Below are 449812 nucleotides of genomic sequence, written 5' to 3' on the forward strand. Positions count from 1 at the left end.
GGAGCCCTGCATCCTATGGCTCGGTGCGCTGGGCGATCCGAGCTCGCGCAAGTCGGCACCGCTCAGCATGGCGATTGAACCTCTGCGGGCTATCGAGGACGACTATGCTGAGCAGCACGGCGAAACGATCCGCGCATGGCGGACGGTCGCCGAACGCGCGAAGGCAGAAAAGGGCAAGTGGCTCGCCTCGGTCAAGGAAGCGACTGAAGCAGGACGGCAGACGCCTCCCATGCCCGTGGACGCCGTTGAACCGGACGAACCGCAACGCCGCCGCACGGTCGTCGGGGATTCTACGCCGGAAGCGCTGGGCACGATCCTCTCGGGCAATCCGATGGGAACGCTGTGTTACCGGGACGAACTGGCGGGGTGGTTCGATAGCTTCGACCGCTATGCACCGGGCGGTCGGTCGCAATGGCTAGAAAGTTACGGCGGGCGCCCGTTTACTGTGGATCGCAAGGGTAGCCCCGTCCCGCTGCGTATCCCGTTTAACGGGGTGAGCCTCATTGGCTCGATCCAGCCGGAGAAGCTCGCGCCGTTCCTGTCGTCCCCCGACGATGGCCTGCTTGCTCGCATGATCTGGGCTTGGCCCGACAAGCGCCCTCAAAGGCGGCCTACCCGCCCCGCCAACCGGGCGTCGCTGGAGAACATCTATCGTCGCCTAGAGGCGCTACCGTGGGGAATGGATGCCAACGGCGGTAACGTGCCGATCACGCTCAACCTGTCGGCTGACGCGGCAGATACCTATGAAGAATGGTCCAAGGCCAACAGCAACGTCGATGAGGACACGGGCAGCCTGCTTAAGTCCTTTATCGGCAAGATGGATGGCGCAGTCCTTCGCCTCGCGCTCGTTGCTGAACTGTCTGCGTGGGCGTTTGCAGGCGGAGCCGAACCGCGCGAGGTCAGCAACGCCTCGCTGTCGGCAGCGGCGCTCTGGGTAGACGACTACGCCAAGGCGATGGCCGAGCGAGTATATGGCGACGCCGCCCTGCCCGTCTCAGAACGAAATGCGGCACTGCTGGCCCGGTATATCCGCAAGAACAACCTGACCGAGATCAACAAGCGCGAACTAAAGCGCCATCCGCACAAGATGCACCTCAAGGCGCTGCGGGATGCTTCTGCGATGGATGCCGCGATCCTGCACCTCGAAGAGGCGGGCTGGCTCATATGTGACGGGGCCCGCGACGGCGACAATCCTGGCCGCCCTCGCAGCGATTACCGGGTCAATCCTGCTGTGCTGGGAGACTTGTCATGAACAACTGGCGCAAGCGTGCAGAGGACGCGCTGAGGGAAACGGGCCCTAGGGACAATAGGGACAATAGGGACGAAATGGCTGCGGCGGGAGGTTTTGTCCCTATCGTCCCTATTGTCCCGCTGGATCATATCCGCGCAATGCGGAACTGGCGGGTCGCGCTGGATGCCCTAAGCTTCCGCGCTCCGCTGCACGGCTTGGAACTGCCTCGCTGGCGGCAAGTGCTCGGGGACGCCCACTGGCTGCTCGATCACTACGCCGATAGGGCGGCGCGCGATGGCTGGACGGGCGGCGATCTGTTCGGACTGCTGCCGGAACATGACGGTTGGGGCGGGGTCGCGGACCGCCTGCGCAGTTCGCGTTCTCTAGTGATGACTGCTGACACTGCACGCTGGCGCCGGCTCATTACAGATACGCCCGATCAGTACTCGCGCGGGGAACTGCCCGGAATCAAACCGCTTTGGGAGACAAGATGATGGCCAAGAAAAAGCGGCAAGCGACAGAGCTGCGTGCACCCAATGAGGCCGAGGCGCGGGCAATCCTGGCGGCGACGGAACGGCGGGCGAAGCGTCCTGCTCGCGCCCAGCTGGACTGGGTGACGACGGAGCCCGGGGTGGTTCATGCCTTGCCCGAACACGACGACGCCCAAGGATCCGCTGTGATGGTGCAGGAGGCCTTCGGCACGCGGTCTAACGACTTCGTGTCGCAGGCGCTGCTGCACCTCGCGAACACTTCACGGGCTAGGGATGCGGGCACTAACGGGATGGCGGCTAACGCGGGTCTCGCGCTCGTTGGCGCAATCCAGCCTGAAAACGAACTGGAAGCCGCGCTGGCCGTCCAGATGGCGGCCACTTACGAGCTGTCGATGGAAATGCTGCGGCGTACACGCCACGCTGACCGTCTCGATACGGCAAAGGAATATGGCAACCTCGCCACCAAGCTCTCGCGCACGTTCACTGCCCAGATAAAGACGCTCTCGGACTGGCGGCGGGGCGGCGAGCAAGTGGTGCGTCACGTCCATGTGCAGGCGGGTGGGCAGGCCGTCGTTGCAGAGACAGTCAATGTAGGGGGTCAGAATGAAAAGCTTATCGGTCAATGCCATGCACTTGGCGCCCCGGTGTTTGGCGAAAACGCGGGGGGGGACAGAGTGCCAGGCGCCGGCGGTCCGGGGCAGGAAGCGATGCCGGATGCACGGCGGGAAGAACCCGGGGGCGCCCAAAGGTAACCGGCGCAACTGGAAGCATGGGCTCCGGTCTGCGGAACATGCCGCGTTAAAGGCGACTGTCCGGGCACTCTGCGGGTGAAGGCCTTCCGGGTCTAGGCATCGCCCCGATTCATCGATAGATCAGCTTATTTGGACCATCACTCGAAGCCATGATTTCGTGGGGAAACCATGCCAACCACAAGCCCGTGTGTAGCCGCTTTGATCGAGATAGCCGAAGAGGTCGGCAACCTTCGAAGCCTCGTGGATCAGCTTCCTCCAAGTAAGATTGGACCAGCCAGCAAGTTGCTCAACGCCTTGGATGGCCTTGTGATCGAGCTGAGTGATTACCCGCACTTTTTCCAAGGCCCGATGCCTTGGTTCAGCGAATGGTTGGATTCATCGCACGCGCGCTAAGGCAAATTGCGCTGAGCGCAGATGATATGAGATTGAAGTGCGGCGCATCTGGGCCTTCCAAACATCGACCTCGCTCATTGCGCCGGAGACACAGCCGTTCTATTTCGATCGTGATGACCCTCAGCCTGCTCAGCCACGTTCTGCTCGCCTGGGCGCTCGCAATAGCTCCTGTTGGAATGATGGCGCCTGCTAACGCCATGGGCTTGGGGCTGGGCGATGTTCCCTGCCATGACAATTCAAAGCGAGCGGCACCTGACGCGCGTTGCGTGACGGCGTGCCTGGCGACCCTTCCCACGGTATCGAATGTTCCGGCCGCAGGTGTATTGGCTGGCGTCCATTTGGCCAGGGTGCTGGCAGCGATTGAGGGATTTGACGCGGAAGTTGAGACACCCCCGCCGCGCCCGGCCGCGTCCTGAAATCTTCTCAACTCAATCAAGGATTACTGAAATGAAGAAGTATGTTCTGGCCCTAGCGATTGCGCTGGCCATTCCTTCGGTCGCGTTTGCTGCTGATGGAGACAAGAAGCCCTGTTGCTGCTGTGAGAAAAAGGACGTCGCCAAGGGCTGCTGCGACGACGCCAAACCGGCGGATCACAGCGAGCACGCCGACCATCAGATGGATATGCCAAAGCAGTAAACATGGAGGGGCGGTGCTTTAGGGCCCGCCTCTTTCCCCGCCGAATAAGCCTTCAGACTGGCAAACGATGATAGTTTTGCAGCCGCAATTAAGACGGGCAGCTTACCTATCGTCACTGCTCCGGCGTGGCGAACGACTTTTGCGTTTCGGCCGATAACCCCATTCGGGATGGGTAAGGAGCAGTTCGCGCCAGATGTTCCGCCCGCAGATCGCAAGCCCAATGAGGCCAATCAAGAGCAACGGGTAAAAAATAAATGGCGACATGCAGTCATCCTCCGGGAGTGCAGACGACTCCACGCCCCTGAACGCCTCATGCCGGGAGAAGTGCCGGTCCCTTACATAAAAAGCCCCGGCCCATTGCAGGCCGGGGCGTCTTTCAGTTCCAGAGCCGGTCTAGCTGTAGCGGCGGTTCCGACGGTACTGCTTCGGAAAGCGCAGAATCTCGGCGGACTGCGCTGACCCGGCCACCAATTCCTTGAAGGCCGCGACGCCAGCGTTATTCGCGGCAATCGCCAAGAGTATCGCTTGCTGGGGCGTCAGGGCGATCTGCACAACTTCCTTGCCGCTGGGGACAGTCACCGTGACGTAGTCTCCATCATAGTCGGCAGTCGGGCTGGCGGTGCAAAGGGCGATCATGCCACGGACTCCTTCCGCAAGCGGTCCATGTCCTCTTGCACTAGCTCCATCGGATCGCGGGGCATGTCCTCGAAGCAATCCCGTTCCTCGCGCTTGATCACTTCGATCTTGAACAGGGCTGCGGACAGGTTGGGGGCCGGGGTCAGGCAGAGCTCACAGGCAGCAAGCCAACTGTGCTTTCCGCGCGCCTGAAAGTGAAGCTGCTCTGCTTCGTGAAGTCGGTCGAAGGTTTCGCTCCATTCGGCAGCAGCGCGCGGATCACGTTCGAAGGAAGTCCCATACTTGTGTTCCAGGCTATACTTGGTCCACTCGAACTTCTCGTTCGCGTCGCCAAAGGGACCGAACGCAAGGTCAGCGCGAGTTAGTGCATCAAGCCGCAGATACTCAGCTAGGCGGTCGTCCCATTCTGCGCTGCCGGTGTTTGCCAGCGCGGGATTGCTGGCGACTAGGAATGCGATGGATGCGGGGGTAACGTGGGTCATAGTCGTAGGCCTCTCTCAGTGAGGTTATCGATCAGGGCCGGGCGGTTGTTGGTAGCTTCCGTCCGGCCTGTTGTGTAACTGGCACAACTTGCCCATCCCAGTCAATGCTTGTTGTGCAAGTAACGCCCGTTGTGCTAAACGCACTTCATGGATGCTCGAAAAGATCAGCGCATACCCGTCATGATGAGCGCCGATGAGGTTGCGCAAATTGATGGATGGCGGCGCAAGCAGGACGATTTACCGTCCCGTTCAGAAGCCATTCGACGACTCGTGCAACGCGGACTTGCTGATTAGCGTCGTCCTTACGAGCGCGTAATTGACAAGATTCCGCGGTGGGCGCAGCATTTGCTGATGGCCCCGGACCAACCCAGCGCATTCGCTAACCCGGACCTTGTTCTGGGCTTCTTGGCTGCGGTTTGCGCAACGATGGCGGGCCTGCATTGGCTTGGCGTTTCCCGCAGCATCGACCCAACAGGCAGTTCGGGTAGCCGGCCGCCATCATGGCACCTGTTGGACAGGGCAGCTCTGCTCACCGGGCTGACGCTCCTGCTCGGGTCGGCGTCCTGGTTCCTGACGTTGCTCTAGGTCATGCGCTTGGTCGTCGAAAACTCTGACGAGGATGTGGAGGCACAGTACGCCCTAGACGATTTGACGTGGAATCTGCGGGAGCTGACCGCCAACCTCCTGCGCGTCACGCGTGGGGCGGGTCGCCCTGAGGTAATTGGCCAGCAATCCGCATCGGTAGTTGATGGCTTCCAGCGATATTTTGATGCGAAGGGCCATTGGCCGGTCGGTTTCGACCTGGCTGCAGTGCTCGATCTGAATCGCACCTATTCCGAGGAACAGTTGGCCAGCCGAGGTGACCTTCAATACGCTGAGCGTGACATCGTCCGGGCCGCGTTACAAATTGCAGCGTCTGACTTGCTTGGGCAACGGACCCAAGCGACACGGGGCCACTCAGATATGGCGGAGGCAATCCGGTCGCGTGACGACGCCTTGGCAGCAATCCGGCTCAAGCCTCCGCATGCGAACTATTTGAAGGTGCGGGCGGAAATGAAAAAGCGTGCATCGGGCTTAAGGTCGAAGGGGCGCCCGCCTGAGTGGACTGACCTTGAATCGGACTGACCAACATAGGGGCACGGAGATGGTTCGACCTTGGTGGGTTTTGATGCTGATAGTGTTGTCGGCACCAGCGTTGGCGCAGCAGGTAGGCACCGATGATGCTACGTTTGATGACGGGATCATCGTCACAAGCGCGGACGTACTAACCTGCCCCTACAAGTTCGTGCAGCCAGTCACCGTTTCAGCGACGGAAGATTACGGCGGCGGCAAGGATCGTGCGAAGATATTCGCCAAGCTGCGCAATGAGGCCAAAAAGGTCGCGGCCGACGGGGTCGTGCTAGTGACTAAGGGTGGCTCTCACATGACGGCATTTGCTTGGACCCGGCGTGAATATACTGGCAGAGCGATCCGGTTTGTAGACCGGGCCTGTGCGCCGCACGGTGATTGAGCTTATGATCGGTCATTTGCCAAATGATCCAACGGGTGCAAGAATCCCCTCGGCCGTGAAGGGAGCGAGGCGGCGCTCGCGAGGGAAGGTCCGCTAACTGCGCCCTCGCCCACCAGTTGCCAGCCTTTGAGAAGGTAGCTCAGCCAAAGTGGCGAGAGCTGCTTAACGAGAAAGCTTGTCGATCGCAGCGGCGAGCGTTCGGATCGGGACGACCTGCTAACCACAGTCATGGCTATACGACCGAAGCTGCAAGCTTCTTCTTCATGAGCGCCTGCAACTGGCGACGAAGTCCCTGTCCATCCATGTGAATGTCCACGCCTTCGAAGTTTTCGGCCTTCAGGATTGCACGAATTTCGCTGAGTGACTGGCAATGGTTTCGCGCCAGTTCGAATGCTCGCTCGACGGCCCCGCGCACATTGGTCATCCCGAAACTCCTTGAGGGCTAATGTCAGTTCGCAAGGCCGTTGCCCGGGTCCTTGGGACAACCGTCATCCGTCCAGGGCAATCCCCGGCTGGCTCGGCCACGCCTGACCAGAAATTCCGCGACGGCCAAACCGCCAAGCAGAAAAAAGACGAGCGCCCCTCCGCACATGATCCAGTAATACATGATGGCTCTCTGAAGGGGCGGGAGCACATCCAAGTCTCGCAGTCGCTGGCATGCCGGGCAAAGCGAACGATGGTATCCGTCTACGCGCTTCGCGAAGAGATAGCGAATCCAGGACCCGGAAGTCGCGAAAATCTTCGGATCTCGTCCTTGCGAACGACTTCAAAAAAAAGGCAGCCCCGCCATGGTGGCGAGAGCTGCCTTGAAAGTTGAAAGCTTGTCGCATCTCTGCGGCGAGCCCTCGGGTCGCAGGGACCTGCTAGCCGAGGGCGTGTAAAAAAAATTGTACCGATTCGACAATCGAGGGCGGCATTCCGAGTATCGGAGAGACACGAGCGACGCCTCACTGGACGATGTGGGCGCCGCTCGTTGGATCTAGCCGCGGGGCGAAGCCGACTATCGTAGTTCTACGAATTGAGTTTCTGCATTCTGGTGCTAGCCTTTGGCGTGATCCGGTGTCGGGAAGCGTGCCAGATAAGGTGGCGCCGGGTCACAAGGGCAAACTTAGGTTTAGTAGTGGCTCTGCCGCCGATAGATGTCTCGGTAGTACTTTACCTTTGTGACACGTAGCCCGTTCACTCCTGAACGCTCAATCGCCATGCGCCACATCACAAACTCTTCCAGACTGAGTTTGTAGCGATCCAGGGCCTCATCGATGGTGAGTAGCCCGCCATCCACTGCTGCGACGACCTCAGCCTTCCGACGAATGGTCCACCGCGTCATGCTCGGCTCTGGCAGCGCCTCCAGCGTGAGAATTTCGCCCAAGGGGCCCAAGACGCCTGCCGGAACTATCTTCTGGTTTTCGATCATACGAGGAGCGACCCTTTCGAGGGCCGATAATGTCTTGAAAGGATGATCGAAGGGTAAATCGCACCGTAGGACCTTGGCGTAATTCTGCGCCGTTCAACTGGTCGTCAGCGAATGTGGGGGGCTGATTGCCTGGGACTTGCGGAACGAATGATCGCTTGCCGTTTTCGTGGGGCTGGGCAACCCATGAATCGGACAGGCGGGCATTGCCGCTCAGTGGGCCCGCCTGTCTCGGCTTTATGCCGGCATTGACCGGGCCACTTTCAGGACTTCGAGACTTCAAAAAAAATGCCCGGCGCATGGCCGAGCAAGTTTATGGGCGCAGCTAATCGGTTTAAGCTGCATGGGCCGGGTTAGCGGCGCTCAGAGAAAAGTCAAAATTTAGCCATTTTGAGTGCCATCAATTTGGCGCTCAATCTCGCGCACGGCGCACATGAGCGAGGACTTACAACCCTATCAGTTCCCGTGGACGGGGAACGGTTTGATCACGCCTCGGGTTGCATCTAAGCCGAGCCTACTGCCATGGCTTGCGCAAACCGGCGGGCACCTGTGACAGACGGGTGTCCGCCAATTGCTCGATGCCCGATTCCGCCTATTCGGTGCGCTTCCGAGAACGGTTGCGACGAGGACGATATTTGCGCTCGGGATGTTGGGCGATCCAGTCCGCTCGAATCTTCATTACCGTCAGCGCGAGCAGGGCGAGGAGGATCGCGAAGAGCGGGTACGCGTAGAGCGACGACATGGGAGCCTCGCAAATTCCTCCGGCCGGTAAACGCCTAATCCTGCCATTTGTTGCACAGCTCCCGCAACCCCGGCCCAACCAACTTTATTTATTGAACATTTCAAGCCTGAGTGGCCAAGATGCCTCCGGGATCTTGGGGCGAGTCGAGCGATGTCTGATTGGGCATTGATCACGGTGATATTTGGGACGTTCCTCCTGGGGGCATTCGGCTTTGCTGAGCTGCTGTGCCGCCATTCCAAAGGCCCTCGTATGCTCCCCTGGGCAGACAACGAGCCGCTGCCACCTCGAGAAATTCATGACGAGGACGTTTAGCGGGAAACCGCTGGCTAATCTCCAAACGCGGGTCCCAGACGCACGTCGCGTGATCCACACTCAGCGCACACCATTCGCGCTTGGACGCTGCCAATCTGATAATTCCAGCCTCGCTCCTGACAGCGGACAAGCAACGGCAGGGGTTCAAGGATCGTCACCCGCTTGCAGGACCGGCAATCCGCCCGGATGCGGTACTTGTGGCGGTTGTAATCGGCCAGGCTGTCGAGGCGTTTTGATCCCATCGCTCCCGCTTCCACCGCGCCACTGATTCGGTCAATTGGGTGACGGAACAAAAATTGAACACTGGCGGAATTGCTTGACTTTTTCGGCCTACTGTGCTACTATTGTAATACAGTGGGACAGGGGGTCTCGATGCGTTCGCAAGTTCAGGATTCAACCATCGTTTTCCGCGCAAGCGACATGCTTGCCGTGGCCTTGGCCGACCGTGCCCGCGCCTCGGGCGTAAGCGTCTCCGAATATCTGCGCGGCCTCGTCCGTGAACGCGTCGGGCTCAACTGATGGAAGATAAATCCATCCATGGCCTCGCTGCGCAGGGCGATGTTGAAGCCCTTAATCAGCTTGCAGCGGTTCATTACACCCGCGCCGAAAGCGGGATCGAGCCCGCCGTCATAGCATTGGCGAAGGCCTGCACATTCGCGCGCCTGGCTGCACTGCGGGGTGAGCGCGAAGAGATGATTACGTTCCTCTTCCTGCTCGAACAGCACGCCCACGCACTCCGCGATGTTGGACTGCTCACGATGGCCGATGAAGCGCAGGGCGAGGCAGTCGCGTTGGCGGAGCACATGGCCGACGACGGCGACGAAGAGCTGGGCCGAATGGTGGTGGCGGCAGCGGACATGCTGACGCCGGGAGTTTTCATGGTCGCACGCGACCTCAGGGGATTGGAGATACACTGATGGCGCTTGGCATGTTCGGCGGGATGCGACGCGGGCTCAATGAGATTGTGCCGGGCTCGGCTCCGGTCTCCGCCCAGACCCCGACCCTCACTTATGGCGACCTGCCAATGGCGATCCCAGGCCCTCTCGGTGGGATCGGCGGGGGCAACATTAACCCTGGCGACACGCAGGCGCCGCGCTTGCCCGTCTCGCGCGGAATGTTCGGACGCACCAGGCCATCCGTCCGGCCTGACGATGGATCGGAGCCTGAGTCCGTGCCTCAGCCGCAATTGCCGTCACAGCCTACCATGGGCGATGTGCAGGTCCTTCCCCGGCGCGGCATGGCCCAGCCGTTCGATTATGACGCGGCCATGGCGGCGATGATGCCCAAGCCGCACAAGAAGGACACGCTCAAGACCATTGCCTCGATCCTTGCTCCCGCGCTGATGGGCATGTCGGGCAACCAGGCTGGGGCAAATGCCTTTATCGCCAACATGGCCCAGCGCCGCGACGCCCAGCGCACACAGCGGCTCAACGCGATCAACGCAATCGCCCGCTGGCGGCACGATGACTACGCGCGCCAGCAAGGCGCAGACCTGCGTGCGGCTGCACCGTTCACGATTGGGCGGGACCGCCTGCAATACGATCCGAACAGCGGCGACGTGGCCACGCTCTACGACGGTCAAGAGCCGTTCGAGCAGTATGCGGCGGACATGGGCCTTGAGCCCGGCAGTGACGACTATTTCAACGCAGTGCAGGACTACGTGCTGCGGGCAAACGGGCCGACCGCACTGGCGCATGACCGCACGCTCGACGACTACCGTACTGGCAACCGCTTGAAGATCGAGGGCGTCCGCCAGGGCAACCGAGAAAGCCTGGAAGGCATCCGGCAAAAGAACCGCGTTACGACGCGCGGCGTACCGACCTACCGCGACGCCCACCCGCGCGCAGCGGGCAAGGCTCGCCCAACCGCCACGGGCCCGAATGGTCAGAAGATGGAATATGACGGCTCGGCCTGGGTGCCTGTCCGTTGAGCGACGTTCCCCCGCCCCCGCCCGGCTTTAGTCTGGACGGCCCGCGCAAGTTGCCGCGCGTTCGTTCGGCTATCAGCGACATTCCGCCCCCGCCTGAAGGCTTCAAGCTCGATGGCGACGCGATAGACGGTGACACGCTGTCCACAACCAATGGACCGCACCTGCGGCTTTACGGTGTAGACGCGCCGGAGACGGGACAACAGGGCTGGGACCGGCAGGGGCAGCCGGTGCCTATCGGGGCCAATGCCAAAGCCGCTGTTGACACCATGGTCGATCCGTTCGGCGCGATCGGCAACCTGCGAGGCTACAGCTACGGGCGCCTGGTCGCTCCTGTCACTCAGGGCGGGCAGGACGTGGGCCAGCGCATGGTCCGCGCTGGCAACGCGCTTGCGGAACCGTCCTACATGAAGCGCGAACCTGACCGCGCGCAAAACTACATGGAAGGCGAGCGCCTGGCCCGGGAGAACCGGCTAGGCGTGCATGGCGTCTACGCGCAGACCCCGTCAGACTTCAGGCATAATCCAGACCCTGCACCTACGCGCGAAACCGTGGCCCGGTTCTGGGACACGCCCACGCCGATGGCCGGGCTGCGACCCGAGATCGAGAAGGGCTATCAGGCGCTGCTCCACAGCGGCACGCCTGACCAAATCCTCGCCTACGCGAAGGACAACTATTTCACACTGAACCCGCGCGACGTGGCGGCGTTCGTGAAAGACCGCGACGCCCACAAGAGCGTCGATTACGCGGTGACATACAAGCACACGCCCAAGCCGCTGACCAATCAGGGCGACGGCGCGGTCGGTGCTGCCGTGCGCGGCGTCGGCGACGGCGTCCTGCCCAACCTGCTCGATGAGGCTGGCGCGGTTGTCGATACGCTGGGCGTCACGCCCGACCGCGAGAACGTCTTCAACTCGGACCGGCGCCTTGCCGATATCTGGGCGAACAACCAGCAACAGAACGAGGCGATCACCGGCTATGACGCGCTGGCGCATCCCTACGTGCGAGGCGCGGGTGAGATCGTCGGGGGTCTGGCGCTGCCAATGGGCAAGGTCGAGACGGCTGCCGACCTCGCCAGGTGGGGCGCAGGCTACGGCTTCCTCGGTGGCTTCGGCCAAGGCGACACGTTGCCCGATCGCCTGACCTCTGGCACGGTTGGACTTGGCGAAGGCGTGGCTACCACGGTGCTGGGCACCAAGGCGCTCGAATATGCCGCGCCACGCGTCTCTGGGTGGTTTCGTAAGATGCCGGGCGGTGGTGGCGCTCCTGACGGCTCTGTCGCAATCCCGAACGGCGTTCCGCGTTCACCCGACCGTATAGACGTAGGGCCAATCGATTATCGCCAGCGCCCGGAATTGCGCTCGGCAATCCAGACCTCATATCCCGGCCCGGTTGTCGGCAGGGCCCCCTCGCTCGAAGATGTGCTGCCCGAGGTTCAGTCTTGGGCAGCACGACAGGGCGAGGGGGTCATGCTCCACGGCTCGTCCAATCCCGACATCGACGCTTTCGATCCTTACGCGAAGAGCGGTTACGGCCTTTTCGGCCAAGGGACATACCTGACTGACAACCCCTCGGTCGCGGCGGGCTACAGCAGCAAAGGGCTCAAGCGGGCGGGCGATCTTTCGGGGCGGTCAATCTATGCCGTTGAGCCCAGGGTCACCAATCCTCTGGACATGGACGGGCCTGCGGACGTTGCAGCTTGGTCCAAGGTGGCGGGCGACTATGCCGACTTCACGCCCGGCATGACCAACGAGCAGGCTTATCGGGCGGTCGAAGAGGGTTTGATCAATCACGGTGATATCCCCAAGTGGGAAGGCGCCGAGATAATGTCTGACACTGTGCGCAACCTGGGTCACGACGGAATAACGCACATCGGCGGGGGTCGCTACGGCGACGGACCTTCTCACCGTGTTGTGATTGCGCTGGACCCTGAGCAGACAATCATTCGCGACCGGTTGCCGCTTGGGGAAATGCTCAAAGCGCCGATGCGGGATCGCGACTGGATCGACATTGCCAATGTTCCGCCGCCCCCTCCCGGCTTCAAGCTGGATGCGCAAGCCATGGCGGCCGAACCCGGCCCGGCTGCGACCTCTGACCTGCGTCGCCCAGATTATCTCTTCACAGACAAGCCGACCCGGATGGATGCGCCGCTCACTGAAGCGCAGGTGCGTGCGGCGAGCGAGCGGATTGAACCGCGCGACGTGCTGCCGATTGCATCGAACGAGGTTGGTTCGGTCGAGGAGGCCGCGCGGATTGATGCCGGACGCTATGAGCCTGCCAAGCCGGTCGATGAGGCAAGCACGCTGGCCCGCCGCACGGTGACTGCCGCCAATGGGCGCCCGCTGCCCAAGCGTGGCCCGCTGGACCTTGTGACCTGGCTTCGCGCGAATGGCGGGGTGAAGGATGAAGGCGGTGACCTGACCTCGATGGGGATCGGCAATGCTCCGCGTGATCTGGACTTTGCGCGGGGCGAACAGCGCTTCGGCAAGTTGATCGACAACACGCACGGCATGTCGCTCGACGATGCCGCGTTCAAGGCGTGGGAAGCCGGCTATCTGCCGCAGGGCGACCGGCCCACGATCAACCGCTTTATCGAAGCGCTGGGGGCAACCCACTCAGGGCGCGAGCGGTTCTTCCATCCTGACGATCTGCACGAGGTGGACACCTTCGACGCGACCCGCGCGGACCGCATGGCGTTGGAGGAACAGCTTGCCGACGGCCCGGTCTATAACGATCGCTCGGTGCCTGCCGATGAGTCGCAGCCGTTCCCGCCGCCACAAGCCTATGAAGACTGGCCAAGCGGCGGCCCGGACTTTGCCGGCAATATCCGCCTGGAGAAGCTGGACAGCCCGCAGGATATCAAGCGGGCGCTGACGACGGTGCAGGACCGCGTCGGGTTCGACGCTGCGACCCGTGGGCGCGTGACGCAAGCCGAGACCGAACGACTTGCCAGCGAGTTGGGCATGACGCCTGACGCGCTGCTCTCGCGCCGCAAGGGGCAGGCGCTCAACGCGGAGGAAGCACTGGCCGCACGCCAGATCCTCGCCAAGTCCGCCAATGAGCTCGTCAACATGGCCCGCAAGGTCCAGCAACTTGAAAACCCCGGCGATGATGCGATGGCAGCGTTCCGGCGCGCATGGATGCGCCATGCCGCAATCCAGGAACAGGTGGCCGGCGCGACAGCTGAGGCAGGCCGGGCGCTGCAACAGTTCCGCATGATGGCGGACAGTCGCGCCATCAACAAAGACGTGCTCTCGGCCATGGTCGATCACGGCGGCGGCGCTGAGCGGATCAAGCAGGCTGCCGAGACGTTGCTGGACGCCGTTGAAGCTGGACCCGGTGTGTTCAACACCGTCGCTGACAAGCTGGCCAAGCCGCGCTTCCGCGACAAGATCACCGAAGTCTATATCAACTCACTCCTGAGCGGGCCGCAGACGCACGTGGTCAACACGGTGTCGAACACCCTGACCGCGCTGGGCCAGATTCCAGAACATGCAGTGGCTGCCGGGTTCGGGGGCGTGCGCCGGATGGCCGGACGCGGCGAGGACGCGGTACTGGGCTCGGAGGTCGGGGCGCGAGCGTTTGGCCTACTTCAAGGAATGAAGGAAGGACTCGGACTCTTCGCGCGGTCGCTTCGCACGGGCGAGCCGGTCGATCTCGTCTCCAAGGTGGAAACGCAACAGTTCAAGGCGGTGTCAGGGATCAAGGGCGAGATCGTCCGTCTGCCGACGCGCTTCCTCATGGCCGAAGACGAGTTTTTCAAAGGCGTCGCCCGCCGGATGGAGCTCAACGGGTTGGCGGTGCGCCAAGCCCGCAAGGAAGGTCTGCGCGGGGCTGCTGCCAAGGCGCGGATCGCGGACCTGTCGGCCAACCCGCCCGACGAGATGCTGGCCAAATCGATGGACTATGCGCGCTATCTGACCTTCCAGCGCAAGCTCGGACCGGGTGCGGCCCATGTCGCGGCGATCACACAGGACTGGCCTATCCTGAAGCCGTTCCTGCCGTTCGTGCGCACGCCGACCAACCTGCTCAAGTTTGCCACGGAGCGCTCCCCCGCGGCGCCGATGCTCCGCGAATGGCGCGCGGACTTCAAGGCTGGCGGGGCTCGCCGTGACCTTGCCGTTGCGCGGATGCTGGTCGGGACCGGCGCGGGCATGGCGGTCTATCAGTATGCGCTGGCCGGCCGTATCTCAGGCTCACCGCCAACTGACCCGGCAAAGGCGAAGCTGCTCTACGCTGATGGGTGGCAGCCCTATTCGATCAAGCTGGGCGACAAGTGGTACTCGTACAAACGCCTGGACCCGTTCTCGACGACGCTGGGCGTCGCCGCCGACATGGCACTCCTGCCGCAGGGGATGAGCGAACACCAGTTGAACGAAGGTGCGCCGCTGCTGGTCGCCTCGATCATGGGCAACCTCGCCAGCAAGACATGGCTCTCGGGCCTGTCCGATATCATCGAGGCTCTGGACGATCCGGAGCGCAACGCTGACAAGCTCATTCAACGTTTGGCCGGTGCCGTGGTTGTGCCGTCTGCGGTGGCGCAGATGGCCCGCACGGTCGATCCGGTGGCTCGCGAGACTGATGGCGTAGGCGAGTATATCCAGAGCCGGGTCCCGGGCGTTTCGGACAACCTCTTGCCGCGTCGCGACGTATGGGGGCAGCCCATCACCAATGAAGGCGGCGTCGGCCCCGACATGCTGTCGCCCATCTGGCAGTCCACTCAGAAGAGCGACCCGGTCAACCGGGCATTGCTCGACGCGGGTGTTTCGGTGGGTCTGCCACAGCGCAAGATTGGGGACCGCCAGCTCACGCCCCAGGAATATGACAGCTACCAAGCCAAGGCTGGGGCAATCGCCTACCCTCGCCTCCGCAGCCTCGTGGGCTCGAAGGCATGGTCCGCAATGGACGATGAAACGCGCCAGGACAGCGTCGGGGACGTGATGAAGGGGGCTCGCAAGGCTGCACGCACTAGCCTGTTTGGAAGCGCCAAGGCTCCTGCAAGCACGGCGTCAAAGGCTGTGCCGCCACCTCCGGGCTTCAGCGTCGATGGCGCATCGGGCGGACTCAATCTCTACCGCGATCTGCAAAGCGCGATCCCGGGCGTTCGCTTTACCAGTGGCTTTCGCACGCCCGCCTATCAGGCGGACATGAAGCGGCGCGGCTATCATCCAGCCGACAACAGCGGGCATCTGGACGGTTCGAGCTTCGACATGCTGCCGCCGCCCGGCAAGTCGCTCGGCTGGCTTCGGGGCGCTGTGAAGCAGTTCCAGCCGGATGCGCGACTGCTGAACGAGGGCGATCATCTGCACGCTACGTTCCCCGGCTACTATGGTGCACCGGCCATCGGTGGAGCTAAGGCTGCGGGTCTCCGCAATCCGCTGGCGGGGATGCCGCCACCTCCTCCGGGGTTTAAGATCGATGGCCGCTGATCGAGCTATTGTCCCTATCGTCCCTATTGTCCCTGCGAACGACCGAGACGCGCTGAGCATTGCCGACAGGGTTTGGCTGGGTCTGCCGCTGTCCGATGAGGATCAGCGCGCCATTGATGACGCGGCGGGGATTGATGCCGATTGGGATGAGGATGGAGCGCCCTTCAAGGGCGGTTTTGTCGCTTTAGACCGGGAGCAATGGGATCAAAGGGTATAACTGCGGCAATCGGTCTGATGGCGGTTCGCGCTTTTGGTCTAACCAAAGATCGGAACGAAACCCAATTCAGGTGATTGTTGAATCGTTCACGAAAAGCGCATATAGACTGCGAAGCAACGAGCCGGACAGTAATTAGCTTCCGCACGTTATGAGCCCCGCACCGCTGCCACGGTCGGGGCTCCATTCGTTTGGGGTCCAGCCTGCCAGCCGGACCCCGCCCGTCGTTCACTTTGAACGCGCCAGCTCCAGAACCTTCAGAACCAGAGTGGCAAATGCAATCATGAGCATGAGAATGCCAATGACTGCAGTAAGCAACGAACCTTCGATAATTAGACTCACCGCCTTTCTGCGCGGATGATTTGACCGCAAGGGTCTCCGGGCAAGCGGAATATGACAGGTAACGTGGGGCGCTGCCACCCCACCATCCCCCCACTATAGGCCCGCTTGCGTACAAAATGCCGGGTCGTGCACGCGCGCCGCATGCGCAAGCTCACCAATCGCTCGAGGCGCTTTGCGATCTGGCCGTATGTCGGTCGCTCTATGGGGTCGGTCAAAGCGATCAAATTGAGCACGCGCGCACTAGTAAATCGCTCGACCACAGCATCCCGGCAGCGAAAGCGACCGGCGGAAACCATCTCTCCGCCGAACGTTCTCAACTTGAAGGAGATAGAGAATGTCCGATGACACCAACAACGTAGGCGCACAGGATCGCAGCCGAATCGCGGGCCACCAGGAACACGAAGTTCGCTACTTTGCGGACAAGCACGGGATCACAGTCGAGCAGGCTCAGCAGTTGATCGCCCAGCACGGCAACAACCGGGGGGCATTGGACAACGCCGCTCGACGGATGAAGGGCTAGCCTCATGCCCACTTCGGAAAAGCCGGCGATTGAACGGATCGCGCGAGTGCTCGCCGGCCAGCGCCTTAGCGCAAATGCCGGCGGCGAGGACCCATCAGCTGCTCATGCAGTCGATATGCAGTGGCAAGATTACCGCGACGACGCAGTGGCAGTGCTAAAAACCCTTCGAGAGCCCGACGGCTCCATGGCGGCAGCGGGCGATGTTGCGGTTTGGTCTCGGATGATCGATGCGGCAATTGGCGGGCAAAGGTAACAGCCACAGAAAGCGTTGGGGCCCGCAAAAGGCAACCCATCTCGGAGGATCAGAAGCAGCGCCGCGCTTACCTGGTGCTTACCAGTTGCCTCAAGGCACTATCTATGGAGGGCGTTCGACCTCCGATAAAATCATATAAAATCAATATGGTGAGCCCTGCTGGGTTCGAACCAGCGACCTACTGATTAAAAGTCAGTTGCTCTACCGACTGAGCTAAGGGCCCTACCAAGCCGGTGCCCTAGGGCCGAGGCCGGGGCCGGGTCAAGCGCGAGGCGAGATGGGTCATGCTCAGGCCGGTGTGCGGATCGCGCCAGCGCGGGGCGATCGTGGCGGCGGGCGCGAGGACGAACTCGCGTTTGCGGAACTCGGGATGCGGGATCACCAGGTCGCTCGCGCCCCAGGAGCCGCCGCTCCACGCAACGATATCGCAGTCCAGCGAACGTTCGCTCCATGGCCGGCCCCGGCGGAGCCGGCCGAAATCGTCCTCGATCCGGTTTAGTACGCGCAGCAGCGCCGGGGGATCGAGCGCGGTTTCGATCTCTGCCACCGCGTTGGCGTAGCGCCGCCGCGAAGGGCCGAGCGGAGCGCTTGCGATGACCGGAGAAAGCGCGAGGACGTCCAGACCGGCATCGGCCATGGCGACCGCCGCCGCGCGCAGGACGCGGGGCGGAGCCCCGAAGCGGTTGACGCGCCTGTTCGACCCGAGCGCAACCAGGTAGCGCCAGGCCAAGCGCCTAGATGTCCTCGACCAGCCGGCCGTAAAGCTGCGGGCGGCGATCACGAAAAAAGCCCATGCCGGCCCGGTGGCGAGTTGCAGCGGCAAGATCGAGCGTGGCGACCAGCGCCCCGCTCTCTTCGCTGCCGAAATCCGCCGCAAAATCGCCCCACTGATCGGCGATGAAGCTGTGGCCATAGAACCGCTGGCCATGCTCGGTCCCGATGCGGTTCGCCGCGATCACCGGCATGCAATTCGATGCAGCATGGCCCAGCATGGCCCGGCGCCAGATCCGGCTCGTGTCGAAATCCGGATCGTAGGGCTCCGAACCGATTGCGGTGGGATAGAAGAGCAACTCGGCGCCCATGAGCGCCATCGCCCGCGCGCATTCGGGAAACCACTGGTCCCAGCAGATGCCGACGCCGATCCGCGTGCCCACCACGTCCCACACCTTGAAGCCGGTGTTGCCCGGGCGGAAATAGTACTTCTCCTCGTATCCGGGTCCGTCCGGGATATGCGATTTGCGATACGTGCCGAGCACGTCTCCGCCGGCGTCGATCATCGCCAGCGTGTTGTAGTAATGCTGGCCGTCGCGCTCGAAGAAGCTGGTCGGTATCGCGACGTTGAGCGCCTTTGCCAGCCGACGCATTTCGCGCACCGAGTCGCTCTGGTCGAGCGGGCGGGAAAGCGCGAACAACGCTTCGTCCTCGACCGCGCAGAAGTAGGGGCCGGCGAACAGTTCGGGCGGAAGGACGATCCGGGCACCACGGGCGGCCGCATCCTCGACCAGCGCGGCAACGGCGGCGATGTTCTCGCCCTCGTCGGCGGAATTGAGCTCGAGCTGGAGCGCGGCAACGGTGAGCAGGGTCATGGTTCACGCGGATATTTAAGCGAGGGCGGGAAGTCCACCGATTGCGAGAGCCTGGCGGACAGCGCTGCTTGCAAATGACACGGTGACACTTGCCCCCGCAGTTCCCATATTGCTGCCGACAATCAATCCGGCAGCAGGCGAAGGGCAATCATGGAAACGGCAATTGTGGCAGGCGGATGCTTCTGGTGCACCGAGGCGGTGTTCCGCGACGTCGTGGGCGTGAGCGAAGTCGAGAGCGGCTACATCGGCGGCAATGTGGAAAGTCCGACCTACAAGCAGGTCTGCAGCGGCAACACGGGACACGCCGAGGCGATCCGCATTACCTACGATCCGGCGCAGCTCACCTATGGCGACCTGCTCGACGTGTTCATGGCGACGCACGATCCGACGCAGCTCAATCGCCAGGGCAACGACATCGGGACGCAATATCGCTCGGCGATCTTCCCGCTCGACGATGTTCAGCGCGCCGAAGCCGAGGCTGCGATCGCGCGGGCCGGGGCCGACAGCGCCAAGCCCATCGTGACGACGATCGAGGAAGCGACGCACTGGTATCCGGCCGAAGACTATCACCAGGAATACTGGGAAGGCGAAGGCCAGCGGAACCCTTACTGCCTCGCCGTAATTCCGCCCAAACTCCAGAAGCTGCGCAAGAGTTTCGCCAACCGGATCAAGAACCCGGCAGCAGCCTGACCGGACGGATCAGGCCCGCCAGCGCGCGGCGAAGAATCCATCGAGCCCGCCTGCTTCGCCAAGCATGGCGGGGTCGGTGCGCAGCCATCCTTCGGGAGTTGGAACGATTCCTTCCGGCAGTTCGCCAGCCAGCGCCGGGTCGGGCGCAAGCTGCGTGAAGGCGCGCGCCCGATCCTCCCCTTCGGCCGGCTCAAGCGAGCAGACCGCGTAAACGAGCCGCCCGCCCGCCGCGAGCCACCCGGCGGCGCGGTCGAGAAGCGTGGCCTGGAGCGCGGCCAGTTCCTCGATCTGTCGGCTGCCGATACGGTGCAGCACGTCGGGATGACGGCGGCAGGTGCCGGTCGCGCTGCACGGGGCGTCGATCAGGATCGCATCGAACCTATCGTCGGGCGCCCATTCGAGAGCGTCGGCAATGACGACCTGCGCGGAAAGGTTGGAGCGCGACAGGTTGTCTCGCAGCCGCTCGGCGCGGCGCGACGACTTGTCCAGCGCAGTCACCTGCCAGCCCGCAGCGGCAAGTTGCATGGTCTTGCCCCCCGGCGCGGCGCACAGGTCTAGCGCGCGGCGACCTTCGCCGGGCCCCAGCAGGCGCGCGGGCAAGCTGGCGGCCAGGTCCTGGACCCACCATTCGCCCCGCTCGAAGCCAGCCATTTTTTGAACGGAGCCGCTGCGCGCGATGCGCACATGGCCGGCCATCAGCGATCGGCCGCCCAGCGCCTCGGCCCACCTTTCGGTCTGCGACGGATCACGCAAGGTAATGTCGAGCGGCGGCGGGTCGGCCAGCATGGCCGCGATGGCGGGCACCCTGCGCGGCCACGCCGCTTCCCATCGCGCCGCGACCGCGGGGGGAAGGGTCGGCGCCGCGGGGAGCGCCGCTTCGCGCTTGAGCGACGTGGAAAAAACGCCGTGCGCCAGACGACGCGGGCCACCCGTCAGCAGCGCAAGGCCAGTCGCGAGAACCGCGTGTGGCGGTGTGCCCAGCCTAAGCGCCTGCGCCAGCATCATCCGCAGCACGGTACGAACCTTGGCGTCGTCGGGGAGTGCCTGCGCGGTGGCCGAATCGATCAGCGCATCAAGATCGGCCAACCAGCGCAGAACTTCGCCGGTTATGGCCAGCGCCAGCGCGCGATCCTCGCCGCTTCCGGCATTGCGCAGGACGTTGGGGGCTGCCTGGTCGACCGGCTCGCCCCGGCGCAGGACGGCATCGAGCAGGCGCAGCGCCGCCTGGCGCGCGGCGAGACCGGAGGGATCGGGTGAACGCGACATCGTGAGCGCCTATCGGCGGCGGCGCGAGACAAAGCAATTGCGCGTGTCGCCGCTGCGGACCATCGTGGCGGTCATGACCGAACCTACGCCCCGGGCGACGAAGCGCCCCGCCACGATCAAAAAGCCTGCGCACTGGACCAACGATCCCGCGCCCCAGCCACGCGATCCCGTACGGGGGAAGGATCCCGACGGGCTCGATCCGACGCGCTTCGGCGACTGGGAACGCAACGGGATCGCGGTCGACTTCTAAACGCAGACAGACGGTCTATGCCTGGTCGATGATCCCGGTCGACGGGTGATGCCGGTCGAGATGCTTGCGCACTATCGCAAGGTTCTTGCTGTTCGATCGAAAGAAGAAATCGAAGGCATCGCCGACAAAGGGAATCGCGCCGATCGCGGTGTCGAAGCCCACGTTCCCGGCCATTCGCCAGAGCTGCCATTTCGGCATTCCAAGGTTTCTCGCTTCCCACACGATCCACGCGCCCATCGCCGCGGTGACGAGATCGCCCGCCACCGGGATCAGGCCGGCAATCGCGTCCAGGCCCACGGCGCGGTTCGTGCCGGGAATGGTGAAGGCGCGCTCGAGCAATTGCTCCATCGCCTCGATCCGGCGGCGCACCGCTGCAGGGTCGCGGCCGACGAGGCCCTGGGCCGCGGCAAAGTCGAAAGTCATCCGTTCGGGCCGGACGCGCTCGGAAGGTCCGCGAGCATCGGTGGAGACAGAGGAATCGTTCGCCGGCATCGTGCAAGCCCATCAATCGGCCGCGCGGAACTGGCGGCAATCGTTATCTGGGCGCGAGGGCGAGCGGCAACAAGGGGTGCCAGCCCCAAAGGTCGGGCGAGAAGCCGGTGATGTCTCCTCGCACCAGCGACCAACGCAGCGGGCGAGCGAAGGGGATGAACCCGTTGACCGCGGTAATTTCGGCCTCTGCCTCGGCGAGCAGGGCGGCGCGGCCCTTCTTGTCGGCAGTGGCGCGCGCCTCGGCCACACGGGCATCGCCTTCGGGACTGCATACGGCGCGGGGCGCGGCGCAGCTCAATTGGTTGAGGAACCACGTCGCTCGGCCGTACCGCGCCGTCGCATCGAGCAGTCGCAGGTCGGCAGGCGCATCCTCGCCTACCTTGCGTACCGACAGGCCAATAGCGCTCAGGTCTGCGCGCAGCCGGTCGAAGATGATCGCGCCGCCTGGACTGTCTGGCAGCGCGATCCGCAGCGGCGCGAGCGCATGGCCGCCGCGCGTCCACTGCGACACGCGCTGGGCGGCGATGCGTTGGCGGGAAGGAACGTCCAGTCCCGTCCACCGCTCGCCGATCGTGCCGAGATCGTCCTCGACATCGCTCGACACGATACGGGTGGTGGGAACCCAGCCGGCGATGTTGAACGGATCGAGCAATGCCGCGCGGTCAATCGCCATCGCGATCGCCTCGCGGTTCGCCGGCTCGGCGAAAAACCCGTCGTCGTGCACGAAGAGCAGGCCGAACAGGCCGATGACCGGATCGAGCCGGATCGTCCCCCGCGAAAGTCCGGCGGTCTTGACCAGCGGAAGCGTGTCGGCGCGACCGCCGAGAACCACATCAACCGTGCCGTCATCGAAGGCGGCCACGGCGCGGGCCGCCGGTTCGGCCCTGAGCTGCAACGTGCGAACCCGCTGCTTCCAGTCTTCCTCTGCCTGCATCCCGCGCTTTTCGGGCGCGATGGGAACGAGCTGCACGACACTGCCCTTGCGCTCCAGCGCCATGGGCCCGGCACCCTTGTCCTTGTAGGGCAGCCCAAGCTCCGGCTGGGCAAGCAGGTCGAGCAAGTCGGGGACGGGGCTGGTGAGGCGGATTTCCACGACTCGTCCCGCCATCGCGCGGATTTCGTCGATCTGGTTGAGGTCGAGCGCGAGCGGCGTGCCGCGCAGCGCCCGCAGCGCTCGGCGCAGCGCGGTCGCTGCCGCCTCGCCGGTGATCGGGCTGCCATCGGGCCAATCGCCATTGCGCAGCCGGAAGATGTAGCTTTGCCCGTCGTCGGTGACGATCCAGCGGTCGGCCAGCGCCGGGACGACGCGTCCCTCTTCGTCAAAGCCGACGAGACCCTCGGTCGTCGCGGACCGCAACAGTGCGGCCGAAGGGTTGAGCCGCGGACCCCGCAGGTCAGAAAGCGCATCGCTCGCACCGATCGTCGCGATCCGCACCAGGCTCTCGTCGCGCTTGCTGCACCCGGTCGCTACCGCCACGGCGAAGCCAAGCGCGAGAAGCGGGACGAGGCGGTTGGATGATCGCATCGGTGCCGCTGTAGCAGCACTGGCGGGCAGGGTCAGCGCGGCAGGTCGCCCGGCGACAGAAAAATCCTGCTGAGGAAGAAGCCGCGCGTCAGAGCTTGCGCAAGGGTGCCCGCCGCATCGACTGAGCGGCCCTGACCAGCGTGGGCGATTCGATGCCGACGACGGGAGCCCGCGCCAACTTCGGGTCGATATCCTCGTTGAAGGCGATCCCGCACCGGTTGCCGTGGACCCAGGCTATCTCCCCCTGAACCCAGCCGATGTTGCGCAAGTTCAGTTCGACGAGTGTGCCGCGCACCGGGTTTTCGGCGCCTTCAGCCATCATGCCGCCGGCGGAAAGGTTGCGCACCTTGACCCGCTCGGTCGCGACCGATCCCGAAGATCGCAAATCGGCCATGAGGAACAGGCTGTCCCGACTGATCAGGCGATGATCGATTTCCGCCATTCCATCTTCTTCCAGCGCGCGTGACCCGAGGAAGCGCAATGCCCTTCCTGCTCCGGTGGAGGAATAAACGAAGGCGGCAAATAATTGTTTAACGCACCGGACAGGATAAATCCGGGCTGGCGCGCTCGCCTAGTTGTCGCGCGAGATCTTTTCGCGGCGCTCGTGCGCTTCCTGCGCCTCGACCGTCATCGTCGCGATGGGACGGGCGATGAGCCGGCCAAGCCCGATGGGCTCGCCGCTGACTTCGCAGAAACCGTACTCGCCCTCGTCGATCCGGCGCAGCGCCGCGTCGATCTTGGCGATCAGCTTGCGCTGACGGTCCCGGGTGCGAAGTTCGATCCCCCAATCGGTCTCGCTTGACGCGCGGTCGTTGAGGTCGGCTTCCCGGATCGGACCGTCCTGAAGGGACTGCAGCGTTCCGGCAGATGCCGAAAGGATCGATTTCTTCCATTCGAGGAGAAGACGCCGAAAATATTCGAGCTGCGCCTCGCCCATGTAGGGTTCGTCGTCGGCCGGGACATCCTCGGCAAGCGCGCGCTTCGCCTTTGCAAGTACGTCAATCTCGTCAGCCAGAACCACGGCCATACGGCACTCCACCCAGGTTCAGTCCCCGCGCTCGATCCCGCAAGCGCCTGTCCCGCCCCGATATAACGAGGCGTTCTGGCGGGCCTATAGAGTCCGGCCGAGTCGCGCACAAGCGCATTCGAGACCGCCGATAAGGGCGAAAGGATTAAGGCCAGCCGAACGTCGAGAAAGTGGTGCCGGAACCCGCCCGAAGTGTCGCCATACGGCAACATCTCCGCTGTAGTTCGTCGTTTCATGAAGGCGATCGCAGGCAACTGGAGGGCAGGACGCAGCGGCGTTAACCTTTTGTTGACCCTGATTCGTGAGATTGTCGCAACGGGCAGGCCTCTTGCCGGCCCGCGGGGGATTGGGGCAATGGAACAGGACTTCATCAAAGTCGTCGGCCGGGGGGCTCGTGCCGCTGACGAAAGCAACAGCTCATCCGCAGCCGACATGCTTGTCGCAACGTGCCTGGCGGCAGCCGCGCAGGGTGACGTGACCGCATATTACGACCTTGGCGTCGCTTACTCGACCGGCAGTCACGGGGTGTCCTGCGACCTCATCGAAGCGCACAAGTGGTTCAACCTCGCCGCAGTCAGCGGACACGAGGAAAGCCAGCTCTGCCGCGCCGACATCTCGGAAGAAATGACCGCCCGCGAGATCGCCGAGGCCCAGCGCCGGGCGCGCGAGTGGCTCAACAACGGGGCGCCGCGCCGCGCCGCCTGATCAGCTTGGCGCCGGACCCTTGCGGAACGGCGCCCGCTCGGTGAGGTAGAGTTGATCCGAGGCGACACCGGCGCGTTCGCGCTCGAGAAAGTCGCCGACAGCACGGCGAAAGCCAGCGTCGGCTATCCAGTGCGCCGACCATGTCTGTACCGGTTCATAGCCCCGCGCCAGCTTGTGCTGGCCCTGGGCGCCGGCCTCGACCCGGTCCAGCCCGCGAGCGATCGCCGCGTCGATCGCCTGATAATAGCACAGCTCGAAATGCAGGTAGGGCTTGTCCACCGTGCAGCCCCAGTAGCGGCCGTAAAGCGCATCGCCGCCGATGAAGTTCAAGGCGCCCGCGATCGGCGCTCCCCCGGAAAACGCAAGGACCAGCAGGACCTGATCGCCCATCCGCTCGCCGATCAGGTCGAATGCGGAGCGGGTCAGGTAGGGCCGCCCCCATTTGCGCGAACCGGTGTCCTGGTAGAATTCCCAGAACGCGTCCCAATGCTCTGGGCGTATCTCCGCGCCCGAGAACCCGCGAATCTCGACGCCTTCCTGCGCCGCTGCGCGTTCCTTGCGGATCGCCTTGCGCTTGCGCGATGAAAGCGCACCGAGAAAATCGTCGAAGCTGGCATAACCGCGGTTGCACCAATGGAACTGGATGTCGCTGCGGATCAGCCATCCGGCATCCTCGAACAACGGCAATTGTTCTGGCTCAATGAATGTCGCGTGGGCCGAGGACAGGCCGTTCATCGCGCAAAGCTGTTCGGCAGCGCGCAGCAACGGACCAGCCAGAAGCGGATCGCGCGTCAGCGCGCGCGGTCCGGTTGCGGGGGTGAAGGGCGCGGCGATCTGCAGTTTGGGATAATAGTCGCCGCCTGCGCGCTGCCAGGCATCGGCCCAGCTATGGTCGAAGACGTATTCGCCCTGGCTGTGCGACTTGAGATAGGCGGGCAGCGCCGCCGCCAGCGATCCGTCTGCGGCTTCGATCACGATCGGCGCCGGGGTCCACCCGCTGCGCCCGCCGACACTGCCCGAATCCTCGAGCAGCGAGAGGAACGCGTGGCTGACGAACGGATTCGTGCCGTCGGTGAGTGCATCCCACTCGGCGGCGGAAAACTGTCCGACGCTGCCGCCAATCCGTGCAGTGATCGTCGTCTCGCTCACCTTATACCCGCCCCTTCCGCAATCGGAGCGTCGGCGTGGAGCGCCGCGCGCGCCGCCAGTTCCGGGCTGCGAACGGTCCAGGTGAGCAGCGGCAGGCCCCGCTTGCGCTGCGCGGCGGCGAACCGGCTCGGCAGGTCGCGCACATCATAAGCCAGGAAATCGGGCCGCGCCGCCCAGAGCGAAAGCTGACGCCGCAGGCGGCCCGCCCGGCCCCGGTGACCTTCCTCAGTAACGACCAGCCCGCGAACGATGTGCGCGTTGTGTCGGGCGAACCAGGCGCAGACGCGCGGATCGAAGCTCATCACCGCCACCGGGCCGCGATACCCTTCGAGTGCGCTGCGAACAGCGAGGCAAAGCGGGGCGAACCGCACGTCGCGGCGCGACTTTATCTCGATCAGCAGGGGAACGCGTCCGCCGACCAAGTCTAGCAGCTGTGGCAGGGTGAAGATCGTGTCCGCGCTTTTGCCCAGGCGGAGCGAACCAAGCTCTTCGGCACTCTTTTCGACCACCGGTCCGGTCGCGGCGGTCAGGCGTTCGAGGGTCCAGTCATGAAACACCATCGCCTGCCCGTCGGCGCTGCGCTGGACGTCGCATTCGATCCCTAACCCGCGGGCAATTGCGTCGGCGAAGGCGGTGGGGCTGTTCTCTATCGGCCCTTCGCCGCCCACGCCGTGGAGGCCGCGATGCGCGAATGTCGCCGAGCGCAGCCAGCCCACGCGTTCCGGCGAAGGCGCCGGCGCCCGCCAGCGATCAAGCGGGCCGAACGGCGACAATCGCATCGACCTCGACCGCCGCGCCCAGCGGCAGAACGGGAACGCCGACCGCGCTGCGGGCATGGCGACCGGCCTCGCCAAACAGGGCGACCATCAGCTCCGAGGCGCCGTTGGCAACCTTGGGCTGGTCGGTGAAATCGGCTGTCGAACTGATGAAGGCGCCCAGCTTCACGATCCGCTCCACGCGGTCGAGCGAGCCGCCCAGCGCGGCCTTGACCTGCGCCACCAGCATCAGCGCGCAGGCCCGTGCCGCATCCGCACCCTTTTCGAGGGTAACGTCCTCGCCCAGCCGACCCCGCACCAGCTTGCCGTCGATGAACGGTAGTTGCCCCGAGATGTGCAGAAGCCCGCCGGCCTCGACCGCCGGAACATAGGCCGCCACCGGCGCGGCGGGTTCTGGCAGGGTCAGGCCGAGCTCGGCCAGCTTCGCGGTAACGGTATCGGTCAAGCGGCGTCTCCCCGGACGGTTGCTTTGGTTTCCAGACGCTCCAGCAGCCACGGCAGCGCGCGGTCCCAGTCATCGATCCTGGCGTGGGCATGGCCCGCTTCGTGCGCACAGGCGATGTGCGGGGCGAGCAGCGGCTCGCCGCAAAGGTGAAGCCGCGTCACGTGAGGCGCGGTGTCCTTCACCGAACCGTGGTGCTGCGGCAGGTCGTCAATGAACAGCGCTGCGGATGGATTGTATTCGTCGAGAATGGCCTGCAGCGCCGGCCCCTTCGGACCCTGGTTGGTGAACACGCGCGCTTCGATCCCCGCGGCGCGAAGCTGCTGGGTGCGGCTTTCCTGGCGGTGATCGTTGAGGTTCGTCAGCACCACCACGTCGGCATGGCGGCGCAGCTCGGCCACCGCCTGCACTGCGCCGGCAATCGGATCCTGGCGATGCATCTCGGTGTCGAAGAAGGCGTTGAGAAGCTTCCAGATCTGCGCCGGTTCGACCAGCGTTCCGCCTTCGCGATAACGCAGGGCATTGCTGAAGTCGGCGCCTTCCATCGAAAAGTCGATGCCGTGCGCCTCGCCCAGCCAATCGCGAAACGGGGCGACCATGTGCAGCAGCACTTCGTCGCAATCGGTGATGACCAGCGGGCGGCTCATGCGGGAATACTCTCTCGGGCTTGGGCGAAAGCCTGGGGCGGAACGTCGAGTTCCTCGGCTGCCGCGACGAGGTCGGCCTCGTTGCCCAGCAGGAAGTCGAGCACCGCAGCGTGCGTGGGCGCCTCCATCAGCGATCCGCGCAGCTCGTCCGGGGTCAGCCCGGTCAGCGCGAGAAGCCGATCGGCGCGGCGTTCATCGGCCAGCACCCAGCCGAGCGCGAAAAGCGCCAGCGCCTGGGGATCCGGCCGGAGGGCGGGATTGCGAACGATTGTCAGGGCCCTTCCAACTGCATAGAGCGTCGCTGCGGCCGTCCGGCGCGCGCTAGGCGAGGCGGCAAGCCAAGTGGCAAAAAGAATACTGGTTGTCGAGGACAACGACCTCAACCGAAAATTGTTCTGCGACCTCCTGCGCAGCCAGGGCTTCGCAGTCGAACCCGTGGCCGACGGCAATGAAGCGATCGAGCGGACGCGCGGTTTCGTGCCCAATCTGGTGATCATGGACATCCAGCTCAACAACATATCGGGGCTCGACCTGATCGAGACAATGAAAGCCGACCGCGAATTGCGCCTTATCCCGGTGCTGGCGGTTACCGCCTATGCCGGCAAGGGCGACGAGGAGCGGATCAAGGAAGCCGGCGCCGAAGGCTACCTCGCCAAGCCGGTTTCGATCGGCCCGTTCCTGGCGGCGGTGAACCGCCTGATCTGATCGTGCCTTCCGGCCGGATCAGCCGAACTGCCTGACATGCTCGATCACGAAAGTGATCAGCGTCAGGCACAGGCCCACCACGAAGATCCGGTAGGCCATGCCGAGGTACTTGTACTTCTTGCGCTGGAGCACCTGCCCGTTCTGGTAGATGTCGCGCAGGATCGTGCGGAAAACCGTCTCGTCGGCGTGAAGTTCGTCGAGCACGCTGTCGATCCACCGGTCCTCGGGTATCGAGGTGAAAAAGCCGAAGAACAGCTTGTTGGGCGGGCCGTCGCCCTTCTTGCTGCCGCCGATCGAAGGCAGGACCGCGAACACCGCGCACAGCGCCGAAAGGAACGCGAACAGCGCGAGGACCGACAGCGACCACGGAACCGAACCATTCTTTGCCTGGCCCACGGCGATCGTGAACACGACGAACGTCGCCCCCATCAGGATCGACGCCTTCTGGTCCGCCATCTGGCTGAAGGCCAAGGTCACCTGCTGGAGCGTGCGGACGAGATGGATCGCGTGGTTGGAGTATCCCGTCGGCGAAAGCATGGAAGGCGTGGCGACGGGCGGAGAAACCGATTGCGCGGGCGGCGCCGAGGGCACGGCGCCTGCCGACACGGCCGGTTCATGCGGAACCTCGGTCGAACCTTCATCCATTACGCGCACCCCCCGCGCCATTGATCGCGCAAGCGAGATGACACGATTGCGTCACCCTTGACAATGGGGCGCGCAAGCCGCTTTTCCGCCGTAATCGTCTGGCACTCGCCGGGCCTCGCGATGGCCGTCCCGGTCATCACCCTTCCCGGCGCGACCTGGCCGGCACTGGAGCACCGAAACGATGGATCGCGCCGCGACCGCTGAAAAGATCGCCGAACTGATCGAACCCTTCAACAAGAAGGGGCTGGCCCTGGATGACTCCACGACCTTTGCCGGCGACCTCGAGTGGGACAGCCTTACCGTGATGGACTTCGTTGCCGCCATCGAGGACGAGTTCGATATCATCATCACCATGAACCAGCAGGCGGAGATCGAGACTTACGGTCAGCTCATCGATGCGGTGACCAAGCTCCAGTCCTGATCCCGCCACCCCGCGCCCCGGCGCCCGTGTTGGAAAGTAACGCATGACCGAAGGCATCGACGAAGCCGACCGCCCCGTGGCCCTTGCCGGCGGCTCACCCGACCTGTTCTCGAAGTTCGATCCGCTGATCGAGCAACGCCGCGCGCTTCTGGCGCACGGCCAGGAAGACCCGTTCAGCCTCGTGATGGAGCGCGTCCTCAGCCCGACCCAGGCGGTGTGCAACGGGCGCGAGACCATTCTGCTCGGCACCTACAACTACATGGGCATGACCTTCGACCCGGACGTGATCGCCGCGGGCAAGCAGGCGCTCGAGGACTTCGGCAGCGGCACCACCGGCAGCCGCGTCCTCAACGGCACCTACCAGGGGCACCGCGAGTGCGAGGAAGCGCTCAAGGAATTCTACGCGATGGACCACGCGATGGTCTTTTCGACCGGTTACCAGGCAAACCTCGGCATCATCAGCACGATCGCCGGCAAGGGCGACTACATCGTGCTCGACATCGACAGCCACGCCAGCATCTGGGACGGGTGCAAGCTGGGCGATGCCGAGGTCGTGCCGTTCCGCCACAACGACATCGATGCGATGGAAAAGCGCCTCAAGCGCATCCCCGAAGGCGCGGGCAAGCTCGTCATCCTCGAAGGCGTCTATTCGATGCTGGGCGATATCGCCCCGCTCAAGGACATGATCCGCGTCGCCAAGGAAAACGGCGCGATGGTCCTGGTGGACGAAGCGCATTCGATGGGCTTCATCGGGCCCAACGGGCGCGGGGTGGCGGAGGACCAGGGCTGCCTCGATGATGTAGATTTCGTGATCGGAACCTTTTCGAAGAGCGTCGGCACGGTGGGTGGTTTCTGTGTCTCGAACCATCCCAAGTTCGAGATCATGCGCCTCGTCTGCCGGCCTTACGTGTTCACCGCCTCGCTTCCCCCCAGCGTGGTGGCGACCGCTGCCACCTCGATCCGCAAGCTGATGCACGGCGGCAACAAGCGCGCCCACTTGTGGGAGAACAGCCGCAAGCTTCACGCCGGCCTGAAATCGCGCGGCTTCTCATTGGGAACCGACGAGCCGCAATCGGCGATCATCGCGGTGATCATGCCCGACCTCGAACGCGGCGCGGCGATGTGGGAGGCGCTGCTAAAGGAAGGGCTCTACGTGAACCTTGCCCGCCCACCGGCGACGCCCGCCAACATGACCCTGCTGCGCTGTTCGCTTTGCGCCGAACACACCGCCGATCAGGTCGAGACGATCCTTGGCATGTTCGAGCGCGCGGGCAAGGCTGTCGGGATCATTTGAGCGCTAACGCCGCCCGCGCGGCGCGCTGTGGCTGACCGCCGGGGCCGTCGGCGTCGAGCGCGACGATCGCGGAACCGTCGGCGACGAAGCTGATGCGCTGGGTCGGCGTGTTTTCAGGTACGAACGTATCGGGCCCGATGGCCACCAGTCGGGTCGGCGGATTGTCGCCGCGCCGCGTGGTGAGGTTTCCGGCGGCATCGCGGGCGATCGTCCGCTCGCCATAACGTCCCTCATAATCCGCGAGTTGGCGTCCGCTGTCGATCGGCGCAGCCAGCGCGCGGTAATAGGCCAGGATCCGCTCAGCAGCAGGGCGCTCGCTCGCTGGTGCCGCCGCGACGATCGCCGCCATCGCCTCGGAACGCGCGCGGATCAGCGCCTGATCGGCGGGGACCGCGATCTTCGGCGCGACCCCCACCGCCTCCCAGTCTCGCCCGGTCAGGGCGTGGACGGCGCGGCCGACCGAGATCGACATCACGTGGCCGCCGGGGAGCGGAAGGATCGTGTTGCGAAAGCCCCCGCCGCCGGTGTTTTCGCCGACCAGCGTGCCGAAGCCGAACGCGGATACGTGGCTGGCGAATTCTTCTGCCGCGGAGAACGTGCGCTTGGAGGTCAGAACATAGACGGGCTTGCCCGCGAGCGAGAATGGCGGAGCGTGGGTAGCGGTCGCCTGGCCGGCGTCTGAGCGCATCTCGAAGCGCATCAGCTTGGTCGCCGGCGGCAGGAAATAGCTCGCCATCGCGGCCACCGCATCGGGCGAGCCGCCCCCGTTGGCGCGCAGGTCGATGATCACCGCATCACCCCCGCGCAGGAAGGCCATCGCGTTGGCGATTGCCTCGGTGGCGGCCGGTGCGCCCCACTCGAAGCCGCGGTAGTCGAGATAGCGGATGTTGCCGGGCAGGACCTCGAGCTTGGCGACGCCTCCGTTGTCGCGCGTAATCTGGCGGATGAATTCGGGCGGAAGTTCGCCGTCCTCGTCGTCGGAAAGAGGACGGCCGGCAAGCGCGGCGGCCATTTCCGGCGCATAGGTCATGCTGAGGTGCGCGTCCTTCGTCACGGTGCGCATCACGTCGTTCACCTTGTTGGCGAGCGCTTCGCCCTGGAGGCTGTCGAAGGCATGGGCCGCACCAGCAGCGGCGAGCGCGGCATCGAGCTTTGTCGCGGTCTCCGGCAACACATAGCGGGCGAGCACTTCCTTGCGCGCGGCGGCCACGACGACCTCGGCCGGCACGGCGGTGGCGGCGCTCGCTGCGGGTGCCTTCGGCGCGGCGGACGCCGGCATGGCGGCGGAAAACATCATGGCGGCAAGGGGCAGCAGGAAGGGGGTGCGCATCGGCGGTCCTCGACGTTGAAACTGACCGCATTTATAGTTTGGCCAGCTTGCCAGTTGCGGGCAAACATCGCCCCGTTAATGCCTGCCAGCGGCGTCCACGACAGGAAACCTGCCAAATAATGCGCGACTGGGACCGCTATGATCGCGACCTCCTATCGCTGCTTCAGGAGGACGCCCTGCGCACTGCAGAAGACCTGGCGCGCGATGTCGCGCTGTCGCCTTCGGCGATCGCGCGGCGGATGCGGCGGATGCGCGAGGATGGGACCATTCTGGGCGACCGGGCGGTTGTCACCGAAAGGATCGGCCCGTTCCTTTCAGCCATGGTCGACGTCCAGCTCGATCGCCATGCCCTTGCCGAGGTCGAGGCCCTGCTGCGCAGACTGGAGGCCCGCCCGCAGGTCCAGGCCCTGATGGAGGTGGCGGGCCCCTTCGACCTGGTAATGGTCGTTGCAGTCGCCGACATGGACGCGTTCAACGCCTTTGCCGACGAGGCGCTGGCAAGCGACCCCGCGGTGCGCCGCTACGAGACCCGGTTCATCAAGAAGCGACGCAAGTACACCTCGGCGTGGCCGATTGCCCGCGATTGATGCACGGCAGGCAGCCGCAGGTCGGGCAGCCGCAGCTCAGGCAGCCGTCGTTCGGGCAGGCGCCGAGATTGCGTGATCGCACTTGGCATCGGTGCTGCTCGACCCGCCGCTGAGCATCGCCGCGGCGACGAAGCCGCCGACCACGATCACCACGACCCCGATCGTCACAAGGCCAAGGTACTTGTCGATGAACACCTTGATCGGCGCGCCGAAGACCCGGAACAGGATGCCCACGATCAGGAAGCTGATCGCACGGCTGACGATGCTTGCGCCGATGAAGGTCAGCAGCGGCATCGAGATAAACCCGGCGGTGATGGTCAGCAGCTTGAACGGTATCGGAGTCGCACCCTTCACCATGATGATCTCGGCGCCGTACTCGCGCAGGTAGCAGGCGGCGCGGGGGAAGCTGTCGTGCATCCCCAAGGCGTCGATCAGCGACTGGCCGACGGTATCGAAAAGAAGGTGGCCGATTGCGTAGCCGAGCAGCCCGCCCAGCACCGATGCGACAGTGGCGACGAGCGCGTAGCGCACCGCGCGGCGCGGCTCCGCCAGGCACATCAGGCCCAGCAGGGGGTGTGGGGGAATCGGAAAGAAGCTTGCTTCGACAAACGCGAACAGCGCCAGCCAGCCTTCGGCATGGGGGTGCGCGGCCTTCGCCAGGGTCCAGTCATAGAGGCGGCGGAGCATCGGTTGCCCTTGCAGGTAGCGGGATGGGAAGGAAGGTGGCGGGACCATTAGGGGGGCGAGCGATAAAACGCCAGCATGAGTCAGGAACCTATACGGTTCTTTTGTCTTGACATCGTAACGCTATCTGGTTAGAGAAACGGAACATCGCGATCTTACGATTCGCTCCGCGGCTTACCGCCCCCTTCGTCACATGAACGGATCCCATGACTGCCAAGCGCAAGGCCGGCACCGCTGTGCGTGTCCGGGCCAGACTTCCGCTCGCCCGCAGGTTCACCCTGTTCTTGGACGAGCTGGCCGCGACTTCGAACATCGCCGCCTCGTGCCGCAAGGCCGACCTCCAGACCTCCCAGGTCTATGAGCGACGGCGCAAGGATGCCGAGTTCTTCCGCCGCTGGCAGGTCGCGCTGTGCGAAGGTTACGACCTGCTGGAAATGTCGCTCCTCTATCGCCTGCGGATGGGCGAGGTGAAGCCGGCGGGGAGCGCTAAGCGCGGGGTCCGCTCGTTCGACAACGCCACCAGCTTTCGCCTGCTCGCCGCGCATCGCGAGAGCGCGGCGCGCGAGCGCGCGATCCGCGACAACGAGGATACCGAGGCGGTGCTCGCCTCGATCGACGCCACGCTCGATGCCATGCGCCTGCGCGCCCAGGAGGTCGAGGACGTGTCGGCCAGCGTCTCGCAGTTCGCCGAACGCCAGGGCGCAACGCTTGCGGGATCTGATGACGCTGGCGAATAAGCGGCTGAACTGGCTGCTCTCGCTCCCACCCGAGGCGTGCCAGCGGACGCTGCGCCGCCTGACAGAGCGCCAGCGCCGCGAGCTTTCTCACCACTGGCGGCTGTGGGCGCGCGAGGCCCAGCTATCGCCAAAGGGAGACTGGCGCGTGTGGCTGATCATGGCCGGGCGCGGCTTCGGCAAGACCCGCGCGGGCGCCGAATGGGTCCGCGAGATCGCCTCGCGCGATGCCGAGGCGAGGATCGCCCTCGTCGCCTCGACCCTGGCCGAGGGGCGCAGCGTGATGGTCGAAGGGGAAAGCGGCCTGCTTGCGATCAGCCCTCCCGGCCGACGGCCGCGTTACGAGCCTTCGCTGCGCCGCCTGACCTGGCCCAACGGGGCCCAGGCGACGCTCTACTCCGCGGCCGAGCCCGAAAGCCTGCGCGGTCCCCAGCATAGCCATGCTCGCAGGACAGTCCCAGCGGGAATTCTTCGTCAACGAGGCCATGGTCCGGACCGATGCCCTGTTGCACTGCGCGATCGAAGGTGCGGCACAAACGCCACCATCGGCTCCGTCGCCGGGGCAATCGTGGCGCGTGCTGGGCGGTGGACAGGCCGAATTTACCGGGCACGACGACACGATTGCGCTTTGGACCGAGGGCGGCTGGCGCTTCATCGAGCCGCGTCCGGGAACGCGGGCCTTCAACCGCTCAAGCGGTGCCTTCGAACTTTTCGATGGTTCGTGGGTAATCCCCACAAGTCCCGTCGCGCCCCAGGGCGGAGCGACGATCGACGCCGAGGCGCGATCCATGCTGGTTAACCTGCTTGAAACGCTTGCAGCTGCAGGAGTCTTTGCGACGAACTGATGGGAACAATTCACGCCATCGAGCATTTGCCGGGAACATGAGGGTTTTCCCAAGTCTGAGCATTAAGATCGCGCCGATCCGGCGCGACATTTATGCAACAGTCGGGGAGTTTTGCCCGCTTGCGCCACTTTGACTAAGAAGATAGACCAACCGCCACTAAGTGGCATTAGATCGCAAAAAGGGGAAACAATAATGCGTAAATTAGTCATAGGCATGGCCTTGGCTTCTACGGCCTTGGCATCGCCCGCGTTCGCGCGTGACGATTCCTGGTACGTTGAAGTGGACGGCGGCGTGATGCTGCTTGAGGATATCGATTACGACATCGGAACGGTCAACAATGCCGTGACGCTCGATTCCGACTACGGCTACGACTTCGGTGGCATCGTCGGTTACGACTTCGGTGGTTTCCGCATGGAAGCCGAGGCCAGCTATCGCCAGGCCAATCAGGACTCGCTGAGCTCGTCGGTCACGATCCCCGCGGTTGGCACCACCGTGGCGACCAGCGCCCTTCCCGGCACGTACAATTACGTCGGCGGCAAGGTCAACGCGCTGAGCTTCATGGTCAACGGCCTGCTCGACTTCGGCGCTGACGACGGCCTGCAGGGCTTTGTCGGCGGCGGCGTCGGTGTCGCTCGTGTCGATTCCGACATCTCGATCCGCAATGGCGGCCCCGGCTTCATCAACGATTCCGACACCGGTTTCGCTTGGCAGGCCCTGGCTGGCGTCCGCGCTCCCCTGACGGACCACTGGGACGTCGGCGTGAAGTATCGCTTCTTCAACGCTCCGAACGTCAAGGTCCTCGACACTGCCGGCCGCAGCGCCGACAGCCGCTTCCGTTCGCACAGCCTGATGGGCACTTTCGCCTACAACTTCGGTGGCGCCGAACCCATGCCGGAGCCGGTGGTTGCACCGCCGCCCCCGCCGCCGCCGCCGCCGCCGCCGCCGCCGGTCGTTCAGGCCGTCTGCAACAAGGGCCCGTACATCGTGTTCTTCGACTGGGATAAGTCGGACATCACGCCGGAAGCCGCCACCATCCTCGACAACGCCGTCTCTGCCTATGGCAGCTGCCAGAGCGTTCCGATCATGCTGGCCGGTCACACCGACCGTTCGGGTTCGGTCCAGTACAACATCGGCCTGGCCGAGCGTCGCAACGCCTCGGTGCGTTCGTACCTCACCTCGCATGGCATTGCCGACGGTGCGATCACCGCGCAGGCATTCGGCGAAAGCCAGCCGCGCGTCCCGACTGCCGACGGTGTCCGCGAACTGCAGAACCGCCGCGTCGAGATCACTTACGGTCCGGGCTCGGGCATGTAAGCTCTCGACTTCGGTCGAAAGAACGAGGGGCCGGAGAAATCCGGCCCCTTTTTCTATGCGCGCTTCCTGCGGTCGGACGAACTGATTGGGAGGTGCTCCCGACGCTTCGCAGCCAGGCATACTTCGCCGGCTGGTCTTGCAGCGACCTCGTGGTAGCTGGTGTGGTCTCCCCACCGAGACTGAACCTGATTGCCCAGCGGCGCTCTTTCGAGCTTCCGCCCCGGCAGCGCTCTAGGTGTCGTCGATCAACCCCGGCTCGCCTCGCGGCGGCTGAGATTGCGGTAGGCGATGATCAGTGCCACCAAGGACACTGGCGCTACCACCATGATCGCCAACAGGCCTGCTCCCAGGTCACCGAGATGGGTCGACATCTTGCCGGCCGAGTAGGGACCCAACGCGAGCCCGATCATCGTGGCCCCGAGCAGGAACGCAGCCGTCGCCGTCCCGCGGACTTCCGGCTTCACGATGTTGACGATGGTGCCGGACGATCCGCCCAGCGCCGCGCTCGCCAGCGCCTGGGTCGGGAAGACGAGCAGATAGAACACGGTCAGCGAACTGGTCGTATAGCTGAGATAATAGGGGACCAGCGAAGTTATCAGGCCGCCGATGATTACCAGGATCCGACGCGCATCCTGTCCCGGTCCTGCTAGCCTGTCGGCCAGGGCGCCCCCGCCGATGACACCCGCCGCACCGCCCACCGCGGCCGCGCCGCCGACCACGAACCCAACCTGCGTTGGGTCGGCGCCAAAGTGCTGGATGATGTACAGCGGCGCGAACGCGGCGTTGGCATAGGCGAGGAAGGCGATGAGACCATACCCGATCGTGACGCCGAGGAACGCCGGCGACTTCCAGATTTCCGCGAAAGAGCCCAGGTCACGCGCGCGCAGCGCCGCAGCCCACGAGAAGACCGCATAAGTGCCGACACCCAAAGCGATCCACTGGTTGGGATCGCCGACCAGCACGATCAGCGTGAAGGCGATAGCCGCGATGATCGCTGCACCTGCGAGGTTCGCGAACAGTGCTGGCATACCGCGCCGCGCTGCGCCGACGAGGGTAAAAGGAGGGACGATGTCGCCCAGATCCTGGAACAACGGACCCCAGGGCATCGGCGTGTTCACATCCGGTTTGATCGCGTCGGACTTTGACTCGAAGCGCCCGCGCAGCGGCTCGCGCAGGGTCGAAACCCATGCCGCAAGGAGCAGGCCGGGTATGCCGACCGCGAGGAATGCCACCTGCCATCCAACGAGGCCGAACGGAGCTCTGCCGGCGGCATAGGCTGCGTTCCAGCGCCCTGAGATTGCGCTGCCAATAAACAGTGAGAGGCCGCCACCAAGGTAGAGGCCGGACGAATAGATCGCGAGTGCGGTCGCCCGGCGGCGCGGCGGAAAGTAGTCGCTGATCAGCGAGTAGGCGCAAGGTCCCGCGGTGGCTTCGCCCACCCCGACCCCGACACGTGCCGCGGCAAGCTGGCCGAAATTGCGGGAGAGGCCCGACAGCGCGGTCATGCCCGACCACAAGACAAGACCCGAGGCGAGGAGCTTCACCCGAACCCAGCGGTCAGCGAGCTTGCCCAGAGGGATGCCGAAAAGGGCATAGAAGACACCAAAGGCCGTGCCGTAGAGAAATCCGAAATCGCTGTCGTCGATCCCCAGATCCTTCTTGAGGTCCGGGGCCAGGATGGTGAGGACTTGCCGATCGACGAAGTTGAGGATGTAGACCAGAACCAGCAGCGAGAGGACATACCAGGCATAAGGTTCGATACGCTGGTCAGTGCGATCGCCGGTTGGCTGTTCCAAGTTCATCTCTCCCACGCCCGTTCACCGGGCTGCATAGTCGACCCCATCGGGAAGGCCGGCCTTTTCAAATCCTTCGCGGCGTAGCCGGCAACTGTCGCACACGCCACAGGCCTTGCCGCCTGGCTGTGGATCGTAGCACGACCAGCTCAGCCCGGGATGGAGACCGAGGCGCGCAGCCTCCTGCGCTATCCTGGCCTTGCCCATGTGCTGCAATGGCGCATGAATGGTGAATGACCGGCCTTGCGCACCGGCCTTGGTCGCGAGCGTCGCGAGCCCGGCGAAGGCGGCGATGAACTCGGGTCGGCAATCGGGATAGCCTGAATAGTCCAGCGCATTGACCCCGATGAAGATGTCGCGCGCGCCAAGCGCCTCGGCCCACGCGAGGGTGAGCGACAGGAACACGAGGTTGCGCGCCGGGACATAGGTGACCGGAATGTCGGTTCCCACGCCATCCTTCGGTACGGCGATGTCGGCGGTCAGGGCTGAGCCACCGAACTGCCGCAGATCGAGCGGCAGGACGACGTGCCGCGCGGCGCCAAGGTGAGCGGCTATCGTGCGCGCCGAACTGATTTCTATGGCGTGACGCTGGTTATAGTCGATCGTCAGGGCGTTGAGGCGAAAGCCTTGCTCGAGCGCTAGGCCTGCCGTGACCATAGAGTCGAGCCCACCCGAAAGAAGCACGACAGCATCTTTCGCGGCCGTCACTGAAGCATCGTCGGCAAGGGCTGAGGCGACCATGACAAGGGGCTAGACGGCGCCGACGGCGCGCGCAACGCCGTGGCTTGCGCCGAGCGTCGATTTCCCCCGGCGAATGCAGCGTCCTAGTCTTCCTCGATGGCGAAGACGCGCGAGCAGAAAGCGCAGTCGACGGCGATCCGTCCGTCATCGCCGCGCATCTCGGCGCGATCCTCGGGCGGGAAGCGGCCGATGACCTCGCGAAAGTGGGCGATCGTGCAGCGGCAGCCGCGCATCAGCGGCATCCCGGGCTCGACACGAACTTCGGGCTCCTCATGGAACAGCCGCCAGACAATCGATTCAAGGCCCAGTTCCGGATCGACCAGCTCGTTGTGGCGCAGCGAACCGGCCAACACGGCGACATGCTCCCATTCCGGATGATCGAGCCGGACGTGCAACCGTTCGCGGCCCTCCTCGCCTTCAGCCAGATGCTGGACGAGAAGGCCGCCTGCCACGCATCCGTCGGGCCCGGAACGGATCGCCACGCGAATAAGTGTCGGCACCTGCTCGGATTGCTGGAAATAGTTCTGGCAGGCATCTGCCAGCGAGTCCCCTTCGAGCGGAACGATGCCCTGGTATCGCTGCCCGGTCGCGGCAAGGTCGAAGGTAATGGCGAGATAGCCCTTGCCGAACAGCGCGAAGAGCGACGGATTGGCTCCAAGCGAGGCCAGCATCTCGGCGTTGTGGCGAACATAGCCGCGCAGCTCTCCGCCCCGATAATCGCAGACCAGGAGCTCGACTATTCCCCCTTCGGTCTGGGCCTGCATGGTCAGCTGGGCGGGCGCCGCATCATCGTCGCCGTCCTTGAGCAACGTCCCGATCAAGGCCGTGACCGCCAGCGCCTCGGCAAGCAAATGCTTGATCGGTGGTGGATAGGAATGGGCAGCGAGGATCTCGTCAAGCACGGGACCAAGCCGAACCACTCGCCCGCGCGCATTGCGCGCGGGGAGGGTGAAGTGAAGCGGACGGTCGAAGCCCGTCTCCACTCCCGGCGGATTGGACCCTTCGTCGCTCACAACTGGCCAAACGCCCAGCGCAGCACGGACTTCTGGGCGTGGATGCGGTTTTCGGCCTCATCGAACACCAGCGACCGGGACCCGTCGATCACTCCGGAGGTGACTTCCTCACCGCGATGCGCGGGCAGGCAGTGCAGGAAGATCGCATCGGCATGTGCGGACGCCATCAGCGCTTCATCGACCTGATATGGTGCCATGGCGGCGAGCCGGGCTTCCGCGCCGCTTTGCCCCATGGAAACCCACGTGTCGGTCACGACCACCTGCGCACCCGAAACCGCTTCGCGCGGATCCCGGCACACTGTGACAGTCGCCCCGGCGGCTTGAGCCCGCGCAATGAACGCAGGGTCCGCATCGTATCCCTCGGGTACGCCAAGCCGCACGCCAAACTTCATGAGGCCGGCCGCCTCGATGAACGAGTTGGCGACGTTGTTGCCATCGCCCAGCCATGCCACCTGAAGGCCCGGCAAGGCGATGCCGCGCTCGACGATGGTGAGCAGATCCGCGACGATCTGGCAGGGATGCGAAAGGTCGGTAAGCCCATTGATTACCGGAACGGTGGCGCAATCGGCCAGTTCCTCGGCCTTGGCGTGATCGTCTGTCCGGATCATGATCGCGTCGACCATCCGGCTAAGCACTCGGGCCGTGTCGGCGATCGTTTCACCGCGCCCAAGCTGGGTGCTGCCGCTGTCGAGGATCAGCGCGCTTCCGCCGAGTTGGCGCATGCCGATGTCGAACGACACGCGCGTGCGGGTCGAGCTCTTCTCGAAGATCATCGCGAGGACGCGTCCCGCCAGGGGCGCGTCAGCATCGGCCTGACCGCGCGGCCGTTCCTTGCGTGCGGCCTTGCGGTCCGTCGCATCGTTCAGAATGGCCGCGATTGCGTCGCCGCCTGCATCGGAGAGGTTCAGGAAGCGCCGGATCATGGCGCGACGTAGCTTGCGGCAGCGGCCGAAAGCTTGTCCATGAATTCTTCGATGTGGCTGTCGTCGATAACCAGGGGCGGAATGATCCGCACCGTGTTGTCGCCCGCGGCGACCGTCAGCAACCCGTGATTGTCGCGCATGTGTGCAACGAAGGGGCGGCTTTCCGAGCGCATCTTCAGTCCGATCATCAGACCACGCCCGCGCACAAGTTCGAACAGCTCGGGATAGTTGCCGATGAACTGCTCCAGCCGCGCACGGATCCGTTCGCCCTTGGCGCGAACCTCGGCAAGAAAGCTCTCGTCGGCAACGACATCGAGGACGGCTTCGCCCGCCGCCATTGCCAGTGGATTTCCCCCATAAGTGCTGCCGTGAGAGCCTATCCCCATCCCGCGCGCCGCCTTTTCGGTTGCGAGACAGGCACCCATCGGAAAGCCGCCGCCGATGCCCTTGGCCGTGGCCATGATATCTGGTGTCACGCCGTACTGTTCATAGGCATAGAGCGTACCGGCACGCGCGACACCGCACTGGACCTCGTCGAAGATCAGCATCAGGTCGTGCTCGTCGGCCAAATCGCGCAGGCCCTTGATGAAAGCATCAGAGCCGACGCGGATGCCGCCCTCGCCCTGGATCGGCTCGACCATGAAGCCCGCGGTGTTGGGGCCGATAGCGCTCTTCGCTGCCTCAAGATCGTCGAACTCGACGTACTTAAAGCCCTGCAGCAGCGGCAGGAAGCCGTGATGCATCTTCTCCTGGTTCGACGCGCTGATCGTCGCCATCGTGCGGCCGTGGAATGCGTTTTTGAAGGTGATCAGCTCGTACTTCTGCTCGTTCCCGGCGTGACTGTGATAGGCGCGCGCGGTCTTGATCGCACACTCGACCGCTTCCGCACCGGAATTGGTGAAGAACACGGTGTCCGCAAAAGTCAGGTCGACGAGACGCTTCGCCAGTCTTTCGCCCTGAGGACTGCCGTAGAGGTTCGAAACGTGCATCAGCGTCGCGGCCTGGCGTTGGATGGCGCCGATCAGCCCCTCGTGCGAATGCCCCAGCAGGTTGACTGCGATCCCGCTGGCAAAGTCCAGGAACCGGCGCCCGTCTTCCGATATCAAGTGGCAATGTTCGCCGCGTACCGGGCGTACATCGCACCGGGGATAGACAGGCATGAGCGGAGTGATCGACATCGGTTGGACTCCTGTGTTCGCCGGGCTTTTCGCGCCCGCGATCGATACGGGATAAGACACAAACGACAAATGGCGGCCCCCTCCAGGGGACCGCCATTTGCGCGTATTTATTCACTGGCAGCGCCCCGGTCAAATCCGGGACGGTTGCGGCAGCGATCAGTCCTGACGCGGCACCAGGTTGACCGCCGAGTACTTGCCTCGTCGATCCACCTCAAGGTCGAACTCGACCTTGTCGCCTTCGTTGAGCTCGCGCATCCCGCTCCGCTCGACGGCGCTGATGTGCACAAAGGCATCCGCCTCGCCATCATCGCGCGTGATGAAGCCGAAGCCCTTCATCGCATTGAAGAACTTGACCGTTCCGGTTGCCTTTTCGCCGGTAAGTTGACGCTGCGGCTTTTCAGCAGCGCGCGCTTCTACCGGGATGACATCGCCGACGACCTGCAGGTCGGCCGCGGACACCTTGCCCCCGCGATCGACCAGGTTGAATTCGAGCTCTTGGTTTTCAGCCAGGCCTTCGAGCCCCGCACGCTCGACAGCGCTGATGTGGACGAACACGTCCTCACCGCCATCGTCACGCTGGATGAAGCCGAAGCCCTTTTGCGAATTGAAGAACTTTACCTTGCCGCGGCCCGTGCCGACGACTTGGGCAGGCATGCCGCCGCCGCGCGGAGCACCGCCACCGGCACCGCCGCCGAATCGGCCGCCACCGCCGCCGCCGCCATAACCGCCGCCGCCGCCGCCGCCGCGATCGCCGTAGCCACCACCGCGATCACCGCCGAACCCGCCACGATCCTGGCCGCCGAAACCTCCGCCGCCGCCGTAAGGATCAAAGGAATCCTCGCCGAAACCGTCACGCTTGTCGCGACCCCGGCCGCGCCGCCCTCTATCGAAACTCATTCCCCAGATATACCTTCGCTTCGCCCTGATCCATGATCGGCCCGGCGGGTCTGGACGAACGACCCGCCGCGCGACAAAGCAAACCGAAGCCTTCAAAAACGGCTGGCCCTCTCCTTCGCGGGCCGGTTTATAGCGATGATTCTCGTCGAGAGCGAACGGATTCCTGCGGGAGCCCATGGCGGCTGCGGGCGAGTGTGACATTTGTGCAAATTGCGCATTACGCGGGGGGCTCTTGGCATCCCGTCGAGGACATGCGTAAAAGCCGCATGGACATCCTTGCCCTGCTCACCGATCCCGCCACTTGGGCGGCACTTCTCACCCTGATCGTTCTCGAGGTCGTGCTTGGCATCGACAACCTCGTCTTCATCGCGATCCTGTCGAATAAGCTGCCTCCCGAGCAGCAGCAGAAGGCCCGGCGGATCGGCCTGATACTTGCGCTCGTGATGCGCGTGGGGCTTCTGCTACTCATCGGGTGGCTGGTCACCTTGCAGGCCACAATCATCGACCTCGGCATTCAGGGCGCGCCGGGTCCGCATGGCGAGCAAACCTTCGAGACGGCGTTCAGCGGGCGTGACCTGATCCTCCTGGCCGGCGGCCTGTTTCTGTTGTGGAAGGCGACGAAAGAGATCCACCACAACCTCGATCCCGAAAAGGAAAGCGGCGAGCTTCTCGATCACGACAAGGGCTCGGTCACCATCGGCTTCGCATCCGCGATCGCGCAGATCATCGCGCTCGACATCGTCTTCTCGATCGATTCAATTCTCACGGCAGTCGGCATGACCGACGAAATCCCGATCATGGTCGCAGCCGTCATCATTACGGTAGGCCTCATGCTCATCGCCGCCGAGCCGCTGGCAAAATTCATCGAGCATAACCCGACGCTGGTCATGCTTGCGCTGGCTTTCCTCGTGATGATCGGCCTTGTGCTGATTGCCGACGGGTTTGGCTTCCATGTGCCCAAAGGCTATATTTACGCTGCGATGGCATTTTCCGCCTTCGTCGAGACGCTCAATATCCTTGGCCGCAATCGCCGCGCGCGGAAGCGCGCGCTCACAGAGGGCTGAACCCATGTTCCGCCGTATCGACGACAAGGTTTTCGCCAGTCCGCAAATCGCGATCGAGGACATTGCCGAGGCAAGGAGGCTCGGCGTCGGGATGGTGATCAACAACCGTCCCGAAGGCGAATCCGACGACCAGGTTCCCGGTTCCGAGATCGAGGCTGCCGCCCGCGCCGCGGGAATGGACTACGTTGCGATCCCCGTAACTCACTCCGGGTTCTCGCAGACCCAGCTTGACGCAATGCGCGCCGCACTCGACCGCGCCGGCGATGCGCCGGTCCTCGCATATTGCCGTTCGGGTACCCGCTCGACCCTGCTCTGGGCGCTGGCCGAGGCCAAGGCGGGGCGCAATCCGGCGGTGATTTCGGCGGCGGCTGCCCAAGCGGGCTACGATGTCTCGCCGATCCGAGCGCTGCTGGAATCACTGTCCGCGGGAGCGGCGTGAACTGGCTTGTGCTGGGCGGCTCGCTTGTCGCCGTTCTCGCGACTGCCGGTCTGGTAGCCTGGCTTGGCCTGGGCCGCGGCGCAGTGATCGCCGAAGAACAAGCGGCCCGCCTCGCCGAGCAACTTTTGCATGATTTCACTTCGCGCGATGTCTTCGTCGACCGCCAAGGCCGCTCCGCGCTGGTGCGCGGTGACGACGGCAGCTTTGCCCTTCTGCGCATTCAGGGAGCGCATCCGGTCGCTCGCCGCCTCAATTCCCCGATAGCGATGCAGAAGACACCCGAAGGCGTCGTAGTCTCGACCGGTGAGCGGCGCTTCGGCAAAACACTCATTGCCAATGACGAGTTGCTTGCCCTGTTGTAAGTTGCTTACGCCATTGTAAGTAACGCCGATGGCCGACCCGCATCTTCCCGATCCCGTCCAGCTCGCGGTGCCCGCGTTCGTGGCGCTCATGGTGATCGAGATTATCGCCTACCGTATGCGCATGCGGCGCGGGACGCTGGCCGGAACCGCGGGATATGAGCCGCGCGACACACTCACCTCGCTGCTGTTGGGCCTTGGCAGCACGATCGCCGGCGCGCTGTTCGGCGGGGTAGTGATCGCAGTCTTTGTCGCGGTGTACCGCTATCGCCTGTTCGACTTTGGCTATGTGTGGTGGGCTTGGCCCGCGGCCTTCGTTCTCGATGACCTTGCCTATTACTGGTATCACCGGTTCGGCCACCGTATCCGCTGGTTCTGGGCCGCGCACGTCATCCACCACACCAGCCAGCACTACAACCTGTCGACCGCGCTGCGGCAGACATGGACCGGCTTTTTCACGTTCGGGTTACTCTTTCGCCTGCCGCTGGTGGTGATCGGCTTTCCGCCGCCGCTGATACTCGTCGTGGGCGGGATCAATCTGATCTACCAGTTCTGGATCCATACCGAGCTCATCCGGAGGATGCCCGGGTGGTTCGAGGCCGTGATGAACACGCCCTCGCACCACCGCGTCCACCACGCGATCAATCCCCGCTACCTCGATGCCAACTATGCCGGCGTCTTCATCGTGTGGGACAAGCTGTTCGGCACCTTCGTGCCCGAGGAGGAGCGCGCAGGCGAGCCGATACGCTATGGCGTGGTCAAGCAGCTCGGAAGCTTCAACGTTCTGTGGGCAGCATTCCACGAATGGATCGCCATGGCGGTCGACGTCTGGCGCGCCCCGTGGGGTAGCAAACTGGGCTACATGATCCGCGAACCAGGTTGGAGCCACGACGGCAGCCGGGACAATTCGGAGCGGATTCGTGAAAAATGGGCCGCCCGCCGCGCGGCAACGGAGGGAGCCGCAATTGCGCAAGTTTGACGTTGTAGTGATAGGGGGGGGCAGCGCGGGATGCGCAGCGGTGGCCGATCTTTGTGCCGACCCGGACATTTCCGTATGCCTCGTCGAGGCCGGCGGACGTAACGACGATATCTTCGTGCGCACGCCGGGCCTGCTCGCGGCAATGCCCAAGCGCAGCAACTGGGCTTACGATACCGAGCCGATGGAGGGTCTGGGCGGACGAGTCGGCTACCAGCCGCGCGGCCGAGGCCTCGGCGGCTCGAGCGCCATCAACGGCATGGTCTACATCCGTGGCAATCCGTGGGACTACGACAACTGGAAGCAGCTCGGCTGCACCGGCTGGGGATGGGACGACGTACTGCCCGTGTTCCGCCGGCAGGAGGACAATGCCCGGGGCGCGGACGAGATGCACGGCGCCGGCGGCCCGCTTCACGTTTCAGATCAGCGATCGCCGAGCCATGTGGGTGAAGCATTCGTCGAGGCTGCCTGCCGCCTCCAGCTTCCGCGCAACGACGATTTCAATGGCCATCGCCAGGAAGGTTTCGGTCTCTACCAGGTGACCCAACACAATGGTGAGCGCTGGTCGGCCGCCAGGGCTTTCGTCGACCCGTTGAAGGGGCGGGCCAACCTCCACGTCGAAACCGGCGCGCTGGTAGAGCGGATCGTGATCGAAAATGGTCGGGCGACCGGCGTCGTAATCCGCAAGGGTGACCGGACCGAGACGATCGGCGCGAACGGTGCGGTCGTCCTTTCCGCCGGCGCGTTCGGCAGTCCTCAAATCCTGATGCTGTCGGGCATAGGTCCCGGCGGTCACCTGGCCGAACACGGCATCGATGTCGTGCGCGATAGCCCGGCGGTGGGGCAGGACCTCCAGGATCACTGCGACTATCTCGTCGGGTACGACCTCGACGATCCAAGCCTTTTCGGGGGAAGCGCCGCCGGACTGTTGCGGCTGGCACGCTCTTTCGTCGAGCATCGGTTGAAGCGTACCGGGATGCTGACAACCAACTTTGCCGAGAGCGGCGGGTTCGTCACCCTGCGTACCGACGCGCCGGCTCCCGATGTGCAGTATCATTTCATTCGCGCGATCATCCAGAACCACGGACGCGACCGGCTGAAGGAACACGGCTTTTCCCTTCATGCCTGCGTCCTGCGGCCGGAAAGCCGCGGCTGGGTTCGCTTGAAGAGCGCGGACCCGGCGGCGGCTCCCGCGATCAATCCGAACTTCCTGTCCGACGAGCGTGATCTGTCACTTCTTCGCGATGCCGCGAAGCTTATGTACCGGATCGCTGAAACCCCGCCGCTCAGTACGCTGGGGGCGCGGGACCGCAATCCCGTCGACTATCACGACAACGACGCGCTGGACGCCCGCATCCGGGCAGTTTCCGACACGATCTACCACCCGGCCGGAACCTGCCGGATGGGGCCTGCGTCCGATGACGTGGTCGACCCGCAGCTTCGCCTGCGCGGCGTCACTGGCCTTTATGTCGCGGACGCTAGCATCATGCCGCGATTGGTCAGCGGCAACACCAACGCGCCGTCGATCATGATCGGCGCACGCTGCGCGTCGTTCGTCCGCGCCGACCTGCGCTAACCTGCTTCTCACGAAAAAATGGGCCGAAGCTCGAAGCTCCGACCCAAGTCTGTTCGCAGGAGGAACATCGGATGGCGGGTCCGGGAAACCTTGGGAGAGGATGCCTCCCGGTCCCGCCAAACTGGTTGATCAGTAATTGTAGGCCCGCTCGCCATGCTCGGCGAGGTCGAGGCCCTCGCGCTCGGCTTCCTCGCTGGGACGAAGACCGAAGAGCTTGTCGACGATGAAGAATAGGATGGCCGAACCAACTCCCGACCACACGAGGGTCAGCAGGACCGCCTTGATCTGGGTGATGACCTGGCCCGCCATGTCGTACGTGCCGGGGACCGCCGGGAAGACCGTGTAGTCGAACCAGCCCTGGCCGCCGAGCGCCGGGTCGGCGACAATGCCGGTGGCGATCGCACCGACGATGCCGCCTACGCAGTGCACCCCGAAGACGTCGAGCGTATCGTCGTACTTCAGCGCGTTCTTCACCTTAGACACGAACAGGTAGCAGATCGGCGAGACGAGCAGCCCGAGCACGATCGAGGTCATCGGTGCGGCGAAGCCCGAGGCAGGAGTGATCGCCACGAGGCCCGCGACGGCGCCGGTTGCCCCGCCGAGGAGCGAAGGACGCCCGTGATGCAGCTGCTCCACGATGGCCCAGCTCACGGCCGCAGCGGCGGTGGCGACGAAGGTGTTGATAAAGGCGACGGCAGTAACCCCGTTCGCTTCAAGGTTGGACCCGGCGTTGAAGCCGAACCAGCCCACCCACAGCAGCGATGCGCCGATCATGGTCATGGTCAGCGAGTGCGGCGGAGTTGCTTCCTTTCCGAAGCCGACGCGCTTGCCGATCATGAGGCACCCGACAAGGCCCGCGATACCGGCGTTGATATGGACCACGGTGCCGCCCGCAAAGTCGAGCGCGCCCATCCGGAAAAGGAAGCCGGCGTCCGTGGGGTTGTCCGACAGGAAGTCGGGTCCGGCCCAGTACCAGACCATGTGCGCGATCGGAAAGTAGACCAGCGTCAGCCAGAGTACGACGAACACCATGAGCGGAGTGAACTTCACCCGCTCGGCAAAGGCTCCGACGATCAGCGCCGGCGTGATGCAGGCGAAGGTCATCTGGAACACAATGTAGGCGTATTCCGGAATGTACACGTTGTTGCTGAATGTTGCGGCGTAAGTCGAAGCCGAAACGCCCATCAGGAACGCCTTGCCGAAACCGCCGACGAATGGCGTCGAACCGCCGGTAAAAGCCATCGAGTAGCCCCAGCAAACCCAGACCAGCGACGCGATCGAAACGATCATGAACACCTGCATGAGAACGCTAAGCATGTTCTTGGTGCGCACGAGGCCGCCGTAAAACAGGGCCAGCGCCGGAACGCTCATCATCAGCACAAGCGCCGAGGAGATCAGCATCCAGCTCGTGTCGCCCTTGTTGACCATCGCGGCCATGGCTTCGACCGCGGGGGCCTTCACCAGCGTGGTAGTAGCAGCGGCGGCGGCCTCGGTCGCGGCCGGGCTGGGAACGGGAGCCGGTACGGCAGCGGCGACCGCAGCGGTCGTATCCTGGGCCCAGGCGGCGGCAGAGACAAACAGTCCCGTGCCCAGCGCGCCCGCGCCGGCAATCATTTTGCGGATCATGGTGTTGTCCCCCATGGATGGACTGTTGTTTGCATCGGCCCGGCTCACAGCGCGGTATCTCCGGTTTCACCGGTGCGGATGCGCGTGGCTGAGGCGAGGTCGAGGACGAAGATCTTGCCGTCGCCTATGGCTTCAGTGCTGGCGACCTGCTGGATCGTCTCGACGATCTGCGGAGCCAGGGCATCGGCTGCCGCGATCTCGATCTTCACCTTGGGCAGCATGTTCGTTGAGTATTCGGCGCCGCGGTAAATCTCGGTCTGGCCCTTTTGCCTCCCGAAACCCTTGACCTCGGACACCGTCATGCCGGCAACGCCCAGTTCGCTGAGCGCTTCGCGCACCTCGTCGAGTTTGAACGGCTTGATGATGGCGATGATGAATTTCATGCACGCCCCCTTACGCTGATCACCGGACCCGTTTCCGGCTTCGCATATGCAGCAAGGACCGTGCCAAACGCTCAGACGCTGAATTATGGAGTGTTTTTAAGCGCGTGGAAATTCGCACTCCAAAACTTCCAGCGCCCGCACGTTGTGCAATGCAGCAGGATTGCCTGTTTTTTAGGCAGCCTTGGCGTTGAGCTGGAGCGTTGCCCAGACCGGGAGATGGTCCGAACCCAGTGCTGCCAAGGGACTGTGGTGGACCCCGGCGCGCTCGATTTCCCATTCGCGGGAAACGACGATGCGGTCGAGTTGGGCGACGGGACGTCTTGCTGGGAAGCTGCGTCCCGCAGTGATCATTCGCCAGCCCGCGCCGAACTCGCGGAGCGCCGCGCCATTCTGCGACCAGTCGTTGAGATCGCCCATCAGGACCGCCGGACAATCCCCCTCGCAGTCGGCGAGGTGGCTGAGGACGCTGCGGACCTGTTGCCGCCGACGCAGCCCGGAAATATCGAGGTGCATCCCCACGACGCGCAGTGGTTTGCCGCCGACGAGAAGGTCGGCCCGTACCGCGCCTCGCGGCTCGAGCGTGGGGAGATGGACAATTCCAGCGCTGGCGACCTCGATCTCGCGGCGAACGAGCAGGCCGTTGCCGTGCCAGCCGAGCGAATTGGGCCGCTGGGCCAGATCGACGATTTGCCACGGCGTGTGATCGTCGATCGCCTGACGGGGAAGGACGCTCGTTCGCTCGCCGAACCGGCGGTCGCATTCCTGCAGGGCAATGACATCGGCGTCGATCTCCCGAAGGATCGCAAGAATGCGCTCGGGATCACGCCGCCGATCGAGGCCGACGCCCTTGTGGATGTTGTAACTGGCAACCTTGATCCGCACGAAAGCCCTGAACGCTCAACCGGCCCGCTCGGGACCAGCGATATATCGATCCGTCGGGCGGGTCGGCAGACCGTCGATGCTGGTGGTGCGGCCCTTGAACTTCTCTTCCCACGCGGTCGAGTCGGATTGCGCGTGATACTTGACCAGCGTCTGCCGCTCCTTGTCGAGGTGCATCACCGGAACGCCCCAGCCGCAGCTCGTCTGCACGCTCTCAACGATGACATCGAAAATCTGTCGCGTGCCGGGCATCAAGGTGAAGTGGGAGGCAAGCTCGTCCCAATCCGTGTCTGCCGGTAGCACGGGCCGGCCATGACCGTATATCCGCAGGATGAGCGCGGGCTGGGCGAAATTGCACATCATGATGGTGATGCGCCCATCGGCGGCGAGATGGGCGTGAGTCTCGTTGCCCGATCCCCCAAGATCGAGCCACGCGACCCGCGACGGCGACAGGACCCGAAACGTATCATACCCCTTGGGGCTGAGATTTATCCGCCCCTCGCCCGCGGCTGTCGCAACGAAGAACACGCATTGCCGCCCGATCATCGCGACGTGGTCGTCTGTCAGCGTGTCGGTGAAGTCGGCCATCAGAGAAACTCTTTGAGCGTCGCGATGAAGCGGTCGAACTGGTCGTGGTGCAGCCAATGCCCAGCGTTCTCGAACTCTATCACCTCGGCCGTGCGGAAGTGCTTTATCCTCCCGTCCTTGGCGGGATTGGAAGCCCAGCTGTTCGCGCCATAGAGGAGAAGAGTCGGGCAGGTGATCGCGTTCCACATTTCCTCGACGTTGCGCTGGGGCAGGTCGTTCGGCGGCCAGACATTGAGGTGTGGATCGAACTTCCAGGTGAAGGTTCCGTCCTCGTTGCGGTTGATGCCGTGGATTGTCAGGTGGCGGGCCTGCTCGTCCGTTAGGTAAGTGTTCTCGGCCTTCATCCGGGCCAGGGCTTCCTCGATCGTAGGATAGCGGCGCGGCAGCCGCGCGGCGGCGGCGCGCTTGTCGTCGAACCACTTGCGAACACGGTCGGTGTAGGGAACCGCTTCCTGCTCGGCCTGGACCTGCGGCGAAGGCCCCAAGCCTTCGATCGCCACCAGCTTGCGGACCTTGTCGGGATAGACCCCGGCATAGCGGGTGCAGACATTCCCGCCCATCGAATGGGCAACGATCGTGACCGGCGCCAAGTCGAGCTGATGGATCAGTTGGGCGACGTCATAGACCATGTCCATCGCCTGGTAATTGCCGTCCGAGGTCCAGTCGCTATCGCCGTGTCCGCGATGATCGAGCGCGATCACGTGCCAGTCGTCGCGCAATTCCTGCGCCGCCCAGTCCCAGCTACGGCAGTGGTCGCGGCCCCCGTGCACCATCAGGAGCGGCGGCTTGTGGGCATTGCCCCAATCGACATAATGCAGGCGAAGCCGCTGAGAGATGAAGCGCTGCGAAGTCGGTCCGGTGATCATCGCCTGTCCATATCCGCATCGTCCCTCTGCGCAACCCCGCCCGCGGGCGCTGCTAGCGTTCCTTGACCGCGCCGAATGCCAGCTCGGGATGACGTTCCTGCTGATAGCTGACGTCCCAGGCCGAACGCGCGAGGAACACCGGATCGCCGTCGCGGTCTCGCGCCAAGTTCGTCTTGTTGAAATCCGCAAAGGTCTTGAGCGCGTCCGGCGCTCCCTTCAGCCACCGCGCGGTGTCGAACGGCGCTGGCTCGAGCACAGCCTCGACCTTGTATTCCGCCTCGAGCCGGGAGACGAGAACTTCGAGCTGAAGCTGGCCGACTACGCCGACGATCCATTGCGCGCCGATCTCGGGATAGAAAACCTGGATCACACCCTCTTCCGACAGGTCGTCCAGCGCCTTGCGAAGCTGCTTCGTCTTGGTCGGGTCCTTGAGCTGGACCCGGCGCAGGATTTCCGGCGCGAAGTTGGGAAGACCGGTGAAACGCACCTCGTTGCGTTCCGAAAGTGTGTCGCCGACACGCAATGTCCCGTGGTTGGGGATCCCGATAATGTCGCCTGCCTGCGCAGTGTCAGCGATCTCGCGGTCCTGCGCGAAGAACAGGATCGGCGAATGCACCGCGATCGGCTTACCAAGGCCGGACGGCGTAAGCTTCATCCCGCGTTTGAAGGTGCCCGACACCATCCGCATGAATGCGATCCGGTCGCGGTGCTGGGGATCCATGTTGGCCTGGACCTTAAACACAAAGCCGGTAACCTCGTCGCGCTCCGGGGCAATTTCGCCCGCCTCTGAAGGCTGCGGGCGCGGCGGAGGCGCGTACTTCGCGATCGCGTCGATCAGTTCGGCCACGCCAAAATTCTTGAGCGCCGAGCCGAAGTACACCGGCGTCAGGTCGCCGTGGCGATAGGCCTCGATGTCGAAAGCGGGGTAGCCGACTGACGCCAGTTCGACTTCCTCGGCCACTTCCACCGGCAGCTCCGGGTCGATATCGATCTTCCCGAGAAATTCGCGACTGTCGCCTTCGGGGCGGCTCACGTGGCCGGTCGCAAGATCGAGTATGCCCTGGAACTGACCGCCCATTCCCACCGGCCAGCTCATCGGCGACACGTCGAGCGCAAGCGCATCGGCGACTTCGTCGAGCAGCGAAAAGCATTCGCGACCTTCGCGGTCGACCTTGTTGATGAAGGTGATGATCGGCACCGAGCGCATGCGGCACACTTCGAACAGCTTGCGGGTTTGCGGCTCGATGCCCTTCGCGGCATCGATCACCATGACCGCCGAATCGACCGCGGTGAGGGTGCGATAGGTGTCCTCGGAGAAGTCCTCGTGTCCCGGGGTGTCGAGCAGGTTGAAGGTGATCCCCCCACGCTCGAAGGTCATGACCGAGCTGGTGACCGAGATCCCGCGCTGCTGTTCGATCTTCATCCAGTCCGACCGCGCGCGCCGCGCCTGGCCCCGCGCCTTGACCTCGCCCGCGAGATGAATTGCCCCGCCCTGGAGCAGGAGTTTCTCGGTAAGCGTGGTCTTGCCAGCGTCGGGGTGAGAAATGATCGCGAAAGTGCGGCGGTTGGAAAGCTGGGACATGTCGCGCCCGCGCTTAGCCGCGCAGCGACCTCGCGTCGACCCTAGCCTGTCGCGTTTCCATCGCGGCTGCGGAGGCCGTGGCGAATAAGCTCGTTGGCGACCCGCGCCACATCGGCCAATGAACGGTTCGGGCTCATCACGCCGTAACGCAGGCCCAGGAACACGTTCATCCCCATGATCGCCCACCCGTGCACCTCGTCGACGGACGCCGATATCTCGCCTTTGGCCGCCGCCTTGCGCATCCGTTCGACGATGCGCAGCGCCGTGGTCTCGTAATGGAGATGCCACGCGTCGGGTGCGACGAATTCGGCTTCGTCTATGATCCGGTAGATTTCCTTGTGCTCGCGCGCGAACTCGAGAAACGCCTGCAGGCCTGCCTGCTCGGCATCCATCGCATTTGTCTTGGTCGACAGGACGGGAGCGACGTGGTCGCGCACCCTCCCCGACATGTCGAGGACAAGCGCCCGGAACAGCGCATCCTTCGATTCGAAGTAGGTGTAGAAGGAACCCAGCGCCACGCCCGCGCGGGCGGTGATGCTGACGATGGAGCTTTCGTGAAAACCGCGCTCGCCAAATTCGGCGGCGGCGGCATCGAGCAGGGCGCGCTGCGTGCGCCTGCCCCGCTCGGTGCGCGGTTCCTTGAATTCGACCGGAGACTGCTGCGCCACGCGCTCACCCAAGTCTGCCGCGACCGATAAGGGAACTGTGGCAGATTTATCGCGCCGCGCCAATCACGAGTCCCTTCCCGAAAATCCAAGTTGAAACATGGTTCAACTTTCAGCATAGCGCTCGCAACGCCGTTGGCAATCGCCAAAGCAGGTTATGCAGGGAGAGACACACCGATGAACTTCACAACCATGACGCGCGCCATTCTCCTGGCCGGTTCGGCCGGAAGCGCCTTGGCCTTTGCCCCCGTCGCCCATGCGCAGGACGCCACCGCGGCCAGCAGCAGCGTTGCCGCCACTGCCGACGAAGGCAACGAGAACGCCATCGTCGTCACCGCTCGCCGCCGCGAGGAAACCCTGCTCGACGTGCCTATCGCGATCACCGCCTATTCGGGCCAGGCCCTTGAGCAGGCGGGCACGCTGGATATCACGTCGATTGGCGACACCACGCCGAACGTGACGCTCGAGCCCTCGCGCGCCACCAACTCCACCCTGACCGCGTTCATCCGCGGCGTCGGCCAGCAGGACCCGGTCTCGGGCTTCGAGCAGGGCGTGGGCCTCTATCTCGACGACGTGTACCTCAACCGCCCGCAGGCGGCCGTACTCGATGTCTACGACGTTGAGCGGATCGAGGTTCTGCGCGGGCCCCAGGGCACGCTCTATGGCCGCAACACCATCGGCGGCGCGATCAAGTACGTGACCAAGCGGCTGGACGACAAGGCCTCGCTCTCTGCCCGCGCGACCTATGGCAGCTACAACCAGCTCGATGGCGTGCTGACGGCGAGCACACCCGTGGACAAGGATGGCGTACTTCGCATCGGCGGTTCGGTCGCGCGCCTGACGCGTGACGGCTTTGGCAAGAACCTCACCACGGGCAAGGACAACTACGACAAGAACATCTTTGCCGCCCGTCTTTCGGGCGAGATCCACGGCAACGGGATCTTCGTGCGGCTTTCAGGCGATTATACCAAGGACAAGAGCAACGCGCGCGGCGGCCATCGCCTGATCCCGGCGCAGCTTTCGGGGACCCCGGTCCTCAAGAACGTTTTCAACACGCAGGGTGGGCTGGACGATCCCAAGCAGGAGGTCGAGGCATACGGCGGCTCCCTGTTCATGGAAGCCAACCCCAACGATGTGCTGACCTTCCGCTCGATCACCGCTTATCGCAAGGACGACAGCGCCTCGCCGATCGACTTCGACGCCCTGCCCACGGTCGATGTCGACGTTCCCGGCTTCTACAAGAACAAGCAGTTCAGCCAGGAACTGCAGATGCTGATCGACACCGGGGGCTTCCACGGCCTGATTGGAGGCTACTACCTGGATGCGACCGCACTGACCCAGTTCGACGTGCGCCTGTTTACGACTTTCGCCGGGCTCGCCGCCTTTACCGATGCCGACGTGAAGACCAACACCCTCGCCGCATTCGGAGACTTCACCTACGATTTCAGCGATCAGTTCAGTGTTTCGGTCGGCGGCCGCTATACCTGGGACGAGCGTGGCGCGACCATCCTTCGCCAGAACTATCTGGGTGGCGGATCTCCGGTTTTCGGCGGCGCAGGCGTGCCGTTCGGCACCCCCAGCACCAATTTCCGGGGCAAGAACGTCTTCACCAAGTTCACGCCGCGCGCTTCGGTCAGCTTCAAGCCGACGCCGGACCACAACATCTACGCAAGCTTCTCGCAGGGCTTCAAGGGCGGCGGGTTCGACCCACGCGGCGTGGGCGTGAATGCCCCCGACACTAATGGCGACGGCGTGCGCAGCGATGCCGAGATCGCAGCCTTCCTCAGCTTCGCGCCCGAGAAGGTGAACAGCTACGAGATCGGCTACAAGGGGTCGTTGCTGGATCGCCGTCTCAATGTCGCTCTCGCGGCATTCCGGGCCGACTACACCGACGTCCAGATCCCGGGTTCGGTCGCCTGTACCGTCAGCGGCCTGCCCAGCTTCTGCGGCGTGGTCTCGAACGCGGGCAAGGCCCGCATCCAGGGCTTCGAGGCCGAGGCCAGCGCCAAGCTGGCACGGGACTTTGCGGCAGCCGGCGACGCTCTGACCCTTTCGGGTTCGCTGGGTTACATTGACGCCAAGTATCTCAAGTACATCTCGAACATCGCCAACAAGCCCACCGATGTGGCCGCCTACCGTCACGTGCAGAACACCCCGAAGTGGACGGCAAGCGGCACGCTCGCCTACACGACGCCGGTTGGTGAAGGCTCGATCGATGCCTCGACGACGCTGTCGTACCGCAGCAAGACCTACCAGATGGAGATCGCCAACCCCTATCTCGACCAGAAGGGCTACAGCCTGCTCGACGCGAACCTGGTCTACCACGCCGCGAATGACCGCTGGTCGATCGGCGTCCACGGCAAGAACCTCCTCGACAAGCACTACAAGACGTCGGGCTATCCCTTCATGGCCGCCGATCCGCTGACCGGTACGCTGCTGCGCAATCCCAACGGGACGCTGATCCCGGCGCTCGGCAAGGAAGGCACGCTCACCGCGTTCTACGGCAACCCGCGCCAGGTCTTCGTCACCGCGACGCTGAAATACTGACGCCTGATTGCAACGATCAACGACGCGGCGGGCCGGGAGAAATCCCGGCCCGCTTCGTTTCAAACCGCCCAATTTCTTTCAGACTGGTCGTATTGCGATGTCGAGGCGGAAGGATCGTTCAGCGCCCGGCGAGAGTAGCACGATCCCAGGCTTGGCGGATATGTCGCCGGCAAAACCGACAGGGTCCGCGATCCCCTGCCACGGTTCGATACACAGATAAGCTGCGCCCGGCTTCTGCCAGATGCCCAGCGTGGGCATGTCGGGAAAGGCAAATTCCACTGCCCCGCCCCCTGGCGCGCCAAAGCGCACGGCGCGGCTGTTAAGCCGATCCCAGATCAACGCGTCAGCTTCGAACAGCGGGGCTTCGGGAAAGAGCGTATCGCCCTCGACGGGTGAATATTCGCCTTCGGGAAGCAGCAGGCCGGAAGCCGGGTCCAACCGGCTTATAGGATGGGGTTCGGGGCGTTCGAAAGTGACCCTGTGCGCATCCTTGGCGGCGCCTCCGGGCAGGGGCCAGGCGAAGGCGGGATGAAAGCCGAAACTGAACGGCAGTGCTACCGAACCGGGATTGGCGACCGTCGCCGTCACGGTCAGCACCATTCCCGCAAGCGCATAGTCGACGTCGAGTACAAACGCGAAGGGATAGACCTCGCGTATCCGGGCATCGTCCGCCAGGCGAAAGGTCGCGCGTCCCGGTTCGGCCCGCACGACCTCGAACGTACTGGTCCGGGCAAAACCGTGCTTCGGCATCGCGTAGCGTTCGCCTCCGGTCCGATAAACGCCGCCATTGAGTGCTCCGACGATGGGAAACAGCAAGGGCGCGTGGCCGGTCCAGTATGCGGGATCGGCGTCGGTCATCCACTCATCGCCGCGCTGGTCACGCAGCGACCACAACTCGGCACCGATCGGATTGAGCTGGGCGGTGAGCCCGTCAGATCGGATCGTGACGAAATCGGTCATTGCTCGCCCACCGCGCTCGCGAGCAGCCGGCTGGCGCGCCAGTCAGGCTCGCGGAAGGCGCGCCGTTGCCAATCGGGCAGAAGCCTGTCGATCACGAGGAAGAGAGCGAGACCCTCGTCCTGGCTCCACTGGTCTCCCGCACGCCGCACGCCCGCCAAGGCCCGCGATGTCGCAATCGACCCACCGCGGGGCGAAACGTACCAGGCATAGGCAAGCCACTGGCCGAGGCCCTCCATCGTCAGGAAGACATCGTCCAGATCGCCGAGATATGCGCGACGGCCAATGAACCAGCGCGCACGGCGCTCGCGCATCATCCGCAGCGCTTCGCCCGCGAGGCGCCGTGCCTGCCTGGGATCTCGGGCGGCGGCAGCGGCGAACAGACGGTCCCGCTCGATCGCATATGCCGCCGCATACGCGGGATCCTTGCCGAATGTCTGCTGGACGATATCGTCGTTGAGATCGGCGCCGAGGTCGTTCGCACGTGCGATCGGATCGAGCGCCATAGTCGCCAGCGCGCTCTGCCGGGTGTGCGACATTTCGTGAAGCAGAACCCCGTCCATCAGGCGCTCGAGCCCCAGCGTGCTGGTCACCCCTGCCGCGCGCCAGACCGACGGCAGGCTCATCGCGAAATAGGGCGGATCGGCGGGCGATGCGAATGAGATAGGACCCATCGCGACCTGCCTGCCGTCCGGCATCGGCACCGTCGCGCCGTGTTCGACCGAGACTGCGCTGGAGATATCTCCGCGAGGCAACTTGTAGGCGCAACGCGAATCCACGGCGACGACCGTGGGCATGGGTCGGGAGTCCAGTCGCAAGAGTTCCGTCTCCGCAGAGCGCCAGTTCGCCAGCGCGCCGAGAAGCCAGGCACGATCGGACGCCGCCATTTCGCAGCGTGCATTCGTCGGTGCGGCAAACCCCGAAGCCGCACCGCAGGCCAGCGCCGCCGCAGCGGCGACCGACCACAGCGGTCTAGGCACGTAGGCTTGCCCCGGCCTTAGCCGCCGCGCTCACGATCCGGTCCGCGATCGCCTTGAGGTCCGCTTCGGTATAGCTCGTTTCGCCGGGCTGGAGGATGACCTCGATCGCCAGTGACTTGAACCCGTCCGGAACGCCCGCACCCCGGAAATCGTCGAACACTCTGGCCGAGACGATATTGGCCTTTTCCGCCCCGCGCACGGTGCGCAGCAGGTCGGCAGCAGGAAGCGTCGCGGGCACCAGAAAGGCAAAGTCGCGCGCGACCGGCTGGAGCGCCGGCGGCGCATATGATGTGCGCGCAAAGCCGGCGACACCCTTGCGCGCTGGTATGGCATCCAGGAAAATCTCCGCGGCGACGACCGGGCCGGCCACATCGAAGGCGCGGAGGGTCGCCGGATGCAGCAGCCCGAACCTAGCCAGCACAGTCTTGGGGCCGAGCCGGAGCGTGGCCGACTGTCCCGGATGAAACTGCTCTCCCGCCTCGCCCGACACCTGAAGACTCTCGACCGGAGCACCGGCTTCCGCAAGAAGCGCGAGCGTTTCGGCCTTTGCGTCGAACGCGTCGAATGGCACCGCCTTTCCGCTTGCCCAACCCCTGGGATTGCGGTCGCCCGCGAGGATCAGAGCCAGCGTCTCACGCTCGGCGCTCGTGCCGTCATCCGCGACGAGATAGCGGCGGCCGATTTCGAACAGCCGCACCGAATCCATCCCCCGCGCCTGGTTGCGGCGGGTCGCGGCAAGCAGTCCCGGCAGCAGCGACGGACGCATGACCTTCAGGTCTTCGCTGAGCGGGTTGGCCAACGACCACACCCCGCCACCGAACGCCGCGGCCTCGCCTTCGGGGAGGAACGACCATGTAATCGCTTCGACCAGCCCGCGCGCCGCCGCCGCACGGCGGACCCGGCGCTCCCGCGCCTGCGCCGGGGTGGCGGTAGGCCGCGCAACCCCGGGCGCGCGCAGGAGCGCGGTCGAGGGAACGTGCTCAAGGCCATGGATGCGGACCACTTCCTCGACGATGTCCGGCGCGCCATCGATATCCCGGCGCCAGCCCGGCGCGGTGACCAGCCAGCGTTCGCCGTTTTCAGCAGCGGTCGCGACGACGGTGAAGCCGAGCGCATCCAGAATGCGCTTCTGTTCCTCGTGCGGCACATCGATCCCGCCCAATCGGCCGCACAGCGCCGGATCATAGCCGACGACATGTGAGGCCGCCGGCGGTGCTCCGGCGCGCAGAACTTCGGAAACCTCGCCTCCGCACACTTCGGTGATCAGGCGCGTGATGAGATTGATGCCCGGGTCGAGGAAATCGGGATCGACCCCTCGCTCGAACCGGCTGCGCGCGTCGGATGCCAGCGCCAGCGCCTGTCCGGTTCGGCTGATTCGCTCCGGATCGAAATAGGCTACCTCGAGAAGGACATCGGTAGTCGCGTCGGAGCAGCCCGAATGCTCGCCGCCCATGATCCCGGCGATATCGTGCACGCCGGCATCGTCGGCGATCACCGTCATCGAACTGTCGAGGACATAGGCCTTGCCGTTGAGCGCGGTCACGCCCTCGCCATCCGTGGCCCGGCGCGCGAAAACCCCACCCTTGAGCTGCGCAAGGTCATAGGCATGGCTCGGACGGCCATAGGCCAGCATCACGTAGTTGGTGATGTCGACCAGCGCGGAGATTGGGCGCTGGCCCGCGCTCTTGAGGCGCGCCTGCATCCATGCCGGCGACGGTCCGTTGCGGACATTGCGGATCACCCGCCCGAAGAAGGCGGGGCAACCTTCCGGATCGTCGGTGCGGATCTCAACCGGGCAGGGGAAACTTCCGGCAACCGGTTCCGTCTCGACCGGGCGCAATGTGCCCAAGCCCGCCGCGGCGAGATCGCGCGCGATTCCGTAAACGCCCATTGCATCCGGGCGGTTGGGCGTGACCGCCACGTCTAAGACCGGATCGTCGAGCCCCGCGAATGCGGCGAACGGCAGGCCAACGGGCGCATCCGCCGAAAGCTCGATGATGCCGTCGTGCTCGTCGCCAAGTTCGAGTTCACGAACCGAACACATCATTCCGTTCGATTCGATGCCGCGAATGGCAGCTTTCTTCAGTTCCATGCCGTTTGCCGGCACCACGGCTCCCGGACTTCCAAGAACGCCGACGAGGCCCGCCCGCGCGTTCGGAGCGCCGCAGACGACCTGCAAGGGCACGCCGTCCCCGCGATCGACGGTCAGGATCTGGAGCTTGTCGGCCTGAGGGTGGGGCGCGGCAGTGAGCACCCGCGCGACGGTGAATCCCTCCAGCCGTTCGGCTGGATTGTCGATCCCTTCGACTTCGAGTCCGATCGCATTGAGACGCGCCGCGATCGTCGCGACGTCGGCATCGGTATCGAGGTGGTCCTTCAACCAGGAAAGCGAAAACTTCATGCCCGCGCCCCCGCCGAAGCCGGCGTCCCTACTCCGCCCGACAGGGTCGGAACGTCGAACGCGGAGAAGCCGTAGTGCCGAAGCCAGCGCAGGTCGCCGTCGAAGAAGGCGCGCAAATCGTCCATCCCGTACTTGAGCATGGCGAGACGGTCGACGCCCACGCCGAAGGCAAAACCCTGCCATTCCTCGGGATCGAGCCCGCAGGCGGAAATGACGTTGCGATTGACCATTCCGGAGCCCAGCAATTCCATCCAGCCGTGGCCCGGCGCATCCCCGTCACCGCCCAGCACCCGCCGCGTGCCTTCGAGGGCGAAGCCCACGTCGACTTCGATCGATGGCTCGGTGAAGGGGAAGTAGGAGGGGCGCAGACGCAGGACGATGTCGTCCCGCTCGAAGAATGCCTTGAGGAACGTCTCGAGCGTCCACTTGAGATGACCCAGGTGAATGTCGCGGTCGATGACGAGGCCTTCGACCTGGTGGAACATCGGCGTATGCGTCGCGTCGCTGTCGGAACGGTAGACGCGCCCGGGCGCGATGATCCGCAGCGGAGCGCCCTGGCTCATCATCGTCCGCACCTGGACGGGCGAGGTATGCGTGCGCAGCAACATCCGCCGGGGGCTGCCGTCGTCGCCGGCGACGGCGAGCTGGTTGGGAAAATAGAACGTGTCGTGCATCGCGCGCGCAGGATGGCTTTCGGGCATATTGAGCGCGGTGAAGTTGTGCCAATCGTCTTCGATCTCCGGACCGGTCGCAACGGAGAACCCCAGGTCGGCAAAAATCTCAGCAAGTTCGTCCATCACCTGGCTGACAGGGTGGACCGCGCCCCGCTGCGCTTCCGGCGCCGGAAGTGAAAGGTCGATTGTCTCGCTGGCGAGCTGGGCCTCGAGCGCCGCCTGCTCCATCGCCGCCTTGCGCTCGGCCAACGCGCCGGTCACCGCCTCGCGCAAGGCATGGATGCGCGGTCCGTCGACCTGGCGCTGCTCGGCGGTCATGGCGCCTAGGGTCTTCAACAGACCCGAGATCGTTCCCTGCTTGCCAAGGAAGTGGACCCGCAGCGCTTCGAGCGCGGCAAGGTCGGGAGCGGCAGCGATGCGCGTTTGCGCTTCGGCGCCCATGAGTTCGAGATCGGCCATGAGTTCCGTCGGAAAGATTGCGTTGCGCGGTCCTTAGTCGCGCGTCAGGCGCAGCCCAAGTCCAAAACCTCGCCAAGTCATTTGGCGTAGCGGGCGATGGTCGGCAGGTCGGTAGGCTCGACCGCGCCCGCATCCGCCATCCGCTGGCGCATGATCGGCTTGAGGATCGGATGCGGCAGCGCTGCGTACTGGCGCGGCGTCAGGCCCATGAATTCGCGGAAGTCGCGTACGAACTGCGCCTGATCGTGATATTGGCTGTCCAGCGCGCCGATCCAGTTCAGCGAGGGATCGAGCATGAAGTGCGCCAGGCTGCGCAGGAAGCGCTGGCGCCGCAGCAGCAGTTTTGGCGCGAACCCGAAATAGCGCCGGCTGATCCGCTCGAGCGAATGGGCGGGTAGCCCGACCCGCGCGGTCAGGTGCCCCACGGTGGCGGTCTCGGGATCCAGCAACGCTTGGTGAATTGCCGCGATCTGCTCTTCGTGCGCAACCGAAAGGTGAACCAGCGAAAGCAGGTGGTCGTCGATCCTGCGCGCCTCGGCGGCGGCGTCTCCCTGCCCATCGAACAGGCACCCCGCCAGAGCGGCGAAATTGGCAAATGCGGGGTGCGTTGCGCCGTCGACCGTGACGTTGGCAAGGCTGTCGGCCGGCGCGAGCGCAAACTTCGACCATCCGCGCGGCTGCAGGCCCACGCCCCAAATCCGGGACTTCTCAACCCCGAAGTGAATTGCGCGGCTGGTTGGACCATTGGCCACGAAAGGCCACTTGCGCTCCAGCTGACCGGGACCCACGCTGGCCACGGGGGGCTGGCCCTCGGTAAAGCGCAGCGCCGCCCATTCCGGGTGGAGATAGTCGTCGACCAGCGTTCCCGCGGGCGTTTCGATCTCGGTCAGGTAGAAGGCGGTCAGATACGGTTGCAGCGCGGGCGAAGGCCGGAAGAATTGAACGGAGATGCTGCTGCTTGCCGTCATGAGTGCCCCGCCGCCGGAATTCTTTCGCGCTGGTGAGTGCGAGGCAAACGCCGGACGCGCGGCACCCTGCCACTTTTCGGGGATGCCCTCAACCGGCGGAGATTCCGTCCGCGCCGGTCGGCGGATGGAGCGCCTGCACCGCCGCACCGGCATCGATCGCACGCTGGCGCATGATCGCTCCCAGGATCGGATGCGGCGCTGCTGCATAACTGCGAGGGCTGGTGCCCATGAATTGATGAAAGTCGCGCACGAACTGCGCCTGATCGTGATAATGGCTGTCGATCGCCCCGATCCATTTGAGCGACGGATCGAGCATGAATTTCGCAAGGCTGCGCATGAACCGCTGTCGCCGCAGCAGAGTGTGCGGAGCGAACCCGAAAACGCGCAGGCAAAGCCGCTCCAACGACCGCTGGGTAAGCCCGGCGCGTGAAGCGAAGTCACCAACGTCGTCGGTACTCGGATCGAGCAACGCCTCGTGCGCCGCGACGATTCTCGCTTCGCCCGGCAGCGGACCTTCATCCCTTGCCAGGAAATGCTCCTCGATCCGCGAAAGCTCGGCCGCCTCATCGTCCTGACCGTCGAAGAGCGTGTCGATCAGCGGTCGAAAGTCCGCGAACGCTGGGTGCGTCCGGCCATCGACCACGCAGTCCGCCAATACGCTCGCCGGGCCCGCGGCGAAGCGCGCCCAGCCCAGGGGCAGCAGGCCGATCCCCCACATCCGGGTCGTGCCGATCGCAAAACCGAGGGAGGAACTCGTAGGTCCCGTCGCGACCACATCCAGGCCGCTCACGACTTCGCCGTCGGCCAGGCGCGCGTCGGGGCGATCACCCTTTAGTATTCGCAGGTTGGCCCATTCAGGGTGCAGATGATCGACCACCCTTCCCCCATCCGTGATCGTGATCCGGGTGTGATAGAAGGTCGTGAAATAGCGGCGCAAAGTGGGCGAAGGCTGGCAGAACCGAACCTCCACATGGCATGGAGTCCGATCGGTCATCGTCAGATCGTGATCCGCGCGATCCATGTAACGGCCCTGTTTCCGGGCGAAGAAACCGCCCGAACCCGACGTCTAGCCTGTCTTGCCGCAGGGAGCAAAGCCAGCGGATACGAAAAGGGCGCCGGAAGTTACTCCGGCGCCCCTTGCGATACGATCAGTGCGCCAATCAGGCCGGCAAGGCCTTCTTGGCCTGCGCGATCACGCTGGCGAACACGCCTTCCTCGTTCATCGCGAGGTCGGCCATGATCTTCCGGTCCAGCGTGATGCCGGCCAGCTTCGCGCCATGGATGAACTGCGAATAGCTCAGTCCCTCGGCGCGGACGGCAGCGTTGATGCGCTGGATCCAGAGCGCGCGGAACGAGCGCTTCTTAACCTTGCGGTCGCGGTAGGCATATTGCCCGGCCTTCTCGACCGCCTGGCGGGCGACGCGGATGGTGTTCTTGCGGCGGCCCCGATAGCCCTTGGCCTGATCGAGGATCCGCTTGTGCTTGGCGTGCGTGGTGACGCCGCGTTTGATACGAGCCATGTGTCAGTACTCCTCAGTTCAGCCCGTAGGGCGCCCACTTTTTGATCACCTTTGCGTCCGCATCGGAAATCACGTCGGTGCCGCGGTGCTGGCGGATGTACTTGGCGTTGTGGCTGATCAGCCGGTGGCGCTTGCCGACCGCACCGTGCTTGATCTTGCCGGTGGCGGTGAGCTTGAAGCGCTTCTTTACGCCGCTCTTCGTCTTGAGCTTGGGCATTTTCGTCTCCTCTGGTGCGACGCGTCCGATCCGCCCTGGCAGCCCTAGATAGCCAGGCGAATCTTCGAATCCGTGTCGATGAAGTGCGCGCGCCTAATCGAGCACGCGCCAAAAGGCAAGCGTGACCGACGCTTCAGCGCGCGCCGGACGGCCCCGGATCGAACGCGCTCAGCCCGTTGTCGCGAAGGAAGGCGCGAAAATCGCCGTCCGGAATGACGCGGCTGCCTGGCGGAAGGGCGCGCGCGTAGAGGTATGCATCGGCGTCAACCGTTGCCCCGTCAGGCAGCGTCACGACAACCGACCGCCGCAGATATTCGCTCGCCGCCTCGTCGGCGGGATCGAACGCCTCGTAAGCGTCCATCCGGGGAAGGTCGCTCGCATCGATCGGGCGAACGACGGGATAGTAGTAACCCGAGATCCGCCCATCGCCCGGCACGAGTGCAGGATACCAGCCGCCGCCATGCGGTATCGCGTAGAGCGTTCCGCCGGTCCGCGCCGCCTGCCCCGGCCCCAGCAACGCATGAATCGCGCGCGCCACCGGGTGCGTGGCCTCGTGGGTCAGGGTGCCGTAGAAGAAGAAGCCGCGCACTTCCGCGCTCAGTGCCCGCAGGCCAGTGCCTCGACCACATCCTCGAGCCGCGCCGGATCGCCGAGCGCCAGGACATGGCCGTCGGAGCCGGCATGAAGCGGCTCGCCGGTCCAGTCGCACATAGTGCCCCCTGCGCCTTCCACGACGGGGACGAGCGCGGCGAAGTCATGCAGCTTGAGACCGGCCTCGCAGACGACGTCGACCTGCCCCGTCGCCAGCATGGCGTAGTTGTAGCAGTCGCCGCCCATCACCATCCGCCGATGATCGGTCCGCGCGGCAAGGGCCATGAAATGCTCGCCGTCGTGGTCGTCGAAATAATGCGGTCCGGTCGTTGCCAGCGTGGCGTGCGACAGGCCGGGGCAGGCGCGGGTACGAACTTCACGGCCGTTGAGCGTGGTCGCCCTGCCCGCAGCGCCGATCCAGCGTTCCTGCATGATCGGCTGGTCGATTACGCCGAGCACCGGCCAGCCCTCGACCACCAGCGCGATGAGCGTCCCGAACAAGGGCCTCCCCGCGAGAAACCCGGCAGTCCCGTCGATCGGGTCGAGCACCCAGGTCCGTCCGCTGGACCCTTCGCGCGATCCGAATTCCTCGCCGATGATACCGTCGCGCGCGGCTTCGGCCGCGAGGATCCTGCGCATCGCTTCTTCGGCAGCCCGGTCGGCCAGCGTTACCGGCGTCGCGTCGTCCTTGCGCTCGCTTGCCAGCCCGGTGCGGAAGTGCGGCACGATCGCGGCCCGGGCGGCGTCGGCCAGCCTCAGCGCGATGGCAATATCGTCGTCGATCTTCATGGCCGCTGGCTTTGCGCACACACCTGGCGGGGTCAAGCGCGGCCCCGGCAAAGCTGGCCCTATCGCGCCCGGATTTGCACTGCTAGGGCGATGGTTCGGCTCAATGTTCCCGCGGGAACCTTGGGTTCCGACAGACAGGGCTACAGGGGCAAGCATGGAGACAGAAGCGGGCAGCGACCAGCCTTCCGTGCCTCTCATCACTCCTTCGCTCGTCTCGTTGACCGGCACCACCCGTAGCGGCGAGCCGCTCGCGCTCAACCGCGCTCCTGCACCCGACCTCGCCCCGTGGTTGGCTCGCACCTACGCGACGAAGGTGTCCGCGCCTCCTGACTACAGCGTTGATTGCAGTCTGCTTGCCGACACCTCGGTCGCTCGAGTCCTCCTGTCCGGTTCGTGGACCGCGCGGACCAAGGAGGGCGTCAAGCACTATGGGTCCCAGCCGCTGTTCTTCGGGCCGCAGTCCACCCACATGCCGGTCGAGGTTCGCGGCAGCTTCTCGACCGTCGGGATCGCGCTGCGGCCGGGAACCTGCGCCGCGCTGGGCGGCCCGGCGATGTCCGAGACACTGGACCGCATTCTGACCTTCGAGGAGATCGGCGGAGCCAGCGAGCCGATCATGGCGCTGTTCGATCCCGAAGCGGAGCCGACCGACTGGCTCCTGGCGATCGAGCAGCGCATGCGCGAGCTGGTCGACCGTACAAACGGACGCGAACCCGATCCGGTCACCGCGCTGTTCGATCAGGCCGCGTTCGACGACCCGTCGATTGCCGTGGGGGACTTCGCGCGCAAGCACGGAATCGAGGTGCGACGTCTCGAGCGGATCGTCGCCCGCGACTTCGGCATGTCGCCCAAACAGGTCCTGCGCCGCGCCCGTGCGCTCGACATGGCAGCGCAGCTGCTGGGAGTGGCCGACGACGAGGAGGCCGAAGAGATCGCGCTGCGCTATTTCGACCAGGCCCACCTGACCCGCGAATTCCTTCACTTCTTCGGAATGACCCCGGGCAAGCTCCTGCGGTCGCCGAAGCCACTCCTTCGGCTCAGCCTCGAAACGCGTCAGGCGCGCAGGCTGGAGGAACTTCAACGCCTGGGTCCGGGGCAAGCCCGCCCTTGGGAATGATCTTGCGGATTGATCCTTCAACCCCTTAAGGGCAATTCCCCTTCCCCGGGGAAAGCCCTTTCCCCGCAATGACTTTGCAGCCCAGGTGAAGCATCCGTGCCGAAGACCACGCCAGCCAAGGACCCCGGGGTCGCGCCGGTCAGTGGGGCAACGCGCGACGGCCAGCCACTTTCGCTAAGCCGCGCTCCGCCGGCGGATCTCGCGCCCTGGATCTCGCGCCTGTTCGTGACGATCGTCGACACGCCCGCCGATCACATCATCGATTGCGGCATCCTCAACGACACAGCCTTCGTGCGGTTTCTGGTGAGGGGAGACTGGGCTACGCGGACCGCGGACGGCGATCTTCGCTTCGGCCGCGCAGCCTTGTTCTTCGGCCCCCAGTCGCGCCGCCTTCCAGTGACCGTCAGGGGACCCTTCGCGATGGCCGGCTTTGGCCTTCGTCCAGGCACCTGCCACGCGCTGGGAGGTCCACGGGTGCCCGACTGGCTCGACCGGCTTGCGCCGCTCGATTCGATGGGACCGGGGGGAGCGGCCCTTGCCGGGGCGATCGATCCCGATGGTTCACCCGAAGACTGGCTGACGGCGATGGAGACCGCGCTGCGCAAGATCGTTGCGGCGAGCGGCGGGGCGCTGCCGGATCCAGTCTCGGCCCGGTTCGACCGCGCCGCCTTCGCCGATCCCGGAATAGCGGTGGGCGAGTTCGCACGGGCCGAGGGAATCGATCCCGGGCGTGTTGGAAGGATCGTCCGCCGCGATTTCGGTCTGCCGCCCAAGCAGGTGCTGATGCGCGCCCGCGCGCTCGACATGGCGAGTCACCTGCGCGGAGTCGCCGACAACGCCGAGGCGGAGGAACTGGCGCTGCGCTACTACGACCAGAGCCATCTCATCCGCGAATTCGTTCATTTCCTCGGCCAGACGCCCACCCAGTTCGTGCAGGAACCGCAGCCGATCCTGACCCTTGGGTTGGAAGCGCGCCAGGCGCGGCGTCTCGAGGAATTGGGCCGGCTCGTTCCTGGAGCAGTGCGTCCGTGGGAACGCGACCTCAGTCGAACAGAGAGCTGACCGAGCTTTCGTCCGCGATGCGGCGAATGGCCTCGCCGATCAGTGGCGCGATCGACAGGATGCGGATCTTCTTCGCATCGGTGGCCGCATCGGTCGGGAGGATGGAATCAGTGATCACCAGTTCCTTAAGCGCCGAAGCCTCGACCCTTGCGACGGCACCCCCTGAAAGCACGCCGTGGCTGATATAGGCCGACACTCCCGAAGCGCCCGCGTCCATCAATGCCTGCGCGGCGTTGCAAAGGGTGCCACCGGAATCGATGATGTCGTCGATCAGGATGCACATCCGGCCCTTCACCTCGCCGATGATGTTCATCACCTCGGATTGACCTGGCCGGTCCCGGCGCTTGTCGACGATGGCGAGCGGGGCATTGTCGAGCCGCTTGGCCAGCGCGCGGGCGCGCACCACGCCGCCCACGTCTGGCGAGACGACCATGAGGTCGAGCCCGGCGTAGCGCGTGTGGATATCGGTCGCCATCACCGGCGCGCCATAGAGATTGTCGGTCGGGATATCGAAGAAGCCCTGAATCTGCCCCGCGTGAAGATCGACCGACAAGACCCGGTCGGCCCCCGCCTCCGTAATCAGGTTGGCGACCAGCTTGGCCGAGATCGGCGTGCGCGGACCGGGTTTCCGATCCTGCCGCGCATAGCCGAAGTAGGGCACCACCGCGGTGATCCGCCGGGCAGATGCGCGGCGCAGCGCATCGATGCAGATCAGCAGTTCCATCAGGTTGTCGTTGGCGGGAAAGCTCGTCGACTGAAGGACGAACACATCTTCGCCGCGTACGTTCTCGTGGATTTCGACGAAGACTTCCTCGTCGGCGAACCGGCGCACGCTCGCGTCGGTCAGCGGCAGCTCGAGATAGCCGGCGATAGCGCGAGCCAGGGGCAGGTTGCTGTTGCCGGCCATGATTTTCATGCGCTACGATTCCCTGCCCAGCCGAGGTTCTTGCCGCCCTTAACCACCGCCGCCGCGCATTGGCAACCGCCGCGCCCGCCGCAATCCCCGCTCACGCGTAGGCCATGCGCTCCAGCGCCGCATAGGCTTCCAGCGCGCCGGGATCTCCGAACGGTGCAAGCTGGGCCATGAAGACGCCCGCGACGTCCTTATGCGGATCGATCCAGTAATAGCTGTTGAAGATACCCGCCCACGAGAGGCTGCCGGGCGAGCGTCCCGCCGGTCCGGGTTCGGGATTGATGAGAAAACCCAGCCCCCACCCGCTGTGCTGGTCGGGGAAGGGGTCGAACGGCTGCGCGAGATCGGGCATGCTCGTGCCCATGGCGCCCGCGCGCAGCGATCCGATCTGGTTGCGGGTCATCTCGGCGACGGTCTCGGAACGAAGCACGCGGTTTCCAGCGAGCTCGCCGCCGCGCAGGATCATCTGCACGAACCTGCCGTAGTCCGGCGCAGTCGAGGTCAGACCGCCGCCGCCCATGTCGAATTCACCGCCACCCAGATACATCGGGTTGACCGCCAGCCCGCCCTGCGGCGTCCGGATGTGGACCCGCGCGGCATCGTCGGGCAGCGCGCTTCGGAATGCGGTGTCCTTCATCTCCAGCGGCCCGAGGACGGTTTCCGCGAGGTAATCGCCCAACCGCTGGCCGGTGACCGCTTCGATCGCCTGACCTACCCAATCGGTCGCGACGCTATATTCCCACTTCTCCCCCGGGTCGAAAAGCAGGGGCATACGAATGGAATCGAGCGAGCCGGGCGCTGGCATCGCGGTCGCCGAATAATAGCGAAGGACTTCGGGCTGGATGAAGAAGTAGCCCAGCCCGGCAGTGTGCGTCAGGAGGTGGCGCAAGGTAACCGGTCGCGCGGGCGACCGCAGCACCGGGGACTCGGAAGCATCGAACCCATCGAGCACTTGAACTTCGGCGAGTTCGGGCAACGCCTCGCCGATCGGGGCGTCCAGCGCCAGACGCCCCTGCTCGACAAGCTGCATCGCCCCGACCGAAACCACTGCCTTGGTCATCGAGGCGATCTGGAACACCGTATCCTCGTGCATCGGTCGCCCGGTAGTGGCGTCGGCCATGCCGAAGGCGCGGTGATAGGACGTGCCGTCGCTGCTCGTCAGGAGGGCTACGGCACCGGGAAGGCCGGCAGCGGCGATGCTCAGTTCGAGCGCGTGATCGTCGTACATGTCGCGCAGGCTAGCGGCGGCGCGGCTGCTGCGAAAGCGGTGATTGCGCTGGCCGGGCGTTCGCTCCTAGAGACGGGACATGTCCGATCAACTCACCATCACCCTCGCCCAGCTCAACCAGAGCGTCGGCGACCTCGGGGCCAATGCGAAGGCCATGCTGGAGACGCGTGCGAAGGCGCAAGGGTCCGACCTCGTCGTCTTTCCCGAGATGCAGCTTGTCGGCTACCCGCCCGAGGATCTTGTCCAGAAGCCCGCGCTGATCGAGCGCGCGGCCGGTGAGCTGGAGCGGCTGGCGCAGGCGACCGGCGACGGCGGCCCGGCGATGCTGGTGGGCAGCGTGTTCGTGCGCGACGGCGCCCTGCACAACGGCGTCGCCCTGTGCGACGGCGGCAAGGTGACCGCCGTTCGTTTCAAGCACGAACTGCCCAACTACGGCACGTTCGACGAAAAGCGCTATTTCCTCCCCGGCCCGCTGCCTGAACCCGTCATGTTCCGCGGGGCGATGCTGGGTCTGCCGATCTGCGAGGACATCTGGCATCCCGAGGTCTGTCGGCACCTGGCCGAAATGGGGGCCGAGATCTTCATCTCCCCCAACGGCAGCCCCTACGAGATCGACAAGGACGAACTGCGGATCGACGGTGTCGCCAAGCGACGCGCCATCGATACCGGCGTGCCGCTCATCTACGTCAACCGCGTGGGCGGGCAGGACGAGGTTGTCTTCGATGGCGCGAGCTTCGTCGTCGGCAGCGAAGGGGCGCTGTGGGCGCAGCTTCCCGACTGGGAAGAGGCAGTCGTTCCGACGCTGTGGACCCGCACCGGGAGCGGCGCCGGAACCCGTTGGCGCTGCCAGCCCGCGGAGGTCCACGAACTGGCCGCTCATCCCGAGGACATCTACTGCGCGATGACCCTGGCAGTACGGGACTACGTCAACCGCAACGGCTTTCCCGGCGTCGTTCTTGGCCTGTCCGGAGGTATCGACAGCGCGATCTGCGCGGCAATCGCGGCCGATGCTCTTGGCCCGGAACGGGTATGGTGCGTGATGCTGCCCAGCCGCTTTACCAGCCAGGCGAGCCTCGACGACGCAACCGAGTGCGCCCGAATGATCGGCTGCCGCTACGACACCATTCCTATCCAGCCCGCCGTCGCCGGGTTCGATGCGATGCTGGCCGAAAACTTCGCCGACAAGGCGGTCGACATCACCGAGGAGAACCTGCAGTCGCGCATCCGCGGGGTGACGTTGATGGCGCTGTCGAACAAGTTCGGCCCGATGCTCCTGACGACCGGCAACAAGAGCGAGATGAGCGTCGGCTACGCGACGATCTACGGTGACATGGCGGGCGGCTACAACCCGCTCAAGGATGCCTACAAGCAGACCGTGTTCGCGATTTCCCGCTGGCGCAACATGCACCGCCCCAAGATCGGCCTCGGACCGGATGGACCGGTGATGCCCGACGGCATCATCACCAAGCCGCCCAGCGCCGAGCTTCGCCCCGACCAGAAGGATTCGGATTCGCTGCCGCCCTACGAAATTCTCGACGCGATCCTCCTCGGACTGGTCGAGAACGAGAAGAGCGTCGACCAGCTATCGGGTGAAGGCTTCGATCGCGAAACGGTGAAACGGATCGAGCGCCTGCTGCACCTGGCCGAATACAAGCGCCGCCAGGCCCCTCCGGGCGTGAAGCTTGGCATGCGCAACTTCGGCCGCGACCGGCGCTATCCGATCACGCACGGTTTCAGGACCGGTTGATGCGCCTGACATCGCGGTTGAAGGCCGCGGGCTACCTGACCTCGATGGTCAGCGTGTGCCTGCTCGGGGTCGTGGCGTGGAAGAGCGCGACGAAAGATCCGGTACTCCTGGCCTGCCTCATCGGCGGGATGATCACCTCGCTGCTGGGAATGGAACTTCGCTGGCGTTCGCACCGCGTCCAGCAGAAGCGGAAGGATTCGGCGCGATGACCACGATCACCCGCTTCGCGCCCTCGCCCACCGGGGTTCTGCATGTCGGCAACATCCGCGCCGCCCTGCACAACTGGCTGCTCGCGCGCCGCGACGGCGGTCGGTTCATCCTGCGCATCGACGATACCGACAACGCCCGCAGCGAAGAGGCCTTCGTTCAGGGCATCCGCGACGACCTTGCCTGGCTCGGGATCGTTCCGGACGCAGAATATCGCCAGTCCGCGCGATTCGCGCTTTACGAAGCGGCGTTTGAGCGGCTGGCGGCACAGGGGCGGGTCTACCGCTGCTACGAGTCCGCACAGGAGCTGGACCTCAAGCGCAAGGTCCTCCTCGGCCGAGGATTGCCGCCGATCTACGACCGGGCCGCGCTTGCCCTGACCCAGAGCGACCACGATGCGCGCGCGGCGGCCGGCGAGCGGCCGCACTGGCGCTTCCTGCTGGATCGCGACGCCCCGATCGAGTGGGACGACGGAATTCGCGGTGCCCAGCATTTCGATCCGCGGCAGCTTTCCGATCCGGTCGTCCGGCGCGGCGACGGTTCGTGGCTTTACCTTCTGCCCAGCGCCATCGACGATGCGGACATGGGCATCACCGATGTGCTCCGCGGTGAGGACCACGTTTCAAATACGGCGGCGCAATTGCAGATGTTCGACGCCATCGGCGCGCAGCGTCCGCGTTTCGCGCACGAGGCGCTGCTCGTCGGAAGCGAAGGCAAGCTTTCGAAAAGGCTCGGCGCCTTGGGCGTGGCGGCGCTGCGCGAAGCGGGGATCGAGCCCGAGGCTCTCGTTGCCCTGCTCGCCCGCCTCGGTACGTCGGATCCCGTCGACCCTTCGCTTGAGGTCGAATCCCTGGCCGCAGGCTTCGACCTTAGCCATTTCGGTCGCGCGCCTGCGCGGTTCGACGAGGCGGAGCTTCATCGCATCAACGCCGCGATCGTCCATCGCCTGTCGTTCGAGCGCGTCGCGAACAAGTTGCCGGCGGGAATGACCGCGCAGGCCTGGGATGCGATCCGCGGAAACCTGGCCCACCTCGACGAGGCGGCCGAGTGGTGGGGCGTGATAACCGGACCGGTGGCTCCGCCCGCGACGGACGAGGAGACCGCCGGGTTCCTGGCTCTAGCCGCCAACACCCTCTCGGACGCCGAATGGCAAGACGATCCCTGGCACGCGCTGACCGCAAACCTGAAGAACGCGACCGGCCGCAAGGGCAAGGCGCTCTTCCTGCCGCTGCGTCAGGCGCTGACCGGTCGTGACCATGGCCCCGACATGGCTGCGCTGCTCCCGCTGATCGGCCAGACCGAAGCGGCCGCACGATTGCGCGCCGCGGCGAGAGCTTAGGCGGCAAGGCCGGCCGGAACGCTTGTTTCCTGCGCCGCTTCCAGCAAGCGCTTTTCCAGTGTTTTCAGCCGGGCCGCATTCTCGATTTTGCTGCCGAGGAGATCGGTGACGTAGAAGTTGTCGACCGCCCGCTCGCCGTAATTCGTAACGTGCGCCGAATGCACGATCAGGCGCCCTTCGAACAGCGCACGGGCAAGGCGGTTGAGCAGCGCAGGCCGGTCGCGGGCGCTGATCTCGATCACCGTGAAGCGATTCGAGGCCTTGTTGTCGAAAACGACCATCGGGTTCACGTCGAAGGCGTCGGCGCGGGCACGAGGCAGGGGGCGGGCCGCAAGCTGGGGAACGAGCTTGACCCGGTTGGCCAGCGCATCGGCGATCGCGTTCTTCAGGCGCTCGATCTGGCTGTCTTCATTGAGCGGGCGGCCCAGCGGGTCCTGGACAAGGAAGTTGTCGACCGCCAGGCCGTTTCGCGCGGTGTGGATGCGCGCGTCGATGATGTTTCCCCCAGCCAGGTGGATACCGCCGGCGATGCGATAGAACAGGCCCGGATGGTCCGCCGCGAGGACGGTCACCAGGGTCGCCCCGCGCGCCGCGTAGTATACTGCCTCGACGGTCAGCGGACGGTCGACCGCGCGGTCCATCTGGATGAGATTGAGCGCGATGATGTCCTCCGGCTCCGCCACCCAATAGGCGTCGCCCATTTGGCGCCCGACGGTGCCGACGAGATTGTCGCGCTCGGCCAGCAGCTGCCCCACCGCGCGTTTCTTGGCTGCGACACGTTCGGCGCGGCCATGGGCCTTGTGGCCCAGCCGCAGCAGTTCCTCTGCGGATGAATAAAGGTCTCCCAGGAGCTGCCGCTTCCAGCTGTTCCAGATCCCCGGCCCGACCGCCCGGATATCCACGATCGTCAGGGCCAGCAGTTGCCGCAGCCGTTCGATCGACTGCACCTCGGCTACGAAATCGGAAATGGTTTTCCAGTCGGCAAGGTCACGCTTGAAGGCGGTAGCGCTCATCAGCAAGTGCTGCCGGACCAGCCAGGCCACGAGTTCGGTTTCGACCGGGGTCAGTCCGAAACGCGGGCACAGCTTGAGCGCGACTTCGGCCCCCAGCACCGAATGGTCGCCGCGCCGTCCCTTGGCGATATCGTGGAGCAGGACCGCGACGTAAAGAACCCGGCGCGACGCTACCTTGTGGATCGCCTCGCTTGCCAGCGGATGCTCGCTTGCAAGGTCACCATTCTCGATCCGCGAGAGCAGCCCGATGGCCCGGATGGAATGCTCGTCGACGGTGTAGTGATGATACATGTCGAACTGCATCTGGGCGACCACGCGGCCGAAGTCGGGGACAAAGCGGCCGAACACCCCCGCTTCGTTCAGCCACCGCAGGGCGGTTTCAGGATTCTTGCGGCTCGAAAGAAGGTCGAGGAACATCGCGTTCGCGCGCTTGTCGCGCCGCACGGGGGTGTCGATCAGCACCGCGTCGCGCGCCGCCAGCCGCATCGCGTGCGGATGGATTTCCAGGCCTTCCTGGTTCGCGCGCAGGAACAGCTCGATCAGGCGTACCGGATCTTCGGCGAAAAACTCGTCGGTCGGGACATCGAGCTTGCCGTTGACGACGGTGAAGGCGCCGATCTTGCGCCCACGCAGGCGAAAGCCCGAGAGGAACCCGCGGTTGCGCTTGGCGAATTGCTCGTCGAGCTGCGCGAGGAACACGCCGGTCAGGCTGCCGACGCGCTTCGCGTTCAAGAAAAAGTACTGCATGAACCGCTCGACCGCGCTCTTGCCCGGCCGCTCGGAGAACTGCATCCGCGCCGCCACCTCGCGCTGGAGGTCAAAGGTCAGCCGATCCTCGGCCCGCCCCGTGATCATGTGAAGGTGGCAGCGGACGGCCCAGAAGAAGTTCTCTGCACGGTTGAACGCGCGATATTCGGCCGAGGTCAGCAGCCCGACCCGGACCAGCTCGGCAGTCGAGCGTACCTTGTAGACGTACTTGCCGATCCAGTAGAGCGTGTGCAGGTCACGCAGCCCGCCCTTGCCTTCCTTGACGTTGGGTTCGACAACGTAGCGACTGTCGCCCTGCCGCTTGTGTCGCTGGTTCCGCTCTTCGAGCTTGTCGGCGACGAACTCGCGCTCGGTCCCCGCGACGACCTCGACAAGGAACCGCCGCGCACCCTCGTCGTATAACTCGCGATCCCCCCATACATAGCGCCCTTCGAGCATCGCGGTGCGGATGGTGAGGTCGCCGCGCGCCATCCGCACCAGATCGTCGAGCGAGCGGCTGGAATGACCGACCTTCAGCCCGAGATCCCAAAGGAAATAGAGCATGGCTTCGATCACCTGCTCGCACCAGGCAGTCTGCTTCGACGGAGTCAGGAAGGCGATATCGACATCGGAATGCGGCGCCATCTCTCCGCGCCCGTAGCCGCCGACCGCCATGATCGCGAGCCGTTCGCCGGCACTTCGATTGGCGCTGGGATAGACATCGGTCACCACGTGGTCATGGATCACGCGCACGAGCTGGTCGACGAGGAACGCCTGGCCGGCGGCGCACTCGTTCCCGGCCGAAGGCTTGGCCAAAAGCCGCCGGGCAAGCTCGTCGCGCCCCGCGGCGAGCGCGCCGCGCAGCAGCTCGACCACCGCGACCCGCGCCTTGTCCCCCGATTGTGCGACTTCGCCGGCTATCGCCTCGCCAAGTACGCGGCGATCCACGATCGCCCGCTGGTTGACTAGGCGCGGGAGGCTCATGCGTGTTCCCGCTGCCATTCGGCAGTGTATTTTTCGCGCAGCGACCGCTTATCGACCTTTTCCGTTCCCAGCCGGGGCAGCGCGTCACGAACCTGCCAGAAGCGGACGGGCATCTTGAACGGCGCAATCCGGCTGGCGAGGAAGTCCCGCAATTGGTCGGGCGCGAGCGTCTCGCCATCCTTCACGAGATAGACCGCGGCCGGAACCTCGCCGTAACGGGGATCGGGCAGACCGAACACCGATGCCTCGGCCACCGCGGGGTTGGCGTAGATAGCCCCTTCCACCTCGATGCAGCTGATGTTCTCGCCGCCGCGAATAATGATGTCCTTCTTGCGATCGACGATGAACAGGTAGCCGTCCTCGTCGAGGTAGCCGAGATCTCCCGAACGAAAATATCCGTTGGCGAAGAAAGCTTCGGCCGTGGCGGCGTCGTTGTTCCAGTAACCGATGAAATTGCAGATCGAGCGGATGCAGATTTCCCCCATCGACCCTTGCGGGAGGACGTTGCCATCGTCGTCCATGATCGCAAGGTCGACGAGCGGGGGCGAGGCGCGGCCCGTGCTGGTCGGTTTGGCGAGGTAGTTTTCGTTGAAGTTGCCGCAGCCCACGCCGTTGGTTTCGGTCAGGCCGTAGCCGATGATCGGGAAACCCTGGGGCAACGCGTCGCGGATCCGCTTCACGTGCTCCACCGGACGGGGCGCCCCGCCCGCGGCAAAGGTCACACAGCTTGAAAGGTCGTATTTGTCGCGGTCGGGATGGGTTGCGATCTCGTAGCTCATCAGCGGAACGCCGACGAAGTAGGTGCACCGCTCACGCTCGATCAGGCGCATTGCCTCGACCGCGTCCCACTTGGCCATGAGCACCAGCTTGCGCCCTTGGGCGAAGCTCTGGAGAAGCAGCGGCACTTCGCCGGTGACATGGAACAGGGGCACGTTGACAAGCGCGGTCGGCTGCTCGGTCGGCAGTTCGCCACGCTCGGCCATCAGGCCCAGGATCGCGATCGACTGCGCGAGATAGTTCATCGTTGCCTGCACGACGCCGCGGTGATCCGACCAGGCGCCTTTCGACTGGCCGGTGGAGCCGGAGGTGAACAGCATCGTGGCCCGGTCGTCGCCGGTGAGGTCGGGCAGCGGCGTGTCTGCCCCGCCGCCGCGCGCAGTGAGCGTGGCTAGACCTTCGAGCGGGGGGCAGTCATGGCGGATCAGGAGGATTTCGGCACCGTGGTCCAGTCCTTCGATCCGGCGCGCGCGGCTTTCGTCGGCGATGACCAGCCGACAGGGCCCCAGGCGGATGCCTTCGACAAGCTCGCCGCCCTGCCACCAGCCGTTGAGTAGCGCGACACAGCCACCGGCCATCAGAACCGCCATGTAGGCGACCACCCAGCTCACCGAATTGCGCGCGGCGATGCCCACGAACTCGCCCTTGCGCAGGCCGTGCCCGGCCACGAGACCGCCCGCTGCGACGCGCGCAGCGGCGAATGTCTCGGCAAAGGAAAGTCGCAGATCACCGTCGACGAGGAAGGTCTTGTCGCCCTGCTCGGCGCAGAAGTGCTGGAAATAGTGGGCCAGCGACGGCGGCCCGTGAACGAGCAGCGGCATGTCGACGCCGAACCGCGGGACGGGAAAGGGCTTGGTCTCGAGCAGCCCCCCGGGGACGGCATGTGACGCGAAGGCGCGTTCGAGGTCTAGATCGAGCTGGCTGGGCATCGTTCAGTATAATCCTTCCTGCATCCCGGCCCCGCGCTCCTTTTTGAATTTGCTTGCAACTGCGGCCTTGCCTAAAGCCCGCCGCTGCGCGGAACCCGCCCTTGAGGGCGCGGGATTGATGCTTAAGGAGTTCGGCTGGTGCTGTCACTATGGACCGCGGTTGCAGCGGCAGGCGCGGTTGCCGTCGATACTCTATCAACCTCGGCCGCCTCGCCCCCCCTTCATTGGGAGAGCCTGGGCCTGACCCGAGGGATCGACCTCGGCTTCTTCATGATCCGCTGGTATTCGCTCGCTTACCTGTGCGGCATCCTCCTCGGCTACTGGCACCTGTCGCGGATGATCCGCTCGCCCGGTGCGCCGATGGCCCAGCGCCACGCTGACGACCTGTTCTTCTACGCCACGCTCGGCATCATTCTCGGCGGCCGCATCGGCTATGCGCTGTTCTACACCGGCGGCGCGACCGGTGAGCCCAGCCTGTTCACGCACTTCACCCCGGGCGAGGCGGTGAGCTGGGACCTCCTGCGACTGTGGGACGGCGGCATGAGCTTCCATGGCGGCCTGGCCGGCGTGCTCCTTGCGATTGGCTGGGTGGCCCGGCGCAACGGCCTCTCCTTCATGCGCCTGTGCGATTACATTTCGGTTTGCGTGCCCTTCGGCATGATGTTCGGCCGGCTCGCCAACTTCGTGAACGGCGAATTGTGGGGCCGGGTCGCGCAGGGCAACCTCCCCTGGGCCATGGTGTTTCCGGGCGCAGGCGACCTGCCGCGCCATCCTAGCCAGCTTTACGAAGCCGGGCTCGAAGGCCTGCTGCTGATCGTAGTGATGCTCTACCTGTTCTGGCGAACGGCGGCGCGCTGGCGGCCGGGCCTGCTCGTCGGGGTCTTCACCCTGGGCATTGCCCTGGCCCGATTCACGGTCGAATTCTTCCGCGAGCCCGACGCTCAGTTGCAGGAGTTCGCGGCGCGCACCGGGCTGTCGATGGGGCAGTGGCTGACCATTCCGCTGATGCTCGTCGGACTGTTCTTCCTCGTTCGGGCGCTGATCCGCCCGCCTCTCGACAGATCGATGGCGATCCCCGCCCCGGCCTGAATCCGCCTCGAACGCGATGCCTGCCGCCGCTCCGCCCGATTCCCTCGCCGACAAGTTCGCGCGGCTGATCGAGCGCACCGGACCAATGAGCATTGCGGCCTTCATGGCCGAGAGCAACGCCCGCTATTATTCGACCCGCGATCCGCTGGGCAGCGCAGGCGACTTCGTCACCGCGCCAGAGATCAGCCAGATGTTTGGCGAGCTGATCGGACTGTGGCTGGCCGACATGTGGATTCGTTCAGGCAGGCGCGAGCCGGTTCGCTATGTCGAGCTGGGGCCCGGCCGCGGCACCCTGGCGCGCGACGCCCTGGGTGCTGCGCGGCGTTACGGACTTGTCCCTCAGGTACACCTTGTCGAAAGCAGTCCGACGCTACGCGCGCTTCAGGCCGAGCTGCATCCCACCGCATTGTGGCATGACACGGTGGCGACGGTCCCAGACGATGGCCCGATCCTGCTCGTCGCGAACGAGTTTCTCGATGCGCTCCCGGTGCGGCAGCTTGTCCGCACCCACGTCGGTTGGCGCGAGCGGCTGATCGGGCGAGAGGACGGAGCTTTCATCTTCGTGGCGGGTTCGCAGCCCATGGATGCCGCTGTTCCGGCGGAGTTCAGCGGTGCGCCCGAAGGGACCATAATCGAGACCAGTCCTGCCTCGTCCGCGACCGTCGAAGAGGTCGCTGACCGGCTCGTTGCACAAGGCGGAGCGGCGCTGTTCATAGACTACGGTCATGCGGAGCCCCGCTTCGGCTCCACTCTCCAGGCGGTGCGCGGCCATCGCAAGCTCGATCCGTTCGCCGCGCCGGGTGAGGCCGACCTTTCGGCGCACGTCGATTTCGCGGCGCTGGCCCAAGTCGCGCAGCGCCGTGGCGCGCGCTGGCTGGGAACCGCGGAACAGGGCGATTGGCTCCGCGCCTTGGGAATAGAGACCCGTGCCGCCAACCTCGCCGCCTTCGCCCCCCAGCACGCGGTCGCAATCGCGCAGGCGCTTGAACGCCTGACCGGCGATCGGCAGATGGGCCGGCTGTTCAAGGTCATGGGATTGGGGTCGCCCGATGCCCCGGCCGCGACGGGCTTCTGAAAACGGCGTCCGGGCGGTGGCGGCGGGCGGTTGCGCCGCCGCCGTTTCACTAACCGAAAATGCTGTTGGCAAGGCGCGGGTGTGTGTCTATCAGGCCGGCCAAGCCGGGCCACGCCCGGGACCCGGGCGTTGCCTTGTGCAGCCGACCGGATGGGGCGCCGGCAGGGGATGATCGGGGCCTTCGACATAGCATGTGGACGGCCGGTCCCTCTGGGCGCCGGTCGGCAGGGTTCCGCTTCCTTTCGGGTTTCCGGGGCGGCAAGATAACAAGGGTTTCGAATGGCAGACGAGGCGAGCATCGACACTCCCCCCTCAACCGCGGTCACCATGACGGACGGCGAGGGCGTGCGGCGGCGGGACTTCATCAATATCGCGGCGGTCACTTTCGCCGGGATCGGCGGCGTGGCGGTGCTCTATCCGCTGATCAGCCAGATGGCGCCTTCGGCCGACGTGCTGGCTGAAAGCTCGACCGAGATCGACATTTCCTCGATCCAGCCCGGACAGGCGATCAAGGCCGTCTGGCGCAAGCAGCCGGTCTTCATCCGCAACCTGACCCCGGTCGAGATCGCGGAAGCGGACAAGGTGCCCGTGGACTCGCTGCGCGATCCCCAGACGCTGGGTGAGCGCACTAAGGAAGGCAAGAAGAACTGGCTCATCACGATGGGCGTGTGCACCCATCTGGGCTGCGTTCCGCTCGGCGCCGGCGAGGGTGAGACCCGGGGCGAATTCGGCGGTTATTTCTGCCCTTGCCACGGTTCGGTCTACGATACCGCGGCGCGGATCCGGAAGGGTCCCGCTCCCAAGAACCTCGAAGTGCCGGAGTATTCTTTCAACTCCGATACCGTCGTCAAGATCGGCTGAGGACACCTGAAATGAGCTTTCCCTGGGCCCAGGAATACCAGCCGAAGCAGCCGCTGATGCGCTGGCTCGACGAGAAGCTGCCGCTTCCGCGCTTCGTCTACAACGCGATCGGCGCCGGTTACCCGGTTCCCCGCAACCTGAACTACTTCTGGAATTTCGGCGTTCTGGCCGGCTTCTGCCTCGTGCTGCAGATCGTCACCGGGATCATCCTGGCGATGCACTATGCGCCGAATGCGCAGGTGGCGTTCGATTCGACCGAGCACATCATGCGCGACGTCAACTGGGGCTGGATGCTGCGCTACGCGCACGCCAACGGCGCCTCGGCGTTCTTCGTCGTCGTCTACATCCACATCTTCCGCGGCCTCTATTTCGGTAGCTACAAGGCCCCGCGCGAGATGATCTGGCTCCTCGGCGTCGTCATCTACCTGCTGATGATGGCGACCGGCTTCATGGGCTATGTACTTCCCTGGGGGCAGATGAGCTTCTGGGGCGCCAAGGTCATCACCGGCCTGTTCTCCGCCATCCCGCTGATCGGCACGCCGCTGCAGGAATGGCTGCTGGGCGGCTTCGCGCCGGACAACGCCGCGTTGAACCGCTTCTTCAGCCTGCACTTCCTGCTGCCCTTCGTGATCGCAGCGGTGGTGATCCTTCACATCTGGGCGCTGCACATCCCCGGCTCGTCGAACCCCACAGGGATCGAAGTAAAGAGCGAGAGCGATACTGTTCCGTTCCACCCGTACTACACCGCCAAGGATGGTTTCGGGCTGGGCGTGTTCCTGATCCTCTACTGCACCATGCTGTTCTTCCTGCCCAATGCGCTGGGCCACCCGGACAACTACATTCCGGCCAACCCGTTGAGCACGCCGGCGCACATCGTGCCCGAATGGTACTACTGGCCGTTCTACGCGATCCTGCGCGCCTTCACGTCGGACTTCTTCTTCATCCCGGCCAAGCTGATGGGCGTGCTGGCGATGTTCAGCGCGATCCTGCTGTTCTTCTTCCTGCCCTGGCTCGATACGTCGCCGGTGCGCTCGGGGAAGTACCGCCCGCTGTTCCGCAAGTTCTTCTGGTTCGGCCTGATCCCCGACGTGCTGATCCTGGGTTATTGCGGCGGCTCGCCCGCAGCCGAACCCTACGTGATGATCAGCCAGATCGCGGCGGCGTACTACTTCCTTCACTTCCTCGTCATCCTGCCGATCGTATCGTCGATCGAGCGGCCCGAACCGATGCCGTTCTCGATCACCGAGGCGGTGCTGGGCAAGGATGACAAGGCCGTGCTCGTCCCTGCTTCGGCCGGCGATCTGCCGCCCGCCGCAACCCCCGTTCCCGCCGCCTGAGCCGCAACAGGAAAGCCAAGAGAACCGCACATGGTCCGTCTGTTAGGAATGCTCGCCGGCCTGTTTTTCGGAGCCGCCCTGCTGTGGTCGTTCGGCAATGGCGCTTACACCGCGATCACCGAACCGACCGCGGCGACCGCCGAGGCCGAATTCCATCGCCATCCCAAGGAAGTGCGCTTCGCCAGTGACGGGCCTTTCGGCACGTTCGACAAGCAACAGCTGCAGCGTGGCTTTCAGGTCTACAAGGAAGTCTGCTCGGCCTGCCATTCGCTGCGCCTCGTCGCGTTTCGCGACCTGTCGCAGCTCGGCTACAACGAGGCTGAGGTGAAGGCGATCGCCAAGGGCTTCCAGGTCCCCGGTATCGACCCGAACACGGGCGAAGCGAACACGCGTCCGGGACTGCCGACGGACTACTTCCCCAAGCCCTTCGCCAACGACATCGCCGCCCGCGCCGCGAACAACAACGCGGTGCCGCCCGATCTTTCGCTGATGACCAAGGCACGCCACGAAGGTCCGGCCTATGTCTATTCGCTGCTGACCGGGTTCCAGAACCAGCCGGCGGCGCTTCTGCAGAAGTTCCCCGACGCCAAGACCCCGGCCGGGCTGCACTACAACCCCTATTTCGCCAACCTCAACCTCGCGATGGCGCCGCCGCTCACCGCCGAGGGCCAGGTGACCTATGGCGACGGGACGAAGTCCAGCGTGGATCAGATGGCCAAGGACGTCGCCGCGTTCCTCGTCTGGACTGCCGAGCCCAAGCTGGCCAAGCGCCACCAGACCGGGTTTCCGGTCGTGATCTTCCTCATCTTCGCGACGGTCCTGGCCTACATGGCCTACCAGAACGTGTGGCGGGGGAAGAAGGGCAACCATTGATCGCCCGCCGCTCCTGGCTCGAGACATTGGAGGGGTCGCCGGCAACGGCGGCCCCTTTCATTTGCGCTGCCGCCCCGCCAGGCTGCGCGACATGACCCCATCAGATCTGCGCGCACTGATCCGCACCGTGCCGGACTTTCCGCACCCCGGAATCCAGTTCCGCGACATCACCACCATGATCGCGCACGGCGAAGGTCTGGCCGCCTGCGTCGGACACCTTGCCCAGCGGGCCAAGGCTGCGGGGGCCGAGATGATCGCGGGCATGGAAGCGCGGGGCTTCATTTTCGGCGCCGCGGCCGCCGCGCAACTGGGGATTGGTTTTCTTCCGGTGCGCAAGCCGGGCAAGCTGCCGGTGCCGACGATCGGGATCGACTATGACCTCGAGTACGGCAGCAACCGGCTCGAGATCGATCCCGGCGCAGTCAGGCTGGGCATGCGCATCGTGATCGTCGACGACCTGATCGCGACCGGGGGAACCGCGCTTGCCGCCGCGCAACTCCTGCGCATGGCTGGCGCGGCCGTTAACGATGCGCTGTTCGTGATCGATCTTCCTGACCTGGGCGGCGCCGCGCGCCTGCGAGAGGCCGGGCTGCGCGTCGAATCGCTGGTCGAATTTCCCGGTCACTGAGCCAAGATCGCCGCGCATCTCCCCGATCGGCTCGGCGATCGCCTGTTGACGGCCTGCCCCCAGCAGTGGCATCTGCGCGCCTCGCGCCACGGTCGCATCGCGAACGCGGGTATAGCATAGTGGTAATGCACTAGCCTTCCAAGCTAGCTAGGCGGGTTCGATTCCCGCTACCCGCTCCAGCCCCTCCGGCGGCACGCAGGATGCGGCTTCCTCTCCTCCAGGGCTCGCCGGACCTTCATGGCCAATCGCTATTATCAGGGCCCGCCCAGCGACCATTTCGACGGCGTCCGCTTCTTCAATCCGGGCCATGATTCCACCGACCGGTCGCTGCGGGAGATCCTTCGCTGGAAGCTGTACAGCCGCCCAACGGCATGGCCGACTTCGGTACCGATCCGGCCCGTCCGGCCCGATGCGCGAGTGGCGGGCCTGCGCGTGACGCACGTCGGTCACGTGACTATGCTGATCCAGGTTGCCGGGCTCAGTATCCTTACCGATCCGGTATGGTCCGAACGGGCCAGTCCCCTGACCTTCGCCGGACCCAAGCGAGTTACCGCGCCCGCCATCGCGCTTGCCGACCTTCCCAGGATCGACGTCGTTCTCCTCAGCCATAGCCACTACGATCATCTCGATATCGCTACGCTGCGGGAACTGCACCGCCGCGACGCGCCGTTGATGGCGATGCCGCTCGGCAACGACGCTATCGTGCGGGCCACAATCCCCGAGGCGCGCATCGCGATCGGTGACTGGTGGGATCGCCTCGACCTTCCCGCCGGCTGCGCGACGACCATAACCCCGGCGTACCACTGGTCGAACCGGTCATTAAGCGACGTGCGCATGGCGCTATGGTCGGGCCACTATCTCCAAACCCCGCATGGCAGCGTGTGGTTTGCAGGCGACACCGGCTATGGCGACGGCGCGATCTTCCGTGACCTTCGCGCGCGACTGGGCCCGCCCGACCTCGCGCTCCTGCCGATCGGATCGTACGAGCCGCGCTGGTTCATGGCCGCCCAGCACGTCAATCCGGCAGAGGCGGTGCAAATCATGGAGGACACCGGCGCAAACCGCGCGCTGGGCATCCATTGGGGCACTTTCCAGCTCACCGACGAGGGATACGAAGACCCAGCGCTCGCGCTCGACCATGCGCTGAAGGCAAAGGGGATCGAGGCGTCTCGCTTTACCGCCGCCCGTCCCGGCGACGTTTTCGAACTCGCCTGAGAACTGGGCCGCCCCACCTCAGACCGCCATGTTGTCGATGAGCCGGGTGGACCCGATACGCGCGGCGACAAGGAGGCGCGCGGCGCCTGCGCCCAGTTCAGTCAGCGGCTGGAGGGAGTCCGCATCGCGCACCTCGGCATAGTCGACAGACGAAAAGCCCCCGGCAACGAGCGTGCTGACAAGATCGGTCAGCGCCGCAGACACTGGCGTGCCCCTGCCCATCGTGGAGATCGCCTCTTTCATCGCCCTTGGCAGCGCTGCAGCCTGTTCGCGCTCGGTAGGAGAAAGGTATGCGTTGCGCGAGCTCATCGCCAGCCCATCGGCTTCGCGCACGGTAGGGAGGCCGAGGATGTCGCCCACCGCCGGACGCGACAGATCGAGGTCGCGCGCCATGCGGCGGATCACGGCAAGCTGTTGCCAGTCCTTTTCGCCGAAGAGGGCAACATCGGGCAGCACCTGGTTGAACAGCTTGCAGACCACGGTCGCCACGCCATCGAAGTGGCCGGGCCGGGCAGCGCCGCAAAGGCCCTCGCTGACGCCGGTCACCGAGATGTTCGTGGCGTAGCCTTCAGGATACATTTCCGCCGGCAAGGGCGCCCAGAGCAGGTCCACGCCCTCTGCCTCCAGTAATGCCTGGTCCGCGGCAAGCTGGCGCGGATAGGCGTCGAGATCCTCGTTCGCCCCGAACTGGCGCGGGTTGACGAAGATCGAGACGGCAACGTGCTGAGCATGGCGGCGCGCCTCGCGCACCAGCGCCATGTGTCCTTGGTGAAGCGCGCCCATCGTCGGCACCAGCGCAAGCTTTCCACCGCCCAGCGCAGCCCGCGCCTTGCGCAATTCGTCGAGCCGATTGATGGTTTGCACGCGCGCTTCCTTTTGCCCTAGACGCCGTCCCGTAACCGCCACGCCCGCCTGCTGCAACGAGAGGCCATCCTTGCCGAAGCTTCCGCACATCATCGTCCTCGCCAACGAGAAGGGTGGCACCGGCAAGTCGACCACGGCGGTTCATGTCGCCGTGGCGCTGGCCTATCAGGGCGCAAACGTGGCGGCGATCGACCTCGATTCCCGCCAGCGCACCACGCATCGCTATTTCGAGAACCGTGCCGAGACCGAGCGCCGCCGCGGCATCACCCTGCCCGGCGCCACGTGCGAAGTCTTCCGCGGCGAGAGCCTGGAAGAGCTCGACACAATGGCGGCCGCGCTGGGAGAGGGCAGGGACTTCCTGGTGTTCGACACCCCCGGGCGCGACGATCCCTTCGCCCGCCACGTGGCCACCGGGGCCGACACGCTGGTTACCCCCCTGAACGACAGCTTCGTGGACTTCGACCTCATCGGACAGGTCGATGCCGAGACCTTCAAGGTGCGCAAGCTGTCATTCTATGCGGAGCTGATCTGGGAGGCTCGCAAGAAGCGCGCGATGGCGACGATCCGCGACCAGCGCCGCGAGATGGATTGGGTGGTGGTGCGCAATCGCACCCAGCACGTCGAGGCGCGCAACATGAAGCGGCTCGATAACGCGCTCGGCGAACTGTCCAAGCGCGTGGGCTTTCGCATCGCCCAGGGCCTCAGCGAGAGGGTCATCTACCGCGAGTTGTTCCCGTCGGGACTGACCTTGCTCGACAAGGGCCAGTTGGGCGAGCTGGGCACCAGCCACCTCGTTGCGCGGCAGGAACTTCGCACGCTGATCTCAAACCTCAAGCTGCCGATGCCCGGACACGGCGCGGGCGAGGACGCCGCCCCGATCGCTCTGGCCGCCTCGGCATGAAGTTCCTCTGGCTCCTCGTCCTGGCGAGCATTGCCTGCAAGGTAATCGCAAAGCGGTGGCCTTGGGAACTGCTTGGCGGGCAGCCGCGTTCGGATGCGGTGGAGCGAGCTGCAACGCTTCTCGGCGTGCGCAGCGATGCCACGCGGGAGGATATCATGGAAGCGCATCGCCGCCTGGTTTCCCGCGTTCATCCCGACCGGGGTGGAAGCGACAGCCAGGTTCACGAGGCCAATGCCGCGCGCGACCTCCTCTTGGGTGCGGCGCAGCTCGGCCAGAACCGCTGATTCGGCTCGATCAGGGATCACCATCCCGTCGAGACGCCCGTCAATCCCAGGATTCCCTACGAACATGACGCACCAGTTTCATCCCACCACTCTCCGCGAATACGACATCCGGGGGATCATCGGCGAAACGCTCGGCCCCGACGATGCCCGTGCGATCGGCCGGGGGTTCGGCACGAAGATCGTGGAAGCCGGCCGATCGACCGTGGCGGTGGGTTATGACGGGCGCATCAGTTCGCCGATCCTCGAGCATGCGCTGGTCGAAGGACTGAACTCCAGCGGCGTCGACGCGATCCGCATCGGAATGGGGCCGACGCCGATGCTCTACTATGCCGAAGCCTCAATTCCAGAGGCAGATGGCGGCATTCAGATAACCGGCAGCCACAATCCCGCCAATTATAATGGCTTCAAGATGGTATTTCAGGGCCGGCCGTTTTTCGGGAAGGACATCCTCGAACTCGGCCGGATGGCAGCCGCCGGGGAATGGGCTTCCGGCAACGGGACCTCCACCAGCCGCGAGATCCTGGGCGAGTACATCGAACGGCTGATTGAAGGGCTCGCCGGGATCAGCAACGATGAGCTGTCCCGACTTCGGATCGGTTGGGACGCGGGCAATGGCGCCGCGGGCCCTGCGCTCGAGGCGCTGACCGCTCGGCTCCCTGGCGAGCACTTCCTTCTGTTTACCGAAGTCGACGGAAATTTTCCCAACCATCATCCCGATCCTACCGAGGAGAAGAATCTGGAGGACTTGCGCAGCCTCGTCGCTGCCAAGAACCTCGATTTCGGAGTGGCATTCGACGGCGATGGCGACCGCATCGGCGCGATCGACGGCCAAGGGAGGATCATCTGGGGCGACCAGCTTTTGATGATCTACGCCGAGGACCTCCTGCGCATGGTGCCAGGCTCGACGATTATTGCCGACGTAAAGGCGTCGAAGGCACTGTTCGACCGCGTGGCCGAACTCGGCGGGAAGCCGCTGATGTGGAACACCGGCCACAGCCTGATTAAGTCCAAAATGAAGGAAACTGGCGCCCCGCTGGCCGGGGAAATGAGCGGCCACGTGTTCTTCGCGCACGACTACTACGGTTACGACGATGCGCTCTATGCTGCGATTCGGCTGATCGCCGCCTCATCGCGGCTCGGCAAGTCGGTGACCCAACTGCGCGGGGAAATGCCCGCGATGGTCAACACACCCGAGCTTCGCTTTCAGGTGGACGAGAGCCGCAAGTTCGCGGTGATCGACGAGGTCAAGGCGCGGCTCAAGGCAGCGGGCGCCGATGTCGACGAGACCGACGGCGCGCGGGTGACCACCGCCGATGGATGGTGGCTCCTGCGTGCTTCGAACACCCAGGACGTGCTTGTGGCTCGGGCCGAGGCTGCCGACCAAAAGGGCCTCGACCGCCTGATGTCCCAGATCGACGATCAGCTTGCTGCATCAGGCCTGGAACGCGGACCGCAGGCAGGCCACTGATCGGCGGACGAGGCGGGATTCGCGCAGTCCTCGCCTTGACTTAGCCTTGGCGGTTTGCTGGCTTCCCTCTCGCGGTCGCACGCGAAAGGGATGGCATTGATGGGATCGCTGGCGGCAATCGTGTTCCAGCGGTTCGAATCGGGCGCGGAAGAGCGCCGCTACAGCCGCGAACTGCGCACCCGCCAGGCGAAGTTCACCCGCGCCCTGATGATCCTCGGGCCGTCGATGCTCGCCCTTTATACAGTGCTGAACCCGGTTTTCCTAAGCTGGGAGAGCGCAACGGGCATGCTGATAGCCAGCGCCGTGATGCTGCCGATGATGGCGTTCTATTTCTGGTATGTCGGCCGTCCAGGCTTTGCCGCGAACCGGTGGTTCGATCTGGCCTTCTTCCTCGCCATCGAGCCGCCGATGTTCTTCTTCATCCGCTCATTGTGGGAGAGCGGCATCAGCGGCTGGCCGTTCTACGCTATCCTTTGCTACAATCAGCAATTGCTGCTGTCGTACGCGTGCCTCGCCTTCGCGGCATCGGTACGCCAGTTCGCGATCTTTGCCGCGATCTCAGTCGCCTACCTCGTCGCGACCCTCGCCATCCTCGGCTATCCGACCAATGTCGCGGTCTATACGGCGACCTTCTATGCCCCGTTCGCGATACTGCTCGTCTACATAAACTGGGCGATCGACGACAAGGCGCGCCTGCTGTTCGACGCGGGCGTCAAGCTTGATGCGGAAAAGCGTAAGTCCGACGCCCTGCTCTACAACGTGCTGCCCCAGTCGATTGCCACCCGATTGCAATCGGGCGAGGCGATCGCCGACGCATTCGACGAGGTGACGATCGTCTTCGTCGACGTGGTGGGCTTCACCACACTGTCGCAGTCCCTGCCTGCTGCGCGGATCGTGGAACTGCTGAACTCCTTCTTCGGCCTCGCCGACCGAAGCTGCGACCTGTTCGGACTGGAGAAGGTCAAGACGATTGGCGACGCGTATATGGCCGTGGCGGGGGCGATCGTCCCGGTCCCGCACGCAGCCAAGTCGACCATCGGCTTCGGCCGCCACCTGATCGAGGGCGTCCGCGAGATGGCACGGGGCAGCGGGGTGGATTTCGCGGTGCGCGTGGGGATCAATTCTGGACCGGTCATCGGCGGCGTGATCAGCAGCAAGCGGATGAGCTACGATTATTGGGGCGATGCTATCAATGTTGCCGCCCGCATCGAAGGCGTGGCACCGGTCAACGGAATCACGGTCTCGCAATCGACGCGCGATCTTCTCGCCGATTCCTACGCCTTTTCTCCTCCGCGGCTCGTGGCCCTGAAGGGGATCGGCGAAGTGCCTGTCTACGACCTGAGGATGGACCGGCTCGATTGATCCATGGCTACTTGGCCTCGCGCCCTAGGAGCTTGCGCCAGCCCTGGCGCGCGGCGAGACCGAGCGAGCCGTAGGCCGCGATCTCCCGGAACGTTCCTGGCGCAAGGCCGCTCCGCTCGGCGAGTGTGACCCGCACCGCGAGGCGCGGTTCGCCCGAATGGTTGGGGTAGGCGCCGTGAAGCTGATCGGCATCGAAGAAGACGATCTCGCCCGGCTTCATCGCCACATCGTAGGCCGGGGCGGACGTCGGCGCGATTTCGACATGCGACGGGCGGGCGAGGGCGACGACGGTCTTGTCGCTCTCGCCGGTCGTGCTCGCCATGCGCAGGCAACCGTTTCCGCCGTTGGTCGGGCCAAGCGCGATCCACAAGGTGAAGGCGCTCGCGACCGGAGCCGAACCGCCATTTCCGTCGCCTTCGCGACGATAGCGCGTTGCCGGCGCCCCCGACAGCTTGATTTCCGGATAAGCGGCGAGGATCACGGGATCGGTCAGGCGTTGGGCGATCAGCGCACGGGCGTCGGGCGTGTCGAGCAGTTCGCGCAAGAGCTGTCCCGCGCCCCTGCTCTCAATGAAGAAGTCCTTCAGCAGCAGTTCCGGTTGGTCCCCCGCAAGCCGGGTCGTGGTGCCGATCGCGGCAACGACCCGCGCTTCGAGTTCGGCTCGCAGATTCTCGGATATCGGCTGGTTGAGCACACGCCACATCGCCCCCACTTAACCCTAGCCATGCCCGCCGCTCAACCCTTTCCGCCGTCGCGCGGGCGAATCCCGCTTCGCGCCCGGGGATCGGGCCGCCGCGCCGTGCGTTGCCGGGGGTGAGCAGCGAAGCATCCCTTGTCCCGCCGGAGATCGCCCACTGGTTCGAAGGGCGCGGCTGGCGTTTGCGTCGCCACCAGACCGACATGCTCGCTGCCGCGCGCGCGGGCGATCACGCATTCCTCGTCGCGGATACGGGCGCGGGCAAGACGCTGGCCGGGTTCTTGCCGACGCTGGCCGACTTTACTCCGTCGCATCTCGCCGGATCCGCCGCAGCGGAGGGTCTGCACACTCTCTACGTGTCTCCGCTGAAAGCGCTGGCGCATGACGTGCAGCGCAATCTCATGACGCCGATCGAGGATATGGGCCTGCCGATACGGGTCGAGACGCGCAGCGGCGACACCCCTTCGGATCGAAAGTTGCGCCAGCGCAGCAAGCCGCCACACATCCTCCTGACCACGCCGGAATCGCTCTCCTTGCTGCTCAGTTATCCGGAGAGCGCGGAAATATTCGCCGGGCTCAAGCGGATCGTCATCGACGAGATTCATGCCTTCGCCACTGGCAAGCGCGGCGACCTGTTGGCACTCTCGCTGTCGCGCCTTCAGGCCCTCGCCCCCGGCATGCGGCGCTGCGCCCTATCCGCCACCGTCGCTGATCCCGAGGCGTTTCGCGAATGGCTCGCTCCCTGGGGGGAGATCGACCGGGTGCGGCTGGTCGAAGGCGAGCCGGGTGCCGATCCGGAAGTGTCGATCCTGCTGCCCCAGGACGCCCGGGTGCCCTGGGGCGGACATGCCGCAGCGTGGGCTGTTCCGCAGCTTTACGAGGCGATCCGCGCCAACCGGACCACCCTGATCTTCACCAACACCCGCTTTCTCGCCGAATACATCTTCCAGCTCCTGTGGGACGTGAATGACGATACCTTGCCGATCGGCATCCACCACGGATCGCTTTCGAAGGAAGCCCGGCGCAAGGTCGAGGCGGCTATGGCGCGGGGGGAGCTGCGTGCGCTCGTCGCCACCGCCAGCCTCGATCTCGGTGTCGACTGGGGGGACATCGACCTTGTCGTGCAGATGGGGGCACCGAAGGGCTCCTCGCGCCTGCTGCAACGGATCGGCCGCGCCAACCATCGGCTCGACCAGGCCAGCCGCGCGCTGCTCGTCCCCGGCAACCGGTTTGAGTATCTCGAGGCCCAGGCCGCAGTCGACGCGGTCCACGAAGGCCAGCGCGACGGCGAGGACTTTCGCCCGGGGGGTCTCGATGTCCTTGCCCAGCACGTCATGGCGCGGGCCTGCGTCGGCCCGTTCGACGAGGCCGAATTGCTGGCCGAGGTGCGTTCCTCGCTCAGTTATGCCTGGGTGGACGACGCGGCATGGAACCGGGTGCTCTCCTTCGTCGCCACTGGAGGCTACGCGCTGCGCGCCTACGACCGGTTCAAGCGCATAGTCCGCGCACCCGACGGGACCTGGCGGCTGACCCATCCCGAACATGCCGCGCGCCACCGGCTGAATGCCGGGATCATTCTCGACGCTGAGATGATCGAGATCCGCTTTCGCAACGGACGCTCGCTAGGGCGGGTCGAGGAGCAGTTTGCAGCATCGCTGCGCAACGGCGACACCTTTCGGTTCGCCGGGATGGACCTCGAAGTCGAAGCGATGCGCGACATGGACCTGATTGTGCGCGCGGCGCGCAGCGCGGCGACGATCCCCAGCTACATGGGTGCGCGCATGCCGCTGACCACTCATCTGGCCGAACGGGTGCGCGAAATGCTCGTCGACCGGCCGGGCTGGTCGCGCTTTCCCGACGACGTTCGCGAATGGCTCGAAGTGCAGGACTGGCGGTCGCAGATGCCCGGCCCCGCACAGCTCCTCGTCGAGAGCTTCCCTCACGGCGGCCGCGAATACACGGTGCTCTATCCATTCGAAGGCTGGAACGCCCACCAGTCGCTGGGGATGCTGCTCACCGCGCGGATGGAGGCGCAGGGTCTTCGCCCGCTCGGCTTCGTCGCCAACGACTATTCGCTCGCGCTCTACGGGCTCGTCCCGGTCGACGACCCGGGCGCGCTGCTGTCGCCCGATATCCTGACACACGAGTTCGTGGAGTGGGTGCAGGATTCTCACCTCCTGCGCCGCGCTTTCCGCGAAGTGGCTGTGATCGGCGGGCTGGTGGAGCGTCACCATCCCGGCAAGCGCAAGTCGGGCAAGCAGGTCACCTTCTCGACCGACCTGATTTACGACGTGCTGCGCAAGTACGAGCCCGACCATGTCCTGATCCAGGCGGCATGGGCCGATGCGCGGGAGCGGATGACCGACGTGGGGCGCGTCGGCGACCTGCTGGACCGCGCCGCAGGGCAACTCGTGCATGTCCGGCTTGACCGCGTCAGCCCACTTGCGGTGCCCGTTATGGTCATGATCGGCCGCGAGACGCTTCCCGCAGGAGCCGCCGACGACGAGCTTCTTCTGGAGGCGGAGTCACTAGCGGAAGCTGCCATGGACCCATCGAAGGGCTAGGGGCCGCTGTGCGGCCCATTTGCGGACATGAGAAAGGGGGCGGATCGCTCCGCCCCCTCGAAAGTCTTCCGCAGCCGTCGTCAGGCGACAGCTAACATGATTGCTTACTCGCCGGCCTTCTGGAAGGTCGCGAACTGTTCATTGCCGACGAAGCCGAACTTCGACACGCCCGATGCCGTGATGATCTTCAGCAACCGGTTGGCGATTTCGTAGCTGGCGTATTCCTCGGGCTGGAACTGCAGCTCGGGCTCCGGGTTCAGCGCCTTCGTCGCGTCGAGGAGAGAAACCAGCTGGCCTTCGGTGGTCGGCGTGCCGTTCCACAGAATCTGGCCGCCCATCGTCAGGACCAGCTTGTTCTTCACCGGATCGACCTGCTGATCCGCCGTCGGAGGCGAGGCCTGCGGCAGATCGATGTTGATGGCGTGGGTCGCCACCGGAATGGTGATGATGAACATGATGAGGAGAACGAGCATGACGTCGATCAACGGCGTCGTGTTCATTTCCATCATCGGCGAGCCATCGTCCTTGCCGCCGCTCATTGCCATCGGAAAATACTCCTGTTCGTCTGCTGCGGGGGCCGCATCGAAGGCCCACCGATTATTTCGCGGTGGCGCTTAGCCGTTGGGATCGACCGGGTTGGCGATGAAGCCGACCCGCGGATAGCCCGACACCTGGACGTTGTAGATTGCGCCCGCGATGCACTTCCACGGAACGTTGACGTCGCCGCGAATGTGAACTTCGGGGATCTTGTCCGGATCGATATTCGTCGCACCGCCCTCGCGCTTCACGATAGCGTCGAGCCGTTCGAACGCCTGCTTCTGCAGCTCGGCGGAATCGACCGGAGAGGTGTTGTTGAAATAGATCCGGCACTGGCCCGAGCGCGAGGATCCTTCATAGCCCGCATCACCAGGGCTGCGGCCCGCATCGTCGGTCGAGACGACGGCGAGCAGGAGGTTCTCGACCTTGTCCTTGGATTCCTCCGAGGCCAGGATCGGCACCTTGAGCTTCTCGATCGTCTGGATCGCCACCGGCACCGCGATAAGAAAGATGATGAGCAGAACCAGCATCACGTCGACCAGCGGCGTGGTGTTGATGTCCGACATCGGTCGTTCTTCGCCGCCGGCAGGGCCTACCGAAACTGCCATTGCTTACATCCTATCTTCTAGACCCGGCCCGGGAGGCGGCGGCGCCGCCGCGCGCATCCCGAAGCCCATGTCACCGTTACCCGGCGACCGCATGCTTGAAACCCGCTTCCGTGGCGGCAGGCTGGCCAAGCGCCGACCTGCCGCAAACCGGAAACGTGCTTAGTTCTTCATGCCCGACGGCGGCACCTGGGTGCTCATCGGGGTAGTGCCGGCGGGGGTGGTTCCAGCCGGGGTCGTGGCACGGCCCTGAGCAGTCGCCGCGGCCTTGCCGGCGGGACCGGCGAGCGCGGGACGAACGGCTCCCTTCGAGTTGATGTTCGCGAGAACATCGGTCGAGAAGCTGTTCAGGTGCTCGGCGATGCGCTTGTTGCGCGCCTGCAGCCAGTTGTAGGCAAGCACCGCGGGAACCGCGACGAGCAGACCGAGCGCGGTCATGATCAGCGCTTCACCGACCGGACCCGCGACCTTGTCGATCGAGGCCGAACCGGCGATGCCGATATTGATCAGCGCGCGATAAATGCCGACCACGGTACCGAACAGGCCGATGAACGGCGCGGTCGCACCCACGGTCGCCAGGAACGGCAGGCCGCCCGCGAGCTTCGCGTTGATCGAGGCTTCCGAACGGGCGAGCGAGCCGTGCAGCCAGTCGTGCGCTTCGAGGCTGTCGGTCATCTTGCCGTATTGGTCCTCGGCCGACAGGCCGTCGTCGACGAGCTGGCGGTAGGCGCTGTTCTTCTCGAGCTTGTTCGCACCATCGCGAAGGTTGTTCGAACGCCAGAAGTTGGCACGAACGTCACGCGACTGACGCATGATCTTCTGCTGTTCGAAGAACTTGGTGAACAGGATGTAGAACGAGCCGAACGACATGATCCCGAGGATCACGACGGTCGCGATGGCGATGAAGCCACCCTGCTTGAGCGCCTCGGCGAAGCCGAACTTGTTCTGCGGGACGTTCGTCGCCGCCGCGGCAAGAGTGTAAATGAGCATGCGGGTCTTCCTCTCAAACAATCAGGAAATGTGGTGTGAAAACTATGCGGCAGACCGCGACCCGGGAATGGGCGACATCCTGTCGGCCAGTCCCGGGACGCGCGGTCATTTGGGGATGACCCAGCGAACCGCGTTGGAGTAGCTGCCGGAGGTCGGCCTGCCTTCGCCGTCGGTCGCCGGATTGAACCGGGCGCGACGGGTAACGTTCGAGCAGGCGGCCTGGTCGAGGTCAGGGCTGCCGCTCGATCCCGTGACCTCGCAGTTGGTCACGCGGCCATCCGGTCCCACCGTCACGCGGAAACGTGTGGTGCCTTCACGCTCTTCACGAAGCGCGCGAGCCGGATAATCGTCCGTCGTGGCCCAGCTTCCCGGGTTGCCCTTCGGCGATGCACCCTTGGGCGTAAAGCGAGGTGGCGGGGGCGCTGCCGGCGGCGGGGGCGGGGGTGCCGCGACGACCGTCGGCGGCAGAACCACCTTGGGAGGTTCCACAACCGTCTGCACCTGCGGCGCAGGGCGCGTGAAGCTGATCGGCGGCGGAGGCGCGACGATCGGCGGCGGGGGAATCTTCTGGTCCGGCGGCGGCGGCGGAGGAGGCGGCGGTGGCGGCGGCTCCTCGATGTTCACCGCGCTGACGGTTTCCTTGATCTTTTTAACAGCCTCGAAGGCAAGACCCGTCACCAGCGCATAACCGACGATCACATGGAGAATCGCAACGATGATCAGCGCGGTTATGCGGTTCCCGCTCATCTGTTGGTCAGCGTATGCCATCCAGGTCCTTCTCTCTATCCACGCGCACGGGAGCACCCGAGCGCAAATTCGACGGCAATGGACCCGCAGGTCGCATGGCCAGCCGGCTACCCATCACTTGTTTCCACCCTGCCGGATACCCGGAGCAGCCGACGCAGCCCTGGCCCGACGGCGGCAGAAATCAGGCGTTTGCTCTTGTTAAGCCCGATTTGCGGGAGCTTTAACGCCGATGCCAATGCCGCGCAAATGCTTTATCCGTTAACTTCCGATTCACGCTCACGCCCGTGAAAGAGACCGTGTACCTAGCCCCGCAATGACCGGCGGGGCGGTTTGTTCCAAAGCGAGCAGACCGCGTTGCCGGTTGCGCCAAGTCAAGCCCACAGGACGTGCCCGGATGTCTCGGAAGACCATGCGAATTTTGACCGCCATCGCAGGATTTGCGGCGGTCATCCCCCAATTCTCGCACGCACAGCAAAGTGCCGCACCGATGGCCACAGCCAGTGGATTCAGCGGCAATCTGACCTACGCCGACATCGCCGATCTTTCCGCGGGAACGCCCCTCGTCGCCAAAGTTCAAGTGCGCAAGGTCGCGCGCCTCAAGCCCGCCCAGGCGCCTGGCCTGCGTGCCGGAATGGCCCGCGTCTACATCGAGGGCCGCACCTCGGCGCTCCTCATTGGCGAGGGACTGGGCGAATCGATTCGCTTCCTCGCCGATGTGCCGCTGACACCCAAGGGCGACCTGCCCAAGCTCAGGAAGGCCGAGACGATTGTCTTTGCACGTGCGGTCCCGGAGCGGCCCGGCGAGATTCAGCTGGTCGCCCCCGACGGCATGATAGCCTGGAGCCAGCCCGTCGAGGACCGGGTGCGCGGGATCCTGCGCGAGCTCGTTGCACCCGGCGCCGCGCCCGCGATCATCGGCGTGCGCGAGGCGGCGCATGTCCGGGGCAATCTCGTCGGCGAAGGGGAAACGCAGATCTTCCTCGCGACGCCCAGCGGTCAACCCGTCTCGATCTCGGTTCTTCGGCGTCCAGAGGCGCCGCCGACTTGGGGCGTATCGCTGGGCGAGATCGTAGACCAGGCCGCCGTTCCGCCTACGCGCGACACGCTTACGTGGTACCGGCTCGCGTGCTTCCTGCCGAACGGCGTCACCCCCTCCACCGTCCTGCCCGGCGATGACATCGACCGGCGGCGGGCGGCCGAGGACTATCGCTACGTTCGCGGAGAGCTTGGCGCCTGCCCCCGCAACCGGCCGGAAGCCTATCGCCGCTAGCAGGGCTGGAAGCCAGTCTATCTGGCCAAGCCGGGGCTTCCTTCCTAAAGCGCCGGCGCTGGACCAGCAGTCGGCCGCGCAGCGCGGTCGGCGAGGGAGAGGGCACGAAAGATGGCGCAACCGTTGCGGATCGCACTGGCCGGGATCGGCACCGTGGGCGCGGGCGTCATCCGCCTGCTCGAGGCAAACGGCGACCTTATCGCGCGGCGCGCCGGCCGCCGGATCGAGGTCGCCGCAGTTTCCGCACGCGACCGCTCCAAGGACCGCGGCATCGCGATGGACCGCTACGCCTGGGAAGACGACATGGGCGCCTTCGCCACGCGCGAGGGGATCGACGTGGTGGTCGAGCTGGTCGGCGGGGCCGACGGGCCTGCCCTGACCCTTGCTCGCAATGCCATCGCCCATGGCAAATCGCTGGTGACCGCCAACAAGGCGATGATCGCGCATCACGGACTCGCTCTTGCCGAAGCAGCGGAGGCCAACCGCGTCGCGCTGAAGTTCGAGGCGGCAGTCGCGGGCGGCATCCCGGTGATCAAGGGACTGCGCGAAGGTGCCGCCGCCAACGCGATCGAGCGGGTCTACGGCATCCTAAACGGCACCTGCAATTACATCCTCTCGACGATGGAGGACACTGGCCGCGACTTTGCCGAAGTGCTCGCCGAGGCGCAGGCCAAGGGTTTCGCCGAAGCAGACCCATCGTTCGACATCGACGGGATCGACGCGGCCCACAAGCTCGCGATCCTTGCCAGCATCGCGTTCGGCACCCGGATCGATTTCGCCCCCGTCGCGGCCACCGGCATCCGGCGGATCATCGCCGCCGACATCGCCCAGGCCGATGCGCTGGGCTATTATATCCGCCTGCTCGGCATCGCCGAGGTGACACGCGACGATAACGGGGCACATTGCCTGTTCCAGCGCGTGCACCCTTATCTCGTTCCGCGGGACCACCCGCTGGCCCATGTCGACGGGGCGACCAACGCGGTTGTGGCCGAGGGCAACTTCTCGGGCCGCCTGCTGTTCCAGGGCGCCGGCGCGGGCGACGGGCCGACCGCGAGCGCCGTGGTCGCCGACCTTATCGACATCGCCCGCCACACCGGCGACGGCAACGAGATAGGCGCGCCGTTCTCGATCCCCGTGGCCGAGCTCGAGAACATGCGTCCCGCTTCGGCGGAGCGGCGGGTCGGCAAGGCCTATATCCGCATGATCGTGGCCGATCGGCCGGGCGTCCTTGCCGAAATCGCCGCCGCGATGCGCGACGGCGGCGTGTCGATCGAAAGCCTGATCCAGAAAGCCAGCGCGCCTTCCCCCGCGGACGGGGACGAGACCGTCCTTGTGGCGCTGGTCACGCACGAGGGCCCGGAAGGCAACGTCAACGCCGCGCTGCGCCTGCTCGAAGGATCGCCGAGCCTGATCGAGCCGCCGCTGGTGATGCACATCCTCGGCGATTGATCCGGCCCGCTCAGGGCGTCGCTATCTCTCCCGCGGCAATCCTGGCCGCGTCCGAGCCTGCAGGTGCCTGCGGCAGCGAGGCAATATCGAAGTAGTAGATCGGCCGGGGCGGACACGGAGGGATGAAGCATCCCTTGAACGTGACCGTCGGCCCGAAACCCGCGAACGGGGTCAGCCCGAACAGGTCGGGCGCCCGGGGCGTGGAGTCGTGGATCCGCGCCTCGAGCTCCTTCTGGTAGAGCGGCAACCGGTCGCGGTTGCGGTCGGGCGCGGCGCAGACGACTATCTGGTCGGCGGAGCGGTGCGAGAACAGGCAGCGCGGATCGCGCAGGTCGGTGCGGGCGCGCGCCTGATCGAGGACCTGCTGGATCTGGCGGTCGGCCTCGGATTCGGCGTTCTGCGCGAAAGCGGCGGCAGGCAGGACGACAAGACCGATCGCCGCAGCGAGCGCGGCGAGCACCCGCGGCAATCGCTCACCGTTCAGACTGCTCGCCCTTCGCGATGCGTTCGGCGTCGGAGCCGGCGGGAGCAGGCGGCAGGGTGGCGACATCGACGATATAGACCTTGTCCTCGGGGCACGGGGGAATGAGGCAGAACCCGGCGACGGTGGGCTTGCCCTTGATGATGCCGTTGCCCGAAACGTCGGGCGCGCGCAGCCGGTCGTCGGCCGGCTTGGCGAGATCGCGCAGGGGCAGGCGGTTCGCCTCGGGATCGTTGCGCGCGCAGACCACGATGTCGGGCCCGGTCGAATAACCCGGCGCGCCGCGAAACAGGCAGCGCGGGTCGCGAAGGTCGACCTTGCGCTTCTGCGCGGTGATCAGCGTCTGGACCTTGCGATCGGCCTCTGATTCGGCGTTCTGCGCCAGCGCCGCCGGGGCTGAGACGAACGCACTCAGGGGAACGCTGAGGGCTACCGCGAAGGCCAATCTCGACAACTCAACCTCCGCGCGCCGCGCCTTCGATTGCAGGGAATTGCCCCGTTCGGGCAACGCCTTCGCGTTATCCTGCAATTTCCGCGCTGTCAGGTGTTTCCCCCGCCCGGGGAAATGCTCTAGGGCGGCCCCCTGATCCTGTCCCTTGGCGATGAATTGGAAGTGAATGTGAGCGCAACCGATACCCAGGAAAAGCCCGCGGCGACCGCGACTGCCAATGCCGCGCCGAGCGCCGTGCTCGACCGCGTGCTGGTGCTCGAAATGGTCCGGGTTACCGAGGCGGCGGCGATCGCGGCTTCCAAGCTGATCGGCCGTGGCGACGAAAAGGCGGCCGACGCCGCCGCGGTCGAAGCGATGCGCGCCGCGCTCAACGAACTGGCGATGGACGGCACCGTCGTCATCGGCGAGGGTGAGCGCGACGAGGCCCCGATGCTGTTCATCGGCGAAAAGGTCGGCAGCGCACAGGGCACCGGACCGCGCATCGACATCGCGCTCGACCCGCTCGAAGGCACTACCATCACCGCCAAGGCCGGGCCCAACGCACTCGCCGTCCTCGCCATTGCCGAGGAGGGCTGCCTGCTCAACGCGCCTGACGTGTACATGGACAAGCTGGCGGTCGGTCCCGGCTATCCGGCCGGCGTGATCGACCTCGACAAGTCGGTTGAGGAAAACGTCGCCGCGGTCGCCGCGGCCAAGGGCGTCGCGCCCGACGGGATCATCGTCTGCGTGCTCGATCGTCCGCGTCACGCCGACCTCATCGCGCGCCTGCGCGCGATCGGCTGCGGCATCCAGCTCATCCCCGATGGCGACGTCGCGGGGGTCATCGCCACGACCGACGAGGACACCGGGATCGACCTCTACATGGGTTCGGGCGGCGCCCCCGAAGGCGTGCTCGCCGCCGCCGCGCTGCGCTGCGTGGGAGGCCAGTTCAAGGGCCGCCTGCTGTTCCGCAACGAGGACGAGAAGGGCCGGGCGTGCAAGTGGGGCATCACCGACCTGAACAAGCAGTACGACTTGTCCGAGCTTGCGCGCGGCGACTGCATCTTCGCCGCCACCGGCGTAACCGACGGTTCGCTGCTGGCGGGGGTGAAGCGGCTTCGTTCGGGCACGATGACGACCGAAAGCGTCGTGATGCGCGCCTCGTCGGGCACGGTACGCTGGGTCAAGTGCGAGCACGGCCGAGCGCGCTGATCCACCTGCCAGGGTGACACAAGTTACACCAGGTGACACCTCTGTCATCCGGCAGCAGCCGCACGCATCCGCCGTTTCGGGCACCGACTCGGCAATTCTCACGCGACGGCGAAAAAGAAATGTCGTTGCGCGCGGCTGTTCGGATCGAACCGGATCTCGCCGTGGGATGGTGCTGCGCGACGACATGAGCCGGATCGAGCAGGCGAGGTCCTACATTTCAAGGCCGGGCCGCGCCGTCATGCGCAAATCATCACCACATCATCAGCAATCCATCACGGTTCGGGTGTAGCGGCGACCGGTCGAAAAGCGGGACTCTTGGGGCATCAACCAAGGGGAACCTGCAATGACCAGAATTGTCGCAACGACCAGACTTGCCGTCGTGTCGCTTGCCGCGCTGGCCGGGGCCATCGCGTCCGCGCCCGCCGCTGCCCAGACGATCGACATCACCGGCACGCGCGCGAACGTCAATCCGCTCAACCCGCCCGGGACCGGGCGCTGCTCCCCGCCCTATTTCAACACGGTCGACATCGCGCCTGACAAGCTTTCGTCCACCGGCACGTCGAACCTTGGCACCTTCACCTCGACCCAGAGCCACTGCATCGTGGCCGCACCGCCCACCGACATCGTCGACGGGATCGTTACCTACACCTTCCGCGCCGGCGACAGCATCAGCGGGACGTACACCGGACGGGTCGATGCGACCGCGACGCCGGGCTCCTTCGCCGCGAGCGAGAACCTGGTGATCACGGGCGGCACCGGCCGCTTCGTCGGCGCGACGGGCACCATCGCCGAATTGGGTTCGCTGTCCTTCGCCAGCGGGCTTGCGACATTCAGCGGGACCATCAACGGCCAGCTCACGGCACTTGCCACGACGACCAGCGGCGACTTCGCCACCGCGTTCGGCGCGCCGAGCGCCGCGCTGGGTGACTACGCCTCGGCCTACGGCGCCTTCGCCATCGCCAACGGCGCGCGAACCACCGCACTGGGTTCGTTCGCCGAGGCGACGGCGGCGGGCGCCACCGCGGTTGGCGACCAGACCGTCGCCAGCGGCCTTTCCGCAACCGCGCTGGGCCAACTTGCTGCGGCTACAGCTCCGGCCGCCTCGGCGCTCGGCCACAACAGCGTCGCTTCCGCCATTGGATCGACCGCCGTGGGCGTCCGCGCCAACGCCACCGCGCTCGGCGCGACGAGCGTGGGGCGGCTATCCGCCGCCAGCGGCGCCAACGCCACCGCGCTGGGCGCCAGCGCCAGTGCCACGTTCGCCGGATCGACCGCCATCGGCACCGGAGCGGCAACGACCGCCGCCAACCAGGTCGCCCTGGGCGGGTCCGGAAGCTCTGTCCGCATCGGCGACATCTCTGCCAGTAGCGCGGCGCAGACGGGCGCGTTGGGGGTGGCGACCGTTGATGCCGCAGGCACGCTGGGACGCAACACCACGTTGCTGAGCGACGTGGCGGCGCTGCAGTCCGCGTCGGGCAACCAGCTTGCGCGGATCGATGCGCTATTCGAGCTGCGCGATCGCGATCGGCGTGACTTCAAGCAAGGCATCGCCGCGGCGACGGCCATGGGCCAGGCGTCGTTCCCGTCCGCCCCGGGCAGGACCTCCTACGTCCTCAACGGCGCGACCTTCCGCGGCGAAACCGCGGTGGGCGGCTCGATCATGCATCGCTTCGATGGCGACACCCCGTTCGCGCTCGGCCTCGGGTTCAGCGTCGCGGGGCACAGGAACAACGCCTTCAGGGCCGGCGTCGCCGGCGAATTTTGAGGATGGGTTCTGGCCGATCGCGGGTTTTGCGGACCGCGACCGGTCAGGACTTGGGAAGGGAGCCGCTCCGACGAAAGTCGGGGCTGCTCCCCGACCGCCGCCAGTAGTCTTCAACGCCGCTCGCCCGAAGGAGCGCGGCATAGCGCGGATCGGAGCCAAGGGCACGAAGCTGCGGCGACCAGAGGACCACCGTGTTGCGGTTGTCGAGCGGACCCGGCGCGGGATGATTGCGACCGGCGAAGCGCCCGCCGAGCAGGTAGGCCCCGAGCGCGACAAAGACATCGTCAGTGGCGCCGAGCGAGGCAAGCAGCGGCACGAAGCGCGGCGCCGATGCGATGTCTTCGCCCAGCGCCGCCCGCATGTGTTCGGCAGCCTTAGCCTTGCCGACCGCGTCGTCGGCCGCCAGCGCATCGGCCATCGCCGCGTAGGTAGCGGGCACGGTGGGAGGAAAATCCTCGGGCAGGGCACGCGGATCGCGGGCGAAGGCGGCGGCCTCGACGAACCGCTCCCCGGCGATCAGCACTCCGAACCGGGCGATCCACAGCACCGGGTGCGCGCGCCAGCGGCGAAACGCCACTTCGAGAGCGGCGTCGGCTTCCTGGTCGCGCCCGGCATAGAGCAGCGTGCGGGCGAGAAAGGCGTGCGATACGGGCAGGAACGGGTCGATCGTGTTGACCCGCTTGCGGTACGCTAGGCCTTCTTCGATCCGGCCTACATCCTCGAGCAGCATGGCAAGCTGGGCGTTGACGTACCAGTAGTCGGGATAGCGCCGGGCAATGCCGCGCAGATCGCCTTCGGCCTCCATCCAGCGGCGATAGAACGGACGGATCGAGACGAGCGCCATCCGGGCGTCGACCTGGTCGGGGTCGAGCGCCAGTGCGCGCCTTGCGGCGGAGCGCAGGAGCCGGGGATAGCCCCGCTTCTCCTCGTTGGTATAGCCGTCCAGACCGTGGCGGTAACCGATCGCGAGGGCGCCCCACGCGTCGGCAAAGTCGGGGTCGATCTCGACCGCCTGCTGATAGAACCGCATCGCCTGCGCGGTGCCGCCCGCCTGCGCGGCTTTCTGCAGCGCCATCCCCCGGTTGTAGAGGTCGAGCGCGGCGGGGGCTGGAACGTGGCGCGGCCCGCCCGGCCATGCGGCATAGGCGATTACCCCTGCCGCGCCCGCGGCCAGCGCGCCGCCGAGCGCCCACCGCCGCGACATTCCGGCGGGCGCCGGGGATGGGTCGGCAGCAGGGAGAGTTGCGTTCTCGATAACCTCGCCCGGGGCCGCCGGCGGATCGGCGACGATGCGGAAGCCGACCTTCGTGATCGTCTCGAGCCGGACGCTGTCGCCGCCGAGGCGCTGGAAGACGTTGCGCAGGCGCGAGATGACCCGGTTGATCGCGTTGTCGCCGACGATCTGGCCGTCCCAGCACAGTCCGATCAGCTCGTCGCGCGACAGCACCGCGCCATTGGCGGATGCCAGCGCCACGAGGACGCGCATTACCCGGGGCTCGAGCGCCTCGGTGCCGGCAGGAGATGACACGGTCAGCGTCGGCGGATCGACGCGGATGCGCCCGAGGGCCAAGGCGGGCGCCTTGCTCAGGCTTTGCGCGGCTGCTCGCGGCGAGTTCCACGGGCGGACATCCATGCCCGTTAGCCTACGCCTTTCGCCGGGGGCGCGTCGAGTGAGCAAACCGCGCACGAAAAAGCCCCGCCGGATCGCTCCGGCGGGGCCATTTTCGTCGGCAGAAAGCGCGGCTTATTCGGCCTCGCCCTCGTTGCCCGCCTGGAGCAGGTAGTCGCCCGCGTCGGCGTCGGTGCCGTGGGTCTCGCCCTCGACCGCCGCCAGCGGATCGTCACCGATCGCGGCTTCAGGACCCTGCGCCAGTTCGGCGGCATGTTCCTCGGCCGCGCTTTCGGGCGCGATCAGCGACGCGGCCGGATCGGTCGCCGGCACCATCGCAGCCTGGAGCTTGCGATACTGCGCGCGCAGCGCGGCGTCGCGGCTGTTGGCCGCAATCCGCAGACGGTTCATGCCGGCGCCCGTGCCCGCCGGGATGAGCCGGCCGACGATCACGTTCTCCTTGAGCCCGATCAGGCTGTCGCGCTTGCCCTCGACGGCCGCCTGGGTGAGCACCCGGGTGGTCTCCTGGAACGACGCGGCCGAGATGAACGAACGGGTCTGGAGCGAGGCCTTGGTGATGCCCAGGAGCACCGGCTTGCCCACGGCAGGCCGCTGCTTCTTTTCCAGCTTGGCGTTGTACTCGTTCATTTCCTCGTAATCAAGCTGTTCGCCCGGCAGCAGCGTGGTGTCGCCGCCGTCGGTGATCTCGACCTTCTGGAGCATCTGGCGAACGATCACCTCGATGTGCTTGTCGTTGATCTTCACGCCCTGGAGCCGGTAGACTTCCTGGATCTCGGCCACGAGGTACTCGGCCAGCGCCTCGACCCCCATGACTTCGAGGATGTCGTGCGGATCGGGGGAGCCCGAGATCAGGTTGTCGCCCTTCTTGACGTAGTCGCCTTCCTGAACGTCGATCACGCGGCTCTTGGGGATCAGGTACTCGACCGGTTCGCCCTCTTCCGGAACGATCGCGATCTTGCGCTTGGCCTTGTAGTCGCGGACGAACTCGATCCGGCCGGCGATCTTGGCGATGATCGAGTTGTCCTTCGGCTTGCGCGCCTCGAACAGCTCGGCCACCCGCGGCAGACCGCCGGTGATGTCGCGCGTCTTGGCGGCTTCGCGGCTGGCGCGGGCAAGGATGTCGCCCGCGGCGACGTCCTGGCCGTCCTCGACCGAAAGCGTGGTGCCCGGCGGCAGCATGTACCGCGCGGCTTCGCCGCTCTGGTCGTCGAGCAGGGTCAGGCGGGGACGAAGGTCGTCCTTCTTGACCCGGCCGGTCGACCGGTTCTCGGTCACGACGCGCTGGGCGATGCCGGTCGCCTCGTCGACCTGTTCGGTCAGCGTGCGCCCGTCGATCAGGTCCTGGTAGCGGACCTTGCCCGGCTTGTCGGTGATCACCGGCGTGGTGAACGGATCCCATTCCGCCAGGCGTTCGCCCTGCGAGACCTTGTCGCCGTTCTGGTGCAGCAGCACGGTACCGTAAGGCACGCGGTGCATCGCGCGCTCGCGGCCCTCGGCATCGATCACCGCGATCTCGCCGTTGCGGGCGAGGCTGAGGCGGCGACCGCGCTTGTCGACAATCGTCGGGATGTCCCGATACTCGATCGTGCCGTCGGAGATCGATTCAAGGTGGCTCTGCTCGTTGACCTGCGCCGCGCCGCCGATGTGGAAGGTCCGCATCGTCAGCTGCGTGCCCGGCTCGCCGATCGACTGGGCGGCGATCACACCGACCGCCTCGCCGATGTTGACCGGGGTGCCGCGGGCGAGGTCACGACCGTAGCACTTGCCGCACACGCCCATCTTGGCTTCGCAGATGAGCGGCGAGCGGATGCGCGCGCCGAGGATCCCCGCCGCCTCGATCGCCGCAACCGCGGCTTCGTCGAGCAGGGTGCCGCTGGCGACGAGGACTTCGCCCGACTTGGTGTCGACCATGTCCTCGGCCAGGGTCCGGCCCAGGATGCGTTCGGCCAGCGACGCGATGACCGAGCCGCCCTGGATGATCGCGCGCATTTCGAGCGCGCGTTCGGTCCCGCAATCTTCCTCGACGATGACGCAGTCCTGCGACACGTCGACGAGACGGCGGGTGAGGTAGCCCGAGTTGGCGGTCTTCAGCGCGGTATCCGCGAGGCCCTTGCGGGCGCCGTGGGTCGAGTTGAAGTATTCAAGGACGGTCAGGCCTTCCTTGAAGTTCGAGATGATCGGGGTCTCGATGATCTCACCCGAAGGCTTGGCCATCAGGCCGCGCATGCCGGCGAGCTGCTTCATCTGCGTCGGCGAACCGCGCGCGCCCGAATGGCTCATCATGTAGATCGAGTTGACCGGCTTCTGGCGCCCGTTCTCGTCCTTGGGGCTGGCCTTGATCTCGTCCATCATGGCGTTCGCCACCTGGTCGCCGCAACGGCTCCACGCGTCGATCACCTTGTTGTACTTTTCCTGCTGGGTAATCAGGCCGTCCTGGTACTGCTGCTCGTAGTCGGCAACCAGCGCCTTGGTCTGCTCGACCAGCTCGTCCTTGCTGTCGGGGATGATCATGTCATCCTTGCCGAAGCTGATCCCCGCCTTGAACGCGTTGCGGAAGCCCAGCGCCATGATGGCGTCGGCGAACAGCACCGTGTCCTTCTGGCCGGTGTGGCGATAGACCTGGTCGATGACGTCGCCGATTTCCTTCTTGGTGAGAAGGCGGTTGACCACGTCGAACGGCACGGTGTGGCTCTTGGGCAGGCATTCGCCGATGAGCATCCGGCCCGGGGTCGTCTCGAACCGCTTCTGGTAGGTCTTGCCCGCCTCGTCGGTCTGCGGAACGCGCGCGGTGATCTTCGAGTGGAGCGTGACCGCACCCACTTCGAGCGCCTGGTGAACTTCGGCCATGTCGGACAGGAGCATGCCCTCGCCCGGCTCGCCTTCGCGGTCCATCGAGAGATAGTACAGGCCCAGGACCATGTCCTGCGACGGCACGATGATCGGCTTGCCGTTGGCGGGCGAGAGGATGTTGTTGGTCGACATCATCAGCACGCGCGCTTCGAGCTGGGCCTCGAGGCTCAGCGGGACGTGCACGGCCATCTGGTCGCCGTCGAAGTCGGCGTTGAAGGCCGAGCAGACCAGCGGGTGAAGCTGGATTGCCTTGCCCTCGATCAGCACGGGCTCGAACGCCTGGATGCCCAGGCGGTGAAGCGTCGGCGCGCGGTTCAGGAGGACCGGGTGCTCGCGGATGACTTCATCCAGGATGTCCCAGACTTCCTTGCGCTCCTTCTCGACCCACTTCTTGGCCTGCTTGAGCGTCATCGACAGGCCCTTGGCGTCGAGCCGGGCGTAGATGAACGGCTTGAACAGCTCGAGCGCCATCTTCTTGGGCAGGCCGCACTGGTGCAGCTTGAGCTCCGGCCCGGTCACGATGACCGAACGGCCCGAATAGTCGACGCGCTTGCCGAGCAGGTTCTGGCGGAAGCGGCCCTGCTTGCCCTTGAGCATGTCGGACAGCGACTTGAGCGGACGCTTGTTGGCGCCGGTTATGACCCGGCCGCGGCGGCCGTTGTCGAACAGCGCGTCGACGGCTTCCTGCAGCATGCGCTTTTCGTTGCGGACGATGATGTCCGGGGCGCGCAGCTCGATCAGCCGCTTCAGGCGGTTGTTGCGGTTGATGACCCGGCGATAGAGGTCGTTGAGGTCCGACGTCGCGAAGCGGCCGCCGTCGAGCGGCACCAGCGGGCGCAGTTCGGGCGGGATGACCGGCACGACCTCGAGGATCATCCACTCGGGACGGTTGCCCGAATCGATGAAGCTTTCGACGACCTTGAGGCGCTTGATGATCTTCTTGGGCTTCAGCTCCGACTTGGTCGTCGCCAGCTCCTCCATCAGGTCCTTGCGTTCCTGTTCGAGGTCGAGGTCCATCAGCATGTGGCGCACGGCCTCGGCGCCGATCCCGGCGCTGAACGCGTCCTCGCCGTATTCGTCCTGCGCGTCGAGGAGCTCGTCCTCGGTCAGCAGCTGGTAGCGCTCGAGCGGGGTGATGCCCGGCTCGGTGACGATGTAGCTTTCGAAGTACAGCACGCGCTCGAGCTGCTTGAGCTGCATGTCGAGCAGCAGGCCGATGCGCGACGGCAGCGACTTCAGGAACCAGATGTGCGCGACCGGCGCGGCCAGTTCGATATGGCCCATGCGCTCGCGGCGGACCTTGGTGACAGTCACTTCGACGCCGCACTTCTCGCAGACGACGCCCTTGTACTTCATCCGCTTGTACTTGCCGCACAGGCACTCGTAGTCCTTCACCGGACCGAAGATGCGCGCGCAGAACAGGCCGTCACGCTCGGGCTTAAACGTGCGGTAGTTGATGGTCTCCGGCTTCTTGATCTCGCCGAAGGACCAACTGCGGATGCGCTCGGGGCTCGCCAGGCCGATCTGGATCTGGTCGAAGGTCTCGGGCTTGGCCACCGGGTTGGTGAATTTGGTCAGGTCGTTCATCTTTGGGTTCCTCTTGTCCCCGGCTTCACGGGGTCAAAGCTGGAAAAAATCATTCAGCAGGCGGGGCGACGGGGCGGCGGTGAGCCGCCCCGCTTCCCATCATTCGGCGGCGCGGGACAGGGCGATCGCCTCGTCGTCCGCGTCGTCGTGGTCGATCACCGAGTTCAGCTCGACGTTGAGGCCGAGGCTGCGCATTTCCTTGACGAGCACGTTGAAGCTCTCGGGAATGCCGGCCTCGAAGGTGTCGTCGCCCTTGACGATCGCCTCGTAGACCTTGGTCCGGCCGACGACGTCGTCCGACTTGACCGTGAGCATTTCCTGCAAGGTGTACGCCGCGCCGTAGGCCTGGAGCGCCCAGACCTCCATTTCGCCGAAGCGCTGGCCGCCGAACTGGGCCTTGCCGCCCAGCGGCTGCTGGGTGACGAGGCTGTACGGCCCGATCGAACGCGCGTGGATCTTGTCGTCCACGAGGTGGTGCAGCTTGAGCATGTAGATGTAGCCCACCGTCACCTTGCGGTCGAACTTGTCGCCCGTGCGCCCGTCGAACAGGTCGACCTGGCCCGAGGTGTCGAGCCCGGCCAGCTCGAGCATCGCCGAGACGTCGGCCTCGCGCGCGCCGTCGAACACCGGGGTGCCCATCGGGACGCCGCCCTTGAGGTTCTCGGCCAGCTCGACGATCTCTGCGGTCGAACGCGCCTCGATCTCGTCGTGGTAGTTGGGGCCGTAGATCGTCTTCAGCCGCTCCACCACCGCGGACGGCGGGGCCGCCGTCACCGGATCGGGATTGGCGTGGCGCCAGTCCTCGAGCGCCGAGGTGATCTGCTGGCCCAGTCCGCGCGCGGCCCAGCCGAGGTGGGTTTCGAAGATCTGCCCGACGTTCATGCGCGAAGGCACGCCCAGCGGATTGAGCACGATGTCCACCGGCGTCCCGTCGGCGAGGAACGGCATGTCCTCGGCCGGCAGGATGCGGCTGATGACGCCCTTGTTGCCGTGACGGCCGGCCATCTTGTCGCCCGGCTGCAGCTTGCGCTTCACCGCGACGAAGACCTTGACCATCTTGAGCACGCCGGGAGCCAGTTCGTCGCCGCGCTCAAGCTTCTCGCGGCGATCCTCGAACTTCTCGTTGATGCCCTTGACCGCCTCGTCGTACTGCGCGCGGACGGCTTCGAGCTGCGCCTGGCGCGCATCGTCGGCCACCGCGAACTTCCACCATTCGTGCTTCTCGACTTCGCCGAGCATGGCCTCGTCGATCGTCGCGCCCTTCTTGACGCCCTTGGGACCGGCGGCGACGACATGGCCGTCGAGCATCTCGCGCAGGCGGTTGTAGGTCGCGCGGTTGAGAATGCCGCGCTCGTCCTCACGGTCCTTGGCGAGGCGTTCGATTTCCTCGTTCTGGATCGCGCGGGTACGGTCGTCGATCTCGATGCCGTGGCGGTTGAAGACGCGAACCTCGACGATCGTGCCCGAGACGCCCGGCGGCAGCTTGAGCGAAGTGTCGCGAACGTCGCTGGCCTTTTCACCGAAGATCGCGCGCAGGAGCTTCTCCTCCGGCGTCATCGGGCTTTCGCCCTTCGGCGTGATCTTGCCGACCAGGATGTCGCCCGGGTGCACTTCGGCGCCGATGTAGACGATGCCCGCCTCGTCGAGGTTGCGCAGGGCTTCCTCGCCGACGTTGGGAATGTCGCGGGTGATGTCCTCGGGCCCGAGCTTGGTGTCGCGGGCCATGACCTCGAATTCCTCGATGTGGATCGAGGTGAACACGTCGTCCTTGACGATACGCTCGGAGATCAGGATCGAGTCCTCGTAGTTGTAGCCGTTCCACGGCATGAACGCGACGAGGCTGTTGCGGCCCAGCGCCAGCTCGCCGAGATCGGTCGAGGGACCGTCGGCCAGGATCGTGCCGGCCTCGACCACTTCACCCACCTTCACCAGCGGGCGCTGGTTGATGCAGGTGTTCTGGTTCGAGCGCTGGAACTTCTGCAGCGTGTAGATATCGACGCCCGACTTGCCGGGCTCGATGTCGCCGCTGGCGCGGATCACGATCCGCGCGGCGTCGACCTGGTCGACCACGCCCGCGCGCAGCGCCGAGATGGCCGCGCCGCTGTCACGCGCCACGGTCTCTTCCATGCCGGTGCCGACGAACGGTGCCTCGGCCTTGACCAGCGGCACCGCCTGGCGCTGCATGTTCGAGCCCATCAGCGCGCGGTTGGCGTCGTCGTTTTCCAGGAACGGGATCAGCGACGCGGCGACCGAGACGAGCTGCTTGGGCGAAACGTCCATCAGCGTGACCGTGTCGCGCGGAGCCATCACGAACTCGCCGCTTTCGCGGGCCGAGACCAGTTCCTCGGCGTAGCGTCCATCGGGGCCGATTTCAGCCGAAGCCTGGGCCACGGTGTGCTTCTGCTCTTCCATCGCCGAAAGATAGACGACGTCCGAGGTGATCTTGCCGTCGATGACCTTGCGGTACGGGGTCTCGATGAAGCCGTACTTGTTCACCCGGCTGAAGCTGGCGAGCGAGTTGATCAGGCCGATGTTCGGGCCTTCCGGCGTCTCGATCGGGCAGATCCGGCCATAGTGGGTCGGGTGGACGTCGCGGACTTCGAAGCCGGCGCGCTCACGCGTCAGACCGCCCGGCCCGAGCGCCGAGACACGGCGCTTGTGCGTGACTTCCGACAGTGGGTTGGTCTGGTCCATGAACTGCGACAGCTGCGAAGAACCGAAGAACTCGCGCACCGCGGCCACGGCGGGCTTCGCGTTGATGAGGTCGTTCGGCATCACGGTCGACACGTCGACCGAGCTCATCCGCTCCTTCACCGCGCGCTCCATGCGCAGCAGGCCGACGCGGTACTGGTTCTCGAGCAGTTCGCCCACCGAGCGGACGCGGCGGTTGCCGAGGTTGTCGATGTCGTCGACTTCGCCCTTGCCGTCCTTGAGGTTTACCAACTCCTTGACCACGGCGAGGATGTCCTCGGTGCGCAGCGTCGTGATTGTGTCCTCGGCGTCGAGACCGAGGCGCATGTTCAGCTTCACACGGCCCACGGCCGACAGGTCGTAGCGGTCGGGATCGAAGAACAGGCCCTCGAACAGCGCTTCGGCGGTCTCACGCGTCGGCGGCTCGCCCGGACGCATGACGCGGTAGATGTCGCTCAGCGCCTGGTCGCGGTCCTCGGCCTTGTCGGCCTGCATGGTGTTGCGGATCCACGGACCGGTGTTGTTGTCGATGTCGAGCAGCTCGAGCCGGTCGATCCCGGCGGCGTCCAGCTTCTCGAGGTTCTCGGGCGAGACTTCCTCGCCCGCCTCGATGTAGATCGCGCCGGTCTTTTCGTTGATCACGTCGCGCGCCGAATAGCGGGCGAAGATTTCCTCGGTCGGGATGAGGAGCTCCTTGAGCCCGTCCTTCTCGGCCTTGTTCGCGGCGCGCGGGCTGATCTTGGTGCCCGCGGGGAAGATCACCTCGCCCGAATTGGCATCGACGATGTCGAACGTCGGCTTCTGCCCGCGCCACTGCTCGGTCAGGAAGGGCACGCGCCAGCCGCCCTGGCCGTCGGCGCCGGGAACGCGCAGCCAGGTGGCCCGCTCGTAGAAGTGGTCGAGGATCTCTTCCTGGCCGAGGCCCAGGGCATAAAGCAGCGCGGTGACCGGCAGCTTGCGCTTGCGGTCGATGCGCACGTTCACGATGTCCTTGGCGTCGAACTCGAAGTCGAGCCACGAGCCGCGGTACGGGATCACCCGCGCGGCGAACAGGTACTTGCCCGACGAGTGGGTCTTGCCGCGGTCATGGTCGAACAGGACGCCCGGCGAACGGTGCATCTGCGAAACGATCACGCGCTCGGTGCCGTTGATGATGAAGGTGCCGTTCTCCGTCATCAGGGGCATATCACCCATGTAGACGTCCTGCTCCTTGATATCGACGAGGCTCTTGGTCTCGGTGTCGTGGTCCACCTCGAACGTCGCGAGGGTCAGGGTGACCTTCATCGGCGCGGCATAGGTGATCCCGCGCTGGCGGCACTCGGTGGTGTCGAACTTCGGCGGCTCGAGGACGTAACCGTCGTCCTTCTTGATATCGAGGCTGGCGGTGCCCGCGAAATCCTGGATCGGGAAGACCGAGCGCAGGGTCTTTTCAAGGCCCGAGATGTAGCCGGTCTTGGGGTCCGAGCGCAGGAACTGCTCGTAGCTCTCGCGCTGGACCTCGATCAGGTTGGGCATCGCTACGACTTCGTGGATGTCGCCGAAGATCTTGCGGATGCGCTTCTTCGCGGACGCGCGGGGAGCCGCGGCCGGAACCTGAGCCTTGGTTGCCATGAAAAGCCTGCCTTTTGTCTATCGTCGGCCGGCGGACCCGCAGCAGCGGGTGGCGCCGGAAGGAAAAATGCCGCGCAGCGGATGCGGCATCATGCAAAAAACGCGTCGCCGCGGCGCACGGTCTCCTTGGGGAAACCGCGGCTCGCTGCCGATCGCGTCGCATGAAAGGCCCGGATCGCTTCCTTCCCGGGCGGCTCCCTGCGCATGGAATCGCCTTGCTCGAAGCGTCGAGCGAGGGTGCCATATAGGACTCGGGCCCCCGCGAGTCAAACGGGCGCGAGGGAAATCGGCGGCTCGGAACCGCTGTGGCGGAGCGGAGCCGGCATGCCGTACATCGAGAAAGAGGCATACTATCGTAGATCGATCAGCGCATTATCGATTTTCGATATTATCGATTGACGATAAGGAGAATCGGTATTATTGAATATCGATATTGACCATATCGGAGAACGACAATGACCCAGACCACCGCCCGCCCAGCCGCCGCCCTGATGGCGCTCTTCCTCGCCTGCGCCCTGTGGCTCCCCACGCTGAGCGTGCCGCCCGCCAACGCGACCACGGTCGCCGTCGCTCAGCTCGCCTGAAGCCGCGACCAGACAGGAGAACACCGATGGCCACCTTCCGACAGGACCCGCTGCTCGCCATAGCGCGCATCGTCCTGACCTTCCTCCTCGGCCTTGCCGTATTCGTCGGCGCGGCCATGGTCCTCGCCGCGCCGGTCATGCTGATCTTCCGCGACAAGGTGTTCGCCGAACTGGCCGCGCAGCACATGACCGTCCCTCATGGCGCGTTCGTCGCCGCGGTGGTTGCCATCCTGCTGATGATTGCGGCCATGGCCGCGATGGCCTTCCTGTGGGTGCGCCACCTGCGCCGCATCGTCGATACGGTGGGCCAGGGCGATCCCTTCACCCCGCTCAACGCCGTGCGCCTTCGTGCGATGGCCTGGCTGACGATCGGGATCGAGGCGATCAGCGTCCCGATCGGCGCGCTGGTGCTGTGGATCGGCACGGTGACCGAGGGCAACGACGTCGACTTCGGCCTGTCCTTCGGCGGGGTGCTGCTGGCGCTCGTCCTGTTCATCCTCGCCCGCGTCTTCCGCAAGGGGGCCGAGATGCGCGCCGAACTGGAGGGGACCGTCTGATGCCCATCACCGTCACCCTCGATGACATGCTCCACGCCCGGCGCATGACCCTGACCGACCTGGCCGACGCGGTCGGCATCACCCTGGCCAACCTTTCGATCCTGAAGACCGGCAAGGCCAAGGCGATCCGCTTCTCCACGCTGGAGGCGATCTGCCGGGTGCTCGAATGCCAGCCCGGCGACCTGCTCGCCTTTTCCGCGGAAGGCGGCGAGCAGGACGCCTGATCGTCCGGGCCTGACCGAACCTTCGATCCATCCCGCGCGCGAGGGCCTCCGGGCTCTCGCGCGTTGACTTTGCCGCCCTCTTGCTTCAAAGGCCCGCCCGACCGCGCAGGTTCGCCCGCCGGTCTTCCGTCCGAGACAGTCGGTGAGGGCTTCCCTCTTAATTTCCGGCCTAGACGGGGAAACGAGATTTCGGCCCGGCCCGCTTCATGGCGTGCCCGGCTCCGGCGTTGCCCGTGCTGCGCCCCTCCTTCCCCATCACTGGACTCGCCCGTTCGGCCCGCCTGGGTCCGTGCGGACAACGCAGCCCGGCCCGGCGCGCATGCGTCAGGCCATTCGTGAAGGAGTACGCATGGATCGTTCGCAGAAAGCCGAATCGGTCGCAGCCCTCAACGCGACCTTCAACGAGGTGGGCGTGGTGGTCGTCACCCGCAACCTCGGCATGAGCGTGGCCCAGTCCACCGCTCTTCGCACGAAGATGCGCGATGCGGGAGCGTCGTTCAAGGTTTCCAAGAACAGTCTGGCCAAGCTGGCGATCGCCAATACCGACTACGAAGGTATCGGCGATATGCTTACCGGCCCGGTGGCGCTCGCGTCGTCGGTCGATCCGGTGGCTGCCGCCAAGGTCGCCATCGATTTCGCCAAGACCAACGACAAGCTCGAGATCGTTGGCGGATCGATGGGTGCGCAGGTTCTGAACGCCGACGGGATCAAGGCTCTCGCCTCGATGCCTTCGCTCGATCAGTTGCGCGCGACCATTGTTGGCCTCGTCCAGGCCCCGGCGACGAAGATCGCCCAGCTCACCACCGCTCCGGCGGCGAAGCTGGCGCGCGTTTTCGGCGCTTACGCCAAGACGCAGGAAGCCGCCTGAGACTTGCCCAAAACCGTTTCCCCGTTCGCGGGGCCATCAGATCAAAAGGAATAGACCATGGCCGATATCGCCAATCTCGTTGAAGAACTCTCGAAGCTGACCGTTCTCGAAGCCGCCGACCTCGCCAAGGCGCTGGAAGAAGCTTGGGGCGTTTCCGCCGCTGCCGCGGTTGCCGTGGCCGCCCCCGCCGGTGGTGGTGAAGCCGCTGCCGCGGTCGAGGAAAAGACCGAATTCGACGTCATCCTGACCGGCGACGGCGGGAAGAAGATCCAGGTCATCAAGGAAGTGCGCGCGATCACGCAGCTCGGCCTGACCGAAGCCAAGACCCTGGTCGAGAGCGCCCCGAAGGCGATCAAGGAAGGCGTCAACAAGGCCGAAGCCGAAGAGATCAAGAAGAAGATCGAAGAAGCCGGCGGCACCGTCGAGATCAAGTGAGGCAAGCGCGGGCGCGCGGCCTCGGCCGTGCGCCCCGCACCTTGCGTCACCCCGGACCCGGTCCGGGATCGACGTCAAAAGTTTTGCGGGTGTCTTGAAGCGCTCGTGATCGTCAGGGGCGGGGTCGGGAAACCGGCACCGCCCCTTTCGCATGTGGCAAGCGCGTCAAAGCTGCAGGTTCAGCCGCGCGCCCCACATGTCGATGCCGGGGTTCTGGTGCCAGTTGAACAGCCGGGCATGACTGATGTGGACCCAGCTCGCCTCGATCCCCACCCTCGGCGAAAGCTGGGTGCCCACGGCGATGCCGGGTTCGAACAAGACGCGGCTGCCCAGCTCGGTGTGCTGGCCGTCCGCCGTCACCCGGTTGGAAGGCCCGTCCTGCACCACGAAGCCCAGTTCGGGGCGGGCATATACCGGGCCACTGCCCAGCTTCCAGCTCAGCCCCGCGCCGGCGAAGCTGGTGTCGCCCTGCGTGTTGACCGATGCGATCACATAGGGCGCGGGCGAGCCGATGAAATGCAGCGCCTCCGCCTTGTCGAAGCGGTAGCCCAGCTCGACATCCGCCCCGTGCTCGCCTGTCTTGAGGGTGAATGGGGTATCGACTCCATGGATATAGACCCCGGTGAAGGCTTCCTTTGCCAGAGCCGGCGATGCCGTGCCGGTCAGCGCGATGCCGAGCGCGGCGGCGGCCAAGAGCTTATTCATCAACGGGAATCCTCGTCCGGTGGTTATCGAGCGCGCGGGCATGGCTGTGGCATGCTTGCCGCAAGCTTAAGCGAAAGCGCCGGCGCAGGGGTATAACCGCTTTTCGGCGCGGCGCCCCGCGCCTATCCGGGCCGGCTTTATGTCGCACGCACCTGCCTTTCCCGCGCCGCCCCACGGCGCCACCGAGCGCGCTATGGTGCGCGGCGAACTGCGCGCGATGATCGCGCTGGCGGCGCCGCTGGCGGGCGCCAACCTCATCCAGATGGCGGTCTATGCGGTCGACGTGATCTTCGTCGCCCGGCTCGGGCCCGAAGCACTGTCCGCCTCGTCGCTCAGCGTCTCGCTGTTCGGCCTCCTGATGTGGTCCATGACCGGGCTTGTCGGTGGTGCGGCGCCGCTCATCGCTGCCGAACTCGGCGCGCGGCGCCATGCCGTGCGCGAGGTGCGCCGGACGATCCGCATGGCGCTGTGGCTGGCGGTCATCGCCGGCCTGCTGGTGATGGCCATCTGCGCGAAGGGCGAGGCGCTGATGCTGTGGACCGGCCAGCAGCCCGCCGTCGCGGCCCGCGCGGGCCCGTTCCTCCTCATCCTCTCGCTGGCGACGATCCCCAACCTGATTTCGGCGATCCTGCGCAACTACGTCTCGGCGCTGGGCCGGGCGGGGATCGCCACGGCGATCACCGCGCTGGCGCTCGTCGTCAACACGCTGGGCAACTATGCCTTCGTCTTCGGCCACCTCGGCGCGCCCGCCTGGGGTCTCGAAGGTTCGGCGGTGTCGAGCGTGCTGACCAGTCTGGCCATGCTCGCGGCGTACCTCTGGGTCATCCGCAGCGACCGCCGCTTTCGCCGCTACCGCCTGTTCGGGCGCTGGTGGCGGACCGACTGGCCGCGCTTTGCCGACATGCTGCGGATCGGCCTGCCGATCGCGGCGACGATCCTGGCCGAGGCCGGGCTGTTCTCGGGCGCGGCGTTCCTGATGGGGCGGCTGGGCGAGGCCGAGCTGGCGGGCCATACCGTGGCGCTGCAGTTCGCCGCGCTGGCATTCCAGGTGCCGTTCGGGATCGGCCAGGCCGCGACGATCCGCGTCGGCCTTGCCTATGGCGCGCGCGACATCGCGGCGATCGGCCGCGCCGGCAACGTCGCGATAGCGCTGGGCATCGGCTTCATGGCGCTGACCGCGCTCATCATCTGGGCGTTTCCGCGCACGATCATGCACCTCTATGTCGATCCCGATGCGCCGGCCAACGCGGCGATGGTCGGCTTCGCGGTCCAGTTCCTGGTCGTGGCCGCCGCGTTCCAGCTCTTCGACGGGGCCCAGGCGGTGGCGGGCGGCAGCCTGCGCGGCCTGCAGGACACGCGCATTCCGATGGCCATCGCGATCTTCGGCTACTGGGTGCCGGGCATCGGCACCGCCGTCTATCTCGGCTTCTTCACCCCGCTGCGCGGCTTCGGCATCTGGCTGGGCCTGGCCGTGGGCCTCGTCGTGGTGGCCTGCCTGCTGCTGTGGCGCTGGCGCAACCGGGCGCGGCTGGGGCTGCTGCCCGCCTGACGAATCTTCGCCGGCGATGCTTGACGGCGCCCTGGCACGTGACCATATGCGCGGCGCTGGCACTCTCGACCCGAGAGTGCCAAGGCATCATTTCGTCATGGATAAGGGAGAACCCCATGAATTTCCGTCCGCTGCACGACCGCGTGCTCGTGCGCCGCATCGAAGCCGAAGAAAAGACCGCCGGCGGGATCATCATTCCCGACAGCGCCAAGGAAAAGCCGAGCGAGGGCGAAGTCGTCTCGGTCGGTTCGGGCGCCCGCGCCGAGAACGGCACGATCACCCCCTGCGACGTCAAGGCCGGCGACCGCGTCCTGTTCGGCAAGTGGTCGGGCACCGAGGTCAAGGTCGACGGTGAAGACCTTCTGATCATGAAGGAAAGCGACATCCTCGGCGTTCTCGCCTGATCGCATCCCAACCCTAGCCGGCTTTCCGCGCGAGCGGGTGTGCCGGCATCAAGGCCCCCGCGCTGGCGGGGGTGCTCCAGACAAGGAAAAAGACAATGGCAGCCAAGGACGTACGTTTTTCGCGCGACGCGCGCGAACGCATCCTCAAGGGCGTGGACATCCTCGCCGACGCGGTGAAGGTCACGCTCGGCCCCAAGGGCCGCAACGTCGTGATCGACAAGAGCTTCGGCGCCCCGCGCATCACCAAGGACGGCGTCACCGTCGCCAAGGAAATCGAGCTCAAGGACAAGTTCGAGAACATGGGCGCGCAGATGCTGCGCGAAGTGGCCTCGAAGACCAACGACCTCGCCGGTGACGGCACCACCACCGCGACCGTGCTGGCCCAAGCCATCGTGCGCGAAGGCATGACCTCGGTCGCCGCCGGCATGAACCCGATGGATCTGAAGCGCGGCATCGATCTTGCCGTGACCAAGGTGGTCGACGACCTCAAGGGCCGTTCGAAGCCGGTTTCGGGTTCGCAGGAAATCGCCCAGGTCGGCATCATCTCGGCCAACGGCGACCGTGAAGTCGGCGAGAAGATCGCCGAGGCGATGGACAAGGTCGGCAAGGAAGGCGTGATCACCGTCGAGGAAGCCAAGGGCCTCGAGTTCGAGCTGGACGTCGTCGAAGGCATGCAGTTCGACCGCGGCTACCTGTCGCCGTACTTCATCACCAACCCCGACAAGATGACCGTCGAGCTCGACAACCCCTACATCCTCATCTTCGAGAAGAAGCTGTCGAACCTGCAGGCGATGCTCCCGATCCTGGAAGCCGTCGTCCAGACCGGTCGCCCGCTCCTGATCATCGCCGAGGACATCGAGGGCGAGGCCCTGGCCACGCTGGTGGTCAACAAGCTGCGCGGCGGCCTGAAGGTCGCGGCGGTCAAGGCTCCCGGCTTCGGCGATCGCCGCAAGGCGATGCTGGGCGACATCGCGACCCTGACCCAGGGCGAGATGATCAGCGAGGACCTCGGCATCAAGCTCGAGAACGTCACCGTCGCGATGCTCGGCCAGGCCAAGCGCGTGTCGATCGACAAGGACAACACCACGATCGTCGATGGCGCCGGCAATGCCGACGACATCAAGGCCCGGGTCGAGCAGATCCGCGCCCAGATCGAGACCACCACCAGCGACTATGACAAGGAGAAGCTCCAGGAGCGTCTTGCCAAGCTCGCCGGCGGCGTCGCGGTGATCAAGGTCGGCGGTTCGTCCGAGGTCGAGGTCAAGGAGCGCAAGGATCGCGTCGACGACGCGCTGCACGCCACCCGCGCCGCGGTCGAGGAAGGCATCGTCCCCGGCGGCGGTACCGCTCTCCTCTATGCGACCAAGGCGCTCGAGGGCATGAAGGGCGCGAACGACGACCAGACCCGCGGCATCGACATCGTGCGCAAGGCGATCCAGGCGCCGCTGCGCCAGATCGCCGAGAACGCCGGTCATGACGGTGCGGTCGTCTCGGGCAACCTGCTGCGCGAGAACGACGAGCTGCGTGGCTTCAACGCCGCGACCGACACGTACGAGAACCTGACCGCGGCCGGCGTCATCGACCCGACCAAGGTCGTTCGCACCGCGCTGCAGGATGCAGCCTCGGTCGCCGGCCTGCTGATCACGACCGAAGCCGCAATCAGCGAAAAGCCCGACGACAAGCCAGCCATGGGCGGCATGCCCGGCGGCGGCATGGGCGGCATGGGCGGCATGGACTTCTAAGTCCGCGTCCAGCCTTTGCAAAGAAATCGGGCCGGGGGAGCGATCCTCCGGCCCTTTTTCACGCGTTACGCGCCAGGCGACCACCACCGGCGCTTGCGCGGCACGCGGACACGATTGCCCAAATTGCATTTGCAGCGCGCCGCAACGGGCGTAGAGGCCCGCGGCCCGGCATCCGCCGGCATGGGGTGCGTGTCATGCAGCCAGCCGCTTCCGCCTCGTCGGAGTCCGACGAAGCATCTACCCTGCCCGCGACGGGCTACTCTTCCAAAAAACTGCTTCCGCTCACCATCGGCGCGATCGGCGTCGTGTTCGGCGATATCGGCACGAGCCCGCTCTACGCTTTCCGCGAAGCGCTGAACCAGGCGGCGTCCGACGGCCTGGTGGTCGAGGAGATCATCGGGGTGATGAGCCTGATGCTGTGGGCGCTGATCCTGATCGTCACGGTCAAGTACGTGCTGCTGCTGATGCGCGCCGACAACGACGGCGAAGGCGGGGTGCTGGCGCTGCTCGCGCTGGCGCGGCGCGGCGTGCGCAGCCGTGGCGGGTTGGTCCTGGCGCTGGGCGCGACCGGCGCGGCGCTGTTCTATGGCGACGCCGCGATCACGCCGGCGCTGTCGGTGATGTCCGCGGTCGAGGGACTGAAGTCGCTGCCCGGCATGTCCGAGGCCATCCCCCAGCAGCGCGTGATCGAGATCACGCTGGTCATCCTGCTGGCGCTGTTCGCGCTCCAGTCGCGCGGGACCGAACTGGTCTCGAAACTGTTCGGCCCGGTCTGCATCGCGTGGTTTCTTGCCATCGCCGCGCTCGGCCTGCTCCACATCGCCGATGCGCCGGGCATCCTCGCCGCGTTCCTGCCGTGGCATGCGGTCTGGTTCGTCGGCGAGCATGGCATCCTTGGCCTGTTCGTGCTGGGCGCGGTGTTCCTGACCGTGACCGGGGCCGAGGCGCTGACCGCCGACATGGGCCATTTCGGCAAGGCGCCGATCCGGCTCGGCTGGCTGGTGCTCGTGTTCCCGGCGCTGGCGCTCAACTACCTGGGCCAGGGCGCGTTCGCGATGAAGGTGCTGGCCGAGGCGAACGACCTCGGCAAACCGTTCGCGAACCTCGACTGGTTCTTCCTGATGATCCCGGCGGGCCTGCGCCTGCCGATGGTCCTGCTCGCCTGCGCTGCCACGATCATCGCCAGCCAGGCGGTGATCACCGGCGCGTTCTCGCTCAGCCAGCAGGCGATCCAGCTCGGCCTGCTGCCGCGCCTGCAGATCAAGCAGACTTCCGCCGGACACGCCGGGCAGATCTATATCCCGGCGATCAACTGGATGGTGCTTGCAGGCGTCATCGCGCTCGTCCTGGGCTTTCGCACCTCGTCGGCAATGGCGGCCGCCTATGGCATCGCGGTGACCGGCACGATGGTCATCACCTGCGCGCTCGCGTTCGTCGTCATCCGCCGCAACTGGGGCTGGAGCCTGCCCGCCGCCGCCGCGATCATCGCACCCTTTCTGGCGCTCGACCTGCTGTTCTTCGGCGCCAACATCCTGCGCGTGGTCGAAGGCGGCTGGGTCCCGTTGACGATCGCGGCCGCGCTGCTCGTCATCATCCGCACCTGGGTGCGCGGACGCGGATTCGTGGCCGAGCTCGAGAACGACGGCGCGGTGCCGCTCGCCGAGATGGCCGCCGCGCTGGCCCGGCGCCCGCCGACGCGGATCGCGGGCACCGCGGTGTTTCTGACCGCGCGCAGCGAGCTGACCCCGCACGCGCTGCTCCACAACCTCAAGCACAACCGCGTGCTCCACGCGCACAACTACGTCACCACGGTGCGCACGCTGTCGGTCCCCCACGTCGCGCCCGACGATCGCCTCAAGGTGACGCCGATCGACGACAACTTCGCCCAGGTCGAGCTGCGCTATGGCTTCATGGAATCGCCCGACGTGCGCGAGGACCTGATTCGCGGCGGAGGCGCGATTGCCGACGCCGACAGGGCCAGTTTCTTCATCGGCCGCAACAATTATGCGGCGTCGAGCGATGTCGGGATGCCGGTCTGGCAGGACATCCTGTTCATCGCGCTTCACCGCAACGCCGCGGATCCAACCGATTATTTCAACATCCCGTCGAACCGGGTGATCGAACTGGGCGCGCAGTACGCGATCTGACCGGGCGCAATGCCGCTCGACCGCGACGAACCGGCGATTTATCACGGTGCAAGGACCGGACCCCCAAGAGGGCTGGACCGTTGGTGTGCAATCCCCACAAGCAAAAGGAGAGCCGCTTGCAACTTCCCCACAAGGCCCACGTCGCGATCGTCGACGGAGAACGGTTCGTGCTTATGCGCAACACCGGGACCGCGCTGGAACCCGTTCTGTCGGCGCAGGACACGCCCGAGATCGAACTTACCAACTACAGCGCCGGGGTGCAGCACCAGGACGGCCGCGGCCAGCAGGCGGGCAAGCAGAACCTCGACGAATTCGCGCATGCCGCGGGCGTGGCCGAATGGCTCAACAAGGCGGTGCTGGGCAAAAAGATCAGCGACCTGTTCGTCGTCGCCGATCCGACCACGCTGGGCGAGATGCGGCGCCACTACCACAAGCAGCTCGAAGGCAAGCTGGTGGGCGAACTCGCCAAGACCCTGACCGGCGAGCCGGCCGAACGCATCGCCGCGGCGATTTCCGCCGCCTGACCGGATGCGGACGGGGCGCGCGATCCGATCGCGCGCCCCTCTGCAGGTTCACGCGAACATCGCCTTGCGCGGGCCGAGATAGCCGAACAGGTACGCGGCGACCTTGCGCATCTGGATTTCCTCCGCACCCTCGGTGATCCGATAACGGCGGTGGTGGCGATAGATGTGCTCGAACGGCTTGTGCCGCGAATAGCCCATCCCGCCGTGGACCTGCATCGCCCGGTCCGCCGCCTGGCAGACCAGCCGGTTGGCCCAGTAGTTGCACATCGAGATCTTGTCGGACAGCTCGTGCTCGATGGCCTTGTGCTCCATCCGGTCCATTTCCCAGGCGGTCTTGTAGATCAGCAGGCGCAGCATCATGCATTGCGTGGCCAGCTCGACCAGCGGGAACTGGATCGCCTGGTTGCGCGCCAGCTCTTCGCCGAAGGGTTTGCGCTCGCGCGCGTACTTGACGCTTTCCTCGACGCAGTAGCTGGCCGCGCCGAGCGACGAGGCGGCCTGGCGGATGCGGTTCTGGTGGACGAAGCTCTGCGCCAGGCTCAGCCCGCGGCCTTCCTCGCCCAGGATCGCGCTGTCGGGCACCCACACGTTCTTGAGGAAGAACCGGGCGTGGTCGGTGGGCATGTTGAAGGTCCACAGGTACTCGTCGATCTCCAGCCCCGGAGAGGGGTTGGGGACGAGGAAGCAGGTGATCCCCCGGGCATCGCCCGCCTCGCCGCCGGTCCGCGCGAAAGTCGCGACGTGGCTGGCGACGTGCATGCCGGTGATCCACATCTTCGACCCGTCGATCCGCCAGCCGTCGACGCCGTCGCGCGTCTCGCGCACTGCCCGCGTCTCCATGTGGGTGGCGTCCGATCCGTGGTCGGGCTCGGTCAGGCCGAAGGCGACGCGGCGCCGGCCCTCGAATCCGCCGAGAATGAACTCGTCCTTCTGTTCCTGGGTGCCGAACGTGTCGAACATCGCCACGAAGGGGAAGTTGCCGACGATCGAATGCTCGTTCTGCAGGTCGTTGTGCAGGCCCAGCCCGCGCGCGGCGAAGCGGTCGCGGATCACCGCCATCCACAGGTTCGAGCCGTCCTTGCCGCCGTACTTCTTGGGCGCGGAAAAGCGCCAGTGGCCGGCGGCGTCGGCCTTGCGGGTCGCGCTGCGCAGGAGCTGCTCCCATTCGTGGCGGGGCAGGCCCTGGTCCTCGTAATTGGTCCGCGCCCATTCGCGGCGATGGTCGAAGAACCGCTCGTTGTCGTCGGCTGCCTGAAGCGGCGCAATTTCCGCCTCGATGAACGCCTCAAGCTCGGCGTAGTAGGCTTCCAGGTCGGCAGGCAGGTCGAAATCCATCGGGCAGTCCTCTTTCTTGCGTGCCCGTCGTTGCGGGCGTGATTTCAGCGGGGGCCTTCCCACTTGGCGCGCGCAGGCGCAAGCGCGGCGTACTTGGGAACGTCGGCGGCCAGCTTGTCGAGCGCGCCGCGGCGCAGGCGCGCCAGCAGGCCCGGCGTGGCGAGCGATTGACGTCCGGCGAGGATGTCCGTGGCCAGCGGGCGATCCTCCGGGCACGGCCGCGTCGCCAGTTCGCGCACGACGATGCCCAGCGCGTTGCGCGCGACCGCAAGGTCGAACCGGTCGCGCCCCGAAAAGCGCTCCTTTACCGAACCCAGCCATTCCGAGACGGCGGTCAGAACTTCGGCCGCATCGGGCTCGCCATGCGGCGGCGGGGCGGGCGCCGGGGGCGGTGGCAGGGGCGCGTCGCGCTCCGCCTGCGGGGCGTCCTCCTCGAGGAGGACCAGCAGGTCCAATTCCTGCTCCGAGGTGCGTCGGGCGACGACGACGCGTTCGAGCGAACGGTCGGCGTGGCTGCGCCACAGTCCGCCCATCCCCAGGCACCCTAGCGCCCACCACACGGTCCGGTAGATCAGCCAGAAGCGGAAGCGCGCGGGATCGACCGGCGCGCCTCCCGCCGCTTCGTAGGCCGCGAACAGCTCTTCGAGCGTGCCCAGGCCGAAGCCCGGCTTGTCGAGCTGGCCGAAGCGCCAGACGGTAAGGCACCCGAACGCCAGGTCCTCGTGGAAATCGCCGAGATGCGCGACCTCCCAGTCGAGCACGCCGGTCAGCCGGCCATGCTCCGCCATCACGTTGCCGATGCGCAGATCGCCGTGGACGAGCCGCGGCGCGATCGGCGGCGGCAGGTTGGCGCGCAGCCAGGCGAGGCCCAGCGCAATGATCGGACGATCGCCGCCAAAGCTCTCGAACTGGGCGGCGAGGCCTTCGACCCCACCGGCAGCGTCGAGCGCGGGAATCGCGCCTGCCGCCCGCGGCTCGACGCGATGGACTGCGGCAAGGCTTGCGGCAATATCGGCCAGCATAGCCGAACCGCCTTCGCCCAGCACGACCTTGGGATCGGCAGTGCCCGCGATCCGGCGCATGATGAAGCCGCTGCCCAGCCCGTCGCCCGGTTCCAGCTCGGCCACGACCTCGGGCGCGACGACCCCGGCGGCGCGCGCGGCGCGGATGACCGCGGCCTCGGCGGCATGGCTCATCGGGCGGCCCGCCATCATCTCGGCAGACGGCGCGCGGCGCAGGACGAATTCCTCTTCGCCGCAGGAAAAGGCCCAGCTTTCCATGTTCGCGCCGCCCGAAAGGCGGGCCAATCCGGCTATCGCGCCGGGGCTTCCGGCCCTGCGCATGACCGTGGCAAGGCCGGCTTCAATTGTCTCGACGGGGGTCACCATTCACCCCCCGTTATCCATTTCTGACGCATTATCCAGCCCAGCGGTTGCGAAGTGACGATGAGCGGAGGAACGTCACGCTTGCAACCGCTCCGTCAATTTAGTCTATTCAACAGCGGGTTGGGTCGCGCAATGGGGATGGGACTGTTACAATGGTCGTGAAGAAGTTCGGGCTGGCGGCAGCCGCGCTGGCGATGTTCGCCGCTCCGTTGCCGACGATTTCGGCGTCGGCGCGCGACGATGGCATCGGCCTTGCCTCACTCAACGCCACGCAGGACGCCGCGCTTCTCCGCCAGCTCAGCGCGATCGTTTCGGAAATGCCTTCGGCCCGCGTCGGCATCACCGCCATCGACATGGACAGCGGCCGCCAGGTCTCGATCAACGGCGACCAGCCGTTCCCGATGGCCAGCACGGTCAAGATCGCGGTAGCCGCCACTTTCCTCGACATGGTCGACCAGGGCACGCGCCGGCTCGACCAGTCGTTTCCGCTGATGATCCGCGTCGCCGGCGATACGGCCGACGGCCGCGCCGCGGTGCGCCCGGGCATGTCGCTTACCGCGCAGAGCCTGATCGAGCTCAGCATCACCAAGAGCGACAACCAGGCGACCGACGCGCTCATCGCCGCGGTCGGCGGAACCCGTGCGGTCACCGCCTGGCTTCAGAAGAATTCGCTGTCCGGCCTGCGGATCGACCGCGACATCGCCACCCTGGTGCGCGACGATTCGGCGAAGAACGATCCCCTGCGGATGGTCGACCGCCGCGACACCAGCACGCCGCAGGCGATGGTTCACGTTCTCACCGCGCTCTATCGCGGCGATGTCCTCAGCGCGCAGAGCCGCGCGGTGCTGCTTGGCGCGATGAGCCGCTGCCAGACCGGGCGCAACCGGCTGAAGGCACTGCTCCCGCAAGACACCCTGGTCGCGCACAAGACCGGAACGCTGTGGGGCCAGACGAGCGATGTCGGCTTCATCCGCCTGCCCGACGGACGCAACATGGCCATCGCCGTGTATGTGGCCGGGCAGCAGAGCCACACCGCCCACGCCGGGACGATCGCCGCTGTCGCGCGCACTGTCTACGACAACTTCACCCCGACGCTGGCCAGCGCTGCCGCCGCCGACCGGAGCCTGGCGGCCCGCTGACCCCACGCCTTAGACGGGCAGCAAAAAGGGCGCGGTCTCGATGGAGACCGCGCCCTTTCCGTTTGGTCTGACGACCAGCCTTGCGGCTGGATCAGTCGGCCTTCGCCTTGGCGGGCGTTTCGCCCTGGGCAGCGGCTTCGGTGTTCGCGGCGGCGTCGCCGGTCGCGTCAGCGGCCTTGCCAGCGGCATCGGCGGTTTCGTCGGCAGCCTTCTGGGCGGCGTTCGCGGTGGCGTCAGCAGCGTTCTCGGCGGCATTGGCGGTCGCTTCGGCGGCGGTGTCGACGTTGGCGGCAGCGTCGGCAGCAGCCGAATCAGCAGTCGTCTCGGCGGCGTCCTGGGTCTTCTGCGAGCAACCGGTCAGGGCAAAGGCGCCGGCAACAGCGGCGACGAGGATCATCTTGCGCATTCTTCGTTTCCTTGGAGGAAGGAGTGGACCGCGCTGGCCGCATAAAGAGGCAAGCACAAAGTCTACCAAATCAGGAGACTTCGCGCGCCAAATAAAGCCAGTGCCGGGCCGATGCAAGCATTCGCGCAACGGACTGTCGCAAACGCGAGTGTGACGCTGGATTGTGGCAGTTCAATGACGAATGCCACATGGCGCCCGCGATCTGCGACAAACCGCAGCCGAGCGCGCATTTTACGTCCCCGCAAATCGGTCGCTGACGCTGCGCCCCTGCGCTGCTAGGCACGGGCGATGGAATCCCGCCAGCACCTCTATCTCGTCGATGGCTCGGCCTACATCTTCCGGGCCTATCACCGCCTTCCCCCGCTCACCAACCCGCGCGGCGTGCCGGTGGGAGCGGTCTATGGGTACACCACGATGCTGTGGCGGCTGGCCGAGGACCTGCACAAGGCCGACGGACCGACGCATCTTGCGGTGATCCTCGACAAGGGATCGACCAGCTTCCGCAACGCGCTTTACGACCAGTACAAGGCGAACCGCCCGCCCCCGCCCGAGGACCTGGTTCCCCAGTTCCCGCTGATCCGCGACGCCACCCGTGCGTTCAGCCTGCCGTGCATCGAGGAGGACGACCTCGAGGCCGACGACATCATCGCCAGCTACGCCCGCGCCGCGACGCTGAAGGGCTGGGACGTGACCATCGTCAGTTCGGACAAGGACCTGATGCAGCTCGTCGGCAAGTGCGCCCAGGGCGGCGGCTGCATCGACATGCTCGACACGATGAAGAACCAGCGCATCGACATTCCCGAGGTGATCGAGAAGTTCGGCGTTCCGCCGGAGAAGGTCGGTGACGTGCTGGCGCTGATGGGCGACGCGGTCGACAACGTGCCCGGCATCCGCGGCATCGGCCCCAAGACCGCGACCAAGCTCATCCAGGAATACGGCGACCTCGAAAGCGCGCTTGCCGCCGCGCCGACGATGAAGAAATCCAAGATGGCCGAAAGCCTGGTCGAGCAGGCCGAGATGGCCCGGCTCAGCCGCGTCCTTGTCCAGCTCAAGGAAGACTGCGAGCTGCCGATCCCGCTCGAGGATTTCGCGCTTACCGCGGTGCCGCCCGAACCGCTCGCCGCGTTCCTGACCGAACATGGCTTCACCAGCCTGCTCAAGCGGCTGGGCGCGGGCAGCGGCAGCCCGACTTACGCCACCCAGCTCGATCCGCCCAAGCCGACCCAGGCCGGCGCGCCCGCGCAGGCCGACGGCAACCGCCAGCCCTTGCCCGAGATGCCCGCGGTCGATCTCGAAGCCTACGAATGCGTGCAGAGCGAGGAACGCCTCGCCGCCTGGGTGGCGCGCGCGTTCGCCGCGCGGCTCGTGGCGATCGACACCGAGACGAGCGCGCTCGACGCGATGCGCGCCGAACTGGTCGGGGTCAGCCTCGCGCTCGGCCCCAACGACGCGTGCTACATCCCGCTCGGCCACGGCAGCGGCGACATGTTCGGCGAGAAGCCGGCGCAGGTCGACCGCACCGTTGCCCTGACCCTGCTCAAGCCGCTGCTCGAAAGCGACGCGGTGCTGAAGGTCGGGCAGAACATCAAGTACGACATCAACATCCTGGCCCGCGCCGGCGCCGCCGTCGGCGGGATCGCGGTCGCGCCGATCGACGACACGATGATCATGAGCTTCGACCTCGATGCCGGGCGCAGCGAGGACGGGATCGGCGGCGGCCACGGGATGGACGAACTGGCCACCCGCCACCTCGGCCACACGACGATGACCTACAAGGACATCTGCGGCGCGGGGAAGAAGGCGATCCCGTTCAGCGAAGTGCCGCTCGACCGCGCCACCCGCTATGCCGCCGAGGATGCCGACGTGACCTGGCAGCTCCACCGCCTGCTCCGCCCCCGGCTTGCCGAGGAAGGCGGAACCCGAGTCTACGAAACGGTCGACCGCCCGCTGATCCCCGTCGTCGCGGCGATGGAGCGCCACGGGATCAAGGTCGACCGCGAGGGCCTGTCGCGGCTGTCGGGCGAATTCGCGGAAGCTATCGCCGCGCTGGAACAGACCATCTTCGCCATGGCCGGCCAGCCCTTCACCATCGGCAGCCCGAAGCAATTGGGCGACATCCTGTTCGACAAGCTGGGCTACAAGGGCGGCCGCAAGGGCAAAAGCGGGCAATATTCAACCGACCAGGCAATCCTCGAAGGCCTTGCCGCGCAAGGCGCCGAGATGCCGACCAAGGTGCTCGAGTGGCGCCAGTTGTCGAAGCTGCGCTCGACCTACACCGAGGCGTTGCAGGCGGCGATCAATCCGGCCACGCAGCGCGTCCACACCTGCTACAGCCTCGTCGGCGCGCAGACCGGGCGCCTTTCGTCGACCGACCCCAACCTGCAGAACATCCCGATCCGCACCGAGATCGGGCGCCAGATCCGCGAGGCGTTCGTCGCCGAGCCGGGCAACGTCCTGCTCGCCGCCGACTACAGCCAGATCGAGCTGCGCCTGGCCGCGCACATGGCCGACGTGCCCGCGCTCAAGGAAGCCTTCGCTGCCGGCGAGGACATCCACGCGCGCACCGCGATGGAGATGTTCGGAACGGTCGACCGCGACACGCGCGGGCGGGCGAAGACGATCAACTTCGCGATCCTCTATGGCATCAGCCGGTGGGGCCTGGGCGGGCGACTGGGGGTGACCTCTGACGAGGCGCAGGCGATGATCGACCGCTATTTCGAGCGCTTTCCCGGCATCCAGCGCTACATCGTGCACACGCTCGAGAAAGTGCGCGAGTGCGGCTATTCCGAGACGCTGTTCGGCCGCAAGACCTGGTTCCCGCGGATCAACTCGCGCAACCCCAACGAGCGCGCGGGGTCGGAACGCGCCGCGATCAACGCCCCGATCCAGGGCACCAGCGCCGACATCATCAAGCGGGCGATGGTGCGGATGATGCCCGCGCTCGAAGCCGCGGGCCTCGGCCACGTGCGGATGCTGCTCCAGGTCCACGACGAACTGGTGTTCGAGCTGCCCGAAGCCGACGTCGCCGCGGCCAGCCCGGTGATCGAGCAGGTCATGGCCGGCGCCGCCGCGCCTGCGGTCAGCCTCGACGTGCCGCTGGGGATCGAGATCGGCAGCGGATCAAGCTGGGGCGCGGCGCACTAGGGCATCGCGGGCGATATAGACCACCCCCACGCATGCCAGCAGCACGATCCCGATCAGGCTGTTGGCGGGGTCCTGCCACACCATCGCGGCGATGATCGCGATGTTGCACAAGGCGCCGACCAGCGCGGGCAGCGGAAACAGCGGCATCCGGAAGGGACGCGGCAGGTCGGGTTCGATCCGGCGCAGGCGCATGGCGGCAAGGTCGATCGCCAGCAGGATAAGCGAACCCGGGACCGCGGCGATGGTAACCAGCGTTTCGTAGGTGCCGCTGGCCGCGAACAGCATCGCGAACCCGATCGTCGTGACCATCGCGAGCCGGGGGGTGCCGCCCGGCGCCACCTGCGACAGGAACGCGGGCAGCGCGCCGTCGCGCGAGACGGCAAAGGCGACGCGGGTGAACTGCATGCACATCAGGTTCGCGATCGCGCCGACCGAGATCACCGCGATGATCGTGATGACCAGCCCGCTGGACCCGCCCAGGGTGCGCTGGAGCGCGTCGGCCGCGGGCAGCTTGGACGAAGCAAGCTGCGCTGGGGTCATCACGTGAAGCAAGGCCGCGTTCACCGCGAGATAGAGCAGGGTGACAAGCCCGATCCCCATGAACGTCGCGCGCGCGACGTTGCGTTCGGGCTCGTGCATCTCCTCGGAGAAATAGCAGGATGCATTCCACCCGGCATAAGTCGTCAGGGTCAGGCGCAGGGCGATCACCACTCCCGCCAGGGTCACTGCCGGCGACGGTCCGGGCGATGGATCGGCAGGCGCGCCGGGGGCCAGCGCCAGGGCCGCGACGAGGCCGAGCATCATCAGCGCCTTGAGCGCGGTCGCGGTGGTTTGGCTGGCTCCGCAAACCCGCGTGCCGTGCCAGTGCAGCGCGCCGATGGACGCGAGCAGAAGAACCGAGATAAGGCCCACCGGCGCGCGCTCCGCCAGCCCGAGTTCGTGGACATATTCGCCGAAGACGACCGCGATGAACCCGATGCTGACCACCCCCTGCAACCAGTCGGTCCAGCCGATCATTGTCCCCGCTAGCGGGCCGAAGGCGCGGCGCGCCAGGGCATAGGGGCCCCCTGCGCGCGGGTGCGACGCTGCAAGCTCTGCGGTAGAGAACGCGTCGAGTGCGCTGAGCAGCCCGCCGACCAGCCAGACGGCCATGATCGCCAGCGGCGCCCCGACAGCCCCCGCGACGATCCCGGGCGAACGCATGATGCCCTGCCCGACCATGCCGCCGATCACGACCGCCAGCCCGAAGGCGATGCCGAGCACGCGGACAAGCTGCTGTTCGATGTGAATGACGGTATCGCCGGCGTGTGCTGTCAACAGCCCAACTCCCCCCGCGACCTGCCGCAGTTCTAACCCGAAGCGGACGAATACCCGGCACGAATTCGTGCTCTTGCGGGAATCGGGCGTAAATTCCTGTGCGCGCCGGTGCGGGGACGCTAGAGACTGCCGCGATGATACGCGCGCAGGACAGGCAGGCACCACCTTTGCCCCGCGCGAGCTGGCGACGCGGCACCCGGTTGCCCAGCCTCCTGCTGTTCGCAGTCGTCGCGCTGGCGATGCTCGGGTCGATCTGGCTGATCTACTCCACCCTGCAGGCCGAGCGCGATGAACGCGCCCAGGTCCAGCGCACCGACAACATCATGCAGGCGCTGGGCGACCTCGGCCGGTCGGTCATCAACGCCGAGACCGGGCAGCGCGGCTACATCATCACCAACGACCGTGCCTATCTGGCGCCTTACGAGCTGGGCCGCGAGACTTATCCCGCCGCCTTGGCGCGGCTGAAGCAGCTGTTTTCCACCGGTCCGCCGAATGCCGAGCAGGACCGCCTGATGCGCGAGATCGAGCAATTGGCCGACGCGAAGTTCGCCGAGATGGCGAAGGGGGTGCAGTTCGTCGACGAGCACCGGATCATCGACGCCAACCAGCTCATCCTGACCGATCGTGGGCAGGAGCTGATGGACCGCCTGCGCAACGCGATGGTGCGGCTCGAGGCGCTGGAACGCGACACTCTGGGCTACGCCCAGGCCCGCTCGACCGCGCTGGAATTGCGGATCATGCCGCTCTTGGCCATGCTCGCGGTGATCATCTCGCTGTCGCTGGCGCTGGGCCTGCTGCAGATCTCGCGCACCGCGCGGGCCGAGGCGGCGGCGGCGCATGCCGAGGCGCTGCGCGAGGCGCGCGACCGCGCCGACCTTCTGGCCCGCGAGCTCAACCACCGGGTCAAGAACCTGTTCGCGGTCATCCTCGCCATCGTGCGGATGACCGGCAAGGGCGACCCCGCGGCGAAGGGCGTCGTCGATCGGATTTCGCAGCGGATTCACGCGCTAGTGAACGCGCACGAAGTGACCCAGGGCGCGGTCGAGAGCCCCACGGTCGACCTGCGCAACCTGATCGAGACGGCGATCGCGCCCTATCGCTCCGAAAGCGAGACGTGCGTGATCGAGGGCGAGGCGATCGCGCTGCCCTCACGCCTTGCGGTTCCCCTGGGCCTGGTGATCCACGAACTGGTGACGAACGCGGTGAAGTATGGCGCCTGGGCCGGACCCGGCGGCCAGGTGAGCGTGGCCTGGCGAACGACGCCCGACAGCGTCCACCTCACCTGGCGCGAAACGGGCCGTACCCTGGAGGCGACGGAGCGTGGGACCGGATTCGGGAGCATGCTGATCGATGGATCGGCACGCCAGATCCGCGGCTCGATCACCCGCGAATTCCACGACGAGGGGATCGAAGTAATTTTCGATTTCCCTGTCGGGGATTAGCCCGTTTCGAGCGGCTTTGCGCGCGCTGAAGGGCCGGATGCGAACCATTCGTTAACCCTGCGCGACTAGAACCACGGTCAACAAGGGTCGCGCACATTCCTGGTCCGCAGAAGGAACGCCGCCTTGTCACATGCCCTCGCCTTGCGCCGCCATTCGCGCCACGCAGTCTCGCTTGAGGGCGAATGCCGCAATCCTTCGGGTTCGGCGGCGATGGTCGAACTCACCGACATTTCGCGCGGCGGCTGCCAGATCAACCTGCGCGCCGGCAAGATCGAGGCCGACCGCGTCGTCGTCGTCCGGCCCAAGGCGCTCGAAGGGCTGACCGGGATCGTCCGCTGGATTTCGCACCAGGCGGCCGGCATCCAGTTCGCCAATCCGCTCGTGCCCGCCGTGGTCGACAACCTCACCGATGCCGGCGAGGCGCCCGCGCGCGGCGTTACCGTCGGGCCGGAAACGCGCATGGTCTTCACCGACAAATTCGGCCGGCTCCTGCCCGAACTCGATGGGCGCCGCCGGCGGCGGGGCGACTGACCGGGGGGCAGTCGCCCTGCCGCGCTATCCGTGCTTGCTGTCGCGGGTCGAACTGACCATCCCGGGCGCGATGAAGCCGATCGGGCCGACATCCATCGCCCGCTTCTTCAGCTCGCCCTTCATCTTGGCGTATTCCTCTTCCATCTCGGCGGTCACCGTGGCGCGCGAATCCTTGAGCGCTTCGACAAAGTCGGCCGCGTTCACTTCGCTGACCTGCGCCCCGGCGCGCTGGATCGCGTTGAGACCCGCCCGGCGGGTGACATCCTCGAGATCCGCGCCGGTGAAGCGGTCGGTCTGCGCCGCGATGTCATCCAAATTGACGTCGGCTGCCAGCGGCATAGCCTTGGTGTGGATCTTGAGGATCAGGAGGCGGCCTTCCTTGCTCGGCGTGCCGACATAGACCAGCTCGTCGAACCGGCCCGGCCGCAGCAGCGCGGGGTCGACCAGGTTGGGCCGGTTGGTCGCGCCGATCACGACGACCGACTGCAGCTCCTCGAGCCCGTCCATCTCGGCCAGCAGCGTGTTGACGACGCGCGCGGTCACCTGCGGCTCGTTGCCGCTGCTGCCGCGCGCCGGCACCAGGCTGTCGATCTCGTCGATGAACACCACGCACGGCGCCACTTGCCGCGCGCGGGCGAACAGGCGAGCAATCTGCTGCTCGCTCTCCCCGTACCACTTGCTCAGGAGGTCGGACGACTTGATCGCGATGAAGTTGGCCTCGGCCTCCTTCGCCACCGCCTTGGCCAGCAGGGTCTTGCCGGTTCCGGGAGGGCCATAGAGCAGGAACCCCTTGGCCGGGCGGATGCCCAGCCGGTGGAACGCCTCGGGATGCTTGAGCGGTAGCTCGACACCCTCGCGAAGCTTCTCGGTCGCCTCGTCGAGCCCGCCGATGTCTTCCCAGCCCACGGTCGGGGCCTGGACCATCACCTCGCGCATCGCGCTCGGCTGGACGCGCTTCAGCGCCTCGAGGAAATCGTCACGCTCGACCCGCAGGTTGTCGAGAACCTCGGGCGGGACGGTCTGCGCCTGGAGATCCAGCAGCGGCATGATCCGGCGGACGGCCTCGATCGCGGCCTCGCGCGTCAATGCCGCAAGGTCGGCGCCGACGAAGCCGTGGGTCGTGCGCGCCAGTTCGTCGAGCTTGACGTCGTCGGCCAGCGGCATGCCGCGCGTGTGGATGCCCAGGATCTCGCGGCGCCCGCTTTCGTCGGGAACGCCGATCACGATCTCGCGGTCGAAACGGCCGGGGCGGCGCAGCGCCTCGTCGATCGCGTCGGGGCGATTGGTCGCGGCGATCACGACAAGGTTGGACCGGGCCTGCAGCCCGTCCATCAGCGTCAGCAGCTGCGCGACGATACGTTTCTCCGCCTCGCCCTGCACCTGGCTGCGCTTGGGCGCGATCGAATCGATCTCGTCGATGAAGACGATCGCGGGCGAGTTCTTTGCCGCTTCCTCGAACACCTCGCGCAGGCGCTTTTCGCTTTCGCCATAGGCCGAGCCCATGATCTCGGGCCCGTTGATGGTGAAGAAATTCGCGTCGCTCTCGTTCGCCACGGCGCGGGCAAGCCGCGTCTTGCCGGTGCCCGGCGGGCCATGCAGCAGGACCCCCTTGGGCGGATCGACGCCCAGCCGGGTGAACAGTTCGGGGTAGCGCAGCGGCAGTTCCACCATTTCCTGAAGCTGGCGGATCGTGTCGCCCATGCCGCCCACGTCGTCGTAATTGACGTCGGCGCGGCCATCGCGCGGTTCCTCGTATTCGGCGCGCAGCTCGATCTCGGTATTCTCGTCGATGAAGACGATGCCCTTGGGCACCGTCGACACGACGGACAAGCGGATCTGGGTCAGCGCGAAGGCCGGGACGTTCAGCATCTGCCGAAGCTGCGGCGGCATGTCACCGCGATCGACCTGCTGCTGTCCGGCGGTGGCAACGAGGTCTCCGGTTACCAGCGGACGCCCGGCGAAGTTGCGCTTCAGCGCCTGGGCCGGTCCCTGCAGCCGCAGTTCGCGCTGGGCGGGGGCAAAGACCACCCGCTGCGCCGGCCGCGCTTCGGGCTTGCGCACGATAACCTGGTCGCCGGAGCCGACTTCGGCATTGGCGCGTTGCAGGCCGTCGAGGCGAATGACCTGCAAGCCCTCGTCCTCGGGGTAAGGCAGCAGGGCGCGCGCGGCGGTGACGCGCTTGCCCTCGATCTCGATCACGTCGCCTTCGGTGATGCCGAGCTGGCCCATCACCTCGCGGCTGATCCGGGCAAAGCCCTGCCCGCTTTCTTCCTGCCGGGCTCCGGCCACCTGCAACCTGATCGTGGTCTTGTCCTCGGCGATCGCCGCCGCCGGTGCATCTGCCATTGTCCGTCCCGTCGTTGTTCGCTGTGCCCTATCGACGGCGAAGCTAGGAACTGGTTCCCGCGATTGCAAACCGCCGCGCCGCCCGCCGATGCAAGCTGCCGTGGTTGCGAGACAAAAAAAGGCCCGGTCGTTGCCGACCGGGCCTTGGAAGTTTTGGGAGAGGATGCCTGAAAGGCACCCTCGTTATGGGATTCGCCCGGTTATGTTGCAAGTGCGAATTGAACAAGAGCAGTTGAAAATTACGCACTCGTAACTGAGAAAATCAGCCAGGCTTGCGGAATTTCAGCACAAATCGGTCGGTTTTCCCTCGGATCGAGGGATCGAATACGTTTGCTGCGTGGGGATCATCGCTGCGGTGCAGCACGTCGCTGGAGGCTTGGAAGACGAATCCGGCCTGTTCCATGTCGCGGCGCACAATGGCCGGATCGATGCGGTGGAACTTCTCGACCACCGCGCGGGTGTCGCCCGCGGGGCCTGCATGGTCGACGATCACCACCCGCCCGCCGGGCTTCACCGCCGCGAACCAGTTGGCCGCCACCACGCTGGGGTCCATCCATGGGTGCTGGTACTTGGCCGATTCCCAGTAGAGGTCGTGATAGACGAGGTGCGCAAAGACCCCGTCGACGCTGCCGGGCGCCAGCATCAGCCCGGTCGCCGGCGCCACGAGGGGAACCACGTTGGGAAACCTGGCGCTGAGCGCGGTCCACGCCTCGGCCTTGTACATGTTCGGCTGGGTCAGCGCATAGACGCGGCCCTTCGGCCCGACCACGCGCGAAAGCAGTTCGGAATAGTATCCGCCGCCGGCCTGGTAGTCGGCGATCACGTCGCCGGCCTTGAACCCCGCGAAGTCGAGCACCGCCGCGGGCATGCGCCCCTCGTCCATCGCCACGTTCGCCGGCAGGCGCTGCGCATCGGCCACGACTTTCGCATAGTCGGACGGCGCGGCACCGGCCGGCGCGGCCACGCCCGCCGCCATGAGCGCCAGCGCGGCAAATCCCAAAGCTTTCATAAATCGCATCCCCCTCGATTTCCCGCGCGGGACTAGGTGCCCGCCGGGATCCTGGCGCAGCCCCGCTGGACATCGCCGCCCAGCGTCCGCGTCACGCTGAGCGGATAGACGATATCCGACATCCCGTCACTGCACTGCGCGCGCGTGACCACGAGGATGAGCGCGGCGCCTTCGAGCGTGGCGGTGAACGTGCTCGCGCCGTCCCCGTCGATCCGCCGGACCGCGACGCGCTTGCCTGCCTGGTCCTCGGGCGTGCTGTAGAGAAGCGTGCCGGGGCCGACCTCGGCGCTCCAGAACGGCTCGGTGCCCAGGGCCCGGAAGCTGGCGGGAATCGCGGACTGCGTCGCTGACGGCGCGGGCGAAGGCGTTGCGGCAGTCGCTGTCGGCTGCTCGCCTGGGCTGGGGCTTGCGCTTGGTTCTGGGGTCGGCGTGGCAGTGGCCGTGGGTTCATCGACCGGCGCGACAGCGGTGCCCTTGCACCCGGGCATGGCGAGCAGCGCAGCGCCGGCGATCAGGATCCGCGATATGGTGCGCAAGCGTAAGCTCCTCGTGGCGGCATCCCCCCGCGACGAACAGGTTAGCCCCGCCCCGCTCAGTGCGCCAGCAGCAGCGGCACCTTGCTGTGCGTGAGGAAGTGCTTCGTCACCCCGCCCAGGATCATCTCGCGCAGCCGGCTGTGGCCGAAGGCGCCCATCACGATGAGGCCCGCATTGAGCCGCCGCGCGGCATTCTCCAGCGTCACCCCGATGCTTCCGGCAGGTGCGCAGTCGGCCAGTTCGGCATGAACGTCGTGCCGCGAAAGGTAGCAGAGCGCGTCGCTGGGCGGGAAAGCGTTCTCCTTTTCGGTGACGCGCACGACGTGGACCGATTCGGCGAGGCGAAGCAGCGGCAGCGCCGCGCGCATGGCATTGGCCGATTCGTGGCCGCCGTCCCAGGCGACGACCGCCGGCTGATCCAGCCGCAGCAGCGCGTGGCCGGCAGGGATCGCCAGGACCGGGCAGCGCGCGGTCACCGCCACTTCGTTGAGGCAGTAGTCGTCGAAGCTGATGACGATAAGGTCGGCCAGCCGCGCCCCGGCGACGAGGGATTCGACCGCTTCCTCGTCGCTGTGCTCGATATCGAAGGGGACGTCCTGCGAGGACAGGCGCGCCGAGATTTGCGCCGCCTTCTCCTCCGCATCCTGCCGCGCCGCTTCCAGCGCCTCGCGCATCAGCGCCGCGCCGCCAAAGGCGTCGGTGCTGACATAGCGGGTAATCGGCACGTCGACTTGCACGGTCACGTGCCCGTTCGTCGCCCGTGCGACCGTAAGCGCGGATTCGATCCGCTCGTCACGCGAGGGGCGGGGATCGGCCGGAACGAGGATCGAGCGCATGGGTGATTCTCCGTAATGATTTCACCGAGCTATGCGACCCGGCCGATTTCTTACCATGACATCGGTCAATTGGGCACGCGCGATCTTGCCTGTACCGCGCCGCCCGGTAATGCGGGTGCCGGACTTTAGCCGACTAAGGAGCGCGCATGGACGCGATTGAAGCGGTCATCTTCGATTTCGGCGGGGTCATCACGACATCGCCGTTCGAGCGCTTTGCTGCCCTCGAACGCGCACGCGGCCTGCCCGAGGGCCTGGTCCGCCAGATCAATTCGACCAATCCCGACACCAACGCCTGGGCGCAGATCGAACGCGCCGACATCGACCGCGCCGCCTTCGACGAGGCTTTCGCCGCCGAGGCCGCGGCGCTGGGGCACGAGTTGCGCGGCGCCGATGTCCTCGCCTGCCTTTCGGGCACCTTGCGCCCGGGCATGGTCGCGGCGCTCGATACCATCCGCGGGGCGGGGATGAAGCTGGGCTGCATCACGAACAACGCGCCCGCGGGACAGGGTCCCGGCATGGCCAGCGACGCTGAGGGCGCGTTGCGCCTGGCGCCGGTGTTCGACCGTTTCGACCACGTGATCGAGAGCGCCAAGGCCGGATTGCGCAAGCCCGATCCGCGCATCTACATGATGATGTGCGAGGCGCTGGAGGTGGTCCCGGCGGCCTGCGTCTACCTCGACGACCTCGGCATCAACTGCAAGCCCGCGGCCCAGCTCGGCATGGTCGCGATCAAGGTGACCGGCGAGGAACAGGCCCTGCGCGACCTGTCGCAGGCCATCGGCATCGACCTTTCAGTGACGGAAGCCACGGCATGAACAAGATCTTTCCCGACGCGGCCGCCGCGCTCGACGGCGTCCTGCGCAACGACATGCTGATCGCCGCCGGCGGCTTCGGTCTGTGCGGCATTCCCGAGCGCCTGCTCGACGCCGTGCGCGACAGCGGCGTGACCGGCCTGACTTTCGCCAGCAACAACGCGGGGATCGACGGCGAAGGCATCGGCAAGCTGCTGCGCACCCGCCAGGTGAAGAAGATGATCGCCAGCTACGTCGGCGAGAACAAGGAGTTCGAACGCCAGTACCTCGCCGGCGAGCTGGAGGTGGAATTCTGCCCGCAAGGGACGCTGGCCGAGAGGATGCGCGCGGGCGGCGCCGGCATTCCCGGCTTCTACACCCGCACCGGGGTGGGCACGCTGGTGGCCGAGGGCAAGGAAGTGAAGTCGTTCGACGGCCCCAATGGCCCTGAAGACTACATCCTCGAACGCGGGATCTTCGCCGACCTGGCGCTGGTGAAGGCGTGGAAGGCGGATGAAACGGGCAACCTCGTGTTCCGCAAGACCGCGCGCAACTTCAACCTGCCTGCCGCGACCTGCGGCAAGGTCTGCGTGGTCGAAGTGGAAGAGATCGTGCCCGTCGGCAGCCTCGATCCGGACTGCATCCATCTGCCGGGCGTGTACGTCCAGCGGATGATCGTCGGCGCGCCCTACGACAAGAAGATCGAATTCCGCACGGTGCGCCAGCGCGCCGGGACGGAGCCGGCCGCGGCGTGAACCGGGGCTGGGCGGCACCGCTCGGAGCGCTTGCGCTGACCGCGCTGCTGTCGGGCTGCATCGCGGCCGCGGCCATTCCGGTTCTGGCCGGCAGCGCCGTGGTGCGCCGGGGCATTGCGGGTCCGGTTCGCGCCGCGACCCCGCGCGAGGGGACCTCGGGCAAGGCGCAGGTCGTGCCGCTCCGCCCCTCGCCCGCAGGCGCCGCCGCCCAGGCGGAAGCGGCCGCGCGCGCCGTTGCGCTGCTCGACGGAGACGACATGAGCCCCGCCGCCCGCGTCTGGGACGGCCTCGCGGCCTATGCGCTCGCCCGCGCCGCGCCTGCGCAAGAGCCCGGCACGCGAACCTCCGCGCTGCTCGTTTCCGGGCTGGGCGCCTCGACGACGATGCGCCCCTGCGGCGAGGCCCCGGCGGCGGTGATGATCGATCTCGATCGCGGCAAGGTGCCGTTCGATCCCGCGGCGCAGACCGTGCCGGCACCCGGCCTTGCCCGAACCCTGGCCACGCTGCGCAGCGCCGGCATGGTCGTGCTGTGGATCACCGCGCTGCCGGCCGACCGGGTAAGCGACGTGGCCGATGCCCTGCGCCGTTCCGGGCTCGATGCCGAGGGCCGCGACCCGCTGTTGCTGGTGCGCAATTCGGGCGACCGCAAGCAGGCGCTGCGCGAGGCGGCGGGCCAGGATACCTGCATCGTTGCCATTGCGGGCGACGAGCGCAGCGACTTCGACGAACTGTTCGACTACCTGCGAGACCCCGACGGGGCGATCGCGCTCGATTCGCTTGTCGGCAACGGCTGGTTCCTTGAACCGCAGCCGCTCTCATCACCTTCCGAAGGAGCTTCCTGATGCCCTGGTCCCGCGACGAGATGGCGGCGCGCGCCGCGCGCGAACTGCGCGACGGCTATTACGTGAACCTTGGCATCGGCATTCCGACGCTGGTCGCCAATCACATCCCGGCCGGGGTGGAGGTCACGCTCCAGTCCGAGAACGGGATGCTCGGCATCGGTCCGTTTCCCTATGACGACGAGGTCGACCCCGATCTCATCAACGCGGGCAAGCAGACAATCAGCGAGCTCGACCGCTCTGCCTATTTCGACAGCGCGGCGAGCTTTGCAATGATCCGCGGCGGGCACATCGACCTGACCGTGCTGGGCGCGATGGAAGTGGCCGAAACCGGCGACATCGCCAACTGGATGGTTCCGGGCAAGATGATCAAGGGCATGGGCGGGGCGATGGACCTCGTGGCCGGGGTCAAGAAGATCATCGTGGTGATGGAACACGTCGCCAAGGACGGCAGCCCCAAGTTCATTCCCGCGTGCACGCTGCCGCTGACAGGGCGGAACGTGGTCGACATGATCGTCACCGACCTTGCCGTGTTCCAGCGGCCCGATCATCATACCCCGTTCGCGCTGATCGAGCTTGCGCCCGGCGTGACCGCAGCGGAAGTCGCGGAGAAGACGACGGCGCACTACACCAGGTAACGACAACGCGGGTCCAGCCGCGACGGAGACGAAGCCGATGAACAATGCCCTGTGCCGGATGACCGGCTGCGATTTTCCGCTGTTCGCGTTCAGCCACTGCCGCGACGTGGTGGTGGCGGTGAGCAAGGCCGGCGGCTTCGGCGTGCTGGGCGCGGCCCGGTTCTCGCCCGAGCAGCTTGAGCTAGAGCTGCAATGGATCGACGAGCATGTCGACGGCCGGCCCTACGGCGTCGACGTGCTGGTGCCCGAGACGGTCGATCCACGCGTGGCCGGCCTGTCGGACGGCACCTCGCGCGCGGCGCAGATTTCCGATGAGCATCGCCGCTTCGTCTCCGAACTGCTGACGAGCCACGGCGTGGCCATGGATCCCGAAGAAGCCGTTTCGACCCAGGGCAACGGGATCACGCCCGAAAACGGCGCTGCGCTGATGGAAGTCGCGTTTCGCCACCCGATCCGCCTCATCGCCAACGCGCTGGGCATCGCCCCGCCCGCGATGATCGAGCAGGGCAAGGCGCGCGGAATCCCGGTGGCCGCGCTCGTCGGCGCCAAGGAGCACGCGCTGCGCCAGGCCGCCGCCGGGGTCGACATCATCGTGGCGCAGGGCGGCGAGGCCGGGGGCCATTGCGGCGAAGTCTCGACACTGGTGCTGGTGCCCGAAGTGGTGCGCGCGCTTGCCGGCGCAGGCCACGACATTCCCGTGCTTGCCGCGGGCGGAATAATGACCGGGGGCCAGATGGCGGCGATGATGGCCACCGGCGCGCAGGGCGCATGGACCGGATCGGTCTGGCTCGCCACCGCCGAAAGCGAGACGAGCGAGGCGTTCCGCGCCGGGATGATCGCCGCCCGCTCGCGCGATACCGTCCGTTCGCGCAGCCGCACGGGCAAGCCGGCGCGGCAGCTTCGTTCCGCCTGGCACGCGGCGTGGGACGGGCAGGACAGCCCCGGCGCGCTGCCGATGCCGCTGATGGGCATGGTTTCGGAGCCTGCCTTCGCCCGGATCGAACGGTCGGTGGCGGCGGGGAACGAGGATGCGCGCGAACTGGTCAGCTACTTCGTGGGACAGGGCGTGGGCCTGGTGGAAGCGGAGCGCAGCGCGCGCGCCGTCGTGCAGGATTTCCGCGCCGAGTTCGCCGAAGCGGTGTCCGGCCTGGCGGACATGATCGGCGAGGATTGATCGTCCTCGCGAACGGGCCTACCGCGCGCCCAATCCGGTTGCGAGTGAAACCATGACGAGCACGCTTACGCCCATCGACCGCGCTGCGCTGCGCGTTGCCTACCGCCAGGACGAGGAAGCGTGCATCGTCGAGCGCCTGCGCCAGGCCGCGCCCGCGCGTGCGGCCCATCAGGCCGCCCGACCGCTCGCCGCCCGGCTGGTCGAAGGCGCGCGCGCGCACAAGGCCAGCGGGCTCGACGCGTTCCTCCAGGCCTATGGCCTCGGCACCGAGGAAGGCGTCGCGCTGATGTGCCTGGCCGAGGCGCTGCTGCGCGTGCCCGACGCGGCCACCGCCGACGCGCTGATCCACGACAAGCTCGGCGGCATCGACTGGCGCGAGCATCTGGGGGATTCGTCCTCGACCTTCGTCAACGCCGCGACGTTCTCGCTGATGCTGACCGGGCGCGTGCTGGGCCAGAAGCGCGACACCGCCGATGGATTCGCCGCCGCGCTGCGCCGCGCGGTGGGGCGGCTGGGCGAGCCGGTGATCCGCCAGGCGACACTTCAGGCGATGAAGATCCTGGGCGGCCAGTTCGTGTTCGGCCGCACCATCGACGAAGCGCTGGCGCGCGCCCGGCCCGAGCGCGAGCGGGGCCTGACCCACAGCTTCGACATGCTGGGCGAAGCCGCCATGACCTTCGCCGACGCCGAGCGTTACCGCGCCTCCTATGCCGACGCGCTCGACCATATCGCGGCGCAGGCCGGGGCCGGCGTGGTCCGTTCGCCGGGTATTTCGGTCAAGCTGTCGGCGCTCTACCCGCGCTACGATTTTCTTCACGCCGAAGCGGCGAAAGCCGCGCTGGTGCCGATGCTGAAGGAGCTGGCGCTCAAGGCCCGCGCCGCCGACATCCATTTCACGATCGACGCCGAGGAGGCCGAGCGGCTCGAACTTTCGCTCGACATCATCGAGGCGCTGGTCGCCGACGACGAGATCTTCGCCGGCAAGTGGGAGGGCTTCGGCCTCGCGTTGCAGGCCTACCAGAAGCGCGCGGTACCGCTGACCGAATGGGTCGTGGCTCTGGGGCGCCGCCACGGCCGGCGGATCATGGTCCGGCTGGTCAAGGGCGCCTACTGGGATAGCGAGATCAAGCTGAGCCAGGTAGGCGGCCACGCCGACTTCCCCGTGTTCACGCGCAAGGTCGCGACCGACGTTTCGTACCTTGCCTGCGCGGCCAAGCTGCTCGCCGCACCCGACGCGATCTATCCCGCCTTCGCCACGCACAACGCCTATACCATCGCCGCGATCAAGGCGCTGACCGGGCCCGAGACGCAATTCGAGTTCCAGCGCCTCCACGGCATGGGCGAGGACGTCTATGCCGAGCTCGCCAGGGCTGAGGAATCCGACGGCAACCGCCGCACCCCGGTGCGGATCTACGCCCCGGTCGGCGGGCACCGGGACCTGCTCGCCTATCTCGTCCGCCGCCTGCTGGAAAACGGGGCGAACTCATCGTTCGTCAACCGCATGGCCGATGCCGAGGTGCCGGTCGACGAGCTGATCGGCGACCCGGTGGCCGAGCTCGAGGGCCTATCTCCGCGCCGCAACCCCGCGATCCCGCTGCCGCGCGACATCTTCCCCGGCCGCGCCAACAGCGCCGGGGTGGATCTTGCCGATCCCGCCACCGCCGCAGCGCTGAAGGCCGACCTTGCCGCGCTTGACGGCGCGGTATGGGAAGCCGCGCCGACGGTGCCGGCGGGAGATGCCGCCCCCGCGCGCGAGATCCGCGCCCCGCACGACCGCAACCGCCTTGTCGGCATATCGCGCGATGCGACGCCCGCCGACGCCGCGCTCGCCGTGGCGCGGGCCGAAGCCGCGCAGCCGGCATGGAACGCGCTGGGCGGCCCGGCGCGCGCCGCCCTGCTCGACAAGGCGGCCGACGCGTTCGAACGCCACCAGGACGCGATCCTCTCGCTGTGCCAGCGCGAGGCGGGCAAGACGGTCATCGACGCCGTGCTAGAGCTGCGCGAGGCGGTCGACTTCCTGCGCTACTACGCGGGCGAGGCGCGGCGGCTGTTCGCCAGCGACGTCGCGCTGCCCGGCCCGACGGGCGAGAGCAACCGCCTGCGGCTGGTCGGGCGCGGAGTGTTCGCCACGATCGCACCGTGGAACTTCCCCCTCGCGATCTTCATCGGCCCTGCTGCCGCCGCGCTTGCCGCGGGCAACACCGTGGTCGCCAAGCCCGCCGAGCAGACGCCGCTGATCGGCGCGCTGGCCATCCGCCTGTGCCACGAGGCAGGCATCCCTGACGACGTGATCCAGTGCCTGCCCGGCGACGGCACGGTCGGCGCGGCGCTGACCGGACAGGCCGGGATCGCCGGGGTCGCCTTCACCGGCTCGACCCAGACAGCGCGCGCGATCAACCGCGCGCTGGCCGGGCGCGACGGCCCCATCGCGCAGCTCGTGGCCGAGACGGGCGGGCAGAACGCGATGCTGGTCGACAGCTCCGCGTTGCCCGAGCAGGTCACCCGCGACGTGCTGGCCAGCGCGTTCCAGAGCGCGGGCCAGCGCTGTTCCGCGCTGCGCGTGCTCTACCTGCAGGACGACATCGCCGACGCGATGCTCGAGATGATCCGCGGCGGGATGGAAGCGCTGGTGATCGGCGACCCCGAGGATTGGGCGACCGACGTCGGCCCGGTGATCGACGAGGAATCCCGTGCCTCGCTGGCCGGCCACGTCGACCGGATGAAACAGGCCGGGCGCCGGGTGTGGCAGCGCGAGTTGCCCCAGGCTTGCGCCAACGGCACCTTCATTCCGCCCACGATCATCGAGATCGACGCGATCGGCGATCTGGCGGCCGAGCAGTTCGGCCCGGTCCTTCACGTCGCGCGCTTTGCCGCGGACGAGCTGGACGAGGTGATCGATGCGATCAACGGCGTCGGCTATGGCCTGACGCTGGGCCTGCACAGCCGGATCGACGCGACCCGCCGGAAGGTCGAGCGGCGCTCGAAGGTCGGCAACCTCTACGTCAACCGCAACCAGATCGGCGCTGCGGTCGAAAGCCAGCCGTTCGGGGGCGAGGGGCTTTCGGGCACCGGGCCCAAGGCCGGCGGCCCGCATTACGTCGCCCGCTTTGCCACCGAGCGCGTCACCTGCATCGACACCACCGCGGCCGGCGGCAACGCCTCGCTGATGGCGGCGGGCTGAGCGTTCTCCCCCTCGCAGCGGAACCGACCGGGCGCCAAGCCATTGTGACACTTGCGTGAAAGACCTAGGTTCGACCCGCGCCGGCTGCGTGGGGCACGCGAAACCATGCGGCAGGGTCAAAAAGGCCCCGGCACCCTCGCCAGGGCTCTGAGAAAGTGTGGAAATGCTGCTGAATCGATTGTTTCGCGAACGCTTTCTGGACGTCCTTGCGTCGATCTACATCTACAACGAGCATCGCGGCTACACCTCGCTCGACCGCGTGATGGAAGCGGTTCGCGCGCGCTGCCCCGACGATCACGAGTTCATCGCCGCCATCGCCAAGCATCGCGCCGACGAGCACAAGCATTACGTCATGTTTCGCCGGTGGTTCGAGCGCCAAGGCCGCATGCCGCTCAAGGTCGACCGGACCTGCGGCCACATCGACAACTTCATCCAGGCGATCTTCGGCTGCACGATCGAGGATCTCGACACCGAGACCGTCATCACCAACGCTGAAGAGTTCGAGAAGCTGTGCCGGGTGATCATGCTGACCGAACAGCGGGGCATGACGCAGGTCGAGGTGCTGCTGAAGAACAGCCACGTCCGTTCCGACCCCATCATGACCCGGATCTTCCAGATCGTCGAAAAGGACGAGCCCGACCACTGGATGCCCTACCACGGCTGGCTGACGACCAACGGCAAGGTCACCGCGCGCTGGCGCGAGCGCTGGACTGATTACTGGATTCACAAGTCGCTGATGCTGGCCAAGCTGCCCGCGCTGTTCGTCAATGGCGGGGCCGAGCGTCTCGCGGTATGGCCCGACGAGGACGACACCGTCTACGCGCTGGCAGCCTGAGGCAAAGAACATGACGACAGGGGGCACCCCGGCGCTTGCCGGGATCAAGGTCATCGAACTCGCGCGGATCCTGGCGGGCCCGTTCGCCGGCCAGATCCTCGCCGATCTCGGCGCCGAGGTCATCAAGGTCGAAAGCCCCGCGGGCGACGATACGCGCCAGTGGGGACCGCCCTGGGTCGATCGCGCCGACGGCAACCGCGAGGCCAGCTATTACCACGCCTGCAACCGCGGCAAGCGCGGGGTGATCGCCGATTTCAACGATCCCGCCGACCTTGCCTTCGTCCGCGCGCTGATCGCCGACGCCGACGTGGTGATCGAGAATTACAAGCTTGGCACGCTGGCGCGCTTCGGGCTCGATTACGAAACGCTCAGCGCGGATAATCCCGGCCTCGTCTATTGTTCGATCACCGGCTTCGGCCAGACCGGACCCTATGCCCCGCGCCCCGGCTACGATTATGTCATCCAGGGGATGAGCGGGATGATGTCGCTGACGGGGGAACCCGATGGCGCACCGATGCGCTTCGGCCTGTCGATATCGGACATGGCCTGCGGGCTCTATTCGACCATCGCGATCCAGGCCGCGCTGCTGGCCCGCGCCAATACCGGGCGCGGCCAGCAGATCGACATGTCGCTGCTCGACTGTTCGGTCGGCCTGCTCGCCAACCAGGCGATGAGCTACTTCGTAACCGGCGAGGTTCCGCCGCGAATGGGCAATGCCCACGCCTCGGTCGTGCCCTACCAGGTCTATGCGCTGGCCGACGGCCACCTGATCGTCGCCACCGCCAACGACGGCCAGTTCCTGCGCCTCGCCCGCCTGCTCGGGCTCGATGCGCTGGCCGACGACCCGCGGCTTCAGGACAACGCCGGTCGCCTTGCCCACCGTGACGAAATGAATGCCGCACTGAGCGCCGCGATGGCGGTGCTGACCAAGGCCGAGATGCGCGAACGGTGCGAGGCCAACAACGTGCCGGTGGGGCCGATCAACCGGCTCGATGAAGTGTTCGCCGACCTGCAGGTGGTCGCGCGCGGAATGAAGGTCGAACTCAGCGACGGACTGGCTTCGGTGCGCAGCCCGATCATCTTTTCCGATGCGTCGCTGGCGCTGGGCCGCGCCTCGCCCATGCACGGCGAGCATGACGCCGAAATCCGCGGCGCGATGGGGCTGCCGGCGCGCGCCTAGTCGAACAGGCGCTCGAACCAGTTGCGCGACCGCTTGGGCGCAGCCGCGCACCGAGGGTCGGGGTCTGGCACTTGCGTAACTGTGGGCCGTTGCGGCTCCGGCTGCAGCAGGCGGGTGATGATCGCGCGCACGTCCTGCCGCCTGCCGCCGGTGGGGCGGTAGCCGGGCTTGGCGACTTCGTAGATCGTGCAACAACCGTCGCCCGACCATGCGCCGTCGAAGAACAGGTCGCGCTCGCGCTTCCGGCGCGGGACGATCGCGGCGGGGCGCGACCAGTTGAGGAAGGCTTCGCGCGCGCCGTCCCTGTCACCCGCCAGGAACAGCCTCAGCCACTCGGCCCGGCGAATCGCGCCGGTGTTGTAATGAAACGAAAGCGCTGCGCCCAGTTCGTGTTCCGCCGGATCGTGCTGGCCGAAGGCAGCGAGCACCGGCGGCAGGTACTGCGTGCGCAGCGCCCACAGGTACACCGCCAGGCAGTGTTCGAGCGGCTGGGGATTGTCGCGATAGCGCGGATGGACGCGGTGGCCCGAAGCGTCCGTGATCCCCACGCTCCAGGTCCACACGCCCGCGACGTCGCGGTAGGCCTCGGGCACGAGACCCTCATGCGCGATCAGCTCGAGCGCAATGCGCGGGGTGAGGACTTGCATCGGAGGCACCGCCTTTCGCCAAAAGCGAGGCTGATGCCCAAGTGACCCGATGTAGGAAAATGGTTTCTCGTCAGGCGACCGCGGCGCGCAGTTCCTCGACCAGGTCGGTCCGCTCCCACGGGAACAGGTCGCCTTCGGGCTTGCGCCCGAAATGGCCGTAGGCGGCGGTCTTGCCGTAGATCGGCTTGTTGAGGCCCAGCCGCTCCCGGATCGCGCGCGGGGTCAGTCCGACCAGCCGGGGCAGGACCTTTTCCAGCGTCTCGGCCTCGACCGTGCCGGTGCCGTGAAGATCGACGTAAAGCGAAAGCGGCTCGGCGACGCCGATCGCATAGGCGATCTGGATCGTGCAGCGGCGGGCGAGCCCGGCGGCGACGATGTTCTTGGCGAGGTAGCGCGTGATGTAGGCGGCCGAACGGTCGACCTTCGTCGGGTCCTTGCCGCTGAATGCGCCACCGCCGTGGGGCGACGCGCCGCCATAGGTGTCGACGATGATCTTGCGCCCGGTCAGGCCGGCGTCGCCGTCGGGGCCGCCGATCTCGAACCGCCCGGTGGGGTTGATGTGATAGACTGTCCGGTCGGTCAGCAGCGAGGCCGGCATGACCTTGGCGATCACGCCCTTCACGTAGTTGCGCAGTTCCTCGTACTTGGCCTCGTCGCCCTCGCCGCCGTGATAGAAGTATCCCGGCGCATGCTGGGTCGAAACGACGATCGCGGTCGCCTCGACCGGGATCTCGTTCTCGTAGCGCAGGGTGACCTGGCTCTTGGCGTCGGGTTCCAGGAACGGGGCGGCGCCCGACTTGCGGTCGACGGCCATCGCCTCGAGGATCTTGTGGCTGTAGTCGAGCGTGGCGGGCATCAGGTCGGGCGTCTCGTCCGAGGCGTATCCGAACATGATCCCCTGGTCGCCCGCACCTTCGTCCTTGTTGCCGGCAGCATCGACGCCCTGCGCAATGTGCGCCGACTGGCCGTGAAGGTTGTTCTCGAACCGGAAGCTTTCCCAGTGGAAGCCCGACTGCTCGTAGCCGATGCGCTTCACCGTATCGCGCACGGTCTGCTCGATCCGGTCGGTGATGCCGGGCGCCCACTGGCCGTTCTCGTAGATGCCCTTGCCGCGAATTTCACCCGCCAGCACGACCAGCTGGGTCGTGGTCAGCGTCTCGCAGGCGATCCGCGCCTCGTTGTCGATCCCGAGGAAAAGATCGACGATCGCGTCGCTGATCTGGTCGGCGACCTTGTCGGGATGGCCTTCGGAAACGCTCTCCGAGGTGAACAGGAATTCGCTGCGCATGGCGTGAACAATCCGATATAAAGAAAGCTTTATGTGTTGTGCGCGGCTCTAGCGGCGACGGCGGCGCAACGCAATGGCCGACCCGGCAAGCAATACCAGCGCCCAGCCAAGCGGAAGCATGTTGCCCAGCCGCGCGAAAGGCGTCGGCGCATGGGCCGGGGGCACGAAACCGTCGATTCTTCCCGACCGTCCCAGCGGCAGGAACTGGCGGACGATGCCGTTGGCATCGACGATGGCGCTGATCCCCGTGGTGGTCGCGCGCAGCACCGGCAGGCCTTCCTCGATCGCGCGCATCCGCGCCTGGGCGAGGTGCTGCGGCGGGCCGAAGGCGCCGAACCAGCCGTCGTTCGACGGGTTGAAGATGTAGTCGGGGCGATGCGCCCGGTCGACGACCTGGCCCGAAAAGATGATCTCGTAGCAGATCTGCACGCCGGCCTTGCCCCAGGCGCCCAGATCGATCGTCCGCGGCCCGGGCCCGGGCCAGAAATCGAGGCTGCCGGCAACAAGGCGCGACAGGCCGAGCGGTTCGAGCAGCGCGCGCATCGGGAGGTATTCACCGTAGGGAACGAGGTGCGCCTTGGCGTAGCTGCCGACGATGTCGCCGCGCGAATCGAGCGCGGTGACCGAATTGGTCGCGGCAACGACATGGCCGTTGCCCATGATGAGATCGACAGCGCCGGTCATCAGGACAGAATTCGGCCCCATCACCCGGCCAATGCGCTCACGCGCCAGGTCGGGATCGGCGGCAAAGGTCGATTCGGCATAGAAATACTGCGGGTAACCGGGGCGCAGGTAGTCGGGCACGCCCGATTCGGGCCAGAGCACCAGCCGCCGCGTTCCCGGCTTGCGCGCCAGGGTCAGCGCGGCGGTCTTGCCGAACTGGGATTCGTATTTCGTCGGGTCGGTCAGCTCTTCCTGCGGGATGTGCGGCTGGACGAGCGTGAAGGCGAGCGTGCCCTGCGACCGGTCATGCGGGACGAGCAGCGGGAGGAGCATCGCCGCCAGCGGCACCGCCAGCAGCGCGGCACGGCGGCCGGGGGCGACGCGCTGCGTCGCGCGCCACCAGCACCCGGCGAGGACGACCACCACGGCGGAGAGCGCGTAAGTCCCGAACCAGGGCGCGATCGCGGCAAGCCCCGGGCGTGTGAAACCGCCCAGCGTGACCATGCCGAGCGGGTTCCAGACATAGCCGGTGAAGACCCAGCTCCGCAGCCATTCCGCGATGGTCCACGAACCGGCAAAGGCGAAAACGAGCGGCCAGCCCGCCTCCCGCACGCTGCGGCGCGCGACATACCACGCGCCAAGGCCTGCGAGCATGGGATAGACCGCGAGGTAGAGCGCCAGCAGGAAGACCGCGATCCAGCCCAGCCAGGCGGGCATTTCCGCCTGGTAGGTAAAGGCGGTGGCGATCCAGTTGTTGCCGACGACGAAGTGGCCGACCCCGAACAACCAGCCGATCAGCGCGACGCGCCGCGCGGATGATTGCTGCGCGATCAGGTGCAGAAGGAACGCCAGCGCCGCCAGCGTGAGCGGCCAGAGCGCCAGCGGGGCAAAGCCGGTCGCCGAGATCAGCCCTGCGCCGAATGCCGCCAGGGGCGTCCACCGACCGCTCAGGGCCAGCCGCCCGGAAACGTCCGGCAGCGATCGTGGGGTGTGCACCGGTCTTTGCCGGAAGGGCTCAGCCGTTCACGGTTTCTAGCGGTTCGCCGCCGGCATCCTCGGCAGGGGGACGCGCGCGGCGGGTGCGGCGCTTGGGCGCCTCGGCGGTTGCTTCGCCAGTCGCTTCGGTCACCGCGGCATCGCGCACGAGGTCGCGGGCCTCGGTGATCGCGGGCGGCAGCAGCGAGGGATCGAGCGAGCCCGATTCGTTGTCGCGGTCGCTGCGCTCGCGGCGCGGTCCGCGTCCGCGCGGGGCGGAGCCCGCGTCGTCCTGACGGTCGTCGCCGCGGTTGCTGCGCGGGCGCAGGCCGCTGCGCATCGCCTGGTTGTCGCGCGTGAAGGGATTGGGTGCCGGGGCACGGTTGCCGCGATCCTCGCGGGGGCCTTCCTCGTCGCCTTCCACGGCGCGGGGCTGGCCCTGCTGCTGCTCGCGCGCCGGCTCGCGGCGCTGCTGCGGATCGCGGTTGTCGTCGCGGCGATAGGGCTGGTCGTACGACGGAAAGTCGCTTTCCATGCCGAATTCGTTGTCGTCGTTGTCGTTTTCGTCGTTGCCGGACTGCTCGCCCTGGCCGGCCTCGCCGCCGTCACGGCGCATGCGCTGCTCTTCCTGGCGCTGGCGGGTGTCGGCGATGACGCGGAAATAGTGATCGGCGAACTGGAGGTAGTACTCTGCCGTCACGCGATCGCCGTTGAGGTGGGCGTCCTGCGCGAGCTTCTTGTACTTTTCGAGCATCTGGGGCGCGTTGCCGCGTGCCCGGCTGTCGATCCGGTTGATCATCTCGCCGCGACCGCCGCCCTGGGGGCGGTTGTTGTTGCCGCGGCCGCGACGCCGATTGTTATTGTTGTTGTTGCGATTGTTGTTCAACGCAGCCTCATCCTCTGGCTGAGCGGAGCACCCGGCGAGAGCTGACTGCCAGCCGCGCCCCGAGCCGATCCGCGAAATCCCTCCGTCCCGCGCGCCGCAAAACCGGCTGCGCGGTTCCCTCATCTGCCGTGTGAAACGGCCTGCGCCGCCCGCCTGGTGCAAATGTTGGAGTGGGCCATCCAGACGGGAAACGTCGTCATCCGTCCGCTGGCTTGGCTGCATGACTAGTCGCTGGGAGAGGTTTTGCCAAGCGAAATCTTGAATTCGAGCGCGCGCGGACGATTGCCCAGATCGCGGTGAACGGTGGCCGAAAGCCCGCTTTCCCCGCCGATCGCCGCGACCGCTTCGGCCTGCTGCCAGCCGATCTCGACCAGCGCGACGCCGCCCGGCGCGAGCAGCGCGGGCAATTGCGGCAGCAGCCGGCGATAGGCGTCGAGCCCCGCCGGACCGGCGAACAGCGCGCCGGCCGGCTCGTGTTCGCGCACGGGCCGCTCCAGCTCCGCCTCGTCCTCGACATAGGGCGGGTTGGCGAGGACGAGGTCGAAGCGCCCGAGCCCGCTGGCCCAGCCGGGAGTGTCCCAGTCGCGGTGGAGGATCCGCGCCCGCTCGCCCACCCCGGCGCGCGCGGCGTTGGCGGCAGCGACGGGCAGTGCGCCCAGTGAACGGTCGATCCCGATGCCATGGGCGCCGGGCCACTGCGCCAGCGCCGCGATAAGCAGCGCGCCCGACCCCGTGCCGCAATCGAGCGCGCGTGCCGGGGGACGCCCGGCGAGAGCGCGGATGGCGGCATCGATCAGCGTCTCGCTATCCCCGCGCGGGATCAGCACCGAAGGGGTCACGATAAGTTCGATCCCGTAAAACTCGGCATGACCGAGAATATAGGCGATCGGTTCATGGCCGAGGCGGCGGCGTTGGAGCGGCGCAAAACCGGCCGGAACCGCTTCGTCGAGGTGCCGCAGCAGCAGTTCGCCGCGCGGAACGCCGAGCGCGGCGGCCATCAGCAGTTCGGCATCGAGCCGCGCGCTGGGGCTGACCGCGCCAAGCTGTTCCGTCGCGTCGCGCAAGGCGGCGCGAACGGTCATTCGCCCAGCGCGGCGAGGCGCTTGGCCTGGTCCTCGGCGATCAATGCGTCGATCAGTTCGCCCAGCCCGGGTCCCTCGAGAATTTCCGGCAGGCGGTGGAGGGTCAGCCCGATGCGGTGATCGGTGACCCGCCCCTGCGGGAAGTTGTAGGTGCGGATTCGTTCGGAACGGTCCCCGGACCCCACCATCGCGCGCCTCGCCTCGGCCTCGTCGCCATGGGCCTCGGCGCGCTTGAGGTCGTAGAGCCTCGTCCGCAGCACCTGCATCGCCTTGGCCCGGTTCTTGTGCTGGCTGCGCTGGTCCTGCTGGATGACGACCAGCCCGGTCGGCAGGTGAGTCAATCGGACGGCTGAATCGGTGGTGTTGACGTGCTGCCCCCCGGCACCCGAGGCACGATAGATGTCGATCTTGAGGTCCTTGTCCTCGATCTCGACGTCGACTTCCTCGGCTTCGGGCAGGACCGCCACGGTCGCGGCGGAGGTATGGATGCGCCCGCCGCTTTCGGTCACCGGCACGCGCTGGACCCGATGGACCCCGCTTTCGAACTTCAGCTTGGCGAACACGCCGCTGCCCGCGACGTTGGCGATGATTTCCTTGAAGCCCCCGATATCGCTGGCGTTGACCGAAACGACCTCGATCCGCCAGCCCTGCGCGGCGGCATAGCCCTCGTACATCCGGAACAGGTCGGCGGCGAACAGGGCGGCCTCGTCGCCCCCGGTGCCGGCCCTGATCTCGAGCATCGCGGGGCGGGCATCGGCGGTGTCGCGCGGCAGCATCGCGATCGCCAGCGACTGCTCGGCCGCAGGCAGTTCCGCCCGCAGCCGCTCGACTTCCTCGGCCGCCAGCGCGCGCATGTCGGGATCGGTGTCGTCGATTTCCTCGAGCGCGGACAGCTCGGCGCGAAGCTCGCGAACCGTCTCGGCGGCGCGGGCCACCGGCTCGAGTTCCGCGTAGTCGCGGCTGGCCGAAACGAACGCCTCGCCCTCCAGCGTGCCCGAGGCGAGGCGGGCCTCGATCTCGGCCCGGCGCGACGCGATCTGGGCCAGGCGGGCGTCGGAAACGGTCATCGGCGCAGGCTCAGGCCGCGGAAAGGCCGGCGATCACCGCCTCGATCCGGGGGGCGTCGCCATCGACGTTGCGGACGCGCGTGGTCGCACCCTCGGCACCCCAGCCGAGCGCGAGAATCGCGCGGGTATTCGATTTGACCGCCTTGTCGAACCGCTTGCGCGGCGATCCGCTGGCGATGAGATCTGCGGCGAGGCCCGCATTGCGCAATGCGGCGAGCGCGCGGTGCCCCAGCGCCAGCGCGCGCTCGTCCTCGACCACCACGGTCGCGTCGCTGCGGCCTTCGGCGACCTCGCCGACCAGCATCGCCAGCCGCTCGATCCCCGCAGCCCAGCCGACTGCCGGGGTATGCGCGCCGCCCAAGGTCTCGATCAGCCCGTCATAGCGGCCGCCGCCCAGCACGGTGCCCTGCGCGCCGAGCCGGTCGGTGACGAACTCGAACGCCGTGTGGCGATAGTAGTCGAGCCCGCGAACCAGCGAAGGCGCGCGCATCCACGCCACGCCCGCGGCATCGAGCCCGGCGGTGACCGCGCCGAAGAAATCCTGCGCCTCGCCGCTCAGGTACTCGTCGATCCCCGGCGCGTCGGCGGTGAACGGCTTGTCGCGGGGATCCTTGCTGTCGAGAATGCGCAGCGGATTGCGCTGGAGCCGGTCCTGGCTGTCCTCGGACAGCAGCGCGCGGTGGCCTTCGAAGTAATCGATCAGCGCGTTGCGCCACGCTTCGCGGCTGGAGGCATCGCCCAGCGTGTTCAGCTGCAGCGTGACCCCGTCGGCGATTCCCAGGTCGCGCAGCAGGTGGTCGGCCATCGCCAGCAACTCGACATCGGCCTGCGGCTCGGCGGCGCCGATGATCTCGGCGTCGAGCTGGTGGAACTGGCGATAGCGGCCCTTTTGAGGACGCTCGTAGCGGAACAGCGGGCCGTGGGTGGCGATTCGCAGCGGAGCGTGCTGCTGCCACCCGTCGGTGATCCAGGCGCGGGCGAGGCCGGCGGTGAATTCGGGCCGCAGGGTCAGCGATTCGCCTCCCCGGTCGTCGAACGAATACATTTCCTTGGCCACGACATCGGTCGTTTCGCCCAGCGAGCGGCTGAACACGGCGGTCTTTTCGAACACCGGCATTTCGGCGCGGCGGAAGCGGTAGAGCCGGCGGATTCGCTCGAAAGTCGCAACGACGTGCTGGAACGCCTCGGCCTCCGCGCCGAATATGTCCTGCGTCCCGCGAATGGCCTGGGGTGTTTCGAGCGTCATGGGCGCGCGCTTAGCCCGATTGGGGACGACGTGAAAGGGCGGCGGGCGTGACCGGTTGCAAGCGCAACCACTACGCGCCAAGAGACGCAGCATGAAAATCAATCCCGCGGTCGCACCGCTCGTCGCAGCCCTTCTCCTTTCCACCGCGTCTTCGGCCCTCCAGGCCCAGGCCCCAGCCAGCCGGTCCACGCCCGCCGCGCTCCCGATCGCGGAGACGATCCCGGTCGCGCAGGACGTGGCCTATCCCGGCACGATCGCCCTCGACATCGACGCGACCGACGTCGTGCGCGGGCTTTATCGCGTGACCGAAACGATCCCGGTCAAGCCCGGAACCAGCGATCTCGTCCTGCTTCTGCCCCGGTGGCTGCCCGGCAACCATTCGCCCACCGGCAACGTCGCCCAGGTCAACGACATCCGCTTTTTCGCCGGCAACAAGCCGCTTGCGTGGAAGCGCGACCCGGTTGACGTCTTTGCGTTCCACGTCGCGGTGCCCGAGGGCGTGCGCGAGGTGACCGCGCGCCTGGTCCACACCTCTCCGTTGCAGTCCAGCGAAGGCCGGATCACGATGACGCGCGAGATGCTCAACCTGCAGTGGGAGAAGATGAGCCTGTACCCGGCCGGCCACTACGTCCGCCAGATCAAGGTGAAGCCGACCGTCAAGGTGCCCGACGGCTGGACCGTGTTCAGCGCGCTCGACGGCAAGTCGGCGCGGGGCAGCACCTATAGCTGGACGACCACCGACTACGACACGCTGGTCGATTCGCCGATCTTTGCCGGCCGTTATGCCGAACGCACCGACCTCGGGCACGGGGTGTTCATGGACGCCATCGCCGACGAGCCCGGCCAGCTCGCGATCGCGCCGGCGCACATGCAGGCCTACCGCAACCTCGTCGACGAGGCGCTGGCGCTGTTCGGCGCGCGCCATTTCGATCACTACGATTTCCTCCTGGCGATGACCGAACGCATGGGCGGCATCGGCCTGGAGCATCACCGGTCGAGCGAAAACCAGCAGGAGCCCAAGTCGTGGACCGACTGGGACAAGATGGACTGGGACCACAACGTGATCCCGCACGAGTTCGTCCATTCGTGGAACGGCAAGTATCGCCGCCCCGCCGATCTGTGGACGCCCGACTACCGCACGCCGATGCAGGACAGCCTGCTGTGGGTCTATGAGGGGCAGACCCAGTTCTGGGGCTACGTCCTGGCCGCGCGCTCGGGCGTGCAGTCGAAGGACACGGTCCTGTCGATGTTCGCCAACGCCGTCGCCAACTATTCCGAAGGCCAGCCCGGCCGCGCCTGGCGGTCGGTCGCGGACACGACCAACGACCCCATCATGAACAGCCGCCGCCCGGTTCCGTACAGTTCGCTGACCCGGTCCGAGGACTATTACGTGGAAGGCGCGCTGATGTGGCTCGAGGCCGATCAGGTGATCCGCCAGGGCACGCGCGGCGCGAAGGGACTGGACGATTTCGCCCGCGCCTTCTTCGGCGTGCGCGACGGCGACTGGGGCGAGCTGACCTACGACTTCGACGAGGTGGTGCGCACGCTCAACGGGGTGTATCCCTACGACTGGGCGTCCTTCCTCAACACCCGCATCTACCAGTCGGGCCAGCCGGCCCCCGTGGCGGGGATCGAAAAGGCCGGCTACCGACTGGTCTGGAAGGACAAGCCGAACACATACGAGGAGGGGCGGATGGCGAACGGCAAGTACACCAACCTGACCTACTCGCTCGGCATGAACGTCGACGGCGAGGGCAAGGTCACGTCGGTGCGCTGGGACGGCCCTGCCTTCAACGCCGGGCTGGTCAACGGCACGCAGATCGTCGCGGTCAACGACACCGCGTTCTCCACCGACGTGATCAAGGATGCGATCACGGAGGCGCGGGACAGCCGCAAGCCGATCCGCTTCATCGTCAAGCGCGGGGTCGCGTTCCAGACCGTGTCCGTCGAATGGACCGGCGGTCTGCGCTATCCGTGGCTTGAGCCGGTGGGCAAGGGGGTCCAGCCGCTCGACCGCCTTCTCGCCCCGCGCCGCGCAAGGTGACCACGCGGCGACAGACCGCAGCCCGGCGCCGGACTCCGGCGCGGGCGAATGCAGCGGACAGGAAGGCGCCCGGCTGGGGCAACAAGATCGCCCCGCCCAAGTTTCTCCTGTTCGCCGCGGTCCTGGTCGCCGCCACCCCGCTGTTCTACCGCTGGCCCGCGCAGGGCTGGCTGGAAGCGTTCGCGCTGGCGTTCGATGCCGGCGCGCTGGTGTTCCTTGCCAGCATCTCTCCGCTGTTCCGCGATTGCGGCGCAGAGGTGATGCGCGAACATTCCGCCGCCAACGACGCCAACCGCGCGATCGTGCTGGCCTTCACAACGATCGTGACGATCGCGGTGCTCGGCGCCATATCGGGCGAGCTCAAGGGCGCGCAGTCGCACGACTGGTGGGCTGTCGCCAAGCTCATCGGCACGCTCGCGATCTCGTGGCTGTTCACCAACGTGGTGTTCACCCTGCACTATGCCCACAGCTACTATTCGCAGCTTCCCCGCAACGGCGGCGACGAGGGCGGGCTGGACTTCGGCGGAACGAACGAGCCCGACTACTGGGACTTCCTCTATTTCGCCTGCACCCTGGGGATGACCTTCCAGACCTCGGACGTCGCGATATCCACGGGTCACCTGCGGCGCGTGGTGCTGCTCCACTCGATCGCGGCGTTCGTCTTCAACATCGGGGTGATCGCATTTACCATCAACGCCCTTGGCGGGGGCAAGTAGCCCCGCTAGAGGCGCGGCCATGCGTATCGACCTGATCCCCGTGGGCGACAATCCGCCCGAAAGCCTTAACGTCGTCATCGAAGTGCCCGTTGGCGGCGAACCGGTGAAGTACGAATTCGACAAGGCCAGCGGGGCGCTGTTCGTCGATCGCATCCTGCACACGCCGATGCGCTACCCCGCCAATTACGGCTTCGTCCCGCATACCCTGTCGCCCGACGGCGATCCGCTCGACGCGCTGGTCGTATCGCGTTCGCCGTTCGTGCCGGGCTGCGTGGTCCGTGCGCGCCCGATCGGCGTGCTCAAGCTGGAAGACGAGCATGGCGGCGACGAGAAGCTGATCTGCGTCCCGGTGGACACGACCTTCCCGTACTATTCCGACATCGGCGAGCGGCAGGACCTGCCCTCGATCGTGCTTCAGCAGATCGAGCACTTCTTCAAGCACTACAAGGACCTGGAGTCCGAGAAGTGGGTGCGGATCGGCGACTGGGGCGATGCCGAGGAAGCCAAGCGAATCGTGATCGAGGCGATCGAGCGGGCCAAGGCCGCCGAGGACTGACCTTGGCCCGCCGGCGCTCAGTCGCCGGCGATCATCATCCCGTCGACCCGCAGCGTGGGAACGTCGATCCCGCGATAGATCTCGAGGTCGTTCGCCGCCGAGAGGCGGGCGAACATGTCGATCAGGTTGCCGGCGATGGTGAATTCGGCGACCGGTCCCGCCAGCTCGCCGTTCACGATGCGAAAGCCCCCGGCGCCGCGGCTGTAGTCGCCCGTCACTGGGTTCACGCCCTGCCCGATCAGCTCGGTCACATAGACCCCGTCGGCGATGTCGCTCATCAGCGCGGCGGGGGTGACGGTCCCGCCTTCCAGCGTGACGTTGCCCGCCATTACCCCCGGCGCGCCGCTGGCGCCGCGCGCGGCGTGCCCCGTCGGCTCGAGCCCAAGCTGGCGCGCCGCCGCCGAATCCATCAGCCAGCCGGTCACGCGCCCGTTCTCGACCAGCGCGCGCGGCGCGGTCGGCAGCCCTTCCCCGTCGAACGGGCGCGAACGCGGCCCGCGCAGGCGCAGCGGATCGTCGCGAATGACAAGCGCGGGATCGAACAGCTGCTCGTCCTCGCGGCCGAGCAGGAAGCTGGCGCGCCGGGCGATGGCAGAGCCGGAAATCGCGCCGAGCAGGTGGCCGATCAGGCTGCCGCCGACGCGGGGATCGAACACCACCGGGCGCTGGCCGCTGGTCATCCGCCCGGGCGCGAGCCGCTCGACCGCGCGCTTGCCGGCCAGCGCCCCGATCTCCTCGGGCGAAATGAGGTCGGCCGCATGGCGCGCGGAACGGAAGGCGTAATCGCGCTGCATCCCCGCGCCGGTCCCGGCCACGACGCTGGCGGACAGGCTGTGGCTCGTCGTCTCGTAGGCGCCGGCAAAGCCGTGGCTGGTGGCCAGCGCCACCCGCGCGCGCCCCGCACTGGCGCCGGCACCTTCGCTGTTGGTGACGCCGGGAACCGCGCGCGCCGCGGCCTCGGTCACCTCGGCGGCGGCCCTCAGGTCGGCGGGCGAAAGATCCTCGGCATCGGTCAGGTCGAGCGCGGGCGGCGCGCTTTTGAGCAGGCGTTCCTCGGGGGCGAGGCCGGCATAGCGATCCTCGGGCGCGGCCCGCGCCATGGCCACCGCGCGCTGCGCCAGTTCATCGAGCGCCTCGCTGCCGAGATCGGTCGAACCGATGCTGGCCGAGCCGCCGCCGACAAAGACCCGCAGCCCGATATGCTCGCTTTCAGAGCGTTCGACGTCCTCGAGATGCCCCAGCCGGATCGCCACGCTTTCCGACGAATCCCCGATATAGACCGCGTCCGCCGCGGCGGCCCCGGCTGCGAGGGCTCGGGCGATCAGGGTCTGGCAGCGATCCTGGGCGTCAGTGGTGTCGAGCATCGCGCGGGCGGCCTTCCGAACCCCGCGGGATGCGGGAAAGGAGGCGATCTACCCGTGCGGCGGGAGCCGGTCAAACCGGCGGGCGACCCTGGCGGACGGGTTCAGAGCGCGCCGGTGGCCATCTTGAACAGGCCGGTCAGGGCAAAGGGCAGGCCGATCGCGATCAGCCACAGGAACAGCTGGTCGCGCCGGTAAAGCGGCCGCAACTGCGGATCGGCGGCGGCTTCGTCGTCCAGCGCTTCCCAGCGCTTCTCGAACCAGCGGCAGGCGGGAATGATCGCGGCGACCAGGACGATCAGCGCCAGGTAAGGCAGCGCCGTGCCGTGCGCGCCGCCTTTGAGCGCATGCATCGTCACGAAGATCTGGAGTGCGGTGTAAACCAGCAGGGCATAGGCGACATTGTCGCTCATCGCCTTGCGCCAGTCGCGCGGACGCGCGCGATGGATGTCGTGATGCGTGTGATCGGTTGGCCAGGCTTTTGCCATGTGCCGCTCCTCTTGCCAGTCCCGGGGCAGAGTAAACGCCAACCTTTGGGCGATGGCAAGCCCGTTCACCTTCGCGAAAGGTGCGCCCTCTTCCAACCGCACGGTCATGCCATGCACAAATCCTGCCAGATGACATCGCGGGGCTTTCGCGGGCGCGCCCGCGTGCTATGGCGCGAGGGCCGCGGCGGGCACGCCGTGCGAGGAGCGAGCGAGCGACGAACCGGACCGGTATGAACCTGCAGGATTCCACCATCGACAGCGGCGTCGCCGCCGGCCAGCGGCCCAACGCCGCGCCGGCGATCCCGCAGGGCGGGCTCGAAGTCGTCTCGATCGCCAAGAGCTACGACAAGCGCTCGGTGCTGAGCGATATCTCGCTGTCGGTCGGCAAGGGCGAGGTGCTCGGCCTGCTCGGCCCCAACGGCGCGGGCAAGACCACGTGCTTCTATTCCATCATGGGGCTGGTCCGGCCCGATTCCGGCCGCATCCTGCTCGACGGCGTCGATATCACCGCGCTGCCGATGTATCGCCGGGCCATTCTCGGGCTCGGCTATCTTCCGCAGGAGACCTCGATCTTCCGCGGCATGACGGTCGAACAGAACATCTCGAGCGTGCTCGAGCTGATCGAACCCGACAAGGCGACCCGCGCTTCGGAGCTGGAGCGCCTGCTCGACGAGTTCGGCCTCACCCGCCTGCGGTCGAGCCCGGCGATGGCGCTTTCGGGCGGTGAACGGCGGCGCTGCGAAATCGCGCGCGCGCTTGCCGCCAAGCCCTCGATCATGCTGCTCGACGAACCCTTCGCGGGTATCGATCCGCTCTCGATCAGCGACATCCGCGAACTGGTGAAGGACCTTTCGGCCCGCGGGATCGGCGTGCTGATAACCGATCATAACGTGCGCGAGACGCTCGACATCGTCGATCGCGCCTGCATCATCTACGGCGGACAAGTGCTGTTCGCGGGCAGCCCCGAAGCCCTCGTCGCCGACGAGAACGTGCGCCGCCTCTACCTTGGCGAAGGGTTCACGCTGTGAGCGGACCCCCTTTTCCCGGCTAAGCCATGGCGCTGGGTCCCCGCCTTGACCTGAGGCAATCGCAGTCGCTGGTGATGACCCCGCAGCTGCAGCAGGCGATCAAGCTGCTCGCGCTGTCGAACCTCGAGATCGAAGCCTTCATCGGCGAGGCGATCGAAGCCAATCCCCTGCTCGAGGTGGGCGATCCCGCCGCCGGATCGTCGGCCGATGCGCTTGCCGATGCGCCCGACGCACCGGAAGAATTCCGCCGCACTCACCTCGAAAGCTCGCCCGTCGACCAGCTCATCGGCGAAGGCCGGGCCGACGACGACCGCCCGCTCGACATCGACCGCGCCGCGCTCGACGCGGATCGCGATACCGGCGACGGCGCCGGCGCGTGGGAACTGGGCGCAGCCGCGGCTTCCGGCGGTGCGGGCCCGGGCGGCGAGGCGCCGGAGATCGACGAGCGGGGCGCCGAAGCGGACAGCCTGGCCGAGCACCTCCACGCCCAGGTCGGCGCGCTTTCGCGCGATCCCGCCCTCCTGTTCCTGGCCCGCTGGCTGATCGACCAGCTCGACGAGGCGGGATACCTCGCCATGCCGCTACGCGAGATTGCGGGCGAACTTGGCGTGCCGCTGGCGCAAGCGGAAGAGGCGCTGGCGCTGGTGCAGAAACTCGATCCCACCGGCGTCGGCGCGCGCAGCCTGTCCGAATGCCTCGCGCTTCAGGCGATCGAGGCCGACCGCTACGATCCCTGCATGGCCCGGCTGATCGACAACCTCGACCTCGTCGCCAAGGGAGCCTTCGCCCAGCTCAAGCGGATGTGCCGGGTGGACGACGAGGATTTCGCCGAGATGCTGGTCGAGCTGCGCGGCTACGATCCCAAGCCGGGCCTGCGCTTCGGCGGTTCGGCGGCGCAGGGGGTCGTGCCCGACATCCTCATCAGGCAGGGCGCTGCCAAGCGCGGCGAGGCCGCAGGCTGGGACATCGCGCTGAACCAGGCCACTTTGCCGCGGCTGGTCGTGAACCGGAGCTATTACCTGGAACTCAAGTCCGGCTGCGACGACAAGGCCGCGCGGGCCTGGCTGGGCGAAAAGCTGACCGACGCCAACTGGCTGATCAAGGCGCTGGACCAGCGCCAGCGGACGATCCTCAAGGTCGCGGCCGAGATCGTGAAACAGCAAGACGGCTTCTTCCGCCGAGGCGTCTCCGAGCTGCGCCCGCTGACCCTGCGCACCGTCGCCGAAGCGATCGGAATGCACGAATCGACGGTCAGCCGGGTCACTTCGAACAAGTACCTTCATTGCGACCGCGGGACCTTCGAGCTGAAGTACTTCTTCACCAGCGGGGTCGCCAGTTCGGACGGCGAAGGCACCGCGTCCGCCGAGGCGGTGAAGGCTGCCATCCGGGCGCTGATCGATGCCGAGGATGCCAGCGCGGTCCTGTCCGACGATACCCTGGTCGATCTGCTGCGCGCGCGCGGCTTTGACCTCGCCCGCCGCACGGTATCGAAATACCGCGAGGCGATCGGCCTCGGCAGCTCGGTCCAGCGGCGCCGCGCCAAGGCTCTCGCGGCCGTCCGCTAGGACTGGCCGCATAACAAAAAATCCGCAGAAATCCGGGGCTTACAGGCACGACCGGAGACCGAGGGGAACGGATTCGGAAGAGTCTCGTTAAGGCTGTCGCGATGGCTACGGCCCGGGTCCGCTCTAAAAGCATTTCCGGATCACTGCTGGCCTTCTGCTTTTTGAGAAGATTCAGCGGAGAATAAAAATGAAGAATTCTGTCATCCTGCTCATCGGCGCCGCCTCTCTTTCCCTCAGCGCCTGCACTTCCATGAATCACGACGATACCCTGGCCAGCGCCGGGACCGGCGCCGCTGTCGGCGCTGCTGCCGGCGCCGGCCTGGGTGCTGTCGTCGGTGGCCTAAGCCCGATCGAGGGCGCGGTGATCGGTGCTGCCGTCGGCGGTATCGCCGGCGCCGTCTGGGCCGACCGCGACAATGACGGCCGCGCCGACGGCTACATCCGTGACGGTCAGTACTACCAGGGTCAGCCGACCTATGCCTCGGCCCCGGCTCGTTGCCCGTCGACCCTCGGAACGGCTGCCAAGGGCGCCGGCATCGGCGCAGTCGCCGGCGCCGTGGGCGGTGCCGTGATCGGCGGCCTCAATCCGTTCGAAGGCGCACTGATCGGTGCCGCCGTCGGTGGCATCGGCGGAGCGATCTGGGCCGACCACAACAACGACGGCTGTGTCGACGGCTACATGCGCGACGGCCAGTACTACGAAGGCGCGCCCGTCGTGCAGCCGGTCTCGCAGACCCCGGCCCGCACCGGCGAACGCGGCTGATCCGGCAAAGCCGGAGAATACGAACATGGTCCAAGGGAACACTGCCGGTCGCAAGGGGCGGCCGGCAGCCCTGAAAACCCTGTTCGCGATTGCGGCGGCAGGTTTCATCCTGTCGCCGCAAATCGCGCATGCCGAACTGGTGCCGCAACGGCTGTCGAACGAGCTGCGCACAAACGATCCCCGCGACGCGGAATTGCGGTCCTTCTACGCCGCGCGTGGTTTCCGCCCGCTATGGGTGGACGGTGACCGGCTCGACCCCGCCGCCGACGCCCTGCTCGAACTGGTGCAGACCGCCGACCGCGACGGGCTGAGTCGCCGGGCATTGCGCGTCGACGATCTGGCATCGCGCCTCCGCCGCGCCGAAAGCGGCGATCCCGAAAGCCTTGCCCGCGCCGAACTGGCGCTGTCGCGCACGCTCGCAACCTTGGTCCGCGGAACCCGCACCCAGCGGGTGAGCGAAATGACCTATCAGAACAGCCTGCTCGCGCCGGTCGTGCCGACCATCGGCGCCGCGCTGAGCACCGCCGCCCGGGCCCCGTCGCTGAACGACTATGTCCACGACATGGGCTGGATGCATCCACTTTACGCGCAGCTTCGCGCAAGTTTCGACCCGGCGGTGGCCGATCCCAGCGAAGCCGAGCTTATCCGCCTCAACCTCGACCGCACGCGTGCGCTGCCGGTCAATCCCGCCCCCCGCTATGTCCTGATCGACGCCGCCGGCGCGCGCCTCTTCATGTACGAGAACGGCAAGGTCGTCGATTCGATGAAGGTCGTGGTCGGCAAGGTCACCGAACAGACCCCGATGCTGGCCGGCACGATCACCAATGCCATCCTCAACCCCTACTGGAACGTGCCGCCCGACCTCATCCGGGGTCGGATCGCGGGCAACGTCCTGGCGCACGGCGTCTCCTATCTCAGGACCGGCGGTTACCAGGTGCTCGACGGGTTTACCGACGAGGCCAAGGTGGTCGATCCGACCACGATCGACTGGCATGCCGTCGCCGACGGCACCCAGGAGATCCGCGTCCGTCAGCTTCCCGGCAAGGCCAATTTCATGGGGAAGATGAAGTTCATGTTCCCCAATGCGCTGGGGATCTACCTGCACGACACGCCGGACAAGCAGCTCCTGCTCGAAAGCGCGCGCAACTTCAGCTCGGGCTGCGTCCGGCTGGAAGACGCGCCGCGGCTCGGGCGCTGGCTCTACGGCAAGCCTCTTGTCGCGAAGCCCAAGGCGGTCGAGCAGAGCATCGAACTGGAGACGCCGGTCCCGGTCTACATTACCTACCTCACCGCCGCGCCCGAGAACGGCCGGATCGTGTTCCGCGACGATGTCTATTCGCGCGACGACGCGCGGCTGGCCTCGCTCAACGATTCGGTGCGGCCGGCGCGGTGATCCGCCCGCAGCCGGCGCGTCTTTCAGCAGTGCGCGCGGTTGCGTTTGTCTGCGATTGCCATAACGTCGGCGCCAAGGACACCCGACCGGGGTCCGGGTCGGAGATCGCCTGATGAACACCCCGGCCCACATCCGCGAGGATCGCGGTTTCTTCGGACATCCCCGCGCGCTTGGCTACCTTGCCGGGACCGAGTTCTGGGAACGCTTCTCGTTCTACGGGATGCAGGCGCTGCTCATGCTGTACATGACCAAGTACCTGCTGACGCCCGAGGTATCGCCCAAGGTGCTGGGCCTCACCGCGTTCCGTTCGGCGGTCGAGGCGGTGGTCGGGCCGCTGACCGATCTTGCCTTCGCGGCGCAGACCTTCGGCCTCTATTCCGGCTTCATCTACGCGACCCCGCTGATCGGGGCGTGGCTGGGCGACCGTGTGCTGGGGCGCACGCGGACGATCACGATCGGCACCTTCCTGATGTCGGCGGGGCACCTGACGATGGCGTTCGAGCAGTCGTTCCTGATCGCGCTGCTGCTGCTGGTCCTTGGCGCGGGATGCCTGATCGGCAACCTCTCGGCCCAGGTCGGCCTGCTATACGCCCCGCAGGACACCCGCCGCACGCGCGCCTTCGGCATCTACCTCATCGCCCTCAACATCGGGGCGCTGGTCGCTCCGCTCATCGTCGGATCGCTGGGCGAGGACGTGGGCTGGCACTGGGGCTTCGGCGCCGCGGGGATCGGGATGGTCCTGGGCCTGTTCACCTACCTTGCCGGACGCCCGCACCTTCCGCCCGATCATTTCGCCGAACGCACCGCCCATGTCCCGCTCGACCGCAACGAGTGGACCGTCATCGGCGCGATTCTGGTGACCTTCCTGCCGCGCCTCCTGGGCACCGCGGCCTACCAGCAGGCCTATGGGCTGATGATGGTCTGGGCCGACAAGGCGGTGAACCGCAATATTGGCAGCTTCGAGATGCCGGTGACCTGGATCGGCACTTTCGACGGCCTCTTCACGATCCTGGGCGTATTCGTGGCCAACGCGCTGTGGCGGATGTGGGCGGCCCGCGGGCGCGAACCGAACGACCTTCTCAAGATCGCGATCGGCGAGGCGATGGCTGCGGTCGCGCTCATCTACATCGGGCTTGCCGCCACCCTGGCGCAAGTGCCGCTGCTGGCGTGGATCCTGTTCTACCTCATTCTCGGGCTCTGTTACGGCTGGCTCGACCCGCCGCAGCGCTCGATCACCACCCGCTACGCGCCCGTCCGCATGGTCGGCACGATGGTCGCGCTGCTCAGCATGGCGGGCTCGCTCGGGTACTTTCTTCTCGGCTGGCTCGGCCGTTTCTACGAGCCGCTCGGCGCGCCGCTCTACTTCATGTTGCTGGCGGCGCTGCCGGCTACGGCCTCGGCGATCCTGGCGCTGTTCAACCGGCCGCTGCTGCGCCTGCTGGGCCGCGCCGAGCGCGAACACGAAGCCGAACTGGCCGCACCTTACGAGGCCTGAGCCGCCGACACCCCCGCTAGACCGGGCGCTCGTCCATCATGTTGCGGACCATCTCCTGCAGCCGGGCATCGAACCGGGCCAGCACGGGATGATCCTCGGCGGTGTCGTAGTGGGTGATGAGTTCGCGCCCGTTCCACCAATGCAGGGCATAGGCAGGCGGGTTGGCGACGATCAGCGGGCGCAGGTCGGGAACGTCGGGATCGATCTTCCTCAGTTCCAATGCAACCTGGGGTGCGGTCGACGGGCAGGTCGCGACGGTAAGGTCGGCCCAGCGCGTCGTCACCGCGCGGTGGATGTGCCCGCACACCAGCCCGACCACGTTGGTCCGCCCCGCAAGGCAGTCCGCCAGCCGGTGCACCCACGGTTCGGTCGGGTCGGTGTTCATCCAGCCGATCCCGACCTCGATCGGCGGGTGATGCTGGACGATCAGCGTCTGCGTCTCGCCATCCTCGTCAAGCCGTTCGCACAACCACTTCGCGCGCCGCTCGCAGAACGCGCCGCCGTGCCGCCCTTCCTCCAGCGTATCGAGGACAAGGAGCCGCAGCGGGCCTGCGCGCAATTCGTACTGGCAGAAGCCGTCGGCCAGCGGCGTCTCGGGAAAGACCTCGGCGAAGTTTTCGCGCACGTCGTGGTTGCCGAGCGCGAGGCTTACCGGAAAGGGCAGCCCGTCGAACGCCTGGCGCAGGCGGGCATAGCTTTCGACATCGCCCCGGTCGACGAGATCGCCGGTGGCGAGAAGCAGGTCGGGCCGCGGATCGAGGGCGAGCAGCGCGTCGAGCGCGCGGTCAAGCCGCTGCCGGTTGAACTCGCCCGGAGAGTCGGGCTCGAACCCGAGATGGATGTCAGTGATCTGGGCGATGAGCATCGCTTGCCTACCGCAGCGATACCCTGGTCGCGCTCCTGTCAGAAACCGTGCGGGGACCATCGGCCGCCGCGCGCCGGGATGCCGGCTGTCGCGACATCCATGGTGCGCCGTCATCGGCGTGATAGTCGTGGCACATTGCGCAACCCGATTTGACCGGCTGTTGAACCGAGGCGAGGTGAGCCCCGCCTTCGCCGACGTGGCAGGTGCGGCAGCCGCCCTTCCCGTCGATCCCCGGGACCAGCAATTCGGTCGAATCGTTGCTGGTCTCGGCCTTCACGTGACAATCCGCGCACTCGAACTTGGTGTGCTTGTCGTGGGTGAACCAGCCCTTCTTGTAGTAGCGCAGGGTCTGCGCGACGTTCTTGATCGCAAAGCCGCCGGTCGAGGCCGGCCCGGCGGTCACGGTATGGCAATCGTAGCAGGCGCCGCCCTTTGAAAAGACCTGCGCGATCGCCTGGTCAGCGCGGACGGGATAGAACCGGACCGCGCGGGCATAGTCGGCGGCGGTGCCCGCCTGCGCCGCATCACCCGGGCGGCGGCGCGCCATGCCGTTGAGGTTGATCGGCCGCACCGGCGCACCCGAGCGGAAGAACGCGCGCAGGTCCGCCACGACCATCGCCGGCTCGCCGTGGCGCAGCGTGCGGAAGGTGCCGCCGATCTGGTCGAACGTCAGGCTGTGGCAGGTCTGGCAGGATTCCTCCATCACCACGGGCTTGAACCAGGTCCCGGTCGGGTCCTTCTGGTGGCAGTTCTGGCATTCGAGGCCGGACTGCCCGGGAAATTCCTGCGGGCGCCGATGAACCATCTGGGCAATGCCGTTGGTGGTCGAAAGATGCTGCGCGTGGGTGAACTTGATCCCGCTGAATTCGCGGGTGTTGGCGGTCAGCAAGGTGCGCTGGACCAGCGGCTTGGCCCCGGCCGAATCGACGATCACCGCGGGCATGAACTGCGGGTGGGCCGTGCCGAAATCGGCGGCGTCGGGAATCTTGGTATCGGGCAAGCGCGATTTCAGTCCGTCGTGGCAGTCGGTGCAGAACCGCTGCTGAGTCGGCGGCATAGCACCCGCCCCTTCGTGCTCGGTGTGACATTCGACACATCGCCCGGCGGGCTTGTTGAAGGTGGTGGCGACCGCGCGCTGGAAGCCGGCGAAGCCGCGCGGCTCGCCCCGCGCCATGGTCAACCGTTCCACCGCGGGCATCCCCGGACGATCGGCGATGTGCTGGTGCGCGTCTTCCTGGTGGCAGGTGAGGCACGCGTTGTCGCGCACCGCCACGAATTTCTCGACGTGGCAGGCCTGGCAGTCGTTCTCCAGCCCCTGGTGCGCCAGGCTGAGCTTGCCCGATTCCCACATCTTGTCGGGGTGGAAGCCGGCCGGGCGCATCTGGTTCTTGTGCAGCGCGAGCGGCTCGTAAGTCGCATAGCTGTAGATCGGCCAGGCGAGGAACGCGGCCAGCACGACCAGCGCGATGGCCCAGGCCGACATCCGCTTGCCGGGCACGAGGCCGGCAAGGGTGTAGAGCCCGCCCGTCTCGCGTTCCTTGGCCGAGTTGGCGACTGTGGACAGGCGGCGGACGGTGAATGTCGGAAAGCGCGAACGCGGGTCCTGGCTGAGGACGATGCGGTGCCCGCCGAACGCCAGTTCGGGGCCGCGGGTCACGTCGAGCTCGCTGCGCATGACCTTCTTGCCGTCAACTTCGAACGGGTGGTCGGTCAGCGATTCGACCATCAGGTGCGTTTCGTCGAGCTGGGTGACGACCGCACTCTTCAGCTCGACCGCGAGGTCGGGAAGCTGCACGCCGCAGGTCGGATCGCGCCCGATCGTCATCTCGTCGCCGTCGACCCGGCGGGCGCGGACGATCTCGTCGCCGTTGGCCTTCAGCGCGATCTGGCGAACAAGAAAGCTCATGCCGCGATCACCAGTAGAAGAACACGCTGACCACGTGCGCGGTAAGCGCGGCGATCAGGGCGAAAGTTGCGGGAACGTGGATGTAGAGCCAGGCCTGGAGCCAGCTCTTGAGCTGAAGGTGCCTGCGCAGGCGGTCGAGCATCGCTTCCTTGCGGGCGAGAAGCTGGTCCACCTTGTCGAGCGGATCGTCGGCCACGCGCGGGCGGAAGTTGCGCAGCTTGCGCAGGTCCGCGATAGCGCGGCGCGTGGCGCAGCGGGGATAACGGTTGGCGATCCGGCTCCACACGCTGCCGGCAAAGGCATCGTCGGCAAGGCTGGTGTCGACGATGTGCGCCGCTTCGGGATCGAGCGGCTGCGCCGCGTCGTGGATCTGGCGGTCGAGCTGGCGAAGCTGCTCGATCATCTGCTTTTCGGTGATCGCACCTTCGGCATCGAAGCGGTTGGCCGACAGCGCCTTGGGCAAGGTGGCGTAAACCCAGATGCCGAACATGCCCGACACGATCACCAGCATCATCAGCGACCACGCCAGGGTGTGGACGTTCCAGCCAAGCTGGAAGCCGGTGTGCAGCGTGCCGATCACGATCAGGCTCAGGCCGAGATAGACGTGGGCGCTGGTCCACGCCTTCAGGCTCCACCGCCCGGGCGTGATCGCGCGCTTGCGAACGCCGAGAAGGGTCAGCCACAAGATCAGGAGGACGCCGATCGTGCCGAGGGTGTAGCCGTACCAGCTGCCGCCGTTGTGGCGCGGCTGGATGTCGATCATGAAATAGCTGGCGAAGCAGATCACCGCGATCACGAGCGCGATCTTGAGCCAGCGGAAGTTGTGGTAGCTCAGGAAACCGTCGTGGCTGCTCACCCGCTGGCGGCGCACGCTGCGCGACCGCTTGGGATCGCGCGTCGTCGTCGAATCGTGCGTGGTCGCGGCGGTCTCGAACTCGCCCTGTCCGGGCGTGGGAGCGATCGTGGCCATCAGGCGCTTTCCTGTTCCAGCCGCGCGACGGTGAGGAATTCATCGGGCGCAACCCGGATCGCGGCCCCGGTGGGGCATGCGCGCACGCAGCTCGGCCCGCCGTCGATCCCCGCGCACATGTCGCACTTGATCGCCTTCTTGCGGTCGAGCGCTTCGTCGATCGAGGGGTCGCCGGTGTATTTGGTGTGCTTCTTCGACCACTTGTAGCTCGGCTCGCCCGGCCCCGGCCCGGCCCCGAAGAACAGCCAGCTCAACAGCGCGGGTTTCTTGGGCGGCACCTTGTCCATCCGGATCACTCCGTAGGGGCAGTTGCGCTGGCAGTTGCCGCAGCCGATGCAGGTGTCGTTGATAAAGACCTCGCCATCCGGTCCGCGGTGGATCGCGTTAGGCGGGCAATCGGCCATGCAGTGCGGATGCTCGCAGTGGCGGCAGCTTGTCGGCACGTGGAGGTTGGCGAAAGTCTTGCCCGCCTCGCGGTCGAGCCGCGAGAGGCCGTCGTGGCTGTCGGCGCAGGCCTTTTCGCAGTTGTCGCAGCCGACGCACAGCGTCTCGTCGATCAGCAGCACGTCGGTCGCCTCGCCCAGCCCCTGCGCGACGAGGAACTTGGCCTGTTCGGAATAGAGGTCGACGACGCTCGACAGGCTGTCCTTCTTGCTCTCGATCAGCGCGTTGGTCTGGCGGCGGACATCCATGTCGCGGCGCGCGCGTTCCAACAGCGCGGGCTTGGTCTCGAGCACCTTCTCGAACTTCTCGCCGTCGATCCGGATGACCTCGGACTTGATCGCCGCGCGAACCGAGGCGGTGCGCTGCCCGCCCGCGATCAGCGCCATCTCGCCGACGTAGGAGCCGGCCGGGAGGTACGACAGGAACACCGGCTTGCCGCCGACCTGCTTCTCGACGATCATCGAGCCGACGCGGATGACGAAGATTTCCTTGCCCTCGTCACCTTCCTTGATGATCGTGTCGCCCGCCTTGATCTGCATGATCTTGGCGTCGTCGACGACCTCGCGGATGTCGTCTGGGGTCAGCCCGGCGCCGAACATCTGGAGGAGCTGGCGCTCGGTCGAGATGCGTTCGATCGCCTTGCGCGCCGTGGGCACCTGGCTTTGCAGCTTGAGCGCGGCGGTGCGGCTGATCTCGACGCAGACCGAATCCTCTGCCGCCACAATCGTCGCGCCGCGCCGGCGGCCCGAGATCAGCCCCACCTCGCCGAAGATCGATCCGGCCCCGATCGGCACGACCTTGGACGAATCGTTCGGATCGATGCGGACGTGAACCAGCCCGCTGGCGATCCCGAACAGCGACGAACCCGGGTCGTTCTTCTCGAAGATGACTTCGCCCTTGCGATAGAAGCGGGCATCGGAATCGAGCATGAACTCGCGCATCTGCAGCGTGGTCATGCCTTCTAGGATCGAGATGTTGCTGCGCAGGTACTCGAGCCATTCGTCGACCGAGCGGCGCCCCGGCAGGTCGCGGAACTTGGCTTCGAGCAGCGGTTCGTCCGCCGGCTTGAGGCCGATGTTGCCGTTGATGAACTCGACCACGTCGTAGCCCTGGTTCATGCAGTGCTTGATCAGCGGATAGCCCGCGAGCGCCCCGATCACGAAGATGCCCGGCGCGCTCGATTCGAACACCGGCGACAGCGTGGGGAAGGCCAGCCGGTCCGAACTGGCGAACTCGATCCCGCATCCCTCGACGAAGGCGCGCGGCGGGGCCGACCCGATCCGGGCGATGATCCGGTCGCAGCGGATGCGTTCCTCGCCGTCGCGGGTGGTCAGCGTGATCCAGCCCGGCTCGATCGCCTTGGTCTCGGTCTCGTAGCGGATCGTGAGGCGACCGGCGGCATCGTCGTCGACCAGGGCCTTCGCGTTTGGCTCCTTGGCGGTGGCGAAGCTTTCGCGCACGTTGGTCGATTTCGGGCTGCGGTTGAGGACGGTGACGACATTGCCCTGCACCTCGTCCTCGGCCAGGCCGCGGGCATTCTCGATCCCGGCGTCGCCCGTGCCGACGACGACGATATGCTCGTCGACGACGACGTAAGGATCGTCGAGCTGGTAGGTCACGTGCGGCAGGTCCGCGCCGGGGCAGCGCATCAGGTTGGGGTTGCCCTGCGTGCCGATCGCCAGGATCACCGTTTCGGCCATCACCTTCTCGCCGTTGGTGAGGGTAAGCTCGTACGGCGGGGCGTGGCGCTGGATTTCGGTGGTGGTCGTCGTTCCGTCGCGCGCGCGGGAGACGATCTTCTGGACCGACCCCTCGATCGCCGGGCCGGTGCCGCGGATCGCCTTGACCTCGGCGTTGTACTTCACGTTGACCTTGAGCTCGGACGTGCGCGAATTCCAGCGCTCGAGAATATCCTCGCGCTTGCCCGCGTCGAATTCCTGGTCGGACCGCAGGACGAGCTGCGACGGCGTGGCCATCACGTGCTTGCCCTTCTGGTACTTGTAGATGGTGTCCGAAAGGTGGTCGGTCTTTTCGAGGAGGACGTGGTTCAGGCCAAGTTGCGCGGCATGGCTGGCGGCGCTCATCCCCGCCGGGCCAGATCCAATGATCGCCACCTTGTAGATATCGCTCACCGGCGTGCCATCCCCCTCGCACCCCGGCGACGCTTGTGCGCCCTTGCCACGATGCCCAGCCCTGGTGCGAACCCCGAGACAGGACTTTACCCATTGCGCGAATGATTTCCAGCAGCAAAATTCTCGCGCACGCCGCGCTTTGGGCCGGTGCTTGCCAGTCCGCTCCGGTTTGGCGATATCGCAAGGGAAACCAGTCCCTCACCGGCGGAGCCCGAGAATGACCGAGACAGCGACCACAACCGTCCCCTCGGCGCCCGCCGTAGCCGAGGCGGCGCCCGCCGCGCCGACGCGGGTGGGGCGCATCGCGCTGGCCGCCGCGGCGCTGATCGCAATTGCCGCTGTCGGGATCGCGGCATGGCGCGGCCAGCAGGACACCGCCGCCCCGCCCGCCGCGACCGCGCTCGAAAACGGCCAGCAGCCGTCGGTCGAAACGGTGATCGCCCGCCTCGAGGCGCGGATAAAGCAGAACCCCGACGATGCCGAAGGCTGGCGCATGCTCGGCTGGTCCTATTTCCAGACCCAGCGATTCGCCGAGGCGGCGACCGCGATGAAGCGCGCCACCGCGCTCGATCCCAGGAATCCCGAATATTTCTCGATGCTGGGCGAATCGCTGGTGATGGCGGGCAAGGACGGCGAAGGCATCCCGCCCGACGCCCGCGCCGCCTTCGCCCGCGCGCTGGCGCTCGACCCCAAGGACGCGCGCGCCCGCTATTTCCAGGCGGTCCAGATGGATCTCGACGGCAAGCACGCGGCGGCGATCGACGCCTGGTTCGCGCTGCTCGCCGACAGCCCGGCCGATGCCCCGTGGACCGAGGATGTGCGCCAGGTGATCCGCAGCGTGGGCAAGGAAAACGGGATCGAGGTCGACAAGCGCCTCGCCGCGACGTCCCCCGCGCCGCCCGCCAACGGCTTTGCCACCGAAGGCCCGGCCCGCGCGGCGGCGGGCATCCCCGGCCCGACGCGCGAGCAGATGCAGGCCGCCAGCCAGCTTCCCCAGGGTCAGCAGGATGCCATGGTCACCGGCATGGTCGATGGCCTCGAAGCCAAGCTCAAGGCCAATCCGGCCAATGCCTCGGGCTGGATCATGCTGATGCGCAGCCGCATGCAGCTCGGCCAGCCGGCCAAGGCCCAGGCCGCCTTGAACGAAGCGCTGGCCGCCTTCCGCAACGACGGCGCGACCAGCCGCCAGCTTCGCGAAGCAGCGGCGACGCTCGGCGTTCCCGCCGGCTGAGTCCCGTGAAGCGAGGGGTCGGGAATCCCTCAACAGCGCCATGCAAGGTTTTGAGTCTGCCTCGTTTACAGGAAATTAACCTTTCCTGTTCAGAAGTCCTGTGGTTAATGACGGCTCGTCGCCTTCCGGGGGAGGGAAGGGCCGATCGAAAGTGAACAGGCAAGAAGGGGCTTGCGATGCGCGTTTTGCTGATCGAGGACGAGCCGACCACGGCCAAGGCCATCGAGCTGATGCTGACGACCGAGGGGTTCAACGTCTATGGCACCGACCTGGGCGAGGAAGGCCTCGATCTGGGCAAGCTGTATGATTACGACATCATCCTGCTCGACCTGAACCTGCCCGACATGCACGGTTACGACGTGCTCAAGAAGCTGCGGGTCGCCAAGGTCCAGACACCCGTGCTGATCCTTTCGGGTATTTCCGAAATGGATTCCAAGGTCCGCAGCTTCGGCTTCGGCGCCGACGATTACGTGACCAAGCCGTTCCACCGCGAAGAACTCGTCGCCCGCATCCACGCGGTCGTCCGCCGTTCGAAGGGCCACTCGCAGTCGGTCATCCGCACCGGCAAGCTTTCGGTCAACCTCGACGCCAAGACGGTCGAAGTCGATTCGGCGCGGGTCCACCTGACCGGCAAGGAATACGCGATGCTCGAGCTGCTTTCGCTGCGCAAGGGCACCACGCTGACCAAGGAAATGTTCCTCAACCACCTTTACGGCGGGATGGACGAGCCCGAGCTCAAGATCATCGACGTGTTCATCTGCAAGCTGCGCAAGAAGCTGGCCCATGCCTGCGAGGGCGAGAACTACATCGAGACCGTGTGGGGCCGTGGCTACGTGCTGCGCGATCCCGAGGACCGCGCCGAGGCCGCCTGACCGCTGCTTTCGCGTTCGTAACGCCAATCGAATCGGCCCGCCTGGCAACAGGCGGGCTTTTTCGTTGGCATCGGGACGGGGGCGCAGGTCCGGCCGCCCATCGCCGGCGTCGCTTCTCCTGACGAACCGCGCAGGCTTCACACATTGCCCAAACTAGGCCATCCACGGGCCTTCGGGCCGCGGTGCCGAGGGGGGAATGCGTGGCGATGACCGACGACGGGCCTTTTGTCGATCTGTACGATATCCTGGCGGTCGACTGGGAGTGCGACGCCAAGACGCTCGAGATCGCGTACCGGCACCTCGCCAAGCTGTACCACCCCGACCATCCCGAAACCGCCGACGTCACCCGCTTCAACGAGGTGATCGAGGCCTATCGCACGCTCCGTAACCCCGAGCAGCGGGCCGAGTACGACCTGCTCTACATCGCCAACACCGACGGTGTGACGTTCCGGTCACCAGCGGGAGCGGACGGCCAGGTCGACGAGCAGGCGCCGCTCACCGACGCCGAGATACACGCCAAGACGCTGCGGATGCTCTACAAACGCCGGCGCGAACATGCGCTGGACCCCGGCGTCGGCCCGTTCGCCGTCCAGGAGATGCTGGGCTGCACGGACGAGCATTTCGAATTCCACGTGTGGTATCTCAAGGCCAAGGGCTGGATCGAGACGACCGAGGCGGGCACCTTGGCCATCACCATCGACGGGATCGACCACGTCATCGCCAGTTCGCAGACCGCGCGGGCGGAAAAGCTGCGGATCGCGCAATCGGAACCACAACAGCCGCTTCGACCTTGACAAAACGAACCATATAGGTTATATGCTGCCGCGCAACGGGTGCGGTGGGCGGTCAGCGCTTCGCCTCTCGTCCCCCGCGTGACGGCCGGTGCCCGCCTGGCGGCGAGCGCCGCTTTGCCGAAAAGGACATCGGGAGCGGGAGCGCACGGCGCCCGCATCGCGCAGCGGAGCCAGTCCGCAGGACGTGACGGCAAGGGAGCGAGCCCGCCCCGTCACCCCCCGATGCCGCAGGGCCGACCGGACGGTTTCGCAGCGATTCCCCGTCCGGCGTTCGCAACAATGATCGCGCAGCCACGCCCGTATGGCCCGGGCCACCATGCACCGGCCGTCGCCCGTTGCTTTTCCCGGCGTAATCCCGCGCTCGCCCGCGGGCGCGTAGCCGTGCCCGAAATCCCCGCGATCATGACCGAATACGGCTCGTTCCGGCCCGAACGGCTTTACACGACCCGCCCCGCCGCCCTAGCGGGCGCGGGATGACCGCGCACAAACCTGGCGACCCGACCACACTCAACCGCCTCTACGGCCGGTCGAAGGGCAAGACCCTGCGCGCAGGCCAGCAGGACCTGGTGGAGACGCTGCTGCCGCGCATCGCGGTGCCGGCGGAGGGACCGGTGACGTCCGCCGCGCTGTTCGGCGACGAGCGCCCGCTCCATTTCGAGATCGGCTTCGGCGGGGGCGAGCACCTGGCCGCGCGCGCCGACATGCTGCCCGACCACGGCTTCATCGGGGCCGAGCCGTTCCTGAACGGCGTCGCCCAGGCGCTGGTCCACGTCGACGGCGGACGGACGAGCGAAGGCACCCCGGCCGGCCCGCCGCTGGGCAACATCCGCCTCCATCACGGCGATGCGCTAGAGGTCCTAGCGCGCCTGCCCGACGCGTCGCTGCGCTTCGTCTACCTGCTCCATCCCGATCCCTGGCCCAAGGCCCGCCATGCCAAGCGGCGGATGATGAACGACGGCCCGGTCGACCTGATCGCCGCGAAGCTCGCCCCGGGCGGCGAATTCCGCTTCGGCACCGATCATCCGATCTACCTGCGCCATGCACTGATGGTCATGCAGCGGCATGCCGGCCAGTTCGAATGGCTGTGCCAGGGACCGCAGGATTTCCAGAACCGGCCCGGCGGCTGGCCCGAGACCCGCTACGAGGCCAAGGCCCGGCGGCTGGGCCACGAGGTGTGGTACTTCCGCTACCGGCGCCGCCCCGCGAATTGAGCGCCGGCGGGCCGGTCCGGCGCGCAAAATCCCCGCCTTGGCGCGCCGCGAGTTTTTCTTGCTCGCACGCTGCGGTTTATTGTCTATCGGAACAGTCGAGTTTTACCGGAGACAAGCCGATGGACCTGGGCAGTTTCGATCTTACCCCGATTCTGCCGTTCATCGCGGTGGGCTTTGCCGCCCAGATCGTCGACGGCGCGCTTGGCATGGCCTTCGGGGTGATTTCCAACACCCTGCTCGTGGCGGTGATGGGGGTGCCTCCCGCGCTCGCGTCGCAGCGCGTCCACATCGTCGAATGCTTCACCACCGCGACCTCGGCCATCAGCCACATGCTCCACGGCAACGTCGACCGTAAGCTGTTCCTGCGCCTGCTCGTGCCCGGCATGATCGGCGGAATCCTGGGCGCCTACGTGCTGACCTCGGTCGATGCGGGGATCGTGAAGCCGTTCGTCCTGCTCTACCTGACCGGGATCGGGCTCTACCTGTTCTGGCGCGGCCTGCTCTATCCGCCGACCCAGCGCGAGGCCAAGCACGTCGCGCCGCTCGGCCTCGTTGGCGGCTTCCTCGATGCCGCGGGTGGCGGCGGCTGGGGGCCGGTGGTCACATCGAACCTGCTGATCCAGGGGGCCGATCCGCGCCGCGTGGTGGGCACGGTCAACACCGTCGAATTCTTCCTCACCGTGACCGTGTCGCTGGCCTTCATCTACAACCTCGGCCTCGCCGACGTCGCGGGCGCGACGCTCGGCCTGCTGATTGGCGGGATCGCGGCAGCCCCCTTCGGCGCCTTCGCGGCCAAGCGGATCGCCCCCAAGCACATGCTGATCCTGGTCGGCATCGTGCTGACCGCGACGAGCGCCTACGGGGTCTATCGCGCCTGGGGATAAGGCAGCGGCGCAACGCGGGACTGGCGCGCGGCACGAAAACATGATCGAAGCGTTGGACCGGCACCTTTTGCAAGGCTTTCCAGTCCCGTGCCACCCTATCTCAACGCCATCGGTACCGCGGTCCCGGGGCACGATATTCACGCAGCATTCCAGCGCTGGGCGATGGACCAGCTGCCCGCGGCGAAAGCGCCGCTGTTCGCGCGCATGGCCGCGCGTTCGGGCATCGCGCACCGCTGGTCCGTGCTTGAGCAATCGCCCGGCGGCGGATCGCCGGTGGACCCCGGCGGGTTCTATGCCGACAGCCCCTATCCCGGCACCGGCGCGCGAATGGAGCTTTATGCCCGCGCCGCGCCCGAGCTGGCGCTTCAGGCCATCGCCGCGCTGGCCGCCCAGGCCCCGCTGGGCGAGATCAGCCATCTTGTCGTGGCCAGCTGCACCGGCTTCGTCGCCCCGGGGATAGACCAGATCGTCGCCACGCGGCTGGGGCTCGCGCCGTCGGTCGAACGGCTGCTGATCGGGTTCATGGGCTGCTATGCCGCGATCGCCGCGCTGCGCAGCGCGCGCCACATCGTCCGCTCCGATCCCGCCGCGCGGGTCCTGGTCGTGACGGTCGAGCTGTCGACGCTGCACCTGTCTCCTGCCGACGAGCTCGAACCGCTGCTGGCGATGCTCCAGTTCGGCGACGGCGCCGCCGCCGCGCTGGTCACCGGGGAGCCCGCCGGGCTCGCGATCGGCAGGCCGTTCGCGACGACCCTGCCCGATTCGGCCGATCTCATCCGCTGGGACATCACCGATCGCGGGTTTGCCATGCACCTTTCGGGTGAAGTTCCGGGCCGCATCGCCGCGGGGCTGGCCGACCCCGGCTTTGCCGCCGAAGTGACGGGAAGCCGCCCGCCCGCCGAAATCGACGCCTGGGCGGTCCACGCGGGCGGACGCTCGATCCTCGATGCCGTGGCCCGCGGCCTCCACCTCGACGAGCACGCGCTCGACGATTCGCGCGCGGTGCTGCAGGATTACGGCAACATGTCCTCGGCGACGCTCATGTTCGTGCTCGCCCGCATTCTCGCCGGCCCGCCGTTGGGCGAAGGCGTGGCGCTGGCCTTCGGTCCCGGCCTTGCGGCCGAGGGTTTCGCCTTTTCCAGCGCGCCATGACCCTCAGCGCGCGCGCCCAGGCCGACGAGCTGATGGATGCGCCGGACCTGGCGGCCGACACTTATGCCGCGGTCGTCGGCGACCTCGCCAAGGTGAATGTGGTGACGATGGCCGCCCGGCCCACGCTGGCGTTCCTGAAGCGCGCCATCGCCGGTCGCCGGCCCGCGCAAGGCGCGTGGCGCATCCTCGACGTGGGCTTCGGCGACGGCGACATGCTGCGCCGGATCGCCCGCTGGGCGCAGCGGCGCAGCGTCGCAGTGGAATTGGTCGGAATCGACCTCAACCCGCGCAGCGAACTGGCGGCGCGGGCGCATACGCCGGACGGACTGGCAATCGACTGGCGCACCGGCGACTATGCCGACCTGGCGGGCGAACCTTGGGACATCGTCATTTCCAGCCTCGTCGCGCATCACATGTCCCACGCCCAGCTCGTCGCGTTCCTGCGCTTCATGCAGGCCCATGCCCGCGCCGGCTGGCTCGTGAACGACCTCCACCGCCACCGCTTCGCCCACGCCGGGTTTCCGCTGCTGGCGCGGCTGTTCGGCTGGCACCGCATCGTCCGGCTTGATGGCACGCTTTCGATCGCGCGCAGTTATCGCCCGGGCGAATGGCCGCCGCTGCTGGCGGAGGCGGAAATCGCCGACGCCCGCGTCTATCGCGTCTTCCCGTTCCGGCTGTGCGTGGAGCGGCTGTGCCCGCTCACCCCGCACTGATCGTCGGCGGCGGGCCGGCGGGAGCCGCCGCGGCGATCACGCTCGCCCGCGCGGCCATGCCTCACCTCCTGCTCGAGCGCAGCCGCGAAACGGGCGATGCGCTGTGCGGCGGCTTCCTGAGCTGGCGGACGCTCGAGACGCTCGCCGGGCTCGGCATCGCCGCCGCCGACCTCAATCCGGTTCCCACTTTACGGACGCGGCTTTTTGCCGGGACCAGCGTTGCCGAAAGCCCGCTTCCCCGCCCGGCCTGCTCGGTTTCGCGCCATCGGCTCGACACCGTGCTTCTGGCCGCGGCGATAGGGGCAGGGGCGCGGGTGGAGCGCGGCGTCGCGGTGCGCGAGATCGGGGACAGCGTGCGCCTCGATGACGGGGCGGAGCTTGCCGCCGACACGGTGTTCCTCGCCTCGGGCAAGCATGATGTGCGCGGGGCGGCGCGACCTGCGGGCGCCCGCGGCAGCGATCCGTCGCTCGGCCTCAGGGTCCGGATCGCCGCCGCGCCCGCGCTCGCCGCGCTGGTCGGCGACGCGGTTGAACTCCACCTGTTCGAACGGGGCTATGTCGGGGTGGCGCTGCAGGAGGATGGCAGCGCGAACCTGTGCATGGCGGTCCACCGCTCGCGCCTGCAGGAGGCGGGCAGCCCCGAGGCGCTGCTCGCCCAGCTTGCCGCGGACCATCCCGCGCTGGGTGAGCGCCTGGCCTTTCGCAGCGGCAGCGAGCCGATCGATGCTGTCGCCAACGTCCCTTACGGCTGGCACGCCGCGCAGGGCGCACCGGGCCTGTTCAGGCTGGGCGACCAGGCGGGAGTAATCCCGTCGCTGGCGGGCGAAGGGATGGGCATCGCGATCGCCAGCGGTGTATCTGCCGCCGCCGCCCATGCTGCGGGCCTGGGCGGACAGGCCTGGCAGGAACGCTTTGCAAGGCGCATCGCGCGGCCGATCGGACTGGCCGACACGATCCGATCAGCCGCCGAAAACCCGCTGGGAGCGCGCGCGCTTGTCGCGACGGCCCGGGCGCTTCCCGCGTCCATGGGCTGGGCCGCCCGGATGACCCGCATCGCCGATTGAGCGCTGTCGCGCCTTAGCCGGCGACTCCCGCCGCCGCGAGGACCGCCAGCGTCAGGATGTCGGACGCGTTCGAGCTCATCGCCGCGATCTGCACGGGCTTTTCCATCCCGATCAGCATCGGCCCGATCGTGGCGTTGCCGGCCAGTTCGCGCAGCAGCTTGGCCGACAGGTTGGCCGATTGCAGCCCCGGCATGACAAGGACGTTGGCCGGAGCGGACAGGCGGCTGAACGGGTAGTTGGCCATCGTCACCGGGTTGAGCGCGGCATCGGGCGCCATTTCGCCTTCGTATTCGAACCCGGGAGGATTGGCGTCGAGAATGCCGACCGCCTCGCGGATGTTCTCGAGCCAGCGGCCCGGCGGATTGCCGAAGGTCGAATAGCTGAGGAACGCGACGCGCGGTTCGTGGCCGAGCTTGCGGGCCACTTCGGCGGTGCCGATGGCGATCTGCGCGAGTTCTTCCGAGCTCGGACGCTCGTTGATCGTCGTGTCGGCCAGGAACACCGTGTAGTTCTTGCCGATCATCAGGTGGATCCCGAACGGCAGCATTTCGGGGCGAGGATCGAGCACCTGGCGCACTTCGCGCATGGTCTGGGCAAAGGGCCGGGTGATGCCGGTGATCATCGCATCGGCCTGCCCCAGCGCGAGCAGCGCCGAGGAGAAGACGTTGCGATCCTGGTTCACCATCCGCCGGATGTCGCGCTGGAGGAAGCCTCGCCGCTGGAGCCGGTGGTAGAGATATTCGACCATCGCGGGCACGTGCTCGCTGATCGCGGAATTGTGGATTTCGAAGCTGTCCGGATCCTCGATCCCCAGTTCCTTGAGCTTGTCGCGCACCGCCTGGTCGCGCCCGACGAGGATCGGGGTGCCGTAGCCGCCTTCGCGGAACTGGATCGCGGCGCGCAGCACGACCTCGTCCTCGGCCTCGGCGAAGACCACGCGCTTGGGATTGAGCCGGGCCGCGTCATAGACCTGGGTCAGGACCGAGGTCGTCGGGTTGAGCCGCGACTTCAGGCTGTTGCGATAGATGTCGAAGTCTTCGATCGGCTTCTGCGCCACGCCCGAATCCATCGCCCCCTTGGCGACGGCGGACGAGACGACCTCCATCAGCCGCGGATCGAACGGGGCGGGGATGATGTAGTCGCGCCCGAACTGCATCGACTGGCCGCCATAGGCCGCGGCGACTTCCTCGGGCACCTGTTCGCGCGCAAGCTGGGCGATGGCGCGCGCCGCGGCGATCTTCATCTCATCGTTGATCGCGGTCGCGCGCACGTCGAGCGCGCCGCGGAAGATGAAGGGAAAGCCGAGGACGTTGTTGACCTGGTTGGGATAGTCGGACCGCCCGGTGGCGACGATGCAGTCGGGCCGCGCGGCCTTGGCCTCGGGCGGGGTGATCTCGGGGTCGGGGTTGGCCATCGCGAAGATGATCGGCTGCGGCGCCATCTTCATCACCATCTCGGGCTTGAGCGCGCCCGCCGCCGACAGGCCGAGGAAGATGTCGGCGCCGACCAGCGCTTCTTCCAGGGTGCGCGCGTCGGTATCGACGGCGTGGGCCGACTTGAACTGGTCGACGTCGGCGCGCCCGCGCCAGATCACGCCGCTTCGGTCGCACATGATGACGTTCTCGTTGCGCACGCCCATCGCCTTGATCAGCGCGGTGCAGGCGATCGCCGCCGCGCCCGCGCCGTTGACCACGACCTTCACGTCGGACAGCTGGCGCCCGGTGAGGTAGCAGGCGTTGAGCAGCCCGGCGGCGGAAATGATCGCGGTGCCGTGCTGGTCGTCGTGCATGACCGGAATCTTGAGCCGGTCCTTCAGTGCCTGCTCGATCACGAAGCACTCGGGCGCCTTGATGTCCTCGAGGTTGATGCCGCCGAAGCTCGGCTCCATCAGCGCGACCGCTTCGATGAACTTGTCGGGATCCTCGGTGTCGAGTTCGATGTCGATCGAATCGACGTCGGCGAAGCGCTTGAACAGGACCGCCTTGCCTTCCATCACCGGTTTCGATGCGAGTGCGCCGAGATTGCCCAGGCCAAGGATCGCGGTCCCGTTCGAGATCACCGCGACGAGGTTGCCCTTGGCGGTATAGTCATAGGCGGTCGCGGGATTTTCGGCGATGGCGCGCACCGGCACGGCGACGCCGGGGGAGTAGGCCAGGCTGAGATCGCGCTGCGTCGCCATCGGCTTGGAGGCGATGATCTCGATCTTCCCGGGCCGTCCGGTCGAGTGGAAGAACAGTGCCTCGCGTTCGGTGAACTTGACGTTGCTTTCATCGGACACTGGCATTCCCCTCGAACTGACGCGTGCGGTGCGTAGCGCGGTCACGCGGCGGGGGAAAGCGCTCGCGCCCCGCCTTTCGCGAATCATCCGGCCTCGGCTAACGCGGTCGGGCGATGGACGCGCCCGCCACCACCCCCATGATGACGCAGTATCTCGCGCTCAAGCGCGAGGCGGGCGAGTGCCTGCTGTTCTACCGCATGGGCGACTTCTTCGAGCTGTTCTTCGACGATGCGCGCGAGGCCGCGCGGATCCTCGACATCGCGCTGACCACGCGGGGCGAGCACGGCGGTGCGCCGATCCCGATGTGCGGCGTGCCCGTCCACGCCGCCGAGAGCTATCTCGCCCGTCTGATCCGCGCGGGCTGCCGGCTCGCCATCGCCGAGCAGGTCGAGACGCCCGAGGCAGCGAAGCGGCGCGGCGGGTCCAAGGCGCTGGTCGCGCGCGACATCGTCCGCTTCGTGACCGCCGGCACGCTGACCGAGGAAGCGCTGCTCGAGCCGCGCCGCGCCAACGTGCTGGCGGCGGTGTGCGAAGTGCGCGGCGCGATCGGCATCGCCGCATGCGACATTTCGACCGGGCGGATGGAGCTCGAGGACTGCGCGCCCGAGATGCTCGGCGCCGCGCTCGCCCGGCTCGGTCCGACCGAAGTGGTCGCGCCCGAAGGCTGGGAGCAGGCGCCCGACGACGCCATCGCGCGTCCCGCCGCCGGGTTCGCCAGCGACGCCGGTGAGGCGAAGCTCAAGGACCTGCACGGTGTGGCCACGCTCGACGGGTTCGGGCAGTTCGGCCGCGCGATGCTGGCGGCGGCGGGCGGGCTGCTGGCCTATCTCGACCATGTCGGCCGGGGCCGAATGCCGCTGCTCCTGCCGCCGGTGGCGCGGGCGCCGGCGCAGACGATGGCGATGGACGAAGCGACGCGCGCCAGCCTCGAGGTGCTGGCCGCGAGCCAGGGCGGGCGCAAGGGGAGCCTGATCGACGCGATCGACCGCTGCGTGACCGGCGCGGGCGCGCGGGCGCTGGCCGAGGACCTGTCCGCCCCGCTGACCGACCTCGCCGCGATCCAGGCCCGGCTCGCGCTCGTCTCGTGGCTGCACGACGATCCCCTGCTGCGCGGCGATCTGCGCACGGTGCTGCGCGCGCTGCCCGACATCGGCCGCGCGCTGGGCCGCGTCGTGGCCGGACGGGGCAGCCCGCGCGACCTCGGCCAGATCCGCGACGGGCTGGCCGAGGCGCGGCGGGTGCGCGATCACCTGGCGCAGCGCGAGGACCGACCCGCGCTGCTCGACGCGCTGATGCCCGCGCTGGGCGGCCACGGCGCGCTGACCGATCTCTATACCCGCGCCCTTGTCCCCTCCCCGCCGACGACGCGCGACCAGGGCGGCTATATCGCCGAAGGCTACGACGCGGCGCTCGACGCGCTGCGCCAGACCAGCGGCCACGCCCGCCGCGCGATCGCCGCGCTCGAGGCCAAGTACCGCGCCGAGACCGGGATCGCCGCGCTCAAGATCCGCCACAACGGCGTCTTGGGCTATTTCGTCGAAGTGCCGGCGCGCGCCGCCGACGCGCTGATGGCGCCCGAATCGGGCTTCACTCACCGCCAGACGATGGCCGGGGCGGTGCGGTTCAACGCGCTGGCTCTGCATGAAGAGGCGAGCCGCATCGCCGAAAGCGGCGGGCACGCGCTGGCCGCCGAGGAAGCGCATTTCGAGGAGCTCGTGGCCCACGCGGTGGCGGCGCGCGAAGCCATCGCGCTGACTGCCACCGCTCTGGCCCGGATCGACGTCGCGGCGGGACAGGCGGAACGCGCGGCGGAGGGGCGCTGGGCGCTGCCCCACGTCGTCGACGCGCCGTGCCTCGCGATCACCGGCGGCAGGCACCCGGTGGTCGAGGCGGCGCTCGCCGAAACGCGCGGGGGCGGCGCGCAGCGGTTCGTCGCCAACGACTGCACGCTTTCGCCCGAGGACCGGCTGTGGCTGATCGGCGGGCCTAACATGGGCGGCAAGTCCACCTTCCTGCGCCAGAACGCGCTGATCGTGCTCCTTGCCCAGGCGGGCGGGTTCGTACCCGCCGACAGCGCCACCGTAGGGCTGGTCGACCGCCTGTTCAGCCGCGTCGGGGCGAGCGACAACCTTGCTCGCGGGCGCTCCACCTTCATGGTCGAGATGGTCGAGACTGCCGCGATCCTCGCCCAGGCGACCGAGCGCAGCTTCGTGATCCTCGACGAGGTGGGCCGCGGCACCTCGACCTACGACGGGCTCGCGCTCGCCTGGGCGGTGGTCGAGGCGGTGCACGAGACCAACCGCTGCCGCTGCCTGTTCGCTACCCATTATCACGAGCTGACCCGGCTGGCCGAGACTTGCGACGCGCTTTCGCTCCACCACGTCCGCGCGCGCGAATGGAAAGGGGATCTCGTGCTCCTTCACGAGCTGGCCGAGGGGCCTGCCGACAAGAGCTACGGCCTGGCGGTCGCCCGGCTTGCCGGGGTGCCGCCGGCGGTGGTGAAGCGCGCGAGGGCGGTGCTCGACAAGCTGGAAAAGGGGCGCGCCGCCACCGGCGGGCTGGCCGCAGGGCTCGACGACCTGCCGCTGTTCGCCGCGGCCGCAGCGGCCGAGGAAGAACAATGCGACGAACTGCGCGAACGGCTGAAGGCGCTCGACGTCGATGCGCTGAGCCCGCGCGAGGCGCTGGACGAGCTCTACCGCCTGAAACGCGAGGCCGATCCCGGCTGACGGCGGGGGAGAACCTCTGCGCCGGGCCGGGCCCGCGATTGACACGGCGGCAGCGAAGGAAGACCATCGGGCGCGGTCGCGGAAGGGAGAGGGGACTTCCCGATGGCGACGCGTGCCACCCGCTTCGCGGCATTCCACCGCGCCGACCGCAACTTCTATCTCGGCTTCGTGATCGCCGGCTGGCTGGGGGTGCTGGGCGGTTTCGCCCCGCCGCTGGCCGGGCGCTTTGCCGGCCATGCCGACTATCCCGCTCCGCCCGTACTGCACATTCACGCGCTGGCATTCACTACGTGGATGGTGCTGCTTGCCGTCCAGGTCCTGCTGGTGCGCACGGGACGCACGGCCGTTCACCGCCGGCTCGGCATGGTGAGCGTCGGCCTCATCCCGATCATGGTCCTGTCGGGGTTCTTCTCCGAGGTCTACAGCCAGCGGTTCTACCTGATGCATCCGCCCAACAGCCAGGCGTTCTTCATCATCCCCATCTTCGATGTCCTCGCATTCGGCGCGCTGGCCGCAGCGGCCATCGCCAATCGCGGCGCCCCCGCGACACACAAGCGCCTGCTCTATCTGGCGACGGCGATGATCGTCGGCGCGGCCTGGACCCGCGTGATGGGGAGGCCGCTGGGCGCGCTGTCGGGTGACGGCTACCTCGGCATGATCGTGAACACGTTCACCTCGACCAACCTGTTCCTGCTTGCCGTCGTCGTCTTCGACGTGGTCACGCGGGGGCGGCCGCACCCGGTTCTGGTCGCGCTGGTCCCGGCGATCGTCGCCGGCGAGTTCGCGGTGTCGTGGATCTATCACGCGCCCGGCTGGCTACCCGTTGCCCACGCCATCGCCGCCAACCTTCCCGGTCCGCCCCTGACCGGATGACGGGACGGGCTGAGGCGCGCTAGAGGCTTAGGAACAGCCCCGCCAGCGCCGCGCTCATCAGGTTGGAGAGCGAGCCCGCGGCCAGCGCCTTGATCCCTAGCCGCGCGATGACCGGGCGCTGGTTGGGGGCAAGCCCGCCGGTCACCGCCATCTGGATCGCGATCGAGCTGAAGTTGGAAAAGCCGCACAGCGCGAAGGTCACGACCGCGACGGTGTGGGGCGAAAGCGCGGTCGCCTTGCCCAGATCGATGAAGCCGACGAACTCGTTCAGGACGAGCTTCGTTCCGAAGAAACCGCCGGCGCGCAGCGCCTCGGCCCAGTCGGCCGCGCCGAGCAGCCAGAACACGGGCGCGAAGATCGTGCCGAGGATCGCCTCGAACGAAATGTCGGGATAACCGAACCAGCCGCCGATCCCGCCAAGGATGCCGTTGGCCATCGCGACCAGCGCCACGAAGGCGAGCACCATCGCGCCGACCGCGACCGCCAGCTTCACGCCGGTCTGCGCGCCCTGGCTGGCAGCCATGATCAGGTTGGCGGGACGCTCCTCGTCGGGCTCGGTCGCCGGAACTTCCATGATCGTGGGGGTGATCGTGGCCGGATCGTGCGGATTGGGCAGCGGTGGCCCGCCCTCGTTCTCCTCGGCCAGGACGGCGGCTTCGGTCCCCGGCGCGGGCACGTACTTGGCCGGCGGCTCGTCGGGCATGATCATCTTGGCCATCAGCACCCCGCCCGGCGCCGACATGAACGCCGCCGCCACGAGATAGTCGATGCGGATTCCCATGCTGGCGTAGGCCGCCAGGATGGTGCCCGCGACCCCGGCCATGCCGACGGTCATCACGCAGAACAGCTGGCTGGGCGTCAGCGCGGCGAGGTAGGGGCGGATCACCAGCGGCGATTCAGACTGGCCGACGAAGATGTTCGACGCCGCGCAGAGCGATTCGACCTTGCTGATCCCGGTGATCTTTTCCAGCCCGCCGCCGATCCAGCGGATCACCAGCTGCATGATGCCGAGGTAATAGAGGATCGAGATGAGCGCGGCGAAGAAGATGATCACCGGCAACGCGGCGATGGCGAAGCTGGTGCCGCCGATCTCGGGCGCGGCAAGCGGGCCGAACAGGAACGCTACCCCCGCCTTGGCATAGCCGAGCAGCCCCTCGACGCCGTGCGCCGCGCCTTTCAGCGCGGCATTGCCCGGCGGGAAGTAGAGCACCAGCGCGGCGAAGCCGGCCTGCAGCGCGAACGCCGCGGCGACGACCCGCAGGCGGATCGCGCGCCGGTTCGACGACAGCAGGAACGCGGCCAGCAGGATGAGCGCCATCCCGAGGAGTGAATAGACAACGCGCATCGGGAAGCTCCGCACCGAGTAGTTGCGGGTGTTCCTAGTGGCGAAAGCGGCTGCGGGCAAACGCAGCGCATGGGTTTTCCCCGCGCGCACAACCCGCTATCGGGCGCCGATGCAGACCACGCCTCCCGCGCCCGAACTTCCCCGCTCGCTCTTCGCGTTCGCGCTGTTCTATGGCGGCATGGTCACGCTGGGCGGCGTGCTGGGGGCCAAGCAGGTCGCGCTGGGGCCGCTCGCGGTCGAAGCCGGGATTTTTCCGTTCCTCACCCTCGTCGGCATTTCGAGCGGCATCGCCGAGCTTCACGGCAAGGCGGTGGCCGACCGGCTGGTGCGCTACGGCTTCGCGCCGCTGGTGGCCGCAATCCTGCTTACCCTGTTCGTGCTCCAGCTTCCCACCGACGAGGGCATGTACCCGCCGGCCAAGGAAGCCTTCCCGATCATCCTCGGCCAGTCGTGGCGGATGATGTTCGCCGGGATCATCGCCTATGGCGTGTCGGTTACGCTCAACCTTTGGATCTTCGACCGGCTGCGCGCCGCGACCGGGCGCCTGTCGGGCCTGCGCGGCTTCGTCGCCGCTGCGCTCAGCCAGATCGTCGACACGCTGATCTTCATCACCGTGTCGTTCTGGGGCGTGCGCCCGATCCTCGACCTCATGCTCGGCCAGATGCTGGCCAAGGTCGTGCTTTCGGCCGTCCTGGTGCCGGTCATCATCTGGATCGTCGTCCATCTCGGCCGCCGGCTCGACAGCGCAAAGGGAGCCGCATGATGCGCGCGACCGAGAACCCCGAGATGCTCGCCAAGGCGGAAACACTCACCGAGGCGCTGCCCTATCTGCAGCGTTATGCCGGGCGCACCTTCGTGGTGAAGTACGGCGGCCACGCGATGGGCGACCCCGACCTCGCGCACGATTTCGCCCAGGACGTGGTGCTGCTGAAGGCCGTCGGGATCAATCCCGTGGTGGTCCACGGCGGCGGCCCGCAGATCGGTGCGATGCTCAAGCGCCTGGGGGTTGAATCGACCTTCGTCGACGGGCTGCGCGTCACCGACCGGGAAACCGCGCAGGTCGCCGAAATGGTCCTGTCGGGCGCGATCAACAAGGAACTGGTCGGCTGGATCGCCGGCGCGGGCGGCAAGGCGCTGGGCATCTCGGGCAAGGATGCCGGCCTCGTCACCGCACGCAAGGTCGAGCGCACGACCAAGGACCCCGACAGCAACATCGAAAGCGTGGTCGACCTGGGCTTCGTGGGCGAACCGGCGCACGTCGATACCACGATCATCGACACCGCGGTCGCCGCCGGGATGATCCCCGTCATCGCCCCCATCGGGGCGGGCGACGATGGCCATACCTACAACATCAACGCCGACACGATGGCCGGGGCGATCGCCGCGGCGCTGGGCGCGGCGCGGCTATTCCTGCTGACCGATGTCGCGGGCGTGCTGGACAAGTCGGGCGCGCTGCTGACCGATCTCAACCCCGCGGATATTGCCTCATTGCAAGCCGACGGCACGATCAGCGGCGGCATGATCCCCAAGCTGGAGACCTGCGTCGCCGCGGTCGAGGCGGGATGCGAGGCGGCGGTCGTGCTCGACGGGCGCGTGCCGCACGCGATGCTGCTCGAAATCTTCACCAGCCGCGGCGCGGGGACCCTGATCCGCGCCTGAGCGCCCGCGCCTTCAGGAACGGAAGCGCGCCCCGGGCGTCGTTCCCACCATGAAGAACCACTTCGCGGCCCTTGCCACGCTCGCCCTCGTCGCCTGCAACCAGGCGGCCCCGGTTCCGGAAGCATCTGCGACGGCCGAGCCCGGCCTGGCCACGCCGACGCCCGTCGCAGCAGGCGACACCGCGCCTTCGCCCACGCCGTCGCCTGCTGCGAGCGATGGCACGCCTGCGCCGGCCAATACCGGGACGCTCGCTTCCACGGCCGGCAAGGCGCCGCCGGAATCGCGCGATCCGCAGGTCGTGCTCGCCTGGTGGCGCAACGCACTGGAAACGCACGACTATGCCACCGCAAGGCGCGTCTGGGGCCAGAACGGCACGACAAGCGGGCAGACCCCGCAGGCGTTCGCCGCCGCATGGGACAAGTACCGCATCATCGACATCACCACGGGCAAGGGCGACCAGGAAGGCGCCGCGGGGTCGAGCTATTACGAGGTCCCGGTGACCGTCACCGGGCTGCGCCGCGACGGCAAGCCCTACAACCTGGCGGGTAAGGTCACCCTGCGCCGCGTGAACGACATCGAGGGCGCCACGCCGGAACAGCTGCGCTGGCATATCGAAAGCAGCACGCTCAAGCCCTGAGCGGAGCGCGCGAACGCCCTCGCGTTCCCGTATTATGCAGTTGATACACCGGTCGCCGCTGGGCTAACAGGCGCGGGACTTCCCGCCGCCACGAAAGGCCCGGCAACCGTGCTCGTCTATACCCTGATCGACATCCTCACCTACCTGATGAACATCATCGTCATCGTGGTGATCGTCCAGTTCGTGCTGAGCCTGCTAATCTCGTTCAACGTGGTCAACATGCACAACAACGGCGTCGCCGCGGTGTGGAAAGCGGTGAACGCCATCCTCGAGCCGCTGCTCGCCCCGATCCGCAAGATCATGCCCGACACCGGGATGATCGACCTGTCGCCGATGGTGTTGATCATCGGGCTGTCGATCGTGATCCGGCTGCTGTCGGTCATCCCGTATTACACCGGCTAGGCGAATGAGCGCCGAGATCATCGACGGCAAGGACTTCGCCGGGGGATTGCGCGCCCGCGTTGCCGAGGCTGCCGCGGAATTCGAGGGCGTGACCGGCCGCAAGGCGGGCCTCGCCGTGGTCCTCGTCGGCGACGATCCGGCCAGCCAGGTCTATGTCCGGTCCAAGGGCAAAGCCACGATCGAGGCTGGCATGGCCAGCTTCGAGCACAGGCTGCCCGCCGACACCTCGCAGGCCGACCTGATACGATTGGTCGGCGCGCTCAACACCGATCCCGCGGTCGACGGCATCCTCGTCCAGTTACCGCTGCCCGACCACCTCGACGAACATGCCGTGGTCGAGACGATCGACCCGTCCAAGGACGTCGACGGACTGACCCCGATCAGCACCGGGCGCCTTGCGCTGGGTCTGCCGGGTCTGGTGCCGTGCACCCCGCTCGGCTCGCTGATGCTCCTCAAGGACCGGCTCGGCAGCCTGTCGGGGCTGGACGCGGTGGTGATCGGGCGCTCGATCTTGGTCGGCAAGCCGATGGCCCAGCTGCTTCTGAGCGAAAGCTGCACCGTGACAATTGCGCACAGCCGCACGCGCGACCTGCCCGCCGTCGTCCGCCGGGCGGACATCGTCGTCGCGGCGGTCGGGCGGCCCGAAATGATCAAGGGCGACTGGATCAAGCGCGGCGCGACCGTGATCGACGTCGGCATCAACCGCCTTCCTCCAGAAACCGAGGGCGCAAAGGGCCGGCTGGTCGGCGACGTCGATTTCGCCTCGGCCAGCAAGGTCGCCGATGCGATCACGCCGGTTCCGGGCGGGGTCGGCCCGATGACGATCGCCTGCCTGCTGCGCAACACGATGGTCGCCGCGCAGCGCCGCGCGAACATCCATTCGAAGGATCTGTGATGCGCTTTGCCCCCTTTGCCGCCACGGCCATTGTCGCACTCGGCCTGGCGGGCTGCGCTGGCGGAGCGGGCTCCAACGGCGCGCGGCTGCGTCCCTCGGCCAATCCCAGCGCCGTGATCGCGGCCGAGCTCGCCTTTGCCCAGGCCGCGCAGGCCAAGGGCCGGTGGACCGCTTTCCGCGACACGTCGACCGACGATGCGGTGATGTTCACCCCTCAGCCGGTCAACGCTCACCAGTTCCTCAAGGGCAAGCCCGATCCCGCTCAGGCGCTGAAATGGCAGCCCTACGAAGTCTGGTCGAGCTGCGACGGCAGCCTCGCGGTCGACAAGGGCGCCTGGCAGGCAGCCGCCGGCGCCACCGGCTTCTTCACCACGATCTGGCAGCGCCAGAGGAACGGCGACTACAAGTGGGTCTATGACGGCGGCGACGCGCTGCCGGCGCCGGTTCCCACTGCCGAGATGATCGGGGCGCACGTCGCCTCGTGCGAGCATCTGGACAAGGCGACGCCGTACCCCGCGATCCTGAGCCCGGTCGGGGTGCGCTACCTCACCGGCCAGTCGGACGACCGCAGCCTGCGCTGGACCGCGCGGGTGGATGCCGCGGGCGCCCGCGTCTTCCGCGTCGAGCTGTGGAACGGAGTGTCCTACGACGAGGCCCTGCGCCAGGACATCGCCGCCCCGGCAGCGGGCTGAGCGCTTGCTCGATCTCTTTCTCTCGGCTTTCGTCACCCTGTTCGTCGTGATCGACCCGCCCGGCTGCGCCCCGATCTATGCCGGGCTGACCAAGGGCGCCACGCACGCCCAGGCCCGTTCGATGGCGATCCGCGCCTGCCTGATCGCCACCGCCATCCTCCTCGTCTTCGCGATGTTCGGTGAAAGCCTGCTGACGGGCCTGCATATCGATCTCGACAGCTTCCGCATCGCCGGCGGGATCATGCTGTTCCTGATCGCGCTCGACATGGTGTTCGAGAAACGCACCCAGCGGCGCGAGGAGCGGGCGGAGAAGATCATGGCCACGCCCGAGGTCGAGGATGTCTCGGTCTTTCCGATGGCGATGCCGATGATCGCCGGACCGGGCTCGATCGCCACGGTGATGCTGCTGATGGCGCGCAGCGACGGCCTGGAAGCCAGCCTGGTGATGCTGGCCGCGCTCGCCGCGGTGATGATCCTCACGCTCGTCGCCCTGCTCGCGGCGGGGCCGATCATGCGCCAGCTCGGCGCGCGAAGCGAAGCGGTGATCACGCGCCTGCTGGGCGTGCTGCTGGCGGCGCTGGCGGCGCAGTACGTGATCGACGGGGTGAAGGCGAGCTTCGGCTAGCTCGCGGGGACTACTGCAGCGTTACTCGGTTGTCGTCGCCGCCGTCGTGGCGGCCGAAGAACTGCATCAGCTGGATCAGGAGTTCGCACCGGGCCTCGAGCCCGTCGGCCTCGAGAAGGGCCTGCTTGGCCGCCGCGTCGAACGGCGCGATCTGGGACACGCCGTTGATCAGGGAAATGTCGTCGAGCCGGGCGACCGAATCCCAATCGACGCTGTAGCCCTGGGCATCGGCGAAGCGCCGCGCCTCGCGCTCGAACGAGGCGCGTTCGACCGCGCTCAGGGCCTCGTCGTCGTCGTCCTCGATCAGTTCGGCCTCGACCTGGCGAAACGGCGTCGTGGCGGGCAGTTCGCGGATCAGCCGGAACCGGCTGCGCCCTTCGAGGACGATGTTGAAACGCCCGTCGTCGAGCGCCTCGACCTGGTCGATGTGGCCGACGCAACCGATCGTGAACAGGGGTGCATCGTCCTGTGTCCCGCGCGGCTGGATCATCGCGATCCGCCGGTCGCGGGCCAGCGCGTCGGTCACCAGCGCGCGGTAGCGCGGCTCGAAGATATGCAGCGGAAGCTGCAGGCCGGGAAACAGCAGCGCCCCGGGCAGCGGAAAGATCGACAGCCGCGCAAGAGTGCCCGTTCCGGTCATGGCCGCGCCGCGATCATCCGAACAGGACCGTGGAAAGCTTGCGCCGGGTCGCCGCGACCCAAGGATCTTCCAGTCCGATTGCCTCGAAGATCTGGAGCAGGCGGGCGCGCGCCGCGCCGTCGTTCCAGTCGCGGTCGGCGGCGATCATGGCCAGCAGCTTGTCGGCCGCTGCATCGCGGTCCCCGCCCGCGAACAGCGCGTTGGCATAGGCAAGCTGCGCATCCATGTCGGCGGGCCGCTCGGCCGCCGCGGCGCGCAGTCCCTCGATCTCGCCGGCTGCCGGGGCATCAGCGGCAAGGGCAAGCGCCGAACGCGCCTGCGCCAGCGCAGGGTCGGCAGCCAGCTTGGGGTCGAGCGCGTCGAGCACTTCCTGCGCCTCGTCGGTGCGCCTGCCGGCGATGAGCGCACGGATAAGCCCGGCATGCGCCGCGGCGTTGTCCGGGGCGATTTCGACGATCCGGCTGAAGATGCCGGCCGCGCGCTCGCCGTCGCCGCCGATCAGCACGTCCTCGCCCATGGTGAGCAGCGGGGCGATATCCTGCGCCGCCTGATTCGCCGTGCCCGCCTGGATCGGCAGCTTGGCGAGCAACTGGTCGAGGATGTCTTTCAGCTGCGATTCGGTGCGCGCCGGGGTGAGATCGGCAACCGGCTGGCCCTGGAACAAGGCATAGACCGTGGGGATCGAGCGCACCTGAAACTGCGCCGCGATGAAGGCTTCCTCGTCGACGTTGATCTTGGCCAGCACCACGCCGCGATCGGCATATTCGGCCGAGACCTTTTCCAGCACGGGGGTCAGCGCCTTGCACGGGCCGCACCATTCCGCCCAGAAATCGAGGATCACGAGGCTGGTCATCGACGGTTCGACCACGTTCTGGCGGAAGCGGTCGACTGCTTTCTGTTCGTCTAGATTGAGGCCGAGAGTCGCCAATGTTCGGTCTTTCGTGCTGGTGCGCCGGAGAAGCTACCATGTGGGAACGGCCGGCGGTTTGCCAAGGGCTTTATGGCGCACGGATCGGCGCGGCGGACACTGCGAGACGATTGGGGGCTTGCCGACCCCCGGAAGCGATGCTAACCGCGCGCCTCTCCCCGGACCCCGGCCCCTGCGCCGCGGTCCAGAAGGACGCACGAGCGGGCGTAGCTCAGGGGTAGAGCACAACCTTGCCAAGGTTGGGGTCGAGGGTTCGAATCCCTTCGCCCGCTCCAGTGCCGTGATCTTCCGATTCCTAGCACCATGATGATGCCCCTGTTGCCAACGGGGCGGAAGGTGTTGCAACCCCGTGTTTACCCGGCGCGCGTAGCGACGACGGGTGACCGAATCCGCGACCGCATCTCCTTCCGCCGGCAGCATCCTCGGCAACCGCTTTCGCGGCCATGTCGAGCGTGACTGGACCGAGTGGCGGGAGCGCCATTTCTACCCCGATGCAGCCGCCGTTCCGCACGACGCTGAGCGGGCGTGGATCACGCGCGACAAGCGCAACTGGGCGGGGATCGGGGCGAGGCCGGCGCTGCGCCACCTCGTCGCGGCCAATGTGGACCAGCCCTTGCTCGACGAGATCGGCAACTTGCGCGACCTGGAACGGCTCGAACTGGAATGGCCGACCCTCGCCAGCGACCTCGCGCCCCTGCTGAACCTGACGAAGCTGCGCTTCCTGAGCATCGACAGCCCGCGCAAGCTGGCCGATTTCGCACCGCTTCTCGACCTTCCGGCCCTGCGCACGCTCCTGATTACCAATGCCAAGGCGATGACCGACCTCGCCTGGCTGCGCGGGGCGACCCGGCTCGAGGTGATCGGCATCGAGGGCGGCATGTTGAGCCCCTACACGATCCCCTCGCTGGACCCCTTGGCCAGCCTGCCGGGCTTGCGCGCGTTCCTAGGCGTCTCGACGAAACTGGCCGATCGCCGGCTCATGCCGCTGGCCGAATGCCCCGCGCTGGAATTCGTCCAGATCGCCTGTGTCGCTCCCCGCACCGAATTCGGGCGGCTGCACGCCGCGCGCCCCGACATCCACTGCGACTGGTTCGATCCCGACCTGCCCGACACGCTCTTTCCCCGGCGCTAGGTTATCGCTGCATCGGGATGCCGCTTTGCGTCGCCTCGTCCGCTTTGCACTTGCCGCGCGCGCCTCGCCTCGCCTAGCCCATTCCCGCAAGGGAGACGGCGATGACGGCGAGTGCGAGCGATGGCGGGGCGATGCTGAGCGGGATCAAGGTTCTCGACCTGACCAGCGTGGTCTTCGGTCCCTATTGCACCCAGATCCTCGCCGACCTCGGCGCCGAGGTCACGAAAGTCGAGCCGCCCGAGATCGGCGATGTCGCGCGCTATCTCGGCAAGCCCGCGGTCTCGGCCGGGATGAGCCCGACCTTCATGGCGCTCAACGGCGGCAAGCAATCGCGTGCGATCGACCTCAAGAGCGAGGCCGGCGCGGCGCAGATGCAGGCGCTGCTCGCCGAATGCGATGTCTTCGTTCTCAATGTGCGGGGCAAGGCGGCTGAAAGGCTCGGCCTCGATTACGAGAGCGTCCGCGCGATCAACCCGCAAGTGATCTACGTTCACTGCGTCGGCTTCGGGCAGGAGGGTCCCTATGCCGACCTCCAGGCCTACGACGACGTGATCCAGGCCGCGACCGGCGCGACGACGCTCGCCAGCAGGGTCGATGGCGACCCGCGCGCGCGCTACATCCCCTCGCTGATCGCGGACAAGGTCGCCGGGCTCCATGCGGCCTACGGCGTGCTCGCGGCGGTGATCCACAAGCTGCGCACGGGCGAGGGCCAGCGCATCGAAGTACCGATGTTCGAGGCCTTTGCACAGTTCCTGCTGGTCGAGCATCTCGGCGGACTGACATTCGACCCGCCCAACGCGCCGGTCTGCTATTTCCGCCAGATCGACCCTGATCGCCAGCCGTTCCCGACCAGCGACGGCTACATCAGCATCGTCGCATACACCGCCAGCGCCTGGCCGCGCCTGTTCGCCGCGCTCGATGCCCCCGAAGTGCTCGAGGACGAACGCTTCGCGACGTCCGAGGGGCGGATGGCGCACTTGCCCGAGCTGTACCGGACGCTCGCCACGCTGACCCCGCGCTTCACTTCCGAAGAGCTTGCCGCGCGCTGCCACGCGGCGCAGATCCCCGCGCAGCCGGCGCGCGACATCGGCGAAATCCGCGGCGATCCGCACCTTGCCGCCACCGGGTTCTTCACCCGGCGCGAGCATCCGACCGAGGGCGCCTATCTCGAAATGGCGCAGCCGGTGCGCTTTTCCGCGCGTCCCTTCGAACCGCGGCCGTTCCCGCGCAAGCTGGGCGAGGACAACCCGCCCGAGTAGCGCGGGCCGTCAGTCTTCCGTCGCGAAAGTGATCTCGGCGTTGTCGCGCAGGCGCTTGACCAGCGCTTCGCCCAGGATCGCGCCGGGGGTGGCGATGCCGCCGGGCGCGTCGCTGTCGATCAGCGCGATACCGGTTTCGGCAAGCATCCGGCTGGTCGAGCCGTAGCCCGGATCGTAGCGGCCCTTGACCCCGTAGCGCAGCGTGCGGCCATCGGGGTATTCGCCGACGAAAAGCACGTCGTAGAAGCCGTTGTCGCGCTCCTCCTTCGTCGGTCCTTCGCCGGGCAGAGGATCGTCCGGCCGCCCGATCATCGGCGTCGTGGCGACGAACTGCGCGGCCTTTTCGCCCGCTTCGCCCGGCCCGGTAAGGATCATCTCGTCGTAGACAAAGTCCTTGCCGAACGGGAAACCGAGGACGGCGTTGGTGCGGTGGACGTTCTTGGTGTTGATCGCGGCCATGATGAACGGCGCGGCCCAGCTTCCCAGCCCCTCGTCGTATTCGGGCTTGTCGCCGCGCGGCTGCGGCGGGCCCTCGAAGCCCGGGGTCAGGCCGAACGAGCTAGCCAGGATCGGGATCAGCGACGGGTCCTTCGCCGCCGCCGCCATCGTCGCCTTGAGGCTGGCGGCGGTACCGCCCGAAGCCTTGCCCTGCATCGCCCGGACCCGGCCCTTGACCCGCGGCGCGGGCGCGCCGAACCGCGCGACCGCTTCCTTCTGGAGCATCAGCACGCCAAGGTCGAAGGGGATCGAATCGAAGCCCGAGGAGAACGCGACCCGCGACCCGCTTTCGCGTGCCGCGGCATCGTGCGCGTCGATCATGGCGCGCATCCAGCCCGGCTCGCCGCACAGGTCGGCATAGTCGGTGCCCTCGTCGATGCAGGCGGCCAGCACCGGCTCGCCATAGAGCTGGTAGGGGCCGACCGTTGTCAGCACGACCCGCGTCTGCTTGGCCATTTCGCGCAGCGAGGCGGGGTCGGACGCATCGGCCACGACGAGCGGGGTATCGGCAGGAGCGCCGATCAGGTCGCGGACTTCGGCCAGCTTGGCCGCGCTGCGCCCGGCCATCGCCCAGCGCGGCCGGTCGGCGCGATCACGATAGTGCTGGTCGAGGTATTCGGCAACGAGGCGGCCGGTGTAACCGGTCGCCCCGTAGACCACGATGTCGAACGGGCGTTCGTCGCGCGGAAGGACCGTCACGGCCGCAGACGCGGATCGATCGGAGTGCCTTCGTCGCGGTCGTCCACACCGTCGCGGTCGCGGTCCACGACCGGCGCGGGGCGGACCCGCTCGACCCGGTCGTCCACGCCGTCGCGGTCGCGGTCATGGTCGACGACGGGCGCGGCCACGGGGGCGACGACAGGGGCGGCGACGGGCGTGACCGTGGTCGCTCCCTCGGCGCGGCCTTCTGCCTTGGCGGCGCGCAGTTCGGCATCGCGGGCGCGTTCCTCGGCCGCGCGGGCCTCGACGAAGCCTTCGTGCTTGGCGGCCATCGCATCGTAGCTCGAACGCATCTGGCTGTGCGCGAACAGGCAGAGGAAGCCGCCGGCGATCGCGAGGTTCTTCATCGCCATCGCCGCCTGCATCGGATCGGTGATCTGGCGGTGGAAGAACAGGATGGTGACCAGGCAGAACCCGGCGAGGAGGATCGAGAATAGCCGGGTCATGAACCCGAGCGCGATGGCAAGTCCGCCGACCAGCTCGAATATCCCGGTTGGAATGGCAAGGCCCGCGGGCAGGCCGGCGGCGACGATCATGGCGTCGGTCGCGGCCGGATCGATGAGCTTGTTCGCCCCCGACACGATGAAGATGATGGCGAGCAGTATCCGCCCGACGATTGCTGCGATGACGTTCACTGTGGCGCTCTCCCCTTGTTCGCGCCCGGTCGTGTCCGTCATCGGACCCGACCCGCGCTCGCGCTAGTCAACCATGTCATGGCGGCGATGGTTCCCGCGCCGCCGCCACAGGGTGCGCTACAATTTGGGCAGAGTCACCCCTCGCTGGCCCATGTATTTGCCCGCGCGGTCGGCATAGCTCGTCTCGCACGGCTCGTTGCCCTGCAGGAACAGGAACTGGCACGCGCCCTCGTTGGCATAGATCTTGGCCGGCAGCGGGGTGGTGTTGCTGAATTCCAGCGTCACGTGCCCTTCCCAGCCCGGCTCGAGCGGGGTGACGTTCACGATGATCCCGCAGCGCGCGTAAGTCGACTTGCCGAGGCAGATCACCAGCACGTCGCGCGGCACGCGAAAGTATTCGACCGTGCGCGCCAGCGCGAACGAGTTGGGCGGTATCACGCAGACGTCGGTCTTGCGGTCGACGAAACTGTTGGAAGCGAAGTCCTTGGGATCGACGATCGCCGAATCGACGTTGGTGAAGATCTTGAATTCGTCGGCCACGCGCGCGTCGTAGCCATAGGACGACAGGCCGTAGCTGATGCAGCCGTCGCGCCGCTGGCTCTCGACGAACGGCTCGATCATCGCCTGTTCCTGCGCGGCCCGGCGAATCCACTTGTCCGAAAGTATGCTCACGCTGCCCCCTTGCCGATCATCCCAGACTGGCCGGACCGAACGCGTGGGGCAAGAGCGCGGCGAGCGTTGTCACCATCACATGGCCCTCGCCCGCGCACAGGATCTCGGGATCGGTCCCGCCAAGCTGCGCCAGTTCGTTGAGGACCTGGCGGCAACGCCCGCACGGGGTGATCGGATCGGTTCCTGCGACCGCAGCACCGTCCGCCCCGGCCGGCCCCCCGAAAACCGCCACCGCCACCAGTCCGCCGCGCCTGCCGGCATTCAGCGCGGCGGCGATCGCGGCAGTCTCGGCGCAGAGCGACAATCCGTAGCTCGCATTCTCGACGTTCGCGCCGCTGATTACCTCGCCATCGTCGAACAGCAGCGCGGCGCCGACGTGAAAGCGCGAATAGGGCGCGTAGGCCGCGGACGAGGCCAGGCGCGCCGCGGCGACCAGATCGTCCCGCACTTCCGATGACAGCGCGGTCATGGCCGGACCGCGATCCAGCGCAGGCGGCCGTCGACCGCTGGCGAGCGCAATCGCGTGTTCGCGGTCCACATCACCCAGGGGCGCCCGGCGTATCCCGGGGCGAAGTAGTCGCCGGTAAGCCAGAGATTGCGGTCGAGCATCGGAGCCAGCCTGTAGCGCGCTTCAAAGGCGGGCGACAGCTTGAGGATCGCCGGCTTGCCGACATGGCCCTCGATCTGGTTGAGGAAGGTCGTCAGTTCGCTGACCATCGCTGCCGGCGCGGGCGGCGCCGCACATTCGGCCTCGTCCAGGTCGAGCTCCACGGCGGGCGGGAGCAAGGCCGCGTCGCGCGGTACGACGGTCACGAAATTGGCAGCCTGCTCGCCCGCTCCGCGGCAGGGATCGTAGTGATGGACCGCGCCGACCTTCAGCCCCGCGGCGCGCGCTTCGGCCAGGCCTTCGGTAAAGGCGGGATCGCGCACGTCCGCGCCCGCGCTTGCGTCGAGATAGGCGAAGTCCGCGCCGCTCGCCTTCAGCGCCACCCAGTTGACCGCGCCGTCGGCCGCGCTCGTTTCGGTGCCCTGGATGGGATAGCGGGCGCGCGAGGGCATCCATTCGCCCGCCTGCCACCACGCGGCGATTCCCCCCACGAGGGACAGCAGCAATGCCGCGCCGCCGAGCCAGCGGCGGGCTCGCCTGGGTTTTCTGCCGGCCATTTCCTTAAGCGCCCCGATTCGAATTCGTCGTCCGTCAGCCCCTGATATGCAGCACGCAGATCAGCGTGAACAGACGCCGCGCGGTAGGAAAATCGGTTTCCACTTTTCCCGCGAGACGCTCGAGCAGCATTTCGGCGGCGTCGTTGTGAATCCCCCGCCGCGCCATGTCGATCGTCTCGATCTCGGCCGCGGTGGCGCGCCGGATCGCCTGATAATAGCTGTCGCAGATCGCGAAATAGTCGCGGATCGGACGGCGAAAGCGGCCCAGCCCCAGGATGATCGTTTCCAGCGGCTCGCCTGCCTCGTCCGCTATGGCGAGGACGAGGCGGCCGTCCTCGACCGACAGGCGCAACCGATAAGGCCCTTCGTGACCCGCCTCGGCCGAACGGATCGGACGAAAGCTGTTCTCCTCGATCAGGTCGAAGATCGCGATCCGCCGCTCCTGCTCGATATCGGCGTTGCGCCAGATGATCGTCGCATCGTCGAGCGAGATGTGGGAGATGCGCGGATCGGGCATGGGGCGTGCTGTTTCGCAGACGCGCCATGACCGGGCAAGTGTTTGCGTTTTTGCACAGGGCTGTGCCCGGACCCGTCGGCCGGTGATCGTCACGACGCTTGCGCTCGGCGCGCCCGCCGCGCATCCCGCGCGACATGGCTACCGACGCGCTGACCTTTTCCGCTCCCCTTCATGCAGACGAACCTTCGGCCCGCGCGCTGCCCGCGAACGTCGAGGCCGAGGCCGCGTTCCTGGGCGCCGTCCTGATCGACAACCGGGTGATCGAGGAACTGGCGACGCGGCTGTTGCCTGTCCATTTCCTCGAGCCCGTCCACGCCCGCATCTACGAGCGCATCCTGCAACTGCTCGACCGCAAGGCCGTGGTAACCCCGGTCACGCTCAAACCCTATTTCGAGGCTGATGAGGCGTTGCGCGAACTGGGCGGGGTCACCTATCTGGCCCGCCTGACCGCCGATGGTCAGGGCCTGCTCAACCCGCGCGAGCTGGCCGAGCAAATCTACGACCTGGCCCTGCTGCGCGAGCTGATCGCGGTGGGCCGCGGGCTCGTCGCGGGCGCGATGGACACGTCCGAAAGCGTCGAACCGCTGGCCCAGATCGAGGCCGCCGAAGCCGCGCTCTACAGCGTGGCCGAAGGCGCCGCCTCGGCCAGCGAGGCGCAGAGCTTCGCGGTGTCCACCCGCACCGCGCTGGGGATGATCGAGCAGGCCCTGCTTTCGGGCGGACATGTTTCGGGCACCACCACCGGCCTCACCTCGGTCAACGAGAAGATCGGCGGGCTGCACGATTCCGACCTGCTGATTCTCGCCGGGCGCCCGGGCATGGGCAAGACCTCGCTCGCCACGAACATCGCCTTCAACGCCGCCGACCGCCTCCGCCGCGATCTTGCCGACGGCATCACGTCCAAGGATTCGGTCGGCGCCGCAGTCGCCTTCTTCAGCCTGGAAATGAGCGCGGACCAGCTTGCCACCCGCATCCTCGCCGAACAGTCGGGCATCAGTTCGGAAATGCTGCGGATGGGCAAGATCAGCCGCGACGATTTCCAGCAGCTCTCCTACGCCAGCCAGCGCCTGGCCGAGCTACCGCTTTACATCGACGATACCCCGGCGCTCTCGATCGCCGCGCTGCGCGCCCGCGCCCGCCGGCTCAAGCGGCGGTTCGACATCGGCCTGATCGTGGTCGACTACCTCCAGCTCCTCCAGGGCTCGGGCCGCGCGACGGACAACCGCGTGAACGAGATTTCCGAGATCAGCCGGGGACTCAAGACGCTGGCCAAGGAGCTCGGGGTGCCGGTGCTGGCGCTGTCGCAGCTCAGCCGCGCCGTCGAGCAGCGCGAGGACAAGCGCCCGCAGCTGTCGGACCTGCGCGAATCGGGATCGATCGAGCAGGACGCCGATATCGTCCTGTTCGTCTATCGCGAGGACTACTACGTCGCCGCCAAGGAGCCCAAGCGCCCGACCGAGACCGACGACGCCAAGACTCACGAGGTTCACGCCGCCTGGGCGGCGGAGATGGAACGGGTCTATGGCATCGCCGAACTGATCGTGGCCAAGCAGCGCCACGGCGCCACCGGCAAGGTCCGCCTGCGCTTCGAGCCCCGCATCACCCGCTTCTCGGACCTCGCTGACGATGCCCTGGCCGGGCACAGTTACGACTGATCGCTAGAGCCCCAGGTTCAGCCGGCGGCTGACCGTGTAGTCGACCACGGTGACCAGAAACCAGCTCAGGAACCAGCGCAGGCGGGTGAGCGGCGTCGCCCGCGCCTGGTGCAGCGCACGGGTGACTGGCAGCGAGGCAGGCAGGTGCTGGCCGACGAACTCGCGCATCGCGTCGGCAAGGGCCGGATCCTCGATCCGCAGCATGAGCTCGACGTTGATATAGAGGCTGCGCATGTCGAAATTGGCCGAGCCGAAATAGACCGTATCGTCGAGCACGATGAGCTTGGTGTGCAGCTTGCACGGGCTGAACTCCCAGATTTTCGCCCTGCGCTTGAGGAGCGGTCCATAGAGCAGTCGCGAGGCGCCGATTGTGGCGGCGTTGTCGGACTTGGCCGCGAGGAGCAGGCGGGTGCGGCCCTTGCGGGCAATCTTGCCGATCCGCCCAAGCAGCCGCGCGGCGGGCGAGAAATAAGCCATGACCATGTCGAGACGATGCCCGCGCCTGAGGTCTTCGCTAACCCTGCGGGCCCACGGGCTGAGGCCGCGGGTCGGCCCGCCGACGAGAAGCTGGACCGGGCCGGTGCCGGGATCCCATTCGCGCACCAGCCGGCGAATCGCCCGCCACTGTGCGTGCGGGTCCGACGTCCATTTCTCGAGCCGGTCGAACCATACGCTCAGCCGGTCGACGACCGGTCCCTCGACGATCACGGCAAGATCGTTCCAGCCATTTTGCTCGGGCGGGGCGAAGTAGTCGTCCTCGACATTGAACCCGCCGATCATCGCCCGCGCGCCGTCGGCAATGACCATCTTCTGATGGTTGCGGACGAGGTAGCGCACCGACCAGCGCGGGCTGAAGCAACAGAACGAGCAGCCTGCATCGCGCAACGGGGCAAAGATCTTCTGGTCGGTCGCGCTGCTTCCGAACCCGTCGATGATCAGCCATACCTTCACCCCGCGCTGCGCCGCGGCTACCAGCGCGTCGCGCACCGCGAGACCGGATTCGTCGGCGGCGAAGATGTAGAAGCACACCTGCAGCGTGCGGGTCGCCCCCGCGATCAGCGCGTGCAGCGCCGTCAGCCGGTCGGCGCCGCCGCCGATGACCGTCAGCTCGTGGCCCAGGGCGTTCACCGTGAAGGGCGCAGGGTCGCGATAAGGGACGAGCACGGTCATCGCGCCCTGCCTAGCGCTGCGCGCCCGCGCTTCGCAAGGGACTGAGCGCCGCTGCATCCCGCGTAAAACCTTGACTTTCGCCGCCGCCCCGCCTAGCTGGCGGACTTCCCGAATTTTCCGAACAGACTGGAGTGCCCGATGGCGCGCGTCACCGTCGAAGATTGCGTCGACAAGATCCCCAACCGCTTCAACCTGGTGCTCCTCGCCGCGCAGCGCGCGCGGGAGATTTCCAACGGCGCGGAACTGACCATCGACCGCGACCGCGACAAGAACCCCGTGGTTGCCCTGCGCGAGATCGCCGACCAGACGATCAAGCCCAAGGACCTGCACGAAAGCGTGATCGTCTCGCTCCAGCGCGTCCAGGTCGAGGACGACGACGTGGCCGACGAAATCGGTTCGCTGTCGCAATCGGCCGAAGCGCTGCGCATCACGGCCGCCGCGCCCGTGCGCAACACCTCGCTGGGCGGCGACTACGAAGGCTGATCGCCGCGTCTGAGCGCAGGCCCGACACCGTCGGGCAGCTGCCTGGCGCTTTCCCGTCATTGATCGAATAGCCCGCGATTCCCGGGTCTTCGGGTCGCGCCCCCGATCCGGGATCGAAGGCGACACGCCCCTGCTTGCCGCAGCGCCTAGCGCCCCGCTATATCCCGCTGCCGGAGGGCAGATGAACGGGATTGTCGAAGCGGTGGCCGAACTGGGGCAAGGCTCGCTCGTCGCGCGCGCGGTCGAGCCGTCGGCCGGCGAAGGTCCCGGCCATACCCACGAAACCGCATGCCTCAATTGCGGCACCGCGTTGGTCGGCAGCCATTGCCACGCCTGCGGGCAGGCCGCGCACGTTCACCGCACACTTGGCGCCTTCTTCCACGACCTGCTCCATGGCGTGCTTCATTTCGAGGGCAAGGTCTGGCACACGCTTCCGCTGCTCGCGTGGCGGCCGGGCCGGCTGACCCGGGAATATATCGACGGGCGGAGGGCCCGTTACGTTTCGCCCATCGCGCTGTTCCTGTTCGTGGTGTTCCTGACCTTCGCGCTGTTCCACGCCATCGGAGGCGAGCTGGACTTCAACAAGCCGATCATCACGCGGGAGAGCCCCGGAGTGGCCAAGGCGGCACAGGACAATGCCCGTCAGCTCGACATGCTGGCGAAGGAACGCGCCGCGGCCGAAGCGGCGGGCAGGCCGACCGTGGCCATCGACCGCAAAATCGATGGCGTGCGGAACGACCAGGCGATGATGGACACCATCGTTCGCGGCGACCTGCCGGTGGCGCAGGCAACCGGGTCGCCATCGGCTGCCCGGCTTGCCGCCACGCTTCAGTCGACTTGGGCAAAGGTCAGGGCCAATCCGGCGCTGATGGTCTACAAGCTGCAGACCAGCGCCTACAAATACAGTTGGCTGCTGATCCCGATCAGCGTGCCGTTCCTGTGGCTGCTGTTTCCGTTCAGCCGCCGCTTCAGGCTTTACGACCACACCGTGTTCGTCACCTATTCGCTCAGCTTCATGCTGATCCTGATCGCGCTGGCGAGCCTGGGCGCATACTGGAGCATCGGCGCGCTGGTGCTGCTGCCGATCCTCTACGCCCCGTTCCACATGTATCGCCAGCTGCGCGGCGCCTATTCGCTCGGCCGCGCGGGCGCGGTCTGGCGCACCGCGGCGCTGCTGATTTTTGCCGGCCTTGCCCTGACGATGTTCGCGCTTGTCCTGGTGACGCTGGCGACGAGCGGCTGAGCGACGCCGGCGATCAGGGGATAAGGACGAACGGCCCGGCCCTGCGCGCCTCGAGATCGCGATGCGCGCCCGCGGCGTCGGCCAGCGGATAGGTTCCGCCCATCTCCACCTTGAGCTCTCCGTCCGCAATCGCCGCGAATAGGGCCGCCGCGACGCTTCGCAGCTGCGCGGGGGTCGAAACGTAGGCCCACAGGAACGGGCGGGTGACCGAAGCCGATTTCGCGCCCAGCCGGGACAGTTCGAACGGCGGAACCGGTCCCGAGGCCTGGCCGTAGAGCACGATATGGCCGCGCACGCCCAGCGCGCCGAGCGAGCCTTCGAAAGTGTCCGCACCGACCGCGTCGAACACCACCTCGACCCCGCGGCCCGCGGTCAACTGGGCGACGCGAGCGGCCACGTCTTCCTCACGATAGAGCACGATCTCGTCGCAGCCCGCCGTGCGGGCGCTTTCGACCTTGGAGGATGAACCGACCGTGCCGATCACACGGCACCCGCGCGCCTTGGCCAGTTGGGTCAGCAGCCGACCCACCCCGCCCGCCGCGGCGTGGACGAGGATGGTCATGCCTGCGCTCAGGGGATGAACCGAATCGGCGAGGGCAACCGCCGTCATGCCCTTGAGAAAGGCGGCGGCGGCGGTCACGTCGTCGACCCCATCGGGCACCGGGACCGCCTGCGCCGCGGGTATGTTGCGCGCAGCGGAATAGCCGCCATACTTGTTGTCCGTATAAGCGATGCGGTCACCGATAGCGAAGTCGGTCACCCCCTCGCCCAGTTGCTCGACCACGCCCGCGCCTTCGAGCCCCGGCACTCCGGGCAGGCTCAGCGTCTGGTATGAACCCGAGCGCACATAGACGTCGTGGTAGTTCACCCCGATCGCGGTCTGGCGGATGCGCAATTCGCCCGGGCCCGGCGGTGCGAGCGCGACCGTATCCATTTGCAGGACATCGGGCCTGCCATGCGCCGCGATGACGATTGCCCGGGTGCTTTCCCCCGCCGGCGCCCCGGTCACGGTCACGCGCCCTGGGGCTGCGCGCCGGTTGTGCCCCCAAGGCGCTTGCCCGCGCGCGGAATCGACGAGCCCTGCGTCGGCACCGGACGGGTCGGCCCGCTCGGTGCGTCGGGGCGCGACACGGTCCCGCCCTCGATCAGCGCCTTGATCTCGTCTCCGGTCAGCGTCTCGTATTCGAGCAGCGCCTGGGCAAGCAGGTGAAGCTTGGCTTCCTGGGTCTTGAGGATGTCGGTCGCTCGGGCATGGGCACCGTCGACGAGGCTGCGGATTTCCTTGTCGATCAGCTTTGATGTCTCGTCCGACATCATCACCCGCTGATTGGCGCCATAGCCGAGGTAACCCTCGCCCTGCTCCTCGTACTGGAGCGGGCCGAGCGCTTCGCTCATGCCCCACTTGGTGACCATGTTGCGCGCCAGGCTGGTGGCGTATTGAATGTCCGACGACGCACCAGAGGAAACCTTGTCGTGGCCGAAGATGATCTCCTCGGCGACGCGGCCGCCCATGCTGACCGACAGGTTCGCGTGCATCTTGTCGCGGTGGTACGAGTAGCTGTCACGCTCGGGCAGGCGCATGACCATGCCCAGCGCGCGGCCGCGCGGGATGATCGTAGCCTTGTGGATCGGATCAGAAGCCGGCTCGTGGACCGAGACGATGGCATGCCCCGCCTCGTGGTAGGCGGTCATCTTCTTCTCGTCCTCGGTCATGACCATCGAGCGGCGCTCGGCGCCCATCATGACCTTGTCCTTGGCGTCCTCGAATTCCTGCATCGCGACGAGGCGCTTGTTGCGGCGCGCGGCCAGCAGCGCGGCCTCGTTGACGAGGTTTGCAAGGTCCGCGCCCGAGAAGCCGGGAGTGCCGCGCGCGATCGTGCGCGGATTGACGTCGGGCGCCAGCGGGACCTTCTTCATGTGGACGGCGAGGATCTTCTCGCGGCCCTCGATGTCGGGAATCGGCACCACGACCTGGCGGTCGAACCGGCCCGGGCGCAGCAGCGCAGGGTCGAGCACGTCCGGCCGGTTAGTCGCGGCGATGATGATGATGCCCTCGTTGGCCTCGAACCCGTCCATCTCGACGAGAAGCTGGTTGAGCGTCTGCTCGCGCTCGTCGTTCGAGTTGCCGAGGCCGTGCCCGCGATGGCGACCGACGGCGTCGATCTCGTCGATGAAGACGATGCACGGCGCGTTCTTCTTGGCCTGCTCGAACATGTCGCGCACGCGGCTGGCGCCCACGCCGACGAACATCTCGACGAAGTCGGAACCCGAGATGGTGAAGAACGGGACGCCCGCCTCGCCCGCGATGGCGCGGGCGAGCAGGGTCTTGCCGGTGCCGGGTGAGCCGACCAGCAGCGCACCCTTGGGGATCTGGCCGCCGAGCTTCGAGAAGCGGCCCGGATCGCGAAGGAATTCGACGATCTCTTCCAGTTCCTCGCGCGCCTCGTCGATACCGGCCACGTCCGAGAACGTGACCCGGCCCTGGCGCTCGGTCAGCATCTTGGCCTTCGACTTGCCGAAGCCCATCGCCCCGCCTGCCCCGCCACCCTTCTGCACCTGGCGCAAGGCGAAGAACGCGACGCCCAGGATCAGCAGGAACGGCAGCGACTGGACCAAGAGGTACAGCAGCAGGTTGGGCTCGTCCGCCGCGCGGCCGGCGTACTTCACACCGTTCTGGTCGAGTAGCCGGGGCAGTTCGGTGTCGCCCGCGATCGGCACGGTCGAGAATGTCTGGTTGTTCTTGAGCACCCCGGTGATCTTGTCCGGCGCGATCTGCACTTCGCGGACCGAGCCTTCGGCGACCTTGGTGCGGAAATCGGAATAGCGGATCGACGCGCCGCCGGCTTCGCTGCGCGGGCCGAACATCGAAACGACGACAAGCAGGGCAAGGAAAATGCCGCCCCATACCATCAGGCTCTTGATCCAGGGATTGGGGCCGTTGGGCTGGTCGTCGTTCATCGTCGCTCACTCGGAAGGGAAACTGCCGCCCAATGTAGGGTCGAAGCGGTGAATGGCAATATAACGGACCGCGGATTCACGTGCGCCGGGGCGGCGCGGCGACGAAGCGCCAGACGCCGTCGCCCGATTGGGCGCGAACCCCGGCAAGCGTGGCGATCTCTCCCCGGTCGAGCGAATCGACCAGCCGGGCGATCTCGCTGCCGCGGGGGAGACCTTCGCTGGCCATCGCCGCGATGATCCGCTCGACCACGCGCAGGCGCACCGCGCGCGGCGCCGCCGGGCTGTAGAGCGCCCCGTCGCCGTCAAGGATCACGCACTCGTCCCACTCGCGCGCGGCGGCCCAGGCGAGCGCATCCTCGGCATCGGCGAGATGCGCCGCGCTGGCCGCCAGCATCTCCGGATCGAGCCACGGCGCCGACGCAAGGGCGGCGCGCAGGGCGGGCCGGGCATAGCGCGGATCGGTGTTGGAAGGATCCTGCGCGGCCTGCAGCCCCTCGGCCGCGACGACATCCGCCAGCGCCTGCCGCCGCCAGTCCAGCAGCGGGCGCAAGAGGACGACATCGGGCGCGCCGGGAAGCTGGCTTGCCTCGCGCATGGACGCCAACCCGCGCAGGCCCGCGCCCCGCATCAACCGCATAAGCAGCGTCTCGGCCTGGTCGTCGGAGTGATGGGCGGTGACGACCGCCTTCAGGTCATGCCGGCGCGCCCAGTCGGCCAAGGCAGCGTAACGCGCCTGGCGTGCCATCGCCTGGGTGTTGCCCGCCGGAACCGTGATCGAGAGCGTTTCGTGCGCGATCCCGCGTTGGGTACAGACCTGCGCCACCTGCGCGGCTTCGGCGGCGCTTTCGGGGCGCAAGCGATGATCGACGGTCGCGACCGCGAACCGGCCCGGGATCGCGCGATGCGCAAGCAGCAGGAGAGCAAGACTGTCCGGCCCGCCCGAAACGGCAAGGCCGACGGGGCGATCAGTCGGCCACAACCCGTGGAGCCGGGCGCTGAACCGCTCCGCGGCGGCCTCTAGATCAATGTGAAGGGGGGGCTGCGCCTTATCAATTGCACTTCACCGAGCTTTTGACCGATGCATACTGCGTGGCGAGGCGGCCGGTGGCTTCCTGCGGATAGGCATCGGCGAATTCCTGCAGCGCGACGCAAGCCCGCTTGGTTTCCTTCAGCTTCGCCATCGCCACCGCGAGATAAAGCAGGCTGTCGGCGGCACGATCGCCCTTCTTGTCGGCCTGGTAGTTCTGGAGAAAGACCTGCGCCGCGGTGCCGGGCTTGCCATCGTCCAGCCATGCACGGCCGAGCAGGTTGCGGACATAGCTGATCCGCTTGTGCTGCGGATACTTGTCGGCGGTCATCTTGAGCTGCTGCTGCGCTTCGGGATAAAATTTCGCGTCCCACAGACGGTAGCCGTAGAGGTAGGCATCCTCGCCCTTGTCGGCGCTTACCGGGCGTTCGATCGCCCGCACCGCGGCAAGCCGCTCGGGCGCGGGACCCGCATCGGTCGGAGCCGGCTTTGTGCTGGTCATGGCGTTGGTGTTGGCGGAGACAGCGGTGGGTTCGGGCGCCGACACGGCAGGCGCTGGGGCCGCGTTCGCGCTTTCCAGCGCGGCGACGCGGGCCTCGAGCTTGCCAGCGCGGTTGGTGTTTTCCTCGCTCGTCGCGGTCATCCGGGCAAGTGCCGCCTCGACCGCGTCGAGCCGGGCCAGGATGTCCGTCACAGGTCCGGTCGAGGGCGGCGGCAGATCGTCGGAAGGGGCGCTGCCGGGCGTGATCTCGGGAGTGAAGTACTTGCCCGCGCCGTCGGGAAAGACCTTGTGCTGCAGCGCCTTGACCTCGGCCTCGAGCTTCTTGATCCGCAGGTCGCTGTTGTCCTGCGCCGCGGCAGGCAGAGCCGCGAAGCCCAGCACGATAGCCAGGACCAAACCGATACGTCGCAGAATCATCCCTTATTCCCCGTCATCGTTCCACCGGTGGCGCACGATCCCGCGCACGCCCCGGCTATTTTCTGCCAGCGGTTTTAACCATACCTGAAGCGCCCGTCACGCCCGCTATCCCCCGCAAGATCGCAGGAGCCCGCGTGGATTACTGCTGCGGCAGCGCCGGGTCGGCCTGCCCGGCGGGTGCCGCCGATGCCACCGGCGCAGGCGCCGCCGAGGGCGCCGTACTCGGTACCTGCTGTCCGACAGGCGCCGCGGCGGCTGGTGCCGCGCGCTGGCGCGCCGTGCCCGCCGGTGTCGTCGCGGCGCGCGCCGGTGCGGTTGTCCCCACCATCGCCGCCGGAGCCGGCGGAACCGCGGATTCGGCGGTAACCGGAGCCTCGGGAGTGGGTGCGAGATCGGGCTGCATCACTGCCGTATCGCCGCCCGCCATGGCGGGGGCCGCGCTCACCGGCGGGAGATCGACCGCCGGGGCAAGTGCGCTGCGCCAGAAGATCGCGCCCGCGATGATGAGGGCAATGACCACGAAGCCTGCCACCCATGCCATCCGCGAGGAAGGAATGCGGGCCGGATCCTCGATCTCGGAATGATGGGTCGGGCGGCTGATCGTCGGCGTATCGCGATCGATCAGTTCCTGCCGCACCTGCCCGGCGATGGCGAGCTCATCCAGGCCCACCGCGCGCGCATAAGTGCGCGCGAAGCCGACCGCGTAGATCCGCGCCGGAAGCGCGGCAAAATCGCCCGCTTCCAAGGCTTCCAGATGCCGCTCGTTGATCTTGGTCAGCGCCGACAGCGCGGCGCGATCGATGCCCGCCTGCTCCCTGGCCCGACGAAGCTTTTCCCCTGCGCTGGCAAACGATGTGTCTTCTGCCGCGATATCCAAATGCAATGCGTCCGCTTCCGCCACGCGTCGTTCCCCGCCCCCGCAGTGTTATTGACGACCCCGTGTGCCGAACACGCGGTTCGTCGCGTAAAGTCAACGGCTTTGCGCCCGTTTGTACACTGGCGGGGGTCGAACCGTTGAGACGATGCGATCAGTCGACTTCGATCCCGCGCGCGTTAGCGTAATCGAGCAGCGCGGCTCGCATGTCGGGCGGCGGGCAGGCCAGCCATTCGCGCATGACATCTCGGATTTCGCCCACGTCGATGCTGCGGATCAGGGCCTTGACCGGGCCGACCGCGGCGGGGGTGATCGACAGCCTCGACATCCCGAGACCGATCAGCGCCAGCGCCTCGAGCCGCCGTCCGCCCATCTCCCCGCAAATCGTCACGTCCACCTGGCGGCCTTCCCGGTAGGTATCGACATCGCGGATGACGCGCTTGAGGAACCGCAGGATGGCGGGGCTGAGCCAGTCGTAGCGTTCGGCCAGCTTCGGATGGGCGCGGTCCGCGGCGAACAGGAACTGGGTCAAATCGTTGGTCCCGATCGACAGGAACGAGAGCTTGGGGACCAGCTGGTCGAGCACTTCGGCCAGCGCCGGGACCTCGAGCATGGCGCCGTAGCGAATGGCCTCTGGCAGCACCTTCTTCTGACGGCGGAGGTAAGCGAGCTGGGCTTCGAAGACCTCCTTGGCGGCATCGAATTCCCAGACTTCCGAGACCATCGGAAACATCACGTTGAGCACGCGCCCCGCCGCCGCCTCGATCAGCGAGCGGGCCTGCGACTTGAGCAATCCCTCGCGCTCCAGCGCAACGCGCAACGCGCGCCAGCCCATCGCGGGGTTCTCCTCGCTCTCCCCGTCGTTGTGACGAAGGTAGGGTAGGACCTTGTCCCCGCCGATGTCGACGGTACGGAACACGACCGGCTTCGATCCGGCGGATTCCAGCACGTCGCGATAGAGCCGGGTCTGGCGTTCGCGCGCGGGAAGGGTGGCCGAAACCAGGAACTGGAACTCGGTCCGGAACAGGCCGATGCCGTCGGCGCCGGTCATCTTCAGCAGCGCCATGTCGTCGCGCAGACCCGCGTTCATCAGGAGGGTCAGGCGCTGGCCGTCGCGGCTCACCGGCTCGAGATCGCGCATCGCGGCATAAGCCGCCTGACGTTCGCGGGTCTTGGTGAAGCGCGCCTCGAACGCTTCGATCATCGCCGGGATCGGGCGCACGGTGACGTGACCCTGGTCGGCATCGAGAAGCAGCTGGTCGCCTTCGCGCACCAGGGCGCGCAGCGAACGGATGCGGCCCAGCACCGGCACGCCCATCGCCCGCGCGACGATCACCACATGGCTGGTCAGCGACCCTTCCTCGAGGATCACGCCCTTCAGCCGGCGCTTGTCGTATTCGAGCAGCTCGGCCGGCCCGAGGTTGCGGGCAATGAGGATGGTGTCGCTGCGCAGGCCCTGGCTCGCCGCGGTGCCGATCTGACCCGAAACGATGCGCAGGAGACGGTTGGCGAGGTCCTCCAGATCATGCATCCGGTCGGCAAGCAGCGGATCGTCGATCTGGCGCATGCGCATCCGGGTGCGCTGCTGGACCCGCTCGATCGCGGCCTCGGCCGTGAGCCCGGAATCGATCGCCTCGTTGATGCGCCGCGCCCAGCCTTCGTCGTAGGCGAACATGCGATAGGTCGAGAGCACCTCGTCATGCTCTCCCCCCACGCCAAATTCGGCCTGGCTCGCCATCCGGTCGATCTGCTCGCGCATCCGGTCGAAGGCGAGATAGACGCGCTGGCGCTCGGCCTCGGTATCCTCTGCCACGACGTGCTCGATCTGGATCCGCGGCTGGTGGAACACCGCCGCCCCGATGCCGAGGCCCTTCACCAGGGTCAGCCCCTGGAGAAGTTCGGGCCCGGTCAGCGCCGCGCTGGCGGCCAGCGCATCGTCCTCGTCGATCAATTCGGCGTTGGCGATGAGTTCGGACAGGACCATCGCCACCGTCTGCAGCGCCTCGATCTCGACTTCCTCGTAGCGGCGCGGATCGGCGTGCTGGACCGCCAGGACGCCCACCGCGCGCTGGCGGCGCACGATCGGCACGCCGGCGAAGCTGTGAAAGCGGTCTTCCCCCGTTTCCGGGCGATAGGCGAAGTCGGGATGGCTCGCCGCCTCGGCCAGGTTCAGCATCTCGGTGTTCTGGGCGATCGTTCCGACCAGACCCTCGCCGATGGCGAGGCGGGTGACGTGGACCGCGCTCTGGTCGAGGCCGCGGGTAGCGAACAGCTCGAGCATGCCCTCGCGCAGGAGGTAGATCGAGCACACCTCGCTATCGAGACTCTCGCCGATCACGTCGACGACACGATTGAGCTTGGCCTGCGCGTTGGCGCGCGAGGCCATGACCTCATGCAGCCGGGTCAGGATCGAACGGGCGGCGGTAGCGGCGGTCATGCCAGCGGGACTAGCGCAAGATGCGCCGCTTATCCACGGCCTTGCGCGATGGGCCGCCCGTTCGGAAATTGAGGGGCCGGAGCGGCCCCGGACATCAGTTCTGGGTCAGTTCGTCCTTGAGCCGAAGCTTGCGGCGCTTGAGGTCCTGCACGAGCGTTTCGTCGGGAAAGGGGCGGCTCATTTCGGCCTGGATTTGCCGTTCGAGCCCGGCATGTTTGGTTTGGAGGGCGCTCATGTGCGAGGATTCCATTCGTCTTTCTCCTACTGCGAAGCGGTTCTGCGACCGGATACAAGACCCCCGCGCAATCCGACTCGTCACCCGGCAAGGCGGAGCACGCGATTGTCATGCAAGCAGATTGAGCGTAGCTTGCAAGCGTTAACGGCGGTCCATTGCGCCGGGTGATTGCCATGCTGCGACCAGTCGCCACGGCCCCGCCCGCGTCGCGAAGAGGCCGCCCCGTCATGGCAGGGCAAGGCGAGGGTCTGATTTGAGCGAAGAGGAAATGCGCAAGCGACTGGAAACGCTCCGCATCGAACATCGCGACCTCGACGCTGCCATCGACGCGCTGTCCGGCGCCGGCGGTCGCGACCAGCTTCAGGTGGCCCGGCTCAAGAAGCGGAAACTGCGGCTGAAGGACCAGATGGCCCAGCTCGAAGACTATCTCATTCCCGACATCATCGCCTGAGGGCGGCGGGAACGGTCAGCGCAGAGAGGCGCCCAGCCGTTCGCGCAGGCGCTCGATCGCGTTGACCGGAACCAGCATCGCATCGCGCGCCCGCCACGCCCGTTCGAGCCGCACGATCCGGGCATAGAGCCGCTCACTCTCCGTCACCAGCCGCCCCATCGCGGGAGGAAGCGCGGCGATTTCCTCGGCAGAGCTAGCCGGCAGGTTGCCGATCAGCCGGCCGTGGCGGCGCAGCTGCATCTCGCTGATCTCGCCCTCGAAGAAGGCGCGATGATTGAGCAGCCAGGCAAGGCAATGCATCACCCGGGTCGTGGTGCGGAGTCCTTCGCACGACACTGCGACGCGCGCATCGTCGCCCAGTTCGGCCTCGAGCCCGGCGCGCCGCGTTTCGTCGAACCGGGCGCGCACCTCGTCCGCAAGGACGAGCGCGTCACAGTAGAGCGCTTCGACGATGCGCGGGTTGATGCTGGCCGGAGCTTTCATGGCAAAGGTGATTCTAGGTGCGGCAGGCGAATCCGACCACCTTCGTCAACCATTCTTGCACAAGCCATTTTGGGACTGTCCCGGGTTGGAACGGTTTTGCAGGCGACAATCTGCGAACGAGACTTGGCGGGATCAGACCTTGGCGAGCGCGTCACGCCAGCGGCCGAGACGGACGTCGCGCGTCGGCGCGTCCATCGCCGGCTCGAAGCGGTGAATCTTGCCGCGCATCGCGGCTGCGGCCTCCTCCAACGAGGCGAACCAGCCGCTGCCGAGGCCCGCGAGCATCGCGGCCCCCAGCGCAGTCGTCTCGACGAAGGCGGGCCGTTCCACCGGCAGGTCGAGAATGTCGGCAAGATCCTGCGCCATCCAGTCGTTCGCGCTCATCCCGCCGTCGATCCGCAGCATGGCCCAGGGCACGCCATCGGCGGCGAAAGCTTCCATGAGGTCGCGGGTCTGGCTGGACATTGCCTCGAGCGCGGCGCGGGCCAGATGAGCGCGGGTGGTAGAGAAACTGATCCCGGTAAGGGCTCCGCGCGCCTCGGGCCGCCAGTGAGGCGCGCCCAGCCCCGACAGCGCCGGGACCAGCACCACGCCCCCGCTGTCGGGCACCGAGGCAGCGAGGGCAGCGGTCTCGGCCGCGGTGGCGATCACGCCCAGGCTGTCGCGCAGCCATTGGATCAGGCTTCCGGCCACGAACACCGAACCTTCCAGCGCGTATGTGCGCCTTCCGTCAAGCTGGCTGAGCACGGTGCCGAGCAGGCGGTGGTGCGAGGCGGGCAGGTCGCCGCCCATGTTGGCGAGGACGAATGCGCCGGTGCCATAGGTGGCCTTGACCTGGCCGAAAGCGTTGCAGCCCTGTCCGATCGTTGCGGCCTGCTGGTCTCCGGCCAGCCCCAGGATCGGGATCGGCGCGCCGAACAGTTCGGGCAGTGTGGCGCCGAAATCGCCTGCGCAATCGACCACTTCGGGCAGTGCCCCACGTGGGACGCCGAACAGCTCGCACAGCCCCTCGTCGAACTGTGCGCCATCGAGCGCGAGCAGGCTGGTGCGGCTGGCGTTGCTGGCATCGGAAATATGCGCGCCGCCGGTCAGTCGAAAGACGAGCCACGATTCGACCGTCCCCAGCGCCAGCGTCCCCGCCTGCGCCGCAGCGGCGACCTCGCCTGAATTGTCGATCAGCCAGCACATCTTGGTGGCCGAGAAATAGGGATCGAGAAGCAGGCCGGTGCGGCGCTGGACCTCGGGCTCGTGCCCCGCGGCGCGCAATCCCTCGCAAGTGTCGGCGGTGCGACGGTCCTGCCAGACCAGCGCCCGGGCCAGTGGCTGGCCCTTCGCCCTGTCCCAGGCAACCACGGTCTCGCGCTGGTTGGTTATGCCGATCCCGGCAAAGCGATCGGCCCCGCCGCCCTGGCTCACGACTTCGCGCGCGCAGGCCAGCGCGGCCTGCCAGATTTCCTCGGGGTTGTGTTCCACCCGCCCGGGCTGCGGATAATGCTGGGTGATTTCGCGCTGAACCACCGCGCGCAACGCACCGTCGGGGGCAAAAGCCATCGCCCGGGTGGAGGTGGTGCCCGCATCGAGCACCAACATCAGGCGTTCCGCACCGTTCATCGTTCGCCGTTCCTCCCCAGGTGCCGAGCTAGCGCGGCCGGTCGAGCGCTGTCGAGAGCAATGCTCGACAGAAGTGCCGGCGATAGCCATATCGACCGGCATGGAAGCCCCGCCCGAACCCTGGCCCACCGGGATTGCCGAACGCGTCGAGCCGCTGGTGCGCCGCGTGCTCGCCCCAAATCCCTCGCCCTACACCTACACCGGGACCGAAACCTACATCGTCGGCAACGGCGCCGACGTGGCGGTGATCGATCCGGGTCCGGCGGGCACGGGTGTCGCGGGCCACGCCGATACGAATGGCGAGGGGCATGTCGCGGCGATCCTTGCTGCGGTAGGCGACGCCCGCATCGCGGCGATCGTGTGCACTCACACGCACCGGGACCACAGCCCCGCGGCGCTGCCCCTGAAGGCGGCGACCGGCGCCCCGGTGATCGGCTGCGCGCCGCTGGTTCTCGACGATGACGGCCCGCGTGCCGATGCCGCGTTCGACCCGACTTACGCGCCCGACCGGGTGCTGGCCGACGGCGAACGGATCAGCGGCGATGGGTGGACGCTGGAGGCGGTCGCGACCCCCGGGCACACCAGCAACCACCTTTGTTATGCCCTGGTTGAATCGGGCGCGCTATTCACCGGCGATCACATCATGGGCTGGTCGACCACCGTCGTATCGCCGCCCGACGGCGACATGAGCGCCTACATGGCAAGCCTGCAGAAGCTGCACGACCGCGACGACCGCGTGTTCTATCCCGCCCACGGCCCGGCGGTGGACAAGCCGCGCCAGCTGGTGCGCGGCATGCTCGGCCATCGCCGCCAGCGTGAGACGCAGATCCTGCGCCTTCTGGGCGAGCGCGCGCAGCCGATCGTGGAAATGGTGCCGCAGATGTACAAGGGCCTCGACCCGCGCCTGACCGGTGCCGCCGGCCGCTCGGTTCTCGCCCACCTCGTCGATCTGGAACGTCAGGGCCGGGTCGTCCGTTCGGGTGAGACATGGAAGATAACCGAATAACCTCGCACGACGAGCCGCCTGCCTATGCTGCGCGGACGCCGACGGTTTCGCCCACCAGCCAGATCGCCCGCGACCGATCGGTTGCCGGCGGCTCGGCGCTGCCCTGGCTCCTGTTCCTCGTCACGGTCGCCGCGCTCGCATGGTTAATGTTCAAGCCGGCAAAGCTGGGCGATCCGCTGGCGACCAGCCTGGTCGCGTTCGAGAAGCAGAACCGCCTGACGGTGTTCAGCGCGCAGTTGGTCCCGGTCGTCTCCAGCGACGACACGCGGCTGTTCGGCCTGGTCCATTCCAAGCAGGTGGCGGTGATCCCCGCGCGGGTCGATTACACGCTCGACCTGTCGGCGATGACACGCGACCGGTTGCGCTGGGACGAAGCGAGCAAGACGCTGGCGGTGCTGCTGCCCCCGCTCAAGGTCACGCGGCCCAACCTCGACGAAGCGCGTGCCCAGTACTTGCGCGAGGGTGTGTTCATCACTCGTGACGCGCAGGACAAGCTCAACCGCAATACCACCCTGCTGGCCGAACAACAGGCGACCACCCAGGCTGCCAATCCGGTGCTCATGAACCTCGCCCGCTCCGCCGCCAGGGACGCGATCCGCCAGAACCTGGCGATCCCGCTGCAGGTTGCGGGCTATGGCGACGTCAAGGTCAACGTCCGCTTCGACGGGGAACCCGCGCCGCCGCCCTGATCGCGCCCCGTTGACATTTGCTCTGCCCAGAGCATCCTCCGCGGCGGGTCGCGCTGGCAGGAGGGCCGGATGGCAACCGCATACGGACAGGCGGGCGAACGGCGCAGCGAGGAAAAGTTCTTCCTCGTCATGGCATGGCTCATGTCAGCGACGATCGTCGCGGGGTTCGCACTCAATCTCGTGCTCGGGCGGTCGACTTTCGCCGTCCCGCTGGTCTTTCACCTCCACGCGTTCGTCTTCTTCGGATGGGTCGCGCTCTATCTTGCCCAGAACACGCTGATCGCGGGTGAGGGGCTTGCCCTGCATCGCCGGCTCGGCTGGCTTGCGGTTGCATGGGTGCCGGCGATGCTGGTCCTCGGCGTGATGATGACCCTCGTCTCGCTGCGCACTCACGGCGGCCCCCCGTTCTTCGACAAGCGCGAATTCCTGGTCGGCAATCCGGTGGGACTGCTTGCCTTTGCAGCGCTGGTGGCGAGCGCGATCACGCTGCGGCGCCGCACCGCATGGCATCGTCGCCTGATGCTCTGCGGCATGGCGCTGCTGACCGCGCCGGGGTTGGGTCGGCTCCTGCCGACGCCGCTGTTCATTCCCTATGCCTGGGTGGTCGTGAACCTCGCCACGCTGGTGTTTCCCGGCTTCGCGATGATCGCCGACCGTCGCCGCCACGGCCGTGTCCACCCGGCGCTGTGGTGGGGCGTGGCGATCATCGTTGGCGCGCTCGCGGCGGGCGAGGCCATCGCCCACAGTCCGGTCGGATCGCGCCTGACGTCTTGGGTGGTCGAAGGTACTCCCGGCGCGGCGCGTCCTGTCGAAGCGCATTTCCCCTGATCGCCCAGCCTTTCGACGAACCGCCGATTCCGATGTGACCGGCGTCATTTTCCTCTTCCCGGGGCGCCGCTATTGGGCGGCCCGGACATGCCCGGAGACGTAACCGGGCACTTGGGAGGAATGACATCATGGCAACCACATTCGCATCGCTCGATCAGGGCGACCCTGCCGGGCGTGCGGCCGCCGCGGCCGAACGCCGGTTCTTCGGACGCCTCGCCCTGGGCCTGGCACTGTTCATCGTCGTGGCTTTCGCGCAGTTCGACGCCCGTTTCGTCGACGTCGCGGCGCTGCCCTGGGTGGCCCATGCCCACGCGCTTACGATGGTTGCGTGGCTTGCGCTGCTCGTCGCCCAGCCGATCCTCGCGCGCAGTGGCAACGTGGTGCTTCACCGCCGCCTCGGCTGGCTGGCTACGGGCCTGGTCGCGGCAATAGTCGTATTTGCGCTGATGGTAGTGACCACCGCGCTGCGGGCCAACGCGGTCCCACCCTTCTTCACCCCGGCCTATTTCCTGGCGCTGGTGGTGATCGAAATCGGCACGTTCGCCGCACTCGTCGCCTGGGCCGTGGTTCGCCGCGGCGACCGGGAATGGCACCGCCGGCTGATGATCGCCGCGACCTTCATCCTGCTCGAGCCCGCGCTTGGACGTGCGTTGCCGATGCCGCTGCTGGGCGATTGGGGCCAGTGGCTTTCGATGGTGATCCAGCTTGGCGCGATCGCGATCCTCGTCGGACACGACCGCCGTACGCTCGGCCGCGTGCATCCGGCGACGGTGGTTGCCGCGGGCGCGGTCGTGGCGACGCACGTCGCGGTGACGCTGGCGGCGATGGCGCCGCCGGTCATCGCGCTCGCCCGGGGGATTGCCGCCTAAGGCGACGGTCCCTATCTCGGCTGGCGAAGGCGCCCGCCGCGCCAGCCGAAGGGACCTTGAGATGAGCGCGCAGCCCCAGAACCTCAGCGGTATCGACATCCGGGGCGAGATCGATCGCCTGCGCAAGGAGCACAACGCGGTGATCCTGGCGCATTATTACCAGCGCCCCGAACTGCAGGACATCGCCGACTTCGTCGGGGATTCGCTCGAGCTCAGCCGCAAGGCGGCGGCCACCGACGCCGACGTGATCGCGTTCTGCGGGGTCAAGTTCATGGCCGACACCGCCAAGATCCTGAGCCCCGAAAAGATCGTCGTGCTGCCCGATCTCGACGCCGGTTGCAGCCTTGAGGATTCCTGCCCACCCGACAAGTTCCGGGCCTTCCGCGAGGCGCACCCCGATCACATTGCCCTGACCTACATCAACTGCTCGACCGAGGTGAAGGCGCTGTCGGACGTGATCGTGACCAGCTCCAGCGCCGAGACGATCCTTGACCAGATCCCGAGGGACCAGAAGATCATCTTCGGACCCGACCGCCACCTCGGCGGTTACCTGAACCGCAAGTTCGGGCGCGAGATGCTACTGTGGCCCGGGGTGTGCATCGTGCACGAGGCATTTTCGGAAACCGAGCTGCTCAAGCTCAAGGCGCTGCACCCCGATGCGCCCGTCGCCGCGCATCCCGAATGCCCGCCGCACATCATCGATCACGCCGATTACGTCGGATCGACCAGCGGCATCCTGCAATATGCCAAGACCACGCCCGCCGACACGCTGATCGTGGCGACCGAGCCGCACATCATCCACCAGATGGAACTGGCGGTGCCGGACAAGACCTTCATCGGTGCGCCCGGGGCCGACGGCAACTGCAACTGCAATATCTGCCCCTACATGGCGCTGAACACGATGGAGAAGCTCTACGTCGCGCTGCGCGATCTCCAGCCGCAGATCGTGATCGAGGAGGAGCTTCGCCTCGCCGCCAAGCGCAGCCTCGACCGCATGCTCGAGATGGCGAGCGGCACGGTCGGGCTGGGCGACCTGGGAACGATGCCGTTCAAGGCGGCGATCTGAGCGCTCCTATTCGATTGGCACGTCGTCGAACATCAGCGCGCGCACGTACTTGATCGGTGGCGATCCGTGGGAAAGCACCGCGTCGTTGTAGCGGCGCAGCGTGAAGTCCCGCCCCCAGCGCCGCTTCGCTTCCTCGCGCAGCGCCATGTGTTCGGCATAGCCGGTGAAATAGCTCAATAGCTGGACCGACGAGAGGCTGGCGCGGACCCACTTGCCCGCGGCCTCGCGCTCCTGCTGGAACGCGCCGTCCATCATCAGTTTCATCGCCTCCTCGCGGCTCATGCCCTCGGTCTGGATGCCGATGTCGAGCAGAGTGTTGGTGATCGAGCGCAGCCGCATCTTGAGCACGGTCAGCGCGAACAGTTTCTGCGCGCGCGTGTCGGGGGCGAGATAGCCCTCGTCCATCATCACCCCTTCGCCATAGACCGCCCAGCCCTCGACGAACGGGCCCGAGCCCAGCACCGCGCGCAGCACGGACGGATCGCGATTGGCATGGTCGAGCTGGAGATAGTGGCCCGGCATCGCCTCGTGGATCGACAGATCGTGGATCATGTAGTCGTTGTATTCGCTGAGGAACGAGGTCGCCTGCGCGTCGCTCCAGTCGTCGGGGATCGGCGACACCGCGTAGAAGTTCGATAGCTGCCGTTCGAGAGCGCCGGGAGCGTCGTCATAGGCCACCGCGTTGCCCTGCTGGTATTTGGGCATCGTGATCACCTTTACCGGGCCGTCGGGCATCCGCACGAAACCGCGTGCCTTCACGAACTCGGTGGCCTGCGCCAGCGTGGCGCGCGCCTTGTCCTCGAGGTGCGCGCGGTCGGGACGCTCGGCATAAGTAAGCGCCAGCGCTGCCTCGATCGCGGCCTGCTGCTGGGCGGCGGTCGGACTGGCTGGAAGCGCCGGCGCGCCGGGCCGCCCCGACAGGAGGTCGCGGGCCAGGGCATACATCTGGCCCCGGGCATCGGCCTTGGCCGCCAGCGCCCGCGCCTTGAGTTCGGGCCGGGTCATCGTCGACTGGAGGCCGAAACGCATCTTCTCGTTGTAGAGCGCGGGACCGAGGCGGAAGTCCCCCTTGGCCTGCGGGACTAACACGGTGTCGAGCCACCGTTGATGTTCCGCGACCGCCACCTTTAGCCCCGCCAGCGCTGCATCGAAGCGGGCCCGCTCGGCGCCCGACAGTTCGCCGGCATGGGGCAGCAGCATCTCTTCGGCGATCTGGACGATCCCCGCATTCTGCTTGGCGACAGTCGTCGCGAAGATCGGGGGCACCCGTGACGGCACGAGCTGGCGGCGGGTCTCCGCCAGGAACCCCGGCAGCGCTTCCATCCGGGCGGTGGCGCTGCGCAGGCGCTGCGGCCAGGGCGCGAAGTCGCGCGCGGCAAGGCCGTAGAGCGAACCTGCGGCAATGTCGTTGTAAAGCTGCGGGTTCCACGCCCATGCCTGCTCGCGGTCGTTCTGCCACAGGCGAAAGCGCAGGTCGTTGTCGAGCAGGGCGAAATCGACCTGGTTGTCGCGGGTCAGGCGGCTGCGATCGACTTGCGCCATCGCGGCCAGGATCGCGCGCCACTCCGCCTCGCGCGCGTCGCGCCCGGCGGCGGTCACATCGGGCAGGAGCGAATCATAGCGATGCTCGCCCAGCGTGGTCGCGTCGACCGGCTGGAAACGGGTCAGCGACGCGATGAAACGCTGTCCCAGCGCGGCGAAGGCGGCATCGGCGCTGGCGGATGGAGCGGCGGTGCCGGCAGACGGGCGCGACATCGCGGCGCAGCCCGCGAGCGATGTCGAAAGCGCCAGCGCCGAGACGGCGATCGAGAGGAATTTCATGATGTTGCGAACCCCTGTGCGTGATGGCATGCGCCAGCGCTATCAGGCGATCACGCAGCCGTCGATGGCGCTTCTGCCTCGGGCGAGGGCTCGCCCTTTCGCGCCAGGACGAGCGCGAGCGCGACGAGCGCCATGCCCGCCACATCGAACAGGCCCAGGGCCTCGCCGAACACGAACCAGCCGACCGCGACCGACACCACCGGCTGGGTCAGCAGCGCGACCCCGATGATCAGCGGGCTGAAGTGCTTGAGCGCATAGACCAGCAGCCCCTGTCCGATGACCTGGCTTCCCAGGGCGAGCGCAATCAGCGGGCCCCAGTGGTGCGGCCAGACCGGTTCGCCCCGCGCCAGCGCAAGCACCAGCAGGAACGGCGCGCCGGCGATGCTGGCCCAGGTCAGCAGGCTCCAGTTTCCCAGCCGCGCGCGGGCACCCTGGAGCAGCAGAATGTAGAACGCGTAGAAGAAGCCGGCGAGGATGCAGAACAGGTCCCCCACAAGGCTGCGCGCGTCGATCTCGAGGCTGCGGCCCATCAAGATCGCTGCGCCCGCAAGCGCTGCGACGAAAGCCGCCGTCTCGAACGGGCGGGGCATGCGCCGCAGCCTTGCGATGCCCCAGCCCATGATGATGATGCTTCCCGCGTTGCCGAACAGCGTCGCGTTGCCGAGGCGGGTGGTCTCGATCCCGACGTGCCAGCTTGCCAGGTCGGCGGCGAACAGCACGCCCGCGCCGATCACCGCTGCCATGAGATCACGCGGCAGACCCAGCAGGACCTGCCCTTCGCGCCGCGCGAGCCACAGCAGGAACGGGATCGCCAGCGCCAGGCGCCAGAATCCCGCGGCTACCGGCCCGCTGTCGGCCCAGCGCACCGACCACGGGCCCAGCGCCAGCGCGACGTTGCCCGCCAGCAAAGCCGCGATCGGCGCCCAGCCGGGGAGTACCCGGCCTAGTCCCGGGGCAACTTTTGCTGCGGTTGCGCTTGCCATTGTTTCGCCCTAGCCGCGTCTTGCGTCCAAGCGCAGCCCTTTTCGTGCGGAGATCTCGCCCCGTGACCGACCTGACCCCCATTGCCGCTACTGCCCCGCTCTTCGAACCGATCAAGCTCGGCGCGATCGAGGCCAAGAACCGCATTCTCATGGCTCCGCTCACCCGCGGCCGGTCCGACCCGGGTTCGATCCCCAACGAACTGATGACCGAGTATTATCGCCAGCGCGCCGGCGCAGGCCTCATCATCAGCGAAGCGACCGGGATCAGCGTTGAGGGCCTGGGCTGGCCCGCAGCACCGGGAATCTGGAACGCCCAGCAGACCGAAGCATGGAAGCCGGTGACCGAGGCGGTCCACGAGGCCGGCGGCAAGATCGTGCTCCAGCTTTGGCACATGGGCCGCCTGGTTCACCCCGATTTCCTCGGCGGCGAGCCGCCAGTCTCGTCGAGCGCGACCACCGGACCCGGTCCGGCCCACACGCCCAGCGGACGCAAGCCGCTGGAACAGGCCCGTCCGCTTCGGCTCGACGAGATGCCGCGCATCGTCGCCGACTATGCCCGCGCCGCCGCCAACGCCAAGGAAGCGGGCTTCGACGGCGTCCAGCTTCACGGCGCCAATGGCTACCTGATCGACCAGTTCCTGCGCAACGGCACCAACCTGCGCGACGATGACTACGGCGGCAGCCCGGCCAACCGCACTCGCCTGATGCGCGAAGTGCTGGAAGGGCTGATCGCGGTCTGGGGCGCCGACCGCGTCTCGATCCGCCTTTCGCCCAACGGCGAATCGCAAGGCGCCGACGACAGCGATCCCGCCAGCGTGTTCGGTGAAGCTGCGCGCGTGCTGGAAAACCTTGGCATCAGCTTCGTCGAGCTGCGCGAGCCGGGACCGGAAGGCACCTTCGGCAGCACTGACGTTCCGCCCCAAAGCCCGCTGATCCGCCAGCTTTACACTGGCCCGCTCGTCCTCAACAGCGACTACACCGCCGAGGACGCCGCCGCCGCGGTCGCCTCGGGGCGCTGCGACGCGGTCAGCTTCGGGCGTCCGTACATCTCGAACCCCGACTTGGAAGAACGCATCCGCGTGGGTGCGCCGTTCGCACCCAACGTGGACGTGCCGCGCTCGTGGTACCTGCCGGGTCCCGCCGGCTACGTCGACTATCCGACGCTTGCCGAAGAGCAGGCGCGGGTCGCGGCCGAATAATCCCGTCGGGCGAGGACAGGCGAAGATGGTTCCGCGCTCCTGGCTGTTCGTTCCCGGCGACAGCGAACGCAAGCTCGCCAAGGGAATCGAGACCGGGGCCGACGCCATCATCGTCGACCTCGAGGATTCGGTCGCGCTCGACGGGAAGGACGCGGCGCGCGGCCTGGCGCATGAATGGCTGGCCGCGCACCGCTCCGGCATCGCCGCCGGGCGTGCGACGGGGCGGTGGGTGCGGATCAACGCGCTCGACACCGGCCTGTGGCGCGACGACCTTGCCGCGGTGATGGGCGCGGCGCCCGATGGCATCATGATGCCCAAGGCGCTCGGCCCGATGCAGGTGCAGCAGCTTGCCGCCGAACTCTACGAACTCGAGGGACGCCACGGCATTCCCAGCGGAACCACCCGTATCCTGCCCCTCGTCAGCGAAACCGCCGGTTCCGCATTGACCATAGGCAGCTATGCCGACGCTTCGCTGCCGCGCCTCGCCGGCCTGACCTGGGGTGCGGAGGACCTGTCGGCCGCGATCGGCGCCAGCCGCAAGCACGATGCCGACGGCAACTGGACCGACACCTTCCGCCTTGTGCGTTCGATGACCCTTCTGGCCGCCCACGCGCTCGACGTGCCCGCTATCGACACGCTTCACGCCGACTTCCGCGACCAGGGCGGACTGGAACGCGTTGCGGCCGCCAGCCGCGCCGACGGATTTTCAGGGATGTTGGCAATCCACCCGGGTCAGGTTGCGGCAATCAACGCGGCCTTTGCCCCCAGCGAGGCGGAACTCGCCGATGCCCGCGCAGTCATCGCCGCGTTCGCGGCCCAACCCGGGGCGGGCGTCGTCTCGCTGAACGGGCGCATGCTCGACCAGCCGCACCTCAAGCTGGCGCGGCGGCTGCTGGGCCAACCCCAGACCCGCTGATCATTCCCCGTCGTTGGGATCGACGCCGGGGCCGCTCTTGGGAGCGGCCTTGGCCTGCGGCGCCGCGCTTGGCGCAGGCGAGGGCGTGGTCGTCGTCGACGCGTCGCCCCCGTCGGCATCTGCGGTCGGCGCGCTCTTGCCGGGCTTGCCCTTGTCCGATGCGGTCTTGTCGCCCGGGGCCGCGCCGCTGCGCGGATCGAGCGGCGCCGACGCACGCAGGCGGTCGGTCTGAAGCATCGCATCGCTGACCGAGCCCGGCAGCACTTCGCCCGTCGCGCCCTGGCTGGCATCCGATGCGGCCTTCTTGCCGCATGCGGTGAGGGCCAGCGCAAGGGCGAGGACGACGGTCGCGGCGGTCTGCGGGCGATCGGCGGAAAAGCGGCGCCGGGTCATCGCAAGGTCTCCTTGGCCGCGGTTCGATCGGCAGCGGGGGGGCATGGTCGTTCGAGCGCGGCAAAGAATTCGCCGGCCCGCGCGCGCAATGCCCGATCCCATGCCTCGGGCGCAACCGTCTTGCCCAGGCGGGCCAGGCTGGTGACGCCATATTCCTCGATGCCGCACGGCACGATTCCGGCGAAATGGGACAAGTCGGGATCGAGATTCACCGAGAACCCGTGCATCGTGACCCAGCGGCGGATGCGCACGCCGATCGCGCCGATCTTGGCCTCGCGCCCGTCGATGTCGCGGGTCCAGATGCCGATGCGGCCCTCTGCGCGCCACGATTCGACCCCGAAATCGCCCAGCGTGTCGATGACCCAGCCTTCGAGTGCGTGGACGAAGCCGCGCACGTCGCGGGCGCGGGTGCGCAGATCGAGCAGGACATATCCGATGCGCTGGCCCGGACCGTGATAGGTGTAGCGGCCGCCCCGCCCTGCCTCGACCACGTCGAACCGGGGATCCAGCAGTTCCGCGGGGTCGGCGCTGGTCCCCGCAGTATAGACCGGCGGATGTTCCAGCAGCCAGATCAGCTCGCGTGCGGTGCCTTCGGCAATCGCGGCGTTGCGCGCCGCCATCTCGTCCAGCGCGTCGCGATAAGGCACCGGCAGCGTTTCGCAGCGCCATTCGGGAGGTCCGAGGCGGTCGTGTTCAACAGGCCCGTTCATGTTGGAAGTTGCGTGACGGTAAAGTGGCGGCTTATCAAGTGCTCTCGGCGCGCCAACCGGCCCGTCAGATGACGAGGGGGATCGCCGTGGCCAGGCTCGACAGCAATGCAGCGTGGAAGGAAGCCACCGGTCTGGTCGGGCGCAGCCGCGAACTCATGTTCGCGCTGGCCGGAGTATTCTTCCTGCTTCCCAGCCTGGCGCTGGCAGTCCTTGTGGGCGAGCCCGAGCTGGCTCCAGGCGCCGACCGCGACCAGATGATGGCGGCGATGAGCGAATTCTACGGCCGGGCATGGTGGATGATGCTGATCGCGGCGGTGTTCCAGGTGGTGGGCATGCTTGCGGTGCTCACCCTGATGCGCGACCGGACGCGGCCGACCGTGGCCGACGCGATCCGGTCGGGGGCCGGCGGGCTCCTGCCCTACATGATCGCGCAATTGCTGTTCGGCACGCTGCTTGGCATCCTGGCGACCTTGCTGGTCGGTCTCGCCGCGCTCGCCTCGCCCGCGCTGGCGGTCGTCGTCATGCTGGCGGTGATCTGCTTTGCCGTTTTCGCCGCGATTCGGCTGATTCTGGTCGCACCGATCGTTGCGGTCGAAGGCGCGCGCAACCCCGTCGCTGCGATGCGCCGCTCGTGGGCGCTGACCCAGGGTAGCTTCTGGCGCATCTTCGGGTTCTTCGCCCTGGTGCTGGTACTGTTCGTGGTGATCATGTCGGTCGTCATGATCGTCGTCGGGATCATTCTGGGCCTGCTGACCTCGGGGGAGACCCAGCGAATCCTCGCCGCCGCGGTTTCGAGCGGGCTGTCGGCCGTGGCCGTCCTCTATTTCTGCGGAATGCTGGCGGCGATCCACCGCCAGCTCGCCGGGACTGAAGGACCCGCGCCGGGCGAGACTTTCGCCTAGCGCTCCGGCGTTCAGGCGTCCTTCCACCCCCAGAACAGCTGGACGGGCGGAATGTTCAAGATCTCGACCCCCCGGTCGATGCGCAGGAAATGCCGCGCCATGAAGTCGCGCGCCTTGGCACTGAACTGATAGACCAGGAACGCCCCGCCCGGGCGGATGACACGGTGCGTCGCCGCGGCGATCGCCGGGCCGACTCCGTCGGGAAGGGTGGAGAACGGCAGGCCCGACAGGACGTAGTCGGCATGATCGTGGCCATGCGCCTTGACGATGTCCTCAACGTCGGCGGCCGAGCCGAGGACCGCGGTGAACCGGCTGTCGCGGATCGTGCGGTTGAGATAGGCAATGAAATCGGGGTTCGTGTCGATCACGATCAGCGCGCCGTCACGGCGCAGGCGATCGAGCACGGGACGGCAGAAAGTGCCGACGCCCGGGCCATATTCGACGAACAGGTTGCAGTTCTCCCAGTCGACCGGGTCAAGCATCTTGTCGATGGTGAAGCTCGAAGACGGGATGATCGAACCGACCATGACCGGGTGCTTGACGAAGCCCTTGAAGAACACTCCCCAGGGTCCGAGCATCGTCTCGACGCGCCGTTTGATCCTGCTGGCCAGCGGCGCCGGCGCGACTTGCGTAGTTGTCATGAAGCTATGCGACCCTTGGTAAATTAGGGGCCGCTACCGGCACGGCAGCGGGTTTCTGGCCGCCGGGGGTGGCAAATTTACCGCCCCATTGCAAGCAATCAGGACTGGGCCTAACCGCCGGACGATGTCCCTGCTCGACGAACACGGCCCCACTTCGGTGCTCCCGCGGCTCGCAACAGCGGGGTCCGTGGCGCCTGTTCGCCTGCCGCGCGACCGGATGGTCCTGTTGTTCCTGGTCATGCTGGTGACCGCCGCCGGCAACACCGCGATGCAAAGCGTGATGCCGTCGATCGGCACGCGGCTGAAGGTGCCCGACTTCTGGATAAGCCTGGCCTACAGCTGGTCAGCGCTGTTGTGGATGGGCATGGCCCCGGTGTGGGCGCGGCGCTCGGACAAGCGCGGGCGCAAGGCCATGATGGCGATGGGCCTTATCGGCTTCATCAGCAGCTTCGCCCTGTGCGGCATGGTCCTGCTATTCGGCCTTCATGGATCGCTCGGGCTGGTGGCGACGCTCCTGCTGTTTGCGGCAGCGCGCTCGCTTTACGGGATGTTCGGATCGGCAGCGCCGCCTGCGGTGCAGGCCTATGTGGCCAGCCGCACCGGGCCTGAGGAACGCACCCAGGCACTTTCGCTGATCACCTCGAGCTTTGGCCTGGGAACGGTGCTCGGCCCTGCGCTCGCCCCGTTCCTGATCCTTCCCCACGTCGGCATCGTCAGCCCGTTCTTCTCGTTCGCGGTGTTCGCGATTCTCGTGCTCGTCGCGCTGCGCCTGCGGTTGCCCGACGACGACCCCCAGTTCGCCGGGCGGGGCCAGGTCATGACCGCCCCGTTCAGCGCGTCGTCCAGTCCGCAGCGCCGCAGCGATCCGACCGACAGCGGCAGCGACGAGATGGTGGCGGTCGATGCCTATGGCGCCGAAGCGCTGGGCGACGAGCCGGGACGACTCCACTGGAAGGACGCGCGGCTGCGTCCCTGGCTGGTCACGGGCCTGCTCGGCGGCCACGCCCAGGCGATGCTCCTCGGCATGGTCGGCTTCCTGCTGCTCGACCGGCTCGGTCTGCGCAGCAATCCCGATGCCGGGGCCGGTCCCATCGGCCTGGTCCTGATGCTCGGTGCGGTGGCGACGCTCCTCGCGCAGTGGGGCCTCATCCCGATGCTCCACCTCGGCCCGCGCGGCGCTTCGCTGTGGGGCATGGTCCTGGCGGCGATCGGCACCGCGGTCGTCGCGATCGGCTTCGATCTTCACACCATCGCGGTGGGTTTCGCGATCGCCTCGCTGGGCTTCGGGTTGTTCCGTCCGGGATTCACCGCTGGCGCCAGCCTGGCAGTGAGCAGGGCCGAACAAGGCCAGTCGGCGGGAATCGTCGCGGCGGTCAACGGCGCGGCCTACATCGTCGCGCCTGCCATCTCGGTATGGCTCTACAACAACGACGCGTGGGTCGCGTTTGCGGTGATCGAGGCGATGTGCCTGGGCGTGGTGCTGCGCGGCTGGCGCGATCGCGGGATGGGCCGGGTCGACGCCTCGGCCTAGTCGAGCAGGCGAACCAACGCGGCCAGAGCCGTCGCGCCCAGCAGCAGTCCGACCAGAATCCGCCACGCGCGGTCCGAGATGCGCCCGAAGGCGTGGCCGCCGATCGCGTTGCCGAGAATTACCGGCCCCAACAGCAGCCCTGCCAGCAGCGCATGGCGCGCGTGGGCAAGGTGCAGGAAGAGCGCCGCGACGGTGCTCGCCAGCGATGTCGCCAGGAACACGCTGAGCATCGAGGCCCGCGCCAGCGCCGCCGGGATCGGGCGGCGCACGTAATAAGGCACGACCGGAGGGCCGGGCATCCCGGCGAAACCGGTGAGCACGCCGGCGGCAAGGCCGGTCGCGCCTGTTTCGACGCGCGAGGGAACATGGTCGTGACGCATCGGCAGCAGCACGATCACGAATGCCCCGATGCCGACCGCGGCAATAACCAGCCGCGCGATCTCGGGCGGCGTTGCCTCAAGCAGGACGAGGCCGAGCGGCGTCGCCAGCATCGCCAGGAGAGCGATGGGCACGATGCTGCTGCTTTCGCCCTCGCCCCAGATCCGCCGCACCCCCACCAGCCCGATCATCAGGCCCAGCATGTTGGAGACGACCACCGCGTCGGTCGGAAGGACGACAAGCCCGAGCAGCGGCACCAGCAGGATGGCCATGCCGAACCCCGCCAGCCCGCGCACGAATGCCGCGACGAGCGCGACGGCCATCGCGAAGGCAAGGGCGGGCAGGGTCAGCCCCGCCAGCGTCACCATCGCATGCGGCTCAGCCGCGCAGGTCGGGCGGAGTCGCCTCGGCACGAAGCAGTGCGATCGCCTCGGCCAGCGGCACGACCCGCTGGTTTTGTTCGCCCAGCGTGCGGATCGCGACCGTGCCTTCGTCCGCCTCGCGCTTGCCCACCACGAGCATGTGCGGGATCTTCTGGAGCGAATGCTCGCGCACCTTGTAGTTGATCTTCTCGTTGCGGGTGTCGCTCTCGACCCGAATCCCGGCAACCTTGAGCTGCGCGACCACTTCGGCGGCATAGTCGTCGGCATCGGACACGATCGTCGCGACGACCGCCTGGACCGGCGCGAGCCAGACCGGGAGGCGTCCGGCGAAGTGTTCGATTAGGATGCCGATAAAACGCTCGAACGTGCCCAGGATCGCGCGGTGCAGCATGACCGGGCGATGCTTCTCGCCGTCCTCGCCGATATAGTGCGCATCGAGCCGCTCGGGCAGCACGCGGTCGGACTGGATCGTGCCGACCTGCCAGGTCCGCCCGATGGCGTCGGTCAGGTGGAATTCCAGCTTGGGCGCATAGAACGCGCCTTCGCCGGGCAGTTCCTCCCAGCCATATTCCTCCGTCGCGCGGCCCGAGGCGCGGACCGCGGCGCGCAGTTCCTCTTCGGCCTGATCCCACATCGCGTCACTGCCGAAGCGCTTGTCGGGGCGCAGCGCGAGCTTGATCGCGTAAGTGTCGAAACCGAGATCCTTGTAGACGCTGTCGAGCAGGTCGCAGAACGCCTTCACCTCGTCGACCAGCTGGTCCTCGCGCACGAAGATGTGCGCATCGTCCTGGGTGAACTGGCGCACGCGCATGATCCCGTGCAGCGCGCCGTGCGGCTCGTTGCGATGGCAGCAGCCGAACTCGGCCATGCGGATCGGCAGCTCGCGGTAACTGGTGATCCCCTGCTTGAAGATCAGCACGTGCGCCGGACAGTTCATCGGCTTGAGCGCCATCAGGTCGCCCTCGCCCGTCAGGACCGGTCCGTTGTCCTGGGTGCTCGGGATCTCGTCCGGGACCACGAACATGTTCTCGCGGTACTTGCCCCAGTGACCCGACTTTTCCCACTGGCGGCTGTCCATGAGCTGCGGCGTCTTGACCTCGGCATAGCCGGCAACGTCGAGCCGGCGGCGCATGTAGGCCTCGAGCTGGCGCCAGACCATGTAGCCCTTGGGATGCCAGAACACGCTGCCGTGCGCTTCGGCCTGGAGGTGGAACAGGTCCATCTCCTGGCCCAGCCTGCGGTGATCGCGTTTGGCCGCCTCTTCCAGCCGCACGAGATGCGCGTCGAGCTGCTTCTTGTTGAGCCAGCCCGTGCCGTAGATTCGGCTGAGCATCGCGTTGGCCTGGTCGCCGCGCCAATAGGCCCCCGACACGCGCGTCAGCTTGAACGCGGCGGGATCGAGCTTGCCCGTGCTGGGCAGGTGCGGGCCGCGGCACATGTCGAGCCACGCATCGGCCCCGGTGCCGGCGCGATAGACGGTCAGTTCCTCCCCCTCGGGCAGGTCGCCGGCCCATTCTGCCTTGAACGTCTCGCCCTGCGCACGCCAACGGTCGATCAGCGCGGCACGGCTCCACACTTCGCGGACCAGCGGTTCGTTGCGGGCGATGATCCGGCGCATCTCGGCCTCGATCGCGGGCAGGTCCTCGTCGGTGAACGGCCCACGCTCGGGATTGGGAGCGAAGTCATAATAGAACCCGTCGTCGGTCGAGGGGCCGAACGTGATCTGCGTTCCGGGAAAAAGGTTCTGCACCGCTTCAGCCAGAACATGCGCGAAATCGTGGCGCGCGAGTTCCAGCGCGTCCTTCTCGTCGCGCGCGGTGACGAGCGCGAGGTCCGCGTCCCGGTCGAGGGGGCGGTTCAGGTCGCGCAATTCGCCGTCGACGCGCGCGGCGAGCGCGGCCTTGGCCAGGCCCGGCCCGATCGCCGCCGCGATGTCGCCCGGGGTGGTGCCAGCCGGGACCTCGCGGTGCGAACCGTCGGGCAGGGTGATCTTCAGCAACTCGCTCATCTGCGTATCGTCTCCGCTTGGCGCGCGCTTTGGCAGAAAGCCGCGCGCGCCGGAAGGGGCGGCGTCGTGGGAAGGAGCAGTTCGGGAAACGACGCCATCCGCCCGAACCGGGGCGGCGGGCGCGCGGCGCGCCTTCAGCCGGCGCGCACCACGCTTCCGCCCCGGTTGCCCGGGGTGGTGGTGGTAGTCGTCGCCAAGGCGCGGCAGTGCGTCATCGTTCCTCTCATATAATGGGCAAAGGTTGCCAAGTCACCACTCCTGCGACTGGCCAAGGTCGCAAGGCTGTGCTTGATGCGCCGGGTGGACGAAACGGCGATCGAATGGCTCGAAGGGCCTGGCGGCCGGCGGATAGCCTTCCGCCATGCGCCGGGAGAGGGTCCGGCGCTGGTTTTCCTGCCGGGGTACATGTCCGACATGAGCGGCAGCAAGGCCGCCGCGGTGCTGGCCTGGGCAAGAAGCCGCGGGCGGGCGTGCCTGCTCCTCGACTATTCCGGCTGCGGGATCAGCGACGGCGCCTTTGCAGAAGGCACGCTATCACGCTGGCGCGACGAGGTGCTGGCCTTGATCGAGACGCGGGCAAACGGTCCGGTCGTGCTCGTCGGATCGTCGATGGGCGGCTGGCTGATGCTGCTTGTCGCGCTTGCCCGGCCCAGATCGGTCGCGTCGCTCGTCGGCATCGCCGCCGCACCCGACTTCACCGACTGGGGCCGCACGCCGGCCCAGCAGGCCCGGCTCGCCGCGGGCGAGACCGTGTTCGACCCCAATCCCTATGGTCCCGAACCCACGCCGATGCATGCCGCCTTCTGGGCGGACGGGCAGGCGCTTCGGCTGCTGGACGCCGAAATCCCGCTCGACTGCCCGGTACGGCTGATGCACGGACAGGCGGATGCGGACGTGCCCTCGGCACTGTCGCTGCGGCTCGCCGCGACCCTGCGTTCGGCGGATGTTCAGATCATACTGGTCAAGGACGGCGATCACCGCCTGTCGCGCGATCAGGATATCGCCCTGCTGCTGCGCGTGATCGAAGACCTTCCAGCTCCCCCGCAGCGCGCCGCCGCGCTGCCATGACCGACCGGAATGAAACCGACCCGATGATCGCCGCTCCCCCGCCCCTGTCGCTTCCGTTGCCCCTGTTCGCCGAGGTGTCCGTTGCCGCGGGCCCGACGATCGAAGACGACCGGCTTCAGCTCTGCCTCCAGACCGCCGCGAAGGATCCTCCCAGCGCGCTGGCGGAAGCAAATCGCTGGCTCGCCGAATCGCGCGGTGCCGGCCAGTCGAAGCCGCTTCAGTGCCTGGGCCAGGTCTATACCGTCCTGCTGCGTTGGGAGGCTGCCGAGACGGCCTTTACGCAGGCTGCGACCGTCGCCGCGCCGGGCGATCTGGCGCGCCGCGCTGCGCTTCACGGGCAGGCGGGCAACGCCGCGATTGCCGGCGGTCATGCCGACCGTGCGCTCGGCCATTTCGACATGGCCCTGGCGGTGACCGACCTCCCCCCGGCCGACCGTGGCCAGATCGAACTCGATCGCGGGCGTGCGCTGGTCGCGCTCAATCGCCTGGCCGATGCTGCTGCCAGCCTCACCGCGGCGCAGCGCGATGCGCCTGACGAGCCGCTGGTCTGGCTCCTTTCCGCAACGCTCGCCCGCCGCCAGGGCGACCTTGGATCGGCGCAACGCACGATCGAGGTCGCAGCGACGCTTGCCCCTACCGACCCCGATGTGGGTCTTGAGGCGGGCGTCATCGCCGTCCTTGGCGGGCGCGACGAGGCGGCCCGCAAGTCGTGGCAATCGGTGATCGCGACATCTCCCCAAAGCAAGGCCGCGGCCACCGCCAAGAGCTATATCGAACAGCTCGGCCCCGCGCCCGCACCCGCCAAGCCTCCCGCTCCGGCGGTTCAGCAATAAGAGTCCCGCGATGACCCGATTTTCCGTGCTCGATCTCGTTCCTGTCGTCGAGGGAGGGAGCATAGGGCAGGCCCTCAACGATGCAGCCGCGCTGGCCGTCGTCGCGGAACAGGCGGGCTACCACCGGTTCTGGGTGGCGGAACACCATGCCATGACCGGTATCGCCAGCGCCGCGACCGCAGTGACGCTCGCCCACGTCGGCCAAGGCACCAGGACCATCCGCATCGGAGCGGGCGGGATCATGCTGCCCAACCACAATCCGTTCGTGATCGCGGAACAGTTCGGCACGCTCGACGCACTTTTCCCGGGGCGGGTCGACCTTGGCCTGGGGCGCGCGCCGGGCGCGGACAGCCGGATCGCCCATGCATTGCGCAAGGACCTGATGCGTTCGGCGCAGGACTTTCCCCACGACGTGGTCGAGCTGCGCGCGCTGTTCGAGGGCGATTCGCGGCTCCCCCTCCAGGCAACGCCGGGCCAGGGGGCGGCGGTGGAGATGTGGATCCTGGGCTCCAGTCTGTTCGGCGCCCAGCTCGCGGCTGCGCTGGGCATGCCCTATGCCTTCGCCTCGCATTTCGCGCCCGATGCGCTCGACGATGCGCTGGCCATCTACCGGCGCGACTTCAAGCCATCGGCCAAGCTCGACAGGCCCTATGCGATGGCGGCGATCAACGTCTTCGCCGCCGCCACCGACGACGAAGCGAAGTTCCTGTGCTCGTCGATGGACCAGTCGTTCGTCGCCCTGCGCAGCGGCAATCCCGGGCGCCTCAAGCCACCGGTCGAAGGTTTCCGCGAGACGCTGCCGCCGCACGCGCTCTCGATGCTGGAGCACATGCGGCAGGCGAGCGCCATCGGAAGCCCCGCGACGGTGCGCGAGCGTGTCGCTGCGTTCATCGAGCGGACCGGAGCGGACGAGCTCATTTTCGCCGGCTCCACATTCGATCCGGCGGCGCGGGTGAAATCGCTCGACTTGGCGATGGAAGCCTGCGCCGGGTTGTGACGCGGGTGGTTGCAGGGGGCGGGGCAAGGGTCTAGGCTCTGTTTTAATGCTTCACGATAGCGCAATTAAATAATAGGGCGCCTGCCGCCGCCGCGGCGCCCGGGGAAGATCGCAAGTCATGGCCGACGCAAGCACCGCCACCCGCAAGACGCCGTCCGCGCGCCGCCCGAAGTCGGGGGCGGAGGGTCCTGCCAAGGCGCTGGCCGCGGCATTTTCGGCGTCCTTCCTCCCCGGCGAACATGATGCCATCGGTCCTGCGGAACTTGCGGAAATCGCCGCGTTCACGATGGGCGCCTTGAAAGCGCGCCAGCCGGGCGAGGCAGGCATCGTGATCGAGAGCATGGGCGGCACCAGCGGCAAGCGGTTCATGCGAATCGCGCTGGTCAACGACGACATGCCATTCCTGGTCGATTCGGTCGCCTCGGCGATCGCCGACCAGGGCCTTGCGGTCGACCGGCTGCTGCACCCCGTCATCACCGTCGATCGCGATGCCAAGGGACGACTCAGCGGCCTCGTCGGCGCGAAGGACGTCACCGGCGAGGCTCAATCGTCGCGCGAATCGGTGATCTATCTCGAGACCGATCGGGTCGATGCCCGCCAGCGCCGCGTCCTGGCTACCACGCTGACCACCGTGCTCGCCGATGTCCGCGCCGCGGTTTCCGACTGGCCCAAGATGCAGGCGGCGATGGGCGAGGACGCCGAGTCGCTGGCGGACAGCGAAGGCGCTGCCCTGCTGCGCTGGCTGCGCGACGGGATGCTGACCCAGCTCGGCCACCTGACCCGCCGCCGCGACGGCTCGCAATCCTGCCTTCTGGGCATCTGCCGCAAGAGCGCGCGGGCGCTGCTTGCACCTGAATCCTACGACCGGGCGTTCGAGTGGTTCGACAAGGCCCTGAAGGCGGTCAAACCGGGCGAACCGCTCGCCGCGCCGCTCATCATCAAGGCCAACCGGGTCTCCAACGTCCACCGCCGGGTGCCGCTCGACCTGTTCATCGTGCCCGTGATCGAGGACGGCAAGGTCACTGCGATCTCGGTTCACGCCGGGGTCTGGACCAGCGCCGCGCTCGCCGCCGCGCCCGATCGAATTCCCCGCCTTCGCGCGCGTCTTGCCGACCTGATGAGCAAGTTCGGATTCGATCCGTCGGGTCATGCCGGCAAGTCTCTCGTCCATGCGCTCACCGCGCTGCCACACGACCTGCTGATCGGCTTCTCGCCGCCCGACCTCGAACGGATCGCGACCGCGATGATGAGCCTGGTCGACCGGCCGCGCCCGAAGCTGGCGCTCGTCCGCGCGCCGCTGGCCCGGCACATGTTCGCGTTTGTGTGGCTGCCGCGCGATGCGATGTCGACGACGCTGCGGCTGACCGTTCAGTCGCTGCTGGAAACCGGGACCAACGCCCAGGTTCTCGACTGGAGCCTGTCGGTCGAAGGCAGCAGCCTGGCGCTGCTGCGCTTTGTCCTCGACATCCGCGGCATCGTCCAGGCCAAGGCCGAGGAGACGCTCGACCGCGAGCTTCAGAACATGGTCCGCGGCTGGGCCGGCGCCGTCGAGGCCGAACTTGCCCGCGGTGAGGATCCCGCCCGTGCCGCCGCGATCACGGCACGCCACGCTGAATCGTTTCCGCCGGCCTACCGCACCGCCTACGGCCCCGCCGAAGCCGCGCTGGATATCCGCCGGCTGCGCGCGCTGGCGATCGACCCCGGCGCTTCGCCGCACCTGCGCGATGCCCGGCTGCACCGGATGCCGGGCGACGCCGCCGATCTCCTGCGCCTGAAACTTTACCAGAGGCAGGGCTCGCTGGCCCTGTCCGACGCGGTCCCCGTGCTGGAGAACTTCGGCTTTCGCGTGCTGGAGGTCATTCCCACTCCGCTCGACGGCGGGGCGGCCGGGACCATCCACGACTTCGTGCTGGGCGCGTCGACCGATACCGATCCGGCCGCCCTGCTGGCGCGCGCACCCCAGATCGAGGCAGCCATCGCCGCGGTGCTCAACGGCGCGGCGGAAGACGATCCGTTCAACCGCCTGATCGCGGCGACAGCGCTCGACCCGCGCGCCACCGGATGGCTGCGGGCCTGGTTCCGCTATCTGCGCCAGGCCGGGATGACGTTCGGCATGCAGACCGTGGTCGATGCGCTGCGCCATGCGCCCGATGTCACGCACGGCCTCGTCGACCTGTTCCGCGCGCGGCACGACCCCGAATTCGCAGGCGACCGCGCCCAGGCCGCGAACCGCGCCGATGCCGCGATTCGCACCGGCCTTGCCGCGGTAGGAGCGATCAACGACGACCGTCTGCTGCGCCTCTACCGCAGCACGATCGACGCGATCCTGCGCACCAACGCCTTTGCTCCCGCCGCCGCGGAAGCGCTCGCGTTCAAGCTCGATTCGAGCCTGGTTCCCGGCCTGCCGCGGCCGGTGCCATGGCGTGAGGTCTTCGTTTATTCGACCCGGCTCGAGGGCATCCACCTGCGCGCCGGCCCGATCGCGCGCGGGGGCCTGCGCTGGTCCGACCGGCGCGACGACTTCCGCACCGAGATCCTCGGCCTGATGAAGGCGCAGCGGGTCAAGAATGCGGTGATCGTGCCGACCGGGGCGAAGGGCGGCTTCTATCCCAAGCAACTGCCCGATCCCGTGCGCTACCGCGAGGGCTGGCTCGCCGAAGGCAAAGCCAGCTACCAGGCGTTCATCCGCACGCTGCTGTCGATCACCGACAACATCGTGGGCGGCAAGGTGGTCCATCCCGAATCCGTCGTCGTTCACGACGGCGAGGATCCCTATTTCGTCGTGGCGGCCGACAAGGGCACGGCGACCTTTTCCGACGTTGCCAACGCCATTGCCGAAAGCCGCGACTTCTGGCTCGACGATGCCTTCGCCAGCGGCGGCAGCAACGGCTACGACCACAAGGCGATGGGCATCACCGCCCGGGGCGCGTGGCTCTCGGTCCAGCGCCACTTCCTCGAGATGGGCATCGACGTTCAGGCCGACCCGGTTCGCGTCGCGGGCTGCGGCGACATGTCGGGCGACGTCTTCGGCAACGGCATGCTTCTGTCGAAAGCCATCCGCCTCGTCGCCGCGTTCGATCACCGCCACATTTTCCTCGATCCCGACCCCGATCCTGCAAAGAGCTGGGCAGAGCGTGCGCGCCTGTTCGCGCTGCCCCGGTCGGCCTGGACCGACTACAACGCGAAGCTGATCTCGCGCGGCGGCGGGGTCTTCGCGCGGACGATGAAGGCGATCCCGCTTTCCGCCGAAGTGCGCGCGATGCTGGGCATCGAGGCCGCGACGCTCGATCCCGATGCGCTCATCAGCGCGATCCTGAAGGCAGAGATCGATCTGCTCTGGTTCGGCGGGATCGGCACCTACATCAAGGCCACGCAGGAAAGTTCGCTGCAGGTCGGGGATCCGGCCAACGACGCGCTGCGCGTGGATGCGCGCGACGTGCGGGCACGCGTGATCGGCGAAGGTGCGAACCTGGGGATCACCCAGGCCGGGCGCATCGAGTTCGCTCTCGAAGGCGCCGCCGGAGCGGGCGGCAGGATCAACACCGACTTCATCGACAATTCGGCCGGGGTCGATTGCTCAGACAACGAGGTCAACATCAAGATCGCGCTCGCCTCGGCCCGCCGCGCCGGAAGGTTGACGGAACCGGCGCGGGTGAAGCTGCTGGCGCAGATGACCGACGAGGTCGCGGCGATCGTTCTCGAGGACAACCGGCTCCAGGCGCTCGCGCTGTCGATCGCCCAGGCCGGCGGCGCGCTCGCCAGTCCTTCGCACGTCCGCCTGATCGAGCAACTCGAGGACAGCGGCGACCTCGACCGGCGAACCGAGGGGCTTCCCGACAGCGAACAGCTTGCCCGTCGCGCGGCGGAGAACCGCGGCCTGACCCGGCCCGAGCTGGCCGTGCTCCTGTCGAGCACCAAGCTCGTACTCCAGTCCGCGATCGAGAAGACCGACCTGCCCGATGATCCGGGCCTCGACGAGGAATTGCTCGCCGCCTTCCCGACGCCGATGCGGCGCCGCTTTCAGACCGACATCGTTCATCACCGTCTGCGCCGCGAGATTATTGCGACCAAGCTGGCCAATCGGATCGTCAACCGGATGGGGGTGATCCACCCGCTCGAGCTGGTCGAGGAGGAAGGCACCACCCTGGCCCATGTCGCCACCGCGTTCGTCGCGGCGGAACGGATGCTGGGCATGGCGACGATCTGGAACCTGATCGATCGCGAAGCGATGCCCGAACAGGCGCGGCTGCTGCTGTTCACCCGCGCCGCGGCGGCGCTGCGAACGCAGATGGCCGACATCATTCGCACCAGTCACGGCAAGACTCGCGTCTCGACGCTCGTCGCCGAGCTCGGTCCCGGCGTGCGCAAGCTCGAGGCGCAGACCGGCAAGCTCCTGAACACCGAGGGCCAGGCCCATTCGGCCCGCATGGTCGAGGAACTGACCGGCTCGGGCGCGCCGGCTGTGGAAGCCGCCGCGGTGGCCAAGCTGTTCGACATGGACGGCGCGATGGGCCTCGCCAACCTCGCCCGCGACCGCAAGCTCGATCCGGTCGCCGTGACCCGCGCGTTCTCGGCGCTGGGCGCGCGCCTTGGCCTCGACTGGGCGCAGATGACCGCAGCGCGGATGACCCCGTCGGACCCGTGGGAGCGCCTCCTCGTGGCGGGCCTCGCCCGTGATTTCCAGCAGATGCGCCTGGAATTCCTGCGCCGTGCCCGCGGCCCTGTCGCCGGTTTCGTCGAGCGCTGGGCCGAGGGCCAGGAAGCCCCGATCCGCCAGCTTCGCATGCTCGTGGCCCGGGCGCAGGATGCGGCTCCTGTGGCCCCCGCGATGCTGGCGCAGATCGCCAGTCAGGCGCGCAGCCTGCTCGCCCGCTAGCGCAAGCGGGGCGGAGCGCCCCCGCGCGCCGGTGGATTGACTGCGCGCCCGTTTTGGCCAATCGGCCATTGGGCGGGGCGCCGACGAACCCTGCGGGAGAGTTCGATGGACCGTGCGGATGTACTGATCGTGGGTGGCGGCCATGGCGGCGCGCAGGCGGCGCTGGCGCTGCGCCAGCACGGGTTCGCAGGATCGATCGTCCTCGTGGGCCGCGAGCCCGAACCGCCCTACGAGCGCCCCCCGCTCTCGAAGGAATACCTCGCGCGTGAAAAGGAGTTTTCGCGCCTCTACATTCGCCCCCCCCAGTTCTGGGCGGAGCGCGACGTCGAGATGCGGCTCGGCCGCGCGGTCGTCACCGTCGATCCGACCGCGCAGACCGCCAAGCTCGATGACGGCACCCAGGTTTCCTACGGCGACCTGATCTGGGCAGCCGGCGGCGATCCGCGGCGCCTTTCGTGCGAAGGCGGTTCGCTGGTCGGCGTGCACGCCGTGCGCACCCGCGCCGATGTCGACCGGCTGATGAGCGAGATCGACGGCGGTGCCAGCCGCGTGGTCGTCGTGGGCGGCGGCTACATCGGCCTCGAAGCGGCTGCGGTGCTGACCAAGCTCGGACTTCACGTCACGCTGCTCGAGGCGCTGCCGCGCGTCCTCGCCCGCGTCGCTGGGGAGGAACTGTCGCAATTCTACGAGGCCGAGCACCGCGCCCACGGGGTCGACCTGCGCACCGACGTGACGGTCGACCAGATCGAGGGCGACGGGTCGAAGGTCACCGGAGTGAGGCTTGGCGACGGCACGGTGCTGCCGGCGGACATCGTGATCGTCGGGATCGGAATAGTGCCCGCAGTCGGGCCACTGATCCTTGCCGGGGCGGTCGGGGCGAACGGGGTGGACGTGGACGAACGCTGCCGCACCTCGCTGCCTCACGTCTATGCGATCGGCGATTGCGCGGCGCATGCCAACAGCTTTGCCGACGGCGCGGTGATCCGGCTCGAATCGGTGCAGAACGCCAATGACATGGCGACCTGCGCCGCGCGCGACATCTGCGGCGATCCGCATCCTTACGCGGCGACCCCGTGGTTCTGGTCGAACCAGTACGACTTGCGGCTGCAGACGGTCGGCCTCTCGACCGGCTATGACGCGACCGTCGTACGCGGCGATCCGGCGACGCGCAGCTTCTCGGTCGTCTACTTGCGCGGCGGGCGGGTGATCGCGCTCGATTGCGTGAACATGGTCAAGGACTACGTCCAGGGCCGCAAGCTGGTGGAGGCCCGCGCCACGCCCGATCCGGCCGCGCTGGCCGACACTGCCGTCGCGCTCAAGGAACTGCTTTAAGCTCTTCGATCGCCCAGCGCGCCGCTTCCGCGACCGCCGGGTCGGGATCGCCGCACAACGCCTGCACCGGGATGCTCAGCGCCGGGTCGGAGCTGTTGCCCGCCGCGATCAGGCAGTTGCGCACGAACCGGTCGCGCCCGATCCGCTTGATCGGAGAGCCGGAGAACAGCTTTCGAAAGCCCGCATCGTCGAGTGCGAGAAGCTCCGCCAGCCGGGGTGCGGTCAATTCGGCGCGAGGCAGGAATGCCGCGTTCGCCTGCGCCGCCTGTGCGAATTTGTTCCACGGGCACACTGCCAGGCAATCGTCGCAACCGTAGATACGGTTGCCCATCGCCTGGCGAAACTCGACCGGAATGGGCCCTTTGTGCTCGATGGTGAGGTAGCTGATGCAGCGCCGCGCATCGAGCCGGTAGGGCGCGGGAAAGGCCGCGGTCGGGCAGGCATCCTGGCACCGCCGGCACGAACCGCACTGGTCGGCATGCGGCGCGTCGGGCGCGAACGGCAGGTCGCTGTAGATCGCGCCGAGGAACAGCCACGACCCGTGAGTGCGGCTGACAAGATTGGTATGCTTGCCCTGCCAGCCGATCCCCGCGGCCTCGCCCAGCGGTTTTTCCATGACCGGAGCCGTGTCGACGAACACCTTGACCTGCCGCTCGCCCAGCCCGCGGCGGGCGGCTTCGGCAATCAGCCACCGGGCAAGCGCCTTGAGCGCCTTCTTCACGATGTCGTGATAGTCGGCCCCTTGCGCATAGACCGAGATGCGTGCGCGGTCGCCGCTTTCGCCGAGCGCCAGGGGATCGGCGGCAGGGGCATAGCTCATCCCCAATGCGATGACGCTGGCAGCATCGGGCCACAGCGCCTGCGGGCCGACGCGATGCTCCTTGCGCGCGTCCATCCATTCCATCGAACCGTGATGGTCATCGCCCAGCCATTCGAGCAGGCGCCGCTCGCGCAAGGTGTCGGGCGCGGCCGAGGCGATGCCGCATGCCGCGAAGCCGAGCCGCGCCGCTTCATCGGCAAGTCCGCCGCGCAGGCCCTCGAGTGATGCCGCGTTAACCAAACTTGCTGTTGCTCCGGTTCATGCCCGCGCGCTAACTGCCGCAGGTGATGAAGCACGAGCTAGGCGAACCCGCGGCGGGCGGCAACGGGATGGCGCCGGCGCCGCGTCCGGACCTTGCGATCGAGGCGCGAGCGCTCGTGAAACGGTTCGACGGGTTCGTCGCGGTCGATGGGATCGACCTGGAGGTGCCGCGCGGCAGCATCTTCGGGATTCTCGGCCCCAATGGCGCGGGCAAGACCACCACCTTGCGGATGTTGCTGGGGATCATCGACCCCGACGAGGGACTGCGCCGCACACTGGGGCATGAGCGCCCGCACGAGATTGCGCACCGGATTGGATACCTTCCCGAAGAGCGCGGCCTCTACCCCGCGATGAAGGCGTTCGAGGCGGTCGCCTTCCTCGGCGCGTTGCGCGGCGTTCCGCTGGGCGAGGCCCGCCGCCGCGCCCGTGCCCTGCTGCAAGAGCATGGCCTTGGCTACGCCGCCGACCGCCAGATTCGCCAGCTTTCGAAAGGCATGGCGCAGACCGTCCAGCTTCTCGGCACGCTGATTCACGAACCCGAGCTCGTCGTGCTCGACGAGCCGTTTTCTGGCCTGGACGCGCTCAACCAGGGCAAGCTCGAGCGAATGATCCGCAACCTCGCCGAACGCGGGACGACGGTGATCTTCTCGACCCACGTGATCGCGCATGCCGAGCGGCTGTGCGAACGGATCGCGATCATCGCGGGCGGCAAGGTGCCCTTCGTCGGCGACGTGTCCGAGGCGCGCGACCGGCTGCCGCCGCAGGTCCGCCTCGAAACCCGCGCCAGCGATGGTCCGTGGCGCGCCGCGCTTCCCGCCGACGCCCGCCATGAAGGGTCGTTCTGGCACTTCAGCCTGGCCGAGGGCGGGCCGGAGCCCTTGCTGCGCGCGCTCATCGAAGGCGAAGCGGGCATCCTGTCGCTGTCGATCGAGCGCCCCGGCCTCCACGACGCCTTCGTCGCGATCGCCGGCGAGGCCGCCGCCAAGGCGCTCGAAGAGACGCCCGAATCGCTCGAACCCGGAAAGGACCGCTGATGAACCGCACGCTTCACGGCGCGTTCGTCGTCGCCCGCCGCGATTTCGTGGCGGTGATCTTTTCCAAGGCGTTCCTTTTCTTCCTGCTCGGTCCGCTGTTCCCGGTGATCGTCGGGGCGATGGCAGGCGGCATCGGGGCCAAGGTCGCTGAATCGATTGATCGACCGCAGCTCGGCGTGGCGATGACGGCTGCCGATACCGACGCCCTTATCCGCGCTCATCAGGCGCTGGCCGAACGCATGGCCGGCCCGGTTCCCGACCTCGTCGTGCTGAGGCGCCTCCGCGCTGGCGAAACGTTCGATCCGGTCGCCGCAATGCAGACCAAGCGCGACAGCCTGGCCGCGGTGCTTAGCGGATCGCTCGACGCGCCGCGCCTAACCGGCACGCGCGAGCGGATAGACGGCTGGCAGGGCATGGTCTCGGCGATGGCAGCCACCGCCCGCGAAGGCAGCGTGCTGACCTATCCCGATGTCGCGCTGACGCCGGTGGCGAGCAGCGCGGCCAAGGTAAAGTCGGGACGGGTAGCGACCGCGCAGGCCGGGCAGACCGTGCTGTTCCTTCTCACCATGCTGCTGGCAGGCATGGTCCTGTCCAACCTTGTCGAGGAAAAGGGCAACAAGATCATCGAGGTGCTTGCCGCCGCGATTCCGATGGACGCGCTGTTTCTGGGCAAGCTCTTCGCCATGCTCGCGGTGAGCCTCGTCGGCATCGCGGTGTGGAGTTCGGTCGGCGCGCTGATCATCGCGGCGGGCGGATCCTCGCTGCCGACGCTGCCCGTCCCCGCGGTGGGCTGGGGTCCGTTCCTCACCCTCGGCTTCCTTTACTTCGCGATGGCCTACCTTCTCCTCGGCTCGCTGTTCCTCGGCATCGGTGCGATGGCGACCACGGTGCGCGAGGTGCAGACGCTGTCGATGCCGGTTACGATGATGCAGCTTTTCGTGTTCTTCTTCGCCAGCTTTTCGATGACCCAGATGGGCAAGCCGATCGAATGGGCGGCGATCGCATTTCCGTTCAGCTCTCCTTTCGCGATGCTGGCCCGCGCCGCGCAGGACGAGGCGCTGTGGCCGCACGCGCTGGCGCTGGCGTGGCAAGCGATTTGCGTCGCCCTCATCATCCGGCTTGGCGCGCGGCTGTTCCGTCGCAGCGTGATGAAATCGGGGGCCGCGCGGGGACGAGCGGGGAAACGCGGGCTTCTGGCGCGTCTCGGGCTGCGCCGGGGCGCCTCCGCGGCAGTTTGACGGAAACGCCGGGCGGGACGCGCAAGGCCTTGTTGACTCTCGTGTAGGTTTGGCGAGATAAGTCCTGCAAAGAAACCCTTTACCTGGGTTCGAGCGGGAGAATGCAGTCATGGCAACGCAGCCGGCGGTCGATACGCCGATCACCTATCGCACCTCGCCGACCGCCAGCGAGAAGTTCGAGGAATGGCTCGCCGCCAATCCGCAGGCGATCCCCGCGAATTCCGACCCCTCGGACGTCAGCCGCTCGGAACTTTACGTAGAGGACAAGTGGCAGGCCCCGTTCGCCGAGATGCGGGAGAAAGAGCCGGTCAACAAGGTCACCGGCACCGCCTATGGCGACTACTGGAACGTGACCACGGTCAAGACCATCCAGCACGTCGAGTCGCTGCCCGAGCTCTATTCGTCCTCATGGCAATACGGCGGGATCACCATCGGCGACCCCCGTCCGCGCGAAGACAACGAGGAGGAACGCTTTCAGCTTCCGATGTTCATCGCGATGGACCGGCCCCAGCACACCGGGCAGCGCCGCACCGTCGCTCCCGCCTTCACCCCCGGCGAGATGGATCGCATGGCCGCGGAGATCCGCCAGCGCACCGGCGAGGTTCTCGACAGCCTGCCGTGGGGCGAGCAGTTCGATTGGGTCGACAAGGTCTCGATCGAGCTGACGACCGGAATGCTCGCGCTGCTGTTCGGCTTCCCCTGGGAAGACCGCCGGCTGCTGACCTACTGGTCGGACTGGGCGGGCGACGTCGAGATCGGCCTGTCGCCAGAGCTTATCGACTATCGCCACGAAATCCTGATGGAGATGGGTCACTACTTTCAGCGGCTGTGGGCCGAACGGCTCAACGGCCCGCCCTCGCCGGACCTCATCTCGATGATGATCCATTCCGAAGCCATGAACCAGATGGGCTTCCAGGAATTCGTCGGCAACCTCGTGCTGCTGATCGTGGGCGGCAACGACACCACCCGCAACACGATGTCGGGCATCGTCGAGGCGCTCGACACCTTTCCCGACCAGCGCGCGCTGTTCGAACGCGATCCTTCGGTGATCCCGAACGCGGTGCAGGAATGCATCCGCTATGTGACCCCGCTGGCGCACATGCGCCGCACCGCGACCGCGGACGCTGACCTGTTCGGCCACCAGATCAAGCAGGGCGACAAGCTGATCATGTGGTACATTTCGGCCAACCGCGACGAGACGGTGTTCGAGAAGCCCAACGAGCTGATCCTGACCCGCGAAAACGCCCGGCGTCACATGGCCTTCGGCTACGGAATCCACCGTTGCGTCGGTGCGCGGCTGGCCGAACTGCAACTGCGCATCCTGCTCGAGGAAATGCACGCCCGGCGGATGCGCGTTAAGGTCACCGGCAGGAAGCAGCGGGTACGTGCCAACTTCGTGCACGGCTTCCGCAAGCTGGAGGTCACGCTGGAGAAGTTCTGATGGCTATCGGCGCAGGCGAATCGATCGTCAGGTATCCGTTCTCGCGCCGCCGCATGCTCGGCTGGTTGGGAGCGGCGACGGCCTTGCCGCTTGCCGCCGGCTGCGGCTCGGCTCCGGCCAATGCGACGATCTACCCGGTACGCTTTACTGATGCCGAGTGGCGCAAGCGCTTGACCGCCGACCAGTACTACATCCTGCGCAAGGCCGGCACCGAACGCCCGGGTTCGTCACCGCTCAACACTGAGCATCGCAAGGGCACATTCGTCTGCGCCGCCGACGACAATCCCCTGTTTTCGAGTGCGACGAAGTTCGAGAGCGGCACCGGCTGGCCAAGTTTCTGGAAGCCGTTGCCCGGCGCGGTCGGCGTTTCGACCGATCGTCTGCTCGGCTATGCGCGGACCGAGGTTCACTGCAATCGCTGCGGCGGGCACCTGGGCCACGTGTTCGACGATGGCCCTCCTCCGACAGGCAAGCGCTATTGTATGAACGGCGACGCGATGAAGTTCCGCCCTACCGCCTGATCCCCGGTGGTTTCGCTTGCGTCAGCCGACGATGCGCCAGACCATCAGATCGCCATTGCCGAGCCTGACCCGCTCCAGCCAGGCCGGCGCGGCGCCGCCGATCAGCCGAGCCATCATCCCGTGCGGGGCGCTTCCGGCATAGAGCCGCGATTCGGCGATATCCGGACATAGCGCGATCAGCGTCAGCCCGCGGCGCGCCATGATCGCCCGCGCCTGGCGCTCGTCGCCGCGGAAGGCATCGATAACGTCGCGCATCGCCGGCGCCGCGCGGTGGTGCGCCGTCGCCAGCACGCTGTGGTGGGTTGCGTAGAGCAGGCGCGGCCCGACATCGAGCGGCGCAAGAATGCGCGTCGGCGCCAGCGTGTCGAGCGCGGCGGTGTCCATCACGCAATTCGCCACGTGCGCAGGGGGAGGGGACGATTCGCGCGCGGCCGATGCGCCCGCGGGAGAGGCCGCGGCCGCCTGGCCCGGCGTCGCCGCCATCAGGACATAGACCGGCAGGGCCGGCGCCAGGGCCAGCGCTACCCCCGCCAAGGCCAGCGCGCGTCGTCCGGGCCGGCGCATGTTGCGCGCCGATCGGATCCATTCGCGCAGCTGATAACCGATTGGCAGTGCAGCGATCACACAGGCCACACCGGCGGCCCGCGCCACGAACATCGCAACCATGGTCGCGGCGAACAGCAGGATCGCGTAGTCGAGCCACCAACGCCGCAGCCAATCGCGCGAGGCGCCGAAGCGGCCGAGCGCGATGATCAGGCCGAGCACCGGCGGAACGAGCATCTGAAGCGCTTCCGACAAGGACTGGTGCCAGACGGGCAGGCCCTCGGCCACTCCTTCGTACCAGTAGGCCCGGACCACGGGGTCGATCGCGACGAAGGCGCCGCCCATGCACTGGGGCGCGGCTTGGTGGACGATCACCAACCCGCCCGCCGCGCTAAGCGCCATGCCGGCGAGCGTGAAGGCCCTGGGATGCGGCTCCATGGCCGCGACAATCGTGACGACCACCGCGCCCCAGGCGAAAATGGCAAGGTGGACCGGCGAGATCGCATCGCAATGCTGGGAAAGGTCGCCAACTCCCCGCGTCAGCAGGAACAGCGCCGCGGATGTCAGCGCAAGCGACTGCATGGTATTCACCATCCACGCCCGGTCGGCGCGGTTGCGAAGCCATTTGAGCGCGGTGATCGCTACGAAAGCGACGGCCATCGGCAGACCTTCGATCGAGATCGCGAGCCACACCGCCAGTGCAGTGCCGATCGCGTAGCCGCCGCGCCGCGCATCACGGGCCATCAGGCCGTTGAGGGCCACAAGCATGGCGACGATCTGCCAACCATGGTGATCGATCCGCATCGGACGAAGCTGTTGGACGACGGGAACTGCCAGTGCGCAGGCGAGGCAGGCGAGACCCGCGATTTCCTCGTCGAACAGCTTCCACGCCAGCCGTCCCACGAGCAGCATCACGCAGCCCAGCGTGAGCAACGGTACGGTCACCAGCGCGGCGGTTTCGGCGAAAGACTGGCCGAAGAGCGGGGTCAGGACGACGATGATCGCCGCGATCGGAACATCGACCAGCCGCGACCAGTGCATGGCCACGCCGAGCGGTGCGAAAATGCGGTACTGGTGGACGTCGAACCAGCTCTGCCCGGCCAGCCAGTCGCGCACCTCGACGAGCCGCAGCGTATCGTCGCCGTCGGGGAAGCGGGTTTGCCAGATCGCCCCGGCGTTGGTCGCGAGAAGGACGACACACAGCACCAGCCACACCAGCACCACGCGATGCAGGATGACGGCATCGAACATCGGCCGACGGCGATCCCCGATGATCATCGGAACACGATCCGCGAGCGCAGGACCCAGGTCGCTGTGAAGCTGGCGGCCACCGCGACGATCTTGGCAGCGCGGGGGTCAAGCCCGAACCCGGTGCCGGCAGCGACGACGGCCGCGGTGACCAGCAGGCCGACAAGCGCGGAGCCGACGAACAGAAGCTTCTGCCGCCACCGCGCCAGCCCGCCCCCGGCGGTCTGCCCGGCAAAGACGAAGCGCGTGGACAGCATCCAGTGCAGGGCCAGGCCGGTCATGTATCCCGCGACAGAGGCGGCGACGGGCGTGGCGCCAAGGCTGCGATAGCCGACCATGAACACACCAAGGTCGACCGCCAAGGCGGCGCCGCTGATCATCAGGTAGCGACCCCGACGATCCCCCAGCGCAAGGTCGAACGCCCAGGCGCCAAGGCGCGTGAGCGGCGACTGCGAGAGTGCTGTTGTGGTCATGCCGCCCGGCGCGTCCCGGCGGCAGGCGCGAGCGGTTCGGGCACTGCGCGGACCGATCCGAGCGCGGCAGCCTGATCGGCACTGGGCTCGCGCCGTTCGGCGATGCGTTCCTGCGCGCCTTCGGCCCCGGCCTCGTGATACTCGGCGTCCTCGTTCACGCACCAGACGTCGTAGACCCGCGCTCCGGCAAGGATGTTCTCGACCGTGAGCATCGCGGTCATCATCGCGTGATCCTGGTTGTTGTAGCGGTGCATGCCGTTGCGCCCGACCAGGTGGAGCGTGGGATGGGCCACTTCCAGTTCGGTCCGCATCGCCGCGACGTTGGCGGCATAGTCCTCGTCATAGACGGGATAGGCCTTCTCCTGGCGCACGACCGCGCCGCCGATGACATCCTCGGGGCGGGCGAGGCGCAGGATCTCCATCTCGCGCGTGGCGAGGGCGACCAGCATCTCGTCGGACGCACTCCACAGGCCATCGCCGGCAAAGCAGAAGTACTCGAGGCCGACGCAGGCAACGCTTTCGTCCGGCACCATTTCGGGAGACCAGCTGCGGAAGTTCTGGATCCGGCCGACCTTCACCTTGCTGTCGTGGATGTAGATCCAGTTGTCCGGGAACAGGTCGTCGCTGCGGATCTTGAGCGCGACGGTCAGGAAGTCGCGGTAGCGCAGCTTACTGCCCTCGATCGTCGTGGCCGGCAGCGGATGGAGGCGCGCGGCAAGGTCCTTCATCGGCGCGGAACTGATCGCATGATCGGCCGCGATCACCACTTCGCCGCCGTCGGCGCGCGTCGCGGCAAGCCGCCAGCCGCCCTGGCCGTCGCTCGCAAGCTGGCGCAGCGCGTGACCCATCAGCACGACACCGCCGTTGGCGACGATGTAGTCGCGCGCCGCGTCCCACATCATACCCGGCCCAAGCCGGGGATAGCGGAAGGTCTCAAGCAGGGTCTTGGTCGCCATGCCGTCATTCGGGCGCTTGTTGAGGCCGAGGCTGCGCTTCAGCCCATCGGTCACCGCGCCCCACAGCGACAGGCCCTTGATCCGCTGGGCAGCCCAGTCGGCGCTCATCGTGTCGCAGGGCATGCCCCAAACCTTTTCGGTGTAGGTCTTGAAGAAGATCGAAAACAGCTTTTCGCCGAACGCGTTGACAGTCCAGTCCTCGAAACTGCGGACGTTGCGGCGCGGCAGCAGTTTCGCGCGGGCGAAGCTCACCATGCACAGCGTCGAACGCCAGATGCCTAAGTTCCACAGCGCCTCGAACGCGCGGAGCGGATAGCTGTAGAACTTGCCCTCGTAGAAGATGCGGCTCATTCGCGGGCGCTGGATGAAGTCGTCCGGCAGGATCTCGTTCCACAGGTCGACGACCGCCTGGCTCTTCGAGAAGAACCGATGGCCGCCGATATCGAACCGGTAGCCTTCATGCTCAACGGTGCGGCTGATGCCGCCGACGTAATGGGGATCCTGCTCGATGATGGTGACGCGCTTGCCCGCCTTGGTCAGCAGGTAGCCCGCGGTCAGCCCGGCGGGCCCCGCGCCGACGATTACGACGTCAGCGCGCGGCAAGTTGTCCGCAGTATCCGAATTCGGCCCCCCGTTGGCCATGCCAGCAATCCCCCACATCGATCAACGCACGCGGCGTGCTGCCCGGGAGTGAAGGAAATTGGTTATCGGGCGGTTAACGCCGCGCGCCGGCCGCGGTCCTCGCCATGTCCGCGCCTTGCCCGCGCCCGATCTGGAGCGGCGCGGTCAGCCGGGCGAGTTCGTCGAGGCGGAAGGTCTCTTCGAAGATCAGTCCGAACAGCCCGTGCCGGCGCCAGCGCACCTTGGCGTATATGACCGGCATGTTCTCGATCTCGAGCCGCACGCGTTCATCCATCGCCAGGTGCTTTTGACAGTGGACCCCCGCACCTTGCTGCGAGATGTCGCGCAGCACCACCGGATGCGGTTCGCCCGCGGACCACAGCGTGGCGGCAAGTGGACAGCAAAGGCGCACCTGGCGCTTGCGCAGTCCCGGGGGCGCCTCGCGCAGGAACCGTTCCAGGTCGACCGGATCCTCGAAGCGGAAGCCCGCGCTGTCGCCTTGCTCCCAGATCTTCTCGACCGCGTAACGCTCGCCGCTGCCCAGTTCGAGGATCACGCGCACGTCCACCGGCAGCGGATGGAAGGTCTTGACCCGCAGCCCACCTTCCGAGGCATCGCGCACGACGCACAGGAATTCCCCGCTGGAGGAAATGATCTTGGCGGTCCGGATGAGCATCGTGAGGCGCGGCGAGGCCCGCTGCTCGGGCAGCGGGGCAGTCAGATTCTCACCATCGAGCATTCGTTCGTACAAGGTCCGATCCCCAAAAATCGTTGTCGTATCATGTGCCTGAAAGTAAAATTCCGGCTTGCTGCACATAGTGACCGCTTCATTAAGGGACCTTCCCGCGGCGATTACGCACAAACACCTAGCGCGCACCCCGTGCGCGAATGACTTGGGTCGACGATGTGCGATGCGCGCGCCGCGGCGGCGTTTGGACAGGTGAAGTGACTGCAACCCATCCTGCCTTGCCCGATGACACGCCCCGCCGCCGGCTGCTGGTTTCGATCCACGATGTCGGCCCGCGCTTCGAAAGCGAGGTCGATGCCCTGGCCGCCCGGCTGGAGCCAATGCTGGGCGGGCCGCGCTTCGCGATGCTGGTCGTGCCCGATCACTGGGACGAGGCCCCGCTCGCCCGCGCTCCGCGCTTTGCCGCGCGGCTCCGGTCCTGGTCCGACGCCGGCGTGGAGATGTTCCTCCACGGCTGGCGCCACCGCGACGACAGTGCCCATACCGGAGCGTGGCAGCGCTGGCGCGCCACCCGCATGACCGCCGGCGAAGGTGAATTCCTCGGGCTCGACCGCGCAGAGGCGCGAAACCGCATGCGCGCCGGGCGGGCGGTGGTCGAAGACGCCATCGGCCGCCCCGTTGCGGGATTCATCGCGCCCGCGTGGCTCTATGGCGAAGGGGCCCACGCGGCGCTGCGTGACGAGAACTTCGCCATGGCGGAAGATCATTTGCGGGTATGGGACCCGGCGCGCGACCGCACCCTTGCGCGCGGGCCGGTCATCACCTGGGCGAGCCGCAGCGGCTCGCGCATCGCCAGTTCGCTGTTCGTCGCCGCGCTTGCCCGCCGCGCGCTTGCCCGCTCGGCCACCGTGCGCATCGCGGTTCACCCGGGCGACGTTGGGGTACCCCACATCCTTGCCAGCATCGACCGCACGGTGGGCGCGTTCGCCGCCTCGCACCGCCCGGCACGCTATGCCGAACTGGCCCCGGCGACCGCCATCTGAATGAAAGATTCGTAACCTACGCGCTGTGGCGTGGGACAATCACGCATCGGCGGCGTCTCAGCCGGAAGACACAATAACGACGGAAGAGCAGAACCCGGTGACGGTGCAGGCAAGGGCAGTCGACATTGCTGGAGACATGAGCACGCCGTTGGCGGGACCAGATCCCGCCCTGCTGGAAACCGGGGCGTCCTGGATAACGCGCCTGGCCGCGCCGATCCTGTCGCTGGCGATCCTGGCGGTCGTGGCGGCGCGGATGGCGCGGTTCGACTTTACCGGCACCTGGGCACTGCTGCCGACGTCGTTCGCCTTCTGGCTGGTCTATGCCGCGTTCTACCTGTCGCCGCCCGTCGCCGACTGGATCATCTTTCGCCGCTTGTGGAAGCTTCCCGCCGCCGGCTTCGTCGCCCTGCTGCGCAAGCTGGTCGGCAACGAGCTGCTCGTTGGCTACGCGGGCGAGCTCTACCTGTACGGCTGGGCGCGCAAGCGGATCGGAATGGTGGGCGCGCCATTCGGCACGATCAAGGACGTTGCGATCCTCTCGGCCGTGGTCGGCAACGTGGCCACGCTGCTGATGATGATCGTGGCCTGGCCAGTGCTTCGCACGCTGGCGCTCGGCCACGACGGGCCGGCTTTCGCGGTCTCGATCGGGGTCGTGCTCGCGATATCGGCGGCAGCGATGCTGTGGCGCAAGCGACTGTTCACGCTGCCCCGCCCCGACCTGGCCTTCGTCGTCGTCGTCCACGCCGCGCGGACCGTGGCGACGACCGGGCTGGCCGCGCTGATGTGGCACCTGGCGCTGCCGACCGTGCCGCTGGGGACATGGCTTCTGCTCGCGGCGCTGCGCCTCCTGATTTCCCGGCTTCCGTTCGTCGCCAACAAGGACCTGATCTTCGCCGGCCTGGCGCTGGTGGTGATGGGACAGGACCGCCCCGTCGCCCAGCTGGTAGCGCTGATCGCCGGGATCACGGTGGCCACGCATGTCGTTCTGGGCGCCTTGCTTGCCGCCGCCGAACTTGCCGGCTGGCTGCGCCGCGCGTGAACCGGCTGTCCGCCTTCATCGCCATGCTAGCCGCCGCAGTTCCTGTATCCGCGCAGGCGGCGATCCGGTCCGACCCCTCGCTGGGAATGGCGCAGGGACGTTGCCGCGCGAACGAGCCCGGGCCCGCCTTCGTCGTTTCCGCCGAAGGGCTGAAGGACCGCACCGGGCGGCTGCGGCTCGAGCTTTATCCGCCCGACGATCGGGATTTCCTGGCTGACGACAACGTCCTCGTCGCCGCGGGCAAGACCTTCCGCCGGGCCGAGGAGCCGGTGCCCCCGTCGGGGCCGGCGACGATCTGCATCCGCGCGCCCGGACCGGGCACCTACACGCTGTCGCTGCTTCACGACCGCGATTCGAACCGCAAGTTCGGGCTCTCGGTCGACGGGATCGGCTTTCCGGGCAACCCGCCGCTGCACCTGCGCAAACCTGAGGCGGCGAGTGCCCGAGCGGTCGCTGGAAACGGGATCACTCACCTCAACGTCCGGCTCAACTATCGCCGTGGCCTGCTGTCGTTCGGTCCGCTGCAAGGGATGACGCGATGAAGATCGTCGATGTTTGCGCGTTCTATGCTCCCGCGGGGGGCGGGGTTAAGACTTATATCGACCGCAAGCTGGCTTACGCCCGCAGCGCCGGTGTCGAGATGGTCGTCGTCGCGCCCGGTCCCGCAAGCGGTATCGAGCAGCGCGGCCCGGGCGCGCGGATAGCGTGGCTGCGTTCGCCGCGCTTCCCGCTCGACGGCAAGTATCACTACTTCGGCGAAGGCAAGGCGCTGCACGCGCTGCTCGATGCCGAGGCGCCCGACGTGGTCGAGGCGTCTTCGCCCTGGCGCAGCCCTTCGATGGTCGCGGACTGGAGCGGCGACGCGGTGCGCAGTCTGGTAATGCATGCCGACCCGCTCGCGGCCTATGCCTATCGCTGGTTCGAAGGCTTTGCCGAACGGCCGACGATCGATCGCGGCTTCGATCGCTACTGGCGCCACCTGCGACGCCTCGACGGCGGGTTCGACACGGTGATCAGCGCGAGCCACAGCCTTAGCCGCCGGCTCGAGGCAGGCGGGCTGCGGCGCGTCGTGACCAATCCGATGGGCATCGACGCCAACGTCTTTTCGCCCGCCTTGCGCGACGATTCGCTTCGCCGGCGCTTGCTGGCTCTTTGCGGTCTGGAGCCGGACGCCATGCTGCTGGTCGGCGTCGGCCGACACGCTCCTGAAAAGCGCTGGCCGATGGTCGTCTCGGCGGTGATGGCCGCGCAATACCGGCTGCCGGTTGCGCTGGTGCTTGTCGGCGACGGCCGCGAACGGGGACGGATCGCGCGCGAGATCGGTACCAACCCGCATATCCGCATGCTCGCGCCCATCTCCGACCGCGCCGAGATGGCGCGCACCATCGCCTCCGCCGACGCCCTGGTCCACGGCTGCGAGGCCGAGACGTTCTGCATGGTCGCGGCCGAGGCACGGGCCTGCGGCGTTCCGCTGATCGCCCCGGCAGAAGGCGGCGCGGCGGACCATGCGCGGGCGAGCGGCGGTCTAACCTTCGAGCCCGGTTCCGCGGCAAGTGCAGCCGAGGCGATCGTAATGCTGGCCGGGCAGCGGAGCCCGGCAGGGCGACCGCGCGCCGCCGTGGACCGCACCCGGACGATGGAGGATCATTTCTCCGAGCTGTTCGCACACTATGAAGCATTGCGCGACCGCAGGCGCGCCGGCGTTCCTGCTCCCGCCTTCATTCCGCAGCCCGCCGCGATTTCGATGGCCGGAGTGGCATGAACACATGGCCTGAACCTTACCGAAGCTTAACGTGACCCGGCGCGCGGCGCGTCCGACAATGCGGCGTCGTTCCGGGGTCCTCATCGCGAATCCCGCGAAACGACGCAGGAAGAGGAACCGCCCCGATGAAGATAATTACTGCTGTCCTGGCTTCGCTTTCGCTTGCGAGCGTCGCCTCCGCCCAACCCGCTCCCATGGCCTCCGACGCGTCGCTGCCGACGTGTTCCGCCACGGTAACCGACAACTGCATGCAGCGCGGTGAAGGCGCGAGTCATGCCATGATGCATCATGCGACCACGCACCACGCAAAGCATCACGCCAAGCATCGCCTGACGCACCGCAAGTCGGCCCACCGGGTGGTCCATCACAAGCGGCACAAGCGCCACCATGTCGCCGCGCATCATGTCGTGCCTGCAAAGTCTGCCCCGGCCCATCCCACCCCGATGGCACCCAAGGGCTGATCAACTGCCGCTGCCGCGCCGCTTTTCAGTTCCTTCGCGAGAAGCGCGGCAGCGGCCCTTTTGCAGCGCCTGCGAGAACGATAGGGTGGCGCTGCGGCGCAGCCGGCCCCGTCGCGCGAGGAATCGTCCGTGACCCACAGGATACTGCTGATCGAAGACGACGTGGCGACAGCGGATTACGTTGCGCGGGGCCTTGCCCAGGAAGGCTTCACTGTCGACAGGGCCGACGACGGCCGCGACGGTTTCTTTCACGCCAGCGATGGCGGCTACGATGCCGTGGTGCTCGATCGGATGCTCCCGGGAATGGACGGTATGGCAGTTCTGGGGGCGCTTCGCGGCGCCGGTGTCGATACCCCGGTGCTGATCCTTTCGGCGCTGGGCACGGCGGAGGACCGGGTAGCCGGCCTGACCGCCGGGTCCGACGATTACCTGGTCAAGCCCTTTGCCTTCGGGGAGCTGCTGGCCCGGCTGCGGGCGCTGCTGCGGCGAGGCAAGACCAGCCCGGTTACCACCCAATTGCGCTGCGGGAACCTGCAGATGGACCTGCTGTCGCGCAAGGTACGGCGCGGGTCCAAACCCGTCGACCTGCAGCCGCGCGAATTCCGCCTGCTCGAATTCCTCCTGCGCCATGCCGAGCAGGTCGTCACCCGCACGATGCTCCTCGAAGGCGTGTGGGACTATCACTTCGATCCCGGCACGAACGTCATCGACGTCCATGTCAGCCGCCTGCGCCGCAAGATCGACGATGGCGAGGAACGCCCCCTTCTCCATACCGTACGCGGTGCCGGCTATCGTCTCGGCGTGGCGGCCTGAGCCCGCTTGCCGCCGAACATGCCGAACCGCCTTCGTGCGCTCGTTCATTCGACCACTGCGCGGCTCGTTCTGCTGCTCTTCCTGTGCCAGGTCGTCGCCACCGCGGGCGCGCTGGCCTTCGTCCGTTCGGAAAGCGAGCGCGCGATCAACCGCGAGCAGCGCGCGCTGGTGGGCGAACTGCGCGACGAACTGGTCGCCGCCTATGACAGCGGGGGACGCGAGCGGCTGAGCGAGGCAATCGACGAGCGCCTCGATTTCACGTTCGGCCGTACCGCGGTCATTCTTCTGCGCGCCCCCGATGGCGCCATCCTGGCCGGCAATCTCGATGCCTGGCCCGCGAAGATCGGCAACAGCACCGCTTGGCAGGTCCTGACCGTCCGGCGCAGCGGCAGCAGCGCGGCCGAGCGGATGGGCTTCACGGCCACTGCGCTGGGCGACGGTTCGCACCTGCTCGCGGGCCACGTGATCGAAGGCAGCGTGCGGCTCAACGACATCGACCGCAATGCGATGCTGGCGGCCATGGCGCTGGCGGTTCCGCTCGCTCTGTTCCTCGCGGTGATCCTCGGGCGGATGATCGACCGGCGCATCTCGCGCATCGCGCGCACCGTCGCCGCAGTGGGCAATGGTGCGCTTTCACAGCGGGTTCCGTCCGAAGCGAGCGGCGACGCATTCGATCGCTTGGCGCAGGGCATCAATGCGATGCTCGCCCGGATCGAGGCTCTGATCGGCGAGCTGCGTACGGTCACCGACGGGCTCGCCCACGACTTGCGTTCACCCGTCACGCGGCTGACCTCAATCATCGAACGCGCCGCGCTCGAAACCAGGGATCCCACCGCGCTCGCAGCGCTGGAACATGCCGCGCGCGAGGCCGACTCGCTGCTGGGTATGCTGACGATGGCGCTACAGATCAGCCGCGCCGAGGCCGGTATCGGCCGCGAGCTGTTCGCGCCGTGCGACATATCGGCACTGCTCGGCGACGTGGTCGAGGTCTATGGCCCGCTGGCCGAGGATCGCGGGTTCGCGCTGTCGGCACGATCGACTGCCGTTGGGGACTTCCCCCTTCATCGCCCCCTAGTCAGTCAGGCGCTGGGCAACCTTGTCGACAACGCTCTGAACTATGCGACCGGGGGAACGCGAATCGTTCTTTCCGCCGAACAGCGCGCGGATGGCCTTGTCCTGATCGTCGACGACAACGGCATCGGCGTTGCGCCCGAACGACGTGCCGAAGCTCTGGCGCGCTTCGGCCGCCTCGATCCGGCGCGCCACCTGCCCGGATCCGGGCTGGGCCTTGCCCTGGTCGAAGCGGTCGCGCGACTCCACGGCGGCGAGGTCGTGCTGGGTGACAATGCGCCAGGCCTGCGCGTCACGATGCGGCTTGCCCGCGACGGCTGATCGCCGGCCGCGAACATTACGATTTTTTCAGGCGGCGGACACCTTGGGAAGAGCCGGCGGGACGTATTCCAGGCCTTGCGGACGACGTGAAGAATGCCGGCCGCATGATTGGACCCGATTGAAAGGCATTTCCACGATGAACACCCGTTCGCTCTTTGCCGGCCTGGCGACTGTCGCTCTTCTCGCCAGCCCCGCCATCGCCTCGGCCGCAACGACCGCCAAGGTCCCGGCGGCCAAGACCGCGGCCATGACCGCCAACACCCAGTGCAAGGGCCTCCACGGCAAGGCGCTGGCCGACTGCAAGGCCAAGGTGCGGGTCGCCGCCCGGACCGCGGTCAAGTCCACGGCCAAGGCCGCGCCGAAGTCACGCTGATCGACTTCCGCTGATCGATCGGCACTTCGGTGCCGGCCACGTTCTCCGGTCGTCCCTGCACGGTCACAGCGGGCACCCCTTCGTCCGTCAGGCCGCCCGGTTTGACCTCCCGCGCCGGCCGCGAGTATCGCGCCCGGACGGCCGGAGAATTATCTTCCAAGTAGCGTGAGGCACCGCCGTGTCGCTGGTGCGGACGGCGGGACTTGAACCCGCACTCTCCAGGAGAAGCGGATTTTAAGTCCGCCGCGTCTACCGATTTCGCCACGTCCGCACGGCGACAAGGCAGCCGTTCGCGGTCATGCCTAGCCGCCCGGCGGGCGGCGGGCAATCGGGGTGCGAATGGCAAGCCGCCCGGCGGCGGCGCACAGACAAGGCCTAGTCGGCGTTCAGCCGCTCGCGCATTTCCTTGCCGGGCTTGAAATAAGGCACGCGCTTCGGCGGAACTTCCACCGACGTGCCGGTGCGCGGATTGCGGCCTTGGCGAGCGTCGCGCTCACGCGTGGAGAAGGTGCCGAAGCCGCGAAGCTCAACGCGGCCGCCATCGGCCAGGCGTTGCCCGATCTCGTCGAAGAAGACGTCCACGACGCGCTCGATCTCTTCGGAGCGCAATCCCGGGCTTTCCTTGGCCAGCGCCTGGAGAAGTTCGGACCGGATCATCGTAGTTCCCCTTGCCTTTGCGGCTTTCGTCCGGATCCGATGGAGCGACCCCTGCCACGGCTAAGCGGCATCTCCCGAACGGACGGACCCTGACAGGTTCCGGCCCGATTTTCAAACTAAACATAAGTTATATGTCGGTTACGCGCTTGAAATCGCTGCTAGGCTGACTGGAGCAAGTCCGCCGGATCGATCCCCAGCCGTTCCATCCGCTGCCGGATCTCTGGCCATTCGCTGGCCATGAAGGCGGCGCGTTCGCTTTCAAGAAGCGTCTTGGCGGCGCCCGGGGCGACGTACATCCCCACTCCGCGCTGGACCTGGACCAGCCCCTCGTTCTGGAACTGCTGGTAAGCCTTGGCGACGGTAAGGGGATTAGCGCCGCGTTCGGCGGCAAACGCGCGGACCGAAGGCAGCAACTGCCCCTCGGGATAGCGCCCGTCGATGATCGCGGCCGCGATCTGGTCGCGAAGCTTGAGATAGACGGGGCGGCTGGCCGAACTCACGCAACAGTCCTTCGCGCTGGGCTTCGGTGTTGCAGTGCCATAATACACCGGATCACGCAACCCTGTGGCGCATGCGCACGAGCCACCCGCAAACTTGTCGCAATTGCAACAAACCGGCTTCACATGCGAGATTTGGCGGCTAGGTTGCCCGGCGATAATCCCGGGCAAGCCCGGGGCAAAGGGATTGCGGAAGGGCGCATCGCATGAAGAGCATGAACCTGTGGAACGAGGGCGACTGGATCGCCGCGATCGGCGCCATCGCGCTGTTTGCGGTCCTGGCGTTCGGGCTGTCGCTCAGCGGCCGCAAGTCCGAAGAAGTCGTCGGCCATCCCAAGGGTCTGTTCGTACTGTTCTACGCCGAGATGTGGGAGCGCTTCTCCTACTACGGCATGCGTGCGCTGCTGGTGCTCTACCTGACCAAGCACTGGCTCTTCGCCGACGGCAAGGCCAACCTCATTTATGGGGCGTACGGCGCGCTCGTTTATATTACCCCGGTTCTTGGCGGACTCATCGCGGATCGCTGGCTCGGCCAGCGCAAGGCGGTGATCTTCGGCGGCATCCTGCTGGCGCTCGGCCACGGGCTGATGGCGGTCGAAGGCAACGGCGGCCAGGCGGACCCCACGATCAACGTGTTCTGGATGGCGCTGGCCTTCATCATCGTCGGCTCCGGCTTCCTCAAGGCCAACATCTCGGTCATCGTCGGACAGCTCTACAAGCTGACCGACATCCGCCGCGACGCGGCCTACACGATCTTCTACATGGGCGTGAACACAGGTGCCGCACTGGGCACGATCCTCGTCGGTTACCTCGGCGAAACGATCGGCTGGGCCTACGGCTTCGGCCTCGCCGGCATCGGCATGGTCATCGGCCTCATCATCTTCATGGTCGGCCGCCCCGCGCTGAAGGGCCATGGCGAAGCGCCGGCGCCGCTCACGCGCAACCGCGAGGTCACCCTCTACGGCGTCGGCATCGCCGCGGTGGCGGTTTGCTGGGGCCTGATCCAGTTCCAGGACGTGATCCAGAACCTGCTCATCGTCGCTGGCGTCTCGATGCTCGGCTACACGCTGTTCGAAGCGTTCAAGCTGCCTAAGGAACCGCGTGAACGGATGTTCGCGATCCTGTTCCTGATCGCGCTCCAGCCGGTGTTCTGGGGATTGTTCGAGCAGGGCGGCGGCAGTCTAAACCTCTACACCGATCGCTACGTCGACCGCGCCGGCGTTCCGACCAGCCTGTTCCAGTCGATCAACCCCATCTACATCGTCCTCCTCGGACCGCTGTTCGCCTGGCTGTGGCAGACCCTGGGGCGCCGCGGTATCGAACCTTCGGCCCCGGCCAAGTTCGGCCTCGCGCTGACTCAGGTCGGACTGTCGTTCCTCGTGTTCGTGTGGGGCGCGCAAAGCGTCGGCCCGGCGATGACCCCTGTGATCTTCCTGTTCCTCATCTACCTCCTCCAGACGACCGGCGAGCTGTGCCTGTCGCCCGTCGGGCTTTCGGCGATGAACCGGCTGGCCCCGGCGCACCTCGCCAGCTTCATCATGGGCGCGTGGTTCTACATGAGCGCGGTGGGCAACTTCGTTGCCGGCAAGATCGGCGAGGCCACCGGAGGCGAAGGCGGCGAAATGTCGAAGGAAGCGACGCTGGCGATCTATTCCAAGATCGGCTGGGTCACGATCGGCATCAGCGTCGTGGTTCTCCTGCTCTCGCCCTTCGTGAAGAAGTGGATGCACCTCGACACGTTGGAAGACCGCTCATCGCCCGACGATCAGGCCGGCGTGCTTGGCGGCGGCGAGGGTGAGAACGTCGACGGGGCGCTTCCCAGCCGCAGCTGAGCGCATCCGCGGACAGCACTTTTCAAGCGAAACGATTGCATCACCGGGCAACGACCCGGAAGAATACCGACGGGGGTCCATGAAGTCTGTCTTGTCAAAGGCGCTCGTGACAGCGGCAATCGTTCTTGCCCTGGCCGGGTGCGCGACCACCGGGGCAAGCACCGGCGCAGACGCGCAATCGGCGGCTAGTTTCGACAAGAATCCCTACCCGTCGACCTATCGCCCCTACCCGTCCTCCCCGACCGCGCTCGTCGGGGCGACGGTGTTCGACGGCGCCGGGGCGCGGATCGACAACGGAGTCGTGCTGCTATCCGGCGGCAAGGTCGAGGCCGTGGGCGGACCCGACCTTGCGGTCCCGGCCGGCTATGCCCGGATCGACGCCACGGGCCGCTTCGTCACCCCCGGAATCATCGACATTCACAGCCACCTCGGCGACTATCCGAGCCCTGCGGTCGAGGCCAATTCCGACGGCAACGAGGCGACCAGCCCGACCACGCCGCAGGTCTGGGCCGAACATTCCGTCTGGCCGCAGGACCCCGGCTTTACCCGCGCGCTGGCAAACGGGGGGATCACCGCGCTGCAGATCCTTCCGGGATCGGCGAACCTGATGGGCGGCCGTTCGGTCACGCTCAAGAACGTGCCCTCGCGCACGGTGCAGGGGATGAAGTTCCCCGGCGCTCCCTATGGCATGAAGATGGCCTGCGGGGAGAACCCCAAGCGCGTCTATGGCGCCAAGGGACAGATGCCGTCGACCCGCATGGGCAACTTCGCGGTCAACCGGGCGACCTGGATCAAGGCGGTCGAATACAAGCGCAAGCGGGATGCCGGCAAGCTCGAGACCCGCGACCTTGCAATGGAAACGCTGGTCGGCGCGCTCGACGGCGAGATCCTCGTTCACAACCATTGCTACCGCGCAGACGAGATGGCGCTGGTCATCGATATGGCGAAGGAGTTCGGCTACCGGGTCGCGGCCTTCCACCACGCGGTCGAAAGCTACAAGATCGCCGACCTGCTGAAGGCCAACGGCATCTGCTCGGCCGTCTGGGCCGACTGGTGGGGCTTCAAAATGGAAAGCTACGACGGCATTCCCGAGAACGCCGCATTGCTTCAGAACGCCGGCGCCTGCGTGGTCATCCATTCTGACGACGAGAACGGCATCCAGCGGCTGAACCAGGAGGCTGCCAAGGCGCAGGGCGATGGCCGTCGCATGGGGATCGACATTCCCGATGCGCAAGTGATCCGCTGGCTCACGCTCAACCCCGCCACCGCGATGGGCATCGACAAGATGACCGGCAGCCTGGCTCCCGGCAAGATGGCCGACGTGGTGCTGTGGAATGCCAATCCGCTGTCGGTCTATGCCCGGCCCGCGATGGTGTGGATCGACGGGGCGGTCATGTTCGACGCCGCCGACCCGCGCCACCGTCCGGTCAGCGATTTCGAACTCGGCCAGCCCGGCATGGGAGACGTGAAGTGAAGCGCCTGTTCCGCCTGGCTGCCGGCGCATCTCTGGCGGCAGCGCTTGCCGCGCCAGCATCCGCGCAGGACGGCGGAGCCTCGTGGGCGATCACCAATGCGACGGTGGTCGTCGGCGATGGTGGTGAACCAATCCCCAACGGGACGGTTGTCGTCCGCGCCGGCAAGGTCGTCGCAGCGGGCTCGGGCGTGGCGGTTCCCGCCGGCATCCCGGTCATCGACGCAAAGGGCGGCTGGGTCACGCCCGGTCTTGTCGTGGCGGTCACCGACATCGGCCTGTTCGATGTCGAAGGTGTCAGCGAGAGCAACGATTCGAGCGCCAAGGGATCGCCCTTCAACGCCGCTCTCGACATCTCGCCCGCGATCAACGCCGATGCGCAGCACATTCAAGTGAGCCGCGCGGGGGGCGTGACCCGCGCCGCGGTCGCGCCGTCGGGAAGCACCAGCGTCTTTGCCGGCCAGGGTGCGATCATCGACCTCGGTGCCGATCCGCGCCCGATCGTGCGCGCGCGGGCGTTCCAGTATGTCGAACTGGGCGAGGACGGAGCCCGCCTTGCCGGCGGCAGCCGCGTCTCGGCACAGGCCCTGTTTCGCAATGCGCTGCGCGAGGCGCGCGACCTTTCGCTGCGAACCCCGCTCAGAGGCAGCAAGGCCCCTTCCGCGGTAGGACAAGGCGACGACATTCCCGCCGATCCGCGACTTGGTGAAGCGCGCGTCGCGCGTGACGAGGACGTTCTGCTCACCCGCTTCGATGCCGCCGCGCTCGGCCCGGTGGTGAACGGCACGCAGCCGCTCTACATCCATGTCGAGCGCGCCGCCGACATTCGCTCGGTGCTCGCGCTCAAGCGCGAATTTCCGCGTTTGCGGATGGTGCTCGTCGGATGCGCCGAAGGATGGCTCGCCGCCGCCGACATCTCCGCCGCCGGGGTACCGGTGATCGCCAAGCCGCTGACCGACCTTCCCGCGGCGTTCGAGCAATTAGCCTCGACCCAGTCCAACGTCGGCCGGATGGCGGCCGCGGGGGTCAAGGTGGCGCTCGGCGATTTCAACGACCAGCCGCGCTATGCGCCGCAATACGCCGGCAATCTCGTCGCGCTAACCCGGATGCCGGGTGCCAGCGGCCTCACCTGGGGCAAGGCGTTCGCGGCGATCAGTTCCGTGCCGGCCGAGATCATCGGCATGGGCGACAGGTTCGGCTCGCTGAGCCCGGGCCACGCCGGCGACGTCGTGATCTGGGACGGCGACCCGCTCGAACTGACATCGGCGCCGGTCGCGGTCTATATCGACGGGATTGCGCAGCCGCTCGACAATCATCAGACCCGGCTGCGCGAACGTTACCGCAATCCGGTCGAAGGTGCATTGCCCAAGGCCTACGACTGGTAGCCACGCCGAAGCGGGCGCAAGGAGAACGATCATGGACCCTGCCCTCGTTTCGCTGATCGCCGCCAGCCTCGCCTTCGTCGGCACGCACTTTGCGATGTCGCATCCCTTGCGCGGGCCGATGGTCCGCGCCTTGGGCGAAAAGGGGTTCGCCGGGGTCTATTCGCTCGTCAGCCTCGCCGCCTTTGCGTGGATGATCCTGGCCTTTCGCGCGATGCCGCGCCGCGGCTTGCCGCTGTGGAACGGCAGCGGAACCGCCATCTGGATCGTCGCCAGCCTCGTTTCGATCGTCGCGCTCGCGTTGTTCATCGGCTCGCTGCGCGGCAACCCGGCGCTTCCCGGCGCGGTCGTCCATCCCGAGGGCGCGCAGGCGCACGCGGGTGGGGTCTTTCGCGTAACCCGGCACCCGATGATGTGGGGTTTCGCGCTTTGGGCACTCGCCCACGTTCTCGTCGCGCCGACGGCCCGGACGCTCGTCCTCGCCGGCGCGATCGCCTTTCTCGCGCTTGTCGGCGCACATCTACAGGACGGCAAGAAAGAGGTTCTGATGGGCGAAGGCTGGCGCGATTGGGAAGCCAAGACCAGCTACTGGCCCCGTCTTGCCGCGCTGCCGGGCATTGGCCTCGGACTTTGGGCGACAACGCTAGTGCTGTGGGCGGCGATCACCTGGGCCCACATCCCGCTGGCCTATGTTCCGGCCGGCCTATGGCGCTGGTTCGGCTGAGTTTAGGCCCGGGCTTCTTCCACCCCGGCGCTGTTATGGCGTAGCGCCTTCAGCACCGTATCGACGATCTGCGGAGCGTTGAGGCCGGCCTCGTCGTATTGCTTGTCGGGCGCGTCGTGGTCCTGGAACACGTCGGGCAGCCGCATCGTACGGATCTTCAGGCCGGCGTCGGTCAATCCCTCGTCGCTCGCCATCGTCAGGACATGTGCGCCAAGCCCGCCGATGCTGCCTTCCTCGACCGTCACGATCACTTCGTGCGTGCTCATCAAGTGGCGGATCAGCGCCTCGTCCAGCGGCTTGGCAAAGCGCAGGTCGGCAACGGTCGTCGACAATCCCCGCGCCTCGAGCTGGTCGGCGGCCTTGAGCGCCTCGCCCAGGCGGGTGCCGAGCGTGAGCAGCGCGACCTTGCTGCCGTGCCGGACGATGCGCCCCTTGCCGATCTCAAGACGCTGCGGTTCGACGGGGAGCGGAACGCCGGTGCCGTTGCCGCGTGGATAGCGGAAAGCGATCGGGCCGCTGTCGTGCAACGCGGCGGTATGGGTCATGTGGACCAGTTCGGCCTCGTCCGCCGCGGCCATCACCACCAGGTTCGGCAGCGTGGCGAGGTATGTCACGTCGAACGAGCCGGCATGGGTAGCTCCGTCGGCGCCCACCAGCCCCGCGCGATCGATCGCGAAGCGAACCGGCAGGTTCTGGATGGCGACGTCATGAACCACCTGGTCGAAAGCGCGCTGGAGAAAGGTGGAATAGATCGCGCAAAACGGCCGCATCCCCTGGGCGGCGAGCCCTGCGGCGAACGTGACCGCGTGCTGTTCGGCGATACCGACATCGAAGAAGCGGTCGGGATGCGCGGCGGCGAACCGGTCGAGGCCGGTGCCCGAGGGCATCGCCGCGGTGATTGCGCAAATCGTCGAATCGCGCGCGCCCTCTGCCACGAGCTGGTCGCCGAAGACGTTCTGGTAGGCCGGTGCACCGCCCGCGCTCTTGACCTGCTCGCCGGTGATGACGTCGAACTTCTGTACCCCGTGGTACTTGTCGGCGCTGGCTTCGGCGGGGGCGTAACCCTTGCCCTTCTGGGTCACGACATGAACCAGGCACGGGCCTTCGGCGGCGTCGCGCACGTTCTCGAGCACCGGGATGAGCTGGTCGAGGTTATGCCCGTCGATCGGACCCACGTAGTAGAAGCCCAGCTCCTCGAACAAGGTGCCGCCCATCGCCATGCCGCGGGCGAACTCGTCGGTCTTCTTGGCCGCCCGGTGAAGCGGCTCGGGCAGCTTGCGCGAGAGGCGGCGGGCGAGGTCGCGGAGTTCGAGGAACGGGCGCGAGGATACCAGCCGCGCGAGATACGACGACAGCGAGCCGACCGGCGGCGCGATCGACATGTCGTTGTCGTTGAGGATGACCACAAGCCGGTTGCCCGCCTGCTTGGCGTTGTTCATCGCCTCATAGGCCATCCCCGCGCTCATCGCGCCGTCGCCGATCACGGCGATGCCCTTGCCCGGGGTGCCGGCCAGTTTGTTGGCCACCGCAAAGCCGAGCGCCGCGGAAATCGAGGTGGACGAGTGCGCCGCGCCGAACGGATCGTATTCGCTTTCGGAACGCTTGGTGAATCCCGACAGCCCGCCCCCCTGGCGCAGGGTGCGGATGCGGTCGCGCCGTCCGGTGATGATCTTGTGCGGATAGGCCTGGTGGCCGACGTCCCACACCAGCCGGTCGGCCGGCGTGTCGAAGACATAATGGACCGCGACGGTCAATTCGACCACGCCAAGACCCGAGCCGAGGTGGCCGCCGGTAGTCCCGACGGCGCTGATCATCTCCTGGCGCAGCTCGTCCGCCAGCTGTCGAAGCTGGGCGGGTTGAAGCCGGCGAAGATCGTCGGGCGTGTGGACGGTATCGAGGAGAGGCGTGGCCAGCGTGGCAGTCATCGCCAGTGCCTTACACTGCGCAGACGATAGTGTCGATTGAGACCGGTCATGCTAGGGGCGGCTCCCCTTTCCTGGAGATTGCCCCTTGTCCCTGCCTTCCGCCAAGCAACCGGTGTGCTTCGTGGCCACCGCCGACCGCAACCGTTCGCGCCCGTTCTACCAGGACGTGCTGGGCCTGCGGCTGATGGGCGAAGACGATCACGCCGCGACCTTCGACATCGGCAACCGCACGCCCCTGCGCCTGACCGACCAGCCAGGCCATGTCGCCACGGGGCAGGTCGTGCTCGGCTGGCATGTCGGCGACATCACCGCCGCGGTGCGGGCGCTGAAGGCCAAGGGGGCAAGATTCCTGACTTATCCGGGGTTCACGCACGATGCCGATACGATCTGGTCCTCGCCCGGGGGCGGGGCGCGGGTAGCGTGGTTTACCGATCCCGATGGCAACGTGCTGAGCCTGACCCAGGCGGGCTAGGCGGCATCTCCTACCGGTGGGCCCGCGGCGGCGCACGCCTGGCACTGGCCGCGCAACTCGATGACGGGGCGGATATCCGCAAATCCCGCGTCGCGGCCCGCGGCGCGGAGCGTGCCCGTCAGCCGGTCGTCGTCGATGTGCAGCGTCTTGCCGCAGGTATCGCAGATCAGGAATATGCAGTCGTGCCGGCAACCGGGGTGGCTGTTCGCGAGATAGGCGTTCGCACTCTCCACCCGCCGCGCCAGGTTGGTGCGCACGAACAGGTCGAGAATGCGGTAGACGGTATTTGCCGCGACCCGCTTGCCGCGCCGTGATCCCACGCTCTCGGCGATGTCATAGGCCGACGCGGGGCGATCCTGTGCGGCGAGCACGTCGAACACGTCGCTGCGCATTCCGGTCCATTGCTCGCCCGCCGCGGTCAACGCGGTGCGAGCGGCGTCGACCAGCCCGGCGCCCTGGTGTTCGTGGTGATGATGCCCCGTCATGCCGCCCGATATAGGCGGCCATGCGAAGCTGCGCAAATCAGCCCGGGGTGAACGCGGGTTTGTAGACCGCGGGGTACAGCCGCTTGAGCGCCGCCACCTTGGGTGCATCCCAGTGCACGATATAGGGGTAGGTCGGGTTGTTCTGCATGAAGTCCTGGTGATGCGCCTCGGCCGGATAGAACCCACGCGCCGGCTCGATCCGCGTGACGATAGGACGGTTCCACAGCTTCGCTGCCTTGAGCTGCGCGAGATAAGCAGAGGCAACGCGCGCCTGCTCGGCGTTCATCGGCATCAGCGCATTGCGATACTGGGTGCCGGTGTCCGGACCCTGACGATTGAGCTGGGTGGGATCGGTCACCACCGAGAAGAAGATGCGCAGGAGCTGGTCGTAACGGACCTGCGCCGGATCGTAGGTTACCCTGACCGCTTCCGCATGCCCGGTGTCGCCGCCGCTCACCCGATCGTACGAAGCAGTGGTCGCGTTGCCCCCGGCATAGCCCGAGACCGCACTGGTAACGCCGCGCACGTGACTGAACACGCCCTCAACGCCCCAGAAGCAACCGCCGGCGAAGATCGCGGTTCGCGGGCCCTTGCCCTCGGCGGAGACGACGCGGGCTGCAGGCGCCGCGACAACCCCTTCGGCCTGGGCCGGGCTGGTGCAGGCGGCGACCAGAACGGCCGCACCCGCCACCGCGACGCCTAGCGCCTTCACTGGTGTGCGGCGGGAATTACGTGGGAAACGATCTGGGCACGTGCCTCGCCACCGATGCTGGCTGCAAGACCTGCGGTACCGATCAGGAAACCGATCAGGAAGGAGCGGAAGAGGTCGGGTTTGAACAGGCCCATCGTCGTGTCTTTCGTTGCGTGTCGTTCGGTCTTTGTGTCTCGTCCGCAGACTAGGCGAATCGGGCTTGCCCTGCTGTGAACGCGCGCACACGGCACTGTTCAGTCGGCGAAGCGACGGGAAAGATCGACGAATGACGGATGGCAAGGGCCTCGACGCTGTGATCGTGGGCGGAGGCCATAACGGCCTCGTCTGCGCATTCTATCTCGCGCGAGCGGGGTTCCGCGTGCGGATCTGCGAGGCGCACCACACGCTGGGCGGAGCAGCGGTCACCGAGGAATTCGCGCCCGGCTTTCGCAACTCGGTGGCGAGCTACACGGTCAGCCTGCTCCAGCCCAAGGTCATCGCCGACATGGCGCTGCATCGCCGCGGTTACCGCGCGGTCGAGCGCCCGATAGCGAACTTCCTGCCGCTGTCGGTCCAGCCGGGCGATTACCTGAAACTGGGAGGCGGAATGGCCAAAAGTCAGGCGGAGGTCGCGAGGTTCTCGGCCGCCGATGCCGCCGCCCTGCCGGCCTATTACGCGGCGCTGGAACAAGTTGCCGATGTCGTGCGCGCGCTTGCCCTGCGCATCCCGCCTGACGCCGGCGGCGGCATCAAGGGCATGATCGACGCCGCGCTGCAATCGCGCGTTCTCGCACGGCTCGATCTGCCCGGCCGGCGCGAGGCTTTGGCGCTGTTCACCCGCTCGGCCCGCGAATACCTCGATGGCTGGTTCGAAAGCGCACCGCTGAAGGCCGCGCTGGGCTTCGACGCCATCGTCGGCAATCATGCCAGCCCGGATACGCCGGGCAGCGCCTATGTCCTGCTGCACCACGTGTTCGGCGAGGTGAACGGCAACAAGGGAAGCTGGGCCCATTCGATCGGCGGAATGGGCGCGATCACCCAGGCGATGGCCGAGGCGTGCCGCGAGGCTGGCGTGGAGATCGGGCTGGAACAGTCCGTCGAGCGCGTCCTGGTGGAGAGCGGCAAGGCCGTCGGCGTGCGGCTGGCGAGCGGCGAGGAAGTCCGCGCGCACCGGGTTATCGCCAACGTGGGCCCGGCGCTGCTCTATCGCCGTCTGATCGAGCGCTCGGCGCTCCCCGGCGATTTCGCGGTGGCAATGGACCGCTTCGCCACCGGCAGCGGCAGTTTCCGGATGAACCTGGCGCTGTCGGAACTGCCGCGCTTTTCTGCTCTGCCCGAGCCAGGCGAACACCATTCCGCCGGAATCGTGATCGCACCCAGCCTCGACTACATGGACCGCGCCTATGCCGATTCGCGCGCCTTCGGCTGGTCGCGCGCGCCGATTGTGGAAATGCTGATCCCGTCCACTGTGGACGACAGCCTGGCGTCGTCGGGCCAGCACGTCGCCAGCCTGTTCTGCCAACAGTTCAATCCGCGCCTGCCCGACGGAAGCGACTGGGACGCGCGAGAGGCGGAGGCGGTGGAAGCGATCCTGACCACGATCGAGCATTACGCGCCCGGTTTCCGCGAGACGATCGTCGGGCGCCAAGTGCTCAGCCCCAAGGGACTGGAACGGCGCTTCGGACTGGTCGACGGCGACATCTTCCACGGCCGGATGAGCCTCGACCAGCTATGGGCGGCGCGCCCGGTGCTTGGGGCTGGGTCCTATCGCGGACCGCTTACCGGGCTGTGGATGTGCGGCGCGGGGACCCATCCGGGAGGTGGCGTGACCGGCGCGCCCGGCCACAACTGCGCCCACGCGATCCTCAAGGCCGGACGCAAGCTCTGAGGCCCGGCGCGGCAGCCGGCATCAGTGGCGGAAGTGACGTATCCCGGTGAAGACCATCGCCAGGCCCGCGTCATCGGCGGCGGCGATAACCTCGTCGTCGCGGATCGATCCGCCGGGCTGGATCACCGCAGTCGCTCCTGCCTCGGCAGCCGCTAGCAGGCCGTCGGCAAAGGGGAAGAACGCGTCGGAGGCGACCGCGGAGCCTTTCGTGCGCGGGGTGTCCCAACCGAACTTCTCTGCTGCCTCGGCCGCCTTCATCGCCGCGATGCGCGACGAATCGCGCCGGTTCATCTGTCCCGCACCGATGCCCGCGGTTGCGCCGTCGCGGGCATAGACGATGGCGTTCGACTTGACGTGCCGAGCGACGGTCCACGCGAACATGCAGTCGTTCAGTTCCTGCGCAGTGGGCGCGCGTTTGGTCACTACCCGAAGGTCGGCTTGCGTGATCGCCCCGTTGTCGCGTCCCTGCACAAGTAACCCGCCCGTGATGGGCTTGACCGACAGGCCCGCGCGCCGCGGATCGGGCAGGTCCCCCGTCAAAAGAAGACGCAGGTTCTTCTTCTTGGCGAAAGCCGCCAGCGCCCCTTCGTCGGCATCGGGCGCGACGACGACTTCGGTGAAGATAGCGCAGATCGCCTGCGCGGTCGCCTCGTCGAGCGGACGGTTGACCGCGACGATCCCGCCGAACGCCGAAACATCGTCACAGGCCAGTGCGCTTTCCCATGCTTCGCGCAGCGTGGCTGCCTGCGCGACACCGCACGGATTGGCGTGCTTGACGATCACCACGGCGGGATCGCCGCCCCTGAACTCCGCCGCCAGTTCGAGCGCGGCGTCGGCATCGGCGTAGTTGTTGTAGCTCAGCTCCTTGCCCTGGACCTGGCGCGCCTGCGCGATGCCGCGCCCGTGCGGGCCGACCGGGGTATAGAGCGCGGCGCGCTGGTGCGGGTTTTCGCCATAGCGCAGTTCGGTCACCCGGCGGCCGTTCACGCTCAGCATCTCGGGAAACAGTTCCTGCTGGTCGGCGAAGGCAAACCACTGGCTGATCATGGCGTCATAGGCGGCGGTCGCGGAGAAGGCGCGCGAGGCCATCTTGCGGCGGAATTCGAACCCGGTCGCGCCGTCGTTTGCCGCAAGTTCCCCGATCAGCGCCGGATAATCCGCCGGATCGGTGACGATCGTAACGAAAGCGTGGTTCTTCGCAGCCGAGCGGACCATCGAAGGCCCCCCGATGTCGATGTTTTCGATCACCTCTTCGCGTCCAGCGCCCTTCGCCACTGTCGCCTCGAACGGGTAGAGATTAACCACGACGAGATCGATCGCGCCGATCCCGTGCGCTTCCATCGCATCGGCATGTTCAGGATTGTCGCGCACCGCCAGCAGGCCGCCATGGACCATCGGATGAAGTGTCTTGACCCGGCCGTCCATCATCTCGGGAAAACCGGTCAGGTCGGATACGTCGCGAACGGTCAGCCCAGCATCCCGCAAAGCTTTCGCGGTTCCGCCGGTGGAGACCAGTTCGACCCCGCATGCGGCGAGCGCCTGACCCAGTTCCGCCAACCCGGTCTTATCCGAAACCGAGAGGAGCGCACGGCGGATCGTTACAGCATTCACTTCAAACGTTTCCCATCTTCTTCAGCAGCCATGAGAAGCTGCCGCCCCCGCGCGAGACGAGGCCCTGAATCACGAGCTGGCGGGTGCCGACCGGGCGCCCCTGTCCATCGGCCCACAGGCTGTCGTCAATAGACAGCTCGCCGCCTTCCGCGCCCCCGCCCGAGCGGAACTGCCAGTGGCTGCCGTCGGGGAGCTGCAATGCCGCGCCCTGTCCGTCCTCGGACAGGAAGGGTTCCACTCCGGGGGCGAGGTGGAAGCGGATCGCGAAAGCAACCTTGCCGCGCCGTCCGCGCCGTCCCACCGGCACAAGCTGGTCCTGGCCAAGCAACTCCGTCCCGTCGTCGCGAAGCATCAGGATCCGGCGATGGGTCAGGCCATAGCGCGCGGCATAGCCATCGTGCGCGGCCTCGATCCGGGTGGCGCCGATGCTCTTCTGGCCGGGGCCGTTTTCGCCTGAGATCGCGCGACGGTCGACTTCCACCTCGGACACCCCGGCGCCGAGGCGGCCGTTGATCAGGACCGCGGTGGAATTCATGTCGTCAAGCGCAAGCGTCGAGTGCGCTGCGGTGGCGCGCAGCCCCTGGGCGAGGCGCACGGGGATCTGGCCGCCGGCAAAGGCCGCGCCGCCGCAGTTGACGATGATCCGCTGTGCGCCCGCGCTCAGCTCGAAAGCCAGGGCAGAGGCGCACCCATCGCGCGCATGGCGGGCGAGCGGCGGCGGCGCCGCGTCGACGATCAGCACCGACGCCTGGGAGCCACGGCCCGCAACCACCCGCTGGTAGCCCCATTGCCGCGCATCGCGCAGCGGACGGGTGCGGACGCCGCTCGCAGCGATCAGCGCCTCGACCCGCGCAGCCTCGACCCCGCCTGCGCCCTGCCAGCTGGACAAGCCGCCATCGCCATGAAGCACCCCCAGAAGCGGGGGAACGAGCAGGCCCAGCATCGCCTGCACCGCTTCGGGCGGATCGCGGCGCGTCGCGCGATAGCAGGCCGACAGCCGGACGAGCAGCCCGATGGCCTCCATCTGGGCCAGGGGACTACGCGACAGAACCCCGCCATCGTCGCCCACGAGTTCGCCCAGCGTGCGAACCAGGCCCGCCTCGCCATAGAGGCGGCGCGGCTTGCCCTCGGGCAGCAACAGGCCCGCCGCGACGATCGCGCACCACCCGGCAAGCTCCGCCAGGCGGTCCTCGGCCTTGCCGACATGGCGGTCGAGCCAGCGCGCGGTATCGGCAAGGGCGGTGAGCGTGCGTCCGCGCAAAACCTTGTCCCGGCCCGACAGCAGCAGGGGCGCGTGGATGAGCCAGGCCAGCAGGCGATGGCCCGCGTTGCCGACGGTCCACGCCGGTCCCCCGCGACCGAAGCTGCCGGGCCGCGGATTGGCATCGAGCCAGGCAATCAGGATACGCTCCGCCACGGGCGCCCCGGCTTCACGCGGGGCACTGGCGGAAAGATCGTCGAGCCACCGGAAACCGTGGACGTGACGTTCAAAGGGCGGCGTGAGGGTCCGTCCGGCAAAGCTGGTCTCGGCGATCGCGACCTTGCTGCCGTGAAGCAGGAAATGCCCGGCACGCAGCGCCATGCCCGCTGCACGATCCCCCCGCAGCGGGTTGGAGACCGTGGCCAGCAGGCGCAGCCGGGGCGACTTGCGCCAGGGCGATTGCAGCACCCCGCCCGGAACCCCCGCGCGGTAGGCCAGCCGCAGCAGTCGTTCGCCCGCGCTGAGCGAGGGCGGCGCGAAATCGGCCAGCGCGAGTGCGCGGCCCGGCTCGATCACTTCCGAACCATGGCCCGCCGGCGCATCGTCGGGGAGATGGATCATGTCGTCGCGCTTGCCGGCAGGCAGCGGCAAGGCAGGTGCAGAGCCGCGCGCGGCCGCGGGGCCTTCTGCCAGCAGCGCGTCGCTTTCGCCACCGCCGCCCATCGTCTCAGTGCCCGCCGCGCAGCGCGGCGATATTTTCGGCGTAGCGCTGAGGTCCGCCGCGGAAGGTCGCGGTTCCCGCGACCAGGACGTCCGCGCCTGCTTCTATCGCCTGCGTCGCCGTGCCGACGTCGATGCCGCCATCGACCTGCAGACGGATGTCCCGCCCGGTCTTGTCGATCATCTTGCGCACCGCCTCGATTTTCTTGAGCTGGCTGGCGATGAAGCTTTGCCCGCCGAAACCGGGATTGACGCTCATCACCAGCACGAGGTCGATCTCGTCGATCAGGTAGTCGAGCATCTTGGCCGGCGTGGCGGGATTGAGCGAGACGCCCGCCTGCTTGCCCAGTGCCTTGATCGCCTGGACCGTGCGGTGGGCGTGGGGTCCCGCTTCGGGATGGAATGTGATGATGTCGGCCCCGGCATCGGCGAAGGCCGTCAGGAACGGATCGACCGGCGCGATCATCAGGTGGACGTCGAGCGGCTTAGCGGTGTGAGGACGCAGCGCCTTCACGACCGCCGGCCCGATGGTGAGGTTTGGGACGAAATGACCGTCCATGACGTCGACGTGGATCCAGTCGGCGCCGGCTTCGTCGATCGCGCGCACTTCTTCGCCCAGCCGCGCAAAGTCGGCCGACAGGATCGAAGGAGAAATGAGCGGTCGGGCCATTCCCTTGCGCAGTTAGCCACCACCCCTTGTGCGGACAAGCGCGATTGTGCCGCTTTTCCACACAAGATGTCGCGTTTCGGGGCAGGACGAGGCCCTTTCGGGCGGTACTGCCGCGCGCGATTGACCTTGCTTGCGCCGCTGATAGACCGGCTTGGTCCAGCAAGCTGCTGCCCGCAAGGAACTTTCCGCCGCCCGTGTCGCCAGAACCTGCCCTTCGCGACCCGCCTGCCAGTGACCTGGCGCTCCCCGCCGCCCGGCTGATGGAGCGCGAGACGCGGCGGCGTTTCGCGCCAGTCGCGGCGGTCCTCGACGGGATCGCGGTGGAGCCGGGCCACTCCCTCCTGCGCGGCGACGCCTTCGTGCTCAATGCCGGGCGCGACATCGTGTTTCACTATCGGCGCGGCGAGGGCGTGACCGTCTCTGCTCCTCCCCAAGCCGAGGCAGGCGAAGTTGAGCTTTGGTTCAACGGCAGCGTCTATGCCGCCATCGCCTCTCTCAACGGTCTGTTGCCGTTCCACGCCTCTGCGATCGCGCACGAAGGCCGGGTCCACGCCTTTTCCGCCCCGCCCGGCGGCGGCAAGTCGACCCTGACCGCCGCGCTGGGGAGGGAAGGCTTCGCGCTGTTCTGCGACGATACCCTGATCCTCGACATCTCCGATCCCGACCGCATCATGTGCCTGCCGGGTCACAAGCGCCTGAAGCTCTGGCCCGATGCGCTCGACCTGACAGGTGCCACTGGCGAGGAGCAGGTGTCGGCCGGCTATCCCAAGGTTTTCGCCAGCCCAAGTGCCGGAGCGGTGTCGCAAGCTGCTGCTGGCCGAAATGGTCTTTCTCGAGCGGGCTGATTCATGCCGGCTCGATCCGCTTCCCCCGGCCGAGCGGATCGCCCGCTTGCAGGACGATCACTATACCGCCATGCTGTTCGAACAAGCCGGCGGCCTGTCGCGCCGCGAACGGTTCCTCCAGCTCGCGGGCGTTGCCGGGCGGATGCCGATGGCAAGTTTTTCCCGGCCGTTCGAACCCACCCGCTTCAAGGAAGGCGTCAGGTTCATCGCCGCACACATCGGGCAGCAGGACAGATCGTGACCAAGGTGCTGGCCAAGAACATCGACCGCTTCGTCGAGACCGAGATCGACGAGGAAACCGTCGTCATGGACCTTGAGAGCGGCAGCTTCTTTTCGCTGCGCGAAAGCGCCCGCGCGATCTGGTTGCTGATCGACGGAACCCGCTCGCGCGATGCCATTCTTGCCGCGCTCGCCGCCGAGTACGAAGCGCCCGAGGCCGAACTTGCCATCGACCTCGACGGCTTCATCGCGACCTTGCGCGAAGCCGGTCTGATTACCGGCGGCTGATCGCCGCGATGAACGAGGCCAAGGCCCGCGGGACCGCGCGTGACGCTTGGATCGGCCGCGCCCGCACCGCCGAGGCCGTGGCGGCACTTGCCCTGGCGAGAATTCTCGTCGCTTTCGTTCCGTTCCATGTCTGGCGTTCCCGCTATGGCAGCATTGTGCCGGTCGGGCCTTTGGTCGTGGCCTCCGCGGCGGACCCCCAACCGCAAAACCTTGCTGCGCGCAGGCTGGCGCGGGCGGTGGACCGGGCCGCGGCGCGGCTTCCTGGTGCCTCCGTGTGCCTGCCGCGGGCAATGGCCCTGCAAGCCCTGCTCATCAGCCGGCGCATCGGCACAACACTTGTGCTCGGGGTGTTGCCGGGAGCGCAGCGGGGATCGATCGACGACCTCCATGCATGGGTCGCGGCGGGCGGAGAAATCCTGATCGGCGGGGACCTTTCCGGACACGTTCCGTTGCTTGCTCTGCAACGCGAGTTCTAGGTGCACCGCAACACGTCGGGATGACGTTTGCGCCAAGAGTTTGAAATTGGCGGAAACCAAGCGACAATTCAGGCGTTTCTTCTGCAATGCAGCATTGACCGGCAGCTAAATTTCAGACACATCCCCCGAAAGCCTGATGTAAATCCGCTGAATCGCCTCGCGATCGATCCTGGAGTTTTATTATGCGCAGTGCACCGGTTAACGAGAAGTCCGCTCCCAAGACCTGGACGAAGCCGGCACTCGTGCGCGTCGGTACGATTTCTGACGTGGCGGGCGTCACGGGCGGAGCGCAGAACAAGAATCAGGCGAGCTGATCACGCCCCTTTGCTGCCCTTCATGACTGGATAGCTTTCGTTGATCGCCTGCCTTCGGCTCGGCCCTGGAGATTCCCGGCCGGCCGAACCGGTTTCGCGATCGCTTGGCCTTTTCGACGGAGCGCCAGCAGCGCTCGCCTCCGAAGGCCGGTTTCACTTCTTCACCACACCGCCGTTCGGTACCCGCAGGCCCGCGCCCGGCGCACGGCAGCGCGCCCGGCCGGACCGGTTCGTGCCTGCACGCAGCCCTGGTGGCTCGGTGGTCCTCTTTCACGGCTGGCTCGACAATCGCGCCGCGCTTGCTGACCGGTTGGGCGTGCCGCGTGATACCGCGCCTCCCGTCCTCTATGGCCTGGCAGTCGAGAAGCTGGGCGACGACGCAGACCTAGCCGCAATTGGGGACTATTGCGCGATCACCGCCGACCCGGCGACCGGCCGGACCCGGCTTTCGCGAAGCGCGTTGAACGCGCCGCCGCTGCATTATCATCACGACGGCGAGTTGCTCGTTGCCTCCTCCGTCCCCCGGGCGATCTTTGCCGCCGGCGTGCCGATGGCGATCGACGAGCAGAAGCTCGCCGACAGTCTCGTCGGCAATTTTCGCGAGGAGGAGCGGAGCTTCTATCAAGCGCTGGCGCAGGTCCCGATCGGCGCGACCGTTACCATCGGCACTGCGCCCGCAAAGGCCCGGCGCTTCTATTCGCTCGCCAATGTGCCGCCAATCGCCCCGATCAGCGACGAGGACTGCATCGCCAGAGCACGCGAACTTCTGGCCGAGGCGACCCGCTGCGCGCTCGACGGGTTTGCTAACCCGGGTATCTGTCTTTCGGGCGGTCTCGATTCGGCGCAGATAGCTGCCGAAATGCTTCGCCAGATGCCCGATGGCCAGCGGCTCCCCAGCTTCACCTTTACTCCGGATCCCGACTGGGACCGCGAGATTGGCGACGATATCATGGGGGACGAACGCCCCTTCGTCGAAGCTTTCGCGGCGCAGCACCCTTCGCTCGACCCGCATTTCTTCGACAATGCCGGGATCGGCTTCGACGAGCGCATGGACGACATGCTCCTGGCCACGGGAGTCCCCGCTTCGGGACTGCCCAACATGTACCATTATCACGCGCTGTGGCGCGCCGCGCGCGACGCAGGCTGCGACATGATGGTCGTCGCCGACTTCGGTAACCAGACCTTCAGCAACGACGCGCGCTGGGCCTATGCGGAGTTCTTCCGCCGCGGCCGGTGGATCGAGCTTTACCGTCTTCTGCGCGACAGGCCCGGAGACGGGCGCTCGGTCCTCCGCAAGTTCCTGTCGCTGTGCGTGCTCAATGCGCTGCCGATGCCGCTGCATCGCCTGGTCCGGCGGATCGTCCACGGCTCAGCCCCGACCAGCCGGCGAATGACTGCGATCAATCCGCAGTTCGCCGAACGGACTCACGCGTTCGAACGGCTCGACAGCGGTACGCATCACTGGGACCGGTATGCCCCGCGGACCCGGCGCGAGGAGATCACGCGCGAATTCTTCAACGGTAACCCCGAAAGCGAGGACGTGCGCCAAGGCTTCGAACAGCTCTATAACGTGGCGTGGCGGACCATCCCGGCGTATCGTCCGCTCGTGGAATTCTGCTGGAGTCTTCCGACCGAAAAGTTCGCCCGCGGCGGGGTAACCCGCTGGCTCGCCCGCGCCATGGCCGAAGGTGTGCTGCCCGACGAGCAGCGAAGCAATCTGCGCATGGGCCAGCACAGCGTCGACTGGCACACCCGCATCGGGCGAGACCGCCAGCGCTGGAGTGACGACCTCGCCCGCTGGGAAGAGATTCCGCAGGTTGCCGAAACGGTCGACCTTGGCCGGATGCGACGCCTCCTGAACGAGGATTGGCCCACCCGGACGAGCTGGAACCGCGACGTGTTCCTTTCGATCGCACTCGGCGTGCCGCGCGCGATCATGAACGGCCGCTTCGTGGCGATGGTCAACGGCCGCAACGATCGCTGAGCGCAAGAGGATGGCCTCGCGATCCGTCAGCCATGCGCCGCCTTACGCCGCCGGTTCGAGCCGGACCCTGGCCGGCCTCGTGCCGCGCGGCCGGCTTGTCGCCTATGCGGCGATCAGCCTCCTCGTCGCGCTCAGCGAAGGGATCGGGATCGTCCTGCTGGTGCCGTTGCTGGGCTCGCTCGGGCGGACCGGCGCGGCGCCCAGCGGTCCTCTCGCCCGCGTCCTTTCGCTGCTTCCGCCTGCTCCTGGGCTTGCCGCGATGCTGGCGCTCTTCGTTGTGCTTGTCGTGGTTCGCGCCGCGCTCCAGTTCGCACGCCTTACTGAAGGCACGCGCCTGCAGCGGATCGCGGTTCGCAGGCTGCGCCGCCGGGCGGTTGCGGCACTGATCCGCGCGGACCTGCGCCAATCGGGACAATGGCGCCAGGCCGAGGTGACCAGCCTGCTGGTCAACGAAAGCGAGCGGATCGCGCTGGGGATCGGCGATCTTGCCGGGGCCTTTGCCGCGCTTGCCACGCTGGGCATCGCCTTCGCGGCGGCGCTGCTGCTGTCGCCGCTTGTCGCGCTGACTGCGCTGGCCGGCGGAGCGGCGGTCGTCGCGGCCTACGCCTCCTCCCGCCGCCGCTCGCTGGCGCATGGCACAATGCTCACGGCGCTCAATGCCGAACTCCACCAGCAACTCGCGGACACTCTCGGCGCGCTGCGTCTGATCAAGAGCTTCGGCGCGCAAGACCGCAGCCTTGCGGCGCTCGACGCGATCGAGCGCGAGGCCGCGGATGAGCGGGTCGCCCACCAGGCGATGGTGGCGCGCGGCCAGGCGCTCCTCCTCGTCGCAGGTGCGATCCTGGCGGCGGTGCTGGTGTGGCTCGGCATTCGCCAGTGGCACACCGCGCCCATCGTCCTGCTGCCGCTCATCGCGCTGTTCGCGCGGGTACTGCCCCTGCTCGACGGGCTGCAGGCCCATTGGCAAAGCTGGCGCGCGGCACAGCCCGCGCTGGGCGCGACGCTGGCGCTGATCGGCGCGGCAGAAGACGCGGACGAGACTGCGGATGTTGCTGCCCGGATCGCACCGGCTCCCGACCGCGAGATCGCGCTCAAGGGCGTCTCCTTGCGCCATGCCGGGAGAGTGCGGCCGGCGCTCGACCGGGTGGACCTGGTCCTCCCCCTGGGCAGCGCGACCGTACTTACCGGCGCTTCCGGCGCGGGAAAGAGTTCGGTCGCCGATATCCTGGGCGGCCTGATCCAGCCGGATACGGGCGCGCTGACGCTGGACGGCCGAGTCCTCGACCCCGCCGAACGCGTAGCCTGGCGTGAGCGCGTGGCTTACGTCCAGCAGGAGCCGATCCTGTTTCACGCGACGATCCGCCAGAACCTCCTCTGGGCGGTCCCCGACGCCGACGAGACCCGAATGGTCGCGGCCCTGCGCGGCGCCGCTGCGGGCTTCGTGCTCGACCTGCCGCTAGGACTCGACACCGTGGTCGGCGAGGCCGGACGGCAACTTTCGGGGGGTGAGCGCCAGCGCATCGTGCTCGCCCGCGCGCTGCTGCGCGAGCCTGTGCTGATGATCCTCGATGAGGCGGCGAGCGCACTCGATCCGGCTAGCGAGGCGGAGATCGCGGCAGCGGTAGGCCACATGCGCGGGCGGATTACCCTGCTCATCATCGGTCACCGCGGCGCGCTGACCGCGCTGGCGGACCGGCAGGCGCACCTTGCCGAAGGCCGTATTTCCACGACTCACGCCAAGGTCGCCGCGGCATGAGCGTGCTGCCGGGTTCGCTCAAGGCAATCTTGCTCGCGATGTTGGGGGGATCGCCCCCGCCGGCGCTGAGCGAGGGGGAATGGGCGACAGTCGGCGCGATGGCGCGGCAGCATAGGCTTGAGCCGATGCTAGCGTGGCGGGACGGCCCGAACACGGGACCGCGATGGGCGGTGCCGGAAGCGGTTGCGGCGCGGTGGCGCGAGGCGCTCGACCATTCCGCACGCCAGAGCCTCGCTCAACAAGCGGCCCTGCGCCTGCTAAGTGCATCGTTAACCGCCCGCGGCATTGCCTTCGTCGTTCTCAAGGGCGCACGCCTGGCGTGGTCGGTCTATCCGGCGCCCGCGCTGCGCCCGATGCGCGACCTCGATGTCCTCGTCGCCCCACAGGACCTTCTGCCTGCCGCGCAGGCGCTGGCGCAGGCAGGGTTCAGTTCCCCTCTTGCGGAGTCGGCCCTGCTTGCGCGGGCGATGGCCGAGGACAAGCACCTGCCGCCGCTGTGGCACGAGACATTGGGGGTTGCGGTGGAGCTCCATCACCGCCTGACCGACTTGCCCGCGCGGCGGGCCTACCACGTTCCCCAGCTCGATCCAGCGGCGATGCTCGCCGGAGCCGAGGCGGTGGAGCTCGGCGGGGTGGCGATGCCCTGCCCGCGGCCAAATGATCTGCTCGCTCACCTCATGGTTCATGCACTTTATGGCCACAGGCTCGACTGCGGCCCGCTGGTGCTGGCGGACATCCATTTCCTGCTGGACCGCGAGACGATCGACTGGCGGTCGTTCTGGGAAGCGGCCCGGCAGGATCGCTGGAGCCGCGGCGCGGCGCTGTTGCTGGCCTTGGTAGAGCGTCGCTTTAGCACGCACGGCGCGGTCTTGCCGCCCGATGTCGTTCAACCGCCCATCGAGATGATCGAGGCAGCCGAAGAGGCCATGCTCCAGGACCTCGACGAGAGGGGCCACGGCGAGGCAATGGCCGACCTGTTCGCAGCGCGGTCGCCCGCGGCGCTGGGAGGGGCGATCCGGCGCCGGCTCACGCCCGATAAGCAAGTGACCGCCAGCGAGGGCGAGGGAATGCCTGCCTGGCGGTTCTGGCCGGTTTGGGCGTGGCGCAGGATTTCGCGCTTGGCCGACAGGGCTCGCGACCCGCGCGTGGCGGCCGAAGCGCGCCAGGCTGCGGCACTGCTGCGCTGGCTCCAGTCCTGAAGGTCCGCCAACGGACAATTCACAGGCGGTTCACGCCCTGAAATGCTATAGCGCCACCTCGCCGTTCGGCCGCCATTGCCGGCAGGACAGGCCGCCGCGATGGCGGACTTGGCGAAGTTTCGATGCAACAACCGGGATTTTTTCGATCATGAACAAGCCGCAACGTCTCCGCGCCGCGGCGCTCGCGCTCGTCTCCGCTGCAGCGCTTTCGGCGCCCGCGGCGCATGCCCAGTCAGGCTGCCTCGGGGTTCCCAGCGCGACTACGCTCAATGTCTCGGTCGAAGGCGTGCGCAGCAGCAGCGGACTGATGACGATCACGCTCTACGGCGACGATTCGCGCCAGTTCCTGGTCAAGAAGGGCTCGATCAAGGTCAACCGCACCCCGGCGCATGCCGGGGTTACACGCGCCTGCATCTATGTGCCCAAGCCCGGCGTCTACGCCTTGGCCGTCTACCACGATGCCGACGGCAGCCGGAAGCTGAACCGCAGTGGCCTTGGCCTTCCGACCGAAGGCTACGGCTTCTCGAACAACCCGCGCACGCTCGCCGGGCTTCCGTCGTTCAGCTCGGTGCGGCTCAATGTGCCCAAGAGCGGGCTGACCACCCACATCCAGATGAAGTATCCCTGACGCGCCCTCGCGCGTCAGCCATCAACGGAAATAGGCCGGCGCCTGCGCTTCCGCGATTGCGTGGAAGTGCGGGTCGTCGACGTCGAGCCACCACGCGCCCGCGATCTCCATGGTCGCGGCGCGACCGGCGTCGGCAAGGCGCTGCATCCCGTCCGACAGGCTTCCCGCCGCGCCGTCGGCAATCGCCGCCTCGATCGCCCGGGCCAGTTCGGGCGTCGCGAGGAAGGCGCCGCAATCGACCGCATCGTATTGCGTCAGCGACTTGCCGATCGCGCTGATCCGCCCGCCTTCGCCAAGCCGTACCCAGGTCGCGTCGTCTGGATCGACGAGCGGATTGTCCAGCCGCCGGTCGACCGCCAGCGTGACGCCACGGTCGGGCGCGCCTTCACCGCGCAGTCGCTCGAGAATCGACCGCTCGAACAGGTGGTCCGCCATCATCAGCAGATAGTCGCCGGAAATGCGCGCGGCGCCGGCGATCACCGAACGACCGTTGGGCATGCTCCAGTCGGCAAGGCGCTCGGCCACGATCTCGATGGCGATGCGCGGAGCAAGGGCGGCGAGGAAGGCTTCGAGCTCTTCGGCACGATGGCCTGTGACCACCACCACCCGGCTGATACCGGCGGCAGCGGCCTGCGCGATGCCGCGCTCGATCAGCGGCACCCCCGCGACCGGGGTGAGAGGCTTCGACGCGGAAATGCCCGCAATCCGCGTGCCGTAGCCGGCAGCGATGATCAGCGCGTCTGTCGTCATCGAAGAGCGAACGAGCCGGGATCGCGCCCGGCCCGATCGAACCTTACTCTGCGGCGATCGCGGTGTCGGCGATGAATTCGTTGACCATTTGCGCGGCCAGGTCGTCGTTGTACTGCACCGGCGGGTGTTTGCAGAAATAGGCGCTCGGACCGGCCAGCGCACCACCCTCGCCGCGGTCCAGCGCCAGCTTGCAGCACCGGATCGCGTCGATCACGACCGCCGCCGAATTGGGGCTGTCCTCAACCGACAGGCGAAGTTCCAGGTTCATCGGCACGCCGCCGAACAGCTCGCCTTCCATGCGCAGGAAGCACAGCTTGTTGTCCTTCTGCCATGGCACGTAGTCGGACGGGCCGACGTGGATGTTCTCGTCCGCGAGCCGCTGCGCCAGCATCGCCTGGACCGCTTCGGTCTTTGACGTCTTCTTGCTGCCCAGCCGCTGGCGATCGAGCATGTTCATGAAGTCGGTGTTGCCGCCGGTATTGAGCTGGTAGGTCCGGTCGACGTTGACGCCGCGCGCGCCGAACAGGCTCGACAGCACGCGGTGCACGATCGTGGCGCCAAGCTGCGCCTTCACGTCGTCGCCCACGATCGGCAGCCGCGCCTTGCGGAAGCGCGCCTCCCACTCGGGCCGGCTGGCGATGAACACGGGCATGCAGTTGACGACCGCGACGCCGGCCTCGAGCGCGCATTCCATGTAGAACTCGGTTGCTTCCTGCGACCCGACGGGGAGGAAGTTCAGCATCACCTCGGCGCCGCTCGCCTTGAGCGCGGCCACCATCGATTCCCGGGTCGCCTCGGGCTCGTCGGCCACGATGAAGCCCAGGTCGCCGTGGTCAGTCATGTGGCCGGCCACACCGTCGAGCACCTTGCCCATGATGACCTTGTTGCCGGTGGGCGGCACGTCCTTCTGGAAGACCTTGGTGCAGTTTGGCGCGGCGAAGATCGCCTCGCTGATATCCTTGCCGACCTTGCGGGCATCGACGTCGACGCCAAGGACCCAATCGACGTCACCGGCGCCGTAGCCTCCGATCACGTCATGGATCAGCCCGGCGGAGGTGTTCGATTCCCGGTAATATGCGGTTCCCTGGACCAGCGAGCTTGCGCAGTTCCCAACGCCAATGATGGCGGTCTTGATCGGCTGCATTCAATTCTATCCTTATGGCCAGCGCCCAATGAACCTTGGGGGCGACGCGAAACGTCCCATTTCGCAAAACCCGTCATAAAAGCAACTTGTTTCCCTGAACCACCCCTGCACGGTCATCCCCGCGGGCAGCAACGATCCGCCTTGCGTCGGCCAGATCCGCGGGTTTGTCCACGTCGACCGCGGCGAGTCCGTCGCGCGCGGCGACCACCGCGGCGGCGAGGCCGTGACGTCGCCCGAGCCGGGTGACGGCATCGGCCAGGCCGAGCCTGCCCAAGGCATAGCTTGCCAGCATCGCGGGGCCGAGCCGCGCGGCCAGGCGCCATGGACGCTTGCGATCGGCCTCGACCCGTTCCCACAGCGCGATGCCGCGCGCGGTCTGGGGGGTGGCGAGGTGGAACAGGTTGCAGCCCGACCAGTCGCCGTCGGCGAACCGGAGCCAGGTCCGCCGCGATCCGGGCATCGCCTCTTCAACCAGGGGGCGCTGCGCGAGAAGGACGGCGACATCGGTTCCGGCGGGAATGTCAGCGAGGAAATCGGTCACCCACCCGGCCTCGAGCAGGCCATGGTCCGCAGTCGTCACCAGAAGCGGCGCACCCAGTTCGGCAAAGGCAAGCGCCACGCTGGCGCTCGGGCCGGCCGCAGGTGGAAGGACTTCCATGCCGAGCGAGGTCCCGAGGTCGACGACCTGCGGGTCGCTTGCGGCCACGGCAATCCGCGCGATGCCGGCGTCGCGCAGGGCCGCGCCGACCCGGGCGAGCAGGGGTCGATCGCCGATCCGGGCCAGCGCCTTGTGCGAAACCCCTTCGGCCACAGCGACCGGATCGGGCCCACCGGGCCGCGATCCGGCGAGGATGAGCGCGGCAACCGGGTTCACGAACCGGCGCCCCTGGCAGCACGGCGGGCGCGCCAGACGCGCCAGAGGACACCCGGAGCGGCGAGCACGGGGTGCCGCTCGCGCCACGGCGTCAGGACGACCGGAACACCCGTGTGGCGCTCCACCTTCCAGGCAGCATAGCGCGCGGCCCCTTCGAAGGTCGTGGCCGCACGCACCAGGCGGACGAGGTTGAGGGGGCGACCCAGTCGCCGCCGCAAGGCCCAGCGGCGCAACAGTGCGGCCCGTGCGGCCGGCACCAGCGCGGGACGAAGAACCTGACCATCGCTCTCAGCCGCGATCCCTGCCGCTGCGAGCGCAACCGGCAGCAGGCCGGCGAAGTGCGCAGGGTTCGCGGCGAGGATGGAATCCTCTCGCCCCGCCTTTTCGACCCTGAATTCGGCGGCGTAGGTCGCGCGGAACAAGGCGCGCCAGAACTCCTCGGCAGATCCCTGGGTCGGACCGAGCGCAACCGCCAGCCGCGCCGCGGTGATCGCGGCCGACCCCACGGCTTCCGCAATCCGGGCGCGGGCGGCATCGTCGCGGACCCATGCCAGCGCACTCGGCTGCACGAACCGCGCCCAGATGGTGGTGTCGATCGTCTCGCCCGACGCCGCCGCGTCGAAGGTCGCAAGGGTCATCGTCGCCACCTTTGCGCGAAGCACTTGGCCGCCCGTCCCGCGTTCGTGGTAGCTCACTCGCGGCCAGATCCCGCGCTCCACCTCACCCGGCAGAAGGACGTAGAAATCCAGCACGCCGTCGAGCGCGCCAGTGCGCAGGTTCGAGCCGTAGAACAGCACGCCCAGCGCCCCCGCGGTTTCGCCCAGCTCGCGCGCGAAAGCGCGCACGGGCTCGACCACGGGGAGCGCAAGCATGGCGGCTATGCGATCGGCGAGCAGCGGGGTCACGGCTGGGTCACTGGGACCGGTTCAGGGAACCACGAAGCGCAGCGGCTGTCCCTGACGCAGGACATAGCAGCCTGCGGGAAAATACTCGCCGTCGAGAATGAAGCGATCCTCGAGCGCGAGTTCGATCTCGTCGGCATCCGCACGATGCGCGCCCATCTCTTCCAGCCAGGGCTTGTGAAACCCGGCGAGGAGCGCAGGTAGCATCGACATCAGGCGGCGCAGCGGAAAATCGATGGTCGCCAGCTTCAGGCCGGGCCGAACCGGACCGAATGGCTTGAGGCCCAGCGGAAAGCGTTCGAGCGTGGAGATGAAGGTGAGGAAGCGCCGATCGGTGCCACCGCGTCCGCTGTGCGCCAGCGGGCGGCGCTGGCGACCGAGGCGAATACTCATCCGCGTGCCTTGGCGATAGGGGTTGGCATTGCCCGCGAACATGCCCTGGAGGACGACCCAGGCACTGATGAGGCCGACTGCGAACGAATTGAACGCACCCCGGCGATGCGCCTTCTGCACGCCCTGGCTTGCGGTGGTGAACACACCGGCGCCCAGGATGAAGCCGCGCACGCGCCCGTCGCCGGCGGTGCCCGCCTGGCAGTCTTGTTGGGTCACGACCATCGGTCGACGCTCAATCGTGTGGCCGCCGGCCACCGCGTCGAGCGCTTCGCCGAGCGACCACACGTTGGGCAGGCCGAGGTCGACTGCGAGCGCGTTGGTCTTGCCCTTCGGCAACACGACCAGGGTAGGCCAGTGATCGCCGAAAACCTCTTCGCCGCAGGTGATGACGTCGCGAACGGTCCCGTCACCGCCGTCGACGACGAGGTAATCGATCCCGCGACGCGCGAATTCAATGAGGGTGTGGCACAGCGCCTCGCGGGTGCGGGGCGTTTCGACCAGAAGGTTGGGCCGGTTCGCCAGTTCCAGCTCGCGCCCCCGGTTGCGGTGGCTGCGAGGATTGCGGATGATGCCAATCAGGGGTTCGGCAAGCAGCAGCCGGGCACCCCGATCGGGCCTGATCGAACCACGACTTTCCGCGAGGCTCGAGGCCCGCGGAAGCTGATCGAATTCATGAATGAAGCCGTGCACGATGATTTCGCCTTACCCTCGCGCGACCGCCTAATCACTACAGTTTTTTTACATGTCACGCGCGCAGGAAACGCGCGCCGCGGGAATTGGCGCCCGAGATCTCGGCCCGGCGGACAAATGTTACCGCTATGTTGCAGTGCAGCAACAACTTCCGTGTCGCGCATTGCCTTGCGCGCCTTGCCCTCTTACGGCTGAACGGAACATGCACGCTCCCCTTGCTCCCGCGATCGTCGAAAGCGCCGGCGCCAATCCGGTCCGCCTGTGGGGTCTTGCACCCGAGGAACGCACGCGCCGGGTCGCAGCGGCGGCAGGCCTGGCCTTCGGAACGGCGGATGTGGCGGGCGACCATCGCATCCTCGCTAACGCCGCGTTCGCTTTTGATCCCGCCTGGCTCCGCCATGTGGCCGGGCAGCCGGGGATGGTCCTGACGGTGGGAGGCGTTCCTGCCCTGGGCCACGCGCGCGACGCCCGCGAGGCAGCGCTCCTGCGCGAGGCGATGGTGAGAGGGCAGGCCCTGGGTTCAGGCAGCGGGCTTGCCCTGACCGCGCTCGAGGACGGGCCCACGATCGAGAACAAGCAGCTGCGCAAGCGCGAGACGCCGTTCCTGCTGCCGCTCAGGGCCGACACCGTTCGCCAGGTCGAACGCGCCAGCTACTTCGGCGCGTACAAGGGCGTGACCGACCTTCTCACCAAGTATCTCTGGCCCGAATGGGCGCTGATTCTGACCCGGATCGCGGCGCGGTTCGGGATCACCCCCAACATGGTCACCGCGCTTGGCGCGGCGCTGTGCGTGGCGGCGACGTTCGCCTTTGCCGATGGCCGCTACTGGCTGGGCATGGCGCTGGGACTGGGGTTCATGGTGCTCGACACGGTGGACGGAAAGTTGGCCCGGTGCACCATCACCTCTTCGTGGTGGGGCAATATCTTCGACCACGGCCTCGACATCGTGCATCCCCCGTTCTGGTGGTGGTTCTGGGGCACCGGCCTTGCCCATTGGGGCCTGGCCTACGACGACGCCACGTTCTGGTGGGTGCAGGCCGCGATCCAGGGCGGCTACATCGTCCAGCGGTTCATCGAGGGCGCTTTCATGCGCCTGTACGGCATGCACATCCACGTATGGCGGCGGATCGACAGCCGGTTCCGGCTGATCACCGCGCGCCGCAATCCGAACATGGTCATCCTGTTCGCCTCGACTTTGCTGGCTCGCCCGGATGTCGGCCTGATCGCCGTGGCGTGGTGGACGGTGCTGAGCTGCGCGTTCCACGCGGTGCGGCTGGTGCAGGCGCTGGCCCGGTCACGACGGGGCTTGCCAATCACCTCGTGGCTGGCCGAAGGGTAGGCCCATGAACGCGACGATCGAGAAGTTCGGCTGGCCCGGGACTCTGGTGCGCGAATGGGACCACTGGGTGCTGCTTGCCCGACCCTCGCAGCCGACATTGGGAAGCGTGATCCTTGCCGCCAAGGGCGAGGCGACGGCGTTCGGCGCCCTTCCGGCAGGCGCCCATGCCGAGCTGGCGACCATCACACCAGCGCTCGAAGGCGCGCTTTCCCGGGCGGTCGATTACGGCCGTATCAATTACCTGATGCTGATGATGGTCGACCCATACGTTCACTTCCACGTGATCCCGCGATACGAGGGCACACGCGAATGGAACGGGCGCGAATTCGTCGACATCGGTTGGCCGAAGGTGCCGGACCTGGGCCACGCCATCGCGCTTGAGGGCGAGGAGCTCGCCGGACTGGTGGAGTGGCTGAAGGGCTTCTTCCCCGCCGGGTCCTAGCTCCAGCTATCGGTCAGCGCCCGCGCGATCTCGATGTCGTTGAGGAAATCGACCTCGGCCCAGCGCATTCCCTCGATCGAGACCGTCCCGACCTTACCCGAAGGCGCAAGGCTGTCGATCACCTTGAGATACCAGTGCTGGACCCCTTCGGGGGTGCGCATCGCTGCGCGAACCGCGTCGCGGAACATCGCCGCGCCTTCGCCCCGGAAGGCCAGGAAGCCGATCGATTCGGCATTGCTCTGTTCGGCAGTCAGCGTCTTGCCGATCCGTTCCAGCCGTCCACCGGCGGCGCGGGTCACCTTCATGTCGTCGCTGTCGTAGTCGGGCTTCACATCCACGGTGACCGCGATGGGCCAGTCGCCGCCCTGCTGCACCCGCGCGACGATGTCCTCGCCTACCAGGGTATCTCCATTGAGGATCAGGAAGTCGCCGGCCATCGCCTCGCGCGCGATCCAGCAGGACCCCAGGTTGTCGGCGACCTTGTAGAACGGATTGAAATGCCGTGTGATCGTCACCCGGTCGTCGCGCAGCGCGTCGAGTTCGGCATCGACGAGGTCGGTCATGAACCCGGTCACGACGTCAATCCGCCGGACCCCGCCGCGCGCCAGCATCTCGATCTGCCAGGCGAGCAGCGAGCGGCCCGAAAAGTCGATCAGGCACTTCGGACGTTCGGCGGTCAGCGGCAACATGCGGCTGCCTTGGCCGGCGCTGAGCAGGATGGCGTGTTCGATCATCGCAGCGCCTCTAGTTGGCAAACCCGCCGGCCGCAATGTCGCGGCCTTGGCGCAGCGCTTGCGCGCGGGGGCGGCCTCGTTCAAATGCAGGTGCGATGCCTGCCGGTCGCGCCCGTTCCAAGACTGCCCCCGGCCCGCACGATCCCGGTGCGCGGGCCCAGTCGCCCATTGCCCGCATGCTGGCCAACACCGCCTGGCTGCTGGGAGGCAAGGGTTTCGGCGCAATCTGCGGGATCGCCTATCTCGCGATCCTGACGCGTTCGCTGGGGCTGAAGGGCTTCGGCCACTTTTCCCTGATCTTCGGCACCTCGCAGGCGCTCGTCGCGTTGGCCGGCTTCCAGACCTGGCGCGTCGTCGTGCGCTATGGCGCGGCCCATGTCCACGCCGGCGACTGGCGCGGGTTCGGCCAGCTCGGCATGTTGTGCGGGATGATCGACGCAGCCGGCGCCGCCGTTGGCTGCGTCCTTTCGGGCGTGGTGATCTACGGTTTCGGAGACATGCTGGGGATCAACCCCGGCTATCGCGACCTCGCATTCCTGTTCAACTGCGCGATGCTATGGGCGCTGGTTTCGGCGCCTACCGGCATCGTTCGCGCGCTCGACCGGTTCGACATGGCGGTCTACGTCGAGGCGCTGGTCCCGATCGGCCGGCTCGGCGCTGCGATCGCGATCTCGCTGACCGGGCCGACCGTCGGCCGGTTCCTGTTCGCCTGGGCCGTCGTCGATCTGCTAGAGGCGGCGTGCTACTGGGCGATGGCGCGTTGGCTCTGCCCGAAGGCAGTGCGCCTGCGCCATGCGCGCAACTGGCGCCAGGCGCTACGCGACAACCCCGGGATCGAGCGGTTCTTTGCCATAACCTACGCCGGCGCGACGCTCGACGCCGCGATGCGTAGCGGGCCGCTGCTCGCGGTCGGCGGCCTCGTGGGGACGAAAGCGGCAGGCCTTTACCGCCTCTCGAACCAGGTCAGCCAGGCGATGAGCAAGCTGTCCACACTGCTGACGCGCGCCGTCTATGCCGAGGTCAATCGCGCCCGCGTTGCCGCCGAAGCCGGAGAGTTCCGCCGCCTTGCCCGCCAGACGAGCATTGTCGCGGCGGCGGCCGGCGCGGCGGTCGTCGCGCTCGCCGTGGCCATCGGCAAGCCGATCCTGATCCTGCTGGGAGGCGAGGATTTCGCCCGCGGCTACCCAATCCTCGTCCCGCTGACCGTGGCGGCGGCGTTCGACCTTGCCAGCGTCGCGTTCGAACCGGTGCTTCATTCCACCGGTCACGCTCAGTACTCGCTCGCCGCGCGGCTGATGGCGGTCGTGGTTATGGCGGCCACGCTGGTGTTGACGATCGAACCTTACGGCGCGGTCGGCGCGGCGTGGGCGGTGGCGGCCGGCGGGCTGGTCAGCTATCTTGCGATGGGCATCATGGCGCGGCGCACGCTTCACGCAGTGTCGCGCGCATCGGGCACGGACAGCCGCGGGGGAGCAGACGCAACGCTCGACGAGACGATGGGGGACCAGCCGCGTGACTGAAGCCAAAGCCGAGCTGAAGGGGGTGCGAACCGTGCCGCAGCGGCCGATCCGCCCGCGCGAGCTGGAAGATCCGCTCAACTACCATGTCTATCATCCCTTGGCCTGGCAACTGGCCCGGCTGCTGGCCCGCACCCCGCTCACGCCCAACATGGTGTCGGTGGCGGGAGGGATCACCGTGGTCATCGCCGGAATCTGCTACACCGAGCTTGCCTGGCCAGTTTCTGCCCTGCTCGGCATGGCGCTGCACATGGCGTGGCACGTGATCGACGGGGCCGACGGCGACCTTGCGCGGATGACCGGACGCACCAGCCCCCGCGGCGAGATGATCGACGGGCTATGCGACTATTCCAGCCACATCGTGCTCTACATCCTGCTTGCGATGTTTCTCGAGGGGCAGATCGGCTGGATCGCCTGGCCCATCGCGATCCTGGCGGGCGTCGCGCACGCGATCCAGTCGAACCATGTCGAGGCGCAGCGCCGGTTCTATCTCTACTGGATCTACGGCAAGCCCTGGCTCAACAACCAGCGCGGCGATACCGGCGGCCTATTCGGCTGGCTGGTAACGCAATACCTGCGCGTCGCCGCCGGAATGACGCCCCACGCGCTTCAGATCGATGCCGCAATCACCGCTGCAAAGGGCGATCCGGCGCGGCTGGAGACATTGCGGGCACCGATCCGCGCCGAAGCGGGACGGCTCCTTAAGATCGAGAAGATGCTCGGGCCCAACCAGCGCGCGATCGTCCTGGGTGCCGCGATGTTCCTCACCAACAGCCCCCTGGCATATTTCGCATTTGGCGGCTTGTGGCTGACCGCGCTGCTGGCGTTCTCGGTCGCTGCGCACAATGCCGCCGCGCGGCGGATTGCGGAGCGGGTCGCGGCGCTCGCCTAGGACGGGACTGCTTCAACCTCGTCGGCGTGAACGTCGAAGCGGACGAGTTCGGCATTGCCGAACGCTGTCGTGAGCGCGGTGTCGGCGGCATCGCGCCCGATTGCCATCAGGATGCGCCCGATGCGCGGGCGGTTGTGGCGCGCATCGAACGCGTACCATTCGCCGCCGAGATAGACCTCGAACCAGGCGGAGAAATCCATCGGCGCATCGACCGGCGGAATTCCGATGTCGCCGAGGTAGCCGGTGCAATAGCGGGCGGGGATGTTCATGCAGCGGCACAGCGCGACTGCCAGGTGGGCATAGTCGCGGCAGACGCCGACCTGTTCCTGAAAGCCGCGCCAGGCCGTGCGGCGATTGTCGGCGTGGGGATAGCCGAACTCGACGTGGCCGTGCACGAAATCGACGATCGCCTGGACCCGCGCCCAGCCCAGCGCCGTGTTGCCGAAAAGGCTCCACGCCGTGTCGAGCAGGAGGTCGGTTTCGCAATAGCGACTGGCGAGCAGGAACGGCAGGACTTCGTTGGGCAGTTCCTCGACCGGATGCTGGACGGCGTCCGGCACGACGCGGTCGGGCTGGCCGCCATCCTCGATCACGAAGTCGCACGACAGAGTGACCCCGCCCGGCGGCACGGTGAAGCGGGTGCAAACGTTGCCGAACGCATCCTCGAAATCGAACGCCGGCACATCGGGCGCTAGCGCGATGCGATGCGGAGTGCGCAGGTCAAATGCCCGCTCCGGGCGGATGCTCAACAGCGCGAGCATCGGCGTCGGCACTTCGGCGTTGAAGGAAATGTCGTAGCCGGCACGGATCAGCATGAGGGGGCTTTCTGGGAGGGCAGGGGGATCACAGGCGTAGCGCCGTTACAGAAGAGGCGTGGGAATGTTCGGCCAGACGCACGTCGACCGAGACATCCATGTCGATGAAGCTTCCTGGGGGGCCGATGTAGGTCCCCGAGATGGGAACCGCCTGGTAGATGTCGCGGGCAATGGCGACGCGGATCAGGCCGCGGTTGCCGACGATCCCGTTGGTCGGGTCGAATTCGATCCAGCCGGTGCCGGGAAGGTAGACCCGGACCCAGGCATGAGTGTTGCCCCCGCCGCGGCGCCGCTCGCCTGCGCTCGGGGAATAGAGGTAGCCCGAGCAGAACCGCGCAGCGAGGCCGAGGGCGCGCACCGCCTCGATCATCAGGGTGGCGAAATCCCGACAGGTGCCGCGCCCGCGCGCGAGCGTCTCGAGCGGTGACTGGGTGCCCTTTTCGGGCCGCCCGACGTAAGTGAACTCCTGGCGGATGGTCCGGGTCATCGCGGTCAACATGCCCAGCGTGTCGTTCCCGCCCGGCGCCTCGACGAAGCGCCGCGCCCATTCATCGACCACGCGCAACGGGTCGAGATGCTGGCGCTCGATCGAACGCAGCAGATCGGGCATCTCCTCGGATGAATATGTGAAGGGATAGGACCGGGCATATTCCTCGATCGCGATCCGGTCGGATTCGGCGGGATCGTGGTGAAGCCGGCAGTGGCTCTCGAAGCGGAGCTCCGACGCGCGCGAGCCGAAAGTTGCAACCGCGACCGAATTGCCGAAGACATCCTGCAGCCACCGCACGCTTTGCGGCTCGGGCGTGATCGAAAGGCTGGCGTCGACCAGGTGCTGGTCGTAGCTCTCGCGAGGGCGGACCATGATCCGGTGCTCGCCGAACGCTACCGGCTGGCGGTAGCGATAGGTCGTCACGTGGGAGAGTTCGAGCAGTGGCATCGTCGGTTTCGGAAGCGTTGGACCCGTTGGCGAAAGCTGCGGAGAAAGGGACGACCTGTTCCGGGAGCTGGGCGGCAAGGACATTGCGGGGAGGGCTGACATGAGCGCAGGCGTACGCCTGCTGGGCCCGGACGACCCGGCCCCCTGCATCGTCCTTAACCCAGCTGGCGCGTCATCGTTCCTGCTGGTGGCCGATCACGCCGGCTGCGCGGTGCCGTCGGGGCTGGGCGACCTGGGGCTGGAAGCGCAGGATTTTGCGCGACACATCGCCGTGGACATCGGTGTCGCGGCGTTGGGCGAGGCTCTGAGCGCACGGCTCGACGCCACGCTGCTGCGCCAGCACTATTCGCGCCTGGTCATCGACTGCAACCGCGACCCGGCACGAGCCGACGCAATTCCCCCGGTCAGCGACGGGACCCCCATCCCTGCCAACGCCTCGCTTTCCCCGGAAGGCCGGGCTGCGCGGATCGAGGAAATCCACGCGCCCTATCATGCCGCCATTGCCGCGGCGCTGGGACAGCGTGATGCGCTGGGGCGCAGGACCATCGTGGTCGCGCTTCACAGCTTTACGCCGCGGATGAACGGGTTCGACCGACCGTGGCATGCCGGCCTGCTCTATGATCGGGGCGACACGCGCTTTGCCCACGCGGTGCTGGCGCGGCTGTCGGCGGCGATCGACGCGCCGGTCGGCGACAACGAACCCTATGCGATGGACGGTATCGACTACACCGTGCCGCACCATTGCTACCCGGCAGACCGCCTCTACGCCGAGCTCGAGATCCGCCAGGACCTGCTCGGTTCGCCCGAAGGGGTTGCGCAATGGGCTGAGCGGCTGGCAGGCGTGCTCACCGCGGCAGCGGGCGATCTGGTCTAGAGCGCGCGAACCCAAATGCGGTCGTCGCCCTCGGCAACGATCCGTCCGGGCGTGCCCAACGGCTCACGCTTGCCGTCGACGAGGAAGGCAATCGTTTCGGCATCGCTGGCCGGAACTCGGGCAAGGGTGCGGCGGTCGTCGGCGGTTCGCGCGACGATCACGCCCCACTTCACACTGCCGTCGCGCGCATAAAGCACGGTATAACTCTCGATGACGGCAGCTCCTTCGTAGTCCTCGACCAGCGGCGGCACCGGTCGGCGCATCGCGTCGGCCTCGGCCTGAAAGTCGAAGTCCTGCGGCAGCGCAGTCCGGGGCAGCGGAGCGCGCGAGACGACCAGCGAGTGGTTGTGCGTGGCAAAGCCGCCATTGGCGAACAGCAGGCCCTTGGCCTCAGGCCGGTCGCGGCGCAGGGCAAGGACCATCTCGGCCACCGCATGGCTCATGTAGTTTCCGATCGGGCCGCCGCCGAACGTCAGCCCCCCGAATACCGTGGCCGGACGGTCGAGGGGCCAGTCAAGCACCCGCCGTGCCATCTTGGGGACGCAGGGAAAGCAACTGTACAGCTCGACATGATCGAGATCGGCAGCGGAAAGGCCATTGAGCTCCATCGTCCGCGAGATCGAGACCGTCATTCCGGCCGAGGCGTCGTAGCGATCGCGCGACAGGATATCGTCGGGCTCATGCGCAGCCGCGCCCATCCCGACATAGACCAGGCGCTCTTCGGGAACGCCGCGCCGGCGCGCCTCGCCAAGGCTCGTCACGAGAAACCCCGCGCCTTGGTTGACTGACGAGTTTGCGACCATGAACTTGGTATAGGGATGCGCGATGGGCCGGTTCGCAGCCGTCGGCTCGATCACCTCTTCGGCCGTCACCGGCTTGTGAATCCACGCGGCCGGAACGCGGTCGGCGACTTGCGACATCAGCGCCCAGATCGTGCCGCTTTCGGCCTGGGCCTGCTCCAGCGACTGACCCCAGGCCGCGCGGCAGCCGTTCTCGTAGAGCGGATAGACGTCGACCGGCGCCGAGAGGCCATACCTGGCGCGCCAGCCGGGGGTCTTGCGATGCGGCGCGTTGCGCACCGCGTGATCGGCCGAAACCTGAGTCCCTGCCGCCAGTGCCGCGCGCTGGGCTGCGGTCCTCAGCGCCTCGCCGCCGGTCACAGCCGCGATGGTCGATTGACCCGCGGCGATGCGGTTCGCGGCCTCGTGCAGCAGACGCACGGGGCTGTCGCCCATCGGCGCAGGAGTCTGCTCGCAGTGGCGCGGTGCGGCACCGATGGCCCAGGCCACCTTATCGGCAAGCGGGTTGGTGTCGCGGAACGCGATCTGGTCGACCACCGCCAGCGCATCGCAGTCCGCCAGCCAGCCGCCGCCCGCGTCCTCGTCCGCCGCGCGCAGCGCCGCGACCATCAGCGCCAGCGAATCGAGCCCCTGCGCAGGATCGGCCGGGCGGTCGTTGACCTGGCCGACGCCGACGATGACAGGGATGCGTTCGGGGTCGGTCATGGCATTGCTCTCCTGCTCGCGGCCCGGTCCTTTGGCACGATCCGCGCGGTCGCCCAAGTCCCCTTGCGTCAGGTTCCGCGCGGCGTGGCGAACCAGATCACGTGGCGCGGGCCCTTGCCGTTGCTGCGCGCCGCGACCGTCGCTTCTTCGACCACGAACCCTGCGTCAGCGATCCGGCGGGCAAAGACCTTGTCGGGCGCCGCCGACCAGACCGCGAGAACCCCGCCGGGACGCAGCGCGCGGCGCGCGGCGGCCAACCCCTCGCGCGAATAGAGCCGGTCGTTGGCCGCACGACACAGGCCGTCGGGCCCGTTGTCGACATCCAGCAGGATCGCGTCGAAGCCGGCGGTGGTGCGGCCGATCACCGCCGCGACATCTCGGATTTCCACGGTGACGCGCGAATCTTCGAGGCAGCCTTGCGCCACTTCAGCCATCGGTCCCCGGGCCCATTCCACGATTTCGGGAACGAGTTCGGCCACCGTCGCCCGCCCACTGGGTCCCAGCCGGGCCAGTGCGGCGCGCAAGGTGAAGCCCATGCCATAGCCGCCGATCAGGAGGTGCGGGGCAGGGCGGCCGGCCAGCCGGTCGCAGGCCATCGTCGCCAGCCGCTCTTCCGATCCGCTCATCCGCGTGCTCATCAGCTCGCTGCGGTCGAGATCGATGATGAAGTCGCGGTCGTGGCGAAACAGGCGCAGTTCACCGCCGCCGGGGACTTGCGCGGTGCCGATCAGTTCACGGGCGATCATGCGGGCTGGCCTTCAGGAGAATGCGGGCGGGAAGCCGAAGCGGCGCCTTCTAAAGCTGAAGAAGGTGCCAGGCCAGTGTCGCCAGCAACACCAGCAGGCTGCTCGTCAGCCCGATCGCCGCCCTTCGTCCCCGCGCCCGCGCGTTGGCGAGGACGATGCCGATCTTGAACGCCATGTTGACCGCGACGGTCCCGCCCAGCGCCACCGCGGCAACGTGGATGTCGATCGCCCCGGCGGGCAGGCCGGCGAACGTGACCGTGGCGGCATCGACATCGAAGCTTCCCGCGATGAACAGCGACCAGGCCGCGCCGGCCTCCCCGAAAGCGGACTGGGCCCAACGCACAAGCAGCGATGCCGCTGCGACCGCTGCCAGGAAACCCAGCGCGGGAATCAGCTCGAACGGCTTCGACCCCGAGTGGCCGTCCTTCGCCTTGCCAGTTTCCTCGCCCCGCCAGATCAGCGCGGCAGACAGCCACGCCACGACCGCCCCGGGGCTGATCACGGCTGCCAGCGGCAGTGCCAGTTCCGGCGCGAGGATCGAGGCCAGCGCAAGAACGCGCAGGTACATGACCGCGGTGGCCAGCGCGATGCCGGTTGCAAAAGGCCCGGGCTCGCCGTCGTTCAACCGGGCCGACAGCGCCGCGGTGACCGCGGTCGAGGAATAGGCGCCGCCGATGATGGCGGTGGCGATCGTCCCGCGGCTCTCGCCGAACAGGCGGTTGGCGACGTAGCCGGCGATGGAGAATCCGGTCACGAAGACCACGACGAGCCACAGGTTGAAAGGATTCCAGGCCTGGTAGGGGCCGTATTGGGAATCTGGCAGGAACGGGAGGACGGCGGCGGAGATCACCGCGAAGCGCGCGATGGCCTGGACCTCGTCCTCGTTCAGCGACTGGAGGAAGCCGTGCGCCTGGTTGCGCGTGGCCAGCACCAGCGTAGTTATCGCCGCCCCGGCCACCGCGACCGCGGGATAGCCCGCCCCCGCCACCAGGCCCAGGGCAAGGGCGATCATCGCCGACACCCCCGTGGTCGCGTCGCGCCGCGCCGGATCGGCGGGTCCGCGCAGGAACGCGGCGCCAAGAAGCACCATGATTCCCGCGAGAACCACCGCGGCGACCGCCACCCCGACCGCCTGGGCGACCACTGCGACCAGCCCGCCGAGCCCACCGAGCAAGGTGAAGGTGCGAACCCCTGCAACCCGCGCGCCATCGGGCTCGCCGCGCTGGCGCCAGCCGCGCTCGATCCCGATCAGCAGCCCGACCGCGAGCGCCGCCATCAGCGACAGCGCGAGCGACGGCTCAAGCAAGCTTCCCTGCGCCATGATCCTCCCGAAGCAACCGCTCTCGGCATAGGCCCACGATGGCCACGCGCGCAAATCGCTCCGCATCGATGCGGGCCTGGACGCGGTTGAAGGGGTGGCGCACCCGACAGGATTCGAACCTGTGACCTCTGCCTTCGGAGGGCAGCGCTCTATCCAGCTGAGCTACGGGTGCCTGGGCGAAAGCGCCTAGCAGCGGGTCCGGCTGCTTGCCAGCGGGAAAATTGCTGGCGATTTCCCTGCGCGGATTAGCATTTTGGCAAGCCTGTTGCGGCTAGCACGAGTCGATGACCGTCGCGCCCTCCTCTCCCGCTCTGGCCCACAGCGCCGCGCTGCGTGCGCCGGCCGATCCCAACCGCATCGGGCCGCTGGCCCGCAAATGGGCGGTCCTGCACCGCGCCGCGGGGATCGTGACGCTGCTCGCCGGGCTCGAGGCCGAACCGCGACATATCGAAGTCCGCCGATTTCCCGCCGCGATTCGCGATACGGGCGGTTGGCGCCGCGATCTGGCCGAACAGGGCGTGTCGGATCTGGCCGCGATCATGGAGCCAGGCCTTGCCGCGCTTCTTTCGCTCCATGCCCGCGGCGCGCCGACACAGGCACCTGCCCGCGCCCTGTGGGGCGAGTTCACCCGCGCCCGGGCCGGTCTTCTGGCGTTGCTTCCCCCTACGCAGGCCGCTTCTGCCGCCTGACACGCCGGGCGCTTGCCACCACTGCCGTCCTTGCGCAGTTCCTGATCTGTTCCTAAGACTTGGCCGATGGCCGAATCAACCGCGCTCTCCGATCCGTTCGAAGACGGATCCACTCCCGTCGCCGCCTTTGCCGTGCGCGCGGAAGAGCGCGCGGCGCTGGCGGTTGCGCGAGGGATCTGCCGCCTTTTCGCGCGCAACGACATCTGGTGCATCGCCGAAATGCCGCTGCGCTCGAATCGTCGCGCCGACCTGATGGGGATCGACGCAAAGGGTCGCCTCGTGATCGTGGAGATCAAGGTCAGCCGCGCCGACCTCATCGGCGACGCGAAGTGGCCCGACTACCTCGACCATTGCGACCGGTTCTATTGGGGTCTGCCGCCGCAGCTCGACCGCGCGTGCCTCGAAGGCGAAGGCTTCATGCCCGATCGTTGCGGAGTGATCGTGGCCGACGGCTACGACGCCGAGATCGTCCGCCCGGCCCCATCGCTCATCCTCAATGCCGCGCGCCGCAAGGCCGAGATTGAGCGGCTGGCCCGCGCCAGTTTGCGCCGCCAGCTGGTCGGCGCCGACCCGCACTGCGCGCCGTGGGGCGGCGAACGGTAACAGATCCGGATTAGGGCTTCTCTGCGGCCAGCCGGCTCATCAGCAGGGCGGCGCGCTTGGCCTGCGTAAAGATGCTTGGGATATCCACGGTTTCGCCGGGCGTATGATCGCCTTCGCTTACCGGGCCGAGCCCCGCCAGGCTGTCGACATCGGCTGCCACGAAGCTGATGTCTCCGGCGCCTCGCTTCAGCGGGTCGAGTTCGCCCATGGCGGCGAGGCCTAGCGTTGCATTCACGCCGTTGAGGCGGGCCAACAGCGCCCGGTTGCCCGCGGTGGGCGCCATCGGCGGATACTTGTCCTCGAATTCGAACACCGCCTTCGTGCCATTGAGCGAGGTTGCCGCGATCGCCTGCATCCTGGCGACGGTGGCTGCGATCTGGGTGCCGCTTAGTGCGCGCAGGTCGCCGCGTGCTATCGCCTGCGCGGGAATGATGTTGGTCTTGCCGGTCGCCTCGGCATGCGCGCCGTCGGGCGCGAGTGCGGCGGTGGCCCCGCCGGCGACCAGTCCTACGTTGTAGGTGAGGTTGGGCTGCGGCAGCTCCTGGCGATAGGCGGCGAGGATGCGGGCCAGTTCGTAGATCGCGCCGTCGCCCGCGAACTGAGAGAACACGCCGCTGCTGTGTCCGCTCCGTGCGGTGACGGTAAGCGTCCAGTTGCCGGCGGAGCGCCGCGCGACCGAACCCATGTCGCGCCCGTCCTCCCGCGCCAGTCCTTCGAAATCGAGCGCCACGTCGGCCCGCCTGCCCGCCGCGACGAGGTCGGCGCGCGAGGCCGAGATGGGAAGGCCCGCCTCTTCCTCGTCGCCCGTGAGGATGACCTCGATGTTGGCCTTCTTCAGCGTTCCTGCCGCCTGCATCGCGCGCAGCGCCGCGATCATCACGACATCGCCGCCCTTGTCGTCGCTCACGCCGGGCCCCTTCGCGTGGGTTTCGTCCACTCGCTCGAACTTCTGGAAGGGTGAATCCGGCTCGAACACCGTATCGAGGTGGCCGATCAGCAGGATCCGCTTTGCGCCCTTGCGACCGGCGTGCGTCGCGACGAGGTGACCCGCCCGGGCCACGGCGTCCTGCTGCACCCAGCGCACCTTGAAGCCCAGCGCCTCGAACTCCGGCCGGATCAGCTCGCAGGTTGCGCGCACGCCCGACAGGTTCTGGGTCCCGCTGTTCTGGTTCACCAGCCGTTCGAGCAGCGCAACGGTGCGCGGCTGCTCGGCATCGACGGTCGCTGTCATCGTGCGCTCCGCGGCAGTGGGCGGCGCGGCCGCGGCGGAAAGCGGTGCGGCGGCGAGAGCCGTCAGGAGGGCGAGCAATGGAGCGCGGATCATCTCCGTCCTATCCGCAACCCCGCCTTTTGGCACAAGCCCCAACCGCCATCGACCGCGGCCGCGCAATTTTCTTGCTTTTTGCTGCAACGCAACCTAGATGCCGCTCCAGCAATCGGCGCACGGGCCTTGTCCCGGCGCAGTCTGAGCAGCGTGAGGTCCCCGTCTCAACGGGTGAACCCGCTCCGACTTACGGTCGCCGTACCGCTGGAAGCTTCCTTCTTCACGCAGGGTCGCATCGAACGACACCTTGCCTCGTGCTGCGAGCTTAATGGGCCGCGCGCGCCGCATTCCTTGAAAGAATACTCATGTCCTATTTTTCCGACCTTGGTCTCGCCGAGCCCATTCTCCGCGCGCTCGCCACCAAGGGCTATAACGATCCCACCCCGATCCAGCGCCAGGCGATTCCCGCCCTGCTGCAGGGTCGCGATCTCTTGGGCATCGCCCAGACCGGGACCGGCAAGACCGCCGCGTTCTCGCTGCCTTCGCTCCACCGCCTCGCCGCCAATCCCCAGCCGCGCAAGAACGCCGCCTGCCGGATGCTCGTGCTTTCGCCGACGCGCGAACTGGCCGCGCAGATCGCCGACAACATGCGCGGCTATGCGAAGAACCTCGACCTTTCGGTCCAGTGCATCTTCGGCGGCGTCCCGGTGGGCAAGCAGGCCCGCGCGCTGGTAGGCGGCACCGACATTCTCGTCGCCACGCCGGGCCGTCTGCTCGACCTCATCGACCAGCGCGCGCTGACGCTGCGCCATGTCGAGATCTTCGTGCTCGACGAAGCCGACCAGATGATGGACCTCGGCTTCATCGTTCCCCTGAAGCGCGTGGCCGCGATGCTCCCCAAGGAGCGCCAGAGCCTGTTCTTCTCGGCGACGATGCCCAAGGCCATTGCCGATCTAGGCCGCCAGTTCATCAACAACCCTGTCCGCGTCGAAGTGACCCCGCAGGCGAGCACCGCCGAACGCGTTGAGCAGTTCGTCACCTTCGTGAACCAGGCCGAAAAACAGGCGCTGCTCTCGCTCAAGCTGCGCGCCGGCCTTGCCGACAACGCGATCGAGCGGGCGCTGGTGTTCACCCGGACCAAGCATGGCGCCGACCGCGTTGTCCGCCATCTGGCGGCGGCGGGGGTCAAGGCCGCCGCGATCCACGGCAACAAGAGCCAGGCCCAGCGCACCGCCGCACTTCAGGCATTCCGCCAGGGCGCGACCCCGGTGCTGGTCGCGACCGACATCGCGGCACGCGGCATCGACGTCACCGGCGTCAGCCACGTATTCAACTACGAGATGCCGAATGTGGCCGAGCAATACGTCCACCGCATCGGCCGCACTGCGCGCGCCGGGGCCGACGGCATCGCGCTGAGCTTCGTCGCGCCTGACGAGAAGCCCTACATGCGCGACATCGAGAAGCTGACCGGCGTCACGTTGATGCCGCTGCCGCTGCCCGAGGACTTCCAGAAGGAAGCGGCGAAGCTGCCCGCGGCATCGCGCCACAATCCCGGCAGCGAAAACGGCCGCCGCGAACATGCTCCGCGCGGTAACGCCTATGGCCGCCGCGAGGATACCAGCCGGGGCCGTCACGGCGCCGGCCGCAACGAGGGACACGGCGACCGGCGCAATGATGGCCGGGGCGACGGGCGCAACGAATCGCGCGGCAAGCCCCGCGAAGGCGGCGTCGATCCTCGCCAGGGCCGTCCCGAGCATCGCAACCCGCCGATCGGCACCGGCTCCAGCTATCGTCCCGACGCCCGCGCCGACCAGCGCCCCGATCGGGTCGTGCGAACCGAGGCGCGGACTGATCCGCGGCGCGAGGGCGGCAACGGCCCGCGCGCCGACAAGCAGGCCGAACGTCCTGCTGGCGGCGAACCGCGCCAGAAGCGCCGGTTCCGTCCGGGCGGCGGCGGCCAGGGCGGTGGCGGAGGCGGGCGCAATCCCGTCCGCCGCGCGAGCTGAGCAGGCCGATCAAGACAAACTTTAAACCCTGTCCTACACGACAGGGCCTTGGCATAGGGGACGGGCGATGATGCGCCCGTCCCCTTTCCTTTATCCGGTGCCGCGATGAGCGCGGCTCTGTTTCCAGCCGCCCTCGCGGCACTGGCGATGACGGCGATCGTCGCGCTGCGCTATCTTGCCGCCAGCGGAGCCTTCGCCTTCGCCACGCGCCGGGTACGTCCCGGGCTCTACAACGGCATGGCCCCCCAGATCCGGCGCGAGATCGGCTGGAGCCTCGCCTCGGCGGCGATCTATGGCATTCCGGCGGGCATTGTCGCCTGGGGTTGGCAGAACCGCGGCTGGACGCTGATCTATTCCGATCCGGCGGCGCGGCCGCTTTGGTGGATGCCGCTGTCGCTGGCCGCCTATCTCCTCGCGCACGACACCTGGTTCTACTGGACCCACCGCTGGATGCACCGGCCACGCGCCTTTCGCCTAGCCCATGCGGTGCACCACGCCAGCCGCCCGCCGACGGCGTGGGCGGCGATGAGCTTTCATCCGATCGAGGCGCTGACCGGCGCGGTAGTGATCCCGGCGCTCGTCTTCCTCATTCCGATTCACGTCGCCGTGCTCGGTCTCGTGCTGGCGATAATGACCGTGATGGGTGTGACCAATCACATGGGCTGGGAGCTTTTCCCACGCCGCCTCGTTCATTCGCGGGTCGGTGAGTGGCTGATAACGGCCAGCCATCATCAGCGGCATCACGAGCGTTATTCATGCAACTACGGCCTTTATTTCCGTCACTGGGACCGGCTCTGCGGCACCGATCGGGGGATCGGCACACTATGAGAGCCGCGCTTGCGATCTGCGCCGCGCTGTTCTGTTCGGCGGCCACCACGCCTGTCCCATCGACCGACGTCACCGTGGAAGTCACCGGCATGCGTTCGACCAAGGGCTATATCCAGGCCTGCTTGACCCCGAACCCCGCGCATTTTCCCGATTGCCGCAACGATCCCGCGGCGCGCCGGCTGACCGTTCCGGCAACGGCGGCGGAACTGCGGTTTCCAACCGTTGCCCCGGGCCGCTACGCGATCGCGCTGCTCCATGACGAGAACGGCAACGGCAAGGCCGACATGACGCTGATGATCCCACGCGAGGGTTTCGGCTTTTCGCGCAACGCCGCGGTGCGGTTCGGGCCGCCCAAGTTCGGCAGCGCCGCGTTCACCGTGCCGGGCGCAGGCGCGGCGGAGGCGATCCGCATGCGCTACCTGCTCTAGATGACGGCGAGCGCCCCGGCGGCGTCAGGTGGCGGAGGGGCGCTCGCCCCGTTCAGGTATCCGGCGTTCCGCGCGATCTGGGTCGCGATGCTGTTCTCTTCGATCGGTTCGATGATCCAGTCGGTCGGGGCGGCGTGGCTGATGACCGACCTCACCCGCAGCCACCAGCTCATCGCGCTGGTTCAGGCTTCGGCGACGATCCCGATCCTCCTCTTGGGCGTGTTCGCGGGGGCGATCGCCGACAATTACGACCGTCGCCGGGTGATGCTTCTGGCCCAGGCAGGGATGCTGGCGGCCTCGGCACTGCTTGCCCTGCTGAGTTGGCTGGGCATGATCGGGCCGCTGTCGCTTCTCGCCCTGACCCTTGCTGTCGGCCTGGGAACCGCGCTCAACGGACCGGCGTGGCAGGCCTCGGTCCGGCTTCAGGTCGGGCCGGCGGACCTGCCCCAGGCCATCGCGCTCAATTCGATATCATTCAATCTGGCGCGCAGCGTCGGCCCAGCGCTGGGTGGCCTGCTGATCTCGCTGTGGAACATCAGCCTCGCCTTCGCGCTGAACGCGGCCAGCTTCATCGGGATGATCGTGGTTCTTTTCCGCTGGCAGCCGCCCCGCGCGGAGGCGGGGGAGCGGGCGCGCGAGCCGATGCTGGCCGCCATCCGGCGCGGCATCCGCTTTTGCGCGGCATCGATCCCGATTCGCCGCGTGCTGCTGCGCGGGCTGCTGTTCGGCTTCGGCGCGGCGGGCAGCCAGGCGCTGATGCCGGTCGTCGCGCGCGACCAGCTTCACGGGACCGAAATCTCCTATGGCCTGATGCTGGGCGCATTCGGCATCGGTTCAATCGTGACCGCGCTGTGGGTCGGTAAGGCCCGCCGCCGCTGGGGCAGCGAGGCGGTCGTCTCGGTCGCCACGGTGGCATTTGCGGCGAACACGTTCCTACTGGGCAATGCGTCCACCCTTCCTGTCGCCATGGGGGCCCTGTTCCTGGGCGGCGCGGGCTGGGTCGCGGCGATGACCAGCCTCAACGTCGCGATGCAGCTGCGCTCGCCCGACGCGATCCTGGGGCGCTGCCTGTCGATCTACCAGGCGGTGACCTTCGGCGGCATGGCGGTCGGCGCCTATGCCTGGGGTGCGGTGGCCGACTGGCGCGGGTTGGGCTTTGCCTTGCACGCCACAACGGTCTGGCTGATCGCGACCCTGGCTTTGCGGATTATCGCCCCGATGCCCCGCCGTGACGAAGGCCGGGTCGACCCCGCTACCTGAGCTAACCACCGGGTTAACCACTGGGGCGCGCCGCTGGCGGCCCGGGCCGCGGCGCAAAGTCTGGCGCTACTTAACCGTTAATTTACCATGTCGCGCCAAAACGCGGGTCAGTCAGGTTTGAAGGACTTGGGGCAATGGATACTTATCGCGGCATCTACGGCGGGCGCTCGGACACCGACGACCACCAGAGCTACGATTATTCGGCGGACAGCGGCACCGACACGGCGCCCGCGGCGATCGGCCAGGACGAGCGCCGGATGCAGGTTCGTGCCTACAACCACTGGGCCGGGATGCTGGGCGATCGCACTTTCCCGGCGATCGAGGATCTCGTGCCCGCCGAACTGCCCGATTTCGGGCCCAATTCGGTCCTGCTCGACTTTACCGGCGGAATAGAGAACCCGGCGATCCAGTTCCTCGGCGAGAAGCTGGGGATCGAATGCGGCGCGCAGGGCGAGCACATTCGCAATCTCGACGATGTCCCCAGCCGCTCGCTGCTGTCGCGCATCACCGACCATTACATGCAGATCATCGCCAACCAGGCGCCGATCGGGTTCGAGGCGGAGTTCGTCAACCAGCGCGGCAAGGCCATCGCCTATCGCGGTATCCTGCTGCCCTTCTCCAGTGACAACGACACGATCGATTTCATTCTCGGCGTGATCAACTGGAAGGAACTCGCCGACCAGCAGGCCACCGACGAGCTGATGCTCGAGATCGACCAGGCGCTTGAGCCGGTCGCCGAACCGGTCGCGCAGCTCAAGATGCCGCTGACCGATTGGGCCGACGGTCCGGCTTCGCACGACGACGAGGACGGCGACGATCCGGCGATACTCGACCTCAGCCTCGATCCGCACGCGATGCTTGCCGACGAGGACGACGGCCTTGCCTGGCCCGAGCCGCGATTCGGCGCGGACAGCGCGATGCCGTTCGCCAACGGCGATCCCTTCGCCGCGGCTGCGGAGGCGCTGGAGCGCGCCGCCGCTGAGGCCCTTGAGCCGGTCGACGAAACGGAAGCGGCGGACATGGGACTTGCCGACTGGCTCGCGTCGGCACGCGAGATGGCGCAGGCGGCGCGGAGCAGCGAGGACCGCACCCGCGGCGCGCTCTACGCCGCGATCGGCCGGGCTTACGACTTCTCCATTGCGGCGACCGAGGAACCCGAGGAGTTCCGCGAACTGATCGAGGACGCCGGGCTTGCGGTGCAGGACCGTGCTCCGTTGACCCCGGTGGTCAAGCTGGTCTTCGGGGTCGATTACGACAAGACCCGCCTGACCGAATACGCCGCCGCGCTCGGCCATGCCCAGCGCATTGGCCTGCCGCGCGGCGCGCTCGCCAATTACCTGATCGAGGCGCCCGGCGGGCTCAAGGGCGTGGTCCAGGCCGAACGCCGGCTGCGCAAGGAACAGGCCGGCAAGACGGTCGATCCGGCGGATACCGCGCGCGAAAAGTTGGCCCGCAAGCTGCGTGCCCTGCCCACGCTCGACTTTGCCGATCTGCCCGCCGATGGCGCGGAATTCGCGGTGCTGATCGCGCGGCGCATGGATGACGGCAGCGTTGTCCTGGTCGGCGAAGTACCCGACGACGTCGCCCTGCTCGAACGCGCGGCGCGCCGCCTGATCGGCTGACCCGGACCCCGTCGCACTGCCGAAAGCATTGCGCGACGAGCCCGTTTTTCCCGGTTATACAGCGCCCGATGAGGCAGGCCGGGACGAAGCGCAGACGCATGGGTTGGCTTGGCTGGTCTTTCACCGCGATCCTCGGCATCGCGGCCCTGCTCGCGGTGCTGGCGGCCTGGGCGACCCGCAACGATGCGGTTGCATTGCTCGACGGGGTGGACGCCCTGTTCCCCCGCGACCGTACCGCCAGGCTCGTCGAAGCCGCGCACTATGGCCCCGATCCGGCGCAGAAGCTCGAGATGTTCGTGCCGTCCGGCGCGGCGCCCGCCGCCGGCTGGCCGCTGATCGCGTTCTACCACGGCGGCGGCTGGCATAACGGCGATCCGCACAGCTACCGCTTCATCGCGCGCACCTTCGCCGACCGTGGCTATGCCGTCGCGCTGATCGGCTACCGCCTGAACCAGGGGGGCCGTTATCCGGCCATGCTGGAGGACAGCGCGGGCGGGCTGAAGTGGGCGATGGACCATGCCGCCCGGCACCGGATAGACCCCTCTCGCACGATCGTGATGGGTCATTCCGCGGGCGCCTACAATGCGGTGATGCTGGCGCTCGATGCCCGCTGGACAAGCGCCGCCGGCCTGCCCGCTAACGCAATCAAGGGCGCGGTCGGACTTGCCGGACCCTACGATTTCTATCCGTGGACCAGCGATTCCGCTCGCGATGCCATGGGACACTGGCCCAATCCGCGCGAAACGCTGCCGATCGCCTATGCGCGCCGCGATGCGCCTCCGCTGCTGCTGGTGGCCGGCACCGCAGACACGCTCGTCCGCCCGCGCAACAGCCGCGCGCTGGCGGCGGCGATGGCGGCTCTCGGCAAGCCGGCCGAACTCGCGCTGATCGACGGGATGGGACATAACGGGCTCGTCATCACCCTGGCCCGCCCTTTCGGGGCTTTCGACCACCGCGTGCGCGATGCCTTGCTGCCGTTTCTGGCGGCCCAAACCGGGGCTGCCGGCGCCGCTGCCAAGCCTGCTTCAACACCGGCTTCAGCCGCGGTTCAGGCCCCGGCGGCATAGCCCGGGACATGCGCCGCATCTCCCGCTTCGTCGCTTCGCAGCTTGCCGTTCTGGCTGCGGTCACCATGGCCGTGACGCCCGCCGCCGCTCAGTCGGTGCTGCGCGATGCGGAAACCGAGGCGCTTCTGCACGACATGGCGACGCCGCTGGTCGCCGCGACCGGGCTGGACCCCAAGAACGTCGATGTCGTGCTGGTCAACGATCCGTCGATCAACGCCTTCGTCGTCGGCGGGCAGGCGGTCTATCTCAACAGCGGCCTGATCGGCGAGGCGGACACCGCCAACGAAGTCCAGGGCGTGATCGCGCACGAGCTTGGCCATGTCACCGGCGGCCATGCGATCGGCGACGGCGGCTCCAGGACGGCGACCGGGATCACCCTGCTCAGCCTGCTGCTTGGCGCGGCGGCGGCCGCGGTCGGGGGTGGTGCCGCGGCGATGGGCATCATTGGCGCGGGACAACAGGCCGCGCTGGGCAAGTACCTCGCGTTCAGCCGCGGACAGGAATCGTCCGCCGACGCCGCCGGCGCGAGCTTTCTTGCGAAGGCCGGCATTTCGGGGCGCGGCTCGGTCGAGTTCTTCAAGAAGCTGCAGAACCTGGAATTCCGCTATGGCTACAGCTCGCGCGATCCCGAAGCGCAGTTCTACAACACGCACCCTTCCTCGTCGGACCGCATCGCGACGCTGACCGATGTCTATGAGAAGGATCCGGCATGGAACAAGCCCAACGATCCGGCAATCGAGGCGCGGTTCCAGCGGATCAAGGCAAAGCTTTACGGCTACCTTGCCGAACCGGCCGAGACGCTTAAATCCTACCCTGAATATGTCCAGACCGTGCCCGCGCGGTATGCCCGCGCCTATGCCTATCACAAGGAAGCATACATCGACCGCGCGGTCGCCGAGGTCGATAAGCTTCTCGCCGACGCCCCCAACGATCCTTACTTTCTCGAGCTCAAGGGCCAGATGCTGCTCGAGGCGGGCAAGCCGCAGCAGGCGCTGGAGCCGCTGCGCCAAGCGACCCGGATCACCAACAACCAGCCGCTGATCGCCACGACCTTCGGACACGCCCTGATCGCGACCGAGGACAAGGCCAACTTCGCTGAGGCCGAGCGCGTGCTGAAAGCCGCAGTCAGCCGCGACCGCGAGAACCCCGATGCCTGGTACCAGCTCGGCGTGGTCTACGAGGCCAAGGGCGACCTTCCGCGCGCCAAGCTGGCAAGTGCCGAGCAGCAAGTGATGAGCCGCCAGCTTCCCGAAGCACTGCGCAGCGCCCTCGCCGCCGAGGCCGGGCTGCCAAAGGGCACGTCCGACTGGCTGCGCGCGCAGGACATCGCATTCCAGGCCCGCGCCGAGATCGAGAGCCAGGACAAGAAGAAGCGTTGAGGGGGAACGGGGCATGAGCGACGGAGAGCCGCGGACGATGCACCGCCTTGCCCCGCGGGTATGGCTGGTGGCGGCGGGTCTCGCCTGCGCCGCGGCCGGTGTGGCCGGCGGCTGGTGGTGGGCCAACCGCGCGGCAGTTTCCACCCTCAGCGCTCAGCAGCGGGTCGCGATGGAAACCGTGGTGCGCGACTACATCCTCGCCCATCCCGAAATCCTCCCCGAGGCGATCGAACGGCTGCGCAGCCGCAGCGCGTCCGAACAGGTCAACGCGCTGCGCGGACCCATCGAGAATGCCTTTCCGGGCGCGGTTCTCGGCAATCCGCAAGGCAAGGTCACGCTGGTCGAGTTCACCGATTATGCCTGCGGGTTCTGTCGCCAGAGCGTGGCCGACGTTCACGCCCTGATCGACGCGCATCCCGATCTCAAGGTGGTCGTCCGCGAGCTTCCGATCCTCAGCGAAGCGAGCGGCGTTGCCGCGCGCATGGCGCTCGCCGCCGCGCGGCAGGGCCGCTACGCCGCCTTCCACGATGCGATGTACGCGGGAGGGCGCCCCGATCCGCAGACCATCGAAAGCGCCGCGCGCAGCGCCGGGCTCGACATGGCCAAGGCCAAGGCATTCGCCCAGAGCGCCGAGGCCGAAGCCGAAGTGCGCAAGAACATGCAGCTCGCCACCCAGCTCCAGGTCCAGGGTACTCCGGCCTGGGTCATCGGAAACCAGGTCATGGTCGGCGCGGTGGGCCGCGACCAGCTCGAGCGCGCGATCAGCGAGGCGCGCAACCCGGCATGATCGCCCGGGCAATGCTGGGATTGGCGCTGATTGCCGGCGCGTTGGCCAGTCCGGTCGCTGCCGCCCCGGCCCCGCCCGCGGCAAGTGCAGCGCTGCGGCCTGCGCTCGATGCCCTGCAGGCGCTCGACACGCGGGTGCAGTCGGTCGGGTGGAAGCTGGCCGCGGGCAATGCCCGCTGGTGCGCCCGGCCAGTCCCGGCGATCGGCTTGCAATTGTTCGACGCCGCCAGCTTTGGCGATCCGGGTGCAGTCCGGGCAGCCCTGGCGCTTCCCGGCGACATAGCGGTTGAAGCGGTTGCCGACGGCTCTCCCGCGGGGAGCGCGGGCCTGTCGCCGCATCTTCCCGTCAGCGCGATCGCCGGCAAGCCGACCGAACCCGCGGGCGCACCGCCGCTACGTTCGGCCTATGCGCGCCTCGTTGCCCTGCACGATGCCATCGACGCGGCGCTTGTGGCCACCAATTCGGTCACGCTGGCCGTCGGCTCGGGCGCCGCCACGCGCACGGTGACGATTACGGGGCAGCCCGTCTGCGCCAGCCGGTTCGAGATGCTGACCGAGGACAACCACGCCGCCGCTGACGGCACGAGGGTGGTGGTGAGCCGCAAGCTGGTGGAATTCCTCCCGGCGGACGACGAACTCGCCGCGCTGCTTGCCCACGAACTGGCGCACAACATCCTTGGCCACCGCGCGCGGCTTGACGCCAGCGGCCGAAGCTGGGGCAACATCCTGGCGACCGAGCGCGAGGCCGACCGCCTGTCGGTATGGCTGTTGGCCGCCGCCGGTTATGACCCGGAGGCCGCGCTGCGGTTCATGGCGCGCTGGGGGCCGGCGAACGACAACGGGATTTTCTCCACCCCCGATCACGATCGCTGGAAGACCCGGATTGAGCGCATGACGCGCGAGATCGCGGCGCTGCGCACGGCTGTCGCCGCCGATCCCGCGCACGAGGTTAACTGGCCGCGCGACTTCGCGCGCGGCTAGATCAGCCGTTCGTCAGGCGGCCTCGTCGCGGACGAAGGTCTTGGGCAGCGGCTTGGCCATGACCCGGCGGACCATGGGTTCGAAGAACTCGAGCGGCTCGCTCTTGTAATCAGGGTCGAACGCCGCCTGATCGTACTTCTGGCAGAACTCAGCGCAGGCGTCGAAATAGGGGCTGCCCCGGAACTGCTCGCGCAACTCGCGGTCCATCCCCAGGAAGTGGAAGTAGTAGTAGCCCTGGAATGCGCCGTGATGCTGGCAGATCCAGTGAACTTCCTCGGTCACGAAAGGCTTGATGATCGCCGCCGCGACCTCAGGATGGTTGTAGGTCCCCAGCGTGTCGCCCATGTCATGGAGCAACGCCATCACGACATAGGCCTCGTCGCGCCCGTCGCGATGCGCGCGAGTCGCCGTTTGCAGCGAATGTTCGAGGCGGCAGATGGGGAAACCCCCGAAATCGCCGTCGAGCAGCTTGAGGTGGGTCAGCACCCGGTCGGGCAGATCCTTCGCGAAAGCCATGTAATCGCGGCTGATGATCGCCCAGTCCTCGCGCGTTCCGTTTTCCATCGCGGTAAAGCGGGCGCGTTCCTCGATCGCGTGTTCGGTTTCCGCGGCGATCTCGCTGACGTTGTCCATCGCATCTCTCTCCTGTGCCCCCGCAGGCTAACCCAAAGGCGCGGCTCGCGCAAAACCTTCTCGCCGGCCGGGAAAGGCGCTAAGCGGTTCGACCATGGCGATGTTGCCGTTCAGACCAACGCCGTTCTTCGGCAACAAGAACCGCGCGTTCTGGCAGCTTCAGGCGGCCGGCTGGGGCGGGGCGATGGTGCTGCGCGCGCTGTCGAGCCTGGCCAACGCACAGCCCTTGTCGTTCCTCGTCCTCGTGCTGATCGCCTCGATCACGGGGTTTTCGATCTCGCTGATTCTGGCGGTGATCTACCGCGCGCTGATCAGCCGAACGCCGCTCGTCACATGGGGCGTGACCGCGATTGTCCTGGCGCTCGCGGTCAGCCTCTACGCCTTCATCGACAGCTGGGTGATCAGCCTTTACCGGCCCAACAGCGATTCCGGATTTGCCCAGCTCTTCCTGGGGGTATTCTACCTCGACCTCACGCTGCTCGGGGCATGGTCGGCGCTCTATTACGCGATCAACTTCTTCCTTCAGGTGGAGGAACAGAACGACCAGCTCTTGCGGCTTGAGGCGCAGGCGACCAGCGCGCAGCTCGCGATGCTGCGCTACCAGCTCAATCCGCACTTCCTGTTCAACACGCTCAATTCCATCTCGACGCTGGTCCTGCTCAAGCAGACCGAGCCTGCCAACGCGATGCTCAGCCGGTTGTCGTCCTTCCTGCGCTATACCCTGGTGAACGAACCTTCGGGCCGGGTGACCGTGGCGCAGGAGGTCGAGACCCTGAAGCTCTACCTCGATATCGAGCGGATGCGGTTCGAGGAGCGGCTGCGCACCGAATTCCGCATCGATCCCGAAGTGTCGGATGCGCTGCTGCCGTCGCTGCTGCTCCAGCCGCTGGTCGAGAACGCGATCAAGTACGCCGTCACCCCGCTGGAGGAGGGCGCGCAGATCACGGTCGCCGCGCAACTCGTCGGCCCCATGCTTCGCGTCACCGTCTCCGATACCGGACCGGGATTGCAAAACGGCCCCGACCCCACAAGACTCGGCAACCGCAGGCTCGACGCGTCGACATTCGACGCTGGCGATCCGGTTTCGACGGGAGTGGGACTTGGCAATATCCGGGATCGCCTGGCGCAGGCCTATGGCGAGAACCAGCGCTTCGAGATCCAGGACGCGCCCGAAGGCGGGTTCGCGGTGCTGATCGAGCTGCCGTTCGAGGAACGGGCGAGTCCCGCCGGGGCGCGCACCGCCGATGTCACCTCGGGCGCGCCCCCTCGCCTCGCCGCTGCGGGGTAACCGCCGTGCCAGGGCGTGCGAGATAGCCGCCCAGCCGTGTTTACGCGTTCGGCGCACGCGAATCTTAGTGTAAAGGGAGCGAATGACCATCCGCACGATCCTCGTCGATGACGAGAAACTGGCGATCCAGGGACTCCAGCATCGGCTCGAGAAATATCCTGACGTCGAGATAATCGACACTTGCGCCAACGGCCGCGAGGCGATCCGCAAGATCAAGACCGGCAAGCCCGATCTCGTCTTCCTCGACATCCAGATGCCCGGTTTCGACGGGTTCTCGGTGGTGAAGGGGGTGATGGAGATCGAGCCCCCGCTGTTCGTCTTCGTGACCGCCTATTCCGAGCATGCGCTCAAGGCGTTCGAGGCCAACGCGGTCGACTACCTGCTCAAGCCGGTCGAGGACGATCGCCTTGCCGATGCCCTTGAACGCGCGCGCAAGCGGCTGGCCGAGAAGCGCGGGCTCGAGGAGGTCGAGAAGCTCAAGAACGTGCTCGCCGAGGTCGCCCCCGATGCGATCGACGCGATGCCCGAAGAGGATGAAACGGCCGCCGGCGGTCGCTTCGAGAAGCTGATCAACATCAAGGATCGCGGCCAGATCTTCCGCGTCGATGTCGATTCGATCGAACACATCGAGGCGGCGGGCGACTACATGTGCATCCGTACCGCCGACAATTCGCTGATCCTGCGCGAGACGATGAAGGACCTCGAGCGCAGGCTCGATCCCCGCGTGTTCCAGCGGGTCCACCGCTCGACCATCGTCAACCTCAACCAGGTTCGCCAGGTCAAGCCGCACACCAACGGCGAATGCTTCCTCGTCCTCGATTCGGGCGCGCAGGTGAAGGTCAGCCGCAGCTATCGCGACGTCGTGGCGAGATTCGTGCATTGAGCGGCTGGCGGGTCGAGGGGTTCGACCTCGACGCGTTCGTTTCCGCAACGCTCGCCGAGGATCTTGGCGAAGGCTGGCCCGGCGGCGGGCATGACGTCACCTCGGAAAGCGTGATCCCTGCCGACGCCCGCTTCTCGGGCGTGATGGACAGTCGCGACGCGATCACCGTGTGCGGGCTGCCGCTTGCCGCGGCCTTCTTCGCCAGGCTGGACCCGGCAATGCGGATCACCGCGATGGTGGAGGAAGGCGCGCGGGTGGGTCCCGGCACCGACCTGATGCGTCTCGAGGGCAATGCGCGCGCCATGCTCACAGCCGAACGCAGCGCGCTCAACACGGTTCAGCATCTCTCGGGCATCGCCACGATGACCCGGCAATATGTCGATGCGATGGGCGGAAACGCGGTGCTGCTCGATACCCGCAAGACCATACCGGGCCTGCGCCTGCTGGAAAAATACGCGACCCGCACGGGCGGCGCGCAGAACCACCGGATGGGGCTGTGGGATGCGGCGATGATCAAGGACAACCATGTCCTTGTCGCCGGGGACGTGGCCGAGGCAGTGCGTCGTGCGCGCGAAGCAGGCGTCGCCGAGATCATCTGCGAGGTGGATCGGATCGACCAGATCGGACCGGCACTACAGGCCGGGGCGACCCGCCTACTGCTCGACAACATGGGGCCGGACCTGCTGCGAGAAGCGGTCGCGCTCGTGGCTGGCCGCGTACCGACCGAGGCTTCGGGCGGGGTGCGGCTCGACACGATCGGGCCGATCGCCGCCAGCGGCGTGGACTACGTGTCGGTCGGTCGGCTTACGCAGAGCGCCCCGGCCGCCGACATCGGCCTGGATTTTACGCCGCTTTCCTGAGGGCGGCGCTTGCCACGCCATGCGGCGGCGCTAGCGTGTACGCATAGCCACTCATGGGAAGGGGAAAACCATGCGACCGCAATCGATCGTCCTGTTCGAAAAAGTCTATCTCGCCGCGATCGTGCTGGGCGTGATCAACACGGTGATGAGCTGGTCGCTCGTCACCCAGGCCGCCAGCGACCCGGCGCTTCAGAAGACCGGCGTGGCGTCGGGCCTGTTGGTCGGGGCGCTCATCATCGGCATCCTGATCCCGCTGCTGCTGTGGTATTTCATCGCCCGCCGCGCCAGCAACGTGGCCAAATGGATCTATGTGGTTCTCCTCGCGTTCGGCGTGCTCGGCTTCCTGCGCGGCCTGTCGGTGCCCAACGCACCGGGCGGTCTTACGCTGGTGATCGGCGCTCTTTCGCTGGCGCTTCAGGTCTGGGCCGGGGTCCTTCTGTTCAAGCCCGATGCCAAGGCGTGGCTGGAGAGCAAGGGCGCCGACGCGCCGGTGGATTCCACGACGATCGACTGAGAGGAATGAAGGTCCGCGGCTTCCTTGCGCTATGCGCGCTGGTGGCCGCGGCCTTGCCAGTCGCAGCGCTGGCGCAGGCATGGCAGTGTTCCGTACCGGCGCATTGGCCCCGGCCGGCCATCGAGCGGCCTGACGGCCCCGTCCGCCGCGTCCCGGTCACCGGCTACACGCTCGCCCTGTCTTGGTCGCCGGAGTTCTGCCGCAGCCATCGCGGCAGCGCTGCCCAACGGATGCAATGCGGCGGCGGCAACGGGCGTTTCGGGTTCGTCGTTCACGGATTGTGGCCCGAAGGGGCGGCAACTTTTCCGCAATGGTGCGCGAAAGTCGCCCAACCTGCGCCGCCCGTTGCCGCCGGCCAATTCTGCAGGACACCTAGCCCCGCGCTGATCTCCCACGCCTGGGCCAAGCACGGAAGCTGCGCCTTCCGCCGCCCGGAGGTCTATTTCCGCGTCAGCAACATCCTCGCCGATGCAATGCGCTATCCCGACATGGCGCGCCTCTCGCGCGATCGCGCGCTCAATGCGGGTGCACTCCGCCAGGCGCTCGCGCAGACCAATCCCGGGCGACCGCCGCAGAGCTTCGGCTTGCTCTTGTCACGAGGAGGGTGGCTGCGCGAGGTGCGGGTCTGCCTCGACCAGCGTTACCGGCCACGCCGCTGCCCCGCCCGGAACGCGGGTCCGCGGGATTCGGCACGGGTTTCGATCTGGCGGAGCTTCTAGGCCCGCCGCTCCGCGAAAAAGCCGCGCAGCATGGCCGCCGCTTCCGATTCGCCCAGTCCCGAATAGACCTCGGGCCGGTGCAGGCACTGGTCCTGCGCAAAGACCCGGCTGCCGTGCTCCACCGCCCCGCCCTTGGGATCGGGCGCTGCATAATAGAGCCGAGCGATTCGGGCATGGACGATCGCGCCGGCGCACATCGCGCAAGGTTCGAGCGACACCCACAGTTCGCACCCGCTCAGCCGCTCGTCGCCCAAGGCCGCGGCGGCGGCGCGAATCGCCAGGATTTCGGCGTGCGCCGTCGGATCGTGGAGCGCGCGCGGGGCGTTGTGCGCGGCGGCGATGATGGCCCCGTCCTTGACCACCACGGCACCGATGGGCACTTCGCCCGCGGCGGCGCCTTTGGCGGCCTCGTCCAGCGCGGCGCGCATGGGCAAGGGTAGCGGCCAGGCCGGGGAAGGTTCGTCGCGCGACATCGCGTGATCGCTATCCCGGCCGACCTTGACCACCAAGCGATGAATCGCTAAGCGCCGCCCTTTCCCGCAATCAGCGAAGAATTGAGAGTTAAAGCCATGTCGCGCATCTGCGAACTGACCGGCAAGGGTCGTCTGGTCGGCAACAACGTGAGCCACGCCAACAACAAGACCAAGCGTGTCTTCCTGCCGAACCTGCAGAACGTCACCCTGCTCAGCGAAAAGCTCGACCGTGCGGTCAAGCTGCGCGTGTCGGCCGCGGGGCTGCGCTCGGTCGAGCACGTCGGCGGGCTCGACAACTGGTTGCTCAAGACTTCGGACGAAAAGCTCAGCGCCCGTGCGCTCAAGCTGAAGCGCGAGCTGGCCAAGCAGGGCGTCGCTCAAGCCGCCTGATTTCCAGGCCGGGGGCTTTCAACCCGCCCCGCCTTACCTAATCCAAAAAGAATCAGGCGGCAGCCGCACTCGCGGCGCCGCCCTTTTCGCGTCCGTAATCCCCGGGCGGCTCTTACTGCCCGGACATCGTGCGCTGGGTCTGTGAACGCTCGATCAGCATGCGGTTGTCGCGACGTTGCTCGGCCCACTCGCTCTTGCGCTTGCACACCTTCTTCTTCTTGAGCAGCGAACCCGGCTCGAGCTGACGCTCGCAGATCAGCGGATCAGCCTCCTTTGGCGCCGGTTGAACGGCGGGTGCTGGCGGCTCGGCTGCGACGCCGGCGGCTAGCAGCATGGCAAGGGACGTAGCGATCAACATCTTACGGAACCTGTTCTGAAATAAGGAATGGTGGCTGTCCGCAAGAGTGACCAAGCCCGGTGTGCAGGTCAAGTGCGCGCGATATCGAACGCGACCGTCATGCGTTCGCCGCGCGAAAACGGGCGCGTCGCGTGCCACATCCACGATGGAAACATCACCAGCCGCCCGACGCGCGGCTCGACTACCCGGCGCGGGGCGAGGTCGAGACCGAAATCGGCCGGTGCTCCCCCCAGTTCGAGCATGCCGCCCTCGCCCTGAGGAACCGACACGTAGAAGGCCGAGCTAAGCCAGCCTTGCGGATGGTGGTGCGCGGCGTGGAAACCCGCATCGCGCAGCCGCACCGACCAGCTTCCCGCGAAACGGATTGGCCGGTCGCGGCGGCGTGCCAGCGTGGGGTGGCGGGGATCCGGAGGCGGCAGCCCGGTAATGTGCGCGGCCACAGCAGCGCGGATGCGTTCGCGCAGGCCCACGATCTCGGGGTCCACCCGCGCGAACAGTGCGCCGTCGGTCTGGCTTCCGCCACGCACTGACTGGTCCAGGAAACGGCCCGAGCGGTCGTGTAGCGCGCCCAGCACGCCCGCCAAAGCTTCCCTCGCGGCCTCGTCGAACTCCAGGTCGGTGACCGATATCAGCCCGGGCTGCTCGTCCAGCCATGTCGCCCGGGGATCCCCGCCGATCCGCCAAGCAAGAGCGGCATATGGCCAAAGGTCGTCGGCGCCGTACGGACCCAGGTGCGGCTCAAGCTCAGCGGCCGCCCGGGCGTGACTTCCCGTTCGCAGGAAATGGCGCGAACGGCGCACCAGGATAGCTCGCTCGGCCGATGGGCCGATCCGGTTGAACAGCGCCCGCGCCTCCGCGAAATCGCGAAGTTCGTCGCTGCCAGCGGCCTCGCCCAGCAGCAAGGCGATGTCATCGTCCGCGACCCGCCGTCCGCGCTGCGCGGCATCGCGGGCATCGGCGAACCGTTCGGCGTCGAGAAGAAGCTGGACGGCCGTCTGGTGCAACTCCACCACCGTCGGATGCGCTGCGATCGCACGTTCGAGGGTCGCAAGCATATCGCCGTGCCGGCCGACGAGCGAGGCGAGCTGCGCATACTGGCGATGCCCCTCGATCCAGCCGGGACTGGCCGCAAGGGTCGCGCCGAGTTCCGTCAAGGCTTGGGGCCCCTGTCCGGCGGCGAGCCGCGCCGCGGCCAGCCCCAGGCGCATGTCCCCGCGCCCGGGCGCCAGCTTCACCGCCGTCTCGAACTCCCTGACGGCGGGTAGACCGGCCTCGAGCAGGATCTGCGCCAATGCATAGGCAAGCCCGGCATCGCCCGGTGAGGCCGCGGCGGCCTGCCGCACAAGCGGCAGCGCGTCCTCGCGCCGGTCGAGCGCGCGAAGCAGGAGGGCGAGCCAGTGGGCTATGCCTAGGTCGCCAGGATTTGCGCGGTGGAAGGCAGCAAGCGCGGGGACTGCCGCTTCCTCGGCGTGATTGTCGAGCGCGGCTTCGGCGGCCGCGATCAGCGCCTCGCGCGTGGGCTGAGGCCCGCCGTGCCTAGAGGCCGCCAGCGGGTGCTCCCATCCCCGCGACCACTGCGGCCGCTCCGCGCTGCTCGATTTCCGTCAGGCCAGGATGCCAGACGTCGAAGATCAGTACGACCCGCAGGCGCGCACTGGGATTGGCCGCTTCGTGCTCGATCGTATCGTCGAAAACGAAAACCTCGCCCTCGCGCCAGTCGCGGGTCTCGGCGCCGACGCGGAACCAGCAACCCTCGGGAATGTCCAAGGCAAGGTGGCAGACCAGTCGGGCATTGTTGACCCCGACGTGCGGCGGGATGGTGGTGTGCGGCGCCAGCAGCGAGAACATCGCGTTGGGCGAAGCGCCGGGAATGTCGGGCTGGGGCAGGCGGGCCAGCAGCGCCATTGTGCGCGGGCACTGGTTGGCGTTGGCGTCCACCCGGCGCCCCTGCTGCCACAGGTGCACCGCGGTCCAGTCGCGATGCCGGTTCAGCGGCTTCCACTGCGCCAGCGCCTCGTGCGCCTCGTAATCAAGATAGGGGACGAGTTCGGCGCGTTCGGAGGCAATCACCGCGCGCATTTCATCCCGTATCTCCGCGCTCGCCGCTTCGACCTCGGCAAGCCAGGGAAATGCACTGCGGGGATGAAACTCCCGCTCGACGAGCCCGGGAAAGTGAAAGTGGGTGGGTTCGGAATGATAGGGCCGGGTCTTGCGCAAGGCATTGCTCGCGAACCGCGCAATGCGGGCGCCCTCCTCTTGGCTCGCCTCGGTCAGCACGCTCTCGATCCGGCCGCCGAGCGCGGCCTCACGTGCGCCGAGCCACGCGGTGTGGACCTCTTCGCCGTGAGCGACGGCCGTGGCCAGCGGCGGCGGCAGTTCTCCCGGCACGCGCTGGGCCAGGGCTTCGCCCCAAGCCTCGCCCGCATTCGCATCGCCCAACCGTTCGAGCAGTCCGGCGCGCATGATCAGCGCGACGAAATCGAGCGGCGAGACCGCCAACGCCTGATGGACCGCGTCCAGCGCCCGTTGCGGTTGGCGGAGCGCGCGCCGTAGCCCCGCAAGCTTGAGCCAGGCATCTGTCGGTGAACCGGGGCCAAGGGTCGCCTCGAGGACGGCCGCCGCGCCGGCGAGGTCGCCGGCCGCGACCAGGCGGTCCGGGTCGGCGACCGCGCCGGTCATGCCGTGGCGGACTCGCCCACTGGCCAGTCGGGAATGCGATCGTCTTCCAGCGAATAGCCGAACCGCTCGACCCACGGGGCAAGGATCGGGAAAACCCGCTCCAGTTCGCGCTCGTAGTTGCGCCAGCGTCCGCGCGCCCGCTGGTACACGGGTTCCGTCACCTGGGCGTAGCTGGCGGTAGCGACCGCGCCGCGCGCGCGGGCCGCCTCGCGGTGATCGAACTCGCTCTCGGGCCAGGCGAGGTCGAGCCAGTCGAACACCGGGCGAAGCTCGCGCTCGGTATCCTGAACAAGGCGCTCATAGACCACCGTGCGCACCGGAAGGTCGAACGCCTCGCAGGCCTTGAGCCAATGACCGAAAGTCAGGTCATAGAGGCGCGCCGCATCGTCGAGGTCGAGGAAGTTGGCCATCGCCGCGTTGGGGCGGAAGTTGGTGAGGAAGCAGCTCAGGATCACGTCGCAGGGATGGCGCAGCGCCAGCACGAAGCGCGCCTCGGGAAATACCCGGCGGATCGTCGCGACCTTGTTAAGGTGAAGCGGGTGCTTGTCGACAATCCGGGTCTCGGGGCGAAGCTGGAGGAAGTCGCCGGCACGCTCGAAATAGCGGGACCGCGCGGCGTCGATCTGATCGCGCGCAAGAGTGGGGAAGGCATCGACCCCGCCTAGATCGCGCTCGACCTCGGCGATCAGCGGTTCCTCCTCGAGCACGCCGACGACCGGGTCGGTCATCAGCATCGTGTCGAGCAGCGTCGTTCCCGAACGCGGAAAGCCGAGCACGAAGACCGGCGCGGTCCTGCCGTCTGCCGGGGTGTAGTCCCTCCAGCTGTCGGCCCACGAACGCGACAGCAAGTCGCGCGCATGCTCCACGCTCCGGCGGTACTGGGCGGCGCGCTCGAGCGGACGGACAGGGTCTTCGCGCCAATGGGTGTTCATCGCCTCGAACTCGGCAAACGCCTCTTCGTGGCGGCCGAGCCGGTCGAGCATCGTTCCGCGCAGATGGTGCTTGCGCCCCGGCACCACGACGTCGCCGGACTGCTCTAGCGCGGCGAAGGCCTCGTCGACGCGCCCGGCGCGCTTGTGGCGCAGCGCGTCGATATAGGCGATCGTCTGGTCGTCGGTGCCGTTCGCGCCCGCACGTTCGCGCAGCGGCTCAAGCTCCGCCTCGCGGTTCACACGCTCATAGACGCTCGCGAGGCCGACATAGGACGGACCGAGCCCAGGCTCGATCGCGAGCGCTGCTTCGAATTCACGCTCGGCCACATCGTACATGTTGCGGCGCGCTGCGTCCTGCCCGTGGTCCGAGCGGATTCCGGCGTCGGCAGGAGCGCGGCGCGCGGCCTCGGCGATCGCCTCGTAGGCTTCGTCCTCGCGGCCCGAGGCACGAAGCAGCGCAAACAACGTGACGAGCGCCTGCGGATCGTCCGGAAAGTCCGCGGCAAGATCGCGAAGGACCTTTTCGCATTCCTCGCCCTCGCCCGCCTCGGCCAGCGCGTTGCCGAAGTTGAGGCGGATAGGGGGCGAATCGGGCGCGAGCTGGGCGGCGCGGCGCAGGGCTTCGACCGCCTCGGCATGACGGCCGAGCGGACCCAGCGCATTGCCCAGGTTGTTCCAGGCGCCCCAGTCATGCGGATCGCGTTCGACGACGAGGCGGTGCAGTGGCTCCGCCCGCGCGAAGTCGCCTGCTTCCTGAGCGAGGTGGGCGCCGATCCGGGCAATGCGGGAGGTGCGGTCGGCCCTCGCCGCGGCAGGTTCGACCAGCGCCAGCGCTTCGGCACTGCGGTCCGTGCGGTAGAGCGCCTCGATCAGGTTGGCGCGGATTGTGACGTCGTCCGGCCGGGCGAGATGGGCGGTTTGCAGATAGGCGGCAGCACGCTCGAACTGCCCGCGATGGGATTCGATCGCCCCTGCCAGCGCGGCGAGCGCGGGATCGCGGTTGTCGGCCGTCACCCTGGCCGCCATGAGCGCGGCCTCGTCTAGCCGGCCGGCGCGGGCCAGTCCGGCAAGCGTCTGCATCGTTTCGGCGGTTGCGGGCGAAATCGTTGCCGACATTGGTGATGGGCGTCCCTGCCCCTGGGCGGAGGGGCCATGCAGATAAAACAAAGGCGGCGGCCCCGCGAGGGACCGCCGCCAGGTTAGTTGGATATCCGCCGGATTAGAAGTCCAGCGTGATGCCCGTGTACACGTAGCGACCCAGCGAGTCGTACATACCCGGGTAGGTGTTGCCGTTGCAGACCACGCTGGCGCAACCGCTCGCCGAACCGGCCGAGTTGCCCGAAGACACCAGCGGCGGATCCTTGTCGAACAGGTTGTTCGCGCCCAGGCGCCACGAGAAGTGGTCGCCGATGTTCGCGGTCAGCGCGAGGTCGAAGTAGTTCACCGGCCTCAGGTGCGAAGCGAAGGCGTAGTACTTGCCGTTGAGCGACGGGCTCGAGTTCTTGTACTCGATATCGGTCGAACCGATGTGACGCCACTGCAGCGACGCACCGAGGCCGTTGGGGGCGGTGAAGCCCACGCGAGCCTTGTGGCGCCACTTGGGCAGCGGAACACCGCAGGTCGGGCCGAAGAAGCCACGGCAATCGTACGGATCGGTCAGGCCGTTGTCGGTGACGAACTTGTCGAGGAGCGTGCCGACGAAGCTGAACGACAGGCGGCCGAGCGAACCGATCTCGGTGCCGTAGTTGCCGTTGAACTCGAAGCCACGGGTCTTGACGCTACCGATGTTGGTCGCGAGATCCTGGACGTAGCCGTCCGAGGTCAGCCACAGCGAGCCGGCCGCGTTGCGATGGACGAGACCGCAAGCGAACAGGTTCGTGTCGTTGACGCAGGCGTTGAGGATCGCGTCGGCACCGAACGACTGGATCGCTCCCTTGACCTTGATGTCAAAGAAGTCGGCGCTCAGCGTCAGGCTGGGAACCCAGCGCGGCGCAAGAACGACACCCAGGGTCTTGGTGGTCGACACTTCCGGACGCAGCGTCGGCGTACCGCCGATCAGGCCGTTGTACTGACCGGCCGGGTTGCCGGCGACGGTCTGGCCGACCCGCAGGCCCTGCGCCAGACAGCCCGTGTCGGCTGCCGTGATCGGAGCGCCCGAGCACGGATCCGTCGAACCGTCGAGCGCGACGATCTGCGGCGCGAACAGTTCCTGGATGTTCGGCACGCGAACCGCACGGTTGTAGCCGGCACGGAAGCGCAGGTCACGAACCGGGGCGAAGTCCACACCGAGCTTGTAGGTGTCGGTGTTGTACTTCTGGCCGTTCGAGATCGAGTAGTGCGAGTAGCGGTAACCGCCGTTCAGCGACAGGCTGTAGATGAAGCTGTCCTGGACGATCGGCACTTCGATTTCGCCGAAGGCCTCGACCACGTCATACGAACCCGCGACGTCCTTGGTCGGCGCGCCCTGACCGCTGAGATCGCCGGTCTGGAACGCGTTGTCCGCGAACAGTTCCAGCTTCTCCTTGCGGTACTCGGTGCCGAGCGCGACGCTGACGCCGTCGCTCGCCCACGGGAACTTCAGGCCGTAGTCGCCCAGCGAACCGTTGATGGTCGCGCTGGCAACCTGCTCCGAGGTCTGGCCGCGGAGGAAGCCGCTGCCCTGGACATAAGCCAGCGCACCGGCCGACGGCTTGCCGCCGAGCAGGTCGTAGGGAACGCAGTTGGCATCGCCGCTCAGCGCCGAGCGGCAGACGACCTTCTGGCCGGCCGAGTTGAGGACGAAGTTGTTCCCGGTATAGGTTGTCGGCGCGAGGACCGCGTCGAGTGCGCTGGTAAGGCGCGAAACCGAGAATTCGTTCTGGTAGCGCTGCGAGTACTCGGTTTTGCCGTACTGGTAGTACGCGTCATACGACCACGACGAGCCGAGTTCGCCGCGCGAACCCAGAACCGCGCGATACGACGTGTGCTGCAGGTCGTTGATACGCGGCCCACCTTCGACGTTGCGGCGCAGCGGCTGCAGGAACGCGATGTTGTACGGATTGCCCGTGGTCGGATCGCTGAACACCAGCGCCGGGTTGGTCGGGCTGGCGCCGTTCGGGTTGTAGCCCGCGTTCGCTGCGACCGGGAAGTTGCCCAGGTAGGTGTTGATCAGGTTCGCGGGAACGCAGATCTGCGCGCGCTGGCTGGCCGACATCAGCGGGTTGTCGCAGTTGATGGTCAGCGTGTTGCCGAAATCGCCCGACGGCGCGATCTGCGCCAGCGTGCGATCGTCCATGAACATGAATTCCATGTACGGATGGATCGCGGGCGAGATCTCGTAGTCGGCGAAGGCGCCGGCGGTGTAACGCTCGTCAGGACGCTGGAAGTAGTTCAGCGGCGCGAAGTTGTAGCGGTTGAGCGTGCCGCGGGTCAGCGTGCCTGCACCCAGCGCACCGACGGTCGACGAGGTCGTGTCGGACTGGAAGTAGAACACGGTGCCGGTGTCGGACGTGGCCGAACCGCCGCACTGCAGGCCGGTCACCGCACCCGTCGCCGAGGCGGAGCCGGTGTTCTGGATGGTGCACGAGCTGAAGTCGCGACGCGCCTGAAGCAGCGGGTTGGCCTTGCGGTAGCCGACATAGGCCGTGAAGTGGCCGGCGTTGTCGGCGAAGTTCGCACCGAACGAGGCGGTCACGTCGTACTGCGCGCCATCGGCGTTGTGGCCGGTGGGGAAGCCGTAGTTCTTGAATCCGGCCTTCTGGCGGGCGAGCAAGAGCGGCGGCGTGGTCTTGTCGTGGTTGCTGTGGGTGTAAAGGCCGTAGTTGGCGTCGATCCGGAAACCGGTGAAATCGGTGTCCATGATGAAGTTGACGACGCCCGCGACCGCGTCGGCGCCGTAGGTCGCCGAAGCGCCGCCGGTCAGCACGTCCACGCGCTTCACCAGCGAGGCGGGGATGAAGTTAAGGTCGGCGGCCGAGGTCGTGGAGTTCGGATCGCCGGTCATGAGACGGCGGCCGTTGATCAGGACCAGGGTGCGCGACGGCCCGAGGCCGCGAAGGTCGACGGTGGCGGTGCCGCTCGCGCCGTTGGCGAGCTGCGACGACTGGCCCGCGGTAACCTGCGGCAGCGAGTTGAGGAGATCCTCGGTGCGGGTCGTGCCCGTCAGCTTGATGTCATCGCTGGTGACCGTGGTCACGGGCGCGATCGACGTCTGGTTCGGCGACAGAATGCGCGAACCGGTAACGACGATGGGCTCCGCGGTCGGCGCGGCTGCGGTTGTGTCATCGGCCGGGGTCGTGGCGTCCTGAGCGAACGCCGGCGCGCCGGCAAGAGCGATGCCCAGCGCGATGGGCGCTGCGCTGGCCTTGAGCGTGACGAATTTTTTCACAAAGATGGTCCCTTGTTCTGGCGACCCGAGCCGCCGTGGTCTCGCCGGTCAATCGACGCCTTGAAGGGCGAGGATTGCCAGGAATGCGGGGTCGATGCCGAAACGGTCCGGGGGTGTAAAGCGCAGCCGCCGAATTGCGGCAGATTTGCGCGCGTACTGTACCTCAATTGCAACAATGGACACAGCGACGGCGACGACCGTCCAGCCGCCCTTGTCGCGAGCGCCGCGATACTGTTAGCAACCGGTCGCGAGGGATGGGAACGGATATGCGCAAAGCTGCAATCGCGATGATGGCACTGGCAACGCTCGCCGGGGCAGGCACGGCCCTGGCCAAGGACAAGGCCGCGAAGGACAAGGCGCCGCCCGAAGTCGTCCGCCAGCTCGTCGAATGCCGGCAGATCGCGGACAATGCCGCGCGGCTGGCGTGCTTCGATCGCCAGGTGGCGGTCTTCGCCGAGGCGACGCAAAGCCACGAGATCGTCGTCGCCGACCGCAAGGACATTCAGGAGGCAAAGCGCGGCCTGTTCGGCTTCGCCGCCCCCGTCGGGCGCCTTCTGGGCTTCGGCGGCGGGGACGACGAAGCGACCGAAATCAAGCGGATCGACACCAAGGTGGCGACCGTGCGGTCGATTCCCAACGGCTGGCGCCTGTCGTTCGACGAAGGCGGCGTGTGGGAACAGGTCGACCTCAAGAACTTCGTGATGTCGCCCAAGATCGGCCAGAAGGCTGCCATCACCAAGGGCGCCTTCGGCAGCTACTTCGTATCGGTGAACGGCCAGCCCGGAATCAAGATGCGCCGGGTGGAATAGCCGGGACGGTCAGTTTCGGGGCGGCACGAACAGCAGCGGATCCAGCCGCGCGTCGTTCCACTTGATCGACCAGTGCAGGTGCGGCCCCGAAGCGCGGCCGGTCATTCCGATGCGGCCGATGGGCTGTCCCTGCCGCACGGTGTCGCCTTCATGCACCAGTAGTTGCGAGCTGTGCAGGAACGCGCTGTTGAGGCCGTGACCGTGATCGATGATCAGCAGGTTGCCCTCCAGCGTAAAGGGGCTGGACGCTGCCAGCACCACCACGCCGTCGGCGGGCGCAACATACGTCGTCCCCGCGCCGCCCGCGATGTCGAGCCCCGAGTGATAGGCGCCAGGTTCGCCCCGATAGATCCGCTGCGCGCCGAACTTGCCCGAAATGCGCCCCTGCGCCGGCCAGATGAAGCCCTGGCGCCATCCTCGCGCGGGAGCATCGGCCGATCGCGCTTGCGCGATCTGGGCCAGCTCGCCCGCGCGGCGCTGGCGGAACTCCTCGGTCGTCATCGCGGGCGGGCGCATCGGTACATTCAACCGTTCGATGTCCCAGGCCCGCGGCGCGATCCTGAGCGTCTGGACGTGGGTCGTGCCGTCCGCGAGCCGGGCTGCGAGCCGCGCCTCGGGCGGCGCATCGCGATCGAAGGCGACGATGAACCCGCCGTCTTCGGCCAGTTCGACCGGCTTGCCGTCGAGGGTGAGGGTCGTCGTACCCCGCGGAGCGGTCCCGCGCAGAAATCCGCCCTGGGTCGCTGGCCCGTCGAACACGAACCGGGCAGGCGCGGTCTGCGGCGCTGCCGGCCGAACCACCGCGGCGGGCGGCGCATCGAGCGCAGGTGCGGGGGCAGGCGTGGCGGCACACCCGCTGGCCAGGACCACCACCGCCAGGGCGGCGTGGCGCGGCGCGGTCACTTTTCTTCCAGTGCCCGGCGGGTCGCCAGTTCGGCGCTGGCGTAGGCTTCCTGGCGGGTCACGCTCCAGTAGCGCAGGAGGTCGAGCGAGATTCGCTCGGCGCTGACCGCGCAGATCACATGGTCGCCCGGGGCGAGCACGCGGAACCCGTTGGGCATGTAGTGGAGCCGCGCGAGGCGGTCTCGGGAGGACATCAGCATGGTTCCCAGCCTAGCAAGCGTTGGCCGTTAGAACAAACGCCCTTGCTCGCTCTTCGTCGGCGCAGGGCGAGCAGGCGTCGACCGGGCAGGGCGCGGTGCGCCGGCGGTGACGGGCTGGACGGCGAGCGCGCCGTCGCGGAACTTCAGGGTAAGCGCCGCCTCGCGCGCGCCCGCAGCCGCGCTGGTGACGGTCTGCCCCGCCGGATCGAGCACCCGAGCAAAACCACGCTCGAGCGGCTTGTCGGGGTCGAGCTGCGACATCACGCGCGCAAGTCCGGCCAACCGATCGCGCGCTCGCGCCTGGGCCGTGCCGAGCAGCGCGGCGCGCAGACCCGCGGCCGCGACGCGTTCACGCCCTCGCGCCACTCTTGCCGCCAGCAAGGCGGGCCGCAGAGCGCCGGCATCGCGTGACAGCGCGGCCTGGGCGACGCCGGTGCGGTGCAGCAGCCCCCGGCGCAGGCGCTCCGCCGCGTCGTCGAGGCGCTGCGTCCGGCTGGCGAGGATCGCCTGGGGCAAGGGGAGCCGATCGGCCCGCGAGGCGAGGCGTTCGCCCGCCAGCGCCAGGGCGCGCATTTGGCCGCGCCGCTTGCGCAGCAGAAGCTCGGCGATCTGGTTGATCAGTTCGGCACGAACCGGCACCGCCAGTTCCGCGGCGGCGGTCGGCGTCGGCGCGCGCAGGTCGGCGGCGAAATCGGCCAGCGTGGTATCGGTTTCATGTCCGACCGCGCTGATCACGGGGATCACCGAATCGGCGATTGCGCGCACCACCTCCTCCTCGTTGAACGCCCACAGGTCCTCGATCGAGCCGCCCCCGCGCGCCACGATGACCAGATCGGGACGCGGTACGAACCCGCCTTCGGCAAGGTCTGAAAAGCCGCGCACCGCAGCCGCGACCTGGCGTCCTGCATCCTGACCCTGGACCAGCACCGGCCACACGATCACCCGCACGGGGAAACGGTCGCCCAGTCGGTGAAGGATGTCGCGGATGACCGCGCCGGTGGGCGAGGTAACCACGCCGATCGTGCGCGGCATGAACGGGAGCGGTCGCTTGCGCGCGGCATCGAACAGGCCCTCGGCCTCAAGCCGTGCCTTGGTGCGCGCCAGCAGCGCGAGCAACGCCCCCTCGCCCGCGATCTCCATCCGCTCGATCACGATCTGGTAGGACGAGCGCCCCGGGTAGGTGGTGAGCTTGCCGGTGGCGATCACCTCGATCCCGTCCTCCGGCTGGAACGACAGTCGCTGCGCCGTTCCGCGCCACATCACCCCGTCGATCCGCGCACCCTCGTCCTTAAGGCTGCAGTACAAGTGGCCCGAAGCGGCGCGTTTCACCCCCGACAGTTCGCCGCGCAGCCGCACGAAGCCGAACCGGTCCTCGACGGTGCGCTTGAGCAGAGCGGAAATCTCGGTGATGCTGAGCGGCGCGGCGTTGTCGCCCGCCCCGTGCTTCGCTAACAGCCCGGCATCCGGTTCGTTGTAAGGAACTTCCATGAATATCCTGCTGCTGGGCGGGGGCGGGCGCGAACATGGGCTGGCCTGGAAGCTGGCGCAATCTCCGCGCCTCGAAAATCTGTACGCTACGCCGGGCAATCCGGGGATCGCCCGGCATGCTTCGCTGCTGGCGGTCGACATCACCGACCATGCCGCGGTCATCGCGCTGTGCGAGGCGAAGCGGATCACGCTCGTGGTGGTCGGACCCGAAGCGCCGCTGGTCGACGGGCTGGCGGATTCGCTGCGCGGCGCCGGATTCGCGGTGTTCGGGCCGAGCCGGCTTGCCGCCCAACTCGAGGGATCGAAGGGCTTCACCAAGGACCTTTGCTCCCGCGCCGACATTCCCACCGCCGCCTATGTGCGCGCCAGCAGTGAGGCCGAAGCGCTGGCCGCGCTGGACAGCTTCACCACGCCGGTCGTGATCAAGGCCGATGGACTTGCCGCCGGCAAGGGCGTGGTCATCGCCGAAACGGCCGAGGAAGCCTGCGCCGCGGTCGCCGACATGTTCCAGGGCGCGTTCGGCCGCGCGGGCGCCGAGGTGGTGATCGAGGAATTTCTCGAAGGCGAGGAAGCCAGCTTTTTCGCGCTGACCGACGGCGCCACGATCGTGCCCTTCGGGTCGGCACAGGATCACAAGCGCGTCGGCGAGGGAGACACCGGGCCGAACACCGGCGGAATGGGCGCCTACAGCCCCGCGCGCGTGCTGACCCCGCTGCTCGAAGGAGAGACCATCGAACGGATCATCGCCCCGACCGTCAGGGAGCTGGCCGAAGCCGGAATGCCCTATCAGGGCGTCCTGTTCGCGGGGCTGATGCTGACCCGCAACGGGGTTCGCCTGATCGAATACAACGCCCGGTTCGGCGATCCCGAATGCCAGGTCCTCATGATGCGGCTGGAGAGCGACCTTGCCGAACTGCTCCTCGCCTGCGCGGAAAGCCGGCTCGGCGCGCTGCCTGCGCCGGTCTTTTCCGACGAAACCGCGCTGACCGTGGTCATGGCCGCCCAGGGCTACCCCGGTGCGCCCGAAACGGGCGCACGGATCGATGGCGTTCCTGCCGCCGAGGCGACGGGCGCGACCGTTTTCCATGCCGGGACCGCGCTGGGCGGCGACGGAGTACTGACCGCAAGCGGCGGGCGGGTGTTGAGCGTCACGGCAACCGGAGCCGACGTCAGCGAAGCGCAGACCCGCGCCTATGCCGCCGTCGATGCGATCGATGCCCCGGGCCTGTTCTGCCGCCGCGACATTGGCTGGCGCGAAGTCGCACGCGAGGAAGCAGCCTAGAGGGCGGTCTGCGCCCGGGTTGTCGACACGCGGACGTGCGTGGCGCCGCATTTCTGCGCCACGTTGAGCAGTTCGAACAAGGATTTGGCGTCGGCGGAGCCGAGGTCGGCCGTGATCCACCGCTCGTCGACGCAGGCCGAATGGATGTAGCCTTCGGCTCCCGCGCTTCGCGCTGGCTGGGGCTGGGCGGCGGGAAACCAGCGGTTGAACCAGGCCGAAATCAGCGGCCCCGTAAATTCCCCATCATGGTCGAGCCGAAGATCGTCCCACCACAGGTCCTCGAACTCCACCGTCACGTTCGGCGTGCGAAAGGTGAATTCGGGCAGCTTGCCATCCCGCGCTCGCGGGACGAAATCCGTCATCCGTTCCGGCGGGCCAGGAACGTAGATATCGGGGACGTAGGCCCTCGCGAACAGCGTGCTTTGCGGCATGGCGAGGCGACAGTCGCGCGCGGCGACGGAATTTGCCCGCTGCTCCTGCGCGACGAAGGCGCCGAGTTGCTCGACGTAATCGTCGCGGACGGAACGGATGGCCTCGGCAACGTTCATGGCGGCTGGATAACCGCCTGTTCGTTGCCGAAGTTCTAATCGCCGAGCCGGCCCGCGATCAGTTCGCGCAAGTTCACTTCGGGCCGCGCGCCATAGTGCGAGATGATCTCCGCCGCCGCGACCGCGCCCATCGTCAGGCAGGTTTCCAGGTTCTTGCCCCGAACATGGCCGGCCAAGAATCCGGCGGCAAAAAGGTCGCCCGCGCCGGTGGTGTCGACCACCTTCGCGATCAATTCTGCCTGCACTTCGGCATGGTCGGTCCCGGCCACCGCGACGGCACCATCGGCGCCGCGGGTCACGATCAGCACGGGGACCTTGTCCTTCAGCATCGCGATGCCGTCGTGAAAATCCTCATGGCCGGTCAGCGCGGCCAGCTCGACGTGGTTGGCGAAGAGGATGTCGATCTCCCCCGCCTCGATCAGCGCGCGGAAATCGTCGCCGTGACGCGAGATGACGAAGGCGTCGGACAGGGTGAAGGCAACCTTGCAGCCGGCCTTGCGAGCGGCGCTGATGGCGCGGCGCATCGCGTGCCGCGGTTCTTCGGGGTCCCACAGGTAGCCTTCAAGATAAAGCACCTTGGCCGAAGCGATCAGCGCCTCGTCAAGCGCCTCGGCCGGGAGATACTGCGACGCGCCAAGGTAGGTGTTCATCGTGCGCTGGCCGTCGGGAGTCACGAAGATCAGGCAACGCGCGGTCGGCGGATCGCCGGCGCGCGCGGGCGTCGCGAACGCGATCCCGCCGGCGCGGATGTCGTGCGCGAAAACCTCGCCGAGCTGGTCGTCGGCGACCTGCCCGATGAACGCGCAGTTCGCGCCCAGCGCTGCGAGGCCGGCGAGAGTATTGGCGGCCGAACCGCCGCTGATCTCGCGCGCCGGGCCCATCGCGTCGTAGAGTTCGCCCGCGCGGGCGGTATCGACTAGGGTCATCCCGCCGCGGGTCAGGCCGAGCCGCTCGATCAGCGCATCCTCGCAGGGTGCCATCACGTCGACGATGGCATTGCCGATGGCGATGACATCGTACTGAGGGGCATCGGAGTGCGGCTGGGTCATCGAATTGTCCTGGGGGTTGTGACGCAAAGGCGCGCGGTTAGCGACCAACCCCTTCGCAGGCAAGGCGAATGCTGGCCTCTTCAGCACATGCGATGCGGGCGATTGACAGTTGCCGGGCCAGAGGCAATCCCCGCCCATGATGTTCAGCGCCCTCTCCCTCGCCCTCGGCCAGCTTTCGGACCGCCGCATCCTTGCGGTGCTGGTCAAGACGCTGGTGGTCACGCTTGCGGTGTTCGCTGCGCTGGGCTGGCTCGGCTGGATCGGGATCGGTTGGGCGCTGGGCCAATGGGGCGCGGGCCAGGATTTCCAGACGCTGCTGGCGGTGTTGCTGGCGGTCGTCCTGGGCTGGGTGCTGTTCAGGATCGTGGCGCTGGCCGTGCTGCAGCTCTTCGCCGACGATGTGGTCCTGGCGGTCGAGGCCAGGCATTATCCCGCCGCCGCCCTGACCGAGCATCCGCTCGGCTGGCATCGCCAGGTCCAGATTGCGCTTCAGGGCGTCTTGCGTTCGCTCGGCTACAATCTGGCCGCTCTGCCGGTGGCGCTGCTGGTGATGGCGACCGGGCTGGGGCCGGCGATCGTGTTCGGACTGGTAAACGCGGTGCTTCTGGGCCGCGAACTGACCGAGATGGTGGCCCTGCGCCACCGCGACGCCGACGGATTGCCACCCCTGCCGCCGGCACTGACGCGATTGGCGCTGGGAGCAATCGTGGTGGCGCTGCTCCTCGTCCCGTTCGTCAATCTGCTCGCCCCGGTTCTCGGCGCGGCGATGGCGACCCACATCGTCCATCGCAAGCTGGCGGCGGCCCATGCAGCCTAGCCGCATCGCGATCAGCGTGGCGGCTTCCCTGGCGTTGGCCGGGTGCGCCCCCGCGGTGCCCGAATCCGGCCCGCCTCGCCCCGCGGCGAGCGCGCCGGCTACCCGCCCCGCTGCGCCGTCGCGCGCACGCGTGCCGCGCCATCTTCCGCGCACCGCCACCAGGCAGAACCTCCCCGGCCTGGAAGCGGTGATCGGCGCCCGCGCGGCGGACCTGGTGCGGATGTTCGGGCCGGCCCGGCTCGACATCGTCGAGGGCGATGCCCGCAAGCTCCAGTTCGAAGGCAGTGCCTGCGTTCTGGACGTCTATCTCTATCCGCCGGCGGAAGGGCGCGAGCCCGAAACGACTTACGTCGACGCGCGGCGCAGCGACGGCCTCGATGTCGACCGCGCGGCATGCGTCGCCGCGCTGCGCCAGCGCTGACTAGACCGTAAAGCTTTCGCCGCAGCCGCAGGCGCCCTTGGCGTTGGGATTCTCGAAAACGAAGCCCGCGGCAAAATCATCCTCGCGCCAGTCCATCGTGCTGCCGATGAGATAAAGAACCGAGCCGCCGTCGATGAAGAAGGTCCCGCCCGGGGTCTCGATCCGCTCGTCGAACGGGACGGCCTCGTTCACGTAGTCGACCGAGTACGCGAGCCCGGAGCAGCCCCGGCGCGGCGTGCTGAGCTTCACGCCGATCGCGCCTTCGGGGGCCTGTTCCATCAGGTCGGCGATGCGCTGCTCGGCGGCAGGGGTCAGCGTGACCGCGGCGGGAGTTGGACGGCGGACACGGGTTTCGACAGACATTACAGCATCCCCAGTTCGAGCCGGGCCTCGTCGCTCATCTTCGCCGGGTCCCACGCGGGATCCCACACCAGGTTGACCTCGGCATCGCCAACACCGGGCACTGCGCCCACGCGCAGTTCGACCTCGCCCGGCATCGATTCGGCTACCGGGCAATGCGGGGTGGTCAGCGTCATCGTCACCACCACATGATTCTCGGGTGAGACATCGACGCCGTAGATCAGGCCAAGGTCATAGATGTTGACCGGGATTTCCGGGTCGTAGATTTCCTTCAAGGCGCCGATCACTGCCTCGTAAAGCTCGCCGCCCGGCGCGCCGGGATCGGAGGCAGGCGGCTGCGCGGCGAGGAAGCCGTCGAGATAGTCGCGCTTGCGTTCCAGCTTGTCGGCTGCGCTTTCCGGGGGCGCGGAAGCATCGTCGACCCGCGCGCGCGGCGGCGGCGCGACAGCGTCCACTTCCTCGATCCTGATAGTCCGGTCGGCTGCCTGTTCGCTCATCCGAAAATCCTCATCGTCCGTTCGATTCCGCGCAGCAGCGCGGCCACATCGTCCTCGTCGCTGTAGAGCCCGAAGCTGGCGCGCGCCGTGGCGGGGACCTTCAAGTGATCCATCAGCGGCTGGGCGCAATGGTGCCCGGCGCGGATCGCGACGTTTTCCTCGTCCAAGATAGTGCCGAGATCGTGGGGATGCACCCCCGACAACGCAAAACTCACGATACCGGCGCTATCTTCGGGGCCGAAAAGGGTCACTGAATTTATCCGGCGCAACGCCTCGCGGGTGGTGCGGACCAGTTCGGCTTCGTGGGCGGCGATCGTGTCGATTCCGATGCTGGTCACATAATCGATCCCGGCCGCCAGCCCGATCGCCTCGACGATCGCGGGGGTGCCGGCCTCGAACCGCTGAGGAGGAGGGGCGAAGGTCGTCCGCGCGAAAGTCACGCGGTCGATCATCGAGCCGCCGCCCTGCCACGGCGGCGTCGCGGCAAGGAGGTCGGCGCGCGCCCATAGCGCCCCGATCCCGGTCGGGCCGTAGAGCTTGTGCCCGGAAAAGGCATAGAAGTCGCAATCGAGCGCGGCCACGTCGACCGCCATGCGCGGTACCGCCTGGCAGCCGTCGAGCAGCAGCAGTGCCCCGACTCCGTGCGCAAGATCGGCGGCACGGCGTGCGTCGAGCGCCGAGCCGAGAACGTTCGAGACATGCGCCAACGCAACCAGCTTGTGCGCGCCGGTCAGAATCCGCTCGGCGGCATCGAGGTCGATTCGTCCATCGGCGGTCAGCGGGCAGACGTCGATCTCGATCCCGGTGCGATCCTGGATCAGTTGCCAGGGCACGATGTTGGAATGATGTTCGAGCTGCGAAAGGAGGATGCGGTCGCCCGGCTTGAGGTTGGCGGTGCCCCAGGTCTGCGCGACCAGGTTGATCGCCTCGGTCGCGCCGCGGGTGAAGACGATCTCGTCCTCCGCTCCGCCGATAAACTCGGCAACGCGCCGCCGCGCCGCCTCGTAGCCCAGCGTCATCTCGGCGGAGCGCGTGTAGACCCCGCGATGGACCGTGGCGTAGTCCCGCCCCAGCGCGTTGCCGACGGCATCGACCACGACCTGCGGCTTCTGCGCTGTGGCGGCGGTGTCGAGATAGTGCCAGGGCGAGCCGTCCGAGTTCACGAGACCCGGGAAGTCGGCCTTGCGCCCGAGGATCGCAGCCTGCGTGGCCGTGGCGGATGCCGTGGCGCTCACAGGATGTGTCCCAGCCGGTCGAGCGCGGCCGCGGTCAGGCTCTCTTCGTCGGCCATCCCGACGAATGCCTCCGCCAGGAACGCCTGGAGCATCAGGCGCTTGGCCTGCGCTGGCGGCAGCCCGCGCGACTGGAGATAGAACAGCGCGTTGGCATCCAGCTCGCCGACCGCGCAACCATGTGCGCACTTCACGTCGTCGGCGTAGATTTCCAGCTCGGGCCGGGCGTTCGCCGTCGCTGTGCGGCTGAGCAGCATCGCTCGGACCGACTGTTCCGAATCGGTGCCGACCGCGCCACGCGCAACTGCAACCTTGCCCAGGTAGGTCCCCGTCGCATTGTCCGCGAGGACCGAGCGGATTACCTGCCGGCTGACCGCATCGGGTTCGGCGTGTGTAACCTCGGTCACGATCTCGAGCATCTGCGCGGCGCCGCCGATCTGGGCCGCGCCGAGATTGAATTGTGCGCCTTCGCTCAGCGCCACGTCGAGCGCGATCCGTCCGAACGCGCCGCCGGTATTGAGAACGGCTAGGTCGAGCCTCGCCCCGGCGCCGAGTTCGATTGCGAGATGCCGCGCGGTGCTGGTCGCGGCCTCGGCATCCTGCACGATGCTTCGCGCCAGCGTCTCACCCGCGCCGAGCGCAATCGTCTCTCGCGCGACGGGCCACAACGGGGCGAGCGCGGCAAGGTCGCTGTAGCGATAGGCCTCGTCGCGGCGCGTGGGGAGTTCGGCGAGCGTCATGCGCGCAAGCTCTGGCGGTCGTCGCGCGCGGCCTTCAGCACGTCGCTCGCCGCATCGAGGTTGAGGAGGAACACGCCGGCGCCGACGATGAGGTCGGGCCAGATCGTAGGCCAGCGGACGGTCGCCAACGCCGCGAGCAGGATCGCGACATTCGCCAGCGCATCGTTGCGCGCGCACAGCCAAGCCGCCTTGCCCAGGCTTCCGCCCGACTCGCGATGACGCATGAGAAGGAAGGCGCAGGCGACATTGGCGACGAACGCGCCAGCCGCGACCCAGCCCAGGATAACCGCATCGGGCGCACCGCCGTGGCCGGTCAGCTTGCCGTATGCGGTCCACAGCGCGGCAAGACCGGGCAGCAGCGCGATGCCCGCCATCGCGAAGCCCAGCCGCGCCCGCGCCGCCAGGCTCCAGCCCAGCGCAATCACGATCAGCGTGTTGACCGCCGCATCCTCGAGAAAGTCGGCTGAGTCGGCATAAAGGGAGACCGAGCCGATACGGTTGCTGGCGACAATCTCGACCGCGAAATAGGCGAAGTTGAGCGCCGCGACGACGAGCGCGGTGCGGCGCAGCGCGCCGGTATCGCCCACCGGAGGCAGGGGAACATCCTCGGCGATCATGCGGCGACGGCCTCGTAGCCCTCGTCCTCGAGTTGATGGGCAAGCTCCGGTCCGCCGGTGCGCACGATGCGTCCGCCGGCAAGCACATGGACGAAGTCGGGCTTCACGGTGTCGAGCAGCCGCTGGTAATGCGTGATGAGCAGCACCGCCTTGTCCGGGCGGCGCATGATCGTGTTGATGCCGTCGCCCACGATCCGCAGAGCGTCGATGTCCAGCCCGCTGTCGGTTTCGTCGAGCACCGCCAGCTTTGGATCGAGGATGCCCATCTGGACCATTTCGGCGCGCTTTTTCTCGCCGCCCGAAAAGCCGACGTTCACCGGCCGCTTGAGCATTTCCATGTCCATCCTGAGCAGGCCCGCCTTCTCGCGCACCAGCTTGAGGAATTCGCCGCCCGAGAGCGGCGCTTCGCCACGCGCCTTGCGCTGGGCGTTGAGCGATTCGCGCAGGAACTGGACGAACGAGACGCCGGGTATCTCGACCGGGTACTGGAAACCAAGGAACAGGCCGGCGGCCGCGCGCTCATGCGGGTCCATCGCCAGCAGGTCTGCGCCGTCGAAGGTCACTGAGCCCGCGGTCACCTCGTACGCGGGCCGCCCGCCGAGCGTATAGGCCAGCGTCGACTTGCCCGCGCCATTCGGCCCCATGATTGCGTGGATTTCGCCCGGCTTGATGCTGAGCGACAGGCCCCTGAGGATCGGCTTGGCCGCGACCGTGGCGTGGAGGTCATTGATTTCGAGCACTAGCCCACACTTCCTTCAAGACTGATACCGAGCAGCTTCTGCGCCTCGACCGCGAATTCCATCGGCAACTGCTGGAGCACCTCTTTCGCAAAGCCGTTGACGATCAGCGCCACCGCCTCTTCCTGGCCCAGCCCGCGTTGCATCGCGTAGAACAGCTGGTCGTCGCTGATCTTGCTGGTGGTCGCCTCGTGCTCGATCTGCGCGCCGGGATTACGCACCTCGATGTAAGGCACGGTGTGAGCGCCGCATTCGGCCCCCAGCAGCAGCGAATCGCATTGGGTGAAGTTGCGCACGCCGTCCGCATTCGGGGCGACGCGCACGAGGCCGCGATATGTATTGTTGCTGTGGCCGGCGCTGATGCCCTTCGAGATGATCGTCGAGCGGCTGCGCTTGCCGTTATGGATCATCTTGGTCCCGGTGTCGGCCTGCTGGAAATTGTTCGTCACCGCCACCGAGTAGAATTCGCCCACAGAATCCTCGCCGTTGAGGACGCAGCTCGGATACTTCCAGGTGATGGCGCTGCCGGTCTCGACCTGGGTCCAGCTGACCTTGCTGCGCGCGCCCTGGCACAGCGCCCGCTTGGTCACGAAATTGTAGATTCCGCCCTTCCCCTGCGCGTCGCCAGGGTACCAGTTCTGCACGGTCGAGTACTTGATCTCGGCATCGTCGAGGGCGACGAGCTCGACCACCGCGGCGTGGAGTTGGTTTTCATCGCGCATCGGCGCGGTGCAGCCTTCGAGGTAGCTGACGTAGCTGCCCTTGTCGGCGACGATCAGGGTCCGCTCGAACTGCCCGGTGTTTTCCGCGTTGATGCGGAAATAGGTGCTCAGCTCCATCGGGCAGCGCACGCCCTCGGGGATGTAGACGAAGGTGCCGTCCGAAAAGACCGCACAGTTGAGCGTGGCGAAGTAGTTGTCGTGCATCGGCACGACCTTGCCCAGCCAGCGACGCACGAGGTCGGGATACTCGCGGATCGCCTCGGAGATCGAGCGGAAGATGACCCCGGCGGCCTCAAGCTCCTTGCGGAAGGTCGTGGCCACGCTGACCGAATCGAACACGGCATCGACCGCGACCTTTCGCGCGCCTTCCACGCCCGCGAGCACTTCCTGCTCGGCGATAGGGATGCCCAGCTTCTCGTAAACCCGCAGAATTTCGGGGTCGACCTCGTCGAGGCTGCCGAGCTTCGGCTTTGCGCGCGGCTCCGCGTAGTAATAGGCGTCCTGGTAGTCGATCGGCGGGACATTGAGCTTCGCCCAGTCCGGCGCGGTCAGGGTCTGCCAGTGGCGGAACGCCTTCAGCCGCCAGTCGAGCATCCATTCGGGCTCGTTCTTCTTGGCCGAGATGAAACGGACGGTGTCCTCGCTCAACCCCTTCGGCGCGAAGTCCTGCTGGATGTCCGAGGAGAAGCCCCACTCGTAGGTCTCGAGCTTCTTCGCCGCCTCGCGCGCGGCGCGATCCTGGATTTCGATATCGTCGCTCACGCCGGTTCCTCCGCCATCGCGACAAGGCGGGTCAGCGGAACCTCGGCCAGCGCGCCGCGCACCGCGTTGTTGACGATGCTCCAGTGCGGACGCACCGCACAAGCGCCCTCCAGACTGCAGTCGTGACGCCCCTGCTCGACACACGGGGTCAGCGCAATCGGGCCTTCGACCGCCTCGACGATATCGGCCAGGCTGATCGCCGCTGCGGGGCGCGCGAGCATCAGCCCCCCGCCCGCGCCGCGCACCGAGCGCAGCAGGCCGGCGGCGGAAAGCTTGCTCACGAGGCGCTGGACGGTGGCCGCCGGCAATCCCGTCTCGACCGCGAGGGCCCCGGCATTGACGCGCGCACCGCCGCAATGGCGCGCTGCGGCGGACATCGTGACGACGGCATAGTCGGCCATGTTGGACAGGCGCATCGCGGCGATCTCTTAACGAAGCGGGTCCGCTCCAAAATCGGACCGGATTACTCCGATTAAATAGGGCGGCGGTCCGATTCTGGCAAGTCAGCGGTGCAGGTCGTCGGGCAGCGGTGCAACCTGCGGGCGAATCTCGCGAAAATTGCGCAAGTTCAGCAGCGCGCCGAGCACCGGGCTATCGGCTTCGCCCACCCGCGCGGGGGTGCGGCCCGCAAACAGGCGGATTTCGCGAATCATGTGCGACTGGTCGTAGAAATGTCCGGCGATGGCATCGGCATCATCGGCGGTGATGCCGGGTTCGGCGAGAAGCGAGGCAGCACGCAGCGCGCGATACTTTCGCGCGAGTTGCTTGGGCGGCAGCCCGTAATAGTAGTCGACCAGCCGCTGGACCTGACGGGGCGAATAGTTGGCCATCGCGTTGAGATCGTCGACCGATGGGCTGAGCGAACTGCCGAGCCACTGCGCTACCATCTGGATCAGGCGCACGTGACTAGATGGGACGGGGCCGATATTGCGCCGGATGGCGTCCGACAGGATCGCCTCCATCCCGCCGCCATCCAGCGCTCCGGCGTTGTAGCCCGCGATGATTCGTTCGCCAGCCGCCGCGAAATCGGCACCCAGCAATTCGGTCGCGTTGCGCAGCCGATTGCCCTCTTTCGCCGCCGACTTCCCAGTCAACGCCGCCCATCCGAGCGGAGACAGCGCCGCGCCGAAGGCATGCCACGGACCGTCGACCATGAACGGCGCCGCCACCGCGCAGGGGGTCAGGACGTTGATCGGATGGCTTGCGTCGATCATTCCGTCACGGAACGCCATCTCGCCCTTGCCGCGCATGAAGATGGACAGATTGCATCCGGTGCCCGGCTGGATGTCGTGAATCTCGCTCTCGTCGCAGCGGAACAGGTAAAAGGTGATGACGAACGGGGCGAGGTCGGGCGGGGGCGCGATGTAATCGAGCTTGATCAGCGCGAGGCTGGTCAGCCGCCCTTCACGAAGCCGTTCTTCCCTGCGCGCCGGGCTTGCCATGTCAGACGGGCGCCCCGTTGCGTAGTCTATTGATCAGCGGCCCCATGTCGGCCGCAGTCCTGCAAGCGGCCCCGCCGCACTGTCAAGCAAACAGGGCCACCACTAGCGACAAAAAAAAAGGCAGCCCCGCCGAAGCGGAAGCTGCCTTCTAAAGTGGAGAACTCGTTGCATCTCTGCTCCGAGCCCTTCGGGTCGCAAGGGCCAACTACATGCGTCCAGCGCCAGAAAATTGTATGGATTCGACAAATTGGTCCAATCCGACGGAAATTTTCGTACGATGCGGGGGAGGCTGTGGTGCGAGCCCAAGCAAGCCTCCGCTCGGCGATTGCCGCGAACGAACGCCGCTGCCATAGCGCCCTGGATGCCGCTCAGCCCGTTTTCCCTTGTTCGCCCCGCGCTCTTTGCGCTGCCGGCGGAAACCGCGCACAAGCTTTCGCTGGCAGCGCTGGGCGCGGTGCCCCTGGGACGAACCCAAATCCCCGAGGCGCTGGCCGTCCGCGTTGCGGGCCTGTCGTTCCCCTCGCCCCTCGGCGCGGCTCCGGGATACGACAAGAACGCCGAGGTCCCGGACGCGTTGTTGCGGCTGGGATTCGGCTTCGTCGAGATCGGGACGGTGACCCCTCGCCCGCAGCAGGGAAACCCACGGCCGCGCCTGTTCCGGCTGGCCGAGGACGAGGCCGTGATCAACCGGATGGGCTTCAACAACGACGGCGCCGAGGCCGTCGCGGCGCGTTTGCGTCGCCGGGCGGGGCGGCCGGGGATCGTCGGCGTCAACATCGGCGCGAACAAGGATTCGGCCGACCGGATTGCCGATTACGCGGCGATGACCAGGGCGATGGCGCCGCTCGCCAGCTACCTGACGGTCAATATCAGTTCGCCCAATACGCCGGGACTGCGCGCACTGCAGGACCAGGGCACACTGGGCGAACTGCTCGATGCCGTGGCCGAGGCGCGCGGGCGGGCCGGGCCGCCAGTGTTCCTGAAGCTTGCCCCAGACCTGCAGCCGGAAGACATCGATCCGATCTGCTGCACCGCCATCGACCGGGGGATCGACGCGCTGATCGTCTCGAACACCACGATCTCGCGCCCAACCTTGCGTTCACGCCATGCCGGTGAGGCGGGCGGGCTGTCAGGCGCGCCGCTGCGCGAGCTGGCGCTTCGCCGTTTGCGTGATTTCCGAAAAGCCAGCGGCGGCCAAATTCCGCTGATCGGAGTTGGCGGTATCGCCACTGCCGAGGATGCCTGGACGCGAATCCGCGCCGGGGCGAGCCTGATCCAGCTTTACAGCGCCATGGTCTATGCCGGCCCCGGCCTGGCCCGCACCATCAACGCGGGTCTGGTCAAGCTTATGCAGCGCGACGGGTTTACCAGCATTGCCGAGGCGATCGGGAGCGAATAGCGTTCGGGCGATGAAGCCCCACATCCTGCTTTCGCTCTGCCCGCTCGCGCTCGCCGCCTGCGCAACTCTCCCCCAGCCATCGGCGGCACCAGCCGCGCCGCCCCGCATCGGCCAGCTCGACAGCGCGCAAGTCGGCGTGCAAGGGCTCGTCAGCGCGGCCGATCCGCGTGCCGCGGAAGCTGGCGCGGAGATGCTGCGGCTGGGCGGGTCGGCGACCGATGCCGCGATCGCGACGATGCTCGCGCTTACGGTGGTCGAACCGCAGAGCTCGGGCATCGGCGGCGGCGGTTTCCTGCTGATGGGCGACGCAGCAGGCAACGTCGACACGATCGACGGCCGCGAGACCGCCCCCGCCGCGGCGACGGGCGACTGGTTCATGCGCGGCGGCAAGCCGATGGAATTTGCCGACGCCCAGCCCGGCGGCAAGAGTGTGGGCGTCCCCGGCAGCATGCGTCTCGTCGCTCTGGCGCACCGCAGCCACGGCAAGCTTGCGTGGAAGACCCTGTTCGGACCGGCAATCCGGCTTGCCCGAAATGGCTTTGCAGTCACCCCGCGGCTCAACCACGCGCTGAGCGATGGCGTGGCGACGGGCGGTTTCGATGCGGCGGCGCGCGCGATCTTCTACGATTCCGCGGGCACGCCGCGCGCGGTCGGCACCACGATCCGCAATCCCGCCCTGGCGACGACGCTGGAACGGATCGCCGCAAGGGGCGCAGGTGATTTCTACTCGGGGGCCAACGCGCGCGAGATCGCATCCAAGGTCAGCGCAGCGCCGCACAATCCCGCGCCGATGACCGTGGCCGACATCACCGCCTATGACGCAAAGGCCCGCCCGGCGGTGTGCGGGTCCTATCGCGGCTATCGCATCTGCGGGATGGGCCCGCCATCCTCCGGCGCCACGACCGTCCAGGCAATCCTGGGGCAGCTCGAGCGATTCGACCTGAAAGCACTGGGACCCCAATCTCCCGTCGCCTGGCATCTGATCGCCGAGTCCGAGCGGCTGGCCTACGCCGACCGCGAAAAATACCTGGCCGACGGGGACTTCATCAAGGTCCCGGTCGCCGGCCTGACCGACCCCTCGTATCTCGCGCAACGGGGCGAGCTGATTTCGCCAGACCGCACCCTCGCGCTCGTGCAGCCGGGGACGCCGCCCGGGGCTCGGCTGATCATGGGCGCCGCGGGCAAGACGCCGGAGGAACACGGCACCTCGCACTTCGTCGTAGTCGATCGTTCAGGCAATTCCGCGAGCTATACCTCGACGATCGAATCCGCGTTCGGGTCGGGGATCATGGTCGGCGGCTACTACCTCAACAACGAACTGACCGATTTCAGCTTTGTGCCCGACGTCGGCGGGATTCCGGTGGCCAACCGGGTCGAGGGCGGCAAGCGCCCGCGCAGTTCGATGTCGCCGACGCTGATCTACGGCCCCGACGGCAAGCTGAAGCTGGCCCTGGGCGCAGCCGGCGGGGCGACGATCATCGTCCAGGTCGCCAAGGCGATCATCGGGGTGATCGACTGGGGCCTGCCCGCCCAGCAGGCGATCGCGCTGCCAGTCCTGTTCGCGCCGGGCGGCAACACCGTCATGGTCGAAAAGGATTCCGCGCTCGAGGCGATGATCCCCGCGCTCAAGGCGCTGGGCCATGCCGATGTCCAGAGCCGCCCGATGCCGCTCAAGGCCAACGCCATCGAGCGGGTCGGCGATCGCTGGGTTGGCGCGGCCGATCCGCGCAGCGAAGGCGCGGCGGTGGCGCAATGAACCAGCGCGGTTGCCGTCATGGCGGCATCGCCCTAGACCAGCGGCAATAACGAAAGAAGGGGCAGAGGTAGCGCGTGCAGCTTGCCGACTTTGAGGGCTATACCAGCCTTGTCGCGATGTTTCTCGACCGCGCCGCCGCGCGAGCGGACCGCACCTTCCTGACATCGAAGGAGGGCGCGACCTGGAAGGGCCGCTCGTGGCGCGAGGTGGCGGACCAGGTCTGCCGGATGGCCGAGGGCCTGCGCGCCCTGGGTCTGAACGACGGCGACCGGGTCATGCTGGTCTCCGAAAACCGGCCCGAATGGTGCATTGCGGACCTGGCTATCATGGCCGCGGGGCTCGTCACCGTGCCGACCTACATCACCAATACCGAGCGCGATCACCTTCACATCCTCGAGAATTCCGGTGCGCGGGCGGTCATCGTCTCGTCGGCCAAGCTGGCGCGCCCTCTCCTTCCCGCGATCCTGCGCAGCGACCGGGCGGAGCACGTCATCGGGATCGAGCCATTGCGCCAGGCGCAGGCGGGAACCGTGCGGTTCCACGATTGGGCGAACGTTCTTGCCGGCGATACCGCCGCCGCGCGCGCGGCGGTCGAGGAACGGGCGGCCGGAATGCGCCGCGAGGACCTGGCCTGCATCATCTACACCAGCGGCACCGGCGGGGTGCCGCGCGGCGTCATGCTCCATCACGGCGCGATCCTGCGCAACGTGGCCGGTGCGGCGCGGGTCATCGCCGAAGATTTCGGCTGGGGCGACGAGGTGTTCCTCTCGTTCCTGCCGCTCAGCCATGCCTACGAGCATTCGGGCGGGCAGTTCCTCCCGATCGGTTTGGGCGCGGAGATCGCCTATGCCGAGGGCCTGGAAAAGCTCGCCAGCAACATCGAGGAGGTTCGCCCGACGATCATGGTCGTAGTCCCGCGCCTCTTCGAGGTGCTGCGCACGCGGATCATGCGCCAAGTCGAGAAGCAGGGCCGCGTCGCCAATCTCCTCATGGACCGCGCGCTCGCGTTGGGTGAGCGCGAGGCGGCAGGCAACCGCTCGCTGTTCGACCGTCCGCTGAATTTCGTCCTCGACAAGACGCTGCGTCCAAAGATCCAGGCGCGCTTCGGCGGGCGGATGAAGGCGATGGTCTCGGGCGGGGCGCCACTCAACCCCGAAATCGGCGTGTTCTTCGATTCGATGGGGCTGACTCTGCTGCAGGGCTATGGCCAGACCGAGGCCGGCCCGGTGGTGAGCTGCAACCGGCCCGCTGCGGGGATCCGCATGGACACCGTCGGCCCGCCGCTGAGCGGCGTCGATGTGAAGATCGCCGAGGACGGCGAAATCCTCGTCCGCGGCGAACTGGTCATGCATGGCTACTGGCGCAACGAGGAGGAGACGTCCCGCGTGCTCAAGCGCGACCTGGCTGACCCTGACGGGCCGCCCTGGTTGCACACCGGCGACATCGGCCATTTCGACGAAGCCGGGCGGATCATGATCACCGACCGCAAGAAGGACATGATCGTCAACGACAAGGGCGACAATGTCGCGCCGCAGAAGATCGAAGGCATGCTGACGCTTCAGCCCGAGATCGCGCAGGCGATGGTGACCGGCGACCGCCGCCCCTACATCGTGGGGCTGATCGTACCCGACAGCGAATGGGCCGTGGCCTGGGCGCAGGCGCAGGGCGAGAAGTTCGACATGGCGGCGCTTCAGGGCCTGCCGGCCTTCCGCAGCGCCGTCCGCGCGGCGGTGGACCGGGTCAATGCCGACGTTTCAGTGATCGAGAAAGTCCGCCAGTTCGCCTTCGCCGATGAACCGTTCGGGATCGAGAACGAGGAAATGACCCCGAGCCTGAAGATTCGCCGCCACAAGATTCGCGAACGCTACGGTGCCCGGCTGGATGCGCTCTACAAGGCGTAAGGCTGAGCAATACCTAGGGACTTGATGCAGCTTCAGCCTGAGGCGCAGCAAGTCCCGGCTAATTACGCCGCTTCCTTGGCCACCCATTCGGGATAGAACGTCGGCGCGCGGGCCGACCAGCCGGGAGCGGTCGCCGCCGCTTCGCTCAGCGACTGGAGCAGCAGCTTGCGCCGCTCGGGACGGATCTGGGGCAGCGCCGCGGCCGCGCAGAAGGCCGATGGAAGCCAGGGTCGCACGTCGGCCCCGAGCAGCCGCTCATAGAGGAAACGATAGGCGGCAAAGCAGGTCAGCCGGTCCTGTCCGAGATCGAACGCGCTGATCCGCATGAGGCGGCCCATGAACTCCTCGATCCCGTCGAGGCCCGCGCCGTCGGGCATGGCGCTGCGCAAGGTCTTGAGTTGCTGATACTGCGCATATTGGCTGCGGATCGCGGTGCGCTCTTCGTCGTTGCGCGCCCACAGCCGGAATGCGTCCTGACGGCCTAGCCCGATGTCGAGGCTGCGCTTGATGTAGCGCTGCTCGCCGGAAGTGAAGCTGGCGAATTCGCGCAGTTCGGAAATCGTCAGCGAAGTGGTTTCGATGCTGGCCATGCGGCCTTCCCCCCTGTTGGAGAGGCCACAATCGCGCAACATGGTTAATTCGAAGTTAGCGCGCGGTTTAAATAAGTCCTGCCAGCGGGCTCGAGGGATCGGCATACTTGCGCGTGGCCATCCGGCCCGATCGGTATGCCTCGCGGCCCGCCTCGACAGCGAGTTTCATCGCGCGGGCCATGCGGACCGGGTCCTTCGCCTCGGCAATGGCGGTGTTCATCAGCACGCCGTCGCAGCCCAGCTCCATCGCCACCGCGGCGTCGCTTGCGGTGCCTACCCCGGCGTCGACCAGCACGGGAACACTGGCGCCTTCCACGATCAGGCGGATCGTAACCCGGTTCTGGATGCCGAGACCCGAGCCGATCGGTGCGCCGAGCGGCATGACCGCGACCGCGCCGGCGCTTTCCAGCTGCTTTGCCGCGATCGGATCGTCGGTGCAGTAGACCATGGGGAGGAAGCCCTCCTTGGCGAGAACCTCGGTCGCCTTCAACGTCTCGCGCATGTCGGGATATAGGGTGCGCGCCTCGCCCAGAACCTCGAGCTTCACCAGGTCCCAGCCGCCCGCCTCGCGCGCCAGGCGCAGCGTGCGGATCGCGTCTTCGGCGGTGAAGCAGCCCGCCGTATTCGGCAGGTAGGTGATGCGCTTGGGGTCGATGAAGTCGGTGAGCATCGGCGCCTTGGGGTCCGACACGTTGACCCGGCGGACCGCCACGGTGACGATCTCGGCGCCCGACGCGGCGACCGCTGCCGCGTTCTGTGCGAAATCGCGATATTTGCCGGTGCCCACGATAAGCCGCGATGTGAACCGGCGGCCAGCGACGGTCCAGCTATCCTCATCCGCCGGCGCCGCTTCGCCGCCTCCCACGAAATGGACGATCTCGAGCACGTCACCTTCGGCTAGCGCCACCTCGCCCAGCGTCGAGCGGGCGACGATCACGCCGTTGCGTTCGACCGCGACCTTTGCGGGATCGAGTTCCAGCGACCGGACCAGTTCCGCGATCGATGATCCCGGTGATGCGCGGCGCGGCTCGCCGTTCACGGTGAGCGAGAGCGACGGGAGGAGCGAGGAAGGTGATTGGCCGGAAGACATGCCGCGCTGATAGCGGCGGCGCCGCGACTAGGCCAGATGCCTTACGTTGCGCCAGTGCGCGAAGGCGACAAGCGCCACGCCGCAAATGGTAAGCAAGGCTTCGACCGGGCCGTGCCTTGCGGCAAGTGCGGTCGCCATCAGCGACAAACCGGCGCCGCCGATCAGCAGCGGCGCGACATTGCGGTGACGGTAGACGCCAAGGCCGATCGCAAGCGACCCGACAACGATCGCCAGGGCGAGGCCGACCTCGTGAATGGCCGGGTTGGCAAGCACTCCTCCGCCCACGCCGAACAGGACAACGACCAGCAATGTCGCCAGGCAATGCACCGCGCACAGGCCGGAAAGCAGAATTCCCAGCCGGTCGAATCGGTCGCGCAGGCTCAGGAGGGCGTCGCTCATGGACGCGATATATGTGACAATATATCATGATGCAAGGTCCGACGCGGCGGATGGATAATGCGCTTGATGTTTGGACGCGGCCGGATCAGGGAGCCGGCCATGAGCGCGCTTGCCGAAAGGAATGCGGGGTTGAGCACGATGGACGGTCGGGGCCGGGCTGGCGAGGCACGTTCGCGAGGGGCTCCGCGGCTTCTCTCCAACTGGCTGCTGCTGGTGGCCTTGTTGATCGTCGCAATCGTCGCGGTCGGCGGGATTACCCGCCTCACTGAATCGGGGCTGTCGATCACGCAATGGAAGCCGATCAGCGGCATCGTGCCCCCGCTCAATGACGCGCAGTGGGAAGCCGAGTTCGCCCATTACCGCGAAATTCCCCAGTATGCGGCGCACAACGCGGGGATGACGCTCGACGGCTTCAAGACGATCTTCTTCTGGGAATACGTGCATCGCCTGCTCGGCCGGGTGATCGGCCTGGCAATCGCGCTACCCCTCGCTTGGTTCTGGCTGCGCAAGCAGATCCCCGCCGGCTATGGCCCGCGGCTTTTCGCGCTTCTCGCGCTCGTCGGACTGCAGGGCGCGCTCGGCTGGCTGATGGTCCGCTCTGGTCTCACCGACCGGACGGAGGTGGCCCCGCAGTGGTTGGCCGCGCACCTCGCGACCGCGCTCTTCACGATGGGGGCGATGATCTGGACCGCGCTCGACTTGCGGGCGCTTGCCGCCGATCCCGCCGCACGCCCCGCCCGGCTCCGCGCGCTGGGCGCCGCGACCTTGGCCATTCTGGCCGTCCAGATCGTGTACGGCGCATTGATGGCAGGCCTTCGCGCAGGGCTGGTGACCGATCAGTGGCCGCTGATGAACGGGACCTTCTTTCCCGGACCCACGCAGGCAGGGGCGAGTCCCGCTTACCTGCTCTTTGCGGATCCCGCGATAGTGCATTTCATCCATCGCTGGTTCGCCTGGGCCGCGGTGGCCGCGCTGATCGTTCTGGCGCGCGCAGTGAAGCGCAGCGGGGATCGTGCGCCGAGCATCGCAATCCATTCCGCTTTCGGCAGCCAGATCCTTCTCGGCATCGCCACGGTGATGAGCGGCGTGGAACTTTGGCTGGCGGTGCTTCATCAACTGGTCGGCGCGCTGCTTGTCGTAGCGACGGTCTGGGGGGTGTTTGCGATCGGCAAGACCGAGCGTCAGCCCAACACCGGAATGGCGCAGCCGACAATCCATTAGTCGGCGGTATCATTTTACCTCTCGGCAAACGCCCCGATTTGCTTGACTTGAAGCGCCCATTCCATCAGATGCGCCGCTTCCCGGAACACCGGCGCATCTCGCGCCTCCGGTACCATTCGCAAATTCGAAGGACCGTCAGCCCATGAAGGCTCTCAGCAAGGTCACCCGGTCGGTCAAGCCGGCCGAGGTCGACAAGAAATGGCATCTGATCGATGCCGATGGCCTGGTGGTAGGTCGCCTCGCGGTGATCATCGCCAATCGCCTGCGCGGCAAGCACAAGCCCAGCTTCACTCCCCACGTCGATTGCGGTGACCATGTCGTCGTCATCAACGCGGGCAAGGTTCGTCTGACCGGCAACAAGCTGAAGCAGAAGACCTACTACAAGCACACCGGCTATGCCGGCGGGATCAAGGAAATCACTGCCGACAAGGTGCTGGACGGCCGCTTTCCCGAGCGCGTCCTCGAAAAGGCTGTCGAGCGCATGGTCCCCCGCGGGCCGCTGGGCCGTGCCCAGATGCGTGCGCTGCACCTCTACGCCGGCACCGAGCATCCTCACGCGGGCCAGCAGCCCGAGACGCTCGATGTCGCTTCGCTCAATCGCAAGAACAAGGTGGGCGCCTGATGTCCGACGAAACCCCCAACCAGGTCCAGTCGCTTGCCGACCTCAAGGACCTGACCTCGGTCGCTCCGGCGGCTGCTGCTTCGGCCGAGCCCGCGGGCGAGGGTGAAGTTCCCGCTGCGCCGCCGGTTCGCACCGGTCCAGCCGCGATCATCCGCGACAAGGAAGTCGATGCGCAGGGCCGTGCCTATGCCACCGGCCGCCGCAAGGACGCGGTCGCCCGCGTCTGGATCAAGCCCGGCAGCGGCAAGATCACGGTCAATGGTCGCGATCAGGAAGTCTACTTCGCCCGTCCGACCCTGCGCCTGGTGATCAACCAGCCCTTCGACGTTGCCGAGCGTTCGGGCCAGTACGATGTCGTCTGCACCGTCAAGGGCGGCGGGCTTTCGGGCCAGGCCGGCGCGGTCAAGCACGGCATCGCCCAAGCGCTGAGCAAGTTCGAGCCGCTGCTGCGCAGCTCGGTCAAGGCCGCCGGCTTCCTTACCCGCGACCCGCGTGTCGTCGAGCGTAAGAAATACGGCCGTGCCAAGGCGCGCAAGAGCTTCCAGTTCTCGAAGCGCTGATCCAGCCTGCGCGCAATACGAAATGGGGCGGTCCGGCAACGGGCCGCCCTTTTTCTTGTGTCCGAACGGGCCTTAGTGGACGGGTGGATCCTCGGCCGGGACGGTGCCGACCGGCGCAACCGGGTCCTGCGACTTGCGCGGCGGCAGGGCGTTCGCGGGAACCTCGTCGATCTGCATCGCGGGCGTCGTCACGCCTTCGAGATTTCGCACCCGCACATCGATCCCGTCGCGTGTAAGAACGATCTGGTTGAAACTCGGCGGCGTCGACCTGATTCGCTTCGACAAGGTGCCCGCGCCAATCATCCGCAGCGGTCCAGACGCGGTCTCGGCAAACAGATCGAACGCATCGTGGACGTGGCCAGTCAGTATGGCGCTCACCTTGCGCCGCGCCAACTCTTCCATCGCGTGCGCGCCATTGATGGTTAGCCTTCGCCCGTTGGGGTCCCGCTCGGTCAATGGGTGGTGCGCCGTCACGAGAACACGGCGATCACTGGGCAGCGCATCGATCGCATCAAGCGTCTCGCGAAGTGCCTTCGGCGTGACCCAGCCGTTCGACCAGTGAAAGCGCCACTGCGCCCGCGCGGTTGTCTTGAGCGACACGATCGAGACGCCCGGCAGGTCGATGTCGCGCTCGATCAGCGATTCGATTCCGCGAAAACGGCGATAGGGATCGACGAAACGCTCGATCAGATTGAAATAGGGCATGTCGTGATTGCCGACCTCGACCGTTACCGGCGGGCCGAGGCTGCTGATCCATCGACAGGCGGCGGCATATTCACGATGGCGCGCGCGCATTGTCAGGTCGCCGGTCACGAGCACGGCGGCGGGGCGCTCGGTGGCAATGCATTCCTCGACCCAGGACAGGGCGCGCTTGTCCTCGAGCCCGAAATGGATGTCGCTGATGTGAAACAGGGTTGTTGCCGGATCGCTCATGCGCCCGCTTGTGCCGTCGAAGAGGAAAGAAACGCAACCTCGCAAGGATGCGTGGTGATCGTTTCGCGGGTTCCCCCAGTGCGCCGCTCTCCGTCGATCATCAGTTCTATCGGCGCTTCGGAAATGCAGATGACCTCGTCCTGCACGCCGAGTTCGTCATGCGGACCTTCGCGAAAATCCCTGCGGATCAGCGCAACGCCTTGCTTGGCGTAATCGGCCAGGCCTTGCGCGCCATAGCCATCGGCCACCAGCCTGCCGTCGTTCAAATGCGCGCGGACCGCGGCATACCCTTCCGGCCGTCCCAGCGGTGGATCGCCGACGACGACCATGGGGCCCGCCGCGCTCTGGCTGATGGCTTCGCCCAGAGAGCTTGCGATTTCCGCAATGTCGCCGTCGCGCATTGTCTCGCGCACGTCCGACCAATGCGCGCCCGGGCCGGCCACGATCTCGCACAGCGCATCGCCCTGCGAGCAACGCAGGAGAAGACGGTCGACCCGGGTCAGGCGGCCCGCTGCGAGATCAGCGACGATGACTTCAGGCGTTGCGTCGCCGTGCAGCGACTTTGCCAGCAGGTTCTGAGTTCCGCCCGGCAACACGAGGACTTTGCCCTCCCAGCCGTAGAGCCCGCTGATCGCCGCGTTTGCAGTGCCGTCTCCCGCGAATATGGCGAGGGTATCGACCCCAGCCCGTTCCAGCGCCGCGCGGTCCGGCAGGTCGTCGTCGGGGAGCGCCACCGTGACCGCAGCGGGGTGGCCGGCATGCGCCAACGCCTGTTCCAGGTTCGCGATCGCCTTGGGATCGTTGCTGCCGCTGGCGTTGTTGACGAGCAGCCAAAGCAGTTCATTTTCGCTCATGCGGGCCAAGCGCGCCGCATCCCCCGAAGTTCCCGGCGACGGGCTAATCGGCGGCTTTACAGGCGGTCGGTCAGGATGAGCCAAGCCGAGAAGCTGTTGAGCATCGAATAGACGACGTAGGCGATGGCCGCGCCGATCATCCCTTCCGCCGCCAAGAGCAGCGCGGCGAGCAGCATCAGGAACTCCACCCCCAGGCTGAAGCGCCCGCCCAGGGCATGATAAAACCACGGCATCCGGCCAAGGAGCGGATGCCCGCTTTCCATGACGGCCTTGTGCAGGGTGAAGTTGCCGATTCCCAGCAGGAAGGTGATCAGAATTGGCATGGTGGGGTGGCCTGAATGTAGGGACCCGCGTCGCACTTGCCAGCAAAAGCTGTCGCGCCCGGGCATCTTCCCTGCCGTTCGTGGACCCGCGAATGCTGTTCGTCGGCGCGGCGCGCCTTCGGTCGACACCGATCGCTTGCCCGTCGACCACGGCGCGCGCGGCGGCGCCTGGCGGCGTAGCAAGATGGGGCACGGCAACGCTACGACCCCAGCCAGACCACCCAGCCGTGCGGGATCGATAAGAGGATCACGATCATGATGGGCAAGCTCTTCGCCGCCGCTGCAATCGCCGCCGCAACCCTCGCCACCAGCCCCGCCGCGTTCGCCGGCAGCGTCATCGTCAATTACGGCGATCTTAACCTCGAAACCGAGGCAGGCCAGGCCACACTGGACGGCCGGATCAACCGCGCCGCGCGCGATGCCTGCGAAATCTCGAGCGGCCGTCGCACTCTCGTCCAGACGACGGCGGACCAGGCATGCATCTCCGCTGCCAAGGAGAACGCCAAGCTTCGCGTCGCGATGATGCGCAAGAACACCCGCGTCGGCGGCTGACCCGCACCGACGGGTTTTGCCCGGGCTGGTCCAGTCCCCCGGCCCGGGCAATTTTTCCCAGCAAAATCGACAAGGCCCGTCCGAAAGACGGGCCTTCTTGACGTCAGCGTCCGGCCATTGCCTTGACCTGCGGCAGATAGGTTCGCCCGATCCGGGCCTGGTCGCCATTGACCAGTTCGACCGACCACACCCCGAGCCCGTCGTGCCGAAGGCCCGCGATGCGATCGCGACGCAGGATCACCGAGCGGTGGATACGAATGAACTGCGCGGGATCGAGCCGCGCCTCGAGCCCCGCGATGGTCTGTAGCAGCAGATAGCTGCGCTCGCCCACGTGGAGCCGCACGTAATCTCGCTCGGCATCGATCCGGTCGACGTCGGCGGCAGCGAGGCGTAGCAGCTCAGAGCGATGCGGCACCCAGAATTCGGCGATCCAGCCGCTGGCCGCAGGCCGGGTGGCCTCCGGGCGGCGGCTGATCGCGCGATCGATCGCCCTCTCCAGCCGCTCGGCGGTGACGGGCTTGAGGACATAGTCGACTGCATCGAGGTCGAACGCCTCGACCGCGAAGCTGTCATGCGCGGTCACGAACACCAGCGCCGGCCGGTGCGCCGCGGCATCCCCGTGGACCGAGTTTCGCGACAGCTGCCGCGCGACCGCAAGGCCATCGACTTCGGGCATTGTCATGTCGAGCAGGACAAGGTCGGGGTGCAGCGCGTCGATCAGGCGCAGCGCCGCCGCGCCGTCGTTGGCCGTGCCGACGATCTGCAGGGAATGGATTCCCGCGCAGATGATCTGCATCCGCTCGATCGCCAACGGTTCGTCGTCGACGATCAGCGTGCGAAGTTGGGCTTGCGGCACCGGTTCGGGCGAGCGATCAGCAGCCATGGCGAACGAGCGGCAGGCGGATGATCGTGGCGTAGCCCGCGCCGGTCGATCCCGACACGACGCTCGCTTCTGCCCCGAAACGCGCCGCCAGACGGTCGCGGACGTTGCGTAGGCCGATACCGCATCCATCCATATCCGCCGGGCGGCGGCCCTGCTCTGCCGCGCCGGGGCCATCGTCTGACACCGTCACCACAAGCCGGCCATGTTCTTCGCGCGCCGCAAGCGTAATGGTCACCGCGCGCGCCACGGGCGCGACGCCGTATTTCACCGAGTTTTCCACGAGCGGCTGGAGCAGCATTCCCGGAATGCAGGCAGAAGCCAGTTCGCGCGGCACGTCGATAACTGTGCGGAGCCGGTCCGGAAAGCGCACGCCTTCGACCTGGAGGTAGAGCTGCTGAAGTCTGATTTCCTCTTCCAACGGTACGTCCGCCGTCGGATCGCCGGCGAGGCTGCGGCGATAGAATGTCGAGATCGTCTGGATCATCGTTTCGGCGGCCGCCGTCTTACCGGTCAGCACCAGCGCCGAGAGCGAGTTCAGCGTATTGAAGAGAAAGTGCGGATTGACCTGGTAGCGCAGGCTCCGCAGTTCCGCCGAGCGGGCGGCACGCCGATACTCGCCCTCGCGCCGCTCCGCCGCGCGGGCCGTCTCGGCATAGCTCAACGCAAAATAAAGCGCGGCCCAGGCAACGAGAAGAAAGTAGCGGCCGACCGCCACATCGGTGAGCTGCTTCCACATTCCCGCCTGGTCGAGCTTGGCCTGGATCGTGTCGAGCTGCTCGCGCGGGACGCCTTGCGGATCCGGAATCTCGAGCACGACGTTGCCCGACATGTCGTGGCGCAGCTGGATGTCACGCTTCATCGCGCTTACGACGACCTTGTGTTCGAGGCTGGCGAAAGCCTGCTGGTTCACCGCGGCAAGCAGCGTTGCCGCCGGGATCATGAAAACAAGCGCCACCGCGATCCGCACAGCCAGCGGCTTTCCGTCGCACTGGCGGATGAACCACCAGGCGAACAAGGTGACCGCGATGCCGACCAGGGTGACGAGCCCGCGTCGCAGGAACATTTCGAGGAAGAAGTCGTCGTCGAGGACCGTGCTGCGCAGCGTGATCAGGATGTAGTAGAAAATCCAGACGCCGGCGGCGGAAGCGATCACTGCCCGAAACGGAACGCGCGCTATTGGATCGGGCTCTATGCCGACTTCGATGGGTACTGCCATTGCCGCGGCATAGCCGGAGGTATCCGCGGCTGGCCAGCGGCTTGATCGAACCGGATCGGCGGTTGGTCGAATGGCCGCGACCTCAAGTGCCTTCGAGGAGATGTTCGCGCGCGATCCGTTCGCGCCACACCAGCGGGGCCAGCTCATGGACATTGTTGCCCTCGGCATCGACGGCGACCGTCACCGGCATGTCCTCAACCACGAACTCGTAAATCGCCTCCATCCCCAGGTCCTCGAACCCGACGACCTTGGCCTCGCGGATCGCCCGGCTCACCAGATAGGCGGCGCCGCCGACGGCCATGAGATAAGCCACCTTGTGCTTGGCGATCTCCTTGACCGCCCCCTGCCCGCGCTCGGCCTTGCCGATCATCGCGAGGAGCCCGAGATCGAGCATCATGTCGGTGAACTTGTCCATCCGGGTGGCGGTGGTCGGCCCTGCCGGTCCTACGACCTCACCCATGATCGGATCGACCGGGCCGACGTAGTAGATCGCGCGGCCCCGGAAATCGACCGGGAGCGGCTCGCCCTTGGCGACCATGTCCTGGATGCGCTTGTGCGCCGCGTCGCGGCCGGTAAGCATCGCGCCGTTGAGCAGCAGCCGGTCGCCGTGCTTCCAGCTGCGCACTTCCTCGGGCGTGAGCTTGTCGAGATCGACGCGCTTGGCGGCTTTGTCGGGCGCCCAGTTGACGTCGGGCCAGTCGGCCAGGTTGGGCTTTTCCAGGAAGGTCGGACCCGATCCGTCGAGCGTGAAGTGCGCGTGCCGGGTGGCCGCGCAGTTCGGGATCATCGCCACCGGCTTGCCCGCGGCATGGCACGGCCAATCGAGGATCTTGACGTCAAGGATGGTGGACAGTCCGCCGAGGCCTTGCGCACCGATGCCGAGCGCATTGACCTTATCGTAGATTTCCACGCGCATCTTCTCGATGTCGGTCTGCGGCCCGCGCTGCTTGAGCTGCGCCATGTCGATCGGGTCCATCAGGCTCCGCTTGGCCAGGCTCATGCAATGTTCCGCCGTTCCGCCGATGCCGATCCCCAGCATCCCCGGCGGGCACCAGCCGGCACCCATCTGGGGCAGCATCTCGATCACCCAGTCGACGATCGAATCACTGGGATTCATCATCTTGAACTTCGACTTATTTTCGCTGCCGCCGCCCTTCGCCGCGACATCGACCCCGACCTTGCTGCCAGGAACCATCGTTACCGAAAGGACACAGGGCGTGTTGTCGCGGGTGTTGCGCCGCGTGAACGCTGGATCGGCGAGGATCGAGGCGCGTAGCTTGTTCTCGGGATTGAGATAGGCGCGGCGCACGCCCTCGTCGACGACCTCCTGCAGCGAACGGCCGGATTCGAGGCGACAGTCCTGGCCCCATTCGATGAAGACGTTGACGATGCCGGTGTCCTGGCAGATCGGGCGGTGGCCCTCGGCGCACATCCGACTGTTGGTCAGGATCTGGGCGATGGCGTCCTTCGCCGCGGGGCTCTGCTCGGCCTCGTAGGCGACGCCCAGCGCACGGATGTAGTCCATCGGGTGGTAGTAGCTGATGAACTGCAGCGCATCGGCCACGCTGTCGATCAGGTCCTCCTCGCGGATCGTCACCATGTCGCCCATATCGATACTCCCGCCGTGCTGGTCGGCCCACCGCTTACCCCTGCCGCCCGGTGCTGCCAAGAAGCGCTTGGCGCACAATTTTCCATCCTCTAAAGCAACTGGATTGCCGCCGTGTATTATTAGTGTAAGACACCCGGCGCCCGGCGGCGCGACGACAAGGAAAGCGAGCAGCGATGACGGTGGTGGCGGAGCATACGGCGACCGGTGGCGGCGATGCGACCGGGGGAGACGTGGCGGCCGCCGCGCGGCGCGCGATGATCGACAGCCAGTTGCGCGTTAGCGGCGTGAACGATCCGGCGATCCTGGCCGCGATGGCCGCCGTCGCGCGCGAGGATTTCGTCCCCGCGGCGCTGCGCGCCTCGGCTTATGTCGATCGGAAGCTGCCGCTTGGCGCGGGACGCGCGCTGAGTCCGCCGCTCACGCACGGCCTGTTGCTTACGGAAGCCGCGCCGACGTCGGCGGACAAGGCATTGCTCGTCGGCGGCGGCAGCGGGTACCTTGCGGCAGTGCTGGCGCCGCTCGTCGGATCGCTCGACGTCGTCGAATCGGAGGACGCGCTCGCCCAGGGCACGGCGCGCAACGCAGGTCGCTGGACCTGTGGCCCGCTCGCCGCGGGCGCCCCAGCCGGCGCGCCCTATTCGCTGATCGTGATCGACGGTGCGATCGAGGCGCTGCCCGAAAGCCTCGCTGCGCAATTAGCCGAAGATGGCCGCATCGTGACCGGGCTGGTCGAACGCGGCGTCACCCGGCTGGCCATCGGCCGCAAGTCCGGGACACAAGTGGCCTTCCTGACCCTCGCCGAAGCGGACTTCGCCCCGCTCGCTGAATTCGCCCTGCCGCGGCGCTGGAGTTTCTGACCGCATGATACATGTCTCGCCGCGCGCGTTGCGCCGCGTCCTGCTCGCAGGCACGGCGGGGCTTGCTTCCCTTGCCGCCTCGCCCGCCCTGGCCGACGACCTGCGCGAAGCGCTCGTCAGCACCTACCAGACCAACCCGACCCTGCAGGGCGCCCGCGCCCAGCAGCGCGCGGTCGACGAAAACGTTCCGATCGCCCGGGCAGACAGCCTGCCCTCGGTCGATGGAAACGCCCAGTACGTCGAGTATCTCAAGCAGAGCTCGAACAGCTTCACCGCGCCCTCGCGCGCGATCGGCGCCGGGGTGGACCTCGGCGTCCCGATCTACGCCGGCGGAGCGGTCAAGAATTCGATCCGCGCGGCCAAGACGCGCGTCGAAGCGGGGCAGGCCGATCTGCGCGGAACCGAGGCGAGCGTCTTCACCCAGGCGGTAGCAGCTTACATGGACGTGATCCGCGACCAGGCCATCGTCGGGCTCTCGGCGAACAACGTCGATGTCCTGCAGGTCAACCTGCGCGCGACCAGCGACCGGTTCGAGATCGGCGACGTCACCCGGACCGACGTCGCCCAGTCGGGTTCGCGTCTGGCCCTGGCGCGCGGCGACCTGCGCTCCGCTCAGGCCAACCTCATCGCCAGCCGCGAACGGTACATCCAGGTCGTGGGCAAAGCGCCGGTCGATCTCCAGCCGCCGCCGCCGCTTCCCGGCCTGCCCGCCAGCCCAGAAGACGCGGTTGCCATCGCGCTCGAGAACAACCCCGACCTCATCGCGGCGAAGGAACGCAGCAAGGCCGCCGGGTACGATATCGACATCGCCGGCGCCGGGCGGATGCCGCGGGTCGAGGTGTTCACCGGTGGCAACTACACCAATTACCTCGGAACGCTCGGTGGCGCGACGACGGCCCCATTCGCGCAGAGCCAGTCAACCGCACAGGCGGGGGTGCGGGCGACAATCCCGATCTTCCAGGGAGGGCGGCCCGCGGCGCAGGAGCGCCAGGCCCAGGCCCGCGCCGCCGCGACCTACGAAACCGAGATCGCGGTCGAGCGTGACGTCATCGCCCAGGTCCGCTCGGCCTACTCCTCGTGGAAAGCGGCGAACGAGATCATCGCCATGAACCAGACCGCGGTCGATGCCGCGTCGTTGAGCCTGGAAGGCGTTCAGGCCGAGAATTCGGTCGGCAACCGCACCATCCTGAACATTCTCGACGCCGAGCAGGAGCTCCTGCGCGCCAAGGTCCAGCTCGTCACCGCGCGACGTAATGCCTATGTCGCGGGCTTCTCGCTGCTCGCCGCGATGGGCAAGGCAGAGGCGCAGGATCTCGGGCTCGACGGCGGGATTCTCTATGATCCTGACGTCAACTATCGCCGGGTCCGCGGAAAGATCTGGGACTGGGCGAAAGACAAGGATCCGGTCGCGCAATCGACCCGCACCGTTGACACGCCGGCGCAGGATGCGTCTATTCCCCCGCAGTGATTCATTCGCCGGGGGGGCGGATGACGTCAGGCACCAGCCAAGGAACCCGCAGCGTGCGCCATGCAGGTGAGCCTTCGGTCGAGGAAATCCTCGAATCGATCAAGAAAGTCATCGCGCGCGACAATCGCGCCGAAGCCGACCAGCTGCGCCGCCGGCGCGAACAGCAGGGCGTGACGCCAGCCGCACGCCGCGAAGCGGCCCCGCGCGTGGCCCTCGCGGTTGAGGATTATGCCGACGATTACGCCAGCTTTTCCGCGCCCGCGCATCGCGCGTTCGATGACGACGACGACCGCGCAGTGCTCGAACTTACCGAAGCCGATGCCGCGCCCGATGGCGGAATGCGCGAACCTTCTGCGAGAAGCGAGAATCCGATGGCCGACGACGAGACGCCCCAGTTCGCGCAGGAAACGTCCGAAGAGGAGGCTGGCCAGGAAGATGACGGTCGGGAGGCACCCGAATCGCCGTTGCTCGCCGCTAACACCCGCGCCTCCATGCGCGATTCGCTGACCGCGCTGGCGATGCTGGCCGAACCCGGCGCCCAGCCGCAGATCGTTCGTTCGGGCGAAACCTCGCTCGAGGGCCTCACCCGCGATCTGCTCCGCCCGATGCTGGCGCAGTGGCTCGACCAGAACCTGCCGCCGATGGTCGAGCGCATGGTCGCGGCCGAGATCGCGCGGATCGCAGGCAAGCGCGGCTGATCGCCTTCATCGTCGTCCAGGGCTGATTGCATGGCTCGCCCAGAACCGGCGTTGCTCGATGCCGCGCGCTATCCGTTCGTGGTGGAGATCACGACGCGCTACGCCGACATGGATCCGAACCACCACCTCAACAACGTGGCGATGGCCGCGCTGATCGAGGATGCGCGCGTGCGCTTCAACACCGCCAACGACTTTCGCGCCGCGATGGGCGGAATGGGCGCGATGATCGCCAGCGTCGCGATCGATTATCTCGCCCAAGGGTACTACCCTCATCCGATTAGCGGATACGCGGCGGTCGAATCGGTCGGGCGGAGTAGCTGGACGCTGGTCCAGTTGATGGTCCAGCAGGGTCAGCCGGTCGCCTTCGCGCGGTCGGTGGCGGTCGGCATTGCGCAGGCGCGGCCCGCGCCGCTGCCTGACGCCTTCCGAACGAATCTTGCCCGGGTGACGTTGCGGGGATGAGCGATCCGACGAGTGCCGAGGCTGCCGAAGCCGAAAGCGTGCTGGCAAAGCTCGGCGGATTCACGACGCGGCATCACGTCATGCTTTGCGCCGATCCGGAAAAGCCCAAGTGTTGCGACAGGGAAACCGGGCTCGAAGCCTGGAACTTCCTCAAGCGCCGGCTGGGCGAGCTGGGCTTGGGTGGCCATGTCGGCATCCTGCGGACCAAGGCCAGCTGCCTGCGCGTCTGCGTGGCAGGGCCTGTCGCGGTCGTCTATCCGGAAGGGGTATGGTACCGCAATTGCACCCCGCCGGTGCTTGAAAGGATCATCCGCGAACATCTGATCGGGGGCGCTCCGGTAGAGGAATACCGCCTTCATCCGCCGAAAGGATCGCTTTCCCCGGTCTAATCCTCGCGCTCGCGCCAGGATTCGCCGAGCTCCTCGAGCGGATCGTCGATCGCCTCGTCGTGGCCGCTGCCGCTGGAAAGGAACACCAGCCCCATCAGCGCGGCCATGAGCATCATCATCACCCCGATGCCCAGTGCGGTCGCGATGTAGAGATGGATCGAGACCATGCCGTTGTCGCGGTAGATCAGCGTAAGCGACACCACGACCGCGATGACGGTGACGACCCCCATGAACTTCATCAGCCGGCGATAACGGGCCCAGGCAAAGGCAGCGCGGTCGGGATCGTCGAGTGGGGAGAGTCGGGGCATGGTGGCCAAGCCAATGCGCGCAGCCCTCGGCAGTGGCAATGGCTTTCGCGCAGATCATGTGTCATGCTGTACGGCCAACGAGGAGACGGCCCATGACCATCGCCCGCCTCATCGCCGGCCGGACCGGCGAGATCATCTCCTGCCACGCCGACGACAGCGTGGCACACGCGGTTTCGCTTCTCGCCCAGCGGCGGATCGGCGCGCTGCCGGTGCACGACCGCGACGAGAGCGTCGCCGGAATCTTTTCCGAACGCGATGTCCTTTACTGCCTGAATACGAAGGGCGCGGCGATGCTGGACATGAAGGTCCGCGACGTCATGACGGCTCCGGCCATCACCATCGCCCCGCATGTCGCGGTGGACGAAGCGCTGGGCCTGATGACACGCCGCAGGATTCGCCATCTGCCCGTCGTCGACGAGAATCAGGTGCTTGGCTTCGTGTCGATCGGCGATCTCGTCAAATACCGGATCGACCGCATTCAGTCCGAGGCCGAGGCCATGCGCAGCTATATCCAGTCTGCCTGACGTCCGGAGCCGTAAGGATGCTGAAGTTCTATACCAACCCTCAGTCGCGCGGACAGATCGCCCATTGGATGCTTGAGGAAGTTGGCCAGCCCTACGATACGGTTGTCGTGCGCTTCGGCGGCGAGAAGCCGGCCGATTTTCTTGCGGCCAATCCGATGGGCAAGGTCCCGGCGCTGGCGGTGGAAGGCGATTCGGTGACCGAAGCGGCGGCGATCATCGCCTATCTCGCGGCCCGCTTTCCCGAAGCGAATCTTGGCCCGCGGCCGGACGAACTCGCCCCTTATTACCGCTGGATGTTCTTTGCCGCCGGGCCGGTGGAGCAGGCCGTGGTGGGCAAGTCGATGGGCTGGGAAGTGCCCGAGGGACGAGAGGGCATGGTCGGGTTCGGAACCTTCGACCGCACGATCAAGGCGCTCGACGACTGGCTCGGCAGCCACCACTACGTCTGTGGCGACCGCTTTACCGCGGCGGACGTATATGTCGGCAGCCAGGTCGATTGGGGTCTCCAGTTCGGCTCGATTCCTGCGAGCCCGGCCCTGACTGCCTATGCCGAGCGGCTGCGCGCACGCGATGCCTACAAGCGCACCAAGGCGATCAACGCCAAGCTGATCGAGGGATCCTGACCGCGCGCGCTTGTTCGCACGTCCCCGCGCCCCTATCTTGGCTGGCATGAACTCCATAACCCTCAGCCCCAGCGCCGCCGCCCGCGTCGCGGCCATCGCGGCACGGCAAGGCAAGCCCGCGATGCTTCGCCTTTCGGTCGAAGGCGGCGGTTGTTCCGGCTTTCAGTACAGGTTCGGGCTGGATGAAGCGCCTGCCGACGACGACACGGTCGCGGAAACCGACGGCGTGAAGCTGCTCGTCGATTCGATCAGTCTCGATCTGGTCCAGGGCAGCGTCGTCGATTTCGTCGAGTCGCTAAGCGGATCGGCCTTTCAGGTCAGCAATCCCAATGCGGCGAGCGGGTGCGGCTGCGGATCCAGCTTTTCCGTCTGATGCTGAAGGTTGCCTCGTTCAACATCAACGGGGTGAAAGCGCGGCTTCCGCGCCTGCTCGAATGGCTTGAGGAGACCCGGCCTTCGGTCGCCTGCCTGCAGGAGATCAAGAGCCAGGACGAAGGCTTTCCCGCCGCCGAGTTCGAGAAGATCGGCTACCAGGCCATATGGCACGGGCAAAAAGGCTTCAACGGTGTCGCGATACTGGCCGACGGCAGTGCGCCCGTAGAGGTGCATCGCGGTTTGGCCGGCGATCCCGACGACGAACACGCCCGCTACATCGAGGCCGACATCTTCGGCATCCGCGTCGCCTGTATCTATCTCCCCAACGGCAACCCGCAGCCCGGACCCAAGTTCGACTACAAGCTGCGCTGGATGGGCCGGCTGCGCGACCGCATGCGCGAACTGCGCGCGGCCGAGATACCGGCCGTGGTCATCGGCGATTACAACGTGATCCCGCAGGACAAGGACACCTGGTCAGTCCCCGCAATGGCGCCCGACGCGTTGATGCAGCCCGAATCGCGGGATGCCTTTGCCCGACTGCTGAACGACGGATGGACCGACGCGCTCGACCTGCACAATCCGCGCGGAGGGGTGTGGACGTTCTGGGACTACCAGGCAGGCGCGTGGCAGCGCGATCACGGCTTTCGTATCGACCACGCACTGCTTTCGCCCGAACTCGCGGATCGGCTCGTGGGCGCGGGCGTGGACAAGGCCTATCGCGGGCGCGAAAAGGCGAGCGATCACGCTCCCATGTGGGTTACGCTCCGCGACTGACGCAACGCTGCGACAGGGAGCCCGCAGGTCCCACGGCGTGATCAGCGATAGAAGACGTGGTTGTCGACGCGCGCCATGCGCTTCAGGCGCCAGTTGGGCGAAACGCGCGCGGCATGGAAGAACAGCGCTCCTTCGACCGGGCTCTTCCAGCTGCCGTCGTCGGCGATCTGGGCGATCTTGGCGGCCAGCTTCCAGTTGCGGCCGCTCTTGTCGATCGCCGGCATCGAATGGCCGCGGACGAACGAGAACTGAGACTGCTGATAAACAACGCCGCAATACGATGCGGGGAACCGGCCCGAACGCGACCGCGCGATGATCACCCGGCCAACGGCGAGCTGGCCTTCGAGCGACTCGCCCTTGCTTTCGAAATAGATCGCGCCCGCGAGGCAGTTGAGTTCGTCCGAGAGATGCTCGGGAACGGGCTGGGCAGCGATGAGCTCGGCCAGCGTGTCGGCGTCGACCGCGGCGGAATTGTCATCGTCTGAAGAATCGAGAACCGCGGCTTCAGCGGGGGCGGCAGCAACTGCCTGCACGACCGGCTGAGCGACGAATTGTGGAGCCTGGGGAGCGGGCTGGGTGACCGTGGCGAGGGGCCGGTTGGGGAGGGTTTGCGCCGATGCGCCGGAACCATCGGCGCTGATCAGGGTTGAAAGAAAGGTGGCAGCCACGGCGATGCCGCTGGCCAAACGAAGCTTGTTGCTCATCAGTTATCTGCATTGGGCGGCTGGCAGACCTGCATACGGGTTTGGCGGAAGCGCGAAATTTTCGCATTTCCGACAAGGCCGTACCGGCTACCCTCCGTCTGCGTGCTAGCGTCGTCACTGAATGGTGACAGCCGCCGCCTGCGCTCGAAACGTGTCAGCCGGACCTATGTTGCGCCGCAACAGAGTCAATCGGCCCGATCGTCCGATAGGATGAACCGTTCGCCCTGCGCGATATCCAGTTCAATAACCCACAAATCAGGGTCCTGAGCCGTTCTGCGATCCAAATAGCCGCCAGAATTGCGTAATAATTCAGCAGGATCCATGGTTAACGCGGTCCATTCCGGGTCGCCGTCGACGCGCGGCATGCGCTCAAAAAGTCGCGGATTTGCGCCATTCTCGGTCAAAAGGACCAAGATCGTGCCCTGTTCGTCCGAACCGTGATGGAGGACCGTCGCGAATCCCCCCGCAGCGTTGACCGCGCGCATTAGGCCGCCCGCCTCGAGGTGCGCGGGAAGCCGCCCTGCCACGATCAGCCCGGCCCGTCCGCAGGTGTCGCGTAGCCGGGCAGGCCCGACAGCGGGATGTGCGAACGCATGAAGGTCCCGGTGCCGCGCGCCACTTCCTCGCCCTCTTCGTCAACCAGCCTCGCTTCGGCGACGAGGACCCGGCGGCGCCCGCTGACCCAGCGGCCTTCGGCGACGATCTCGCCGCCGCGCAACGGCCGGCTGAACAGAAGGTTGAAGGAAGTGGTCAGAAGGAAGCGGTCGGTAACCAGCGTGTTAGCGGCATAGAACGCGGCGTCGTCGAGCATCTTGAAATAGATCGTGCCGTGGGCCGCGCCTGCGGCGTGAAAGGTTTCGGGCGTTACGGTAAAGACGATCCGCGACCGACCTTCGCCGGTGATAGTCAGGCGCGAAGTGAACAGACGGTTGATCGGGGCCGCCGCGTAGAGCCGTTCCAGCGCATGCCAGTGCGCGCCCGCGCCCGTCGCATCGCCGGAATCCTGCGTATCAGGCGGCGTCGCGATCGATGACATTGGACAGCAGTCCGTAAATTTCCTCGCGCCCGGTAGCCGAAGCGAGATTCGTGCGCATCCGCTCGTCACGCATCATCCGCGAGATAGCGGCCAGGGCCTGGAGATGCGCAGCGCCGCCCTGTTCGGGGGAAAGGAGCATGAAGACGAGATTGACCGGCATACCGTCGGCGGCATCGAATTCGACGGGCGCGTCGAGTTGGAGAAATCCGGCGACGGGATGGGCAAGGCCGGCGACACGGGCGTGAGGAATCGCCACGCCCCGCCCGAAACCGGTGCTGCCAAGTGCCTCGCGCTCCTCGATCCGCTCGAGCACCACGGCATCCTCGAGCCCATAGACCTGCGCGCAGATCCGGGCGAGCTTGGCCAGCACGTCACGCTTGCTCTCGGCGCGCGCCGTGCTGACCGCCGCAGCGTCGAGAGTGAAAAGATCGCTCATCATCGGTTTGCCTTCAGAGGCATCGCGCCTCCCCACCGCCCGACCCGCATGGTCGCGCGTAAAGGCATGGCGCCAGAGTGCGTCGGTGCAATTCAAGCCCGGCCGGCGCCGGATTCCCCAGGTGTCCGGCCGGACGGATCGGGGTTAGCCCGGTTCGACCCATCCGATCGAGCCATCACCGCGGCGATAGACCATATTATGCCGCCCCGTTCCAGCATTTTTGAAAAGCAGGGCATTGGTGTTGCGGAGGTCGAGCATCATAACCGCGTCCGAAACGCTGGCTTCCGGCACGTCGACCCGCGTTTCGGCGATGACCACCGGCGCGTCGCTGGCTTCCTCGGCCTCCTCGTCAGACTGGAAGACGACATAGGCGGCTTCTTCATCGCGCGCGGCCTGGGCGGCGCCGTCGTGATGATCCTTGAGCCGCCGCTTGTAGCGGCGCAGCTGGGTGTCGATCTTCTCGCTCGCCTGGTCGAGCGCCTGGTGTGCATCGTGCGCCACGCCGCTCGCCTTCAGGATCAACCCCTGCATCACGTGCAGCACAATATCGCATCGGAAGGCGTTCTGAGGCGCCTTCCCGAAGGTCACATGGCTGGATAGCGCACGGGCAAAGTACTTTTCGATTATCGCGTTGAGCCGGTCCTCGGCGTGAGACTGCAGGGCGGTGCCGGTGTCGAGCTGGTGTCCCGAAACGCGAATATCCATCGACGTGTTCTCCGTTTGCTAGGGCCGGCCCCGCTAGCGGGCGTTAGACCACAGCGGGGAGGCGAGGGTGGCAACGAACGCCGCGTGGCGTTCGAGTTCTGCGGCGCTGGCACCGTGCGGACGCGGGGCGCGAAACACGCGCGCAACCGCGAGAGTGGTTGAAAACGCGGGATCGGCCATGGCTTCGGCGGCGAGTTCGAGGCCGATCTGGCGCCCACCCGTAAGCTCGACGTAAAGCTGGGCCAGCAACTCTGCGTCGAGCAGTGCACCATGCAAGGTGCGATGGCTGCGATCGATCCCATACCTTCCACACAACGCATCAAGCGACAGCTTTGCTCCCGGATGGCGAACGCGGGCGAGGGCAACGGTATCGATCATCCGGCTGCGGCAGACCGGATCGCGCCCGCAGATCGCCAATTCCGCGTTGAGGAAGCCGAAATCGAAGCCGGCATTGTGCGCCACGAGCATCGAATCGCCGAGAAATTCTAGCAGCTCCTCGGCGCGCAGCGCGAATTCCGGCTTATCGGAAAGGAACGCGTCGCTCAGCCCGTGAACCGCTTCCGCACCTGCTGGCATCGACCGACCGGGATTGAAATAGGCATGAAACGTGCGCTCGGTCGCAACCCGGTTGACCATCTCGATACAGCCGATCTCAACGATGCGGTCGCCGCTCTGGGGATCGAGACCGGTGGTTTCGGTGTCGAAGATTATTTCGCGCATCGCACGTTCTATCGGCCCGCCGAGCTGGAGTTACAAGGAAGACTTGCGGGGTGAACCCGCGCGCGCGCCGGCCCTTTCGACCAGTTGCCGTACCAGCAAGGCTACGGCGGCGGCCGTCTCGGGCAATGTCCTACCGGTATCAATGACATAATCGGCTCGGGCGCGCTTTTCTGCGTCGGGAACCTGGATTGCGAGGATCCGCTCGAATTTCTCCGCGGTCATGCCCGGCCGGGCGAGGACCCGCCGGCGCTGTTCGTCAGCCGGTGCGGAAACAACAGCGACCGCGTCGAGCACGCTTGCGCCGCCCTTTTCATAGAGCAGGGGAATATCGAACACGACCAGCGGACGATCGGCGTTGGCGGCAAGGAAATCTGCGCGCATTGCCGCGACCGCAGGATGGACGATTCCTTCCAGTTGCTTGAGCGCGTCGGCATCGCCGAACACCCGCGTGCCCAGTTCCTGGCGAAGCACCCCCAGGGGTCCGGTGCTTCCGGGGAAGGCGGCCTCGATCGGCGCGACCAGCGCGCCGCCCGGGCCTTGCAGAATGTGGACCGCAGCATCGGCATCGAAAACTGGGACGCCCAGGTCCTGGAACATCCTTGCGACGGCGGACTTGCCCATGCCGATCGAACCGGTGAGGCCAAGAATGAACGGTCTTGTCATGACGTCAGCAGTTTCCGCAGTTCCGCATCGTGTTCGCGCGGTGCCGGGCTTTCGAAGAACTCCGCAAACGCGATCGCCGCCTGACCGATTAGCATGCCGAGACCGTCGATCGCGCACAGACCCCGCCGCCGCGCCTCAGCGAGCAAAAGCGTCTCGAGCGGATTATAGACGAGATCGTAGACAACCGCACCTTCGCCAAGCGGGCCGAGATCGATTTCAAGCGCAGGCTGTCCGATCATGCCCAAGGGCGACGAGTTGACGAGAAGTGTCGTCGCGCTCGCCAGCGGAGCATCGAAGGGAACGGGTTCGCCCGGCAAGCCGAAATGTTCCAGCAACTCTCCTGCGCGCACGCGGTCGCGGGCATGGATCCTGACGAAGCCGACCTCGCGCCGTGCGAGCGACATCAAGACCGCCCGCGCTGCCCCGCCCGCGCCGATCACCGCGACCTCGCGCCCGCAAAAGTCCATTCCCGCGATTGGTTCGGCAAAGCCGTCGCTGTCGGTATTGGTTGCGGTCAGGAGTCCGTCGTCACCGCGCACGATGCAGTTGCTTGCGCCGATGGAGTCGGCCAGATCATCGCGCCGGTCGCTGAGATCGAGCGCGCTCAGCTTGTGGGGAATTGTCACGTTGCAGCCCCGCCAATCCGGCTCCCGGCGGCGCTGCTCGAAGAAGTCGAAAAGGTCGTCGGCAGCTACGCGCCGGGCGCGGTAGTCACCCGGCAGTCCCAGCTTCTCCAGCCAGAACTTGTGGATAGTCGGTGATTTCGACTGCGCAATCGGGTCGCCGATCACTTCGGCATAGGGGACGCTGCTCATTCCATCGCACCCACGTCGCGCAGCGCCGCGAGGACGGCGAGAAGCGGCATTCCCAGAACGGTGAAGTGACTTCCCTCGATGCGATCGAAGAGCTGGACCCCGCGCGCTTCGATCCGGAACACGCCGACGCATCCGGCCACCGCAGGCCATTCGAAATCGAGGTAATCCTCGATGAATTGTGCCGAAAGACGCCGCACCTGCAGGGCCGCGGACTCGACATGGCGCCACACGGTGACTCCATCCCGCACCAGCGCGGCGGCGCTGTGAAGCGCCATCGTGTGTCCCGAGAACTTGCGCAGATGCTCTGCAGCCTCCTCGCGGCTGCGCGGCTTGTCGAAGATCTGGCCTTCCACCTCGACCAGCGAATCCCCGCCCAGGACGAGCGCACCGAGCATGTCCTCGCTCACCGCGGCGGCCTTCGCCTCGGCGAGAGCAAGAGCGATTTTGGGCGCGGGGCTTGCGGCAAGGCGACGCTTGAACGCGGATTCGTCGAGCGAGCTAGCCCGCGCGACGAACTCGATCCCCGCGGCACCCAGCATCGCCTGGCGCGACGCACTTTGCGAGGCAAGGACAAGCGGCGCGTTCATATCGGGTGGGCCCCCGAAAGGGCCGCGCCATCGGCCGCATCGCGGGCGTTAAGGAGATTGATGACCGCGGCTGCGGTCTCCTCGATCGAGCGGCGGGAGACGTCGATCACCGGCCAGCCGTTGTCGGCGAAGAGGCGGCGGGCATACTGCACTTCTCGGGTCACCTTCTCGTTGTCGACATAAGCAGTCTCCGGCGCCTGATTGAGCGAAAGGAGCCGGTTGCGGCGAACCTGGACCAGTCGTTCGGGCGACGTCGTGAGCCCCACGACGAGGGGATGGCGCAAGTTGAACAACGACGCAGGCGGAGGACTTTCGACCACGATCGGGATGTTGGCCACCTTGTATCCACGATTTGCCAGGTAGATCGAGGTCGGGGTCTTGGACGAACGCGACACGCCGGCCAGGACGATGTCGGCTTCCTCCCAGTTATCGGCCCCCACGCCGTCGTCGTGGGCGATGGTGAACTGAATAGCCTCGACCCGCGCGAAATAGGCGGCGTCCATCGCGTGCTGGCGGCCGGGGCGCGCTTTCGCACGCTGGCCGAGGAGGTCCTCCAGCGCGTCGGTCACCGCGTCGAGCGCGGGCACCACGGGCAGCCCCAGCGCGGCGCAGCGGGTTTCGAGCCGGGTGCGGGTCTCGGCATTGACGAGCGTGAAGAGGACAAGACCCGGATTGGCGGCTATCTCGAGCATGATCCGGTCTAGATGCTGCTGGCTGCGGACCATCGGCCAGAAATGACGGGTGATCGACGCATCGTCGAACTGGGCGAGCGCGGCCTTGGCGATCATCTCCAGCGTCTCGCCGGTAGAATCGGACAGGAGATGAAGGTGAAGCCGGGTCATCGCGCAACCTGCTATGGCGAAACGCGAACCCTGTGGGAAGCGTGCGTACAGACCTGTCCAGCAAAGCGCGGACAAGTCGCGCGGCGCAATTTGTCAGTCGAGCGAGTCCGCCAGGAGGGCGTTCATGGACAGCGCCGCTGGCTTGTCCACACCCCCGGGATAACGGGCACAGGTTCCGTTTGACTCGGCTCGGCCGTCGATTCGGGAACAGACATTTCTCTGTGCCCGCGTCGACAATTCGGGCAAGGCGCGACCCGTCCCCGCTATCCACAGCCCAACAGAATCCATCAACCTGAATCTCTTTTATAGATTCTATTGAAGAAGGTCCGACGTGCCCGGCTTGCTCTTCCAGACGCTCAAAGGCGAGAACGCTGCCCAGCGCCCGATCTGGCTCATGCGCCAGGCGGGCCGCTATCTGCCGGAATACCGCGCTCTGCGTGCGGAAAAGGGCGGATTTCTCGCGCTTGTCTATGACAGTGAGGCAGCGGCAGAAATCACGCTTCAACCAATCCGCCGGTTCGGCTTCGATGGCGCGATCCTGTTTTCCGACATCCTGATCGTTCCCTATGCGATGGGCCAGGACCTTGCCTTCACCGCGGGCGAGGGGCCGCGCCTGTCACCGACGCTGATCGACACCCAGCTTGCCGCCCTCCACGCGGTGCCTGAACGCCTGACGCCGATCTACGAGACCGTCCGGCAGGTCCGGGCGCGGCTGGGGAGTGACAAGACCCTTCTGGGCTTTGCAGGGAGCCCCTGGACGGTCGCCACGTACATGGTGGCGGGCGAGGGGAGCCGTGACCAGCACGTGACCCGCGCGCTCGCCTACCGTGATCCTGGGGCCTTTGGCGCGATCATCGATGCCATTGTCGCCGTCACTGTCGAATATCTCGCCGGGCAGATCGCCGCCGGTGCCGAGGCGGTGCAGCTTTTCGACAGCTGGGCGGGCAGTCTGGCGCCCGACCAGTTCGAACGCTGGGTCATCGCTCCCAATGCTGCGATCGTAAAAAGTCTGAAGCAGCGCTTCCCCGACGTTCCCGTCATCGGATTTCCCAAGGGTGCGGGTGAAAAGCTTCCGGCCTATGCCGCAGGCACCGGGGTCGATGCGCTCGGCCTCGATGAAACGATCGATCCCTTGTGGGCGAACAAAACACTTCCCGCCGGCTTGCCGGTGCAGGGCAACCTTGATCCGCTGCTTCTCGAAGCCGGCGGAAACGCTTTGGAAGAGCGGACGCACGCCCTGCTCGAATGCTTCGCCGACCGACCGCATTGCTTCAATCTCGGCCACGGGATCGGCCAGTTCACTCCGATCGAGCATGTCGAGCAGGTTCTGGGAGCGGTCCGGCGATGGCGGCTCAGGGCCTGACCCTGCGCCACGCGGCGCGGTTGTTGGGTCCCTAACCGCACGCTAGATCAATCCCGCCGGTTCCGGCTATCACCGCTCCATGCAACAGGTGCTCCAAGTGCTTTATCTGTGGCTCAAGGCCGGACACGTCATCTTCGTGATCTTCTGGATGGCCGGGCTGTTCATGCTCCCACGGTTCTTCGTCTATCATCAGGAATGCGCCCCTGATGCGCCCGAGAATGCCATGTGGATCGAGCGCGAGGGAAAGCTGCTGCGGATCATCATGTGGCCCAGCCTGGTCGTCGTGTGGTTGCTTGGACTGGCGCTGGCCGACACGATCGATGCCTGGGGGCAGGGGTGGTTTCACGCCAAGCTGGGCTTCGTCCTGGGTCTTTCGGCCTATCACTTCTGGCTGGCGGGCTATGCTGCGGCGCTGGCCAAGGGCGAGCGGCGGCTGGGCGGGAAGGGCTTGCGAATGCTGAACGAGGTGCCCGGTATCGCTGCGGCGCTGATCGTCATCATGGTCATCGTCAAACCGTTCTGAACCGCCGCTGCGCTGCGCGGGCGCACCCGCGCCTTCGATTGACTTTCGGCAGTTCAACGCCTATCTGCGGGGCCTCTCTCCGGCGTCGAACGCCCGCGCAGCGCGGGGTTCGGGTCTGCTTTCCCCAAGCCCATAGATCGCCCGCCGGCCATCCAGACGTATCTGCGGAATACATTTATGCACCTCAAGGAACTGAAAAAGAAAACGCCGGCCGAACTGGTCGAGATGGCCGAAGAGCTGGGCGTGGAGGGCGCGTCGACGATGCGCCGTCAGGACATCATGTTCGGCATCCTCAAGGAACTTGCCGACGCCGACGAGCAGATTATGGGCCTCGGTACGATCGAAGTTCTTTCGGACGGGTTCGGCTTCCTGCGCAGCCCCGAGGCGAATTACCTCGCCGGGCCCGACGACATCTACGTATCGCCCAACCAAGTCCGCAAGTTCGGCCTGCGCACCGGCGACACCGTCGAAGGCGAGATCCGCGCTCCCAAGGACGGTGAGCGCTATTTTGCGCTGACCAAGCTGATCAAGGTCAACTTCGACGATCCAGAAGCAGTTCGCCATCGGGTGAACTTCGACAATCTCACGCCGCTGTATCCCGACGAGAAGCTCAGCCTCGATACCCTCGACCCCACGGTCAAGGACAAGTCGGCGCGGGTGATCGACATCATCAGTCCGCAGGGCAAGGGCCAGCGCGCGCTGATTGTCGCGCCGCCGCGGACCGGCAAGACGGTGCTACTGCAGAATATCGCCAAGGCGATCACCGACAACCATCCGGAGGTGTTCCTCCTCGTCCTGCTGGTCGACGAACGTCCCGAGGAAGTCACCGACATGCAGCGCAGCGTGAAGGGCGAGGTCATTTCGTCGACCTTCGACGAGCCTGCGACGCGTCACGTCCAGGTCGCGGAGATGGTGATCGAGAAGGCCAAGCGCCTCGTCGAGCACAAGCGCGACGTGGTTATCCTGCTCGATTCGATCACCCGCCTCGGCCGCGCTTACAACACCGTCGTACCGTCTTCGGGCAAGGTTCTGACGGGCGGTGTCGACGCCAATGCCCTGCAGCGCCCCAAGCGGTTCTTCGGCGCGGCGCGTAACATCGAGGAGGGCGGCTCGCTGTCGATCATTGCCACCGCCTTGATCGACACCGGCAGCCGCATGGACGAAGTCATCTTCGAAGAGTTCAAGGGCACCGGCAACTCGGAAATCGTTCTCGACCGCAAGGTCTCCGACAAGCGCATCTTCCCGGCTCTCGATGTCGGCAAGTCCGGCACCCGCAAGGAAGAGCTGCTGGTCGAGAAGGACAAGCTTTCGAAGATGTGGGTCCTGCGCCGCATTCTCATGCAGATGGGCACGATCGACGCGATGGAATTCCTTCTCGACAAGATGAAGGACTCCAAGTCGAACGAGGACTTCTTCGCCGCCATGAATCAGTAAATGGTCGCTGCCCGCCGCGCGGTGCTCACGGGAGCTCCGGGGGCGGGCAAGACCACCCTGGTCGATGCGGCGGCAGAGACGGGCCTTTCCACTTCGCCTGAGGTCGCACGGCGCTTGCTGCGCGAACCGGGCGGAATGACTCTGCGCGAGGACGACCCGCTGGCCTTTGCCGAGGCCATGCTTGCCGCATACATGGTCGAGTACGAGAACGCCGCCCGTTCGGGCCCGGGCACCGTCCTGTTCGACCGCGGCTTTCCTGATGTGGCCGGCTTTCTCGATGTGTCCGGACTGCCCGTGCCGCCTTCCGTCGACAAGGTATGCCGTGCGCTTCGCTACCACGGTCCGGTCTTTCGCGCGCCCGCCTGGGCAGCGATCTATTCGCCGGACGAGGAGCGTATCCAGGACTGGGCGGAGGCGGTCGCCAGCGACGAAGCCGTGACGTCGGCGTGGCGCAAGTACGGCTACGACCCGATCGCCCTTCCGCTGTCGAGCGTGGCCGACCGGCTGGCGTTCATCCGCGCCCGTCTGGCGGGCTGGAACCAGCGGACTGGAGCTGCGCGCCCATCATCTCCCACAGCTTGTTGATCGCCTTCAGCGGCCTGACCATCACCTTGAAATCGCGGATGAGCCAATCCGGACCGAAGGTGATGAGATCGATCCCGTTGATCGAGATCCCGTCAATCTCGGCGGTGAATTCGAGCAACGCCTCGTAACCGTCGACCAGCTCGCGCACATACCGGAACTTGGCATGTCCGCCGGGCGCGCCCAGCACCTTGCCCGCCGCTACCAGGTACATCATCACCTTGTCCCGCCCCTCCTGGGGAGTGAAGACAACCGGTGAATGAAACACCGCATCGGGCGCCAGGATCTCGGCGAGGTCCTCGGGCCGGTTTCCGCGCGACATGACCTTATGCCAGGCCGCGAGTCCCTGATTAGCGCTCATCCCGTCCTCCTGAAGCTGTCGCTGCGGGCCGCTGCCCAATACCTGGCATAGGGTGTTGCGCCCGGGTCATCCAGCAGCGCATTTTCCTCGAGGAAGGGATAGATCCGGTCGACGCTATCCGATCGCGCGCTGTTGAGCCGTTCGCGAATGTCGGCCGCCGTGATCTGCCACGGATTTTCGAGCCCCATCGCCACCACGATCTCGCGCAGGCCGGCGAGCGTCTGCCGGTGGAACCTTGCCACCCGCGGAGCCTTGTCGGCGACGAACAGGCCGCGCTGGCGTGTAGCATCCTGAGTCGTGATTCCGGTCGGGCACAAGTCGGTGTGGCACTTCATCGACTGGACGCAGCCGAGAGCGAACATGAACCCGCGTGCGGCGTTGCACCAGTCGGCGCCCAGGCCGAGGTTCATCGCCAGGCCGGCGCCGGAATGCACCTTGCCCGCCGCAGCAAGCTTCACGTCCCGTTTCAGCCCGCATCCGACAAGGGCATTGCGGGTCATGACAAGTCCTTCGCGCAGCGGCATTCCGACGCTGTTGGAAAGTTCGACGGGTGCGGCACCGGTGCCGCCCTCGGCGCCGTCGACCACGATGTAGTCGAGCCGGATTCCCGTTTCGCGCATTGCCTTCATCACGGCGAACAGTTCGTGCGGCTGGCCGACGCAAAGCTTGATCCCGACCGGCTTGCCCCCGGACAGGTCGCGAAGTTTCGCCGCCCATTCAACAAGTTGTATCGGTGTTGAGAAGGTTGAGTGAGCGGCGGGCGAGATGCAGTCGACGCCTTCGGGTACCCCGCGCGCGGCTGCAATCTCCGCCGAGACCTTTGCGCCCGGAAGAACGCCGCCGTGGCCCGGCTTGGCCCCCTGGCTCAACTTTATCTCGACCATCCGAACCTGGTCGATCTGGGCGTTCTCGGCGAACCTGCCTGGATCGAACGACCCCTTTTCATCGCAGCAGCCAAAGTATCCGCTGCCGATCTCCCAGACCAGGTCGCCACCGTTCTGGCGGTGATAGCGCGACAGTCCGCCTTCGCCGGTGTCGTGGTAGAACCCGCCCTCGCGCGCGCCGGCATTGAGCGCGAGGATCGCATTTGCCGACAATGAGCCGAAACTCATCGCGGAGATATTGAGCAGCGAGGCTTCGTACGGCTTGGCACATTGCGGACCACCCACCGCTACGCGCCAGGTCTTCGGAAGATCGACGTTTGGTGAGATCGAGTGGGCGAGCCACTCGTACTCGTCAGAATAGACGTCAAGCTCCGTGCCGAAGGGGTGCGCGTCCAGTTCGCCCTTGGCGCGCGCATAGATCAGCGAGCGCTCGTCGTGATTGAAGGGACGGCCGTCCAGGTCGCTTTCGACGACATAGCTGCGCAGGAACGGGCGCAGATCCTCCATGATCCAGCGAATTCGCGCGACGAGGGGGTAGTTGCGCCGGAGCGAATGACGCGTCTGGAGGAAGTCCCAAAGCGCGATGGCGAGAAGCGGCACCAACACCCACAAGGCCCAGCGGGCGGGACGCCAGCTCGCACTGCCGAGCGTTGCGGCGAGCAGTCCCAACGGTACGATGAATCTCGTCAGTCCGTCGATCGACCCCGCAAAGCGCTTCGATCCGATCACCGGTCGCGTCAGGCCAGGTGCTGGGCGAAGAAGTCGGCGGTGCGGCTGTCGGCCAGCCGAGCGCCGGCATCGTTGCGGCGATTGCCGCTTTCGGTTGCAAAACCGTGGTCGAGCCCGGGATAGTCGTGGAGCGTCACCTTCGGATGCGGATCGAGTCCGGCATGCATTGCCGCCTGTGCTTCAGGCCCCACGAAATGGTCAGCGGTCGGGACGTGGAGCATCAGGGGGTTGGCGATCGCATGACTTTCGCCAAGCATCTGGTCGATGGAGACCCCATAATAGCCCACTGATGCGCTGATGTCGGTTCGGCAGGCGGCGAGATAGGCCAGCATTCCGCCGAGGCAATAACCGACGCACCCGACCTTAGCGATGCCTTCTTCCCGCCGGATCCAGTGGATCACCGCCTCGATGTCTTCCATGCTCTCGGTCGAGCCCTGACGGTCGGCATAGGCCTGAAAGTGGCCGAAAGCCTCCTGCAGCTCATCTTCCACATCGGGGTCAAGGGTAACGCCGGGCTTCATGCGCCAGAACAAGTCGGGAGCCACCGAGAGATAACCTTGCTGCGCCCATGAATCGCACTTGGCGCGGATGCCGGGGTTCACTCCGAAGATTTCCTGGATGACGATTATCGCCGCCCTTGGCGTCCCTTCGGGCCGCGCGACGTAGGCGGAAAAAGTGTCCGTACCGTTGAGGGCGCTGATTGCGATGGTTTCGGTCATGAGGCTTCCTCGTTCTAGCGATTGTTCTGGCGTGGCCGGAGCGCGCTCGGAGCCTATGCCTTGGTCGTGGACATTGCCAGAGGGCTATGACACGCTCGAGCGGCGCGAGCATCCGGCATTACCGGAGGCATCGGGCTAGGGGGCAACCGGAAGGTCTTCGGCCATGAAGATGAACATCGAAATCGATTGCACACCCGAGGAAGCGCGGCGGTTCCTGGGCTTTCCCGACGTTTCGAAGGCCAACGACGTCTATGTCGATGCGATCGCCAAGGCGATGAAGGGCGTAAGCAGCGTCGACCAGCTTCAGGATTACGCCAAGCAGATCGCGCCCATGGGCCAGATTGGCATGAAGCTGTTCCAGCAGTTCATGGAAAACGGCGCCGACGCGGCATTTTCCGGCTTCACCAAGGGCGCGAAGGGTCGCAAGAGCACCGAAGACTGAGCGCAGCCCTTCGATTGGCGCGCTTCCACAGGAAACAAGCGTGCCCGATAACGATACGATTTTCGCGCTGTCGAGCGGGGCCCCACCCGCGGCCATCGCAGTGGTCCGGATCAGCGGCCCTCTAGCAGCCGACGCATTGATCGCGCTTGCGGGAAAGTTGCCCGCGCCGCGTCGTGCCGTGGCCGTTCGGCTATGGGATCCGGACAACGGCGAAGTTCTGGACTCTGCCTTGGCTCTCTGGCTCCCCGGGCCGACGACCGCGACCGGAGACGACATTGCCGAACTTCACCTTCACGGGGGAAGAGCGGTTGTTGCAGCCGTGGAACGATCCTTGGCCCGACTGCCGGGGATGCGCGTGGCGGTTGCGGGAGAGTTCACCCGGAGGGCTTTTGCAAACGGGCGGATTGACCTTGCCGAGGCCGAAGGCCTCGCGGACCTCCTTGCCGCCGAAACCGAAATCCAGCGCAAGAGCGCAATGGCGATGGCCGCGGGCGAGCTTTCGCTGGCGGTGAGTGCATGGCGCATATCCTTGCTCAACCTCGCCGCGCGAGTGGAAGCTACCCTCGACTTCGATGAAGAGGACGGGATTGCGGGCATCGACGAAGCGTTCTTGGCCGATGCATCGATGCTTGCTGCCGAACTCGATGCATGGCTCGCGCGGCCGCAGGCCGAAACGTTACGCGAAGGCTTCCGCGTCGTTCTAGCGGGACCCACAAATGCCGGAAAAAGCACGCTTTTCAATAAGTTGACGGAAAGCGAGGCAGCCATAACCTCGCCGCAACCCGGCACGACGCGCGATATCATCACGCGGACAGTGGCATTGGATGGTATTCCCTTCCTGTTCGTGGATACGGCCGGATTGCGTGATTCAACGAGCGACGCAATCGAGGCAGAGGGAATGGGTCGCGCACGCGCTGCAGCGGATGAGGCAGATCTCGTCCTGTGGCTGGGCGAGGCCCCAGGCGATTCTTACGATCCGATGCGGACCTGGAAAATCACGGCTCAGATCGATCGTCAGGGCGTCGTGTCTGATTCAGATGCCCGACATCGGGTCTCGTCGCTCACCGGCGAAGGGATCGCAGCCTTGCGCGGCGACCTCGTTCAACATGGGCGAAACGCCATGCAGCGTCCGGGCACTGCCGCCCTCAATAACCGGCAGCGCGATCTGATTGGGCGGGTGCGAGACTCTGCTGTTCGGGCTGCTGCCCTTGCCGACCCGTTGCTCATTGCTGAGGAACTCCGAAGCGGTCGCGCAGCGCTCGACAGGCTCGTTGGCAAGGTCGCGACGGAGGATATGCTCGATTCTCTCTTTGGACGTTTCTGCGTCGGTAAGTGATGTTCCACGTGAAACAAAGCGACGCGGTTTTTGACCCGCGCGCCGCGGATCGCTATTCGCCCTGACGTGAAGACGTTCGACATCATCGTAGTTGGTGGCGGCCATGCCGGCTGCGAAGCCGCAGCGGTCGCCGCGCGCATGGGTGCGCGGACAGCCCTCGTCAGCTTCGATCCGGCGACAGTCGGTGCGATGTCGTGCAATCCTGCGATCGGCGGCTTGGGGAAGGGGCATCTCGTTCGCGAGGTCGACGCGCTCGACGGCCTGATCGCGCGGGCGGCTGATCGTGCCGCGATCCATTATCGCTTGCTCAACCGATCGAAGGGATCGGCGGTTCACGGACCGCGCGTGCAGGCCGATCGGACACTGTTCCGTGCCGCGATCCAGGACGCGCTGGCGCGGCAGGACAACCTGACCATGATCGCAGGCGAGGCTGCGGCCGTGCGCCAACAGGGCGGATGGGTCACCGGGGTCGAACTGGGCGATGGCACTTCGCTTGCAGCGGGCGCGGTGATCTTGTGTACCGGCACCTTCCTCGGGGGGAAGATGTTCCGCGGGGAAGAGCGGATCGATGGCGGGCGGATCGGCGAGGCGGCGGCACACCGCCTGGCCGCGCAACTCCGCGACGCCGCCTTGCCGATGGCGCGCCTGAAGACGGGCACCCCGCCGCGGCTTGATGGGCGGACGATCGACTGGGCTCGTCTCCAAGAGCAGCCGAGCGATACCGACCACTGGACGATGTCGACCATGTCAGGTGCGCGATCGCTCCCGCAGCTGTTCTGCGCGATCACTCGGACGAATGAGCGCAGCCACGACGTCATCCGCGAGAATCTTCATCGTTCGCCGTTGTTCAGTGGCGCCATCGGCGGCCAGGGTCCGCGCTATTGCCCGTCTATCGAGGACAAGATCCACCGCTTCGCCGACCGTGACGGACACCAGGTCTTTCTCGAGCCGGAGGGCATGGCCTCGCCATTGATCTATCCCAATGGAATCAGCACGTCGCTTCCGGCCGACGTGCAGATGGCGATGCTCCACACCATGCAGGGGCTTGAGCGGGTCGAGATGATAGTCCCGGGATACGCGGTGGAATACGATCATATCGACCCGCGGGCGTTGCGCCCGACGCTCGAGGTGAGGGCGCTTCCTGGCCTTTACTGCGCTGGCCAGATCAATGGCACGACGGGCTACGAAGAGGCCGCCGGTCAGGGAATCGTGGCTGGGATGGCTGCCGCTTCGGCAGCTCTCGGGAGGACGCCGGTCGCACTGGACCGCTCCAACAGCTACCTCGCGGTCATGGTAGACGATCTAACCCTGCACGGGGTGAGCGAGCCCTACCGTATGCTCACCGCACGCGCCGAGTATCGGTTAAGACTTCGCGCCAACAACGCTTCAAGCCGACTGACCCCTCTGGGGATCGACGCAGGCTGCGTGGGTCCGGAACGTGCCGCCTGGTTCGCCAAACGTGCCCAGCAGCTCGCGCGTGCCGAGGCCGTGCTGAATTCGACCGCCGCACCACATGCGCTCAAGGCATTGGGGCACCGGGTGCCCGAGGACGGCGAGCAAAGACGACTGCGCGACTGGCTTCGCTTCCCGGAGATCGGGTGGGATTCGGTTGCCCTTCTTGGAGGGTTCTGTGCCGACCTGCCGAGCGAACTAGTCGAAGAGATTGAGGAGGATGCGCTCTACGCGCCTTATCTGGCGCGGCAGGAAGCCGAACTTCGCGAGTTGCGAGCAAGCGAAGGCGTATCGCTGGGCGACGATTTTCCGTTCGCCGCGCTGCCCGGCCTCTCGCGGGAAATGGTCGAGCGCCTTGATGCGGCACGTCCCGCCACTCTGGGAGCAGCGGGCCGCGTTCCCGGCGTCACCCCTGCTGCACTGGCATTGCTGCTTGTTCACGCACGCCAGCGTGCCCGACGCGCCGCATGATCCTGGCTACCGAGGAGGATGCTCGACGTTGGGTGAGTAGCAGGCCACTTCCCTCCGGGGCGCTCGAACAACTCGAAGCGCTTGCCCCACTGTTGGCTGTCGAGAACCAGCGACAGAACCTGGTGGCCGCGACATCGCTCGACCAGTTCTGGCTCCGCCATATCGCGGACAGTTTGCAATTGCTTTGGGTTTCACGTGAAACATTGCCGGCGGGATCTTGGCTTGATCTGGGAACGGGTGCGGGCTTTCCGGGCCTCGTCGTGGCAATTGCATCACCCGAACGCGAAGTCACTCTCGTCGAATCCCGCGCAACCCGCGCCGCGTGGCTTAGACACGCTGCCGTCGAGCTTGATTTGAGGAATGTGGTCGTGGTCCATCAACGCCTCGAGCTTGTCGAGACGATCGAGGCGGCGTGCATTTCCGCACGGGCGTTCGCGCCACTGAACAAGCTTTTGCGGCTGGCCGCGCGTTTTTCCACACCGGATACGATTTGGTTGTTGCCGAAGGGGCGCAATGCACGGCAAGAATTGCTGGAAATGCCAAATCGCATTCAAACGATGTTTCACGTGGAACAAAGCATCACTTCTGCCGATGCGGGTATCCTTGTCGGGCGAGGCTGTCCGGTAATTGAAAAGGGTCGCAAGAGATGATCTGCATCGCCGTCGCGAACCAGAAGGGTGGAGTAGGAAAGACAACCACCGCCATAAACGTCGCCACCGCGCTTGCGGCGACTGGCTGGCGGACTCTGCTCATAGATCTCGATCCGCAGGGCAACGCTTCGACGGGAATCGGTGTTGCCAGCGGAAGCCGGGAAAGATCGACTTACGATCTGCTGATCGACCAGGTGCCGCTGCGGGAGTGCATCCAGGAGACTCGTATTCCCGGTCTCGATGTCGTTCCTGCCACGGTCGATCTTTCGGGTGCGGAAGTGGAACTGGTTGGAATCGATAACCGCACGGACAGGCTCAAAGCTGCTCTTGAGGGGGCCTCGGACCACGATATCTGCCTCATCGATTGTCCCCCCTCTCTCGGCCTGCTGACCCTGAACGCGCTCACGGCGGCCGATACGCTGTTGGTCCCGTTGCAATGCGAATTCTTTGCTCTGGAGGGATTAAGCCAGCTTCTTCAGACAGTCGAGAGAGTTCAACAACGGTTCAATACGTCGCTCGGCATCGTCGGCGTGGTGCTTACGATGTTTGATCGGCGCAATCGACTGACTGACCAGGTTTCGGACGATGTACGCTCGTGCTTGGGCGCGCTTGTCTTCGAGACGGTGATCCCGCGCAACGTCCGCCTGTCCGAGGCGCCGAGCCATGGGCTTCCTGCCCTCGTGTACGACCATCACTGTGCGGGTTCACAGGCTTACATGGCGCTGGCGCGGGAACTTATCGGGCGCCTTCCCGAGCGGAGAATTGCAGCATGACGCGGGACGACGACATCATCCGGCTGTCAGTGACGCCGTCGGCAAGTGCCGCGGAACCCCATGCGAAACGCCGCCCCGCGGCGCTGGGCCGCGGGCTCGGTGCCTTGATGGGCGAAACCCGCCGCGAAGAACCACTGGTAGCGCTGGTGCAACCGGGAGTTCCGCACCAGTCAGGCGAACAGTCGAAAGCGCCGAAGCGCGATGGACTTGCGATGCTGGCGATCGCGGACATCGTGCCTCACCCCGATCAGCCGCGGCGCCATTTCGAGGAATCGGCGCTGGACGACCTGGCGCACAGCATTGCCGCGCGCGGAGTGATTCAACCGATCATCGTCCGGCCGACTCCCGATGGACGGTACCAGCTCGTTGCGGGCGAGCGCCGATGGCGGGCGGCGCAGCGTGCCCGGCTTCACGAGATACCTGCCCTTGTCCGCGAACTTGCGGACCGCGAAGTGACCGCGCTCGCGCTGATCGAGAATCTCCAGCGCGAGGATCTCAATCCTGTCGAAGAGGCTCAGGCCTATCATCGCTTGAGCGAGGAGGATGGCCTGTCGCAGCAGGACATCGCCAAGATGGTCGACAAATCGCGCAGCCACGTCGCCAACATGATGCGCCTGCTCGCACTGCCGGCCGAAGTTCTTGCACTTGTGCAGGACGGGCAACTTTCGATGGGCCACGCGCGGGCATTGGTAAACGTCCCTGATCCGGGCGCGGCGGCCAGTGAAGTGGTTGCGCGCGGTTTGTCGGTACGTGCGACCGAGCGTCTTGCCCGCAAGGCCCAGCGTGATCCCGAGGACAAGGCCCGCCGCCCGCGTACGACCCGCGACCCGTCGGACACCGCGGATATCGTCGCCGTGCAGCGTCACCTCGAGGAATTTCTCGGACTGAAGGTGGCGATCCATGCCGATGCCGATCCCCGTTCCGGTGCGGTCACGATCCGCTACCGGACGCTCGACCAGCTGGACCTGATTTGCCAGCGTCTCACAGGTGGCGGAATCTAACGGATTTTGTCACCGCGTTAACCATTCCCGGAAGGGAAAACGCAGCGCCGGTTCCCTAAAAGCGCCTTTCGGATGGATTGGGATAGTCCTTCCGGGGGTAGCGCGTCGCGTTGCCTTATCGGGCAAGCAACGCAAGTTAGGGACCAAGTTTTATGAAGAAGTTCGTTCGTCTCGCCGTGGCCGGTTCGGCCATGATCGCCTCGATGGCCCTGGCAACCTCGGCCAACGCGGCTGCCACCGCCACCGCCGACGCCAAGGCCGAGATTCTCTCGACTTTGACTGTCGCCGCCCGTTCGGGTTCGGCGCTCGACTTCGGGCAGATCGCTGTCAACGGTGCGGGCACGGCCGTCGTCGCCGCTTCGGGTGCGCGCACCTGCTCGGCCACGCTGGTCTGCGTCGGCACGGCCACTCCGGTGGTCTTCGACGTCAGCGGCACGCCCGGCGCCAGCATTGCCGTGACCCTGCCGACCGGCACCGCAACGCTGACCGGCGTCAGCACTGCAGCCACGATGTCGCTGGGCAGCTTCACGCAGTATTTCCCCAACGGGAACACGCTCGTTGCCGGGACCACGTCCTTCCAGGTCGGCGGAACGCTGACCGTGGGTGCGACCCAGGCTGCCGACGTTTACAACGGCACGTTCCAGGTTTCGGTCGAATACAACTGATTTAACTCGATTTGAGGAGGCGTGGCGGCTTTCGCGGCCACCTCTCATCGGGTGAATCCAGGGGCCGCGGCGGAGCAATCCGGCGCGGCCCTTCTCGTTTAGGCGCGAAGCCCAATCGATAGTGGGTTAGCGGGAAATTAACTCTGATTTCCTATGGCGTTGACCGGGCCCGGCAGAGGGCATCGCCATCGAGTTTCAGGAGTTACGAATCATGCAGGAAGGGACGATCGCGCCGCGGCGGTCTGCAGCCTGGGTCAAGGCGCTCATGGCAGGGATTTCGTGCCTGGCGCTGGCGCAGCCGGCCAGCGCCGCGGGCGATCTGCTGGTCGCCCCGACGCGCGTCATCCTCAACGGCAACCAGGGCACGGAAGTTGTGCTCGACAATATCGGGGCCGAACCGGCGACCTACCGGATCTCGCTCGAGTTGCGGCGCATGCTGCCCACGGGCGAGCTCGAGGATGTTCCCGATGAGCAGGCGAGCGCGGTCGAGGCAAAGGCCCTGGAGATGATCCGCTACGCCCCGCGCCGGATCACGCTCGCTCCCGATCAGCCGCAATCGATCCGCATCAGCGCGCGCCCGGGCGCGGACCTGCCCGACGGCGAGTACCGCGTGCACATGTCATTCCGCGCGATCCCCGAGGCCAAGCCGGTGACCCGCGAGCAGGCCCCGCCGACGCAGGGCTTCATCGTCAATCTTGTTCCGATCTACGGGGTCACCATTCCGATCATCGTGCGCAAGGGACTAGTCGAGGCGACCGCGGCAGTCAGCAATCCGCAAGTCGACCGGCGCGGGGAGACGACTTTCCTCCGGTTCGACATGACCCGCAGCGGCAACAAGTCGCTCTACGGCGAAGTGCGCGTCCTGGCGCGCGGGGGCGGCGAACCGCTGTTCCTCGCGCGGGGGGTGGCGATCTATCCCGAATTATCGGCGCGTACCGTCAAGCTCCCTGTCTCGGCAGAGCAGGCGCAGAAACTGAGGGGACCGGTCCGGCTCGAATATCGCGAAGCGCCGGAAGGGGGCGGAAAGCTCATCGCCGCCGTCGACGCGAATCTTGGCTGATCGCAGCACCGCGACTGTACGGACCTGAAGGGACCACGCACGGTGCGCCGGGCCATATCCGGTTTGAAGAAGATGGCTACGGCCATGGGGCTGGCACTGCTTGGCGGTGCCGGCCTTCTGACGTTTTCAGCGCCAGTTGCCGCGGCTACGCCGGGTTGGAAGCCCACCGACGACGATTCACTTCTCCTTGACTTGCGTTCGAGCGGATACCGCGTAGGCGAAGCGCTGCGCGGCTATCAGACGCCGAGCGGGGTCTGTGTCGATTTCGCCGACTTGGTCCAGGCGCTCGATCTTCCCGTTCGGATGGACAAGAAGTCGCGCCGCGCAACCGGCTGGTTTTTCGCAGAAGATCAAAAATTCACCCTCGACCGCGAAGCTGACACGGTACAAAACGTGAACGGCGTCCAGCCGCTCAGTGCGGAAGACATTCATGACACCGCGGAAGGCTGGTGCGTCGAGACGACAGCACTGTCGCGCTGGATGGGCGTGACGTTGCGTCCCGACCTGGGCAACGCGACGTTGATCCTTGAAAGCGAGCGCAAGCTTCCCTTCCTGGCCGCAATCGAGCGCAAGAGTCGCGCCGCGCGACTTCGTCCATCAGCTCCCTTCGATATTTCCTTGCTGCCGCAGGCCCCGACGCCCTATCGCGCCTTCCGCGCGCCATCGGTTGACGGCCTGATCAAGTTCGCGCTGCGCAACGAGCCGCGCTACGGAACTTTGCGCGAGACCAGGTTCGAGTTTCTCGCTGCCGGTGAGATCGCCGGCGCGAGCGTCGATGCCAGGCTTGCCTCCGACACGGTGGGGCGGCCCGCGACCCTGCGTCTGCGCGCCTACCGCAGCGACCCGCAGGGACGCTTGCTCGGCCCGTTGCACGCGACCCAAGTGGCGGGCGGCGATGTCGGGACGTTTGCGGGCAATCTGACCGGCCAGAGCGCGGTCGGTCGAGGGGTATTCATCTCCAACCGCCCTATTGCACGCCCCAACCGCTTCGCCGTCACCGAGTTTCGCGGGACCCTTCCGACCGGTTGGGACGCGGAACTCTACCGCAATGGCCAGCTCCTTGCCTTCGAGCAGGGCCGGCTGGACGGGCGCTACGAATTCCTCGATGTCGACCTGCTTTATGGCCAGAACCTGTTCGAGGTCGTGCTCTATGGTCCTCAGGGACAAATCCGGCGCGAGACCAGCGAGGTTCCGGTCGGCGCGGACAATATACCGGCGGGCCAGACCTGGTACTGGGCCGGGATTATCGACCAGGGCCGCGACCTGATCGAATTCGGCAATCGCTCTAACCCCACCCATGCCGGTTGGCGTTGGGGCGTGGGTGTAGAGCGCGGTCTCGATGCCAGAACCGGCATCGGACTGGCGGCGCAAAGCCTGATGCTGAATGGAACGCGCCATACCTACCTAGAATCGACGCTCACCCGTGCGCTCGGCCCGATGCTGGTCGAGCTCTCGGGCGCTCAGCAGTTTGCCGTGCCTGGAGTGGGCAGCGGCCGGGCGCTGCGTGCCCAGGCGCTGGGCGCGGCTTACGGCGTGAACTTCAAGGCCGAGACGCTGTGGGTCCAGGGCGATTACGAAAGCGAGCTCGTCACCGCCGACCAGCGCCGCGAAGACCTGATTCAACTGGAGAAATCGTTCCACTTCGGGCGGCTGAACGTTCCCGTGCAAATCGGTCTGCGCCGTGCAGAGGGCCGCGACGGTCGAAAAGTTACCGAAGCGTTAACGCGCGTATCCATCAACACCCGCCCGATCAGCCTCACCGCCGAGCTTTCGCGTGTCCGCACGCGCGAGACCTATGGCCCCCCGGGTCCTCTCGGTAACGAGACACGGCTCACCCTTCTGGCCAATAGCGCCATCGGCAAAGTCCGCTTGCGCGGGGAAAGCCGCTTCGGCCTTGGCGGCGGCGGCTTCGAGGCGGCGCGCGTGGTCGGCGAGGTTTCGCTGAGCGAGCGTTCCGATCTGCGCGTGACCGGCGACTACACGGCCGAAAACCACCGGGCGGGGCTAGGCGTCGCGCTTGTGCGCCAATTCCGGCAATTCTCGCTGCGGGCCGAAGGAGATGTCGCGACCGACGGCACCGTGGGGGCAGGCCTGTCGTTCGCGTTCAGCTTCGGACAGGACCCGACCGACGGTCGCATCCGCTTTTCGAACGAGAAATTGGCGACCAACGGCCAGGCGGCAGTCGAGGTCTTCCGCGACGAGAATGCCGACGGTCGGCGCGAAGCGGGCGAGGAAGCGGTGAAGGGCGCAATTGTCGCCGCAGGTCTGGCGGGCAAGTCCGTGCCGACCGATGCCGCGGGACGCAGCCGGGTAACCGGCTTGCGGCCGTTCCAGCCGGTGATGCTTTCGGTCGACACTTCCGACCTCGAGGATGCGCTGCTCCAGCCGGCAACGAAGGGCATCGTGATCACGCCGCGCCCGGGAATCGCCAGCAAGGTATCGATCGCGCTGGTTCCGACCGGCGAAGTGGAGGGGACTCTGCTCGACACGAATGGCGATCCGCGCGAAGGCGTCGATCTCGATCTGGTGGATATGCGCGGTGCGGTCACGACCACTGCGCGCAGCGAATACGACGGCTTCTTCCTGTTCGAGAAGGTCCCCTACGGCAGCTACCGCGTGCGCCTGAGCGCAGCTTCGGCGAGCGCGCTCGGCGTTACTCAGGCGATTATCGGCACCGTCACCGTCAATCGGGCAGAGCCCGTGGCGCGCCTCGGTCCGACCAGCCTGGCGCCCGCACCGCGCATCGCCCAGGCCGCCCCTTAACCGGGCGATTAAATTGACGTTGACCCGCCGCGCCCGCCGCGCCTATCCCCGCCGCCAAGAACACAAGTTCAAAGCTCAAGAGGAACCGCCATGTCGCTCGATCAGCTCGCCCGCACCGCCTACAACGATGATCACGAGGCGTTCCGCCAGACCGTGCGCCAGTTCATGCAGAAGGAAATCGCCCCGCACGCGGCCGAGTGGGCCGAGAACGGCATCGTTCCCAAGGCCCTCTGGCCCAAGGCCGGCGAGCTTGGCCTGCTCTGCCCGACGGTTCCGGAGGAATACGGCGGCCTCGGCCTCGATTTCGGCTACAACGCCATCGTCGACGAAGAGAGCGCCTATTACGGCCGCGCCACCACCGGCTTCTCGCTCCAGTCGGATATCGTGACGAACTATCTCGTCTCGTACGGTTCCGAAGAACAGAAGAAGGAATGGCTGCCAAAGATGGTCTCGGGCGAAGTCGTGACCGCGATCGCGATGACCGAGCCGGGCACGGGCTCCGACCTTCAGGGGATGCGCACTACTGCTAAGAAGGACGGTAACCACTACGTGATCAACGGGTCCAAGACCTACATCACGAACGGCCAGAATGCCGACCTCATCCTCGTCTGCGTTAAGACCGACACCGAGATCGAGCCCAAGTGGAAGGGTGTTTCGATCGTCCTCGTCGAGGCCAACCGCGAAGGATTCAAGCGCGGCCGGAACCTCGACAAGATCGGACAGGACGAGGCCGACACCTCGGAGCTGTTCTTCGAGGACGTGCGCGTGCCGATCACGAATTGCCTCGGTGAAGAAGGCAAGGGCTTCATCTACCTGATGAGCGAGCTGCCGCAGGAGCGTCTGTCGATCGCGGTTAGCGCGCAGGCCGCGGCCCAGCGCGCGTTCGACGATACAGTGGAGTTCACGCGCGATCGCAAGGCGTTCGGCAAGCCGGTGCTCGATTTCCAGAACACGCGCTTCGTCCTCGCAGACCTTAAGGCGAAGCTCCAGGTCGGCTGGGCTCACCTTGACTGGGCGCTGGCCCGACATCTCAAGCGGGAACTGACGCCCGAGGAAGGCGCGGCCGCAAAGCTGTGGCACACCGAACTGCAGTGGGAAGTGATGGACAAGTGCCTGCAGCTTCACGGGGGCGCCGGTTACATGAACGAGTATCCGATCGCCCGTAGCTGGCGCGCCGCGCGGGTGACGCGGATTTTCGGCGGCACGAACGAGATCATGAAGGAGCTAATCGGGCGCAAGCTCTGATCGGCCTCGGCACCTGTTCTCCCCGCTTCCGTCGCGTCTTCAGCGGCGGGAGCGTGGGTTGGGCGGCTGCGCCCGCACCGGGATGCTGCGGCGCGTCTCCCCGGTTTCCGGCACCAACTCCTCGATTGTGGTCACAGTCCGGGTGATCACCCCGCCAGGGACGGTGACCGGCACCAGGGTGTAACCGCCCGGCTGGTTGTAGCCCGGAGGGAGCGCCGCAACGGCGGCATCGCACTCTGCCGAGCCGGCCCCGGAGCAGGCAGCGACCCGCTTCGCAAGCTCCGCCGGAATGAGCACCGATTGAGGGATGGGTGCTGGCAGTGGATGGCCCTGCGCATAAGTCTGCGAATAACCATTTCCGGAGACGGCCACGTCGCGAACCTCGGGCCATTCGCTCTGGGCTCGCGCATTCCCGGCGAACAGGAGCGCGCCCAGGGCGCTGCTTAAGGAGAGGAGCGTGCTTTTTCGCATGACGGTTTTCCGTGAAAGCCGTCCGATCATTTGATCCGGACAATTCCGCCCAACCCTAATTATCCGCGAGAAGTCGCGCCAGACGCGAGGATGCGGGACAGTACCGGTGTCCCTATTTGACGCGGAGCAGAGCGGGCTAAGCGATGCGCCCGGCGACCAGCGCGGCGAGGGCTTCGATCCCGGCGGCATCCTCTGCATCGAACCGCGCGCGATCGGGACTGTCTAGATCGATCACCCCCACGACCTTGCCCTCATGCACCAGCGGCACGACAAGTTCCGACGCGCTGGCCGCATCGCAGGCTATGTGACCGGGAAAGGCATGAACGTCGGCCACGGTCTGCGTGTGCCCGCTCTGCGCCGCTGTCCCGCATACGCCCTGACCGATCGCGATCCGGATGCAGGCCGGCTTGCCGATGAACGGGCCAAGGACCAGTTCATCCCCGATCACTCGATAGAATCCCGCCCAGTTCAGGGCAGGGACGAATTGCCAGATCAGTGCGGCGAGGTTCGCCATGTTGGCGACACGGTCAGGCTCGTCCGCGGTCAGCGCATCGGCAGCGGCGAGCAGATCGGCGTAGAATTCCGGCTTCGCCTGGCCGGGCGCGGGGGCAAATTCGTACATTGCGCCGCATTACTCCAAGCGGACGCCGTCGCAAGCGCCATTGCCGCGCGACTGCGCTCGCAATATGGCTGAGGAATGAGCACAGCGCGCAAGGTCCTCCTCGGCATCGTCGGCGTCATAGTCGTCCTCGGCCTCGTCTTTTACTTCGTGACACGGCCCGACGTGGGCAAGCTGACCACGGATCAGCTCAGCGGCCCGAAGCCGCCGATCGAGGATCCCGACCCGCAGACCATCCCGACGATAGTGACCGCCAAGCCGGTAGGCTGGAAGGCTGGCGAAACGCCGGTTGCCGCGCAGGGCCTTCAGGTGGCGCCATTCGCAGTCGGTCTCGATCATCCGCGCACGATGCTGGTCCTGCCGAACGGCGACGTTCTGGTCGCCGAGACCAACAGTCAGCCGCGCGACACTTCAGGCATCACCGGTTTCGTGATGAAGTGGTTGATGAACCGCGTCGGGGCTGGCGGTTCGTCGCCCGATCGGATCCAGCTTTTGCGCGATACGAACGGCGACGGACGCGCCGACAGCAAGACATTGTTCCGCAGCGGCCTCAAGTCGCCGTTCGGGATGGCGCTGCGCGACGATGGCAAGGGTGGTCAGCAGTTGCTTGTCGCCAATACCGACGCCGTTCTCTCGTTCCCATTCAAGGTAGGCGAGACGACGCTGACCGGTGCGCCGACCAAGCTCATGGACCTTCCGGGCAACGGCAATCACTGGGCGCGCAATCTGCTCCTCTCGCCCGACGGGTCCAAGCTCTACGTGACCGTGGGGTCGTCCTCGAACATCGCCGAAAACGGAATCGAGGCAGAGAAGGGCCGCGCCGCCATCCACGAATACGATTTCGTGAAGGGCAATTCGCGGATCTACGCCAGCGGCCTGCGCAATCCCAATGGCCTCGATTTCAATCCCTACACCGGCGAACTGTGGACGGTCGTGAACGAGCGCGACCAGCTCGGCTCGGATCTCGTGCCCGATTACCTTACCAACGTTCCCTTCGGCGCCAGCTACGGCTGGCCGTGGGTCTATTGGAAGGACAAGATGGACGACCGGGTCGACGCACCGATGCCGCAGTATTTCTTCGAATACGTGCGCAAGCCCGAATACGCACTGGGCGCGCATGTCGCCCCCTTGGGCCTGGCGTTTGCCCGGCCGGGCAACCTGATGGGACCGGCCTTTGCCAATGGTGCGTTCATCGCACGCCACGGTTCGTGGAACCGTAAGCCGTTGTCGGGCTACGATGTCGTCTTCGTGCCCTTCGACACCCGCGGCAACGCTACCGGCTCGAAGCCGACAGAAGTGCTGACGGGTTTCCTCACGCCCGACCAGAAGCGCACTCACGGGCGCCCGGTGTGGGTCGTATTTGCCAAGGACGGCGCCATGCTGGTCAGCGACGATGTCGGCAACGCCATCTGGCGGGTTACCGCCCCCGGCGCGGCGCCGGCACCGGCCATCACCGCGATCAAGAGCGATCCGGTCGGGACGAAGTTCAATATTCCCGACCCGCAGGGCAGCAAGGGCTCGGCTTTCGAGACGAGAAACTAGCCCAGCGCTCGACCGCTCCTCCCGGCGAGGTCGGTGACGTAGTGCCAGGCGACGCGGCCCGAGCGCGCGCCCCGGCGTCTTGCCCATTCGAGCGCCTCGCTTCGATCCCAGGCAAGGCCGAAATGCTCGGCGTAGCCGGCAACGATGGCGAGATAGTCGTCCTGACTGCAGGCGTGAAAGCCCAGCGACAGGCCGAAGCGGTCGGCCAGGGCCAGCCGGTCGTCGACCGCGTCACGCGGATTTAGCGGATCGTCCTGTTCGGCGGCGTGGCGTTCGACGATCGCCCGGCGATTGGATGTAACCGCGAGCCTGACATTGGCGGGGCGTGCCTCCACCCCACCATCGAGCCAGCTGCGCAAATTCCGGCCGCCGTCGGCATCGTCGCCCTCGAAACCGAGGTCATCGAGAAATACGAGAAAGTTGCGCGAAACCAGGCGGAGTTCTGCGAACAACGTCGCAAGGCCGTCAAGCGCGTCCGGCGCAACCTGGACGAGTGCGAGGGATGCGCCGGGCACATCCTGTGCCGCCGCGACAGCGGCGCGGAGCAGGGCGGACTTGCCCATCCCGCGCGCGCCCCAGAGCAGCATGTCATGCGCGGCAAATCCCTGCGCAAGCCGCCCGATGTTTGCGGTGACCGCCAGCTTCTGGGCGTCGATTCCGCGCAGCAGGTCTAACGGCGGCGCGTCGAGCCGTTCCACCGCACGCACGCCCTTTGCGTCGCGCACGTAGGCAGGGTTAGCCAGCCAATCGGTGAGTGTGGCCGCAGCAGGGGCCAGCCGCTCGAGCGCAGAGGCGATGCGCGCCAGCGCTGGGTCCTGACCCCCGTCGTTCATCCTGCCAGTGCCGCGCTGTCGAGCGCGTAGAGAAGAGAAGAGCCAGCGAGGGCCTGAGTGCGAAGCCCCCGTGCCTCGGCGACGATCTGTTCGTTAAAGAAGCGGGCGACGACCGGCTTGGTCTGGGCAGCGGCGCCCGTTGCCACGCGTGCCTCGCGCCGCAGCTGCCAGCCGGCCACCGCGACAGCGCTCATCGTCATGAAGGCGGTGCCTCCGGCCAGGCGATCGTCGAGGCTCGCCTCGTTCACCATCCACGAGCCGATCTCGGCACATTCGCGCGCGAGTGCGGTGAGACCTTCCGCCTCACCCGCCGCGTCCTCGGCGATTTCCCGCATCAGTTCGGCGAGCACGCCGCCATTGTCGTAGCCCAATTTGCGCGTGACGAAGTCGGCCGCCTGGATGCCGTTGGTCCCCTCGTAGATCGGCGCGATCCGGGCGTCGCGATAGTGCTGCGCGGCGCCGGTTTCCTCGACGAACCCCATCCCGCCGTGGATCTGGACGCCAAGGCTCGCGACCTCCATTCCGATATCGCTGCCCCATCCCTTGATCAGCGGGACGAGTAGGTCCGCGCGGGCTTGAGCGGCCGCATCGCCCAGCGCGCCGCGATCGACCTGGCCCGCAGTGTAGTAGAGCAGGCCTCGCGAACCCTCGGTCAGCGCGCGCATCCTCAGAAGCATGCGGCGAACGTCGGGATGTTCGATAATGGCGACCGGCGCCTTGTCGGCCGAACCGGCACGTGCCGACTGGACGCGCGTCCGGGCGTACTCGGCGGCGGCCTGCAGGGCGCGTTCGGCGATCTGCACGCCCTGGCTGCCGACATTGATGCGGGCCGAGTTCATCATCGTGAACATCGCCTTGAGGCCCTCGTTCTCGCGCCCGATCAGCTCGCCGATACATTCCCCGTTATCGCCGTAGCTCATCACGCAGGTCGGTGAGGCGTTGATGCCCAGCTTGTGCTCGATCGAGACGCAGCGCACATCGTTGCGCGGTCCGATCGTGCCGTCCGCCGCGACGTGGTGACGCGGAACGATGAACAGCGAGATGCCGCGTGATCCGGACGGAGCATCGGGTGTGCGTGCCAGGACCAGGTGGATGATGTTCTCTGCCAGGTCGTGCTCACCGAAGGTGATGAAGATCTTGGTGCCCGAGATCCGGTAGCGCCCGGCATGCTCCCCATCTTCGATCCGCGTCGCCGAAGTGCGCAACGCGCCGACATCGCTTCCCGCCTGCGGCTCGGTCAGGTTCATCGTGCCAGACCATTCGCCGGAAATGAGCTTGGGCAGGAACAGGGCCTTCTGCGCCTCGCTGCCGTGATGGCCGATCGCCTCGATCGCGCCCACGGTGAGGATCGGCAGCAGGGTGAAGGCGAGATTGGCGGCCCCCAGCGACTCCATCACGCAAGTCGCCAGGCTGAAGGGAAGCCCTTGGCCCCCGAACTCCTCCGGTCCGGCGACCGCGCCCCAGCCTTGCTCCACGTAATGGTGATAGGCTTCCGCAAACCCCGCGGGCAGGGTTACCGTGCCGTTGGCAAGCCGCGCTCCTTCGGTATCGCCGAGCCGGTTGAGGGGAGCGAACTCTCCCGTCGCGAACGCGCCGATCCCTTCGACGATCGCCTCGACCAGGTCGGGGCTGGCGGCGGCGAACCGGGGTTCCGCCGCAAGTTCGTCGATCCCCGCGCATGCGCGCAGGGCAAGAAGCTGGTCGGCAGTGGGAGCGGCAAAGGCCATGCGCTTTTCCTTGATGGCGGCAAGCGCCCGCCTATAGCTGCGCGCATGCCCGCAACCAAGACCTCCTCGCCGGCCGGGATGCCGCGCATTGCCGGGCCCGAGGCGCTTGCAGAAGCGGCTGCGATGATTGTCGCGGGTGGTCTCGTCGCCGTGCCGACGGAGACCGTCTATGGGCTCGCGGCCCGGGCCGACAGCGCCGAGGCGGTCGCGGCGATCTATCGTGCCAAGGGTCGGCCGGATTTCAATCCGCTGATCGTCCACGTCCTCGATATTGCGCAGGCCAGAACACTCGCCCAGTTCGATGATCGGGCGATGGCGCTCGCTCAGGCGTTCTGGCCGGGTCCACTTACGCTGGTGCTGCCGCGCCGGGCCAATGCGGGCTTGGCGCCGGCGGTAAGCGCGGGGTTACCGACCATCGCCCTGCGGTGCCCGGCGCATCCGGTTCTGCGCGATCTGCTGGCCTTGGTCCGTTTGCCGCTTGCGGCCCCTTCAGCCAATCGAAGCGGCGCGATCAGCCCGACGACCGCACATCACGTCGCGGCATCGCTGGGGGCCGCGCTACCTTTGGTCATCGACGGTGGCCCGACCGAGCGTGGAATCGAATCGACCATCGTCGCTCTGCGCGAAGGGGCTGGGTGGCAGGTCCTTCGTGAAGGTCCGTTAGAGAAGGATCGGATTGCCGAAATCCTCGGGGCGGAAAACGAGGTCATCGTCTCGAACCCGGGAATCGAGGCCCCGGGCCAACTCGCCAGTCATTACGCGCCCTCAAAGCCGGTCCGGCTCGACGCGGTCAATGCCCAGGAAGGAGAATACCTGATCGGTTTCGGCCCGGTCGCCGGAAACGCGAGCCTGTCGCCGCGCGGCGATCTCGCCGAAGCGGCGGCGGCGCTCTACGCCTGCCTCCACGCGGCAGACGCCGCGCCTGAGCCGCGGATCGCGGTCGCTCGGGTGCCCGAACACGGCATCGGCGTGGCGATAAACGACAGGTTGCGCCGAGCCGCGGCGGGCTAGCGCTCGATCGGGATTCCCGGTGAGAGCGCATCCATCTCGGCGCGGACCTTTTCTCCCTCGGCGCAGGCGTCCGTGTCTCCGTGCGCGCACTTGGCCGAGAGCTTGTCGTACTTGCGGCCGAGCTGCCCGAGCTTTTCCTCGCGCTTGCGGATCTCGCGACCGCGCTTCTCGTCGGCTTCCGACTGGCTGGTGGTGGCAAGATCGACCCCTTTGCTCGCGACCTTCACGGGCAGGGTGACCACATCGAGCGCCGTCTTTGCGAGACAGCCGGAGAGCAACAGCGCGCCGAGGGGCGCAAGCATCAGTGGCTGCAGAGTTTTCATGTGCGATCCCGGGCTGTTAGTGGCCGAAGCCCTAGCAGCACGGGATTACGCGATCGTGAACCGGGCGGCGAACCGGTCAGGCGGCGGGCTGACCGGCAGGCTTGGCGGTCCCTTCAGCGTCCGGGCCGGGCTCGCACACCAAACGACCTGAACCCATGCTCGATACCTTGCAGGTAGCGCGGCCGAGCACGCGCACTTGGCCCGATCCCATGATGTTGGCCTTGACCGACCCATCCGAGGCGAAAGTGCTGTCGCCCGATCCGGCAACATCGACCTTCGCATCCTCGACTTTCAAGGCGTCGAGGCGCGCGTCGCCGCTGCCCGCGATCGTCAGCTTGAGGTTCTTGGCGGTGCCGGCAGCGCGATAGCTGCCCGAGCCGGCGATGTTGACCTTCAGGCTCTCCGCCGCGACCACTGGTGTTGCCACCGATCCCGAACCGACGATGTTGATCTTCGCGTCGGCCGACGACAGCGCTTGCGATTCGATCACGCCGGACCCGGCCATCGTCAGCCCGACCGGATCGGGCATGGTCACGTTGACCGTTACCTTGCCGTTATCGCCGCTCCACGGCTTGTCCTTGCGCAGGATGCCGAGCGTGCCGTCCTTGAGCGTGAAGCGCAGGTTTTCGGCGACCGCGCTGTCGCCTTCGATGGCGATCGCCAGCTTGTCGCCGCGCGTGATGCGAACGGTGTCCGGGCCAAGCAGGACGAGATCGTGCGGCGTTTCCGCCGTAAGGTCGAGGTCGGCGAGCTTCTTGCCTTCCTCGCCGTTGATGCTGACCTTGGCGAGGTCGCAGCCGCCCAGTGCCGCGATAACTGCTACCATTGCGACGGGCGCGACCGCCTTGAAGAAATGCCTGATCATGCCTGCTAACTCCCCGAGCGAATGATCGATTGATGGTGACTGTGTATTAGGGTGACAATACACCATGCGGGAATAGGCAACAATTGAGCTCGGCCAAATGGATGCCGTGATCGACGAACGACATGGGACGATGCGCGGGGGCCCGGCCCAACGAAAAGGGCCGCCGGTTGCCCGGCGGCCCTCTCTGGTGATGCAAAAGTCCTTAAATCAAACCGAGGCGGCCTCGTAATACTTGGGCGCGTGTTCGTTAAGGATCGCGAGGATCTTCTGCAGTGCGGTCGGCTCGTCGGTCTTCTCCATCGCCGCGAGTTCGCGGGCGAGGCGAGACGATGCGGCCTCGAAGATCTGGCGTTCCGAATAGGACTGCTCGGGCTGATCGTCGGCGCGGAACAGGTCGCGGGTCACCTCGGCGATCGAGACGAGATCGCCGGAGTTGATCTTCGCTTCGTATTCCTGGGCCCGGCGCGACCACATCGTGCGCTTGACCTTGGGCTTGCCCTTGAGAGTGTCGAGCGCCTCGCGCAGCGTCTTGTCCGAGGACAGCTTGCGCATCCCGATCGATTCGACCTTGTTCACCGGTACGCGAAGCGTCATCCGCTCCTTCTCGAACCGAAGGACATAGAGATCGAGCTGCATGCCGGCGATTTCTTCGCTCTGAAGCTCGATAACCCGGCCTACCCCATGCTTGGGATAGACGACATAATCACCCACATCGAAGGCGAAGGCCTTGACCGCCATGCATTGTCCTTTCGTCGCGGGACGGGAGCGAGGGGGAGGAGCGATGTCGTGCGCGCGGAGAGGCGCAAGGCTGGCGAGCGGTCGATCCCGTGCGGGACCGGTCGCGGCGCGCATCGATCGTAGCCTGGCTGTACGTGTCCTGCTCTAGAAGATGACGGCACACCCCGACGCCCGTCATGGACCCGGAGGACTGCCGCTTGACCGATTATATAGCAGATCGGCAATAAAATTTCCACCCCCGCGCGCCGATGCGGCGCGTGGGGCAGAAAAGCGCTGAATTCAGCCGATTTTCCGCGAACCACCGGCGCTAGGCGCGGCGGCCGGGCGACTCAGTCGCCTTCGCCGGGCTCGGGCGAGAAATACTTCTCGAACTTGCCTTCTTCGCCCTTGTGCTCGTCGGCGTCCTCGGGCGAATCCTTCTTGGTCGTGATGTTCGGCCACTCGGCGCTGAACTTCGTGTTCAGCTCAAGCCACTGCTCGAGGCCATTCTCGGTGTCGGGAAGGATCGCCTCGGCGGGGCATTCGGGCTCGCAGACCCCGCAGTCGATGCATTCGCTGGGATTGATCACCAGCATGTTCTCGCCTTCGTAGAAGCAGTCGACCGGGCAGACCTCGACGCAGTCCATGTACTTGCACTTGATGCAGGCGTCGGTGACGACATAGGTCATGGCTGCAGGTCCCCTTCACGAACTTCGTTGTTGTCGCGGACACCGATGCCCTGCGTTGCGCCCGGTGCTATGGCCATCTGCCCGGAATCGTCAAGCGCCTGATGTCCGGCATCTTCACCGGGCACGCGATAGCAGCCGCGCGCTTCGGCCGGCGGTCCGCGCCTGCGAGGCATCGCGACTACCTCGACAACCTGCACGCCCGTGCCGATCGGCAAGGTGAGAACGTCGCCCGGCGCGACCGGCTGGGAAGTCCGCTCGACCCGGCGTCCGTTGCGGCGGACATGGCCCGACGCGATCCACGCTTGGGCGGCAGAGCGGGTGCGCGCCAAGCGAAGGAACCACAGCAGCCGGTCGATCCGCAGCGTGCCGCCAGGATCGGTCATCGGGCGCCCCACTCCGCCAGCGCGGCGAAGTGGCCGGTCGCAGGCGCGCGGACGTGAACCTGCGGCGGGACCTTTCGCCGGGCATTGTCCCGGTGCGGCGGTCGCCAATCCCATAGCAACGGCGCGGGCGGGCCAAAGCGCAGCGCATCGTGCGGCGCCGGCACCCGCGCGTTGAACCCGGCCAGGCGCAGGAGCTGCGCGTAGCTTGCGGTCGACAGCCCCATCGACTGGGCATCGCCGGGATCGAGCCGGAAACGCCGGCAGGGCGCCGCGCCGCGCACGAGGTGGGCGCGAGCGACAAGCTTGTCGGCAAGGTCGACCCGCAGCCACTGACGCCCCAGCCGCCGATAGCCGGTCGCATGCGAGTCCCGCACCGGCTCGAACTGCGCGCTGGGTCGTGCAGCGGCCAGGCCGCGAATCTGGGCCAGCGTGGACCAGAGCGCGAGCGGGGCGGGCTTGAGCATAGCGGGCATGAATATGTCGAGACCGCCGGTGCGTACGCCCAGCGTTCGCAGTCGTTCGCGCTGGTCGCGGGTGAACTGGTCGAAATCTACCGATTCGCGCGGAAGGACGCCGCCATGCTCGACAAGGCGCAAGGCCAGCGCGCGCAGGCTTGCCCCGGCCTCGAGCGCCGTCCCGGCGGCTTCGACCTTGCCCAAGGGGGCGAGGTCGCGGGCAATCGTGCGCTCGAGCCATTCTTCGAGCCGGAGGGCCAGGCCATCGCGAGCCGGACCCAGCGTATTGAGTGCGGGGTCAGGCCGAACGCGCGGGCGGAGCAGCGATCTTCCCGATTCGAGGCAAGCGACGGGTTTGTCTTCCCAGAGAATTTGCCCGTCTCCAGCGAGCTTCAAACCTCCGCCCCCGTGGTCGAGGTCCGCCAAAAGCGCGGCAAGCCGCTTGTCGAGCAATTCGGGCAGGTGACGCTCGGCAGCGGCGAGCAGCAGCTTGCGGTCGCCCGCGCGCGCGGCGGGATCGACGTGAAAGCGAAATCCATCGAGCCGCCCGATCGGCTCGCCGTCCACCGCCACGACGTCGCCTTCTTCGAGCGAAACTGGGAGGAGCGCGCTGTCCTGGCCCAGCTTGCGCATCAGGACCGTGGTGCGCCGGTTGACGAACCGCTCGGTCAGGCGCGCGTGCAAGGCGTCGCTCAACCGCGCCTCCACGGCCCGCGCTCGCGCTGCCATCTCGTCGCGGGCGAGGACCCAGTCGGGCCGCTGCGCGATGTAGGCCCAGCTGCGGATCGTCGCGATGCGCGCCTGCAACGTGTCGATGTCGCCGCCGGTGCGGTCGAGCTCGGCGATCCGCTGGGCCACGAAGTCGGCGCCCAGATAGCCGTTGCCGGCGGAAAGATCCTGCCACAGGCGCGTGACGAAGCGGGCATGCTGGTCCGGGCCGAGTTGCCGGAAGTCTGGCAGCGAGCAGGCTTCCCAGAAGCGCCTTACCAGCGCCGGCCCCCGCACGCCTCCAGCGACGACAGGATCCTCTGCCAGATGCTTCAGCACCGCCAGATCGACAGCGGTCGGTGCGGCGCGCAGCGCCGGGTGGAGGGGTGGGGCCTCAAGGTCGGCAATCAGAGTCGCCAGATCGTCGAACCGCGGCTCGGCCTCGCGCCAGAACAGGTGCGTCAGCGGGGCGAAACGATGCTCCTCGATCGCGTAGATTTCTTCGGGCGCGAATTCCGCGTCGGTGCCGTGGCCGCCCTGGCCAGATAACGTGCCGAAGGTCCCGTCCCGCTGGTGGCGTCCGGCGCGCCCGGCGATCTGGGCCATTTCGGAAGGGGTCAGGCGGCGCTGGCGATGCCCGTCGAACTTGCTCAGGCCCGCGAACGCGACATGTCCGATATCGAGGTTGAGGCCCATGCCGATCGCATCGGTGGCGACGATGTAGTCGACCTCGCCCGACTGGAAGAGCTCGACTTGCGCGTTGCGGGTCTGCGGGCTCAGCGCTCCCATGACCACTGCCGCCCCGCCGCGGAACCGGCGGAGCATCTCGGCCACGGCGTAGACCTGCTCGGCCGAGAACGCGACGATCGCGCTGCGCGGCGGGATCCGCGACAGCTTGCGGGGGCCGATGTGCGACAAGGTCGAGAAGCGGGGCCGCGCGATCACTTCGGCCTCGGGCACCAGGGCGCGGACCATCGGCTCGAGCGTGGCGCTGCCCAGGAGCATCGTCTCCTCGCGCCCGCGGGCGTTCAGCAGGCGATCGGTGAAGGTGTGGCCGCGTTCGGGATCGGCGGCGAGCTGCGCTTCGTCGAGCGCGACGAAGGCAAGGTCGGCGGAAACGGGCATCGCCTCGGCCGTACACAGCAGCCAGCGGGCGTCCTTGGGCTCGATCCGCTCCTCGCCGGTGATCAGCGCGACCTGCGAATCGCCCTTTATCGCACGCACCCGGTCGAACACCTCGCGCGCCAGAAGGCGCAGCGGAAAGCCGATCGCTCCGCTCGAATGCGCGCAGAGCCGTTCGATCGCGAGATGGGTTTTGCCGGTATTGGTGGGGCCCAGCACAGCGCGGATGCGCGAGTCCCCCGTCACTTGCGAGCGGGACCGGTTGGGCGAACCCGTCTTCATGGACAAGGATGTGGCAGGCGCCAACGTCCGCTTCAAGAGGCGGCGCGCCGGAACGAGCCTTGCGGGCTTTAACGCTGGCCCTTCGACAATCAGTGATTTAAGTCGACATTAACTTTACCGGCGCAAAAGCGCGGGAGGGCGCGGACGGACGTTTTCCGGCGCGCAGGGTCGTTTCCGGGTGGAGTGGATCGCCCCCGGACGAACGTGGAAGGGGCGTTCTTGTACAAGGGGCGTGAGCAGCTGGCCGCAGGTATCGACGCGCGCATCTTCGGCGCGTCGGGCACGGCCGCGCTCTCTCCGGCCTCGCTGTCGTTCTCGCAACTCCTTCGCGCGCCCGACGATTCCCACGCCGAAAGCCGCGTGCCCGCGAAATTGCGCCGCGGCCGCCGCAAGGCGATCGGACAGCTCGCTCACGAATGGCGCCACGACATCGAGGCGGCGGTCCGCGATCTCGACTGGGTTCCCGACCTCGCCATCGACGTCGGCAGCGCCCGGTGGTTTCGCGGCCTCGGAACGATGCTCGTGCTGGGCGCGCTGGCGCTGTTCTTCTGGCCCAGTTTCGACCCGGTCGAGGCCGCGCCCGCGATGCGCCTCACCAGCGCGACGCGTGACGAGTTTCGCAGTCAGATGATCGTGCCGCTCGCTTACGGAGGCGATTCGGGACGGCACATGGGAGCGACCGCGGCGGTGGTCCCGTTGGCCAACGCTCCAGAGCGCCCGACGCTGCAGCTCACTGCTACGCTCGGCCAGGGGGACAGCTTCGGGCGGATGCTGCAACGTGCCGGTGTCGGCGCCGAGGACGCCGCCCGGATCTCCACACTGGTCAACGCAGCGATCCCGCTCGACCAGATCGCGCCTGGCACCCGCTTCGACCTTACCCTGGGCCGCCGCACGGGACCGGCCATGCCACGTCCGCTCGACGACCTGGCCTTTCGCGCCCGGTTCGACCTGAGCCTTGCAATCGAACGCCGCGGCAATGCGCTGGCGCTCGTACGTCAGCCGATTGCGGTCGATTCCACGCCGCTGCGGATCCGCGGAATCGTCGGCAACAGCCTCTACCGCTCGGCCCGCGCGGCGGGCGCGCCGGTCAAGGCCATCCAGCAATACCTGCGCACGCTCGACCAGCACCTCAACCTCGAGCAGGACATGAGCCCGGCCGATGAATTCGACATCGTGGTTGATTACAAGCGCTCGGCTAGCGGCGAGAGCGAGACTGGCGACTTGCTTTATGCCGGGCTGAGCAGCGCCGGAAAGCCGCGCGCCCAACTGCTCAAGTGGGGCAGCGACGGCCAATTCTACGAAGCCAGCGGAATCGGACAGCAGCGCAGCGGCTTTGGCGCGCCGGTGAACGGACGCATTACCTCGACCTTCGGTCTGCGGCGCCACCCGATCCTGGGTTTCGTGCGGATGCACGCGGGGATCGATTTCGCGGCGGCCTACGGCTCGCCGATCTACGCGACGAGCGACGGCGTCGTGTCGTTCGCGGGGCGCCACGGCGGCCACGGCAATTACGTTCGACTCGAGCATGGCGGCGGAATCGGCACGGGCTACGGCCACATGAGCCGGATCGCGGTTTCGCCGGGCATGCGCGTGCGCCAGGGGCAGGTCATCGGCTATGTCGGTTCGACCGGCCTGTCGACCGGCCCGCACCTTCACTACGAGCTTTATCGCGACGGTCGCCCGGTCAACCCGGGCTCGGTCCAGTTCGTCAGCCATGCCCAGCTCGAAGGGGCCGAACTGGCCTCATTCCGGGCGCGGCTGGCCGCGCTGCAGCAGGTCAAGCCCGGCGCAGCGCTGGCGAGCATCGGCCAGCAGCATGGCAACGCGACACCAGCGCGCGAAATCGACCGCCTGAGCGACGCCGCCGGTCAGTAAGCGCGTTGGCGGCGGGCGCCGGCGCTTTGCACCAACGCCGTTTTACGGCAGAAGCGCTCGCGCATGACCACCGCTTCATATCCCGCGCTGCGCCTGCGCCGCACCCGCTCGACCGGCTGGAGCCGCGCGCTCCATCGCGAAACCTCGCTCTCGCCGGCCAACCTGATCTGGCCCTTGTTCGTTACCGAGGGGCGAGGTGCCGAAGAACCCATCGGATCGCTGCCTGGCGTCTCGCGCTGGTCGGTCGACGGCATCGCTGCCCGCGCCCGGGAAGCGGTGGCGCTGGGCATCCCGTGCATCGCCCTGTTTCCCAACACCCAGCCTGAGCGACGGAGTGAAACTGGCAAGGAGGCTCTCAACTCCGACAACCTCATGTGCCGTGCGATCCGCGAGATTCGTGACGCCTGCGGAAGCGATATCGGCGTGCTGACCGATGTCGCGCTCGATCCGTATACGACGCACGGGCAGGACGGCCTCGTCGACGACGGCGGGTACGTCACGAACGACGATACGGTCGAGGTGCTGGTCGGCCAGGCCTTGAACCAGGCGGCTGCGGGGGCCGACATCATCGCTCCGTCCGATATGATGGATGGCCGGATCGGCGCGATCCGCGCTGCGCTGGAGCGCGAGGGCCACGGCAACGTCCAGATCATGAGCTATGCGGCGAAATACGCCTCGGCCTTCTATGGTCCGTTCCGCGATGCCGTGGGCTCGGCCGGATTGCTCAAGGGCGACAAGAAGACCTACCAGATGGACCCGGCGAACGCCGAGGAGGCCTTGCGCGAGGTCGCCCTGGACCTTGCGGAAGGCGCCGACAGCGTGATGGTGAAGCCCGGGTTGCCCTATCTAGACATCGTGGCGCGGGTAAAGGCGCGGTTCGAGGTGCCCGTGTTCGCGTACCAAGTCAGCGGCGAATACGCGATGATCGAAGCTGCGGCCGCAGCCGGCGCCGGGGACCGCGATGCCCTCGTGCTCGAGACGCTGCTCGCGTTCCGGCGCGCGGGCTGCTCGGGCGTGCTGACCTATCATGCTGCGCACGCCGCGAGGTTGATGGCCCAGTGATCGAAACCGCTCGCCTGCGCCTTCGCCCCTGGAGCGACGCGGATCGCGACCAGTTTTTTGCGCTTGCGCAGGACGAAGAGGTAATGCGCTACCTGCCAGCACTCGACAGGGCGGCAAGCGACAACGTCATCGACCGGCTCATGGCCGCACAGGGGCGCGACGGATACTGCTTCTGGGCGGTGGAACGACGCGAGGACGGGGCCGTGCTGGGCTTTTGCGGCCTGATGGCGCCCCGGCCGCCCCTTACCGAAGTGGAGATCGGCTGGCGCCTGGCGCGCGACGCCTGGGGCCAGGGCTTTGCCAGCGAAGCGGCAAGGGCCTCGCTCCAGTGGGCCTGGGACAACATCCCGGAGGCGATGAGCGTGGTCGCGATCACCGTTCCCGAGAACGTGCGAAGCCAGGCGGTGATGGACCGGATCGGCATGAAGCGCGACGAGGGCGCAGATTTCGATCATCCGTCGGTGCCCGAAGGCGACCCCTTGCGCCGCCACGTCCTGTACCGGATCGAACGCCCCGCATGAGCGCAGCGGGCTCGGAACGGGCGTCGACCGCGCAGCGCGGCCTGTTCGTTGCGACGGTGCTGGCGGGAAGCTTTCTCCTGTTCCTCGTCCAGCCGATGGTGGCGCGGCTGGCCTTGCCCCGGCTCGGAGGCGCGCCCGCGGTATGGAACAGCGCGATGCTGGTGTACCAGGCGCTTCTGCTCGGCGGCTATGCCTATGCCCACTGGCTCTCGCGCTGGCCGGTTGCGCGCCAGGCGATGATACAGCTAGGCCTCCTGCTGGTGGCGACGTTCACGCTTCCGGTTCACCTGGCCGCGATGGCGCCGCCGGGAGCGGGGCAGGAAGCGTGGTGGGTCCCCTTGCTCCTGGCCAGTTCGATCGGCCCCGTCTTCTTTCTCGTCTCAGCCCAGGCGCCGCTCATGCAGCGCTGGTTTTCCGCAAGCAGGGCGGCGAGCGACCCCTATCCGCTCTACGCGGCTTCCAATCTCGGCAGCTTCGCCGGGTTGATCGCTTACCCGCTGCTGGTCGAGCCGCTGCTGCCACTGCGGATCCAAGTTTGGGGCTGGAGCGTAGGATATGCGGTCCTGATCGCCCTGATCGTGCTCGCCGCCCGTGCGCGCTGGCACGACCGTCCGCTGATTGAGGCGAATGCCGGACCCTCGCCATCGATTCCGCGGCGGCGCATTGCCATGTGGCTGGCGCTGGCAGCGGTGCCGTCGGGCCTGATGCTGTCGACGACGACGCACCTGACGACCGATCTTTTCGCCATGCCGTTGCTGTGGGTCATCCCGCTCGGACTCTATCTCCTCTCGTTCGTCCCGGCCTTCTCCGAGCGGCGCGGCGTGTCGGCCTTCGTGACGTCGATCGCGCCCGTGGCGCTGATCGGAGCGGGAGGGCTGGCTCTTGTCAGCCGCAACAACAGCTCGCTTCTGGTCGCGGTGGCGAGCCTGGTCCTGCTCTTCGTCGTGGCCGTGGCGCTGCACTCCCGGCTCTACGAATTGCGCCCTCCGCCGGAGCGACTGACGCTGTTTTACCTTGTGATGAGCGCGGGCGGCGCCCTTGGCGGGCTGTTCGCGGCGCTGCTCGCACCGGTCCTGTTCGACTGGGTCTGGGAGCACCCGATGCTGGTGCTCACCGCGGCGCTGCTGTTGCCGCTGCGCCCGCTGTTGCGCTGGCGCGAGAGTCCGGGGATCGGCACCGATACGGCCCGGATCGTCACCATCGTGATCGTGATGCTTGGGGCGGGCCTTGCCTGGGTCCTATTCAAAGGCTGGTTCGGCGCGCCGGCCCTCATCAAGCTGGCGCTGTCGGCAGGCATCCTTTTCTGCGGGATCATGGTGGCCGACCGGCGCTGGGCGCTGATGACGGTGCTGGCCCTGCTGATGCTGGCGCAAGGAGGAATCGACACGATCCAGACCTCTCTCGCCGGAAGCCGGACCCGCAGCTACTTCGGGGTTTATACCGTTCTCGATTACCCCGAACTGCGTAAGCGGCTGCTTTCGCATGGGACGACGCTGCACGGGATGCAGTTTACCGACGCGCGGCGCCTCCAGCCCACTACTTACTACGGTCCGACGTCGGGTGTCGGAAGGGTGCTGTCCCGGGCCCCCGAATGGTTTGGCGAGCGGGCGCAGATCGGGATCGTCGGGCTGGGGACGGGAACGCTGGCCTGTTGGCGGCGCCCCGGACAGCGCTGGACGATCTTCGAGATCGATCCGGCGGTTCTTGCGCTGTCGACTGCCCGCAAGTTCACATTTCTGTCCGATTGCGCATCCGACGCGGCTGTCCGGCTGGGCGACGCACGGCTCATGCTGACGCGCGAGCCGGCGGCGAGCTTCGACGTGCTGGCGATCGACGCGTTCTCGTCCGATGCGATTCCGCTCCATCTGCTCACTGCCGAGGCGATCGGAATCTACGAGCGCGCATTGCAGAAGGAAGGCATCCTCCTCCTTCATATCTCGAACCGCTATTTCGAGCTCGAGCCCCAGCTTTCGGCAGGCTTTGCCGAACGCGGACTGACCGCGCGGGTTCTGACCGACAACACGACTGACCCGGCGCTGGCGCCTTCGGTATGGGTCGCCGTCGCCCGGCAGCCGGCGACGATTGCGAATCTGGCGGGAACGGACGCAAGATGGGAAGCGCTTGTCCGCGACCCGTCAACGCGGGCATGGAGCGACGACCACGCATCGATCCTGCCTGCGGTCCGCTGGCGCAACATTTGGGGAAGCCTGTTCTGATGACTACCGGCCCGCACCGTCCCGACGTCAGCATCATCGCGATCCACGGGAAGTCGCCGCAAATCCATCCGAGCGCGTTCATCGCGCCCGGGTGCCGGATCATCGGCGACGTGACGATCGGCGAAGAGGCGAGCGTCTGGTACAACTGCGTGATCCGCGCCGAGGTGAACCGCATCGTCATCGGCGCGCGCAGCAACGTGCAGGACGGCAGCGTCATCCACTGCGACCCGCCGCGTCCGGGAGATCCCGAAGGCTCGCCCACCCTGATTGGCGAGGACGTGCTGATCGGCCACATGGCGATGGTACATGGCTGCATTCTCGACGACCGGGCATTTGTCGGGCTCGGCGCAATCGTGATGGACAAGTGCCGCATCGGCAGCGACGCGATGCTCGCCGCCGGCGCGATGCTGACCCCGGGCAAGCAAATCCCCTCGGGCGAATTGTGGAGCGGCCGCCCCGCCGCATACATGCGCCACCTGCCCGAACCAGCCATTGCCGGGATGCGCGGCGGGGTTGCCCACTATGTCGAGAACGCGCGCCATCACGCCGCCGCGATTCAGGCCGGGATCGCCCCTTCGGAAAGCTGACCGGCGGGCGGATTTGCGGTGAGGCGGACGGCCCATGCCGTCATCGCAGCCGCCCACGAGGCCGCCAGCGGCAGGCTCAGCGCCGGGGCGTGGACCTGCACCGCCGCGCCTGCGATCGCTCCGGCGACCAGCGACGCCCACAATGCCAGGTTGAACAGCCACGACGTGCCTTCCTCGCCGCCGATCCGCGCAGCGACACCCTGGCCGAGCCGCACCAGCGTGCCGGTCATGTAGGTCACGCCGATCGCCACTTCGCCATCGCGCTGGAACACGTTGTTCAGCGCGCCCATCGCCAGCACCAAGGCTTCGAGGACAAGCGCAGGCGCTCCGACCCTTGCCGCAATCGAAGCGCCGATGAGAAGCAGCGCCACCAGCCCCAGTACGGCGGGCTTTCGGCGCGCCCCCGCCGCGCGCCCTGCCAGCGCACCCAGGATCACGCCGCCGACAAACCCACCGATCAGGCCCAGCGGTATCAGGACACCGCCAAGCCCTGCTTGGGCATCGACCGCCAGGCGCGTGGAGTTGCCGGACATGAAGGAGACGAAGTAGCCCCCCGCGCGGAGGAACCCGACCGCGTCCACGAAACCGGCAAGCAGCGCAAGGCATGCCGCAAGCATTCGCAGTGCGGGGCGGTAACGCACCATCCGGGTCAGCCCAGCGCCGGCCCGCTCACCAGATAGCGGGCCATGTACGGGACATAGTCGGCCTTGCCGATCGGCACGCCCTGCTGGCGAAGGATCGCGTAGGCGCTGACGAGGTGAAAGTAGAATTGCGGCATCGCCCAGTCGCGCACGTATTGCTCGGCAGTCATGCCGAAGGTCATTCCGTTGGGCAGGGCGAGCTCGACCGGCAGTTCGGGATCGGCGAAATCATCGGGCGTTGCCTGCTCGAGATAGGCGAGGGTCGCGGCGATCCGCGCCTTTGCGGCGGACGGCGTGGCGTCGTCCTCCGCTGGAGCGGTAAAGGCCTTGCCGGTCAGCCGCTGCACTGCCTCGCCCGCCTGGCCGCAGGTAAAGCGGATCTGCGTGGCCAGGGGAAACATGTCGGGCGCGAGCCGAGCCGCGAACAAGGCCTCGGCATTGCCGCTGTCCGCCGCCTTGACGACGAGGCCGGATAGCGTGCCGAGCATCTGGATATAGACCGGGACGGTCAGGTCGTGGAGCTGCATCGCGGGGCCTCACATCGGCGGATTGCTGGTCGGTTACAGCTAGCGCCGCCAGGTCTATCGCGCCAGTCCGCTCAGCCGCCGTCCTCAGTCCTGGACCATTGCCTTCAAAGTCTCGATGCGGTCCGCTTCGTGCGCGGGCTTGTCGGTCCGGATTCGGTTGATCCGGGGAAACCGCATCGCGAGGCCCGATTTGTGACGCTTGCTGAGATGGATCGAATCGAATGCGACTTCGAACACCAGGCTCTTGTCCGTCTCGCGCACCGGGCCGAAACGGTTCACGGTATGCTGGCGGACGTGATGGTCGAGGAATTTCAGCTCCTCGTCGGTGAAGCCGAAATAGGCCTTGCCCACGGGCAGCAGCTCCGCCCCTGCATCGGGATCGCCATCCCAGCAGCCGAAAGTGAAGTCCGAATAGAAGCTGGATCGCTTGCCGCTCCCCCGTTGGGCGTACATCAGCACACAATCGACCAGCAACGGATCGCGCTTCCACTTGTACCACAGCCCGGTACGCCGGCCGGTGACGTACGGACTGTCGCGCCGCTTGAGCATGACGCCCTCGATCGCGTCGTCGCGCGCCCGCTCCCGGATTGCGGCCAGTTCATCGAGGCTGGCGGCGGCGATTACCTGGCTGAGGTCGAATCGCGCCGGGTCCAGTCGGGGGAGAAACTCCTCGAGCCGCTCGCGCCGCTGCTCCCAAGCCCATGCGCGCAGGTCCTCACCCTCCTGGATCATGATGTCGTAGAGCCGAACGAAGGCGGGATAGTCGGCCAGCATGGCTTTCGAAACGACCTTGCGACCAAGCCGCTGCTGCAGGGCGTTGAAGCTCGCCGCACCGCCCTGGGTGCGCTCGTTCTCCGCACCGCCCTGGTGCGAGCCACGCACGAGCAATTCCCCGTCGAGTACCGCGGGGATCGACAGGCCCTGCGCAATCTCGGGGAAAGTCGCCGAGATATCGTCGCCGCTGCGCGAATAGACGCGGGTTTCGCCCGCAACGTGGACGATCTGGACGCGGATGCCGTCCCATTTCCACTCGGCCGCGAATTCGGCCATGTCGATGACCGTCTCTTCGAGCGGATGGGCGAGCATGAAAGGCCGGAACAGCGGCAACTGGTCGGTGCGCGGCGGCTCCGCGCCGTCGGCCGCCCAGGCGAACAAGGGGGCATAGGGCGGAGCCTGGCCGTGCCAGTACTCTTCCACATCGTCGATCACGACATCGAAGGCCTGGGCGAAGGCGACTTTCGCCAGCCGGGCCGAGATCCCGATCCGCATCGCGCCGGTCGCCAGCTTGAGCAACGCGTAGCGTCCGGGCGCGGGGAGCCGGTCCAGCAGCTCGGCCAGCACGACCGGCGCGGTCGCCCGGGTGGTGGCGTGAAGCAGCGCCACCGCCTCGGAAACCGAAGGCGGAGGCGGACGGACGCCCGGCGGCTCGGGCCACAACAAGCTCGCGGTCTCGGCCGTGTCGCCCACGAAATCGCGGCTCAGGGCATAGAGGATAGGATCGACCCGGTCGGTCAGGAGGTTGCGGATCGTCGCGCTCTTCACCGCCGGAAAGTCGAGGCCGTCGGTCAGTGCCGCAAGCGCCCATCCCCTGTCGGGATCCGGCGTCTCGCGCAGATACCGCGCGATCAGGTCCAGCTTGCCATTGCGACTGCGGGTGTAGACGAGGTTGTCGACCAGGGCGGCGAAGGCCTCCATCAGTCGTCCTCATCCTCATAGCCGACCAGCGCCAGGGCGCGGGCCTTGCGCTGATGGAGCTGGCACCAGCGCAAAAGGGCCTCCTCGCGGCCGTGCGTGATCCAGCTTTCGGCGGGATTCACTTCCTCGATGGTCCGGGTCAGTTCGTCCCAATCGGCATGGTCGGAGATGACGAGCGGCAACTCCACGTTGCGCTGGCGTGCGCGCTGCCGCACCCGCATCCAGCCCGATGCCATGGCCGTGATCGGATCGGGCAGCCGGCGGCTCCAGCGATCGTTTAGCGCGCCCGGTGGACAGACCACGATCTGTCCGGCCAACGCTCCCTTCGGAGCGTCGGTGACGAGCTTAAGGTCGCCCAGTTCGATGCCGTGACGTTCATAGAGGCGGCACATCTTCTCCATCGCGCCGTGCAGCCAGATCGTCTCGGAATAACCGGCGGCGCGCAGCTCGGCGATCACCCGCTGGGCCTTGCCGAGCGCGTAGGCGCCGACCAAGACGCAGCGATCGGGGTTGGCAGCACGTGCCGAAAGCAGGCGGCCGATCTCGCCGGCAATCGGCGGGTGCCGAAAAAGGGGCAGGCCGAACGTCGCCTCGGTCACGAAGATGTCGCAGCGGGTGACTTCGAACGGAGGGCAGGTCGGATCGGCCCGGCGCTTGTAATCGCCGGTAACGACAACCCGCTCGCCTGCATGCTCGAGCAGGATCTGCGCCGATCCCAGGACATGGCCCGCCGGAATGAAGGTCGCATCAACTTCGCCCGGCAGACGAAGGGTTTCGCCGTATGCGATCGGCGTCGCACCAGCGTCGGTGAAATAGCGGAGCAACATGATGTCGAGCGTTGCGGGTGTTGCGATCGTGCGGCCGTGCCCACCCCGGGCGTGATCGGCATGACCGTGCGTGACCAGCGCGCGCTCGACTGGACGCGCCGGATCGATCCAGGCATCGGCGGGGACGATGTGGATGCCATGCGGCTCGGGTCGGATCCACGAAAAGTCAGCGCCCATCGTCCCCACCCAACCGCGCGGCGTGACGATTCGTTCCCCCTCCGACGCGCCGTAAGGCAAGAGCGTGCCGCTATGCGGTTGCGGATCAGGCAATTGCCGTTAGGGTATAAGGTGTCCGGCGACTGCGGGCGACAAGGGGATGAGAATGCGTAAGGCGATGATTTCTGGCCAGTCTGCCGGGCTCGCGCACGCTTCGGACCCTCGTCGACGGGGGCGGTTGGCGCTTGCCGCCGCGCCCGCGCTCGCGTTGGCGCTTTTGCTCGCTGGATGCAAAGACAAGGAAACCGGGCCTGCTCCGGTGGACGAGCCGTCGGCTCCCGCCGTGGCGACTCCCGTTCCAGCGGCGGTCACCGATCCCTCGGCGATCCGTCCGCTTGCTAGTTTCGCGGGCACGGACACCGACAGCGATGGAAAGGTCTCGTCGGCCGAATACGCCGCCGCCGCCGCCAAGCTGTTCGAAGCGACCGACGCGAACAAGGACGGCACGATCACGGTCGCGGAAATGGACGCCGCGCGTGAGGCGCTGCACACCACGGGCATGACCAGTTCGGAAAAGTTGATCGCCGAGGCGGACAGCGACGGCGACGACAAGCTGACGCTTGCTGAGTTCGTCGCCAATACCAATGCCCGGTTCGAACGGTTCGATACCAACGCCGACGGTGTCCTCAGCGTGGCTGAGTGGAACGCCGGCCACGAAGTCGTGCTCCAGCCCGTTCCGTCGCCTAGCGCTCCGGCAGCCAAGCCACGCAAGTAAGCCCGCCGGCCTGCGCTTTTCGCGCGGCCGGCGGGGTCTGCCCGTTATTCCGGACTGTCGGTGCTGGGCTCGGTGCTGGGCGCCGGCCTGCCCTTGGTCTTCTTCGCCGACTTGCGTACCAGCCTGGGCGGGGCCGGCGTCAGTTCGAAGGCCAGGGCGCCGTCCTTCATGGTGACGTGAACCTCGCCGCCGTGGGCAAGTTTACCGAACAGCAGCTCTTCCGCCAGCGGCTGCTTGACCTTCTCCTGTAGCAGCCGCGACATCGGCCGGGCGCCGTAGAGCTTGTCGTAGCCCTTTTCGGACAGCCACTTGCGCGCTTCGCCGTCGAACTGGATGTGGACGTTCTGTTCCGCCAGCTGCAGCTCGAGCTGGAGGATGAACTTGTCCACCACCCTGCTGACCACGGTCATCGGCAGGTACGAGAACGGCACGATCGCATCGAGCCGGTTGCGGAATTCGGGCGTGAACATCCGCTTCACCGCCTCGTCGCCCGCATCTTCCTTCGACACGTCGCCAAACCCGATGCCCTGGCGCGCCATGTCGCTGGCGCCCGCATTCGTGGTCATGACGAGCACGACATTGCGGAAGTCGACCGTCTTGCCATGGTGGTCGGTCAGGCGGCCGTTATCCATCACCTGAAGCAGGATGTTGAACAGGTCCGGATGCGCCTTCTCGATTTCGTCGAGGAGCAGGACGCAATGCGGCTGCTGGTCGACGGCGTCGGTCAGGAGACCGCCCTGGTCGAAGCCGACATAGCCCGGGGGCGCACCGATCAGGCGGCTGACCGAGTGGCGCTCCATGTATTCGGACATGTCGAAGCGCTGCAGCGGGATGCCCATGATCGAGGCGAGCTGGCGCGCGACCTCGGTCTTACCGACGCCGGTGGGGCCCGAGAACAGGAAGCTGCCGATCGGCTTGTCGGCGTCGCGCAGCCCCGCGCGGCTGAGCTTCATCGCGCTCGACAGGACCTCGATGGCCTTGTCCTGGCCGAACACCACGCGCTTCAGGTCGCGCTCGAGATGTTCGAGCACGGTGCGGTCGTCGGACGAGACCGACTTGGGCGGAATCCGCGCCATCGTCGCGATCACCGCCTCGATCTCGCGCGCGGTGATGGTCTTCTTGCGCTTGGACGGCGGCACCAACATCTGCATCGCGCCGACCTCGTCGATCACGTCGATCGCCTTGTCGGGCAGCTTGCGGTCGTTGATGTAGCGCGCCGAAAGCTCGACCGCGGTCTTGATCGCGTCAGGGGTGTACTTGACCTTGTGGTGTTCCTCGAACGCCGAGCGGAGGCCCTTGAGGATCTTGATCGTGTCCTCGATCGTCGGCTCGTTCACGTCGATCTTCTGGAACCGGCGGAGCAGCGCGCGGTCCTTTTCGAAGTGGTTGCGGAACTCCTTGTAGGTCGTCGAGCCGATGCAGCGGATCGTCCCGCCCGACAGCGCGGGCTTGAGCAGGTTCGACGCGTCCATCGCGCCCCCGCTCGTCGCGCCGGCACCGATCACGGTGTGGATCTCATCGATGAACAGCACCGCGTGCGGCATCTTCTCGAGTTCGGAGACGACCTGCTTCAGCCGCTCCTCGAAATCTCCGCGATAGCGCGTGCCGGCCAGCAGCGCGCCCATGTCGAGGCTGTAGATCACCGCTTCGGCCAGAACCTCGGGCACCTCGCCTTCGACGATCTTGCGCGCCAGGCCCTCGGCGATGGCGGTCTTGCCGACGCCTGGATCGCCCACGTAGAGCGGATTGTTCTTGGACCTGCGGCAGAGGATCTGGATCGTGCGGTCGACTTCAGGCCCGCGCCCGATCAGCGGATCGACCTTTCCGTTCAGCGCCTTCTCGTTGAGATTGACGGTGAACTGGTCGAGCGCGGTATCCTTCTTCTGTCCGCCTTTGGCGTCGCCCTTGTCGTCCTGCGCGGCCTGTTCCTCGGTCGCGCCCTTGGGGTCGCGCGGCTCGATCTGGCGGCCGCCCTTCCCGATACCGTGGCTGATGAAGCTGACCGCATCGAGGCGGCTCATGTCCTGCTGTTGCAGGAAATAGACCGCATAGCTGTCACGCTCGGAGAACAGGGCGACGAGCACGTTGGCGCCGGTCACGGTGTCCTTGCCCGACGACTGGACATGGAGGATCGCGCGCTGGATGACCCGCTGGAAACCCGCGGTGGGCGAGGGGTCGGCCTTTTCGCTGGTCTTAAGCGATTCGTATTCCTGGTCGAGGTACTGGCGTACCACCTCGCCCAGGTCGCCCAGGTCGACGCCGCACGCGGTCATGACCTGCGCCGCGTCGGCGTCGTCGATCAGGGCGAGCAGGAGGTGCTCGAGCGTCGCGTATTCATGGCTGCGCTCGGCCGCGTTGGCGAGTGCGGCATGCAGCGTCTTCTCGAGGCTCTGGGCGAAACTTGGCATGGCAGTTACTTTCCGGCTCGCGCCTTCGGCGTCCCGGCGAATGCCGGAACATTATCGGATGGTTCATCAGGATGAAGCGCGGGTATGAGCCGCGCGGCCCGGTCCATGACAGCTATATGGGTACGCCCTTCGCAGCCGTGAAGGGCGAGGCGCATCATGATGTCGGGGATCGCTTGAACAAGGCGTCGGCGGCGACGCGGTGAGCATGGGCCTTGTCGCGGTGGGCGACAACGCGGACCACCTCTGCCTCGAGCAACTGGATGCGTTCGTTGAGTTCTTCGTGGCTGTACCGGTCGAGCGATTCGGCGGCCAGCTTGCTGGCGGCGTCGCCCTTGGCACGGGGAAGGTCTTCGTCTTCCATTGCAGTGCACAATGTCCCGCGCGGCGTGCTTGCTGTCAACCGGGCGTGGGTCTAGTCAAAGTGACTGTGGCGAACGGGCCACAGCAGCTCGCAGGCAGAGGAACCGAAGTGGCGCAAATCCCGCAAGAAATGACCGTGGCGACGTTTGCCGAAGCGGGGCCGTCCGAGGTTCTTCAGCCCAGGATCGAGCCAGTTCCCGCGCCCGGTCCGGGCGAAGTGCTGATCAAGGTTGCATATGCCGGGGTCAACCGGCCGGACGTCATCCAGCGTCAGGGCTTCTACCCCCCGCCGCCAGGTGCCTCGTCCATTCCGGGCCTCGAAATCGCGGGCCAGGTCGTCGCCATCGGCAGTGGTGTGACCAGTCCGCTCCCAGGCGAGCGGGTCTGCGCGCTCGTTTCGGGCGGCGGTTACGCGCAATATTGCCTCGCCCAGGCCGATCACTGCCTGCCGGTTCCTCCTGCGCTGACGATGGCCGAGGCTGCGGCATTGCCGGAAACGCTGTTCACCGTGTGGCACAACGTCTTCCAGCGCGGCATGGCGCGCGAAGGCGAAACCATCCTCGTTCACGGCGGGACCAGCGGCATCGGCTCGATGGCGGCGATGCTGGGCAAGGCGTTCGGGATCACCGTGATCGTGACCGCTGGAGGGGCAGAGAAAGTCGCCGCCGCGCTCGAGATCGGGGCGGCCCATGCGATCGACTACAAGGCTCAGGACTTCGTCGAGGAAGTTGCCCGGATCACCGCCGGCAAGGGCGTGGCCATGGTGCTCGACATGGTCGCCGGCGACTATGTCGCACGCAACCTGAAGTGCCTTGCCGACGATGGACGCCATGTCACGATCGCGGTCCAGGGCGGGGTCCGCGCCGAGATCAACATGGCCGAGATCATGCGCCGACGGCTCGTCCTCACCGGGTCCACGCTGCGGCCGCGGCCCAATGCCTTCAAGGCCCTGCTCACGCGCGAGATTGCCGAGCAGGCCTGGCCCCTGTTCGCCGCGGGCAAGCTGCGCCCGGTGATGGACCGGACATATGCGCTTGCCGATGCCGCAGGCGCTCACGCGCGGATGGAATCGGGCGAGCACATCGGGAAGATCGTGCTGGAGACTTAGGATGGAAAAGGGGCTGATCCTTCACGAGGACCCCGTTTCGGGGAACTGCTACAAGATCCGGCTCACTGCCGCGCTCGTCGGCATGCCCCTGGAACGACGCGAATACGACATCCTCAAGGGGGAGACGCGGACGCCCGAATTTCTCGCCAACGTCAACGCCAACGGCCGCATTCCGGTGCTTCAGATCGGCGACCGCTTCCTTCCCGAAAGCGATGCGGCCTGCTGGTACGTGGCCGAAGGCAGCGCGCTGATCCCGCCCGACCGGTTCGACCGGGCCGACATGCTGCGGTGGATGTTCTTCGAGCAGTACAGTCACGAACCCAACATCGCGACGCTGCGCTTCTGGATGCATTACCTGGGCGAGGAGAACCTGACCGAGTTCCAGCGCGGGCAGGTCGAGGCCAAGTGGCTGGCGGGCAAGGCCGCGCTCGCGCTGATGAACACGCATCTTTCCGACCGGGACTTTTTCGTCGGCCCGACCGTGACGCTCGCCGACATCGCGCTTTTCGCCTACACGCACGTCTGCGAGGAAGGCGGATGCTTCCACCTTGCCGATTATCCCGCGGTCTGCGCCTGGATCGCGCGGATCGAAGCGCTGGACGGCTTTCTGGCGATGTCCGCCTGAGGCAGGCAAGTCTTGCTCCGCTGGAACGGATGGCCTACATGCGCGCCGAGGCTGGCCGCTCCGCAAGGGGCGGCCGTTATATTTTCAGGCGCGCCGATGGCGCGTATATTCCATACCGGCCCGACCCGCCGACGGAGACAAGATCGTGACCCAGCAGACGTTTCCCCTGATGCCGCACGCCACGGCGTCGTGGCTGGTCGACAACACCGGCCTGTCGTTCGAACAGATCGCCGCCTTCTGCGGACTCCACATCCTCGAGGTTCAGGCCATGGCCGACGATCTGGCCGGGTCGAAGTACACTGGGCGCGATCCGGTCCACGCGGGTGAACTGACGCAGGCCGAGATCGACCGGGGCCAGAACGATCCCGAATATCAACTCAAGATGCAGAAGGCGCCGATTCAGGTCAGCCGGACCAAGGGACCTCGCTACACCCCGGTGTCGAAGCGGCAGGACAAGCCCGACGGCATCGCCTGGATCATCCGCAACCACCCCGAGATTTCGGACGCGCAGATCGGCAAGCTGATCGGCACGACGCGCAACACGATCGCGGCGATCCGCGACCGCACCCACTGGAATATCTCGAACATCAACCCGAAGGACCCCGTTGCGCTCGGCCTGTGTTCGCAGCGCGAACTGGACGCGTTCGTCGCCAAGGCGGCGAAGAAGGCCGGGATCGTCGACGATGGCATGGGCGATGTGCGCCTGGGCGACGATCGCAATGCGCTGATCGAGGAACTGCGGGCAGAGCGCGACGCGACCCACAAGGCCGCCGCGACCGCCGCGCAGGAAGCCGAAGCCGCCGCCTGGCTCGAAGCCCGCAAGAGCGAGGGCGTCGCCCCCGAGTGAAACCGGTCCGCCGGGCGCCCTAGCCGGTGAGGCTGATGCGCTCGGCGAGATTCTCGTCGAGCTCGCCGGTGAACGGCAGCGGCTCGCCTGCGGGATCGCGATGCGCGAACCGGCCGTCGACTTGCGCGCCCTGCTCGATCGTCAGCGCGTCATAGATCACGTCGCCGTGGATGCGCGCGGTCGCCAGGATCACGCAATGCGCAGCCTCGATCGAACCGCGCACGGTGCCGGCAAGGCGCGCGCTGGATGCCCGGATCGCTCCGGCGATCTCGCTGGATTCCCCCTGGACGAGCGAAGCGCAGGTCACGTCGCCCTCGATCCTGCCGTCGACATGTAGGTCGACGCTGGCTGAAACGTCGCCGGTGATCGTCACATCCGGGCCGAAGACCGAAAAGGTCGCGGCTCCGCCACGCTGGACGGCCGCCAACGTGCTAGCTCGTGTGCGCGGCGCGACGTCCGCCGATTTCCTGCTGAACATGGGTCTGGCTCTCCAGGAACGGGCGCGGATTAACCGCACTGCCGTTGATCCGCACTTCGAAATGGAGATGCGGACCGGTCGACCGTCCGGTGCTGCCGATGGCCCCGATCACGTCCCCTGCCGCCACTTCCTGGCCGATGTGCGCGCGGAAGGCCGACATGTGGGCGTAACGCGTCATCAAGCCGTTGCCGTGATCGATCTCGATGCAATTGCCATAGCCCGAGCGCTGGCCGGCGAACGAGATGCGTCCGTTGGCCGCCGCGTGAATCGGTGCGCCGATGGGGCCGCGAAAGTCGAGCCCGGCGTGCATCGCGGGTTCGCCCGTGATCGGATCGCTGCGCGTGCCGAACCCCGAGGAGATGAATTCAAGGCTGGCGGGAAGGTGATTCGGAATGGTGCCGAGTCCCTGCTCGAGCGCGCTCATCCGCGCCATGCTCTTGCCGAACGCGGCGAAACGCGGATCGACGGTTTCGTCCTTGGCGAACAACCGCTCCAGCGGGCCACCCTGCGCCGAGCGGACCCGAGCCAGAACCATCCGGGGGTTAAGGCCGACACGGCGGATCTGGCGCTCGGCAGCGCTGGAACGGGCATCTGCCAGGCGGGTCATGCGCTCGACGAAGGCAAGCTGGCGCGCCTCGATCTGGTCGAAGGTCAGCGGGCCAGTGGTTGTCAGGCTGATCTTCGTGGGGGTGGGGGCCTGCGCGCCGTCCGCGGGCGCTTCGCCGGCAGCCGGGAGATCGCCAAGGTGGGTCTCGACCATCTGCTCGATGTACTGCTGGCGGCGGACGAGATCCTCGGCCTGCCGTCCGATTCCGGCGCGATAGGCCGCGACGCGGCGTTCCGCCCCGGCGACCTGCGCTTCGCGGCGGGCCAGCTCGGGGCTTTCGTACCCGGCGCCGATCCGTCCGGCGAGCGCGAGCGCCATCACGACAAGCCACGCAAGCACTATCGCAGCGACGATCGACGCGGCGGCCAGCTGCAGCTTTCCGGAAATCTTCACGAAGCGCACCTGACCCTGCGACCGCATGATGAATTCGCGATCGGGGAACCAGTCACGCAGGCGGGCAAAATACCCGCCGCGGCTTACTGTCTGCAAGGAACGACCCCACCTTTTGATTGTGCTCTTGGCGTTGCGGGGCGCTTACACGGCTGTAGGCAAGGGGTCGAATCCGCGCTGCCAGACTCGGGGCAGGCTGTTGGAGTCGCGCGATGAAACGCTAAAAACGACGAAAAAATCTGATCCCGGCGGGAACCAAGTCGCTCGATTTGCATTTGGCGGCGCTCTCTTTTGAGCGTGTGACAAGCCGCGTTCGCGATGATAGCGGGCTTGGACATGGCAAATCCGGCGCACCTATCCGCACGAACCGAACCGGAAGCCGCGGCGCTTGTCGAAGGCCTTGCGTGCGCCGGCCGCGCCGCAGGGCAAATCCTTTCCCGCACAAGCGATGCCGCGAAATCAGCGGCATTGCGGGCCGCCGCAGCCGCCGTCAGGCAGGATGCCAAAGCCATCCTCGCCGCGAACGCTGAAGATGTTGTCCAGGCCGAGGCCGCCGGTCTATCTCCCGCGATGCTCGACCGTCTGCGTCTGGAGGGGTCGCGGCTCGAAGGAATCGCTGCCGCCGTCGAGGCCGTGGCCGCGCTTCCTGATCCGGTCGGTTCGGTGATCGACCGCTCGGTTCGGCCCAACGGGCTGGTGATGGAGCGGGTCCGGATTCCGATCGGCCTGATCGGCATCATCTACGAAAGCCGTCCCAATGTGACCGTCGATGCCGCCGCGCTTTGCGTGCGTTCGGGCAATGCGGTGATCCTGCGCGGCGGCAGCGAGGCGGTGCGCTCCAATCGCGCGTTACACGCCGCGTTCGTTGCGGGGCTGGAAGCGGCCGGCCTGCCGGGCGACGCCGTGCAGCTAGTCCCCACCCAAGATCGCGCCGCGGTGGGTGCCATGCTCGGTGCCGCCGGGCTCATCGACATGATCGTGCCGCGCGGAGGCAAGAGCCTTGTCGCGCGCGTCCAGGCCGAGGCGAGGGTCCCGGTGCTGGCCCATCTCGACGGGGTGAATCACGCCTTCGTCCACGCCGCCGCGAATTCTGCCCGGGCCGCCGCGATCGTGCTCAACGCCAAGCTTCGGCGGACGGAAGTGTGCGGCGCGCTGGAGACTCTGCTGATCGACGCGACTTATCCCGATCCGCACGGCCTGGTCGAACCGCTGCTTGCGGCCGGCTGCGTGCTGCGCGGCGATACGCGCGCGTGCGCCATCGATCCTCGCATCGTTCCTGCCGAGGAGGGCGATTGGGACACCGAGTATCTCGATGCGGTCCTGAGCGTTGCGGTGGTCGACGGCCTCGACGCGGCGCTGGCGCATATCGCGGCCCATTCTTCGCACCACACCGATGCCATCGTCACCGAGGATGCGGCGGCCGCCGAACGCTTCCTCGCCGAGGTCGACAGCGCGATCGTGATGCACAACGCCTCCACCCAGTTCGCCGATGGCGGCGAGTTCGGGCTGGGCGCGGAGATCGGGATTGCCACCGGGCGGCTTCATGCGCGCGGGCCGGTCGCCCTCGAGGGGCTGACGACGTACAAGTGGCTGGTGCGGGGAAGCGGCCAGACCAGGCCCTGATCGAAGAAATCTCTCACTCCATGCTGGAGAATGCACGATGACCATGCGCTACAACCGCCTCGGCAGCACCGGGCTTATCGTTTCCGAGTTGTGCCCGGGCGCGATGACATTCGGCACCATGCCTGGTCGCTTCGGCGCCATCGCGGGGCTCGATCAGGACGCCTCGACCGCGCTGGTCAAGCAGTCGTTCGACGCAGGGATCAATTTCATCGACACCGCGAACGTCTACAGCAGCGGGCAGTCGGAGCGGTTCGTCGGGCAGGCGCTGAAGGATCTCGGCACTGCCCGGTCCGACGTGATCGTCGCCACCAAGGCGATGGGATCGATGGGCCAGGGTCCCAACGACGCCGGCGTGTCGCGCTTTCACCTGCTCCACCAGATCGATGCGAGCCTCGAGCGCCTGGGGCTCGATCACGTCGATCTTTACCAGATCCACGGCTGGGACACGCAGACCCCGATGGAAGAGGCGCTGCGCGCGCTCGAGGACATCGTGCGCACCGGCCGCGCCCGCTATATCGGCGTGTCGAACTGGGCGGCGTGGCAGATCATGAAGGCGCTGGGCATGGCCGAGCGCTTGGGGCTGACGAAATTCGCCTCGCTCCAAGCCTACTACACCATCGCCGGACGCGAGCTTGAGCGCGAGATCGTGCCGATGCTCCTTTCGGAAGGTGTCGGACTGATGGTCTGGAGCCCGCTGGCGGGAGGCTTTCTTTCGGGCAAATACAGCCGCGGCGACGACGACCGCAGCAAGGGCGAAGGCCGCCGCGCCGAGTTCGACTTTCCGCCGGTGGAGCTCGATCGGGGCTATGCGGTGATCGACGCGATGCGCCCGATTGCCGAAAGCCGCGGCGCCACGGTCGCGCAGATCGCGCTGGCCTGGCTTCTCCACCAGCCGGTGGTCTCGACCGTGATCGTCGGCGCGAAGCGGGCTGATCAGCTGGCCGACAACATCGGGGCCTGCGACATCGAGCTGACCGCAGCCGAAGTCGGTCAACTCGACAAGGTGAGCCGCCTGCCGCGCGAATATCCGGGCTGGATGTTCGCGATGCAGGGGGCATATCGCGACACCAGCGTATCGCCCCGCCGCCAGCCGAAATGATCGCCGGCGCATGACCGGTTCGCGTCCGTGACCCGTCGCGGCCCGCTGACCGGCCTGCTCGGCGGCAGCTTCAATCCGGCCCACGGTGCGCACCGGCGGATCAGCCTCTTCGCGATCGACGCGCTCGATCTCGACGAGGTGTGGTGGCTGGTGTCCCCCGGCAATCCGCTCAAGAACGCTGCGGGCATGGCGCCGCTCGCCGCGCGGGTCGCCTCGGCGCGCGCGCAGGCGCGCCGCGCGCCGATCCGGGTGACCGCGATCGAGCGCGAACTCGGCACGCGGTACACTGTCGATACCCTGCGCGCCCTCATGCGCCGCTATCCGACACGGCGGTTCGTCTGGCTGATGGGGGCAGACAACCTCGCCCAGTTCCACCGCTGGCGATCCTGGCGGGCGATCGCCCGGACGATGCCGATTGCGGTGATGGCGCGTCCGGGCTATGATGGCCGTGCCTTGGCGGCTCCCGCCATGGCCTGGCTCGGCCGCTATCGCCGGCGCGCCTCCAGCCTGAACGATCCGGCGAATTGGAGCGCCCCCGCGCTGATACTGCTGCGTTTCGATCCCGATTCGCGCTCGGCCACCGCCATCCGCAGTGCCGATCCGCTCTGGCATCGCCGATTTTCCGGCACTTCGATCCGCGATGGGGTGACCCGCCACATTATTCGGGCGGAACCCTCCTGACGGGGGCATCATCACCGCCGGTAACCATCACCGGGGTTCACGCCCCCGGTTTCGCGGAACGATCGCTCGCCGGTTTCCGCCGCTTTTCCTTCAACCCATCGTCCACCAGCAGGAGGAGCAGACGCTCTCCCCATGACCACTACTGATCCCAACGCCGCTTCGGGCACCTCGCCCCTCGGCGCTCCGCATGTTCCGCCGGTTGGCGAGACGCCGCTTCACGACATGGTTCTCAAGTCGCTCGACGACGACCAGGCGCAGGAAGTCGTGACCATTCCGCTCGCGGGCAAGTCCAGCATCGCCGACTACATGGTGGTCGCCTCGGGCCGATCGACGCGGCAGGTGGCGGCAATGGCGCAGAAGCTGGCCGAGCGGATCAAGCATTCAGGCCATGGACCGGTGCGGATCGAAGGTCTGCCGGCAGCGGACTGGGTGCTGATCGACGCGGGCGACGTGGTGGTCCACATTTTCCGGCCCGAAGTGCGCAGCTTCTACAACCTGGAGCGTATGTGGGCTTTCGGGGACACGGCCCCGGCCGCCGCCTGATCGCAACCGCGCCGGATATGCGGGCCGCGTCGCGGTGATGCGCCTTCACATCGTTGCGCGGGGCAAGATCGGTCGCAGACCGGAAGCCGAGCTGGTCGAGCGCTACACGCGGCGCATTACCTGGCCCGTGGCGATCACAGAGCTGCCCGAGCGCGGCGGCGCGCTGCCCGCGCCGCAAACTCCCTTGCGAACAGTGGTTCTCGACGAGTTGGGCCGCGACCTGCGGTCGGCGGAACTGGCCGACGTCCTCTCGCGCTGGCGCGACGACGGCGTGCGCGAGACACGTTTCTTGATCGGCGCCGCCGACGGCCACGATGTCGCTCAGCGCGCGGACGCGGACCTGCTTCTCAGCTTCGGCAGGGCCACCTGGCCGCACATGATGGCGCGGGCCATGCTCGCCGAGCAATTGTGGCGCGCGACCAGCATAATCGCTGGCCATCCCTATCATCGCGAAGGATAAGCGCCGCCCCATGACGTCACGCCTGCCGCTGTTCCTTGCCCTGTCGCTGATCGCCGCCGCGGCCGTTGCCGGCGCGCCGGTACTGGGCCAGATCACGACGGCCACGCCTGCAGCGCCGTTCCAGACTATTGACGAAACTCGCGCCGCGCTCGGCGCCGCGCGCGCGGAGCAGCGGATGGCGAGCATGCGCGCCCAGCTTCTCGAACAGCAGGCGGCACAGGCCGGCGCCAGTGCCGACCGCACGGCTCGTCTCTCGGCCGCACTCGCCGCGCGGATCCAGCAATCCGAGGCCGAAATCGCCGCGAGCCGTGCCGCGGGGCAGCTTATCGCGCGCAATCGCATGGCCCTGCGCGCCCGGCTCGCCGCGCGGCAGGAGCCGGTGGTCAGGCTCACCGCGGCGCTCCAGCTGATGAGCCGGCGTCCGCTCGCGCTGGGCCTGTTGCGGCCCGGTTCGCTGGACAACATGGTTCACCTGCGCGCGATGCTCGAGACGATGCTGCCGGTGATCCGCCAGAGAACCGCGGCGCTGCGGGCCGAGATCGTCCATGGCCGGGTACTGCAACAGCAGGCCGCCAATGCGCAGCGGGCGCTGGAGGATTCGCAGGCGCGCCTTGGAGATCGCCGGCGCCAGCTTGCCGCGCTTGAAAGCCGCCAGCGCCTCGCCTCGCGCGCCGTGCGCGGTTCCGCCAACCGCGAGGCCGATCGGGCGCTGGCGCTTGCCGAACAGACGCGCGACCTCGGCTCGTTGATCGGGCAGCTTGAAACGGCGGGTGCCTTGCGCCGCGAGCTTGCGGCATTGCCGGGTCCGGTGTTGCGGCCAAGCCGCCCGGGTGAGGCGCAGGTCGTCGAAGTCGCGGGCGCGGCGGTGGCGAGTGCCCGCCTTTCCTACATCCTGCCCGTGGCGGGACCGGTCGTGACCGGGTTCGGCGAGGCATCCAGCGGCGGTGGCCTGCGCGCCAAGGGGCTGACCCTTGCGCCGCGCAGCGGGGCGCAGGTCGTCGCGCCGGCCGCGGGAAGAGTGGTGTTCGCCGGCCCCTATCGCGGATACGGCCGCATCGCGATCATCGAGCATCCCGGCGGCTGGACCACGCTCATCACCGACCTTGCGACGCTGAGCGTGTCGGTAGGCGATGATCTCGTACAGGGCGCGCCCCTCGGGACCGCTGGACCGGGCCGGCCGACGGTTACGGTCGAGCTGCGCAAGAACGGCGTTCCGGTCGACACTCTCGAGGTTCTCGGCGGGCCCTGACCGGGACTGGGGCATGACGGCACCGCTGGCGTTAAGGTTCGCTGCGTTATAAGCTGCGCAGATGCACATCCGAAAAGGCTCGCCGTCGATGAAGTTCGCCCCCCTGATGCGCGCCGCACTGCTCGTTTCGGCGGTCGCGGTGCTGCCTGTGGCCACCGCAGGCATTGCCGCGGTCGATTCAAAGTCGGCGCCCGAATTCGGCAAGCTGCTCGCCGTCTATGACCGGATCAAGTCGAGCTATGTCGAGCCGGTGAACGACGACAAGCTGATCAAGGGTGCGATCGAGGGGATGCTCGCCAGCCTCGATCCGCACTCGTCCTATCTCGACGCGCGCGATTTCCAGAACCTGCGCACGCAGACCGACGGCGCTTACGGCGGGCTCGGGCTGTCGGTCACGATGGACGATGGCGCGGTCAAGGTCATCGCGCCGACCCGCGAAAGCCCGGCCGACAGGGCCGGCGTCAAGGCCGGGGACTACATCACCCATCTCGACGGCAAGCTCATTTACGGCGGTTCGCTCGACGAGGCGGTCGACCAGATGCGCGGAGAGCCGGGAAGTCAAATCCGCCTGACGATCTTCCGCCCGGGCCGCGACGAGCCTTTCGACGTGACCCTGACGCGCGCGGTCATCGACCTGAAGCCGGTAAGCTGGGAGCTCAAGGACAGCGTGGCCGTCATCACCGTCAACAGCTTCAGCGCAAATGTCGGACGGGAAGTCGACGCGGCGATGCGCGCTGCACGGCTCAAGCTGGGCGGCCGCGCCCCGACCGGCGTCGTGCTCGATCTTCGCCAGAACCCGGGCGGCCTGCTCGACGAGGCCGTCTCGCTCAGCGACCTGTTCCTCGAGAAGGGGCAGATCGTCTCTCAGCGTGGCCGCTACGCCCGCGACAACGAGACCTACAGCGCGGAACCGGGCGACATCGCCAAGGGCCTGCCTCTGATCGTGCTGATCGATGCCGGATCCGCTTCGGCCAGCGAGATTGTGGCAGGCGCGCTGCAGGACCAGCACCGCGCACTGATCATGGGCCAGACCAGTTTCGGCAAGGGCAGCGTGCAGACGCTTCTGCCGCTGAGCCGCGACACCGCGCTCAAACTCACTACCGCGCGATACTACACCCCGTCGGGTCGGTCGGTGCAGGAAGGCGGGATCCAGCCCGACATCGCCGTGCCTCAGATTTCCGACCCCGACATGCGCGCCCGAGCCGCCCGGATGTTCCGCGAATCGGACTTGCGCGGCCATCTCGTCAACGAGGTCGGCATCGACGACAAGGTTCTCGAGACCGACAAGGCCGCCGATCCCCGCTTCAAGATGACGGCGGAGGAGCTCAAGGCGAAGGGCATCGACGATTTCCAGCTCTACTATGCACTCCAGACGCTGAAGAACACCGCGCCCGGCGCGCTCGCTGCCCGCCGCCGCTGACCCGATGGAGGACTCGCCAGAGATTCGGGCCGCCTCGTGGCTTGCGCTCGCCGTGCCCGCCGCGCTCCTCGGCGGGGCGTTGATCGCGCAGTACGGGTTCGGCCTGCCGCCCTGCGAAATGTGCTGGTGGCAGCGCTACGCCCATATCGCCGCGCTCGTCCTGGCGGTCGCATCGCTTGCGCTGGGCAAGATCGGTCTGGTCAGGCTCGCTGCCGCTGCGATCGCGGTCGGCGGCCTGCTCGGCGCCTATCATGCGGGTGTGGAATACGGCTGGTGGACCGGGATCACGAGCTGCTCGGGCGGTTCGCTTGGTAACGACCCACTGGCGTCGATCATGAACGCGCCGGTCATCCGCTGCGACGTTTCGCCGTGGGACCTGTTCGGCATATCGCTCGCCGGCTGGAACTTCCTCATCTCGATGGCCAGCGCGGCGGCCATCCTTGTTCTTCTTTCGCGCGGGAGGGCACGGATATGAGCCGCCGGGACCGGGATTCGATGCTGCGGGTCGATCAGGCCGGCGAATACGGCGCCACCCGGATCTACGCCGGGCAGCTTGCGGTGATGGGCGACCGCGCCCCTCATTCCGCGACGATCGCGGGCATGGCCCAGCAGGAGGCCGGCCACCGTGCCCGGCTGGATGCCCTGATGGCGCAGCGGCGGGTGCGCCCCACCGCGCTCCAGCCGCTGTGGCACTTCGCCGGCTACGCGCTCGGCGCAGCGACGGCGCTGATCGGGCCTGAAGCGGCGATGGCCTGCACCGCCGCGGTCGAGGAGGAAATCGATCGCCACTACTCGCAGCAGCTCGACGCGCTCGGCGAAGAGGATCCCGAGTTCGGCGCGATGATCACCGAGTTTCGCGACGACGAGCGCGAACATCGCGAAACGGCGCTTGCCGCGGGCGCCGAACGCGCGCCGGCATTTCCCCTGCTTTCTGGCGCGATCCGGCTCGGCTGCCGTGTCGCGATCGGTTTGTCCAAGCGCATCTGAGGCGCGACTGGCGGAACGAAAGAGCCGCTTTGCCACTTCATCTATCGTTCACCGCGCGACTGGCCTAAGAGGTCGTGTCGCCGGCGTTCAACGCCGCCTGCCGGCCCGATTGAGGTTTTAGCCATGCGCACGTTTCCGCTCCTTTTTTCGCTGGCCGCCCTGGCCGCTCTGCCGGTTCAGCCCGCCGGCGCGCAAAGCGAGGGTGAAAAGATCAACCAGCTAATCGTCTATGGCGATGATGCCTGCCCGGCCTCGACCGGGGACACGATCACCGTCTGCGCACGCAAGGAAGAGCAGGAACGCTACCGCATTCCCGAGCCGCTGCGAGGCGATCCCCAGGCTCCGGCCAACCAGGCGTGGTCGAACCGGGTGAAGGCTTACGAAACCGTCGGGGCAACCGGAACCAACAGTTGCTCGCCGGTCGGCGCCGGCGGGGCCACGGGCTGCATGGCGAAGCTGATCGAGAGCGCATACGCCGAAAAGGAGCAGGCCGGGGACAAGCGCTTCGGCAAGCTGATCGCCGAGGAACGCGCCAAGCGGCTGTCAACGATCGATGCGGATGCGGCGGCAACGCAGGCCCGTGTCGAAGCGCTCGAGGCGCAGTACGACGCGAAGCTGAAGGCGGAGCGTGACGCCGAGGACGCCAAGGGCGCCGACGCCGCGCCGCTTCCGGCCCCGCCGAAGTAATTCATAAGACTGGTGATCCGGCTTCGCGGCGCGTCTTTCGCGCCGCGGTAAATGACTATAGGGGCGCGCAATGAATCGAACCCTGCGCGTCCTGACGATCTTCGGCACACGGCCCGAAGCGGTCAAACTCTTCCCTGTGATCCATGCCCTGGCCGACGATCCGCGCTTCGATTCGCGGGTCTGCGTGTCGGCGCAGCACCGCGCCATGCTGGACCAGGTGCTGGAGATCGCGGGAATCACTCCAGACCACGACCTCGATCTGATGCGGCCTGACCAGTCGCTCGACGCGCTTACCGCCGCGTTGCTGGTCAGCCTGGGCCGCGTGATGGACGAAGAGAAGCCGGATCGGGTCGTTGTCCAGGGCGATACCGCCACTGCGATGTGTGGCGCGCTGGCGGCCTATTATCGCAAAATCCCCGTCGCCCATGTCGAGGCCGGCCTGCGCAGCGGCGATATCTACCAGCCCTGGCCCGAAGAGATTAACCGTAAGATCATCGGGACGATGGCCGCGCTGCACCTGGCGCCTACCGAGACCGCGGCGGCCGCGCTGCGCGCCGAGAAGGTCGACCCGGCCTGCGTCCACGTCACCGGCAATACCGTGATCGACGCGCTCCACTGGGTTCAGGATCGGATCGCAGCCGAACCGGCACTTGCCGAAGGACTGGCCGGGCTCGAGCAGCGCTTCGCAGGCAAGCGGATCATCGGCGTGACCAGCCATCGCCGCGAGAATTTCGGTGGCGGGCTCGAGGCGATCGCCGATGCCGTGCGCCGGATTGCGGCACGTGAAGACGTGGCGATCATCTTTCCGGTGCATCCCAATCCCAACGTGCGGCGCGTCATGGACGGCGCGCTGGCGGGCCTGCCCAACGTCGCGCTGATCGAGCCGCTGGATTATCCCAACTTCGCGCGCCTCCTCGGCATTTCGGAGCTGATGCTGACCGACAGCGGCGGGGTGCAGGAAGAAGCGCCCGCGCTGGGCAAGCCGGTGCTGGTGATGCGCGAGACGACCGAGCGGCCCGAGGGTGTGATCGCGGGAACTGCAAAGCTCGTCGGCACGGATGCCGACACCATCGTTTCCGAAACATTTCGCCTGCTGGACGATGCGGATGCCTATGCCGCGATGTCGCGCGCGCACAATCCCTTTGGCGATGGACGTTCGGCGGCGCGGATCAGGGACCTGCTTGCCGCGCCGTTGAAGAGCAGCTAGATGCCGCGGTAATCGCGCATCCAGCGCACGAACTTCGGCACGCCCTCGTCGATCGTGACCGATGGTTCATAGCCGAGATCGTTGGTGATAGCGTCGATGTCCGCGAGCGAACGTTCCACGTCGCCAGGCTGCATGGGCAAAAGTTCGAGTTCGGCCTTGCGGCCGCATTCGCGCTCGAGCAATTCGATCACGCGCAACAGCGGCTCTGAGCGATTGTTGCCGATGTTGTAGAGCCGGTGTGGCTTGGTGCTCCCGCCGGCCTTCGGCTGGTCGTCGTCAGGCGGCGGATTGTCGAGGCACGCTACGATCCCCGCGACGATATCGTCAATATAGGTGAAATCACGCCACATCCGGCCGTGATTGAATACCGGGATCGACCGGCCCGCCAGGATTGCTTCGGCAAACAGCCACATCATCATATCGGGCCGGCCCCACGGGCCATAGACCGTGAAGAACCGCAGCCCCGTGAGCGGCAGCCGGTAGAGATGCGCGTAGGTCTCGCTCATCAGCTCGTCCGCCTTCTTCGTCGCGGCGTAGAGCGACAGCGGATGATCGACGCGGTCGTCGACCGAGAACGGCAGCTTTGTGTTGCCGCCATAAACCGACGAAGAACTGGCGTAGACCATGTGCTCCACCTCGCGATGCCGCGCGACTTCGAGCAGGTTGAGATGGCCGACAAGATTGGACTGCACGTAGCTGTGCGGGTTCTCCATCGAATAGCGCACACCGGCCTGGGCGCCGAGGTGGACGATGCGGTCGAACCGCAGGGGCTCCAGTACGCGCTGAAGAGCCGGATAATCCGAAAAGTCGATCTGCTCGAAGGTGAACCGGTTACCCCCCGTCTCGCGCAGGGCCCGGATCCGCGCCTGCTTCAGGGTCACCTCGTAATAGCTGTTGAGGCTGTCGATCGCGATCACCTCGTCGCCACGAGCCAGCAGATGTCGCGACACTGATGATCCAATGAAGCCCGCAGCTCCGGTAATGAGGACTTTCATCGCGCAGGTCCGTTCATGCCCTAGAGGGTCCAGTCCGCGTCAGATCCAAGCGCACCCCTGAGATCGGCCAGGATCCCGCCGGGGGCGACCAGCGCGCGCAAAGGGCCGGAGCCGGTGGCGAGATATTCACGGTGCGGAACGGCCAGGAACACCAGGTCGAAGGTGTCCTGCGGCAGTTCGGGGATCAGGCGGAGGCCATATTCGTGTTCAGCTTCGCCTGAATCGGCATGGGGATCGTGTACCGTGACAGCGTGACCCAGACTGGCTAGTCGCGCGACGACGTCCGCTACCTTGCTGTTGCGAAGGTCAGGAACGTTTTCCTTGAATGTCAGCCCCAGCACCAGGACCCGGCCGGGCTTGCGGTCGAGCGCGCCGTGGAGCCGGTCGGCAACCCAGCCGGCCATTCCGTCGTTCACGCCCCGTCCGGCCAGGATCACCCGGGGGTCGTGGCCCAAGGCTTCGGCGCGATGGGCAAGATAGTAAGGGTCGATGCCAATGCAGTGACCCCCAACGAGCCCGGGGCTGAACGGGAGGAAATTCCATTTGGTGCGCGCGGCGGCGAGAACGTCCCAGACCGACAGGTCGAGCTTTGCGAAGATCTGGGCGATTTCGTTCATGAAGGCGATATTGATGTCGCGCTGTGCGTTCTCGATCACCTTGGCCGCTTCGGCCGCCTTTATCGAAGAGGCCCGGAAAACCCCCCCGGATGTGACGGCTTCGTAAACCGCCGCGACCTGCTCGAGAACTTCGAGGTTCTGTCCGGCGACGACCTTGGTAATCCGTTCGACAGTATGCTCGCGATCGCCCGGATTGATCCGCTCGGGGCTGTAAGCCACGAAGAAATCGGTCCCGCAGGTGAGGCCCGAGGCATCTTCGAGGAGCGGCGCGCAGATGTCTTCGGTCACGCCGGGATAGACCGTGCTTTCGTAGACCACGACCGGGGCAAGGCCGGTCGCGACCGCCGCGGGCAGCAGGGCGCCGACCGTGCGCGAGGCGGCCTCGACGAGCCGCAGGTCGGGGCGATTGACCGCATCGATGGGGGTGGGAACGGTGACGATGTAGAAGTCGCAGGGTTCGCACTGATCGGGTTGCGAGGCAAAGCGCAGCGCCGATGCCGCCAGCCGCTCATGCTCGATCTCGCCGGTCCGGTCATGCCCTGCTTTGAGTTCGGCGACGCGCTGCCGGTCGATGTCGAGCCCGGTTGTTTCAAAATGCCGGGCCAGCGCCACTGCCAAGGGAAGGCCCACATAACCGAGTCCGACAACGGTAACGCGAATTGGTCGGACCATGCGGAGCGCAAACCTTCTGGGGATCAGGGAAGAATGGGGTGGAACCGGTGGCTCTAGAGTAGCTTGGCCGGGCGATCAACGCCGGGCGCCGCTCAGCCGTCCAGAGGCAGGCGGGGCCAGACACCGCGCGTATCGTAGATCCGCTTTCCGGCCAGCTGGGCAGCGGAGATGCCGCGGAACTCGCTGTGGTCGACCAGCAACAGGGCAACCGATGCCTGCTCAAGCGCTTGGGTGGCCGTGGCCAAGCGTGCGCCACGCCCAGCCAGCGTCTCCGGCAGTTCGGAAATGAAGGGCTCGCAGATGAGCATGCGCTCGCCGAACCGATCTGCGAGGCGTTCGGCGACCGCGAGGGCGGGCGATTCCCGAAAATCGTCGATGTCGGCCTTGAACGCGAGGCCAAAGCAGGCGATTGGCCCTTTCGACTCCTCGATCATTGCGGTCGCGCGCTCGACCACATGCCCCACCTTGCCATCGTTCACGTTGCGTGCGGTACGGATCAGTGGCGTCTGCTCAGGTGCACTGTGCACGAGGAACCAGGGATCGACGGCGATGCAGTGCCCGCCGACGCCAGGGCCGGGCTGGAGGATGTTGACCCTGGGATGCCGGTTGGCAAGCCGGATCACTTCCCAGACATCCATGTCGAGCGCATCTGCCAAGAGGGAAAGTTCATTGGCAAACGCGATGTTGACGTCGCGGAAGGCGTTTTCGACCAGCTTGGTCATTTCTGCCGAGCGACAGTCGGTCACTACGCAATCGCCTTCGACAAAGCGCTTGTAGAATTCCCGTGCCTGCGCCGAGCACGCCGGGGTCATACCGCCGATCACCCGGTCGTTGCCGACCAGTTCTGCCAGGATATGGCCGGGCAAGACACGCTCCGGGCAGTAGGCGAGCGAGACATCGGCACCATCGCTGCCCGGACGGGGAAAGGCCAGGTCGGGCCGTTCAAGCGCCAGAACGTCGCGAACCTTTTCTGTAGTGCCAATCGGAGAGGTCGATTCGAGGATGACGAGGTTGCCCTTGCGCAGGACCGGGGCGATTGACCGGGCGGCCGCGAGGACATGGTCGATATCGGGAGCGTGGCCCTCTCCGGTCGGGGTCGGCACCGCGATGACGAAGACATCGGCCGGAACCACGCTGAGCGAAGCCTGGAGCAGCCCGCGTGCGACAACGTCGCGGACCAGCGCGTCGAGATCAGCTTCCTCGATGTGAATCCTTCCCCGGTTGATGGTTTCAACGACCCGGGACGAGACATCGATTCCCACTACCCGGCACCCGGACCGGGCAACCACTGCCGCGGTGGGAAGGCCGATGTAGCCGAGGCCGATCATGGCAACGGCGGGCAACTCAACTGTCATGAATGGATACCTCAACTTGTCGGATTGGCAACGGCCCGAGTACGATCGCAAGGGACGGGTCCCTCGGGGCAGGAAACTGGAAGAAGCCGGCAATAGAGCGGGTCTAGTCGTCCGGCCCGGCAATTTGAACAGAAAGGAAGTGGCGCGTCTCCCCTTCGAGCACCAGCGCGCTCAACTTGCCGCTGCGGTAGGCTCCGGTGTCAAGGCCGATGCGATTTGGCAGCTCTTCAACCGATTCGATGATGCTGTGGCCATGGACGACCACCGCGCCATGATCGCGCTCGGACCTCAGGAACTCATCGCGGATGGTCAGCAGGTCACGGGTGGACTGGCGGTCGAGCGGCACGCCGGGACGGACGCCGGCATGCACGAACAGGTAATCGCCCATACTATAGCTCAGTTTCATCTGTTCGATCATCTTGAGGTGGGAGACTGGAATTGCGTCCGCGAGCGCCCGGCCGAAGCGCTGCGGGTCCCCCATTGCCAGGCGTTCCGGCACGCCGTAGCTGGCCAGTGTCTGCCGACCACCGTGCTGGAGCCAGCCGCCCCAGACATCGCGCGGCGATGCCAGCACGTCGATCAGAAACTGTTCGTGATTGCCGCGCAGCAGAACCAGCTCATGCGCGAAATCTGGAGGTGTCATCAAGAAGTCGAGCACGCCGCGGGACTGCGGACCACGATCGATCAGATCACCCAGCAGAATCAGGTGCGTTTCGGCCGGTTCGCGCGCGGCATCGTCAGCGGCGATCGTTTCGACGAGTTGCTCGAGCAGGTCGAGCCGGCCATGCACGTCCCCGATGGCATAGGCACGCTTGCCCGTCGGGATTGCGGGCCGTTCGGGCGTGACTGCGAGCGGCTTTCGCCGTCTGAGCAAATTTAGCATGTCAGGTTCCGCGCGAGCCCCAAACCGGAATGCGCATTTGCTCCCGAGTGATCAACAATTCGCCTAGGCGAGGCTGGGCCCGACCTAGTATAATGCAAGGGTCTGTGCAATGCGGTGCACCTGATCTCCTGTCCGTGCAATTTTCCAAGAAACATCGCTGAATGAGTGAAAACCCGGTCTGGTTCGCCCTGGCTAGCCTCTATGCGGTCGTCCTGACGGTCGCGCTCGCCCAGTTCGCACCTCTTCTCGCAGGGCGCCTCGGGCTGATGGATCACCCCGCGGCAATCAAGCTGCACGTGCGCTCGACCCCCTTGATGGGTGGGGTCACTGTTATCGGCGTACTGCTGCCGTTGCTGCCGATTTTCATGTTCGTGTTCGAGCCTGAAGGGCTGGGCAACCGGGCGCTCAGCGTTATCGTAATCGCCACGCTGCTCGTTACCCTGATCGGCGTCATCGACGATCGTCGCGATTTGCCCGCGGCCCTTCGATTCGGGCTGGCGCTGGCAATCTTTGCCCTGGCGATGGCGATCGAGCCCCGTATTGTAATCGACCGGCTGCGCATTACCGGTCTAGGCAGTTCGCTGGCTGTGCCGGGACCGGTCGCGTTTGTATTCACCCTGATGATCCATGTGGGCTTCATCAACAGCGTGAACATGGCCGATGGCAAGAACGGCCTGGTCATCGGCCTGGTCGTCATCTGGCTGCTGTTCCTGCTTTCAGTGGGTCCGATCGGCCTCATCATCGTGGTGCTGCCGTTGCTCCAGGCGCTTGGTGTGCTGCTGGTCTACAACCTGCGCGGCAAGCTCTTCCTGGGCGACGGTGGGACCTATGGGCTCTCTGCGTTTCTCGGGATGGTCTCGATCTACGCCTACAACCTGGCCGATGGGCATGTCACCGCCGATACCTTGGCGCTGCTGTACCTGGTGCCGGGTATCGACATGCTGCGCCTGTTCTTCGTGCGCTTGATGCGCGGTCGTTCGCCGTTTGCGGGCGATCGCAATCATCTCCACCACTTGCTAGAGGATGGCTTCGGCTGGCCCGCCGGCCTCATCATCTACCTGGCTCTCGTCAGCATTCCCAACCTTATCGCGCTCGTGGCGCCGCTGTTGGTCCCGACACTGTTCGTTGGCGGCGCCCTTACATACGCGGTTCTGTACCTGGGATTGAGCCTGGATCGCCGCCGGCGTCTGGCGCGCGGGTCGTGGCGCGCTCCGGCCAGCCCGATCGACGCAGCGGTGGGCGCGACCGGACCCGTCCCAGTCGCCGATACAGGGTCTTCGGTCAGGAACCGAGACGGGTAACGGCGAAGTCGTCAAAGTAGCTGCGCGCGTCGGCGGTCAACGCGCGGGGCTCCATTCCGATCGACAGCTGCTGGACATTGCACCCGGCAGGCAGATCGACATCCCACTGCCAGCGGCTCCAGCGTTCGGGCGTGGCATCCAGCGCACTTTTTGCTAGCGGCGAGAAATTGCGACCTTGCGCACAGGTCAGACTGATTGTCAGTTCGCGCCGGCTGATATCGGAAACCGGGTAATAGCGGGCGGAGAACCGATATCGTCCGGGCGCGAGATCTAGGATCTGGCTCGCGACGGTTTCGTTGTCGCGACCGGTCATTTCGACATAGAGCGCCTTGCCCGGCCCGTCGGGCGATGGCCCGATCTCGGCGAAGCTGCCTTCGGGTAGATAGAAGGTCCAGTCAAAGGGCTGCGGCGCAACCGAGCCCTCGAAGTCGGGATTGCGGATCAGACGCTCACGGGCCGGCAGTGGCGGACGCTGCAGGGACTTCCAGCGCCCGACCAGTACGTCGCCGTCGGTACGGCCCACTTCATGGCGAAGCCAGACTCGCAATTCCGCAGGACTTGGCGGCGCCTTGGTCCGCGCGAGCCGCGTATAGAATTCATAGGCCGCGTCGCTGTTCGTCGACTGCTCGCCCAAGACGTCAAAAAAGCCGGGCCGCCATTCGGGCCGTGAAGCCAGCCGCTGGATCAACCGTTCGGTCACGCGGCGGCCGTCGGCGAGGCGGGTGAACAGCGTGAAGATCTGCGGCGACATTTCTGGCTTCTGCCGCAGGATGACTTCGGCCTCTTTCAGGAAATCCCCATACCGGCCGCGGGCATAGGTATCCGACATGAGCCAGAAATGTGACACCGGCTCGCGCAGGGTCTGCTGCCCGACAGCGGTGAAGATCGCGCGGCCGAGCGGGATGTCATTCTCGCGGATGGCAATGCTGCCCAGGGTTCGCGCGGCATTGAAATCGAGCGGCTCCCTGACCAGTGCGGCAATCGCGGCAGACTTTACTTCCGGGATGGCCGACAGGCTGCGCGCGTTCTGGACCAGAAGTTCAGCATGCTTGCTCTTCGTGGCGCCGCTCCACCCCGCGATGGACTGGGCCAGCGCAGGGTTACGGGTCGCAAGGGCAAAGGTATCGCCGGCACCAATGGCAAAGGCGGCTAGTGCCCCGGCCATGGCCACAGCCAGCTTCCAGCGCGCTGGCTGCGAAACCATTGCCTGCGTGTCGCCCATGTCCCGCCTGTCCCTCAGGACCCGAAGGCCGGCTTGCGGGCCCCGTAGCTGTAGCTGTAATTGTACGAGTAGCCGTGTTCGGCAGCTTGGAACTTCGTCAGGACGGCACCGATGATGTGCGCGTGAGCTTCCATCAGGCGACGCAGCGAACCGATCGCCGACTTGGCGGAGGTCGAGTTTGCGGCGATCACGAACACGGTAGCCGACATTGCGCTGGCAATCAGCGGAGCATCGGACAAGCCCAGGATCGGTGGCGAATCCACGACGACATATTCGAACTGCTTGCGCGCCTCGACTAGCAGGATCGACAGCGACTCGCCGGTAAGGAGCTCCGCGGGATTCGGCGGAATGGGCCCAGAGGTCACGACGGTCAGATTGTCGACAGTCGAAGGTCGCGTGACTTCAGGCAACTTCGCGTTGTGGGTTAGTAACTCGACCAGGCCATGGTTGTTGTCGATGCCCAGCATGCGGTGGACGCTTGGGTTGCGCATGTCCGCGTCGATCAACAGTACCTTCTTGCCCAGGCGGGCCAAGGTTGCGGCGATTGCGTATGCGGTCGTACTCTTGCCTTCCGAAGCGTTGGCGCTGGTGACCGCGAGGGTGCGCGGGACGCCCTCGCTCGTCGAAAAGTTGAGCGACGTCTGGATCGCGAGGTAGGCTTCCGCCAAGGCGGACGTTCGGTCCTGAAGCTCCTCCGACGGTCGTTCGACACTGACCTTGGGAACGACCCCGAGTAGAGGCAAGTCGAGCAACTTCTCCATGTCCGCTGGGGATTTGATCGCGTCGTCCAGTTGGTCCAGCACGAACGCTGCCGCCAAGCCGAAGATGACCCCGGCCAAGAGGCCTAGCAGGAGGTTCGCCAGGAGGTTCGGAGTATAGGGTGCTGTCGGCTCGAGCGCGCGATCGACCACGGCCACGTTGTTCACTCCGATCCCGCCGGCCACCCCGATCTGCTTGTAGCGTTCGAGCAGGCTGTCGTAGAGGGTCCGATTGGTGTCGGCATCGCGCTGGTAGATATTTAGCTGGATGCGCCGCCGGTTCTGGTCGAGCACGGCCGATTTCAGGCCGTTAACTTGAGCCTGCAATGCCGATTCACGGGCTGCCGCCGCACTCGCCACGGCGTTGAGCGACTGGCCGACATTGCTCCCCCGGGCATTGGCGGACTTGCGCAGCGCGTCGATCTGCTGACGCATCGCGACCATCGCCGGATAATCCGGCTTGAAGGTTGCGAGATCGCGCGAATACTGGGCCTCCAGCTGCGCCAAGCTCGTTCGGATCTGGCCGAGGGTCTGGTCGTTGAGGGCTTCGGACGAGGTGCCTGCGGCGCGCGCGGCGGCCGCCCTGGCCTGGGCCTCAATGCGGTCGGCGCGCGCCGCTGCAAGCGAGCGATTCAGGACGTCGAGATCGATCTCCGAAAGCGATTGGCCGCTTGTGTTGCCTTCCGGATCGACCTTGCGGTTGATTTCGATCAGCTGCTGGTTGTCGGCGTAATTGACGACCGCCCGTTCGGAATCCTCGAGCCGCCCGCGAACCTTGGCCAGCTCGGTTTCCAAAAACTTGCGTGCATATCCGGTGGCATCGTACCGACGCTGTAGGTTGAGGGTGATGAACGCCTCGGCGACCGCATTGGAGACCTGCGCCGCCACGCGCGGCGAAGGCGCGTCGAAATCAACTTCGACCAGGCCCGAATTGCGGACCGGCGTGACCTGGAGATGCTGCTCCAGAAGCCCGACGGCGCGATCGAGACGCGTCTGGCGGGGCAGTGACGAAATTTCGGCGGGGTCTTGGCCCGAATAGCCGGTGAGGAATTCGAGGTTGTCGGCCAGCCGCAGCTTCCTGGCGGCTTCCAGCGCAACCGACCGGCTCTGGAGAAGGCCGTACTGGGTCTGGTAGAACTCGGTCCCGGAAACCGCCGATTCCGGCTGGATGTCCTCGCCGCTACTCACCACGCGCGAGCTTTCGCGCTGGATCTGCAGGACTGTCTTGGCCCGGAAGAGCGGCGTGGCGGAGAAAGTGTAAGCCAGTGCCCCCAAGACCGCCACCAGCAGTGCCGCAAGGATGATCCATTTGCGGCGCCGGATGATCGTCGCGTACTGGCCGAGCTGGCTGTCCTCGGAGCGGTCAAACGAAAGCCGTTCGGACCGGATCTCGAGCGGGCGGACGAACTGGTCGACGTCGCTTTCGCCCGTAAGGGATGAGGAAACCATCAGGAGCTCCGCTTACGCAATCAAAGGATTTGGTAGAAAAGGCCGAGGACCGGCGTCAACGGCGCCAGGTCGCGCAGCAATGTGCGGTTGCTGTCGCTGCCCACGACGATCCGGTCGTTGGGGTATACGGCGGGATCGTCTGCGCGGCCGCCACTGATTGCCCTGAGATCGAACCGCGCTGCCATGCGCTTGCCCTGGACGGTGCGGAACACGACGACTTCGTCCAGACGGGCGGTGTCGCTGGTGCCGCTGGCCTGGGCGATCGCGTCTGTCAGCGTCTCATTGCCCACCGCGGGATAGATACCGGGCCGCGTGACGCCCCCGTAAATGGTGAATCGCTGGCTCACCGGCTCCGTGATTGCCACGCTGACCTGAGGGTTTTGAAGATAGCGCTGGCTAAGCCGGGTCTGGATGGACGCGGCCAGTTCGGCGGGCGTGAGGCCCAGCGCATCAACAGTTCCGATCAGCGGAAAGACGATCCTGCCATTGCCATCGACGACTACAGTCCGTTCGAGGTCGGAAATGCCGAGTACGACGATATTAATCTTGTCCCCCGGCCCGATCCGCGCTTCGCGGGCGGTGCCATATAGATCCTCGGCGCCGGGTTCGGGCAGCGTTTCGGTCACCGCGACGCGACTCGCGGCGGCGGGATCGAAATTGGGCTTGCCGCAGGCCGAAAGGGCGAGCGGCAGCGCCAGCGCAAGACTCAGGTGGCGCCACAGCGGCAACCGCACCAGCATAGGCATCGAATCCAATTCCTCCGAGAAACCGATGGCGGTCAGCATTGAACCGCTCATCCTTCGTCTTCGCGACGCTTCAATGGAGACGCCCCGCCAACGGTGAGCGCCAGAAGCAACGCGAAGGTTGCCGATGCTGCTGCACCGCGCAACGGATAGTCCACCAGCGAGTGGCCAAGCAAGACAATGATGCCATAGGCCAGAACCGCCAGCCGGAGCCAGCCCAGCGAGCGCTCACCTTCGAGTGCCTCAGGATGGCGCGCAGCGTTCCCCAACGTACGGCCGATCAGGACCACCCATCCGATCAACACGACAAGGCCGAGCAGGCCCGCCTCGATGACGACCTGCGCCAAGTCGTTGTGGGCGTTGTTGAGGTAGTTCGCGCTCATCTTTTCGTAGTTTTCGAATGCCCGGTAGGTCGCGTCGAAGCTGCCAAGCCCTGTCCCGAAGGGGAATGAGGCGGCTATCATGCGCAGATAGACTGGCACCAGCGCCAGTCGCCCATCGGTGCCGACCTGGTCGGTCTCGGCCAGATGCTGAAACAGAGGCGTGCGTACCAACACCAGTCCGGCAACCGCGATCGCCAGAGCCAGTCCGGAAATCGCGAAGCCGCGTGCGCGCCGCGGAATGGGGAGCCGCAGGAGGATCATGAAGGCGCTGAGCAGCAGCGCGATCGCGGCGGCGCCATAAGCCGCGCGTGAAAAGCTGGCGATCGCGCCCGCGATAAGGAGCAGGGCCACGCCGCCACCCAGAACGAGCGGTCCGTAGGACGCCTCGCGCCGCTTCAGGTCGAACCGCAAGCCTAGGTAGACCGCGATCGGCGCGCACAAGGCGACGAACGTTCCAAAATGATTGGCATTACTGAAAAAGCCGACGGCCGCATCGTCGTTCGTGATCGCATAGAAACGCAGCTTGCTGCCGGTACCGCCGGATACCTGCAGCAAGCCGAGAAGCGCCGAAATGCCGGCGAACGCCACAAGCCAGCCGAGGATGCGATTGGCCTGGGCAGCAGGCAGGTCACGGGCGGCGAGATAGACGGCCAGGGCTGGAGCGAAGGCGAAGCCGCTGCTGATAGTTCTTGAAGGGGTCAGGCTGAGCGGCAGCCATGGCGACTGGCCGAACAGCCCCAGCAGGTGCGCAGGATATTCATGCGCCGGCAGCTGGCGCCATATTTGCGGTGGCAGCGGCACCAATTGCACGACCGCGATCAGGAAGAGACCCGCGATGCAGGCCTTTTCCAGAAAGGATAGCCGGCGCCTCCCCGGCGTGACGGCAAGCAACGCCAGCACCACAAGCGCTGCCAGCATGGGCAGCACCGGAGCGAAGACGTCGAACCGCGTGGCGCCACCGAACAGCCATGCCGACACGAGCACGAACAATGTCAGGTTCGCCAGGGTCCGGGCACCGAACCCCTGCTGTACTTGCTTGAAAATGGACATTTCTCGTATTTTGGCGGCAATCGTGGCGCGCCATAGCGCAGACATTGGTTAAAGCAAACGCCTCCCGCGGTCACAACTTGATTTACGTGACCAGTTGGCTAGCCGTTGCGGCTGCCTTCAGGTGTTTTCCCGTGCCGCCAGGCGACCGTTCATTCACAGAAAGAATCCCACTTGAAGAAAGCAATCATTACCGGGATTACCGGTCAGGATGGTTCGTATCTGGCCGAGCAACTGCTTGAAAAAGGCTATGAGGTGCATGGTTTGCGCCGCCGCAGTTCCAGCTTTAATACCGGGCGGATCGAGCACGTCTATCGCAGCGCGCAAGACCCCGAAACGCACCTGGTCCTTCATTATTTCGACCTGACGGACAGTTGCAACGCCGCCCGCCTCATCGCCCAGATCGAACCGGACGAGATTTACAACCTGGCAGCCCAAAGCCACGTTGCCGTAAGTTTCGAGACGCCCGAATACACAGCCAACGCGGATGCCCTGGGCACGCTGCGGCTGCTCGAGGCGATCCGCACCGCCGGGCTGGGCGACTGCACCCGGTTTTACCAGGCCTCGACTTCGGAGATGTTCGGACTTGTCCGTGAAAGCCCGCAAACCGAACGCACGCCCTTCTACCCCCGCAGCCCTTACGGCATTGCCAAGCTGTATGCCCACTGGATCACGGTCAACTACCGCGAGGCGTACGGAATGTTCGCGTCCAGCGGCATCCTGTTCAATCACGAGAGCCCTCGCCGCGGCGAAACCTTCGTTACGCGCAAGATCACGATGGCCGTTGCCGCGATCAAGGCAGGTCTTGCCGAATGCCTCAACCTGGGTAATCTGGATGCGGAGCGCGACTGGGGTCACGCCCGCGACTATGTCGATGGCATTTGGCGGATCCTCCAGCATGATTCCGCGGACGACTTCGTGATCGCCACCGGAGAGACCCACAGTGTTCGCAGTTTCGTCGAACGCGCTTTCGCCCGCGCGGAAATGCCCATTGAGTGGGCGGGAACCGGCATTGAGGAAACAGGGCAGTGCCGCAGGACGGGCCGGACCCTTGTCAGGATCGATCCGCGCTACCTTCGCCGGGCCGAAGTCGACCATTTGCGGGGCGACGCCAGCAAGGCACGCCAGGTTCTGGGATGGCGTCCGACCGTCTCATTCGGCGAACTGGTTGACGAAATGGTCGATGCCGACATTGCGCTTCTTGCCCGCAAGCGGCAAAGGGACGCGCCGGCCGCATAGTGAGAATCCTGTTTTGAAGCGAAATATGCGGATACTGGTGCCGTTGACCGATGCATTCGGCGGCAGTGGCGGCATAGCCCTCTACAACCGCGATGTTCTCAAGGCGATGTCGGACAGCCCTGAGGTTGCCAGCGTCGTTGCGCTGCCGCGCATTGCCGGACCCTTCACCGAGCCCTTGCCGCCTCGTGTGGAGTGGCGGGAGGAGGCGGCGCGCGGATCGCTCCGCTATGTCGCGGAATGCATGATGAGCGTGATCAGGCGGCGGCCGATCGACGTGATCTGGTGCGCCCACGTGAACCTGTTGTCGCTTTGCGCGGTCCTTTCGCGGCTTGCCGGCGCAAGGCTCATCCTGGCGATCTATGGCGTCGAGGCGTGGGAGCCGTTCGAACGCAAGTCGTCCATTCCGGCCTTGCGCAGGGTCGATCGGGTGGTGTCGATCAGCCGCTACACGGCCGACCGCTTCCGCGAATGGTCCAACTTCGACGAATCGCGCATTTCGATCGTCGCCAATGCAATCGACCTCTCGGCATATTCCGACGGAGGCCGGGACCCGAACCTGGTACAGAGGTACGACCTCGCAGAACGCGAAGTGGTGATGATTCTGGGTCGAATGCATCCTTCAGAGGGCAAGAAGGGGTTTGACGAGTTGCTGGAGGCGCTGCCACTCATTCGCGACCGCCGCCCGGGCGTACTTGCGCTGGTTGCCGGCGAGGGCGACGATCGGCCCCGGCTCGAGGCCAAGGCAGAAGCCCTGGGGATCGCCGACGCCGTCCGGTTCACCGGGCAGGTTCACGAAGCCGAAAAAGCCGCGCACTACCGGCTTGCCGACGCCTACGTGCAGCCGAGTCGCCAGGAAGGGTTCGGCTTCGTTCATCTCGAAGCGATGGCTTGCGGCACCCCCGCGGTTGCCAGCATCGCCGACGGTGCCCGGGAAGCGGTGCGCGACGGCATGATCGGAAGGCTGATCGATCCATCCGATCCGGATTCTATAGTCAGCCAGACGATCCTGGCGCTCGATGACGCCCGGGGTGTGCCGGAAGGTCTCGCGCACTTCGCATATCCGCGTTTCGCCGGCGAGATCGCCGCGGTGCTGCGGGGCGTCGCACGTTGAGCGAGCCCGGCTGCGATGTCCTGGTCATCGGGGCGAGCGGGCAGGACGGCCCCTATGTGATGAGCGCTGCACGGCGCGCCGGACTTACGCCGCTGGGCACCTCGCGGCATGGGGCGAATGGCTTGATCCAGCTCGACCCGCACGATCACTCCGCGGTAACCCGCCTGCTCGATCGTCTGCGACCGGAGCGGCTGTTCGTTCTCGCCGGCCAGAGTTCGGTGGGCCGGTCGTACGATTGCCCGGCAGAGACCGTCCGCTCGCACACCATCCCACTGCTCAATTGCCTGGAATGGGTGCGCCTTCACGGGCCGCAGACGCGGCTGGTCTATACCGCCAGCGGCGAGAGTTTCGGCCCCCGCGAAGCCGGACGGCCCGCAGTCGAGACGGATGAATTTACGCCTGTCAGTCCCTATGCCTCAGCCAAGACAATGGCCGCGGTCTTGCTGGACAACTATCGTCGCACCTACCGCCTCCACGCCTCGAACGCCTTTTTGTTCAACCACGAGAGTGCAAGGCGCGGGACCGACTTCGTCTTTGGCAAGCTCCTGGCGGGATTGCGGGTCCTTGCCGAGGGCAGCATGACCGACCGGGTCCAGATGGGTGACCTGTCGGTGAGACGGGACTGGGGTTACGCTCCCGATTACTGCGAAGCGCTGCTGCGCATGAGCGACCTGGCGACCCCGCAGGACTTGATCCTGGCCACGGGCCACAGTGTCCAGCTGGCCGATGCTGTCGAGGCACTCGTCGCTGCGGCAGGGCTGACGATGGAATCCGCAGTAGTCAGCGGCTCGCAGCAGGTGCAGGCCTATCGTCCGCGCGACGAGCAGTACGCCGACCCCTCGCTTGCCGTCAGAACGATCGGCTGGGAATGCTCGACCCCGTTCCCAGCGCTGGCGGAAAAGCTTATCAACCCGCCCGATGAGTACCTTTAACCGGATCGGGCGCGAATACGTCGCGCAAGTCGCGGCGTTCGTCGTAGCGCTCTCCGACCGCCTTTTCATTCCCGCAGTATTTCTCCGCACCTTGGGAGTTGCCAGCTTTTCGGCCTGGTCGGTGGCGATTGCCGCTGGCGCGTTCGTGAGCGTCCTCGAATTCGGGGTCACCCGTTTCTATACCAATCGCCTGATCGCCCTGGTGGAACAGAACGATCATCAGGCGGCGCATCGCATGTATCGCGAAGCCCTTACGATGATCGCGGTATTGGTCATTTTCGCCCTGACGGTGATTGCCGTCGGGTTCGGCTATTTTGTCCGGGGCGTCGGAGACCCGGTGCTGGATCGTCAGCTTCCCTTCATCGCCATCCCGATTACCCTCGCCGCGGCGGTCCTGCAGTTGCTTGCCGTGCGCCAGGCGCTTTATCGCGCACACCGCAACTTCGCGGTAGAAACCTGGATCCGGCTTGGCGGGGAAGCTGCCCGGATTGCCGCGGTGGTTCTTGGCGCCCTGACAGGCATCGGCCTGCTCGAGATCGCGTGGGTGTGGCTCGGGGCAACGATCGCATTCGTGTTCGTTCCATTTTCGGTGCACACCCGCCTGCTGTATCGTGGCTTTGCCGACCGGATCGGACTGCCGCGAGGCGCGGAGTTCGTCAGCATGTCGCGGCTTGCGCCGGGGTTGTGGCTGCAATCGATGTTCATGACGCTCTACGCCACGCTTCCGGTTATGGCGATCGGGGCATTGACAGCCGCGCCGGCTCTTATCGCCCAGTTCGTCTTGATGCGGACCATCGCCAATTTCGTGCGCCAGATCCTGCAGATGTTCGCGAACGTATTCGGCATCGAACTGGCGCGGCGTCATGCTGTCGGCGACCATGCTGGATTTGCCCAAGTCTTCGGCGAGACCAACCGCTTTCTTGCGGTGCAGACCGCAGTGGCCACCGGCGCGCTGTTTGTCCTTGGTCAGCCGCTGTTCACGGTCTGGACGGGCAAGCCTGAGCTGTTCGACGAAACCATGCTGCTGTTCGCCGTTCTCCCGCCGGTTCTGATGCCGGCAACGATGTTGTCGATTGAAGCGCTGGCATACGCCAACCGGCCTTGGCCGATCGTTCGCGGGCGCGTGGTCCAGCTGGTGGTCAGCGTCGCGCTGTTCTTTGTTCTGCCGGCACAGAATCCCGCGTTGAGGATGACCGAGGCTCTGGCGATCGGAGAGATTGTGGGTCTTTCATTCCCGCTCATGATAGCGATTGGCCGGTTCAATCCGCTGATCCGGATGCGCAGCGCGGCCATGCTGCTGGTTTACAGCGGATTGGCTTTCGCGGTGACCGTGGCGATGGTGGCGCCCGTCTGGCTGTGCCCCGAGCTGGGAACGTTGGCGCGTGTGGCTTTGGGCGGCGCGATGGCGACGGTATCGCTGGTCACGTGCCATGCGCTGTTTGGCATGACCGCAGTTCGGCGCCGGTCGATCGTCGGCATGGTCCAGCGCGCGCTTGGTTAACCGCCTGCCGCTTCCAGCGTGTTGCTGACCGACCAGCGCATTTCGCGACAAAGCGGTGCATGAGCGGCTGGGGGAGAAACCAGCGCGTAATTGTCTTCGAAAAATCGGTCGCACTCGGGATTCCAGCGATCGAACAATTCGATCCCGTCGGGCGCCACACGGCCGACGCGATAGCCGGTCTTTTCGGCAAGGCCGAACACATCCAGCAGCGAGCGACGCGCCGCTAGCCACCGGCTGTTGTATTCGAACTGCACGACGCCGATCTGCCCTGCTGCGAGCATCGGTTCAAATCCGCTGAGCACGGCAAAATCATGCCCTTCGGTATCGATCTTGAGCAGGTCGATGTATCCGATTCCGTGCGATTGCGCGACCTGCGCGCCTGGCTCCACCGGGACCTCGATCGTCGTTACACTGGGATTATGGCTGCCGATCTCGAGACTGTTCGTGCCCGCCGTCGGCCCCACCAGGGCAAACGGAGCCGTGCCGCTGCGGTCGGACAGGGCAATGCCGTGGACGACAAGCCCGGGCACTGCAGCGAATTGCTCCCGGAGATGTGCCGCCGCGTGAGGAGCTGCCTCGAACAAGTGGAGTGCGGCATGTCTCTGGAGTTGCGCCAGGCAGGCCAGCGCCGCTTCGGACCATTCACCCCGATTCGCGCCGACGTCGAACAGGACGGGTGACCGGTCTTCGACCTGCTTCAGGACGCGCGCGATCAGCGCGGCCTCGCCGTTGCTCGCTATATCGTTCGTGTCCTTCTCGCCCCGCGCGCGCATGTAGAGCGCCCGCCCGATCCGCCAGGCGCGGTCACGCCCCAGCAGGCCAATGATGCGCTCAATCATGGACTTGCCACCCCGCCTTGCGAGAAAGTTCCTTCTCGATGAACGATCCGATCTCATGGCCGCGCGATACGTAGCTGTATGCCGGGACCGCGCGCTTGAGCGCGGCAGCCGCCAATCGTGCGCACAGCTGTTCGTGGCCCAGCGCCTGTTCGATCCGGCCGGCCAACTCCTCCACGTCGGTGAAGCCGAGATATTCCGTGTCGCGCTCGTACCATCGGGCGATCTCGCCGTTGTCGATGTGCAGCATCGGTACTCCACAGGCTGGGATTTCGAAACTGCGCGCAGAAACCTGATCCTCCCAATCGAACTGGCCATGCGGCCCCATATGGAAGGCCAGGGCAAGCTTCGCCTGACCCAGCGCCGCGGCCATTTCGTCGCCCGTGCGCTTGCCGAGGACCGTGATGTTGGGTGTCAGCGGTCGCGCTTCCCAACCGGCCCCCGCCACGGCAAATCGGCGCGCAGGTAGCCGGCCTGCGACAGCCGTCAGGAGCTGGTGCTTGTAGGCCGAGGTATTGCCGACGTAGATCGCGTCGAAAGAGGGTGCGGGTGCGGGGATCGGCCGATGCAGCAGCGGACAATAGCCATGCTCGACATGAGCCAGCGCGAGCTTGGGATAACGCGTCCTGAGATGATCCAGCTGATGCTGCTTAGTCGTGATGACCGCGTCATATTCAGCGAACACGGCCTCGTCGAAGCCTGAATGCGAAAAATCGAAGTCGGGAAACCAGTTTGCAAGCCACGCGCCCCGCGCGCGTAACGACCTCAAGGTGGCAGCACGCAGCCAGCTGGCCTTCAGCACCAAGATTGCGTCGAAGCCGATCGCGCCGTGCAGGGTGAGCACCGAGCGATTGAGTTCCCGCTCTCCCAGTGCGGTCAGGGCGCGCTGGGCGAGCTTTGCCGGTAGCCCCTGGACCCCGAGGATATATGGCTCGGTTTCGTCAAGTTCCGTGACCCGCCACCCGCGTTCCCTTAGCGCAGTGGCGAAATGCGGTGCGGGATTCGCCGGGTTGAGCCGGCCTACGACGGCAATGGCCGGCGCGGCCCGGTTGCCCCACGCGCTCATGTCGCCGATTGCAGTGCCGCACGCAGGCCTGCAACACAGCGATCATAGTTCCACGCCTCGATGCGGGCGAGACTGGCGCGGCCCATCGCGGCGCGGCGCTGGGGATCGGCCACGAGATCGCGCAGGGCGGCGGTAAGGCCTTCAACATCGCCCGCATCGAAGACGCGCCCGTTTTCTCCGTCGACGACGAGATCGGCCACCGAACCGATCTCGCGGCTCGCGACGATGGGCAGTCCGCCGCACATCGCCTCGTTGACGATCAGGCCCCAAGGCTCGGCCTCGGACGGCAGGACGAAGATATCCGAGGCGCCGAACAGACGGGGAAGCTCGGTCTGGTTGGCAAAGCCGGGGAAGATCACTGGGGCACCGGGAAGGTCGCGGGCCTGCGCCTTCAGTTCGGCCTCCATCTCACCCGCGCCGACCATCAGGATGTCCAGATCAAGCCCGGATGCGCGCAGGCGCCGCGCCGCCTCGATCAGATCGTCGGGATGCTTGCGGGCCATGAACTTGGACGCATAAAGGACCGTCGGAACACCATCGCGCAGGCTTAGCCGGGCGCGCAGCGCAGCTCTCTCGGCGGGTTCGAGCCGGGCTTGCGCAATCATCCGGTCATTGTCGACAGTATAGGGAAAATCGAAGATTTTCGACTCAGGCACCTGCATCGCCCGGTAGAACTCGCGGTTGCGCGAGCCGATGGCAAGGAAGCCGTCCAGCTGGGAATAATAGCGCGGCATGATGGCATTGCGCAGACCCAACCGACGCTCGGAAAACGGCAGGCCAAGATGGGTTTCGCCGCGGCTGAAGACCGGAATTCCCTTTAGCTTGGCTGCGATCGTCGCCAGATGGTTGGCGCCGAAATTATGGCCGTGAATGACGAGCGCGTCGAGCCGGCCCCGCCATACGGCACGCATCACATCGGGCGCGAGCATGCGAAGCGGCCCCGGCGCAAGCTTGCGCTTGCGGGCACCGGCAACAAAGACGGGGTCGGTTCCTTCGAGGAGGTCGATGTCCCAAGTCAGCTTCTGGCGGAAGCCGGGATCGAAATCGCCGCGAATGCTGTGATCGGTCAGGTAGATCGGAACCGCTTCCAGGTCCTCGCTCGCGTTGATCCGGCAATAGAGCGGCACGAAGTACTGGATCGGATGCGAGTTGACGAACCCGATCCTGCGCCTGCGGGCTGGAAACTGCGCCTTCATACGGCCGCTGACTGCAGGTCCTTCAACCGTTCCCGAAAATATGCGATCGTGCGCTCGAGCCCCTGATCCAATTCGATCGACGGCGCCCAGCCAAGGATTTTCCGGGCCCTGGTTATGTCGGGCCGTCGCTGGCGCGGATCGTCTTGGGGAAGCGGTTCGTTGATCATCGGCACCGAAGATCCGGTCTGCGCAAGAACCTTTTCGGCCAGTTCGATCATCGAGAATTCCGACGGATTGCCCAGATTGATCGGGCCGCTAACCGTGTTGTCGGTATCCATCAGGCGCACGAAGCCGTCGATCAGGTCGTCGACATAGCAGAACGACCGGGTTTGGCTGCCATCGCCGTAGATCGTGATCGGCGTGTCGTTCAGGGCCTGGACGATGAAATTGGAAACAACCCGCCCATCGGCATGGTGCATGCGCGGTCCGTAGGTGTTGAAAATCCGCGCGACCTTGATCTGCAGACCCATCTGGCGATGATAGTCGAAAAACAGCGTCTCGGCGCAGCGCTTGCCCTCGTCATAGCAGGAGCGGATGCCGATCGGGTTGACGTTGCCCCAATAATCCTCGGTCTGGGGGCTGATGCTGGGGTCGCCGTATACTTCGCTGGTCGATGCCTGAAAGATCTTGCACTTCAGCCGCTTTGCCAGCCCCAGCATGTTGATCGCGCCGTGGACGCTGGTCTTCGTGGTCTGCACCGGGTCATGCTGGTAGTGTACCGGGGAGGCGGGGCAGGCCAGATTGTAGATTTCGTCGACCTCGACAAAAAGCGGGAAAGTCACGTCGTGCCGCATGAATTCGAACAGCGGGTTGGCCGCTAGATGCGCGATGTTGCGCTTGGATCCGGTGAACAGGTTGTCGAGGCAGATCACTTCATGACCATCGGCCAGCAGACGATCGCATAGATGCGAGCCGAGGAAGCCTGCACCCCCCGTAACGAGGATGCGCTTTCGGCTGTCGTAAAGTCGGGTCATGGGGTGAGATCAGTCCTTTGGATCGGCGCGCGCGGGGGGACGCGTGCCTCTAGCGGAACGTCCCCGGAGTGTAAATTGATGTCCATCGCCAAGGATTTGCGCAGGATATGGATCATTACGGGATCCAGCTCGACGTCGGTGGCAAATGCGAACTGCACCGTCCGGATGATTACCCTGCGCAGATAGCCGCGGATGGCGGTGACGATGCGGTGCGCCAGGCGGCGGTGCCGGGCAAAGGTTGCGCCGGTGTATCGCCAGGTTTCCAGACCGCTGCCCAGCGCCAGTTGCTCCACCTTGAGCTCGGACAAGGCGACCTTGTGGGTCACGTCGCCGTGCTGGGCAATCAGGCCGAACGGGCTCTGCCCGTTGGGGTAGCGCAGGACGACGAAGCCTCCGGGGCGGAGGGCCCTGGCAATCGCGAAGAGCTTGCGGCGGATGACGGTTTCCTCGAGGTGTTCGAACACGTCGATCGCGACGACGATGTCGAGCGAGTCCGGAGCCAGCGCGCCGCTTTCCTCGAAAGAGGGATCGACAAGCGTGATTCCCGCTTTCTCTGCCGCGGACAGGCTTTCGCGCGTCAGTTCGCAGCCGGAGACTTCGGCACCCCGTTCGCGCGCCCAGGCGAGGAGGGCGCCCTGGCCGAAGCCGATTTCAAGGAGGGCCTTGCCGCGCAGATCTATCCCGGCAAGGTCGCGGGCGAACCGGTCGTGATCGAGTGCCTCGCACACGAAGAACTTCTGCCAGCCCTTCCATTCGATGTAATCTGCGTAAAGCGATGCATCCAGCGGCTTCTCGTCAGCGGTCACCGTCGTTCTCCCGCCAACGCCGCTGGCACTGTCGGTTGCGGCGTTCCGGTCGCTGCTCCCAGCCACGTTCTCCACGTCGCAATTGCATCCTGGTTCGCAACGAAACGCTCGGCACGCTGCCTCGCTCCCGCCCGCCAGCATGCCCGCTCAGCGGAAGACAGGACAGCAAATTGGTCGATTGCCTCGGCTACGGCCTGGGGATCCTCGCTCGCCCGGTTGAAGCCAGCCCGGTCGGGCTCAAGTCCGTTCCACGGGGTATGGAGCCCGGTCAGGACCGGCGTGCCGCTGGCCAGCGCCTCGAAGATCGTGTGCCCGAAGTTCTCGCTTGCCGAAACATTGATGAACAGATCGGCCCGAGCATAAGCGGCCGCGGCATCGCGGTTCGCCACCGGCCCCAGCACCTCCACCGAAACGTGGGGCGGTAGCGCCGCGATCTGCGCCTGGCACAGTTTCCAGTAATCCTGATCGTGGACCGGACCATGAATGGCCATCAACACGGGCCGCTCAACGATGGCCAGGGCATTGAGAGCGTTGTGCAGCCCCTTGACCGGACTGATCCGTCCCAGAAACAGCAGCCGCAGCGCCTGAGTCGGCGCGGGCTGGTGCCGGGGGAGCGGCTCGATCCCGCGCAGGTTGTTGGCATCGAGGATCGCAGCCCCGGGCATCGCGCGCCGTACATCGGCCGCCTCCCCGGCACCGGTGACGTGCATTGTCACTCCCCCGAGCAGGCCCGTCAGCCCCAGCGCACCGCGCAGCACGCGCTTGCGACGGGCATGGATGGCAAGTGCTCCCGAAGCGAACTCGCCTCTGGTCGAAAGAAGCACCGGCACGTCCGGCAGTCGCCCCAGCCGCCGGGCAAGCAGGGCCGGTAAGGTGAATTCGCGATCCCAGACGCTGTTCAGCCACAGCCGGTCGGGCCGGCAGGCGCGGACGGCGGAGATCAGCCCGCGCGCACCAAGCGGCCCGACCTCGCAGAAGGTGATTCCTCCCCAGGGCATGGCGAGGCGCGTGCCGGAGGCAATGCGCGGGCGCTCTACCGGCGCGCCGTTGCGTGCAAACAGTTCGAACCGCACGTCGTGTTTGAGAAAGTCGGCGATCTGGCGCACGCTTTGCACAGGTCCGCTCGAATCATTTTCGGGCCAGGCCGCGCCGATCAGCACCGCCACGGTCGGGATCGCATCGGGGATCATATCTCTGCCAGATCGATGCCATAGACGCGCCCGAGCCAGTCCTTGAACGCAGGAGTTCCACCCTCGCGCAAAACGGCCCGGGCCTCGTAGATTT

At 66.8% G+C, this 449812-nt stretch carries 440 protein-coding genes, 5 tRNA genes and 1 pseudogene (2 of these 446 only partly in view); 232 read left to right on the forward strand and 214 right to left on the reverse strand.

What is annotated here, in order from left to right; genetic code table 11:
* Window positions 1-1252, forward strand: the 3' portion of a protein-coding gene (locus ACFO0A_RS00625; RefSeq protein WP_379537048.1) for a DUF3987 domain-containing protein. It extends 161 nt beyond the left edge of the window; 1252 of the gene's 1413 nt are visible here — the last part of the coding sequence; the start codon falls outside the window, past its left edge; it ends in the stop codon at window positions 1250-1252.
* Between the two features lie 137 nt (window positions 1253-1389).
* Window positions 1390-1725 (forward strand): hypothetical protein, encoded by a 336-nt coding sequence (locus tag ACFO0A_RS00630; RefSeq protein ID WP_379537049.1) that lies wholly within the window; start codon window positions 1390-1392, stop codon window positions 1723-1725.
* Between the two features lie 257 nt (window positions 1726-1982).
* Here the strand turns inward: ACFO0A_RS00630 and ACFO0A_RS00635 are convergent, their stop codons facing one another.
* Window positions 1983-2345 carry a hypothetical protein gene (locus tag ACFO0A_RS00635; protein ID WP_379537050.1) on the reverse strand — a complete coding sequence of 121 codons (363 nt, stop codon included), beginning with the start codon at window positions 2343-2345 and terminating at the stop codon, window positions 1983-1985.
* A 4-nt stretch (window positions 2346-2349) separates the two neighbouring features.
* Here ACFO0A_RS00635 and ACFO0A_RS00640 point away from each other — a divergent pair, with 4 nt between their 5' ends.
* Both ACFO0A_RS00640 and ACFO0A_RS00645 read left to right on the forward strand, forming a co-directional pair.
* The gene (locus tag ACFO0A_RS00640) at window positions 2350-2553 is read left to right on the forward strand and encodes an HGGxSTG domain-containing protein (RefSeq protein ID WP_379538128.1); all 204 of its coding nucleotides are present in this window, start codon (window positions 2350-2352) and stop codon (window positions 2551-2553) included.
* 761 nt (window positions 2554-3314) lie between these two features.
* Window positions 3315-3503: a hypothetical protein gene (locus ACFO0A_RS00645; protein ID WP_379537051.1), complete on the forward strand. Its 189-nt coding sequence runs from the start codon at window positions 3315-3317 to the stop codon at window positions 3501-3503.
* A gap of 393 nt (window positions 3504-3896) precedes the next feature.
* Here the strand turns inward: ACFO0A_RS00645 and ACFO0A_RS00650 are convergent, their stop codons facing one another.
* Both ACFO0A_RS00650 and ACFO0A_RS00655 read right to left on the reverse strand, forming a co-directional pair.
* The gene (locus ACFO0A_RS00650; RefSeq protein ID WP_379537052.1) at window positions 3897-4139 is read right to left on the reverse strand and encodes a hypothetical protein; all 243 of its coding nucleotides are present in this window, start codon (window positions 4137-4139) and stop codon (window positions 3897-3899) included.
* Entirely contained in the window at window positions 4136-4621 is a 486-nt protein-coding gene (locus ACFO0A_RS00655) for a hypothetical protein (RefSeq protein ID WP_379537053.1), read from the reverse strand. The genes ACFO0A_RS00650 and ACFO0A_RS00655 overlap by 4 nt, the downstream gene beginning before the upstream one ends.
* A 588-nt stretch (window positions 4622-5209) precedes the next feature.
* Between ACFO0A_RS00655 and ACFO0A_RS00660 the strand changes: the two genes are divergently transcribed.
* A complete protein-coding gene (locus ACFO0A_RS00660) occupies window positions 5210-5746 on the forward strand; it encodes a hypothetical protein (protein WP_379537054.1) in 537 nt (178 codons plus the stop codon).
* 19 nt (window positions 5747-5765) lie between these two features.
* Window positions 5766-6131 carry a hypothetical protein gene (locus ACFO0A_RS00665; protein ID WP_379537055.1) on the forward strand — a complete coding sequence of 122 codons (366 nt, stop codon included), beginning with the start codon at window positions 5766-5768 and terminating at the stop codon, window positions 6129-6131.
* Between the two features lie 232 nt (window positions 6132-6363).
* Here the strand turns inward: ACFO0A_RS00665 and ACFO0A_RS00670 are convergent, their stop codons facing one another.
* From ACFO0A_RS00670 to ACFO0A_RS00680, 3 genes are all read right to left on the reverse strand, one after another.
* Window positions 6364-6555 carry a hypothetical protein gene (locus tag ACFO0A_RS00670; RefSeq protein ID WP_379537056.1) on the reverse strand — a complete coding sequence of 64 codons (192 nt, stop codon included), beginning with the start codon at window positions 6553-6555 and terminating at the stop codon, window positions 6364-6366.
* Between the two features lie 690 nt (window positions 6556-7245).
* A complete protein-coding gene (gene sciP / locus ACFO0A_RS00675) occupies window positions 7246-7545 on the reverse strand; it encodes a CtrA inhibitor SciP (RefSeq protein ID WP_379537057.1) in 300 nt (99 codons plus the stop codon).
* A 589-nt stretch (window positions 7546-8134) separates the two neighbouring features.
* The gene (locus tag ACFO0A_RS00680) at window positions 8135-8284 is read right to left on the reverse strand and encodes a hypothetical protein (protein WP_379537058.1); all 150 of its coding nucleotides are present in this window, start codon (window positions 8282-8284) and stop codon (window positions 8135-8137) included.
* Window positions 8285-8968: 684 nt separating this feature from the next.
* On the opposite strand from ACFO0A_RS00680, the gene ACFO0A_RS00685 reads away from it, so the two are divergent.
* From ACFO0A_RS00685 to ACFO0A_RS00715, 7 genes are all read left to right on the forward strand, one after another.
* Window positions 8969-9115, forward strand: coding sequence for a hypothetical protein (locus tag ACFO0A_RS00685; protein ID WP_379537059.1), 147 nt, complete (start codon window positions 8969-8971; stop codon window positions 9113-9115).
* Window positions 9115-9513 (forward strand): hypothetical protein, encoded by a 399-nt coding sequence (locus ACFO0A_RS00690; RefSeq protein WP_379537060.1) that lies wholly within the window; start codon window positions 9115-9117, stop codon window positions 9511-9513. Before ACFO0A_RS00685 ends, ACFO0A_RS00690 begins: the two co-directional genes overlap by 1 nt.
* Before the next feature lie 287 nt (window positions 9514-9800).
* Window positions 9801-10526 (forward strand): hypothetical protein, encoded by a 726-nt coding sequence (locus tag ACFO0A_RS00695; protein ID WP_379537061.1) that lies wholly within the window; start codon window positions 9801-9803, stop codon window positions 10524-10526.
* The gene (locus tag ACFO0A_RS00700) at window positions 10523-15952 is read left to right on the forward strand and encodes a thermonuclease family protein (protein WP_379537062.1); all 5430 of its coding nucleotides are present in this window, start codon (window positions 10523-10525) and stop codon (window positions 15950-15952) included. The genes ACFO0A_RS00695 and ACFO0A_RS00700 overlap by 4 nt, the downstream gene beginning before the upstream one ends.
* Entirely contained in the window at window positions 15942-16169 is a 228-nt protein-coding gene (locus ACFO0A_RS00705) for a hypothetical protein (RefSeq protein WP_379537063.1), read from the forward strand. Before ACFO0A_RS00700 ends, ACFO0A_RS00705 begins: the two co-directional genes overlap by 11 nt.
* Window positions 16170-16842: 673 nt before the next feature.
* Window positions 16843-17028, forward strand: a complete 186-nt coding sequence (locus ACFO0A_RS00710) for a DUF3606 domain-containing protein (RefSeq protein WP_379537064.1) — start codon at window positions 16843-16845, stop codon at window positions 17026-17028.
* Window positions 17029-17032: 4 nt separating this feature from the next.
* Window positions 17033-17281: a hypothetical protein gene (locus ACFO0A_RS00715; RefSeq protein ID WP_379537065.1), complete on the forward strand. Its 249-nt coding sequence runs from the start codon at window positions 17033-17035 to the stop codon at window positions 17279-17281.
* 147 nt (window positions 17282-17428) lie between these two features.
* On the opposite strand, the gene ACFO0A_RS00720 is transcribed toward ACFO0A_RS00715, so the two are convergent.
* From ACFO0A_RS00720 to aguB, 3 genes are all read right to left on the reverse strand, one after another.
* Window positions 17429-17504 (reverse strand) — tRNA-Lys (locus tag ACFO0A_RS00720).
* 15 nt (window positions 17505-17519) lie between these two features.
* On the reverse strand, window positions 17520-18011 hold the full coding sequence (gene folK / locus ACFO0A_RS00725) for a 2-amino-4-hydroxy-6-hydroxymethyldihydropteridine diphosphokinase (protein ID WP_379537066.1): 492 nt from the start codon (window positions 18009-18011) through the stop codon (window positions 17520-17522).
* A 4-nt stretch (window positions 18012-18015) separates the two neighbouring features.
* The gene (aguB, locus tag ACFO0A_RS00730; RefSeq protein ID WP_379537067.1) at window positions 18016-18867 is read right to left on the reverse strand and encodes an N-carbamoylputrescine amidase; all 852 of its coding nucleotides are present in this window, start codon (window positions 18865-18867) and stop codon (window positions 18016-18018) included.
* A gap of 150 nt (window positions 18868-19017) precedes the next feature.
* Between aguB and msrA (ACFO0A_RS00735) the strand changes: the two genes are divergently transcribed.
* Window positions 19018-19557, forward strand: a complete 540-nt coding sequence (gene msrA, locus ACFO0A_RS00735) for a peptide-methionine (S)-S-oxide reductase MsrA (RefSeq protein ID WP_379537068.1) — start codon at window positions 19018-19020, stop codon at window positions 19555-19557.
* 9 nt (window positions 19558-19566) lie between these two features.
* Here msrA (ACFO0A_RS00735) and ACFO0A_RS00740 read toward each other — a convergent pair whose 3' ends face one another.
* On the reverse strand, window positions 19567-20823 hold the full coding sequence (locus ACFO0A_RS00740) for an RsmB/NOP family class I SAM-dependent RNA methyltransferase (protein ID WP_379537069.1): 1257 nt from the start codon (window positions 20821-20823) through the stop codon (window positions 19567-19569).
* A 73-nt stretch (window positions 20824-20896) separates the two neighbouring features.
* Between ACFO0A_RS00740 and ACFO0A_RS00745 the strand changes: the two genes are divergently transcribed.
* The gene (locus ACFO0A_RS00745) at window positions 20897-21073 is read left to right on the forward strand and encodes a DUF1674 domain-containing protein (RefSeq protein WP_379537070.1); all 177 of its coding nucleotides are present in this window, start codon (window positions 20897-20899) and stop codon (window positions 21071-21073) included.
* Window positions 21074-21088: 15 nt separating this feature from the next.
* Here the strand turns inward: ACFO0A_RS00745 and ACFO0A_RS00750 are convergent, their stop codons facing one another.
* The 4 genes from ACFO0A_RS00750 to dksA all read right to left on the reverse strand — a co-directional run bounded on the left by ACFO0A_RS00750 (window position 21089) and on the right by dksA (window position 24117).
* Window positions 21089-21496, reverse strand: coding sequence for a DUF4112 domain-containing protein (locus ACFO0A_RS00750; protein WP_379538129.1), 408 nt, complete (start codon window positions 21494-21496; stop codon window positions 21089-21091).
* A gap of 112 nt (window positions 21497-21608) precedes the next feature.
* A complete protein-coding gene (locus ACFO0A_RS00755; RefSeq protein ID WP_379537071.1) occupies window positions 21609-23090 on the reverse strand; it encodes an ABC transporter substrate-binding protein in 1482 nt (493 codons plus the stop codon).
* Window positions 23091-23178: 88 nt separating this feature from the next.
* Window positions 23179-23532, reverse strand: coding sequence for a PilZ domain-containing protein (locus ACFO0A_RS00760; protein WP_379537072.1), 354 nt, complete (start codon window positions 23530-23532; stop codon window positions 23179-23181).
* 129 nt (window positions 23533-23661) lie between these two features.
* Window positions 23662-24117, reverse strand: coding sequence for an RNA polymerase-binding protein DksA (gene dksA, locus ACFO0A_RS00765; RefSeq protein WP_379537073.1), 456 nt, complete (start codon window positions 24115-24117; stop codon window positions 23662-23664).
* A 354-nt stretch (window positions 24118-24471) separates the two neighbouring features.
* On the opposite strand from dksA, the gene ACFO0A_RS00770 reads away from it, so the two are divergent.
* Window positions 24472-24822 carry an SEL1-like repeat protein gene (locus tag ACFO0A_RS00770; protein ID WP_379537074.1) on the forward strand — a complete coding sequence of 117 codons (351 nt, stop codon included), beginning with the start codon at window positions 24472-24474 and terminating at the stop codon, window positions 24820-24822.
* Here the strand turns inward: ACFO0A_RS00770 and ACFO0A_RS00775 are convergent, their stop codons facing one another.
* Genes ACFO0A_RS00775 through ACFO0A_RS00795 form a run of 5 tightly spaced genes read right to left on the reverse strand, consistent with a single transcriptional unit; the run spans window position 24823 to window position 28042 of the window.
* Window positions 24823-25971, reverse strand: coding sequence for a GNAT family N-acetyltransferase (locus ACFO0A_RS00775; protein ID WP_379537075.1), 1149 nt, complete (start codon window positions 25969-25971; stop codon window positions 24823-24825). It abuts the gene before it with no gap.
* Complete coding sequence (locus tag ACFO0A_RS00780; protein ID WP_379537076.1) at window positions 25968-26750, reverse strand: glycerophosphodiester phosphodiesterase family protein; 783 nt, start codon at window positions 26748-26750, stop codon at window positions 25968-25970. Before ACFO0A_RS00780 ends, ACFO0A_RS00775 begins: the two co-directional genes overlap by 4 nt.
* On the reverse strand, window positions 26722-27192 hold the full coding sequence (locus tag ACFO0A_RS00785; protein WP_379537077.1) for a RidA family protein: 471 nt from the start codon (window positions 27190-27192) through the stop codon (window positions 26722-26724). Before ACFO0A_RS00785 ends, ACFO0A_RS00780 begins: the two co-directional genes overlap by 29 nt.
* Entirely contained in the window at window positions 27189-27836 is a 648-nt protein-coding gene (locus ACFO0A_RS00790; RefSeq protein WP_379537078.1) for an HAD family hydrolase, read from the reverse strand. The genes ACFO0A_RS00785 and ACFO0A_RS00790 overlap by 4 nt, the downstream gene beginning before the upstream one ends.
* Window positions 27833-28042 carry a DUF3572 family protein gene (locus ACFO0A_RS00795; protein ID WP_379537079.1) on the reverse strand — a complete coding sequence of 70 codons (210 nt, stop codon included), beginning with the start codon at window positions 28040-28042 and terminating at the stop codon, window positions 27833-27835. The genes ACFO0A_RS00790 and ACFO0A_RS00795 overlap by 4 nt, the downstream gene beginning before the upstream one ends.
* A 136-nt stretch (window positions 28043-28178) precedes the next feature.
* Here ACFO0A_RS00795 and ACFO0A_RS00800 point away from each other — a divergent pair, with 136 nt between their 5' ends.
* A complete protein-coding gene (locus tag ACFO0A_RS00800; RefSeq protein ID WP_379537080.1) occupies window positions 28179-28541 on the forward strand; it encodes a response regulator in 363 nt (120 codons plus the stop codon).
* A gap of 18 nt (window positions 28542-28559) precedes the next feature.
* Here the strand turns inward: ACFO0A_RS00800 and ACFO0A_RS00805 are convergent, their stop codons facing one another.
* Window positions 28560-29186, reverse strand: coding sequence for a Pycsar system effector family protein (locus ACFO0A_RS00805; RefSeq protein ID WP_379537081.1), 627 nt, complete (start codon window positions 29184-29186; stop codon window positions 28560-28562).
* 63 nt (window positions 29187-29249) lie between these two features.
* On the opposite strand from ACFO0A_RS00805, the gene ACFO0A_RS00810 reads away from it, so the two are divergent.
* From ACFO0A_RS00810 to spt, 3 genes are read left to right on the forward strand one after another with little or no spacing between them, the layout of a single operon-like run.
* Window positions 29250-29390 (forward strand): hypothetical protein, encoded by a 141-nt coding sequence (locus tag ACFO0A_RS00810; RefSeq protein WP_379537082.1) that lies wholly within the window; start codon window positions 29250-29252, stop codon window positions 29388-29390.
* The gene (locus ACFO0A_RS00815) at window positions 29368-29607 is read left to right on the forward strand and encodes an acyl carrier protein (RefSeq protein ID WP_379537083.1); all 240 of its coding nucleotides are present in this window, start codon (window positions 29368-29370) and stop codon (window positions 29605-29607) included. Before ACFO0A_RS00810 ends, ACFO0A_RS00815 begins: the two co-directional genes overlap by 23 nt.
* A gap of 43 nt (window positions 29608-29650) precedes the next feature.
* Entirely contained in the window at window positions 29651-30901 is a 1251-nt protein-coding gene (gene spt, locus ACFO0A_RS00820) for a serine palmitoyltransferase (protein ID WP_379537084.1), read from the forward strand.
* On the opposite strand, the gene ACFO0A_RS00825 is transcribed toward spt, so the two are convergent.
* Entirely contained in the window at window positions 30894-32231 is a 1338-nt protein-coding gene (locus ACFO0A_RS00825) for a S41 family peptidase (protein ID WP_379537085.1), read from the reverse strand. The genes spt and ACFO0A_RS00825 overlap by 8 nt on opposite strands.
* Before the next feature lie 119 nt (window positions 32232-32350).
* On the opposite strand from ACFO0A_RS00825, the gene ACFO0A_RS00830 reads away from it, so the two are divergent.
* On the forward strand, window positions 32351-32818 hold the full coding sequence (locus ACFO0A_RS00830) for an Lrp/AsnC family transcriptional regulator (protein WP_379537086.1): 468 nt from the start codon (window positions 32351-32353) through the stop codon (window positions 32816-32818).
* A gap of 36 nt (window positions 32819-32854) precedes the next feature.
* Here ACFO0A_RS00830 and ACFO0A_RS00835 read toward each other — a convergent pair whose 3' ends face one another.
* Entirely contained in the window at window positions 32855-33505 is a 651-nt protein-coding gene (locus ACFO0A_RS00835; protein WP_379537087.1) for a YqaA family protein, read from the reverse strand.
* A gap of 203 nt (window positions 33506-33708) precedes the next feature.
* Here ACFO0A_RS00835 and ACFO0A_RS00840 point away from each other — a divergent pair, with 203 nt between their 5' ends.
* The 4 genes and pseudogenes from ACFO0A_RS00840 (at window position 33709) to ACFO0A_RS00855 (ending at window position 36395) form a co-directional block, all read left to right on the forward strand.
* Window positions 33709-34239, forward strand: a complete 531-nt coding sequence (locus ACFO0A_RS00840; RefSeq protein ID WP_379537088.1) for a hypothetical protein — start codon at window positions 33709-33711, stop codon at window positions 34237-34239.
* Window positions 34223-34681, forward strand: a pseudogene (locus tag ACFO0A_RS00845) (terminase large subunit domain-containing protein); the annotation flags it as partial. The gene ACFO0A_RS00840 and the pseudogene ACFO0A_RS00845, both read left to right, overlap by 17 nt.
* Before the next feature lie 40 nt (window positions 34682-34721).
* Window positions 34722-35081: a DUF2793 domain-containing protein gene (locus ACFO0A_RS00850; protein WP_379538130.1), complete on the forward strand. Its 360-nt coding sequence runs from the start codon at window positions 34722-34724 to the stop codon at window positions 35079-35081.
* 192 nt (window positions 35082-35273) lie between these two features.
* On the forward strand, window positions 35274-36395 hold the full coding sequence (locus ACFO0A_RS00855) for an OmpA family protein (RefSeq protein WP_379537089.1): 1122 nt from the start codon (window positions 35274-35276) through the stop codon (window positions 36393-36395).
* 245 nt (window positions 36396-36640) lie between these two features.
* Here the strand turns inward: ACFO0A_RS00855 and ACFO0A_RS00860 are convergent, their stop codons facing one another.
* The 6 genes from ACFO0A_RS00860 to ACFO0A_RS00885 all read right to left on the reverse strand — a co-directional run bounded on the left by ACFO0A_RS00860 (window position 36641) and on the right by ACFO0A_RS00885 (window position 42940).
* On the reverse strand, window positions 36641-38197 hold the full coding sequence (locus ACFO0A_RS00860; protein ID WP_379537090.1) for an MFS transporter: 1557 nt from the start codon (window positions 38195-38197) through the stop codon (window positions 36641-36643).
* 15 nt (window positions 38198-38212) lie between these two features.
* Entirely contained in the window at window positions 38213-38929 is a 717-nt protein-coding gene (gene queC, locus ACFO0A_RS00865; protein WP_379537091.1) for a 7-cyano-7-deazaguanine synthase QueC, read from the reverse strand.
* Between the two features lie 83 nt (window positions 38930-39012).
* Window positions 39013-39942 carry an Hsp33 family molecular chaperone HslO gene (hslO, locus tag ACFO0A_RS00870; protein WP_379537092.1) on the reverse strand — a complete coding sequence of 310 codons (930 nt, stop codon included), beginning with the start codon at window positions 39940-39942 and terminating at the stop codon, window positions 39013-39015.
* Complete coding sequence (gene argF, locus ACFO0A_RS00875; protein ID WP_379537093.1) at window positions 39939-40865, reverse strand: ornithine carbamoyltransferase; 927 nt, start codon at window positions 40863-40865, stop codon at window positions 39939-39941. Before argF ends, hslO begins: the two co-directional genes overlap by 4 nt.
* A complete protein-coding gene (locus ACFO0A_RS00880; RefSeq protein WP_379537094.1) occupies window positions 40862-42043 on the reverse strand; it encodes an aspartate aminotransferase family protein in 1182 nt (393 codons plus the stop codon). The genes argF and ACFO0A_RS00880 overlap by 4 nt, the downstream gene beginning before the upstream one ends.
* 156 nt (window positions 42044-42199) lie before the next feature.
* Window positions 42200-42940 (reverse strand): cold-shock protein, encoded by a 741-nt coding sequence (locus tag ACFO0A_RS00885; RefSeq protein ID WP_379537095.1) that lies wholly within the window; start codon window positions 42938-42940, stop codon window positions 42200-42202.
* A 266-nt stretch (window positions 42941-43206) separates the two neighbouring features.
* Here ACFO0A_RS00885 and ACFO0A_RS00890 point away from each other — a divergent pair, with 266 nt between their 5' ends.
* The 5 genes from ACFO0A_RS00890 to ACFO0A_RS00910 are packed head-to-tail and all read left to right on the forward strand — an operon-like array spanning window position 43207 to window position 47354.
* Window positions 43207-44004, forward strand: a complete 798-nt coding sequence (locus tag ACFO0A_RS00890; RefSeq protein WP_379538131.1) for a TerC family protein — start codon at window positions 43207-43209, stop codon at window positions 44002-44004.
* 4 nt (window positions 44005-44008) lie between these two features.
* A complete protein-coding gene (locus tag ACFO0A_RS00895; RefSeq protein WP_379537096.1) occupies window positions 44009-44443 on the forward strand; it encodes a protein tyrosine phosphatase family protein in 435 nt (144 codons plus the stop codon).
* Window positions 44440-44805, forward strand: a complete 366-nt coding sequence (locus ACFO0A_RS00900; RefSeq protein WP_379537097.1) for a hypothetical protein — start codon at window positions 44440-44442, stop codon at window positions 44803-44805. Before ACFO0A_RS00895 ends, ACFO0A_RS00900 begins: the two co-directional genes overlap by 4 nt.
* 28 nt (window positions 44806-44833) lie before the next feature.
* Entirely contained in the window at window positions 44834-45781 is a 948-nt protein-coding gene (locus ACFO0A_RS00905) for a sterol desaturase family protein (RefSeq protein WP_379537098.1), read from the forward strand.
* On the forward strand, window positions 45768-47354 hold the full coding sequence (locus tag ACFO0A_RS00910) for a GMC family oxidoreductase (protein ID WP_379537099.1): 1587 nt from the start codon (window positions 45768-45770) through the stop codon (window positions 47352-47354). The genes ACFO0A_RS00905 and ACFO0A_RS00910 overlap by 14 nt, the downstream gene beginning before the upstream one ends.
* Before the next feature lie 129 nt (window positions 47355-47483).
* Here the strand turns inward: ACFO0A_RS00910 and ACFO0A_RS00915 are convergent, their stop codons facing one another.
* From ACFO0A_RS00915 to ACFO0A_RS00945, 7 genes are all read right to left on the reverse strand, one after another.
* The gene (locus tag ACFO0A_RS00915; RefSeq protein ID WP_379537100.1) at window positions 47484-48980 is read right to left on the reverse strand and encodes an ammonium transporter; all 1497 of its coding nucleotides are present in this window, start codon (window positions 48978-48980) and stop codon (window positions 47484-47486) included.
* A 44-nt stretch (window positions 48981-49024) separates the two neighbouring features.
* The gene (locus ACFO0A_RS00920) at window positions 49025-49363 is read right to left on the reverse strand and encodes a P-II family nitrogen regulator (RefSeq protein ID WP_379537101.1); all 339 of its coding nucleotides are present in this window, start codon (window positions 49361-49363) and stop codon (window positions 49025-49027) included.
* A 171-nt stretch (window positions 49364-49534) separates the two neighbouring features.
* Entirely contained in the window at window positions 49535-50245 is a 711-nt protein-coding gene (locus tag ACFO0A_RS00925) for an endonuclease/exonuclease/phosphatase family protein (protein WP_379537102.1), read from the reverse strand.
* A gap of 15 nt (window positions 50246-50260) precedes the next feature.
* Window positions 50261-50830, reverse strand: coding sequence for a pyridoxamine 5'-phosphate oxidase family protein (locus tag ACFO0A_RS00930; RefSeq protein WP_379537103.1), 570 nt, complete (start codon window positions 50828-50830; stop codon window positions 50261-50263).
* On the reverse strand, window positions 50830-51696 hold the full coding sequence (locus tag ACFO0A_RS00935) for an alpha/beta fold hydrolase (RefSeq protein WP_379537104.1): 867 nt from the start codon (window positions 51694-51696) through the stop codon (window positions 50830-50832). Before ACFO0A_RS00935 ends, ACFO0A_RS00930 begins: the two co-directional genes overlap by 1 nt.
* 52 nt (window positions 51697-51748) lie before the next feature.
* Complete coding sequence (locus ACFO0A_RS00940; protein WP_379537105.1) at window positions 51749-53278, reverse strand: peptide chain release factor 3; 1530 nt, start codon at window positions 53276-53278, stop codon at window positions 51749-51751.
* 41 nt (window positions 53279-53319) lie between these two features.
* A complete protein-coding gene (locus ACFO0A_RS00945; RefSeq protein ID WP_379537106.1) occupies window positions 53320-53946 on the reverse strand; it encodes a TetR/AcrR family transcriptional regulator in 627 nt (208 codons plus the stop codon).
* Between the two features lie 174 nt (window positions 53947-54120).
* Between ACFO0A_RS00945 and ACFO0A_RS00950 the strand changes: the two genes are divergently transcribed.
* Window positions 54121-56490, forward strand: coding sequence for a TonB-dependent receptor (locus ACFO0A_RS00950; protein ID WP_379537107.1), 2370 nt, complete (start codon window positions 54121-54123; stop codon window positions 56488-56490).
* Window positions 56491-56568: 78 nt separating this feature from the next.
* Here ACFO0A_RS00950 and ACFO0A_RS00955 read toward each other — a convergent pair whose 3' ends face one another.
* The 10 genes from ACFO0A_RS00955 to hisN all read right to left on the reverse strand — a co-directional run bounded on the left by ACFO0A_RS00955 (window position 56569) and on the right by hisN (window position 66046).
* Window positions 56569-57450 (reverse strand): aldose 1-epimerase family protein, encoded by an 882-nt coding sequence (locus tag ACFO0A_RS00955; RefSeq protein WP_379537108.1) that lies wholly within the window; start codon window positions 57448-57450, stop codon window positions 56569-56571.
* Window positions 57447-58427: a hypothetical protein gene (locus ACFO0A_RS00960; protein WP_379537109.1), complete on the reverse strand. Its 981-nt coding sequence runs from the start codon at window positions 58425-58427 to the stop codon at window positions 57447-57449. Before ACFO0A_RS00960 ends, ACFO0A_RS00955 begins: the two co-directional genes overlap by 4 nt.
* A complete protein-coding gene (gene pheT, locus ACFO0A_RS00965; RefSeq protein ID WP_379537110.1) occupies window positions 58420-60828 on the reverse strand; it encodes a phenylalanine--tRNA ligase subunit beta in 2409 nt (802 codons plus the stop codon). Before pheT ends, ACFO0A_RS00960 begins: the two co-directional genes overlap by 8 nt.
* Window positions 60825-61961 (reverse strand): phenylalanine--tRNA ligase subunit alpha, encoded by a 1137-nt coding sequence (pheS, locus tag ACFO0A_RS00970; protein WP_379537111.1) that lies wholly within the window; start codon window positions 61959-61961, stop codon window positions 60825-60827. The genes pheT and pheS overlap by 4 nt, the downstream gene beginning before the upstream one ends.
* Before the next feature lie 77 nt (window positions 61962-62038).
* Window positions 62039-62929, reverse strand: a complete 891-nt coding sequence (locus ACFO0A_RS00975) for a helix-turn-helix domain-containing protein (protein WP_379537112.1) — start codon at window positions 62927-62929, stop codon at window positions 62039-62041.
* A gap of 88 nt (window positions 62930-63017) precedes the next feature.
* A complete protein-coding gene (locus ACFO0A_RS00980; RefSeq protein WP_379537113.1) occupies window positions 63018-63950 on the reverse strand; it encodes an AraC family transcriptional regulator in 933 nt (310 codons plus the stop codon).
* A gap of 139 nt (window positions 63951-64089) precedes the next feature.
* Window positions 64090-64449 carry a 50S ribosomal protein L20 gene (gene rplT / locus ACFO0A_RS00985; protein WP_379537114.1) on the reverse strand — a complete coding sequence of 120 codons (360 nt, stop codon included), beginning with the start codon at window positions 64447-64449 and terminating at the stop codon, window positions 64090-64092.
* A gap of 13 nt (window positions 64450-64462) precedes the next feature.
* Window positions 64463-64666 (reverse strand): 50S ribosomal protein L35, encoded by a 204-nt coding sequence (rpmI, locus tag ACFO0A_RS00990; RefSeq protein ID WP_379537115.1) that lies wholly within the window; start codon window positions 64664-64666, stop codon window positions 64463-64465.
* Window positions 64667-64799: 133 nt separating this feature from the next.
* Window positions 64800-65255, reverse strand: a complete 456-nt coding sequence (locus ACFO0A_RS00995) for a gamma-glutamylcyclotransferase family protein (protein WP_379537116.1) — start codon at window positions 65253-65255, stop codon at window positions 64800-64802.
* An 8-nt stretch (window positions 65256-65263) separates the two neighbouring features.
* Window positions 65264-66046 carry a histidinol-phosphatase gene (gene hisN, locus ACFO0A_RS01000; protein WP_379537117.1) on the reverse strand — a complete coding sequence of 261 codons (783 nt, stop codon included), beginning with the start codon at window positions 66044-66046 and terminating at the stop codon, window positions 65264-65266.
* Between the two features lie 154 nt (window positions 66047-66200).
* Here hisN and ACFO0A_RS01005 point away from each other — a divergent pair, with 154 nt between their 5' ends.
* Complete coding sequence (locus ACFO0A_RS01005; protein ID WP_379537118.1) at window positions 66201-67163, forward strand: helix-turn-helix domain-containing protein; 963 nt, start codon at window positions 66201-66203, stop codon at window positions 67161-67163.
* A gap of 96 nt (window positions 67164-67259) precedes the next feature.
* Entirely contained in the window at window positions 67260-68225 is a 966-nt protein-coding gene (locus tag ACFO0A_RS01010; protein ID WP_379537119.1) for a helix-turn-helix domain-containing protein, read from the forward strand.
* Here ACFO0A_RS01010 and ACFO0A_RS01015 read toward each other — a convergent pair.
* On the reverse strand, window positions 68206-69141 hold the full coding sequence (locus ACFO0A_RS01015; RefSeq protein ID WP_379537120.1) for a ribose-phosphate pyrophosphokinase: 936 nt from the start codon (window positions 69139-69141) through the stop codon (window positions 68206-68208). The two genes, ACFO0A_RS01010 and ACFO0A_RS01015, sit on opposite strands and share 20 nt — an antisense overlap.
* 91 nt (window positions 69142-69232) lie before the next feature.
* Complete coding sequence (locus ACFO0A_RS01020) at window positions 69233-70366, reverse strand: serine hydrolase domain-containing protein (RefSeq protein ID WP_379537121.1); 1134 nt, start codon at window positions 70364-70366, stop codon at window positions 69233-69235.
* A 79-nt stretch (window positions 70367-70445) separates the two neighbouring features.
* Here ACFO0A_RS01020 and ACFO0A_RS01025 point away from each other — a divergent pair, with 79 nt between their 5' ends.
* Genes ACFO0A_RS01025 through gltX form a run of 3 tightly spaced genes read left to right on the forward strand, consistent with a single transcriptional unit; the run spans window position 70446 to window position 73659 of the window.
* Window positions 70446-72113, forward strand: coding sequence for an NAD+ synthase (locus ACFO0A_RS01025; RefSeq protein WP_379537122.1), 1668 nt, complete (start codon window positions 70446-70448; stop codon window positions 72111-72113).
* Window positions 72113-72322, forward strand: a complete 210-nt coding sequence (locus tag ACFO0A_RS01030) for a hypothetical protein (RefSeq protein WP_379537123.1) — start codon at window positions 72113-72115, stop codon at window positions 72320-72322. The genes ACFO0A_RS01025 and ACFO0A_RS01030 overlap by 1 nt, the downstream gene beginning before the upstream one ends.
* Window positions 72319-73659 carry a glutamate--tRNA ligase gene (gene gltX / locus ACFO0A_RS01035; RefSeq protein WP_379537124.1) on the forward strand — a complete coding sequence of 447 codons (1341 nt, stop codon included), beginning with the start codon at window positions 72319-72321 and terminating at the stop codon, window positions 73657-73659. Before ACFO0A_RS01030 ends, gltX begins: the two co-directional genes overlap by 4 nt.
* Here the strand turns inward: gltX and ACFO0A_RS01040 are convergent.
* Both ACFO0A_RS01040 and ACFO0A_RS01045 read right to left on the reverse strand, forming a co-directional pair.
* Window positions 73656-76403, reverse strand: a complete 2748-nt coding sequence (locus ACFO0A_RS01040) for a [protein-PII] uridylyltransferase (RefSeq protein WP_379537125.1) — start codon at window positions 76401-76403, stop codon at window positions 73656-73658. The two genes, gltX and ACFO0A_RS01040, sit on opposite strands and share 4 nt — an antisense overlap.
* Window positions 76400-78109 carry a class I adenylate-forming enzyme family protein gene (locus ACFO0A_RS01045; RefSeq protein WP_379537126.1) on the reverse strand — a complete coding sequence of 570 codons (1710 nt, stop codon included), beginning with the start codon at window positions 78107-78109 and terminating at the stop codon, window positions 76400-76402. The genes ACFO0A_RS01040 and ACFO0A_RS01045 overlap by 4 nt, the downstream gene beginning before the upstream one ends.
* Before the next feature lie 138 nt (window positions 78110-78247).
* On the opposite strand from ACFO0A_RS01045, the gene lgt reads away from it, so the two are divergent.
* The 8 genes from lgt to ACFO0A_RS01085 all read left to right on the forward strand — a co-directional run bounded on the left by lgt (window position 78248) and on the right by ACFO0A_RS01085 (window position 85187).
* Window positions 78248-79198, forward strand: a complete 951-nt coding sequence (gene lgt, locus ACFO0A_RS01050) for a prolipoprotein diacylglyceryl transferase (protein ID WP_379537127.1) — start codon at window positions 78248-78250, stop codon at window positions 79196-79198.
* Between the two features lie 16 nt (window positions 79199-79214).
* Window positions 79215-80273, forward strand: a complete 1059-nt coding sequence (locus tag ACFO0A_RS01055; protein ID WP_379537128.1) for a class I SAM-dependent methyltransferase — start codon at window positions 79215-79217, stop codon at window positions 80271-80273.
* A 327-nt stretch (window positions 80274-80600) separates the two neighbouring features.
* Window positions 80601-81134: a ubiquinol-cytochrome c reductase iron-sulfur subunit gene (gene petA, locus ACFO0A_RS01060; RefSeq protein ID WP_379538132.1), complete on the forward strand. Its 534-nt coding sequence runs from the start codon at window positions 80601-80603 to the stop codon at window positions 81132-81134.
* An 11-nt stretch (window positions 81135-81145) separates the two neighbouring features.
* Complete coding sequence (locus tag ACFO0A_RS01065; protein ID WP_379537129.1) at window positions 81146-82471, forward strand: cytochrome b; 1326 nt, start codon at window positions 81146-81148, stop codon at window positions 82469-82471.
* Between the two features lie 30 nt (window positions 82472-82501).
* On the forward strand, window positions 82502-83344 hold the full coding sequence (locus ACFO0A_RS01070; protein WP_379537130.1) for a cytochrome c1: 843 nt from the start codon (window positions 82502-82504) through the stop codon (window positions 83342-83344).
* 91 nt (window positions 83345-83435) lie between these two features.
* Window positions 83436-83972, forward strand: a complete 537-nt coding sequence (locus tag ACFO0A_RS01075) for an adenine phosphoribosyltransferase (protein WP_379537131.1) — start codon at window positions 83436-83438, stop codon at window positions 83970-83972.
* Window positions 83973-84077: 105 nt separating this feature from the next.
* Window positions 84078-84151, forward strand: a tRNA-Gly gene (locus tag ACFO0A_RS01080).
* Window positions 84152-84209: 58 nt separating this feature from the next.
* Complete coding sequence (locus tag ACFO0A_RS01085) at window positions 84210-85187, forward strand: MBL fold metallo-hydrolase (RefSeq protein ID WP_379537132.1); 978 nt, start codon at window positions 84210-84212, stop codon at window positions 85185-85187.
* A gap of 18 nt (window positions 85188-85205) precedes the next feature.
* On the opposite strand, the gene panC is transcribed toward ACFO0A_RS01085, so the two are convergent.
* The gene (panC, locus tag ACFO0A_RS01090) at window positions 85206-86051 is read right to left on the reverse strand and encodes a pantoate--beta-alanine ligase (protein WP_379537133.1); all 846 of its coding nucleotides are present in this window, start codon (window positions 86049-86051) and stop codon (window positions 85206-85208) included.
* Window positions 86052-86121: 70 nt separating this feature from the next.
* Between panC and ACFO0A_RS01095 the strand changes: the two genes are divergently transcribed.
* From ACFO0A_RS01095 to ACFO0A_RS01110, 4 genes are all read left to right on the forward strand, one after another.
* Window positions 86122-86952, forward strand: a complete 831-nt coding sequence (locus tag ACFO0A_RS01095) for a division plane positioning ATPase MipZ (RefSeq protein WP_379537134.1) — start codon at window positions 86122-86124, stop codon at window positions 86950-86952.
* Entirely contained in the window at window positions 86949-87236 is a 288-nt protein-coding gene (locus ACFO0A_RS01100; RefSeq protein WP_379537135.1) for a J domain-containing protein, read from the forward strand. The genes ACFO0A_RS01095 and ACFO0A_RS01100 overlap by 4 nt, the downstream gene beginning before the upstream one ends.
* 64 nt (window positions 87237-87300) lie before the next feature.
* On the forward strand, window positions 87301-88704 hold the full coding sequence (pgmG, locus tag ACFO0A_RS01105) for a phosphoglucomutase/phosphomannomutase PgmG (protein WP_379537136.1): 1404 nt from the start codon (window positions 87301-87303) through the stop codon (window positions 88702-88704).
* 90 nt (window positions 88705-88794) lie between these two features.
* A complete protein-coding gene (locus ACFO0A_RS01110) occupies window positions 88795-90066 on the forward strand; it encodes an adenylate/guanylate cyclase domain-containing protein (RefSeq protein WP_379537137.1) in 1272 nt (423 codons plus the stop codon).
* 7 nt (window positions 90067-90073) lie between these two features.
* Here the strand turns inward: ACFO0A_RS01110 and ACFO0A_RS01115 are convergent, their stop codons facing one another.
* A complete protein-coding gene (locus ACFO0A_RS01115; protein WP_379537138.1) occupies window positions 90074-90769 on the reverse strand; it encodes a phytanoyl-CoA dioxygenase family protein in 696 nt (231 codons plus the stop codon).
* 110 nt (window positions 90770-90879) lie between these two features.
* On the opposite strand from ACFO0A_RS01115, the gene ACFO0A_RS01120 reads away from it, so the two are divergent.
* A complete protein-coding gene (locus ACFO0A_RS01120; protein ID WP_379537139.1) occupies window positions 90880-93327 on the forward strand; it encodes a ligase-associated DNA damage response DEXH box helicase in 2448 nt (815 codons plus the stop codon).
* A gap of 104 nt (window positions 93328-93431) precedes the next feature.
* On the opposite strand, the gene ACFO0A_RS01125 is transcribed toward ACFO0A_RS01120, so the two are convergent.
* The 4 genes from ACFO0A_RS01125 to ACFO0A_RS01140 form a co-directional block, all read right to left on the reverse strand.
* Entirely contained in the window at window positions 93432-93872 is a 441-nt protein-coding gene (locus ACFO0A_RS01125) for an ExbD/TolR family protein (protein ID WP_379537140.1), read from the reverse strand.
* A gap of 69 nt (window positions 93873-93941) precedes the next feature.
* Window positions 93942-94472, reverse strand: coding sequence for an ExbD/TolR family protein (locus tag ACFO0A_RS01130; protein WP_379537141.1), 531 nt, complete (start codon window positions 94470-94472; stop codon window positions 93942-93944).
* Window positions 94473-94631: 159 nt separating this feature from the next.
* A complete protein-coding gene (locus tag ACFO0A_RS01135; protein WP_379537142.1) occupies window positions 94632-95459 on the reverse strand; it encodes a MotA/TolQ/ExbB proton channel family protein in 828 nt (275 codons plus the stop codon).
* A 105-nt stretch (window positions 95460-95564) separates the two neighbouring features.
* Window positions 95565-96227 (reverse strand): energy transducer TonB, encoded by a 663-nt coding sequence (locus ACFO0A_RS01140; protein ID WP_379537143.1) that lies wholly within the window; start codon window positions 96225-96227, stop codon window positions 95565-95567.
* Window positions 96228-96693: 466 nt separating this feature from the next.
* Here ACFO0A_RS01140 and ACFO0A_RS01145 point away from each other — a divergent pair, with 466 nt between their 5' ends.
* Both ACFO0A_RS01145 and ACFO0A_RS01150 read left to right on the forward strand, forming a co-directional pair.
* Window positions 96694-97476, forward strand: coding sequence for a hypothetical protein (locus ACFO0A_RS01145; RefSeq protein ID WP_379537144.1), 783 nt, complete (start codon window positions 96694-96696; stop codon window positions 97474-97476).
* Between the two features lie 111 nt (window positions 97477-97587).
* Entirely contained in the window at window positions 97588-98925 is a 1338-nt protein-coding gene (locus ACFO0A_RS01150) for a homoserine dehydrogenase (protein WP_379537145.1), read from the forward strand.
* A gap of 10 nt (window positions 98926-98935) precedes the next feature.
* Here ACFO0A_RS01150 and ACFO0A_RS01155 read toward each other — a convergent pair whose 3' ends face one another.
* Window positions 98936-99394, reverse strand: coding sequence for a hypothetical protein (locus ACFO0A_RS01155; protein WP_379537146.1), 459 nt, complete (start codon window positions 99392-99394; stop codon window positions 98936-98938).
* Between the two features lie 4 nt (window positions 99395-99398).
* The gene (locus ACFO0A_RS01160; RefSeq protein WP_379537147.1) at window positions 99399-99851 is read right to left on the reverse strand and encodes a hypothetical protein; all 453 of its coding nucleotides are present in this window, start codon (window positions 99849-99851) and stop codon (window positions 99399-99401) included.
* 174 nt (window positions 99852-100025) lie between these two features.
* On the opposite strand from ACFO0A_RS01160, the gene glpX reads away from it, so the two are divergent.
* A complete protein-coding gene (gene glpX / locus ACFO0A_RS01165) occupies window positions 100026-101048 on the forward strand; it encodes a class II fructose-bisphosphatase (protein ID WP_379537148.1) in 1023 nt (340 codons plus the stop codon).
* 343 nt (window positions 101049-101391) lie between these two features.
* A complete protein-coding gene (locus ACFO0A_RS01170; protein WP_379537149.1) occupies window positions 101392-102813 on the forward strand; it encodes a hypothetical protein in 1422 nt (473 codons plus the stop codon).
* A 43-nt stretch (window positions 102814-102856) separates the two neighbouring features.
* On the opposite strand, the gene ACFO0A_RS01175 is transcribed toward ACFO0A_RS01170, so the two are convergent.
* From ACFO0A_RS01175 to rpoB, 3 genes are all read right to left on the reverse strand, one after another.
* Window positions 102857-104383 carry a winged helix-turn-helix domain-containing protein gene (locus ACFO0A_RS01175; protein WP_379537150.1) on the reverse strand — a complete coding sequence of 509 codons (1527 nt, stop codon included), beginning with the start codon at window positions 104381-104383 and terminating at the stop codon, window positions 102857-102859.
* A gap of 174 nt (window positions 104384-104557) precedes the next feature.
* Window positions 104558-108880: a DNA-directed RNA polymerase subunit beta' gene (rpoC, locus tag ACFO0A_RS01180; RefSeq protein ID WP_379537151.1), complete on the reverse strand. Its 4323-nt coding sequence runs from the start codon at window positions 108878-108880 to the stop codon at window positions 104558-104560.
* Between the two features lie 99 nt (window positions 108881-108979).
* The gene (gene rpoB / locus ACFO0A_RS01185) at window positions 108980-113182 is read right to left on the reverse strand and encodes a DNA-directed RNA polymerase subunit beta (RefSeq protein WP_379537152.1); all 4203 of its coding nucleotides are present in this window, start codon (window positions 113180-113182) and stop codon (window positions 108980-108982) included.
* A gap of 455 nt (window positions 113183-113637) precedes the next feature.
* Between rpoB and ACFO0A_RS01190 the strand changes: the two genes are divergently transcribed.
* The 5 genes from ACFO0A_RS01190 (at window position 113638) to rplL (ending at window position 115850) form a co-directional block, all read left to right on the forward strand.
* A complete protein-coding gene (locus tag ACFO0A_RS01190) occupies window positions 113638-113766 on the forward strand; it encodes a hypothetical protein (protein WP_379537153.1) in 129 nt (42 codons plus the stop codon).
* Window positions 113767-113792: 26 nt separating this feature from the next.
* Complete coding sequence (locus ACFO0A_RS01195; RefSeq protein ID WP_379537154.1) at window positions 113793-114323, forward strand: DUF2975 domain-containing protein; 531 nt, start codon at window positions 113793-113795, stop codon at window positions 114321-114323.
* A complete protein-coding gene (locus ACFO0A_RS01200; protein ID WP_379537155.1) occupies window positions 114323-114547 on the forward strand; it encodes a helix-turn-helix domain-containing protein in 225 nt (74 codons plus the stop codon). The genes ACFO0A_RS01195 and ACFO0A_RS01200 overlap by 1 nt, the downstream gene beginning before the upstream one ends.
* Window positions 114548-114896: 349 nt before the next feature.
* Entirely contained in the window at window positions 114897-115415 is a 519-nt protein-coding gene (gene rplJ / locus ACFO0A_RS01205; protein ID WP_379537156.1) for a 50S ribosomal protein L10, read from the forward strand.
* A 57-nt stretch (window positions 115416-115472) separates the two neighbouring features.
* The gene (rplL, locus tag ACFO0A_RS01210) at window positions 115473-115850 is read left to right on the forward strand and encodes a 50S ribosomal protein L7/L12 (RefSeq protein WP_379537157.1); all 378 of its coding nucleotides are present in this window, start codon (window positions 115473-115475) and stop codon (window positions 115848-115850) included.
* A 165-nt stretch (window positions 115851-116015) separates the two neighbouring features.
* Here rplL and ACFO0A_RS01215 read toward each other — a convergent pair whose 3' ends face one another.
* Window positions 116016-116555 carry an acyloxyacyl hydrolase gene (locus ACFO0A_RS01215; protein WP_379537158.1) on the reverse strand — a complete coding sequence of 180 codons (540 nt, stop codon included), beginning with the start codon at window positions 116553-116555 and terminating at the stop codon, window positions 116016-116018.
* 139 nt (window positions 116556-116694) lie between these two features.
* On the opposite strand from ACFO0A_RS01215, the gene ACFO0A_RS01220 reads away from it, so the two are divergent.
* The 5 genes from ACFO0A_RS01220 (at window position 116695) to ACFO0A_RS01240 (ending at window position 122921) form a co-directional block, all read left to right on the forward strand.
* Window positions 116695-118104, forward strand: coding sequence for an MATE family efflux transporter (locus ACFO0A_RS01220; RefSeq protein WP_379537159.1), 1410 nt, complete (start codon window positions 116695-116697; stop codon window positions 118102-118104).
* 116 nt (window positions 118105-118220) lie between these two features.
* Entirely contained in the window at window positions 118221-118508 is a 288-nt protein-coding gene (groES, locus tag ACFO0A_RS01225) for a co-chaperone GroES (RefSeq protein ID WP_379537160.1), read from the forward strand.
* A gap of 95 nt (window positions 118509-118603) precedes the next feature.
* Window positions 118604-120250, forward strand: a complete 1647-nt coding sequence (groL, locus tag ACFO0A_RS01230) for a chaperonin GroEL (RefSeq protein WP_379537161.1) — start codon at window positions 118604-118606, stop codon at window positions 120248-120250.
* Between the two features lie 194 nt (window positions 120251-120444).
* Window positions 120445-122397, forward strand: a complete 1953-nt coding sequence (locus ACFO0A_RS01235; RefSeq protein ID WP_379537162.1) for a potassium transporter Kup — start codon at window positions 120445-120447, stop codon at window positions 122395-122397.
* A 116-nt stretch (window positions 122398-122513) separates the two neighbouring features.
* Window positions 122514-122921, forward strand: coding sequence for a baeRF12 domain-containing protein (locus ACFO0A_RS01240; RefSeq protein WP_379537163.1), 408 nt, complete (start codon window positions 122514-122516; stop codon window positions 122919-122921).
* Window positions 122922-122969: 48 nt separating this feature from the next.
* Here ACFO0A_RS01240 and ACFO0A_RS01245 read toward each other — a convergent pair whose 3' ends face one another.
* Both ACFO0A_RS01245 and ACFO0A_RS01250 read right to left on the reverse strand, forming a co-directional pair.
* Window positions 122970-124256 carry an acyl-CoA dehydrogenase family protein gene (locus ACFO0A_RS01245; protein WP_379537164.1) on the reverse strand — a complete coding sequence of 429 codons (1287 nt, stop codon included), beginning with the start codon at window positions 124254-124256 and terminating at the stop codon, window positions 122970-122972.
* Window positions 124257-124300: 44 nt separating this feature from the next.
* Entirely contained in the window at window positions 124301-125644 is a 1344-nt protein-coding gene (locus tag ACFO0A_RS01250; RefSeq protein ID WP_379537165.1) for a phosphotransferase, read from the reverse strand.
* Between the two features lie 149 nt (window positions 125645-125793).
* Here ACFO0A_RS01250 and bla point away from each other — a divergent pair, with 149 nt between their 5' ends.
* Window positions 125794-126780: a class A beta-lactamase gene (bla, locus tag ACFO0A_RS01255; RefSeq protein WP_379537166.1), complete on the forward strand. Its 987-nt coding sequence runs from the start codon at window positions 125794-125796 to the stop codon at window positions 126778-126780.
* A gap of 91 nt (window positions 126781-126871) precedes the next feature.
* Here bla and ACFO0A_RS01260 read toward each other — a convergent pair whose 3' ends face one another.
* Window positions 126872-127186 carry a hypothetical protein gene (locus ACFO0A_RS01260; protein WP_379537167.1) on the reverse strand — a complete coding sequence of 105 codons (315 nt, stop codon included), beginning with the start codon at window positions 127184-127186 and terminating at the stop codon, window positions 126872-126874.
* Between the two features lie 288 nt (window positions 127187-127474).
* Here ACFO0A_RS01260 and polA point away from each other — a divergent pair, with 288 nt between their 5' ends.
* Window positions 127475-130330, forward strand: a complete 2856-nt coding sequence (gene polA, locus ACFO0A_RS01265; RefSeq protein ID WP_379537168.1) for a DNA polymerase I — start codon at window positions 127475-127477, stop codon at window positions 130328-130330.
* Here the strand turns inward: polA and ACFO0A_RS01270 are convergent.
* A complete protein-coding gene (locus ACFO0A_RS01270; protein WP_379537169.1) occupies window positions 130307-131647 on the reverse strand; it encodes an APC family permease in 1341 nt (446 codons plus the stop codon). The two genes, polA and ACFO0A_RS01270, sit on opposite strands and share 24 nt — an antisense overlap.
* A gap of 98 nt (window positions 131648-131745) precedes the next feature.
* On the opposite strand from ACFO0A_RS01270, the gene ACFO0A_RS01275 reads away from it, so the two are divergent.
* Together ACFO0A_RS01275 and ACFO0A_RS01280 are read left to right on the forward strand one after the other, a co-directional pair.
* The gene (locus tag ACFO0A_RS01275) at window positions 131746-133089 is read left to right on the forward strand and encodes a sensor histidine kinase (protein WP_379537170.1); all 1344 of its coding nucleotides are present in this window, start codon (window positions 131746-131748) and stop codon (window positions 133087-133089) included.
* Between the two features lie 123 nt (window positions 133090-133212).
* Window positions 133213-133620, forward strand: a complete 408-nt coding sequence (locus tag ACFO0A_RS01280; RefSeq protein WP_379537171.1) for a PilZ domain-containing protein — start codon at window positions 133213-133215, stop codon at window positions 133618-133620.
* 24 nt (window positions 133621-133644) lie between these two features.
* Here the strand turns inward: ACFO0A_RS01280 and ACFO0A_RS01285 are convergent, their stop codons facing one another.
* The 4 genes from ACFO0A_RS01285 to ACFO0A_RS01300 form a co-directional block, all read right to left on the reverse strand.
* A complete protein-coding gene (locus tag ACFO0A_RS01285; RefSeq protein WP_379537172.1) occupies window positions 133645-135966 on the reverse strand; it encodes a CDC48 family AAA ATPase in 2322 nt (773 codons plus the stop codon).
* Between the two features lie 262 nt (window positions 135967-136228).
* Window positions 136229-136975: a class I SAM-dependent methyltransferase gene (locus ACFO0A_RS01290; RefSeq protein ID WP_379537173.1), complete on the reverse strand. Its 747-nt coding sequence runs from the start codon at window positions 136973-136975 to the stop codon at window positions 136229-136231.
* A gap of 32 nt (window positions 136976-137007) precedes the next feature.
* Window positions 137008-137511 (reverse strand): COG3650 family protein, encoded by a 504-nt coding sequence (locus ACFO0A_RS01295; RefSeq protein WP_379537174.1) that lies wholly within the window; start codon window positions 137509-137511, stop codon window positions 137008-137010.
* Window positions 137512-137567: 56 nt separating this feature from the next.
* Window positions 137568-138347: a universal stress protein gene (locus ACFO0A_RS01300; protein WP_379537175.1), complete on the reverse strand. Its 780-nt coding sequence runs from the start codon at window positions 138345-138347 to the stop codon at window positions 137568-137570.
* A 146-nt stretch (window positions 138348-138493) separates the two neighbouring features.
* Here ACFO0A_RS01300 and ACFO0A_RS01305 point away from each other — a divergent pair, with 146 nt between their 5' ends.
* The 8 genes from ACFO0A_RS01305 (at window position 138494) to ACFO0A_RS01340 (ending at window position 147740) form a co-directional block, all read left to right on the forward strand.
* A complete protein-coding gene (locus tag ACFO0A_RS01305; protein ID WP_379537176.1) occupies window positions 138494-139162 on the forward strand; it encodes an HAD-IA family hydrolase in 669 nt (222 codons plus the stop codon).
* Window positions 139159-139893 (forward strand): CoA transferase subunit A, encoded by a 735-nt coding sequence (locus ACFO0A_RS01310; RefSeq protein ID WP_379537177.1) that lies wholly within the window; start codon window positions 139159-139161, stop codon window positions 139891-139893. The genes ACFO0A_RS01305 and ACFO0A_RS01310 overlap by 4 nt, the downstream gene beginning before the upstream one ends.
* Complete coding sequence (locus ACFO0A_RS01315) at window positions 139890-140735, forward strand: hypothetical protein (RefSeq protein WP_379537178.1); 846 nt, start codon at window positions 139890-139892, stop codon at window positions 140733-140735. The genes ACFO0A_RS01310 and ACFO0A_RS01315 overlap by 4 nt, the downstream gene beginning before the upstream one ends.
* Entirely contained in the window at window positions 140735-141370 is a 636-nt protein-coding gene (locus ACFO0A_RS01320) for a 3-oxoacid CoA-transferase subunit B (RefSeq protein WP_379537179.1), read from the forward strand. The genes ACFO0A_RS01315 and ACFO0A_RS01320 overlap by 1 nt, the downstream gene beginning before the upstream one ends.
* A 37-nt stretch (window positions 141371-141407) precedes the next feature.
* Window positions 141408-142544 carry an NAD(P)H-dependent flavin oxidoreductase gene (locus ACFO0A_RS01325; protein WP_379537180.1) on the forward strand — a complete coding sequence of 379 codons (1137 nt, stop codon included), beginning with the start codon at window positions 141408-141410 and terminating at the stop codon, window positions 142542-142544.
* 52 nt (window positions 142545-142596) lie between these two features.
* The gene (gene putA / locus ACFO0A_RS01330; protein WP_379537181.1) at window positions 142597-145725 is read left to right on the forward strand and encodes a bifunctional proline dehydrogenase/L-glutamate gamma-semialdehyde dehydrogenase PutA; all 3129 of its coding nucleotides are present in this window, start codon (window positions 142597-142599) and stop codon (window positions 145723-145725) included.
* A gap of 163 nt (window positions 145726-145888) precedes the next feature.
* Complete coding sequence (locus tag ACFO0A_RS01335) at window positions 145889-146560, forward strand: ferritin-like domain-containing protein (RefSeq protein WP_379537182.1); 672 nt, start codon at window positions 145889-145891, stop codon at window positions 146558-146560.
* A 10-nt stretch (window positions 146561-146570) separates the two neighbouring features.
* Window positions 146571-147740: a CaiB/BaiF CoA transferase family protein gene (locus ACFO0A_RS01340; protein WP_379537183.1), complete on the forward strand. Its 1170-nt coding sequence runs from the start codon at window positions 146571-146573 to the stop codon at window positions 147738-147740.
* Here ACFO0A_RS01340 and ACFO0A_RS01345 read toward each other — a convergent pair.
* The 7 genes from ACFO0A_RS01345 to hisS all read right to left on the reverse strand — a co-directional run bounded on the left by ACFO0A_RS01345 (window position 147737) and on the right by hisS (window position 155594).
* A complete protein-coding gene (locus tag ACFO0A_RS01345; protein WP_379537184.1) occupies window positions 147737-148387 on the reverse strand; it encodes a lysozyme in 651 nt (216 codons plus the stop codon). The genes ACFO0A_RS01340 and ACFO0A_RS01345 overlap by 4 nt on opposite strands.
* A gap of 70 nt (window positions 148388-148457) precedes the next feature.
* Complete coding sequence (metK, locus tag ACFO0A_RS01350; RefSeq protein WP_379537185.1) at window positions 148458-149675, reverse strand: methionine adenosyltransferase; 1218 nt, start codon at window positions 149673-149675, stop codon at window positions 148458-148460.
* 48 nt (window positions 149676-149723) lie between these two features.
* Window positions 149724-151334, reverse strand: coding sequence for an apolipoprotein N-acyltransferase (gene lnt / locus ACFO0A_RS01355; protein ID WP_379537186.1), 1611 nt, complete (start codon window positions 151332-151334; stop codon window positions 149724-149726).
* A gap of 19 nt (window positions 151335-151353) precedes the next feature.
* Window positions 151354-152322, reverse strand: coding sequence for a DUF4167 domain-containing protein (locus ACFO0A_RS01360; RefSeq protein WP_379537187.1), 969 nt, complete (start codon window positions 152320-152322; stop codon window positions 151354-151356).
* A gap of 101 nt (window positions 152323-152423) precedes the next feature.
* Window positions 152424-153281, reverse strand: a complete 858-nt coding sequence (gene prmC, locus ACFO0A_RS01365; RefSeq protein ID WP_379537188.1) for a peptide chain release factor N(5)-glutamine methyltransferase — start codon at window positions 153279-153281, stop codon at window positions 152424-152426.
* Window positions 153278-154348, reverse strand: a complete 1071-nt coding sequence (gene prfA / locus ACFO0A_RS01370; protein WP_379537189.1) for a peptide chain release factor 1 — start codon at window positions 154346-154348, stop codon at window positions 153278-153280. Before prfA ends, prmC begins: the two co-directional genes overlap by 4 nt.
* Window positions 154349-154358: 10 nt before the next feature.
* A complete protein-coding gene (hisS, locus tag ACFO0A_RS01375) occupies window positions 154359-155594 on the reverse strand; it encodes a histidine--tRNA ligase (protein ID WP_379537190.1) in 1236 nt (411 codons plus the stop codon).
* A 91-nt stretch (window positions 155595-155685) separates the two neighbouring features.
* Between hisS and ACFO0A_RS01380 the strand changes: the two genes are divergently transcribed.
* The 3 genes from ACFO0A_RS01380 to ppa are packed head-to-tail and all read left to right on the forward strand — an operon-like array spanning window position 155686 to window position 158910.
* On the forward strand, window positions 155686-157638 hold the full coding sequence (locus ACFO0A_RS01380) for a M61 family metallopeptidase (RefSeq protein WP_379537191.1): 1953 nt from the start codon (window positions 155686-155688) through the stop codon (window positions 157636-157638).
* Entirely contained in the window at window positions 157635-158354 is a 720-nt protein-coding gene (locus ACFO0A_RS01385; protein WP_379537192.1) for a DUF1345 domain-containing protein, read from the forward strand. Before ACFO0A_RS01380 ends, ACFO0A_RS01385 begins: the two co-directional genes overlap by 4 nt.
* Window positions 158355-158373: 19 nt before the next feature.
* On the forward strand, window positions 158374-158910 hold the full coding sequence (ppa, locus tag ACFO0A_RS01390; protein ID WP_379537193.1) for an inorganic diphosphatase: 537 nt from the start codon (window positions 158374-158376) through the stop codon (window positions 158908-158910).
* 17 nt (window positions 158911-158927) lie between these two features.
* Here the strand turns inward: ppa and ACFO0A_RS01395 are convergent, their stop codons facing one another.
* Window positions 158928-160274 (reverse strand): TldD/PmbA family protein, encoded by a 1347-nt coding sequence (locus ACFO0A_RS01395; RefSeq protein ID WP_379537194.1) that lies wholly within the window; start codon window positions 160272-160274, stop codon window positions 158928-158930.
* 101 nt (window positions 160275-160375) lie between these two features.
* Window positions 160376-160759 (reverse strand): hypothetical protein, encoded by a 384-nt coding sequence (locus ACFO0A_RS01400; protein ID WP_379537195.1) that lies wholly within the window; start codon window positions 160757-160759, stop codon window positions 160376-160378.
* A 230-nt stretch (window positions 160760-160989) separates the two neighbouring features.
* On the opposite strand from ACFO0A_RS01400, the gene lptB reads away from it, so the two are divergent.
* The 5 genes from lptB (at window position 160990) to ACFO0A_RS01425 (ending at window position 167003) form a co-directional block, all read left to right on the forward strand.
* Entirely contained in the window at window positions 160990-161787 is a 798-nt protein-coding gene (lptB, locus tag ACFO0A_RS01405) for an LPS export ABC transporter ATP-binding protein (RefSeq protein ID WP_379537196.1), read from the forward strand.
* A gap of 26 nt (window positions 161788-161813) precedes the next feature.
* Complete coding sequence (rpoN, locus tag ACFO0A_RS01410) at window positions 161814-163352, forward strand: RNA polymerase factor sigma-54 (protein WP_379537197.1); 1539 nt, start codon at window positions 161814-161816, stop codon at window positions 163350-163352.
* Between the two features lie 187 nt (window positions 163353-163539).
* The gene (locus ACFO0A_RS01415; RefSeq protein ID WP_379537198.1) at window positions 163540-164115 is read left to right on the forward strand and encodes a YMGG-like glycine zipper-containing protein; all 576 of its coding nucleotides are present in this window, start codon (window positions 163540-163542) and stop codon (window positions 164113-164115) included.
* A gap of 25 nt (window positions 164116-164140) precedes the next feature.
* Window positions 164141-165508: a L,D-transpeptidase scaffold domain-containing protein gene (locus ACFO0A_RS01420; RefSeq protein WP_379537199.1), complete on the forward strand. Its 1368-nt coding sequence runs from the start codon at window positions 164141-164143 to the stop codon at window positions 165506-165508.
* A gap of 112 nt (window positions 165509-165620) precedes the next feature.
* Window positions 165621-167003 (forward strand): peptide MFS transporter, encoded by a 1383-nt coding sequence (locus ACFO0A_RS01425; protein WP_379537200.1) that lies wholly within the window; start codon window positions 165621-165623, stop codon window positions 167001-167003.
* A gap of 16 nt (window positions 167004-167019) precedes the next feature.
* Here the strand turns inward: ACFO0A_RS01425 and ACFO0A_RS01430 are convergent, their stop codons facing one another.
* Genes ACFO0A_RS01430 through ACFO0A_RS01445 form a run of 4 tightly spaced genes read right to left on the reverse strand, consistent with a single transcriptional unit; the run spans window position 167020 to window position 173272 of the window.
* A complete protein-coding gene (locus ACFO0A_RS01430) occupies window positions 167020-167868 on the reverse strand; it encodes a phosphodiesterase (protein ID WP_379537201.1) in 849 nt (282 codons plus the stop codon).
* 7 nt (window positions 167869-167875) lie between these two features.
* Window positions 167876-169774: a cytochrome c3 family protein gene (locus tag ACFO0A_RS01435; protein WP_379537202.1), complete on the reverse strand. Its 1899-nt coding sequence runs from the start codon at window positions 169772-169774 to the stop codon at window positions 167876-167878.
* Window positions 169775-169781: 7 nt separating this feature from the next.
* Window positions 169782-170744, reverse strand: coding sequence for a hypothetical protein (locus ACFO0A_RS01440; protein WP_379537203.1), 963 nt, complete (start codon window positions 170742-170744; stop codon window positions 169782-169784).
* Entirely contained in the window at window positions 170744-173272 is a 2529-nt protein-coding gene (locus tag ACFO0A_RS01445) for a cyclic nucleotide-binding domain-containing protein (RefSeq protein WP_379538133.1), read from the reverse strand. Before ACFO0A_RS01445 ends, ACFO0A_RS01440 begins: the two co-directional genes overlap by 1 nt.
* A gap of 265 nt (window positions 173273-173537) precedes the next feature.
* On the opposite strand from ACFO0A_RS01445, the gene ACFO0A_RS01450 reads away from it, so the two are divergent.
* From ACFO0A_RS01450 to ACFO0A_RS01490, 9 genes are all read left to right on the forward strand, one after another.
* A complete protein-coding gene (locus ACFO0A_RS01450) occupies window positions 173538-174551 on the forward strand; it encodes a tetratricopeptide repeat protein (protein WP_379537204.1) in 1014 nt (337 codons plus the stop codon).
* 176 nt (window positions 174552-174727) lie between these two features.
* Window positions 174728-175423 (forward strand): response regulator transcription factor CtrA, encoded by a 696-nt coding sequence (ctrA, locus tag ACFO0A_RS01455; protein ID WP_379537205.1) that lies wholly within the window; start codon window positions 174728-174730, stop codon window positions 175421-175423.
* Window positions 175424-175629: 206 nt separating this feature from the next.
* A complete protein-coding gene (locus ACFO0A_RS01460) occupies window positions 175630-176217 on the forward strand; it encodes a J domain-containing protein (RefSeq protein ID WP_379538134.1) in 588 nt (195 codons plus the stop codon).
* 279 nt (window positions 176218-176496) lie between these two features.
* A complete protein-coding gene (locus ACFO0A_RS01465; RefSeq protein ID WP_379537206.1) occupies window positions 176497-176694 on the forward strand; it encodes a hypothetical protein in 198 nt (65 codons plus the stop codon).
* Window positions 176691-177428 (forward strand): tRNA (guanine(46)-N(7))-methyltransferase TrmB, encoded by a 738-nt coding sequence (trmB, locus tag ACFO0A_RS01470; protein ID WP_379537207.1) that lies wholly within the window; start codon window positions 176691-176693, stop codon window positions 177426-177428. The genes ACFO0A_RS01465 and trmB overlap by 4 nt, the downstream gene beginning before the upstream one ends.
* A 119-nt stretch (window positions 177429-177547) precedes the next feature.
* A complete protein-coding gene (locus ACFO0A_RS01475) occupies window positions 177548-178312 on the forward strand; it encodes a sulfite exporter TauE/SafE family protein (RefSeq protein ID WP_379537208.1) in 765 nt (254 codons plus the stop codon).
* An 87-nt stretch (window positions 178313-178399) separates the two neighbouring features.
* The gene (locus ACFO0A_RS01480) at window positions 178400-179464 is read left to right on the forward strand and encodes a type III polyketide synthase (protein ID WP_379537209.1); all 1065 of its coding nucleotides are present in this window, start codon (window positions 178400-178402) and stop codon (window positions 179462-179464) included.
* Entirely contained in the window at window positions 179461-180177 is a 717-nt protein-coding gene (locus ACFO0A_RS01485; protein WP_379537210.1) for a methyltransferase domain-containing protein, read from the forward strand. Before ACFO0A_RS01480 ends, ACFO0A_RS01485 begins: the two co-directional genes overlap by 4 nt.
* On the forward strand, window positions 180156-181241 hold the full coding sequence (locus tag ACFO0A_RS01490) for an NAD(P)/FAD-dependent oxidoreductase (RefSeq protein WP_379537211.1): 1086 nt from the start codon (window positions 180156-180158) through the stop codon (window positions 181239-181241). Before ACFO0A_RS01485 ends, ACFO0A_RS01490 begins: the two co-directional genes overlap by 22 nt.
* 13 nt (window positions 181242-181254) lie before the next feature.
* Here ACFO0A_RS01490 and ACFO0A_RS01495 read toward each other — a convergent pair whose 3' ends face one another.
* Window positions 181255-183519, reverse strand: a complete 2265-nt coding sequence (locus ACFO0A_RS01495) for an NADP-dependent malic enzyme (RefSeq protein WP_379537212.1) — start codon at window positions 183517-183519, stop codon at window positions 181255-181257.
* A gap of 113 nt (window positions 183520-183632) precedes the next feature.
* Here ACFO0A_RS01495 and mutS point away from each other — a divergent pair, with 113 nt between their 5' ends.
* Both mutS and ACFO0A_RS01505 read left to right on the forward strand, forming a co-directional pair.
* Window positions 183633-186248, forward strand: a complete 2616-nt coding sequence (gene mutS / locus ACFO0A_RS01500) for a DNA mismatch repair protein MutS (protein ID WP_465263012.1) — start codon at window positions 183633-183635, stop codon at window positions 186246-186248.
* Between the two features lie 102 nt (window positions 186249-186350).
* Window positions 186351-187121, forward strand: coding sequence for a hypothetical protein (locus ACFO0A_RS01505; protein ID WP_379537213.1), 771 nt, complete (start codon window positions 186351-186353; stop codon window positions 187119-187121).
* Between the two features lie 19 nt (window positions 187122-187140).
* Here ACFO0A_RS01505 and ACFO0A_RS01510 read toward each other — a convergent pair whose 3' ends face one another.
* On the reverse strand, window positions 187141-188466 hold the full coding sequence (locus ACFO0A_RS01510) for a NupC/NupG family nucleoside CNT transporter (RefSeq protein ID WP_379537214.1): 1326 nt from the start codon (window positions 188464-188466) through the stop codon (window positions 187141-187143).
* 109 nt (window positions 188467-188575) lie between these two features.
* On the opposite strand from ACFO0A_RS01510, the gene ACFO0A_RS01515 reads away from it, so the two are divergent.
* The 7 genes from ACFO0A_RS01515 to ACFO0A_RS01545 all read left to right on the forward strand — a co-directional run bounded on the left by ACFO0A_RS01515 (window position 188576) and on the right by ACFO0A_RS01545 (window position 193376).
* A complete protein-coding gene (locus ACFO0A_RS01515; RefSeq protein ID WP_379537215.1) occupies window positions 188576-189229 on the forward strand; it encodes a queuosine precursor transporter in 654 nt (217 codons plus the stop codon).
* Window positions 189229-190125 (forward strand): acetylglutamate kinase, encoded by an 897-nt coding sequence (gene argB, locus ACFO0A_RS01520; protein ID WP_379538136.1) that lies wholly within the window; start codon window positions 189229-189231, stop codon window positions 190123-190125. Before ACFO0A_RS01515 ends, argB begins: the two co-directional genes overlap by 1 nt.
* A gap of 49 nt (window positions 190126-190174) precedes the next feature.
* Complete coding sequence (locus ACFO0A_RS01525; protein WP_379537216.1) at window positions 190175-190762, forward strand: hypothetical protein; 588 nt, start codon at window positions 190175-190177, stop codon at window positions 190760-190762.
* 108 nt (window positions 190763-190870) lie between these two features.
* Complete coding sequence (locus ACFO0A_RS01530) at window positions 190871-191164, forward strand: YggT family protein (protein WP_379537217.1); 294 nt, start codon at window positions 190871-190873, stop codon at window positions 191162-191164.
* Between the two features lie 4 nt (window positions 191165-191168).
* The gene (folD, locus tag ACFO0A_RS01535; protein ID WP_379537218.1) at window positions 191169-192059 is read left to right on the forward strand and encodes a bifunctional methylenetetrahydrofolate dehydrogenase/methenyltetrahydrofolate cyclohydrolase FolD; all 891 of its coding nucleotides are present in this window, start codon (window positions 191169-191171) and stop codon (window positions 192057-192059) included.
* Complete coding sequence (locus ACFO0A_RS01540) at window positions 192059-192751, forward strand: hypothetical protein (RefSeq protein WP_379537219.1); 693 nt, start codon at window positions 192059-192061, stop codon at window positions 192749-192751. The genes folD and ACFO0A_RS01540 overlap by 1 nt, the downstream gene beginning before the upstream one ends.
* 4 nt (window positions 192752-192755) lie before the next feature.
* Window positions 192756-193376 carry a MarC family protein gene (locus tag ACFO0A_RS01545; RefSeq protein ID WP_379537220.1) on the forward strand — a complete coding sequence of 207 codons (621 nt, stop codon included), beginning with the start codon at window positions 192756-192758 and terminating at the stop codon, window positions 193374-193376.
* Between the two features lie 10 nt (window positions 193377-193386).
* Here the strand turns inward: ACFO0A_RS01545 and ACFO0A_RS01550 are convergent, their stop codons facing one another.
* Together ACFO0A_RS01550 and ACFO0A_RS01555 are read right to left on the reverse strand one after the other, a co-directional pair.
* Complete coding sequence (locus ACFO0A_RS01550; protein WP_379537221.1) at window positions 193387-194016, reverse strand: LON peptidase substrate-binding domain-containing protein; 630 nt, start codon at window positions 194014-194016, stop codon at window positions 193387-193389.
* 13 nt (window positions 194017-194029) lie between these two features.
* On the reverse strand, window positions 194030-194944 hold the full coding sequence (locus ACFO0A_RS01555) for a tetratricopeptide repeat protein (RefSeq protein ID WP_379537222.1): 915 nt from the start codon (window positions 194942-194944) through the stop codon (window positions 194030-194032).
* Window positions 194945-195144: 200 nt separating this feature from the next.
* Between ACFO0A_RS01555 and ACFO0A_RS01560 the strand changes: the two genes are divergently transcribed.
* From ACFO0A_RS01560 to ACFO0A_RS01570, 3 genes are all read left to right on the forward strand, one after another.
* A tRNA-Gly gene (locus ACFO0A_RS01560) sits at window positions 195145-195219 on the forward strand.
* Window positions 195220-195323: 104 nt separating this feature from the next.
* Window positions 195324-196076: a leucine-rich repeat domain-containing protein gene (locus ACFO0A_RS01565; RefSeq protein WP_379537223.1), complete on the forward strand. Its 753-nt coding sequence runs from the start codon at window positions 195324-195326 to the stop codon at window positions 196074-196076.
* Between the two features lie 101 nt (window positions 196077-196177).
* Window positions 196178-197335 carry a CaiB/BaiF CoA transferase family protein gene (locus tag ACFO0A_RS01570; protein ID WP_379537224.1) on the forward strand — a complete coding sequence of 386 codons (1158 nt, stop codon included), beginning with the start codon at window positions 196178-196180 and terminating at the stop codon, window positions 197333-197335.
* A gap of 9 nt (window positions 197336-197344) precedes the next feature.
* On the opposite strand, the gene ACFO0A_RS01575 is transcribed toward ACFO0A_RS01570, so the two are convergent.
* From ACFO0A_RS01575 to ACFO0A_RS01600, 6 genes are all read right to left on the reverse strand, one after another.
* Window positions 197345-198532, reverse strand: a complete 1188-nt coding sequence (locus ACFO0A_RS01575) for a saccharopine dehydrogenase family protein (protein ID WP_379537225.1) — start codon at window positions 198530-198532, stop codon at window positions 197345-197347.
* A complete protein-coding gene (locus ACFO0A_RS01580) occupies window positions 198529-199230 on the reverse strand; it encodes a DoxX family protein (protein WP_379537226.1) in 702 nt (233 codons plus the stop codon). The genes ACFO0A_RS01575 and ACFO0A_RS01580 overlap by 4 nt, the downstream gene beginning before the upstream one ends.
* 75 nt (window positions 199231-199305) lie before the next feature.
* Entirely contained in the window at window positions 199306-199860 is a 555-nt protein-coding gene (dcd, locus tag ACFO0A_RS01585; RefSeq protein ID WP_379537227.1) for a dCTP deaminase, read from the reverse strand.
* Window positions 199861-199876: 16 nt separating this feature from the next.
* Window positions 199877-200329: a cytidine deaminase gene (locus ACFO0A_RS01590; RefSeq protein ID WP_379537228.1), complete on the reverse strand. Its 453-nt coding sequence runs from the start codon at window positions 200327-200329 to the stop codon at window positions 199877-199879.
* Window positions 200326-201024 (reverse strand): glycoside hydrolase family 25 protein, encoded by a 699-nt coding sequence (locus ACFO0A_RS01595; protein ID WP_379537229.1) that lies wholly within the window; start codon window positions 201022-201024, stop codon window positions 200326-200328. Before ACFO0A_RS01595 ends, ACFO0A_RS01590 begins: the two co-directional genes overlap by 4 nt.
* Before the next feature lie 34 nt (window positions 201025-201058).
* Entirely contained in the window at window positions 201059-201541 is a 483-nt protein-coding gene (locus ACFO0A_RS01600; RefSeq protein ID WP_379537230.1) for a UPF0262 family protein, read from the reverse strand.
* 134 nt (window positions 201542-201675) lie between these two features.
* Between ACFO0A_RS01600 and ACFO0A_RS01605 the strand changes: the two genes are divergently transcribed.
* Entirely contained in the window at window positions 201676-203196 is a 1521-nt protein-coding gene (locus ACFO0A_RS01605; protein WP_379537231.1) for a replicative DNA helicase, read from the forward strand.
* Between the two features lie 3 nt (window positions 203197-203199).
* On the opposite strand, the gene ACFO0A_RS01610 is transcribed toward ACFO0A_RS01605, so the two are convergent.
* On the reverse strand, window positions 203200-204366 hold the full coding sequence (locus ACFO0A_RS01610; protein WP_379537232.1) for a phospholipase D-like domain-containing protein: 1167 nt from the start codon (window positions 204364-204366) through the stop codon (window positions 203200-203202).
* Window positions 204367-204504: 138 nt separating this feature from the next.
* Here ACFO0A_RS01610 and rpoZ point away from each other — a divergent pair, with 138 nt between their 5' ends.
* Window positions 204505-204849 (forward strand): DNA-directed RNA polymerase subunit omega, encoded by a 345-nt coding sequence (gene rpoZ / locus ACFO0A_RS01615; RefSeq protein ID WP_379537233.1) that lies wholly within the window; start codon window positions 204505-204507, stop codon window positions 204847-204849.
* 181 nt (window positions 204850-205030) lie between these two features.
* Window positions 205031-206092, forward strand: a complete 1062-nt coding sequence (locus ACFO0A_RS01620; protein WP_379537234.1) for a DUF3667 domain-containing protein — start codon at window positions 205031-205033, stop codon at window positions 206090-206092.
* A gap of 13 nt (window positions 206093-206105) precedes the next feature.
* Here ACFO0A_RS01620 and ACFO0A_RS01625 read toward each other — a convergent pair whose 3' ends face one another.
* From ACFO0A_RS01625 to ACFO0A_RS01655, 7 genes are all read right to left on the reverse strand, one after another.
* Window positions 206106-207101: a quinone oxidoreductase family protein gene (locus tag ACFO0A_RS01625; RefSeq protein ID WP_379537235.1), complete on the reverse strand. Its 996-nt coding sequence runs from the start codon at window positions 207099-207101 to the stop codon at window positions 206106-206108.
* 2 nt (window positions 207102-207103) lie between these two features.
* Entirely contained in the window at window positions 207104-209050 is a 1947-nt protein-coding gene (ftsH, locus tag ACFO0A_RS01630; protein WP_379537236.1) for an ATP-dependent zinc metalloprotease FtsH, read from the reverse strand.
* A gap of 76 nt (window positions 209051-209126) precedes the next feature.
* Entirely contained in the window at window positions 209127-210029 is a 903-nt protein-coding gene (tilS, locus tag ACFO0A_RS01635) for a tRNA lysidine(34) synthetase TilS (RefSeq protein WP_379537237.1), read from the reverse strand.
* A gap of 70 nt (window positions 210030-210099) precedes the next feature.
* Window positions 210100-210996 (reverse strand): tetratricopeptide repeat protein, encoded by an 897-nt coding sequence (locus ACFO0A_RS01640; protein WP_379537238.1) that lies wholly within the window; start codon window positions 210994-210996, stop codon window positions 210100-210102.
* A gap of 139 nt (window positions 210997-211135) precedes the next feature.
* Window positions 211136-211897: a helix-turn-helix domain-containing protein gene (locus ACFO0A_RS01645; protein ID WP_379537239.1), complete on the reverse strand. Its 762-nt coding sequence runs from the start codon at window positions 211895-211897 to the stop codon at window positions 211136-211138.
* A gap of 127 nt (window positions 211898-212024) precedes the next feature.
* On the reverse strand, window positions 212025-214307 hold the full coding sequence (gene ptsP / locus ACFO0A_RS01650; RefSeq protein ID WP_379537240.1) for a phosphoenolpyruvate--protein phosphotransferase: 2283 nt from the start codon (window positions 214305-214307) through the stop codon (window positions 212025-212027).
* Window positions 214308-214401: 94 nt separating this feature from the next.
* Window positions 214402-214542, reverse strand: coding sequence for a YdcH family protein (locus ACFO0A_RS01655; RefSeq protein WP_379537241.1), 141 nt, complete (start codon window positions 214540-214542; stop codon window positions 214402-214404).
* A 253-nt stretch (window positions 214543-214795) separates the two neighbouring features.
* On the opposite strand from ACFO0A_RS01655, the gene ACFO0A_RS01660 reads away from it, so the two are divergent.
* Window positions 214796-214993 carry a YdcH family protein gene (locus tag ACFO0A_RS01660; protein ID WP_379537242.1) on the forward strand — a complete coding sequence of 66 codons (198 nt, stop codon included), beginning with the start codon at window positions 214796-214798 and terminating at the stop codon, window positions 214991-214993.
* A 15-nt stretch (window positions 214994-215008) separates the two neighbouring features.
* On the opposite strand, the gene ACFO0A_RS01665 is transcribed toward ACFO0A_RS01660, so the two are convergent.
* Window positions 215009-215476: a DUF1465 family protein gene (locus ACFO0A_RS01665; RefSeq protein WP_379537243.1), complete on the reverse strand. Its 468-nt coding sequence runs from the start codon at window positions 215474-215476 to the stop codon at window positions 215009-215011.
* A 132-nt stretch (window positions 215477-215608) separates the two neighbouring features.
* On the reverse strand, window positions 215609-217087 hold the full coding sequence (locus tag ACFO0A_RS01670) for a glycerol kinase (RefSeq protein ID WP_379537244.1): 1479 nt from the start codon (window positions 217085-217087) through the stop codon (window positions 215609-215611).
* A 100-nt stretch (window positions 217088-217187) separates the two neighbouring features.
* Here ACFO0A_RS01670 and ACFO0A_RS01675 point away from each other — a divergent pair, with 100 nt between their 5' ends.
* The 5 genes from ACFO0A_RS01675 to nadA all read left to right on the forward strand — a co-directional run bounded on the left by ACFO0A_RS01675 (window position 217188) and on the right by nadA (window position 221545).
* On the forward strand, window positions 217188-218093 hold the full coding sequence (locus ACFO0A_RS01675; protein ID WP_379537245.1) for an MBL fold metallo-hydrolase: 906 nt from the start codon (window positions 217188-217190) through the stop codon (window positions 218091-218093).
* The gene (locus tag ACFO0A_RS01680) at window positions 218075-218782 is read left to right on the forward strand and encodes a DUF4230 domain-containing protein (protein ID WP_379537246.1); all 708 of its coding nucleotides are present in this window, start codon (window positions 218075-218077) and stop codon (window positions 218780-218782) included. The genes ACFO0A_RS01675 and ACFO0A_RS01680 overlap by 19 nt, the downstream gene beginning before the upstream one ends.
* A 69-nt stretch (window positions 218783-218851) precedes the next feature.
* Complete coding sequence (locus tag ACFO0A_RS01685; protein ID WP_379537247.1) at window positions 218852-219610, forward strand: hypothetical protein; 759 nt, start codon at window positions 218852-218854, stop codon at window positions 219608-219610.
* Between the two features lie 128 nt (window positions 219611-219738).
* The gene (locus ACFO0A_RS01690; protein WP_379537248.1) at window positions 219739-220479 is read left to right on the forward strand and encodes a hypothetical protein; all 741 of its coding nucleotides are present in this window, start codon (window positions 219739-219741) and stop codon (window positions 220477-220479) included.
* 61 nt (window positions 220480-220540) lie between these two features.
* Complete coding sequence (gene nadA / locus ACFO0A_RS01695) at window positions 220541-221545, forward strand: quinolinate synthase NadA (protein ID WP_379537249.1); 1005 nt, start codon at window positions 220541-220543, stop codon at window positions 221543-221545.
* A 6-nt stretch (window positions 221546-221551) separates the two neighbouring features.
* On the opposite strand, the gene ACFO0A_RS01700 is transcribed toward nadA, so the two are convergent.
* Complete coding sequence (locus ACFO0A_RS01700) at window positions 221552-223396, reverse strand: DUF885 domain-containing protein (RefSeq protein ID WP_379537250.1); 1845 nt, start codon at window positions 223394-223396, stop codon at window positions 221552-221554.
* 20 nt (window positions 223397-223416) lie between these two features.
* Window positions 223417-224349 carry a DMT family transporter gene (locus ACFO0A_RS01705; protein WP_379537251.1) on the reverse strand — a complete coding sequence of 311 codons (933 nt, stop codon included), beginning with the start codon at window positions 224347-224349 and terminating at the stop codon, window positions 223417-223419.
* A 62-nt stretch (window positions 224350-224411) separates the two neighbouring features.
* Here ACFO0A_RS01705 and ACFO0A_RS01710 point away from each other — a divergent pair, with 62 nt between their 5' ends.
* Together ACFO0A_RS01710 and ACFO0A_RS01715 are read left to right on the forward strand one after the other, a co-directional pair.
* Window positions 224412-225548: an alkene reductase gene (locus ACFO0A_RS01710; RefSeq protein WP_379537252.1), complete on the forward strand. Its 1137-nt coding sequence runs from the start codon at window positions 224412-224414 to the stop codon at window positions 225546-225548.
* A 25-nt stretch (window positions 225549-225573) separates the two neighbouring features.
* Window positions 225574-226464: an HpcH/HpaI aldolase/citrate lyase family protein gene (locus ACFO0A_RS01715; protein ID WP_379537253.1), complete on the forward strand. Its 891-nt coding sequence runs from the start codon at window positions 225574-225576 to the stop codon at window positions 226462-226464.
* Here ACFO0A_RS01715 and ACFO0A_RS01720 read toward each other — a convergent pair whose 3' ends face one another.
* Together ACFO0A_RS01720 and lipB are read right to left on the reverse strand one after the other, a co-directional pair.
* Window positions 226465-226857, reverse strand: coding sequence for a hypothetical protein (locus ACFO0A_RS01720; protein WP_379537254.1), 393 nt, complete (start codon window positions 226855-226857; stop codon window positions 226465-226467).
* Window positions 226854-227567, reverse strand: a complete 714-nt coding sequence (lipB, locus tag ACFO0A_RS01725) for a lipoyl(octanoyl) transferase LipB (protein WP_379537255.1) — start codon at window positions 227565-227567, stop codon at window positions 226854-226856. Before lipB ends, ACFO0A_RS01720 begins: the two co-directional genes overlap by 4 nt.
* 86 nt (window positions 227568-227653) lie before the next feature.
* Here lipB and ACFO0A_RS01730 point away from each other — a divergent pair, with 86 nt between their 5' ends.
* Window positions 227654-228469: a glycerophosphoryl diester phosphodiesterase membrane domain-containing protein gene (locus tag ACFO0A_RS01730; protein WP_379537256.1), complete on the forward strand. Its 816-nt coding sequence runs from the start codon at window positions 227654-227656 to the stop codon at window positions 228467-228469.
* Window positions 228470-228480: 11 nt separating this feature from the next.
* Here the strand turns inward: ACFO0A_RS01730 and ACFO0A_RS01735 are convergent, their stop codons facing one another.
* Window positions 228481-229110 carry a class I SAM-dependent methyltransferase gene (locus ACFO0A_RS01735; RefSeq protein WP_379537257.1) on the reverse strand — a complete coding sequence of 210 codons (630 nt, stop codon included), beginning with the start codon at window positions 229108-229110 and terminating at the stop codon, window positions 228481-228483.
* A 217-nt stretch (window positions 229111-229327) separates the two neighbouring features.
* On the opposite strand from ACFO0A_RS01735, the gene ACFO0A_RS01740 reads away from it, so the two are divergent.
* Window positions 229328-230641, forward strand: coding sequence for an MFS transporter (locus ACFO0A_RS01740; protein ID WP_379538137.1), 1314 nt, complete (start codon window positions 229328-229330; stop codon window positions 230639-230641).
* Here ACFO0A_RS01740 and ACFO0A_RS01745 read toward each other — a convergent pair.
* The gene (locus ACFO0A_RS01745; RefSeq protein WP_379537258.1) at window positions 230638-231387 is read right to left on the reverse strand and encodes a sulfite exporter TauE/SafE family protein; all 750 of its coding nucleotides are present in this window, start codon (window positions 231385-231387) and stop codon (window positions 230638-230640) included. The genes ACFO0A_RS01740 and ACFO0A_RS01745 overlap by 4 nt on opposite strands.
* A 10-nt stretch (window positions 231388-231397) precedes the next feature.
* Window positions 231398-233410 (reverse strand): threonine--tRNA ligase, encoded by a 2013-nt coding sequence (gene thrS / locus ACFO0A_RS01750; protein WP_379537259.1) that lies wholly within the window; start codon window positions 233408-233410, stop codon window positions 231398-231400.
* A gap of 291 nt (window positions 233411-233701) precedes the next feature.
* On the opposite strand from thrS, the gene ACFO0A_RS01755 reads away from it, so the two are divergent.
* From ACFO0A_RS01755 to ACFO0A_RS01775, 5 genes are all read left to right on the forward strand, one after another.
* Window positions 233702-234478, forward strand: a complete 777-nt coding sequence (locus ACFO0A_RS01755; protein WP_379537260.1) for an alpha/beta fold hydrolase — start codon at window positions 233702-233704, stop codon at window positions 234476-234478.
* A complete protein-coding gene (locus tag ACFO0A_RS01760) occupies window positions 234475-235311 on the forward strand; it encodes a tetratricopeptide repeat protein (protein WP_379537261.1) in 837 nt (278 codons plus the stop codon). The genes ACFO0A_RS01755 and ACFO0A_RS01760 overlap by 4 nt, the downstream gene beginning before the upstream one ends.
* A gap of 10 nt (window positions 235312-235321) precedes the next feature.
* A complete protein-coding gene (locus tag ACFO0A_RS01765) occupies window positions 235322-236308 on the forward strand; it encodes an LLM class flavin-dependent oxidoreductase (RefSeq protein ID WP_379537262.1) in 987 nt (328 codons plus the stop codon).
* 118 nt (window positions 236309-236426) lie between these two features.
* Entirely contained in the window at window positions 236427-241184 is a 4758-nt protein-coding gene (locus ACFO0A_RS01770; RefSeq protein WP_379537263.1) for an NAD-glutamate dehydrogenase, read from the forward strand.
* Window positions 241185-241289: 105 nt separating this feature from the next.
* Complete coding sequence (locus ACFO0A_RS01775) at window positions 241290-242516, forward strand: NAD(P)/FAD-dependent oxidoreductase (protein ID WP_379537264.1); 1227 nt, start codon at window positions 241290-241292, stop codon at window positions 242514-242516.
* On the opposite strand, the gene queG is transcribed toward ACFO0A_RS01775, so the two are convergent.
* Window positions 242500-243576 (reverse strand): tRNA epoxyqueuosine(34) reductase QueG, encoded by a 1077-nt coding sequence (gene queG, locus ACFO0A_RS01780; protein ID WP_379537265.1) that lies wholly within the window; start codon window positions 243574-243576, stop codon window positions 242500-242502. The two genes, ACFO0A_RS01775 and queG, sit on opposite strands and share 17 nt — an antisense overlap.
* Before the next feature lie 47 nt (window positions 243577-243623).
* On the opposite strand from queG, the gene ACFO0A_RS01785 reads away from it, so the two are divergent.
* The 4 genes from ACFO0A_RS01785 (at window position 243624) to msrB (ending at window position 247831) form a co-directional block, all read left to right on the forward strand.
* Window positions 243624-244631, forward strand: coding sequence for an ABC transporter ATP-binding protein (locus ACFO0A_RS01785; protein ID WP_379537266.1), 1008 nt, complete (start codon window positions 243624-243626; stop codon window positions 244629-244631).
* The gene (locus tag ACFO0A_RS01790) at window positions 244631-245869 is read left to right on the forward strand and encodes an ABC transporter permease (protein ID WP_379537267.1); all 1239 of its coding nucleotides are present in this window, start codon (window positions 244631-244633) and stop codon (window positions 245867-245869) included. The genes ACFO0A_RS01785 and ACFO0A_RS01790 overlap by 1 nt, the downstream gene beginning before the upstream one ends.
* 109 nt (window positions 245870-245978) lie before the next feature.
* Entirely contained in the window at window positions 245979-247310 is a 1332-nt protein-coding gene (locus ACFO0A_RS01795) for a cytochrome P450 (RefSeq protein WP_379537268.1), read from the forward strand.
* Window positions 247310-247831: a peptide-methionine (R)-S-oxide reductase MsrB gene (gene msrB, locus ACFO0A_RS01800; RefSeq protein WP_379537269.1), complete on the forward strand. Its 522-nt coding sequence runs from the start codon at window positions 247310-247312 to the stop codon at window positions 247829-247831. The genes ACFO0A_RS01795 and msrB overlap by 1 nt, the downstream gene beginning before the upstream one ends.
* 21 nt (window positions 247832-247852) lie before the next feature.
* Here msrB and ACFO0A_RS01805 read toward each other — a convergent pair whose 3' ends face one another.
* The 4 genes from ACFO0A_RS01805 to ACFO0A_RS01820 form a co-directional block, all read right to left on the reverse strand.
* Window positions 247853-249652: a hypothetical protein gene (locus tag ACFO0A_RS01805; protein ID WP_379537270.1), complete on the reverse strand. Its 1800-nt coding sequence runs from the start codon at window positions 249650-249652 to the stop codon at window positions 247853-247855.
* A complete protein-coding gene (locus ACFO0A_RS01810) occupies window positions 249649-250095 on the reverse strand; it encodes a GtrA family protein (protein WP_379537271.1) in 447 nt (148 codons plus the stop codon). Before ACFO0A_RS01810 ends, ACFO0A_RS01805 begins: the two co-directional genes overlap by 4 nt.
* Entirely contained in the window at window positions 250092-251693 is a 1602-nt protein-coding gene (locus ACFO0A_RS01815; protein WP_379538138.1) for an NAD(P)/FAD-dependent oxidoreductase, read from the reverse strand. Before ACFO0A_RS01815 ends, ACFO0A_RS01810 begins: the two co-directional genes overlap by 4 nt.
* 73 nt (window positions 251694-251766) lie before the next feature.
* On the reverse strand, window positions 251767-252423 hold the full coding sequence (locus ACFO0A_RS01820; protein ID WP_379537272.1) for a PilZ domain-containing protein: 657 nt from the start codon (window positions 252421-252423) through the stop codon (window positions 251767-251769).
* 194 nt (window positions 252424-252617) lie between these two features.
* On the opposite strand from ACFO0A_RS01820, the gene ACFO0A_RS01825 reads away from it, so the two are divergent.
* The 8 genes from ACFO0A_RS01825 (at window position 252618) to ACFO0A_RS01860 (ending at window position 259243) form a co-directional block, all read left to right on the forward strand.
* Entirely contained in the window at window positions 252618-253403 is a 786-nt protein-coding gene (locus ACFO0A_RS01825; protein ID WP_379537273.1) for a DUF2334 domain-containing protein, read from the forward strand.
* A 136-nt stretch (window positions 253404-253539) separates the two neighbouring features.
* Entirely contained in the window at window positions 253540-254442 is a 903-nt protein-coding gene (locus tag ACFO0A_RS01830) for a hypothetical protein (protein ID WP_379537274.1), read from the forward strand.
* Between the two features lie 23 nt (window positions 254443-254465).
* Window positions 254466-254984: a DUF2141 domain-containing protein gene (locus tag ACFO0A_RS01835; protein WP_379538139.1), complete on the forward strand. Its 519-nt coding sequence runs from the start codon at window positions 254466-254468 to the stop codon at window positions 254982-254984.
* Window positions 254981-256204 (forward strand): glycosyltransferase, encoded by a 1224-nt coding sequence (locus ACFO0A_RS01840; protein WP_379537275.1) that lies wholly within the window; start codon window positions 254981-254983, stop codon window positions 256202-256204. The genes ACFO0A_RS01835 and ACFO0A_RS01840 overlap by 4 nt, the downstream gene beginning before the upstream one ends.
* Before the next feature lie 125 nt (window positions 256205-256329).
* On the forward strand, window positions 256330-256665 hold the full coding sequence (locus ACFO0A_RS01845) for a hypothetical protein (protein WP_379537276.1): 336 nt from the start codon (window positions 256330-256332) through the stop codon (window positions 256663-256665).
* 129 nt (window positions 256666-256794) lie between these two features.
* Window positions 256795-257478, forward strand: a complete 684-nt coding sequence (locus tag ACFO0A_RS01850; protein ID WP_379537277.1) for a winged helix-turn-helix domain-containing protein — start codon at window positions 256795-256797, stop codon at window positions 257476-257478.
* 18 nt (window positions 257479-257496) lie between these two features.
* Entirely contained in the window at window positions 257497-258870 is a 1374-nt protein-coding gene (locus ACFO0A_RS01855) for a sensor histidine kinase (RefSeq protein ID WP_379537278.1), read from the forward strand.
* A gap of 136 nt (window positions 258871-259006) precedes the next feature.
* A complete protein-coding gene (locus tag ACFO0A_RS01860) occupies window positions 259007-259243 on the forward strand; it encodes a hypothetical protein (RefSeq protein ID WP_379537279.1) in 237 nt (78 codons plus the stop codon).
* Between the two features lie 185 nt (window positions 259244-259428).
* On the opposite strand, the gene ACFO0A_RS01865 is transcribed toward ACFO0A_RS01860, so the two are convergent.
* The 3 genes from ACFO0A_RS01865 to ACFO0A_RS01875 form a co-directional block, all read right to left on the reverse strand.
* Window positions 259429-259514 (reverse strand) — tRNA-Leu (locus tag ACFO0A_RS01865).
* Between the two features lie 104 nt (window positions 259515-259618).
* Window positions 259619-259900: an integration host factor subunit beta gene (locus ACFO0A_RS01870; RefSeq protein ID WP_379537280.1), complete on the reverse strand. Its 282-nt coding sequence runs from the start codon at window positions 259898-259900 to the stop codon at window positions 259619-259621.
* A gap of 158 nt (window positions 259901-260058) precedes the next feature.
* Entirely contained in the window at window positions 260059-260400 is a 342-nt protein-coding gene (locus ACFO0A_RS01875; protein ID WP_379537281.1) for a GntR family transcriptional regulator, read from the reverse strand.
* Between the two features lie 203 nt (window positions 260401-260603).
* Between ACFO0A_RS01875 and ACFO0A_RS01880 the strand changes: the two genes are divergently transcribed.
* From ACFO0A_RS01880 to ACFO0A_RS01895, 4 genes are all read left to right on the forward strand, one after another.
* Window positions 260604-262229: a peptide MFS transporter gene (locus ACFO0A_RS01880; protein ID WP_379537282.1), complete on the forward strand. Its 1626-nt coding sequence runs from the start codon at window positions 260604-260606 to the stop codon at window positions 262227-262229.
* 79 nt (window positions 262230-262308) lie between these two features.
* A complete protein-coding gene (locus ACFO0A_RS01885) occupies window positions 262309-263703 on the forward strand; it encodes an amidohydrolase (protein WP_379537283.1) in 1395 nt (464 codons plus the stop codon).
* Window positions 263700-265085 carry an amidohydrolase family protein gene (locus ACFO0A_RS01890; RefSeq protein WP_379537284.1) on the forward strand — a complete coding sequence of 462 codons (1386 nt, stop codon included), beginning with the start codon at window positions 263700-263702 and terminating at the stop codon, window positions 265083-265085. The genes ACFO0A_RS01885 and ACFO0A_RS01890 overlap by 4 nt, the downstream gene beginning before the upstream one ends.
* Window positions 265086-265116: 31 nt before the next feature.
* Complete coding sequence (locus tag ACFO0A_RS01895; protein ID WP_379537285.1) at window positions 265117-265806, forward strand: NnrU family protein; 690 nt, start codon at window positions 265117-265119, stop codon at window positions 265804-265806.
* Between the two features lie 2 nt (window positions 265807-265808).
* Here ACFO0A_RS01895 and dxs read toward each other — a convergent pair whose 3' ends face one another.
* Entirely contained in the window at window positions 265809-267731 is a 1923-nt protein-coding gene (dxs, locus tag ACFO0A_RS01900) for a 1-deoxy-D-xylulose-5-phosphate synthase (RefSeq protein ID WP_379537286.1), read from the reverse strand.
* An 85-nt stretch (window positions 267732-267816) separates the two neighbouring features.
* Here dxs and ACFO0A_RS01905 point away from each other — a divergent pair, with 85 nt between their 5' ends.
* Window positions 267817-268203 (forward strand): VOC family protein, encoded by a 387-nt coding sequence (locus ACFO0A_RS01905; RefSeq protein WP_379537287.1) that lies wholly within the window; start codon window positions 267817-267819, stop codon window positions 268201-268203.
* Here ACFO0A_RS01905 and ACFO0A_RS01910 read toward each other — a convergent pair.
* Genes ACFO0A_RS01910 through ACFO0A_RS01920 form a run of 3 tightly spaced genes read right to left on the reverse strand, consistent with a single transcriptional unit; the run spans window position 268200 to window position 269534 of the window.
* Window positions 268200-268688 carry a Fur family transcriptional regulator gene (locus ACFO0A_RS01910; protein WP_379537288.1) on the reverse strand — a complete coding sequence of 163 codons (489 nt, stop codon included), beginning with the start codon at window positions 268686-268688 and terminating at the stop codon, window positions 268200-268202. The genes ACFO0A_RS01905 and ACFO0A_RS01910 overlap by 4 nt on opposite strands.
* 37 nt (window positions 268689-268725) lie before the next feature.
* A complete protein-coding gene (gene msrA / locus ACFO0A_RS01915) occupies window positions 268726-269400 on the reverse strand; it encodes a peptide-methionine (S)-S-oxide reductase MsrA (RefSeq protein ID WP_379537289.1) in 675 nt (224 codons plus the stop codon).
* Window positions 269397-269534 carry a hypothetical protein gene (locus tag ACFO0A_RS01920; RefSeq protein WP_379537290.1) on the reverse strand — a complete coding sequence of 46 codons (138 nt, stop codon included), beginning with the start codon at window positions 269532-269534 and terminating at the stop codon, window positions 269397-269399. Before ACFO0A_RS01920 ends, msrA (ACFO0A_RS01915) begins: the two co-directional genes overlap by 4 nt.
* A gap of 131 nt (window positions 269535-269665) precedes the next feature.
* On the opposite strand from ACFO0A_RS01920, the gene ACFO0A_RS01925 reads away from it, so the two are divergent.
* Window positions 269666-271267 (forward strand): phytoene desaturase family protein, encoded by a 1602-nt coding sequence (locus tag ACFO0A_RS01925; RefSeq protein ID WP_379537291.1) that lies wholly within the window; start codon window positions 269666-269668, stop codon window positions 271265-271267.
* A 21-nt stretch (window positions 271268-271288) separates the two neighbouring features.
* On the opposite strand, the gene purH is transcribed toward ACFO0A_RS01925, so the two are convergent.
* From purH to rpe, 3 genes are read right to left on the reverse strand one after another with little or no spacing between them, the layout of a single operon-like run.
* The gene (gene purH, locus ACFO0A_RS01930) at window positions 271289-272878 is read right to left on the reverse strand and encodes a bifunctional phosphoribosylaminoimidazolecarboxamide formyltransferase/IMP cyclohydrolase (protein WP_379537292.1); all 1590 of its coding nucleotides are present in this window, start codon (window positions 272876-272878) and stop codon (window positions 271289-271291) included.
* A 1-nt stretch (window position 272879) separates the two neighbouring features.
* Window positions 272880-274802 (reverse strand): heparinase II/III family protein, encoded by a 1923-nt coding sequence (locus ACFO0A_RS01935; RefSeq protein WP_379537293.1) that lies wholly within the window; start codon window positions 274800-274802, stop codon window positions 272880-272882.
* A 4-nt stretch (window positions 274803-274806) separates the two neighbouring features.
* Window positions 274807-275469 (reverse strand): ribulose-phosphate 3-epimerase, encoded by a 663-nt coding sequence (rpe, locus tag ACFO0A_RS01940; RefSeq protein ID WP_379537294.1) that lies wholly within the window; start codon window positions 275467-275469, stop codon window positions 274807-274809.
* Window positions 275470-275663: 194 nt separating this feature from the next.
* On the opposite strand from rpe, the gene ACFO0A_RS01945 reads away from it, so the two are divergent.
* The 9 genes from ACFO0A_RS01945 (at window position 275664) to ACFO0A_RS01985 (ending at window position 283178) form a co-directional block, all read left to right on the forward strand.
* Window positions 275664-276314: a hypothetical protein gene (locus tag ACFO0A_RS01945; RefSeq protein ID WP_379537295.1), complete on the forward strand. Its 651-nt coding sequence runs from the start codon at window positions 275664-275666 to the stop codon at window positions 276312-276314.
* Complete coding sequence (locus tag ACFO0A_RS01950) at window positions 276292-276555, forward strand: hypothetical protein (protein ID WP_379537296.1); 264 nt, start codon at window positions 276292-276294, stop codon at window positions 276553-276555. Before ACFO0A_RS01945 ends, ACFO0A_RS01950 begins: the two co-directional genes overlap by 23 nt.
* A complete protein-coding gene (locus ACFO0A_RS01955; protein WP_379537297.1) occupies window positions 276552-276821 on the forward strand; it encodes a PqqD family protein in 270 nt (89 codons plus the stop codon). The genes ACFO0A_RS01950 and ACFO0A_RS01955 overlap by 4 nt, the downstream gene beginning before the upstream one ends.
* Before the next feature lie 8 nt (window positions 276822-276829).
* On the forward strand, window positions 276830-277297 hold the full coding sequence (locus ACFO0A_RS01960; protein ID WP_379537298.1) for a lasso peptide biosynthesis B2 protein: 468 nt from the start codon (window positions 276830-276832) through the stop codon (window positions 277295-277297).
* Between the two features lie 182 nt (window positions 277298-277479).
* Window positions 277480-277611: a hypothetical protein gene (locus tag ACFO0A_RS01965; protein ID WP_379537299.1), complete on the forward strand. Its 132-nt coding sequence runs from the start codon at window positions 277480-277482 to the stop codon at window positions 277609-277611.
* Window positions 277612-277843: 232 nt separating this feature from the next.
* The gene (locus ACFO0A_RS01970) at window positions 277844-279595 is read left to right on the forward strand and encodes an asparagine synthase-related protein (protein WP_379537300.1); all 1752 of its coding nucleotides are present in this window, start codon (window positions 277844-277846) and stop codon (window positions 279593-279595) included.
* 10 nt (window positions 279596-279605) lie between these two features.
* The gene (locus ACFO0A_RS01975; protein ID WP_379537301.1) at window positions 279606-281351 is read left to right on the forward strand and encodes an ATP-binding cassette domain-containing protein; all 1746 of its coding nucleotides are present in this window, start codon (window positions 279606-279608) and stop codon (window positions 281349-281351) included.
* On the forward strand, window positions 281348-282550 hold the full coding sequence (locus tag ACFO0A_RS01980; protein ID WP_379537302.1) for a nucleotidyltransferase domain-containing protein: 1203 nt from the start codon (window positions 281348-281350) through the stop codon (window positions 282548-282550). Before ACFO0A_RS01975 ends, ACFO0A_RS01980 begins: the two co-directional genes overlap by 4 nt.
* A gap of 148 nt (window positions 282551-282698) precedes the next feature.
* The gene (locus ACFO0A_RS01985; RefSeq protein ID WP_379537303.1) at window positions 282699-283178 is read left to right on the forward strand and encodes a DUF2141 domain-containing protein; all 480 of its coding nucleotides are present in this window, start codon (window positions 282699-282701) and stop codon (window positions 283176-283178) included.
* 21 nt (window positions 283179-283199) lie between these two features.
* Here ACFO0A_RS01985 and ACFO0A_RS01990 read toward each other — a convergent pair whose 3' ends face one another.
* From ACFO0A_RS01990 to ACFO0A_RS02010, 5 genes are all read right to left on the reverse strand, one after another.
* Window positions 283200-283928: a phosphocholine cytidylyltransferase family protein gene (locus ACFO0A_RS01990; protein WP_379537304.1), complete on the reverse strand. Its 729-nt coding sequence runs from the start codon at window positions 283926-283928 to the stop codon at window positions 283200-283202.
* Between the two features lie 43 nt (window positions 283929-283971).
* Entirely contained in the window at window positions 283972-285072 is a 1101-nt protein-coding gene (locus ACFO0A_RS01995; RefSeq protein WP_379537305.1) for an inositol-3-phosphate synthase, read from the reverse strand.
* Between the two features lie 73 nt (window positions 285073-285145).
* Window positions 285146-285946, reverse strand: a complete 801-nt coding sequence (locus tag ACFO0A_RS02000) for a nucleotidyltransferase family protein (protein ID WP_379537306.1) — start codon at window positions 285944-285946, stop codon at window positions 285146-285148.
* Window positions 285943-286851 carry a hypothetical protein gene (locus ACFO0A_RS02005; RefSeq protein ID WP_379537307.1) on the reverse strand — a complete coding sequence of 303 codons (909 nt, stop codon included), beginning with the start codon at window positions 286849-286851 and terminating at the stop codon, window positions 285943-285945. The genes ACFO0A_RS02000 and ACFO0A_RS02005 overlap by 4 nt, the downstream gene beginning before the upstream one ends.
* Window positions 286852-286872: 21 nt before the next feature.
* Complete coding sequence (locus ACFO0A_RS02010) at window positions 286873-287931, reverse strand: diacylglycerol/lipid kinase family protein (RefSeq protein ID WP_379537308.1); 1059 nt, start codon at window positions 287929-287931, stop codon at window positions 286873-286875.
* Window positions 287932-288133: 202 nt separating this feature from the next.
* Between ACFO0A_RS02010 and ACFO0A_RS02015 the strand changes: the two genes are divergently transcribed.
* Both ACFO0A_RS02015 and ACFO0A_RS02020 read left to right on the forward strand, forming a co-directional pair.
* Window positions 288134-289270, forward strand: coding sequence for a CDP-alcohol phosphatidyltransferase family protein (locus ACFO0A_RS02015; RefSeq protein WP_379537309.1), 1137 nt, complete (start codon window positions 288134-288136; stop codon window positions 289268-289270).
* Between the two features lie 4 nt (window positions 289271-289274).
* Window positions 289275-289712, forward strand: coding sequence for an HIT family protein (locus ACFO0A_RS02020; protein WP_379537310.1), 438 nt, complete (start codon window positions 289275-289277; stop codon window positions 289710-289712).
* On the opposite strand, the gene ACFO0A_RS02025 is transcribed toward ACFO0A_RS02020, so the two are convergent.
* A complete protein-coding gene (locus ACFO0A_RS02025; protein ID WP_379537311.1) occupies window positions 289709-290446 on the reverse strand; it encodes a phosphocholine cytidylyltransferase family protein in 738 nt (245 codons plus the stop codon). The two genes, ACFO0A_RS02020 and ACFO0A_RS02025, sit on opposite strands and share 4 nt — an antisense overlap.
* 95 nt (window positions 290447-290541) lie before the next feature.
* Here ACFO0A_RS02025 and ACFO0A_RS02030 point away from each other — a divergent pair, with 95 nt between their 5' ends.
* The gene (locus ACFO0A_RS02030) at window positions 290542-291966 is read left to right on the forward strand and encodes a lipopolysaccharide biosynthesis protein (RefSeq protein ID WP_379537312.1); all 1425 of its coding nucleotides are present in this window, start codon (window positions 290542-290544) and stop codon (window positions 291964-291966) included.
* Window positions 291959-292855 carry a CDP-alcohol phosphatidyltransferase family protein gene (locus ACFO0A_RS02035; RefSeq protein ID WP_379537313.1) on the forward strand — a complete coding sequence of 299 codons (897 nt, stop codon included), beginning with the start codon at window positions 291959-291961 and terminating at the stop codon, window positions 292853-292855. The genes ACFO0A_RS02030 and ACFO0A_RS02035 overlap by 8 nt, the downstream gene beginning before the upstream one ends.
* Here ACFO0A_RS02035 and ACFO0A_RS02040 read toward each other — a convergent pair.
* Window positions 292852-293670, reverse strand: a complete 819-nt coding sequence (locus ACFO0A_RS02040; protein ID WP_379537314.1) for a transglutaminase-like domain-containing protein — start codon at window positions 293668-293670, stop codon at window positions 292852-292854. The two genes, ACFO0A_RS02035 and ACFO0A_RS02040, sit on opposite strands and share 4 nt — an antisense overlap.
* A gap of 28 nt (window positions 293671-293698) precedes the next feature.
* A complete protein-coding gene (locus tag ACFO0A_RS02045) occupies window positions 293699-294607 on the reverse strand; it encodes a transglutaminase family protein (RefSeq protein ID WP_379537315.1) in 909 nt (302 codons plus the stop codon).
* Window positions 294608-294707: 100 nt separating this feature from the next.
* On the opposite strand from ACFO0A_RS02045, the gene ACFO0A_RS02050 reads away from it, so the two are divergent.
* The gene (locus ACFO0A_RS02050; protein WP_379537316.1) at window positions 294708-295481 is read left to right on the forward strand and encodes an N-formylglutamate amidohydrolase; all 774 of its coding nucleotides are present in this window, start codon (window positions 294708-294710) and stop codon (window positions 295479-295481) included.
* Here the strand turns inward: ACFO0A_RS02050 and ACFO0A_RS02055 are convergent.
* The 4 genes from ACFO0A_RS02055 to ACFO0A_RS02070 form a co-directional block, all read right to left on the reverse strand.
* Complete coding sequence (locus ACFO0A_RS02055) at window positions 295478-296986, reverse strand: acetyl-CoA acetyltransferase (RefSeq protein ID WP_379537317.1); 1509 nt, start codon at window positions 296984-296986, stop codon at window positions 295478-295480. The two genes, ACFO0A_RS02050 and ACFO0A_RS02055, sit on opposite strands and share 4 nt — an antisense overlap.
* A 68-nt stretch (window positions 296987-297054) precedes the next feature.
* Window positions 297055-297732, reverse strand: coding sequence for a spermidine synthase (locus ACFO0A_RS02060; protein WP_379537318.1), 678 nt, complete (start codon window positions 297730-297732; stop codon window positions 297055-297057).
* Between the two features lie 49 nt (window positions 297733-297781).
* Complete coding sequence (locus ACFO0A_RS02065; protein ID WP_379537319.1) at window positions 297782-299053, reverse strand: MgtC/SapB family protein; 1272 nt, start codon at window positions 299051-299053, stop codon at window positions 297782-297784.
* 95 nt (window positions 299054-299148) lie between these two features.
* A tRNA-Arg gene (locus ACFO0A_RS02070) sits at window positions 299149-299225 on the reverse strand.
* 112 nt (window positions 299226-299337) lie between these two features.
* On the opposite strand from ACFO0A_RS02070, the gene ACFO0A_RS02075 reads away from it, so the two are divergent.
* Together ACFO0A_RS02075 and ACFO0A_RS02080 are read left to right on the forward strand one after the other, a co-directional pair.
* A complete protein-coding gene (locus ACFO0A_RS02075) occupies window positions 299338-299742 on the forward strand; it encodes a hypothetical protein (RefSeq protein WP_379537320.1) in 405 nt (134 codons plus the stop codon).
* Window positions 299743-299808: 66 nt separating this feature from the next.
* Window positions 299809-300345, forward strand: coding sequence for an MmcB family DNA repair protein (locus tag ACFO0A_RS02080; RefSeq protein ID WP_379537321.1), 537 nt, complete (start codon window positions 299809-299811; stop codon window positions 300343-300345).
* Between the two features lie 10 nt (window positions 300346-300355).
* Here the strand turns inward: ACFO0A_RS02080 and ACFO0A_RS02085 are convergent, their stop codons facing one another.
* Window positions 300356-301669 carry a M20/M25/M40 family metallo-hydrolase gene (locus tag ACFO0A_RS02085; protein WP_379537322.1) on the reverse strand — a complete coding sequence of 438 codons (1314 nt, stop codon included), beginning with the start codon at window positions 301667-301669 and terminating at the stop codon, window positions 300356-300358.
* A gap of 305 nt (window positions 301670-301974) precedes the next feature.
* On the opposite strand from ACFO0A_RS02085, the gene ACFO0A_RS02090 reads away from it, so the two are divergent.
* From ACFO0A_RS02090 to ACFO0A_RS02130, 9 genes are all read left to right on the forward strand, one after another.
* Window positions 301975-303615, forward strand: coding sequence for a DEAD/DEAH box helicase (locus ACFO0A_RS02090; protein WP_379537323.1), 1641 nt, complete (start codon window positions 301975-301977; stop codon window positions 303613-303615).
* A gap of 105 nt (window positions 303616-303720) precedes the next feature.
* On the forward strand, window positions 303721-304443 hold the full coding sequence (locus ACFO0A_RS02095) for a sterol desaturase family protein (RefSeq protein ID WP_379537324.1): 723 nt from the start codon (window positions 303721-303723) through the stop codon (window positions 304441-304443).
* Window positions 304440-304871: a DUF2141 domain-containing protein gene (locus ACFO0A_RS02100; RefSeq protein ID WP_379537325.1), complete on the forward strand. Its 432-nt coding sequence runs from the start codon at window positions 304440-304442 to the stop codon at window positions 304869-304871. Before ACFO0A_RS02095 ends, ACFO0A_RS02100 begins: the two co-directional genes overlap by 4 nt.
* A complete protein-coding gene (locus ACFO0A_RS02105; RefSeq protein WP_379537326.1) occupies window positions 304872-306131 on the forward strand; it encodes an MFS transporter in 1260 nt (419 codons plus the stop codon).
* Window positions 306132-306265: 134 nt separating this feature from the next.
* Window positions 306266-307753: a PAS domain-containing protein gene (locus ACFO0A_RS02110; protein ID WP_379537327.1), complete on the forward strand. Its 1488-nt coding sequence runs from the start codon at window positions 306266-306268 to the stop codon at window positions 307751-307753.
* A gap of 98 nt (window positions 307754-307851) precedes the next feature.
* Window positions 307852-308820, forward strand: a complete 969-nt coding sequence (locus ACFO0A_RS02115; RefSeq protein ID WP_379537328.1) for an alpha/beta hydrolase — start codon at window positions 307852-307854, stop codon at window positions 308818-308820.
* Window positions 308821-308828: 8 nt separating this feature from the next.
* Entirely contained in the window at window positions 308829-310199 is a 1371-nt protein-coding gene (locus ACFO0A_RS02120) for a M48 family metalloprotease (protein WP_379537329.1), read from the forward strand.
* 13 nt (window positions 310200-310212) lie between these two features.
* Window positions 310213-310986, forward strand: a complete 774-nt coding sequence (locus ACFO0A_RS02125) for a DsbA family protein (protein WP_379537330.1) — start codon at window positions 310213-310215, stop codon at window positions 310984-310986.
* A complete protein-coding gene (locus ACFO0A_RS02130; protein ID WP_379537331.1) occupies window positions 310983-311966 on the forward strand; it encodes a M48 family metalloprotease in 984 nt (327 codons plus the stop codon). The genes ACFO0A_RS02125 and ACFO0A_RS02130 overlap by 4 nt, the downstream gene beginning before the upstream one ends.
* 12 nt (window positions 311967-311978) lie before the next feature.
* Here ACFO0A_RS02130 and ACFO0A_RS02135 read toward each other — a convergent pair whose 3' ends face one another.
* Window positions 311979-312599: an HD domain-containing protein gene (locus ACFO0A_RS02135; protein WP_379537332.1), complete on the reverse strand. Its 621-nt coding sequence runs from the start codon at window positions 312597-312599 to the stop codon at window positions 311979-311981.
* A 94-nt stretch (window positions 312600-312693) separates the two neighbouring features.
* Between ACFO0A_RS02135 and ACFO0A_RS02140 the strand changes: the two genes are divergently transcribed.
* The 5 genes from ACFO0A_RS02140 (at window position 312694) to ACFO0A_RS02160 (ending at window position 316863) form a co-directional block, all read left to right on the forward strand.
* Complete coding sequence (locus ACFO0A_RS02140) at window positions 312694-313887, forward strand: sensor histidine kinase (protein ID WP_379537333.1); 1194 nt, start codon at window positions 312694-312696, stop codon at window positions 313885-313887.
* A gap of 82 nt (window positions 313888-313969) precedes the next feature.
* Window positions 313970-314770, forward strand: a complete 801-nt coding sequence (locus tag ACFO0A_RS02145; RefSeq protein ID WP_379537334.1) for a LytR/AlgR family response regulator transcription factor — start codon at window positions 313970-313972, stop codon at window positions 314768-314770.
* Window positions 314767-315630, forward strand: a complete 864-nt coding sequence (gene nadC / locus ACFO0A_RS02150; RefSeq protein ID WP_379537335.1) for a carboxylating nicotinate-nucleotide diphosphorylase — start codon at window positions 314767-314769, stop codon at window positions 315628-315630. The genes ACFO0A_RS02145 and nadC overlap by 4 nt, the downstream gene beginning before the upstream one ends.
* Window positions 315631-315700: 70 nt before the next feature.
* A complete protein-coding gene (locus ACFO0A_RS02155) occupies window positions 315701-316144 on the forward strand; it encodes a hypothetical protein (RefSeq protein WP_379537336.1) in 444 nt (147 codons plus the stop codon).
* Window positions 316145-316149: 5 nt separating this feature from the next.
* The gene (locus tag ACFO0A_RS02160; protein WP_379537337.1) at window positions 316150-316863 is read left to right on the forward strand and encodes a ribonuclease T2 family protein; all 714 of its coding nucleotides are present in this window, start codon (window positions 316150-316152) and stop codon (window positions 316861-316863) included.
* Here ACFO0A_RS02160 and ACFO0A_RS02165 read toward each other — a convergent pair.
* The gene (locus ACFO0A_RS02165; RefSeq protein ID WP_379538140.1) at window positions 316860-317291 is read right to left on the reverse strand and encodes a nucleoside deaminase; all 432 of its coding nucleotides are present in this window, start codon (window positions 317289-317291) and stop codon (window positions 316860-316862) included. The genes ACFO0A_RS02160 and ACFO0A_RS02165 overlap by 4 nt on opposite strands.
* A 141-nt stretch (window positions 317292-317432) precedes the next feature.
* Between ACFO0A_RS02165 and rpmB the strand changes: the two genes are divergently transcribed.
* Complete coding sequence (rpmB, locus tag ACFO0A_RS02170; protein WP_379537338.1) at window positions 317433-317726, forward strand: 50S ribosomal protein L28; 294 nt, start codon at window positions 317433-317435, stop codon at window positions 317724-317726.
* Between the two features lie 112 nt (window positions 317727-317838).
* On the opposite strand, the gene ACFO0A_RS02175 is transcribed toward rpmB, so the two are convergent.
* The 5 genes from ACFO0A_RS02175 to ACFO0A_RS02195 form a co-directional block, all read right to left on the reverse strand.
* The gene (locus tag ACFO0A_RS02175) at window positions 317839-318084 is read right to left on the reverse strand and encodes a hypothetical protein (protein ID WP_379537339.1); all 246 of its coding nucleotides are present in this window, start codon (window positions 318082-318084) and stop codon (window positions 317839-317841) included.
* 68 nt (window positions 318085-318152) lie between these two features.
* Window positions 318153-319427: a 2OG-Fe(II) oxygenase family protein gene (locus ACFO0A_RS02180; protein WP_379537340.1), complete on the reverse strand. Its 1275-nt coding sequence runs from the start codon at window positions 319425-319427 to the stop codon at window positions 318153-318155.
* A 193-nt stretch (window positions 319428-319620) separates the two neighbouring features.
* Window positions 319621-320763 (reverse strand): aspartyl/asparaginyl beta-hydroxylase domain-containing protein, encoded by a 1143-nt coding sequence (locus ACFO0A_RS02185; RefSeq protein ID WP_379537341.1) that lies wholly within the window; start codon window positions 320761-320763, stop codon window positions 319621-319623.
* Window positions 320760-322811 (reverse strand): tetratricopeptide repeat-containing sulfotransferase family protein, encoded by a 2052-nt coding sequence (locus ACFO0A_RS02190; RefSeq protein WP_379537342.1) that lies wholly within the window; start codon window positions 322809-322811, stop codon window positions 320760-320762. The genes ACFO0A_RS02185 and ACFO0A_RS02190 overlap by 4 nt, the downstream gene beginning before the upstream one ends.
* 103 nt (window positions 322812-322914) lie before the next feature.
* Window positions 322915-326061, reverse strand: a complete 3147-nt coding sequence (locus tag ACFO0A_RS02195; protein WP_379537343.1) for a TonB-dependent receptor plug domain-containing protein — start codon at window positions 326059-326061, stop codon at window positions 322915-322917.
* Between the two features lie 266 nt (window positions 326062-326327).
* Here ACFO0A_RS02195 and ACFO0A_RS02200 point away from each other — a divergent pair, with 266 nt between their 5' ends.
* Complete coding sequence (locus ACFO0A_RS02200; RefSeq protein ID WP_379537344.1) at window positions 326328-326870, forward strand: hypothetical protein; 543 nt, start codon at window positions 326328-326330, stop codon at window positions 326868-326870.
* 9 nt (window positions 326871-326879) lie between these two features.
* Here ACFO0A_RS02200 and ACFO0A_RS02205 read toward each other — a convergent pair whose 3' ends face one another.
* Genes ACFO0A_RS02205 through xseA form a run of 3 tightly spaced genes read right to left on the reverse strand, consistent with a single transcriptional unit; the run spans window position 326880 to window position 329461 of the window.
* Window positions 326880-327773, reverse strand: a complete 894-nt coding sequence (locus ACFO0A_RS02205) for a M23 family metallopeptidase (RefSeq protein WP_379537345.1) — start codon at window positions 327771-327773, stop codon at window positions 326880-326882.
* On the reverse strand, window positions 327770-327973 hold the full coding sequence (locus ACFO0A_RS02210; protein ID WP_379537346.1) for a DUF2093 domain-containing protein: 204 nt from the start codon (window positions 327971-327973) through the stop codon (window positions 327770-327772). The genes ACFO0A_RS02205 and ACFO0A_RS02210 overlap by 4 nt, the downstream gene beginning before the upstream one ends.
* Before the next feature lie 27 nt (window positions 327974-328000).
* Complete coding sequence (gene xseA / locus ACFO0A_RS02215; RefSeq protein ID WP_379537347.1) at window positions 328001-329461, reverse strand: exodeoxyribonuclease VII large subunit; 1461 nt, start codon at window positions 329459-329461, stop codon at window positions 328001-328003.
* Here xseA and purD point away from each other — a divergent pair.
* Window positions 329460-330743 carry a phosphoribosylamine--glycine ligase gene (gene purD, locus ACFO0A_RS02220; RefSeq protein WP_379537348.1) on the forward strand — a complete coding sequence of 428 codons (1284 nt, stop codon included), beginning with the start codon at window positions 329460-329462 and terminating at the stop codon, window positions 330741-330743. The two genes, xseA and purD, sit on opposite strands and share 2 nt — an antisense overlap.
* Here purD and ACFO0A_RS02225 read toward each other — a convergent pair.
* Both ACFO0A_RS02225 and ACFO0A_RS02230 read right to left on the reverse strand, forming a co-directional pair.
* Entirely contained in the window at window positions 330740-331291 is a 552-nt protein-coding gene (locus ACFO0A_RS02225; protein WP_379537349.1) for a hypothetical protein, read from the reverse strand. The genes purD and ACFO0A_RS02225 overlap by 4 nt on opposite strands.
* Window positions 331292-331326: 35 nt before the next feature.
* Complete coding sequence (locus tag ACFO0A_RS02230) at window positions 331327-332340, reverse strand: adenosine kinase (protein WP_379537350.1); 1014 nt, start codon at window positions 332338-332340, stop codon at window positions 331327-331329.
* Between the two features lie 136 nt (window positions 332341-332476).
* On the opposite strand from ACFO0A_RS02230, the gene ACFO0A_RS02235 reads away from it, so the two are divergent.
* Window positions 332477-333157 (forward strand): EI24 domain-containing protein, encoded by a 681-nt coding sequence (locus ACFO0A_RS02235; RefSeq protein WP_379537351.1) that lies wholly within the window; start codon window positions 332477-332479, stop codon window positions 333155-333157.
* The gene (locus tag ACFO0A_RS02240) at window positions 333147-333578 is read left to right on the forward strand and encodes a hypothetical protein (RefSeq protein WP_379537352.1); all 432 of its coding nucleotides are present in this window, start codon (window positions 333147-333149) and stop codon (window positions 333576-333578) included. Before ACFO0A_RS02235 ends, ACFO0A_RS02240 begins: the two co-directional genes overlap by 11 nt.
* Here ACFO0A_RS02240 and ACFO0A_RS02245 read toward each other — a convergent pair whose 3' ends face one another.
* The 9 genes from ACFO0A_RS02245 to ACFO0A_RS02285 all read right to left on the reverse strand — a co-directional run bounded on the left by ACFO0A_RS02245 (window position 333579) and on the right by ACFO0A_RS02285 (window position 340687).
* Window positions 333579-333941, reverse strand: a complete 363-nt coding sequence (locus tag ACFO0A_RS02245; RefSeq protein WP_379537353.1) for a HesB/IscA family protein — start codon at window positions 333939-333941, stop codon at window positions 333579-333581.
* On the reverse strand, window positions 333941-334435 hold the full coding sequence (locus ACFO0A_RS02250) for an SUF system Fe-S cluster assembly protein (RefSeq protein ID WP_379537354.1): 495 nt from the start codon (window positions 334433-334435) through the stop codon (window positions 333941-333943). The genes ACFO0A_RS02245 and ACFO0A_RS02250 overlap by 1 nt, the downstream gene beginning before the upstream one ends.
* Entirely contained in the window at window positions 334432-335670 is a 1239-nt protein-coding gene (locus tag ACFO0A_RS02255) for a cysteine desulfurase (protein ID WP_379537355.1), read from the reverse strand. The genes ACFO0A_RS02250 and ACFO0A_RS02255 overlap by 4 nt, the downstream gene beginning before the upstream one ends.
* The gene (locus ACFO0A_RS02260; protein WP_379537356.1) at window positions 335667-336407 is read right to left on the reverse strand and encodes a SufD family Fe-S cluster assembly protein; all 741 of its coding nucleotides are present in this window, start codon (window positions 336405-336407) and stop codon (window positions 335667-335669) included. The genes ACFO0A_RS02255 and ACFO0A_RS02260 overlap by 4 nt, the downstream gene beginning before the upstream one ends.
* A complete protein-coding gene (locus ACFO0A_RS02265; protein ID WP_379537357.1) occupies window positions 336404-337024 on the reverse strand; it encodes a cation efflux transmembrane domain-containing protein in 621 nt (206 codons plus the stop codon). The genes ACFO0A_RS02260 and ACFO0A_RS02265 overlap by 4 nt, the downstream gene beginning before the upstream one ends.
* Window positions 337021-337764, reverse strand: coding sequence for a Fe-S cluster assembly ATPase SufC (sufC, locus tag ACFO0A_RS02270; protein WP_379537358.1), 744 nt, complete (start codon window positions 337762-337764; stop codon window positions 337021-337023). Before sufC ends, ACFO0A_RS02265 begins: the two co-directional genes overlap by 4 nt.
* Window positions 337764-339245 (reverse strand): Fe-S cluster assembly protein SufB, encoded by a 1482-nt coding sequence (gene sufB / locus ACFO0A_RS02275; RefSeq protein ID WP_379537359.1) that lies wholly within the window; start codon window positions 339243-339245, stop codon window positions 337764-337766. Before sufB ends, sufC begins: the two co-directional genes overlap by 1 nt.
* Window positions 339242-339661, reverse strand: a complete 420-nt coding sequence (locus tag ACFO0A_RS02280; RefSeq protein ID WP_379537360.1) for an RrF2 family transcriptional regulator — start codon at window positions 339659-339661, stop codon at window positions 339242-339244. The genes sufB and ACFO0A_RS02280 overlap by 4 nt, the downstream gene beginning before the upstream one ends.
* Window positions 339662-339748: 87 nt before the next feature.
* Entirely contained in the window at window positions 339749-340687 is a 939-nt protein-coding gene (locus ACFO0A_RS02285) for a helix-turn-helix domain-containing protein (protein WP_379537361.1), read from the reverse strand.
* A gap of 361 nt (window positions 340688-341048) precedes the next feature.
* Here ACFO0A_RS02285 and ACFO0A_RS02290 point away from each other — a divergent pair, with 361 nt between their 5' ends.
* The 3 genes from ACFO0A_RS02290 (at window position 341049) to ACFO0A_RS02300 (ending at window position 345743) form a co-directional block, all read left to right on the forward strand.
* Entirely contained in the window at window positions 341049-342086 is a 1038-nt protein-coding gene (locus ACFO0A_RS02290; protein ID WP_379537362.1) for a quinone-dependent dihydroorotate dehydrogenase, read from the forward strand.
* A 10-nt stretch (window positions 342087-342096) separates the two neighbouring features.
* Entirely contained in the window at window positions 342097-343842 is a 1746-nt protein-coding gene (gene ggt, locus ACFO0A_RS02295) for a gamma-glutamyltransferase (RefSeq protein WP_379537363.1), read from the forward strand.
* Between the two features lie 74 nt (window positions 343843-343916).
* Window positions 343917-345743, forward strand: a complete 1827-nt coding sequence (locus ACFO0A_RS02300; protein WP_379537364.1) for an AMP-dependent synthetase/ligase — start codon at window positions 343917-343919, stop codon at window positions 345741-345743.
* 62 nt (window positions 345744-345805) lie between these two features.
* On the opposite strand, the gene ACFO0A_RS02305 is transcribed toward ACFO0A_RS02300, so the two are convergent.
* The 3 genes from ACFO0A_RS02305 to ACFO0A_RS02315 all read right to left on the reverse strand — a co-directional run bounded on the left by ACFO0A_RS02305 (window position 345806) and on the right by ACFO0A_RS02315 (window position 347822).
* Window positions 345806-346333, reverse strand: a complete 528-nt coding sequence (locus ACFO0A_RS02305; protein ID WP_379537365.1) for a hypothetical protein — start codon at window positions 346331-346333, stop codon at window positions 345806-345808.
* A gap of 67 nt (window positions 346334-346400) precedes the next feature.
* Window positions 346401-347423 (reverse strand): sulfur carrier protein ThiS, encoded by a 1023-nt coding sequence (gene thiS / locus ACFO0A_RS02310; RefSeq protein WP_379537366.1) that lies wholly within the window; start codon window positions 347421-347423, stop codon window positions 346401-346403.
* 27 nt (window positions 347424-347450) lie between these two features.
* Window positions 347451-347822: a MerC domain-containing protein gene (locus ACFO0A_RS02315; RefSeq protein ID WP_379537367.1), complete on the reverse strand. Its 372-nt coding sequence runs from the start codon at window positions 347820-347822 to the stop codon at window positions 347451-347453.
* A 138-nt stretch (window positions 347823-347960) separates the two neighbouring features.
* Here ACFO0A_RS02315 and ACFO0A_RS02320 point away from each other — a divergent pair, with 138 nt between their 5' ends.
* The 3 genes from ACFO0A_RS02320 (at window position 347961) to rpsI (ending at window position 350225) form a co-directional block, all read left to right on the forward strand.
* On the forward strand, window positions 347961-349043 hold the full coding sequence (locus ACFO0A_RS02320; RefSeq protein WP_379538141.1) for a COX15/CtaA family protein: 1083 nt from the start codon (window positions 347961-347963) through the stop codon (window positions 349041-349043).
* 142 nt (window positions 349044-349185) lie between these two features.
* Window positions 349186-349665 (forward strand): 50S ribosomal protein L13, encoded by a 480-nt coding sequence (rplM, locus tag ACFO0A_RS02325; protein WP_379537368.1) that lies wholly within the window; start codon window positions 349186-349188, stop codon window positions 349663-349665.
* Complete coding sequence (rpsI, locus tag ACFO0A_RS02330; RefSeq protein ID WP_379537369.1) at window positions 349665-350225, forward strand: 30S ribosomal protein S9; 561 nt, start codon at window positions 349665-349667, stop codon at window positions 350223-350225. Before rplM ends, rpsI begins: the two co-directional genes overlap by 1 nt.
* Before the next feature lie 72 nt (window positions 350226-350297).
* Here rpsI and ACFO0A_RS02335 read toward each other — a convergent pair whose 3' ends face one another.
* From ACFO0A_RS02335 to ACFO0A_RS02345, 3 genes are read right to left on the reverse strand one after another with little or no spacing between them, the layout of a single operon-like run.
* Window positions 350298-351158 carry a metallophosphoesterase family protein gene (locus ACFO0A_RS02335; RefSeq protein ID WP_379537370.1) on the reverse strand — a complete coding sequence of 287 codons (861 nt, stop codon included), beginning with the start codon at window positions 351156-351158 and terminating at the stop codon, window positions 350298-350300.
* Window positions 351155-352012: a diacylglycerol/lipid kinase family protein gene (locus ACFO0A_RS02340; protein ID WP_379537371.1), complete on the reverse strand. Its 858-nt coding sequence runs from the start codon at window positions 352010-352012 to the stop codon at window positions 351155-351157. The genes ACFO0A_RS02335 and ACFO0A_RS02340 overlap by 4 nt, the downstream gene beginning before the upstream one ends.
* 56 nt (window positions 352013-352068) lie before the next feature.
* Complete coding sequence (locus ACFO0A_RS02345) at window positions 352069-352335, reverse strand: hypothetical protein (RefSeq protein WP_379537372.1); 267 nt, start codon at window positions 352333-352335, stop codon at window positions 352069-352071.
* A gap of 255 nt (window positions 352336-352590) precedes the next feature.
* Here ACFO0A_RS02345 and ACFO0A_RS02350 point away from each other — a divergent pair, with 255 nt between their 5' ends.
* Window positions 352591-352887: a UrcA family protein gene (locus ACFO0A_RS02350; RefSeq protein WP_379537373.1), complete on the forward strand. Its 297-nt coding sequence runs from the start codon at window positions 352591-352593 to the stop codon at window positions 352885-352887.
* A gap of 103 nt (window positions 352888-352990) precedes the next feature.
* Here the strand turns inward: ACFO0A_RS02350 and ACFO0A_RS02355 are convergent, their stop codons facing one another.
* The 3 genes from ACFO0A_RS02355 to ACFO0A_RS02365 all read right to left on the reverse strand — a co-directional run bounded on the left by ACFO0A_RS02355 (window position 352991) and on the right by ACFO0A_RS02365 (window position 356595).
* Complete coding sequence (locus tag ACFO0A_RS02355) at window positions 352991-353770, reverse strand: LytR/AlgR family response regulator transcription factor (RefSeq protein WP_379537374.1); 780 nt, start codon at window positions 353768-353770, stop codon at window positions 352991-352993.
* Window positions 353760-354986 carry a sensor histidine kinase gene (locus tag ACFO0A_RS02360; protein WP_379537375.1) on the reverse strand — a complete coding sequence of 409 codons (1227 nt, stop codon included), beginning with the start codon at window positions 354984-354986 and terminating at the stop codon, window positions 353760-353762. Before ACFO0A_RS02360 ends, ACFO0A_RS02355 begins: the two co-directional genes overlap by 11 nt.
* 82 nt (window positions 354987-355068) lie before the next feature.
* A complete protein-coding gene (locus ACFO0A_RS02365) occupies window positions 355069-356595 on the reverse strand; it encodes a fumarate hydratase (RefSeq protein WP_379538142.1) in 1527 nt (508 codons plus the stop codon).
* Window positions 356596-356768: 173 nt separating this feature from the next.
* Between ACFO0A_RS02365 and ACFO0A_RS02370 the strand changes: the two genes are divergently transcribed.
* Genes ACFO0A_RS02370 through ACFO0A_RS02390 form a run of 5 tightly spaced genes read left to right on the forward strand, consistent with a single transcriptional unit; the run spans window position 356769 to window position 360469 of the window.
* Window positions 356769-357452 carry a protein-L-isoaspartate O-methyltransferase family protein gene (locus tag ACFO0A_RS02370; RefSeq protein WP_379537376.1) on the forward strand — a complete coding sequence of 228 codons (684 nt, stop codon included), beginning with the start codon at window positions 356769-356771 and terminating at the stop codon, window positions 357450-357452.
* 4 nt (window positions 357453-357456) lie between these two features.
* Window positions 357457-358920: a TolC family outer membrane protein gene (locus ACFO0A_RS02375; RefSeq protein ID WP_379537377.1), complete on the forward strand. Its 1464-nt coding sequence runs from the start codon at window positions 357457-357459 to the stop codon at window positions 358918-358920.
* A 53-nt stretch (window positions 358921-358973) separates the two neighbouring features.
* Entirely contained in the window at window positions 358974-359618 is a 645-nt protein-coding gene (locus ACFO0A_RS02380; RefSeq protein ID WP_379538143.1) for a DUF2497 domain-containing protein, read from the forward strand.
* A gap of 30 nt (window positions 359619-359648) precedes the next feature.
* Entirely contained in the window at window positions 359649-360080 is a 432-nt protein-coding gene (locus ACFO0A_RS02385; protein ID WP_379537378.1) for an acyl-CoA thioesterase, read from the forward strand.
* Window positions 360077-360469, forward strand: coding sequence for a (2Fe-2S) ferredoxin domain-containing protein (locus ACFO0A_RS02390; protein ID WP_379537379.1), 393 nt, complete (start codon window positions 360077-360079; stop codon window positions 360467-360469). The genes ACFO0A_RS02385 and ACFO0A_RS02390 overlap by 4 nt, the downstream gene beginning before the upstream one ends.
* Here the strand turns inward: ACFO0A_RS02390 and ACFO0A_RS02395 are convergent.
* Window positions 360466-360777: a hypothetical protein gene (locus ACFO0A_RS02395; RefSeq protein ID WP_379537380.1), complete on the reverse strand. Its 312-nt coding sequence runs from the start codon at window positions 360775-360777 to the stop codon at window positions 360466-360468. The genes ACFO0A_RS02390 and ACFO0A_RS02395 overlap by 4 nt on opposite strands.
* Before the next feature lie 92 nt (window positions 360778-360869).
* Between ACFO0A_RS02395 and ACFO0A_RS02400 the strand changes: the two genes are divergently transcribed.
* The 4 genes from ACFO0A_RS02400 to xth are packed head-to-tail and all read left to right on the forward strand — an operon-like array spanning window position 360870 to window position 363073.
* Complete coding sequence (locus ACFO0A_RS02400; protein WP_379537381.1) at window positions 360870-361301, forward strand: CBS domain-containing protein; 432 nt, start codon at window positions 360870-360872, stop codon at window positions 361299-361301.
* A gap of 17 nt (window positions 361302-361318) precedes the next feature.
* Window positions 361319-361924: a glutathione S-transferase family protein gene (locus ACFO0A_RS02405; protein WP_379537382.1), complete on the forward strand. Its 606-nt coding sequence runs from the start codon at window positions 361319-361321 to the stop codon at window positions 361922-361924.
* Between the two features lie 46 nt (window positions 361925-361970).
* Complete coding sequence (erpA, locus tag ACFO0A_RS02410; RefSeq protein ID WP_379537383.1) at window positions 361971-362297, forward strand: iron-sulfur cluster insertion protein ErpA; 327 nt, start codon at window positions 361971-361973, stop codon at window positions 362295-362297.
* Window positions 362297-363073, forward strand: a complete 777-nt coding sequence (xth, locus tag ACFO0A_RS02415) for an exodeoxyribonuclease III (RefSeq protein WP_379537384.1) — start codon at window positions 362297-362299, stop codon at window positions 363071-363073. The genes erpA and xth overlap by 1 nt, the downstream gene beginning before the upstream one ends.
* A 41-nt stretch (window positions 363074-363114) precedes the next feature.
* On the opposite strand, the gene ACFO0A_RS02420 is transcribed toward xth, so the two are convergent.
* From ACFO0A_RS02420 to ACFO0A_RS02465, 10 genes are all read right to left on the reverse strand, one after another.
* Window positions 363115-363777 carry a cell wall hydrolase gene (locus ACFO0A_RS02420; RefSeq protein WP_379537385.1) on the reverse strand — a complete coding sequence of 221 codons (663 nt, stop codon included), beginning with the start codon at window positions 363775-363777 and terminating at the stop codon, window positions 363115-363117.
* A gap of 185 nt (window positions 363778-363962) precedes the next feature.
* Complete coding sequence (locus tag ACFO0A_RS02425) at window positions 363963-364304, reverse strand: DUF1491 family protein (protein ID WP_379537386.1); 342 nt, start codon at window positions 364302-364304, stop codon at window positions 363963-363965.
* A gap of 2 nt (window positions 364305-364306) precedes the next feature.
* Window positions 364307-364813, reverse strand: a complete 507-nt coding sequence (locus tag ACFO0A_RS02430) for a PaaI family thioesterase (RefSeq protein ID WP_379537387.1) — start codon at window positions 364811-364813, stop codon at window positions 364307-364309.
* Window positions 364788-365249: a PTS sugar transporter subunit IIA gene (locus ACFO0A_RS02435; protein WP_379538144.1), complete on the reverse strand. Its 462-nt coding sequence runs from the start codon at window positions 365247-365249 to the stop codon at window positions 364788-364790. The genes ACFO0A_RS02430 and ACFO0A_RS02435 overlap by 26 nt, the downstream gene beginning before the upstream one ends.
* 144 nt (window positions 365250-365393) lie before the next feature.
* Window positions 365394-365954 carry a ribosome hibernation-promoting factor, HPF/YfiA family gene (gene hpf, locus ACFO0A_RS02440; RefSeq protein WP_379537388.1) on the reverse strand — a complete coding sequence of 187 codons (561 nt, stop codon included), beginning with the start codon at window positions 365952-365954 and terminating at the stop codon, window positions 365394-365396.
* A gap of 33 nt (window positions 365955-365987) precedes the next feature.
* Window positions 365988-366674 (reverse strand): DNA polymerase III subunit epsilon, encoded by a 687-nt coding sequence (gene dnaQ, locus ACFO0A_RS02445; protein WP_379537389.1) that lies wholly within the window; start codon window positions 366672-366674, stop codon window positions 365988-365990.
* 30 nt (window positions 366675-366704) lie between these two features.
* On the reverse strand, window positions 366705-367337 hold the full coding sequence (gene coaE / locus ACFO0A_RS02450) for a dephospho-CoA kinase (RefSeq protein WP_379537390.1): 633 nt from the start codon (window positions 367335-367337) through the stop codon (window positions 366705-366707).
* Entirely contained in the window at window positions 367334-368152 is an 819-nt protein-coding gene (locus ACFO0A_RS02455) for a shikimate dehydrogenase family protein (RefSeq protein ID WP_379537391.1), read from the reverse strand. The genes coaE and ACFO0A_RS02455 overlap by 4 nt, the downstream gene beginning before the upstream one ends.
* Window positions 368149-368739 (reverse strand): Maf family protein, encoded by a 591-nt coding sequence (locus tag ACFO0A_RS02460; protein ID WP_379537392.1) that lies wholly within the window; start codon window positions 368737-368739, stop codon window positions 368149-368151. Before ACFO0A_RS02460 ends, ACFO0A_RS02455 begins: the two co-directional genes overlap by 4 nt.
* On the reverse strand, window positions 368736-369581 hold the full coding sequence (locus tag ACFO0A_RS02465; RefSeq protein ID WP_379537393.1) for a pyruvate, water dikinase regulatory protein: 846 nt from the start codon (window positions 369579-369581) through the stop codon (window positions 368736-368738). Before ACFO0A_RS02465 ends, ACFO0A_RS02460 begins: the two co-directional genes overlap by 4 nt.
* Window positions 369582-369912: 331 nt before the next feature.
* On the opposite strand from ACFO0A_RS02465, the gene hemE reads away from it, so the two are divergent.
* The 4 genes from hemE (at window position 369913) to ACFO0A_RS02485 (ending at window position 373486) form a co-directional block, all read left to right on the forward strand.
* Window positions 369913-370944 (forward strand): uroporphyrinogen decarboxylase, encoded by a 1032-nt coding sequence (hemE, locus tag ACFO0A_RS02470; RefSeq protein WP_379537394.1) that lies wholly within the window; start codon window positions 369913-369915, stop codon window positions 370942-370944.
* 79 nt (window positions 370945-371023) lie between these two features.
* The gene (locus ACFO0A_RS02475; RefSeq protein ID WP_379537395.1) at window positions 371024-371467 is read left to right on the forward strand and encodes a CopD family protein; all 444 of its coding nucleotides are present in this window, start codon (window positions 371024-371026) and stop codon (window positions 371465-371467) included.
* 177 nt (window positions 371468-371644) lie between these two features.
* On the forward strand, window positions 371645-372901 hold the full coding sequence (gene rho, locus ACFO0A_RS02480) for a transcription termination factor Rho (RefSeq protein WP_379537396.1): 1257 nt from the start codon (window positions 371645-371647) through the stop codon (window positions 372899-372901).
* Complete coding sequence (locus tag ACFO0A_RS02485; protein ID WP_379537397.1) at window positions 372902-373486, forward strand: AAA family ATPase; 585 nt, start codon at window positions 372902-372904, stop codon at window positions 373484-373486.
* On the opposite strand, the gene ACFO0A_RS02490 is transcribed toward ACFO0A_RS02485, so the two are convergent.
* From ACFO0A_RS02490 to ACFO0A_RS02500, 3 genes are read right to left on the reverse strand one after another with little or no spacing between them, the layout of a single operon-like run.
* Window positions 373413-373844, reverse strand: coding sequence for a nuclear transport factor 2 family protein (locus ACFO0A_RS02490; protein ID WP_379537398.1), 432 nt, complete (start codon window positions 373842-373844; stop codon window positions 373413-373415). The two genes, ACFO0A_RS02485 and ACFO0A_RS02490, sit on opposite strands and share 74 nt — an antisense overlap.
* Window positions 373841-375457: an FMN-binding glutamate synthase family protein gene (locus tag ACFO0A_RS02495; protein WP_379537399.1), complete on the reverse strand. Its 1617-nt coding sequence runs from the start codon at window positions 375455-375457 to the stop codon at window positions 373841-373843. Before ACFO0A_RS02495 ends, ACFO0A_RS02490 begins: the two co-directional genes overlap by 4 nt.
* Before the next feature lie 8 nt (window positions 375458-375465).
* On the reverse strand, window positions 375466-376176 hold the full coding sequence (locus tag ACFO0A_RS02500) for a dienelactone hydrolase family protein (RefSeq protein WP_379537400.1): 711 nt from the start codon (window positions 376174-376176) through the stop codon (window positions 375466-375468).
* Between the two features lie 163 nt (window positions 376177-376339).
* Between ACFO0A_RS02500 and ACFO0A_RS02505 the strand changes: the two genes are divergently transcribed.
* The 10 genes from ACFO0A_RS02505 (at window position 376340) to ACFO0A_RS02550 (ending at window position 388034) form a co-directional block, all read left to right on the forward strand.
* The gene (locus ACFO0A_RS02505) at window positions 376340-376618 is read left to right on the forward strand and encodes a DUF6489 family protein (RefSeq protein ID WP_379537401.1); all 279 of its coding nucleotides are present in this window, start codon (window positions 376340-376342) and stop codon (window positions 376616-376618) included.
* A 40-nt stretch (window positions 376619-376658) separates the two neighbouring features.
* Complete coding sequence (mnmE, locus tag ACFO0A_RS02510; protein ID WP_379537402.1) at window positions 376659-377954, forward strand: tRNA uridine-5-carboxymethylaminomethyl(34) synthesis GTPase MnmE; 1296 nt, start codon at window positions 376659-376661, stop codon at window positions 377952-377954.
* Window positions 377955-378020: 66 nt separating this feature from the next.
* A complete protein-coding gene (mnmG, locus tag ACFO0A_RS02515; RefSeq protein WP_379537403.1) occupies window positions 378021-379877 on the forward strand; it encodes a tRNA uridine-5-carboxymethylaminomethyl(34) synthesis enzyme MnmG in 1857 nt (618 codons plus the stop codon).
* Window positions 379874-380527, forward strand: coding sequence for a 16S rRNA (guanine(527)-N(7))-methyltransferase RsmG (rsmG, locus tag ACFO0A_RS02520; protein ID WP_379537404.1), 654 nt, complete (start codon window positions 379874-379876; stop codon window positions 380525-380527). Before mnmG ends, rsmG begins: the two co-directional genes overlap by 4 nt.
* Complete coding sequence (locus ACFO0A_RS02525; RefSeq protein WP_379537405.1) at window positions 380524-381300, forward strand: ParA family protein; 777 nt, start codon at window positions 380524-380526, stop codon at window positions 381298-381300. The genes rsmG and ACFO0A_RS02525 overlap by 4 nt, the downstream gene beginning before the upstream one ends.
* A complete protein-coding gene (locus ACFO0A_RS02530; protein ID WP_379537406.1) occupies window positions 381297-382301 on the forward strand; it encodes a ParB/RepB/Spo0J family partition protein in 1005 nt (334 codons plus the stop codon). The genes ACFO0A_RS02525 and ACFO0A_RS02530 overlap by 4 nt, the downstream gene beginning before the upstream one ends.
* A 152-nt stretch (window positions 382302-382453) precedes the next feature.
* Window positions 382454-382966 (forward strand): DUF4402 domain-containing protein, encoded by a 513-nt coding sequence (locus tag ACFO0A_RS02535; RefSeq protein WP_379537407.1) that lies wholly within the window; start codon window positions 382454-382456, stop codon window positions 382964-382966.
* A gap of 211 nt (window positions 382967-383177) precedes the next feature.
* A complete protein-coding gene (locus ACFO0A_RS02540) occupies window positions 383178-384026 on the forward strand; it encodes a fimbrial biogenesis chaperone (RefSeq protein WP_379537408.1) in 849 nt (282 codons plus the stop codon).
* A gap of 72 nt (window positions 384027-384098) precedes the next feature.
* Window positions 384099-386789, forward strand: a complete 2691-nt coding sequence (locus ACFO0A_RS02545; RefSeq protein WP_379537409.1) for a carboxypeptidase regulatory-like domain-containing protein — start codon at window positions 384099-384101, stop codon at window positions 386787-386789.
* Between the two features lie 90 nt (window positions 386790-386879).
* Window positions 386880-388034 (forward strand): acyl-CoA dehydrogenase family protein, encoded by a 1155-nt coding sequence (locus tag ACFO0A_RS02550; protein ID WP_379537410.1) that lies wholly within the window; start codon window positions 386880-386882, stop codon window positions 388032-388034.
* A gap of 39 nt (window positions 388035-388073) precedes the next feature.
* On the opposite strand, the gene ACFO0A_RS02555 is transcribed toward ACFO0A_RS02550, so the two are convergent.
* Both ACFO0A_RS02555 and ACFO0A_RS02560 read right to left on the reverse strand, forming a co-directional pair.
* Entirely contained in the window at window positions 388074-388505 is a 432-nt protein-coding gene (locus ACFO0A_RS02555; protein ID WP_379537411.1) for a hypothetical protein, read from the reverse strand.
* A 136-nt stretch (window positions 388506-388641) separates the two neighbouring features.
* Complete coding sequence (locus ACFO0A_RS02560) at window positions 388642-389127, reverse strand: GAF domain-containing protein (RefSeq protein WP_379537412.1); 486 nt, start codon at window positions 389125-389127, stop codon at window positions 388642-388644.
* Window positions 389128-389202: 75 nt separating this feature from the next.
* On the opposite strand from ACFO0A_RS02560, the gene ACFO0A_RS02565 reads away from it, so the two are divergent.
* A complete protein-coding gene (locus ACFO0A_RS02565; protein ID WP_379537413.1) occupies window positions 389203-390666 on the forward strand; it encodes a PQQ-dependent sugar dehydrogenase in 1464 nt (487 codons plus the stop codon).
* Here the strand turns inward: ACFO0A_RS02565 and ACFO0A_RS02570 are convergent.
* Both ACFO0A_RS02570 and ACFO0A_RS02575 read right to left on the reverse strand, forming a co-directional pair.
* Complete coding sequence (locus ACFO0A_RS02570) at window positions 390663-391499, reverse strand: DUF815 domain-containing protein (RefSeq protein WP_379537414.1); 837 nt, start codon at window positions 391497-391499, stop codon at window positions 390663-390665. The genes ACFO0A_RS02565 and ACFO0A_RS02570 overlap by 4 nt on opposite strands.
* On the reverse strand, window positions 391496-393226 hold the full coding sequence (locus ACFO0A_RS02575) for an acyl-CoA dehydrogenase (RefSeq protein ID WP_379537415.1): 1731 nt from the start codon (window positions 393224-393226) through the stop codon (window positions 391496-391498). Before ACFO0A_RS02575 ends, ACFO0A_RS02570 begins: the two co-directional genes overlap by 4 nt.
* Window positions 393227-393271: 45 nt before the next feature.
* On the opposite strand from ACFO0A_RS02575, the gene ACFO0A_RS02580 reads away from it, so the two are divergent.
* Entirely contained in the window at window positions 393272-394237 is a 966-nt protein-coding gene (locus tag ACFO0A_RS02580) for an L-threonylcarbamoyladenylate synthase (protein ID WP_379537416.1), read from the forward strand.
* Here the strand turns inward: ACFO0A_RS02580 and ACFO0A_RS02585 are convergent.
* The 6 genes from ACFO0A_RS02585 to ACFO0A_RS02610 form a co-directional block, all read right to left on the reverse strand.
* The gene (locus ACFO0A_RS02585) at window positions 394234-394560 is read right to left on the reverse strand and encodes a hypothetical protein (protein ID WP_379537417.1); all 327 of its coding nucleotides are present in this window, start codon (window positions 394558-394560) and stop codon (window positions 394234-394236) included. The two genes, ACFO0A_RS02580 and ACFO0A_RS02585, sit on opposite strands and share 4 nt — an antisense overlap.
* A gap of 76 nt (window positions 394561-394636) precedes the next feature.
* Window positions 394637-395425: a head GIN domain-containing protein gene (locus ACFO0A_RS02590; RefSeq protein WP_379537418.1), complete on the reverse strand. Its 789-nt coding sequence runs from the start codon at window positions 395423-395425 to the stop codon at window positions 394637-394639.
* A gap of 207 nt (window positions 395426-395632) precedes the next feature.
* On the reverse strand, window positions 395633-396163 hold the full coding sequence (locus ACFO0A_RS02595) for a CarD family transcriptional regulator (RefSeq protein WP_379537419.1): 531 nt from the start codon (window positions 396161-396163) through the stop codon (window positions 395633-395635).
* Between the two features lie 329 nt (window positions 396164-396492).
* Window positions 396493-396831 (reverse strand): ferredoxin FdxA, encoded by a 339-nt coding sequence (gene fdxA / locus ACFO0A_RS02600; RefSeq protein WP_379537420.1) that lies wholly within the window; start codon window positions 396829-396831, stop codon window positions 396493-396495.
* The gene (locus tag ACFO0A_RS02605) at window positions 396828-397214 is read right to left on the reverse strand and encodes an RNA-binding S4 domain-containing protein (protein ID WP_379537421.1); all 387 of its coding nucleotides are present in this window, start codon (window positions 397212-397214) and stop codon (window positions 396828-396830) included. Before ACFO0A_RS02605 ends, fdxA begins: the two co-directional genes overlap by 4 nt.
* Window positions 397211-399781, reverse strand: coding sequence for a helicase-related protein (locus tag ACFO0A_RS02610; protein WP_379537422.1), 2571 nt, complete (start codon window positions 399779-399781; stop codon window positions 397211-397213). The genes ACFO0A_RS02605 and ACFO0A_RS02610 overlap by 4 nt, the downstream gene beginning before the upstream one ends.
* A 183-nt stretch (window positions 399782-399964) precedes the next feature.
* On the opposite strand from ACFO0A_RS02610, the gene ACFO0A_RS02615 reads away from it, so the two are divergent.
* The 5 genes from ACFO0A_RS02615 to ACFO0A_RS02635 all read left to right on the forward strand — a co-directional run bounded on the left by ACFO0A_RS02615 (window position 399965) and on the right by ACFO0A_RS02635 (window position 406042).
* Complete coding sequence (locus ACFO0A_RS02615; RefSeq protein WP_379537423.1) at window positions 399965-401656, forward strand: M23 family metallopeptidase; 1692 nt, start codon at window positions 399965-399967, stop codon at window positions 401654-401656.
* A 63-nt stretch (window positions 401657-401719) separates the two neighbouring features.
* Window positions 401720-402718, forward strand: a complete 999-nt coding sequence (gene hemB, locus ACFO0A_RS02620; RefSeq protein WP_379537424.1) for a porphobilinogen synthase — start codon at window positions 401720-401722, stop codon at window positions 402716-402718.
* Complete coding sequence (locus ACFO0A_RS02625) at window positions 402715-403239, forward strand: GNAT family N-acetyltransferase (RefSeq protein WP_379537425.1); 525 nt, start codon at window positions 402715-402717, stop codon at window positions 403237-403239. Before hemB ends, ACFO0A_RS02625 begins: the two co-directional genes overlap by 4 nt.
* A complete protein-coding gene (locus tag ACFO0A_RS02630) occupies window positions 403236-405455 on the forward strand; it encodes a spermidine synthase (RefSeq protein WP_379537426.1) in 2220 nt (739 codons plus the stop codon). The genes ACFO0A_RS02625 and ACFO0A_RS02630 overlap by 4 nt, the downstream gene beginning before the upstream one ends.
* On the forward strand, window positions 405455-406042 hold the full coding sequence (locus ACFO0A_RS02635) for a gamma carbonic anhydrase family protein (protein ID WP_379537427.1): 588 nt from the start codon (window positions 405455-405457) through the stop codon (window positions 406040-406042). Before ACFO0A_RS02630 ends, ACFO0A_RS02635 begins: the two co-directional genes overlap by 1 nt.
* On the opposite strand, the gene ACFO0A_RS02640 is transcribed toward ACFO0A_RS02635, so the two are convergent.
* The 4 genes from ACFO0A_RS02640 to ACFO0A_RS02655 form a co-directional block, all read right to left on the reverse strand.
* Window positions 406012-406686 (reverse strand): YoaK family protein, encoded by a 675-nt coding sequence (locus ACFO0A_RS02640; RefSeq protein WP_379537428.1) that lies wholly within the window; start codon window positions 406684-406686, stop codon window positions 406012-406014. The two genes, ACFO0A_RS02635 and ACFO0A_RS02640, sit on opposite strands and share 31 nt — an antisense overlap.
* A gap of 5 nt (window positions 406687-406691) precedes the next feature.
* The gene (locus tag ACFO0A_RS02645; protein WP_379537429.1) at window positions 406692-407210 is read right to left on the reverse strand and encodes a DUF1993 domain-containing protein; all 519 of its coding nucleotides are present in this window, start codon (window positions 407208-407210) and stop codon (window positions 406692-406694) included.
* 84 nt (window positions 407211-407294) lie between these two features.
* On the reverse strand, window positions 407295-408905 hold the full coding sequence (locus ACFO0A_RS02650; RefSeq protein ID WP_379537430.1) for a cisplatin damage response ATP-dependent DNA ligase: 1611 nt from the start codon (window positions 408903-408905) through the stop codon (window positions 407295-407297).
* A complete protein-coding gene (locus ACFO0A_RS02655; protein ID WP_379537431.1) occupies window positions 408905-409909 on the reverse strand; it encodes a ligase-associated DNA damage response exonuclease in 1005 nt (334 codons plus the stop codon). The genes ACFO0A_RS02650 and ACFO0A_RS02655 overlap by 1 nt, the downstream gene beginning before the upstream one ends.
* A gap of 298 nt (window positions 409910-410207) precedes the next feature.
* Here ACFO0A_RS02655 and ACFO0A_RS02660 point away from each other — a divergent pair, with 298 nt between their 5' ends.
* Window positions 410208-410663 carry an EF-hand domain-containing protein gene (locus ACFO0A_RS02660; RefSeq protein ID WP_379537432.1) on the forward strand — a complete coding sequence of 152 codons (456 nt, stop codon included), beginning with the start codon at window positions 410208-410210 and terminating at the stop codon, window positions 410661-410663.
* Window positions 410664-410707: 44 nt separating this feature from the next.
* Here ACFO0A_RS02660 and clpA read toward each other — a convergent pair whose 3' ends face one another.
* Both clpA and ACFO0A_RS02670 read right to left on the reverse strand, forming a co-directional pair.
* Window positions 410708-413071 (reverse strand): ATP-dependent Clp protease ATP-binding subunit ClpA, encoded by a 2364-nt coding sequence (gene clpA, locus ACFO0A_RS02665; RefSeq protein WP_379537433.1) that lies wholly within the window; start codon window positions 413069-413071, stop codon window positions 410708-410710.
* Between the two features lie 154 nt (window positions 413072-413225).
* Window positions 413226-413432 carry a DUF1192 domain-containing protein gene (locus ACFO0A_RS02670; protein ID WP_379537434.1) on the reverse strand — a complete coding sequence of 69 codons (207 nt, stop codon included), beginning with the start codon at window positions 413430-413432 and terminating at the stop codon, window positions 413226-413228.
* A 129-nt stretch (window positions 413433-413561) separates the two neighbouring features.
* On the opposite strand from ACFO0A_RS02670, the gene ACFO0A_RS02675 reads away from it, so the two are divergent.
* The 3 genes from ACFO0A_RS02675 to ACFO0A_RS02685 all read left to right on the forward strand — a co-directional run bounded on the left by ACFO0A_RS02675 (window position 413562) and on the right by ACFO0A_RS02685 (window position 416011).
* Window positions 413562-414539, forward strand: coding sequence for an NAD(P)H-quinone oxidoreductase (locus ACFO0A_RS02675; RefSeq protein WP_379538145.1), 978 nt, complete (start codon window positions 413562-413564; stop codon window positions 414537-414539).
* Window position 414540: 1 nt separating this feature from the next.
* A complete protein-coding gene (locus ACFO0A_RS02680) occupies window positions 414541-415164 on the forward strand; it encodes a glutathione S-transferase family protein (RefSeq protein WP_379537435.1) in 624 nt (207 codons plus the stop codon).
* Window positions 415165-415333: 169 nt separating this feature from the next.
* Window positions 415334-416011, forward strand: coding sequence for a DUF1013 domain-containing protein (locus tag ACFO0A_RS02685; RefSeq protein WP_379538146.1), 678 nt, complete (start codon window positions 415334-415336; stop codon window positions 416009-416011).
* 19 nt (window positions 416012-416030) lie between these two features.
* Here ACFO0A_RS02685 and ACFO0A_RS02690 read toward each other — a convergent pair whose 3' ends face one another.
* Both ACFO0A_RS02690 and ACFO0A_RS02695 read right to left on the reverse strand, forming a co-directional pair.
* Window positions 416031-416438 carry a bactofilin family protein gene (locus tag ACFO0A_RS02690; protein WP_379537436.1) on the reverse strand — a complete coding sequence of 136 codons (408 nt, stop codon included), beginning with the start codon at window positions 416436-416438 and terminating at the stop codon, window positions 416031-416033.
* Between the two features lie 4 nt (window positions 416439-416442).
* Window positions 416443-417585 carry a M23 family metallopeptidase gene (locus ACFO0A_RS02695; protein WP_379537437.1) on the reverse strand — a complete coding sequence of 381 codons (1143 nt, stop codon included), beginning with the start codon at window positions 417583-417585 and terminating at the stop codon, window positions 416443-416445.
* Window positions 417586-417822: 237 nt separating this feature from the next.
* Here ACFO0A_RS02695 and ACFO0A_RS02700 point away from each other — a divergent pair, with 237 nt between their 5' ends.
* From ACFO0A_RS02700 to wecB, 11 genes are all read left to right on the forward strand, one after another.
* Window positions 417823-419109, forward strand: coding sequence for a glutamate-5-semialdehyde dehydrogenase (locus ACFO0A_RS02700; RefSeq protein WP_379537438.1), 1287 nt, complete (start codon window positions 417823-417825; stop codon window positions 419107-419109).
* A gap of 37 nt (window positions 419110-419146) precedes the next feature.
* Entirely contained in the window at window positions 419147-420208 is a 1062-nt protein-coding gene (locus ACFO0A_RS02705; RefSeq protein WP_379537439.1) for an aldo/keto reductase, read from the forward strand.
* A gap of 27 nt (window positions 420209-420235) precedes the next feature.
* Entirely contained in the window at window positions 420236-420889 is a 654-nt protein-coding gene (locus ACFO0A_RS02710) for a nicotinate-nucleotide adenylyltransferase (protein ID WP_379537440.1), read from the forward strand.
* Between the two features lie 222 nt (window positions 420890-421111).
* Window positions 421112-421432, forward strand: a complete 321-nt coding sequence (gene rsfS / locus ACFO0A_RS02715; protein ID WP_379538147.1) for a ribosome silencing factor — start codon at window positions 421112-421114, stop codon at window positions 421430-421432.
* 37 nt (window positions 421433-421469) lie between these two features.
* Complete coding sequence (locus ACFO0A_RS02720) at window positions 421470-421892, forward strand: 23S rRNA (pseudouridine(1915)-N(3))-methyltransferase RlmH (RefSeq protein WP_379537441.1); 423 nt, start codon at window positions 421470-421472, stop codon at window positions 421890-421892.
* Window positions 421893-421902: 10 nt separating this feature from the next.
* Window positions 421903-423141: a murein hydrolase activator EnvC family protein gene (locus ACFO0A_RS02725; RefSeq protein WP_379537442.1), complete on the forward strand. Its 1239-nt coding sequence runs from the start codon at window positions 421903-421905 to the stop codon at window positions 423139-423141.
* Between the two features lie 88 nt (window positions 423142-423229).
* Window positions 423230-424561: a S41 family peptidase gene (locus tag ACFO0A_RS02730; protein WP_379537443.1), complete on the forward strand. Its 1332-nt coding sequence runs from the start codon at window positions 423230-423232 to the stop codon at window positions 424559-424561.
* A gap of 4 nt (window positions 424562-424565) precedes the next feature.
* Complete coding sequence (locus ACFO0A_RS02735; RefSeq protein WP_379537444.1) at window positions 424566-425036, forward strand: disulfide bond formation protein B; 471 nt, start codon at window positions 424566-424568, stop codon at window positions 425034-425036.
* Window positions 425033-425548, forward strand: a complete 516-nt coding sequence (locus tag ACFO0A_RS02740; RefSeq protein ID WP_379537445.1) for a demethoxyubiquinone hydroxylase family protein — start codon at window positions 425033-425035, stop codon at window positions 425546-425548. The genes ACFO0A_RS02735 and ACFO0A_RS02740 overlap by 4 nt, the downstream gene beginning before the upstream one ends.
* A 123-nt stretch (window positions 425549-425671) precedes the next feature.
* A complete protein-coding gene (locus tag ACFO0A_RS02745; RefSeq protein ID WP_379537446.1) occupies window positions 425672-426235 on the forward strand; it encodes a hypothetical protein in 564 nt (187 codons plus the stop codon).
* A 70-nt stretch (window positions 426236-426305) separates the two neighbouring features.
* Complete coding sequence (gene wecB / locus ACFO0A_RS02750; protein WP_379537447.1) at window positions 426306-427442, forward strand: non-hydrolyzing UDP-N-acetylglucosamine 2-epimerase; 1137 nt, start codon at window positions 426306-426308, stop codon at window positions 427440-427442.
* On the opposite strand, the gene ACFO0A_RS02755 is transcribed toward wecB, so the two are convergent.
* The 4 genes from ACFO0A_RS02755 to ACFO0A_RS02770 all read right to left on the reverse strand — a co-directional run bounded on the left by ACFO0A_RS02755 (window position 427439) and on the right by ACFO0A_RS02770 (window position 431964).
* Window positions 427439-428437, reverse strand: a complete 999-nt coding sequence (locus ACFO0A_RS02755) for an SDR family NAD(P)-dependent oxidoreductase (RefSeq protein WP_379537448.1) — start codon at window positions 428435-428437, stop codon at window positions 427439-427441. The genes wecB and ACFO0A_RS02755 overlap by 4 nt on opposite strands.
* A 20-nt stretch (window positions 428438-428457) precedes the next feature.
* Complete coding sequence (locus ACFO0A_RS02760; protein WP_379537449.1) at window positions 428458-429726, reverse strand: nucleotide sugar dehydrogenase; 1269 nt, start codon at window positions 429724-429726, stop codon at window positions 428458-428460.
* A gap of 92 nt (window positions 429727-429818) precedes the next feature.
* Window positions 429819-431081 carry a UDP-N-acetyl-D-mannosamine dehydrogenase gene (gene wecC / locus ACFO0A_RS02765; protein ID WP_379537450.1) on the reverse strand — a complete coding sequence of 421 codons (1263 nt, stop codon included), beginning with the start codon at window positions 431079-431081 and terminating at the stop codon, window positions 429819-429821.
* A 103-nt stretch (window positions 431082-431184) separates the two neighbouring features.
* Window positions 431185-431964 carry a metallophosphoesterase family protein gene (locus tag ACFO0A_RS02770; protein ID WP_379537451.1) on the reverse strand — a complete coding sequence of 260 codons (780 nt, stop codon included), beginning with the start codon at window positions 431962-431964 and terminating at the stop codon, window positions 431185-431187.
* Window positions 431965-432125: 161 nt separating this feature from the next.
* On the opposite strand from ACFO0A_RS02770, the gene ACFO0A_RS02775 reads away from it, so the two are divergent.
* Window positions 432126-433265 carry a glycosyltransferase family 4 protein gene (locus ACFO0A_RS02775; protein WP_379537452.1) on the forward strand — a complete coding sequence of 380 codons (1140 nt, stop codon included), beginning with the start codon at window positions 432126-432128 and terminating at the stop codon, window positions 433263-433265.
* Here the strand turns inward: ACFO0A_RS02775 and ACFO0A_RS02780 are convergent.
* Genes ACFO0A_RS02780 through ACFO0A_RS02795 form a run of 4 tightly spaced genes read right to left on the reverse strand, consistent with a single transcriptional unit; the run spans window position 433246 to window position 438870 of the window.
* The gene (locus tag ACFO0A_RS02780; protein ID WP_379537453.1) at window positions 433246-434487 is read right to left on the reverse strand and encodes a hypothetical protein; all 1242 of its coding nucleotides are present in this window, start codon (window positions 434485-434487) and stop codon (window positions 433246-433248) included. The two genes, ACFO0A_RS02775 and ACFO0A_RS02780, sit on opposite strands and share 20 nt — an antisense overlap.
* Before the next feature lie 14 nt (window positions 434488-434501).
* Window positions 434502-436694, reverse strand: coding sequence for a GumC family protein (locus tag ACFO0A_RS02785; protein ID WP_379537454.1), 2193 nt, complete (start codon window positions 436692-436694; stop codon window positions 434502-434504).
* A gap of 20 nt (window positions 436695-436714) precedes the next feature.
* The gene (locus ACFO0A_RS02790) at window positions 436715-437479 is read right to left on the reverse strand and encodes a polysaccharide biosynthesis/export family protein (RefSeq protein WP_379537455.1); all 765 of its coding nucleotides are present in this window, start codon (window positions 437477-437479) and stop codon (window positions 436715-436717) included.
* Between the two features lie 8 nt (window positions 437480-437487).
* Complete coding sequence (locus ACFO0A_RS02795) at window positions 437488-438870, reverse strand: O-antigen ligase family protein (protein WP_379537456.1); 1383 nt, start codon at window positions 438868-438870, stop codon at window positions 437488-437490.
* A 171-nt stretch (window positions 438871-439041) separates the two neighbouring features.
* On the opposite strand from ACFO0A_RS02795, the gene gmd reads away from it, so the two are divergent.
* Genes gmd through ACFO0A_RS02815 form a run of 4 tightly spaced genes read left to right on the forward strand, consistent with a single transcriptional unit; the run spans window position 439042 to window position 443650 of the window.
* Window positions 439042-440106 carry a GDP-mannose 4,6-dehydratase gene (gmd, locus tag ACFO0A_RS02800; RefSeq protein WP_379537457.1) on the forward strand — a complete coding sequence of 355 codons (1065 nt, stop codon included), beginning with the start codon at window positions 439042-439044 and terminating at the stop codon, window positions 440104-440106.
* Between the two features lie 43 nt (window positions 440107-440149).
* Window positions 440150-441217 carry a glycosyltransferase family 4 protein gene (locus ACFO0A_RS02805; protein WP_379537458.1) on the forward strand — a complete coding sequence of 356 codons (1068 nt, stop codon included), beginning with the start codon at window positions 440150-440152 and terminating at the stop codon, window positions 441215-441217.
* The gene (locus ACFO0A_RS02810; protein WP_379537459.1) at window positions 441214-442149 is read left to right on the forward strand and encodes a GDP-mannose 4,6-dehydratase; all 936 of its coding nucleotides are present in this window, start codon (window positions 441214-441216) and stop codon (window positions 442147-442149) included. Before ACFO0A_RS02805 ends, ACFO0A_RS02810 begins: the two co-directional genes overlap by 4 nt.
* Window positions 442136-443650, forward strand: a complete 1515-nt coding sequence (locus ACFO0A_RS02815; RefSeq protein WP_379537460.1) for a lipopolysaccharide biosynthesis protein — start codon at window positions 442136-442138, stop codon at window positions 443648-443650. Before ACFO0A_RS02810 ends, ACFO0A_RS02815 begins: the two co-directional genes overlap by 14 nt.
* Here the strand turns inward: ACFO0A_RS02815 and ACFO0A_RS02820 are convergent.
* The 7 genes in view from ACFO0A_RS02820 to ACFO0A_RS02850 are tightly spaced (each overlapping or abutting the next) and all read right to left on the reverse strand, a layout consistent with a single transcriptional unit that may run on beyond the window.
* On the reverse strand, window positions 443647-444489 hold the full coding sequence (locus ACFO0A_RS02820; RefSeq protein ID WP_379537461.1) for an FkbM family methyltransferase: 843 nt from the start codon (window positions 444487-444489) through the stop codon (window positions 443647-443649). The two genes, ACFO0A_RS02815 and ACFO0A_RS02820, sit on opposite strands and share 4 nt — an antisense overlap.
* On the reverse strand, window positions 444482-445552 hold the full coding sequence (locus ACFO0A_RS02825) for a glycosyltransferase family protein (protein WP_379537462.1): 1071 nt from the start codon (window positions 445550-445552) through the stop codon (window positions 444482-444484). The genes ACFO0A_RS02820 and ACFO0A_RS02825 overlap by 8 nt, the downstream gene beginning before the upstream one ends.
* Entirely contained in the window at window positions 445549-446748 is a 1200-nt protein-coding gene (locus tag ACFO0A_RS02830; protein ID WP_379537463.1) for a glycosyltransferase family 4 protein, read from the reverse strand. Before ACFO0A_RS02830 ends, ACFO0A_RS02825 begins: the two co-directional genes overlap by 4 nt.
* Window positions 446745-447722, reverse strand: a complete 978-nt coding sequence (locus tag ACFO0A_RS02835) for a UDP-glucuronic acid decarboxylase family protein (protein WP_379537464.1) — start codon at window positions 447720-447722, stop codon at window positions 446745-446747. The genes ACFO0A_RS02830 and ACFO0A_RS02835 overlap by 4 nt, the downstream gene beginning before the upstream one ends.
* Window positions 447719-448528: a class I SAM-dependent methyltransferase gene (locus ACFO0A_RS02840; protein WP_379537465.1), complete on the reverse strand. Its 810-nt coding sequence runs from the start codon at window positions 448526-448528 to the stop codon at window positions 447719-447721. Before ACFO0A_RS02840 ends, ACFO0A_RS02835 begins: the two co-directional genes overlap by 4 nt.
* Entirely contained in the window at window positions 448525-449718 is a 1194-nt protein-coding gene (locus ACFO0A_RS02845; RefSeq protein ID WP_379537466.1) for a glycosyltransferase, read from the reverse strand. Before ACFO0A_RS02845 ends, ACFO0A_RS02840 begins: the two co-directional genes overlap by 4 nt.
* A protein-coding gene (locus ACFO0A_RS02850; RefSeq protein WP_379537467.1) for a glycosyltransferase family 2 protein crosses the window boundary here: on the reverse strand, window positions 449715-449812 show its 3' end. Its footprint extends 850 nt past the window's final position; only the last 98 of its 948 coding nucleotides appear in the window; the start codon falls outside the window, past its right edge; it ends in the stop codon at window positions 449715-449717. The genes ACFO0A_RS02845 and ACFO0A_RS02850 overlap by 4 nt, the downstream gene beginning before the upstream one ends.

This window comes from Novosphingobium tardum, from assembly GCF_042652045.1.
Classification (GTDB): domain Bacteria; phylum Pseudomonadota; class Alphaproteobacteria; order Sphingomonadales; family Sphingomonadaceae; genus Novosphingobium; species Novosphingobium tardum.

Coding starts and splice junctions, on each gene's coding strand:
- ACFO0A_RS02835 (WP_379537464.1), bottom strand. CDS start 447,722: ATGACCCGACTTTACGACAGCCGAAAGCGCATCCTCGTTACGGGGGGT.
- ACFO0A_RS01435 (WP_379537202.1), bottom strand. CDS start 169,774: ATGAGCTTTCTTGTTCGCCAGATCGCGCTGAAGGCCAACGGCGACGAG.
- ACFO0A_RS02030 (WP_379537312.1), top strand. CDS start 290,542: ATGCCTGCCGGTCGCGCCCGTTCCAAGACTGCCCCCGGCCCGCACGAT.
- ACFO0A_RS00955 (WP_379537108.1), bottom strand. CDS start 57,450: ATGACCGATTTCGTCACGATCCGATCTGACGGGCTCACCGCCCAGCTC.
- ACFO0A_RS02105 (WP_379537326.1), top strand. CDS start 304,872: ATGACGGCGAGCGCCCCGGCGGCGTCAGGTGGCGGAGGGGCGCTCGCC.
- dnaQ (WP_379537389.1), bottom strand. CDS start 366,674: ATGCGCGAAATAATCTTCGACACCGAAACCACCGGTCTCGATCCCCAG.
- ACFO0A_RS01425 (WP_379537200.1), top strand. CDS start 165,621: ATGAACACCCCGGCCCACATCCGCGAGGATCGCGGTTTCTTCGGACAT.
- ACFO0A_RS00915 (WP_379537100.1), bottom strand. CDS start 48,980: ATGATCCGCAAAATGATTGCCGGCGCGGGCGCGCTGGGCACGGGACTG.
- ACFO0A_RS01305 (WP_379537176.1), top strand. CDS start 138,494: ATGGACGCGATTGAAGCGGTCATCTTCGATTTCGGCGGGGTCATCACG.
- ACFO0A_RS01735 (WP_379537257.1), bottom strand. CDS start 229,110: ATGACAACTACGCAAGTCGCGCCGGCGCCGCTGGCCAGCAGGATCAAA.
- ACFO0A_RS02350 (WP_379537373.1), top strand. CDS start 352,591: ATGATGGGCAAGCTCTTCGCCGCCGCTGCAATCGCCGCCGCAACCCTC.
- ACFO0A_RS02305 (WP_379537365.1), bottom strand. CDS start 346,333: ATGGCCAGCATCGAAACCACTTCGCTGACGATTTCCGAACTGCGCGAA.
- ACFO0A_RS02820 (WP_379537461.1), bottom strand. CDS start 444,489: ATGATTGAGCGCATCATTGGCCTGCTGGGGCGTGACCGCGCCTGGCGG.
- ACFO0A_RS01880 (WP_379537282.1), top strand. CDS start 260,604: ATGAAGAGCATGAACCTGTGGAACGAGGGCGACTGGATCGCCGCGATC.
- rpoC (WP_379537151.1), bottom strand. CDS start 108,880: ATGAACGACCTGACCAAATTCACCAACCCGGTGGCCAAGCCCGAGACC.
- ACFO0A_RS02455 (WP_379537391.1), bottom strand. CDS start 368,152: ATGAGCAGCGTCCCCTATGCCGAAGTGATCGGCGACCCGATTGCGCAG.
- clpA (WP_379537433.1), bottom strand. CDS start 413,071: ATGCCAAGTTTCGCCCAGAGCCTCGAGAAGACGCTGCATGCCGCACTC.
- ACFO0A_RS00760 (WP_379537072.1), bottom strand. CDS start 23,532: ATGGCGGAAATCGATCATCGCCTGATCAGTCGGGACAGCCTGTTCCTC.
- trmB (WP_379537207.1), top strand. CDS start 176,691: ATGACCGCGCACAAACCTGGCGACCCGACCACACTCAACCGCCTCTAC.
- ACFO0A_RS02245 (WP_379537353.1), bottom strand. CDS start 333,941: ATGTCTGTCGAAACCCGTGTCCGCCGTCCAACTCCCGCCGCGGTCACG.
- ACFO0A_RS01260 (WP_379537167.1), bottom strand. CDS start 127,186: ATGCGCAAGATGATCCTCGTCGCCGCTGTTGCCGGCGCCTTTGCCCTG.
- wecC (WP_379537450.1), bottom strand. CDS start 431,081: ATGACAGTTGAGTTGCCCGCCGTTGCCATGATCGGCCTCGGCTACATC.
- ACFO0A_RS01605 (WP_379537231.1), top strand. CDS start 201,676: ATGGCTACCGACGCGCTGACCTTTTCCGCTCCCCTTCATGCAGACGAA.
- hemB (WP_379537424.1), top strand. CDS start 401,720: ATGACCACCGCTTCATATCCCGCGCTGCGCCTGCGCCGCACCCGCTCG.
- ACFO0A_RS01960 (WP_379537298.1), top strand. CDS start 276,830: ATGAACGAGGCCAAGGCCCGCGGGACCGCGCGTGACGCTTGGATCGGC.
- ACFO0A_RS01055 (WP_379537128.1), top strand. CDS start 79,215: ATGCCTGCCGCCGCTCCGCCCGATTCCCTCGCCGACAAGTTCGCGCGG.
- ACFO0A_RS00980 (WP_379537113.1), bottom strand. CDS start 63,950: ATGGATCGCGCGGATCACGATCTGACGATGACCGATCGGACTCCATGC.
- ACFO0A_RS02505 (WP_379537401.1), top strand. CDS start 376,340: ATGAAGATGAACATCGAAATCGATTGCACACCCGAGGAAGCGCGGCGG.
- ACFO0A_RS02645 (WP_379537429.1), bottom strand. CDS start 407,210: ATGCAGCTCCACGACCTGACCGTCCCGGTCTATATCCAGATGCTCGGC.
- ACFO0A_RS01310 (WP_379537177.1), top strand. CDS start 139,159: ATGAACAAGATCTTTCCCGACGCGGCCGCCGCGCTCGACGGCGTCCTG.
- hisN (WP_379537117.1), bottom strand. CDS start 66,046: ATGAAGATCGACGACGATATTGCCATCGCGCTGAGGCTGGCCGACGCC.
- ACFO0A_RS02185 (WP_379537341.1), bottom strand. CDS start 320,763: ATGACCGGCGCGGTCGCCGACCCGGACCGCCTGGTCGCGGCCGGCGAC.
- hisS (WP_379537190.1), bottom strand. CDS start 155,594: ATGACGCTCGAAACACCCCAGGCCATTCGCGGGACGCAGGACATATTC.
- ACFO0A_RS01475 (WP_379537208.1), top strand. CDS start 177,548: ATGGACCTGGGCAGTTTCGATCTTACCCCGATTCTGCCGTTCATCGCG.
- ACFO0A_RS01395 (WP_379537194.1), bottom strand. CDS start 160,274: ATGCTCGACACCACTGACGCCCAGGATCGCTGCCAGACCCTGATCGCC.
- ACFO0A_RS01145 (WP_379537144.1), top strand. CDS start 96,694: ATGGCCACAGCCAGTGGATTCAGCGGCAATCTGACCTACGCCGACATC.
- dksA (WP_379537073.1), bottom strand. CDS start 24,117: ATGGCCGTGGTTCTGGCTGACGAGATTGACGTACTTGCAAAGGCGAAG.
- hpf (WP_379537388.1), bottom strand. CDS start 365,954: ATGGATATTCGCGTTTCGGGACACCAGCTCGACACCGGCACCGCCCTG.
- ACFO0A_RS02165 (WP_379538140.1), bottom strand. CDS start 317,291: ATGCGCGCCGCGCTGGACGAGGCCGCCAAAGGCGCCGCCGCGGGCGAA.
- ACFO0A_RS01925 (WP_379537291.1), top strand. CDS start 269,666: ATGACGGATGGCAAGGGCCTCGACGCTGTGATCGTGGGCGGAGGCCAT.
- ACFO0A_RS02735 (WP_379537444.1), top strand. CDS start 424,566: ATGGAGGACTCGCCAGAGATTCGGGCCGCCTCGTGGCTTGCGCTCGCC.
- ACFO0A_RS01740 (WP_379538137.1), top strand. CDS start 229,328: ATGGTCCTGTTGTTCCTGGTCATGCTGGTGACCGCCGCCGGCAACACC.
- ACFO0A_RS02090 (WP_379537323.1), top strand. CDS start 301,975: ATGTCCTATTTTTCCGACCTTGGTCTCGCCGAGCCCATTCTCCGCGCG.
- ACFO0A_RS00665 (WP_379537055.1), top strand. CDS start 5,766: ATGGTTCGACCTTGGTGGGTTTTGATGCTGATAGTGTTGTCGGCACCA.
- ACFO0A_RS00640 (WP_379538128.1), top strand. CDS start 2,350: ATGCACTTGGCGCCCCGGTGTTTGGCGAAAACGCGGGGGGGGACAGAG.
- ACFO0A_RS01380 (WP_379537191.1), top strand. CDS start 155,686: ATGAAAATCAATCCCGCGGTCGCACCGCTCGTCGCAGCCCTTCTCCTT.
- ACFO0A_RS01980 (WP_379537302.1), top strand. CDS start 281,348: ATGAGCGTGCTGCCGGGTTCGCTCAAGGCAATCTTGCTCGCGATGTTG.
- ACFO0A_RS01610 (WP_379537232.1), bottom strand. CDS start 204,366: ATGACCGTGCTCGTCCCTTATCGCGACCCTGCGCCCTTCACGGTGAAC.
- ACFO0A_RS02780 (WP_379537453.1), bottom strand. CDS start 434,487: ATGGGCGACACGCAGGCAATGGTTTCGCAGCCAGCGCGCTGGAAGCTG.
- xseA (WP_379537347.1), bottom strand. CDS start 329,461: ATGGAAGTTCCTTACAACGAACCGGATGCCGGGCTGTTAGCGAAGCAC.
- ACFO0A_RS02115 (WP_379537328.1), top strand. CDS start 307,852: ATGGGTTGGCTTGGCTGGTCTTTCACCGCGATCCTCGGCATCGCGGCC.
- ACFO0A_RS01195 (WP_379537154.1), top strand. CDS start 113,793: ATGGCCACCTTCCGACAGGACCCGCTGCTCGCCATAGCGCGCATCGTC.
- ACFO0A_RS00745 (WP_379537070.1), top strand. CDS start 20,897: ATGACCGAACCTACGCCCCGGGCGACGAAGCGCCCCGCCACGATCAAA.
- ACFO0A_RS01235 (WP_379537162.1), top strand. CDS start 120,445: ATGCAGCCAGCCGCTTCCGCCTCGTCGGAGTCCGACGAAGCATCTACC.
- ACFO0A_RS01655 (WP_379537241.1), bottom strand. CDS start 214,542: ATGAGCGCCCTCCAAACCAAACATGCCGGGCTCGAACGGCAAATCCAG.
- putA (WP_379537181.1), top strand. CDS start 142,597: ATGACGAGCACGCTTACGCCCATCGACCGCGCTGCGCTGCGCGTTGCC.
- ACFO0A_RS01025 (WP_379537122.1), top strand. CDS start 70,446: ATGTCCGATCAACTCACCATCACCCTCGCCCAGCTCAACCAGAGCGTC.
- ACFO0A_RS02775 (WP_379537452.1), top strand. CDS start 432,126: ATGAGTGAAAACCCGGTCTGGTTCGCCCTGGCTAGCCTCTATGCGGTC.
- ACFO0A_RS02525 (WP_379537405.1), top strand. CDS start 380,524: ATGATCTGCATCGCCGTCGCGAACCAGAAGGGTGGAGTAGGAAAGACA.
- ACFO0A_RS02160 (WP_379537337.1), top strand. CDS start 316,150: ATGAAGGTCCGCGGCTTCCTTGCGCTATGCGCGCTGGTGGCCGCGGCC.
- ACFO0A_RS02460 (WP_379537392.1), bottom strand. CDS start 368,739: ATGAACGCGCCGCTTGTCCTTGCCTCGCAAAGTGCGTCGCGCCAGGCG.
- ACFO0A_RS01910 (WP_379537288.1), bottom strand. CDS start 268,688: ATGACGGGGCATCATCACCACGAACACCAGGGCGCCGGGCTGGTCGAC.
- ACFO0A_RS02340 (WP_379537371.1), bottom strand. CDS start 352,012: ATGAGCGAAAATGAACTGCTTTGGCTGCTCGTCAACAACGCCAGCGGC.
- ACFO0A_RS01770 (WP_379537263.1), top strand. CDS start 236,427: ATGGCCGACGCAAGCACCGCCACCCGCAAGACGCCGTCCGCGCGCCGC.
- ACFO0A_RS02815 (WP_379537460.1), top strand. CDS start 442,136: ATGAGTACCTTTAACCGGATCGGGCGCGAATACGTCGCGCAAGTCGCG.
- ACFO0A_RS02550 (WP_379537410.1), top strand. CDS start 386,880: ATGTCGCTCGATCAGCTCGCCCGCACCGCCTACAACGATGATCACGAG.
- ACFO0A_RS02580 (WP_379537416.1), top strand. CDS start 393,272: ATGCCCGCAACCAAGACCTCCTCGCCGGCCGGGATGCCGCGCATTGCC.
- ACFO0A_RS02175 (WP_379537339.1), bottom strand. CDS start 318,084: ATGTTGATCGCTACGTCCCTTGCCATGCTGCTAGCCGCCGGCGTCGCA.
- ACFO0A_RS02395 (WP_379537380.1), bottom strand. CDS start 360,777: ATGCCCCGACTCTCCCCACTCGACGATCCCGACCGCGCTGCCTTTGCC.
- ACFO0A_RS00860 (WP_379537090.1), bottom strand. CDS start 38,197: ATGAACTTGGAACAGCCAACCGGCGATCGCACTGACCAGCGTATCGAA.
- nadA (WP_379537249.1), top strand. CDS start 220,541: ATGAGCGCGCAGCCCCAGAACCTCAGCGGTATCGACATCCGGGGCGAG.
- ACFO0A_RS02430 (WP_379537387.1), bottom strand. CDS start 364,813: ATGTCATCGATCGCGACGCCGCCTGATACGCAGGATTCCGGCGATGCG.
- ACFO0A_RS00815 (WP_379537083.1), top strand. CDS start 29,368: ATGGATCGCGCCGCGACCGCTGAAAAGATCGCCGAACTGATCGAACCC.
- ACFO0A_RS01755 (WP_379537260.1), top strand. CDS start 233,702: ATGCGCCGGGTGGACGAAACGGCGATCGAATGGCTCGAAGGGCCTGGC.
- ACFO0A_RS01760 (WP_379537261.1), top strand. CDS start 234,475: ATGACCGACCGGAATGAAACCGACCCGATGATCGCCGCTCCCCCGCCC.
- ACFO0A_RS02080 (WP_379537321.1), top strand. CDS start 299,809: ATGGCCGAATCAACCGCGCTCTCCGATCCGTTCGAAGACGGATCCACT.
- ACFO0A_RS01460 (WP_379538134.1), top strand. CDS start 175,630: ATGACCGACGACGGGCCTTTTGTCGATCTGTACGATATCCTGGCGGTC.
- ACFO0A_RS02025 (WP_379537311.1), bottom strand. CDS start 290,446: ATGATCGAACACGCCATCCTGCTCAGCGCCGGCCAAGGCAGCCGCATG.
- ACFO0A_RS02680 (WP_379537435.1), top strand. CDS start 414,541: ATGGAAAAGGGGCTGATCCTTCACGAGGACCCCGTTTCGGGGAACTGC.
- ACFO0A_RS01250 (WP_379537165.1), bottom strand. CDS start 125,644: ATGGTGACCCCCGTCGAGACAATTGAAGCCGGCCTTGCCACGGTCATG.
- ACFO0A_RS01505 (WP_379537213.1), top strand. CDS start 186,351: ATGGCGACGCGTGCCACCCGCTTCGCGGCATTCCACCGCGCCGACCGC.
- prmC (WP_379537188.1), bottom strand. CDS start 153,281: ATGACCGTTCGCGCCGCCTTGCGCGACGCGACGGAACAGCTTGGCGCG.
- ACFO0A_RS02845 (WP_379537466.1), bottom strand. CDS start 449,718: ATGATCCCCGATGCGATCCCGACCGTGGCGGTGCTGATCGGCGCGGCC.
- ACFO0A_RS02745 (WP_379537446.1), top strand. CDS start 425,672: ATGCGCACGTTTCCGCTCCTTTTTTCGCTGGCCGCCCTGGCCGCTCTG.
- ACFO0A_RS00755 (WP_379537071.1), bottom strand. CDS start 23,090: ATGCGATCATCCAACCGCCTCGTCCCGCTTCTCGCGCTTGGCTTCGCC.
- ACFO0A_RS02530 (WP_379537406.1), top strand. CDS start 381,297: ATGACGCGGGACGACGACATCATCCGGCTGTCAGTGACGCCGTCGGCA.
- ACFO0A_RS00895 (WP_379537096.1), top strand. CDS start 44,009: ATGTTCCGCCGTATCGACGACAAGGTTTTCGCCAGTCCGCAAATCGCG.
- ACFO0A_RS00905 (WP_379537098.1), top strand. CDS start 44,834: ATGGCCGACCCGCATCTTCCCGATCCCGTCCAGCTCGCGGTGCCCGCG.
- sciP (WP_379537057.1), bottom strand. CDS start 7,545: ATGATCGAAAACCAGAAGATAGTTCCGGCAGGCGTCTTGGGCCCCTTG.
- pheT (WP_379537110.1), bottom strand. CDS start 60,828: ATGAAGTTTTCGCTTTCCTGGTTGAAGGACCACCTCGATACCGATGCC.
- ACFO0A_RS02590 (WP_379537418.1), bottom strand. CDS start 395,425: ATGATCAGGCATTTCTTCAAGGCGGTCGCGCCCGTCGCAATGGTAGCA.
- ppa (WP_379537193.1), top strand. CDS start 158,374: ATGCGTATCGACCTGATCCCCGTGGGCGACAATCCGCCCGAAAGCCTT.
- ACFO0A_RS02540 (WP_379537408.1), top strand. CDS start 383,178: ATGCAGGAAGGGACGATCGCGCCGCGGCGGTCTGCAGCCTGGGTCAAG.
- purD (WP_379537348.1), top strand. CDS start 329,460: ATGAATATCCTGCTGCTGGGCGGGGGCGGGCGCGAACATGGGCTGGCC.
- ACFO0A_RS02705 (WP_379537439.1), top strand. CDS start 419,147: ATGACCATGCGCTACAACCGCCTCGGCAGCACCGGGCTTATCGTTTCC.
- ACFO0A_RS02655 (WP_379537431.1), bottom strand. CDS start 409,909: ATGGGCGCTGACTTTTCGTGGATCCGACCCGAGCCGCATGGCATCCAC.
- ACFO0A_RS01840 (WP_379537275.1), top strand. CDS start 254,981: ATGAAGATCGTCGATGTTTGCGCGTTCTATGCTCCCGCGGGGGGCGGG.
- ACFO0A_RS02390 (WP_379537379.1), top strand. CDS start 360,077: ATGAGCGATCCGACGAGTGCCGAGGCTGCCGAAGCCGAAAGCGTGCTG.
- ACFO0A_RS01290 (WP_379537173.1), bottom strand. CDS start 136,975: ATGAAAGCTTTGGGATTTGCCGCGCTGGCGCTCATGGCGGCGGGCGTG.
- ACFO0A_RS01985 (WP_379537303.1), top strand. CDS start 282,699: ATGAACAAGCCGCAACGTCTCCGCGCCGCGGCGCTCGCGCTCGTCTCC.
- ACFO0A_RS02760 (WP_379537449.1), bottom strand. CDS start 429,726: ATGGTCCGACCAATTCGCGTTACCGTTGTCGGACTCGGTTATGTGGGC.
- ACFO0A_RS02720 (WP_379537441.1), top strand. CDS start 421,470: ATGCGCCTTCACATCGTTGCGCGGGGCAAGATCGGTCGCAGACCGGAA.
- ACFO0A_RS02490 (WP_379537398.1), bottom strand. CDS start 373,844: ATGAGCGCTAATCAGGGACTCGCGGCCTGGCATAAGGTCATGTCGCGC.
- rpmB (WP_379537338.1), top strand. CDS start 317,433: ATGTCGCGCATCTGCGAACTGACCGGCAAGGGTCGTCTGGTCGGCAAC.
- argB (WP_379538136.1), top strand. CDS start 189,229: ATGCGCGCGACCGAGAACCCCGAGATGCTCGCCAAGGCGGAAACACTC.
- queC (WP_379537091.1), bottom strand. CDS start 38,929: ATGGTCGCCTCAGCCCTTGCCGACGATGCTTCAGTGACGGCCGCGAAA.
- ACFO0A_RS01935 (WP_379537293.1), bottom strand. CDS start 274,802: ATGGGCGGCGGTGGCGAAAGCGACGCGCTGCTGGCAGAAGGCCCCGCG.
- ACFO0A_RS02575 (WP_379537415.1), bottom strand. CDS start 393,226: ATGGCCTTTGCCGCTCCCACTGCCGACCAGCTTCTTGCCCTGCGCGCA.
- msrB (WP_379537269.1), top strand. CDS start 247,310: ATGGCTATCGGCGCAGGCGAATCGATCGTCAGGTATCCGTTCTCGCGC.
- ACFO0A_RS02190 (WP_379537342.1), bottom strand. CDS start 322,811: ATGTCGGCAACGATTTCGCCCGCAACCGCCGAAACGATGCAGACGCTT.
- rplT (WP_379537114.1), bottom strand. CDS start 64,449: ATGGCTCGTATCAAACGCGGCGTCACCACGCACGCCAAGCACAAGCGG.
- ACFO0A_RS00890 (WP_379538131.1), top strand. CDS start 43,207: ATGGACATCCTTGCCCTGCTCACCGATCCCGCCACTTGGGCGGCACTT.
- ACFO0A_RS01835 (WP_379538139.1), top strand. CDS start 254,466: ATGCTAGCCGCCGCAGTTCCTGTATCCGCGCAGGCGGCGATCCGGTCC.
- ACFO0A_RS02125 (WP_379537330.1), top strand. CDS start 310,213: ATGAGCGACGGAGAGCCGCGGACGATGCACCGCCTTGCCCCGCGGGTA.
- ACFO0A_RS02135 (WP_379537332.1), bottom strand. CDS start 312,599: ATGGACAACGTCAGCGAGATCGCCGCGGAAACCGAACACGCGATCGAG.
- ACFO0A_RS02120 (WP_379537329.1), top strand. CDS start 308,829: ATGCGCCGCATCTCCCGCTTCGTCGCTTCGCAGCTTGCCGTTCTGGCT.
- ACFO0A_RS02535 (WP_379537407.1), top strand. CDS start 382,454: ATGAAGAAGTTCGTTCGTCTCGCCGTGGCCGGTTCGGCCATGATCGCC.
- ACFO0A_RS01765 (WP_379537262.1), top strand. CDS start 235,322: ATGACCCGATTTTCCGTGCTCGATCTCGTTCCTGTCGTCGAGGGAGGG.
- ggt (WP_379537363.1), top strand. CDS start 342,097: ATGAAGCCCCACATCCTGCTTTCGCTCTGCCCGCTCGCGCTCGCCGCC.
- ACFO0A_RS01245 (WP_379537164.1), bottom strand. CDS start 124,256: ATGGATTTCGACCTGCCTGCCGACCTGGAAGCCTACTACGCCGAGCTT.
- ACFO0A_RS02795 (WP_379537456.1), bottom strand. CDS start 438,870: ATGTCCATTTTCAAGCAAGTACAGCAGGGGTTCGGTGCCCGGACCCTG.
- ACFO0A_RS01140 (WP_379537143.1), bottom strand. CDS start 96,227: ATGGCATACGCTGACCAACAGATGAGCGGGAACCGCATAACCGCGCTG.
- ACFO0A_RS00685 (WP_379537059.1), top strand. CDS start 8,969: ATGCGTTCGCAAGTTCAGGATTCAACCATCGTTTTCCGCGCAAGCGAC.
- ACFO0A_RS01040 (WP_379537125.1), bottom strand. CDS start 76,403: ATGAGCCTCCCGCGCCTAGTCAACCAGCGGGCGATCGTGGATCGCCGC.
- rplJ (WP_379537156.1), top strand. CDS start 114,897: ATGGATCGTTCGCAGAAAGCCGAATCGGTCGCAGCCCTCAACGCGACC.
- ACFO0A_RS02585 (WP_379537417.1), bottom strand. CDS start 394,560: ATGAAAACTCTGCAGCCACTGATGCTTGCGCCCCTCGGCGCGCTGTTG.
- ACFO0A_RS01920 (WP_379537290.1), bottom strand. CDS start 269,534: ATGGGCCTGTTCAAACCCGACCTCTTCCGCTCCTTCCTGATCGGTTTC.
- ACFO0A_RS01745 (WP_379537258.1), bottom strand. CDS start 231,387: ATGGTGACGCTGGCGGGGCTGACCCTGCCCGCCCTTGCCTTCGCGATG.
- ACFO0A_RS01885 (WP_379537283.1), top strand. CDS start 262,309: ATGAAGTCTGTCTTGTCAAAGGCGCTCGTGACAGCGGCAATCGTTCTT.
- ACFO0A_RS02385 (WP_379537378.1), top strand. CDS start 359,649: ATGGCTCGCCCAGAACCGGCGTTGCTCGATGCCGCGCGCTATCCGTTC.
- ACFO0A_RS01070 (WP_379537130.1), top strand. CDS start 82,502: ATGGTCCGTCTGTTAGGAATGCTCGCCGGCCTGTTTTTCGGAGCCGCC.
- ACFO0A_RS02360 (WP_379537375.1), bottom strand. CDS start 354,986: ATGGCAGTACCCATCGAAGTCGGCATAGAGCCCGATCCAATAGCGCGC.
- ACFO0A_RS01345 (WP_379537184.1), bottom strand. CDS start 148,387: ATGCAAGTCCTCACCCCGCGCATTGCGCTCGAGCTGATCGCGCATGAG.
- folD (WP_379537218.1), top strand. CDS start 191,169: ATGAGCGCCGAGATCATCGACGGCAAGGACTTCGCCGGGGGATTGCGC.
- ACFO0A_RS01675 (WP_379537245.1), top strand. CDS start 217,188: ATGGAAGCCCCGCCCGAACCCTGGCCCACCGGGATTGCCGAACGCGTC.
- ACFO0A_RS02405 (WP_379537382.1), top strand. CDS start 361,319: ATGCTGAAGTTCTATACCAACCCTCAGTCGCGCGGACAGATCGCCCAT.
- ACFO0A_RS02630 (WP_379537426.1), top strand. CDS start 403,236: ATGAGCGCAGCGGGCTCGGAACGGGCGTCGACCGCGCAGCGCGGCCTG.
- ACFO0A_RS01640 (WP_379537238.1), bottom strand. CDS start 210,996: ATGATTCTGCGACGTATCGGTTTGGTCCTGGCTATCGTGCTGGGCTTC.
- ACFO0A_RS02225 (WP_379537349.1), bottom strand. CDS start 331,291: ATGAACGTTGCCGAGGCCATCCGTTCCGTCCGCGACGATTACGTCGAG.
- ACFO0A_RS02345 (WP_379537372.1), bottom strand. CDS start 352,335: ATGCCAATTCTGATCACCTTCCTGCTGGGAATCGGCAACTTCACCCTG.
- spt (WP_379537084.1), top strand. CDS start 29,651: ATGACCGAAGGCATCGACGAAGCCGACCGCCCCGTGGCCCTTGCCGGC.
- ACFO0A_RS01620 (WP_379537234.1), top strand. CDS start 205,031: ATGAACGGGATTGTCGAAGCGGTGGCCGAACTGGGGCAAGGCTCGCTC.
- ACFO0A_RS01130 (WP_379537141.1), bottom strand. CDS start 94,472: ATGGCAGTTTCGGTAGGCCCTGCCGGCGGCGAAGAACGACCGATGTCG.
- dxs (WP_379537286.1), bottom strand. CDS start 267,731: ATGACTGCCACGCTGGCCACGCCTCTCCTCGATACCGTCCACACGCCC.
- ACFO0A_RS01085 (WP_379537132.1), top strand. CDS start 84,210: ATGGCCAATCGCTATTATCAGGGCCCGCCCAGCGACCATTTCGACGGC.
- ACFO0A_RS02365 (WP_379538142.1), bottom strand. CDS start 356,595: ATGGGCGACATGGTGACGATCCGCGAGGAGGACCTGATCGACAGCGTG.
- ACFO0A_RS01335 (WP_379537182.1), top strand. CDS start 145,889: ATGCTGCTGAATCGATTGTTTCGCGAACGCTTTCTGGACGTCCTTGCG.
- ACFO0A_RS02605 (WP_379537421.1), bottom strand. CDS start 397,214: ATGACCGATCCTGGCGGCACGCTGCGGATCGACCGGCTGCTGTGGTTC.
- metK (WP_379537185.1), bottom strand. CDS start 149,675: ATGCGCAGCGAATTCCTGTTCACCTCGGAGAGCGTTTCCGAAGGCCAT.
- fdxA (WP_379537420.1), bottom strand. CDS start 396,831: ATGACCTATGTCGTCACCGACGCCTGCATCAAGTGCAAGTACATGGAC.
- ACFO0A_RS01115 (WP_379537138.1), bottom strand. CDS start 90,769: ATGTGGCGTGTGCTCAACCAGCCGATATCCGAGAATCTGCGAGCCGAA.
- ACFO0A_RS01215 (WP_379537158.1), bottom strand. CDS start 116,555: ATGAATAAGCTCTTGGCCGCCGCCGCGCTCGGCATCGCGCTGACCGGC.
- ACFO0A_RS02075 (WP_379537320.1), top strand. CDS start 299,338: ATGACCGTCGCGCCCTCCTCTCCCGCTCTGGCCCACAGCGCCGCGCTG.
- ACFO0A_RS01685 (WP_379537247.1), top strand. CDS start 218,852: ATGGCAACCGCATACGGACAGGCGGGCGAACGGCGCAGCGAGGAAAAG.
- ACFO0A_RS02110 (WP_379537327.1), top strand. CDS start 306,266: ATGGATACTTATCGCGGCATCTACGGCGGGCGCTCGGACACCGACGAC.
- ACFO0A_RS01705 (WP_379537251.1), bottom strand. CDS start 224,349: ATGGCAAGCGCAACCGCAGCAAAAGTTGCCCCGGGACTAGGCCGGGTA.
- ACFO0A_RS02475 (WP_379537395.1), top strand. CDS start 371,024: ATGCAACAGGTGCTCCAAGTGCTTTATCTGTGGCTCAAGGCCGGACAC.
- ACFO0A_RS01540 (WP_379537219.1), top strand. CDS start 192,059: ATGCGCTTTGCCCCCTTTGCCGCCACGGCCATTGTCGCACTCGGCCTG.
- rplM (WP_379537368.1), top strand. CDS start 349,186: ATGAAGGCTCTCAGCAAGGTCACCCGGTCGGTCAAGCCGGCCGAGGTC.
- ACFO0A_RS02420 (WP_379537385.1), bottom strand. CDS start 363,777: ATGAGCAACAAGCTTCGTTTGGCCAGCGGCATCGCCGTGGCTGCCACC.
- ACFO0A_RS02730 (WP_379537443.1), top strand. CDS start 423,230: ATGAAGTTCGCCCCCCTGATGCGCGCCGCACTGCTCGTTTCGGCGGTC.
- ACFO0A_RS01810 (WP_379537271.1), bottom strand. CDS start 250,095: ATGACCACAACAGCACTCTCGCAGTCGCCGCTCACGCGCCTTGGCGCC.
- ACFO0A_RS02230 (WP_379537350.1), bottom strand. CDS start 332,340: ATGACCCAGCCGCACTCCGATGCCCCTCAGTACGATGTCATCGCCATC.
- pgmG (WP_379537136.1), top strand. CDS start 87,301: ATGACGCACCAGTTTCATCCCACCACTCTCCGCGAATACGACATCCGG.
- ACFO0A_RS01220 (WP_379537159.1), top strand. CDS start 116,695: ATGTCGCACGCACCTGCCTTTCCCGCGCCGCCCCACGGCGCCACCGAG.
- ACFO0A_RS01465 (WP_379537206.1), top strand. CDS start 176,497: ATGATCGCGCAGCCACGCCCGTATGGCCCGGGCCACCATGCACCGGCC.
- ACFO0A_RS01845 (WP_379537276.1), top strand. CDS start 256,330: ATGAAGATAATTACTGCTGTCCTGGCTTCGCTTTCGCTTGCGAGCGTC.
- msrA (WP_379537068.1), top strand. CDS start 19,018: ATGGAAACGGCAATTGTGGCAGGCGGATGCTTCTGGTGCACCGAGGCG.
- ACFO0A_RS02755 (WP_379537448.1), bottom strand. CDS start 428,437: ATGAAAGTCCTCATTACCGGAGCTGCGGGCTTCATTGGATCATCAGTG.
- ACFO0A_RS02320 (WP_379538141.1), top strand. CDS start 347,961: ATGGACGGTCGGGGCCGGGCTGGCGAGGCACGTTCGCGAGGGGCTCCG.
- ACFO0A_RS02085 (WP_379537322.1), bottom strand. CDS start 301,669: ATGATCCGCGCTCCATTGCTCGCCCTCCTGACGGCTCTCGCCGCCGCA.
- ACFO0A_RS02565 (WP_379537413.1), top strand. CDS start 389,203: ATGAGCACAGCGCGCAAGGTCCTCCTCGGCATCGTCGGCGTCATAGTC.
- gltX (WP_379537124.1), top strand. CDS start 72,319: ATGACCACGATCACCCGCTTCGCGCCCTCGCCCACCGGGGTTCTGCAT.
- lptB (WP_379537196.1), top strand. CDS start 160,990: ATGAACCTGCAGGATTCCACCATCGACAGCGGCGTCGCCGCCGGCCAG.
- ACFO0A_RS02285 (WP_379537361.1), bottom strand. CDS start 340,687: ATGGCAAGCCCGGCGCGCAGGGAAGAACGGCTTCGTGAAGGGCGGCTG.
- ACFO0A_RS01680 (WP_379537246.1), top strand. CDS start 218,075: ATGGAAGATAACCGAATAACCTCGCACGACGAGCCGCCTGCCTATGCT.
- ACFO0A_RS01100 (WP_379537135.1), top strand. CDS start 86,949: ATGAAGTTCCTCTGGCTCCTCGTCCTGGCGAGCATTGCCTGCAAGGTA.
- ACFO0A_RS02825 (WP_379537462.1), bottom strand. CDS start 445,552: ATGAGCGCGTGGGGCAACCGGGCCGCGCCGGCCATTGCCGTCGTAGGC.
- ACFO0A_RS01805 (WP_379537270.1), bottom strand. CDS start 249,652: ATGATCATCGGGGATCGCCGTCGGCCGATGTTCGATGCCGTCATCCTG.
- ACFO0A_RS01340 (WP_379537183.1), top strand. CDS start 146,571: ATGACGACAGGGGGCACCCCGGCGCTTGCCGGGATCAAGGTCATCGAA.
- aguB (WP_379537067.1), bottom strand. CDS start 18,867: ATGACCCTGCTCACCGTTGCCGCGCTCCAGCTCGAGCTCAATTCCGCC.
- ACFO0A_RS01325 (WP_379537180.1), top strand. CDS start 141,408: ATGAACAATGCCCTGTGCCGGATGACCGGCTGCGATTTTCCGCTGTTC.
- ACFO0A_RS01815 (WP_379538138.1), bottom strand. CDS start 251,693: ATGGCCAACGGGGGGCCGAATTCGGATACTGCGGACAACTTGCCGCGC.
- ACFO0A_RS02055 (WP_379537317.1), bottom strand. CDS start 296,986: ATGACCGACCCCGAACGCATCCCTGTCATCGTCGGCGTCGGCCAGGTC.
- pheS (WP_379537111.1), bottom strand. CDS start 61,961: ATGGCCGATCTCGAACTCATGGGCGCCGAAGCGCAAACGCGCATCGCT.
- ACFO0A_RS01570 (WP_379537224.1), top strand. CDS start 196,178: ATGACGGCGAGTGCGAGCGATGGCGGGGCGATGCTGAGCGGGATCAAG.
- ACFO0A_RS01515 (WP_379537215.1), top strand. CDS start 188,576: ATGCAGACCACGCCTCCCGCGCCCGAACTTCCCCGCTCGCTCTTCGCG.
- ACFO0A_RS01690 (WP_379537248.1), top strand. CDS start 219,739: ATGGCAACCACATTCGCATCGCTCGATCAGGGCGACCCTGCCGGGCGT.
- coaE (WP_379537390.1), bottom strand. CDS start 367,337: ATGACAAGACCGTTCATTCTTGGCCTCACCGGTTCGATCGGCATGGGC.
- ACFO0A_RS02020 (WP_379537310.1), top strand. CDS start 289,275: ATGAACGCGACGATCGAGAAGTTCGGCTGGCCCGGGACTCTGGTGCGC.
- wecB (WP_379537447.1), top strand. CDS start 426,306: ATGAATCGAACCCTGCGCGTCCTGACGATCTTCGGCACACGGCCCGAA.
- ACFO0A_RS02155 (WP_379537336.1), top strand. CDS start 315,701: ATGCGACCGCAATCGATCGTCCTGTTCGAAAAAGTCTATCTCGCCGCG.
- ACFO0A_RS00940 (WP_379537105.1), bottom strand. CDS start 53,278: ATGTCCCAGCTTTCCAACCGCCGCACTTTCGCGATCATTTCTCACCCC.
- ACFO0A_RS02040 (WP_379537314.1), bottom strand. CDS start 293,670: ATGCTGATCCGTGCCGGCTACGACATTTCCTTCAACGCCGAAGTGCCG.
- ACFO0A_RS02400 (WP_379537381.1), top strand. CDS start 360,870: ATGACCATCGCCCGCCTCATCGCCGGCCGGACCGGCGAGATCATCTCC.
- ACFO0A_RS02640 (WP_379537428.1), bottom strand. CDS start 406,686: ATGGTGCGTTACCGCCCCGCACTGCGAATGCTTGCGGCATGCCTTGCG.
- xth (WP_379537384.1), top strand. CDS start 362,297: ATGCTGAAGGTTGCCTCGTTCAACATCAACGGGGTGAAAGCGCGGCTT.
- ACFO0A_RS02685 (WP_379538146.1), top strand. CDS start 415,334: ATGCCGCACGCCACGGCGTCGTGGCTGGTCGACAACACCGGCCTGTCG.
- ACFO0A_RS02650 (WP_379537430.1), bottom strand. CDS start 408,905: ATGGAGGCCTTCGCCGCCCTGGTCGACAACCTCGTCTACACCCGCAGT.
- ACFO0A_RS01430 (WP_379537201.1), bottom strand. CDS start 167,868: ATGCTCATCGCCCAGATCACTGACATCCATCTCGGGTTCGAGCCCGAC.
- ACFO0A_RS02235 (WP_379537351.1), top strand. CDS start 332,477: ATGATGTTCAGCGCCCTCTCCCTCGCCCTCGGCCAGCTTTCGGACCGC.
- ACFO0A_RS01320 (WP_379537179.1), top strand. CDS start 140,735: ATGCCCTGGTCCCGCGACGAGATGGCGGCGCGCGCCGCGCGCGAACTG.
- ACFO0A_RS00975 (WP_379537112.1), bottom strand. CDS start 62,929: ATGACGGCAAGCAGCAGCATCTCCGTTCAATTCTTCCGGCCTTCGCCC.
- ACFO0A_RS01975 (WP_379537301.1), top strand. CDS start 279,606: ATGGCCTCGCGATCCGTCAGCCATGCGCCGCCTTACGCCGCCGGTTCG.
- ACFO0A_RS00630 (WP_379537049.1), top strand. CDS start 1,390: ATGCGGAACTGGCGGGTCGCGCTGGATGCCCTAAGCTTCCGCGCTCCG.
- ACFO0A_RS01590 (WP_379537228.1), bottom strand. CDS start 200,329: ATGACCGCGCTGTCATCGGAAGTGCGGGACGATCTGGTCGCCGCGGCG.
- ACFO0A_RS00825 (WP_379537085.1), bottom strand. CDS start 32,231: ATGCGCACCCCCTTCCTGCTGCCCCTTGCCGCCATGATGTTTTCCGCC.
- rplL (WP_379537157.1), top strand. CDS start 115,473: ATGGCCGATATCGCCAATCTCGTTGAAGAACTCTCGAAGCTGACCGTT.
- ACFO0A_RS02785 (WP_379537454.1), bottom strand. CDS start 436,694: ATGGTTTCCTCATCCCTTACGGGCGAAAGCGACGTCGACCAGTTCGTC.
- ACFO0A_RS01950 (WP_379537296.1), top strand. CDS start 276,292: ATGGTCTTTCTCGAGCGGGCTGATTCATGCCGGCTCGATCCGCTTCCC.
- ACFO0A_RS01190 (WP_379537153.1), top strand. CDS start 113,638: ATGACCCAGACCACCGCCCGCCCAGCCGCCGCCCTGATGGCGCTCTTC.
- ACFO0A_RS02250 (WP_379537354.1), bottom strand. CDS start 334,435: ATGAGCGAACAGGCAGCCGACCGGACTATCAGGATCGAGGAAGTGGAC.
- ACFO0A_RS02595 (WP_379537419.1), bottom strand. CDS start 396,163: ATGGCGGTCAAGGCCTTCGCCTTCGATGTGGGTGATTATGTCGTCTAT.
- rpoB (WP_379537152.1), bottom strand. CDS start 113,182: ATGGCAACCAAGGCTCAGGTTCCGGCCGCGGCTCCCCGCGCGTCCGCG.
- ACFO0A_RS02095 (WP_379537324.1), top strand. CDS start 303,721: ATGAGCGCGGCTCTGTTTCCAGCCGCCCTCGCGGCACTGGCGATGACG.
- ACFO0A_RS02670 (WP_379537434.1), bottom strand. CDS start 413,432: ATGGAAGACGAAGACCTTCCCCGTGCCAAGGGCGACGCCGCCAGCAAG.
- ACFO0A_RS02315 (WP_379537367.1), bottom strand. CDS start 347,822: ATGAGCGACGCCCTCCTGAGCCTGCGCGACCGATTCGACCGGCTGGGA.
- ACFO0A_RS01030 (WP_379537123.1), top strand. CDS start 72,113: ATGCGCCTGACATCGCGGTTGAAGGCCGCGGGCTACCTGACCTCGATG.
- ACFO0A_RS01300 (WP_379537175.1), bottom strand. CDS start 138,347: ATGCGCTCGATCCTCGTTCCGGCCGATCCCCGCCCCTCGCGTGACGAG.
- ACFO0A_RS00855 (WP_379537089.1), top strand. CDS start 35,274: ATGCGTAAATTAGTCATAGGCATGGCCTTGGCTTCTACGGCCTTGGCA.
- ACFO0A_RS01580 (WP_379537226.1), bottom strand. CDS start 199,230: ATGACGGACACGACCGGGCGCGAACAAGGGGAGAGCGCCACAGTGAAC.
- ACFO0A_RS02370 (WP_379537376.1), top strand. CDS start 356,769: ATGACGGTGGTGGCGGAGCATACGGCGACCGGTGGCGGCGATGCGACC.
- ACFO0A_RS01285 (WP_379537172.1), bottom strand. CDS start 135,966: ATGGCAGATGCACCGGCGGCGGCGATCGCCGAGGACAAGACCACGATC.
- ACFO0A_RS01860 (WP_379537279.1), top strand. CDS start 259,007: ATGAACACCCGTTCGCTCTTTGCCGGCCTGGCGACTGTCGCTCTTCTC.
- ACFO0A_RS02545 (WP_379537409.1), top strand. CDS start 384,099: ATGGCTACGGCCATGGGGCTGGCACTGCTTGGCGGTGCCGGCCTTCTG.
- groES (WP_379537160.1), top strand. CDS start 118,221: ATGAATTTCCGTCCGCTGCACGACCGCGTGCTCGTGCGCCGCATCGAA.
- ACFO0A_RS02130 (WP_379537331.1), top strand. CDS start 310,983: ATGATCGCCCGGGCAATGCTGGGATTGGCGCTGATTGCCGGCGCGTTG.
- ACFO0A_RS01525 (WP_379537216.1), top strand. CDS start 190,175: ATGAAGAACCACTTCGCGGCCCTTGCCACGCTCGCCCTCGTCGCCTGC.
- ctrA (WP_379537205.1), top strand. CDS start 174,728: ATGCGCGTTTTGCTGATCGAGGACGAGCCGACCACGGCCAAGGCCATC.
- ACFO0A_RS02140 (WP_379537333.1), top strand. CDS start 312,694: ATGGCGATGTTGCCGTTCAGACCAACGCCGTTCTTCGGCAACAAGAAC.
- ACFO0A_RS00715 (WP_379537065.1), top strand. CDS start 17,033: ATGCCCACTTCGGAAAAGCCGGCGATTGAACGGATCGCGCGAGTGCTC.
- ACFO0A_RS01855 (WP_379537278.1), top strand. CDS start 257,497: ATGCCGAACCGCCTTCGTGCGCTCGTTCATTCGACCACTGCGCGGCTC.
- ACFO0A_RS01775 (WP_379537264.1), top strand. CDS start 241,290: ATGGACCGTGCGGATGTACTGATCGTGGGTGGCGGCCATGGCGGCGCG.
- ACFO0A_RS02355 (WP_379537374.1), bottom strand. CDS start 353,770: ATGGCTGCTGATCGCTCGCCCGAACCGGTGCCGCAAGCCCAACTTCGC.
- ACFO0A_RS00690 (WP_379537060.1), top strand. CDS start 9,115: ATGGAAGATAAATCCATCCATGGCCTCGCTGCGCAGGGCGATGTTGAA.
- ACFO0A_RS02675 (WP_379538145.1), top strand. CDS start 413,562: ATGACCGTGGCGACGTTTGCCGAAGCGGGGCCGTCCGAGGTTCTTCAG.
- ACFO0A_RS00655 (WP_379537053.1), bottom strand. CDS start 4,621: ATGACCCACGTTACCCCCGCATCCATCGCATTCCTAGTCGCCAGCAAT.
- ACFO0A_RS00790 (WP_379537078.1), bottom strand. CDS start 27,836: ATGAGCCGCCCGCTGGTCATCACCGATTGCGACGAAGTGCTGCTGCAC.
- lipB (WP_379537255.1), bottom strand. CDS start 227,567: ATGAACGGGCCTGTTGAACACGACCGCCTCGGACCTCCCGAATGGCGC.
- ACFO0A_RS00750 (WP_379538129.1), bottom strand. CDS start 21,496: ATGACTTTCGACTTTGCCGCGGCCCAGGGCCTCGTCGGCCGCGACCCT.
- ACFO0A_RS00650 (WP_379537052.1), bottom strand. CDS start 4,139: ATGATCGCCCTTTGCACCGCCAGCCCGACTGCCGACTATGATGGAGAC.
- ACFO0A_RS00880 (WP_379537094.1), bottom strand. CDS start 42,043: ATGTCGATCACTCCGCTCATGCCTGTCTATCCCCGGTGCGATGTACGC.
- ACFO0A_RS02200 (WP_379537344.1), top strand. CDS start 326,328: ATGCGCAAAGCTGCAATCGCGATGATGGCACTGGCAACGCTCGCCGGG.
- ACFO0A_RS01720 (WP_379537254.1), bottom strand. CDS start 226,857: ATGACCCGGCGCCGCTTTTCCGCCGATCGCCCGCAGACCGCCGCGACC.
- ACFO0A_RS01550 (WP_379537221.1), bottom strand. CDS start 194,016: ATGACCGGAACGGGCACTCTTGCGCGGCTGTCGATCTTTCCGCTGCCC.
- ACFO0A_RS02280 (WP_379537360.1), bottom strand. CDS start 339,661: ATGCGCCTGTCCAACATGGCCGACTATGCCGTCGTCACGATGTCCGCC.
- mutS (WP_465263012.1), top strand. CDS start 183,633: ATGGACGCGCCCGCCACCACCCCCATGATGACGCAGTATCTCGCGCTC.
- ACFO0A_RS01990 (WP_379537304.1), bottom strand. CDS start 283,928: ATGACGACAGACGCGCTGATCATCGCTGCCGGCTACGGCACGCGGATT.
- ACFO0A_RS02045 (WP_379537315.1), bottom strand. CDS start 294,607: ATGCCACTGCTCGAACTCTCCCACGTGACGACCTATCGCTACCGCCAG.
- thiS (WP_379537366.1), bottom strand. CDS start 347,423: ATGTCTTCCGGCCAATCACCTTCCTCGCTCCTCCCGTCGCTCTCGCTC.
- ACFO0A_RS01600 (WP_379537230.1), bottom strand. CDS start 201,541: ATGCCCGATCCGCGCATCTCCCACATCTCGCTCGACGATGCGACGATC.
- ACFO0A_RS02790 (WP_379537455.1), bottom strand. CDS start 437,479: ATGCTGACCGCCATCGGTTTCTCGGAGGAATTGGATTCGATGCCTATG.
- ACFO0A_RS01005 (WP_379537118.1), top strand. CDS start 66,201: ATGGAGACAGAAGCGGGCAGCGACCAGCCTTCCGTGCCTCTCATCACT.
- ACFO0A_RS02100 (WP_379537325.1), top strand. CDS start 304,440: ATGAGAGCCGCGCTTGCGATCTGCGCCGCGCTGTTCTGTTCGGCGGCC.
- ACFO0A_RS02240 (WP_379537352.1), top strand. CDS start 333,147: ATGCAGCCTAGCCGCATCGCGATCAGCGTGGCGGCTTCCCTGGCGTTG.
- groL (WP_379537161.1), top strand. CDS start 118,604: ATGGCAGCCAAGGACGTACGTTTTTCGCGCGACGCGCGCGAACGCATC.
- ACFO0A_RS02060 (WP_379537318.1), bottom strand. CDS start 297,732: ATGATCGCCCGTGAACTGATCGGCACCGCGCAAGTCCCCGGCGGCGGT.
- ACFO0A_RS02290 (WP_379537362.1), top strand. CDS start 341,049: ATGCCGCTCAGCCCGTTTTCCCTTGTTCGCCCCGCGCTCTTTGCGCTG.
- ACFO0A_RS00885 (WP_379537095.1), bottom strand. CDS start 42,940: ATGAGTTTCGATAGAGGGCGGCGCGGCCGGGGTCGCGACAAGCGTGAC.
- ACFO0A_RS00840 (WP_379537088.1), top strand. CDS start 33,709: ATGACTGCCAAGCGCAAGGCCGGCACCGCTGTGCGTGTCCGGGCCAGA.
- ACFO0A_RS02145 (WP_379537334.1), top strand. CDS start 313,970: ATGACCATCCGCACGATCCTCGTCGATGACGAGAAACTGGCGATCCAG.
- ACFO0A_RS00850 (WP_379538130.1), top strand. CDS start 34,722: ATGGTCCGGACCGATGCCCTGTTGCACTGCGCGATCGAAGGTGCGGCA.
- ACFO0A_RS00935 (WP_379537104.1), bottom strand. CDS start 51,696: ATGATCACCGGACCGACTTCGCAGCGCTTCATCTCTCAGCGGCTTCGC.
- ftsH (WP_379537236.1), bottom strand. CDS start 209,050: ATGAACGACGACCAGCCCAACGGCCCCAATCCCTGGATCAAGAGCCTG.
- ACFO0A_RS00670 (WP_379537056.1), bottom strand. CDS start 6,555: ATGACCAATGTGCGCGGGGCCGTCGAGCGAGCATTCGAACTGGCGCGA.
- ACFO0A_RS02725 (WP_379537442.1), top strand. CDS start 421,903: ATGACGTCACGCCTGCCGCTGTTCCTTGCCCTGTCGCTGATCGCCGCC.
- ACFO0A_RS01045 (WP_379537126.1), bottom strand. CDS start 78,109: ATGCCCAGCCAGCTCGATCTAGACCTCGAACGCGCCTTCGCGTCACAT.
- ACFO0A_RS01415 (WP_379537198.1), top strand. CDS start 163,540: ATGAAGAATTCTGTCATCCTGCTCATCGGCGCCGCCTCTCTTTCCCTC.
- ACFO0A_RS01015 (WP_379537120.1), bottom strand. CDS start 69,141: ATGAAAATCATGGCCGGCAACAGCAACCTGCCCCTGGCTCGCGCTATC.
- ACFO0A_RS01700 (WP_379537250.1), bottom strand. CDS start 223,396: ATGCCATCACGCACAGGGGTTCGCAACATCATGAAATTCCTCTCGATC.
- ACFO0A_RS00950 (WP_379537107.1), top strand. CDS start 54,121: ATGAACTTCACAACCATGACGCGCGCCATTCTCCTGGCCGGTTCGGCC.
- ACFO0A_RS02740 (WP_379537445.1), top strand. CDS start 425,033: ATGAGCCGCCGGGACCGGGATTCGATGCTGCGGGTCGATCAGGCCGGC.
- ACFO0A_RS02435 (WP_379538144.1), bottom strand. CDS start 365,249: ATGAGCGATCTTTTCACTCTCGACGCTGCGGCGGTCAGCACGGCGCGC.
- ACFO0A_RS00645 (WP_379537051.1), top strand. CDS start 3,315: ATGAAGAAGTATGTTCTGGCCCTAGCGATTGCGCTGGCCATTCCTTCG.
- ACFO0A_RS01830 (WP_379537274.1), top strand. CDS start 253,540: ATGAGCACGCCGTTGGCGGGACCAGATCCCGCCCTGCTGGAAACCGGG.
- ACFO0A_RS02485 (WP_379537397.1), top strand. CDS start 372,902: ATGGTCGCTGCCCGCCGCGCGGTGCTCACGGGAGCTCCGGGGGCGGGC.
- petA (WP_379538132.1), top strand. CDS start 80,601: ATGACGGACGGCGAGGGCGTGCGGCGGCGGGACTTCATCAATATCGCG.
- ACFO0A_RS01795 (WP_379537268.1), top strand. CDS start 245,979: ATGGCAACGCAGCCGGCGGTCGATACGCCGATCACCTATCGCACCTCG.
- ACFO0A_RS02500 (WP_379537400.1), bottom strand. CDS start 376,176: ATGACCGAAACCATCGCAATCAGCGCCCTCAACGGTACGGACACTTTT.
- ACFO0A_RS02050 (WP_379537316.1), top strand. CDS start 294,708: ATGAGCGCAGGCGTACGCCTGCTGGGCCCGGACGACCCGGCCCCCTGC.
- rsfS (WP_379538147.1), top strand. CDS start 421,112: ATGGTTCTCAAGTCGCTCGACGACGACCAGGCGCAGGAAGTCGTGACC.
- thrS (WP_379537259.1), bottom strand. CDS start 233,410: ATGAGCGAGTTGCTGAAGATCACCCTGCCCGACGGTTCGCACCGCGAG.
- bla (WP_379537166.1), top strand. CDS start 125,794: ATGGTCGTGAAGAAGTTCGGGCTGGCGGCAGCCGCGCTGGCGATGTTC.
- ACFO0A_RS00680 (WP_379537058.1), bottom strand. CDS start 8,284: ATGTCGTCGCTCTACGCGTACCCGCTCTTCGCGATCCTCCTCGCCCTG.
- ACFO0A_RS01125 (WP_379537140.1), bottom strand. CDS start 93,872: ATGGCAATGAGCGGCGGCAAGGACGATGGCTCGCCGATGATGGAAATG.
- ACFO0A_RS02065 (WP_379537319.1), bottom strand. CDS start 299,053: ATGGCGCAGGGAAGCTTGCTTGAGCCGTCGCTCGCGCTGTCGCTGATG.
- ACFO0A_RS01450 (WP_379537204.1), top strand. CDS start 173,538: ATGACCGAGACAGCGACCACAACCGTCCCCTCGGCGCCCGCCGTAGCC.
- ACFO0A_RS00770 (WP_379537074.1), top strand. CDS start 24,472: ATGGAACAGGACTTCATCAAAGTCGTCGGCCGGGGGGCTCGTGCCGCT.
- ACFO0A_RS00740 (WP_379537069.1), bottom strand. CDS start 20,823: ATGTCGCGTTCACCCGATCCCTCCGGTCTCGCCGCGCGCCAGGCGGCG.
- ACFO0A_RS02830 (WP_379537463.1), bottom strand. CDS start 446,748: ATGAAGGCGCAGTTTCCAGCCCGCAGGCGCAGGATCGGGTTCGTCAAC.
- ACFO0A_RS01665 (WP_379537243.1), bottom strand. CDS start 215,476: ATGAAAGCTCCGGCCAGCATCAACCCGCGCATCGTCGAAGCGCTCTAC.
- ACFO0A_RS02335 (WP_379537370.1), bottom strand. CDS start 351,158: ATGAGCGATCCGGCAACAACCCTGTTTCACATCAGCGACATCCATTTC.
- ACFO0A_RS01485 (WP_379537210.1), top strand. CDS start 179,461: ATGACCCTCAGCGCGCGCGCCCAGGCCGACGAGCTGATGGATGCGCCG.
- ACFO0A_RS01400 (WP_379537195.1), bottom strand. CDS start 160,759: ATGGCAAAAGCCTGGCCAACCGATCACACGCATCACGACATCCATCGC.
- ACFO0A_RS01715 (WP_379537253.1), top strand. CDS start 225,574: ATGGTTCCGCGCTCCTGGCTGTTCGTTCCCGGCGACAGCGAACGCAAG.
- ACFO0A_RS01995 (WP_379537305.1), bottom strand. CDS start 285,072: ATGCAGCCGATCAAGACCGCCATCATTGGCGTTGGGAACTGCGCAAGC.
- prfA (WP_379537189.1), bottom strand. CDS start 154,348: ATGACCGTTTCCGACGCCCGCCTGGCCCAGATCGCGTCGCGCCGGGCC.
- rsmG (WP_379537404.1), top strand. CDS start 379,874: ATGATCCTGGCTACCGAGGAGGATGCTCGACGTTGGGTGAGTAGCAGG.
- ACFO0A_RS02375 (WP_379537377.1), top strand. CDS start 357,457: ATGATACATGTCTCGCCGCGCGCGTTGCGCCGCGTCCTGCTCGCAGGC.
- ACFO0A_RS01870 (WP_379537280.1), bottom strand. CDS start 259,900: ATGATCCGGTCCGAACTTCTCCAGGCGCTGGCCAAGGAAAGCCCGGGA.
- ACFO0A_RS00805 (WP_379537081.1), bottom strand. CDS start 29,186: ATGGATGAAGGTTCGACCGAGGTTCCGCATGAACCGGCCGTGTCGGCA.
- ptsP (WP_379537240.1), bottom strand. CDS start 214,307: ATGACCGCCGCTACCGCCGCCCGTTCGATCCTGACCCGGCTGCATGAG.
- ACFO0A_RS01595 (WP_379537229.1), bottom strand. CDS start 201,024: ATGGCCGGCAGAAAACCCAGGCGAGCCCGCCGCTGGCTCGGCGGCGCG.
- ACFO0A_RS01420 (WP_379537199.1), top strand. CDS start 164,141: ATGGTCCAAGGGAACACTGCCGGTCGCAAGGGGCGGCCGGCAGCCCTG.
- ACFO0A_RS00695 (WP_379537061.1), top strand. CDS start 9,801: ATGGGCGATGTGCAGGTCCTTCCCCGGCGCGGCATGGCCCAGCCGTTC.
- ACFO0A_RS00920 (WP_379537101.1), bottom strand. CDS start 49,363: ATGAAATTCATCATCGCCATCATCAAGCCGTTCAAACTCGACGAGGTG.
- rho (WP_379537396.1), top strand. CDS start 371,645: ATGCACCTCAAGGAACTGAAAAAGAAAACGCCGGCCGAACTGGTCGAG.
- ACFO0A_RS00810 (WP_379537082.1), top strand. CDS start 29,250: ATGGGGCGCGCAAGCCGCTTTTCCGCCGTAATCGTCTGGCACTCGCCG.
- ACFO0A_RS02260 (WP_379537356.1), bottom strand. CDS start 336,407: ATGACGCTCGCCGAACTCCCCACGCGCCGCGACGAGGCCTATCGCTAC.
- ACFO0A_RS02265 (WP_379537357.1), bottom strand. CDS start 337,024: ATGATCGCCGAGGATGTTCCCCTGCCTCCGGTGGGCGATACCGGCGCG.
- ACFO0A_RS02210 (WP_379537346.1), bottom strand. CDS start 327,973: ATGCTGATGTCCTCCCGAGACCGCCTCGCGCGGCTCCACTACATGCCC.
- argF (WP_379537093.1), bottom strand. CDS start 40,865: ATGATCCGGCGCTTCCTGAACCTCTCCGATGCAGGCGGCGACGCAATC.
- ACFO0A_RS01965 (WP_379537299.1), top strand. CDS start 277,480: ATGCGCAGTGCACCGGTTAACGAGAAGTCCGCTCCCAAGACCTGGACG.
- ACFO0A_RS02770 (WP_379537451.1), bottom strand. CDS start 431,964: ATGCTAAATTTGCTCAGACGGCGAAAGCCGCTCGCAGTCACGCCCGAA.
- rpoZ (WP_379537233.1), top strand. CDS start 204,505: ATGGCGCGCGTCACCGTCGAAGATTGCGTCGACAAGATCCCCAACCGC.
- ACFO0A_RS00710 (WP_379537064.1), top strand. CDS start 16,843: ATGTCCGATGACACCAACAACGTAGGCGCACAGGATCGCAGCCGAATC.
- ACFO0A_RS01895 (WP_379537285.1), top strand. CDS start 265,117: ATGGACCCTGCCCTCGTTTCGCTGATCGCCGCCAGCCTCGCCTTCGTC.
- ACFO0A_RS01510 (WP_379537214.1), bottom strand. CDS start 188,466: ATGCGCGTTGTCTATTCACTCCTCGGGATGGCGCTCATCCTGCTGGCC.
- ACFO0A_RS01020 (WP_379537121.1), bottom strand. CDS start 70,366: ATGTACGACGATCACGCGCTCGAACTGAGCATCGCCGCTGCCGGCCTT.
- ACFO0A_RS01200 (WP_379537155.1), top strand. CDS start 114,323: ATGCCCATCACCGTCACCCTCGATGACATGCTCCACGCCCGGCGCATG.
- ACFO0A_RS01670 (WP_379537244.1), bottom strand. CDS start 217,087: ATGAACGGTGCGGAACGCCTGATGTTGGTGCTCGATGCGGGCACCACC.
- rpsI (WP_379537369.1), top strand. CDS start 349,665: ATGTCCGACGAAACCCCCAACCAGGTCCAGTCGCTTGCCGACCTCAAG.
- rpe (WP_379537294.1), bottom strand. CDS start 275,469: ATGGCCCGACCGCTCATTTCTCCTTCGATCCTGTCGGCCGACTTTGCG.
- ACFO0A_RS00705 (WP_379537063.1), top strand. CDS start 15,942: ATGGCCGCTGATCGAGCTATTGTCCCTATCGTCCCTATTGTCCCTGCG.
- ACFO0A_RS02015 (WP_379537309.1), top strand. CDS start 288,134: ATGCACGCTCCCCTTGCTCCCGCGATCGTCGAAAGCGCCGGCGCCAAT.
- ACFO0A_RS01150 (WP_379537145.1), top strand. CDS start 97,588: ATGGCGCAACCGTTGCGGATCGCACTGGCCGGGATCGGCACCGTGGGC.
- rpmI (WP_379537115.1), bottom strand. CDS start 64,666: ATGCCCAAGCTCAAGACGAAGAGCGGCGTAAAGAAGCGCTTCAAGCTC.
- ACFO0A_RS01110 (WP_379537137.1), top strand. CDS start 88,795: ATGGCATTGATGGGATCGCTGGCGGCAATCGTGTTCCAGCGGTTCGAA.
- ACFO0A_RS00835 (WP_379537087.1), bottom strand. CDS start 33,505: ATGCTCCGCCGCCTCTATGACTGGACCCTGGCGAAGGCCGCGCACCCC.
- ACFO0A_RS01360 (WP_379537187.1), bottom strand. CDS start 152,322: ATGAGGGAACCGCGCAGCCGGTTTTGCGGCGCGCGGGACGGAGGGATT.
- erpA (WP_379537383.1), top strand. CDS start 361,971: ATGAACTCCATAACCCTCAGCCCCAGCGCCGCCGCCCGCGTCGCGGCC.
- ACFO0A_RS01440 (WP_379537203.1), bottom strand. CDS start 170,744: ATGGCCACGATCGCTCCCACGCCCGGACAGGGCGAGTTCGAGACCGCC.
- ACFO0A_RS02700 (WP_379537438.1), top strand. CDS start 417,823: ATGGCAAATCCGGCGCACCTATCCGCACGAACCGAACCGGAAGCCGCG.
- ACFO0A_RS01075 (WP_379537131.1), top strand. CDS start 83,436: ATGACCCCATCAGATCTGCGCGCACTGATCCGCACCGTGCCGGACTTT.
- ACFO0A_RS02560 (WP_379537412.1), bottom strand. CDS start 389,127: ATGTACGAATTTGCCCCCGCGCCCGGCCAGGCGAAGCCGGAATTCTAC.
- ACFO0A_RS02570 (WP_379537414.1), bottom strand. CDS start 391,499: ATGAACGACGGGGGTCAGGACCCAGCGCTGGCGCGCATCGCCTCTGCG.
- ACFO0A_RS00660 (WP_379537054.1), top strand. CDS start 5,210: ATGCGCTTGGTCGTCGAAAACTCTGACGAGGATGTGGAGGCACAGTAC.
- ACFO0A_RS02465 (WP_379537393.1), bottom strand. CDS start 369,581: ATGACCCGGCTTCACCTTCATCTCCTGTCCGATTCTACCGGCGAGACG.
- ACFO0A_RS01135 (WP_379537142.1), bottom strand. CDS start 95,459: ATGCTCATTTACACTCTTGCCGCGGCGGCGACGAACGTCCCGCAGAAC.
- ACFO0A_RS00930 (WP_379537103.1), bottom strand. CDS start 50,830: ATGGCCGACTTCACCGACACGCTGACAGACGACCACGTCGCGATGATC.
- ACFO0A_RS02610 (WP_379537422.1), bottom strand. CDS start 399,781: ATGAAGACGGGTTCGCCCAACCGGTCCCGCTCGCAAGTGACGGGGGAC.
- ACFO0A_RS01065 (WP_379537129.1), top strand. CDS start 81,146: ATGAGCTTTCCCTGGGCCCAGGAATACCAGCCGAAGCAGCCGCTGATG.
- ACFO0A_RS02555 (WP_379537411.1), bottom strand. CDS start 388,505: ATGCGAAAAAGCACGCTCCTCTCCTTAAGCAGCGCCCTGGGCGCGCTC.
- ACFO0A_RS01790 (WP_379537267.1), top strand. CDS start 244,631: ATGAACCGCACGCTTCACGGCGCGTTCGTCGTCGCCCGCCGCGATTTC.
- polA (WP_379537168.1), top strand. CDS start 127,475: ATGGAATCCCGCCAGCACCTCTATCTCGTCGATGGCTCGGCCTACATC.
- ACFO0A_RS00830 (WP_379537086.1), top strand. CDS start 32,351: ATGCGCGACTGGGACCGCTATGATCGCGACCTCCTATCGCTGCTTCAG.
- ACFO0A_RS02635 (WP_379537427.1), top strand. CDS start 405,455: ATGACTACCGGCCCGCACCGTCCCGACGTCAGCATCATCGCGATCCAC.
- ACFO0A_RS01170 (WP_379537149.1), top strand. CDS start 101,392: ATGACCAGAATTGTCGCAACGACCAGACTTGCCGTCGTGTCGCTTGCC.
- ACFO0A_RS01785 (WP_379537266.1), top strand. CDS start 243,624: ATGAAGCACGAGCTAGGCGAACCCGCGGCGGGCGGCAACGGGATGGCG.
- ACFO0A_RS00780 (WP_379537076.1), bottom strand. CDS start 26,750: ATGCGATTGTCGCCGTTCGGCCCGCTTGATCGCTGGCGGGCGCCGGCG.
- ACFO0A_RS01445 (WP_379538133.1), bottom strand. CDS start 173,272: ATGAGCGCCGCCAGCCATGCCGCGCAACTTGGCCTGAACCACGTCCTC.
- rpoN (WP_379537197.1), top strand. CDS start 161,814: ATGGCGCTGGGTCCCCGCCTTGACCTGAGGCAATCGCAGTCGCTGGTG.